The following is a 459,596-nucleotide window of genomic DNA, read 5'->3' on the forward strand; positions in this document are numbered from 1 at the left end:
CTTCACCGACTTTGTTTCCGCAGGCGTCTCGACGCTCGCCGACTTCGACCGCGACGTAGCCATGGCCGCCGGCCTGTCGTCTGGCCGGGTCCGCGATTTAGCCCGCGTCCACCACACCTACTATGGGCCGACCCAGTTCACCCGCAAACAACGCGACGCACTCGAGGCTGCTCACGGTCTGCCGGTCGACCAACTCGTGCACATCGAGAAAAAGCTCCTCGCCGTCGAAGGAGCCGCCGAACGCTGGCGCATCCGCCTCGACCTGGTGCGCCACCGCGGCTCCTATAGGGCGTTGACCAAGCGCATCAAACGGCTGATCAAACAACCCATCAAACCCGCAGCACCCTCGTGTCAGTTCTCCCGCTCGAAAGCAGGCATGCGCACCATGATCCTCACCTACAACGAGCGCGACCTCGCCGACCTAGAGCACCTGATGCGCAAACTCATCGATGCCGACGACCCAGCCGCCGCCCAAATGGCCCACACCCTCATCGGGATCCTCCGCGACGGCAAAGGCATACCGAATGCGAACTTCCGGCCGATCATCCTGGTGCCGATCGCCGACTGGGCCCGCATCCAATCCGGCCACGCAGACGAAGTCACGTTGATCTGCACCGACGGCACCACCATGACAGGGGCCGAATACATGGAGCACGAATTCGGCGACATACTCGAAGTCGCCGCGTTCCACCCACAAGAAGGACCCGTCAACCTCTACCACGCAAAGCGCTGCGCCAACCCCAAACAGAAGACCATGTCGAAACTCACCTGCCCGGCCTGCGCGTTCCCGGACTGCAAGCACTCCGCCGAAACCACGCAGACCCACCACATCAACGCCTGGCGCTACGGCGGAATGACCAACATGGACAGCCTCGCCGAACTCTGCCCCTTCCACAACGGGGTCAACGCCGACAACAAAAACGGCCCGTTCGGCTACATCGACAACCCCAACGCGCGGATCCACTGGGTCGCGCCCAACGGCACCAAATTCCCCATGACCACCCCAGGCGCGATGGAGCTGCTCTTCGACTAAACCGCACCCCAGACACCCCGCCCCACCCGCGGCGGGGCAATAGGCACGCCCAAAAACGGCTACATCGGGCGGCCCATGTCGGTGCGGGAAATCTCCACGGCCTTGCGGATCACCTCGGCCAGGGCCGCCTCGACGCGCACGCGGGATTCGTCGTTTTCCAGCAGGTCCTTGCGCACCTCGAACATCACGGCCAACACGGAGGTGTTCTTGTCGTAGTCGACCGGCACGTACGCCCCGGCGAAGGGGGTGTTGCGCTCCACGTTGAAGCCGGCGGCGGTGAAGGTGCGGTCGGCTTCGTCGGCAAGCACGGCGGGCGTGTGCACGGAGTGGGTGCCGATGCACACGTCCGGCAGGAGTTTGCCGGGGTGGATGCGGTATTCGTCGGGCTGGTTGTTGTAGGAGTGCACGTCCACGATCACAGCACAGCCGCAGTCCTGGATGCGGCCGGAGACCAGCTTGGACACTGCGTCGGCGTACGGGAAGTAGTACTCGGCTTTCAGGTCGGCGACGTCCATGTCCAGCGGCCGCAGCGGGTTGCCGTCGCCGAGCTTGAGGAAGATGGCGCCGCGCCCGGTGGAGTCCATAGATTCGCGTTCGTTGGAAAATCGCCCCGGGTCCGCGACCAGGCGGGAAAGGTTGTTCACGATCATCCACGGTGCGCACCCGGATTGCTCGGCGGCAGCCGCGGCGAGCGTGTCGGTGTGGTCGTCGGTGACGCGGTCGAGCTCGCGCGCGATTTGGTCGTCGGTAGCGATGAAATCGGCGGCAACCTCGGCCGGGATTTCGCGCGACGCGTGCGGCACGTGCACGATCACTGGGCAGTCAGTGCTTCCTTCGTGGATGGTGAAGTTCATAGTTTCGCAGGATATAGCGCTCAGGGGCTTCTTGCTTCTCGACGGCACCTTCGGCCTCGAACGCCTCCAACCAACCTTCCATGGGGAAGGTTCCCCATTTGTCGTGGAACCGGTTGGCGTTGGCGACGATGTCCTCGATGTGCTCCCACGGCGGCGAGGACACGGGGTGCCACTGGTGGTAGGCGTGGGCCCCGCCGACCCAGATCAGCGGGATGCGGTGGCGCTGGAGCTCGCGGGCGAAGTCGGTGTCTTCCCCGCCGTAGCCCTCGAAGGTGGGGTCGAAGCCGCCGAATTCGCGCTCGATGCGCGCCCACGTGTCCGCGGTTAGGGCAAACGACAGCGACCAGAACAGGTTGTAGTTGTCGGCGTCGACGAGCTCGCCGGGCGCCGGGTTGGGTCGGGCGGGGTGCGGGACGGGGTCGGTGACGCGCAGCTCGCCTGGCTTCATGTAGGTCACCGGGCCGGCAGCGACGGCGTCGGGGCGCTGCTGCAGCGCCGCAACGTAGCGCGGCACGAGCGCGTCGGAGGCGAGGCAGTCCGCGTCGAGGAACACGAGCACCTCGGCGCCGCGTTCGATGGCCACCTTCGCACCCAGGTTGCGGGCTGCGGCGAGGTTGTCAGGCCCCGCGATCACGTGGCTTTTCGGCACGGCCTTGGCCAGCACGTCGGCGTCACCCAGCGCGACGGTGACGTGGTCGACGCCCATCGGCATGAGGTTGACCTGGTGGGTCAGGTGGTCGCGCCGGTTCGCGTCGGCGAGTGTGATCACGCAGGTGGCGGGCTGGCCGGGGTCGGCGGCCACGCCGGCGATGACCTCGGCGGCCCGGCGCGCCGCGCCATCTGTCTGCCAGCGGCCCCAGTCGGTGTCGCGGCGGCGCAGCAGTTCGGGCCATTCTTCTGGGGCTGGGAAGGCGTTTCGTACCGTCGCTAGGCCTTCGAGTGCTTTTGCGCCCGCCTTTTGCTCGGTGAAGGGGCGCGGCTGCGGCAGGATCACCGCCGGGGTGTCGGTGGCGGCCAAATCCGCCACGGAATTTTGCCCGCCCGCGGTCACGGCGATGCCCGCGGACTGCAGCAGCTCGGTCGGGTCGTCGACGTGGTTGTCCCCGCCCAAGAAGGTGAACCGGTACTCGGGGCAGGCGCGCTGCACCGCCTCCCAGTCCTCGGGCGACCAGGTCGAGCCGCCCAAGCCCGCCATCACGACCACGTGGTTCGGGTCGCGCTTCACGCCCTCGCGAGGGGTGAGCCGCGAGATCCCGCCGACGGCGTGCAGCCGGTCGGCGTGCGCGCGCAGGTGGTCGGGCACCTCGACCCAGTCCGGCCACGCGGCCACGATCGCGTCGGCCTGCGCGTAGGCGAGCTGGTGCGGGGCGTCGCCGCGGTAGCCGGGCATCGCGTGCACCACCACCGGCACGCCCATGAGCCGCACGAACGCGGCGACCTCGTTGGACACGTCCACGTAGAACGCCTCGGGCTGGTTCTCGGCCACCCAGTCGGCGATCTGCGCGAACCGCGACGCAATCTGCGGCGCCCCGTACGACGCGTAGTGCAACGTGCCGCCGGCGGTCATGGCGCGGCCGCTGCGTAACTCGCGTGGGGCGTCGCTGGCGTCGTCGAGAAGCACAACGTCCCCGCCGGCGGTGGACAGGATCTGCGCTTCGTGGCCCATCGCGCGCAGTTCGCGCTGGATGGCGCGGCAGCGGTGCAGGTGCCCGGAGCCGTGGTGGTGGGCGTAGATCCCGATCATTTTCCTACCTTTCCAAACGCCGCCACCTGGCGGAAGATGTCGGTGTAGTGCTTCGCGGTTTGGGAGAGCGAATGCCTATCGACGACCCAACGGCGCACCACGTCCCTGTCAATCCCACGCGCCTGCGTAATCGCGGCGGCGAGTGCGTCGACGTCGTCGGCAGGGGCGAGCGCCGCCGGGGCGTCGCGCAGCAGCTCGCCCATACCGCCGCGCCGAAACGCCGCAACGGGGGTGCCGCACGCCATCGCCTCGAACGCTACGAGGCCGAACGGTTCCTCCCACCGCGGGCTGACCACGGCGACGCCGCACCCGGCGACCAGGCGCCGCAGTTCCGCGTGGGAGAGCTCGCCGATCCATCGGGCGTCGTCGCCGAGCCGGGGTTCGATCTCGTCGCGGAAGTAGTGGTGGTCCCCGTTGCGCCCCGCCAGCACCAGCGGCACGCCGGCTTTGCTGCAGGCGTCGATGGCCAGGTGCGCGCCCTTTTCCGGCACGAGGCGGCCGAACCACACGGCGATGTCGCCGCCGTCGCCGGGGCGCCACAGTTCCACGTCGACGCCGTTGGGGATGATCACCGGCTCGCTGGGCAGGCGCCAGTCGCGCGCGGTGGTGCGGCTCACGGCGGCGAAGCGCCCGGCGCGCAGGCCGGCTGCGGTGATGGCGGCCTGGATCTCGTCGACCATCGGGGTGTGCAGCGTGGTCAGCATCGGCAGCGGCTCCGGCGACGCGGCCGAAGGGAAGATGTACGGGTTGAGGCTGTTGTTGTGCACCACGTCGTAGCCGCGGGCGACCAGCAGTCGGCGCAGCCGCACAAACGCGGCGTTTTCGCGCTCGCGGCCGCCTTCCGGGTAGGTGGTGTCGGTGGCGTCTGCGGCGTCCGCGCCCCAGTCCACCCCGGGCAGTTCGAGTGTCTTGTCGTTGCCGTCGGAGCCTTCGGCAGCGAAGAAGTCCACGTCGTGGCCGAGGTCGCGAAGGGCTGCGACCATGGTGTGGCAAAACGCTTCCAGCCCGCCGGCGTAGGGTTCGCGCACCGGGTAGCGCGCGGGCCCAACCAGCGCGATGCGCAGCTTGCCGGTGCGCGAGGTCTGCAGAGCGGGTTTCGCGGCAACGGTCACTCGCTCACCACTTTCCTGTAAATCTCCTCGTGCGCCCGGCGCACCTCGTCCAGCTGCTGCACCCGGTCGCCCGCGTACGGCACCGGCCCGCGGGCGAGCAGCCGCGCCGCCGCCTCACCGGCCGCGCGCCCGTCGCCGACAGCGTATACCTCCACCGCCTCCGGTGTGTCGGCTTGCCCGGCGTAGCAGCCGCAGTCCGGCACCACGACGGGAACGCCCAAGTCGCGGCACATTTCCAGCCACCCCGAGTGCGTCCCGCGCGTGTACGGCAGCACGCACACCCCGGCGCGGCCTACCGCGGCGTGCAGTTCGTCGTCGGGCATCGGCTCGTGCACGATCACCCTCGCATTGCCTATCGACGACAGCTCCGCTCCCCCATGCACATACACATCCAACGGCACCTGCGCCGCGATATCGGCGTAGAACTGCGCGTCCGCGACCACGTTGGAGCGCACCGACTTCAAAAACACCGCCGCGCGCCGGCCCGGTTCCACCGCCACCGGGTCTTCTACGATCCGCGGGTGCGGCACCACGTGCACGTCCGTCGCGCCGAAGTCGCGGCGCAGCACATCGGCGGCCTGGTCGGTGAGGGTGATCAGGGCGGATGCTTCGTCGATAAGCAATTGCAACCGCTGGTGGTGCTCGGTCTGATCCGTCAGATGCGGGTTGTCCAGGTCGTGGACGGTGAGCACCAGCGGCACCGGCAGCGCGCGGCACAGCTCGGCGATCTGCGCGGGCGTGCGGTGCTCGAAGCCGAAGTGGATGTGCACGAGGTCCACGGCGGGCGGGTCGCGCCAATACTCGGCCTCGAGCGCCGGGTGCGGCCACCAGTTGCCGCCGATGTCCGGGTCCGGCAGAAACTCCACGCCGGCAGGGCGGATAGCCTGCGTGTACGGGTGGCCGGAGGGGATAGACAGAACGCGCACCCCACTAATATAAACGTTTTCGCATACTGTGTTGGCATGCTGCTTGTTGTCGTCGGTAACTGCCAAGCGGAGTCCACCCGCAAACTGCTCATGTCCACCGGACACTTCACCGGCGAGCGCATCGCCCCGGTCCACGAGCTTGAAGCGGCGGACATGGGGTGGTTTCTGGACCTCGTCGCCCGCGCCGACGTGCTGGTGACGCAGCCGATCCGCGACGACTACCGCGGCCTGCCCGTGGGCACCCGGCAGCTGCAAACGTCGGCGCGGCGCGTGGTCGTGCCGGTGCTGCGTTTCGACGGGCTCATGCCCCACCAGGCCATCATCCGCGACCCTGATGATCCGTCGTTGAACCCGCCGGTGGTGCCGTACCACGACCTGCGCACGCTGGTTGCGGCCGCGGGGCACGCCCCGGCCGCGCCGCCGTCGCCGGAAGCGTTGCGGCGCGCCGCCGCCATGTCCGTCGAGCAGATCCGGCGCCGCGAGCAGGCCCACGGCACGGTTGTGGTGTCGGACTACCTGGAGACCAACCCGGTGTGGCACACCGTCAACCACCCCGACAACGCCACCCTCGCGTTCATGGCGTCGCGGGTACTCGAGGCACTTGGGCTTTCCGACGAGCCCGTCGCCCCGGACTACGAAATGCTCGGCGGGCTGGACGCGCCCGTCGACGCCGCGGCCGCCGACGCCCTCGGCGTTTCGGTGACAGGCCGCGATGAGTGGCGCGAACGCGGCGCCGGGTCCATCGACGCCGACGAAATCCGCGCCGCGCAGCTGGAGTTCTACCGTGAGCGCCCGGCGCTTGTCGCCCACGGGTTGCAGCGCCACGCGGAGCGCCTGGCGAATCTAGGGTTGGTGCAATGAAACATCTCATCGTCGGCCCCGCGGGCCACGGGGTGACCGAGTACGCCCTCGGGCTCGCCCGCGCCACCAGGGCCGAGGTGATCCGGGAAGAGACGTTCGGCGACTCCCCGCTCACCGGCCCCGTCCACGTCACGTTCACCGACCACCTCTTCGGCGACACCGCCGAGCGCCTGCTTGCGCGCATCGACGGCCCGCTGTCCGTGAGCCTGCACGACATCCCCCAGCCCGAGGAGGGCGCCGAGCGCTACGCCCGCCGCGCACGCGTCTACCGCGAGCTCGTCGAAAAGGCGGACGCCGCGGTGGTCAACTCCAACCACGAGGCGTCCTTCTTCGACGCCAACACCACGGTGATCCGCCTGCCTATCCCGGTGATCGACTCCCCCTTCAACCCCGAGGAAGGCACCGTCGGCGTGCTGGGGTTTCTCTACCCCGGCAAGGGCCACGAGGACCTCATCGAAGCGCTGCCGGACCGCCGCCTGCGCTTCCTCGGCGCGGTCTCACACGGCCACGAAACATGGGCCGAAAACCTCGACGCCGAGATCACGGGCTGGCTTTCCGACGCCCAGCTCGCCGCCGAGATGGGCCGGATCGCCCACCCCGTGTGCCCGCACCGCCACTTCTCCGCCTCCGGCTCGCTGATGGCCTGGCTGGGCGCGGGCCGCACCGTGCTGGTGCGCGACTCCGACTACGCCCGCGAGATCGACGCGTGGCTGCCCGGGCGCGTGACGTTGGTGGCTGACGGCGGGTGGCGGGAGGCCGTCGATAGGCATGAGCCCGAACAGATGGCCCCGCCGCGCTACGGATGGGCCGAAGTCGCGCAACTGTGGGAGGAAACATGGCGTTTAGCTGGCCTGATGTGAGCGTGGTCATCCCGCACTACAACGACGCGGAAGCGCTCGAGCGGGTCGTCGCGGCGGTGCGGGCGCAGGACTACGCGGGCGAGGTGGAGATCATCGTCGCCGACGACGGCTCCACCGAAAAACCGGCGATCGAGGGCGTGCGCGTGGTGCGCCAGGAGGACAAGGGCTTCCGGGCGGCCGCAGCGCGCAACCTCGGCGCGGACGCCGCGCGCGGCGAGGTGCTCGCGTTTCTCGACGCCGACACCGTGCCCGAGCCCGGCTACCTCTCGGCGGTCGTGCCCCACATCGAGGGGGATGCGCGGGCGGTGGTCGTCGGCGCGCGCCGCACCGGCGCCGAAGACACCGAGCCGCAATGGCTTATCGACGCCTGGTCTGCCACCGCCAACCTCCGCGACGCCGACCACAGCTCCTGGCGCTACATCATCTCCGCGGTGCTGACGTGCTCGCGCGAGTTCTTCGACGAGGTCGGCGGCTTCGACGGCACGCTCGTCGGTTACGGCGGCGAGGACTGGGAGTTCGGCTTCCGCGCCTGGAACGCCGGGGCGAGCTTCGTGCACGAGCCGACGGCCGTCGCGCACCACGCGGAGGAGGACTTCGGCAAGCGTTACGACGACCCGGCGGCCGCCACCGCCGTCAAAAACGCCGAGTCGCTGGCGCTGGCCCGGCGCGTGACCCACCCACTGGCGCGCCCGGACGGGGTCATCTTCGACACCTTCGACATGCAGGTGGAGGTCCCGGAGCTGGAAGGCGAGGGGGTGCGCGAGTTCGTCATCGCGGAGTGGCTGAAGGTCGGCGCGTACGTGCGCGTGGCGGAGGTGCCGGCGCTGTTCGCGGACGACCCGCGCGTGGGCACCGACGAGGCCGACGCGCGGGTGAACATCGCCGTCGGTGCGGGCTGGGCGCCGCAGGACCTCGACGCCCTACTGGCGGTGGAGTACGTGCTCTCCCCCGACGGCACGGTGGTGCGCACAAGGCGCGCCGCTGCGCTGGAGATGGAGCCGGCCACGGCGCACCCCGAGGACATCGGGCTTACCCCGGTGTCTGGCCCGCTGCAGCTGGAGCGCTACTTCGCCGGCTGGTGACGCACTACGGCAGCTCGGGGGCAACCCCGGTTCGCTCGTACTCGGCGAGGATGTCGATGCGGCGCTGGTGGCGTTCCTCTTCGCTCCACGGCTGGGACACGAAGGCGTCGACAATCGCGAGCGCTTCTTCCTCGGTGTGCATGCGGCCGCCGATGCCGATGAGCTGCGCATTGTTGTGCTCGCGGGCGAGCTTCGCGGTCTCTTCGGACCACGCCAGGGCGCAGCGTGCACCCTTGACCTTGTTCGCGGCGATCTGCTCGCCGTTGCCGGAGCCGCCGAGCACGATGCCCAGCGAACCCGGGTCGTTGACCACGGCCTCAGCCGCGGCGATGCAAAACGCCGGGTAGTCGTCCGCGGCGTCGTACTCGTGGGCGCCGCAGTCGGTCACCTCGTGGCCCTGGGCCTCAAGGTGGGCTTTGATCTGGTTCTTGCGCTCGAATCCGGCGTGGTCTGCTCCAAGGTAAATACGCATGGCGTTTAGCGTACCTGGGGCATCTCCGTGCGGGTGCGCTTGAGTTCGAAGAAGTACGGGAACTCGGCCAGGCCGACGGCGTGGTCGAACAGCTTGCCCGCCTCTTCGCCTTCCGGCACGCGGGTGATCACGGGGCCGAAAAACGCGGTGCCGTTCAACGCGACCACCGGGGTGCCCACGTCGTCGCCGACGGCGTCCATGGCGGTGGCGTGGAAGCCGCGCAGCAGGTCGTCGCTGTCAGACGTGTTGGCCACCTCGGCGAAGTGCTCCGACACGCCGACCTCTGCCAGTGCCTTGGCGATGATCTCGTCGTAGGCGCCGGAGCCCTTCTTGCCGCCCTCGCCGCCGGCGTGGATCATCGTGCCCATTGCGGTGTACAGCTCGTCGACCTTCTCGGGCTGTTCTTCCTTGACCTTCGCGAACACGCGCGCCGGGCCCCAGTTGGCCTCCATGGCTGCGGCGTAGTCCTCGGGGATGTCGCGGCCGTCGTTAAGTACTGCGAGCGACATGGGCACCCACTCGATCTCGATGTCGCGGACCTTTTCCACTTCCTTCATCCAGCGGGAGGTCTGCCATGCGAACGGGCAGGATACGTCGAACCAAAAAGTCACTTGTTCCGTCATGGCGCCCACAATAGCGCGTGTAGGTTGGGGCAGATGAAGACAAATTTGACTCGCAAGGACGCGCAGGAGCGCGCCGAACTGATTTCCAACGTCCGCTACGACATCGCCGTGGACATCACCGGGGCAGACGCGTTCACCACGGTGAGCACCGTCCATTTCGATTCGAAGGCGGGCACGACCCACTTCGACCTGGTTGCGGCCGGGTTCGAGGCCACCCTCGACGGCGAGGAGACGGGCCAGGAGCTTTCGCTTGACGACGGCGCCCACACCCTGGTCGTCACCTCCCACGACGCCTACAACCGCACCGGCGAGGGCCTGCACAAGTTCACCGACCCGGTGGATGGCAAGGACTACCTGTACACCCAGTTCGAGCCGGCGATGGCGATGAAGGTGTTCGCCGGCTTCGACCAGCCGGATTTGAAGGCCACCTACAAGGTCAGCGTGAAGGCGCCGGAGCGCTATACGGTGATCCTCAACGAAGCCGTCGAGCGCACAGACAACGGCGACGGCACCTCCACCTGCACCACGGTGATCGACTACCCGTTGTCGACCTACCTCATCGCGATCTGCGCCGGCGAGTTCGAGCGCATCTCCGACACCTACGACGCCGGCGACGGCAGGACGATCGAGCTCGGCCTGTACGCACGCGCCAGCCTGATCCCCCACATGGATTCGGAGCGCCTGTTCCGCCAGACCAAGGACGGCTTCGACTTCTACCACGCCAACTTCGGCCGCACCTACCCGTTCGGCGACAAGTACGACCAGGTGTTCTGCCCGGAGTACAACATGGGTGCGATGGAGCACGTCGGGTGCGTGACCTACCGCGACGAGTACGTGTTCACCTCCGAGCCCACCCCGTACCGCCTGGAGCGCCGCAACGACACCATCTTGCACGAGATGGCGCACATGTGGTTCGGCGACTTGGTCACGATGCAGTGGTGGGACGATCTGTGGCTCAACGAGTCCTTCGCCACCTGGTCCGCGGCCACCGCGCAGACTGCGATCGGCGAGTACGCGGATGCGTGGACCACCTTCGCGTCCGTGGAGAAGGCGTGGGCGTACCAGCAGGACCAGCTGCCGTCGACGCACCCGATCGCGGCGGACGCGCCGGACATTGAGACCGCGGAGCAGAACTTCGACGGCATCACCTACGCGAAGGGCGCCAGCGTGCTGAAGCAGCTGCAGGCGTACGTGGGCTACGAGGAGTTTTTCGCCGGGGTGCGGCGCCACTTCGACAACCACGCCTACTCCAACGCCACCTTCGACGACCTGCTGGGCGCGCTCGAGGAGGCGTCGGGCCGCGACCTTTCCGGCTGGGCCGAGCAGTGGCTGCGCACCACGGGTCCGTCGACGCTGCGCCCGGAGATCGGCGAGAGCTTCGCGGTGCTGCAGGAGGATCCGCGCCCGCACCGTGTGCGCGTGGGGCTCTACAAGCTTGTCGACGGCTCCGTCACCCGCGTCAAGCAGATCGAAACCGACATCGACGGCGAGCGCACCGAAATCCCGGAGCTCGCCGGTATCGAACACGCCCTGGCGATTGTCAACGACGACGATCTGACCTACGCCAAGATGCGCCTGACGCCGGAACACCAAAAGTTTGCGCTGGAGCACATCGGCGAGATCGAGGATTCGCTGGCGCGCACCGTGATCTGGTCGTCGCTGTGGGAATCGGTGCGCGACGGCGAGCTGGCCGCCCGCGAGTTCGTGAAGCTGGTCGCCGCCCACGCCGCCGCAGAGACGCACCCGAGTGTGCAGGAGCGCCTGCTGGCGCAGGCCACGCAGGCGGTGCGCCAGTACGTCGACCCCGCCTGGCAGGGCGAGGGCATGGACCTGCTCAACGCCGCCTTCCGCGGCGCGCAGCCGGCCGCCATCTTCGACCGCGCCCTGGCACGCCTCACTCCCACCGAGGACACCGTCGCGTACTTCAAGGAACTGCTTGCGCGCTCGGACAACCAGGAGGTGCGCTGGCTGGCCATCACCAACCTGATCGCCGCCGGCGCCCTGCCGCTGGAGGCGGCGGAGAAGGAGCAGGACAACACGTCGGAGGGCGCGATTTCGCGTCTGCGGGCGAGAGCTGTCGTCGATAAGCGATGGGCTTGGCAGAAGCTTGTGGAAGACGACCTGACCAACCTGGAAGCCCGCTACCTCATGGACGGCCTGACGTTCACCTACGACGGGCTCGAGGGGCTGACCGACGAGTACTTCCGCGCCGCGCCCGCGCTGTGGGAGCGCCTGACCAACGAGATGGCGCAGCGCACCCTCGAGGGCATGTACCCGCGCTGGGACGTCACCGCGGGTGCCGTAGAGAAGGCGAACGCGCTGCTGAACGGCGACGCCCCCGCCGGGCTGAAGCGCGTCATCGCTGAGGGCCAGGACCGCATCGCGCGTGCGGTGCGCAACCGGGAGGTCGACGCTACAAGCGCGTAAGCGCCTGTTCGAGGTCGGCGATGAGGTCGGCCTCCTCCTCGATGCCCACCGAGATGCGCACGAGCTCGCCCGGCACCTCGAGCGCGGAACCGGCGACGGAAACGTGCGTCATGGTGGCGGGGTGCTCGAGCAGGCTCTCCACGCCGCCGAGGGACTCCGCCAGGCAGAACAGCTTGGTGGACTTGCAGAAGGTTTTGGCCTGCTCGGTGGTCTGGAACAGCACAGAGACCATGCCGCCGAAGCGGGTCATCTGCTTCTTCGCAGTTTCGTGGCCCGGGTGGGTTTCCAGGCCCGGGTAGCACACGCGCGCGACCTGGGGTTGGGCGTCGAGAAACTTCGCGACGGCCTCCGCGTTGTCGCAGTGCTTGTCCATGCGCACCGACAGCGTCTTCAGGCCGCGGCCGGTGAGGTAGGTGTCGAACGGCGACGGGTTCGCGCCGACCCAGCCGAAGAAGAAGCGCAGCTGCTCGTGGAAGCCGGGCACGCGCGAGTCGTCGCCGCAGACGATACCGCCGACAACGTCCGAGTGGCCGCCGATGTACTTCGTGGTGGAGTGCACCACCACATCCGCCCCGAGCTCGAACGGCTTTTGCAGGTACGGGGAGGCGAAGGTGTTGTCCACCACCAGCGTGGCCTGCTGCTTCACGGCCGCGATCGCCTCGATGTCCACGATGTCCAGCATCGGGTTCGTCGGCGTTTCCACCCAGATGGCCTTGGTGTTGTCCTGCACGGCGGCAGCGACTTCTTCCGGGTTGGTCATGTCCACCACGGTGTTTTCCACGCCCCACTGGGTGAACACCTGCTGGATCAGGCGGTAGGTGCCGCCGTAGGCGTCGTTTGACACGACGATGTGGTCGCCGGGTTTGAGCAGGATGCGCAGGATGACGTCGATAGCCGCCATGCCCGAGGAGTACGCGACAGCGTACTCGGCGCCCTCCAAAGCGGCGACCGCCTTTTCCAGCGCGGTGACGGTGGGGTTGCCCACGCGGGTGTACTCGTAGCCGCCGCGCAGCTCCGCCAGCCCGTCCTGGGCGAACGTGGTGGAGGCGTAGATCGGCGTGTTGATCGGCCCGTACAGGCTGTCGGGTTCGTAGCCGGCGTGAATGGCGTCGGTAGCAAATCCAGTCATGTCTGCACACAGTAGACCAAGCGGTTCATTAACGCGCCATTTTTATGCACTAGACTCGGGACCCGATGAAAGCGCAAACAGAAACTGCCGAAAAGGTCGACGAGGCCGTCACCGGCGTCACCAACTGGTGGAACGACCCAGCCACCCACGAACTCGTGGTGGAACGCCCCCTGAAAATCCTGCTGATCCTCATCGTGGCGCTGGTGCTGAACTGGCTGGCGCGCAAGGTGATCAACCGCGCCACCCGCCACGGCATCGAGCGCACCCCGTTCATCGCCCCCACCGTGGAGGACACCCCGCAGTACCGCGCTCAGGAGGCGCGGCGCGCACAGCGCATGAAGACGTTGGGCAACGTGGGCCGGTCTGTGGCCGCGATTGTGATTTGGACGTGGGCGGTACTCGCGGTGCTGGACCAGCTGGGGGTCAACGTGGCGCCGCTGATCGCTTCCGCTGGCGTGGTTGGCGTGGCTATCGGTTTTGGCGCGCAGTCGCTGGTGAAGGACTTCTTCTCCGGCATGTTCATCCTGATTGAGAACCAGTTCGGCGTGGGCGACACCATCCAGGTCGGCGACGTGGTGGGCGAGGTCGAGGAGATGTCGCTGCGCATCACGACGCTGCGCGACATCGACGGCGCGCTGTGGCACATCCCCAACGGCGATATCGACCTGGTGGGTAACCATTCCGCCCGCTTTTCCACGGCGCGCCTGCAGATCCCGGTGTCGGTCATGGCGAATCCGGACAAGGTTTCGCGCGTCATCGAGGACACTGCCGTGGCTGCGTGTCAGGACCCGGAGGTCCGCGATCTGGTCATGGGCACACCGACGATGCAGGGTCCCAGCGAGTTCAACCCCACCTACGTGTCGTTCCGCCTGAGCGTGACCACGATGCCGGGCGAGCAGTGGGCCGTGGCCCGCCACCTGAACCACCGCATCCTGGCGGCGCTGCACGAGCAGGACGTGGTGCTCACGGCGATGGATTCTGTGCTTGTAGAGATGAAGGAGAACAATGGAGATCGGTCCTAAGCAGGAGCAAACGCTTTACGACGCCGTCGGTGGCGACCCGTTCTTCCACCGCCTCGTCGAAGGCTTTTACACCCAGGTCAAGCAGGACGACCTCATCGGCCCGATGTACCCGGACCAGGATTGGGACGGCGCGCAGGACCGCCTGCGCTGGTTCTTGGTGCAGTACTGGGGCGGGCCGCGCACCTTCCAGGAAAAGCGCGGTAACCCGATGCTGCGCAAGCGCCACTTCCCGTTCGCCATCGGCGAGGCCGAGGCGGACCGTTGGCTTGAGCTCATGGGCAATTCCATGGAGCAATTTACTGACGACGAGCTGCCGCCCGCCTACCGCACCCAGATGTGGAACCACATGCAGCGCGTGGCCTACATGATGATCAACCAGGGCCCGCGCGCGTACTAAAACAACAGGTTCGGGCGGGTGCTGCGGTAGACGGAGCCGAACGGCGCGTCCAGGCGCACCCAGCTGCCGGAGGTGGAAACGCGCAGGTGGCGCGGGATCTCGGCGGGGGCCTCGAAGCCGGGGATCAGCCCGAGCGAGGTGCAGGCGAAGATCATCCGCATGGGGATCTCCACGGGGTTGTCGCTGTCGGCGTCGGCGGTGAGCACTACCCCGTCGAGAAGCGAGCGGGGCGGGCCGGCCGGGCCGGAGAATTGCCGGGCCAGGTTGCGGCCCTCGTCCGCCAGGCGGCGCGCGACGCCGATGGGCACTTCCTCGCGGGCGATGAAGCCGCTGGCCGGCGGCAGGGCCCCGGGCCAGGCGGCGTCGCGGGCGGCGCCGACCTCGGCTGCGCCGGACTTCAACGCGTCGAGCATGGCGCGGGCGCTGACGGTGGCGCCGGGGTGGGTGGTGGAGCCGGAGGTGCGTCGAGAAGCAATGGCATCAAACGGCGTGGTGACGAAGACGTCGAGCTGACCCTCGCCCACCTCCTGGATGCGCGCGCTCGCCTGGGCGTCTAGCGCGAGCGCACGCGAAAGAAGCGCGGTGAGCCCGCGCGCGCCACGCTCAATCCGAACCTCGACCACTTACGCCCCAGCAGTCTTAGACAGGATGCCGATCTCCTTCTGCGTGATCTCGCGCGGCGAGGTCGTGGTGGTGTCCACCGTGACCTGCACGCACTCGATCACGCAGCAGACCTTGCCCTGGGCATCCTTGATCTCCTGGCGGGTGGTGAACGACGTGTTGCCCACGTTGGACACCTGCGTCTCCACCGTTACGGCTGTGGTATTGGGCAGGATCGGGCGGACGTAATCCACCTCGAGGCGGCGCACGAACACCACGAACTCGTGGCCCTGGGAGAAGAAGAACTCCTGGGCGAACGCCAAGCGCGCCTCCTGGGCGAGCTCGATGTAGGCGGAGTTGGTCACGTGCCCGTAGCGGTCAAAGTCGCTCCAGCGCACTGGGATGGTGTGGACGTGGATCTTGTTCGGCTCAGCCATGGGGTACTCCTAGCGGGTGAGCTTGCGGTGGGTGACGCGGGACGGCTTCGCGGCTTCCTCGCCGAGGCGCTCGACCTTGTTGGCCTCGTAGTCGCCGAAGTTGCCCTCGAACCAGAACCACTTGCCCTCTTCCACGTTGCCCTCCCAGGCCAGGATGTGGGTGCAGGTGCGGTCCAAGAACCAGCGGTCGTGCGAGATCACCACGGCGCAGCCCGGGAAGGCCTGCAGCGCGTTTTCCAGCGAGCCGAGCGTTTCGACGTCGAGGTCGTTGGTCGGCTCGTCCAGCAGGATCAGGTTGCCGCCCTGCTTCAGCGTCAGCGCCAGGTTGAGGCGGTTGCGCTCGCCGCCGGAGAGCACCTTGGACGGCTTCTGCTGGTCCGGGCCCTTGAAGCCGAAGGCGGACAGGTAGGCGCGCGACGGCATTTCGTTCTGGCCGACGTGGATGTAGTCCAGGCCGTCGGAGACGACCTCCCAGACGGTCTCCTCCGGGTTGATGTTTTCGCGGTTCTGGTCAACGTAGGAGATCTTGACGGTGCCGCCGACCTCCACCGAGCCGGAATCGGCTTCCTCGAGGCCCACGATGGTCTTGAACAGCGTGGACTTGCCCACACCGTTGGGGCCGATCACGCCGACGATGCCGTTGCGCGGCAGGGTGAACGACAGGTCCTTGATCAGCACGCGGCCGTCGAAGCCCTTGTTCAGGTCCTCCACCTCGACGACCTTGTTGCCCAGGCGCGGCGGGGTGGGGATCTGGATTTCTTCGAAGTCGAGCTTGCGGTACTGCTCGGCCTCTGCCGCCATCTCCTCGTAGCGCTCGAGACGGGCCTTGTTCTTGGCCTGGCGGGCCTTCGGGGAGGAGCGGACCCAGTCCAGTTCCTTCTTCAGGCGCTTCTGCAGCTTCTGGTCCTTCTTGCCGGCGACCTCGAGGCGCTCGGCCTTCTTCTCCAGGTAGGTGGAGTAGTTGCCCTCGTAGGGGTAGAGCTTGCCGCGGTCGACCTCGCAGATCCACTCGGCGACGTTGTCCAGGAAGTAGCGGTCGTGGGTAATGGCCAGCACGGCGCCCGGGTAGGTCTGCAGGTGCTTCTCCAGCCACAGGACACTCTCGGCGTCGAGGTGGTTGGTGGGCTCGTCGAGAAGCAGCAGGTCCGGCTCGCTCAGCAGCAGTTTCGCAAGAGCTACTCGACGGCGCTCGCCACCGGACAGGTTGGTCACCGGTGCGTCGGAAGGCGGGCAGCGAAGTGCCTCCATGGCCTGCTCGATCTTGGAGTCGATCTCCCACGCGTCGGCCGCGTCGAGCTCTTCCTGCAGCTTGCCCATTTCTTCCATGAGCTCGTCGGAGTAGTTCGTCGCCATTTCCTCGGCGATCTGCTCGAAGCGCTGCTTCTTCTCAAACAGCTCGCCGAGGCCTTCCTCGACGTTGCCGCGCACGGTCTTTTCCTCGTTCAGCGGCGGCTCCTGCAAAAGGATGCCCACGGACGCGCCCGGCTGAAGGAACGCCTCGCCGTTGTTCGGCTGGTCGATGCCGGCCATGATCTTCAGCAGCGACGACTTACCGGCGCCGTTCGGGCCCACGACGCCGATCTTTGCGCCCGGGTAAAACGCCATGGTGACGTTGTCCAGGATGACCTTCTCGCCGATGGCTCGGCGGACGTTTTTCATCGTGTAGATGAACTCAGCCACTACGAATCCCCTTTGTTGGTGAGTGCGGAGGTAAATACCGCACTTAGGGTACATCACGCAGGCGAGTGCCCCGCCGCTTCCAAAGCGCGCTGGAAGCGGCGGGGCGAAAGCACCGAAACTAGAAGGGCGCGCCGGCGGCGGCGAGCTCCTCGCCTTCCGCGTCGGCGTCGGTGCGGCTCACCCCATCGACGTCCTCGGCGCTGACGCGGCGCTCCTCCACCTCTGGCGTGTCCGAGAAGCTGCCCCAGCCACTCTTGGGCTCAGTGTTGTCGGCGGTGTCGCCCTCGGCATCCTCGCCGTTGAGCTTCCTGTTCAGCGCCTTGGCGTCCATCGCCTTGGGCATCTCGTGGCCTTCGAGCGTGTTGCCGGAGACTGACGTGCGCACCGAGTTGACCTGGTAGCGCGCAAGATCGAACGCGACGTGGCGCGCTTTGACCATGGTCTTGGACCGCAGGACCGGCTCGCCCTTGTCGTCTTTGCCTTCCCAGTACTCGTGGACAAGCTTGCCAATGACAATCACCGGGAAGCCTTTGCGCAGCGACGCCCCGGCGTTGACCGCGAGCTGGCCCCAGCACTCGACGTCGACGTAGAACTGGTTGTAGTCCCGCCAGACCTCGTTGCCGTTGTCGTTCTTTTCTTTCTTCGCGTCCGAGGTGGCCACGCGGAAGCGCAGCACGGCGTTACCGGAGTCGAAGGTTTTGAAGTACGGCTCGGCGATCAGGTTGCCGAGCAGCGTGTAGTCAATGTTGGCCATGTGGTTGGCCCCTTTCTGCGTGTGTGCGGATGGTGTGCGGTTGCGGGGGCGGAGCTTTGCGTCGATAAGCAATTGCCCCCTGCGCGAGCAGAGTCGCACGAAACGCGAGCCGGAAAAAGGGGTCGGCCAAATTGTGGATAACTTAACCTGAGAAATTCACAATCCGCAGCTAGCGGCCATGAATTTGAGAAAGCATCTCGTTGTAGCGGCGCCATTCCTCGTCGTCGGTCTCCTCCGCGCGGCGGTCGGAGGCGGCCGTTTCCGCCTTATCCTCGCGCCACCAACGCATGAACAGCTCGCCGAAGACGATCACCAGCGGGAAGGAGCCGGACGCCCACGCGATGCCGCCGCCGTCCTTCTGCACTTTGAGCAGGTCCGGGTTCCACGGCAGCTCCAGCGAGCGGTAGAACTCCTCGCCCATCACGGAGCCGAGCTGCATGAGGTAGACACCCATGAACAGGTGGAACGGCATGGACACCCACAGCCACAACAGGCGCACCTTCGCGGTGGGGCGGCCCTCGATTTCGTCGGGGCCGATGAGCTCCCAGAAGTAGAGGTAGCCGGAGATGAGGAACGCGGCGTTCATGATCACGTGCCCGGCGTGCTCGGAGATCATGAGCTCGTAGAACGGCTGGATCACGTACATGACGTAGAAGAACACCAGGAACTGGATGGTGGACACCGGCGAGAACGTCACCGCGCGCAGGAACTTGGAGCGCTGGAAGCTTTCCGCCCACAGGCGCGGGTTGAACTCGCCGGCCGGGTACGCCTTACGCACAAGTGTCAGCGGCGCGCCGAGCACCAGGAACACCGGCACGCCCATGGACAGGATCATGTGGACGGTCATGTGCGCGGAGTAGGAGGCGGGCATGTGCATGCCCATGCCGGAGCTCAGCGTGACGACGACCATCGCGCAGCCGGCCAGCCACCACAGCGTGCGCGCGACCGGCCAACCGTCCACCCGGCGGAGAAGGTGCAGGTAGTACGCCGCAAGCAGGACCGCAATGACGCTGAACAGCAGCTCCGGGCGCCAGGTGGTCAGCCAGTTAGTCCAGGTCAGCGGCTCGGTGAGGTTGTAGCCCATCTGGATCTGCATGCGGGTCAGGTTCGGGTCCAGCGGCGGCGGGGGCGGGGTGCGGCCGAGGGTGACGGCCAGGCCGGAGATCGCCGCCATGATCAGTACCTCGCCCGCGGCGAGGCGGGTGAACGCCCTGGGCTGGGTTTCAAGCTGTGGGATGGTGCGCTCCCGGTGCAGGTAACCAATCATGCCGAGGACGACGATGCCGACGGTTTTGATGATCAGCACCCAGCCGTAGCTGTACTGCGTCAGATCCTCCAGGCGCACCCGCACCAGCGCGTTGACCACGCCGGAGACGGCCATGGCCAGGATGGAAAACAGCGCGATGCGTGAGTAGCGCTGGGTGGCGGCGGGGAGGCCGGGGCCGCGTCGTAAGGCATGTGCGACAAGCGCCATCAGCCCGCCGACCCAGAGCAGCATGGCCACGAGGTGCCAGATCAGCGAGTTGGTGCCGAAGTCGTGCGCGCCGCCGGTGGCCGAGTGGCCCGTCAGCGCGATCGGCATCACCACCACGATCGCGCCCAGAAACAGCCAGACCTGGGACCACCAGCTGGTCGCCGCGTAGCCAAACGCTGCGACGACGGCGGCGAATGCGGCGACGATGAGCCACACGCGCGCGTCCGCCACCTGGTCCAGCGCTTGAGACCACGCGGCCGCCTCGAACAGGACGGTGTTGAGGGGTTGGCCGGAGACGTCGGAAAGCACCAGCGGAATCATGACCAGCCCGATCAGCGCGATGCCCGCGCTGGCGTGGGCGCCGGTGCGCGAGGCGAGGTGGCCGTCGACCGTCAGGCGCGCGCCGTTGAGGTCCTCTCGGGTCTGCTTCGGCGGGATAAGGAAGGCCGAGAGCAGAAACGAGCCGGTGGCCAGCGCCATGAGCAGCCACGCAACGCCGCGCAGCGCCGGCAGCCCCACCGTGGTGGCCGCGCCCGGGTCCGGGATGCCCAGCTCCGCGAGCGAACCGCCCGAGAACGCCTCCCCCACCGCGCCGGCGACAACGGCCGCGATGGCGAACGCGGCCAAATACAGCGGCCAAGCGGGGGCGACGGTGCGAGTGCGTGCAGGTGCATTCATGCCGCATACCCTACTTTCGCGCCTGGCTGCGCCATAACTACAATCAGCCGGTGTTGCCCCCATAGCTCAGTGGATTAGAGCATCCGGTTTCTACCCGGCTGGTCGCGGGTTCGAATCCTGCTGGGGGCGCTTTCTTTTTCCCTGGTCAGGCGATACTTTCTGCGCGTCTTCCGCGGTTACGCATACAGTCGGTAGGAAATAGTCGCTTACCCCAAGGAGGCCAAAGCATGACGGACCCGAAAAACTCCCCGGTCAACGAAGACAGCGTAGACAACCTCTCCGACCCCGACACGGATGCTTCCGTGCAGGAAACCGGCGAGGACAACGACTTTGAAAGCGATGGTGCGAACTAATGGCCGATATCAACCGCGATGACGTTTCCGCCGGTACGACAGACGAGGTGGATAAGCTTCTCGACGCCTCCACCACCCGCATCGGCAACGCCCCCACCAACTTCAACTCCGTCGACGACTTTGAAAACGCGGAGGATGAAACCCTAAAATCCGGCTCCGGCCATAAGGACGAGCACCCGAACACGGAGGAGCGCACCGACCAGGTCGAGCGCACCGTCCGCGACGGCGAGTAGCTACCACCGGGTTCACCGGCCCCTGCGTGTTTCGCGGCGGGCCGGTTTTTGCGTGTTTGTGCACGAACCGTCCGCGCTGAGATCGGCAGAGTCGCCCAAAACTAACCCACCCGCCAGCCACGTTTGGAACAACCGTCCCACAATGTGATACATTTCCACCACTCATTGAGATAGAAGTCTCGCACAGTGGAATGAAAGGACGGGCGATGACCACCAGCGTCGAATACCACCCCGCTCCCCAACCAGCGGCACCCGCCGCGCTCCGGGAGACCACCCCGGAGGAGCGCCGCCGCGTCCGACTCGCCTCCACCATCGGCACGACCATCGAGTTTTACGACTTCTACGCGTACGCCACCGCCGCCGTGGCGGTGTTTCCGTTCCTGTTCTTCCCCAAGTCGGAATCCAGCACGGTTGCGCTGCTGTCCTCGTTTGCCACGTTCGGCCTGGCGTTTATCGCCCGCCCACTCGGCTCGGTACTGTTCGGCCACTTCGGCGACAAGGTCGGCCGCAAGGCCACCCTCGTCGGCGCGCTGCTGACCATGGGCATCGCCACCTTCGTTATCGGCCTTTTGCCCACCTACGCGCAGGCCGGCATCTGGGCCCCGGCACTGTTGGCCCTGATGCGCTTCTGCCAGGGCCTGGGCCTGGGCGGCGAGTGGTCCGGCGCGGCGCTGTTGTCCACAGAAACGGCAGCTAAGGGACGCCGCGCCTGGGCCGGCATGTGGCCGCAGCTGGGCGCGCCGTTCGGTTTCCTGCTGGCCAACGGCCTGTTCCTGATCCTGGTCACAGTACTGGGCCACACCTCCGGCGATTTCGAGGGCGCGTTCATGGCATGGGGCTGGCGTATCCCGTTCCTGCTGTCGATCGTGATGGTCATCATCGGCCTGTGGGTGCGCCTGCAGGTTGAGGAGACCCCAGTGTTCCAGCAGGTGGAACAAAACGACCAGAAGGCCGCCTCTCCACTGACCGAGGTGTTCAAGACCGCTTGGAAGCCGCTGATCCAGGGCACGTTCATCATGGTCGGCTGCTACACGCTGTTCTACATCGTGACCACCTGGTTCCTCTCCTACGGCATCGGCTCCGCGGAAGAGGGCGTGGGCCTGGGCATCGAGTACCCGACCTTCCTCAAGCTGCAGCTGGTGTGCATCTTCGGCTTCATCCTGGGCATCCCGGTCTCGGCGCACCTGGCCGATACCTACGGACGACGCCCGACGCTGGGCCTGACCTCCGTGGCGATCATCGTCTACGGCTTGAGCTTCAAGTGGCTGCTCAACCCGGAGACGTTCACGATGGTCTCCCTGGGCATCTTCCTGTTCATCGGCATGATCCTGATGGGCTTCATCTTCGGGCCGATGTCCGCGATTTTGCCGGAGCTGTTCCCCTCCAACGTGCGTTATACCGGTTCGGGCATCGCTTACAACGTCTCCTCAATTCTGGGCGCGGCGATCGCCCCGTTCATCGCGACGGCGCTCAACGCCCAGTACGGCCCGAAGGCGGTGGGCTACTACCTGGTGGTCGTCACCGCGATCTCGTTGGTGGCCATCCTCAGCGCGCACGAGACCAAGGACCAGGAGATGCACGAGATCTAGCGCATCCCAGCAAACCCAGGGCGGCTTCGGCCGCCCTTTCCTTTTGCTCGCCGTCCTAGATCCAGCTACCAGGATCCAGCTATTCGCCCCCTGGGGCCGATTAGCTGGGCCCTAGTAGCTGGATCCGCGGGATGGGCGCCGAAACCCTTGCTTTCCACCCCGGAAAATGCCACACTTGCGGACATGGAAAACAACGCACCGCAGCCCAAGCCGCCGCAAACGCAGATCTCCCAAGAAGAAGCCCGCGCCGCCCTCGAGCAGATCGACGGGATCGAGCACGAATCGCAGCGCAAACACACCCCGGCGTGGGCTTACGCCATCCTCGGCACCAGCTTCGGCATCACGATCGCCGGCACAATCATCGGCTGGAAGTACTGGTGGGTGCTGTTCCTGCTCATCGTCATCGCCTGCATCGCGCTGGCGATCTGGGACAACAACCGCAATGTGCGCCCGAGCATGAAGCAGCCGCTGCATGAGGACCCCAAAACGAACTGGGCCGCCGCTCTCGCCCCTGCGCTCATCTTCCCGCTGACCTGGTTGGTCCCCGAGGGCAGTGTGGTCGGCGGGGTCATCGCCGGCGTAATCACGGCGGTCATATTCACGGCCGTGATGATCCACGAAAGCAGGAACCGATGAACGCACCTGCTATCGACCCAGTCATTCACCCACTGGCGCGGCTGAAGATTTGTGCGGCGCTGTACAGCGCGGGAGCCGTCGAGAAGCAAACGTCCCGGCACGAGATGCGCTTCAGCTCCCTGAAAGATAAGGCGGACCTGTCTGATTCCGCCCTGTCGAAGCAGCTGGCCACGCTGGAGGAGCACGGCTACGTCACGCGTTTCCGCGAGTACGGCTCCACCCGCGCGAAGGACACGGTGTGGGTCACGCTCACTGCAACCGGTGCGGAGGCCTTTGAAAACCACACGGCCGCGTTGCGCGAGATCGCTGGCGGGTAGATTCGTCCACATGAGTTTTCCCGCACCTGCACCCGGCGCGTTCGCGCTGATCACCGGCGCGAGCCAAGGCATCGGCGAAGCCATCGCGCGCCAGCTCGCTGCCGAAGGCCACAACCTCATCCTTGTCGCGAGGCGCCAAGAGGTACTGCAAAAGCTTGGCGACGAGCTCTCGCTCGCCCACGGCGTCGATGTGGAAATCTTCGCCGGGGACCTGTCCAAGGCGCGCGACGTGGACGCGTTGATCAAGCACATTGCCAACCGCACGGTGTCGATCTGCGTGAACTCCGCAGGCATCGCCAGCTTCGGCCCGTTCATGGCCCAGGACTGGGAGTACGAGACGAACCAGTTCAACCTGAACGCCACGGCGGTGTTCCGCATCACCAAGGCGGTGCTGGACCAGATGGTGCCGCGCGGCGAGGGCGCGCTGTGCAACGTCGGCTCCGCTGCCGGCAACCTGCCCATCCCGAACAACGCCACCTACGTGTTCACCAAGGCCGGCGTGAACCAGTTCACCGAGGCGCTGCACTACGAGCTCAAGGACTCCGGCGTGCACGTGACACTGCTCGCGCCGGGCCCGGTGCGCGAGGCGTACATCCCAGAAGAAGAGCAGTCCATCGTGGACAAGGTCGTGCCGGATTTCTTGTGGACCACCTACGAGTCCTGCGCCGCCGACACGATCAACGCGATGCGCAAGAACCGCCGCCGCATCGTGCCCGGCCCGCTTTCCAAGGCCATGGACGTGGTGTCCAACTACGCCCCGCGCGGGTTGCTGCCGCCGATCATGGGCAAGTTTTACGCACAGATGGGAGAGGAATAGATGGACATCGCCGCCAAAGACAACCGCATCGTCTGGGTGGATCTGGAGATGACGGGACTGGATCCTTCCCGCCACGTCATCGTGGAGGTCGCTGCCCTGGTCACGGACGCTGAGCTGAACATTATCGACGAAGGCGTGGACCTGGTCGTGCACGCCACCGACGCCGAGCTCGCCGAAATGGACGACTTTGTCACCCAGATGCACTCCGACAACGGGCTGCTGGACGACATCAAGGCCTCCACGGTCAGCATCGAGGAGGCGGAGGATGCGGTGCTCGAGCTCGTGGAGAAGCATTGCGATCCTGCCCACCCCGCGCCGCTCGCCGGCAACTCGATCGCCACCGACCGCACGTTCATCAAGGCGCAGATGCCGCGCCTCGACGCCGCGCTGCACTACCGCATGATCGACGTGTCCACGGTCAAGGAGCTGTCGCGCCGCTGGTTCCCCAAGGCGTACTTCAACCAGCCGGCGAAAGGTATGGCGCACCGCGCGCTGGCGGACATCGTGGAGTCCATCCGCGAGCTGGATTACTACCGACGCGCGGTGTTCGTGCCCGCCCCCGGGCCGGATACGGAGGCCGCCGTTGATGCGGCCGCAGGCGCAACCGACGCCTACCAGCCGTTTTTGTGAAAACACGGTGAGGGGCTAAGGTAGTTCCCGCTGCAAAAACAGCGATGGTGGCTGTAGTTCAGCTGGTAGAGCACCAGGTTGTGATCCTGGGTGTCGCGGGTTCGAGTCCCGTCAGCCACCCCAAAAATACCCCGTAACCTGCACAAACAGGTTACGGGGTACATTGCTTTAATCGCCGGGTACGTTAAAGAGTACGTTATAGATTCTAGAAATCAGGCGCGGGTTAAGTAGCAGAAAGTGTGTCTGATTTTCGGGGTTATCACTGATCAGGCAGCATAAATCGGGCGTATATAAGGTGCGGAACCTTATATACGCCCGATTCGCGTTCAATCCAGACGATCCACTCAAAATTGCCAGGCAGTGCAATTTCGGACAAGACCAACTCGCCAAAGTCAACGATCTTGCCGAAGAAGACCACAACAAAGCCGACCAAGAAACAGGACAACCAGCCTTCTACGACAACGCTATCCCAACCGAATACAACCACTCGATAGGAATCAGGAAAGGCCGCATGAAATAGCAAGCAAAGTGTCCGCCCGGCGACACGCCGAACGGACACACATTTTGCTACTTAACCCCTCATCGCCACCCTGGCCATCGCAGGCATCGCGGGCCTCATCTCCCTGATTGCCCTGCTGGCACCGTTCGCTGTCGACCGCGCCCTCGGCCCGATCGCGAAGTTCTAGTCAGAACTACATGCCCAGCATCGGCAGTTTGATGCCGAAGTGGGGCAGCGCGAAGACGAGGCCTGCGATCACCAGCAGCGCCGCAATTACCCCACCGACAATGGCAGGCACGTTCACGTCCGCCTTGGCGGTGGGGTATTTCACGTCCGCTCGCATGCCCTTGGTGCAGGTTTCGGCGGCGGTGGCGTCGGCGTCGTCGATAAGCATGCTCTTCGCGGCGACCTTCCCGGACGGGGTTTCCATCCACGCCTTGTACACGTCGCCATCCTTCGCGGTCAGCGGCGTCTCCATGCGCTTCGTGTCCTCCGGACCAACGCGCCACGAATTCGTGTCAATCGCCTCCAGCGTGCGATTCACCGTCGGCTCCGACTCCTTCATCGTCTTCTGCGCATCCACATACTTTGCGACGAGCCCCTCCGGCAACAACTTGCCAAACTCCGCCTTCTCACCCTTGAGCGCCTTCTCGTTCTCCGCGACAACGCCCGGGTAGACCTGCTCAATCGCCGCGATGAGGTCGCGAGCCTGCTCGTAGTCACCGATCGCCTTGGACTCGTCGAACCACGACTCGATGAAACGCTTCTCGGCCGGCGCAAGCTTCACGGCGCACACGCCGTCCTTGCCCTTTGCTGCGACGGTAGCGGCGTTCGCCGGGGTCGCGGCGACAGCGCCGAGTGCGAGCGTTGCTGCGGTTGCGTACGCGGCGATACGGGTGGTGGTGCTGGTCATGATTTTCCTCCTCGGAGTGTGTGTACGGACCGTACCACCTCACTGTCCAGGAAGGCGTGTTGCGACAGCGTTAACGCGCGATGGTGGGAGGCGCTGGCCAGTAGGATCTTGGGCGAAAACACAGTGTCAGAAGCAATATGATGAACCAGGGGTGGATGGAAATTTCACAAATGCAGTTAACCGCTTTGCAAGGCAATGGAGTTTCTCCATTAGAACCATCTCCGGTCGATTACGTTTTTATGCTGCTCACGTTGGCGGCTGTGGTGCTATTAGTTGCCAGTATCATTGTATTTTTCAGGCAACCTAACAGACGATGGTCGGATGTCTGGATCGTGCTCTTTCTGGTGTTCATACCCGTGGTAGGACCGTTGGCGTATCTACTGCATGTGCGGTCCCGCGGAAAGCGCGACAAAAGGGCCACATCTAACCCTCCGACACGCCGATAGCAGACACACTTTTTGCTACTTAACCCTCAGGCGCTAGTCATCGCCACCATCTCGATCGCCTTCCCGGCAAGGCTGTTGCTGTTGCTGCTGTTGTTGTCTCCGCCGTGCCGTGGCGCGACGCAGCGCATCGAGTCGCCGCTGGTTCTCGCCGACAGTACGCAGCAGCCGATCGCGTTGACCGCCTACCGGTTTAACCAGTCGGGTGCGAGGCTTCGCGTATGCGGCGTGGTCGAGGGCGAGCGCATCATCGTCAGCGAGCAAATGCTCGAAGTACTCAGCGTCAGTACCGTCAAACTCCGAGCGCTGGAATTGCCGAAATTCATCGTCCATCACGCGCTGTTCGAGGAAATCAAAATCGACCTGCCGCATATTCTCTACCGAGCTGTCGGGCGACCACGACGCGGGCGCACCGACTTGTTGGGGCGAGGACGACCCCGCTGAGGCCGCGCTGCTTCGCGCAGTGGGTTGCTGTTGTCGGCCCCCAGCCTGCTGCGCATCTCGTTGTGCTTCGCTTCGGCTTCGGCCAACTGACGCTTCATCTTCTCGTCGTGGCCGTCCTTGTCGAAGATCTCGTTCATTCTCGCCGGGACGACCTACTCTATCTCGCTCTCCTTCATGCCCAACAGCTCGTCCTGCTCCGCTGTCGTGAACAGTGTCGGCAGTTGTTTCCGCGGCGGCGGGGGCGGTGTCGTTGTCGGTGTCGGCTTCGTCGGGGCTGTCGAGGTAGCGCCGTAGCGATTCGGCTCCGTTGGCACCTGCGATACCGACGGCTTGATCTGCTGGTGCGGGCGCACTCGTCCGCGATGGAGTCATTGCGGGCAACCCCATACGCGGGGCCAGGCTAGACATTCGAGCACAGGGGAAAGACGAAGTAGACGATCGTAGAACACTCACGAGCGAGGAATACGACACGGTTGTCAAGCACCTGCTCACGCGCGATATAAGCGGGCCGCTGGTGCAGCCGAAGAAAGGCGGGGCGCGGCAGTCAACAATCAACGCGCACGCCCGAGTTACGCGGCTGACGCTGCTACAGGCGGTAACAGGACTGCGCATCTCCGAAGCCAACCGCCTGCGCTGGGCACACGTCGAGGACAACGGCGAGAACATCATCATCAACGCGACCAAGGACATCGTCAAAGGTCGCAAGGGCAAGGAAAAGGGCCGCTACATACCAATTCTGCGTGAAGACGTAGCGGAATACCTGCGTACACACCGCGAGGACGAGGCGCACTACGTCGTAGGCTCACCGACGACGACGGCGAGGCCATGGGACGCGACCAACGCCGACGACAAAGTACCCGAGCTATACAAACAAATCGCCGACGAGACGGGTGTCGAGATTCTTCGCGACCTTCGCAGCCACTCATGGCGCGCCACACTGCACGGCGTGTACGCCGACGTGATGGACGCGAGGACACGGGCAGACATCTTCGGCCACACCGAGCAGATCGCAGACGAGTACTACAACGACCGCGCCAACGTCGAAGCACTCATTCGAGCGACCGCGCAAGCACGTACTTTCGTAGACACACCAAGGTAGACATGCGTGCGCTGCAGTAAGTTGAACTAGCGAGCTGACACCAAGCTCGCAGCACCTTCTCCAAGCATCGATAGAGCTAACACGATAGAAATCGAGCCTGTGCCCATATCGACGAAGTGGCCGTATTGACTGATGCGAGTGGTCGGGTGTGATGTAGACTTCCCGCATGGCACGGGTGTGCGGTTGTAGTGGTATGAGCTGGGGTTAATGCGCACGCGCATGGCCTTTTACTACGACTACGGCTATTTCCCGCTCGAGGAGTACGCCCGTATCGTGGCGGATTTACCCAATCATGATCTGGCTTACGCTAATGGCCTGGTGCGGGCGTTTGTTGCGTACTGCGCTCGTGAATCAGCCAAACAATGAAGCGAACCGCGCACACCATCCAGTGCAGTGCCAAAACAACAAGCAGCATCTGACTGACGCCGTTTAGCCAGACAGCACCAGTAGTTTGGGACATGAAGTGCGTTCCGAGGCTCAGCGTGCCAACGGGAAATGTTGACCCCCACCAACCTGGCGTGTAGGCCGCCCACCGGCTCACGGTGCGTGAGAAGTGCCGGGCCGCATACATCATCGGGCCGATTCCAAGAATGATCATCGTAGCCCCATATGCGGCACCGACTTGTTCGCTGAACAGCAGCTGTGCTGCTGCCGTTGATTGCCCGACAATACCCAGCGGAATCCATGCCGTTCCACCCATCGTCGGCGGGATGGAGAGATGTCTTCGCGCAGCGGCTACATAACACCGCGCAAAGATGGGCAGAGCGGTGACAAGCGCGAGAATGAACGAGGCAGTTCCAGCTGCGTGGAACAGACCCGCGGCGAACGTGCTGTGAGCCTCAACGTAGCTGGCGAGCTGAGCTGCGCTTGTGGCCGCCACCATAGGCGACACAAGGGCCAGGCCCCACTGGAAGGTGGGGGCGCCTGAAAACTTCTGTAGTTGTTTTATGCACACCACCCAGCTAAGCGGCGCCCCGATCCACCACGAAGCGAGTTGCCAATGCACTGCTCCGCTGATCCCGGTTGCGGCAGAACCCAGCGCCAGAATTCCCATGGACGTCATTCCCCACTGCGGCATCGACTGCGAGCTAAACCCAGGTTCACGATAGTGCCACCACCCCGCCACCAGAGTGCACAGTATCCCGACACCGAGTACCAAGAGCAGCGGCGAAACGATCGGCACTCCATGCATATTGCTTAACGTGGCAAGAATTGAGGTGCCCATCAGTGACCCAGCCCACGCAGGACCCGGTGAAGGCAGATTCGAACTTGGCTGTGTCTGGGGACGCGTACTTGTCATGCACCTCACGCTAACGCTGCAGGATGTGAAACCAAGATGACGAGAGTGCATGTGCGGGTTACCATGATCACATGTACCCAAAACTACCTGCGATAACAGATCTTGAGGCGCTCCTCGCTGTATCGCGCGCGGGATCCATCTCCCGCGCCGCTAGGGACATGGGAATGAACCAGCAGACACTGTCAACTAGGGTCTCTCGCGCTGAGCAGGTGCTTGGAGTCACCGTTTTCGAGCGCTCCCCATATGGGATCAAGGCCACCAAGAGTGGCGAGGTGGTACTCGAGGCGGTACCTGCACTGCTGACAGCGTGCGCTGATTTTGCTCACAATGTTGAGCAGGCACGCGCTGACAACCTCGCACGACACCTGACTGTGGCCGTGTCCAACACAGTGGCGGAGATCCACTACCCGGTATGGGCAGCCGCGTTTCGTGATGCGCATCCCAAGGTCAAACTCACTATGGTCCATGGGAATTCCCAAGACGTTCGCGAACTCGTTGCTACCGGTATCGCTGGGCTTGGGATCGTAGAGGGTGGTACGCCCCGACATGATCTCATCGAGACGGTGCTGTGCTCAGACGAGCTAGTGCTTGCGGTCCCCGCGCATCACCTGTGGGCCAACAGAGAGTCGGTGAGCAGAGAAGAATTGCGCGCAACCCCACTCATAGTTCGAGAACCGGGGTCAGGAACGCGCCGGGTGATCGAAGAGGAGTTGGGAGAACTCGCCGACCCAGCCGGCGAGTTCGGCTCTTTGTCTGCGCAACGCGCGGGGATGATCGCCCTCGGAGCACCCGCGATCATTCCCCGGAGCGCCGTGCTGGATCAGGTTGCTTTGGGGGCGGCGGCGATCGTAGCCACAGAAGTCGCGTTCGAGCGCAGCATCTCCGCAGTCGTCCGCCGCGGTGCGACGGTGCCCAAAGACGCGACAGCGTTTACCCGGCTTGCCAAATCTTTCGGAGCGCTCAGTTAAATCTTGGGGACGTCGTCGCCGTCATCGAACTCAAATCGGTTTGGCTGGAGCAGGTCCTCGCGGTTCACGACCTCCACGATCACCTCGGCAACAAGCTCGCGGGAGGTGGTGGATTCGGGGTTGCGGGGGGCGTCGAGAAGTGAAATGCCCTTGGAAGATTGGCTTGAACACCTAAATCCTTAGCCCAGCAAGGACCCCCACATCTTGTGCCACACCCAAGCACCACAAAACGACCTACGCACTCCCAAACGCGAAGAGCCCCTTTAGTGAGCAATCGTGTCTTTCCCGCAAAATCGCCCGATTCAAATAGAGGGATCGGACAGGTACGCCAAAGTACGTTAAAAAGTACGTTAAGCGATTCAGTAACAGCACGTAACCGGCAGTAGAGCACGGTAGATAAAACATCGCTGACCACTTCCTACGGCCACATACGTACAGGTACTGAAGTTGTCCGTCAAGACCCTGGGTGTCGCGGGTTCGAGTCCCGTCAGCCACCCCAAAGTTTAAGGCCTGGCCTGCGGATTCGCGGGCCAGGCCTTCGTCGTTGGCGCCTGGATGGGCCCTGGTTTGGTCGCCCGGGTTTTCGGCGGTGGGTGTCCCGTTTTAGCAATGTGGCAAATATTTGCCACATTCCCAAAACAGCACTCCCCTACTCGTACAGCGGCTCCCCAGTACCGCCGGAGCGCTGCTCCCAATCGAGGTTCCAGTAGCCCAGGCCGTCGTAAGGCGTGAGCGTGCCCCCGGCGGTGTTCTTCACCACCACCGGGTCGCCACGCTTCACAAAATTCTGGAACCACTGCGCGTTGTCGTAGGAGGCGTTGATGCAGCCGTGCGACTGGTTGTAGCTGCCCATCGCGCCGAGCGCCCACGGGGCGGAGTGCACGTAGATGCCGGAGTAGGACAGCTGCGTGGCGTAGTCCACCGACGTGACGTAGCCGCCAGCGTCCAGCGCTAGGCCGAAGGTGCGCGAGTCCATGGTCAGCTTCTCGTGCTCGTCGCCGACCACATACACACCGTTGGGGGTGTCGTACTGGCCGTCGGTGCCCAGCGAAATCGGGAACTCCTTGACCAGTTCGTCGCCCGAGTACACGCGCAGCATCTTGTCGGCGTTGTCGACCACGGCCTCCACCTTGTCGCCGATGGTGAAGTTGGTCTCGTTGTCCCCGCCGCCGTAGAGGCCCTTGCCGAGCTTCTCGCCGTAGATGTCCACCTTCACGCTGACTTCGGTGCCGGGCTCCCAGTAGTCCTTGGGGCGCCAGCGCACCTCGTAGGGGTCCAGCCAGAAGAACGCACCATCGGTGTCGTTGGAGGTCTCCACATCGATGTGCTCCTCCATCGCCTTGGTGTCTTGGATAGGGCTGTCGAAGCGGATGGTCACGGCCTGCGCCACGCCGACAGTCGCGCCGTCCAGCGGGCCGATGTAGGAATTCACCGTCGCGTCCGGGGTCAGCGTGGTAAACGAAGAGACCACCTTCTGGCCTTCCTTGTCCCGCGCTTCCACGGTGTAGGTGCGGCCGTAGCCGAGAGGCTCGGTGACGGACCACTCGGACTTGTCGTCGCCAAATTCGCCCTCGACCTCTTTGCCGTCCTCGTTGGTCATGGTCACCGAGGACAACCCGGCAGCGGCGGTCACCGTAATCGGATCCAGGGGCGCGACTCCGGTCTCCCCGTTTGCCACATTGACTTTGGGTGGCCGCGGCGAGGCCTTCTCGGTGGTCTTTTCCACCAGCGAGGCGTCAGAGGTGTGCGCGGCCGGCTCCAGCCTGCCGGTGTCCCCGATGGTGCACGACGTCAGCGTCGCCGCTGCAGCTACCAGCGCACAGGCGCGTACCACTCGACGGACCACGGCTTACCCCTCAATTCTCTGGACAACACTGAGTTTGCGAATCCCCCACACTCTATCCCCTTACCAGCCAAAATCCACTATTGTCATGCGTGTTTTTTACACACATTATCCATGGGCCATTTTTCGCCCCTGACCTGCCGATTTCACGCTGAGACGAGTGGGTGCTACAGTTTCTTTTCGTTGCCGAGAGCAACAGAGAAAAACAAAATACGCGCCATTAGCTCAATTGGCAGAGCAACTGACTCTTAATCAGTGGGTTCGGGGTTCGATTCCCTGATGGCGCACAAGATGCGGCGAGGCCAGCAGGAATATTACCTGCTGGCCTCGTTTTGTTCTGTGCGGAAAACCTGGCGGAGCATCTACGTCCATTTCCGCAGGCCACACCCCGCCAGGGAACGAAAGGTGAATCGCACCCACTGCCTGCCTCCTGAGAGTAGGCTTAAGCCCATGAAGACAGCATTAGTGATCGTGGACGTGCAGAACGACTTCTGCCCCGGCGGTGCCCTGGCCACCGCGCGCGGCGACGAGGTGGCGTCCAAAATCGCCGAACTGATCTCCACCGCGGACTGTCGCACCCACGAGTACGACTGCATCGTGGCCACCCAGGACTGGCACATCGACCCGGGCGCGCACTTCTCAGAGGAACCCGACTTCGTGGATTCGTGGCCGCCGCACTGCGTGGCCGAATCCTACGGCGCGCAGCTTCGCGGGCCAGTGAAGACCGATCTGATCGACCAGTTCTTCAAGAAGGGCCATTTCACCGCCGCCTACTCCGGCTTCGAGGGCGTCAACGGCAACGACGAGCTGCTGGCGGACTGGCTGCGCGCGCAGGGTGTCTCCCACCTGGATATCTGCGGCATCGCCACCGACCACTGCGTGCGCGCGACCGTCCTGGACGCGCTCAAGGAAGGCTTCAAGGTGAGGGTGCTGCGGGGCATGTGCTCGCCTGTCGACGATAAACGCGGCGCCGACGCCCTCCAGGAAATGATCGACGCCGGCGCGGAACTGGTTTAGCCAACCTTACGGCGTGTAGCCGAGCAGCTCTTCCATCTCGCTCATCTCGGCGGTTTGCACCTCGATCATTTCCTTTGCCATCTCCCGCAGCGGCTCGTACCCGCCGCGGTCCACCTCGTCCTGCGTCATCTTGATCACGTGGTTGTGGTGGAAGTGCATCATCTCTAGAAACGCGGTGCGCAGCTCGTCGCCACGCAGCGCCTCGAACTGCTCGAGCTGCTCCGGGGGGAACATGCCGTTGGCGATGTGGGTGGAGTGGTGCTCCATGTCCTTGTCAATGCCCCACTCGTCCGCCCAGGCGCGCATCTGCTCGTTCTCGCGCTCCTGCCCGTCCTTGATGCGCTGGGCGAGGTCGCGGACCTCGGCGTCATCCACGTCCGAGTCCAACAGCACGTCCGACATGTCGATCGCCTGCTGGTGGTGCGGCACCATCATGCCCAGGAAGTGGACGTCGGTGTCGTTGTAGCCCGCCTCCCCGTCCGCGGAGGTGGAAGTCTCGGGCGTAAACGCGGCGCGTAGCGACGGCCCCGCGAACGTGAGCGTCAACGCCAGCGCCGCAATCACTGCAACCGCGATCCACAGCGGTTTCTTACTGGGGCGCATCTCTTCGAGTTCCGGATCGTGCGCAGGCTGCGCGTATTCATTCGTCATTGGTATGCCCTTTCTGCTCTTGTTTAAGCGTAACCCAAAAACCGCGCCGACACACTGCGTTTTGTGCAGCGTATCGGCGCGGTGGGAATGAAAACTCCGCTAGACCGCCGGCGGCGCGGGCGGCGCGACCGGCTCGGCGATGGTGATGATGTTGTCGGCGTAGCCCAGCGCCCCGCCGACGAACTGGCCGCCGCAGGTGATCAGCACCAGCCGGTTCGGGCCGGTTGCGTCGTTGACCTCGGGCGGGAAGTCAGAGCCCTTCGGCAAGCGGTACGGCGCCTGAGTGACGCGGAAGGTGCGCGGCGTACCGTCGATGAGCACGTCGAACTCCTCGCCCACCGCCATGTTGGCGAAGCGGGCGGCGTAACCGGTGCCCTGGCCCTGGTAGTTGATGTGGCCGGTAATCACCGACGACCCGGCGGCGCCCTCGGCGCCCGGCACGGCGGAAGCGGAGTACCAGCCCAGGCGCGACACGTCCGACGGCGGGATCAGCGCGCCAGCTTCGGTCAACTGCACCGGGTCCACCGCGGCGATGTCGCCGCCGACGTTCAACGCCATCCCCTCGATGCCTTGGAACTGGCCCGGAGCGGCCTCGTACTGCACCTCCTGCTCGCCCTCAGGGTCGACGTAGCCGCCGTCTGTGGGCACAGGGGTCTGCTCGTCCGGCTCATCCTCCGGCGCACCCGCGGAGGCGCCGCCTTCCGACGGCACGACACTCTCCCCCACCGGCGCCTCACTGGCGGCGTCGGTGTCCGCAGGCTCGTCGGAGTCGTTGCGGAACGCGAAGATCGCGAGCTGCAGTAGCACGAGCGCGATCGCGATGATGGCCACGATCGGCCACCAGCGACGGCGCTGCGGCATCGCGTCGTCGTCGAGCCTTTCGTCGTTCCGGTCTTCGAGCCGGTGCTTTCCGCGGCCTGATTCGGGGCGGTCCGGCTCAGGGGTGCTGCTGGAGATGGAGGTGGACATGTGCGGTGATTACCTTTGGGCGTCGATTAGCGGTTGGCCAGGAGCTTCTGCAGCTCCTTGAGCTCGCTCTTGCGCTTGCGGCCGTTGTACGCCTTGATGCTGATCAGGGCTGCGATACCGGCAACAACGCCGCCGATGACCTTCTGCACAGTGGGATCCTGCAGCCAGTTGGCGGCCTCGGACTTCGCGCTGCCGGCCAGGGTCTTCGGGTTGGTACGGTCCGCGAGCTCGTCCAGGGTGCTGGCGAGCTGGTTGCGGGTGCGCTCGAGGTCGCGTTCGATGTCGTGGATGTCACGTGCCATGGGAAATTGCTCCTCAGATTGTTAAAAGTTTTATCGTTCGGCGTTTCCGCCGCCGAGGTATCAGCTTAGTGTAAAACGGGGTGGTATGACTGACTCCATCCGCCTAGACAAGGGCGATACCGCCCCCGATTTTGCACTGTCCAACGACCGTGGCGAGACCGTGTCCTTGAAGGACTTCGCGGGCTCGCGTGTGATCGTGTACTTCTACCCGCGCGCTAACACCCCGGGCTGCACCACCGAAGCATGCGATTTCACCGAGAACTTCAGCCAGTTCGATAACGCCGGCGTGAAGGTCCTCGGCATCAGCCCGGACAAGCCGGAGGCGCTGGCGAAGTTCCGCGCGGACCACGACCTCGCAGTGGAGCTGCTGTCCGACCCGTCCAAGGAGACCCTGGAGGCCTACGGCGCGTTCGGCGAGAAGAACAACTACGGCAAGGTGGTTCAGGGCGTGATCCGATCCACCTTCCTGGTGTCCGTGGACGACGCCGGCAAGGGCACCATCGAGACGGCCCAGTACAACGTGAAGGCCACCGGCCACGTGGGCCGCATCCTGCGCGACTGGAACATTTAAGCTTTACGACGACCAAAGGCCCCGCACGCCCAATCGGGAGTGCGGGGCCTTGTCGGTTATGCCCTGTGGGCTATGCCCGTCGCCGCCCTTGTGCGGGCGGCGACAGTGCCCCTAGGCGCTAGAGCGCCTAGATGTAGGTCGGCATATCCGCCTCGAGGACGGTGCCGCCGGACGGGATCTGCTTGATCTCGCCACGCGGGCTGTCAGCCGGGACCGGCTTGCCCACCGGGTTCGGCGCAGGCGCCGGCTCGTTGGACGGTGCCGGAGCAGGCTTGCTCTCCTGCGGTGCCGGGGCCGGCTTCGGTGCCGGCTTGGACGAGCCATTGCCGCCACCGAGCACTGCCGGGATCATGCCCAGGCCCGGGATGAGCAGCAGCCACCACAGCTTCTTCTTGTCGAAGTCGGACGAGCTGCCCTCCTCATCCGCCGGGACAGTGGTCGGCGCCGGGGTCGAGGTGGCCGGGGTGTTCTCCTCGGACGGTGCGACCGGGGAGGTCGTTGCCGGAGTGGTCTCCTCCGCCGGCGGGGTGTTGCCCTCGCTGGTCTCGACCGTCTGGTAGCCGTCGTTGATGTCCTTGTGCTCGGCGATCTGGTTGTCGTCGGTGACGTCATCCGGGGTGTTGCCACCCTTCGGGTTCTCGTCGCCGTTGCGGTCAACCTCGGTGGAGGTCAGGTTCTCAAACGCCACGGCCGCTGCAACAGCACCCTCCGCGTTGGTCACCGGAATCTCCACCACGATCTCGCCGTATGCAGCCTCTGGGGTGAAGGTCACGGACTGGGTACCCAGCACGCGGCCCTCGGTGTACGGAGCGGACTCGCCGAGGCGTTCCATCAGCTGCGCGGTTGCGGTGTAGGTCGCGCCCGGGACCAGGCCCCAGTACTTGACCACATCGCGCACCACCGCACCGTTGACAACTTCAGCGCCCTTGGAGAAGTCAGCGTTGGTGGACACACCCGGCTCACCCGGGATGTCACGGCCTTCGCTGGTACCCGGGGTGATCACCGTCTGCGCGGCATCGTTGATGTCGCGGTGCTCGGCGATCTGCTGCGGCACGCGGTTGCCTGCCGGCTGCTCGTTGCCCTGCGCGTCAACCTCGACGGAGGTGAGACGCTCGAAGGCGACTGCAGCGTGGACCGGGTTGGTCACCCAGGAAGCGACGGTGATGTCGACGTTGACCGCACCGTAGCCGCTCTCGGACGCGACGAACTGCTTCTCGCCCTGGCCGATGATGGCACCGCTGCCCTTGGCAACGAGGTCCGCGGTCAGGGTGTAGGTCTTGCCCGGAACCAGGCCGGTGTAGCGGACGGTGTCCACCACGGTGGCGCCAGCGACAACCTCGGCGGAGCCCTCCGCGAAGTTCGCGTTGGTGCCGATGAACGGCTCAGAGTTCTCCTGAGCGTTCGGGCTGCGAACCGTCTGGTTCTGATCGTTGATGTTCTTGTGCTCAGCGATCGGGTTGTCGTCCGAGACGTCGTTCGGCGTCTCGCCGCCCTTCGGGTTGTCCTTGCCCTCGCGGTCGACCTCGGTGGAGGTCAGCGTCTCGAAGGCGACAGCCGCACGGACCGGGGTGTCGATGCCCTCTACAACCGGGATCTCCACAACCACGGAGCCGTTGCCGGTCTCCGACGCGGTGAAGGTCTTGGTGCCGGTGCCGATGATGGCGTCGCCGTAAGCGTCGCGGTTCACCAGCTCGTTGTAGACGTCCTTGCTTACCAGCTCAGCGGTCAGCGTGTAGGTCTTGCCCGGGACCAGGCCCTGGTACTTAACCGTGTCGTTGACCACGGTGCCGGAGACAACTCCCTTCGCACCGTTGGCGAAGTCAGCGGTCGTACCGATCTGCGGGTTCGGGAACCAGACCACCGGCGGCACAACCGGGGTGGTCGTGTTCGACGGAACCACCGGAGTGGTCGGCTTCGTCGGCTGCTCGGAGGTGGTCACCTTCGTCGGCTCGGTCGTCTGCTCAGACGTGCCCGGCTGAGCCGGAACCGTCGTGGTGGACTCCTCAGAGGTCTCCGGGGCAGTCGGTTCGGTCGGCTCCGTGCTGGTCTCGCCGGAAGTCTCCGGGGTCGGCTCTTCCTCAGGCGTGGAAGCGCAGGTCTCCGGAACCGTGGTCACCTCAGTCGTGGACTCCTCGACCGTGGTACCCGGGACAGTGGTGCCCGGAACCGTCGTGCCCGGACCGGTGGTGCCCGGAACCGTAGTCCCCGGCTCGGTCGTGCCCGGCTCAGTGGTGCCCGGAACGGTGGTGGTCGACGTGACCGGCTTGCACACGTCCGTGGTCGGAGCGGTCGCCTCGGTCGACGGGATCAGCTGGATCGTCGTCGTCGGTGCCGGCTCCTCAGAGGTGGTCTCTTCCGGGGTCGCCTCGGTCGACGGGATCAGCTGAATCGTCGTCGTCGGTGCCGGCTCCTCAGAGGTGGTCTCCTCCGTCGAGGTACCCGGGGTCGGCTGCTCGGAGGTCTTCGGGGTCTCCTCGCTCACGACCGTCTGGTCCTCATCCTCGAGGTCCTTGTGTTCAGCAATTTCGTTGTCGTCAGACGTCTCCGGGGTGTCGCCACCCTTCGGGTTGTCCTTGCCAGCGCGGTCAACCTGCGTGGAGGTCAGTTCCTCGAAAGCAACAGCAGCGGTGACAGTCTCGCCCTCCGGTGCGTTGCTGACAACGATGGTCACATCCTCAGAACCGTTCGGCTCAGTCGGAATGAACGTCTTGTTGCCGGAACCGAGAACAGTCTTGCCGTCTGCCTTATTAATAAGGTCAGCGGTCAGGGTGTACACCTTGCCCGGCACGAGGCCTTCGTAGGTGACGGTGTCAACCACGGCAACGCCGTTCTTGACTTCCTTTGCACCGCCCGCGAAGTTGGCGTTCGTGGAAATCTTCGGGTTACGGACCGTCTGATCCTCGTCGTCGATCTCCTTGTGCTCGGCGATCTTGTTGCCGCCCTCGTTCGGGTTGTCGTTGCCGCCAGCGTCGACGACCTTGGAGGTCAGTTCCTCGAATGCCACAGCAGCGGTGACAACACGGCCTTCCGGAGCATTGTCGACGATGATCTCCACGTCAACGGAACCGTTCGCTTCCTTCGGGGTGAAGGTCTCGGTGCCGGTGCCCAGGACGGTCTTGCCGTCAGCCTTATCAATCAGCTGCGCGGTGAGCGTGTACTCCTTGCCCGGCACGAGACCGGCGTAGGTGACAGTGTCCACAACCACAGCACCGTTGATCACCTCAGACGAACCCTTTTCAAAGTTCGCGTTAGTGGTGATGTGCGGCGCACCAACAGTCTGGTTGGCGTCGTCGATGTCCTTGTGCTCAGCGATCTTGTTGTCGTCGGACGTCTCCGGGGTGTCGCCACCCTGCGGGTTGTCCTGACCAGCCTTGTCAACGACAGTGGAGGTCAGCTCCTCAAAGGCAACAGCAGCGCTGACCGGCTTGTTGACATCGTCGTTGACCTTGATTTCGACCTCAACGGAACCGTCAGTGGTCTCCGGGGTGAAGGTCTTGGTGCCGTTGCCCACAACGGTCTTGCCGTCTGCCTTATTGATCAGCTGCGCGGACAGGGTGTATTCCTTGCCCGGAACCAGACCCTTGTAATCAACGGTGTCGATCACGGTGTTGCCAGCAACAACCTCAGTCGAGCCGTTTGCGAACTTCGCGTTGGTCGCAATGCTCGGCTCAAACACGGTGCGCACCGTCTGGTCCTCGTCGTTGATTTCCTCATGCTGAGCGATGTCGTTGACCTTCTTACCGTCGGTCTCCTCGCCAGCAGCGTTGACTTCCTTAGAGGTCAGACGCTCGAATGCAACCGCAGCCTGAACCGGGTTCGGTGCGTTGGTCACAGCGATTTCAACGTTGACGTTGCCGCTTGCCAGCTCGCCCTCGGTGCCCGGAACCGGGAAGGTCACAGCGCCGGTACCCAGGACATTGTTCGCGTCCTGCTTATCGACGAGCTTCGCATCCAACGTGTAGCTCTTACCTGCAATCAGACCGGAGTAGTACACAGTGTCCACAACGGTGCTGCCGTTCTGAACAACGTTCACGCCGTCCTTGAACTCCGCACGAGTGCGGATGTTCGGGTTCGGGTTGAAGCCCTGCTTGACAGTGGTGGTCGTACCCGGAGCAGTCGACTCCTCAGACGGCTTGCCCGGAACCAGCGGCAAAGTCTCCGAAACAGTGGCACCCGGAACAGTCGTGGTCACGATCGGCTCAGTTGTCACAACAGTCGTGCCTGGAACAGTGGTCGTCACCGCAGGAGCAGTCACAGTGGTCACTGGCATCGTCGTCGTGACAGTCGTACCCGGCTGGGTCGTTGTCTCATCCGGCTGAGTCTCGGTGATCACGTTGCCCGGCTGCGTGGTGGTCACATCCGGCTGAGTCTCGGTGATCACGTTGCCCGGCTGCGTGGTGGTCACATCCGGCTGAGTCTCGGTGATCACGTTGCCCGGCTGCGTGGTGGTCTCATCCGGCTGAGTCTCGGTGATCACGTTGCCCGGCTGCGTGGTGGTCTCATCCGGCTGAGTCTCGGTGATCACGTTGCCCGGCTGCGTGGTGGTCACATCCGGCTGAGTCTCGGTGATCACGTTGCCCGGCTGCGTGGTGGTCACATCCGGCTGAGTCTCGGTGATCACGTTGCCCGGCTGCGTGGTGGTCTCATCCGGTGCGGTCGTCGTAACCACAGTGCCGGGCTGGGTCGTCGTCGTAGCAGGAGCAGTCACGGTAACAGTCGGCGTTACCGTCGTAGTCTCCTCGGTCACAATAGGCGCGGTAGTCGGAACAGTCGACGGCTCACTAACCGCCGGAGACGTCTCCGGGACAGCTGGCACGGTCGTGGCTGGAGTGGTTGACGCCGGAGTGGTGGAGGGTTGCTCATAGGGGTTCTCAGTGTCGACAATCACCATATCCTGGCCAGCAGAATTCTTGAACACCTTGCCCGTAAGATTGGCCGTGTTGTTCTCCGGTAACCCGGTGTTTGCTGGCCCCGTAAGATAGTCATACAATCGTTGCTCGTCGGAGCCCAGCGTCTGAGCAACCGCACCCGTGGCGAAATAGAAGATCGCAGCATTCGTAGCGACAATCTGATCTTGGACTTCCTTTGGCCTGTCCGTCAACTCAGATGGATTATCTACGTCGCGGCTGACTTTCGGGTAGGCATTCTCGATGATCCACTGAATCTTCTCGAAGTTGGGCATCGTACGACCGTGGTCCATTTTGTCCGGTCGATAATTTGCCCAGCTGGTGACAGTACCCTTCTGCCCCAAAGATGCCGGTTCCATTGGCTCAATGCAGTAAGCCCATAGTCGCTTGGTGCCCATCATCATTCCGGGATTTTTAGTGGCGGAGGGAGTACTCAACCCCACCAAAACTGCACCTGAACCTGAACCGGTTCCGTGAATTTTCCCATCGGGAAACATATACTTATCGGTTGCATTCGAACCCTGAGTTACCTGTATTTCAAGTTCATCGCCCAGAGTGACGGAATGCGCTCTCGCAAGAGGCGGTCGACCAACCGCGCCCGCGATCAAAGCAACTATTGCCAGTACGGTGATTATAAATCGCCAGCCTCGTTTTGAAGCTGCAGCATTTTTCATTGCCTCTCCTCATCATATTGAAGTACCCGCCTAACTGCCGAGGCAACCAGTCGTGCACTAGTGGTTTACGTCAAGCCCAAACAAACGATACGCATGTTTAGATGTTTCTACAAGAAAAGACTGCAAGAAAAGTCAGGAACCGATTTGGCACCTGGATACCCGGAGGGTCGGCACCTGCACAAGTCGATTTCACAATATCGACGAAAGGTCTACACCCAGATGCCAACTCCCCAGGTAACCCCGAATTGAATCTATGCGCGAACTACAAGGCACAAGCCCAAATCCCCCGCTACCCCCACAGGATCCGTGCGCCCGGAGAGACTTGAACTCTCACGCCATAAGGCACTGGAACCTAAATCCAGCGCGTCTGCCAATTCCGCCACGGGCGCGTCGTTGAGGAATACTACACAGTCGTGCACCGCAAACGTTAACCGGAGCTGACCGTCTGGAGAGACATATAAATAAGGTGCAATCAGAAATACGGCATTCAAACTTTCGTTTGGTCTTTTAAGGTTGCCGGGTAGACTGACCAGCTGTGAGCGAAGAGAACAAGGCAGTTGAGAGCACCGATGCGGTGCCCCAACGCGAGCGCGTCCGCGTGCGCTGGTGGCACATCGTGCTATTGATTGCGGCGGCGGTGACCTGCCTACTGCTCGCGCGCTGGCAGTGGCACCGCTACCAGTCCGGCTCGGGCACGTTCCAGAACCTGGGCTACGCCCTGCAGTGGCCGTGCTTCGCGGCGTTTTTCATCTACGCCTACCGCGTGGGTATGCGCATGGAAAACGACAAGATCGACGCCGAAAACGCCGGCTTGACCATGGACGACCTCTACGAGGCCGACCTTGCTAAATACGGCGAGGTAAAGGAACCCACGGAAATCGACGAGGACTTCCTCCCCTCTCGCCCCGAGCTGGACGTGGAGGAATACAACGAGCTCGTGGCACCGCGCCGAAAACCCAACACTGAAGATAAAGGTGAATCAGCATGACGCAGCCCAACACGCAGACCCAGCCGGCTCAGCCGGTGAAGATCCACCCGGAACGCCAGCGTCGCGTGAAGCAGGCGCTCACGCTTTTCACTATCACCGCGTGGATCACTGGTGTGCTGTTCCTCCTGCTTATTACCCGCATGATCATGCAGTACGGCCTTGACATGAACGTCGATTACTTGTCCTGGGTAGCCCGCGTGCACGGCTTCGCGTTCGTCGCGTTTCTGATGGCATCGCTGAACCTCGGTTCTAAAGCGCGCTGGTCCACCGGCACCTGGATCACCACCGCGATGTCCGGCGTTGTGCCATTCATGTCTTTCATTGTAGAAGCCAAGCGCCGCAAGGAAGTCACGGAGAAGTTCCAACTCCCCTAAACACAAGACAAAACCCGGCAGGGAAACCTGCCGGGTTTTGCGCTGTCGGAGCCGGTTTACTTTTCGGTGGTCTTGGTCAGCACCATCACGCCGACCTTTTCCGCCGGGTCGTTCTGCGGGCTCAGGGTGAGGGTGTCGCCGCTGCGCTCGGCGTCGTACTTCAGGTCCTGGTGGGTCAGCGGATCCTCGAGCTTGAACTCCTTGTCGTCGCGCAGGCAGTTCGCCTCGTTGGTTTCGCCGTCGGTCTCGGTCATCTGCCAGTCGCAGTCCTTGCCGTCGATAGTGATGGTGGCGTGGCCGCCGCCTTTGCCTTCCTGGGTGGCGGTGACGTCGCCGGTCCACTCGCCGTCGAAATCGCCCTTCTGGCCGCAGCCAGTGAGCAGCGCGCCGGAAGCGAGAACAGTTCCTACAAGTGCAATCGTTTTCTTCATAAGCACACTGTAACGAATTGCGTCACTTCAGCGCCGCTATGTGCGGGGCGAGCGCGCGTAGCGCCTTGCTGCGGTGGGAGCGGGCATTCTTCTCCTCAGGCGTGAGTTCCGCGGACGAGCGGCCGTCGGCGTCGGCGGGCAGGAAGAGCGGGTCGTAGCCGAAGCCGTGCTCGCCGCGCGGTTCGCGGAGCAGCTCGCCCTCCCAGCGCCCCTCGGCGGTGAACTCCTGCCCGTCGGGTGCGGCCAGGGCGCAGCAGGACACAAACGCGGCGGCTCGCTCGTTGATATCCGTCATCTGGGCGAGCAACAGTTCGTTGTTGGCCTGATCGTCGCCGTGGTTGCCGGACCAACGGGCGGACAGGATGCCCGGCATGCCGTTGAGCGCTTCCACGGTCAGGCCGGAGTCGTCGGCAACGCAGGGCAAGCCGGTGGCTTTTGCTCCGGCGCGGGCCTTCAATAGGGCGTTGTCCACGAAGGTGAGGCCGTCTTCGACGGGGTCGGGGTACGGCGGAGCGTCGTGAAGCGAAACAAGCTCCACCCCTTCAATGTTGAGCTCGCGGAGCACCTGCTCGAGCTCGCGGACCTTGCCTTGGTTCCTTGAGGCGACGAGAACTTTTACCATCCCAGCGCCGCCTTCTGCGCTGCGATGAGCTCGTCACAGCCCTTGGCCGCGACATCCAGCATCTCGCCGAGCTGCTCGCGGCCGAACAGGCCGTGCTCGCCGGTGCCCTGGATCTCCACGAAGTTGCCGCCCTCCTGCATCACCACATTCAGGTCGACCTCGGCGCGGGAGTCCTCCTCGTAGGGCAGGTCCAGGCACACGTGGCTGTCGATGATGCCGGCGGAGACGGCGGCAATCGGCTTGAGCAGCGGCTCGCCCGGGACTACGCCGCGCTCCTTGAGCACCGCGATGGCGTCCGCGAGCGCGACGTACGCGCCGGTGATGGAGGCGGTGCGGGTGCCGCCGTCCGCCTGCAGCACATCACAGTCGAGCTGAATGGTGTTCTCACCGAGCTGGCTCAGATCCACAGCTGCGCGAAGGGAGCGGCCCACCAGGCGCGAGATCTCGTGGGTGCGGCCCTTGACCTTGCCCTTCATGGACTCGCGCGGCATGCGGTCATGCGTTGCGGAAGGCAGCATGGCGTACTCGGCGGTCAGCCAGCCCTCGCCTGAATCCTTCTTAAAACGGGGCACGCCCTCCTCCACGGAGGCGGTGCACATCACACGGGTGTTGCCGAACTCCACCAGCACGCTGCCGGCGGGGTTGGAAGTGAAGCCGCGGGTGATGCGCACAGGGCGCAGTTGGTCGAAGGCGCGGCCGTCCAGGCGCGAAAAATCAGTCATGCCCCAAGCGTAACGCAGGCGCCTACAGCTCGAAGGTGGCACCGGCGGTGCCCAGGACAATCTCGCCGTCAAACTCGGTGCGGGCGGCTGCGAGGACCTCCTCCGGGTCGGTCCACGGCTGGACGTGCACCAGCACCAGAGTCTTTACCCCGGCCTCGCGGGCGATGCGGCCGGCCTCCATGCCAGACAGGTGCATGCCCTCAGCCTTGCCCTCTGAGGTCGCGCCCCAGGCGGCTTCGCACAGGAAGAGGTCGGCGGCGCGGGCGGCGTCGATAAGCGTTGGCGTGAACCCGGAGTCCCCAGAAAACGTAACGACCTTGCCGGAGGCGTCCTCGATGCGCAGCGCGTGGGACTCTTGCGCCGGGTGGACCACATCAAACGGGGTGATGGTCAGCTCGCTGAGCCGCTCCGGCTGCCCGGTGCGCCAGGTGGTGAACTCGAAGGTGTCCGAAAAGTCGTCCTTCTCCCCCGGCGCGTCCGCGCTCATGCGGCCCAGGTGTTCCGGCGCGTACGAGGGGCCGATCAGCCTGTGGCGCTGCTTCGCCGGGGCTGTGGGGTGGTAACGGCGCCACACAAGCAGCGACGGAAAGTCCGAGCAGTGATCGGCGTGAAGATGGCTGAAGATGACGTGCGCCGCAGACGGGTCGAACCGCTCCTGCATGGCGGCGAGCGCTCCCGGACCGAAATCCATCACCACATCCGTTTCACCAGGCACGGAGATGACGTAGGAGGAAGCTGGGTTACCGGGCGCGGCCAGGCTCCCAGAGCACCCGAGGATGGTCAACTGCATGGACATACTCTGCCATGAATGGCGCACATTTTCCTAGTGAATCCTTAAATCACGGCCGACAGCGTGCACCGGAGGTGCCAGGAAGCGGCGGGCGAGCGCGTCGAAGGTGTCGGGGTCGCCGGTGGATTCGAAGGTGCGGGTGGGGGCGGACGTGCCGTCGTGAAGCATGTTTTGCTCAGTGAGTACCCGGAGCACATCCTTTGAGGTCTCCTCGGCCGATGAGACGAGCGCGACCTCATCGCCGATGGCCAGCTGGATCACGCCCGACAGCAGCGGGTAGTGGGTGCAGCCGAGCACGAGCGTGTCCACGCCCGCTTCGCGCAGTGGTGCCACGTAGCCGCGGGCGACCTCGAGGACCTCCCTGCCGGAGGTTTTGCCCTGCTCCACAAACGGCACGAACTCCGGACAGGCCTGGGCGGTGACCTCCAAGCCCGGATGGATGGAAAACAGGTCCTGGTACGCGCCGGACTTCACCGTGCCCTCGGTGCCGATCACGCCGATTTTCCTGTTGCGGGTGGTGGCGATCGCTCGGCGCACGGCCGGCTGGATCACCTCGATGACCGGGATGTCGTAGCGCTCGCGGGCGTCGTGGAGGAAGGCCGCGGTGGCGGTGTTGCAGGCGATGACCAGCATCTTGCAGCCGCGCTCCACCAGCTCGTCGGCGATGCGCTGCGAATGCGCGCGCACGTCCGCGATCGACTGCGGGCCGTAGGGGCCGTGGGCGGTGTCGCCGATATAAATCAGGGATTCGCCCGGCAGCTGGTCCATCACCGCACGAGCGACGGTCAGGCCGCCGACACCGGAATCAAACAGCCCGATTGGGGCGGAGTTGGGGATGGGATTTTGGCTGCCGTCGAAAGTATCCACGCCGGAAATCCTATCGCTGCCCAGGAGGCTGCACTGAACGCGCTTTGGCCTCGCGCTTCGCCACCAGCTCCGGCGGGTCGTCGGAGGTGATCACCATGCCGGCGACAAACCCGCCGATCGCGCCGAACAGGTGCGCCTGCCAGCTCACACCCTCAGTGCCCGGCAGCAGCCCGAAGATCAGGCCGGAGTAGAAGAAGCCGAGGACAAGGCCGGTGATGATCTGGCCGATGGAGCGGTTGAAAAAGCCACGGATGATCAGATACGCCAACCAGCCGTACACCAGACCGGACGCGCCAATGTGGTTCGTGCCCACACCACCCAGCAGCCAGGTGCCAAGGCCGCCGATGATCACCACAAACGTGGTGACCTCCCAGAACACTCGCTTGCCCGAATACCCCACCAGGAACGCGAAAATTGCGCCGGGGATCGAGTTAGAGATGATGTGCTCCAGGTTCGCGTGCAACAGCGGCGAGGTGAAGATGAACGCCAGAGAGGACACGTCCAGCGGGTGGATGCCAAACGCCTGCAACCACGGGAACACCAGCTCCAGGATGAAAACAATCCAGATCGTGGCAAGGAAGCCGCCGGCGAGCTTCAGGCCCGTTTGGCGCTGCGCCTTTCGTTTCGACACCCGTTTGGTTCCGCGGGGTTGATTGTATTGGGGCTGGCCGTACTGGCCCTGCTGCTGCGGGGTCGCGTACGGGTTGTACGGCTGGGCGGGCTCGCTAAACGCCGGCTGCTGCCGCTCCGGGTGCGAGAACGGTCGCTGGAACGGCTTTCCGTAACCCGGCTGCCCGGTCTGGCCGTAGCCCCAGCCCTCGGGGGTGTGGTTGTGTTCGTTCATCGTGGTTGGAGTCTAGCGGGTTCGCCGGATCCGGGCTCGGCGGTGGTTGGGCTGCGGTGCTGCGCCTCTCTTTGCGTCAAACCCTGAGCATGGGACCCAGAGCATGCCCTGTTTTGGGCCATGCTCTGGGTCCCATGCTCAGGGTTTGTGGGAGGGGTTTGTGAAAGGAGCCTGCGGAGGGGTTTGCAGTGGCGTCCGCAGTGGAGTCCGCAGCGCGGATTCGAGGAAGGGTTTGCTGCCGTGGTCTACCGGAGGGCGTCGAAAAGCTGCGGGCGAACCAGTTAGCCCATGAGGGCTTCGAGGAGAGAGTCCTGGCAGTAGGCCAACCAGTCGATCAGGCGCTGGCGGTCCTCGCGCGCGGCCTCGCTGCCGGAGTCGTCCGCGGAGGCGTACAGGCGCATGTCGTTGAGCGCGGCGATGAACTGGTGGGCCTCGTCCTCCTCGATGGTCACCTCCACGCCGCCGGTGGGGCCGAGCGCGGCGTTGATCACCTGCAGGTTGACCAGCTTGGCCTTGATGATGTCGTTTTCATGCAGGCTGCGAAGCAGGCCGTTGTCGCCGTCGAACTCCTCGTCGCCCTCGCGCTCAAAGTCCGGCAGCAGGCGCGCCAGGCGCGGGTCCTCGGGCGCCTCGGTATGCCCGGTAGCGACGCCGAGCATCTCCGCGAACTCGTCCTTCGGCGCGGACTGGGCGCGCGCGATCAGCGCCTCGGACACGGTGGCGGTGAGGTCGCCGATGACCTCGCGCTCCATCGGGTCGAAGACGGTGGTGTACTTCGGCGTCGAGCGCATCAGGCCCTTCTTCTTACGCCACGGCTGCATGAATCTCCCCTACCCTGCCTGCTGCATCGTGGCCCATAGGCCCGCGGTGTGCAGCTTCTTCACGTCGGTTTCCACCTTGTCCTTCTCGCCCGAGGACACCACGGCTTTGCCCTCGGTGTGGACCTGCATCATCAGCTCGGTGGCGCGCTTGCGGTCATACCCCAGCACGGTCTGGAACACGTAGGTGACGTAGCTCATCAGGTTGACTGGGTCGTCCCACACGATGCACAGCCACGGCAAGTTCTCGCTCGTGGCCACGTCTACGTCAAGGGCCTCGTCCAACTCCGGGGTTGCCAGCGGCGAACCCATGCGCTGCGCACGGCTGGCCGCAGGAAAATCGGCTGAGGAAAACATGTGCACCACCTTACCTTCTCGTACCAGCAGGGTACGCTGGCTCACCATGAACGACACTCCTACGCACTCCACCGGCACGCAGGGCTCCACCGCGTTTTTCACGGACATGTACGAGCTGACCATGCTCGACGCGGCGATAAAGGACGGCACCGCCCAGCGCGACTGCATCTTCGAGGTCTTCGGCCGCCGCTTGCCCAACGAGCGCCGCTACGGCGTGGTCGCCGGCACCGAGCGGGTGCTCGACGCGATCACCAAGTTCCGCTTCACGCAGGACCAGCTGGATTCGGCCGACTTCCTCTCCCCCGAGGCGCGCGAGTACCTGGCCAACTACAAGTTCTCCGGGCAGGTCGACGGCTACCGCGAGGGCGAGCTGTACTTCCCGTACTCGCCGATTATGACGGTGCGCGGCACGTTCGCGGAGTGCGTGATCTTGGAGACGGTCCTGTTGTCCATCCTCAACGCCGATTCCGCGGTGGCCTCGGCGGCCTCGCGCATGGTTTCGGCGGCGGACGGGCGCCCGATTATTGAGATGGGCTCGCGCCGCACCAACGAGCAGGCGGCCGTCTCCGCGGCGCGCGCCACCTACATCGCCGGTTTCAACGCCACCTCCAACATGGAGGCCTCCCTGCGCTACGGCATCCCCGTCTCCGGCACCTCCGCCCACTCCTGGACGCTGTTGCACGTGGACGAGGACGGCAACCCGGACGAGAAGGCCGCGTTCAAGGGCCAGATCGACACCCTCGGCGTGGACACCACGCTGCTGGTGGACACCTACGACATCACCAAAGGCGTGGAAAACGCGCTCGAGGTCGGCGGCACCGAACTGGGTGCGGTGCGCATCGACTCCGGCGACCTGGGCATCGTCTCTAGGCGGGTGCGCAAGCAGCTGGACGAGGCCGGGGCGTTCAACACCCGCATCATCGTCTCGTCCGACCTGGACGAGTTCGCCATTGCCGGCCTGCGCGGCGACCCAGTGGACGGCTTCGGCGTGGGCACCTCCGTGGTCACCGGCTCCGGCGCGCCCACCGCAGGCCTGGTGTACAAGCTGGTGGAGGTGGACGGCCACCCCGTGGCCAAGCGCTCCTCCGGCAAAGTCACCTACGGCGGCGGCAAGACCGCCCTGCGCGCGTACCGCTCCTCCGGCGTGGCCGTCGGCGAGGTTATCCACCCGCTCGGTGTGGACGTGCCGCGCAAGCCGAACCTGGAGTACCGCGAGATGACGGTGCCGCTGATCCGCGACGGCGAAATCGTGGACGGCCAGCCCGGTATCGAGGAGATCCGCGAGCTGCACGCGGCGGCCCGCGAGACGCTGCCGTGGGAGGGCCTGGCCCTGTCGCGCGGCGAGGTGGCCATCCCGACGAAGTTCGTCGGTTTCCCGGAACCCACCGAGTAGGCCGTGGCTGCAGACGAACCACTCACCCATTCCACCACCGACCTGCTCGCCGCCGCGGTGGAGGCTCTCGGCGGCTCGCGCCGCCCCGGCCAGGTGAAGATGGCTGAGGCGGTGACCAACGCACTCGACTCCGAGCGCCACCTGGCTGTGCAGGCGGGCACGGGCACCGGCAAGTCCCTGGCCTACCTCGTCCCCGCCATCCGGCACGCCCAGGCGCACGGCACCACCGTGGTCGTCTCCACGGCGACGATCGCGCTGCAGCGGCAGCTCGTCGATAGGGATTTGCCCCGGCTCGCAGACGCGCTTGAGCCGCTGCTGCCCGAGCGCCCCACCTTCGCCATTCAGAAGGGCCGCAACAACTACCTGTGCAAGCACAAATTGATGCTGGATAGCGCGCCTTCGGATTCCCTCATCGACGAAGAGGACCTGTCCTGGCTGGGCAAGCACGTCAAGCGCGTGGCCGAATGGGCGCAGGACACCGAGACGGGCGACCGCGACGATCTGGTCCCCGGCGTGCCGGACATGGCGTGGCGGCAGGTGTCCGTGACCTCCAACGAGTGCCTGGGCGCGACCCGCTGCCCGCACGGCGAGGAGTGCTTCGCGGAGCTCGCCCGCGAGCGCACCAAGGACGTGGACATCGTGGTGACCAACCACGCGCTGTTGGCTATCGACGCGCTCGCGGACGTAGCCGTGCTGCCCGAGCACGACGCCGTGATCATCGACGAGGCCCACGAGCTCGACGGCCGCATCACCTCCGTGGCCACTAACGAGATCTCCGCGCGCGCCCTGGCGATGGCCGCCCGCCGCGCCGGCAAGCTGGGAGCGGAGCGGGACACGTTGGAGAACGTCATCGACGACTTCACCGCAGCCATCGACTTGGAAGCCCCGGGACGCTGGGAGGTCATCTCGGAGCCGGCCCGGGGCGCCTTCGCCGCGCTTCGCGACGCACTGTGGAAGACCCGCACCGCCATCTCGGATGCCCCACCCGGCGAGTACGAGAACGACCCCGAGAAGTTCGCGGAACGCGCCAACCTGCGCAACCACCTCGAGGACCTGCACGACGCGGTGGTGCGCATCCTGGAGGTCTTCGACGAGCCGGACCCCGCGAAGCACTCGGACGTGGTGTGGCTGACCCGCTCGGAGCGCTACGGCGATTCCGTCTCCGTCGCGCCCCTGTCCGTGGCAGGCCTGCTGCACGAGAGGCTCTTCGGCGAGAAGACGGTGGTGCTCACATCAGCCACCTTGACCGTGGGCGGCAACTTCAACGCCATGGCCGCTTCCTGGGGCCTGCCGCAGGGCTCCTGGGACTCGCTTGACGCCGGCACGCCGTTCGATCCGCGCAAGTCCGGCATCCTCTACACCGCGCGCCACCTGCCCACGCCGGGCCGCGACGGGCTGTCTGCCGAGACGTTGGACGAGATCGCGGAGCTGATCACCGCCGCCGGCGGGCGCACCCTCGGGCTGTTTTCTTCCCGCCGCGCGGCCGAGCAGGCCGCCGAAGCCATGCGCTCGCGCCTGCCCTTCGACATCCTGCTGCAGGGCGAGGACTCCACCGGCACGCTGGTGGACACGTTCGCCAAAAACGAGAACTCCTGCTTGTTTGGCACCCTCACCCTCTGGCAGGGCGTGGACGTGCCGGGCAGCGCGTGTTCGCTGGTGATCATCGACCGCATCCCGTTCCCCCGCCCCGACGATCCCCTGCTGCAGGCGCGCTCCAACGCGGCGGATGCCGCGGGCCGCTCCGGCTTCATGGAGGTCTCTGCCACGCACGCTTCCCTGCTCATGGCGCAGGGCGCGGGCAGGCTCTTGCGGTCTGTCGACGACCGCGGGGTCGTCGCCGTGCTAGACAACCGGTTGGTGACAAAGCGCTACGGCTCGTTCATCCGGCGCAGCCTCCCGGCGTTCTGGGACACCACGGACGCGGAAACTGTGCGCGGGGCGCTGCGCAGGCTCGTGGCTAAGCGATAGCGATCGCTGTGGTGGAGCCGGCCGCGACCTCGGTGAACCCGGCGTCGCGCACCGCCACCGCCTCGGGGCGCGCGGCGAGCTCCGCGAACTCCTCGCGGGGAAGCTCGCGCACGTTCAGCGGGAAGCCAGCCTCGGCCCACTGCTGCACCCAGGCCGTCTCACGTGCGGCCGCGAGCAGCATCGACGCGTGGCCGGCCTGCGCCGCGGCCTTGCCCGCAGACATCTGCAACGACGCGTCGAGCGCGATAAGCGGCGCCTTCGAATCGAACGGCAGCTCCTCCCCCGGCTCGATCTCCGTGCCCTTGATCTGCAGCTTCGCAATCGCGTGCGGCACCTCAGAGACCGCCGAAGGGGCAAACGCGCGCACGTTGCCGACGGTGACCCCGGGCAGCGCCTGCACATCGTCCCAGGCCTTGTTGCGGGCGCGGCGGGCCACCTTGCGGATGCGGTGGGAGTACCACGCGTCCAGGGCCTCGCGCCAAAACCCGTCCTCTCCCGCGCGCGGGTCCAGGCACACCGCCACGGCGGCGCGGGCGGCGTCTGCAAGCACCTGGTTGCGGCTCGGCGGGTCCTGCTTGGGCAGGTTGATGGCCAGCTGCATCGCTTGGACGGTTTGCGGGTCTCGCGCGTCCTCGCTGCTTGCTTTGTAGTCGCTGGAGACTCGGTCCTGCAGGAGCTGGTGGGCGGCGGCGGTCATCTGCTCAGTCATCGGGGTCAGGGTACTCCGCAATTCCGGCTGGCTGAAACGACGAAAACCCCCGCCGAAGCGGGGGTTCGTTCAGGAGGCCGAGACGAGAATACTAGCTAGTAGCGCGAGCGTTACCCTCGGCGGCGGCCAATTCGTGGTTGCCGCCCTTGCCCGAGTCGCGGTGACCGGTGTGAGCCTCGCGGCGCAGGGTCTCCACCATGTGCGGGTAGTGCAGCTCGAACGCCGGGCGCTCGGAGCGGATACGCGGCAGGGCGGTGAAGTTGTGGCGCGGCGGCGGGCAGGTGGTTGCCCACTCGAGCGAGTTGCCGTAGCCCCACGGATCGTCGACGGTGACGATCTCGCCGTAGCGCCAGGACTTGAACACGTTCCAGATGAACGGCAGCATGCCGATGCCCAGGATGAACGCGCCAACCGTGGAGACCTGGTTCAGCAGCGTGAAACCGTCGGTGTCCAGGTAGTCGGCGTAGCGGCGCGGCATACCCATGTTGCCCAGCCAGTGCTGGACCAGGAAGGTCATGTTGAAGCCGACGACGGTGAACCAGAAGTGGATCTTGCCCAGCTTCTCGTCCAGCATGCGGCCGGTCATCTTCGGGAACCAGAAGTACACGCCAGCAGTGGAAGCGAACACCACGGTGCCGAACAGGGTGTAGTGGAAGTGCGCAACCACGAAGTAGGAGTCGTGCAGGTGGAAGTCCAGCGGCGGGGAAGCCAGCATGATGCCGGTCAAACCACCGAACAGGAAGGTGAACAGGAAGCCGACGGCCCACAGCATCGGGGTCTCGAACGTGAGGTGGCCGTTCCACATCGTGCCCAACCAGTTGAAGAACTTCACGCCGGTCGGCACGGAAATGAGGAAGGTCATGAACGAGAAGAACGGCAGCAGAATCGCGCCGGTGGCGAACATGTGGTGCGCCCACACAGCCATGGACAGACCAGCAATCGCCAGCGTTGCGAAGATCAGGCCGATGTAGCCGAAGACCGGCTTGCGGGAGAACACCGGGACGATCTCGGAGATCACGCCGAAGAACGGCAGCGCCAGGACGTACACCTCGGGGTGGCCGAAGAACCAGAACAGGTGCTGCCACAGGATCGTGCCGCCGTTGGCGGTGTCGTAGATGTGGCCGCCAAGCAGACGGTCATAGAGCACGCCCATCGCCGCAGCAGTCAGCAGCGGGAAAATCATCAGGGCGATGATGGAGGTGACGAAGACGGTCCAGGTGAACGCCGGCAGACGGAACATGGTCATGCCCGGCGCACGCATCGTCAGCACGGTGGTGAGCATGTTCACCGCGGAGGCGATGGTGCCCACACCGGTGGCGCCCACGCCGACAACCCAGAGGTTGGCGGAGACGGACGGGGTGTGCACAGCGTCAGCCAGCGGCATGTACATGGTCCAACCGAAGTCGGCAGCGCCACCCGGGGTGACAAAGCCGAGAAGCATGGCGATAACGCCGACGCTGGTGACCCAGAAGCCGAACGCGTTCAGACGCGGGAAGGCCACGTCCGGCGCGCCGATCTGCAGCGGCAGCACGTAGTTAGCAAAGCCCCAGACGATCGGGGTACCGAACGCCAGCAGCATGACAGTGCCGTGCATGGTGAACAGCTGGTTGAACTGCTCGTTGGACAGGAACTGCAGGCCCGGGCTGAACAGCTCGGCGCGGATAAGCAGTGCCATCAGGCCGGCCACGAAGAACCAGACGAAGGACATGATGATGTACATGATGCCCAGTTCTTTGTGGTCAGTCGTGGTGAGTTGCTTGTAAATCTTCGAGCCCTTGCGAGCGTTGCCCGTCGGCTCGGGGCGTGTCGGCGGGACGTAATTATCCAGCCGCGGTGCCACAGCGGTCATCTGATCCTCCTGACTACGGCGCCTGCACCTACCCCGACCGACGCCGGATTAGGCCCAGATGCCACGAGTGATACCGGATCAGCATAACGTTCTGCACACTGTTTTTCCAGCCTCCGGCAATGCTGCCCCCGAGCGGGGTCAGCACCCGGCCAAGCCAGCCCAGGCTGTTACTGGTGAGGCGCATGGGAACTGCAGGGCAGGCATGAAAAGCCCCCGGCTCGCGGGCGCGAACCGGGGGCCACCGAAGGCGCGTCGTAAAGCTTGTGCCTAAAAATCCCAGTCGTCGTCCTGGGTATCCTCCGCTCGCCCAATGACGTAGGAGGAGCCGGAACCCGAGAAGAAGTCGTGGTTCTCGTCCGCGTTCGGCGACAACGACGCCAAAATTGCCGGCGACACCTTCGTCTCGTCCACCGGGAACAGGCCCTCATAGCCGAGGTTGTTCAGCGCCTTGTTGGCGTTGTACCGCAGGAAGCGCTTCACGTCCTCGGTCCAGCCGAGCGCATCGTAGATGTCCTCGGTGTACTGGTTCTCGTTCTCGTAAAGGTCGTAGAGCAGCTCGAATGCGTAGTCCTTCAGCTCCTCCTTGCGCTCCTCGGACTCGCCTCGCAGCGCCACCTGGTACTTGTAGCCGATGTAGTAGCCGTGCACCGCCTCGTCGCGGATGATCAGGCGGATGATGTCGGCGGTGTTGGTCAGCTTGGAGTGCACCGACCAGTTCAGCGGCAGGTAGAAGCCGGAGTAGAACAGGAAGGACTCCAGCATCACAGACGCAATCTTGCGCTTGAGCGGGTCGTCGCCCTCGTAGTAGCTCAGGATGATTTTCGCCTTGCGCTGGAGGTACTCGTTTTCCTCGGACCAGCGGAACGCGTCGTTAATTGCGGGAGTGTCCGCAAGGGTCATGAAGATGTTGGAGTAAGACTTCGCGTGCACCGACTCCATGAAGGCGATGTTGGTCAGCACCGCCTCCTCGTGCAGCGAATTCGCGTCCGGCAGCAGCGAGACCGCGCCGACGGTGCCCTGGATGGTGTCCAGCAGCGTCAGGCCGGTGAACACGCGCATGGTGGCTTGCTTTTCCTCTTCGTTGAGGGTGTTCCAGCTCGGGATGTCGTTGGACACCGGGATCTTTTCCGGGAGCCAGAAGTTGCCGGTCAGGCGATCCCACACTTCAAGGTCCTTGTCGTCCGGGACGCTATTCCAGTTAATAGCCTTCACGGGCTTTTCGTGGGACTCGAGGTAACGCGCGTAATCGTCAGTCATGGCGACCATCCTACTTCGGTGTCAAGCGCCCAGAGTTACGTCCCGCGCTCCGCAGGGAAATCGCCTTCACGCGATGCCGTTACAGGATGGATGCATGACATAAACTACTCGCATATTGTCGCAAACATCATCTCTTAAAGGAGGTCGCGCCGTGGCTACAAGCGGTCATCGGTCCTCTCAGCCACTGCTTTCGTCGATCCTGGACACGCTCGGCGAGGAAATCGTGTCCGGCAGCCAGCCCGAGGGGCACACGTTCACTCTCCACGACCTGTCGGAGCGCTTCGGCATCTCCCGCACCGTCGCCCGCGAGGCGATGCGCGCGCTCGAGCAGCTGGGGCTGGTGTCTTCGTCCCGGCGCGTGGGGCTGAAGGTTCTGCCGCAAAGCGAGTGGAACGTGTTCGACCACGCGATTATCTCCTGGCGCCTGCGCACTGAGGAGCAGCGCCCGGCACAGTTGGCGTCGTTGCGCGAGCTGCGCGACGCCATCGAGCCCACCGCCGCCCGCCTCGCCGCCGTCAACGCCACGAAGGAGCAGGCGCGCCGCCTGTGCGAGCTAGCAGACCAGATTGTGGAGCTGGCTGGTCAGGATGCCGGCAACTCGGACGCATTCCAGGAGGCGGACCTGGAGTTCCACGCGCTCATGCTTGAGGCGTCGGGCAACGAGATGTTTGTGGCGCTTACCCCACCGATCATGGACATCATGTCCGGCCGCTCGCTATACGGCATCATGCCGGACGACCCGCACGTGGACACCATGCAGATCCACGTGGATCTGGCACAAGCCATTGCTTCCGGCAATGCGGATGCTGCAGAGGATGCTTCTCGGCGTCTCCTCCGCGGCGTCAACGATTTCATGGAGATGTAGCTCGCCCCGGTGAGCCCCGCCATGTTGCTGATCTGCTAGTTGGCCAAAAACGGAACTAGCACATCAGCGGTTTTCTCGTCGAGAAGCACGCGCCCCTAGAGCATGCAGGAGACGCAGCCCTCGATCTCGGTGCCTTCCAGCGCCATTTGGCGCAGGCGGATGTAGTACAAGGTCTTCACACCCTTCTTCCACGCGTAGATCTGTGCGCGGTTGATGTCGCGGGTGGTCACCGTGTCCTTGAAGAACAGGGTCAGCGACAGGCCCTGGTCGACGTACTTCGTGGCCACCGCGTAGGTGTCGATGATCTTCTCGTAGCCGATCTCGTAGGCGTCCTTGAAGTACTCGATGTTCTCGTTGTCCATGTGCGGCGCCGGGTAGTAGACGCGGCCGATCTTGCCTTCCTTGCGGATCTCAATCTTGGAGGCGATCGGGTGGATCGAGGACGTGGAGTTGTTGATGTAGGAAATCGAGCCGGTCGGCGGCACAGCCTGCAGGTAGCGGTTGTAAATGCCGTCGCGGGCGATATCTTCCTTCAGCTGCGCCCACTCCTGCGCCGTCGGCACGGCGATGTTGGAGTTGGCAAACAGCTCCTTGACCTTATCGGTTGTGGGCTGGAAGTCCTCCGGGTTGTAGCGGTCGAAGAACTCGCCTGTGGCGTACTCGGACTTGGCAAAGTCCGCGAACGCGGTGCCCTTCTCCACGGCGATCTTGTGGGAGGCCCGCAGGCACTGGTACATCACGGCAGCGAAGTAGGCATTGGTGAAGTCCAGGCCTTCCTCGGAGCCGTATTCGATGTGCTCGCGGCCGAGGTAGCCGTGCAGGTTCATCTGGCCCAGGCCGATGGCGTGGGAGGCGTCGTTGCCGTCGCGCACCGGCGGCACGGAGTCGATGGAGGTCTTGTCCGCCACTGCGGTCAGCGCGCGGATGGAGGTCTCGACGGTTTTGGCGAAGTCGTCGGAGTCCATCGCCATCGCGATGTTCAGCGAGCCCAGGTTGCAGGAGATGTCGTGGCCGGTCTCGGCATAGGTCAGGTCCTCGTTCAGCAATGACGGGGAGTTGACCTGCAGGATCTCCGAGCACAGGTTGGACATGTTGATGCGGCCGGTCTTCACCGGGTTCGCGCGGTTCGCCGTGTCCTCGAACATGATGTACGGGTAGCCGGACTCGAACTGGATCTCGGCGATGGTCTGGAAGAACGCGCGCGCAGAGATCTTCGACTTGCGGATGCGCGGATCTTCCACCATCTCCTCGTATTTTTCGGTCACGGAGATGTCCGCGAACGGCACGCCGTAGACGCGCTCGACGTCGTACGGGGAGAACAAGTACATGTCGTCGTTGCGCTTGGCCAGCTCAAAAGTGATGTCCGGGATGACCACGCCGAGCGAGAGGGTCTTGATGCGGATCTTCTCGTCCGCGTTCTCGCGCTTGGTGTCCAAAAAGCGCATGATGTCGGGGTGGTGGGCGTTGAGGTACACCGCACCTGCGCCCTGGCGTGCACCGAGCTGGTTGGCGTAGGAGAACGCGTCTTCCAGAAGCTTCATCACGGGGATGACGCCGGAGGACTGGTTCTCGATGTGCTTGATCGGCGCGCCGGACTCGCGGATGTTGCTCAAAAGCAGAGCCACGCCGCCGCCGCGCTTGGACAGCTGCAGCGACGAGTTGATGGCACGGCCGATGGACTCCATGTTGTCTTCGATGCGCAGCAGGAAGCAGGACACCAACTCGCCGCGCTGCGCCTTGCCTGCGTTCAAGAACGTCGGGGTGGCGGGCTGGAAGCGGCCGGTCATGATCTCGTCCACAAGCGCGAACGCGAGATCCTCGTTGCCGTCGGCGAGGAAGAGGGAGGTCATGGCCACGCGGTCCTCGAAGCGCTCGAGGTAGCGGCGCCCGTCGAAGGTCTTCAGCGTGTAGGAGGTGTAGTACTTGTACGCGCCGAGGAAGGACTTGAAGCGGAACTTGTAGGAGTACGCGCGCTTGAACGTGTCCTTAATGAAGTTCCAGTCGTACTTCTCAATGGTGTCCGGCTCGTAGTACTTGTTGGTGACTAGGTAGTCGATCTTTTCTTCCAGGTCGTGGAAGTAGACGGTGTTCTGGTTGACGTGCTGGAGGAAGAACTGGTTCGCGGCCTCGCGGTCCTTGTCAAACTGGATCTGGCCGTTGTCGTCGTAGAGGTTCAGAAGCGCGTTCAGCGCGTGGTAATCCAGCTGGTCGCTTTCATTGACCGGCTCCGGGACATTCTTACCGACAGTCTGGGTAGTCACATCTCGTCCTTCATCGTGTTCTTGAATATTTACCGGCGTATTTTTCGCGCAGTTTTGCAAGCCGCTCGGATTCGTCCGGGGCATCTTGCCTATCGACGACCTCCGGTCCCCCACGCAGCCCCAACCTTCCAGCATTTTGGACCAGTTGGCGGCGCACGTGCGCAACGTCCTCGGCCGAGCCCATGAGCTCGAACCGGTACAAGTATGGGACCTTACACTTGTCGGCGATAACCTTCCCGGCAAGACAGTAATCTGCCCCGAAGTTGGAATTGCCGGCGGCGATGACACCCCGGATCAGGCTCCGGTTGCCTTCGTTGTTGAGGAAGCGGATCACCTGCCCCGGCACCGGCCGCGAGTTGCCGCCGGTGACGCTCACCCCGCCACCGTATGTGGGGCAGATGAGCACGTACGGCTCGTCGACGTTGAGTTCCGGGTCGTTCCTGCGCAGCGGGATGCGCTGGGACGGGAGGCCGAGCTTCTCCACAAACCGCTTCGTGTTCTCCGTCGCGGAAGAGAAGTAGACCACCAGCATGGCAGCCGCCTTTCTTCGTGTTGAGTTTTCTGTTGTGTGGCGCCCGCGCCGTTTCCCGCCCCCTCCCAGAACCAAATCCAGCTACTGGGTTCCAGCTATTCGCCTTTTTGGGACGGTTAGCTGGGTCTTACTAGCTGGATCCGCGGGGTGGACGGGCGCGGGCGGCGGGGCCGGGCAGTTACGCAGCGGCGGCGAGGCCCTTGATGCGGTCCGGGCGGAAGCCGGACCAGTGCTCGCCGTTGGCCTCAACGACCGGGGCCTGCACGTAGCCGAGGGCCATGACGTAGTCGCGGGCCTCGTCGTCCATGGAGATGTCAACCGTGGTGAACTCAAGGCCGGCCTTGGTCAGGGCCTTCTCGGTTGCCTTGCACTGCATGCAGGCCGGCTTGCTGTAAACGGTGATCGACATAGTTCTTCAGGCTCTTTCTGTGCGGGTCTTCGACCGGGATTCGACTGGATTTCGACGCTTTTTCTCAATTCCCCGGCTCCCCCGGGGCAACACCAAGAGACACTATACCTTGGGGGAAACTTCGGCAACTGCTACTACATGTAGTAGTTACACGGGTGGTATTCCCAGGATAGGGGCGGCAAATCACCTACATGTAGTTAGAACATGGACAGCTTTGGGCTCCCACGCGTGTAATTTGGCCGAAATTAGTTTCCGGCCGGAGGTTTCGTAGAAAAGCAAAAAGCCCCGCCACCAACTGGTGACGGGGCAGGATTCGCGCTTAGCCCTGGCGAGCCTTGAAGCGGGGATCCTTCTTGTTGATCACAAAAACCTTGCCGTGGCGGCGCACAACCTGAGCGCCCGGCTTGTTCTTCAGCGACCGAAGCGACTTGCGGACCTTCATCGGGCGCTCCTTTCTGCTCGGATTACCTGCAATTAGCGACCATCGGCAAGCTGCCGAGTCGCAACACGGGGGTAAATGTTACACACCGGACGCGCTGAATCAAAACCTCCTACCATGAGCGCCATGCAGTCAGAGATCATCGCCACCCTCGGCGTGGCACCGACCATCGACCCAGCAACCGAGATCACCCGGCGCGTGCAGTTCCTGGTGGACTACCTAGACACCACCGGCGCGAAGGGGTACGTACTCGGCATTTCCGGCGGGCAGGACTCCACGCTCGCCGGGCGCCTGGCGCAACTGGCGGTGGAGAAGCGCCGCGCGGACGGCCAGGAAGCGGCGTTTGTGGCGGTGCGGCTGCCCCACGGCGTGCAGGCCGACGAGGACGACGCGCAGCTGGCGCTGCAGTTCATCCAGCCCGACGAGACGGTCACGGTGGACATCGAGCCAGCCACCACCGCGATGGCGGGTGCTGTGGCGGGCGCGTTGGGAGCGGACCGCCTCGGCGACTTCAACAAGGGCAACGTCAAGGCGCGCATGCGCATGATCGCCCAGTACGCCATCGCCGGCGAGCGCGGATTGCTGGTGGTGGGCTCGGACCATGCGGCGGAGAACATCACCGGGTTTTTCACCAAACACGGCGACGGCGCCGCAGACCTTATCCCGCTGGCCGGGTTGAACAAACGCCAGGGCGCGGCGCTACTAGACCACCTCGACGCCGAGCCCCGCCTGTGGGAGAAGGTGCCCACCGCGGACCTGGAAGAAGACCGCCCCGCGCTTCCCGACGAAGAGGCGCTCGGCGTCACCTACGCCCACATCGACGACTACCTGGAGGGCAAACAGATCCCGCAAGAGGCCGCCGAGCGCCTCGAGCACCTGTGGCGCATCGGCCAGCACAAGCGCCACCTGCCGCCGGGCCCGAACGACACCTGGTGGCGCTAGGGCAGGTCCCCGAAGGGGTGCAGCACCGTCGCCCCTGCCCGCGAGGCTGCCGCTGCCTGCTTGCGATCCAAGGTGATGAACCGACAGTCCGTTCCCACAGCCTGCAGGTGCGCCCACGTCCCCACATGCAAGGCGTCGAGTGCTTTTACTTCACCACTGACCGCTGTTGCGGCTGCGATTGTCTGATCGTCCACTTTCGCGAACGAGACTGCCGACATCACCGTGCGAAGAGAGTCACCCAACTGCCCCACCCGGTGAACAAAACGTGCTAGTTCCACTTTGGCAATGGCCGAACTCACGGCCTCTTGCCCCGCTAAGACCTCTCTCGCCCACGCGCCGTACGACTCATTGCCAATCGACGCAATGAGCACGGACGAGTCGACGTATACAACGGACCTCCCCCTATTCATCTCCCCTCCCCTCGTCTATGTGAGAGCACTCCAGGGTGCGGAGGTCCGCTATCACCCGCTCCAGGCGGTCCTCACCGCGCTCCTCCCCAAGCCATTCCTCCAGAGTGAAGTCGAGCTGGATGGGCTCCCAGTCCACTTCGAACGGTTTCCCCCTCTGCTCCAGGAGCCCCAGTTCCTCAAGCCGGTCCAAGCCTGTTTTCTGGCTCACCGGATGAATTTCCGCAATCGGCCGTCCCCTATCCGTCACCGTCAATGCAATCCCCTCCTTCACCACACGGTCGATCACCGCACGCGTCTTTTGGTTCAGCTCCCGCATTGACACGGCGGTACTACCCGCCTGCTCAGCCAGCAGCTCTTGCAGCCGTTCCTCAACACCCATGCGACACCTACCTGTTGTATTACATGTATTACAACGCAGCGTAGCGGGCCTTCAAACCCCGGTCAACCCCTACCCCCACCACGCGCAGGGTCTCCTCCGCCGCGCGCACGAGCGCGGAGCCGTAGGACGGGCCGTGCGTCCACGCGTGCACCGCCAGCGGGTGCAGCTGGTGCACCGCGATGCGCCGCTGCCAGTCGCGGCCCAATTCGCCCCCGGCGTCCACATACCCATCCACGATGGCGCTGAGGTGAGGCGCGCCGAACAGCTCGAGCATCGCGACGTCGGTCAGCGGGTGCCCGCCGTGCGCCGCCGGGTCGATGAACCGCGGCCCCTCCGACCCGAACAGCAGGTTGCCCGCCCACAGGTCGCCGTGGATGCGGGCCAGCGGGGCATCCTCGTCTTCTTCGAGCAGCGCATCGCATGCTTGCTTGACGACGTCAATCCCGCCGTCCCCCACATTGCCTGCCCGAAGCGCCTTTTCCGCAAAAGGCAGCACTCGCTGCTCCACGTAGAACTCGGCCCAGCGCTCAGTTGGCTCGCACGCCTGCTGGCGGGTGCCGATGAAGTTGGGTCCGTCCCACCCGTCCGCGGGCGCCCCGAACGCGGCCGCCCCCATGGCGTGGATTGCGGCCAGCTCACGGCCGGCCTGGCGGGCGGCGTCCACGGTCGGGCGAACGGGATCCACCTTCTCGATGGTCAGCGTGTTCGCGTCCTCGTCCAGCTCCAGCACCTCCACCACCGCGGTGGAACCCTCGCGCAGCCAGCGCAGGTACGCCGCCTCCGCGGCTGCGGCCCCCGGCGCGCTGCCGTGCTTCACAAACGTGTCAGACATCGATGCCCTCCAATCGCAGTAAGAAACGTTTTGCCTCTGTCCCGCCACGGTAACCGCCAAGATGGCCGTCGCTGCGCAGCACCCGGTGGCACGGGATGAACAGCGGCAGCGGGTTGGTGGCGCACGTGCTGCCCACGGCGCGCACCGCCTTGGGGTTGCCCACCGCGCGGGCGAGCTCCGCGTAGGAGGTGGTCTCCCCGTACGGGACTTTCGCCAGCTCGCGAAGCACCGCAGCGCGGAAATCAGTCACGTTCTGTAGGTCCAGCGGCACGGTGAACTTCCGGCGTGTGCGGGCGAAGTACTCGGACAGCTGCTGGGTGGCTACGGAGTGGTCCGAAGGTTCGTCGATAGGCAGCTGCTCCCCCTCGAAGCACACGCGGGTCACGCCGCGCTCACTGGCGACGAGGCGCAACGGTCCGATCGGTGACGCAAACATGCAGTTCAGAGTAGCTCCCGGCCAATGAGATCGCGCTACACTCCTAGCCATGCACCGGAAACTCACAACCGCCCTGGCCTGCGCGGCGGTCCTTGCCTTGGCAGCCTGCGGCAGCTCATCCGACATCATCGCTGGCACCAGCCCCGCCATCGCCTCCGCAGTGTGCGACGGCGACGACGGGTGCGAATCCGACATGCGCCAGCTCAGCCACAAGCTCGATGCGTCCGACGACGCGGACGGCGACGGCATCATCGACCGCGAGGAGCTCGACGCCGCACTCAAGCGGTTGGACAAGGAAGCCGAGGAGAAGGAGGCCGCCGCCTCCTCGTCCTCCGCGGTGGCCGCGTCCTCCTCCGCCGCAGCAGCGTCGAAATCCGCGGAAGCAGAACGCAAAGCGGCCGCACGTGAAGCGGCCGAGCGCGAGGCTGCAGAACGCGAAGCCGCCGAACGCGAAGCGGCCGAGCGAAAGGCAGCAGAACACGAGGCAGCGGAGCGCGAAGCCGCCGAACGCGAGGCCGCGAACCAACAACAGCAGCAAGCACCGGAACCCGCGCCGCAGCAGCAGGCACCCCAGCAACCCACGCCGGCGCAATCTGGCCCGCCGGCCATGGAGTGGGCCACCCTCGGCCCCTACGGGAGCCTGTTCACGTGCGAGCAAGCGCGCGACGTGTGGCCCGTGGATTCACACGCCTGCTACACCGGCGCTGACGGCAACGCATACTTCGAAGGCATGCGCCAGGCCGCTCAGTAGCGCCGTCGCCCCGCAACGCAAAAACTGCCCGGCCGAACAGCCGGCATCGTCGGGATCAGCCCGTGGCCATAAGCAACGCAGGGCAGCCCAGAATCAAAAGGTCCCCTCACGACAGGAGTGCGGTGATGCCGTCGGAGAGAATCTCGCGTGGGCTTATGTGGTGCGTCGCGTGGAGCCGCGCATAGGTAGGAGCTTGGTCAGGGTCAATGGCGACGCGCTTCTCGTCAGATGCCATGGGTGCGGTCAGCGAGGCACCAATCACCAGGTTGGACAAACGGTAGGCAGTTCCCAGCGGATCCGGGGTACCCGCTTGTTCGAGCAGGACGCACATCCGCTCGGAAAGGGCCAGGTACGCCGGGCCCCTAGGAGCGCGCATACCGATGACCTGACCGGCCCACCGGTGGGTCGTGAGGTGCGTGAAGAAGGCGTGCATCAGGTCAGGCAGATCGGCGTTGCGGATCGACGCGGACATCACGGGATCGTCTGCAAGCGCTGTGTCGAGAGCGAGGTCAAACAGATCGTCGACGGATTCGACACGGGAGTACAGGCTGGCTGGAGCGACACCCACCTGTTGCGCCACAGATCGCAGGGTGAGGGCCCTCAACCCGCCTTCGTCCAGCAGCCTCACCGATGCCCTCGCAACCTCCCCGATGTCCACTGCGCGGAGGCGTCGTACAGGTTTGCGGTGTTCCCAGTAGCTCACCCCACCAACCTAACCAAACACGCCTCAGTTAGCTATCCATTCTATGTTAGGTTTAGCGCATGCTGGATGCCACTACCCTCCCGATCACCCTTGAGAACACTCGCCTACGCCCCCTCTCTGAGCTGGACGCAGACGCGTATGCAGCCGGCACCAAGGATGAAGCTGTGCGGCGCTTCGGCCACCTACCCGAGTCCGACTACACCCCAGAGTCCGTGCGACGGATGATCCGTGACGAGGTTGCTGAGGGCCTGTCGTCCGGCACGCTGGCAGTCCTCGCACTTGTCGATGCTGAGACGGACCGGTTTGTGGGCTCCTTGGTGCTCTTCGACGTCAGCTCCGAGGCTGCCGAGGTCGGGTTCTGGATTCATCCGGATGCGCGGGGAGCAGGGCACGCTCGTCGGGGCCTGGAGTTGGCATCGCGCTTCGCACGCAACAGTGGACTGCGAACCTTGACAGCACGCACGCTCCCGGAGAACAAGGCCTCCCAGCGGTGCTTGACGAACGCAGGGTTCCGTGAGGTCGAGCGAGCCGTCGGGACCACGCCCGCAGGACAGTGCGAGGAACTATTCCATTACCGGCGCGATCTCAAGCCCACCGCCCAGTGGCCGTTGGCGACGGAGCGGCTTCGACTCCGTCCACATAACGCCGACGATGCCGAATGGCTTCACGAGCTGTACTCGCAACCCGACGTTGCCCGCTACCTGCTGGACGAGCCATGGACCGCGGAAGTCACCCACGACAAGCTCACCGAACGCCTAGCGAAGACTGACATCGATGGCGAGACTGGCGCGCTTGCGCTGGTCATCGAGCATGACGGCGTCCCGATCGGAGACGTCGCGTTGTGGCTCACCGATCACGAGCACCGACAAGGTGAGATCGGGTGGGTTCTCAACCCGGCGCACGGGGGGCAAGGTTTCGCCAGCGAAGCCGTCCGAGCAGTACTCGCCCTCGGGTTTGACCACTACAAGCTCCACCGCGTCACCGCGCAGATGGATGCCCGAAACAGCGCCTCGGCAGCACTCGCCCGTCGTGTCGGGCTCCGGCTCGAAGCACATCACGTCCAGGACTGGTTCAGCAAGGGCGAATGGACCGACACCCTCATCTTCGCGCGACTTGCCTCCGAGCGCATGCGCCAATGATCGGGAGTCTGACTCTCATGCTCCCTTGTACGGCCCACGTCACCGCAGAAACAAAACTTGCCCCGCCATCGGGCGGGGCAAGTTTCGATTTTCTCATCTTACGTGGAGCTAACGGGATTCGAACCCGTGACCCCCACACTGCCAGTGTGGTGCGCTACCAACTGCGCCATAGCCCCATGAATATGTAGTTGTGGAGTGGAGCTAACGGGATTCGAACCCGTGACCCCCACACTGCCAGTGTGGTGCGCTACCAACTGCGCCATAGCCCCTTGGATAACTCACGTAAATATACAGCCGGGCGCGCGGGCCTCCAAATCCCCAGCGGGAAAGCGAAACCGCCCCACCCCGGGGCCGGAGTGAGACGGTGAAAACGCCAGCCGAAAGGCTTACATGCCAGCCAGGGTCTCCGGCCAGTTATCGCGCTTGCCCTCGATGTCCTCGATGTCCTTGCCGTCGACCAGGACGCGCGGGGTCCATGCGTCGCCGGTCTCGTCCTCCTGGTACTTCATGTTCTCGGAGCCCATGCGCTTGGCGGCCTCGATGTACTTGCCGTCGCGGATGTCCTGGATGGCAGCGTCGGATGCCTCGTAGTCCTTGGCCAGGTCGGCGAAACCGTCGTTGTCGTACTTGTTGAATGCGGACTGCTGGTTCTGGAACAGGTAGTCGCGGACGGTGAACGCCTGGGCCAGGTCACCGTTGGCGATCAGTGCCAGCTCGGCAGCGAGCGCCTTGGTGGAGTGGCCCTCCTGGCCTTGATCCAGGGCGGTCATCGGGCGCAGGTCGACGTTGATCTCGCCAGCCTTGAGCTTCTCCAGCATCGCCTCGTCGGTGGCGATGTGCAGGTCCGCACAGTGGGTGCAGGAGAAGTCTTCGAACAGCTCGGCAGTCTTCGCGTCGGCATTGTCGCCGGTGAGGTGGATGGTGTTTTCCTCCCCGTCCCAGGCAACGTTGATGCCCTCGACGTCGATCATCTCTTCCTGGATGGCGGCGCTGCGGTTTTCGCGGCCGTTGAAGACGATCAGGCCGATCACCACGAGGGCAATAGCCAGGACGGCGAGGACCGCCCAGATGAAGGCGGTGTTGCCCTTCTTATTCGGGTTTTCCACTTTACGTGTGGTCACAGTTATCTCCTGTTGTGCGTGCCGTACGGCATGACGGGTACTGTCTACCCGCACAAGTTTAGGGGTAGATAGCGAACTTCTTAAACGGGCGCCACATCATAAACCCGGTGATGGCGATGTAGCCCAGGTCGCGCGCCACGGTGACGAGCAGGTTGCTCTCGCCTTCGCCGGCCCCAGACGGGTCGAAGCAGCCGCAGTCGATGACCAGCCCGCGCTGCCAGGCGGACAGCAGGCCGATGATGAACAGCGTCAGCACGATGATGGACACCTTGCCGGACCAGCGCAGCTTGATGCCCAGCAGCAAAAGCAGGCCGCCGGCCACTTCGAGCGGGCCGATGATGTGCGCCAGCAGGTAGGACCAGTCGGGGGTGAAGATCTCGTATGCCTCGATGGTTTTGGTCACGTCGAGGGGGACGCCGAGTTTCGCGATGCCGGCGTCCAGCCACACGTACGCCATGAAGAAGCGCGCCAACGCGGAAAGTACGTCCAGCACCAGCGCTTTTGTGTTGCGCTCGGGCGCGGGGGTTGTTGTTGTGCTCACAGGTCGTACGTTACTCCATTAGCCGTCCAAAACCTCAGAAACGAGCGCCTGAGCTTCCTCCTGCACCTGCTTCAAATGCTCGTCGCCCTTGAAGGACTCGGCGTAGATCTTGTACTTGTCCTCGGTGCCGGACGGGCGCGCGGCGAACCACGCGTTTTCGGTGGTCACCTTCAACCCGCCGATGGCGGCGCCGTTGCCGGGAGCTTCAGTCAGCTTTGCGACGATAGCTTCGCCCGCCAACGCATCCGCCCCGACCTGGTCAGCCGATAGCGCCTTCAGCTTGGCCTTTTCCTCGCGGCCGGCCGGGGCGTCGATACGCGCGTAGGCCGGGGCGCCGTACTGCGCCTCCAACTCCGCGTAGCGCGCGGACGGGGTCTTGCCCGTCACGGCGGTGATTTCCGCTGCGAGCAGGTCCATGATCAACCCGTCCTTGTCGGTGGACCAGACGGTGCCGTCCTTGCGCAAGAACGACGCGCCGGCAGATTCTTCCCCGCCGAAGCCGATCGTGCCGTCGATGAGCCCCGGCACGAACCACTTGAAGCCGACAGGCACCTCCACCAGCTCGCGGCCGAGAGATGCGACCACGCGATCGATCATGGAGGACGAGACCAAGGTCTTGCCCACCGCGGTGCCGTCCGCCCAGCCGTCGCGGTGGCTAAACAGATACTCGATGGCCACGGCCAGGTAGTGGTTCGGGTTCATCAACCCGGCGTCCGGGGTGACAATGCCGTGGCGGTCCGCATCCGCGTCGTTGCCGGTGGCCAGGTCGAACTTGTCCCGGTTGTGCACCAGCGAGGCCATGGAGTTCGGGCTGGAGCAGTCCATGCGGATCTTGCCGTCGGTGTCCAGCGTCATAAACCGCCAGGTGGCGTCCACGTGCGGGTTGACCACCTCGAGGTTCAGCCCGTAGCGCTCGCCGATCGCGCCCCAGTAGTCCACGGACGCACCGCCCATCGGGTCAGCGCCGATGTGCAGGCCAGATGCCTTGATCGCGTCCATGTCCACCACGTTGCCCAGGTCGGAAACATAGTGGTCGAGGTAGTCGAACTTCCCGGCGCGCTCGTCCAGCACGCCCGTGACAGGGGTGCGCTTCACACCGTCGAGGCCTGCGGCGATGTACTCGTTGGCGCGCTTGGCAATCCAGTCCGTCGCTTCTGCCGGCGCCGGGCCGCCGGTGGGCGGGTTGTACTTGAAACCGCCGTCGCGAGGCGGGTTGTGGGACGGGGTGACCACGATGCCGTCGGCCTTGCCGCCGGTGTGGGTCAGGATGGCGTGGGAGACGGCCGGGGTGGGCGTGTAGCGACCGGAGGCGTCGACAAGCACTTGCACCCCGTTGGCGATGAGCACCTCGAGCGCGGAGACCATCGCCGGCTCGGACAGGGCGTGGGTGTCGCGGCCGATGTAGACCGGCCCGTCGATGCCCTCGCCGCGGCGGTAGTCCACGATCGCCTGCGTGGTGGCCAGGATGTGCGCCTCGTTGAACGCGTTGTCCAGGGACGAGCCGCGGTGGCCGGAGGTGCCGAAGGCGACCTGCTGGTCCGGGTTTTCCGGGTCGATATCGCGGGTGTAGTAGGCGGTGACCACCTCGGCGATGTCGATGAGGTCTTCGTCGCGGGCGGGCTGTCCGGCGCGTTGGTGTGCCATGGGAATGCTCCTTGTGTCTCAGGCAGAGTCCTTCCCACCATCATCGCCCGTGAATGTATTTCCCGCCACCTATATATTATTCACCGCACTGTATGTTTTACTACCGTTCATGGCTGACAACTTGAACGACATCCTCAGTGCTATCTCCACCTTCGTCTGGGGACCGTTCTTGCTCATCCCCCTGCTGCTGGGCACCGGCCTGTTTTTGACCATCCGCCTGCGCGGCATCCAGTTCCGCACGCTCGGCCGCGCCACCCGCCACGCGTTCGTGGACAAGGCCGAAGAAGGCGCCGGCGACATCTCCAACTACCAGGCCCTGACCACCGCCCTGGCCGCCACGGTGGGCACCGGCAACATCGTCGGCGTGGCCACCGCGATCTCCATCGGCGGGCCCGGCGCGCTGTTCTGGATCTGGCTCACCGGCATCGTGGGCATGGCCTCGAAGTACTCCGAGGCCTACCTGGGCGTGCGTTTCCGCACCACCGACAAGAAGGGCAAGCAGCAGGGCGGGCCGCACGAGTATTTAAGAACCGGTGTCGGTGGCCGCTTCGGCAAATTCCTCGCAGCGGCGTTTACTCTGTTCACCATCTTCGCCTCCTTCGGCATCGGCAACCTCGCCCAGGGCAACTCCATTGCCGCGGGCATGCACGACGCCTTCGGCATCAGCGCGAACGTCGCCGGCGTGATCATCTTCTTCGCCGTCGGCGCGGCCGTGCTCGGCGGCATCGAGGGCATCGGCAAGATCACCGCGGCGTTCGTGCCGCTGATGATCGTCATCTACGTCGGCGGCGGCATCACCGCGCTGGCGCTCATGGCGGACCGGGTGCCGGCGGCTATCACCACCATCTTCACCGACGCGTTCACCGGCACAGCAGCCACCGGCGGTTTCGTCGGCTCCGGCATCATGCTGGCCATCCAGTTCGGCGTGGCCCGCGGCATCTTCTCCAACGAGTCCGGCATGGGCTCCGCCGCAATCGCCGCCGCAGCCGCGAAGACGCAGCACCCGGCGCGCCAGGCGCTGGTGTCCATGACGCAAACGTTCATCGACACCATCCTCGTCGTCACCATCACCGGCCTGGTCATCGTCACCGCCGGCACCTGGGACATGGGCCGCGACCAGGCCGCGATCATGACCGCCACCGCGTTCGAGACCGCCCTGCCCGGCGAGTGGGGCAGCCTGATCGTCTCCGTCGCACTGATCTTCTTCGCGTTTTCCACGATCCTGGGCTGGTCCTACTACGGCGAGCGCGCCATCGTGGCGCTGTTCGGCGACTGGGCGTCTATCCCCTACCGCATGTTCTTCACTGCGCTGTCGTTTGTCGGCGCGGTGGCGTCGCTGGAGCTGGCGTGGACGTTCTCCGACCTGTCCAACGGGCTGATGGCCATCCCGAACCTGATCGGCCTGCTGCTTTTGTCCGGCATCGTGGTGCGCGAGACCCGCGAGTACCTCGCCTGGGACCCGTACCTGAAGAAGACCCCGGAGGAGGTCGCGGAGTTCGTGGAACGCCAGCAGATGGACTGGCGATAGAATCCCAGCCGTGGACACATTCCGGACAGCACTCACGGTTGGGCTCGGAGCGGGCCTTGGTGCCGTTTTAAGGCACCTTGTGCTCCTCACCGCCGCGCCCGGCACCACCGCGGCGCTCGCGCTGACCTTCGCCGTGAACATCGCCGGCTGCTTCGCCATGGGCGTATACAAGCCGGGCCCGCTCTGGGGCACCGGGTTCCTGGGCGGTTTTACCACCTACTCCGCACTCTCGGTCACCGCGATGCGCTCCAGCGCGCTTGTCGCGCTCGTCATCGTCGCACTCAGCTTTGCGACGTCTATAGTTTCCTACCTCCTCGGCCACACCCTCCGGGAGCGACGCCATGGCTAGCTGGTACGGACTAGCCCTCACCCTCGCCGTCGTCTTCACCGGCGGTGTGCTCGGCGGCATGGCGCGCTTCGCGTTGTCCCGGCTGATCGACAACGCCCGCGCCGCCACCTTCGCCGCGAACACGGTGGCCTGCGCCGTGGCCGGTTTCGCCGCCACGACCCCGGCCGCGTGGCAGCTCGCGCTCGGCGCCGGGCTTGCAGGGGCGCTTTCCACCTGGTCCACGCTGGCGCGAGAGCTCGGCGACCTGATCACCGCCGGGCGGTACCGGCCGGCCCTGCGCTACGCGCTGCGCACGGCGGTGCTGGGCATCGTCGCCGCCTGGTTCGGCATGCGCTGGGGCCTTCGCGCCTTCGCCGGGTAAGGGTCTAGACTGAAGAAATGTGCAGTTCGACGACCTAAAAACCGGCCTGACGGTAGCGTACGGTGCCGGATTGGGAGCTGTCGCACGCTATCTCGTGCTCATTTGGGTCAATCCCTCCACCCCGGAAGCACTCGCCTTGGCCGTCACCTTTGCGGTGAACCTGGTCGCCTGCTTTGTCATGGGTCTGTTCCGCCCTGGCGCGTTCTGGGGCGTAGGGTTCCTCGGCGGCTTCAGCACGCTGTCCGCCGTGGCGCTCGCCGCCACCACCACGTCGCCCCTGTGGGCGGTGTTCATCATCGTGCTCAGCCTGTCCACCGCCACCATCGCGTGGCTCGCCGGCGACGCGACCCGGGAGCATCAGCATGCCTAAACTGCTCCCTTTGCTGATCGGCGCTGTCGCCGTCTTCGCAGGCGGCCTACTCGGCGGATTCACCCGCTGGGTGCTCATGCGCGAAATCCACCACCCGCTGGCCGCCACGTTCGCTGCCAACATCGCGGCCTCCGCCATCATCGGATTCTCCGTGGCAGTGCCAGGGATCTGGCGCACCGCCGTTGGCGTCGGTTACGCCGGGGCGCTATCCACCCTGTCCATGCTGGCGCGCCAGCTGGGAGAGATGGTCAAGGCTGGCGAGTTCGCCCTCGCCACGAAATACGGGCTGGGCACAGCGCTGGTCGCCGTGGCAGCCGCGGCGATCGGCGCGCAGTGGGCCACCACCGGCTTCGGCTAGGACCCCTACTCCGCGATGGCGTCCAGCGGCGGCGTCTTCGCGGCCCTGCCGGCCGGCCACACCGCGGCAAGCAAGCCGACTACAAACGAGCCGGCAAGCACGGTGCCGATGAGCGGCCACGGGACCACAATCGTCGTCAAGCCTTTGGCCTCAAGGACGGTGAGGAACGCCCACCCCAAACCGAGCCCCAGCAGCACGCCGAGGATCGCGCCGTAGACCGTCATCTGCACCGACTCCAGCGTGATCATCGTCCGGACCTGGCGGCGCTGCGTGCCCACCGCGCGCAACATGCCGATCTCCTGGCGCCGCTCAATCACCGACAGCGTCAGCGTGTTCACGATGCCCAGCACCGCAATCACAACCGCCAGGGACAGCAGCGCGTAGAGGATGAACAGCATCTGGTCGATCATGGCGGAGACCTCGCCGGCCATATCCTGCGTGGAGCGGACCTGCACCACGATGTCGTGGCGTACCAGCTCCTCCAGGTTGGCGCGCAGCTGGTCATCGTCCACCGTGCCGTTATTGTTTACGCCGACCATGAGGATCCGGCCCGTGCCGCGCGCGCCCGTGGCGGCGGCCGCCTCGTCGGAAACCACGAACGACTGCAAGATATTCGACGTTTCAAACAGCCCGCCCAGGGTTGCCTCCACCGATTCGCCCGTCGGGCCAGCCACGGTGAGTGTGTCGCCCACGCGCCAGCCGTGCTCCTGCGCCAGCGGCTCGGGCGCGATGATGGTGTTGCCCTCCAAGCTGGAGCTTCCCTCCACCATGTCCAAGGAGATCAGGTCCGCCGGATCGCCCTGCAGCACGTCCGTGACCCCGAAGCCGCCCAACTGGTAGCCGAACTGCCCGTCCACCGAGATCGGCGCCTGGGTGTAGCTGACCGTCTCGCCGGCGCCGTCCACCGCGTCCAGCCGCTCCGGCAGGTCCTCCGGCAGCGGGAAGACCCCGTTCTGTGGGCCGGAGAGCACGAAGTCCGCGGAGACCTCGCTGGTGGCAACATCATCCACCGAGCGCTTCATCGACGCGCCCAGCATGCCGATCACCGTCACCAGCGCGATACCCAACATCAGCGCAAAAGCGGTGGTGGCGGTGCGCCGCGGGTTGCGGCGCGTGTTCGTGGACGCGAGTGCGCCCACCGCCCCGAACGGCGCGCCGATGACCCGGCCCAGCGGCGGCACCACCGGCAAGCTCAACGCCGGGCCGGCCAGGAACAGGCCGGTGATCGCGGCCAGCGCCGCCACGCCCACCAGGGCTGCGCGGCGGCCGGTGGCCCCGTCGTCCCAGCCCATCGCGTAGACCGCTGCCGCCACGCCCGCGGCTACCAGGACCAGGCCCGCGACAGTGCGCCACCGCAGCGGCTGCGGCGTGGCGGCCTCGCTGGAGCGCATCGCCTCCACCGGCTTGACCTGCCCCGCTTTGCGCGCCGGCGCGAGGGCCGACAGCACGGTCACCAGTGTGCCCACCACCAGCGGCACCACCACCGCGCGTGTGGAAAGCCCGGTGCCCGCATCCGGCAGCGGCATGCCGTAGCGCGCCATCGCCACCCGGATCAGCGCCACCAGCCCCACGCCGCCGGCGACGCCGAGCGCGGAACCGATCACACCGACCAGCGCCGACTCGAACGCCACCGAACGCGTGATCTGCCCGCGCGACGCCCCCAACGCGCGGAGCAAGGCAAACTCGCGGGTGCGCTGCGCCACGATCATGGAAAACGTGTTCGCGATGAGGAACGTCCCCACCAAAAGCCCCACCAGACCGAACGCGACTAGGAAGTAGCTGACAAAACTCAAACCCTCGCGGATCTGCTGGGACAGCTCCTCAGCCACATCCGCGCCCGCGCGCACCTCCAAGTCAGGAAAATCGCTCTTCAGCCTATCGACGACCCCCGGTCCCCCATCCACCGTCACCGCCGGCACCGACTCGCCGTCCCGGTAGAGGTCAAGGTAGGCCTGCTCCCCCACCCGCAGCACCAGTGACGTCTCCTGCGCCAGCGGGTCCTCGTACAACCCCGTGACGGTGAACTCGTTGCGCCCGTCCTTGTCCACCACGATGAGCTTCTCGCCCATCTCGATGCCGTACTTCTGCGCGCCGTTCGAGTTGACGGCGATGTCGCCGGCGGCGGTGGGAGCGGAGCCGTCGATAAGCGAAGGTGCCCGCCCCACTGCCTCGCCCTCGCCGTAGAAAGGCATGAGGCGGGAGGTGCCGAGCTGCGTCTGAATCGCAACTTCATCCTGCCTAGAGACGACCACAGGCACATCCACGAACACATTCACCCCATCGACGCCCTCGGTGTCCCTGATGACGTCGAACGTCTCCATGTCGATGCTGCCCTCGGTCGGGCGAACCACCGCATCCACGTCCTCGAGCGCCGTATCCACCGCAGAATCGAACGTGGCGGACAGCATGTTCGTGAACATCAGCGCACCAGACAGGAACGCCGTGCCCAGCACAACCGCCAGCACCGTCAGCGCGAGGCGCAGCTTGTGCGCCGCGACGTTGCGCAGCGAGACCTTCGTCAGCGTGTTCGCCATCTAGTCCTCCATGCCAGCCATGACGCGAAGGATGGAATCCATGTCCGGGTCGCGCATCTCGTCGACAATATTGCCGTCGCGCAAGAACACCACCCTGTCGGCATAGGACGCGGCGCGGGCATCATGCGTGACGATGACCACCGTCTGCCCGTCCTTATCCACCGCCGTGCGCAGGATGTCCAGCACTTCGCGGGAGGCATTGGAATCCAGGTTGCCGGTCGGCTCGTCGCCGAAAATCAGCTCAGGGCGGCTCACCAACGCGCGGGCGCAGGCGACGCGCTGCTGCTGGCCGCCCGACAGCTCCGCCGGGCGGTGGTCCAGGCGCTTGCTCAGGCCGAGGCGCTCTGTAACCTCATCGAACCACGCCGGGTCAACCTTGCCGCCCGCAATGCTCGTGGGCAGCGTGATGTTCTCAGCGGCGGTGAGAGTGGGAACCAGGTTGAAGGACTGGAAGATGAACCCGAGACGGTCGCGCCTCAGTGCCGTGAGCTCCTTGTCGTTGAGCTGGGACAAGTCCGTCTCCCCGATGTACGCCGACCCGGTGGTGGCGGAGTCAAGCCCCGCCATCACGTGCATGAGCGTCGATTTCCCCGAACCGGACGGGCCCATAATCGCAGTGAACTCGTTACGGCCGAACTCGATATCGACGCCGTCGAGCGCTTTCACCTCGGTGTCGCCCTTGCCATACGTCTTGACCAGCGACACCGCCCGAGCAGCAGCCCCGCTCGCTGCGGGTTCTGGTGTTCCTGCGCTGGGTGCTCCCGCTTTAAGGATCTCGTCCGACTCAGCCATCGAGGTTCGCCTCCCTGTCATTCCATTCCTCCGGGACTATACGCACCCGGTGAGAGAGGACAGACCGTTAGCTACTCACTTGACGAATTCGTGGGTGGGCGCCAATGATGGGTACTGCTCCGGTTGTCCGCACTGCGGAGTTTCGCGGGGGCGGCTTTCGTAAACGTTGACGATCCAGCCATTTTCGGCCGCTGTTTACCCAGGTGGGGAATCGCCGGCGTCAGCTTCTACGAAACCGCCAGACAAATGATCCGTGGGTAAGCACCCATAGTTGGTGCCGCCGTGGTTGTCCGCAATGGGGAATGTGGACCGGCCCCGGGTTTTTTCGTGGGTGCGTTGTTGGTCGAGTAGTGGAGGTCGAGTCCGTCGGTGTATGCGGGTGTACTCGACGTCCGGTACTCGAATTTCGCCCCGCAGTAGGCGTCATCGTGGCTGCGCGTGCTGGCCCCGCGACCTATGTGGCCGCTTGACAGGTCGCGCCTCGCCGGGTGGTTACGCCACGGTTGTCCGCAATGCGGGGATCCACCCAGCCGTCCCGGTCGGTCATTGGCTGCGCATATGAAAGCACCCGCTGTAAGCGTGGTGCTTACAGCGGGTGCTTGTGTGTGAAGTTGTTGGGTCGGCGGTAACCTACTCTCCCACTCCCTCCCGGGGGCAGTACCATCGGCGCGGGCGGGCTTAGCTTCCGGGTTCGGAATGGGACCGGGCGTTTCCCCGCCGCCATCAACCACCGACACACCTTTAGGGGCATGGTCGGCTGATCAACAATCAGCGATATGCAATTACATGTTGGCCAATCCGGTGCAAACCGGGGTGGTGTGTTGTGTCAGTGACTGCACAGTGGACGCAAGCAACATGCTTTTGTGTTTTTTCGCGGTGTTCACAACCTATCAGTGTGTCAATGGTGTTTATCGGTGTATTAGTACCGGTCGCCTCCACACATTACTGTGCTTCCAGGTCCGGCCTATCAACCCAGTAGTCTCCTGGGAACCTCAAATGAAACCTCATCTTAAAACAGGCTTCCCGCTTAGATGCTTTCAGCGGTTATCCCTCCCGTACGTAGCCAACCAGCCGTGCTCCTGGCGGAACAACTGGCACACTAGAGGTACGTCCGTCCCGGTCCTCTCGTACTAGGGACAGCCTTCTTCAAGTTTCAACGCGCGCGGCGGATAGAGACCGAACTGTCTCACGACGTTCTGAACCCAGCTCGCGTGCCGCTTTAATGGGCGAACAGCCCAACCCTTGGGACCTACTCCAGCCCCAGGATGCGACGAGCCGACATCGAGGTGCCAAACCATCCCGTCGATATGGACTCTTGGGGAAGATCAGCCTGTTATCCCCGGGGTACCTTTTATCCGTTGAGCGACACCACATCCACAAGTAGGTGCCGGATCACTAGTCCCGACTTTCGTCCCTGCTCGACTAGTAAGTCTCGCAGTCAAGCTCCCTTGTGCACTTACACTCTAAACACCTGATTGCCAACCAGGCTGAGGGAACCTTTGGGCGCCTCCGTTACATTTTGGGAGGCAACCGCCCCAGTTAAACTACCCACCAGGCACTGTCCCCAACCCAGATCATGGGCCAAGGTTAGATATCCACTACGGTCAGAGTGGTATTTCAACAACGACTCCACACACACTAGCGTGCATGCTTCCACATCTCCCACCTATCCTACACAAACCGCACCGAATGCCAATACCAAGCTATAGTGAAGGTCCCGGGGTCTTTTCGTCCTGCCGCGCGAAACGAGCATCTTTACTCGTACTGCAATTTCACCGGGCCTGTGGTTGAGACAGCAGGGGAGTCGTTACGCCATTCGTGCAGGTCGGAACTTACCCGACAAGGAATTTCGCTACCTTAGGATGGTTATAGTTACCACCGCCGTTTACTGGGGCTTAAATTCTCCGCTTCGACCACAACGGCCTAACGGGTCCTCTTAACCTTCCAGCACCGGGCAGGCGTCAGTCCGTATACATCAACTTCATCGTCTTCGCACGGACCTGTGTTTTTGATAAACAGTCGCTCCCCTCTCTTCTCTGCGACCCCAACCAGCTCAACACGAACATGTGTCACCGGTTGTGGTCCCCCTTCTCCCGAAGTTACGGGGGCATTTTGCCGAGTTCCTTAACCACAGTTCACCCGCTCGCCTTAGTATTTTCTACCTGACCACCTGTGTCGGTTATGGGTACGGGCCGTACATGCACATCGCTAGAGGCTTTTCTCGGCAGTACAGGATCACCAACATCACCCACACATGGGCTACGCATCACGCCTCACACTTAATGGCAACCGGATTTGACCAATGTTGCCGTGCCACACGCTTGCACCGCAATCCAATAAGCGGCTTAGCTACCTCACTGCGTCACCCCATCACTGACCTACCACGGATCAGGCCCCACGCATCACCACCAACCAACCGTCCCAAAGGACGGCAACGATCGGCGGATCAGGGTGGTTAGTCTCACCGCTTCGATACTGGGCGCGCATACACGGGTACGGGAATATCAACCCGTTAACCATCGACTACGCCTGTCGGCCTCGCCTTAGGACCCGACTCACCCTGGGAAGACGAACTTGACCCAGGAACCCTTAGTCATCCGGCGGGCAAGATTCTCACTTGCCATTCGTTACTCATGCCTGCATTCTCACTCGCATGCAGTCCACCGCTCCTTCCGATACGGCTTCACCCCACACACGACGCTCCCCTACCCAAACAACAAATGTTTGCCGCGGCTTCGGCGGTGTGCTTGAGCCCCACTGAATTGTCGGCGCGGAACCACTCGACCAGTGAGCTATTACGCACTCTTTCAAGGATGGCTGCTTCTAAGCCAACCTCCTGGCTGTCTTCGCGATCCCACATCCTTTTCCACTTAGCACACCCTTAGGGGCCTTAACCGGCGATCTGGGCTGTTTCCCTCTCGACTATGAAGCTTATCCCCCACAGTCTCACTGCAATGCACCACTTCAACCGGTATTCGGAGTTTGGCTGACGTCGCTAAGATGATAGTCCCGCTCAACCAACCAGTAGCTCTACCTCCGGCAAGCTCACATCACGCTGCACCTAAATGCATTTCGGGGAGAACCAGCTATCACGGAGTTTGATTGGCCTTTCACCCCTACCCACAGCTCATCCCCTCAGTTTTCAACCTAAGTGGGTTCGCGCCTCCACAACCTCTTACAGCTGCTTCACACTGGCCATGGGTAGATCACCCCGCTTCGGGTCCAGGACATGCCACTTGCCACCCTATTCGGATTCGCTTTCGCTACGACTACCCCACAAAAACGGGTTAACCTCGCGACATGCCGCTGACTCGCAGGCTCATTCTTCAAAAGGCACGCCATCACACACAAACAGGTGCTCTGACGGATTGTAAGCGCATGGTTTCAGGAACTCTTTCACTCCCCTCCCGGGGTACTTTTCACCATTCCCTCACGGTACTTCTCCACTATCGGTCACACTGAGTATTTAGGCTTACCGGGTGGTCCCGGCAGATTCACAGCAGATTCCACGAGCCCGCTGCTACTCGGGGAAAAACACAAACAACACAACCACACACACCTTCACGTACAGGACTCATCACCTACTCCGGTGCACCATCCCAGATGCTTCCGCTGATGCATATGCATTGCGCTTGCAGTCGGCAGCCTGCAACATTTACGCCCCACAACACCGCACACGCAACCCCTGCCAGGTATCACACGCACACGGTTTAGCCTCATCCGCTATCGCTCGCCACTACACACGGAATCACAATTGTTTTCTTCTCCTACGGGTACTGAGATGTTTCACTTCCCCGCGTCAACCCCCACACAGACTATGAATTCACCTGCGGGTAACACCACACAACCGGTGCTGGGTTTCCCCATTCGGACATCCTCGGATCAACGCTTTGTTGGCAACTCCCCGAGGCATAACGCAGCCTCACACGTCCTTCATCGGCTCAGCATGCCAAGGCATCCACCATACGCCCGTAACAAAACACACGGACACACAAACAAACAGGTACAAACACCAAAACACAAAAAAGAAAGATACTCGCGTCCACTATACAGTTCTCACACAACACAACCCCACACACAAACAACCACAACAGGCCATTCGTGTACATAGGGCCCAACAGGAACAACATTGTGCTGCCCCAGACACCCAACAGTGCACCAACGCAAAACCCTTTTGTCACGCAAAACCGGTGTATCCACCAACCCCACACACCACGCAGCACACACCCCAACATCAGCCACCAACACCACCATCGAAGCAGCATCAGCGCCTGCGGGTATGCCTCCACCCGGCAAACAAAATAGTGGCAGTCACACACTCGGCGACTCAACCACACAACACCCACAACTGTGGGCCAACAATACAAGCTCCTTAGAAAGGAGGTGATCCAGCCGCACCTTCCGGTACGGCTACCTTGTTACGACTTCGTCCCAATCGCCGATCCCACCTTCGACAGCTCCTTTTGACAGGCCACTGGCTTCGGGTGTTACCAACTTTCATGACGTGACGGGCGGTGTGTACAAGGCCCGGGAACGTATTCACCGCAGCGTTGCTGATCTGCGATTACTAGCGACTCCGACTTCATGGGGTCGAGTTGCAGACCCCAATCCGAACTACGACCGGCTTTACAGCGATTAGCTCACCCTCACAGGCTCGCAGACGCGTTGTACCGACCATTGTAGCATGTGTGAAGCCCTGGACATAAGGGGCATGATGATTTGACGTCATCCCCACCTTCCTCCGAGTTAACCCCGGCAGTCTCTCACGAGTCCCCAACCGAATTGCTGGCAACATAAGACAAGGGTTGCGCTCGTTGCGGGACTTAACCCAACATCTCACGACACGAGCTGACGACAACCATGCACCACCTGTACACCAACCACGAAGGGAAACCGTATCTCTACGGCGATCTGGTGTATGTCAAGCCCAGGTAAGGTTCTTCGCGTTGCATCGAATTAATCCACATGCTCCGCCGCTTGTGCGGGCCCCCGTCAATTCCTTTGAGTTTTAGCCTTGCGGCCGTACTCCCCAGGCGGGGCGCTTAATGCGTTAGCTACGGCACGAACCCCGTGGAAGGGACTCACACCTAGCGCCCACCGTTTACGGCATGGACTACCAGGGTATCTAATCCTGTTCGCTACCCATGCTTTCGCTCCTCAGCGTCAGTTACTGCCCAGAGACCTGCCTTCGCCATCGGTGTTCCTCCTGATATCTGCGCATTCCACCGCTACACCAGGAATTCCAGTCTCCCCTACAGCACTCAAGTTATGCCCGTATCGCCTGCAGTCCCGCAGTTAAGCTGCGGGCTTACACAAACGACGCGACAAACCACCTACGAGCTCTTTACGCCCAGTAATTCCGGACAACGCTCGCACCCTACGTATTACCGCGGCTGCTGGCACGTAGTTAGCCGGTGCTTCTTCTCCAGGTACCGTCACAAAAACGCTTCGTCCCTAGCGAAAGGAGTTTACAACCCGAAGGCCGTCATCCCCCACGCGGCGTCGCTGCATCAGGCTTGCGCCCATTGTGCAATATTCCCCACTGCTGCCTCCCGTAGGAGTCTGGGCCGTATCTCAGTCCCAATGTGGCCGTACACCCTCTCAGGCCGGCTACCCGTCGACGCCTTGGTAGGCCATTACCCCACCAACAAGCTGATAGGCCGCGAGCTCATCCCACACCGAAAAACTTTCCACCACACCATCCAAAATGTGGTCCTATCCGGTATTAGACCCAGTTTCCCAGGCTTATCCCGAAGTGCAGGGCAGATCACCCACGTGTTACTCACCCGTTCGCCACTCGAGTACCCAAGCAAGCTTGGGCCTTTCCGTTCGACTTGCATGTGTTAAGCACGCCGCCAGCGTTCATCCTGAGCCAGGATCAAACTCTCCACAAAAAACGTTTCAGCAGAAACAGGCCGTGAAAAGCCCAATACCCAACCAAAAACAAACCAACCACCAACACCCACAAACATGAGCATCAGTGACTGGCAAAAATCCAAAAATTACAAAGGTTCAACAACCAACCCCCAACCCGACGGGGTCATAAACAGGGGTCAGCCAAAAACATACGTGAAACATGTTCAACCACACCCCACGCACACCATGAACCAAAAGATGACGCGATTAGTCATTGGAATTCAACCACGCCACCACCGGCACACACCCAAAAAGAGCGTCCACCACACAGTGCACAAAACAAGGGCAGGCAAACACACCCACGCAACAAAAGTACATTGGCACACTATCGAGTTCTCAAACAACACCAGCACACCCAACACCAACCCACACACAGTGAGCCAGCATCAAAGCGACTTTGGAATCTGCCAGCGATTGTTTTCCTGCCCGCCACACAAACCAGAGAAGCTTATCTGCTCTCCAGCGGGGCGTTGTCGGTCTCGCTGACTCGATATAAGTTACACACACCCCACACACAACACAAACCCGCAGCTAAACGCTGGTTTTAAGCGCGTTCAACGTGCGCACCAAGCGCGTTTAACTGCTCAACGAATGCCGGGTAGCCGCGGTCGATGTGGTGCACCTCGTGCACGGTGGTCACGCCGTCTGCAACTAGGCCGGCAAGCACGAGGCCGGCGCCTGCACGGATATCGGAGGACCAGACATCGGTGGAAGACAGGTTGTTCACCCCACGCAACATGACGTGGTGGCCGTCCACATTCGCGTCAGCCCCCAGGCGCAGCATTTCGTCCACGAACCGGAAGCGCGCCTCAAAGACGTTCTCGGTGATCACGGATACGCCGTCGGCAATCGCGGACATCGCGATCGCCATGGGCTGCAGGTCGGTGGGAAATCCCGGGTACGGCAGGGTCTGATAGTCCACGGCGCGGGGGCGGTGGTCCATGCGCACGCGGAAACCGTTGTCGTAGGTCTCCACGTCGGCACCCGCGAGCTTCAGCTTCGAAAGGGCCAGGTGCAGGTGCCCCGGTGCCGCACCGGTGACGGTGATGTCGCCCTGCGTCATTGCCGCCGCATAGGCCCACGTGCCGGCGACGATGCGGTCGCCGACCACCGTGTGCTCCGTCGGCGAGAGCGAATCAACGCCATCGACGGTGATGGTGGACGTGCCGGCGCCGTCGATACGCGCGCCCATGGAGTTCAGCATGGCGCACAGGTCCACAATCTCCGGTTCGCGCGCCGCGTTGTCCAGCACTGTGCGGCCATCCGCGAGCACGGCCGCGGTGATGATGTTCTCCGTCGCACCCACGGACGGGAAGTCCAGCTTGATGGAGGCGCCGGTGAGTCTCTCTGCACGCGCCACCACTGCCCCGTGCTCGATGTGCGTGGTCGCACCCAGTTTCTCCAGGCCGGACTGGTGCATATCCAGCGGGCGGGACCCGATTGCGTCGCCGCCGGGAAGCGCCACGTACGCCTCGGTGCAGCGGGCCACCAGCGGCCCGAGCACCGCCACGGAGGCGCGGAACTGGCGCACTGCGTCAAAGTCGGCGTGCGGGGAAACTTCGGCCGGGGTGTGAATGCGCACCACGTCGCCTTCGATGTCCACCTCGCAGCCCAGCCCGACCAGGACGTCGCGCATCAGCGGGACGTCCAGGATCTGCGGGCAGTTGCGCAGCGTGGTGGTGCCTTCGGCTAGAAGGGCCGCGGCCATCAGCTTGAGCACGCTGTTCTTGGCGCCGTCGACGCGAACTTCGCCCGCGAGCCGGGCGCCGCCTGAAACCAAAAACCGTTCTTTCACGTCCGCCACAGTACAGAACCGAAGGGACGTCGATAGGCAAATGCTTAAGGCAGCGCACCGATACGACGGGCGGCATTGACCGCCTCATACCTGGTGTGAGCACCGAGTTTGCGCATCACACTGCGGAGGTAGGACTTCACGGTCTCAGCACCGATGCCCATCTCCGCGGCAGCCTCAACGTTGGTGTGCCCAAGGGCCACGCAGGCAAGCACGTCCAGCTCGCGCGCCGACAACTTGGTGGTCTGCTTGACGGCGACCGGAGACACCAGCTGCTCGCAGAGCTGCTCCAGCTCCTTGCGCAGCTTCTCGTCCTCCACCCGGTTAGTCAGCATGCGCAGCTTAGAGTGGGTCGCGCGCACCTGCTCCCACTCCGCGCCGTTCATCGCACGCCCGGACTTCGCGCCAGCCCGGTCCCCGCCGTCGGAGGAACGCAGCGCCGCATTGACGGCGAGTTCCTGCTCGAGGGTGCGGGCGGTCATAGCGACCTCTTCGATGACCTTGTCTCCCAGGCGCACAGGCGAATGCACGCCGACGTACAAAACGCCCCGGATTTCGCGCTGCACGATCACCGGCACGGCCACGACGGAGTGCAAGCCCTCGTCCTGAATCTGCTGGTCGTAGTCGTGGGAGATTACGGAAGCGCGCGTGTAGTCGGCGATACCCACGGCACGGCGGGTGGACACGACACGGCCGCCGACACCAGCGCCTTCGGCGATGCTGAGGTTCTGCAGTGCCGGAGTGCGCAGGCCGATCCATTGGGTGATTTGGATCCGGTTGTCCGACAAGAGAGTGCCGTACATAGCCACTGGAATGCCGGTAGCGGTCTTCAGCGCGGTCAGTGCCGCGCGAATCGCGTCATCGTCGTCCTTGATGCGCTGCGCATCCATCGTCATACGTGTCGCCTTCCACCGTTTCGGGGGCACCCGTTTGGGGCACACCCGAATCCGAACAGGACTCAAAAACCACATTGATCATATCGCGCGAACGGGGGTAGCCAAATTTAACCCCGCTCTAAAAGCGTGGGACGCGCCCTGCCGGAATCCCTTCCGTACCGGACAGTTCACTACCAACAAACCACACTGTCTACTTCGGCGTGTATGCTGTCGTTGGAAACGCAACAAACCAAGAAAACCCCAGGAGGGGATGAATTATGGCGAAGATCGCAAGCAACGTTCTCGACCTCATCGGCGGCACCCCGCTGGTGGAGCTCACTGACATCACCGAGGCCAACGGCTCCAAGGCCCGCGTACTGGCCAAGCTGGAGTTCTACAACCCGGCAAACTCCGTCAAGGACCGCATCGGCAAGGCCATCATCGAGGCTGCCGAGGCGTCCGGCGACCTGAAGCCGGGCGGCACCATCATCGAGGCGACCTCCGGCAACACCGGCATTGCGCTCGCGCTCGCGGGCGCAGCGAAGGGCTACAAGGTCATCCTGACCATGCCGGAGACCATGTCCAACGAGCGCCGCGTGCTGCTGCGCGCCTACGGTGCTGAGATCGTGCTCACCCCGGGCGCCGCCGGCATGAAGGGCGCCGTGGAAAAGGCCAACGAGCTGGTGGAGCAGAACGAGGGCGCCATCCTGGCCCGCCAGTTTGAGAACGAGGCCAACCCGAAGATTCACTACGCCACCACCGGCCCGGAGATCTGGGAAGACACCGACGGCGAGGTGGACATCCTCGTCGCAGGTGTGGGCACCGGCGGCACCATCTCGGGCGCCGGCAAGTACCTCAAGGAGCAGAAGGCGGACGTCAAGGCCGTGGCCGTCGAGCCGGCTGCGTCCCCGCTCCTGTCCAAGGGCGAGGCTGGCCCGCACAAGATTCAGGGTCTGGGCGCGAACTTCATCCCGGGCACCCTGGACCGCAATGTCGTGGACGAGATCATCGCCGTAACCAACGAGGACGCGGTGTCCGCCTCCCGCGAGCTCGCCGTGAAGGACGCCATCCTCGGCGGCATCTCCGCAGGCGCGAACGTTAAGGCGGCCCTTGAGCTGGCCCAGCGCGAGGAGAACGCGGGCAAGACCATCGTGGTGATCATCCCGGACTTCGGCGAGCGCTACGTCTCCACCGTCCTGTACGAGGACATCCGCGACTAAGCACTTTTTGCTTAGCGACGAGCTGTCGCCCCTCCCCGGCACCGACACCATTCGGCGCCGGGGAATTTTTATCCCCACAGAAAATGGACCGCTTGGTACACTGCGCCCCATGCTTTCCCTGGCCGCTAAGGTTGTTTCCACTGTCCGCGAGGACCTGGTGAACGCGCGCGAACACGACCCCGCCGCCCGCGGCGACGTCGAAAACGCCGTGGTGTACTCGGGTCTGCACGCCATCTGGGTGCACCGCATCTGCCACGCAATGTGGGAACGGGACTGGAAGGGCCCGGCGCGCATCCTGGCGCAGCTGAACCGGTTCTTCACCGGCATTGAGATCCACCCCGGCGCGACAATCGGCCGCCGGTTCTTCATCGACCACGGCATGGGCATCGTGATCGGCGAAACCGCGGAGATCGGCGACGGCGTAATGCTCTACCACGGCGTCACCCTGGGCGGGCAGGTGCTCACGCAGACGAAACGCCACCCCACCATCGGCGACAACGTCACCATCGGCGCGGGCGCGAAGGTGCTGGGCCCGGTGAACATCGGCGCCGGCTCCGCTGTCGGCGCGAACGCGGTGGTGACCAAGGACGTGCCGGAAAACTCCATCGCAGTTGGCATTCCGGCGAAGGTCCGTCCGCGTAAGACGGACGAGTGCGTGAAGCTGGTGGACCCGGACAGCTACATCGATCCGGGCAGCTACATCATCTAGTTACGCCAGCAGGTCCCGGTACTGCGGGTTCTGCTCTATGTAGCGCTCCACGGCGGGGCAGGACGGGGTGACCAGCATGTCGTCTGCGCGGGCGTCGTCGAGCGCCGCCTGGATAAGCGGCTTGGACAGGCCCTGGCCGCGGAATTTGGGGTCCACCACGGTGTGCGGCAGGTCGCGCACACCGTTCGCGTCGGCGTAGGTGGCAAAGCCCGCCACTTCCCCGCCCACGAGGATTTCGTACTGGCCTTCCGTCTCGTTTTTGTGCACGGATATTTCCGGGTTCTCAGACATGCAGCCGACTATATGCGAAACCCCTTCCGCATTGCCGCGGAAGGGGTTTCGGGAGTGTGGCCAGAGCCAGGATCGAACTGGCGACCCCACACTTTTCAGGCGTGTGCTCTACCAACTGAGCTATCTGGCCGGAACTACTCGTTTGCCAAGCAATTCAGCGACCCTGACGGGACTTGAACCCGCGACCTCCGCCGTGACAGGGCGGCGCGCTAACCAACTGCGCCACAGGGCCTTATTCTGTTGTTTCAGTGCGCCTTCCAGTGTGTTTCACACTGTCTCTTGCACGAGTTGATACCTTACACAGCACCCTCGATCGGCCACAAATCGCCAGCGTACGGGAGGTTGCGGGCCCAGATTGCTTATCGACGCCCACGTGCGAGGAAGAACACGACCGCCGCGGCTACCAGTAGCAGCACAAGCAAGCCGCCGATCAGCCCCGGCAGGAGCCCGAAGCCTCCATCCTGGTCATCCTTCGCGGCGTCGACCTCCGCATCGCTGTCCTCACTGTCCTGACTGCTCTGCGAAGCCGACGTCTCGGCTGCTCTGTCGGCCGCGTTGAATGCGATCGGCTCGTCGGACGGCTCCGGGCCGTCCTCATGCGTCGGCGTCCAATCCGGGCCGCCGTTACCAGGTTCACCATCCATGACCACCTCAAACTCGAAAGGCTGCTCCACACCAGTGATGTCGTAGCCTTCGTGCACCCACCCCATGCCGACCCAGATGTAGTACTCGCCCTGATAAGGCGTATTGGTGTCGTGCCACACGTACTGGCTCAGCGTTTCCGCGTCGGATTCGGCTGCATCCATGAAGAAGCTCAACGGGGTGCGCACGAGCTCGTTGCGCATCGGATCGTAGATGCCGAAGCCGAGGCTATCGGCGTTGCGCGCGACCGACTCCGGCGTTTTCACCTTCACCACCGGCCGCTGCCCATAGGCCACCGGGATCTTGTAGAACCTGAACTCACCAGGGATGATGTTGTCGGAGTACGTGCCCTCGGTGATGTCCACCGCATCATTGAACCCGGTGCCGCCGGAAATCGGCTCGGGGTTCTTCATCGGCATCTCACCAAGGTAGTCGCCAGCTTTGATAATTTTGCCGTCTGACCACTCAGTTTTCTCCTCATCTCCGGGAATCGGCTCATAGAACACACTGACCTCGAGCCCGATGTCCCCAGTGTCGTTGCCCTCGACATCGGAGATTTGCGTCTTGACCAGGATGTCGCTCATATCGCACTCCATGTCCGACTCTCCGTTGCGCTCTGCCGAGACAGTCGCAGATTCGATACCGTAATCCGGCCCAGCAGAGACGAATGCAGTGTGCTTACCCGGAAACCAGCCGCACTCCGCATCACCCTCGTTGGTCACCTCCACCGGTTCAATTTTCAGGTGCCCGTCTCCCCTTGTGCCTTCGGTCTGCCACACGGGAGAAAACACCACGCGCGCGTGGTGGCGCGGGGGCACGGAAATGCGGAAGTACCGGTCCTTCGCAGTACCCCGGTCCGGGGTCACCGTGGTCTGGTACTGGCCTTCGCCCAGCCACTTCGCGTCCTCTGGGGTGTCCGAGAACTCAAAAGGCGTGCCACCCGTCTGGTACTTCTCCACCCCGCGCTGAGACAAAAACTTCAGCGACTGCGCCAAGCTGCTCGCATCGGCCGCCTCCAGGAACTGCCCGCCACCAGCTTCCGCGATGCACTCCAGCTCCGCACGAGCCTCCTCGTCGGCCTTGAACCCGACAGTGTGAATCGCCAGGTCTACGCCGTCGCCCGCCAGTTCCTTGGCCACGTCGCACACCTCTGGCGGCGCGCAGGTGTCGATGCCGTCGGAGACCAGAATGATCGAGCGCTCGCCGTCACTGCCCAACTCTTCCGCAGCCTTGCGCAGCGCGTTGCCCATCGGCGTGTAGCCCTTTGGCGTGAGCCCGTCGATAGCCTCGCCGAACTTTTGCTTGTCCACCTTGCCAATAGGCACGAGGCGCTGGATGTCCTTACAGCCCTTTTCGCGGTTGTCGGGCGCATTGGATTCCTGCGCGCCGTAGGCAATGAGCCCCATCTTCGCGGTCGGCGGCAGGAAATCAACCAGCTCGTGTGTCGCCTTCTTCGCCGCGTCCATACGCGGGCCCTCGGCATCCTCCTCAACCATGGAGTAGGACGCATCCAGGATCAGGACCGCCTTCGCGTCTGCGGAGCCCCCGCTTGCCGACGCCCTCGTGGTCGAGCTCGACAACGTCTTCGTCTCAGTGCTCACTGCAATGCTCGATTCCGCGGGCCGACGCGTCGTCTCCGTCGCGAATGCAGGCGCTACCCACGCCAGCATGCAAGCGACGACAAGTACGCACGCGGCCACGGACCGACTTCCCCATTTGACATGCGACATTGCTCAGGCCCTCTTCCTTATGTGTCTATTGTCACAGACAACAATAAAAGTGAACCAACGCTTTGGCAACAGGTGTCCCGGAGATAGCAAAAAGCCAGTCCCCGGATTTCCGAGAACTGGCTTGCATTTGGCGACCCTGACGGGACTTGAACCCGCGACCTCCGCCGTGACAGGGCGGCGCGCTAACCAACTGCGCCACAGGGCCGTACCCCCAACGGGATTCGAACCCGTGTTGCCGCCGTGAAAGGGCGGAGTCCTAGGCCTCTAGACGATGGGGGCCTGCCATCAAAGACAGCCGTTGAATCATACGACAGCGCGCCCGCAGCAACCAAATGAGCAGTACAGTGGGCTTTTCCGAACACTCCCCTAGCCGGGCAGCATGAGCAGGCTGGCTGCCATGACGGCCATGCCGATGATCATGCCGTAGATGGCGGTGTGGTGCTTGCCTGTGGCAATAGCGGTGGGCAGCAGTTTATCCAGGCTGACAAAGACCATGATTCCGGCGATCGCGGCGAAGGTGTAGCCCAACGTCTGCGGGCCCAGAAACGGCCGCAACAGTAGAAAACCAATGACGGCGCCGAGCGGCTCCGCCAGCCCGGACAGGGTGGCCCAACCGGCGGCTTTCCACTTTGAGCCGGTGGCCTGTCGCAGCGGCACTGCCACGGCGATGCCCTCGGGGATGTTGTGGATCGCAATCGCGATCGCGATCGGCAACGCAAGCGCCGGGTCCGCCAACGCCACCGCGAACGTGGCAAACCCCTCCGGGAAGTTGTGCACCGCGATCGCCGTGGCGCTGAGTACGCCGACGTTGCGCAGCCGGGCGCGGCTCACCCCGGAAGCGTCCGGCTCTTCGTGCGGGTTGATCTCTTCTGGCACAAACCTGTCAATCAGCGCGATGAGCGCAATGCCGGCGAAAAACGCCACTGCGCCCCACAGCTCCGCGGATCCGTTGCCCGCTTCCGCAAGCCCGTCGATCCCCTCGGGCAGAAGCTCCACGAATGAGATGTAGACCATCACACCGGCGGAAAACCCCAACGCGGCAGCTAAAAAGCCTGGCCCCGGGGAACGCTTCAGCGCCACGATAAGGCCGCCGAAGCCGGTGGACAGGCCCGCCAACAGGGAGATCCCGAGCGCGACGGTGACTGCACCCGGGGTAGCTGTTGCAAGATCCATGGCGTAAACCTAGCAGTTCAGCCCAGTCGCCGGGGGCGCTGATACGCAAAATGCCCCGGCCGAATACGGCCGAGGCATGCGGTGGGCCCTGTGGGGATCGAACCCACGACCTGCGGATTAAAAGTCCGTAGCTCTACCAACTGAGCTAAAGGCCCGCGAGGGCTAATGGTAGCCCGTGGGCCCATTAGCCCGGAAATCGGGGCTGGCTTAGTCCTGCTTCATCATGGTGCCGGTCTCTTCCATGCGCAGGTGGAAGTCGAAGGCGTGGCGCAGGTCGTGCGGGGTTGCCTGGTACTTGCACTTGGAAGCGAGCTCGACGTACTCCTCCAGCAGCGGGCGGTACGACGGGTGGGCGATGGAGATCATCTTGGCCACGCGGTCGCGCGGGGCCAGGCCGCGCAGGTCGGCCACGCCGTACTCGGTGATGAAAACCATGGCGTCGTGCTCATTGTGGTCGATGTGGGACGCGAACGGGACGATGGCGGAGATAGCACCGCCCTTCGCCACCGACGGGGAGATGAAGGAGGAGATGTAGGCGTTTCGGGTGAAGTCGCCGGAGCCGCCCAGGGCGTTCATCAGGCGGGAGCCGTTGATGTGGGTGGAGTTGGCGTTGCCGTAAATGTCCGCCTCGATCATGCCGTTGGACGCGATCAGGCCGGTGCGGCGGATAACCTCCGGGTGGTTGGAGATGGACTGCGGGCGCAGGATGATGGACTCGCGGTAGCGCGACGCCTCGTTGTTCATCTTCTCCGCGTACTCCGGCGACAGGGAGAACGAGGTCGCGGACGCCACGGTCATCTTGCCAGCGTCGATGAGGTCGACCATGCCGTCCTGGATCACCTCGGTGTAGGCCTGGATGTTCTCAAACTTGGAGTCCATCAGGCCCGCCATCACAGCGTTGGGGACGTTGCCCACGCCGGACTGCATGACGTAGCCGTCGTAGGCCAGGCGGCCGGCTTTGACCTCGTTTTCCAAGAAGTCCAGGAAGTTGCCGGCGATCTGCTCGGAGATTTCGTCCGGCGCCTTGAACGGGGCGTTGCGGTCCGGGTCGTTGGTCTTAACGACGGCGACGACCTTCTCCGGGTCGATCTCGATGTAGGTGGTGCCGATGCGGTCGCCGCACTTGGTGATCGGGATCGGGATGCGGTTCGGCAGCGGCGGCACGGTCCAGATGTCGTGCATACCCTCGAGCTCCTCGGACTGCCACTCGTTGACCTCGATGATGATCTTCTTCGCGGCGTTGAGGAACTCCACGGAGTTGCCCACCGAGGAAGACGGGACGATGTTGCCCTCTTCGGTGATGCGCACTGCCTCGACGATGGCCAAGTCCACCTCGCCGAAGAAGCCCTGCTCAACCATCATGCCGGAATGCGACAGGTGGATGTCCTGGAACTTCATCTCGCCGGCGTTGATCTTTTTACGCATGGTCGGGTCGGACTGGTACGGCATGCGGTAGCGCAGCGCACCGGCCTCTGCCAGCACACCGTCGCACTCCGGGGCCGTGGAGGCGCCGGTGTACATGTCGATGGAGAAGTCCTGGCCCTTCTCGTGGGCAGCCTTCGCCTTCTCCGCAATCGCGGCCGGCAGGGCCTTGGGGTAGCCGGCGCCGGTGAAGCCGGAGGTGCCGACCTTGTCGCCGTGGTTGACAAACTGGACGGCCTCTTCGGCGGACATGACCTTGTCGCGCAGCTTGGCGCTTGCAATGCGGTCGCTCATGATGCTCCCTCAAATCGTTTCGTGCGGGTAGATAACATTCCCCACAATATTGTGACGTACGCCCCACTGCCAGAATTCGGGCGGAGTGCGTCGTAAAGCAACTGCTTATCGACGGGACCGTACCCCCGAACGGGCGTAAACCCGACGATTGGACGGGACACATGCTGCACAGGAAGAATGGGCCGCACTATGACTGCAGTTGCCCCCGCCCTGACAATCGGCGGCATTGATCTGAGCTCCCCCGTCATCCTCGCGCCGATGGCCGGGGTGACAAACATGCCGTTTCGCGTGCTGTGCCGCGAGATCGAGGAAGAGCTCACCGGCACCTCCTCCGGCTTGTATGTCTGCGAGATGATCACGGCGCGCGCCATGGTGGCCCGCAACAAGAAAACCCTGCACATGACCACCTTCGCCGACGTGGAGACCCCGCGGTCGATGCAGCTGTACACCGTGGACCCGAAGTTCACCTACGAGGCGGTGCGCATGATCGTGGATGAAAACATCGCCGACCACGTGGACATGAACTTCGGCTGCCCCGTGCCCAAGGTCACCCGCAAGGGCGGCGGCTGCGCTATACCGTACAAGCGCCGCCTCTACGGCAACATTGTCGACGCAGCAGTGCGCGCCGCCGAAGGCTCCGGCATCCCGATCACGGTGAAGTTCCGCGTCGGCATCGACGACGAGCACCACACGCATCTCGACGCCGGAAGGATCGCCGCCGACGCCGGCGCGGCCGCCGTGGCGCTGCACGCCCGCACCGGCGCCGAGCGCTACTCGGGCGTGGCGCACTGGGACGAGATCGGCCGCCTGGTCGAGCACATGGACGGCACCGGCGTGCCCGTTATCGGCAACGGCGACATCTTCGCCGCCGACGACGCGGCGAAGATGATGGAACAAACCGGCTGCCACGGCGTGGAAGTCGGCCGCGGGTGCCTGGGACGGCCGTGGCTGTTCGCCCAACTCGGCGCGCAGCTGCGCGGCGAGGACATCCCGCCGGAGCCCACCTTGGGGCAGGTTGCAAGCATCATCTACCGCCACGCGGAGCTGCTGGCCGCCCACGACGGCGAGGAACACGCCTGCCGCGACATCCGCAAACACACCGGCTGGTACCTGCGCGGCTTCCCCGTGGGCGGCGAATTCCGCAAGTCGCTAGCCCAGGTCAGCTCCTTAGCAGAGCTGAAAGAGCGCCTCGCCCCCATCGCAGACTCTGAAGAGAAGGCCCAGCACGCCGACGACGCCCGTGGGCGCCAAGGCTCAGCCGGCAAGATTGCCCTACCCGAGGGGTGGCTGGACGACCCGGAGGACGACACCGTGCCGGAAGGCGCCGAGATTGAAAATAACGGCGGGTAACACCCCTCGGTTCCCGTAGCATGAAGCCATGCTACGCACTGTGTACAGGGAACATCTCCAGGCCTTCAACGAAGACGTCCTCGAGATGTCCGACTCCGTGCGCGAAGTTATGGAATATGCCACAGCCGCGCTCTTGGAGCAGTCTTTAGAGGACGCCGAGGCCGCCCTCACAGCCACCGACGCGCTCAAAGAGATCAGCCAGCGCTGCGAAGAACGCAGCATGAGCCTGCTCGCGCTGCACAGCCCCGTCGCTTACGACCTGCGCCAAGTGATCTCCGCGCTCTACATCGTGGAGAGCTTCGAACGCATGGGGTCCCTTGCGAAGAACATCGCGCTGTTGGCCCGCCTGCGCCACCCCTCCCCCGTCTACCCCGAGCAGCTGAAAGGCTACATCCAAGAGCTCGCCCGCCTCGTCCACGAGATGGGTGCCGCGACGCGGAAACTGCTGGTCGAGCCTGACGCCGACGCCGCCGTGGAGCTGCACACTATCGACGAAGGCGTGGACGACATGAAGGCCTTCCTCAGCAACCTCGTGACCGACCGGGAATGGCAGTTCACCAACCGGGAAGCCGTCGACGTGTCTATGCTGGCGCGCTACTACGAACGCTACGCCGACCGCTGTGTCAGCGTGGGCCGCCGCATGGTCTTCCTCATCACCGGGCTCAAACCTGAGACGTACGTACAGCAGCGAGACGAGGTGGACTACGACCCGATGGAGAAATTCGCCACCATCGAGCGCAAGTTCCGCACCCAGAAATAGGCGCAAAAAGGGCGACGCCCCTTACGGTGCGTGGTGCACCGTAAGGGGAGTCGAAAAGCGGAGAGCTTTAGCCGAAGCGACCGGAGATGTAGTCCTCGGTCTCCTTCTGCTCCGGGTTCTCGAAGATGGTGGTCGTGTCGTTGAACTCGACCAGTTTGCCCGGCTTACCGGTGGCCTCGAGGGAGAAGAACGCGGTCTTGTCGGACACACGCGCAGCCTGCTGCATGTTGTGGGTCACGATGACGATGGTGAAGTCGTTCTTCAGCTCGTGGATGAGGTCCTCCACGGCCAGGGTGGAAATCGGGTCGAGCGCGGAGCACGGCTCGTCCATGAGCAGCACCTCCGGGCGCACCGCGATCGCACGCGCGATGCACAGACGCTGCTGCTGACCGCCGGAGAGGCCGCCGCCCGGCTTGTCCAGGCGGTCCTTGACCTCATCCCACAGGTTCGCGCCGCGCAGGGACTGCTCAGCGACCTCCCTGAGCTTCTTCTTGTCCTTCTCACCGGACAGGCGCAGGCCCGCGACGACGTTGTCCTCGATGGACATGGTCGGGAACGGGTTCGCCTTCTGGAACACCATGCCGATGGTGTTGCGCACGGCAACCGGGTCGACGTTCTTGCCGTAGATGTCGTGGCCGTCGAGGAGGATCTCGCCCTTCACGGACGCGTTGGGGATGACCTCGTGCATGCGGTTCAGGGTGCGCAGCACGGTGGACTTGCCGCAGCCGGACGGGCCGATGAAGGCGGTCACGGCCTGCGACGGGATCTGCATGTTGACGTTCTGCACGGCGTGGAAGTCGCCGTAGTAGATGTTGACGTCGTTGAGTTCGAGCTTGGTAGACATCTGGGTTTCTCCTGAGTGGGTGGGAACGCGGGTGGGGTTACTTCTTGACCGAGTAGCGCTTCGCCACGAAACGTGCGAGCAGGTTCAGGGTGACAACGAGGATCACGAGCGTCAGCGCCGCGCCCCAGAGTCGGTCGTTTGCCGGGCCGGTTGCACCGGACTTCCACATGTCCAGCATGAACAGCGGCAGCGAGGACTGCGGCTTGTCAAACATGTTGAACCAGTTGGTGGTCGGGGTGGAGCCGACGAGGATCAGCACCGGGGCGGATTCGCCCATCACGCGCGCGATGGCGAGCATGACACCGGTGACGATGCCGGACAGCGCAGTCGGCAGCACGATGCGCATGATGGTTTTCCACTTGGGCACGCCCAGTGCGTAGGAGGCCTCGCGCAGGTCCATCGGAACCACACGCAGCATCTCCTCGGTGTTGCGGACCACAACCGGGATCATGAGCAGGATCAGCGAAAGCGACACCGCGAAGCCGGAGCGCTGCTGGCCCAGGATGGTGATCCACAGGGCGTAGACGAACAGCGCCGCAACGATGGAGGGCACACCGGAGAGGATGTCCACCATGAAGGTGGTCAGTTTGCCCAGCCTGTTGCCGTTGGAGTACTCCACCAGGTAGATCGCGGTGAAGATGCCGATCGGGATGGAAAACAGCGACGCAACCAGCGTCTGCATGAGGGTACCGGCGATGGCGTGGAGTGCGCCGCCGCCTTCCTTGGAGGAACGCACGCCGACCATGTCCTGGGTCCACCAGGCCGGGTCGAGCACGGCGCCCAGGCCGCGGGAGACCACGGTGATGAGCAGCCAGAGCAGCGGGATCAGCGCGAGGATCATGCACAGCCACATCAGGCCGCCCATGATGGAGTTGGTGGTCTTGCGGCTTGAAGCGATGTCCGTGAACGGGCTCTCGCCGCTGCCGCGGGAGCTGCGTGCCGGAGCGGGGTTTTGGGTAGCTACCTGGGAGGAGCCGTTGTTCGGTACTGCAGTAGACATTTCTGCTTTCCGCTCCTTACTTGTTAACGATCGCACGCGCGATCGAGTTGACGATGAAGGTCAGTAGGAACAGCACCAAGCCGGCTGCGATGTAGGCGCCTGCGGAGACCGGGTTGTTGAACTCGGCCGCGGCGTTGGCGATCGCGGTGGCGAAGGTGGTGCCGCCGTCGAACAGGGACCCGCGGAAGTCGTTCGCCGGTGCAACGGCCATGTACAGCGCCATGGTTTCACCCAGTGCGCGGCCCAGACCCAGCATGGAGCCGGCGATGAAGCCGGACATGCCGAACGGAATCACGGTCATGCGGATAACTTCCCAGCGGGTGGCGCCGAGCGCCAGTGCAGACTCGATCTGGCCGGGAGGGGTCTGCACGAAGATCTCGCGGGCGGTTGCGGCGATGATCGGCAGAATCATGATGGCCAGGACGATGCCACCGGTCATCATGTTGCGGGCCGTGGCGAACGGCGGCGAGTTCTGGTAAGTGGCGAACAGGAAGAAGTCGCCGCCCCAGCTGTTGACCCACTTGTAAAAGTGGCCCAGCAGCGGGCCGAGCACCTGCGCGCCCCACAGGCCGTAGACGATCGACGGCACAGCGGCGAGCATGTCCACCAGGGTGCCCAGCGGGCGAACCAGCTTCTCCGGGCAGTAGTTGGACAAAAACAGCGCCACGCCGAGCGCAATCGGCATCGCGATGATCAGCGCGATCAGGGAAATGGTCACCGTGGAGAAGAACAAGTTCGGGATACCGAACTTCATCGCCTCCAGGTTCGACGTCTGCCACTGGCCGCCGTAGGTGAGGAAGCCCAGCACGCCGCGGTCGTTACGCATCAGGGGCGGGAGGGCCTGGATGAGCAGGAAGATGCCGATCGCCGCGACCAGCACAGTGATCAGGGTTGCGGAGATGGTGGAGAGGAACTCGAAGACGCGGTCGCCGGGGCGCTTCACACCGGAACCTTTGCCGGAGTCGCCCGTCAGAGGAGCCTTTTCCTCGTGTTCCTTGGTCAAAGTGGTGCCCGTGGAGTTCTGGATTACAGGATCAGTGGTGTTCGCGGGCCCTGCGCCGCGGTCGAGGTGATCGTTAGCAGCCATATGCTCGAATCCTTCGAAGATGAATCATTGTGGACGGCGGAAATTGGGGCTCGCGCTCCGCGTCTCCGCATAGAGAGACCCCCCGAGATCGCAATCTGAGGGGGTCTATCTGCCTGCCGCGGCGTTTAAGACCGCAGAGGCCGGTTTGCCAGCGTTTACTTGATGGCGTTGATAGCCTCACGCAGACGCTCAGCGTGTGCACCCTTGACCGGGATGAAGCCCTCGGAAGCGAGCTCCTCATCCTGGTTGTCCAGTGCGACGTTGAGGAAGTCCTTGACCATGTTGGAGGTGGACTCGTCGTAGCCTGCGGAGCAGACGATCTCGTAGGTGGTCAGGACCAGCGGGTATGCGCCAGCGACGTCGGTCTTGAACAGCTTGTCAGTGTCGACGACCATGTTGTGGCCCTCGGTCTTGAACTCGAGGTTGTCCAGGGTCTTCTCAACAGCCTCGTCGGTCAGCTCGACCGGGCCGCCACCGAAGTCGATGTTGGCCTTCTTGTCAGCGAAGCCAGCCTCAACGTAGGTGATTGCACCCTCGGTTGCGTTGACCTCCTGTGCCACACCGGAGGAGCCGTTGGCGCCGGTGCCCACAGAGTTCGGGAATGCCTTGCCGGTGGACTCCCACTTGCCGTCGGAAGCGGCAGCCAGGAACTTCTGGAAGTTGTCGGAGGTGCCGGACTCGTCGGAGCGGTAGAAGACGTTGATCGGAGCGTCCGGAAGCTCGACGCCCTCGTTGTTCTCGGCGATCTTCGGGTCGTTCCAGGTGGTGATGACGCCCTGGAAGATCTCGACGATGTTGTCGACGGTCAGGTTCAGCTCGTCCACGCCCTCGAGGTTGTAGGCGACGGCGACCGGGCCGATGACGAACGGCAGGTGCCAAGCCTCGTTGCCGCCGCAGCGCTCTGCAGCAGCCTCAACCTGGTCGTCCTTCAGCGGGGAGTCGGAGCCAGCGAAGACAGCCTGGTTGGCGATGAAGTTCTTCTGGCCGGAGCCGGAGCCGGACGGGGTGTAAGCCAGCTGAGCACCCGGAACCTCGGATGCGTAGACGGACGCGAAGTAGTCCATCGCGTTCTGCTGGGAGGAAGCGCCCTCAGCAACGAGGGTGCCTTCCTGGCCGGAGAGTTCGTAGTCGCCGGACTTCTCGTCGCCGTCCTTGCCGTCCTTGTCGTCGGAGGAAACAGCCTCGGTTGCGGACTCAACAGCTTCGGTAGCTGCGTTGTCCTCGGAGTCGCCGCAAGCGACGAGGGAAGCGGAAGAGAGGGCAACGACGCCAGCGATTGCGGCGGTGCGCTTGAAGTTACGGATCACGGGATACCTTTCCGGTGCTAACGGGTCAGTTTCGAGTGTCGGAGCAACTGTCCGAATACTCACAAGTGAAAACCTACGGAACCCTGGTTAATGGCCGGTAGCCAGTTAGGTGAATAACCGGTGAACTCCCGTCCATCACACTGTTTTCGCAGGTTAAGGCCAGGCTACTTGTACACAACGTGACTTTCATCAACTTCGAAGCCGAGCTGCAAATACCGCTTCACGGCGGGAACATTATCCGCCTCAACATAGAGGATGACCTGCGGTGATCCCCCTGCAACAAGGTGGTTCAACCCCATCTGCATCAGCGGTCCCCCCATCCCCTCCCCCCGATGCCGCGAGGCGAGCCCAACCACATACACCTCACCCGTCCCATCGGAGTGGCGTTTGGTCCAGTGGAACCCAGCCAACTGTTCGCCCTCATACAGCAATTGCACACCGGCGGGGTCGAACCAGTCGGCTTCCATCGCGCGGTGTAGCCGCTCCAGGTCCCAGCCACCTTGCTCGGGGTGCCAGGAAAACGCGTCGTTGTTCACTTCGACCCACTGCTTCTCGACGGCGTCCCGTCCCCAACGCTCCACCGCATCTACGTAGTCCAGAGCTTCGAACCCACCCGGCAGCTCAGGCCCGCCACTAGGGATGTCATCGGCGGAAATCCCCATCACCAGCAGTTCTCGAGACACGTTGAGTCCCAGTTTCGCCGCGAGCGCCTTAGCCCCCGCAAGGTTGCCGTGCGCCCACAGGCCAGCATCGGGGTTTTCCGCACGAACTTTGCGCGCCAACGCTTCGCCGATCCCCTTGCGGCGGAAGTCAGGGTGCACGACCAGCTCCGCAGAGCCGTCCTCCGCCAGCCCCGCGCAGGCGACAACGCCGCCGCCGTTTTCGACCAGGAAGTGGGTGTGGCGCACGCGCTCGTCGTCAAGCCCCTGCACAAAGCTTTCAGAAAAGGCGGCGATGCCATCGGTATCTTCGGCGGCCTCAAGCAAGGGTCGCACGCGGTCGCCGGGCAGGTGGACGCTTAGGATATCTGCAGTCATGGCTCCCAAGGCTACGTGCGGGAAGGAGGGCGCGGTGAAGAAAGCGGCGGTGGTTGCGGTAGCGCTCGTCGCAGCCCTCGGGCTTGCGGATACCGCGCTGGCCTCGCATGTGGAGCACTGCCTCGCGCGCGACGGCGTGGAGGCGGAGGTCAGCGCCGTGCCGTTTGTGTGGTCGGGCATCACCGGCCGCGTCCCCCGCGTCACCGTGAAACGCACCGACGCGGACATTCCCGGCCCCGGGGTGGGCACCGTGAGTGTAGAGATGTTCAACCTGAAGCTGGACAACCCTGCGGATGCACTGCGCGGCGAGGTCATCGGCGCGGATGCCCGTCTGGTGCGCCGCCGCATCCGTCTGGACGGCGTCGGCTTCGGCGAGCTGCTGGGCATCACCGATCTGGACATGGCCAACCCCTACGACATCTCCCCCACCGGCGGCGTGGCCAGCGAGGCGCGCCTGACCGGGACTGTGCCCGGCGCGCGGGAGCCCGCAACTGTGGTGGTCACGCTGCGGCTTGTCAACGGCACGTTCCACATGCGCCCCAGCCAACTCATCGACGTCGCAGCTGGCGAAGAACAAACCGTGCTGGACGGATTCACCTTCGACCTGGACACCCGCGAGCTGCCCCTGGGCGGGCCCGCGGACTTGGTGCAGCTGCGCGGCGGTTCGTTTGAACTATCCCGCGATCGCGTTAATACCGTGGTGGAACCCGCGGATCTGGAGCCGCTGGCGGGAGCGTCTACGCTGGGAAAGCATGACTGAACAGAACAACACCCCAGAAGACAACAAGCTCAACGGCAACGACGCTGTAAACCTCGCGGCGGAGCAGTCCAAAAACACCGCCCACCGCAACATCCCGGAGCTGGGTTTCGAGGACATGCCGCTTGCAGCGGACACCGCGAACCTGCGTTACGGCCCCTCGCTCCACGACGGCCTGTTGGCCCTGCTGCCGCTCGTCGGCGTGTGGTCCGGCTCCGGCCAGGCCAACGATCCGTCCGACCCGGAGGGCGAGGAGTACGCCTTTGGCCAGCAGCTCATTGTTTCCCACGACGGCGAGAATTACCTGCGTTTCGAGTCCCGCATCTGGCGCCTGGATTCCGAGGGCAACGCCACCGGCGCGGACCAGCGCGAGGTGGGTTTTTGGCGCATCTCGCTCAAGGACGAGATCGAGGTGACGCTGACGAATTCCCGCGGTTTGGTGGAGATCATGTACGGCGGGCTGGTCAACGAGCGCGCATGGCAGCTCACTAGTGCCTCCACCATCGCCACGGAGACCGGCCCGGCGGCCCACGGCCCAGGTAAGCGCCTCTACGGCCTGATGCCCAACAACAACTTGGGCTGGGTGGACGAGCGCGTCGTCGACGGCGAGTCGGTGCCCTACATGTCCGCCGAGCTGAAGCGGGTGGCGGGCTAGCCTATCGTGTCTTCGATGAGCTGCCTGATCTCCGACGCGTTGTCGGGGGCGGGCAGCTTTTCGCCGTCGAGGCGCTTCACGCGCGCGGCGATGCGGGTGGAGCTGACCAGCCAGACCGACTCCGCCTTGAACAGCTCGTTGAGGTAAATGTCTTTGGTCTTGCACTTCCAGCCCAGCTTTTCGGCGTGCTCGAAGACGGCGGCCTGAGTGGTGCCGGCCATCACGCCCGCCCCGGGGGCTGGTGTGCGCAGGCGGCCGCCCTTTTTCACCATGAGCACGCTCGATGTCGCCCCCTCAAGGACGCGCCCGGTCTCCGGGTCGACGTAGATGATGTCGTCCGCGCCCTGCTCGCCCGCCCAGCGCAGGGCGGCCATGGTCAGCGCGTAGTTGAGCGTTTTCGCGCCGTCTCGCATCCACGGCACGTCGAGGTCGATGGCGTAGCCGCGCGGGGTGGTCAGCACATTCACCCCGCGTTCGCGCTGGCGCAGCACCTTTTTCGGCAGCGGCTGCACGGTGATCCACGCGGTGGGCACCCCGGTGGTTTCGCGGCCGCGGGTCATGGTCCAGGTGCACTTGGCCTCGATGTCCGGGGCGTCCCCGCGCTCCCGGCAGTAGTCCGCCACGGCTTCCTCGGTCGCGCGAATCCAGTGTTCGCGCCCCGGCTCCGGCAGGCCCAAAAGTTCCGCGGAGCGCGCGAACCGTCGCAGGTGCTTGTCCAGGTTCTGCGGTTTGCCCCCACGTACCAGGATGGACTCGAAGATGCCGTCGCCGCGCGTGACGGCCGCGTCGTCCCAGAACACGTGCGGCATGTTCGGGTTCTGGCGCCGCACCGAGCCGCCGAACGGCTCCACCAGGTAGATTACGGGCGCTGGCGTTAGCTGGGGAAAAACCATAGTGCCCCTATGATAGGCGCCCATGGGTTACGCAACGGAGCTTTTGACACGTCCCGGCGCACAGGAGCTGCCCGGGCCTTCGCTTCTCGACGCCAAAGGTGTCCCCTGGCACTACGGCAACCCCCTCGTGGAGCAGCGCATTACCGAGCCGACGCTGGTGGACCGCTCCCACCGCGCCGTCGTCGCCGTCTCCGGGCCGGACGCGCCGGCGTTCCTGAACAACCTGCTGTCGCAGAAGTTGGACGACGTGGCCGACGGCTTCGCCGCCTCCGCCCTGGACCTGGACGCGCAGGGGCGGATCCTGCACCACGCGGACGTGGCAGTAGCAGGCGGTGTCTACTACTTCGATCTGCCCTCCTACCAGCGCGAATCCTTCGTGGACTTCCTGCGCAAGATGGTGTTCTGGTCCGAGGTGACCATTGAGGAGCCGGACCTGGGCGTGCTCTCCATTCTGGGGCCGGTGGCGGAGCCGGACCTGGGCCAAGTGTTCACCCGCCGCCTCGACGGCTGGGGCGGGATCGGCCGCACCGACATCGCGGTGCCGAAGCCGCAGATTTCCCAGGTCGCCGACCAGTTCCCGCTCGCGGGCCTGATGGCGTTTACCGCCTACCGCGTTGCCGCCGGCGAGCCGGAAACGCGCGCGGATCTGGATGAGAAGTCCATCCCGCACGAGGCGCCGAACCTGATCAACCGTGGCGAGGCCATCCGCGCCGTCCACCTGGAAAAGGGGTGCTACCGCGGGCAGGAAACCGTCGCCCGCGTGGAAAACCTGGGCCGCTCCCCGCGCCTGCTGGTCAAGCTGCAGTTGGACGGCTCCTCGCCGAACGAGCCGGAAATCGGCGCGGAGATCACCGCCGGCGGGCGCAAGGTGGGCAGGCTCGGCACCGTGGTGCACGACGCCGACGAGGGACCGGTCGCGCTCGCGCTGGTGAAGCGTTCTGCGTTGCAGGCCCCGCTGGACATCGACGGCACGGCGGCGTCGGTGGACCAATCGTCGCTGCCAAAGGATGAGGGTGAGCATGCGGGGCGTCGTGCCGTCGATAAGCTGAGGCGCGGACCTGAGAGCCAGCTATAAGTGCTGTTCAGACCCCCGAAGCGCATTTTTCCTGAGCGCAAGCTATAGTGTCCTACAGGAAAATATCGTAAATAAGTATGAGGCCGCCTCTTAAGAAGGCCGCCCAAGAACCACCTCAAGGGGGTCACGCCATGGGCCGCGGACGCGCAAAAGCCAAGCAGACCAAGGTTGCTCGCCAGCTGAAGTACAACACTCCTGAAATGGACCTGGATTCCCTGCAGCGAGAGCTTGCAGGCCAGGCCCCGCGACGCAGCTGGGACGACGACGAGGCTGAGGTGGACGACCAGTACGCGGAGTACGCGGACTGGGACGACGAGGACGACGACCGCTAACGTCCACAGCCTCAATGAAAAAGCACCCCTCGCGGGGTGCTTTTCCTTTTACCTAGTACTGCGGGTGCGAACCGGTCAGCACGGCCCGGGCGGTGTCGCCCTCGCCCGCGGCGCGGACCTCGCCGAGGTCCCACGCGTCGATGTGGCGCGCGGCCAGGATCGCCAGGGCGCGGTCCCGGTCCTCCGGGCTGACCACGGCGACCATGCCCACGCCCATGTTGAACGTCTTTTCCATCTCCTCGTCCGGCACCTGGCCGACGGACTTGATGGTGCGGAAGATCGGGCCCGGCGTCCAGGCGGTGCGGCGCATGTCCGCCACCAGGCCCTCGGGGATGATGCGCTCCATGTTGCCGGCCAGGCCGCCGCCGGTGACGTGGCAGAAGGTGCGTACATCGCACTCTGCGGCCAGCGCCAGGCAGTCCAGGGCGTAGATGCGGGTCGGCTCCAAAAGCTCCTCGCCGAGAGTGCGGTCCAGCTCCTCCATCTCGGCGTCCAACGGCAGCCCGGCGCGCTCCAGCAGCACGTGGCGGGCCAGGGAGTAGCCGTTGGAGTGCAGGCCGGAGGACGCCATCGCGATGATGGCGTCGCCCTCGCGGACCTTGTCCGGGCCGAGCAGTTCGGAAGCCTCGACGACGCCGACGGCGGTGGCGGAGACGTCGTACTCGTCCGGGTCCATCACGCCCGGGTGCTCAGCGGTCTCCCCGCCGAGCAGGGCGCAGCCGGCTTGGACGCAGCCCTCGGCGATGCCGGAGACGATCTCGGCGACCTTCTCGGGCACGACCTTGCCGATGGCGATGTAGTCTTGCAGAAACAGCGGCTCGGCGCCGCAGACGACTAGGTCGTCCACGCACATGGCCACCAGGTCGATGCCGATGGTGTCGTGCTTGTCCATTGCCTGCGCCACAGCGAGCTTCGTGCCCACACCGTCGGAGCCTGCCGCCAGCAGCGGCTCTTTGTACTTGCCCAGCGCGAACAGGCCGGCAAACCCGCCCAGGCCGCCGCGGACCTCCGGGCGGGTGGCGCGCTTGGCGTGCGGGGCGAAAAGCTCCACGGCCTTGTCGCCGGCCTCGATGGACACGCCGGCGGCTTCGTAGGACACGGGTTGCTGTTCAGTACTCATTTAGGCTTCTGCACCTTTCTGGATGCGTCGGACAAGGTCGGCGTTGGGGTTGCCCTCCGGCAGGCCCAGCGGGTAGTGGCCAGTGAAGCAGGCCGCGCAGAGGTTTTCCTTGGGCTGGTTCAAGGCGGCGATCATGTCGTCGATAGGCACGAACGCTAGTGAATCCGCCCCGACCATCGTGCGGATGGACTCGGCGATCGCCTCCTCCGAATCCGTGCGGCCGTGGTTGGCAATCAGCTCGCCGGGGCTGGCGAAGTCGATGCCGTAGAAGCACGGCCACTTCACCGGCGGCGAGGCGATGCGCACGTGCACCTCCGCCGCGCCCGCCTCCCGCAGCATGCGGATGAGTTTGCGCTGCGTGTTGCCGCGCACGATGGAATCGTCCACCACCACGAGCTTCTTGCCCTCGATGACTTCGCGCACCGGGTTGAGCTTCAAGCGCAGGCCCAGCTGGCGCAGGGTGTCGGAGGGCTGGATGAAGGTGCGGCCCACGTAGGCGTTTTTCATCATGCCCTGCTTGAACGGGATGCCGGACGCCTCCGCGTAGCCGATCGCGGCTGGCGTGCCGGATTCCGGCACGGGCATGACCAGGTCCGCCTCCACTGGGCTGACCTTGGACAGGCGGCGGCCGATCTCGATGCGGGACGCGTTGACGGTCTGGCCGTCGATGACAGAATCGGGGCGCGCCACGTAGACGTACTCGAACACGCAGTGCGCCTTCGGGGTCTCGGCGAAGCGCTCGGAGTGCACGCCGGTCTCGTCGATGGCGACCATCTCGCCCGGCTCGATGTCGCGGACGAAGGAGGCGCCCACGATGTCCAGCGCGCAGGTCTCGGAGGCAACCACCCAGCCGCCGTCGAGGCGGCCCAGCGACAGCGGTCGGACGCCGTGCGGGTCGCGCGCGGCATACAATGTGCGCCCGTCGGTGACCATGAAACAGAATGCGCCCTTGACGCGGGGCAGGAGTTCACGTGCGGCGTCGAGAAGCGTCTTGCCCTCGGTGACCAGATCGGCCAGCAACGCAGAGACCACCGCGGTGTCCGAGGACGAGCCCTGGCCATTTACCCCGGTAGGAGAAATGAGCTTCTTCTCAATCGCCTCGTTCTGCAGCTCCAGGTAGTTGACCAGGTTGCCGTTGTGCGCCAGCGCGATGTCCGTGCCGTTGGGCGAGGTGCGGAACATCGGCTGGACGTTCTCCCACGAGTTGCCCCCGGCCGTGGAGTAGCGGGTGTGGCCGATGGCCACATCGCCCTGCAGCGCTTCCAGCGCGGGTTCGTCGAAGACCTGGCTGACCAGACCGGTGTCCTTGAACACCACCAGCTTGTCCGGGTCTCCCACCGCGATACCGGCGCCTTCCTGGCCGCGGTGCTGCAACGCGAACAAGCCGAAGTAGCTCAGCTTGGCCACGTCCTCGCCCGGCGCCCAGACGCCGAACACACCGCACTCGTCGCGCGGGGTGTCGCTGTCGATGTCGAAGTCCTGACTTGGTTTAGGGCTCTCCGTAAACACGCCCCTCACTGTATCCGAGTCCGCCTAGCGCAGCGCAATCACGGGAAGGCCGGCGGCGATTTCTGCGGCGCGGGAGCCGGAGGCGTCGATAGTCCCCCGCTCGAGCTCCTCGCCGAAGGTGGTCAGCCCAGTAGCCAGCCGCAGCCACGTCTCCGGTCGCATCTCCACCACGTTCGGCGGGGTGCCGCGCGTGTGCCGCGGCCCCTCGACGCACTGCACCGCCACAAACGGCGGCACGCGCAGCTCCACCGAGTGGCCCGGGAGCTCCTCGGCGAGGGTGCGCGCGGTGCGTCGGCAAGCATTTGCAAGCTCGCTTCTCGACGGCTCCGCTTCCCCACCTTCCAACCACCCAGCCACCTGCTGGATCGCCTCACGTGTCAGCGTCGGGTCTTGTTTCTGCACCATGACACACCATATTAAGGTGGCCCCATGCCAAATACCCGCGTCGCCGCCGAGCGCTCCCCGTCCGTGACCCTGCGATTCATGGCCTCCCCCACCGACGTGCTGCACCACGGCGCCCAAGGTGTCTCCGGCGGCCGCGTGCTGGAGTGGATCGATAAAGCCGCCTACGCCTGCGCCGCACAGTGGTCCGCCACGTACTGCGTCACCGCATACGTGGGGCACATCCACTTCACCCGCCCGATCCCCTCGGGCCACATCGTGGAGGTGCGCTCCCGCATCGCCATGACCGGACGGTCATCCATGCACATTGTCAACGAGGTGCTCTCCGCCGACCCCCGCGAGGGCGTGTTCACCCGCGCCTGCGACTGCCTCGTGGTGTTCGTGGCCAAGGACCCCGACACCGGCAAGTCCATGGCAGTGCCCACCTTCGTGCCCACCGACGACGAGGAGCGCCGCGTCGCCGACGCCGCGAAGTCCCGCATCGGGCTGCGCCAGGCCATCGAGTCGGAGATGGAGGCGCAGACTTACACCGACGACTCCACCGCCCCGCGCATCGTGCACCGCTTCATGGCCAAACCCACCGACGTGAACTGGGGCGGCAACGTCCACGGCGGCACCGCAATGGAATGGATCGACGAGGCCGGCCTGGCCTGCACCATGGAATGGTCCGGCGAGCGCACCGTGGCGGTCTACGCCGGCGGCATCCGCTTCTACCACCCCGTGCACATCGGCGACCTGATCGAGGTGGATGCGCGCATCACCCGCACCGATTCGCGCTCCATCCACACCTCGGTGCACCTGCGCGCTGGCGACCCGCGCGGCGGGCGCGAGAACCTGAAGGACGCCATCCACGCCACGTTCACTTACATCGGCATCGACATCGACGGCAACCCCCTGCCGGCGCGCCGATTCACGCCGGTGACCGAGGAGGACAAGCGGCTGTGGGAGCACACGCAGACGCTCAAGGATCTGCGCGGGCAGTACGAGCCGGTGCCGCTGGTCAAGCCGCTGCCGCCGGTGCAGCGCACGTCCTAAGTTTTTCGCACCCGTATAACCGTTAGACCGCCGCGTTCGGCGCCGTTGCGGCCGCGAAGTGCGACGGCATGGTCGCCGCCCACGCACCGGCGAGCTCCAGCATCTGGACCTCCTCGCCAGCGACGCGCAGTACGCCGTCGTTGGTGGTCTCGCCCAACACAGCGACCGGTATGCCCGCGGAGTTCGCGCGCTCCACGGCGGCCTCTGCACGGTCGCTGGTCACGGCGACCAGGACGCGGGAGGCGGACTCGGAGAACAGCGCGGTGAACGCGTCCGCGTGCACGCCCTCCAGGTTCAGCTCCGCGCCCTTGTCGGAGCCGAGCAGCAGCTCGAACACCGCCTGGGACAGGCCGCCCTCGGACAGGTCGTGCGCGGCCGCGATGCCGGCGGCGTTGCCGGCGAAGAACTCCGCCAGGCGCGCCTCGTTTGCCAGGTCCACCTGCGGCGGCAGGCCGGCCAGGCCCGCGCCGGAGATGTCCTGCCACACGGAGCCGCCGAACTCGTCCTTGGTCTCGCCCAGCAGAATCAGGGTGTACTGCTCGTCCGCGGACGGCAGCGCGTGCGGGATGGCCTTCTCCACGTCCTCCATCACGCCCAGCACACCAACCACGGGGGTGGGCAGAATCGGCGTCTCGCCGGTCTGGTTGTAGAAGGACACGTTGCCGCCAGAGACTGGGATGGCCAGCTCAGCGGAGCCGTCGGCAAGCCCGTGCACCGCCTCGCGGAACTGCCACATCACATCCGGGTTCTCCGGGGAGCCGAAGTTGAGGCAGTTGGTCACCGCAACCGGGGTGGCGCCGGTGACCGCGACGTTGCGGTACGCCTCCGCCAGCGCGAGGCGCGCGCCCATGTTCGGGTCGAGGTAGGTGTAGCGGCCGGATGCATCAGCGGAGACGGCAACGCCGCGGTTGGTTTCCTCGTTGATGCGCAGCACGCCGGAGTTGGCGTACTTGGCCTGCACAGTGTTGCCGCGCACGTAGCGGTCGTACTGCTCAGTGATGAAGTCGCGCGAGCACAGCGCGGGCGATGCGACCATCTTCAGCCATGCGTCCTTGATGTCGCTTTGCTTCTCGATGCCGCTTTCGGCCTGCACACCGTCCTGCCAGTCCGGGCGCGCGTAGGGGCGCTCGTAGACCGGGCCCTCGTCGATGGTTGACGGCGGGGCGTCCACCACGAGCTCACCGTTGTGGAACACCTGGAGGCGATCCTCGTCCGAGGTGACCTCGCCGATGACGGACGCGAGCACGTCCCACTTGGCGCAGATCTCCATGAACTTATCGACGTCCTCCGGCGCCACAACCGCGCACATGCGCTCCTGCGACTCGGAGGCGAGGATCTCCGCGGCGGACATGTTCTCCGCGCGCAGCGGGACATTGTCCAGGTTGACCGTCATGCCGCCGTCGCCGGACGCCGCGAGTTCGGAGGTGGCGCAGGACAGGCCGCCGCCGCCCAGGTCCTGGATGCCCTCGACCACGCCGGCGGCGTAGAGCTCAAGGCAGCACTCGATGAGAACCTTCTCCGCGAACGGGTCGCCCACCTGCACGGCCGGCAACTTGTGCTCCTCGCCTTCCTCGAAGGTGGCGGAGCCCAGCACGGACACGCCGCCGATGCCGTCGAGGCCGGTGCGGGAGCCGAACAGGATGACCTTGTTGCCGGTGCCGGAGGCGAACGCCAGGTGGAGGTCATCCACCTTCAGCGTGCCCACGCACAGCGCGTTGACCAGCGGGTTGCCGGCGTACGCCGGGTCGAAGACGGTCTCGCCTCCGATGTTGGGCAGGCCCAGGCAGTTGCCGTAACCGCCGATGCCGTGGACCACACCCGGCAGGACGCGCTTGGTGTCGTCGGCGTCGATGGTGCCGAAGCGCAGCTGGTCCATCACGGCGATCGGGCGGGCGCCCATGGCCATGATGTCGCGGACGATGCCGCCGACGCCGGTGGCCGCACCCTGGTAGGGCTCCACGAAGGAGGGGTGGTTGTGGCTTTCCACGCGGAAGGTCACCGCGTCGCCGCCGCCGATGTCCACCACGCCGGCGTTCTCGCCGATGCCGGCGAGGATCTTCGAGGCCATCTCCTCGGTCATGGTCTGGCCGAAGTAGCGCAGGTGCGTCTTGGAGGACTTGTAGGAGCAGTGCTCGGACCACATGACGGAGTACAGCGTCAGCTCCGCGTCGGTAGGCCTGCGGCCCAGAATGGCCTTGATCTTGGCGTACTCGTCGTCCTTCAGCCCCAGCTCAGCGTACGGCTGCTCGAGCTCCGGGGAGTCGAAGGCGTTGTCGACGGTGTCGTTGTGCACAGTCATTTCGGGTCTACGCTCCGATCTTCGAAATCGCGTCGATGGCGGAAGTGAACAGGCCGAGACCGTCCGTGGACGGGCCGGTCAGCGTCTCAATGGCGTGCTCCGGGTGCGGCATGAGGCCGACCACGCGGCCGGTCTCATTGGTCACACCGGCAATGCCGTTGATGGAGCCGTTGAAGTTGTCCGAGTAGCGGAACACCACGCGGCCCTCCTTCTCCAGCGCCTCAATGGTCTCCGGAGCGGCCTGGAAACGGCCCTCGCCGTGCTTGGCGGGGACGTAGATACGCTCGCCCAGCTGGCTGGTCCAAGCGGTTTCGGTGTTTTCCACCTCGAGGTAGGTGTCCACGCAGTGGAAGTTCAGGCCCTGGTTGCGGGTCAGCGCACCCGGCAGCAGGCCAGCCTCAGTGAGGATCTGGAAGCCGTTGCAAATACCGAGCACAGGCATCCCCTTCTTCGCAGCCTCCACCACGGCGCCCATCATCGGCGCCTGCGCGGCGATCGCACCCGAACGCAAGTAATCGCCGTAGGAGAAGCCACCCGGGACGACAACCGCATCCACGCCGGTGAGGTCATTGTCCGCGTGCCACAGTTGGCGCGGTTCGGCACCGGCGAGGCGGACGGCACGCAGCGCGTCAACGTCGTCAAGCGTGCCTGGAAAAGTAATGACTCCGATAGTTGCGCTCATCGCACAACCTCGAAGTCCTCGATAACGGTGTTAGTCAGCAGCGTTTCAGCCATGCGCTGCAGCTCGGCGTCGGAGACCGAATCATCCACCTCGATTTCAAAGCGCTTGCCCTGGCGGACGTCGGTCACCCCCTCGACTCCGATCCGGCCCAGTGCGCGGAGCACCGCCTGACCCTGCGGATCAAGAATTTCGGCCTTGGGCATGACATTAACGACGACTCGTGCCATGAGAATCCTTCACGTTTCGGGAGGTTGATCGACCTTTGCGGTACGCGCGTCAGTATATCGGACACCCCGACACGGCCCGAAACCCTCGCTGACCGGCAGAAAGTGAACGAATGGTGAATTCTCAGAAAATCCTGCCATCTCGCCGAGCGCAATCTGAGAAGGGCAGTTAGTTTGATTTTGCTATTACCCATCTTCCCTTCAGTTTCTCCCGAGAGGTCCCCATGTCCACTTTCCGCAAGAGCCTCGGCGCCGCGTTCGCAATCGCGTTGGCCGCAGGCACCGTATCCGTCGTCGCCCCGACTGCATCCGCAGCCACGGACGGCTCCAATGTCGTCATCAACGAGGTCTACGGCGGTGGCGGCAATAGTGGCGCGACCTACACCCACGATTTCGTCGAACTGTACAACCCGACTGACCAAGAGATCGATCTCGAAGGCTGGACGGTTGACCAGTGCGCCAAAGGTGGCTCCTGCCACGGCAAGGCCACCCTCACAGGCAAGATTCCTGCGGGCGGCTACTTCTTGATCCAAGGTGCGCAGGGTAACGGCGGTACTAAAGCGCTTCCCTCCCCGAATCAAGCGGAGGATTCCCTGACATATAGCGGTACGGACGCCATTGCGTATCTCAAGGACGCATCTGGCGAAACGATTGATCTCGTTGGCTGGGGTAGCGCCAAAAAATTCGAGGGTACTGCTGCACCAAGAACCACCAACAAGACTTCCGTCCAGCGCAAGGAAGATGGCAAAGACACCGACAATAACGCCCAGGACTTCTTCGCTGGCGCCCCTACCCCTGGTTCTGCGAACGGAAAGCCTCCCGCTGAGACGGCGCCGGAGGATCCAGCAGATCCGGCGCCTCAGCCCGAGCAGCCGCAGCCGCAGCCGGGTGAGATTACCCCGATCGCTGAGATCCAGGGCACCGGTGCAAAGTCTCCGCTGGAAGGTAAGACGGTGACCACCGAAGGCGTCGTCACGGCGGTGTACGACGAAGGTGGCAAGAAAGGCTTCTTCCTCCAGACCGCAGGTACCGGCGGAGAGGCGAAGAACCCGGGCGACGCATCTGACGGCATCTTTATCTACATGGGTGACAACCAGAACTACCCGAAGCGCGGGGATTCTCTGCAGGTCACTGGTGCAGTAAGCGAGTACTACAAGCAGACGCAGATCACCGCGTCGACTATTGAACAGCTCGACGAAGCACTTGAAGCTCCCAAGGCCATCGAAATCGAAACCCTTCCAGCTGGCGACGACGCCCGCGAGCCCTACGAGGGCATGCTCGTGCGACCGAAGAGCTACACGGTGACCGACAACTACTCCCTGAACACTCATGGAGACCTGGGGCTCGCTCCGGGCGATAAGGCGTTCCGCAACCCGACCGATGTGATCGCACCGAACAAGGCCAAGGTTGCTGAGATGAATGCCAAGCAGGCGGCAGAGGTTGTATACCTCGACGACGGCAGAACCAGCGATTACTTCAGGACAGACACGGACACCCCTCTGCCGTACATTGTCACCTCCGACGGTGGCGTGAAGTCCATCCGCACCGGCGACCAGGTGGAGTTCCAAACCGACGTAGTGGTGGATTACTCCTTCGACCAGTGGCGATTCCAGCCACTGCAGCCGATCACCGGCAAGAATACCGCCGAAGAACTGCCGATCACATGGAATGACTCCCGCAAGTCTTCCTACGACATTCCAGACACTGTCGAAGGTGACTACTCCATCGGTTTCTTCAACGTGCTGAACTACTTCACCTCCTTGGGCAAGGACGAGCCCGGCTGCCGGGCGCACACCGACAAGGACGGCACCAAGGTCAGCACCGACTTCTGCGACGTGCGCGGCGCGTACAGCCAGGATGCGTTCCGGGATCAGCAGGCGAAGATCGTCACCGCGATTAACAAGCTCGACGCGCACGTTCTCGGCCTGTCCGAAATCGAAAACGGTGCCCGCGTCACCGGCGATGTTGCGCAGCGCGACAACGCGTTGTCCAACTTGGTCAAGGAGCTAAATGAAGCCGCCGGCGAGAACAAGTGGGACTACGTGAAATCTCCGAGCGCACTCGGCACCGCCGAAGACTTCATCCGCGTCGGCTTCATCTACCAGCCCGCACATGTCGAGCCGGTCGGCGAGTCCCGCATCTTCGACGACCCGGCCTTCACCCGCATGGCACGCCAGCCGCTGGCGCAGGAGTTCAACACCGTCAACCGTGACGACGACGAAAACTTCGTCGCCGTAGTCAACCACTTCAAGTCCAAGGGCTCCGTGGCCAATAACGACAAAGCCACCGACGACGGCCAGGGCAACAACGCCAATGTCCGCGTTGCGCAGGCGCAGGCACTGCTCGACCACATGGACAAGCAGGACGACTGGCAGGAGCTGCCGACCTTCCTCGTCGGAGACTTCAACGCCTACACCATGGAAAACGCGTTGAGCACCCTGCGCGGTAACGGCTACACGCTCGTCCACCACGAGAAGGATTTCCCCCAGGAGTCATACCAGTTCAACGGCCAGCTCGGCTCCCTGGACCACGTCTTCGCCAACGAAGCTGCGATGGCTCTCGTGCAAGATTCGGCTGTCTGGAACATCAACGGCGACGAGTCTGTCGCGTTCGAGTACTCCCGCCGCAACTACAACGTCCAGGACTTCTTCGGCGACGGCGACGACCCGCTCTACGGCTACGGTAACCCGTTCCGCTCCTCCGACCACGACCCGGTGAAGGTCGGCTTCGGTGCCAAGCTCAAGGAGGAAGAGGACGCGGACAAGTTCGATCTTCAGGCCGGCGAGGAAGTTACCGTCGAGCAGGGTGCCGAGCTTCCCGACGCCAAGTCTGTGATCACCGGTGCAGACAAGCTGCCGGAGGGCACCACGTTCGAATGGAAGTCCCCGGAGAACACCGACACGGTTGGCGATGGTCAGAAGGGTGAGATCACCGTCACCTACCCAGACAAGAGCACTGACACCGTTGAGGTCGTCGTCAATGTCACGCCGGTGGACGATGAGGAAAAGCCGCGTTACATCGTGAAGGCTGAGGTGAACGACGCCGGCGAGCTGGTTGTGACCTACGACAACGGCGATACCGAAAACCTCGGCAAGGTCACTGGCGAGGACGGCACCGATGGCGAGCAAGGCCCGAAGGGCGACAAGGGCGACACCGGCGCACCTGGCAAGGATGGCCAGGACGGCACCGACGGCGAGCAAGGCCCGAAGGGTGACAAGGGTGACACCGGCGCCGCAGGCAAGGACGGCAAGGACGGTGCCGACGGCAAGCAGGGCCCGAAGGGTGACAAGGGCGACACCGGCGCCGCAGGCAAGGACGGCAAGGACGGTGCCGACGGCAAGCAAGGCCCGAAGGGCGACAAGGGCGACACCGGCGCCGCAGGCAAGGACGGCAAGGACGGTGCCGACGGCAAGCAAGGCCCGAAGGGCGACAAGGGCGACACCGGCGCACCTGGCAAGGATGGCCAGGACGGCACCGACGGCAAGCAAGGCCCGAAGGGCGACAAGGGCGACACCGGCGCACCTGGCAAGGATGGCCAGGACGGCACCGACGGCAAGCAGGGCCCGAAGGGCGACAAGGGCGACACCGGCGCACCTGGCAAGGACGGTCGTGGTGTGAAGTCGTTCGAGGTCAACGCCGAGGGACACTTGATCGTTACCTACTCGGACGGTGCGACCGCAGATCTGGGGAAGGTCACTGGCCAGGACGGCGCCGACGGCAAGCAGGGCCCGAAGGGCGACAAGGGCGAGACCGGCAAACCTGGTAAAGACGGCCGCGACGGCATTGACGGCAAGGACGGCGTCGATGGCAAGCCGGGCAAGGACGGCGAGCAGGGCCCGAAGGGTGACAAGGGTGACACCGGCGCCGCAGGCAAGGACGGCAAGGACGGCGCCGACGGCAAGCAGGGCCCGAAGGGTGACAAGGGTGACACCGGCGCCGCAGGCAAGGACGGTGCCGACGGCAAGCAGGGCCCGAAGGGTGACAAGGGCGACACCGGCGCCGCAGGCAAGGACGGCAAGGACGGTGCCGACGGCAAGCAGGGCCCGAAGGGTGACAAGGGCGACACCGGCACCGATGGCCGCGACGGCAGGGACGGCCGCGGCATCGCGAACCTGGAGGTCAATGAGGACGGCGAGCTGATGGTCACCTACTCCGACGGCGAGACCCAGAACCTGGGTCGCGTCGTGGGCGCTGACGGCACCGACGGTACTGACGGCAAGAATGGCCAAGACGGCAAGCCGGGCCCGAAGGGCGACAAGGGCGACAAGGGCGACACCGGCGCCGCAGGCAAGGACGGCGAAAAGGGCGAGAAGGGTGCCGATGGCGCCAACGCTCCGGCTGGCGAGGGTTCCAGCGTGAGCGACCGCTGCCTGCCGACGGTGGGCATCATGGCGCTGCCGCTACTGGCGCTGATCCCGCTGGGTCTGGCCGCCACCGCGGATGTTCCGGCGCTGGCTCCGGTGAAGGAACAGCTCAACAAGATTGGCGAGCAGCTGCCGGTCCCGACGGACAAGGCTGCCCCGATCGCTGGCGCAGCGCTGGCCATCGCCGCGATTGCCACGCTGGCCACGCTGTGCTCCACCGAGGGCGGTTCCTCTAAGTAGCCCCCAGGCAAGGCCGCACAGCCTTCAGCGATAGCCCCGTCCCGGAAACTTTTCCGGGGCGGGGCTTACTGCATTGAAAACAGTTTCCAATAATGGTTGGATATCCCCTATGCGAAATCGTTTTCACCCCTCTCCCCTGGCCGCGATTGCGGCAACTGCTCTTGCTGGTTCGGTGCTGGCCGGATGCTCGTCGGAAAGCAATGATGCAAGCGGCAGCGACATGATCGCCACCACCAACGTCTGGGCGGACGTGGCCTCCGCGGTCACGGGCGAGGACGTGGACGCGATCATCACCGGTGATGCGGTGGATCCGCACCACTACGAGCCGTCCGCGAAGGACCTCTCGCGAATCAAGGAAGCGGACACCGTCGTGGCCAACGGCGGCGCGTACGACGCCGCCCTCTACACCGCCGCTGAGCAGGACCGCATCATCTACGCAATCCCGCTTCTCGACGAGCACGAGGCTCACGACCACGAGCATGCCCACGACCACGCGCACATGCCCAACTCCCTGGACGAACTCGAGCACGCCTGGTTCGCGCCGGAGAAGGTGCTGCAGGTCGCAGAGGACATTGCGGATCGCACCGGAGGGGACGCGTCAGACGTCAAGCAGCGCATCGGCGACACCCAATCCAAGCTCAACGCGGTGCCGCACGTGCACATCGGCATGACTGAGACGATCGCGGCCGGCCTGGTGTGGGGCACGGAGCTGCACGACATCACGCCCGAGGAGTACGTCAAGGCCAGCCTGAACCACCAGGAGCCGTCCGCGGCGGCGGTGGCGGCCTTCCTGGAGCAGATCGAGCGCGGCGAGCTGGACATGCTGTTTGTGAACCCGCAGAGCACCAACAGCGCCACCCAGCGGTTGGCGGATGCGGCGAAGGCGCATAATGTTCCCGTTGTTGAAATTCGGGAGACGCCCCCGGCCGGCCAGAATTTCCTGGACTACTTCGAGGAGATCGTGGGTCAGATCACCGACATCGCAGCCCACGCTGAGCCGACCGGCCACCACCACTAGGAATTGCCAATTTGATCGCTGAGCTTCGCAGCGCCGCCGTCGAACCACTCTGGCGCGACCTCACCCTCACCGTCGAGCCCGGCGAATTCATCGCGGTGCTCGGCCCAAACGGCGTGGGCAAATCCACCCTGCTGGGCACGCTGATGGGCACGCGCAAGCTCAGTTCCGGAGCTGCGAATGTCCACGGCCAGATCGGATTCATCCCGCAGCAGCACATGTTTCCGAAGGACTTGCCGGTGCGCGGGCGCGACCTTGTTGCGTTGGCGATGGGAAGGCGGGCGAGACCGGAGGACGTCGATAAGCAATTGGCTTCTGTGGGGGCGCAATCCTTTTCCGAGCGGCGCGTAGGTGTACTCTCCGGCGGCCAGCAGCAGCTCATCCGTCAGGCGCAGGCGTTCGCGCAATCGCCGGAGCTTTTGCTTTGCGACGAGCCCCTGCTCTCCCTCGACCCCGCCCGCGCACGCGACACAGTGCAACGCCTCGCCGAGCATCCGGCGGCTGTGCTGTGCGTGACACACTCGATCAATCCGGTGCTGGGCGTGGTGGATAGGGTGCTGTATCTGGGCCCGGAGGGGCACGTGGTGGGAAGCGTTTCCGAAGTGATGCGCTCCGAGGTGCTCAGCGAGCTCTACGGCACCCGCGTGGACGTTGTCGAAGTTGACGGACGGATGGTGGTCCTGTGAGTGCGTTTTTGGCGGACACGTCTTACCTGCTCGGGCAGGGGTTCGTGCAGACGACACTGGTGGCGTGCGCGCTGCTGGGCGTGCTGTCCGGCGTGATGGCGCCGCTGATCGTGCTGCGCCAGATGTCGTTTTCGGTGCACGCGACCTCCGAACTCGCGCTCATGGGCGCCTCCGCGGCGCTGCTGTTCGGGATCAACGTCGGCTTCGGCGCTGTGTTCGGCGCGGTCGTGGCCGCTCTGGTGCTGGCGGCGCTGGGGCTGAAGGGCCAGCAGGACTCCGCCGTGGGCGTGGCCATGAGCTTCGGCATGGCGCTGTCCGTGCTGTTCATCCACCTGTATCCGGGGAACTCGAACCGGGCGCTGTCGCTGCTGACCGGCCAGATTGTTGGCGTGTCGGCGCAGAACGTGATGCTGCTGGCGGGGACAACAATCCTGGTTGCAGGCGCCGTGCTGGTCCTGTGGCGGCCGCTGCTGTTCTCCTCCGCAGACCCCGTGATGGCCGCCGCGTGCGGCGTTCCCGTGCGCACGATGGCGCTGGTGTTCGCGGTTCTCGTGGGCATCGCGTCGGCCCAGTCTGTGCAGATCGTCGGCGCGTTGCTGGTGATGTCGCTGCTAATCACCCCGGGGGCGTCCGCCGCTCAGGTGACGGCGAACCCGAAGCTTGCGGTGGTGCTGTCCATCGTGTTCGCGGAAGTCGCGGCCGTAGGCGGGATGGTGCTTTCGCTCGCCCCAGGTATGCCGGTGAGCGTGTTCGTGGCCTTTATCTCGTTCGGGATCTACCTGGTGTGCCGGGTGGTCGGCAGGGTACGCGGCTAGCGGTACTCCCGGTAGTCCGCCGGTTGAGCGCCCTTTTCCACCGCGGCGGCGGCTGCGGCAAGGAAGTCGCGGCGCACCTTCTTCTGCCCCAGCTCGCGACCGGAGACGGACAAGCGGATCGTGTTGCCCTTCTCCGCGCCGCGCTCAGCGGCCTTGATCACGTTGCGGCGCCACCACTTCGCCGCGCCGTAGCCCTCACCCACCGACAGGTTGCGCGCCTGGGCGAACTCGCCGCGTTCAAGGCGGTAGATGCCCTTGGTGGAGGCAGCGACGGTAAAACCGAACTCGTCGAGCACCTTTAACGTGCCGTCCGACATGCGCCAGCGCGGCGGCGCGAACATATCCAAGTCGAAACCAAGCGCCGACATCTGACGCGTGGCGCCTTTGAGACGAAGCCTCGCCTCGTGCTCGCCCAAACTGGCAAACTCGCTGCGCCTTCCCTGCACCGGCTGGTCGAAGCCGTTGAGCATGAGCGCGCGGTTGCCGAGCTGCTCGGCGAGCCAGGCGCGGGTGCCTTCGTCCTTGGCCAGGTGCCACTTTTTGTCAATGTGGGGCGCAACCAGCAGTGAAACTGGCATCCCCTCGCGGTCCAGGTCGCGCACCATGCTGATGACGTCCTCCAACGTCGCGTCGAAGATGGAGGAAATTGAAACAAGCACGCGCCCAGGCATAGGGGAGATTATCGCACACGAAAACACTCTGCGCCGGGTGAAATTTTCTCGCATTGTTCGAACACGTGTTCTATATTGGCGGGGCCGTGTCGGGCGGGGTTCTACTATGCGTATCCAAGTGGAATGAAAGGAGGTGCTCCAGATGAGTGCAGTGCTCGACCAAGCGGTCAACCAAATCGTCGACGGGCTGCGGTCGCTTGCCGACGTAATGCGCGACCCCGACACTCTCCACCTCGTCTCCACCCACGTGGCCATGGAGCGCCTCCACGCCTGCCTGCCACTGCTGTCCAACGCGGACGTCGCGTTCGCGTTCCTCTGCGACCGGGACGGCGCAGGAGCCCTTGTCGGCGCGAACCACGCGGTGGAGTATCTGACGCGGAGCCTGGGCTTGTCCCGTCGAGAAGCATTCGCACTCTTGGAGCAGGGCAGGAAGCTCTACGGCGAACCCGAGGTGCCTGAGCCGGAGCCGAGCGAGGACGAAACGGAGCGCGAGCGCAAAGAGCAGGAGGCGGAAGCACGCCGCAAGAAGGCTCGCGAGGCGCAGGAGCGGGCGCGCCGTGCAGCCGAAAAAGCCAACGCGGAGAAGAAGCGGATTATCACTGACGCGCTCAAAGACCTCAACGAGCATGCTAACCCCGGCTACCAGGAGATCCTCGCCGAGGCGTTGGCGGCCGCCGAGTCCCTCACCGCCGAGGAGCTCCGGAAGTTCGTCCGCGACCAGGTTAAGCGCGCCAACAAGCGCGGGCGCGACTACGACGGCGAGAAAGACCCCCTCGCGGCCTGGAAAAAGCGCGGCATCTGGCTCGGGGAACCGGACGCGGACGGCGGCTCGCACTTCAGTGGCTACCTCGACGCCGCGTCACGGGCGAAGCTGGAGGCCTGCCTCGCCGCCGGCGACCACATGGGGTCCAACATGGAGGGCGAGGACGCCGCGAAGCGGGACAGCCGGCGCAAACACCAGCGCCGCCTTGACCAACTCATGAACGTGCTCGACCGCTACGGCGATGCCGCCACGAAGTCCCGCGGCGGGGTGGGCACAGTGGTGATCTCACTGACGCTCGACGACCTGCTGGAGGCGGACGCCTTCACCGAGTTCGCCACCAACACCTCGGTGTCGCTCACCCCGCTCGATATTGTCCGACTGGGCCTTGCGGGAGACAGCTTCATCCTTCAACTCGACTCGGTCACCGGTGTCCCGCTTTCCCTCGGCCGCACCCGACTGGCCTCCATGGAGCAGAAACTCGTACTGCTGGCCATGCAGGGCGTGTGCGCCTGGAACGGCTGCACCAGGCCGGGCGTCGAGCTCGAGGCCCACCACCTGGATTCCTACCTCAGCGGCGGGCTGACCAGCATCGACAACCTGGTCCTACTGTGTCGCGAGCACCACATGTGCAACAACGACAACAAGGACGGCGCCGGCAACAAGGGCCACTTCGGCCGCGACCCCGACACCGGCGACGTGCACTACCACCCCGCCAACGGAGACCCACCCAGGCACACGACCACCTACCAGTACCGAAATTCACCTGGTCAGAGGCTCGCCAAGAAGGCAAGGTCCCGGCACGGCGGCAACCCAAAACGCCCGCCGGACCCTGCCCTATTCGACCTGGACGGCTAAACCGCCCCGGCTTTCACCAGCGTCCACGCGTACTCGAATGCGGTCTGCTTCCACTTGGCGTAGCGGCCGGACACGCCGCCGTGCCCTGCGGACATCTCCGTCTTCAGCAGGATCTCGCCTGCGGTGCCCACCTCGCGCAGCTTGGCCACCCACTTCGCGGGCTCGACGTAGAGCACGCGGGTGTCGTTCAGGCTAGTCACCGCGAGAATGTCCGGGTAGTCCTGCGGAGTGACATTTTCGTACGGGGCGTACTTCGCCATGTAGTCGTACACCTCGGGATCGTGATACGGGTCGCCCCACTCCTCCCACTCGCCCACCGTCAGCGGCAGCTCCGGCTTCAGAATGGAGGTCAGCGGGTCCACGAACGGCACGATCGCGAGAACGCCGGCGAACTTCTCCGGCGCCATATTCGCCACCGCGCCCATGAGCAGGCCGCCTGCGGAGCCGCCCTCGGCCACCAGCTGCTCGTGGGTGGTCAACCCCAGCTCCACGACGCGGTCCGCGCACGCGATGAAGTCGGTGAACGTGTTGGCCTTGTGCAGCATCTTGCCGTTGTCGTACCACGCGCGACCCATCTCGCCGCCGCCGCGCACGTGGGCGCACACCCACACCATGCCGCGGTCGAGCAAACTCAACCGCGCCACGGAGAACCCGGGATCCGTGGACGCTTCGTAGGAGCCGTATCCGTACAGCAGCGCGGGCGCTGGGCCTTCGACGCCCTTGCGGCGCACCACCGAAATCGGCACCTGCTCGCCGTCCGGGGCGATTGCCCACTCGCCGTAAGCCTCGTACTCCTCCGGGTTGTAGCCGCCCTCGACCTCTTTTTCCTTCAGCAGTGTCAGCTCGCCGGTCGCGACCGTGTAGTCCAACACCTGCGAGGGCTGGGTGTACGACGAGTAGCCGACGCGCACCACCGGGGCGTCCCACTCCGGGTTTCCGCCGAGGCCCACGGTGTAGAGCTCCTCGGAGAACTCCAACTCCTTGAACTCGCCAAAGCCGCCGTCGAGCGTTGCCACGGCCAGCCGCGGAATCCCGCCGCGCCGGTACGCAATAAACAAAAAGTCGCGGTAAGTGTCGATCCCTTCGATGCGCACGGTCTCGGAGTGCTCCACCAGCACGGGCAGCTCCCGCAGGGGCGCCACGGTGCCGACCGGGGTCGTCGCAACGCAGAAGTTCGCCCCGTGCGCGTTGTGGGTGACTACCCACTGCTCTTCGCCATCGACGACGCAGAAGTCGGGGTGGTACTCGATGCCCGCTTCGCGCTCCCACAGCACCTCAAATTCGCCGGTGGGGTCAGCCAGGTCGAGCACGCGGTACTCGGAGGTCAACGACGACGACGCAATGATCATGAGGAAGCGTTCCGCGCGGTCCGCGCCCACGCCGACGCCGAACTTCTCGTCGGTCTCTTCGTACACCAGCACGTCTTCGGCAGCAGGTGTGCCCAGCTTGTGGCGCCAGATCTGGTGGGGACGCCAGGCGTCGTCGCAGCGGACGTAGAACAGGTAGTCCTCGCCCGCCCAGGTCGCGCCGTAGAAGAGGCCCTCGAGCTCGTCGTCGAGCAGCTCGCCGGTCTCGAGGTTCTTGATCCGCATGGTGAAGCGCTCGTCGCCTTCGGTGTCGAAGGAGTACGCGAGCAGGCGCCCGGAGGTGGACACGGACGATGCCCCGAGCGCGAAGAACTCGTGCCCGGCGGCGAGCTCGTTGACGTCGAGAAGCACCTGCTCCCCCGGCATGTCCTCGGTGACCTCAGGCGGGGTCCACGGGTCATCGGCGGTCGGGACGCGGCACGAGATGCCGTAGTCCTTGCCCTCGATGGTGCGGCCGTAGTACCACCAGTCGCCCTGGCGCTGCGGCACGGACATGTCGGTCTCTTTGATGCGGGATTTGATCTCGCCGTAGACGTCGTCCACCAGCCCGGACCAGGCGGACGTTTTTTCTTCCGTATAGGAGTTTTCGGCCTCGAGGTGGGCGATGACTTCTGGGTTGTCCTTGTCGCGCAGCCACTCGTAGTTGTCCACGAACTCGCGGCCGTGAAATTTGCGGACAATCGGGCGTTTCTCAGCTACGGGTGGGATCATGCGTGCTCCCCCGGCCATTCGGAGAAGCGGCGGCCAGAAAGGCGCTCGTACGCCTCGATGTAGCGGTCGCGGGTTGCCTCCACGACGGAGCCGGGTAGCTCCGGTGGCGTGGTGCCTTCCTTTTGGTCCCAGCCGGACTTCGGGCCGGTGAGCCAGTTGCGCACGTATTGCTTGTCAAAGCTGGGTTGGCTGCGTCCTTCTTCGTAGTTGTCGGCGGGCCAGTAGCGGGAGGAGTCGGGCGTGAGCACTTCGTCGGCGAGCACGAGCTCGCCGTTTTCGTCCAGGCCGAACTCGAGCTTGGTGTCGGCGAGGATGATGCCCTTGGTCTCCGCGTAGTCGGCGGCGCGGCGGTACACCTCGAGCGTGGCGTCCCGGAGGCGCTCGGCAAGGTCCGCGCCGAGTTTTCCTGCCATGTGCTCGAAGGTGACGTTGATGTCGTGGTCGCCCTGCTCAGCCTTGGTGGCGGGGGTGAAAATCGGCTCGTCCAGCTTCGACGCCTCGGTCAGCCCCTCGGGCAGCTTCACGCCGCAAACACGGCCGGTTGCGTCGTATTCCTTCTTGCCGGAGCCGGTGAGGTAGCCGCGGGCTACACACTCGAACGGCACCATGTCCAGCTTCTTCACCACCATGGCGCGGCCGAGCACGTCTTCGGGGATGCGTTCGTCGTCGATCGGGCCGGCCAGGTGGTTCGGCACGTCGGAAAGCAGGTCGAAGAAGAACATGGAGGTAGCGGTGAGGATCCGCCCCTTGTCCGGGATCGCCGGTTCGAGGGAGAAGTCGAAGGCGGAGATGCGGTCTGTCGCGACCATGAGCAGGGTCTGCTCATCCACCTCGTAGATCTCGCGAACCTTGCCGCCGGAGATGTGTGAGTAATCTGAAAGCTCTGGACGCATGCGCGCTAGTATATGCGCCGTGAAAAACCGCGCTACCGTTGTCCTCCTCCCGCTTATCCTCGCAGCGTGCACTGCGCCTTCGGAGTTCAGCGGAGAGATGCCGGAGTTCTATCCTTCGCGCGACGGCGCCACATTCCGTTTCGGCCAGACCGCAAAGGTCCTCACCGAGGACGTGCGCTACCACGTGCCCGTGCAGTGGGAGGTCACGGTGGACGAGCCGACCACCACCCGCGCGCCCCGCAGCGCCGAGCACGCCCGCAACATAGTGTGCTTCCCCGTCAGCTTCACCCCGGCTGCCATCGGTGAGTTTCCCATGGATGTCACGGTTGCGTTGCCGGAGCTTTTGCCTATCGACGGCGACCTCGCCGCCAACGTGGCCGACCCCAACTACTGCGGCGATGGGGACATCACCGGCTACACCGGCGAACTCGAAGCCAACGAAACCTACACCGGCTTCGTTGCCTCCTGGGAGGGCAGCGCCGACCCAGGAATCATCGGCCGGGGCGTCGAGCTCAAATCCCGCGACGCCACCCTGACCTGGCGGTAAGCGCTACAGAATGTCGCCCGGGGTGTAGGCGGCGGCCTGCGGATGCTCGTCGACAAGCTTTTGCACCCTCGCGAGCACCCGGTCCACCTGGGACTCGGCCGCGCCGATGAAAGCGTGGCGATCCGAAAGCGCCTCCTCCAGCTGAGCCTGGTCCAACGGCAGGCGCTCGTCGGTAGCCAAACGCTCCACCAAGTTCTGCTCCGCGCCGCGCTCGCGCATGTCCAGCGCCATGGCGACCGCGTTTTCCTTGATCACCTCGTGCGCCGTCTCGCGGCCCACGCCGGCGCGCACGGACGCCATGAGGATGCGGGTGGTGGCCAAAAATGGCAGGTAACGGTCCAGTTCGCGGTTGATCATGGCCGGGAAGGCGCCGAACTCGTCGAGCACGGTGAGCATGGTCTCCAGCTGGCCGTCGATGGCGAAGAACGCGTCCGGCAGCGCCACGCGGCGCACCACGGAGCAGAACACGTCACCCTCGTTCCACTGCTGGCCGGCGAGGTCGCCCACCATGGTGAGGTAGCCGCGCAGGATGACTTGGAAGCCGCCGACGCGCTCGCAGGAACGCGCGTTCATCTTGTGCGGCATGGCGGATGAGCCGACCTGGCCTTCCTTGAAGCCTTCGGTGACGGTTTCGTTGCCGGCCATGAGGCGGATCGTGGTGGCCAGCGAGGACGGTCCCGCGCCCAGCTGCACCAGCGAGGACACGACGTCGAAGTCGAGGGAGCGCGGGTAGACCTGCCCCACCGAATCAAACACGCGGTCAAAGCCGAGACCTTCCGCGATGCCCTGCTCAAGGCGGGAAAGCTTGTCCTCGTCACCTCCCATGAGGTCCAGCATGTCCTGCGCGGTACCCATCGGTCCCTTGATGCCGCGCAGCGGATACCGCTCTAACAGCTCCTCAATGCGCTCCACCGCGACCAGGATCTCGTCGGCGGCGGAGGCGAAACGCTTGCCCAGGGTGGTCGCCTGCGCCGCCACATTGTGGGAGCGGCCGGCCATGACCAGCGACTTGTACTCGCCGGCGCGGTTTCCCACGGCCTTGAGCAGCGCGATCGCCTTGTCTCGGGTGAGCTCGAGGGCGCGGCGCACCTGCAGCTGCTCCACGTTTTCGGTCAGGTCGCGCGAGGTCATGCCCTTGTGGATTTCTTCGTGGCCGGCCAGCGCGTTGAACTCCTCGATGCGCGCCTTCACGTCGTGGCGGGTGACCCGCTCACGCTCTGCGATCGAGTCCAGGTCCACCTGGTCGATGACTTTCTCGTAGTCTTCGATCGCGCCCGGTTCGACAGAAACACCGAGTTCTCGCTGCGCTTTTAGCACCGCGATCCAGAGCTGGCGCTCCAGGATGATCTTGTGCTCCGGGGCCCACAGGGTGGCCATCTCCGGGGAGGCGTAACGGTTACTCAGAACATTCGCATTATTCGGCTTCACGGCCTTCATCATAGGGAGATCGCCCCTTCGATCGCGGGGCGGGCGATGTCCTTGCGGTAGAACGCCCCGGGAAGTTCGATACCTTCGATGATCTGGTACGCCTGCGCAACAGCATCCTCGAGCGTCGTGCCTTGGCCCACCACGCCAAGCACGCGGCCGCCGGAGGCAACGTACTCGCCGTCCTCTAACGCAGTGCCGGCGTGCAGCACCCGCGAGGGATCGTCCAACGCTTCGCCGGTGACAACACCACCGGTCTTGGCAGCTTGCGGGTAGCCCTCGGCCGCCAGCACCACCATGGCGGCGAACCCGTCGCGCCACTGCAGTTCCCCGACCTCGCCCAGGCGCCCCTGGGCCACTGCGAGCAGCACGTCCGCCAGCGGGGTCTGCAAAAGCGACAGCACCGCCTGGGTCTCCGGGTCTCCGAAGCGGGCGTTGAACTCCACCACTGCCGGGCCCTGCGGCCCCCAAGCAGCGCCGATGTACAAAAGCCCCTGGTACGGGGTCCCGCGGCGCACCATTTCTTCCGCCACCGGGCGCGCAATCGCATCCACGATGGTCTGCACCCCATCCTCCGGCAGCCACGGCAGCGGCGCGTACGCACCCATGCCACCGGTGTTGGGGCCCTCGTCGTTGTCGTAGGCGCGCTTGTGGTCCTGCGCGGGCAGCAGAGGCACCACCGTCTCGCCGTCCACCAGGCAGAATAGCGAGACCTCGGGGCCTTCCAAGAAGGATTCGAACAGCACCGGGTTGCCGGCCGCCAGCACCGCTTCCGCGTGCGCTTTCGCCTCGGCGCGGTCCTCGGTGACCACCACGCCCTTGCCGCCCGCCAGGCCGTCGTCTTTGACCACGTAGCGCGGGCCGTACTCGTCCAGCGCGGCCTCAACTTCTTCCAGCTTCTCGACGCGCTTTGCCGACGCGGTGGGCACCCCCGCCGCGGCCATGACGTCCTTGGCAAAGGCCTTGGACCCCTCGAGCTGCGCCGCGGCCTTCGTCGGGCCGAACACCGGCACGCCGGCTTCGATCAGCGCGTCGGCCGCGCCCGCTACCAGGGGCACCTCCGGGCCGATCACCACAAGCTCCGCGTCGATGTCGCGAGCCAGCGCCACAATCTCGTCCGGGGAAGCGACGTCGACGGACCGTACCGCGGCTAAGCGGGACATGCCCGCGTTACCCGGCGCGACGGTAAGTTCGTGGCCTTGCATTGCGTTGAGTAGGGCGTGTTCGCGGCCGCCCGAACCGATGACAAGGATGCGCATGCGCCCCAATTTACCGGTAGCGTCGATAAGCATGAGCACCGTATTCAGCAAGATCATTGCCGGCGAGATCCCGGGCCGCATCGTGTACCAGGACGACACCGTCGCAGCCTTCCTCACAATCGAACCCGTCGCCTACGGCCACACGCTGGTCGTGCCGGTGGAAGAGATCGACAAGTGGACCGACATCCCGGCCGAGCTGTGGTCGCACATGAACGAGGTCGCCCAAAACATTGGCGCGGTCATCGTGGAGAAGTTCAACGCAGAGCGCGCCGGCTACCTCATTGCCGGCTTCGAGGTGCCGCACGCCCACATCCACGTCTTCCCCGCCAACGACATGTCGGGCTACACGCTGTCTACCGCGATGCGTCACGACGAGACCGACGCAGCGAAGATGGACGCCGCCGCGGAAACCATCCGCGAAGGCCTTAAAGCGCAGGAAGCGAAATAGTAAACGTCGAGCCCTCGCCCGGCGCGGTGGCCACCTTCACGGTGCCGCCGTGCGCCTCAATGAGGGACTTGGTGATGGCCAGGCCCAGCCCGGAGCCACCGGTGGCGCGGTTGCGGGATGAGTCGGCGCGGTAGAAGCGCTCGAAGATGTGCTCCGCGTCCTTGGCCTCCATGCCGCGGCCGTTGTCAGCGACGTCGATGACAACGCGGTCGAGGTTTTTGCGGATAGTCACGGTGACTTCCGCGTCCGGGCCCGCGTGCTTGTAAGCGTTGGTGATCAGGTTCACCAGTACCTGGTGCAGCCGGTCCGGATCGCCGTTGACCTGGGCGACATCCGGGGTGTCTGTGACGACTTCCACGGTGCGGTCCGGGAACGCGGCATCGACGGTGCTCTTCGCGGACAGCACCCACTCCAGCACGTCCATCGGCTTCTTTTCTAGGCGCGCACCCTCGGCGCGGGTGAGCGCCAGCAGGTCCTCCACCAGCAGCTGCATGCGGGCGGACTCTTCGTCGATTTTGCCCAGGACCATGTCCGGATCGTTCGCCATCCCCTTCCGGTACAGCTCGGTGTACCCTCGCACGCTGGTCAGAGGTGTGCGCAGCTCGTGCGAGGCGTCCCCGACAAAGCGGCGCATCTGTTCCTCTTGGGTGCGGGCGTTATCCAGGGAGTCCTGCAGCTTCGACACCATGGTGTTCATGGCGTAGGACAAACTGCCCACTTCAGTCTCGCGCGGCCAGGCGGGCACACGGCTGTCCGTCTCGCCGTTCGCAATCGCCAACGCCGTGTTCTCCACGATCTTCAGCGGCGCGAGCGCACGGGCCACCATGTAGTTCGCGGCCACGCCGATGCCGAACAGCGCCAGCACACCGACCCCGGCTTCCACCCAGGCGAGCGCGCGCAGCATCTTCGCCTCGGTTTCCAGCGACTTGGCCACGTACTGCACCGTGCCGTCGGACTGCTGGTGCGCCATCGCCCGCCACTTCACGCCTTGGCTTTTGTCGTCGACGGAGGGGATGGTCGTGGGGTGGTCGAGGCGCTTCACCTTCGAGTAGTCCGGCGGGTTCACCGATCCCCTGCGCGGCACCAGCTGGTCGTGGCCGGGGTACAGGGTGGCCTGGTTGAACTCGCTGGGCAGGCTCAGGATGTTGAACTGCCAGGCGGGTGTTTGCTGCGCCCACGTTGCCATGCCTTCGCGCAGCTGGTCGTCTGCGCGGTCGACCAAAAAGTAGCGCATGACAAAGTAGATCAGCACCGAGCTCAGCGCGATGCCGATCGTCGATGCGGCCATCACCACCGCGACAAGCTGCCGCTTGAGCGGCTTTTTCGACGGCGCCGTTAACACCGAATAGGACATTGCACTACTGCGCACTACTGACGCGGGGTGCGCAGCACATAGCCGACACCGCGGACGGTGTGGATCAGCTGCACGTCGCCGGTATCGACCTTGCGGCGCAGATACGAGATGTAGGACTCGACCACGTTGCCATCGCCGCCGAAGTCGTAGTGCCACACGTTGTCCAGGATCTTCGCCTTGGACACCACGACCTCAGCGTTGAGCATGAGGTAGCGCAGCAGGTTGAACTCGGTGGGCGACAGTTCCACGATCTCGCCGGCCTTGGTCACCTCGTGGGTGTCGTCGTTGAGCGTGAGGTCGGCGTAACGCAGGGTGGTGTCTTCGTTGGAATCTTCGCTGACGTTGCCGCGGCGCAGGATCACGCGCAGGCGGGTGATTACTTCTTCAAGGGAAAACGGCTTTGTCACGTAGTCGTCCGCGCCGATGGTGAGGCCGTGGATGCGGTCTTCCACTGCGTCCTTCGCGGTGAGGAAGAGCACCGGCGCGTCCAGGCCTTCGGCGCGCAGCTTGCTTAGCAGCTCGAAGCCGTCCATTTCCGGCATCATCACGTCGAGGATGTAGGCGTCCGGCTTCCAGGAATGGGCGAGCTCGATGGCTGCGGGACCGGAGTTTGCGGTCTCCACCTCGAACCCTTGGAACTTCAGGGAAACAGTTAACAGTTCCACGATGTTCGGCTCGTCGTCGACGACGAGCACCTTCAGGTTCTGCGAGTTCTCTGCCATGTCAATCACTTTCCGTTTCGTCGCAATGCGTCGCTAACAAGATAGAGCGATTAAACCGCACAAGTCTGCGCGTTTCCTGTACGTCCACTGAACGCCCCTAGCGGACTTCCCCCGAAATGTCTCCCCACAAAAGAATTGGAGCTGGAGACGGGACTTGAACCCGCAACCTACGGTTTACAAGACCGTTGCGCTACCAATTGCGCCACTCCAGCAGTGCAGCAAGATCTTACACACGCCCCGCACCTGCGACATAACTGGCCAACCGATAGTGTGAGCGTGTGACAGAAGGTAACTCATTGTGGGAGAGGATCTCCGGCTCGCGGCAGCGTGTGGCAACGATTGACGAGGCCCGCACGTCCCCGCCGCCGTCCGTCCTCGCGCCCATTAACCTGGCAGATCCCGCCGAGGTCGCGGCGGTGATGAACATCGCCGCGCGCATCGGGGAGATCCTCATTGCGAACGCGACGACGTCCGCGGACGCGGCGAAGCAGATCCACACGGTGTGTTCCTCCTATGGCCTGCACTACGTGCACGTGTCCATCACCGTGAACACGATCACGCTCAACACGATCATCGGCGTGGATCAGCGCACCCCGGTGAATGTGTTCCGGGTGGTCACAATGATCAGCGAGAACTACCACAAGCTGCAGGAAGTCGACCGGCTGATCCGCTCGATTCGTTCCGGCGCGACCCCGCCGGAAATGGCGGAGCGGATCCTCAACGACATCGACACCTCGCCGATCCCCCACCGCAACACCCGCAACCTCGCCGGCTGGACTGTGATGGGTTTCTTCGTGGCGATGCTCCTCGGTGGCGACCTACTGATGATGACCGTCGGCGGCCTGACCGCGTTCCTCATCATGGGCTTCAACAAGCTACTTTCGCGCGGCGGCCTGCCTGCGTTTTTCCACAACGTCATCGGCGGCTTCCTCGCCACGGTGCCCGCGGCAATCACGTACGACTTCTCCGCGTCGATCGGCCGCACAATCGTGCCCAGCCAACTCATTGCGACGGGCATCATCGTCCTTCTCGCGGGTCTGACGCTTGTGCAATCGCTTCTCGACGGCGTGACCGGCTCCCCCCTCAACGCTTCCGCCCGCTTCTTCAGCGCCATGCTGAACACCGGCGGCATCGTGGCTGGCGTGGCCAGCGGCGTGGCGGTATCGGAGATGGTGGGCATGCCCCTGCCGCCGATTGAGCTTCTCCCCGGCAGCGCCGCGTATTCGAACGCGCTGCTCACCGTGGTCGGCGGCGGCATGGCCGCAGCCGCTTTTGCCGTGTGCTGTTTCGCGGAGCGCGCCGCGATCATCCTGTCTTTTGTCACCGCCGCGCTCGGCTCCGCCTGCTACTACATCCTGCTCGCCCCACTCGGCCTGGGCAGGCTGTCCGCGACCGCAGCCTGCGCCATCGTGGTGGGACTTGTCGGCGGCCTGATTTCCCGCCGGTTTTTGATCAACCCGGTGATCACGGCCGTGGCGGGCGTGACCCCGTTTTTGCCCGGCTCGTGGATCTACCGCGGCATGTACGCGTTGATGAACGAGCAGATGCTGCTGGGCATGATGAACCTGTTCACCGCCATTGGCACCTGCATGGCATTGGCCGCCGGTGTGGTGTTCGGCGAGTGGGTTGCGCGCCGCATCCGCCGTCCGCAGCTGTATGTGCCGTACCAAGCGTTCAAGCGCGCTGGCCGCTTCACGTTCGAGCAGCTGCTCAGGGTGCGGCGACGCAGATAAGTTCATCGCGTAGGATGAAAGCCCTTGACGCCTGATGGAAGAAGGAGAACGTAGTGCCACCTAAGATCACCGATTCGCGCCCTACCGCCGAGGCGATGCACGCTGTTGAGGAGCAGACGGCTTCGGGTGCCCGTCGGATCGTGGCAACGTACGCCGAGGATTTCTTGGACGGCGTGACCCTGATGTCCATGTTGGGGGTTGCCCCGAAGGGCTTCGTGTACAAGCGCTACGTGGAGGATCTGGAGCAGGAGGCCGAGGAGGAAGCTCCGAAGAAGGCCACCAAGAAGAAGGCGACGAAGAAGAAAGCCTCGAAGAAAAAGGCTTCGAAAAAGAAGGCCACCAAGAAGAAGACCACGAAGAAGGCAAGCAAGAAGGCCACCAAAAAGTCGACGAAGAAGACTGCCAAGAAGGCCTAAATGGGGGACAACGAGTTCGTCGTTGTGGCGAACCGCCTGCCGGTGGACAAGGTGGGAGACCACTACGAGGTCTCCCCGGGCGGCCTCGTCGCCGCCCTTGCCCCGGTTTTGCGCGCCCGGGAGGGCTGCTGGGTGGGTTGGCCCGGCACCATCGGGGAAACGCTTGAGCCGTTCGAGTTCGGCGGCATTTCGCTGTTGCCGGTCGCGCTCGACCAGGATGATTTTGAAGGCTTCTACGAGGGCTTTTCTAACTCCGCGTTGTGGCCGCTCTACCACGATCTGATTGTCCAGCCGGAGTACAACCAGGCTTGGTGGGAACGCTACGTCGCAGTCAACCGCAAGTTCGCGGAGGCGACCGCGAAAGCCGCGGCGAAAGACGCCACCGTGTGGGTGCAGGACTACCAGCTGCAGCTCGTCCCGGGGATGCTCAAAGCACTCCGCCCCGACGTGACCATCGGCTTTTTCCTGCACATCCCCTTCCCTGCCCCGGCGTTGTTCCAGCAGTTGCCGTGGCGCGACGAGATTCTTGAGGGGCTGAAGGGCTGCGATCTGATCGGCTTTCAGCGCCACACGGACGAGGACAACTTCCGCCTGCTCACGGATGAGATCCGCACCGGCACTTTCCCCATTTCCATCGATTCGGGGGAGATCGCTGCCGCCACCAACGAGCAGGTCGAGGCGCTGCGAAGCGCCGTCGGCAGCCCGAAGCACCTCCTTCTCGGCGTGGACCGCCTGGATTACACGAAGGGCATCCTGCAGCGCCTGTTGGCCATCGAGTCGCTGCTGGAGGAGGGCAAGCTCTCCGACATTGCTTTTGTCCAGATCGCCACCCCGTCGCGCGAGCGCATCGAGCATTACCGCACTACCCGCAAGCAGGTCGAGGAGGCCATCGGCCGCATCAACGGCCGCTTCGGCGAGGTGGGCCGGCCTATCGTGCACTACGTTCACCGCAGTGTGCCGAAGGAGCAACTGGGCACCTTTTATGCCGCCGCAGACATCATGCTGGTCACCCCGTTCAAGGACGGCATGAACCTGGTGGCCAAGGAGTATGTGGCGGCCCACCCGGACGCGGACGGCGCGCTGGTGCTCTCCGAGTTCGCGGGTGCCGCCGTGGAGCTCAACCAGGCGTACCTGTGCAACCCGTTCGACCTGGAGTCCGTCAAGGAGGCGATCCTCGAGGCGACTCACCCGGACCCTGCGCGAATGCGCCACATGCATGATTGGGTGATGGAGCACGATGTGGCCGCGTGGGCGAAATCTTTCTTGGAGGAGCTGTGAAACGCGCCCTCGCATTCATAACACTTTTTGCCCTGGCCGCCTGCGCGCCCGCTCCCACGTGGCAGGTTGTCTCGCTGCGCACCAGCGAGGACCAGCCCGCCACTGAGGCGTCGATCGCGCGCGTGCGTATCGACGACCAAAGGTTTTCGGGCACCACCGGCTGCGCCGACGTATCCGGCTCGTTCGAGGGCGAAGACACCATCACGCTGGAAAACATCGAACTCGGTACCCCGGGCGATTGCTCCGGCTGGGCCCGCCACACCCACGATCAACTGGAACATCTCCTCGCCGAGGACAAAACCTTCCAGGTGTCCCACCCCGCCGATTTTGAGATGATTCTCGTGGCCGACAGCGGCGAAACCTTGAGACTGATGCGATGAGGCTTCTCGTTTGCCTGGATTTCGACGGCACGCTCGCGGAGCTGAACCCGGACCCGTACGCGGTCCGCATCCACCCACAATCAGAAGCCGCGATCCGCCGCCTCGCCGCCATCCCCGACACCGAGGTGGCCATCCTCACCGGCCGCCACGTCGAGGGCATTAAACAGGTCCTCCCGCAAAACCTACCCGTCACCCTGGTCGGCTCGCACGGCGCGGAGCCGGGGCCAAAACTTGCAGAGGAAGACCGCGCCTACCTCGACGACATCGAAAACCAGCTCAACGCCCTCGCCACCGACGGCGCCTACGTTGAGGTCAAGCCGTACCAGCGCGTCCTCCACGTGGCACAAGTCCACGACCGCGACATCGCGGCAACCATCCTCGCCGCCGCGAACGCCATCGACACCCACGGCCGCCCGAAGACTCAGGGCCACAACGTGGTGGAGTTTTCCGCGGTGGAGATCACCAAGGGCACCTGGCTCAACGCCTACAAGCAGGCCTTCGACCAAACTATTTTCGCCGGCGACGACGACACGGACGAGCACGCCATGGCGGTCCTCGATGACACCGACCTCGGCATCAAAGTCGGCACAAAACCGTCGCGGGCCACCCGCCGGGTGCCCAACGTCGATGCCATGGCACAATTGCTCACCCAACTCGCCGACGAAAGGGAAGCATGGAGCGCCACGCGCTAGTCCACCAGGGCCACGAGCGTCGCTGGATCGAGATCGAAGGCACGACCAACGCCCTCCTGCTGGTCCTGCACGGCTCGCTGCAGTCCGGCAACGTGCTGCGCAATTTCACCGACCGCACCTTCGAGGGCCTCGGCCCCACTGTGGTCTACCCGGACGGCATCAAGCACCATTTCAACGACCTGCGCTCGGGCTTCAACGAGGATGCGCGCCGCATGCGCATCGACGACGTCGGCTTCCTCACGAAACTCGTCGAGCGCTACAGCGCCGACACGGTGATCGGCTGCGGTTTTTCCAACGGCGGGCAAATGATCTTGCGCCTGCTTTTCGACGCCCCAGGGCTGCTCGCCGGCGCCGCCACCTTCGGCGCGTCGATGCCAACTGCCGACAACACGCTGACCACCGCCGACAACTACCAACCGACGAAGCTTCTGGCTGTCCAGGGCACAAAAGACAAGCTCGTGCCTTACGAAGGCGGCGTGGCCGGCATCGGCGGCAACAACCGGGGAGAAACCCGGTCTGCCCTCAACTCCGCCGAGTTCTTTGCGGAGTTAAACGGCTGCACCGGCCACGTAACGTCGACAAGCGAGAAGCTCCGCGTCGACGATTGGACCGGCGAGCACCCGGTCCGCCTCGTCTCCCTCGAGGGTGCCGGGCACATGGTGCCGGTGGACAAGGACCTCGACCCGCGGCTGGGCCACAACCCGAAGTCCCCTACCGGCGGGGAGCTTATCCGCGAGTTCTTCTTTGCCTAGCAAACTCGCTTAGCACCACGCCCGCCGCGACGGAGGCGTTGAGGGATTCCACCCAGTCCGCCATGGGCACGGACATGATGACGTCGCAGTTTTCGCGCACCAGGCGCGAGATGCCCTTGCCTTCGGAGCCGACGACGATGACCACGTTGTCGGTGGCCTGGTCGAAGGTGTCCAGGGTGTGCTCGCCGCCCGCATCGAGGCCGACCACGGTGTAGCCGTTGTCCTTGAACTGCTTGACGGTACGGGTCACGTTGGTCACGCGCGCCACGGGCAGCCGCGCCGCGGTGCCGGCGGATGTCCTCCAGGCCACGCCGGTGACCTGCGCCGAGCGGCGCTCCGGGATGATCACGCCGTTGCCGCCGAACGCCGCGGTCGACCGGATCACCGCGCCCAAATTGCGCGGATCCGTGATGTTGTCCAGCACCACGAACATGCCGGGCCCGTCCACGGACTCGAGCAAATCGTCAAAGTCCGCGTACTTGTACGGCTGGATCTTCAACCCGAGCCCCTGGTGCATGCCGTTGCCGGTCATCGCGTCGAGCTGCTGGCGCGGCACCTCGTGCACCGGGATGCCCTTGGAGTTGGCCATGCCGACCGCCTCGCTGAGCCGCTCGTCGTGGCCGGTACCAGCGACCACGTACAGCGCTTCGGCCGGCACCTTCGCCTTGAGACATTCCACTACCGGGTTGCGGCCGACCACCATGTCGGCGACCTCACGGTTGTGGCGCCCCTGCGCGCGGCGCTGCCGGTCCAGCTTGCGCTTGTGGGCGGCGTGGTAGACACGGTCTTCCGCCTTCGGGGTCGCGCCCTTGCCGCGCAGGCCGCGGCGGCGCTGCCCGCCGGAGCCCTTCGTGGGGCCCTTCTTGTTCTTCTTTTGCTTGTCGGGCCGCTCGTACGGTTTCGCCATGATCTACTCCTTCACCTGCCACTGTGGCCCGTCGGCCGTGTCGGTCACCTCGATGCCGGCCGCGGCCAGCCTGTCGCGCACCTCGTCGGCGGTCGCCCAGTCCTTCTCCGCGCGGGCGGTCGCCCTGCGCTCCAGCTCCGCGCGCACCAGCACATCCAGCGCGTTGCTATTGCTTGTCGACGACGGCCACGCCCCCGGGTCCACACCCAACACGGCCGCCATCGCACGAACCTGCGCAGCGATAGGAGCGGGGTCCTTCGCCTTGTTGCCCTCGCGCACCAGGTTGTGGATCTCGGCGAGCGCCTTGGGCACGGAGAAGTCGTCGTTGAGCGCTTCGGCGAATCCGTCGGTCCAGGTGGTGGGCTCGGGCATGCCGGCGCGCTTCACAAATTCTTCGATGCGCCGGTAGCCGGCCGCCGCCTCCTGCAGGGCCTCGGGCGAGTACTCCAGGACGCTGCGGTAGTGCGCGGAGCCGAGGTAGTAGCGCAGCTCCACGGGGCGAACCTGCTCGAGCATCGCGTCGATGGACAGCACGTTGCCGAGTGACTTCGACATCTTCTCGCCCGCCATGGTCACCCAGTGGTTGTGCATCCAGAAGTGGGCAAATCCATCGCCGGCGGCGTGCGACTGGGCCTGTTCGTTCTCGTGGTGCGGGAACTGCAGGTCCAGCCCGCCACCGTGGATGTCGAACTCGGAGCCGAGGTACCAGGTGGACATTGCCGAGCACTCGAGGTGCCAGCCGGGGCGGCCTGGCCCCCACGGGGTGGGCCAGCTCGGCTCTCCGGGCTTGGCGGCCTTCCACAGCGCGAAGTCCGGGTCGTCGCCTGTCATATCCTCCAGCTTGTTGCCGGAGATCGAGCCGTAGTCCCCGCCGGCCTTCACCCAGGCGTTGACGTCGAAGTAGACGGAGCCATCGCGGGTGTAGGCGAAGCCTGCGTCGATAAGCCGCTGCATGTAGTCGACCATCTGGGTCACATGCCCGGTCGCGTGCGGCTCCACGGAAGGCGGCAGCACGCCGAGGGTGTCGTACGCGCGGGTGAACTCACGCTCGTACGTGGAGACCCACTCCCACCAGGGGCGATTGTGCTCGCGCGCCTTGGTGAGGATCTTGTCGTCGATGTCGGTGACGTTGCGCGCGAACGCGACATCGTAGTCGTTGGCCAGGAACCAGCGCCGGACGATGTCGAACGCGACACCCGAGCGCAGGTGCCCGATGTGGGGTTTGGCCTGCGGGGTGGCACCGCACAGGTAAATCGAGACATGCCCGGGCCGGATCGGCTCGAAGTCGCGCAGCGTGCGGGTTTTGGTGTCGAAAATGCGTTGCTTCACAACACCGCAGTCTACAGCGACGACTCGTCCACCTTGAGCTCCGAGTAGCGAGCCTCAGGAACGCTGAACTCGTACCGCTCGCCGATCGGCTCCCAAACCTGGTCCTCGCTGCACTTCACGTCCTGTGCGTCGCCGTCGAGCATGGTGAAGCCCCACACGAGCCTGCCCTGCTTCCCCGCATCGAGGGTGTACGGGCCGACCACCTGGTTCAGCGACCAGCTGACCTGGTGCACGTAGTTCCAGCCGTACGAGCGGGACAGGTTTTTCACCAGGTCGCCCTTCGGGGTGAAGGTACCGGAAACCTCGAGGGTCTCAACCCGCTTTTCCTTCACGGTCTGCTCCACCGGAACCGGGCCTTCGGTGTCGTTGCCCACGCTCGCGGCGTCGGTCTGCTTGAACCAGCGGCGGGTCGCATCGACGTACGTATCTGTCATGCCCGGCGTGGCGCAGTGGCTGCCTGGGGCGAGATCCTCGTTCCAGCGCTGCGGGAGCTCGAAGTCGTAGGGTGCCGCATTGGCAGCAGGCGCCAGAGCGAGCGCCGCCGCCACTGCGAGGATCGCCTTTTTCATTTACGCACCCCAGTCGATGTTATCGCGGGTGCTCACGCGGACGTGGCGTTCCTTCGGCATCGTCGCGGTGAAGGTGTTGCCGGCTGCTTCCCAGGTGCCGTTTGCGCCGCAGACGGTCTCTTGGCCCTTGAAGTCGGAGACGATCCAGCCGGCCTGCAGCACGGCGGTCTTCCCCGGCGCAATGTCGTACGGGCCGACCTTCTCGCCGACCTCGTAGGACTGCTCGTCCGTGTAGCTGGTGGAGAAGGTGAACTGGATCAGCTTGGCCACGTCGAAGCTCACGCCCGCGCTGACGTTCCAAGTCTTGGTCTTGGTCTCAGTGATGGAGCGGGTCACCGGCAGCGGCTCATCGTTGTAGTTGGCCACGGTCCAGGTGCCTGCGGAGCCGTCGAAGTAGCTGCGGACGATCTCCACCGTCTGGCCGCGGTCGCCCGGGACCGCGCAGGAATCTCCGATGGTGGTCGGGTTCGTCTCGTCATAGGTGCGCTGCGGCAGGGCGTTGGCGGCCGGGGCGAGAGCGACGACGGCAGCGGTGGTGAGCATTGCGATGGTGCGTTTCATGGTTGTTCCTTAGAGGTAGGTTTGGGTGGGTACAGGGAGGTTGCGGTACTCGTCTGGGGTGACGTCGATGACCTGCTCGGTTCCGTCCTTGCTGGTCACGGTTGCCTCAGCCCAGAATCCGGACGGCGCCGCCGACTGCGGGTGGGTAACCACACGGGAGTACTTTCCGTCGCGGCCGGCAGAGATTTCGCTGTAGTTTATGCGCGTCATCGTGGTGCCGTACTCGACGCGGACGCGGTCGCCCGGCTTCAGATCGATGGGCTTGAGCGGGGTGTTCACCGGCATGTAGGCGCGCTTGACCGCACCGACGGAGGTGAGCCAGCCTTCCGGCAGCCTGCCGCCTTCGCCCATCCAGTTGACGTATTGGTCGTTCTCCGCGCCGACGACGTAATCGGTCACTGGACGGAAGGTGTAATCGCCCTTGGACCAGTTGAGGAAGTCCTGCGAGTATCCCGGCTTCCGGAAGGTCGGCGCGACCGCCTCGATGTCGTGCGGGTACCAGGATTTGTCGCCCTCTCGTGCGGGCTCATTCAGCTGCGGCCATTCTTCGTCGCGGCGGAAGCTCGCATCAGGCTTGACGACGGCGTCCCGTTCCCCCGCCACCTTTTCCAAGCTCGGCCCAGAGGTGGCGGTGTATGTGTCGCCGGCAGGCTTCGAATTCGCGCCCTCAGCACGGGCGGGGATCTCCATGGCCAGGTTGGACACGGAGCCGTCCGCCTTGATGATGTACGCGAACGCGTAGCGTTCCGCCGGGCCAGTGCCGCGGATGACGTTCGCGCCAGGAGCGTTGCGCAGCACACCGTTGTCGCAGGTGACAAACATGGAGATGAAGTCCTTCTCCAGCACGCCGTAATCCACGCGGAACGACTCGCCCGGGCCGAGCTCGATCGGACCGAACGTCTCGCCCTCGATCCAGCCGTTGGACTCTTTCAGGCCGATGTCGGCCTTCGCGGTGGTATCCCAACCGCTGGGCAGGGCCGCCTTCGAATTGGCCTCGATCTTGCGGTTCGTGCCCGTTTCCACCGTGGCCGTGTAGGGCACGGTCTGATCGGTGCGGTTGGTGAACTGGAGGGTGCCATCTCCCAGGTAGCGGCGGGCGGTCTCGCCGTAGCGCCACTCCGGCGTGACGCCGGCGCTGCACTCCGTGTCCAGGTTTTCGATGGGGTACCCCTGCGGCATCGCCGGGACCGCCGCCGCGATGGGGGCGTGGGCCACCGCGACGGCCCCAAGCACCGCAGCAAGCGCTGTACGTAATTTTCGCATACGGTCAACATAACCCAGCAGCTCCCTGGAAGAAAGCTAAAACCGCAGGTAGGGAACTTTAGTTACGGAATAGGGAACTTTCGTTCCACCAACGCCGTCGCTATAGCCGCGCGGCCCTCGCCACTTCCGGTGAATCCCATGTGGTCCGTGGTCGTCGCCGACACGGACACAGGGGCACCGAGCGCCTCCGAGAGGACCCGCTCCGCTTCCTCGCGCACCGGCGACATCTTCGGGGTTTGGCCGATCAGTTGGGCGGAGACATTGACGACGGTGTGACCGTGGGCGTCGAGAAGCTCTTTCAGCTCCTGCAATAGCTGGACGCCGCGTACCCCGTCGTATTCCGGGCGGCCGACGCCGACGAAGGAGCCGAGGTCGCCGAGGCCGGAGGCGGACAATACGGCGTCGACGATGACGTGGCTGACCACGTCGCCGTCCGAATGCCCCTCGCAGCCGTCCTGGCCTTCGTGGAGGATGCCGGCGATCCAGCATTCTTTCCCCGGTTGGATCTGGTGGGCGTCGAACGCCGTACCTACTCGAAGATTTGTCATACGTACGACGCTACTTCAGGGTCGCCGAAATCGGAGTAGTGCTCCTGGAGCTCCTCGTATTCCGTCTCCTTCCATTGCTTTTCCAGTGTGGCGAGGATATCCAGGGTGTCCTCCGGCTGTTTTATGGGCGGGTACTCGAATGTCATGCCGAACCTGTCCTCCATCGCGCGGATCGTGGCCATGCATGCGTCGTAATCGAGGTCGTTTTCGTACTTCTCCACCGCGGAGTGGCAGCGGTTGTAAAACTCGGCACGGTCTTTGCGTTTCTGCCGCCGTTTCGCCAGCGTTGTCTTCCACCTCGGGTTCGTCGGCTGCAGATAGTCGGTGATGAACCCTTCCGGAGCCGAGACTTGGAAGGTGCCGTCCGAGTGCAGCCACACTATTTCGCCGGTAACCGGATCGGGCACGTAGTAGACGCGGCGATCGGTCTTTAGGTTGTGGTGGTGCGCACAGAGGCTGAACAGGTTTGAGGCGGTGGTCTTGCCGCCTTCGCCGAAGGGAATGCGGTGGTCCAGCTGGCAGTTTTCGGCCTTCACGCTGCAGCCGGGCCAGAGGCACACCCCGTCTCGGGCCTGCACCAGCGCACGGATGGCGGCGGTGGGCACATACGCCTCAGTTTCGGCGTCTTCTGCTTCATCCAGGTCCACGACGTGGGGCGGGTTGTCCTCCAGCATCTGTTCCACTGCGGCGGTACCGTCCGCGTCGGTCCATCCGAAATTCGGGATGTAGTACGAGCTGCCCGGTGTCTTCGACGTGAACATGTAGAGCACGACCTTCGGCGTCGCACGAATCTCGCCGGTGAGGATGGCCTTGATTGCGTCATCCCTCGAGAGCTTGTGCTCGCGCGCCACCTGTTCGGTGAAACGCTCCATTAGGCCGACCGTGACGGGGTCGCCCTCCACATTCAGCCCCGCATCGCCGTCGTCTTGGCCGTAGAAGTGGCTACGGCAGGTGCCGAACGGCAGATCCTTCTCCTTCTTCCTGTCCTTGATCTTCTTCTGGTTCGGCGCCAGGTCCGAATCGATGCGCTGGATCCTCTCGCGCAGGCGGCGACGCAGCGAGCTTGGCGACGGCAACTCCGCCCCCACCCGTCGCGGCGTGAAAACCTTGACTAGGTACTCGTCCATGTCGGCGAGAATGTCTGGCGTGGCCAGGTGGTTGAGCCGGTTCAAGGTGGACTCGATGGCCGACAGGCGTCTCACGTCCAACCGGCGGGTCTCTTCCTGCAGCGCCCGTAGCTTGGGCAGATCAGCGAGCACCGAATACCCAAGAATCCCACTTTCAGCCCAACTCTGGCTCTCCCCTACGGCCATCGCAATCGAATAGGCCTCTAGTTCGAAGTCCTCCACTTCTACCAACGGCTTAGCGTAGCGGTGGAAGATCTGAAACTCCGCCTCCCGCATCGCCTGGCCTGCAGCGGCGATCGGACAGCCTTCCCGCTCCGTTGCAAATGTTCCGTTCACGTCTCACCCTCCTCTCGAAACTAATGTCGAACATAATGCCGACACATATTCCATGTCAAGGGTTTTCCAAAAGTTTTTTCGGATACGTTTTCGATCCCCCGGTTGGGCGAGAATCCCCCACGCATACCTATAGCAAACGACCCCGACCCGGGCCTTAGAGCGCGCCAACCACGCTTTCCGCCAACCGCAAATCCAGCGGGGTGGTGATTTTGAACGCCATGGGATCCCCCTCCACGGACACGACCGGAACACCGAACCACTCCATAAGGGAGGCGTCGTCGGTGGCGACGAACGTTGGCTTCTCGGCGAGGTACTTTTCGTTCGCCTCGCGCAGCATCCGCAGGTCAAACCCTTGCGGCGTCTGGGCAGCGCGAAGCGCAGAACGGTCCAGGGTCTCTTCGACAATCTCCCCCGAAACCCGCTTCACAGTGTCCGCCACCGGCACCACGGGCACCACGGCAGGGGCGCCGCGAAGCACCGCGTCAACTACGCGCGAAACCATCGCCGCGGGGGTTAACGCGCGGGCGGCGTCGTGGACGACCACGCAGGCGTCGTCAAGCGAAATTGCTTTGAGCGCCGCGAAGATGGAGTCCGCGCGCTCCGCACCCCCATGCACGAACTGGACCCCATAGCCGGCCAGAAGCTCGCGGGCGCGCGTTTCCATCGACGAGCTGACCACTACGACAACGTGGTCGACGACCTCGGACATCGCCGCCACGGAGCGCTCCAGCAGCGTCCGGCCACCAAGTTCCACATATGCCTTGGGCACTTCGGCACCCAGTCGGGTTCCCTGCCCGGCGGCGGCGACGACCGCCACGGTTTCGCGGCGCAATTTACTTGTCGTCGTCCTCGTCGTCGAAGGAGAGGTCGTCCAGATCCACCTCGTCATCGTCGTCGACCTGGCCCGGGTCCACGGAAATACCGGCCTTGACCTGCTCGTCGATGATGGCCTGGATCTGCTTGTCCATCTCCTCGACCTTCTTCTCGTCCACCGGCTCCGCCAACGCGAGCTCGCCGACGAGAATCTGGCGCGCCTTCCCCAGCATGCGCTTCTCACCTGCGGAAAGGCCCTTGCCCTGGTCGCGGCGCCAGAGGTCGCGGACAACCTCCGCAACCTTGTTGATGTCGCCGGACGCGAGACGCTCCTGGTTGGCCTTGTAGCGGCGGGACCAGTTGCCCGCCTCCTCCACGTCGGTCTCGCGCAGCACGGAGAACACCTTCTGCAGGCCTTCCTCGTTGACCACATCGCGCACACCGACGAGCTCGGAGTTCTTCACCGGAACGCGCACTTCAAGGTCCGAGTGGAGAATCTGCAGCACCAGGTAATCGAGGGTCTCTCCGCGCATCTCGCGCTGCTCGATATCGGCGATGCGGGCCGCTCCGTGGTGCGGGTACACAACCACTTCTCCGACCTTGAATTCCATTGCGGCTCCTTGCGTCGTTAGGCGAAGTTCAGACCCCAACACCCTACCACCGAGCATTTCGCTTATCGACGACCAAAGGTCGTCTCGCCCAATAGGGGGAGCAAGTGGGAAAACTTGCTGTGCAGACGCTAGAGTATTGCGGAGGAAACCCTCGAATGAGTTTGATGATGGAGGACACCCCGTGAAGTCCCTGAAGCGCGTCGCTGCCGCCGCCGTCGCTGGCTGCGCCACCCTGGCCCTCGTTGGCTGCTCCGCCGGCCAGATCACCCAGACCTCGAACCAGGTTGCGGCCGTTGACGGTGCTAGCGCCTCCACCGAGGACGGTTCCGTCGCCGTGCAGGACGTGACCGTGGTGCTCGCTGAGGACGGCCAGGCCGCCCTGAAGTTCACCGCCACCAACCAGGACACCGCGATGAAGGACCACACCCTGAAGTCCGTCGACGTGGACGGCCAGAACGTGACCATCTCCGGCAACTCCTCCATCGCCTACAACTGCGCGCTGGTTGCGGATTCCAAGGATGGCCTGGAGCGCATGCCGCAGGACAAGAACGACAACTGCATCGAGTACACCGCGACCACGCTGGCGAACGACGACTTCGCCTACGGCGGCAACGTGCCGGTGACCTTCAACTTCGACACCGGCTCCCTGGATGTCGTAGCCACTGTGTCGGCTCCGACCCTGGCTTCCGGCCAGGTCGACCGCGAGGTCTAATCTTCCTTCTTCCGAAACCGCTGGCTTGACCAGCGGTTTTTCCGTGTTCGAACACCGTGTCGGGGCCGTGTTATACGGTGTGGCGCATGGCAAAGAAACCCCGTGTGATCCACACCTGCACCGAGTGCGGCTACTCCTCCCCCAAGTGGCTCGGCCGCTGCCCCGAGTGCGGGTCTTGGGGAACGCTCCAAGAGGAGGCGCCGGCTGCTTCGGGCCCGGTGAAGACGTCCTCGCTGACACCGTCCGCTCCCGCGAGCCCGATCACGCAGGTCGAGGCTGCGGCAACGAAAACTGTAAAGTCCGGCATTCGGGAGCTGGACCGCGTGCTCGGCTCCGGTGTGGTGCCCGGCTCCGTGGTGCTGATGGCGGGCGAGCCCGGTGTGGGCAAGTCCACGCTGTTGCTGGAGGTGGCGTCGCGCTGGGCAAAGCAGGGGCGCAAGGCGCTCTACGTCACGGCGGAGGAGTCTGCGGGCCAGGTCCGCGCCCGCGCCGAGCGCACGGAGGCGCTGGTGGACACGCTGTATCTGGCCGCCGAGTCCAACCTGGACGTGGTGTTTGGGCACGTGGAGCAGCTGAAGCCTTCGTTGCTGATTGTGGATTCGGTGCAGACCATGCACGCCGCGGGCGTCGAGGGCGTCGCCGGTGGCGTGGCGCAGTCCCGCGCGGTCACTGCGGCGCTGACCACGCTGGCCAAGACCACGAACATCCCGGTGCTACTGGTGGGGCACGTGACCAAGGACGGCAACGTCGCCGGCCCGCGCGTGCTGGAACATCTGGTGGACGTCGTGTTGAACTTTGAGGGGGACAGGCAGTCGTCGCTAAGAATGCTCCGGGGTATTAAGAACCGCTTCGGCGCCACGGACGAGGTCGGCTGCTTCGAACAGACCTCCAGCGGCATCCGGGAGGTGCCGGACCCGTCGGGGCTGTTCCTGTCGCACCGCGGGAAAACGCCGGACGGCTCCGCGGTGACTGTGGCGATGGACGGCGTGCGCCCTATCCTCGCTGAGGTGCAGGCGCTGACCGTGGATCCGGTGAACAAGAGCCCGCGGCGCGTGGTCACCGGCCTGGATTTCAACCGGGTGCCCATGGTGCTGGCGGTGCTGCAGGCGCGCTGCGGGGAACGCACGAACGACAAGGACGCCTATGTGGCCACCGTCGGCGGGGTGAAGATCACGGAGACGGCCACGGACCTCGCGGTCGCGTTAGCAACGTGGTCGAGCCTGCATGAGAAGCCACTGCCTGCGAAAACGGTGGTTGTCGGCGAGGTGGGACTGGCAGGAGAGATCAGGCGGGTGCCAAACCTCGGCCGCCGCCTCCAAGAAGCGGCCCGCATGGGCTACACCAGTGCGATCGTGCCCGCCGGAGAGAAGCTGTCTATCGACGGCCTGACGGTCCGCCCCGTCTCCACCCTCGCGGAGGCGCTCGAGCGGCTTAGGTGATGTTGAAGGGGCTGGCGTCGGAGGCGTTGTCCCCGATCACGCCGTGCAGGAAGTAGGAGCCGGCCTTCACTTCCGGGCGGTTGTCGCACTGTCCCGGCTGCGATGCGGTGACGGACCAGCGGGCCTCCCAGCGTCGCTTCTCGCCCGGCGCGAACTCGACGTCGCCTGCCGCCACCGGCGGGTAGCAGTCGGTGTCGGACCAGATGCGGTCGTTGGTGGCCATGTCGTAGACCTCGAAACGCAGCAGGTTGTCATCCAGATCGATCACGCAGTCGGTGTCCGTGGGGTTTTCCACCTCCATGTAAAACACCGGCTGCACCCCAATGGCGTAAGAAGGCTGGTTGCTGGAGGCGTGGATCTCCAAGTCCGCCAGCTCGCAGGTGCCCTTCTTCACGGGAGCGGCGACGGTTTCCTCGCTCGTCTGGGTGGGGCTGGTCGGTTCGGCTGAGGAGGTCGTGCTCTCCTCGGAAAGCTGCACCGTCGGCTCGGTGGCCAGGGTGGTGGACGGTGCTTCCGACACGGTCTCGGGGGTGTTTTCTGTTTCGTCGGTCTTGCCGCTGCGGGCGAACGCGGACAGGCCCCACACCAAAAGCGCCACAACCACCAACAGGATGACGAGGGCCGCCACGCGGCGGCGCATGTAGATCTCCGGAGGCAGTGGGCGCTGGTTCGACATGCCTATAACTTAATCGCCGAAGTTTTCGTAGGTGGTCTCGACACGGCCGTCGGACAGGCGGTAGCGCGCACCCACCACGCCCACGGTCTTGTGCTTCAGCCCGGAAATGACGGACGGGATGCGGGCCACCAGGTGCTCTGCACCGTTGCGTGCGTGCGCCTGCTCCACCTGCTCGCCGCGGGTTTTCGCCTCGGCGACGGCCGGCGAGATTTTCTCCACGAACACGCGTGTCAGCCCCGGGGGGATGTCGCCGGACCCGAGTGCTTCCACGGCTGCCCCCACGGCGCCGCACTTCTCGTGGGCGAGGAAGAGCACGAGGTCGACGCCGAGGCCGTCGACGGCATACTCGACGGATGCCGACACTGCGGAGTCCACGCAGCCGCCGGCGGTGCGGATGACGAAGATGTCGCCGAAGCCGGCGTCGAAAAGCAGCTCAATTGGCACGCGGGAGTCGGAGCAGCCCACCACGCACACTGCCGGGTTCTGGCCGGAGGTGAGCTGCTGGCGGGTTGCGGGGTCGCGGCGCGGGTCCGCGGTGTTGCCGGTGGCGAAACGCTCGTTGCCGGCTTTCAACAGCTCCCACACTTCGCGGGGTGTGGAGGCGGCCTGGAGGTCGGTCACATTAGTCATAACCGCTATTGTTGCACGCATTGTGACGAATTTGCGCCCAAACAAGATCCTTTCCTGGTACCTAGCCAACGCTCGCGAACTGCCGTGGCGAAACTCGTCAACGTCTCCGTGGGGCGTGCTGCTCAGCGAGGTGATGAGCCATCAAACCCAGGTCGAGCGCGTCGCCCCGATCTGGCAGGAATGGATGCAGCGCTGGCCCACCCCGGCGGCGTTCGCGCAGGCGAGCACCGCCGAGGTTTTGCGTGCCTGGGGCAGTCTGGGCTACCCGCGCCGGGCGCTGCGTCTGAAGGAATGCGCGCAGGTCATCGTGGATGAGCATGACGGGGAGGTGCCGGAGGACGTCGATAAGCTGCTGGCGCTCCCCGGGATCGGCGACTACACCGCGCGGGCGGTGGCGTGCTTCGCGTACGGGAAAAACGTGCCGGTGGTGGACACAAACGTGCGGCGCGTGGTGGCGCGCGTGGAGCGCGGCGAGGCGCTCGGGGCGCCCGGCAAGAAGGAAATCGAGCAAGTTGCGGCGCTGTTGCCGGAGCAGAATGGCCCCGAGTTCTCTGTCGGGCTTATGGAGCTCGGCGCGCTCGTGTGTACCGCGCGAGCACCGAAATGCGGGGAATGCCCGGTGCGCTCTGACTGCGCGTGGCTCGCGGCCGGCAAACCGGAGGCGGAGGTGAAGAAGCGTGCTCAGCGCTTTGTCGGCACCGACCGCCAGGTGCGCGGCAAGATCATGCGTCTGTTGCGCGAGTCAGACAGTCCAGTCGAGCAAAAGCTTATCGACGACCTCTGGCACGACCCCGCACAGCTTTCCCGCGCACTATTTTCCCTGCTCGAAGACGGTCTGGCAGAGCAGGACGAGAAGGGTTACTTCCACCTGCCGCGGTAGTGGAGCCCGCCGGGCAGCTTCACGTACACGCCACCGCGGGAGTTGAAGGTGACGGGCCCGATCTTCTTCGACGCGGACACGCCGGACTTGGAGTAGTTGAGCCAGCTGCCGTCGCTGATCTTTTGGCGCTTGCGGTACTGAATTCCCATGGACGGGAGCTTACACTGCTTCCCATGCGTAAACGGTGGTGTCTTTTTGCTGTCCCGCTCCTGATTTGCCCCTCTGCGCACGCTGAGGATTTGAGTGCGGAGTCCCTGTCGTCGTTGTCGTCGGTTGGCTCGTCCACCTTCGAGGTGATCGGTGACGCGTCGTCGCTTTCGTCTCTCCCGGAGATGTCTTCGGAGGCGCTTGGCGGCGCGGCGGGGAACACTCCCGGAGAACTCGACGCGAAGAAGCGGGTGCTGGGGTCCAATGGCAAACGCATCCGCTACACCTCCGTCAACGAGCGCGGCGAGAAAGTGCCGGTCACCGGCGCACTGTACGACCGCCCGTTTGCGAAGGGCCTGATCGTTCTCGCCCCCGGCACGCGCGGCCTGGGCGACCAGTGCGCGCCGTCGGCGGCATCGTCGATGCTGTCCTCCCTCGGCCCGGACGGCACGGTGAACATCAACTATGAGGCGCCAATGGTGCAGATGCTTCTCGACGACGGCTACCGCGTGGTAGTCACGGACTACATGGGCCTGGGCACCGACGGCCTGCACACCTACCTCAACCGCGTCGACCAGGGCCGGGCGGTGATTGACGCCGCCCGCGCCGTAGCCAATCGCGGCGAAAAGGTGGCGTTCTGGGGCTACTCGCAGGGCGGTGGCGCAGCTGCGGCGGCCGCGGAGCTCGTCGGCGACTACGCCCCGGAGCTCAACGTGGTGGGGACGTTTGCCGGTGCTCCCCCGGCCGACCCCCTGGGCGTGCTGCAGCAGGCGTCCGCGCCGATGCTCACCGCCGTGGCCGGTTTCGCCGCCGCGAGTTTTTCGGATACCTACCCCGAATTCCACGAGGCTCTCGGCGAGTATCTCACCGACGACGGCAAGGCCCTGCTGGAGGATCTGAAAACGTCGTGCGTTGTCGATGCGTCGATGAACGCCCCGAAGATGGCCGGCGACATGTTCGTTGACGGCAAGACCTTCGCCGACATCGCGGAGGAAGACGAGCGCATCGGCAAATACCTCGAGCACAACAAGCTGGGCAAGGTGAAGCCGAACGCGCCGATCATGGTGCTGACCAACCCGGACGACGACCTCGTGCCGGAACCGCAGGCCACCCAGCTGGCCGAGGACTACTGCGCAATCGGCGCGGACGTGGAGTACCGCCGCGTGGTGGTGCCGGGGTCGCCGACGCAACCCTTGTCGTCCGGCCGCCGCGAGCTCACCCCGCGCGCGCCGGGCTCCGGCCACGCGCTGCCGCTCGTGCTGCAGACCGACAACGTCTCGGATTGGCTGTCCGACCGTTTCAAGGGCAGGCCCATGAAACAGGTGTGCCCCTCCGACCACCCCGAGTATGAGGTGGTGGAGGGGCTCAACGCCGTGGAGATCACCGCGATCGTGTTCTCCGTGCTGGGCGCGCTCGGCGCCCTGGGCTTGTGGGCTTACGCTTACACCGGCTCGGGGCCGTTGCCGTCCTTGCCCTCGTTGCCTTCGCTGCCCTTCTGATCGTCCTCGGCGGTGTCTCGCTCGTCCGGGAACTCTGAGGCCTCGGACTCCGGCTCGGTACGCTCTGGCTCGATGTCGCGGACCTCGTCCTCCGGCTCCACGTCGAAGGCCTCTGCAGGCAGCGGGCGCGGGCGCGGGGTGAAGGTGAACTTCGCGTCCGGGGCCGCCTTGCCGCGATCCTTGCGTGCAACCTCGACGTCGCCGTCCCAACCCTCGACGTCCACGGTGATGATCTCGCCGGCGCCGATTTCGCCGAACAGGATCTTCTCCGACAGGATGTCCTCGACCTCGCGCTGAATCGTGCGGCGCAGCGGGCGCGCACCCAGCACCGGGTCGAAGCCGCGGACCGCGAGCAGGTTCTTCGCGTTCTCGGTCAGCTCGATGCCCATGTCCTGCGCGGCCAGGTTCTTGTCCACGCGGCCGATGAGCAGGTCCACCATCTTGACAATCTCGTCCTGGTTGAGCTGCTTGAACACCACGATCTCGTCGATGCGGTTCAGGAACTCGGGGCGGAAGTGCTTCTTCAGCTCGTCGTGGACCTTGCCCTTCATCCGCTCGTACTGCGCCTCGGAATCCGTGGCGGTGTCCCCAGTGAAGCCCAGGCCGACCGGCTTGGAGATGTCGGAGGTGCCCAGGTTCGAGGTGAAGATCAGCACGGTGTTTTTGAAGTCCACATTGCGGCCCTGGCCGTCGGTGACGTGGCCCTCCTCGAGCACCTGGAGAAGCGTGTTGTAGATCTCCTTGTGCGCCTTCTCGATCTCGTCGAAAAGCACCACGCTAAACGGCTTGCGGCGCACCTTCTCGGTGAGCTGGCCGCCCTCCTCGTAGCCGACGTATCCCGGAGGGGCGCCGAAGAGGCGCGAGGCGGTGAAGCGGTCGTGGAACTCGCCCATGTCCACCTGGATCAGCGAGTCGTCGTCGCCGAAGAGGAACTCCGCGAGCGCCTTGGACAGCTCTGTCTTACCTACACCGGACGGGCCGGCGAAGATGAAGGAGCCGGACGGACGGTTCGGGTCCTTCAGGCCGGCACGGGTGCGGCGGATGGAGCGGGAAACCGCCTTGACTGCCTCGTCCTGGCCGATGATGCGCTTGTGCAGCTCATCTTCCATGTTGAGCAGACGGTTCGACTCGCTCTCGGTGAGCTTGAACACCGGGATGCCGGTCCAGTTGGCCAGCACGTCCGCGATCTGGTCCTCGCCGACCTCGGCGATCTCCTCCAGGTCGTCGGAGCGCCACTTCTTCTCCTTGGCGGAGCGCTCCTCTCCCAGCTTGCGCTCGGTGTCGCGCAGGCCGGCGGCTTTTTCGAAGTCCTGGGCGTCGATCGCCGCTTCCTTCTCCTTGCGAACCTCGGAGATGCGGTCGTCAACCTCGCGCAGGTCCTCCGGGGCGGTCATGCGCTTGATCCGCATGCGAGCACCGGCCTCGTCGAGAAGATCGACGGCCTTGTCCGGCAGGAAACGGTCGTTGATGTAGCGGTCCGACAGCGTCGCTGCCGCCTTGAGGGCATCGTCGGTGTAGGACACGCGGTGGTGCGCCTCGTAGCGGTCGCGCAGGCCCTTGAGGATCTGCACGGTGTCTTCCACGGACGGCTCGTCCACCTGCACAGGCTGGAAGCGACGCTCAAGAGCCGCGTCCTTCTCAATGTGCTTGCGGTACTCGTCAAGCGTGGTCGCGCCGATGGTCTGGAGCTCGCCGCGCGCCAGCTTCGGCTTCAGCAGCGAAGCCGCGTCGATGGCGCCCTCTGCGGCACCCGCGCCGACGAGGGTGTGAATCTCGTCGATGAACAGGATGATGTCGCCACGCTGGTTGATCTCCTTGAGCACCTTCTTCAGGCGCTCCTCAAAGTCGCCGCGGTAGCGGGACCCCGCCACCAGGGAGCCCAGGTCTAGGGAGTAGACCTGCTTGTCCTTCAGCGTCTCCGGGACCTTGCCGTTGGCGATGTCCAGAGCGAGGCCCTCAACCACGGCGGTCTTGCCCACACCGGGCTCGCCGATGAGCACCGGGTTGTTCTTGGTGCGGCGCGACAGCACCTGCATGACGCGCTCGATCTCCTTGTCGCGGCCGACAACCGGGTCGAGCTTGCCTTCCTTCGCGGCCGCGGTGAGGTTGCGGCCGAACTGGTCCAGCACCAGCGAGTTGGAGCGCTCGCCGCCCTGCGGGCCGCCACCAGCGCGCGGACCCGCACCGGCACCTGCGAAGCCCGGCTGCCCCTGCTGCGGGGACTCCGGGTTCTGACCCTCGCCGCCCTCGTAGCCGGACAGCAGTTGGATAACCTGCTGGCGCACGCGCGGCAGATCCGCGCCGAGCTTGATCAGCACCTGGGCCGCCACGCCGTCGCCCTCACGGATGAGGCCGAGCAGCAGGAACTCGGTGCCGATGTACTTGTGGCCCATCTGCAGGCCCTCGCGCAGGGAAAGCTCCAGCACCTTCTTCGCGCGCGGGGTGAACGGGATGTGGCCGGTCACCGGCTGGGTGCCGTGGCCGATGATGTCGATGACCTCGCGGCGCACGTCGTCGAGGTTGATGCCCATGGACTCGAGCGCCTTCGCTGCGACGCCCTCGCCCTCCTTGATCAGGCCGAGCAGGATGTGCTCGGTGCCCATGTAATTGTGGTTGAGCTCGCGCGCCTCCTCCTGTGCAAGGACGATGACGCGACGGGCCCGGTCGGTAAACCGCTCGAACATGTGGCTGACCCCTTCTTTCCTAAATCAGTTGTCCACCACCATAACGCCGGGGTCCGACATCACTTCCCTGGTTTGTTCGCGCATACCCGCCTGATCGTCGATATTCGCAGGTGAGAGGCGATGTTCACCCTTAGCGAACAGGCCGGAAATACACATCCTCGTGGGCCTGCAGCCGGGGTTGAAAGGGTGCCCGCACGAGGGGCAGGACGCGCCGTATTCGGCATGCGTCATCATGCGCCCACACGCGCCGCACATCACGGCGGGCAGTTGCCTATCGACGGGCACGAAACCGTGATCGGCCAACTCGTCGTGGCATAGCGAACAGGCCCACAATTTCTCGCAGGCCCCGCACGTGTTGGCAACGACGTCCCACTCGGAATGCCAATGTGCGCACCGGCCCTGCGGGTCGACATCCACACCGTGGATCGTCATGAGTTCGCAGGGATGACCGCGCCGGCGTACTTCCCCCGGATCCATTCGGAGGTTTCCGCGGAGGTCAGGTCCGCCGCGAGCTTGTCCATACGCGGGTCTTCGGCGGCATCGACGTTCGCGACAAGGATGTTCACGTACGGGTTGTTCTCCGGGCTTTCCGCAATGACGGAATCTTCCACCGGGTTCAGCCCCGCTTCCAGTGCGAAGTTAGAAGAGGCGACCACGCCGTCAACAGAGTCGTCGGACAGGGACTGGATCACGATGGTGTCGTCGACCGGGACAATCTGGATGTCCTTCGGATTATCCGTGATGGACTGGAGGTTGATCTTGGACACGTTGGTCGGATCGATTTCCTGGTCCAGGCTGATCACACCGTTCGTTTCCAGCAGGATCAGCGCGCGTGCAAGGTCCGACGGCGAGTTCGGGGTCACTACCTTGGCTCCCTGCGGAAGCTTGTCGATGGAATCGATGCTGGTGGAGTACATCCCCATCGGCTCGATGTGCACGCCAGCGACGTTCACCAGCGTCTCGCCAGTCTCATTCTCCCAGTCGTGCAGGTACGGCGGGTGCTGGTAGAAGTTCGCGTCCGCGGAACCATTGGACACCGACATATTCGGATCCGGTCCGCCGGGCACGACTTTGATGTCCAGCTCGTAGTCCGGGTTCGCCTCGTCCACGTACCGCAATATCTCAGCGTGCGGGGTGGCCGCGGCGAGCACGGTAATCGGCTCGTCGCTCCCAGATTCGGTTGAACACGCGGCCACACTCAGGCCCAGCGCTGTGGCTAACGCGGCTGCTGCGAAACGCCTCATGAAACTCTCCTCAGACAAATGAACTGTGCTGTCTATACAGATTAGACAGCACAGTTCATTTCCGGAAGATTTACTTACAGCAGATCTTTCAGCACCGGATCGGCGAGGTTTAGCACAGCCTCGCGGGCGCCCGCGGCAGTGCGGGCATCAACGGCGAAGTTGGCCATCTGGCGGCAGGTGTCGAAGTCGTGCAGGCGCAGCGCGGCGCGCACGGCGTTGACTTTGCCCGGGGCCATCGACAGGGACTTCACACCGAGGCCCACCAGCACGAGCGCCATCAGCGGGTCGCCGCCCGCCTCGCCGCACACGCCGACCGGCTTGCCGGTGGCTTCGCCGCCGCGGCAGGTCTCGCGGATCATAGACAGCACCGCGGGCTGCCACGGCGAGAGCAGCTCGGCCAGTTCGCCCTGCATGCGGTCCGCGGCCATCGTGTACTGGGACAGGTCGTTGGTGCCGATGGAGGCGAAGTCCACCTCCTCCAACACCTGCCCGGCGCGGATTGCGGCCGCCGGGGTTTCCACCATTACGCCGACCTTTGTCAGGCCGGCTCCGCGGGTGCGCTCGGCGAACCACTTGGCTTCCTCCACGGTGGCGACCATCGGCGCCATGACCCAGAGCTCGGAGTCGGGAACATTATGAGCTGCGTTCGCAAGCGCCTCTAGCTGGGTGTCCAGAAGGTCCTCGCGCGCCTGTGAGAGGCGCAGGCCGCGACGGCCCAACGCCGGGTTTTCTTCCTCACCAAGGTCCGCGAACGACAGCGGCTTGTCCGCGCCCGCGTCCAGGGTGCGCACCACCACGCGGCGGCTGCCGAAGGCTTCGAGCACCTTCGTGTAGGTGTCGGTCTGCTCTTCCAGGCTGGGTGCGGAGTCGCGGTCGAGGAAGAGGAATTCGGAGCGGAACAGGCCGGAGCCTTCGAGGTCGTAGTCCGCTGCCTTCGCGGCGTCTTCTGCGGTGCCGGTGTTGGCCAGCAGCTTGACCTTGTACCCGTCGCGGGTAGCGCCCTCGCCGGAGGAACCGGCCAGGGCTGCCGCGCGGCGGCGGGAGCGCTCCTCGAGTTCCTCCACGTCCGATGCGTTCGGTGCGACGATGACCTCGCCGACTCCGCCGTCGAGGGCGACCAGCGGAGCGTCCACAGTCGCGTCAGCGATGCCCTTGACCTGCACAGCGCACGGAATGCCCAGCTGCGCGGCCAGGATGGCCGTGTGCGAGGTCGCGCCGCCCGCCTCGGTGACGATGCCGAGGACGAAGTCTTTGTCCAGCGTTGCCGTCTCCGCCGGCGCGAGGTCGTGCGCGATCAGGATGGACGGCTCGGTCAGGTCCGGGATCCCCGGCTCGGGCAGTCCCCGCAGGCGAGCTGTGGCGCGGTCACGGATGTCGTAGAGGTCGGTAACACGCTCCGCCATGTAACCGCCGATCTTGCGCAGCTTGTTGGCGTAGAGCTCCACCGCGTCGTGGATCGCCTTCGTCGGGCCGGCGCCCTTCTTCAGCTCTTTGTCGATGCCGCGGATGAGGCCCTTGTCGGTTGCCAAGGCAGCCGTCGCATCCAGCACGGCCTTCGCCGAGTCCGAGTTGGCGTGCTCGGCGCGTGCGGAGAGCGAAACTGCGACGTCGTTAAGCACAGTGCGAATACGCTCGCTGTCGGCTGTCGGATCGGTGGAGGCGGGCTCGTGCTCGTCGATACCCACTGCGGGCGTGACCACGGCGATCGGACCAGACGCGGTGCCGGCCGATACGCCGATGCCGTGCAGAACGGTGCGGTTAGACATTCGTGTTCACCTCAGTTGTGACCTCGAGAATCGGATCGCCAGCGACGACGGTGCCGTCTGCAACGTCATTGACGCCGCCGAGCTTCTTCGAGTTCACCACTGTAGTGATAACCGTTGTGTCCACGCCGTGGCCAGCGATTACGGCGAAGTCAACCTCCGCCAGCGGGTCGCCCGCGTTGACCATCTGCTTCTTCTCTGCCAGCGGGGTGAAACCCTCGCCGCCGAGCTTGACGGTGTCCACGCCGATGTGGACGAGCAGCTCCACACCATCGTCGGTCTTGATGCCGTAGGCGTGGCCCGTCTTCGCCACGGAAATCACCTTGCCGGCCGCCGGAGCAACCACGGTGAGCGTGGTGTTTTCGGGGGTCACGCCGACCGCCTGGCCGAGTGCGCCGGAGGCGAATGCGGCATCGGAAAGCGCTTCCATCGCAACAACCTCGCCCGCAACGGGTGCGAGCACAGTGGCATCCGCATTGCTTTCCGACGTCAGCTTCGCCGGGTCATCCGTGGCCGTGACTTCGTCCTCGACCAGCTCGGCCTCCTCGGCCTCGTCGGCATTGCGTGCGGCAGCAGCGCGGGCGAGCGCCTCCGCCTTCTCCTCCGGGGTGCGGTAGTCCGTGACAAGGATGATGAAGAACGCGGTGAAGAAGGCCACCGCGATGGCGAGCATGTAGACCCACTTCGGGTCGAACACGAACATGGTCGGCAGCGAAGTGAACACGAACGCGTTCGTCTTCACGCCACCGAACGGGGTGCCCAGGATCGCGATGGTCAGGCCGCCGGTGAAGCAGCCCACGAGCATGCGCGGGTAGATCTTCTTGTAGCGCAGGTGGATGCCGTAGAGCGACGGCTCAGAGATTCCGCCGAGCAGGCCTGCGGCGAGCGCGGAACCGGACGTCTGGCGCATGAGCGGGTCGTGGTCGCGGATGGACAGCGCGAGCACCGCGGCGGTGGCGCCGAAGCAGGCGAAGTTCCACGCACCCATCGGGCCCTGGATGAAGTCGTACCCGAGGGTGTCAATGTTGACCAGCATCAGCGCGTTGAGTGGCCAGTGCAGTCCCAGCGGCACGAGGAACGGGTACAGCATCGGAATCAGCAGGGCGAAGATGAACGGCGCGTTGCCGTTCATCCAGGCCAGCCCGGTGCCGATCCAGGCGCCGAGCAGGTAGCCGAACGGGCCGATGAGGAACGCGGTCACCGGGATCATGATCAGCATGGTGAGAAACGGCACGAAGACCATGTGCACTGCGGAGGGGATGATTTTCTGCAGCCCCTTATAAAGCAACGCAGCGACCGCGGCCATGATCAGCGGCACGAAGACGTTGCCGTCGTAGCCGTTATGGATCATGGGCAGGCCGAAGACGTCGACAACGCCGGTCGGCTCGCCGAAGAGCTCCACCACGCGCGCTTCGGGGTGGTCGGCCAGTTCCATGAAGTTCGGGGTGAACAGCGCCAGCATGATCGCGGCCGGCACCCACGGGTCGATGTCCAACTTCTTACCCGCGTTGTAGGCCACCGCCACCGGCAGGAAGAAGAACACGGAGTTCCACATTGCATCCACGAACTGCCAACCCGGGCTCTTCACTTCCGCGTGGAAGTTCACAAGGTGGAATGCGTCGAGCACCGCGGCGAACGCGATGATCAGCGACGCGCCCAGTAGCACGCCAAGGATTGGGCGGAAGGAATCGGAGAGGTACTCGAAAAACGCGTCCAGCCACGGGACCTTGCCCTTGGCCTTGTCGCGCTGCTGGGCTTTGAGGTCCTCGTTGGACACGTCGCGGTTCGCTAGTTCCGGCAAGCGGTTCATCGCGTTGTACACGCTGGCCACGTCGCCACCGACGATGACCTGGTAATGGCTGCCGCCCTGCGGGACCGCACCCATCACCTTCGGGTTTGCCTCGAGGCGGTCCTTGTCGGCCAGGGAGACGTCGTTCAGCTCGAAGCGAAGACGCGTCGCGCAGTGCGTCATTGACGCGATGTTGTCCGCCCCGCCGATGCCGGCGAGGATATCGGCAGCCTGATCCTGCAGGCTTGCCTTGGTGGTGGCCATGCTGGTGCTCCTTCCAACCACAAAAGATTGATCGCACCAAACTTTAGTTGGTTATAACCACCACACACAACTGCCCGGTTTAGGCCTCCGGCTTCACCATCGGGAAGAGGACGGTCTCGCGAATGCCCAGGCCGGTCAGGGCCATCAGCAGGCGATCCACGCCCATGCCGCAACCGGCTGTCGGGGGCATGCCCTGCTCCATCGCTGCGAGGAAGTCCTCGTCGAGCTGCATCGCTTCGTCATCGCCGGCGCTGGCCAGGCGGGCCTGGTCCTCGAAGCGCTCGCGCTGGATCACCGGGTCAACCAACTCGGAGTAGCCGGTGGCCAGCTCGAAACCGCGGACATACAGGTCGAACTTCTCGGTCACGCCGGGTTTGTCGCGGTGGTCGCGGGTCAACGGCGAGGTCTCCACGGGGAAGTTGACCACGAAGGTCGGCTCGTAGAGCTGGTCGGAGCACAGCTCCTCCCAGATCTCCTCCACCAGCTTGCCGTGCAGCCAGCCGGCGTTTTCCGGCACCTTCAGGCCGATGGTTTCCGCGATGTCCTTGAGCGTGTCCACGTCGGTGTCGATGGTCACTTCCAGCTGTCCCGGGAACTTGCGCTGCAGCGCCTCGTTCAAGCTCGGGTACATCTCCAGGACCTTCCACTCGCCGCCGAAGTCGTACTCCGTGCCGTCCGCGAGCGTGACCTTCTGGGAGCCGAAGACTTCCTCGGCGCAGAATTGCACAAGGCCCTTCATGGTGGCCGCGCCGTCCTTGTAGGTGCCCCACGCCTGGTAGGTCTCCAGCATGGTGAACTCCGGGGAGTGGGAGGAATCCACGCCCTCGTTGCGGAAGTTCCTGTTGATCTCGAAGACGCGCTCGATGCCGCCGACCACAGCACGCTTGAGGTAGAGCTCCGGCGCGATGCGCAAGTACAGGTCGATGTCCAGCGCGTTGGAGCGGGTGACAAACGGACGTGCCGCGGCACCGCCGTGCAGCGTCTGCAGCATCGGCGTCTCAATCTCGACGAAGTCCAGACCCGTGAGGTACTTGCGCACAGCAGCGATGACCTTGATGCGGGTCATGGCGTTGGTGCGCGCGTCCTCGCGCATGATCAGGTCGGTGTAGCGGCGGCGCACCCGCTGCTCCTCGTTCATCTCCGCGAACGCCACCGGCAGCGGGTTAAGCGACTTCGAGGCCATATGCCAGGACTTCGCCATTACGGACAGCTCGCCGCGACGCGACGAGATGACCCGGCCGCGCACGGAGACGATATCGCCCAAGTCCGTGTCGGCCTTCCACTGCCCAAGCGCCTCTTCGCCGACCTCAGCCAGGGAAAGCATGACCTGCAGTTGAGTGCCGTCACCCTCTTGCAGGGTGGCGAAGCACAGCTTGCCGGTGTTGCGCTGGAACATAATGCGACCGGCAACGGCAACTTCGTCCTGCGTCTCCTCGCCCGCTTCCAGCGTGCCGTCGTACTTGGCGCGAAGGTCCTTCAGAGACGTAGTGCGGTCGACTTCGACGGGGTAGGCGTCCCGCCCTTCGTCGATAAGCCTCTGCCTCTTCTCCCGGCGGATTTGCTGCTGCTCTGAAAAGTCCTGCGTAGTCACGGCGAATAATCGTAGCTTATTCGCACACCGGGAGGTCCAGTCGCTGGTTCTCCGCGTCGAAACCGTTCACGATGAACAGGTACTCGGGCTTGTCCTGCGGCGTCATCACGTACGCCGGCGGGTTTGCCTCCGGCAGCTCGTGAGAGTAAATCGTGCACTCGCCGGAGCCCAGGACCACGGCCTCACTCGGGTCCGGCACCGCATCGTCGCGGTCGGACTCGGAGGCGTACTGCGCGACGGAAACACCCAGCTCATCGTTAGCGCAACGGATCTTACCCACCTGGTCGGTGTCCAGCGAGCCCGGCTCGCAGACAAGGTCCTTCCAGCCCTTCTGGCCCGCGCGCTCAGACACAACCTTCGGGTAATCTTCCGCGATCTGCGCCTCCGCGCCGGACCACTCGTCCCCGCGGTGGGTGCTCCAGTACCACAGCGCCGCCAGCGCAATCAGCAGCAGCGCGAGGATGGCGATGATCCACGGCCACGGCGCAGTCTTCTGCTTCTGCTCTGTCGGCACCGTGCGCACGTAGTTGCCGTCCGTGCCGTAAGCGTAGGGCTCCGGCGGCTTGCGGTAGCCGTCTTGCGGGCGCGGCGCCACGGACTGGTCGGGCGTTGCAATCTCCACGTGCTCGGCCGGGGCGGTCTCCAGCACGCCGGCGCAGGTGCGCGCCCCGGAGCGCGGTTCGTCGCCGGTCATCAACGCAACCACGTTGGCGAACTTGTCCACGTTGCCCTTCGCTGCCGCCTCGTCGCTTTGCGCCGGGTCGGTGCTCGGGCCCACAAGGGTGAGCTTGACCGGGGTGGTGGACCACTGCGGCTGCACCAGGAGACGCTCCGGGGTGATGGAGCGCGAGACGAAGCCGGACAGGCCCTTCAAGTCGTAATCGTCGATCGCCTCGGCCACCGGGGCGAGCAGGTCGCGCACCTCCTGCGGGGTGAACGTGGCGCCCTTTTTTGCAATCAGCTCCGACAGCGGGGTACCGGTGGGCGCCTCACGCAAGACGAACAGCTTGCCGTCCTCGGTAGTGCCCACGCTGCGCGGCTGGAAGGCGCCAGGGTGCGCAGCCAGGGCGAGGCGGGAGTTCAGGGTGTTGACTTCGTCGCCGATCGCGGAATCCACGGGGGCGCTGAAGACCTCCACTTCAACACCGTGACCTGTGTCGTCGGTGGCGGTGTAGAGCGTGGACGTCTCGGTGCTTCCAGTTTGCGCAACCTGCTCCGGGGTGAAGGTGAACCCGAAGCGTTCTGCGAGCATTCCGGCGATGGTGGCGTTGGACATGCGCGAGAGTCTACCGGGTGTCATGCTTCAACGTGTTTGAAGCCGACCCCCAGCGGCAGACCCACGTTGTCCATCAGGTGCACCCCGCCCAGATCCACCGCTCCGAGCAGGCGCGCGTCGCCCTCTGCGGGCGCCTCGCGCATCGCTAGATCGCGCAGCTCCAGATACGCCGGGGTGACGCCTGCGGCCTCGAGGACCCCGCGGGCGGTTTCGAGGACTCGCGCTTTTCCGTGCTCCGCGGCGTGCGCCCCGGCTGTCAGCGCGGCCGAGAGCGCGAGTGCAGCTTCCCGCTTATCGACGGCGACACGCGCGTTCCTGTTCGACAGCGCCAACCCATCGGGGGTTCGCACCGTGGGCACGCTGTGGAGCTTGCACTCCATGCGCAGCCCGGACACCGCATACTGGGTTGCCACCAGCACCTCGAAGTCCTTCTCCCCCAGCACCACGTCCGTGGCGTGGGTCGCGTTGATCGCGGCGAGGATCCGCGCGACCTCTTTCTGGGTGAGCTGCGGATCTTCCAGCGGTTCCACGCCGGAATCCACCCGCACGCTTGTGGCCAGCTCCCCGTGGAAGACCACGTCCACCTTCTCCCGGGCGAAGACCTCAGGGACCTCGGCGCCCGAGAACGTGACCACCACGTAGGAGCCGAGCAGCGACTTCGCCGCGCGGATGAGCTCCACGTGCCCGCCGTGGATGTCCGCGCCCAACGGCACCACAACCACCGATTTGCCAATCTTGCGGAACGCCCGGCCGTAGGTGGCCAAGAGCTTCTCGTCGGTGACCACCACTGCCTGGCCTGGTTCAAAAGCCATTTATCCTCCCTCGTATTTCTGAATCACCCATAGCTCGGTGTCGGTGTCCTGGTCCACCTCACCACGCCTGCGCACAAGATCAACAAACAGGCGGCGAACGCCCGGATCCGGCAACGCCTGAACGAGTTGATCCAGCTGCTGCGTGTCGTGGGCATGTCGTGGCGCCGGCGGGGCTTGGAAGAACTGCTGCGCGACCGCGTCGAACCCCGGCACTGCCTCAGCGAGGATCGCCTGCGCGTCGTCGCGGATGACGGATTCCAACGCCCGCAGCTCCTGGGCGGCGGCGATCGCGGGGCGTGCATCGTCGTTAATGCGCAAGCTCACCCCGCCAATTTCCGTGATGAGCAACCCCACCACCGTTTCGCCGAGCTCGTCGGCCGCCGAGGTCACCCACACGTTGTCGAAGATGTTGTGGGCGCACATGGTGATCGCCTGGGCGGTCTCCACGTCGTCGAGCAGCTGCTGGCCCTCGTCCAGCGCGGTGTGCAAAAACATCTGCCGCGGCCGGGCGTGGTCGGCGAGGGTTTCGCAGGCGGTACGGATGTCGGCCGAAGGTGCGTCGAGAAGCACAAGGTCCACGTGCGCGATCGCGCCGGGGTCACTGTGGATGTCCAGAGGGCGCACCGTGTGGCCGGCGCGCTCGAAGCGCTCCGCAAGCGGCGAGACGCCGAACACCGCCCCCACCAACAGGCGAGGCGGCATCTACTTCCCCTGGCGAGCGAGCAGCTCGGCGACGGAAACCGCGCCCTCTCCCCGCTCATCGGCGCGACGGCGGCCAGAACGGCGTTCGGGCTTCGGCTCGGGTACTGGTTCCGGGGTTGGTTCTGGGGTTGGTTCTGGCGCTGGTTCTGCTTTCGTCTTCTCCGCTTCCCGCTCGTTGATCAGGTCGGACAGCGGGTTGCGCGCCGGGCGCGCGGACGGCTGGGTGCCGATGCGGCCCGCGATCGCGTCCGAGCTCGGCGCGCCGGTCGGGCGGGAGGGACGCACGCGACTGATCACGACGGTGTCGTCCGTGGATGGGCTGTGCGCCGGCTGCGGTTGCGGCTCCGGGGTTGGTTCTGGTTCTGGGGTTGGCTCTGGCTTCGACTCCAGCTCGCTGATGCGGCGTGCGCGAGCCTGCACCGCGGCGGGCTCGTACTCGAAGACGCGGCCGTTGAGCTCCTCCAGCTGGGCGCGCAGCGCCTGGATCTGCTCCTGCAGCTCGCGCAGTGTCTCCACATCCACGGAAGACCCGCTCGGCCGGGCCTCGAGCTCTTCCCGGTGGCGCTGCTCCTGCTCCTGGATGCGCTGCTCAGCGGCCGCGGCCTCAGACGCAGCGGCGTCGCGGTCACGGCGCACCTTGGAGTTGATCAGGATCCCGGCGGCACCAGCCCACAGCGCGAAGATCAGCGCGACTTTCAGCGCGTTGGCGGAGTTGGTGAACAGCATGACCACGGTGCCGATGACAGCGACCACAAAAGGCACGATGACCCACAGGCTCGCGCGGTCTGGGGACGCATTCTGGGCACTCATGCCCAACACTCTAGCTAACGCCTTGGCCCTCGTTGGGCGGCGACACCTCGCAGTTTTTCTCTAACCAGATTCCGGCCGCGCACAGGGCGATTCCGCCCAGGGTGCCGGCGGTCAGCGGCGGGACGTCGCCGGGCGCCGCCTCGAGCACGCCGAGTTTCGTCACCACAAAGCTCAGCGTGCCGCCGTACAGGCCGCCGAAGACCGCGCCGGCCCAAGCGCTCGCCTTCCCGAAGACCATGAAATTCGCCGCCTGCATGGGGTTGAGCTGGCTGCGGTCCAGCCCAACCTTGCCTTCCTTGCGGCGCTTGCGCACCACCAGCGCGAGCCAGGCGGCGATGACTGCCATCACCCACAGCGACAGCGGCACCACCATGCTGAGCGATTCCAGCAGGTTATAGAACCGGCGCACCAGGATCACCGCCGCAGCCGCGCAGAACCCGGCGACGGCGATCAACCCTTCGTACGGCGTGCGCTTCATAGCTTGCGCACCCCCTGGTCCTCGAGGTTGTCGAGCAGCCCGCTTACCGACGCTCCGTTCAACCGCGCACCTGGATCCATCTCGAGCCAGGGCTCGAGCACAAACTGGCGCAGATGCGCCCGCGGGTGCGGCACGGTCAGCTCCGGGTCGTCCGAGGTGTAGCCCGCAATCCAGATGATGTCCACGTCCAACGTGCGCGGACCCCAGCGCTGATCGCGGACGCGGTTGGCGCGCTGCTCCAGCTTTTGGCAGCGGGCTAGAAGTTCGTGCGGGGTGTCGTCCACGTCCACCAGCAGGGACTGGTTGAGAAAGTCCGGCTGGTCCGTGTTTCCCCACGGCGCGGTGGCGTAGATGGAGCTCGCGGCGAGGGTTTCGCCGGCGAACTCGTCGACCACCGTCTGCAGGTGGGCGCGCGCGTCGCCCATGTTGGACCCGGAAGACAGCACGGCACGCATTGGCTACATCCGCTTCCGGGAGCGGCGGGCCACCACCGCGACGTCGTCGAACACCGCCGGGATCGGCGCGTGCGGCTTGTGCAGGGTGACCTCCACGGCGTGCAGCGCGTCGTAGCTGCGCATGGCGGTCTCTGCGATCTCCACCGCCACCGTCTCAATCAGCTGGCGCGGGGTGCCGGTGGCGATCTTTAAAGCCGTGTCTGCCAGCTCCGCGTAGTTGACGGTCTGCGTCAGGTCGTCGTCCTTAGCCGCGCCCGCGAAGTCGAGCCAGCACGTGATGTCCAGAGAAAACGCCTGCCCGAACTCGGTTTCGTGGTCGAGCACGCCGTGGTTGGCGTGGAATGCAAGGCCTTTAAGTTCGATCCGGTCAGCCATTTCTCCACCTTTCTGCCACGTCTACCGCGTCGCGCGAGACCGCCACCTCGTGCACCCGCACGCACCAGGCACCAGCCTGGGCGGCAAGGGCGGTGACTGCCGCGGTGGCCGGGTCGGCGTCGATAGGCGAATGCTCCAGGCCACGCTGCTGGCGGATTTCCATGAGGAAGCGCTTGCGCGAGGCGCCGACGAGGATGGGAAACCCGCTCGCGATGAACTCCGGCAGCGAGTTGAGCAGCGCCCAGTTGTCCGCGGCCGTCTTGGCAAAGCCCAGGCCCGGGTCCAGGGTGATCTGGCTTTCGTCCACGCCGGCAGCGGTCGCCTTATCGACGAGCTCCGCCAGCACCTCGTGCACATCCCCCACCACGTCACCGCCGTGATCCGCCGCGCCGGAGGCGTTGACGAAAGCGTCCGCGCGCCAGTGCATCAGGCACACCGGCAGCTGCATCTCAGCCATCACGCGGTACATATCAGCGTCCGCCAGGCCGCCGGAGACGTCGTTGATCAGGTCCACGCCCTCCTCGGCCGCTGCCAGGGCGGTGGCGGCGCGCATGGTGTCCACGGAGGTGCGGATCCCGTCGGCGTGCAGAGCACGGATCACGGGGCGGATACGCTTTGCCTCCACCTCCGCGGGGACACGGGTGGCACCGGGGCGGGTCGATTCCGCACCGACGTCGATGATGTCCGCTCCCAGGCGCACCAGCTCGTGGGCGTGCGCGATGGCGTCGTCCGTTGCGAGCCACTTGCCGCCGTCTGAAAACGAATCCTCCGTGACATTGACAATGCCCATCACACTCGTGCGCCCAGGCACGGTCAGATCGGCAACGGTAGTCATCTTCTATCCCCTAATCAGGCTCAGCACTTCCGCGCGCGAAGCCGCATTGTTCTGGAAGCCGCCGCGCACCGCCGAGGTGGTCGTGGTCGCGCCCGGCTTGCGGATCCCGCGCATGGCCATGCACAGGTGCTCGCACTCGATGACCACGATAACCGCAGAAGCATTGAGCTTCTCGACGATCGCGTCCGCAATCTGCGCCGTCAACCGCTCCTGCACCTGCGGACGCTTCGCGTACATGTCCGCCACCCGCGCCAGCTTGGACAGGCCGGTGACCTTGCCCTCCGGGCCCGGGATGTAGCCGATATGCGCCTCGCCGTAGAACGGCACCAGGTGGTGCTCGCAGGTGGAATAGATCGGGATGTCGCGCACCAGCACCAGCTCGCGATGGTTCTCGGAGAACGACTTCTCCAGGTGCACCTTCGGATCCTCGTGCAGGCCCGCAAAGACCTCCTCGTAGGCGCGCGCGACGCGGGCCGGGGTTTCCACCAGGCCCTCGCGGTCCGGGTCTTCGCCGACCGCGATGAGCAGCTCGCGCACAGCTGCCTCTGCGCGCTCTCGGTCGAAGTTCGCCTTAGTCATCGTCCCTCCTGTGCTTCGGCGCGCGCTCCTCGCGCGGCAACTGGGTGGTCTCCGCATCCGGGGTGGTCTCCGGTTCCGGGCTGCGGGCGGCGTGGTCCGGCCGCTCGTTTTCCGGCAGGCGGAAGCCGATCTGTTCGGTCTTTTCCGTCGGGTAGTTGCGGGTGCCCGGGTGCTGCTCCTTCGGCGCTCCCTTGTACGTCCAGCCCTCCGGCGGTTTCGGGCCGCCGTATTGCGGCGGGTTGTGCTTTGGCTGCTGCCAACGGGTGGAGCCCTTCCTCGGCGCCGGGTTTTGCTCCGCCTCGCGTTCCTTCCGGCGGCGCTCGCGGGTGGCCTTGGATGCCTCCAGGATGGAGAAGCGCTTCGGCGGCTCCTCGCCACGCTCCTTGGCAATCTCCACCGGGGTCTTCACCGGCTCGCGGTCCGACTGGCGCCCGAAGCGCGCGTCGTGCGCCGGCAGTGGCGGCCGGACCGGCTCGACGGTGTCGAAGATGGCCTCCAGATCGCCACGGCGCAGCGTTTCCTTCTCCAGGAGCTTCGAAGCCAGTGTGTCCAGCTCGTCGCGGTAGCGCTCGAGGGTGCTGTAGGCGACCTTGTGCGCTTCGTCGAGAAGCATCTGCATCTCCTCGTCGATCTTGGCCGCCACCGCCGGCGAGTACTCCAGGGAGCCGCCAGAGGCCCGGCCGGAGAAGGGATCGCCCTGCTCCTGGCCGTACTTCACCGGACCGAGCGCGGAGGTCATGCCGTATTCGGTGACCATCGCACGGGCGATTTTCGTCGCCTGCTCGATGTCGTTGGACGCGCCCGTGGTCGGCGCGCCGAAGACCAGCTCCTCGGCGGAGCGCCCGCCCATGGCAAACACCATGCGGGCGAACAGCTCGTCGCGGGTGTACATGCCCTTGTCGTCCTCGTCGGCGGTCATGGCGAAGCCGCCTGTGCGGCCACGGGCGAGGATGGTCACCTTGTACACGCGCTCAATGTCTTTCAGCGCCCACGCGGCGAGGGTGTGGCCGCCCTCGTGGTAGGCGGTGACCTTCTTCTCGTGCTCGGAGATGACCTTGCTGGAGCGGCGTGGGCCGCCGATGACGCGGTCCGTGGCCTCCTCCAGGGCATCCGCGGTGATCACGTTGCCGCCGATGCGGGCGGTCAGCAGCGCGGCCTCGTTGAGCACGTTGGCCAGATCAGCGCCGGACATGCCGGCGGTGCGCTTGGCCAGGGCGTCGAGCGAGACGTCGTCTGCAAGCGGCTTGTTCTTGGCGTGCACCTTGAGGATCTGCGCGCGGCCTGCGATGTCCGGGTTGGTCACCGGGATCTGGCGGTCGAAGCGGCCGGGACGCAGCAGCGCCGGGTCCAGAATGTCCGGGCGGTTCGTCGCCGCAATCAGGATCACGCCCTCGCGGCCGGAGAAGCCGTCCATTTCCACCAGCAACTGGTTGAGGGTCTGCTCGCGCTCGTCGTGGCCGCCGCCCATGCCGGAGCCGCGCTGGCGGCCCACCGCGTCGATCTCGTCGACGAAGATGATGCACGGGCTGTTCTCGCGGGCCTGCTTGAACAGGTCGCGCACACGGGAGGCACCCACGCCGACGAACATCTCCACGAAGTCGGAGCCGGAGATGGTGTAGAACGGCACACCCGCCTCGCCTGCCACGGCGCGTGCGAGCAGCGTCTTACCGGTGCCGGGCGGGCCGTATAGGAGCACGCCGCGCGGGATCTTCGCGCCGAGCTTTTCATACACGGTCGGGTCGGTAAGGAAGTCCACCACCTCGTGCAGCTCGTCCACCGCCTCGTCGGCGCCGGCGACATCCGCGAACGTGTTGGTCGGGTTGTCCTTGGTCAGCTGCTTCGCCTTCGAGCCGCCGATGCCGAACGGCCCGCCGCCGCCCGCCTGCATGCGGTACATGAAGTAGAAGATCAGGCCGAATACCAGGATCATCGGCAGCATGAATCCGAGCATGGACATCAGGAAGGATTCCTGCGTCACGTTCGTCTCATACTTGTCCGCGCCGGATTCGCGCACCGCGCCGAAAATCTCCGGGGTGGTGCGCGCCGGGTACTGCGCGGAGATCGCCTCAACACCCTCGCGCTCATCCACGGTGATCGGTTCGCGCAGGTCTATGCGCACGCGCTGTTCGCGGTCGTCGATCTGCACCTCTTCCGCGTTGTGGTTCTGCAGCTGCTCAATGGCAACAGAAGTGTCCACACGCTGGTAGGCGCGGGAATCGTCCCCGATCAACGTGAGCAGATAGAGGACGATCAACGCGATGGCGCCAATGACGCCCCACCGCAAAACCTTTTTATTTTTGCTCATAAACCTTTGTTCTAGTCAGCGTCCGAGTACACGCGCGGGTGCAGCGTGCCCACATACGGCAGGTCCCTGTAACGCTCGGCGTAATCCAGGCCGTAGCCGATGACAAACTCGTTGGGAATATCGAAGCCGATGTCCAGCAGATCAATCTTGGCCGTCTGCACCTCCGGCTTGCGCAGAAGAGTAACGACTTCGAGGCTCTTCGGGTTCCGGTTGCGCAGATTGCGCAGCAGCCAGGACAGGGTCAGGCCGGAGTCGATGATGTCTTCCACCACGAGCACGTCGCGGCCAGCGATCTCTTTGTCCAGGTCTTTCAAGATGCGCACCACGCCGGAGCTCGTGGTGGAGTTGCCGTAGGACGACACGGCCATAAACTCCATTTCCGCCGGGATGGTCAGTTTGCGCGCGAAATCGGTGAGGAAGAACACCGCGCCCTTAAGCACGCACACCAGGATCAGGTCTTCGTCCGAGTCGCGGTACTTCTCCGAGACCATGTCCGCCAGCTCCTGGATGCGCTCCTGGAGCACATCTTCCGGGATCAAAATCGCCTCGACGTCATCGCCGTAGCGGTTCGCTGGGACGTCGAAGTCCTTCTTGTCGTGCAACTCGGTCATGGGCTGGCCCTTCCCTCTCGCGGTTTCTGCGCGTCAGCTTCCGTTCACGTGTTCTGTTCACGTGCGCGTAACTTCCACATCTTGCCACCTGCCAGCCGGTAGGTACAACCATCTGCGGGGTTCGGGTCAGCCGCAACATTTCAATCAGTTCAGCTCGGCCTCGTCGTCGCTGAGTACCGCGTCATCGAAGAGCCCGTCGCAGTCTTCAAGGATGCCACCCTCAATGCCATGCGCAGCTTGAAACTCGCTCAGGCGGCGAATCTGCTGGCGAATCTGAAAAACCCGCGTTGTTTCCTTTTCCATCAGCACCTCCCGTTTGTATGCAGACCATATACACAGCGGGTTTAATCCACAATGGTCAATTCTCACTTTGGCTCGGGAGCCGACCAGCTATTGCAAACTTCGTGATTGCATGCGATGATCACGTGCAGGAATTCCGAGAGAGACTCCGTTGGTTCACGACCAAGATTTCCACGAAAGAGGGAGACTCGGGTTCGATTCCCGGCCCGCCTTGGTGGTGTAGCTCAGTGGCAGAGCCCCTCTTTACTTATATCCACTGTGGAATTGTCCAGAACCCACCAGTTACTGCTGCCGTTTGCAACTGGTCTGACGTGATCTGCACTGGCCCGTAATTGTGCCGGGCGAATCCCTTCAGCGAACGGGCCCAGCTGCTTGAGTTCTTCGGTGCAGTGGAATTTTTCGCAAAATGCTCCACCGCAATTTCTGCCCATTTTTGCTTGGATAATGTCGCACCCAAGATCGCGTTAACACTCAATGCCAGTGACTTGTTGACGCCGAAAGCCAAGACCAGCTCGCCCGAGTTGAGAGCAAGTTGACCGTTGTTTCCGAGTACCTGAGTCGCCGAATGCCCTGCTGCTTCTTGCCAATACTTCAATGCGTCCGCCGACAATCCGTTCAACACTCCGTGAAGCGTCTTGCTGTAAGTCCCGTTGTCATGGATGACCCCGTTTCGAATAAGACGCAGCGCGTGGAAGAGTTCCAGCATCCCTGCGGGCCCCGGGAGAGCCCCAATCCCGCACGTGGCCATGAAAATCTCATGCATGTTGACCATCCTGACCACTCGGTTCGCCGAACCGTTCGGGTGAACAATATTCTTACCGTCTTGACGAAGTAGGTCGAGGACAGATTTAAGGTATGCCTCCTGTAACGCGAGAATGTACGGGATTCCAATGTGCGCGAGATGTGCTTCCGCCTCTTGAAGGTTGCGTTGCGCTACATCGGAACGAAGGTTAAACCTCTCGATGTGATTCACGCGCGGGAAGATTTCCCTCAGCGTCCGATCCGACCCGGCAGTGAGGTTGAGCGTGTTTGCGGCTAGTTGGGACCCAGCAAGCAAAGCCATCATCGCAGTATTGATGTCTTGGCGTTGCTGCTTGAATTTCATGTAATCCGGATACCGGATCTCCCCCTGCGTCATTTCGCCCCCAAATGTTTGTGTGCTTAAGGTCCCAAAATAGCTAGCTGCTCGCCCGCACGCACCACCTCGCGCCCGCCCGCGACAGCCACGGGCCCTTGCCCATGCCAATCGACGACCAAGGCTTCCACCGCATCCAGCTGATCCCCCTGCACCGGCACACCCTCCCCCACAAGCCATGCAGCTAATCGACGCCTCCGGATCGGCCCCGCATCTTCCGCCAACTCCGCACAGGAGGTGGTCGGCGTGAGGTCCGTCAGTGACGCAATGAGGGCCTGATCCGCCGCGATCCGGTCAGCGGTGGCGGCGATCGCCGGCACGGCGTCGCCGCCGATGAGCTCGCTGAGCAGGGGCAGCACCTGTGTTCGCATGGCCACGCGGCGGAAGGCGGGGTCGGCGTTCATCGGGTCGTGCCACGGCTTTAGGCCGAGCTCCCCGCAGGCGCCGACGGTATTCGCGCGGCGGATGCCTAGAAACGGCCGGACGACGCGCCCGTTGCGCGGGGCCATGCCGGATGGGTTGCCACGCAACGCGCCGAGCAGGAGCGTTTCCGCCTGGTCGTCGGCGGTGTGGGCGACCCAGACATCGTGCCCGTACGCCAGCAGCGCCTCGTACCTGGCGCTGCGCGCGGCCGCCTCCAGGTTGCCCTCGCCCACTTCGACGCGGACAACCTCGGCTTCGAGGCCGAAACCCCGAGCAACGTCCGCTGCGCGCCTGGCCACCTCCGCCGACTCGTCCTGGAGCCCGTGGTCGACCACCACGCAGCGGACGTCTTTGTTTTCTGCCGCTGCCGCGGCGGCCAAGGCCAGCGAGTCGGGCCCACCGGACAGTCCGATGATGGCGGGGCCGTCGAAGGGGCGGAGCGCTCGTCGACAGGCGAGAAAGTGCGGCGAGCGGCGCGGCCAGAACGGCTCCATCAGAACTCGCGCAGCGCGGAGGTGAATTCGTCCATGGCGCGGCGCGCGGCGAGGACGTCGGCGTCGTTGCAGATCAGCGCGAAGGTGTAGACGTTGCCGTTTACGCTGGTCACGGTGCCGGCCAGCGACGCCGTGCCGTCGAGCGTGCCGGTCTTCGCGCGCACCCAGCCGCGGCCCGGGAGGTCGCCGTAGCGGTCCAAGAGCGTGCCCTCGCCGGCGGCCACCGGCAGCGCGGAAAGCAGGGGCCGCAGCTCGGGCATGGAGGTGGCGTCGTATAGCACCGCGTCCAAAAGCTTCGGCGCGATGAGATTGTCAGCGGAGAGCCCGGAGTTGTCGCGCAGCACGAGCCCGGCGGTGTTGAAGCCGCGCTCCTCCAGCACGCTCAGGGTCGCTCCCGGCGCGTCCGTGGTGCCGCGCGCCAGCGCCACTTCGCGCCCGATGGCCTCGGCGTAGACGTTGTCGGAGTTCTTCATCATCAGCTCAAGGCGCTCCACCAGCGTCGGCGACTCCACTGCGGCGACAACCTCGCCGTCACCTTGGCCGACAGCGACGTTTTGCGCGCCGACGCGCTCCGCCAGCGCCTGCGCCACCTCAAGCGCCGGACTGTGGGAACGGGCCACGTCGCCGGAGGTCTCGCCGTTTAAGCGACCCCCGGAAAGCATCGCCGGCTGCAGGGGTGCGACGAACCCGCCGTCGATGTCCAGCGGGTCCCAGCCCGGCATCAGCTCCGGCATGCCCTCCCAGGCGGAAGTGTCGATGAGCACCGTGTCGGCCTGCCCCACCTGCTGCGCCAGCTCGTCCATGGCGTCATCGTCCAGCCACACGTCGCCGGCGGCCTTGATCACCACCTCCCCCGGGTTCGCGCCGCGCACCACCTCAGTGGCGATGCGGTCCTGCGCGCCCAGGCTCAAAAGCGCCGCCGACGCGGTGAGCACCTTCGTCACACTCGCCGGCTTCAGTGCTTCGTCGGAGGCGCGGTCAAACACCACGTCGCCGCTGCTCGCCTGCGTCACGTGGCCGTGGAACACGCCCAGGTCAGGGTTGTCGGCAAGCGATGCCAGGGTGGTTCTCAGCGAAGCGTCGTCGATAGGCGAAGGCGTCGCGGGCTCGAGCGCCTGCGGAGCCGACTGCAGCTCATACGGCGGCGCATGTGTGATCTCGGAGAGCTGCTCGTGCGCCGCGATGCCGAACCCTGCGACACCGCCGACCGCGGCGAGCGCGACGGCGCCCGCGACCCAAGTCCATACCTTCATCGGCCAAAATGGTAGCCGAAGTATGATGGCGTGCGGACATTCACCAAATTCAGGCACCGAATAAAGGAGAAGTAATGGCTATCGAGGTCATCATCGAGATCCCCAAGGGCTCCCGCAACAAGTACGAGGTCGACCACGAGACCGGTCGCGTCTTCCTCGACCGCTACCTGTTCACCCCGATGGCGTACCCGGCGGACTACGGCTTCATCGACAACACGCTTGCCGATGACGGCGATCCGCTCGACGCCCTCGTGATCACCCCGGAGCCCGTCTTCCCGGGCGTGACCGTGATCGCGCGTCCGATCGGCGTGTTCAAGATGACCGACGAGGCCGGCGGCGACGACAAGCTGCTCTGCGTCATCGACGACGTGCGCTACGAGTCCTACCAGGACATCTCCGACGTCTCCGACTTTGTCAAGGACGAGATCGAGCACTTCTTCGTGCACTACAAGGACCTCGAGCCGAACAAGGAAGTCTCCGGTTCCGGTTGGGGCGACAAGGCTGAGGCAGAGAAGATCCTGCAGGCGGCGCTCGACGAGTTCAAGCGCGTCGGCGACAACTCCCGCGAGGGCCTCGAGGCCGACAAGGACACCAAAACCGTCAACTAATTTGCTTGTCGACGGCTAAAGCCGGGCCAGCTTACTGAGCTAGCCCGGCTTTTTGCTGTGCTTGTTACCATGCTTGGCGCTTGGCCTGGAGCGCCACCATAAACGAACCGAGAAGGCCAAGCACGAGGAACAGCGCGGAGAAACCAATAGACCAGGCGGCGGATTCCGCGAAGCCGGCGGAGAGCTGGTCTACCACGGCGCCACGGGCATCGCCGAGTGCGGTGACCATCTGGTCGTCGGGGCCGGCATCGCGCAGCTGGCCGATTACGGAGCCGGCCGATGCCTGCGTCGCCTCGGAGAGGCCGTCGAGGGCGGGTTGCGGAACGCCGTCGATAGGCGAGAGTGCGTCTGGGATCTTGCGCGCCATTGCTGCACCGAGGGCGGAACCTGCGATGGCGGCGCCGAACGCGGAGCCGAGCTGGCGCACCGTGGACTGGGTGGCGGAACCGGCGCCAGAAAGCTCCTCCGGAATGTCCCCGAGGACGGTAGACGTCAGCTGCGCGGACGCGAGACCGAGGCCAACGCCGTAGATCACCAGCGCACCGACGACGAACCACGTGGAGGCCTGCACTGCCACGATCCCCGTCAGCAGCGCCACACCGACAACCTCTAACGCGAGGCCGAGCACCACCACACCCGGCGCGCCGAGCCGCGCGGCCAGGTGGCGAGCGGAAGCACCGGAGGCGAAAGCGCCCAGCGCCATCGCGGCGAGCACGAGGCCGGTCATGACCGTGGACAGGCCGATGGAGTTAATCAAGAACAACGGCAGGACGAACATGAGCGAGAACTCGCCGATTGCCACCGTCGCCGCGGTGAGGTTACCCCAGGAAAAGGTGTCCACCTTAAACAGGCTGAGGTCTAGCAGCGCGTCGCGGCCGTTGTGCGCACGGTGCAGCTCCCAACGGACGAACAGCGCGATGAAGATCACACCGATGCCGATGGCGAACGGGACCGGCGAGATGGACCAGCTTTCCGGCCACGACCAGGAGCCGATACGCAGCGTCTCCTTCTTATCCCACCAGCCAAGGGTGGTGGCCTCGATCAGGCCAAAGACAATCAGTCCGAAGCCGATGGCAGAGGTGAGCAAGCCGTCAACGTCCACCCCGCGCATATTCTGCTTGCCGTGGGTTTGCGGAACCCAGGCGAAAATTCCGATGAGCACAAGAATGCCCAACGGCAGGTTCACCCAGAAGATCCACTGCCAGGACGCGTACTGGGTGAGCACGCCGCCGAGCAGCGGGCCGAGCGCCGCCGTGCCGCTCATCACCGCGCCCCAGATACCGAAGGCGGCCGCGCGGTCCTTGCCGTGGAACATGGAGTTCACAGACGACAGCGTGGCCGGCAACACCAGTGCGCCACCGACTCCCTGCACCGCACGCGCGGAAATCAGGCTGGTTGCGCCGGTGGCTGTGGCGGCGAGTAGCGAACCAGCCACGAAAAGGATCACGCCGGCGACGAACGTGGTTTTGCGACCGACGCGGTCGCCGAGGCGGCCGGAGCCTAGCAGCAAGGCCGCGAAGATCACGTTGTAGATGGCGTTGACCCACTGCGCGTTGGTGAGGCTGAGGTCCAGCGCCGAGATCATCGTCGGCAGCGAAACCCCGACGATGGTGCCGTCCATGACGATCAGCGCGAGGCCCGCGGCCAAAACCCCGAGCGCTTTCCAACGGCCTGGGAACTCGTCAGTGGATTCTTGGCCTGCATCCACTGGGGTATGGGGGTGCTTTGTGCTCACAATTTTCCTTTCGACCCTTCTGACCGTATTCCTCTCAGAACACCGCCGTCATCGACCGATCGGGTGATTGTGAGCGCTAAATCATCCCGTTCATGTAGGCCCAACCGCCCGCGCCAAGCGCCGCAAGAATCAGCACAATAAGCGGGATCAACACCGCAGCCGCAGAAGAGCCGGCGACGCTTTCGGCCTCATCCGCCTCAGCCTTTTCGGTTTGCGCCGGCCCCACCACACCGATGTGCACGTTGACACGGTTGTACTCGGCGTCCGTCGTGGTCACAGGGGCAGTTCCGCTTGTCGACGACTCCGTAGCCGCCCCCTCAACATCCCCCTCCGACACTGTGGTTGACGTGGTTGACGTGGTCTGGAGGGGCGGGGCGGCCGGGGTGGCCGGTTCCGTAGTCGGGGTGGTCTGGGTGGCCTTTGTCGGCCAAGCGTTGACCGTGGTGGCGTGGTTCTCTCCAGTCACGTCGATGACCTGCTTAGCGGGCGAGGTAGATGCCACACTCGTGGCGCGCGCCGTCGTGCTCGAGACCGGTGCCGTCGAGGTTTTCTCCGCAGACGTAGCAGCCGAGCTCAGCACCGATGTAGTCGAGCTAGGCGCCGGCTTCGACGTGGTCGTCTTCGCTGACACTGTGGCCGAAGTCGTCTCAGAAGACACCGTCGCCGAAGTCGTCGGCACTGCCGTGACCTGGGACGTAGACGTCAACGTAGACGGCTGAGGCCAAGCTACCGTGGTCAGCGGAGCTGACGTGGTTGCTTCCACCGACGTCGTTGCCTCCGCAGAGGTCTCAGACGAGCTCAGAACCGGTGCCGTCGAGGTCGATGTAGTCGAGATCGGCGTAGAAGTAGTTGACGACACCACTGCAGGATTGGACGTAGTCGTCTCAGAAGACACCGTCGCCGAAGTCGTCGGCACTGCCGTGACCTGGGACGTAGACGGCTGCGAGGTAGCTACCGTGGTCAACGGAGCTGACGTGGTTGCCTTCACCGACGTCGTTGCCTCCGCAGAGGTCTCAGAAGAGCTCAGAACCGGTACCGTCGAGGTCGATGTAGTCGAGATCGGCGTAGAAGTAGTCGACGTCGTCGGTGCTGTTTCACTGGTGGGAGTCGTCGAAGGCTTCGACAGCTCCTCGGGGTGCGCTGCTTGGTACTCCGCCAAGTTCTCGCGCGCCCGCACCAAGGCGGCCACCGCCGCGTTGATCTCCGCGTCATCGCCCTGCGACAGCGCCGCAATGTACCGGTGCTCGGCATCGCGGACTGCAGCTTGGGCCTCGCTTAGCGACGCCGGCTTCGCCTCCCCCACCTCCTGCGCAGTAGTGGTCACAGCACTTGCAGGTGTGGTGGGCTCGGTCGACGCCGCTGCCTCGGTGGTCGGTTCCGGAACAACCGTGACCGTGATGATGCTCGGCGGCGTTGTTTCGGTGGTTGCCTCGGTAGCAGTCGTGGAGGACACAGCCGGTGTGGTCGACGGCACCACCGTCACCGTCGGCGTAGGCTCCGGCGACGGTGGTGGGGTGGTTGTGGTGGAAGGCGAAGTAGACGTCGATAGGCTTGGGCGATTGGCGTATTCGCGCAGGTTGTTGGCCTGGATGAGCACCTGCACGTCCAGCGGCTGCGGGGTCTTGGCCACCTTGCCGCGGTTGGTGCCGTCCTTCATTAGCGCACCGTCGCAGGAGTGCGCCAGGCCCATAGCGTGGCCGAGCTCGTGCGTGATCGTCATGACAAGGCTCTCGATGTAGCCGTTGGCCAGGATGTTGGGGTTGAGCAGGAGCTGCATGTTGTCCACGTTGCCCTGCACGCGGCCGACGACGTAGGCGCCAAGATCAGCCTCGCGTACCGTGACCACCTTGTACCCCGGCTGGTCCACGTACTCGAAGCGCATCAGGCCGCCGGTGGCGTTTGCCCACTGGTCGGTCGCCTGAGTGATGTACGGCTTGTACTTCTCCGGCGCATAGATACGCAGGACGCCGTTGTCGATGGCGTTTTCGTTGCTGCTCAGCAGGTAGTTGCCAATGTTCGGGATCGGCTGGCCCATATTCGCGGCTGCGGTGGCGGCGCGGCATTCCCGGCCGAGCGGGTCGACGGCTGCCTGGGCCGGAGCGGCGAGCGTGCCCGCCGCAACTGCGGCCGCACAGCTCGCTGCAATCAGTTGTCTATAATTCACCAGACCAGAGAACACTATTCTCCCAGCTGGTGCAAATCTGCGCGTTTAAACCAGGCGGCGACGAGCGAACGCGAAGAACCCCGCACCCAGGGCGCCCGCCAGGACCAGCGCGAACAGTGCGCGGGCGACGGTGTTGGAACCGGTCTCCGCCTCCAGACCTCGGGCAGGTGCGGCGTACGGGCTCGCGATCTGGCTCTCGACGGCAGCCTCGCCCGCAGCACGCGCCGCCTCAAGGCCCTGACGCCCGATTTCGCCCGCGTTTTCGCGGATCATCGCTTCAGAGTCCGCAGCCTCCTCCGGGGTGACGTCCGCGTTGACGCGGGTGACATCGGCGACGAAGGTGTGGCCGTCCTTATTCAGGAAGAACGTCTTGCCGTCCAGGGTGAACACAGGCGGGAACTTCACCAGGCCGTGGGCGACGGGGGTGTCGCTTGCGGGGTTCACGTCCTCGGCACCAAGCGGCTCCTCCGGTGCGTTGTCCGGGGACGGGGCTTCGACGTGAGTCTCGGCGGGAGCTTCGGTCGGGGTCTCGGTGGTTTCCGGATCCGTCGGCACCGGCTCGCCCGTCGGCTGGTCGGCGGGTTGGTCCCGGATCACGCCGGAACCGATCAGCCCGGCAACAGCGGCGTCCGCCACGGCGACTGCGCGCTCCTGCTGGCCGCTGTCCAGCTGCGCGTACGGCTGCGCCGCCTCTTGGAGCGTGCGCACGTAGTGGGAGCCTTCCTCGTTGAGGAAGTACTGCTCGCCGCTCACATCAGTGGTCTCGGCCGGCAGGTCTTCAGCGGTGGCGGCAACCGGCACTGCAAGTAGTGCTGCGGCTGCTGCGGTAGCGACGGCGGCGGCGCGGGTGGTGCGGTACATGACGGACTCCTAGGAAGTTCGAGAAACTCGAGGAACCAAACCTCAAGCATTGGTTGAGAGTTTACACACTTTGCCCCCACTTTTCACTCCAGTAACACGAGTTTCTTGCCGGAAAATACAGACGAGGCCCGGTTACCGTCGCGTAACCGGGCCTTCAGGGGCGCCTGAAGTTAGACCAGGAAGCGTCGGCCAGCCACGAAGGCGGCAGCGCCCAGCACGGATGCAATCACCAGCGCGAACAGGGTGCGCGCGATGGTGTTGGAGCCGGTCTCGGCCTCGACACCACGGTTCGCAGCCGCAGCAACCTGCTGTGCGGCGATCTCGTCCGCGTGTTCAGAGCGGAGCTGATCGGACTTCTCCTTCTCCTCGGGAGTCGGCTGCTGGTTCACGCGGTCGGAAGAGCCGACCAGGGTCTCGCCGTCCTGGTTGAGGAAGTAGGTAACGCCAGCAATGACGATCGGGATGCCCACGGCGGCAACAGCAATCGCTGCGATCGCACCCGGGGAAAGCTCAGCGTCGACCTCGCCGGCAGCACCGTTGGAGCTGCCTGCGCCAGCCTGCGCGTCAGCGTCGGCGTCAGCCTGCGCGTCAGCGTCAGCCTCGACACGAACCTCGCCCTCCGGGGCCGGCGCATCCGCGGTCAGAGTGGTACCCGTGCCTTGCGGCTGCTCCGGCATAGCAACGTTCACAGTGTCACCCGTGGTGCCGTCGACGCCGCCAACGAGCGAGACAACAACGTCCTTCTTAGAACCATCCGGGTAGCTGATCTTCAGCTCCCCCTTCTCGGTGCCGCTGACCACCGGCACATTGTCCGAGCCAGCCGGCAGCTCGGTCTTCACAATTTCGCCGTTTACCAGCTGGTAGTAGTTGCCGTTGCCGTCGGTAAAGACCGTCGGCATTTCGTCCGCGAGAACCGTCGTCAGCTGCTTGTACGCGGCAGCGTTGTCGATTTCGGTCTGTGCATCGGCGGCCGGGGTTACGGAAATTGCGATCGCGCCGGCCATTGCGGCTGCGGCGAGCGTGTGGATGGTGCGCTTCATTGGGGGCTCCTATCGGAAAGTCTAAACCTCAAGTCGAAGGTTACGCCCCAACAGTAAACATGTTTCACACAAGTCTCAACTAAAACTTCAGACTTTTTTGAAAACACTCAAAACACGCAGGTCACCGTGGCTCGAAGGCCATCTCAACCTCGTCGTCTGTCGCTGTCCCGGCCAGCTGCCACCCAACCACGGCGTTGCGCACACTGTCCGCCAGCAGGTTGGCCGGTTGGATGCAGGAAATGGTCAGCAACCTGCCCGGCATCGGCCCCGTCCCCCAAATCTCAGTGTTGCTCGCCAGCGCGCCCTTGTCCGGATCGTGCAGGTCGGTCGCGGTGTACTTCAGCCAGTCGTCGCCCGAGGTTTCCGTGCGCAGGAACAGCGTGTCGCCTTTGGCTACGGTGTGGCGTTCGGCTTTGCCGTCGTAAAGCTTGTTAAACACCGCATCCACGCCCGCGCCGGTATGCCCCGCCACGACCACGATGTCGCCGGCGTCCGTGCCCGGCAGCTCGTACGGGTAGCCCTCCCCCGTCAGCGCGCACGCCTTATCCATGCTTTTCGGGTCGATCTTGCCGTCCACCACGCGGCAATCCGCCTGCTCGAACCCGGCGCGCAGCCCCAGCACCGGCACCACCATCTCCACCGGTCGCCCCTGCGCGATCGAAGCAGCAGCTTGCCGACGGGGCTCCGCCGACACCGACGTCTCCGGTGCTGCCGCTGGGGGGTCCGAAGGTTCGTCGTGAAGCAGTGCCTTGAAACCTGCGCGCACCAGAAGGAACAGAATCAGCAGTGCGACGATGCGGCGGACGTGGTACTTCACGGCAGTTATCATACGAGCCATGAAGGAAGTTTCCGTAGATAAAGTCCCCGCAGGCGCGCAGCTTATCGACGTGCGCGAGCCCGACGAGTACGCCGCCGTCCGCGCCGAGGGCGCCGTGAACATCCCACTGTCCGAGTTCGTCGCACGCACCGACGAGATCGACCCGGAGCGCGACATTTACCTGATCTGCAAGTCCGGCGGCCGCAGCGCGCAAGCCGGCGAATACCTGGAGCAGGCCCGCGGCTGGGACAACGTCATCAACGTCGCCGGCGGCACCACTGCCTGGGTGGAGCAGGGCCTGCCACACCAGAATTAGGCAGTCTTAGGCGTTCCCAATTGTTGGGCGCCTAAACATAGTTATGATGAAGGCCATGCCCACGCTCCCCGAACTGCCGTCCACACTGGCCAAGTCCCCCCACTTCCAAGTTGAACGCGTGCGCAGGCACACCAAAGACGAGGTCGAGCGCACCCTGGCCAAGCACGACTCCACCATGCGCGAGTACTGGATCCTCACGTGCGTGGACGGGGAGCCGATGAGCCAGCGCCAGCTGTCGGAGCTGCTCACCATCGACGCGTCCGACATGGTCCGCCTCATCGACAACCTGGAGAACAACAACTGGGTCACCCGCGAGCGCGACCCGAAGGACCGCCGCCGCCAGATCGTCGCCGCCACCAAGAAAGGCACCAAGGTGCTGGCGAAACTCGCCGCGGACGTGGCTGAGGCGGAGGACCGCGCGCTGGAGGCGTCTTCCAACAAGCAACTGAAGAGCCTGCGCAAGCTCTCCCAGGCGCTGGACGGCGACGACTAGAACGTGGGCGGGCGCAAATAGTTGGCGTTTCCCATAATTTGCGGTTTTTCGTTGCGCTATTAGCCTTATCCGCATGTCTCAGCCCGACAACCCCCTCCTTCGCAGCCACCTGGCCCCGCCGGCGCGGACGCTCATCGACGTCCTCACGGCCACCGCCGCCGAGCACCCCGATGCCGCCGCCATCGACGACGGCGGCGCGAACTCCGCCGACGACGGCGTGCTCACCTACGCCGAACTGGTGGAGGAAATCGAGCGCCGCGCCGCCGACATGCGCAAGATGGGCGTGCGTGATGGGGGCCGCGTGGGGATCCGGATGACGTCGGGAAGCAGGGAGCTCTACCTTGCGATCCTGTCCACCATGCGCGCGGGCTGCGCGTACGTGCCGGTGGACGCGGACGACCCGGACGAGCGCGCGGAGACCGTGTTCGGAGAGGCGGACGTGGACGCGATCTGGACCGACGACGGCCTGCGGGTGCTCAAGCCTGCGCAGCCGACCCCGCTCGGCGAGGTCACCCCGGACCACGACTGCTGGATCATCTTCACCTCCGGCTCCACAGGAAAACCGAAAGGTGTGGCGGTGACGCACCGTTCGGCGGCCGCGTTCGTGGACGCGGAGGCGCGCCTGTTCTGCCAGGACAACCCGCTCGGCCCGGACGACCGCGTGCTGGCCGGGCTGTCCGTGGCCTTCGACGCGTCCTGCGAGGAGATGTGGCTGGCCTGGGGCCACGGCGCATGTCTGGTGCCGGCCCCGCGCGCGCTGGTGCGCTCCGGCCAGGACTTGGGCCCGTGGCTGATCCGCCGCGACATCACGGTCGTGTCCACGGTGCCGACGCTGGCCGGCCTGTGGCCGAAGGAGGCGCTGGACAACATCCGCCTGCTCATCGTGGGCGGCGAGGCCTGCTCGCAGGAACTGACCGACCGCCTGGCGGACGGCCGCGAGATGTGGAACACCTACGGCCCCACCGAGGCGACCGTGGTGGCCAGCGCGAAGCAACTGTTCCCGGGCGAGGCCGTGACCATCGGCTGGCCGCTCGACGGCTGGGATTTGGCAGTAGCCGACGACGGAGAACTCATCATCGGCGGCGTGGGCCTAGCCCGCTACCTGGACCCGGAAAAGGACGCGGAGAAGTACGCGCCGATGGGCGACTGGGAGCGCGCGTACCGCACAGGCGACCACGTCAAACTCACGGACAACGGCCTTGCCTTTATCGGCCGCGCGGACGACCAGGTGAAGATCGGCGGGCGCCGCATCGAGCTGGGCGAGGTGGAGGCCAACGTCGCCGCGCTCGAGGGCGTGTACAACTCGGCCGTGGCGGTGCAGGAGTTGCCGTCGGGCGACAAGGTGCTGGTGGGCTACGTCTCCCCCAACGACGGCACCGAGCTGGACGTGCAGCAGATGCGCGAGCGCCTCGCCGACACCATGCCCGCGGCGCTGGTGCCGCGCCTGCACGTCATGGACGAGCTGCCGATCCGCACCTCCGGCAAAGTGGACAAGAAGGCCCTGCCGTGGCCGCTGCCCGCCAGCGTGGACGCGGTCGGCCTGACCGAGACTGAAACGTGGGTGGCCGAGCAGTGGGTCGAGGTCCTCGGCCTGGACGTGCCGGGACGCGACGCGGACTTCTTCGAGCTCGGCGGCTCGTCGCTCGCGGCCGCCGCGCTGATCACCCGCCTGCGCGAGCGCGTGCCCACCATCGCGGTGCGCGACCTCTACGACCACCCCAGGCTAGAAACGCTTGCCTCGCTTATCGACGAGCTCACGCTTGCCAACCGCACCGCCAAACGCGAACGCGAGGTAGCGCCCGTCGGCGCCGGCACCCGCGTGGCGCAGACAGCGTTGATGGTGCCGGTGATGACGTTGAAGGCAGCCACGGCGGTGACCTGGGTGGCCATCGCGGCGAACCTGCTGGGCCTGACGGATCTGAGCTGGTCCTGGCTGGCCGCGGCGTTTTTGGTGCTGTGCACCCCGTTCGGGCGCATCCCGATCGGCGCACTGGGTGCCCGGCTGATCCGCGGCCGCGTGAAGCCCGGCGTGTACAAGCGCGGCGGCGCGCAGCACGTGCGGCTATGGGCGGCCGAGCGCTGGCTGGTCGCCTCCGGCGCGCTGAACATCTCCAGCGCCAACGCCGCGAAAATCACCGCCCGCATGCTGGGCGCAAAAATCGGCAAGGGTGTGGACATGCACGCGTTCGCGCCGGTGACGGGCCTGCTCACGGTCGGCGAGGGCTCCGCCATCGAGCCGGAGGTGGACCTGTCGGGCGTGTGGCTCGACGGCGACGAATTCCACATCGGCGAGGTGTCCATTGGCGCGGAGGCGCGCGTCGGTGCGCGTTCCACGCTCATGCCCGGCACCGAGATCCGCAACGGCGCACACGTGGAGCCGGGCTCCACCGTCACCGGCCGCAAACCCGTGAAGAAGCGCTCGCGCTGGGCGGGCTCGCCCGCGCGCAAGGTGGGCCGCTCCAAGCACCGCTTCCCCGACGAGCGCCCGCCGCGCCGCCCACTGTGGGCGCTGGGTTACGGCCTGACGTCACTGTTCCTCGCGCTGCTGCCGGCTACTGCCGGTGTCGCCGGCGCCGCCGCGACGGTGGGGCTGGCTCGCGTGGCGCATACCTCGTCGGTGTGGGGCCTGCTCGTGTTCGCCCCGGTCGGCGGCCTGGTCTACATCGGGGCTGGTTTGCTGTTGACGTGGCTGGCCGTGAGGGTGGCGTCGATAGGCGTAAAGCCCGGCGTCTTCCCTGTGCGCAGCGTGCATGGCTGGGCGCTGTGGACTGTGACCAGGCTTATGGACGACGCCCGCACCCGCTACTTCCCCATCTACGCAGGCCTGGCCACCCCGGTGTGGCTGCGGTCGCTGGGCGCGCAGATCGGCGAGCGCGCCGAGGTGTCCACCGCCGTGATGGTGCCGAAGCTGACCGAGGTGCGCGACGGGGCATTCCTTGCCGACGACACGATGGTCGGCACCTACGAACTCGGCGACGGCTGGATCCGCACCGACCACACCGTGGTGGGCAAGCGCTCCTTCGTGGGCAACTCCGGCATGGTCGCGCCCGGCCGCAAGCTGGCGAAACAGTCGCTGGTGGCGGTGCTGTCCGCGTCGCCGAAGAAGTCGAAGGCGGGCTCGAACTGGTGGGGCTCGCCGCCGGAGCGCATGCGCCGCGTCGAGGTTGAGGCCGCCGGCGAAGCGACCTACAAGCCGTCCGCGTCCTTGATGCGCAAGCGCGGGTTTGTGGAGACGCTGCGCCTGCTCGCGCCCATGACGCAGGCCGTGCTGGCCGCGGTGTTCGCCGCATCTGTGGTGACGCTTCTGGAGCGCTTCGGCTTCTGGACGTACCTCCTCGGCGGCCTAGTGTGGATGGCCGTGGGCGCGCTGGCCGTGCTCACCGCCGTGGTGGCGAAGTGGGTGCTGGTCGGGCGGCACCGCGCGGGTGAGCACCCGCTGTACTCCTGGTTCGTGTGGCTCAACGAGCTGCAGGACCAGTTCGTCGAGGTCGTCGCCGCGCCGTGGTTCTTCAACTGGGCCTCCGGCTCCGGCGAGATGAACCTGGTGCTGCGCGCGCTGGGTGTGCGCGTGGGCCGCGGCGCGTGGATCGAGTCCTACTGGTTCCCGGAGACGGACCTGTGCGTGGTGGGCCGCGGGGCGTCGGTCGGCCCGGGCACGGTGGTGCAGACGCACCTATTCCAGGACCGCGTGATGTCGCTGGACACAGTGTCGATCCTGGACTCCGCGACGCTGGCAGCGCATTCGGTGTCTCTGCCGGGGTCCGCGATCGGCGCCGGCGCGACGGTGGGCCCGGGCTCGCTGGTCATGCGCGGCGACGAGGTGCCGGCAATGACCGTGTGGCAGGGCAACCCCGTGGAGCCGCAGTAGGGGTTTACGGCTCGGTTTCGTCCGCGCTCAGCTCCCGAAACTCATCGGTTTGCCGAACGGACTTTCTCCATCGAACAACTTCTGAAGTTTCGTCGTCGTAGCTGGCTCGTCCAGAATCTGCTGCACTTGGCGAAAGTCCTCTTCGGAGAGGAAAATCTGTTTCTCTTCCATCGTTGCCTCCTGTGTATGGCTGTTTCTTCGTCAGTTCCATGGCCGGTCATGGTCCTTGGCTGTACGGAGGTTGCCTTCCCCCAGACATACTTTCCTATCCCGGAACGGCGCAGGCGTCCTTTCAAGGTTAAAAGCAAACCTCGAACGCCTGCTTGTTGGGTAAAACCACTGCAGCGGAGGTTCCTCCTGCTCCTCAAACCATTCCAGTTTCGATCCCGCGAATCGGTCGGAGTACGTCATCTCAGCTGCAGCTCTAATTAATCGATCCCAATCGGTGTCTCCAGTCGATTGTGGAGCAGAGTGCGCGAGCAAAAACTCTTCGTCTTCAGGTATATCTCGGATGTCAGAGACCACCCGTTTGAGCACACGAACCGCGAAAGACGGGTCGTTCTCGGTCTGAATTTCGTTGCGCAACCAGTCCGCGAATTTGGGATACGAATAGTGCCGTTCCACAACCACACCTCCTTCCACCGAGGTCAATCAACCTAATGAGCAACAGATTACTTGCTTGGGCAAGCGAAGGCCCCGCTTTGCGACGAATCGCAAAGCGGGGCCGACGATCTCAGAGCGCTTCGGCGCTATAGGGCCCTAGACCGTCTCGCGGCGGCTGAAGGCGTAGCCCGCAGCGCCCACGATGGACAGGATCAGCAGCGCGACCAGGCCAGCGGGCAGCTCTGCCACACCGGTGGAGGCGTTCATGCCGCGCTCGCCGTTCGCTGTGGCGGCGTTGCCGGCACCGTTCGCTGCGGCGCCAGCGTTGCCAGTGCCTGCGTTACCTGCGGCCGGGGCGCCACCGTTGGCCTCGACCTGCTGGGCGATCTCCTCGCCGTGGTCCTTCTTCACCTGGTCGGACTCGGCCTTCTCCTCCGGGGAGGCAGGCTGGTCGACGCGGTTCGGGTCCTTGACCAGGTCGCCGTCCTTGTTCACGAAGTACTGCACACCGGCGATGATCAGGCCCAGGCCGGCGAGTGCACCCAGGGAGCCGAGCACGATCGCGGCAGTGTTGTCCTTGGTGGTCGGCGTGGCGGTGGCAGTGGCGGTACCGGTCGCGGTCTCCGTCGCAGTTGCCGTCGCGGTGCCGGTGGCAGTGCCCTCAGTGCCCGCGGCAGCGCCCGAGTCGCCCGCCGTTGCCGTTTCCGTGGCCGTCGCGGTGGCAGTGGCGGTTTCGGTCTCGGTCGCAGCCTGCTCATTCGTGCCCAGGGAGTTCGACGAGGCCGGCTCCGAGCCCTCCGGGGCGCCCGGAAGCAGCTGGTCGTTGGGGTTTTCCGGAGCGTTGCCGGTCGCCTGCGCGGCGCCGTCGCCAGTGCCGTTGCCGAAGATGCCCGTATCGGCATCGTTCGGGCTGTCGGTGGCCTGCTGCACGCCGTCGTCGAGCTTCGGCGCGTTGCTCTCCTGAGCACCCGCAGTCGGGATTACGCCAGCACCAAGTGCGGCGGCGGTCGTCAGTGCGATTGCAGTCTTGTTCAAACGCATTGTCTGCTCCTTCACTTTCGGTTGTTCATCCCACCCGCCTAGTGCATCGGCCAGGTGGCGGGGTTACGTTACAACCGGCCCCTCTACATCCCCTGTCAGAACGGTACGAAATGCCCGCAGATAAGGGGCGGAAAATTATCCCCGGGGGATGGCGGGGGCGGGCTCCGCGGAGCCGTCGATAGGCCCGGCGACTCCTGCAAACTGCCAGCCCACAACCGCATTTCGCACCGACTGCTGGTAGAACGGCGGCTGGATGCAACTGATTGTCAGCAACCTGCCAGGGGTGGGGCCTTCACCCCAGATGGAGGTGTCGCTACTGAGTGACGCTTTCACCGGGTCGTGGAAGTCCGTCGCCGTGTACTTCAGCCACGCCTCGCCGGACGCCTCGGTGCGCAGGTACAGCACGTCGCCGGCGCGGACGGTGTGGTGGTCGGCGGAGCCGTCGTAAAGCTTGTCGAAGACTGCCTCCACCCCGGAACCCGTATGCCCCGCGATGACCACAATGTCCTCGGCCTGCGAGCCCGGCAACGCATACGGGCGGTCGGGTGAGGTGTACGCGCACGCGAGGTCCAGCGTGGCCGGGTCGATGGTGCCGTCGTGCGCGCGGCAATCGTTCGGCTCGAATCCTGCGACCAGGCCAATCGCAGGGACGTACATCTCCAGCGGGCGGCTGTCCGCGATGTACGGCGCCTCCTGCTGCGGCGCCGGCGCTTCGGCGGTGGGAGGCTCGGGCGCGGGCTCGTCGCCGGGCTGGTCGTTGCCGGTCCACCACAGGTATACGAGGGCCAGCAGCGTAACGACGACCAAAGGTCCTATCACGGACCGCCCAGAATGTGATGTCACGGCGTACTCCTTCCCAGTTCAATGACGCGATAGTAGTCCTGCTGGGCACCAAGACAATTTTCGGCGTTCTAGAGCTTCGGCGGCGGGAGCATCGGCTTCAAAGGATCAGGAACTCCGATTTCGCCTTGAGGGCGTAGTCTCCGGATTTCGGTTAATACCGCTTGCCAGTGGCGGTCAGAAAGCGGTCCCCAATTCTCCATGTGACTGAGGTAGTCGCTGGAGAGCACGAAATTGATCGCCTTGCGCTCCGACTTGGTGAGATTGCGCTTCGGCTCAGTGACTGATGCGCAAGCGAGAAGCGCTAGGGAGTCTTGCACGTGCCGCTCACGGTTGACGTCCGGCTGGCGTAGTGCCCACCCTTTGATTGCTAGAGCGGACCAGACATTGGGGATACGGACGCTCCGGCCCTCGCCCACATTTACCTCAAGAATCTCTTTTTGCTTGCCGTCCGAATATCGCCCCAGAGCGGACTTTGACCCCGGGCACTTTACGACGCGAAACCCCAACCACCGATCAGGCGTGAGGTCACTGTCTTTCCCCATAACATCGATGACGAAACCGTTTTCCCGTTCGAAGCGATGGAGGGCCCCACTGCTATGCAACTGCTCGATTCTTTCGAAACCGTTCTTTTCAAGGCATGCCGCAACTCCGATGAGTGTCGATTCGTTAACCGGATCCACGACAATATCCACGTCGGATGTGGGGCGCTCGTAGGTGACCTCCCCTAAAACGCAGTGCACCTGGGTCATCGCCCCTCCGACTAACAACCAATCTTGTCCGTCGAGGATTTCAGCAGCTTCGGCCACGTGCTGGAAAATATTCGCTGCCATTGTTAAGCAGCAGTATTGGAGGCTGAAGCGAGGTGAGTCCGAATCGCGGTCTGAACGCGTGCATCTCCAAGCATGTAGGCATCCGCAAGAGCCTGGATTTCGCTGGTGTCCTCCTCCCGGATGAGAAAACCGAGAGAGCTAACTTGATCAGACAGTTCGGTAATTCCAGCGGAATAAAGCGCCCCGATATCAGACACCTGGTAAAACTGCCGTCCCCCAGGCACGATTCCGAATCTCTCGCTACCCAACAGCCCCATTCCAGCTTGCACAAATTGCGCGCAGGGCACGTGGGTCATTCCGGTGAACACGAGGTCGCGGCCGAGGAAGGTCGCCGAAGCACCGAACAAAGCCTCGAACTCGTCCGATACATAACGCGACATCGCTTGGGCTAAAAGGTGGTTGACCGTTCCGTTCGCATCTAGCGCAACCAACCCTTTATCTACGATGCCTTGCAGCAGCGACGCATCCACGCGATATCCAGATGCGGCTTGTTCGATGGTAAGTCTCACGGAACTCCTCCTCCCTATAGCCCAGTTCAACTAAGTGTGAGCATATGCCGTCGATTCGGGCATTGCTACCCCGGACAGTTCCGTCGAAACGCGCGCGTGTCTTCTAACTCAGCGCTACCGGAGCCCCGCGATCGGAGCCGGCAGCAACCCGCGCAACTGGTCACCAAACTGCGAGGCGATAAACGCGAAGGCCCCGCCGAGCGCCGCGACGATGCCGATGACCAGGGCGGCTTTCGCGCCGGCAGAGGATCCCTCCGCCGAAGCAGAATCAGCATCTGTCTCCGGGGTGGGTTCTGCCGGGGGCTGCACCGGAGGCGTCGATAGGCGGTGCTGCTTGGCAAAGTCCTGGAACTTAATCAGCTTCGCCTCGCCGTCGGGGTTGAGCAGGCTGTGGCCGTCCTTGAAGTCCCAGGCCTCGACGCGCATGCGATCGTCGTAGACCTTCACGCGCAGGCCGGTGGCGGCGTTGTCATCCACGATCTCCTCGTCGTGGTCGCCGTCCGGCAGGTACTCGTTGAGGATCGCGCCGGTGTTCACTACGGGGAAGCCGATGGCGCCTTGCGGGGTGCCGTCGTAACGCCTGGTGCCCCACCAGTTGTTTTGCTTCAGCGAGGAGTGCGAGTGGCTGGTGAACGCGACGATGTCGTTGTACTTGGACAGCACGTCGGAGATGGCCTGCTCGTCCTCGAAATCGTTCTGATACCAGGCGGAATGGCTCATGGACACCGTCCCAGGCAGCAGCGGGTGCGTGAACACCAGCGCGGTCACGCCCTGCTTATCCCAGTGCGCGAGGCGCTCATCCAGCCACTTCAGCTGCTCGGCGGAGATGCGCTGGAACGGCTCCTTGCCGCCGCGGTCGACGTCCGAGTAGTACTCCGTGTTGATGGAGATCAGCGGGGTGCCGTCCACCACCACCTCGTTCCACGGCTTGTCCTGCCCGGAGTATTTGAGGAAGCGCTGCATGTGCACCTCCGAGGTTTCCTTGCCGTACATCTCGTGGTTGCCGATGGTCCACAGCTCCACACCCGAATCATGCGGGACCTCCTTGCGCGCGGCGAGGAACTTGTCCCACTGCTCCTGGCTGCCGTTATCCACCAAGTCGCCGTTGATCACCAGCGCGCTCGCCTTCTCAGGCATGGCGTTGAGGCGCCGGACGGCCAGCTTGAAGTCCTCCGGGTCGTCTTGCGTATCGGAGATGACGTCGATGACGGTGTTCGGCGTCTCCGCGGCCTGGGTGAACGGCGCGCGTACCGCGACGTTGTCCACGGCCCACCAGTAGTCGTCGTTGCCGCCGAGGTAGCTAAACGTCACCTGCATCGTCTTCGCGCCTTCCGGCACGTCGAGCTCGAAGTACTCGTGGGAGGAGTAGCGATCGCTAGTTAGCCTATCGACGACCTCCGGTTCCCCACCATCGAACCCCACCGCAACCAGTGCGGTTTGACCCTTCTTGCCCTGCCGGTAGTGCTGATCGAACTCGAGGGCGACCTTGTCTTGGCCTGCGATGTCGATCGGCTCGGTGGTCATGCGCGCGTCCATGGAGTCGCGCTCGGCGAGGCGCTGTTGCTTCGAATCGATGATGGCGAACTGGTCGTGCCCCTGGGTGAAAAAGTGCCGCTCGTCGGTGCCGGCGGCCCAGGTCCAGTGGCGCACATCCGAGATGGTCCAGCCGTTCCAGCGCGCCTCCCCGGAGGTCACGCCCTCAACGTCTTGCGACCAGCCCTCAGGCAGGTCGTGCGTGAAGTGGGCGGGGTTGTCCACCCCGTCGAAGCTCTGGAAGTACAGGTACGGACGAGTGGATTCGGGGAACGCCTCCGGCTGGGCGGCGTTCGCGGGAACGGCGGTGGTGGCGGTGGCGAGGAGGGCAGCGGTGGTGGCGGCGAGTGCGCGGCGGGACATCATGCGTCAAAAATTAGCGCCACCTGAGAGATCCCGCAGCGCGAACTCGACCCGGGCAGTTGCCTAGCTACCGATCGGGCCGCGTCCGCGTTGATTCTTCCGCCGGTCCCGCCAGCGTTTCCACAGGATCAGCAGGAGCACCAGTAGGATGAGCACGAGCACCGCGATCATCCACCAGGACCATACGAAGGCGTCCACGGTGGGCTCCGGGGTGTCCGGGTCCAGGGGCGCGCGCTCGGCGTGCACAAGCAGACGGTCGGTGTTGAGCCCGTACGGGGTACAGGTGATCAGCGTGATCTTGTCTTTGCCGGGCTCGTAGGTCACGGCGTCGTAGTCGTCGGGTTTGACCACCTCGCGCGAGGTCATGCGGTAGCGCAGGCGCTGCCCCATTACGTCGATGAAGATGTCGTCGCCGGGCTTGAGCATGGGCAGCTGATCGAACATCGCTGCATTGACCATGCCGGTGTGCGCGGAGATCACCGCGTTGGTGCCGTCGCCACCGACGGGCAGGGTGGAGCCGTACATGTGGCCGGCGCCGTCGTAAAGCACGTCCGCCCTGGTGGTGTGGTACACGGGCAAGTCCACATTGATGCGCGGGATGCGCACGCGTGCCATCACGTGGTAGCTCTCCGGCAGGGTCAGCTGGGACATGTAGTCATCGAAGCCGGGGTCCTCGTCACGCGGGGCGCGCGCGTGGGGGCCAGCAGCCAGCAGCCGGTCGTTGTATTCGTGGGCGCGGGCGAGCTCGCGGGCCTTGGTGTCGTCGCTGAGCTCCTGCACCGCGCCCGCGTACTCTTCGTTCTGCTTGATCTGCCGGTACTGCGCGGACAGCGTGGACGCGATCGGGTACAGCAGCAGCAGCGCCCCCAGGATCAGCACGATCCAGGAGACGGCGTTGCTGCGCTTACTCTTCTTCGCCATTGCGCCTGCGCAAGATGAGTCCGAGGATGATCAGCAGCAGCGCCACGCCCGTGATGCCGATGACGCCCGCACCGGTGTACGCGAGGTTGCCAACACGCTCGCCTATCGACGGCGTCCCGTCCCCCTCACCTTCCCTCACCACGGTTTCAGTCACAGTGGACGTGGACCCGTCCGCCCGGGTGGTCTCCCGGGTGACCACCTCGGTGACTGTCGCTTCGGAGGGGGCGGCGCTGGTCTGGGTTTGGGTTTCGGTCTCGGTCTCGGTGCTTCGCTGGTCGTCGTCGGTGACGGTCGTGGTTGCGGCGGCTGCGTCGAAGCACTTGCCGCGCTGGACCACGTTGATGTGGTTGACGTGCTCGACGGTCACGGGCGCGCGGGTGGCGTCCATGCCGTCCGCCGTCAGCGTCGCGGTGGCTTCGAGGTCCCCGAGCGTGGCGTTGCGCACCGGGCCGCTGCCCCACGGCTTCTTCTCGTTCGCCTTCGCAGGCACCCAGGTTTCCACCGTGGTGGCCGGATCCAGCGATTTCGCGCGGGCAAGCTTGGCCAGGCCAGCGCTGGTCAGGGTGAAGGTCGCCTCGTCGTTGCCGTGCTGCTGCTCGTCGTAGTCCTCGCCGCGCTTCAGCTCGGTGCTCTCGCCCGCGCCGTGGATGGTCAGGCGCGGGGCCTGCAGCTTGGTCACCGGCTGGTCCTTGCGCGCCGTGCCCGGCACCTGCTTCGAGGTGGTCGCCGACGCCGCGTCGAAGCGGAGCACCTGCTCGCCTCGCGCCACCACGCTGCGGGGCCCGTCGTTGTCCCACTGCACGGTGTGACCGCGCGAGAACTCCAAGGTCAGCGCGTACTTGTTCAGCGTGCCGTCGGTGGACAGGTTGGGCACGGTGGAGACGAAGTCGTATTCCACGTACGTCCCCGGTGCGGCGGCGTCGCGCCACTCCGGAGTGTTGCACGCCGTCAGCGGGTCCACGCTGATCCCCAGCTCCTGCGCCTTCGGCGACACCACCTGCGCCGGCTTGTCCGGGGTCACCGCCACCACAAACGGGGCGTAGGACACGCGCGCGTCCTGCGTATCCGGGTTGTCCGCCACCCGCACCAGGTACACGCCGGTATCCAGACCCGTGAAGGTGGCGGTGCCGTTCGAGGTCGTTCTGGTGCCCACCTTGTACAGGCGCTCGGGTTGGTCGCGGGTGATCGCCGGGATGTCCAGGGCTTGGAGGGTATCGGGGGTGGGCCGGAGGTCGTCGATAAGCAAGAGCTCGACGTCGCGGTCCCCGATGCGCGCGAACCAGTCCGCGCCGACGCTTTCGCGGAGATCGACCCGGAGGTCGGCGGCGGATGCGGCGGGCGCGCAGGCAAGGAAGGCAGCGGCGAGCGCGACGGCAAGCCTGGGTGCCCTGCGTGAGTGCATGGTGTCCTTCCTTGTCGTGGTGGGGGCTTGCGTGGGCCACAGATGGTGAATGGCAGATGGTGAAAATGCGCCTTCGCCGGGCATATTCACCATCGGTGTTTCACCATCTGCGCGGTTTAAGCGTTGCGGCGGCTGAGCTGGTACGCAGCGCCACCACCGAACAGCACGAGGCCGAGCGCCAGGATGTAGAGCATGGTGCGCTCACCGGTCGCGGGCAGGCGGCCCCAGATGTTGTCCTTCACGTCGTTGACCGCGACGGTGTAGACGGGGCGGGTGGTGTCGGTGCCCTCCGTGGTGCGGGTAAGCAGCTGCGGGTCCGGGTTAACCAGGTAGCCCTGCGGCGCCTTGGTCTCAACTGCGCAGTACTGCACGGTCGGGTTGAGCTGCATGCCGAAGCCGGAGGCCACAGCGGCCTTCGCGGAGGCGACGTCGCCGCCCTGGGCGGTGAAGGAGGTTGCGAGCTCGGTGGAGTTGGCAGTTGCGGTGCCCTTGATCGCCTCGGCGTCCTTGGCTACTGCGTAGCCTTTGTTGCCGTCCGGTGCGCAGGGGTAGATCTCGAACTCGGCGCCGTTGCCGGTCTTTTCGTCCTCCACCGCATTGCCGTTGAGGTTCTTGGTCACCTCGACGTTGACGTACTGCGTGGTGGTGTTGTTGGTGTCCTGGTCGCCGTCCTTGGTGGTCTCCGGCTTGGTCGGAATCGGATCCTCGCGGTTGGGCACGTAGACGTTGGCGGTGTTGTTGATCTGGCCGTTTGCCGGGATCGCGTTGACCTTCGCTTTGAACACCACCTGGGCGGTCAGGCCCGGGTTCTCGCCGCGCAGCTTCTCCAAGCGCTGCAGGCCGGCCTCGGTGAACTCGACGGTGAGGTTCTGGCCGTTGTTGGTGATGGTGTAGTCGCCGGACTGCAGGGAAGCGTCCACGCCGTCCTTGGCGCCGATGAGGGTGACGGCCGCCGAGTCAGCGACGTAGGTCAGTTCCTTCTGCAGGTCGTCGGTGATACGGAACTGGCTGATGGTGCGGGTGCCGTCCTGCAGCACGTCACCCGCCGGCACCGGTGCCTTGACGGTGTAGGTGATCTCGTCGCCGATGTTGGCGTTCGCGTCGTCTGCAGCCTTGGTCGGGTCCAGCTTCTGGTTCTTCGGGGAGACGGTCGGGTTGTAGTTCAATTCGCCGTCCTGCGTCAGCGGCAGCGTGACCAGGAACGGGGCGGCGACGGTGTAGTTGCCGTTGGTCTTCTCGGTGACCTTGTAGATGCCGACCTTGAGGTTGTCGAACTTAGCGATGCCGTCGGCACCGGTCTTGACGTTTTGGGCGGTGAAGGTGGTGTCGATAGTCGCTGCATCGGCGCCAGCGTTGACGATGTCGCCGGCTTCCTTCCAGCCCGCGGCGGTGTTCAGCCCGTTTTGCATCTGCACGCGCTCGACGATGAACTCGGTGCCCTCAACGTTGCCGGTGGCATCGCCCGGGTCGCCTTCCTGCTTGTGGATGGTCAGGCTCGCCGTCTTGTTCACGTCAACGGCCTGGTTGTTCTGCGCGACGGCAACCGGCGCGAGGTCCGGGGCGACGGCGAGCGGGGTGGCGGTTGCGAACGCGGCCGCGGCGGCCAGCGCGAAGGTTTTCTTCGAAAGGTTCGACATGATTGCAAGTCCTTTTCTGGAGGGGTGGTGTGTGTGGAGTTGGTTTTCGGAATTACATGTGCCGGTTTATGAAAGCCCGTACACCGTCCGCTTGTAGCGGGCGAATTTTCTACATCTCAACGAGCTCACCGCCTTCCGCGCGCTCGTCGCGGCGGCTGACCCGCCATGCGCCCCAGCCGAACAGCGCCAGGCCGAGCAGCAGGAACAGCACGAGGGTCTGCTCACCGGTTTCGGGGAGCAGCATGCCTATCGACGCCGAAGGTTTCAACGCCCCCTGCGCATCCTTCGCCGTCACCGTCTGGGTCGCCCCGCCGGCGTTCGCGGCGGCGGTGACGGTCACGGCGGCGTCGCCCTCGGACGGGTAGCGCCAGGTTTCGTCGGCGCTTGCCGGGATGGAGACGTTGAAGGTGCAGGAAAACTCCTCGCCGGCGGCCAGCTCGGTGGTCGGGCAGATGCTGTCCGGCACGGCACCGTCGTCGCCGATGCGCGTAACCACCCCGCCGCGGGTGACGTCGAGGCCGGCGAGCGACGGGTCCGTCACCGTGAAATCCTTCAGCGGGAATTCGCCGGTGTTGGTCACGGTGTAGGTCATCCGCATGGACGTGGCGTCGTGGCGCAGCAGCGTGGTGCCGAAGGCGTCGCCGGTGAGCTGGCCCAGCGGAGTGCCGTCGATAGTCTTTTGCACCTTCAGCCCGGGGAAGGTGTTCTTCGCCGTGAGCGACCACCGGTCGCCGGAGCGCGCCACGTCCTTGGGGTCGGAGACCGGCTGCGCGGTGAACATGACCGAGTCCGCGTCGCCCTTGAGCGGGGTGACCAATTCGCCGTTGGACACCACCTGGAACACGGACGCGGCGTCGGGGTTGCCGTCGTCGACCTCGTCAACGGCGCAGTCGCTGTCCACCGGCACGTCCGCGATGGTGTGCGTCTCGCCGGCGTGCAGCTGGAACTCCTCGCTCCGCGACGAACACGACTGGTGGAACGTGAACGTGCCGGAGTTCGGGCCGGCGGCAGTCTTGGTGAACGCGACGTCGTAGTGGGCGCGCGGGTGGTAGATGTCCGCGCCGACGGTCAGCGCGGTCTCCGCCGACGGCAGGTTCGCCGCGGTGGCGAAGGTGTACGAGTACGCCTTGTCGGAGCCGTTCACCTCGTCCGGGGCGAGGTTGGACAGCGAGCCGGTGGGCAGCGCGGGCGAACCGCTCCCCCACGTGGCGTACTGCGCCAGCGGGGTGCGTGCGCCGTCGGTCACCTCGAGCTGGCCGCGAGCGGCGAGCGCCGCGCTGCCGGCGAAGTCGAGAGTGCAGTTCGCCCCCACCGGCAGGTCCACGACCTGCCCGCCCGCCGGGGCTTCGAAACTGCGGGGCATCTCCGATCCGGACAGGGCGGTCAGCGGGAACTGCCTGGTCACGGCGGTCTGCGCGGGGTCGTCGCAACGCAGCTGCGCGGTGTAGCCCGCCTCATCCGCGCCGACGAGGTAGCCGGAGTTGAACACCGCCAGACGCACCGGGGTGGTGCGCCGCTCCACCTTGTTCACGAAGTGGAGGTCCGCAGGCGCGGTTTCACCCGGGTTGGGGGCGTAGCCGCGCACGACCTTCTGCTCCGGGGCGATGGTCAGCGCCTCCGGCACGTTCGTCGCATCCTGCTCGTTGAACGTGCACAGCGACCCGGCTGGAACCTTCGCCTCGCCGGAGACGAACGCGCCGTCGGTGAAGTCGCCCTTGCGGATACTTGCAGGAATGACGTAACCGTCCGCCGGGCGCAGCTTCTCCGGGATGAAGGAGGTCTCGCCCACCGAGCTGGTCTGATAGCCGATCGCCTTGCACTGCAGCGTGAAGTTGAACGTGTAGTCGTCCGGGATCTCGCTGAGGTTGCCCGCCGCGCCGGCGAGGTCCTTGCGCAGACGCACCGCGGAGGTCTCGTACTCGTAGTGGTTGTCCAGGCGGACGTGGTTCTTCGCCGGGTCGTCCACGGTGAGGAACACCGGCGACGTGGTCGTGTCGTTGTCCAGCTTCTGGTCCGGGTAGGCGTTGCCGCCTTCGCGGTCCACAACCCAATCCACAAAGGCCGGGCGCAAGAACGCTTTCAGGTCGTCCTGCCCGTCGTTCATCGCCAGGGCGAGGGAGCCGAACTTGTCGCCGGTGAGTTGGCAGTCGGCGCCGACCGGGACGCCGTCGAAAAGCGCAGTGCCCTCACCCTTGATGGACTTCTGCTGCTCCTGCAGTACCGCGGTGTCACCCGTCTCCGGGTCGCGGCACACGAGGGTGAACGAGTGGTTGTACAGCGCGTCCTGCAGGTCCTTTCCGGCATTCGCGTACTGGGTGCGGATGCTGTCGGTGGGCAGGATCGCTTTCTTGTCCAGCTGAATCTGGGTGACTCGGCGGGAGTAGGTGTTGATGAACAGCAGCGTCGTGCCGCCGTCGCTGACGACGAAGTCGGCGGAGCCGCCGTTTACCTGCGCACCGTTGACCGCCATGGACTTGTCCAACGTGATGCCCACCGCGGTGGAGGTCTCCCCCTCGGTGGCAGTACAGCTGGAGCCGACCGCCGCTGTCGTGCCGCCGGGCGCCTGGCCCTGCTGCACCGTGGTGGACAGGCGCGGGCCTTCCGTGCCGTCTGGGTTGGTGCACGTCAAGGTCACCGGGAACACGCGGTTGGTCTTGATGTCCCGGCGCGGCTGCGAGATCAGGTTGTTCGGGTCGTTGAACCGCACTTCCTTGGTTCCCTGCACCGGCGCCTGGATCAGGTCGTACTCGTGGTGCACGTCCATGGTGGACTGCTTGCCGATGGTGAACTGCCCATTCGCCCCCACATCCTTGCTGCCACCAGCGTCAGCGGCGTAGAGATACTCGGACGTGCTGCTGATCGGGTACTGCCGCCCGTCCTTCGTTGTCCGGGTCGCGCTGTCGCCGCTTTCCGCGAGCGTGCATTGCGTGCCCTGCGGCACCTGCCCGGCAGTGAACTCGGCGCTTCCGCCGGGTGCGAGGTCAAAGCGGTCGGTGAAGCCATTGTCGCAGGTGAGCTCATAGCTTAACGACGATGGCGCCAGCGTCGTCCGACCACCAGTGCGCAAATTGACCGTCAACCCATTGCCCGCCGGAGCGAACGTGTTGGTCACCGTGGCAGTGGTGGTGTCCTGGGAGATCGTCGGGGTGATGCTCTGCACGTCCGTGCTGAACAGGATCCCGCCCGCGACCTGCGGGGTCTCCTCCGTGAAGGTGCACGTGTTGCCGTAAGGCACTCCCATACTGCCGCCGAGGTCGTTTGCCGCGGCGTCGTCCGCCTTCAGCGTGACGGTACCGTTCGCCGCGACGGTGGCGCGGCCGGTGAGCTCCACGGAACGGGACTGCCCCGCCACGCCCGTGGCAACATTGCGCGTCCCGCAGCGGAACGAGAACGCGTACGTGCTGGGGAGCTTGCCCGTGACGGTGGAGTTGACCACCTTGTTCAGCTGCACCGTGCCCAGCTTCGGGTCGAAGGTGTTGATCACAGTGACCAGGTTGCGGTCCGTGCCGGAAACCGGCCGGATGGTGTAAATGGCCCGGTTCTTCGCCTCCGCGTTGGTCAACGTGGTCACTTGGTCGCCAGCGTTGGACGCGCTGACCTGCGCACCGACGAACTTCGTGTTCGCGGTTTCGCCGGGTTCGTCCTCCCACACCTTGCACGCGGCGCTGGCCGGGACGCTGTCGATAGCCGCCTCGCCGTCGGAGCCGGTTAGTGTGACGGTCCCCTCCTTCGCGGGACGGCCGGCCACCTCGCACCGGTAGTGCACCGTGTACGTCAGCTTGGCGACATCCGGGTCGCCGGCGGCGAGGCCGTTGACCTGGTTGCGGATGTGCAGGGGGAACGTGAGGTAGGCGTAGCTCGTGGTGAAGTGGAGCTCCGGCGTCGTGCCTTCGTGGAGCGTGAAGTGGTATTCCGCGCCCGACGGGTTCAGCGGCGCGCCGGCGAGCTGGGCATCGCGGCCGGTGAACTCGATGGTCTTGCGTTGCTCCTCGGTGAGGTCCGTCAGCGGCGTGATCGAGCAGTCCCGCTCCACCGGGATGCTGTCCAGGGTGACGGCGTTGGACGGCTTCGCCTGGGTCAGATCCAGCGTGAATTCTCGGCTGATGTTGGTCCCGGCGCACGTCAGGTTGAAGCGGTAGGTCCCGCCAACCTTGCCGTCTGTGACCGGGTCGCCGACGATCGTCTTGCTGAAGACGAGCTTGCCCGGCGTGTACGTGTAGGAGTTGTTGGCGTTTGCCGAGCCGATAGCTGTGGGAGCAGCCGCCGTGGTTGGCAGCTGGACCGTCACCGGTGCCGAAGCGGACGGCGCAGCCGTGCCGTTCCACGACAGGGTGAGTTTCGTTCCGGCAGGCGGCGCCGGGACCTTCTCCGTGATGGTGCAGGTGCTGCCCTGGGGCAGGTTGTCCACGCTGGCGGAGCGCCCCTTTTCCACAACAACGTCGTCTTCGAGCTTGACGCTTGGATATGCAGTTTTGAACCCTTCGGGCACGGTGCACTTGTAGTGCAGCGTGTACTTCTGCAGGCTGTTTTCCGCGAAGTTCGCGGCGTTGCCGTCCACTGTCTTAGCCAGGTTGAGCTTGGCGGGTTTAAACTTCGATTCCCAGGTGACGGAGCAGTTTGGGACACGGGTTTCGGCCGCAGGGATCAGCAGCGTCGACGTGCCAGTCTGGGCGTTTTCCGTCAGCGTGTAGCCCGTAGGCACCGCCCCCTTGCGGATGAGGTAGGTTTCGCTGTTCGTTCCGCCCGAGGTGAGGGTGCACTTCCACACTGGGTCGTAGCGGTCGAACGCGCGGTCTGCTGGGTCGAGCGTGGAGGTGTAGCCCAGCTGGTCAAGTGGGACGCCGTCGGATCCGACGCGGCGAAGCGCCGTGGTCGAACCACCCGCCGGGGTGGATAACGTGGTGCGGTTGGAGCCGTCCTGCAAAAACGCCGAGTAGCTGGCAGTTCGCGCGGTGGGGTCCGCCACCTTTTCAAAGGCGTTCTGCACCGTGGCGGAGCCTTCTTTGTCGAAGGCGATGCGGCTCAGCGCGATGCCGATAGCCACGCCCTGCGTTCCGGTGCTGTTGGAACCCATGCTGACCTGCAGCGTCTTCGGGTTGTCAACGCCAACCACCCACGTGCCGTACGTGCCGGTTGAGCGGGAGAAGCACACGAACCCGCGGGAGCGGCCGTCGGACATGCTGCCCCAGTTCTTCGGTTCGTTCCCGGGACCGAACTGCGGGTCCCTGCCGCCGGTGCAAGCATCTTTCGCGTTCGGCGGGGTAAGGCGGACCGCCTGTCCCACCGTTCCGCCATCGACGCTGATCATCTCGCCGTTTCCGCCGGCACCGGTGGACTCGCCGTCCACCACGGCGAAGCGGTACGACGCGAGCGGATCGGCCACCCCGTTTCGCTTCACCACAATGTCCGACAGTGTGAAACGGGCGAACGGGTCACCCGCACCTTCCATCTGCAGAATGTCCTGCGACGTCGAGCTTGGGTACCGCTCGAAGAACCCGGTGTTCGTTTTAGCGAATGCCGTGCCGGACCAGCTGGGGTTGGAATTGGCGGTGAACCGGGTGCTGGTGTTTTTCGTTTCAATCCCGAGGTTGAAGGTGATGGTGTAATCGCCCACCCTCTTCGTCTTTGCGCCCGGTGTGGTCAAATCCGAAACATCCAGCCAGCACATTTGGTTGGCCCATGTCTCGGCAACTCCCGTACCTCTGCGGAACGAGCAGTCCCCAAAGTTCACGCCGTCATTTGAGGTAGTTTGGGCCTCCGCCTGCTGCACTCCCGGGGACACGACACCCGCGACAAGCGTCAGCGCGGCAAGAATCAGCGCTGCCCAAACCGCCACTGCGCCATGCTGGCGGCGGCTGGATGTGGGGTGGACAGTCTGGGACATGCATCCTCGGATCATTGTGAACCTATTTATTGCGTCATGGATGCTACGCGGTAAACGTCAGGATGAAAACACAGCGAAACCAGCGTTTAAAAGTTGGACACACTGCCTGCCCACAGCCTTTCCCCAGCCTTCGCGTTGTCCAACCCGTTTTCGCACGTTAAAAGATTATGCAACTCATGTCAGGGCCTTGGTGCGAAAGCGAAAAGCTCTCCGCACGCACCCTCGCCGCCAACGTGTTTTCCGTCACTACCCGCTGACCACACTGAAGATTTCGAGTTCCACCTTTCGAGGATCAGCCCAATTTCCATGGTTTTCGAAATCCGCTCTTCGAAACCTTTGGGTAGCCGCCCCCACGGATAGACAGCAAAACGCCCGGCTGACGGAATCAGCCGGGCGTCGAAAAGCGATAAGCCCCTAGTCGCCGATCTGGTCGCGGCCGCGCTTCACAATGAGCGGATCGGGCTGGCCGACAACCTCGTGGTCCTTGTTCGTGTACTCGAACTTGGACAAGATGTAGCGCATGGCGTTGAGGCGGGCGCGCTTCTTGTCGTTGGACTTAATGGTGATCCACGGCGACTCGTCGGTGTCCGTGTAGCGGAACTGCTCCTCCTTGGCGCGGGTGTAGTCCTCCCACTTGTCCAGGGAGGCCAGGTCCATCGGGGAAAGCTTCCACTGGCGAACCGGGTCTACCTGGCGGATGGCGAAGCGGGTGCGCTGCTCCTTCTGGGTCACGGAGAACCAGAACTTGGTCAGGGAGATGCCGGAGCCGAGGATCATATTCTCCAGCATCGGCACCTCGCGGAGGAACTCGGCGTGCTGGGACTCGGTGCAGAAGCCCATGACGCGCTCGACGCCGGAGCGGTTGTACCAGGAGCGGTCGAAGAAGACGATCTCTCCGGCGGCCGGGAAGTGCTCGATGTAGCGCTGGAAGTACCAGGAGGTGGACTCGCGCGGCGACGGCTTCTCCAGCGCCACGGTGCGTGCACCGCGTGGGTTGAGGTGCTCGTTGAAGCGCTTGATGGTGCCGCCTTTGCCGGCCGCGTCACGGCCCTCGAAGAGGATGATGTGGCGCTGGCCGGTGTCCTTGGTCCAGTTCTGCCACTTCAGCAGCTCAATCTGCAGGGCGCGCTTTTCCTTCTCGTAGTCGTCGCGAGAAAGACGCTCGTCGTAGGGGTAGTTCTCGCGCCACGTCTGAATGGCGGTGCCGTCCGGCATGAGCAGGACAGGGTCGTCCTCGTCGGTGTCGTCCACAACCCAGCCTTCGGTCTGAGCGAGGTCGATCATCGGCAGTTCGTCGTCTTTATTGTCAGCCATGTCTACCAGTCTATTCGGCGGAGGCGAGGTATGCCGGAGAAGTATGCAGGAATGCAAAAGGCCCCGCCGCTTTGCGACGAGGCCTTCGGTAAAACCGGTCTTAAGCGACCAAGCCGATCAGGTCGGCAATGTTGCCTGCCAGCTTGCCCAGCTCGCGCAGCAGGTCGAGCAGAGCGCCCGGAACCTGGGTGACGCCGTTGTCGCCGCTACCGGAGGAAAGTGCGTACCAGTTGGTGAGTGCGTTCATGATGATTCTCCTTTAAGAAAATTAAAGTCTGGTTGAGGCGAAGGCTTACTTAGCCGGAGCGACCTTGTCAGCGAAGTTCTTGATGGACTTCGGGGTGTTCTGGAAGAGATCAGCCAGGTTGGTAGCGAAGGTCTTGAAGGTCTTCAGCTGCTTCTGGATGAACTTGAGATCGAAAGGCATTATTTTCCCCTTTTCGATAGGTGCCAGTGGTTGTCTGGCAAAACTTGACAGGTACTGACACCCAATGGGCGTCACAGAAAGAATTTTGCCACATCAAACAGCCACGTCAAGCGCTTTCTAAAAATCAGACTTGCGCCACACAGGAAGCTTCAAGCTGGTATGCGTTCACCAAAACGTAACCTTTTCGCGACTGGGACGATAACCTGGCCCGACCAATTCCCGAAAGTTAACACCAATTGAATACCCGCCGGAACGTGTAACTCACGCGACTTCCCGAACGATGTGTACGCGTCCAAAAATCCAGCACGGTCGTGACCTTTTACACCAATCCGGGGGTGCGCCGAAGGGACGTCGATAGGCAAGAAAAAAGCGCGCCCCGAAGGACGCGCTCTCAAGCCTCAAGGCTGATTTACATCATGCCCATAGCTTCCGGGTCCATGCCCGGGTTGGCAGCACCAGCCGGCTCCGGCTTGTCAGCCACAACAGCCTCGGTGGTGAGGAACAGCGCGGCGATGGACGCTGCGTTCTGGAGTGCAGAACGGGTTACCTTGGCCGGGTCGGCGATGCCGCTGGACAGCATGTCCACGTACTCGCCGGTTGCGGCGTTGAGGCCCTCGCCGTCCGGGAGGTTGGCAACCTTGTCGGCCACCACGCCCGGCTCCAGGCCAGCGTTCAGCGCGATCTGCTTCAGCGGAGCGGACAGGGCCTCGCGGACGATCTTCACGCCGGTTGCCTCGTCGCCCTCCAGGCCGAGGTCGTCGGTGAGCTCGTTGGCGGCCTGCAGCAGGGCCACGCCACCGCCGGCGACGATGCCCTCCTCAACAGCAGCCTTTGCGTTGCGCACAGCATCCTCGATGCGCAGCTTCTGCTCCTTCAGCTCCACCTCGGTGGCGGCGCCGACTTTGATCACCGCAACGCCGCCAGCCAGCTTGGCCAGGCGCTCCTGCAGCTTCTCGCGGTCGTAGTCGGAGTCGGAGTTGTCGATCTCGGCGCGGATCTGCTTCACGCGGCCGTCGATCTGCGCCTGGTCGCCAGCCCCCTGGACGATGGTGGTCTCGTCCTTGGTCACCACAACCTTGCGGGCCTGGCCGAGCAGCTCGATGCCGGCGGTCTCCAGCGACAGGCCGACCTCCTCGGAGATGACCTGGCCGCCGGTGAGGATAGCCAGGTCCTGCAGCATGGCCTTGCGACGGTCGCCAAAGCCCGGAGCCTTCACAGCCACGGACTTGAAGGTGCCGCGGATCTTGTTCACCACGAGGGTGGACAGAGCCTCGCCCTCGACGTCCTCGGCGATGATCAGCAGCGGCTTGCCGGACTGCATGACCTGCTCCAGCACCGGAACGAGCTCCTTGACGTTGGAGATCTTGCCGGAAACCAGCAGGATGTACGGGTCCTCGAGCACTGCCTCGCCGCGCTCCATGTCGGTGGCGAAGTAGGCGGAGATGAAGCCCTTGTCAAAGCGCATGCCCTCGGTGACTTCGAGGTCCACGCCGAAGGTGTTGGACTCCTCAACCGTGATCACGGATTCCTTGTTCACGGCGCCGTTGCCCACGGCGTACATCGCCTCCGCGATCTTCTTGCCGATCTCCGGGTCAGACGCGGAAATACCAGCGGTGGAGGCGATCTCCTCCTGGGTCTCAACTTCCTTGGCCTGGTCCAGCAGGTACTTGGACACCTTGTCGGTGGCGGCCTGGATGCCGCGCTTGATGCCCATCGGGTTGGAGCCAGCCGCGACGTTGCGCAGGCCCTCACGCACCAGCGCCTGAGCGAGCACGGTGGCGGTGGTGGTGCCGTCGCCGGCGACGTCGTCGGTCTTCTTGGCAACTTCCTTGACCAGCTCGGCGCCGATCTTCTCGTACGGGTCCTCGAGGTCGATCTCCTTGGCGATGCTCACGCCGTCGTTGGTGATGGTCGGGGCGCCCCAGGACTTCTCCAGCACCACGTTGCGGCCCTTCGGGCCGAGCGTGACCTTCACAGCGTCAGCCAGGGTGTTCAGGCCGGTTTCGAGGCCACGACGTGCTTCTTCGTCGAATGCAATCATCTTTGCCATGTGAGTGTGTCACTCCTTGTATATAGGCGTTCATGGACGATCACTCAGGTCGTCGGTGCAAGCAGGCGCCCGCGACGGCACGGCTGACGAGTGGTCTCAGCCTCACCCGCTCTATTCGTTTTATCTGGCACTCGGTTTGCGTGAGTGCCAGCCACATTTTTAGCACTCGACGGGGTTGAGTGCAAGGAACGCAAGGGCGTGGAGGATGCCGGGGTGAGGATGCTTACTGCTAGATGCTTACCTGTCCGAGGATGCTTACTGCAGGATGCTTACTTCTCAAGTAGCACGGGCGAGAACGCCGGGGGTTACTCGAACAGTAAGCATCCTGGGGTAAGCATCTAGCCGGGTAAGCATCCTGGGGTAAGCATCTAGCCGAACAACACCGCCCAGAAACACCGCCGAACACAGCCGCAGAACCGACCCTGCCAACGCTGCTAGCGTGGTGCCATGACTACGCAGAACTACACCCCGCAACGCGACCGCATCTTCAACGACCTGTCCAAACTGGTCTCCTTCAATTCGGTGCACTCCACCCCTGAGCTGGCGGATCAGCACGAGGACGCCTGTGCCTGGACGGTGAACGCCCTGAAGGATCTTGGTCTGGATGTGACTCGCTACCCCACGGTGGATGACGCGGACACGATCGTCGCCAAGCGGGAGCCCAAAAACGGCGCGCCGACAGTCCTGCTGTACTCCCACTACGACGTCGTCCCCGCGAACAACCCGGACGCCTGGACGAACAGCCCGTTTGAGCTGACCGAGCGAAACGGCCGCTGGTACGGCCGCGGCGCCGCTGACTGCAAGGGCAACCTAGCCATGCACTTAGAGGCGCTGCGCCTGCTGGAGGAAAACGGCGGCACCGACCTGGGCCTGAAGGTAGTGGTCGAGGGCTCCGAGGAGCTCGGCGGCAAGGACGGCCTGGGCAAGCTCATCGTGGAAAAGCCCGAGGTGTTCGAGTCCGACGCGATCCTCATCGCGGACTCTGGCAACGTGGCTGCCGGTGTACCGACGTTGACCACCTCGCTGCGAGGCGGCGCGCAGGTGAAGGTGACGGTGGAGACGCTGGCTAACCAGGTCCACTCCGGCAGCTACGGCGGCGGCGCCCCGGACGCCGCGCACGCCCTGGTGGTCATCGCGAACTCGCTTTTCGACGAGCACGGCCGCACCACCATCGACGGCGTGGACACCACCGCGAAGTGGGACGGCGACTCGTACGACCGCGAGTCCTTCCGCCAGGACGCCACCGTGCTCGAGGGCGTGCAGCTGCTCGGCACCGCGGACGACGAGCCGGCAGACCTGGTGTGGGCGCGCCCGGCAGTGACCATGATCGGCTTCACCTCCACCCCGGTGGCCGAGGCCATGAACGCGGTGAACGCCCGCGCGGAGGCCCAGTTCAATCTGCGCGTGCCGGCCGACCAGAGCGCCGCCGAGATCGCGCAGAAGATGGAGCAGCACATCAAATCCCACACCCCGTGGGGCGCCAAGGTCGAGGTTGAGGTCAGCGGCGTCAACGAGCCCTTTGCGACGGATCCTTCGGCGGGCGCCGTGGCCGCGCTCGGCGAGTGCCTCAAGGAGGCCTACGGTGCCGACAAACTGTCCGTGGTCGGCTCCGGCGGCTCCATCCCGCTGACTATCACGCTGCAGAACACCTTCCCGGACGCGGAGATCGCGCTCTACGGCGTGGAGGAGCCGATGTGCGGCATCCACGGCGTGGACGAATCCGTGGATCCGACAGAGATCGAACGCATCGCGGCAGCGGAGGCCGCTTTCCTGCAGCGTTTCGGCAAGTAGCACCAAAAATCGCTACAGTTAATTCCCAACGGCCGCGCCACCGGTGTTGACGCGTAGATACCCAGTTACCGCTGGAGTCAGTATTTTCTGTGTGAACTCAATGAGCTCCCCCGCTTGAGGCGCGGTGTGCCCTGCACGCACGCAACCAGAGGAGGGCCGCGCACCTCGTGCTGATACTGCTCATCGCGCTCACCGCCGCCACGCTGGTCGCCCCTGTGCTCATCCGCACGGTGGGCCGCGCCGCGTTTGGCCTTCTCGCGCTCGTTCCGCTGAGCGGGTTCATCTGGGTGGCGCGCCTGTTCGCCACCGGAATGTTCCGCGACGGCGGCGAGGTCAAGGCGGTGTTTACGTGGATGCCGTCGACGAACCTCAACCTAGAATTCCGCCTGGACGCCCTCGCGGGCCTGTTCAGCCTGATCATCCTGGGTATCGGCGCGTTAGTGCTTCTGTACTGCTGGGGGTATTTCGACTCCAACCCGCGGCGCCTGGCCAAATTCGGCTTCGAGCTGACATTCTTCGCCACGGTCATGTACGGCCTGGTCATCGCCGACAACTTCCTGCTCATGTACGTGTTCTGGGAGTTGACGTCGGTGTTGTCGTACATGCTTGTCTCCTATTACGGCGAGCGCGCATCTTCTCGACGGGCCGCCATGCAGGCGCTGATGGTGACAACCCTCGGCGGGCTGGCCATGCTCGTGGGCATCAACCTGCTCGGCTTTAAGGCGCAGATTTGGAAGCTGTCGGACATCCCGCAGATCACCGACATTGAAAACACCCCGGCGATCTCCGCCGCCATCGTGCTGATCATGCTGGGCGCGCTGACCAAGTCTGCCCAGTCGCCCTGGCATTTCTGGCTGCCCGGCGCGATGGCCGCGCCCACCCCGGTGTCCGCCTACCTGCACTCCGCAGCGATGGTGAAGGCCGGCATTTACCTGGTGGCGCGTTTGGCGCCGGACCTGTCGGCGGTGAACACCTGGCACTTGGTGGTGCTGTCCACCGGCGGGTTCACCATGCTGCTGGGCGGCTGGATGGCGCTGAAGCAGCGGGACCTGAAGCTGATTTTGGCCTACGGCACCGTCAGCCAGCTGGGCTTTATCACCACCGTCATCGGCGTGGGTTCGCGGGAGGCCACCATGGCGGGGTTGGCCATCACGTTCGCGCACTCGCTGTTCAAGGCCACGCTGTTCATGATCGTCGGTGCAATCGACCACACCACCGGCACCCGCGACATCCACGAGCTGTCCGGACTGGGCAGAAAGCAGCCGCTTTTGGCTACGCTGGCCATCATTTCCGCCGCCTCCATGGCAGGCATCCCGCCACTGTTCGGGTTCGTGGCCAAGGAGACGGCGCTGGACGCCATCCTGCACGAGGAGCTGCTCACCGGCATGCCCGGCAAGATCACCCTCGTGGTGTTGGTGGCCGGCTCGATCCTGACCATGGCGTACTCGCTGTACTTCGTCTACGGCGCCTTTGCCACCAAGGGCCAGCCCTGGGAGGACGGGCAGTCCCCGGCGGTGCGCGACATGCACTCCCCCGGCCCGAAGCTATGGCTCTCCCCCGCGGTGCTCACCGCCTGCACGGTCGGCTTCGGCCTGGTGTCGGCTGGTCTGTCTGCGCCGATCAACGAATACCTCAACGTGCGCTTCCCGGACGTCGAAGGCTCGGATCTTGCCCTGTGGCACGGGTTCACGGTGCCGTTGGCGCTGTCCGGCGTGATCATCTTCGCCGGCGCGATCATGTTCTGGCAGCGCGACGTGGTGGCCAAGGCCCAGTTCGAGCGCCCCGCGCTCGGCGACGCCAACGCGGTGTGGGACACCATCATGAACACGCTGCGGCGCTGGTCGCTGAAGCTGACGGCGTCCACGCAGCGCGGCTCGCTGACCATCAACCTGGCCGTCATCTTCACCTTCCTGGCCGTGGTGCCGCTGGCCGCGCTGATCCTGGGCGATTCCAACAACATCCGCATGCAGGTGTGGGACAACGTCTGGCAGGGCCTGGCCGTCACCATCATGGCGGGGCTGGCGTTTTTCGCCGCGGTGCAGCGCAACCGCCTCTCCGGCGTGATCCTTGTGGGTCTGACCGGCTACTTCATGGCGCTGATCTTCGTGCTCCACGGCGCGCCGGACCTGGCGCTGACGCAGGCGCTGGTGGAAACCATCGTGATGGTGGTGTTCATGCTGGTCCTGCGCAAGATGCCCACGGAAACGGAGCAGCGCAACGAGGACAACCGCCTGCGCGCCTGGCTGTCCATCGGCACCGGCGTTTCCGTGGTCACGGTGGCGATGACGGCCATGTCGGCGCGCGTCGCCGAGCCGATTTCCAAGTACATGCCGGAGCTGGCCTACGAGATCGGCCACGGCCGCAACACCGTCAACGTGCTGCTGGTGGACCTGCGCGCGGCCGACACGTTCGGCGAGACGCTGGTGCTGGTGGTCGCCGCCACCGGCATCGCCAGCCTGATCTTCGGCACCTTCCACTTCGACCCGGAGTCGCGCCGGCCCACCCTGTCCACCACCAAGGCGCGCTGGCTCGCCTCCGGTGTGGAGACGGAGACCGCGCAGAACCGCTCCATCCTGGTGGATGTGGTCACGCACCTGCTCTTCCCTTCGATGATGCTGTTGTCGGCCTACTTCTTCTTCTCCGGCCACAACGCCCCGGGCGGCGGGTTCGCCGGCGGGCTCGTCGCCGCGCTTGCGCTGACGCTGCGGTACTTGGCGGGAGGACGTCGAGAAGCAGAAGAAACGCTCCCGGTGCACCCGGGCAAGGTGCTGGGCATCGGCATCATGTTCACCACCGCGGCCGCGGTCGCCCCGATGTTCTTCGGGATGCCGCCGCTGACCTCCTCGTACGCCGAGTTCGACGTGCCGCTGATCGGCGACGTGACGGTGCCGTCCGCGCTGATTTTCGACGCGGGTGTCTACATCATCGTCGTCGGGCTGATCATGCACGTGCTGGCCTCCATGGGCGCCTACCTGGACCGCGAGGAGGACACCCGAAAGCAGCGCGCCCGCGACCGCGCGCGCGAGCTGCAGGCCAAAAACGAGCAACGCCGCAGGCTCATGTCCAGAAACCGCAGGGCGCGTTACAACGAGCGCAGAGCGGTGGCGGCCAGTGGATCGTCCATAAGCAAACGCGAAAGGAGAGGCGAGTAAATGGAAGCGAACCTGTTCCTGCTCATCGGCTCCGGCGTGCTGATCGCGTGCGGCGTGTACCTGATGCTGGACAAGTCCATGACCCGCATGATCATGGGCGTGACGCTGATCGGCAACGGCGCCAACCTGCTGCTTTTGCAATCCGGCGGGCCCGCTGGCTCCCCGCCGATCATCGGACGCGAATCCGAAGCGGCGGCCGATAGCGCCGACCCGCTCGCGCAGGCGATGATCCTGACCGCGATCGTGATCTCCATGGCCATGGTCGGATTCATGCTCGCCCTGGCGTACCGCCAATACCGCTACCGCACGGACGACATCGTGGAGCGCGACGAGGAGGATCGCGCAATCGCCGCGCGGCCCAAGTCCGCCTCTCCGGACCGCGACAAGTCAGACGACGCGCAAACCGGCAAAGCCAGCCCCTCCGGCGACGAGTTCGGGCCGAAGCCATTCGAGGACCCGGTGAAGGAAGTCAAGGGAGGCCAAGATGCGAAGTAACTTCACGGCCTTCGCCGAATGGGTGCTGCCGGCGATGCCGTACCTGATTGTCATGCCGATCATCCTGCCCGCCTTCGCCGCCGGGCTGATCGTGCTGTTCCGCGGCGTGAACCTGCAGCGCTTCATCGCGCTTGGCACCCTGGCGGCGCTGACCGTGATCGCGGCGGTGATGATCATCGTGGCCGACACCCACGGCATCCAGACCGTGCAGATGGGCGGCTGGGACGCGCCAGTGGGCATCACGATGGTGGCGGACCGGTTGAGCTCCATCATGCTGTTCGTCTCATCCATCGTGCTGTTCGCGGTGATGTGGTACGGCATCTCGCAGGGGCTTCGCGACGGCGACGACGACGACCCAGTCGCCGTCTTCCTGCCCACCTACATGCTGCTCAGCATGGGCGTGAACCTGTCCTTCCTCGCCGGCGACCTGTTCAACCTTTACGTCGGCTTCGAAGTCTTCCTGGTGGCCTCCTACGTGCTGCTCACCCTGGGCGCATCCCCGCAGCGCGTGCGCGCCGGCATCGGTTACGTCATGGTCTCCATGGCGTCGTCCATGGTCTTCTTGTTCGCGCTCGCGCTGGTCTACGCGTCAGTGGGCACCGTGAACATGGCGCAAGCCGGCATCCGCATGGAGGAGCTGCCCACCGGCACCCGCGCCGCCATCTTCGCCACCTTCATCGTTGCCTTCGGCATCAAGGCGGCGATCTTCCCGGTGGACGCGTGGCTGCCGGACTCCTACCCCACCGCCGCCTCCATCGTCACCGCCGTGTTCGCGGGCCTTTTGACCAAGGTGGGCGTGTACGCCATCATCCGCGTGCGCTCCACCGTGTTCACCGACGGCGCCTTAGATTCCACGCTGATGGTGATCGCGCTGTTGACCATGATCGTGGGCGTGATGGGCGCGATCGCCCAAAACGACATCAAGCGCTTGATGTCGTTTACCCTGGTCAGCCACATCGGCTACATGATCTTCGGTATCGCCCTCGGCTCGGTTGCGGGCCTGTCCGGCGCCATCTTCTACGCGGTGCACCACATTCTGGTGCAGACCTCCCTGTTCTTGGTGGTGGGCCTGGTGGAGCGCCAGGCAGGCTCCGCGCAGCTGCGCCGTTTGGGCTCGCTGCTCTACACCGCGCCGGTGATTGCGCTTTTGTACCTCATCCCCGCGCTCAACCTGGGCGGCATCCCGCCGTTTTCCGGCTTTTTGGGCAAGGTCATGCTCATCCAAGCCGGTGCGGAGGACGGCTCCTGGCTGGCGTGGGTGCTCATCGGCGGCGCGGTGATCACCTCGCTTCTCACCCTGTACGCCATGATGAACGTCTGGTCCAAGGGCTTCCTTCGCGACCGCGCGGACGCCCCCGAGGGCGACGTGGTTCTGGCGCGCCCGGCGAACCTGGCCGCGCGTGAGGAAACCGTCGCCTCGGGCGACCGCGACGACGTCGGCCGCGTGCCCACCGGCATGTTCCTCTCCACCGCGTTGTTGGTGCTCGCGTCCACCGGCATCACATTTTTGGCCGGCCCGATCTCCAACATCACGGACCGCGCCGCCCAGTCCGCCCAGGACCTGTCCATCTACCGCAGCGCCGTGCTTAGCGACGACCCTTCGGCCCCCACACGCGACCTCGACGCCTTCCGCGAACAGACCGGCGCCGGCGGCGGCTGGGACTCGCTGGACCACCGGGACTCCTCCCGCCCCGCAGGGCCCACCAGCACCGGCGTGACCACGGAGATGGTGCCCGAGCCCGCGGACGCTAAGTCCAACAAACAGCCGAACGAGGTGAGCCGCTGATGTTTGCCGGAGTCGCCCACCGTCTCCGCCCGCTGACCGTGGTGTGGCTGACGTTCATGTGGATCCTGCTCATGGGGGAGCTCAGCTGGGGCAACCTCATCGCCGGGTTGGGGCTGAGTCTACTCATCGTGCTGGCGCTGCCCCTGCCGCCCGTGCCGCGCAGCGGCAACCCCGTCAACTGGGTCAAACTGGTCGCGTTTATCGCCGAGTGGTTCTACGACCTGTTGGTGGCCTCGGCGAAGGTGGCGTGGCTGTCGCTGCGCCGCGCGCCGCAGCCGCGAAACGCCGTGCTGCGAGTGCCCATGCGCCTGAGCAACGAGCTCGTGCTGTACTTGGCCACGTGCGCCTACAACCTGCAACCCGGTGGCACCGTCACCGATATCGACCTGGCCAACCGCGAATGGACCGTGCACATCCTCGACGCCGACAGCGACGCCGCCATCACCCGCGAAATCGCCAACGTGCAGAAATTGGAGCGCCAAATGATCGCCATCTTCGAAGGAGGCCGCTGACATGCACAGCACCGCCTACACCGTCTGCCTCACCGTGGCCGCCGTGTTCCTCGTCGCCGGATTTTTCATCTTCGCCTGGCGCGCCATCGTCGGCCCCGACTCCATGGACCGCATGCTGGCCAACGACGGCATCACCGCCTCCCTCCAATGCGCCCTCGCCCTGTACATCTGCTGGACGCTGGACACCACGGTGGTCAACGTCATGATCGTCATCGCCCTGCTCGGCTTCGTTGCCACCCTGTCCGTCGCCCGCTTCCGCAAGAGGGACGGTTCCCTATGATCGCCGACGTCATTTCCCTGCTGTTTATTCTCCCAGGCGCGTTCATGGTCTTTTCCGCCGCCGTGGGCACCGCCCGGTTCAACTCCACGCTGGCGCGCGTGCATGCCATCACCAAACCCCAGACCACCGGCCTGGTGCTCATGATCACCGGCACCATCATCCGCGTCGTCACCGCCGAGGGCTTCAGCGTCCACGAACGCGGCGACATCGGCATGATGGTGCTGCTTGTGATATTCGCCCTGATGACCAGCCCCGTCACCGCGCAGCGCCTCGGCCGCATCGCGCGACGCGAAGGCCTCTACGGCGACGACGAGCAGCTCACACGCAACGACCGCCCCGCCAGCTACCACCCGCGCCGCGTCAACCCTAAAGGCTAAGCTCCCACATCTCCGCGCAGGTCGCGTCCACGACGTCCTTCCAATCCCCGGTGCGCTGGTAAATCGCGCGCTGGCGCTCGTAGCCCGCGCCGCGCTCGATGATCTCGCGGACCAAGTTCAGCTCGTCGACGCAATCGAGGTCGGCGGCGACGGGCGTGAGCTCGTCGATAAGCAACTGCAACTCGTGCTTCACCCAGTCCTCGTCGGTGGCACGACTAGTGATGACCAGGGCGTCCATGCCATAGCGGGCGCCTCGCCACTTGTTCTCCGCGACATGCCACTGCTGCAGGCTCGGCAGCTTTTCGCCGCGTTCGAGCATGCGGTCGTAGTGGACGACCAGGCAGTGCGTCAGCGCCACGACGGCCGCGAGCTCGCGCAAGTTGCTCGTGGCGTCCGAAATGCGCACCTCGACGGTGCCCCACTTCGCGGCCGGACGCACGTCGAAATGCATGGACCCGGTGTGGTTGATCACGCCCGACGTCTGCTGATCGCGCATGAAATCGACCCACTCGTCCCAGCTCTGGAACTGGTACGGCATGCCCGCGGTGGGCAACTGCTGGTAGAGCATCGTGCGGTTCGACGCGTAAGAAGTGTCAATGCCGTCCCAGCCCGGGCTCGACGCGGAAATGGCGAGCAAGTGCGGGTACTTAGTCATCACCGCGTTGATGATCGGCCACACCTTGTCCTCATGGCTGATGCCCACGTGGCAGTGGATGCCCCACAACAACATGTGCTGGCCCCAATACTGCGTGCGGTTGACGATCTCCTCGTACGTGTGCTTCGGGCTCAGCGGGTTCGTGCGGAAATCCGAAAACGGGTGGCCGCCACTTGCCCAGAGCTTCAGGCCCATCTCGTCGGCGACCTCCTTGACCGCGTTGAGGTCGCGCTGGAGCGCCTGGATGGCCTCTTTGGTGTTCGCGCAGATCGGGGTGACCAACTCGATGGTGTTCTGCAGGAACTCCGGCTCGAGGTGGATGTCCGGGTGGCGGGCCTGCACCTCCTCGATCACCTCTGCGGCGCGGGGCACCAGGTCGCGCGTGACCGGGTCGACGAGGCAAATCTCCCACTCGACGCCGAGGGTGGGGCCGTCAGACCTGGCAAAATCGCGGAATGGATCCATAGACGACGAGCCTATCCTCTGCCGGGCCCTGGGCGGGTGCCAGAAGCTGTTTTATATGCGCGGGCGGCGTTGGTTGGTTTTGGGTTTGCGGCGGCTCACGCAGTCAAAATGCCGAAACCGGCTACCTGGAACCGGCTACCAGCTTCATTTTCGCTTGGTAACCGGTTCTAGGTAGCCGGTTTTGCGGGGAAGACTCCGCAGAGCTAGCCCGCCAGGACCACCGCCACGGCAGCGCTGTTGTTCGCGGCCTGCTCCGGGATGCCCGTCGCGCCTTCGGGGAGGTCACCCTTCGCGCGGGCCGCACCGCCGACTCGGCGGGCGATGTCGGCCGCAACCTGCTCGGCACCCGGCACGGCTGGGTCGAAGAAGACGTAGGTCTCCGGGAACATGCCGTAGACCTGCTCCGGCATGTTCATCACTGCGGCGTCGGTCGAGTTGTTGGCCACGTTGTACTGGCCCTTCAGCTGGTCGGCGGTGCGGCTAGCCAGGTCCGGGGTGCCGGAGTTGTTGTAGACGTACACCTGGGCCGACGCGTTGTCGAGGCCCGCGTCCGCAGGAGCGGGTGCCGGTGCCGGCTGGCCGTTTTCGCCCTGCGCCTCGGCGTCTTCCGGACGCTGCGCGTTCGGATCCTGGGCGTTCGGGTCCTGGGCGTTCGGGTCGTCGGCGCGGACGGTGTCGGTGACGGTTGCGGTGTTTTGCGCGTTCGGGTCGCCCGCCGGGGCCGGGGCGGCGGGGGAGCCTGCGCCGTCGCCGGCGGGGGCGGCCTGGGAGGTGCCCACCACGGTCGACGAGGTCGGCGCGGCCCCTTCACCTTCGCCGTCGCCGCCGTTGCCGTCCTGCGTCATCTTCCAAATGCCCCACAGCGCCAGCAGCGCCGCCACGGCGATCAGGATCATCGCCAGGCCGCGCTTTGGCAGGCCACCTTCCGCGGCACCGCCAGCAGCAGCTGCCTTACCGCGTCCCTTCGGCTCCTCGTCGTAGGGCTCCTCGTAGATGGCGTCGTCGGCGTTGCGGGAGCGGGAGCCAGCACCAGCGGCACCTGCTGCGGCACCTGCACCAGCGGCGTAATCGACGTCCTCGATGTACTCGGAGTCGTCGTCGCGGCGGTGGGCACCGCGGTACTCGGTGTCGGCGCCGGAAGCGGGGTAATCGTCGACGATTTCAGCGTCGATCGGCTCGGCGTCGTACGCGCCTTCGTAGGAGTTTCCTGTGTAGCGCGTGGAGCCGGAGTCGGGGCGGTTGTTGCCAAAGTTGTCGTTAGTCACATCGGCAACTCTAACCACACTGCTGCGGGAAGCAGGGGCAACACACCGTAAAGTTGAACTAGAGGTTGGGGGACCTTTGGCCGTCGCGAAGCCTTTGCAAACGCCTCACGAGCTGAGGCTCGGCCGCGAGCGCCTCGGGCGAGTCCAGCAACCGGTTCAAATGCTGGTAGTAGCGGATGGGCTGCATGCCCAGCTCAGAGCGCACCGCGTCCTCGCGCGCACCGATCGACCTGGGGGCGCGCGCGGCGAAGCGGAGCACGGAAAGGTCGGTGTCTGAAAGCATGCCTAATATATTGGCATGACCATCCGACCCATCGTTATCCACGGCGACCCGGTGCTGCACGAACCGACCAAGGAAGTCACGCAGCCCGTCGAGGAGCTGCAAGAGCTCATCGCTGACATGCACGAAACCATGGACGCCGCCCACGGCGTGGGCCTGGCCGCCAACCAGATCGGCGTGCCGCTGCGCATCTTCGTCTACCACTGCCCGGACGGCGACCAGATGCGCCGCGGCACCGTGATCAACCCGGTGCTCGAGACCTCCGAGATCCCGAAAACCATGCCCGCGGACACCGGCGAAGACGACGAAGGATGCCTGTCCGTGCCGGGCTACGGCTGGCCCACCGGCCGCGCGGACTGGGCGAAGGTGACCGGCCTGGACGAAAACGGCAACGAGATCGAGGTCGAGGGAACCGGCTTTTTCGCCCGCTGCCTGCAGCACGAGACCGGCCACCTGGACGGCTTCTTGTACACCGACGTGCTCACCGGCCGCTACAAGAAGGAAGCCAAACGCGTGATCCGCGATAACGGCTGGAAGGAAGCCGGCCACACCTGGCTTCCGGGCACGGACGAAGATCCGTTCGGCCACGACGATTAACGCGCTAAGATATTCGCCATGCGTATCCCCGCCGCCATCGCCGCCGCGTCGCTCACCCTCACCCCCGCGACGCCCGCGGAGCCAGTTGAGCAGTTGCTTGACGACGTCTCCGCCACCCACGAGTCCTCCATCACCGCCATCAACAGCGCGGAGACGGACGACGAGGTCCGAGACGTGCTCATCGCCTGGCGCAAGGAGCTCATCGCAGCCGCAGACGAGCTGACAGAGCTGCGCGAAGAAGCCGCGGAAGACGGCCTGACCGAGGAGGAAAAGGCCACCTTCGACGAAGCCGCGAAAACGCTCAAGCGCGAGCGCGCCGGCGTGCGCGAGTTGCGCGCGGAGCTTCTGCCTGACGACGCACCAGTGGTCGTGCCCGCACCCATCGAGGGCCTCGACGGGATCCTGGGCACCACCGCGTTTGACGCGTTCGAGCGCTCCGAGGCCGGCGACGCCCCGATCGTGTACGGCATCCCCGGCAGCGACGCGGATCGCGCTGAACCGACGGTGGTGCCGTCGGTGACCAAGCCGACGGTGGTCGAGGAGCCGACCACCACCCCGCCGACCACCACCCCGTCGAGCACCACCTCCGCCACGTTCGCCCCCGAGGTGACCCACCGCGTGGAGCGCCTCCAGGACAGCGACACCGAGTCCACCACGACCGAGACCACCACCCCGGAAACGACGTCGGAAACCACGAGTACGGCCACGGAGACTGAAACGTCCGCAACGTCGACCACCACCGACTCATCGGCGACCACCACGGCCACCTCGTCGACTTCGAGCAGCTCCGCCCGCTCGGTGCTGGAAAACCGCACCACGTCGGCAACGTCCAGCTCGACAACCTCCTCCTCGTCGACGACCTCGTCCTCCTCAAAGACGTCGTCGACCACCACGACCGAGGATGACGACGAGCGCGACGGCGACCTCGCCGACACCGGCACCCCGATGCGCGCCCTGATCGCCATCGGCATGCTGTCGCTGATGATCGGCGCGGCCCTGGTGCTCACCGGCGCGATCCGCCCGCGCGGGGCCCGCAAGTAGACGTGTCCCGGATTTTTCGCTCGGACGAGGTGGCGGTGGGCGACCGCGTCGTGGTGCGCCAGCGCCGCGGCGAGCACGCCAGCGACATCATCGGGCACGTGCTCAGCCTCGACCCGCTGGTGATCCGCCCGCAGGAGGTCGGCGGCTTTCCCTCCTCAAAGGAGGCGATTGAGGTCACGGACCTGCACATCATCAAGAAACTCTCGCCGCGCACGGTGCGTAATTCCGAAATCCGCGAGCTGGAAAAACGCATCGCAGACCGCCTCAACGTGCGCGACTGGGCGTGGGCCAGCGGCTGGCTCATGCGCACCGGCGACACCGAGGAGGCCAACTCCGCAGTCCCGCTCGGACCTTCGGCGGGCTTCGAGCCGTTGCCTATCGACGCCATCCGGTCCTTCTACGACCAGCGTGGCCTGCCGGTGCGGCTGACCATCCCCGAGCGGATCGGCAAACCGGCGTTGAAAGTGCTCGACCACGCGTGGGAGCTCCAGGACGAGCAGGTCGTGTGGGTTGCGGGGGAGGCCTTTGGTGTGACGTCGATAGGCAATGTGCCCGAAGGGGCGCTGGAGCACCACCGTAGGCGGCTGGCGCTAGGCTAGGCCGCATGCGAATCGCCACATGGAACGTCAACTCGGTGCGCACACGCGCCGAGCGGATCGCCGCCTTCCTCGAACGCGAGGACGTGGACGTGCTGGCGATGCAGGAAACCAAAACCGCAGACAGCAAATTCCCCTACGCCACCTTTGAAGCCGCAGGCTACGAGGTCGCGCACGTGGGGGTCAGCCAGTGGAACGGCGTGGCCATCGCCTCGCGCGTGGGGCTGGACAACGTCCGCAACAGCTTCGAGCGCCAACCCGCGTTTGCCAAAAAAGGCGCCCCGTCTGTGGAGGCGCGCGCCGTGGGGGCGGTGTGTGGCGGGGTGGACGTGTGGAGCCTGTACGTGCCCAACGGCCGCGAAATCGGCGACCCGCACTACGACTACAAACTGCAGTTCCTCTGGTCCCTGGCCGATCAGGTCCAGCCCGGGGAGCTGCAGGTGTACATGGGCGACTTCAACGTCGCGCCCCGCGACGAGGATGTGTGGGACGTGTCGTGGTTCGAGGGCAAAACGCACGTGACGGAGCCCGAGCGCGCCGCGTTCCAGATGCTGCTCGAGGCCGGACTGCACGAGGTCACGCACGAAGACCAGTACTCGTTCTGGGACTACAAGGCCATGCGGTTTCAGAAGAACGAGGGCATGCTCATCGACTTCCAGCTGGCCACCAAGCCCATGTTCGAGCGAGTCCAGCGCGCGTTCGTGGACGTGGAGGAGCGCAAGGGCAAGGGCGCGTCCGACCACGCGCCCGTGATCGTGGACTACGACACCCGCGGCCTGGCCTACGACGAGGTGCGATGAGCCTGGATCTTTCCTGGTGGCAGTTCGCGGCGATGGTCGTGGACTACGCCATCAAGTTCGTGATGATCGGCGTGGTGCCCGGCGGGCGCAAGCCGTCCTCGGCCAACGCGTGGCTGCTGTTGATTCTGCTCCTGCCGGTGGTGGGCCTGCCGCTGTACCTGCTGTTCGGCTCCACGTTCGTCTCCCGGCGCCGCCACCGCATCCAAGTTGAGGCGCGCCGCGTGCTGGACGGGGCGTGGGCGGGCCCCGACAGCACCATCGCGCACCTGCCGCCCGAAACCGCCTCGCTGGTCCGCCTCAACCGCGAGCTCACCGGCTACCCCGCCGTCCGCGGCGAGGTGCGCGCGCTGTGGGCGGATTACCGCAAGACCATGCTCCGCATTGCCAAGCTTATCGACGAAGCATCCGCCTCCATCTCCATCGAAATCTACGCCGTCGCCTGGGACGACACGACGGACGTGGTGTTCCGGGCGCTGCAGCGCGCCGTCGCACGCGGTGTGCACGTGCGTCTGCTTTTCGACCACATCGGCTCCGCCAAATACCCCGGGTTTAGGAAACTGAAGCGGCGTCTGACCGACATCGGCGTGGACTGGCACATGATGCTGCCACTGGCCCCACTGCGCGGGCGCTGGCGCCGCCCCGACCTGCGCAACCACCGCAAAGTCGTGGTCATCGACTCGAAGGTGGCGTTCGTCGGCTCGTTCAACCTCATCGACCGCGGCTACCTCATGCCCGGGCACGTGAGGGCGGGCCGCCAGTGGGTGGACGCGTTCGCGGAGCTGGAGGGGCCGATCGTGGAGTCCATCGAGTCCATGTTCGCCGTGGACTGGTACACCGAATCCGGCGAACGTTTGGATATGGCGAGGACGTCGGAGGAAACGTCGACAAGCAATGGCGACGTGCTCCAGCTCGTCCCCTCCGGGCCCGGCTACCTCACCGAGCCGAACCTGCGCATGTTCAACTCGATCGTCCACAACGCGAAAGAGCAGCTCACGCTGTGCTCGCCGTACTTCGTCCCCGAGGAGTCGCTGCTGGAGGCCATCACCTCCGCGTGCTACCGCGGCGTGCGCGTCGACCTGTTCGTCGGCGAAAAGGCCGACCAGTTCATGGTGCAGCACGCGCAATCCGCCTACTACGAGTCGCTGCTGAAGGCCGGGGTGCGCATCTGGGAATTCCCCGCGCCGTACGTGCTGCACAGCAAGTTCGTGCTGGCGGATCCGGGGCGCGAGGGCGCAGTCGGCGTGCTCGGATCCTCCAACATGGACATCCGCTCGTTCTCGCTGAACTACGAATCCTCCCTGCTCGTCGCCTCCGGCGAGCTGATTACGGCGCTGGAGCAGCTGGGCGCGAACTACCAGGCCGTCTCGCGCGAGCTGACGCTGGAGCGGTGGTCGCGCAGGCCCTGGTACCGGCGGTACGTGGACAACGTGCTGAAGCTGACGTCCGCGCTGCAGTAGGGGTTTCGCGCTTGGTGGTGCTCGGTGGCGCGTGGTGGTGCCCCGCCTCACCCCACCGCCCCAGCCCGCAAATGGTGAAAGGCCGATGGTGAATCCGTCGCAGATCGGCGGATTTTCACCACTTGGTTTTCACCATCTGCGGCTAGACCCCCAGCCGTGCCGCCAAAGCTGCGGGAAAGAACTCCTGCCGGCTCGGCCCCGTCGGCTGGTGAAGGCGCGGAACCTGGCGCAGGGTCTGTGACTCCACTTCGAGCATGTCCAGGACGCGGCGCACTACAAGCACCTCGTTGCGGTCAATCTCTTTAGGGGTTACTCGAATGACCTTGTACCCTTGCTCCTTCAGCCAGTTCTCGCGGTTGATCTGTTTCGCGTACGCTTCTGCTGGCTTTTTCTTCGTCTTCTCCCAACCGTCGACTTCAATGATCAGGTCACCAAAGAGGAGGTCCACCCGGTACGGGCCAATGATTACCTGGGCGTGGCACTTGATACCGCACTTCTCCAAGATGAGACGCAGCAGCGTTTCGTAGGTCGACTCTGAGCGGTTAGTCGCTTTGGCAAGCGCATGTCGCGCCTTTCCAATGCCCTTCGTCCCCCTCATACGCTGCATCATTGCGGCGCATTCCTCACGGATGAGGTCGGCCTCGGAGTCTGAGCACCGCGTCAGCAGGCTTTCAAAGGCAACGATGCCGGACCGTTCCCCGGAGCTTCGCGCGATGTCGATGGCGGTACGGATTGCGTTGGTGAACCTTACACCCGCACGATCGAACACGTCCTCATCCGGGACGGCCATGCGTTTGTAATCGATGCCCGGGCTCTGCGCCTTCGCCGACGGTGGCTTTCCGCTCGGAAGCGCGACCTGCACGCCTGGTTTGGTGTCGTAGTGCACCCACACTCCACAGACCCGCGCTGCGGAAAAGCCGACAAGGACGGCCTTGGTGCTTTGCCTGGATGCGGCGCAGCACCGGAGAAACTCCTGCTCATACGGCTCCAGCTTTTTCCACTCTGACGCTTCGACGTAGAGCGATTTGGTCAGTTGGCGCAGCTGTCCACTTCTGATGCGGGAATGCGTGGTGTGGTCGTGGGCGGTGACCCTGCGGACGTCGACAAGCATCTCCAGCAGCTCATTTTTGCGAGCGCCATCCATTTCGAACCCCCCGTTCGTTGTTCCCAGGGTGATCGTAGCTGAGGATCACGCGCCCCGCACAGATGGTGAAAGGCCGATGGTGAATCCGCGCGGATTAGCGGATTTTCACCATCGGCCTTTCACCATTTACGGGAGGAGGGGCGGCGGGAGTGCGTGGAGGGGCGGGAGCCCAAGCCCGAAGCGCAGAACCCCGCTACGCGTCGCGGGTCTCCAGCAGCACCACGCCGACGATCCAAGCCACCACAGCCCACACGGCGAAGATCAGCAGCGACACGGGCAGTGTCCAGTCCTGGGTGGGGCTGTTGGTCATGAACGCCATGAGGTTGCCAAACGGCAGGAACTTGGCCACGTCGGCGCCGTAGCGCGGGATGAAGCTGACGATAGATTCCACCAGCAGCATCATGCCCATGCCGGTGACCACGGCGCCCGAGGTGTTGCGCACGATCCAGCCGACCCCCTGCTGGAACAGGGTGATCAGGGCCATGCCGAGGGGGATGGCCCACAGGGCGCGGCGGGAAGCGGTGTTGCTCACCCAGTTCGCGGGCACGGGCGCGGTGAGATCGCCGATTGCGAAGGCGACGACAAGCCCGAAGAAGGTCAGCAAAGCGGCCAGCGCAGCACCGAGCACAAGCTTTGCGACGGCCACCTGCCACCGCTTCGGAGCAACCCTGAAGTTTGTCGACGGGATGCCGAAGCGGTACTCGGTGGTCACGGTCATGGATGCCTGCACGATCACGATGATCGCGGTGGTCAGCGCCATGGTGGCGGCGACGGTCAAGGGCGCGTACGGCATGCCGCCGAGTTTGGATGCGGTGCCGAACAGGGCTCCGTAGAAGGCGCCGAAGGCGATGATCAGCGCGGAGGTCCACCAGAAGGAGGCGGTGGAGCGCAGTTTGGTCCACTCGGCGGGAAACAGGTTAAGCATTGGTACCTCCGGAGACGTACTGGGCGTGGCCCTCGGTGGATTGCATGTAGGCCTCTTCCAGGGAGGCGCGGCGCTCGGCGAGCTCGGACAGCGGCACCCCGGCGGCGAAGGCGACGCGGCCGACGTCGTCGGAGGTGCGGTCCGGGATTTCGAACACGGCGCGGCCGTCGGCGTCCACGGCCCGTGTGAAGGGCATGGCCGTGTCGGCGTGCTGCAGCGCGGCGGCCAAGGAGGCGGCGGCGTCTTCTGTGGGTGTGCGCACGATGGTGGTCACGCCCGAGTTTGCGCGGATGAACTCGGCCATGGACGTGTTGGCAACCAGGCGGCCGCGGCCGATGATGATCAGGTCTTCGGCGGTCTGCGCCATCTCGGCGAGCAGGTGGGAGGACACGAGCACGGTGCGCCCCTCGGCCGCCAGGGACTGCAACAGCCCGCGCACCCAGCGGATGCCGGCAGGATCGAGGCCGTTGACGGGCTCGTCCAGGATCAGGTACTCCGGGTCGCCGAGCAGCGCCGCCGCGATGCCGAGGCGCTGGCCCATGCCGAGGGAGAACCCGCCGACGTGTTTGCCGGCGACGTCGCTTAAGCCCACCAGCTCGAGCACTTCGTCCACGCGGGTGCGCGGCAGCCCGGCGGCTTGCGCTTGCCAGAGCAGGCTGGCGCGGGCGGAGCGGTTGGGGTGGACGCCTTTAGCGTCGAGAAGCGCGCCCACTTTGCGCGCGGGGTTGGGAAGCTGGCGGTAGGGCACGCCGTCGATGAGCGCGGTGCCGGATGTGGGGCGGTCCAGGCCCAAGATCATGCGCATGGTGGTGGATTTACCTGCGCCGTTGGGGCCGAGGAAGCCGGTGACGACGCCGGGTTTGACGGTGAACGTGAGGTCGTCAACCGCTTGGACGGCGCCGTACCGTTTGGTCAGGCCTTGCACTTCAATCATGCGGTTCAGTATGCACCATGGCTTTGGCGAGCACACTGCTGAGCGAGGCCGCGAAGCCCGGGTGCAGCTCAAACCCCGAAACCTCATGCAGGCCAACCCAACGCAGTTCCTCCGATTCCTCGTTGGCGGTCACGGCCAGCGGCGCCTGGCACAGCGCGATGACGGTGGTGTAGCTCCACTCCGGCAGCTCCGTGGTGACTACTTCCTCGACTACGTTGATACGCTCCGGGTCGATGGCGCACTCCTCCACGGACTCGCGCACCGCCGCCTGCGCTGGGGTTTCGTGGCTGTCGCGGGCGCCGCCGGGGATGCCCCAGGTTCCGCCCTGGGCGGTCCAGGTGGCGCGATGCTGCAGCAGCACTTTCGCGTCTGCTCCCTGACCGGCGATGAGAAAAAGGCCGGCGGCGCCGAAGCGCCCCCAGAGTTTTGTGCCGTCGGGTGTGGTGACCCAGCCGTTTCCGTCGCCAAGCATGGCCCCCACTGTAGGTGGGAACAGTTATCATTGCGGAATGGTGACGCAAAGCAGGCCGAGCGACGACGCGTGGCTCGACGAGCTCGAAGCGCGCCCGGCGCACCCGCGGCTGCACGGCGTCCTCCACGGCCCGCTCGCCGGCCCCTTAAGAATGGGACGGCGCGGCCACGCGTTCGCGCAGACCACCCCGGGCAAGCTCATCGTGGTGATGGTGCTGCTGACCGCCATGCTGCTCGCGGCGGGGCTGTCCATGAGCCAGTCCATGTCCAGCCGCAACCAGTCGCTGGACACGGTGCGCGAGGCCACGGAGCCGATGAGCGCGGCCGCCCACCTGCTCTCCACCTCCCTGCTGCGCGCCGACACCATCGCGGCGGGCGGGTTTGTCCAGCCCGGGCCGCTGTCGCACGAGGACGTGCAGGCCTACTCCGCCGCGCTGGACACAGCGGTCAGCTCCGCCAGCGAGATTTACAAGGGCGCGGTAGAGGCCGACACCGCCACCAGCGAGCGTATCGAGGAGCTGGTCAGCGAAATCCAGCGGGACCTTCCCGTCTACGCGGGCTTAAACGAGCGCGCCCGGGTGAACCAGCGCATGGGCAACCCGGTGGGCGTGGCCTACATGTCCGAGGCATCCAGCATCATGCGCACCCGCATGCTGGTGGCCGCCTCCGAGATCAACGCGCTGACCCGCGAGGACGTGGCGAAGGAGATGCGGCGCTTGTCCGAGCCGCAGTGGGTGCCGTTGTCCGGCCTGGTCGCTGCACTCGGGTTCCTCGTGCTCACGCAGTGGTGGCTGTGGCGGGTGTTCCGCCGCCGCCTGAACAAGGGTTTTCTCGCCGGCACCCTCGCGGTGGTGGTGGCGCTGAGCTGGGCCTCTGTGTCGAACTACCAGTCCTGGCGCAACGGCTCGGTGGAGTATGAGCGGGCGGCGAAGCCCTGGGAGGAACTCACCGTCGCCCGCTTCGACGCGCTGCAGACGCGCACGGACGAGACGTTCGCGCTGCTGCGCCGCCAGTCGGTGGTGCACTCGTCCCGGGCGTTTGACGGGACGTATGCGTCGGTGAGCGCGGCGCTCGCAACGGCTGAGGAGTACGGCGGGGAGCAGCAGCTTATCGACGACGCACGCGACGCCCTGCGCACTTGGTCCTACGAGCACAACGAGCTGGTCGGCGCTTTGAACTCCGGTAGCTACGAACAGGCGGCGGACCTGTTGGTTTCCAGCGGCGGGGCGGGCGAGGCGCCGTTCAGGGACCTGGACGCGGCGCTGTCCAAACTCATCGCCTCCTCCCGGGAAGGCACGCAGGCCTACATCGACGCCTCGTTGGACGCGACGCGGCAGGTCTCCGCGGTGGTGGCGCTTTTGTCCATGCTGGCTGTGGTCTGCACGTGGCTGGGCATCCGCAGAAGGCTGGGTGAGTACTTATGAGAACGACGTGGGCCGCGAGCGCGGCGGCTGTAACGGCGCTGGTACTGGCGCTGGCAGGCTGCTCCGAGGAGCCGTCGCCGGTGCGCGCCACCATCGCCCCGGAGCAGGAAACCTCCACCACCCGCGAGCTGCTGCCGCTGCCGCCCGGCGCGACACTCGAAGGCGCGCAGGGGGTGCCGGCGGAACCCTACGTGTCGTCGAAATTGGAATGGGAGGGCTCGCTCAATCCGCGCGAGGCCGAGGAAGCCACCCCGAACGTAGACCGCATCAAGCGCCGCGGCCGGCTGGTGGTGGGCATCGACCAGTCCCTGTACTTGCTGGCGTTCCGCGACACCGCCAGCGGCGAGCTGCGCGGGCTGGAGGTGGACCTCGCCCGCGCGATCGCGGAGGACATTTTCGACGAGGAAAGCACCGGGATCAACCGCCTGGACCTGCGGTTTGTGGACTCGGCGGCGCGCGCCGAGGCGCTGAACAACGGCGAGGTGGACATTGTCATCCGCACCATGTCTATTACCCGGGAGCGCGCGGAGTCGATCGATTTTTCCACCCCGTACCTGACCTCTGGCGTGCGGGTTCTGGTGCCGCGGGACCGGGGAGTGGACGACATCAACCAGCTGGGCGGCAAAACGGTGTGCATCGTCGACGGCACGAACCTGACCCAGATCGCGCGCACGTTCACACCGCATTCGGAGATTTTGCGCACCCGCTCCTGGTCCGACTGCCTAATGGCTACGCAGCAGTTCCAGGCGGACGCGATTATGGCGGACGATTCCATCCTGGCGGGCTTGTCCGCGCAGGACCCGTACGCGAAGATCCTGCCGGGCACGCTGGCCTCGCAGTACTACGGCGTGGGGATCCCGAAGGGCCAGGCGGACCTGGTGAGGCAGGTCAACACGACGCTGGAGCGGATGCGTAACGACGGCACGTGGTCGCAGCTCTACTCCACCTGGCTCGGAGGCTCCATCGCGGAGTCCTCCCCGCCACCGCTGATGTACCGCAAGGAGGGGCAGTGAGCACGGAACGCAATGAACAGGACCCGCTGGAGCAGCACACCGAGGCGGTGGCCTTCGACCCCTTCGCGGATGATGAGGATGACGCCGAGCCGGGCACCGAGGCGGTAGCGTTTGACCCCTTCGCCGACGACGAGACGGACTACTCCGCCATGGGCGAAATGGCCGGCCTACTCAAAGACTTGGACGAGCTGCGCAAGGGCAGCAACCGCGAGGACACCTCCCAGCGCTCACGCAGGCTCGCCCTCGACACGTTCCGCGAGCGCCGCGGCACCCGCCGCGCCACCCGCGTCGTCGCCGACGGCATGGTTGAGCTGCCCTGGGTGGAGCCCACCGAACCGAAAGAGGCGCTGATCGACCCGGAGCCGGCCGTGGTGGAAAAGGGCATCGCCCCGCCGACACTGCACCCGGGCGACGTGGTGGCCAGCCAGTACGAAATCATGGGCGTGATCGCCCACGGCGGCATGGGCTGGATCTACCTGGCGCAAGACCACCACGTGGCCGGGCGCGTGGTGGTGCTCAAAGGGCTGCACTCCACAGACAACCCGGACGAAGCGGCGGCTGCCGCGGCCGAGCGCGAGTTCCTGGCGGAAATGGCCCACCCCGGCATCGTGCAGATCTTCAACTTCATCGACGATCCGCGCGTGCCCGGCGGGTTCACTGTCATGGAGTACGTGGGCGGGCCGAGTTTGCGGGCATGGCGGAATGCGTCGACAAGCAAGGTGCTCCAACCCGACATCGCGATCGCGTACATGCTCGAAGTGCTGCCGGCGCTGGACTACCTGCACTCGCGCGGCGTGGTGTACAACGACCTGAAGCCGGACAACATCATCGTCACCGAAGACCAGGTCAAGCTCATCGACATGGGCGCGGTCTCCGGCATCGGCGCCTACGGGTTCATCTACGGCACGAAGGGGTTCCAGGCGCCGGAGGTGGCAACCGAAGGGCCTTCCGTATCCTCCGACGTGTACACGGTGGGCCGCACGCTGGCCTCGCTGGTGGTGGACCTGCCGCAGACCGACGGGGTGTACGACCCGGGCCTGCCCTCCCCCATCGACGAGCCGCTGTTTCGCCAATACACCTCCCTGTACCGTTTGCTCGCCCGCTGCTGCAACGAGGACCCGGCGCAGCGCTTCACCAGCCTGATCGAGCTGGAGGCGCAGATGCTCGGCGTGCTGCGAGAAATCGTCGCCGTGCGCGACGGGCGCACCTACCCCGCGCAGCACTCCCTGTTCTCCCCGCAACGTACGACGTTCGGCACAAAGCACCTCGTCTTCCGCACCGACCAGCTCATCGACGGAATCGCCCGTAGCGTGGACATCACCCCGCAGGAAGTCGTTGCCGCTCTGCCGTCGCCGCTGGTCAACCGCGACGACGTCGGCGCCGCCATGCTGCAGGGCTCCTCCTACGCCGAGCCGCGCGAAACGCTGGAGACGCTGCGTCAAGCCATGACCACACCGCAGTACGAGCACTCCGTGGAAATCCCCTTCGGAGTCGTGCGCACCATGCTCGACCTCGGTCTGACCACCCAGGCGCGCACCTGGCTGCGCTCACTTTCGGAGCGCTTCGGCGACAACTGGCGCTACTTCTGGTACGCGGGCGTTGTGGAGACACTGTTGGGCGACTTCAACTCCGCTAAGACCTCTTTCTCCGAAGTGCTCAATCAGCTACCCGGCGAGGCCGCACCGAAACTCGCCCTCGCCGCAGTCAGCGAGCTCCTCCTGCAGGAGGGCGGGTATCAATCGAGCGAGCTGCTTCACGACGAGCTCGCGCCCGCCGCAGCCGGCCTTAGCCAACACCTCCGCGACGTGCCGGACGACGTGTTCGAGCACATGGCCGCCGACGGCGTCACCGACGGCACCTGGTCGCTGACCGTGACCTCCCCCGAGGGGCTGCGCTTCCACGCCACCCGCCTCTACGCGCTGGTGTGGATGACCAACCCCACCACCGTCTCCTCCGCATTCGGCCTGGCCCGGATGCTCATGTGCGAGCGCGAAGTGGGTCTGGCCATCAAGGCTCTGGACAAGGTCCCCAATGCGTCGCGCCACTACCGCATGGCGCAGCTGACCGCCATTTTGTGCCTGGTTACGGAGGGCGCCACTGAAGACCACATCCGGCTCGCCGCCCGCAGGCTGGAGCAGATCCCCTCCACCGAACCGCGGTTTTTGCAGATCAAAGTCGCCGTCATCGAGGCCGGCCTGACGTACCTGCGTTCCCACGAGGCGTCGACCAACGTGGCGCTCTTCGAGTACCCGTTCACCATCCGGGGGCTGCGCCGCGGCCTCGCCCAGACGCTGCGGGACCAAGCCCGAGTGGCGCCGTACCCGAAGCACCGGTACGCGCTGGTGGACCTCGCCAACAAGGTCCGCCCCGCCACCTGGTTCTAGGGGGTTGGGCGCCGTTCCCAAATTTGTTCACCCCGGCCGGGTGCTGTCGGTGAACAAATCCCCTTTTGGCGGTTGATTTGTTCATTTTCCGCAGGTCGCCGAAAACCTGAGGCAGATCTATTCATCGCGCGGTGAATTAATCCGCCGGGGCGGCGGGAACCGAGCGAGGCCGCTGGCCCGCCGACACTTCACGGCGGAATCTGTCAGCCGGCCCCCATCGGCCCAGGTCAGCGCAAACGGCTGCCGTAATCTGTCAGGATTACGGCAGCCGTTCCAGCGGTGGCGGGTTTAGATGAAACCGCCCATGACAGCTGCCGCGCCGCCGAGACCGACAACCGCCAGGATGGCGATGATCACGCCCACGATCGTGCCGGCGCTGCTGCCGGCCTCCTTGCCACCCTTGGTTTTCGGGGTCGGCTCCTCCTGGCTCGGGGACGCCCCCGTCTTCGGAGCGGGTGCCGAAGACGGCTTGGACTTAGTCGCACCGTTGAGCTCGGTTACGGCAGGGCCGCGGGTGCCGGGCTGCACCGGCTGGTTCGCGGTGGTAGGCACCGGTGCCGGCTTGGCCAGGGTCGGCTTCGCCGGGTCCTTCTTGCCCACGGTGTCGCGCGCGGCCTGGAGGTGCTCGGAATTGTTCTTCTCCAGCTCCTTAACCAGCTCGTCCATCTGCTCGGTGGTGTAGTTGAGCACGGAGAACTCGTTGGTTTCCTCGGCGACCAGGTGGCCGTTGGCGTTGTACACGCGGAACTTCACCGGCATGGAGGAATCCTTGTAGCCGGCGGTGTTGGCGATCGGCACCTCGACCGACAGCTTGCTCTGTTCCTTCAGCGCGCCTTCCACCGGGTACGTCTCGCGGAACTTGCCGCCCGGGTAGTCCACCTGCAGGGTGAATTCGTGCAGGTCGATGCCCAGGTTGGACAGCTCCAGGTGCACCTTGGAGTCGGAGCGGTTGGCGATGATGACGTTCTTGATGCCCTCGCGCTCGCCCAAAACGCGGATGCCGGCCTTGCCGTTGTTCTCCTCTGCCGCCATGACCACGAGCTCGTCCACACGCGGGTGGCTGTGTCCGGACTCCGACGGGTCCTCGGACACGCCGGTGGAGCCGGTGGCCTTAGCGATCTCACCGTTGACCACGTCCAGGTTGTCCCAGTCGGCGGCGATGTTGTAGTTGCCGGTGAAGCACTGCGCGGTGCCGTCGTAGCAGGACTTCGGGATGCCGATGTTGTCGTTGGCGGTGGAGTTCTTGTCCGAGTAGTCGAAGTGGCTGAACTGGTACAGGTAGTTCATCACGGACTTGTACTTGGGCACGTAGGCGCTGTCCGGCTTCTTCACCTGAGACGCGCCGGAGTGGGTCAGGCCCAGGTTGTGGCCGAACTCGTGGAGGATGGTGTTGCGCATCTGCTCCTGGGACGTCATCAGGTAGTTCTTGGCCACGTAGAACGCGCCGTCGGAGATCAGCCCGTTGCCGGAGGACAGGTTGCCCACCTCCTGCTGGTCGCCGATGATGCCCACGCGGAAGACGGACTGGCGCGCGCCCAGCAGGTTCTTGCGGTCCTTGACCAGGCGCACACCGGGCACCTCCGCGCGGCCGTTGGCGTCCTTGAAGTAGATCGGCGCGTAGTCGATGGTGTCGCCACCCTGGAGTTCGATACCCGGGATGTTGCTGTAGTAGTCGCCGGCGTCGATGTGCAGGTTGTAGCCGCGGCGGTCGAACAGGTCCACCAGGTCGTTGAGGATCTGGCGCGACGGGCGGTAGACGTTCACGTTCGCGTCGGCGCACTCCAGGAACTGACCGAAGTCGTCTTCAGTGGCAGCGTACTGGCGCTTTTCAGAGCAGCCCTTGGTCTCCCACTCGGACTTCATCCAGTTCAGCTGGAGGAAAAGGTCCGGTTTGTTCGGGTCCGCGCCCCAGCGGTGCAGCGGGAACTGGTTGCCGTCGGCGTCGGTGTAGCCGTTGATTTCCCACTCGTCGGGCAGGCCGTCGCCGTCGGAATCCTTCAGCGCCTCGTTCGCGTCGCCGGCGATGGTCATGCGCGCGCTCAGCGATTTGCCGTGGCGCTCCCACACGCCCGCGAAGTAGCTGTCTCCGTCGTTCGCGCCTGCTTCTGCGGAATGCTGGCTTTTGCCGGTGCCGGTGGAATCGGCGCCCTCGAACTTGGTGTGCAGCTGGTAGCGGCCGCCAACGTCGATGGTGTAGCCCTTCGCGCCCGCCGCATCGGAGGTGATCGGGTAGTCGTAGGCCATCAGTCCGTCCGTGAGCACCAGCTTCAGATCCTTTTTGCCGCTGGTGCTTTTCAGCTCCACCCGCACGTCCACTTCCTTCGAGGTGACGGTGAAAGTGCGCACGAGCTCCACGCCGAGCTTCGGGTCGGTGTGGGTCAGGGTGACAACGTCGCCTTCGTTGTTGGAGGCGGGCTGGACCTTGGTGTTCTCGCCTGCGAATTCGACCTTTTGGCCGTCCGCGTAGACGTCCAGGTAGAACGCCGTGGGCATCAGGCCGGAGGAGAGGCTGTTGTACATCAGCCAGGACACGCGGCCCTTGTTCACGTCGACGTTTTGGAAACCCTCGTTTGAACCTGTGGTCACACCGACCTGGTAGCTCTTCGACAGGTCCACAGCTGCGTCGGCGGTAACCGGCAGCGTGACGCCGGCGGTGAGGCCGAGTGCGACTGCAGCCGCGATTGCTTTCTTACCTGTGTGCATCATGCGCCTACATCCACCGCTCTAAAAAGTGTTGAAACTTTTCTTGGTTATCGTACAGAACCTTGCCAGCTGCGCCTAGCAACCCAAGCACCGCGAGCGCCCACACCCAGGGCGAGGGCTTCGAGGAGCCATTTTCGCTTTGCGACGACCCTCCGGCCGCCACGCCGTCCACCTCCACAGCCACCTTGAGTTGAGTCGTGGAGCCGTCGGCGAGCAACACGTTCACCGGGATCTCCTTGGCTTGGCCAGCGGCGGAAGCGGGAACGTGGATGTCCAGCACGCCGCGGGTGCGGTCCAGGGAGACCTCCCAGCCGTCGGCGTCGAACTCGCCCAGAGTAAACGGATACTCCGCGGCTGCCCGGGGCACCGGCAGGGTGACTTGCGTGGTGGTGTCGGGGCGGCCGACAGCGGAGACGTCGTTAAGCACGATGCTCTCGGCGAGCGTGCCCTTGCCGGTCTTGGTGTGGACCTCAACCCGGGCGGACGTGATGGTGTGCGAGGAATCCTCGAACGTGACCTGCACCGGGATGTCGCGCGGGCCCGGCACGGTGCCGTCGTAGCTGGCGACGGCCAGCTCGCCTGTGTCCGGGTCGACCTTCGTGCGCAGCCCCGGGATCGGCTTGATCAGGGAGAACGACGCGCCTGCGACATTCGGCCGCAAAATGGCGATCTGGCCGGCGTTGATGGTCACGCGCGGGTACTCCACCCGCGTCAGCGCCGCAGTGCCGCGCACGGTCGTTGCCGGCACCTCGACGACGCGCTGCGAACCGTCCGCGAACGTCACCACCACCGGGATCAGCGCGGCCTGCGGGGCCTCCTCGTCGCCGTTGCGGGCGGCAGTGATCGCGCCCGTCTTCGGGTCCACGGACGCCTGCCAGCCATCTGCGTCGAAGGACGCGGCCAGCGCGAACGTGGCACCAGCCGGGGCCTGGCTCGGCGGCACCGTGACTGGGGTTCCGGCTTCTGTGACCTGCACCGGACGCCAAGACACGACCTGGCTGGCAGCCTCAGACTGTGTGGCCACCGGCACCGTGATTTCCTGCACGGAACCGTCCGGAAGCGTCAGCTTCAACGGGATGTCAAAGTTCGCGCCAACCGGAGCGTCCTCCGACACCTTCACGGTGATCGCGCCCGTTGCCGGATCGATCTCCACCGGCATCGCCGTCAGCCCGGTCTGCTCGAACGTCGCGCCCGGGGGCATCGAGCCCGTGGGGAACATGCGGATGTTGCCGTCCGCGTCGAAGAACGGTTTGCCGTAGCCCGCGGGCTCGGAGGAGTCCGCCAGCGACGGCCCCGTCAGTGCCACGATGCGAGCGAAGACGGTGGGCTCGCCGTCCTTGTCCGAAACCGTGCCGTCGGAGTACAGCACCGTCACCGGGACTTCGATCGGCTCCGGGTTCTCCTCCGAAGCAGCGGCGTAGATCGCGCCGGTGTCCGGGTCGATGCTGACATCCCAGCCCTTGTAGGCTTCGGCCGCACCAAGCTCATTGCCCTTGTCGTCATACACCGGGGCCAGCGCGTACTGGCCGACGTTCTCGCCGTCCTTGTTGACGGGGAACGTGCCGTCGAGAAGCGGCACCACAACAGTCTTGCCCGGCTGCGCGCCGAGCCCCTCCTGGTAGGCGGGCTTGTACGTCTCGTTCTGCGCGCCGGCATCAACGTGGAAAACCGCCGTCGCTTCGCCGGTCGTGCCGTCCGGGTAGGTGAAGTCGACGGGGATCTCGATGGTCTCGCCCGCCGGGGTACGCAGAGGCGCCTTCACGGTGACAACGCCGGTGTCCTGGTCGACGGTTCCTTCAGCGCTCTCGGTGGAGAACTTCGTGCCAGCAGGAAGCGGCTGGCCCTTGTACTTGATGCCGTCGCGGTTGACGTTCGCGATCGGCGTGCGGCTCGAGTTGGTCTTGCCCGCCTGAACGTAGGAGTCCTTGTACTCCATGCCGCTGATGCGGTCCGCGTCGCTCACCGGCTTGGTGACCTTCACCGTAACGGTGTCGCGCTCCCCTGCCTCGGAAACCACGTCAACGGTGTACGTATCCGGCTCGACGTCGCGGCCCGGCGCCGCCACGACCTGACCGTCCGACGCCACGGACAGCCACTCCGGTGCGTCTCCCTCGACGCGTACGTTGACGGTCGTGGACGGCTTGCGGGAAGGCAGGGCGACCTTGGTGCTGCCCGCCTGCACGGTCAGCGCGTCCCAGGCGAAGTCGTCGACCGACGGGGCGGGCTTCGCGGTGGTCGGCTTGGCCGTGGTGGGCTTGGTTGTAGTGGGCTTGGTCGTGGTGGGCTGTGCGGAGGTGGCCTGACCCGAAGTCGGCTTGGTGGTCGACGTGGGTGCCGGCTGAGTCGTCAGCCGGTCCGAGGTCGGGGTCGCCGAAGTCGGCTTCGTGGTCGTCGGCTCCGGCGTGCCCTGACCGGACGTCTGTTTGCCCGTCGTTGCCGGAGTCGACGGCTCCGACGTCTTCTGTCCAGAGGTGGGCTGACCGGACGTCGGCTTCGCGGTAGTAGTCGGCTCCTCCGAAATCGGGGTCGTTGGCTCTGGCTGCGTCGTTACCCAACCAGACGTCTGCTCGGAAGAACCCGGCGTAGACGGCTTCGTCGTCGGTTCCGGGGTGTTCTGGCCTGACGTCGGCTTCGCGGTAGAAGTCGGTTCCTCCGAAGTCGGGGGCGTCGGCTCCGGCTGCGTCGTCGCCCAACCAGACGTCGGGGTTGCTGAAGTCGGCTTGCCGGAGGTTGGGGTCGTTGCACCGGTCGTCGGCTCTGCTGGGGTCGTCGGCTCGGACGTCGTCGTTTCCGGTGTCGTCGAATCACCAGACCCCTCTACTTGGATATCGATGGTGTCGGTGATGACCTTGGCGTCGTTAGTGATGATCTCGACTTTCGCCTTGCCCGAAGTCTTTGGCTTGCCGGTGATCTTGCTCTTTTCGCCGTCGTAGGTCAGACCTTCCGGCAGGCCCGTGACCTCAACGGAAGATGCGTTTTCCGTGGGGATATCGATGTCCACTGACTCGCCGGGCTTGACCGGCGCCGGATCCGCAACAAAGTCCTCTTCGACCGGAGCTGGCAGGTTTGCAGAGTCGTTCACCGTGATAGTGAAGGTCTGCTCAAGCGGGCCATTGGCGCCTTGCATAACCTTGCCGGACCTATCGACGACATTCGTCGTCACCGTGAAAGTACCAGCTTGCGTCGGCGTGCCCTTGATGTAGATGTGTTTGATCCGACCGAAGAGTCGCGGATCATACGTAAGCCCTTCCGGCAACTCGGAGCCGTCTGCAACCACCAGATCAGCGCCGAGCGGGACGTTGTTGGCTTGGATGTTTACAGCGTGGATTGCCTTGCCGGTCCAAAATATTTTGTCGCTCTGCCCTAGGTAGATCGGACCACCCGCAAGACGGACCTTCGCGTCGAACTCCGCCTTGGAGCCGTCGCCATAGGTGGCCTCAACGAAAATCGAGTCGTTTTCCTCCAGGTCAGCTTCTATTTGTGGCTCAACGGTGATTTGACCAGTCTCGGACACTGTGGCGTTCCAGCCAGGATTCGTCTCTTCCGCAATGCTGAACGCAATTGGCTCAGGCGAGCGGATCAGGTCGTTCCTCCAGTTGATTGTGGTCTTTTCTCCGTACCGCACGGTTGTCGCGATCAACGGGTATTTCACACCCGACCTTTGCGCTTCGGTACGGAGCTGCGCCACCGCCTGCGACGCGGCCTGCGGGGCTGCAACCGGCTGGACACCCGTCACCACAAGCGACAGGCCGAGCGCGCACGCGGCTACCGATGTCCCGCGCCGACGCGCAATCGCGCGGTCATGCTTTCCAGTCATGGCAAACCCCTTCTCGGAACTTTTCATCTATCGCCGACGTAATCAACAGCCAACAATACGATTTTTTGCAACTGCAAATCTATAGCGTGCGAACCCATAAAGACAACACATTTATGGTTTCTAGAGCTGCTAGTCAACTCAGTAGAGGCCAGCACAGTCCCCTACCCTGCTACGCCCGAGCCCCAGACAGTTTTTGTGCAATCCATCACAAAAACGGAATCGTCATATGTTTGAGAGGGACCTGGTCGATTCGAGCACTAGCAGATCACGCCGCTACCGAACCCGCTTTTCAATATCACCTGGGACAACACAAACTTGGACGCTTGATCTGCTAGTCGCAGCTTGCACATTGCGTATCGACGCATCCGACAACCACGCCTACAGCTCCCACCAACAACAAGATCGCTGACCGTCTAGCAGCACTGCACGACCTGCTAGACGATCCGCGAACCGGCTCCGCATTTCCCCAGGTGTTGATGGCATTGAGTTTCAGTATGGGGCTGATCGTCTAGCACCCGCCGCACGCTGCTAGACGGTCAGGCAACAGAGCAGCAGAAAGCCCCGGCACCAGGCCTCGCGAACTGGTGCCGGGGCTGAGAAGCCGCACTACCCCACGCGGGCGGCGACGGCGGCGGCCTTCTGCGCGATGGCCAGCTCCTCGTTGGTGGGCACGACAAGGACCTTCACCTTGGAGTCGTCGGTGGAGATGATGCGCGGGCCGTCGTTGGGCAGGGCGTTCTTCTCCGGGTCGATTTCGATGCCGTACATCTTCAGGTTGTCCAGGGCGTCCATGCGCACGTGCTGATCGTTCTCGCCGACGCCGGCGGTGAACGTGATGGCGTCCACGCGGCCGAGCTCGATCATGTAGGAGCCGATGAAGCGGCGCAGCTGGTTCAGGTAGACCATGTAGGCCAGCCAGGCGTTTTCGTCTTCTTCCTCGATCATGGCGCGCAGCTCGCGGAAGTCGTTGACACCGGACAGGCCCTTCACGCCGGACTGGCGGTTGAGCAGGTTGTCAATCTCGTCGATGGACATGCCGCCCTGGCGCACCAGGTGGAAGATGATGCCGGGGTCGATGTCGCCGGAGCGGGTGCCCATGGCCAGGCCGGCCAGCGGGGTCAGGCCCATCGAGGTGTCAATCGGGTGGCCGTTGGCCACTGCCGACGCGGAGGCGCCGTTTCCCAGGTGCAGCACGATCTGGCGGGTGTGGTTCGGGTCGCGGCCGATCAGCTCCGGCACCTGGGAAGAGACGAACTCGTGGGAGGTGCCGTGGAAGCCGTAGCGGCGGATCAGGTTCTGCTCCGCCACCTCGGCGTTGATCGCGTACAGGGCGGCGGCCGGCGGCAGGTCGCGGAAGAAGCCAGTGTCGAACACCGCCACGTGCGGGATGTCCGGCAGCAGGGCGCGGGCGACCTCGATGCCGTCGATGTTGGCCGGGTTGTGCAGCGGCGCCAGCGGGATCAGGTCGCGGATCATGTCAACCACCGGGTCCAGGATCAGCTCCGGCTCGGAGAAGACCATGCCGCCGTGGACGACGCGGTGGCCTGCGGCGACGATGTCGAGTTGGGTCGGGCCGATGCCTTTGGCGTCGAGAAGCTTGAATGTTTCCTGCAGGCCGTCGGCATGGGTGGGCACGGCCTTTTGCACGACGAACTTCTGGCCGTCGTACTTGATGGTGATGCGGCCCTGCGGCTCGCCGATCTGCTCGACCAGGCCGGAGACGAACGGGTCGTCGGAGGCGCCCGAGGTCGGGTCGACGATCTGGAACTTGATGGAGGAAGAGCCAGAGTTAATAACGAGTACGTAGGACATTTACTTCGCTCCCGCCTGGATCGCCGTGATAGCAACGGTGTTAACAATGTCCGGCACGGTCGCGCCGCGGGACAGGTCGTTGACCGGCTTGTTCAGGCCCTGCAGCACCGGTCCGACAGCGAGCGCGCCGCCGGTGCGCTGGGCGATCTTGTAGCCCGCGTTGCCCGCCTCCAGGTCCGGGAAGATGAACACGTTGGCCTGGCCGGCAACCGGGGAATCCGGGGCCTTCTTGGCGCCAACACCCGGGTCGCAGGCGGCGTCGAACTGCAGCGGGCCGTCGATGGCGACGTCCGGGGCGAGCTCCTTGGCCTTCGCGGTTGCCTCCACGGCGCGCTCCACGTCCGGGCCGGAGCCGGAGGTGCCGGTGGAGTAGGACAGGATGGCCACCTTCGGGTCGATGCCGAACTGCGCGGCCGTCTGCGCGGACACGGCGGCGATCTCGCCGATCTGCTCGGCGGTCGGGTTCGGGTTCACGGCGCAATCGCCGAACGCCCAGAGACGGTCCTGCATGACCATGAGGAAAATCGAGGAAACCACGGACGCGCCCGGGGCGGTCTTGATGATCTGGAAGGACGGCTTAATCGTGTGCGCGGTGGTGTGCGCGGCGCCGGAGACCATGCCGTCGGCAAGCCCCTTGTGCACCATCATGGTGCCGAAGTAAGAGACGTCCTTCATGGTCTCGCGCGCCTCTTCGATGGTCACGCCCTTCTTCTTGCGCAGCTCCGCGAACTCGGCGGCGAACTCCTCGGCCAGCTCCGATTCGAGGTGGTTCACCAAATTCGCGCCGGTGAGGTCCAGGCCCAGGTCGGACGCGCGGCGGTTCATGTCGTCCACGTCGCCGAGGATGGTCAGCTCGGCCACGCCCTGCTTGAGCAGCTGGTCCGCAGCCTGCAGGATGCGGTCGTCCTCGCCCTCCGGCAGCACCACGTGCTTGCAGTTGGCCTTGGCCTGCTCGACCAGCTGGCGCTCGAACACCACGGGGCTCATCACCTGCCGGGCGTCCGTGCCGCCAATCTCAACGTCCGAAAGATCGCCATCGCTTGTCGACGCCACGGTCGCCCCCAACTCCCCAATCCTCGCTACAGCGAGCTTGGCAGCCGCCTCGTCGCCTGCGGCGAGCAGCACCGGGGCGCCAATCGCGGCGGCGAGCTGAGCATCGAAGTTGTAGTCGCCGGTACCCGCGTACAGCGCCGGCTCTTCAGTGACCTGTTCGGAGTTGAAGATTTCCGGCACGCTGTCACCCGAAAGTCGCACCAGGGGCAGCTCCAAACGGCTGGCAAGCTGCTGCAGATCCAGTCCGTCGAAGGTGCGGTTAGCAAGGGTTACCAGCATTGATTGGCGTTGAGACATGGCTTCACCTTTCGTCGTGGGCAAACATGCAACAGTTTACCGGTGGGAGCCCCGCCAAGACGAACTGAATGGTGTGATCTAATTCTCGCTGGGTTTGCCGTCAATTTTGTAAATTTCTCTGACGGCCTCCTCCGTGCGTTGGCGGGCCTCGGCTGCGGAATCGGCCGTGGCGAGGACCAGCGTGCCGTCGCCAAGCATTCGCACCGTAACCTCCTCCACCGCCATGGCCGCAGCGAGCGCGGCCTGCGACGGGTGCCCCTCCAAAAAGCGCACCGCACCAGGGCTGATCAGCGTCGAATCAATGGGCAAGCGCTGCGTGGCGTGCGCTTGCAGGTCGAACTGGTTGATGCGCTGGGTGACAAAGGTGACCAGGCCATCGCGGCTCGGGCGCGGGGTGACCTGGGAGAAGTAGACATCGTCGCCCGATACGAACATCTCCACCGAGAAAATACCGCAGCTGGCCAGCGCGCCGACGATGCGCGCGGCGATCGAACGGGCGTTATCCATCGCCGCTTCAGGCAGCGGCGCGGGCTGCCAACTTTCGACGAGGCGGCCTTCCCTGTGGCGGGTGCCAATCGGCTCGCAGAACCACGTGGCCAGCTCGCCCGTACTCGGGTCAATCGAGCGAGCCGCGAGAATGGTGACCTCGAAGTCGAAGTCGATGAAGCGCTCCACCACTGCGCCCTGGCCCAGGCCGCGATCGGCGGCGCGCCACGCGTCGGCGAGGTCGCCGTCGCTATGCACGAAGCTAAACCCCTCGCCGTCCTTACTGGTCGGGGCCTTGACCACACACGGATAGCCAATGCGCTCCACCGCATCCTGCATCTCCTGCGGGGTTGCGGCGAACTCGTAGTCCAGGGTGGGAAGCCCCAGCTCCTCGTTAGCCTGCTTGCGTACCGCCATCCGGTCCGCGGTATGACGGCACGCGTCCACCGACGGCGCCACCACCGCACCGACACGCTCCGAGATCTCCTGAACCGTCTCGATCGTGTCCTCCGCATCGCCCGAGGTGACCATGATCCCCGGGTAGAACACCTCCGCGATGCTCGCCGCCCCGACCCGGGTGTCAAAGCCCATGCGCTTGTAGGCCTGCTCCAGGTCGAGCGCCATCGCGGACTCGCCCAGAATCAGCGCACGGCGCGGCATTTCCGGCGGCTCCTCGCTGGTAGCGGGCGCGGCGGGGACGGTAGGGATAGCGCCCGTGTCGTCGGCGGAGTGCTCGGAGGGGTGCTCTGCAGAGTGCGGAACAGTCATGGGAGCTAATTATCCCACAGTTGCCTGTGCGTGCTGGAACACGCAGCCTCTGCAGTGCGTGACGGGGTTACTTCGCAGCGTCGGCGTCGGTCTCAATCTGGGCCTCAGCCTGCGCGGAGGCAACGGGGGCAAGCGGGGCCTCGGCGGACAGCGGTGTTTTTGGACACGGAGGTTTTCGTTACACACCTCCCCGCGGAAGTTCGGCGCCATGGGCGCGAGGACGGCCGGGAACTTGTGTTACACCGCCACTACACAAACCCTGGGACCCTTAGCCTGGGATCGGCCAATTTTGGCGCATTCCCAGGCTAAGGCTCCCAGGGTTTGGCGGCGGACAGGTCCGGAACCCGTCCTGGGCAGCCAGACCACGATCAGCGTCAACGGCGGCAGACCAAAACCGAGGAACTTAGCTCAGCCCAGCCGGTTTTCGCGGCAGAAATATCGCAACATTTCCATTACGTCACGGGGCGAGGTTTCCGACTGGCCCCTTTCGCGCACCTCGCCAGGCAGATGCCCCCTTTAATCCCCGATCCCGAAGAAACCGCTACCGCTGCATCACATCGTGGCGCACGATGGTCTGGTCACGGCCCGGGCCGACACCGATGTAAGAGATCGGCGCGCCGGAAAGCTCCTCAAGGCGCAGCACGTAGTCCTGGGCCTTCTGCGGCAGGTCTTCAAACTCCCGGCACTCGGTAATGTCCTCATCCCAGGCCGGCATGGTTTCGTAGATCGGTTCGGCGTGGTGGAAGTCCGTTTGCGTCAGCGGCATCTCGTCGAAGCGCTTGCCGTCCACGTCGTACGCCACGCAGATGGGGATCTCCCCGATACCGGTGAGCACGTCCAGCTTGGTCAAGAACAAGTCGGTGAAGCCGTTGACGCGGGAGGCGTAGCGCGCGATCACACTGTCGTACCAGCCGGTGCGGCGCACGCGCCCGGTGTTCACACCCACCTCGCCGCCGGTGACCTGAAGGAACTCGCCCCACTTATCAAACAGCTCCGTCGGGAACGGGCCCGCACCCACGCGAGTGGTGTATGCCTTAATAATGCCCAGCACCCCGGTGATGCGGGTCGGTCCGATGCCGGAGCCCACGCACGCGCCACCTGCGGTGGGGTTGGAGGAGGTGACAAACGGGTAGGTGCCGTGATCCACATCCAGCATGGTGGCCTGGCCGCCCTCCATGAGCACGTGCTCGCCGCGGTCGAGTGCTTGGTTAAGCACACGCTCCGCGTCGATGACCATGGGCGCGAGACGCTCGCCGTAGCGGCCGAAGTAGTCCATCGTCTCCTCCACGGAGATCGCACGGCGGTTGTACATCTTCACCAGCATCTGGTTCTTCACGTCCAGCGCGGACTCGATCTTCTGACGCAGGATGGACTCGTCGAATACGTCCTGCACGCGCAGACCTACACGCGCAACCTTGTCCGCGTAGGTGGGGCCGATGCCGCGGCCGGTGGTGCCGATGGCGCGCTTGCCCAGGAAGCGCTCCTGCACGCGGTCCAGCTGCTGGTGGTATGGGGCCACCAGGTGCGCGTTGGCAGAGACTTTCAGGCGCGAGGCGTTGGCGCCGCGGGCTTCCAGCCCATCGATCTCTTCGAATAGGGCCTCCAGGTTCACCACCACGCCGTTACCGAGGATCGGGGTGGCGTTCTCACTAAGCACGCCGGCGGGAAGCAGCTTCAGCTCGTACTTCTCCCCGCCCACCACAACGGTGTGGCCCGCGTTGTTGCCGCCGTTGGGTTTGACTACGTAATCGACCTTGCCGCCGAGGATGTCGGTTGCCTTGCCTTTGCCCTCGTCGCCCCACTGGGCGCCCACAATGATGATGGCGGACATCGCACACTCCTTATATATGGCGCAATAACGGCCATATTGTAGCGTGAGCGCCATGCGGCTCATCCACTGCGCGTGCGGCGACGCGCCCGTCATCCCCGGCGCCCAGCGCTTCGACCTCCCCCGGCACCCCAGCCAGCAGGAACTGAAGTTTTTGACGCAAATCGCCCGCGAGGTGTTGCCGGAGGATCCCACCCCGTCTTTGGATGAAATTCAGGCCAGCCCGAACGTGTCCCACCTCGGCGAGCCGGCGTTCGCGCCCCAGCGCCCCGCAGAAGCAGTGCGCGTGATTGTTTCCGGCGACGACCGCGCGCTCGGCCTCGTGCTCACCCGACTCATGCGCGTGGACGTGATGTGGGTGGAGGTCGGGTACGTGCCCGTGGATAAGCAGTCGCCAGCAGCGCTCGTGTGGGGCGCAGGCGATGTGGCGCTCGCGGTTGAGGGCGTGGTGCAGCCGATGCCCTGCGTGCGCACGGACTTCGGTGAGGCGGTTGCGGGGTCCGCGGAGCTTTACACCGGCGACGGATCGGCGCCCTACACCGGGGAGATCGTGGTGGATTCGGAGGTGCTCGTCGGCGGCGGCGGCGAGTACGGCGCACGGCTGGTGCCCACGGTGGACGCGCCCGGGCTGGTCGCGGTCCCTTTCACCAGCCCGCTTGTGCCCACGCGCCGCTTCCTCCGGCGACTTCCCGTGCGCCGCACCGACTCCTCACGCGTGCTTGCGGGTCGCGCGCTGCAATCAGGGGGCGAGGAGATCGCGGTGCTTATCGACGGCACACCACGCCCCCGGCCCGTCTCCCGGGTCACCTTCTACCGCCATTTACGCGACATTCAGAGCGTTCGAGAGCCCTAAAATCCCAAACGTGAGTTATCTCACAGTGGGAATTTTGTGGCGTTTGGTTAGCGTTTTGTTACCTCGCCGGTATTTGAAAGTGTTGTAGGTTTTTTCGTTTTCGGCGCCGTCGGCAGGCAAACGTCCACGTCACGGACACATTCAAGGGGCTACCTGAAACCGAAAGGTTTGTCGCTCGAACGTATGTTCAGTGACCCGAATTTGGACGACCGTCCAGACGCAGGGGCGGGGCCTTCCCTACATTCGGATTTGTTCCCGCAAGGACCGCTTCAGCCGGAAACTGCGGAGCAAGACAAATTTACTAGCCGAAATCTTTAAGGAGAAATGATGGCTGACTTCAACCGCATCGAGGACCTGGCAAACGCTACCGCTTACGACGTCGACGGCGACAAGGTTGGCGGCGTCAAGGACGTTTACGTCAACGACACCACCGGCCAGCCGGACTTCGTTTCCGTCAACCACGGCCTCTTCGGCGGCGGCGACTCCATCGTCCCGCTGCGCGGCCACACCCTGCGTGACGGCGAGCTGCACCTCGCATTCCCGAAGGACCGCATCGAGGACGCACCGGATCTGGACGAGAACGGCCACCTCACCACCGAGGACCAGGACGCGTTCTACCGTCACTACGGCCTCGAGAACACCGAGGACGTGACCACCTACGAGACCGGTAACCGCTTCGCAGAGACCGGCGCCGCAGGTGCTGCTGGCGCGGGTGCTGGTTACGCAGCGGGCGAGCGCACCGACGTCGACACCGAGCGTCGCGACGTCGCTGATGCTGACCGCCGCGATGTCGCTGACAACGGCGAGATCGTCCGCTCCGAGGAGCAGCTGAACGTCTCCAAGGACCGCGTCGAGACCGGCGAGGTTCGCCTGCGCAAGTACGTTGTCAACGAGACCGAGACCGTTGAGGTTCCGGTTGAGCGCGAAGAGGTCCGCGTTGTCCGCGAGCCGATCACCGACGCTGACCGTGCCAACTACGACGGCAACATCGGCGAGCAGGAAGCATCCGTCACCCTCTCCGAGGACCGCGTGAACGTTTCCAAGGAGTCCGTCCCGGTGGAGAAGGTCTCCCTGGAGAAGGACACCGTCCGCGACACCGAGCGCGTCTCCGAGGACGTCCGCAAGGAGCGCTTCGAGACCGACGGTGTTGTCGAGGGCGACGTCGAGGGCGACATCGACACCAACAAGCGCTAAACACTCGGCGCTAGTTAGCTCAGGCCCCGGCTGGGATTTCCTCCCAGCCGGGGTTTTGCTGTGCGGGCTGGGCGCTAGTCGAAGTCGAAGGCTTCCGGCTCTACCTTCGGTGTCATCGAGGTTGGCGCAAGCGCCGCGAGCGCCGACTCGTTGGACATGCCGCACACCATCAGCAGATCCACAATCAGGGAGCGGGTCTGCGCCAAGATGGCGTACGCGGAGAGCACGCCGTCTTCCGGGATGACGTCCATGCCAGCCTCCTGGGCGGCCTGACGCAGCTCGTTGACGCACTGTGGGATCACGGTGGCCTGGGTGACGCGAGAGTTGACGTCGTAGACCTCGGAAAGTTCCAGGCACACCTGGGAAAGGGTGTCCAGGAGTTGGATTTGCGCGGGGGTGGCGGAATCGTTGTCGTTGGCAAGCACGGCCGCCCTACGCGCCAACACGCGAGTCGTGCGCACCGCATTATCAACGGGCGGGATCACGCGCGCGAGCGAATTGATGTAGCGGCGCGTGCCCCACAGAAACGGCGAGACTCGCGACGTCTCCTGGCCAGCCTTAATGGCAGCCGCGAGGTCGTCGATACCGGTCTGAGTGCCGCGGATCAAGTCGAGAGCTTCGTCGATGCTCGAGGGGTCGTTGTCGCGCAGCCCGTCCGAGACGTCGTCGAGCACCGACGACATGATGCCCAGCACCTTGGACACCTCCGCGCGGGCCGACTGCATCGGTGCCTGAGGGATCAGCGCGATAGTGGCCAACGCGACCAGGCAGCCGATGATCGCGTCCACGGTGCGGTCAATACCCGTGACTTCAGCGTCCGGCGGCATGATCGTCGCGATCAGGATCGCACCGATCGCGGCCTGGTTGTTCACCAGGATCGAACTGGACAGAAACGATGCAATAAGCAGCGACCCAGCGACGATGACCGCGATCTGCCAGCCGCCGTCGCCGAGCCGGTAAAAGATAAGGTCGCCCACGAGAACGCCGAGGATGCAACCGAGCGCCATATCCAGAGACTTAGAGACGCGATCCCCGCCCGTCATACCGATAATGATGACCACGCTGATCGGGGCGAAAAACGGGCGCGGGTGGCCGGCAACGTCGCGCGCCAAGAAATAGGCCAAGCCCGCCGCCAGACCGATCTGCATAATCGGGAGCAGACGCTTACGCACACGCTTCAGGCGCGCCTGCACCGACTTATCTACCTGTTGAAGACGCTCCCGCGTACCCATCCTCTGCTTCGCCATGGTTAGACAGTCTAGGCGGGAGGGCAACCGGATCCGGGCAAACGAAAAACCTCCGGGGAGGGCCGGAGGTTTCGTCGATAAGCAAGGAGTGCTTACTTCGACACGGACTTCCCCACGGAGTGGAGGTCCTGGCACGCCTCGATGACGCGCTCGGACATGGCCTGCTCGGCCTTCTTCAGGTAGGAGCGAGGGTCGTAGGTCTTCTTGTTGCCCACCTCACCGTCGATCTTGAGCACACCGTCGTAGTTGGAGAACATGTGCGCCGCGACCGGGCGGGTGAACGCGTACTGGGTGTCGGTGTCCACGTTCATCTTGATCACGCCGTAGCGCAGGGCCTCCTCGATCTTCTCCTTCTCGGAGCCGGAACCGCCGTGGAAGACGAAGTCGAAAGGCTGGGCGCCCTCGTCCAAGCCGAGCTTGCGGGCGGCGACCTTCTGGCCCATGTCCAGGACCTCCGGACGCAGCTTCACGTTGCCCGGCTTGTACACGCCGTGGACGTTGCCGAAGGTAGCCGCCAGCAGGTAGCGGCCGTTCTCGCCGGTGCCGAGGGCGTCAACGGTCTTCTCAAAATCAGCCTCGTTGGTGTACAGGTTCGCGCCGGCCTTCGCCTCAACGCCGTCCTCTTCGCCACCGACGACGCCGATCTCCACCTCGAGGATGATGTTCGCGGCCTTCGTCTTCGCCAGCAGCTCCTGGGCGATCTCCAGGTTCTCGTCGATCGGCACCGCGGAGCCGTCCCACATGTGGGACTGGAACAGCGGCAGCTCGCCGCGGTCCACGCGCTCCTGGGAGACGGCGATGAGCGGACGGACGTACTCGTCCAGCACTTCCTTCTGGCAGTGGTCAGTGTGCAGCGCGATGTTGACGTCGTAGTGCTGCGCCACCTCGTGCGCGAACGCCGCCAGCGCTTTTGCGCCCGCAACCTTGTTCTTCACGCCCAGGCCGGAGCCGAACTCAGCGCCGCCGAGGGAGAACTGGATGATGCCGTCAGACTCCGCCTCAGCGAAACCCTTGATTGCCGCGTTGATGGTCTCCGACGAGGTGCAGTTGATCGCCGGGAAAGCGAAGCCGCCCTTCTTGGCGGTGTCCAGCATCTGGTTGTAGACCTCGGGGGTTGCGATAGGCATGGAAATCCTCCTGCTAGGGGGTTGCAGTTACGTCCCCAGTATGCCCGTTTTACGCCTGCGCTGCAGCCACCCTCGCCGCCGCCTCCAGCAGCATCCAGCCGGAAAGTTGGACGGACAGGTCGCGCTCGTCGATACGCACAAGCCCCACCGCCTCGCTTATCGACGAAGGCCCGAGCCCGTAGTTGTGCGGCAACTTCGCATCCTGCGTCCACTCCGCGGCGAACACCGGCAAACCGTCCACCTCAAGGCGGTGCGACCACAGCGAATCCGCCGACTGCATCACCAGTCGCGCCGCGATCTTGCGGGTGGCGATGTTCTCCTTCGAATCCTCCGGCAGCCGCAGCGCCACCTCCGCCAGGTAGCGCGCGAGGATGCCCTTGAACAGGCCGCCGTCGCCCTCCCCGGACTCCTCCGGCGGGCTCAGCAACACACCCTGCGGGGTGGCCAGGTTCAGCGCCACCGACTGCACGATCGCGCGGATGTGGGTGATGTAAAACATCGACGCGTCCGCGCGCTCGGAGTAGACGAAGGAATCGATCTGCTCGTTGTACGCCAGGCCGACGTCCTCACGCAGCGCGAGCGCGATTTCGAGGCTCGCGCCAAGTGCGGTGCCCTGGTTGTAGGTGTAAATCTTATCGACGACCTCCGGTCCGCTCATGCGCATCCGGACGCCATCGTCGAGCAGGCCGTCCTCGCGCACCAGATTGTCGAAGATCCAGTCCACAATCTCGCGCGCCTTATCCAGGCGGCCCGTGCGGGCGAACAGCAACGCCGCAGTGGCATTCGACGGCACGTTGTAGAACGTCTCGCCGCCTCGCCAGGGCAACACGCCGGTGACCGGGTCGATGCCCGCGAGCAGGTCAAACTCCAGATCGTCCAAGTGGCGGTTGCGTTTGATCCCGCCAATGCTGGTCGCGCGGTTCCACGCCAGCGCCAGCCACGCCTTGTCGTCGTAGTGGACGTTAGTGAGCAGCTTGCCCCGGTTGCGGCGCTGCACCCCGCGCAGCGTATCCGCGATCCGGCGGCGGCGGGCCTTCGTCTCACGACGGGTGGCGGCGTCGACCTGGCAATCCAGGTACTGCGCCTGCCACCAGTAGTGCCAGTGCCAAAACAGGCGGTCTTTCGGGCCCGGCGGCCACGCCACCACCGCCAGATTCGTTTGGGGCAAGCCCCAGAGCTTTTGCGCGTGGCGTTCATTTACGGCAGATTCAGCCAGGTCAGCGCGGTGCGCCCACGTTTCCGGCACTAAGGACTCCTCAAATTCAAACGGTTCGTACCTATATTGCCAGAGGCGCCGGTTTTGTTTCACCGGTTCTGGCGGGTTTTAGGGCTTTCGACCGCCCGACTAACCGAAATATGCGCAAATCTGGCCGCCCAGATAGGAAGGCCCACCGCTACCACGCCTGGGAGAGATCCGCGTGCTGGCGGACCCAGGCGTGCATGGCGATGCCGGCGGCCACCCCCGCGTTGATGGACCGGGTGGAGCCGAACTGGGCGATCGAGCAGGTCATCACCGCCGCCTGCTGGGCGGCTTCGGTTACGCCTGGTCCCTCCTGACCAAACAGCAGGACGCACTCGCGGGGAAGCTCGGCGGTCTCCAGCGGCACGGAGCCTGGAGTGTTGTCGATAGCGACTACCGGGATCCCCTCCGCGGCGGCCCATTCCATGAGGTCGGCAACCGTTTCGTGGTGGCGGATGTGCTGGTAGCGGTCCGTGACCATGGCGCCGCGCCGGTTCCACCGCTTGCGCCCGACAATGTGCACCTCGCGGGCCAGAAAGGCGTTGGCGGTGCGCACGACGGTGCCGATGTTCATGTCGTTTTCGAAGTTCTCGATGGCCACGTGGAAGGGGTGGCGGCGCTGGTCAAGGTCCTCGACGACCGCATCCAGCGACCAGTAGCGGTACGCGTCAACGACGTTGCGGCGGTCGCCGTCGCGGAGAAACTCCGGGTCGTAGCGGGGGTCTTCGGGCCACTGACCTTCCCAGGGGCCAACACCGTGGCGGCCCTCGTTCCACTCGGTGGGGCCGCGGAGCTCATCGTTGGACGAGTTGGACACGTTAGGCGAGTTAGGCAAGGCCGAGGTCTTCGAGTCCGAGGAGGAAACGGTACTCCAGGCCGGCGTCGCGGAGCACCTGGTCGGCACCGGTCGCGCGGTCGACGACGGTGGCCACCGCGACCACCTCAGCGCCCTCCTCGCGGCAAGCCTCGACGGCGGTCAGCGGCGAGTTGCCGGTGGTTGTGGTGTCCTCGACCACCAGCACGCGCTTGCCCTTGATGGACGGACCCTCGATGCGGCGCTGCATGCCGTGCTTCTTCGCTTCCTTGCGCACCACGAAGGAGTCGATCGGGCGGCCGGGGGCGTGCATGACGGCGGTGGCCACCGGGTCGGCGCCCAGGGTGAGGCCGCCGACGGCGTCGAAATCCAGGTCGTCCGTGAGCTCGCGCAGCAGCTGGCCAATCAGCGGGCTGGCCTCGTGGTGCAGCGTCGCGCGGCGCAGATCCACGTAGTAGTCCGCCTCCTTGCCCGAAGACAGGGTCACCTTGCCGTGCACCACTGCCAGCTCCTTGACCAGATCAGCGAGTTTTTCTTTCATCGTTTTACTCCTTATCGTCGAAAATTGAGCTCGGGCCCTGCATGCGGCGCACCCGGGTCAGGTCCACCACGCGACGCTCGTCGCCGGCGATGGCTTCCACGTCGTCGCCGCCGATGGTGTGGTCTGCCACCTCGCCGCGCTCGCCACCGGTGGTGCGGGTGGGCAGCTCCACGGGGTCCTCCGGGCGCTGCATCACCGGCTCGTCCGCCGCCTCTGGCGCCGCCGCGGGGGCGTGTCCTGGGATTTCGCGGGTGGGGAATGGGAGGTGCAGCGGGGTGTCGTCGATAGGCGGAAGCGTCCGGGCCGCATCCGCGAGCAGCGCCAGGGGCGCGAGGGTGGCGTCCCAATCTTGCGGGGTGGCGTCGCGGCCCAGCTGGGCAATGGCCCACGCGCCCTCGAACCAGACTGCCTGCACGGCGGCGGGAAGTTGCTCGAGTGCGGTGAGCACTCGCCTATCGACGAACCTCCGGCCCGCCCCCGCCTGCGTCGCAAAACACGTGAACCCATGGTGCGTATCCAGCTCCACCAGATCGACGGAGCCTTCCGCCGCGAAATCCGTGCGGCGGAAATCCACCACGGCGCTGGTTTCGGCGCCGGTGCCCATGGCGATGACGGTGGCTTCGCCCAGGTCCGCCACGTGCGCGTCGTGCCCGTAGGCGGCGCCGGTGGCAACGTTTCGGGCGGGCGCTCCCCCGGCGGCGGCGCCGCGCGACCACTCGCTGGCCAGCATGTCGTCGCTGGACGCAAAGGCGTAGCCGTGCTCGCGGGCCCAGGCGCGGCGGGCGCGTTTGCTGGGCTTGGCGGGTTTGGCGGGTTTTTCGGGGTGTGTGCTGCGCTCACGGGAGTCCGACGCGAACAGCGCCACGGCGGCGAGCAGCGCCACGAGTGCGAGAACGAACAGCAGGATGACCATCGCGGACTATGCTACCGCGCGGCCCGACACTAAATGTCCGTCGCCACCGGGTTGTCGCGGTTCGCGCTCCACTGGGACCAGCCGCCTACGTAGTGCGTCAAAAGCGGCAGGCCGGCGTGCTCCATCGCGGCCAGCAGCAGCGCGGAGTGGTTACCGGAGCCGGAGTAGGTGATCACACCGGCCGGGTCCGTGTTCTGGGTGACGCCCAGCTGGGAGAAGCGGTCGCGGATCGTGTCGGTGTCCTTCACCTTGTGGCTCTCCGGATCGAACAGGTCGTTGACCGGCAAGTTCCGCGCACCCGGGATGTGCCCGGCGCGCAGGTCCAGGATTTCGCGGAGACCCTGGAAACGGCGGGCACCTCTGGCGTCGATAAGCAATCCCTCAAATGCTCTGACGTCTGCCATTGTGGCGGACGGCAGGTTGCCCTCGGTGAGCTCGACGCCGCGTGGGACGACGATGCCTCCCGGGCCCGCGACCGTGGGGAAGCCTTCGCCGTCCCAGGTGGCGAAGCCGCCGTCGAGAATATGCACGTCCTGCACACCCGCCCAGCGCAAAATCCACCATGCGCGGGCGGCGAACAGGCCATTGCCGCCGTCGTAGATGTACACCGGGCGGCCTTCCTCGATGCCCCAGCTCGCGGCTGCTTTCCTGACAACGTCGAGGCCAGGCATCGGGTTACGGCCCACCGCGCGGCCGGGCAAGCCGGCAAGCTGCACCGACGGGTCGCAGTAAAGCGCCGTCGGGATGTGCTCAGATTGGAATTTTGACCACGCTTTGCCGTCTTTCGGCTCCCACAGCGCGGCGATAATGGTCTGTTTTTGGCCAGTCTGGATTCGCTCGTTGAGTTCAGCGGCGGAGACAAACACGCTCATGGCCGCAAGTGTAACGGTGTTTTACGCCATGTACCCGGGAGCGAGCTGGATCGTGCCCTGCTCCTCCAGGCCACTGAGCCACTCGGTGATCCCCTCACGCGGACAGTCCGCGCCGATGCTGGCCGCGAGCATGCCGCCCGGGCCGAGCTCCACCCGGCAACCGAACGCCAGCAGGGTGCCGGCAATCTCATCCAGATCCAGTCCCTCCGGATCCTCCGGCAGCACGCGCACCGTCGACGCGCCGCCGCGCACCACCACCCGATCCACATGGAACGCCCCGCCCACCGTCACGCACTCAACGATGTCGCCCATCGCGAGCGTCGTATCCACGAACGGAACGCTCGCCACCACAAAATGATTCTGCCCAATCTGGTGCGCCTGCAGCTGCTCGCTCTCAACGCCCGGAATGGCAACGCGGGTGAGGATAGTGGTGGATGCCTGCATGCAGGGCAGTCTAGTACTTGATCGACATACGGCCAGCAATCTTGCCGTTGCGCATGTTCTCAAACACCTCGTTGACATCATCCAGCTCACAAGCGGTCACGTGCGGCTTAACCTCGCCGCGCGCGTAGAAGTCCAGCGCTTCCGCCATATCCTGGCGGGTGCCCACCAGGGAGCCGCGGATGGTGATGCCGCGCAGGACAATGTCGAAAATCGGCGCCGGGAACTCCCCCGGCGGCAGGCCGTTGAAGACGATGGCGCCGTTGGAGCGGCACATCGCAATCGCCTGCCCGAACGCGTCCGGGTGCACTGCGGTGACCAGCACGCCGTGAGCGCCACCGTCGGTGTACTCCTGGACTGCCTCGCCTGGGTCCGTGGTCTTTGCGTTCACTGTGAACTCGGCGCCCAGCTGCTTGGCCAGCTCAAGCTTGTCGTCCGCAATATCTACAGCGATGACGCGCATGCCCATGGCCACGCCGTACTGCACCGCAACGTGGCCGAGTCCGCCAACACCGGAGATCACCATGAACTGCCCAGGCTTGGTGTCCGCTTCTTTCAAGCCCTTGTACACAGTCACGCCCGCGCACAGGATCGGAGCAACCTCAACCGGGTCCGCCCCTTCAGGGATGCGCGGCGCGTAGCGGGTGTCCACCAGCATGTATTCACCAAACGAGCCGTTCTGGGTGTATCCGCCGTATTCCGCCTGCTTGCAGTACGTTTCACGCCCCGTGCGACAGAACTCGCACTCACCGCACGCGGACCACAGCCAGGCATTGCCAACCATGTCGCCCACCTTCACCGAATGCTCTCCTGGCCCGAGCTCCACAATTTCGCCCACGCCCTCGTGCCCCGGCACGAATGGCGGCTGCGGTTTGACGGGCCAATCCCCTTCAACCGCGTGGAGGTCGGTGTGGCAGATCCCGGAAGCGTGAAGCTTAGCCAGTGCCTGGAACGGGCCTGGTTTTGGCAGATCGATCTCTTTGACATTGACGCTGGGACCGAACTGTTCGGCCACTGCCGCGCGCATTGCTGTTGGGGTGGACATGGGAACTCCTTTCCGACGAAATGCAGTTACAAGTCATATGGTACACATCACATCGAACCGCGAATGGAGCCGCAGATAACATTTTGGTATTTGGCCGGGCTATAGAAGTGTCGGCCTAGACTGCATGCGTGACTGGATACTTAGCCCCCACCAAGAAAGTGCGCGTCGCGGACTTCGCGCGCAAGAAAGCCGCCGGCAAGAAGTGGGCGATGCTCACCGCCTACGACTACGCCACCGCCCGTGTCTTCGCTGAAGCCGGCATCGAGTGTCTCCTGGTCGGCGACTCCGCGGCCAACGTGGTCTACGGCTACGACACCACAAACCAGGTCTCCGTAGACGAGATGGCATTCCTCGGCGCGGCCGTCGTGCGCGGCGCGGGAAACGCACTGGTGATCATGGATCTGCCGTTCGGGAGCTACGAGGCTAGCGACGAGCAATGCGTCCGCACCGCCACCAACCTGATCAGCCGCACCGGCGCCCACATGGTGAAGCTTGAAGGTGGCGTGCGGATCGCCCCGCGCATCCGGTCGCTGAAAAACGCAGGCCTTGCGGTGTGCGCCCACGTCGGCTTCACCCCGCAGTCCGTGGACAACCTGAGCGGGTTCAAGGTCCAGGGCCGCGACGCCGGGGCCGATCAGCTGCGTGACGACGTCAACGCGGTAGTCGAGGCCGGCGCCGACATGGTGGTCTTCGAAATGGTGCCCGCGGACTTGGCGACGGAGCTCACCGCCTCGTGCCCCGTCCCGACCGTCGGCATTGGCGCAGGTGCAGGCACCGACGCCCAGGTCCTGGTCTGGCACGACATGGCGGACATCCCCACCGGCGACCACCGCGCGAAATTCGTGCGGAAGTTCGGCTCGGTGGGCGCGGATCTGGCCGCCGCGGCCGCGGACTACAAGCGCGCCGTGCACACCGGCGAGTTCCCAGCCGGCGAGCACACGTTCTAGGCGGGTGGGGGTCCCGGGCCGTGCAGCTCCTTTGCACAGACCCTGGGAGCCAAACCCTGGGTTCGTGCAAAAATCGGCCATTCCCAGGCTGAGGATCCCAGGGTTTGCGAATCGAGGCGGGCGGAGTGGCGTGGCGTGGCGCAAGCACACCGCCGCGCTAGAGCTCGATCGGGGCGTTGTCCAACAGCCGGGTCGCGCCGACCTTCGCCGCCACGAGCAGGCGCGCTGGACCCGTGTACCCCTCTGACAGATCTGACATGTCGGGGGCGGTGGCGACGAGGTAGTCGAGGTGGAGGCCTTTGGTGGCGTCGAGAAGCGAGCGCGCTTCCGAGAGGCTGCCGGTTGCCAGCGCGCGCGGGATGGCCAGGGCGGTAGCGCGCTCCTCGGCGGAGAGGTAGCGGTTGCGCGAGGAAAGCGCCAGGCCGTCGGTGTCGCGCACGATCGGGCAGCCGTGGATTCGCACGGGAAGGTGCAGGTCATCCACCATCTGACGGATCAGCGCGAGCTGCTGGTAGTCCTTCTCACCGAAGAACGCGTCCGAGGCACCGGTCAGCGCGAACAGCTTCGCCACCACCGTGAGCACGCCCGCGAAATGCGTGGGCCTAGTTGCGCCCTCCAACACCCCGCCGAGCGAACCGGGCTGGATCGTGGTGCGCGGGCCGTGCGGGTACATCGTTTCCGGCGCCGGCGCGAACACAGCGTCGACGCCGAGGGCCTCAAGCTTTTCGACGTCCTCAGCCAACGTCCGCGGATACTTCTCCAAGTCCTCGCCCGGCGCGAACTGCAGCGGGTTGACGAAGATGCTCACCACCACGGGGTTGCCCAGCGCCTTGGCGGCGCGGACGAGGGCGAGGTGGCCGATATGCAGCGCACCCATGGTGGGAACGAGTGAGATAGGGCCGGCCGGAAGCGCGTTAGCCAGCGTTTCCGGGGTATGCACGAGTTGGGTCATGCACCCATTATCTACCTCTGCATATCCACTCAAACGAATAGAGGACCCTGCAAGCATTCAATCTGCTTCAACAGAGTCCTCACCGCCGAAGACAAGGTCGTTCGACGGTCTGGCTGTTAGAGTATTAGCTCATTGGGGACATTGCAATTGGTTTGGGAGGGACTTTTGCAGCGAAAGATTGAATGGGTGTCGCATGCGCGACTCGCCCCTTACCTGGCTCAAACGTCCGGTGACGAAGACCTCGCCTGGGAACTTTATGAGTTGAACGCTGCCGTATCTGCTGCGTTGTCTGAAGTGATTCACCACGTGGAAGTGCTCTTGAGGAATTCCATGATGCGCGAGCTGGAGCGGATTCATCCGCTCGCGTTTCCTTGGACTCTTCCCAATAACGACTCAATTGGCGCAGTAGCTGAACGGATGACCAACAATAAACGCAAAATCGCTCCCACCGAAGATGACGTGACCTCCCAATTGAATCTTGGATTCTGGACAAGCCTGGTCAGCTCTAAAGACTTCCGGGTAGCGAAACTTTGGGATGAGCATCTTCACCGTGTGTTTCCTGGCCAACCGGATCGCCTTCTAGTTGCACAAGCCCTGGAGGATTTGAAGGAGCTCAGAAACCGCTGTTCGCACCAGGATTCTTTACTGCGCTTCCACCCTGAGGTTGAAATGCGAAAAATCGAGAGGCTCACTGGCTGGATAGACGAGGACGCCGTGAAATGGGTACACCGGCTCTCCAGGGTGACGGAAGTGATGCGGAATCGTCCGCACGTCGAATCGGAGTCAGACACTGCCATCCTTCCTTCGACGCGAAATAGATCGGCTTCACCTGGCAAGCGATTCAAATACCCACTGTTTGACTGCTACCACCAAAAAGCGGCAGTCATCTTGGAACAGTCGAGCCACATCGGCCAAGAAATCAGTCATCTGGGTTTTTACCTACCGCGCTACGACGCCGACCTCAACGGCAACCAATCCACCTTCTGTTCCATGCAATCTCGCCCACACATCCCCCAAATCTTTCCCCAGATCGAAGACATCATCGTCCCTGTGGAGTGGTCAAGAGAGGAAGCGAATCGGCTGACAAACGGGGACCAGCGGGACAAGAAAGTTGCGGCGGCGATGCGCTACGGCCTCGGCAACGGATACGACACGGGCGGCCGCTACGTCATCTACCTCCTCAGCCCGAAAGATGACCTCCGGACGCACAAAACCCCGACCGAGATTCTTCACCTCGGTTCGGGGCAGTGGCCGTCAGGCTGGCCTTTTATCAAATACGCCCGACTTGATCTGGTTAGCCGCGCCAGGCAGACAACCGACTTGATCTAGAACCGTAGGTCTGGACTACCTCGCGGTGACGTCCAGGCCCTCGCCACCGTCGGCGACGTCCACGTGGACGGTGTCGCCGTCGACGATCTCGCCCGCCAGCAGCTTCTTGGCCAGGCGGTCGCCGATGGCCTGCTGAATCAGGCGGCGCAGCGGGCGGGCACCGTAGGCTGGGTCGTAGCCGCGCTCGGCCAGCCAGGACTTCGCGGAATCCGACACGTCCAGCACGAGACGGCGGGCGGCGAGACGCTCGGCCAGACCCTCAAGCTGGATGTCCACGATGCCGACAAGCTGGTCCTGGCTCAGCGGGTCGAAGACCACCACGTCGTCGAGGCGGTTGATGAACTCCGGCTTGAAGTGGTGCTTCACCGCCTCCATGATCTGCTCGCGGTTGCCGCCGGCGCCCAGGTTAGAGGTGAGGATGACCACGGTGTTGCGGAAGTCCACCGTCCTGCCCTGGCCGTCGGTGAGGCGCCCTTCGTCCAGGACCTGCAGGAGCACGTCGAAAACGTCCGGGTGCGCCTTCTCGACCTCGTCGAAAAGCACGAGCGAGTACGGACGACGGCGCACGGCCTCAGTGAGCTGGCCGCCGGCATCGAAGCCGACGTATCCCGGAGGGGCGCCGACCAGGCGGGCGACGGAGTGCTTCTCGCCGTACTCGGACATGTCGATGCGGATCATGGCCGCCTCGTCGTCGAAGAGGAACTCCGAGAGCGACTTGGCCAGCTCCGTCTTACCCACGCCGGTGGGGCCGAGGAAGAGGAAGGAGCCGATCGGGCGGTTCGGGTCAGCCACACCGGCACGGGAGCGGCGCACCGCGTCGGAGACCGCGACGACGGCTTCCTTCTGCCCCACGACGCGCTCGCCGAGCACGGACTCCATATTCAGCAGCTTCTCCGTCTCGCCCTGCATCATCTTACCGGCCGGGATGCCGGTCCAGGAAGACACGACGTCCGCGATGATGTCCGGGGTGACCTCCTCTTCCAGCATGGTCTTGTTGCTGGCCTCGGATTCCGCGTGCGCAACCTCGGCTTCGAGTTCCGGGATGCGACCGTAGCGCAGCTCGGAAACCTTGGCGTAGTCGCCCTCGCGCTCCGCGATCTCGGACTCGTTGCGCAGGCGCTCGAGCTCCTCCTTCGCGGACTGGACCTTGTTCACCTCCGCCTTCTCGTTTTCCCAGCGCGCCTTCATCTCGCCGAGGCGTTCACGCTGGTCCGCGAGCTCCTCGCGCAGGTGCTCCAGGCGCTGCGCGGAGGCGGCGTCGGATTCCTTCTGCAGGGCAATCTCCTCGATCTCCAGGCGGCGCACGATGCGCTCGAGCTCGTCGATCTCCTGCGGGGAGGAATCGATCTGCATGCGCAGGCGCGAGCCGGCCTCGTCGACCAGGTCGATGGCCTTGTCCGGCAGGAAGCGGTTGGTGATGTAGCGGTTGGACAGCTCCGCCGCCGACACCAGCGCGGAGTCCTGGATGCGCACGCCGTGGTGCACCTCGTAGCGTTCCTTCAACCCGCGCAGGATGCCGATGGTGTCCTCCACCGTCGGCTCGCCCACGTACACCTGCTGGAAGCGGCGCTCTAGGGCGGCGTCCTTCTCGATGTACTGGCGGTACTCGTCCAGCGTGGTCGCGCCGACCAGGCGCAGCTCACCGCGGGCGAGCAGCGGCTTGATCATGTTGCCGGCATCCATCGCGGAATCGCCGGAGGCACCGGCGCCGACGATGGTGTGCAGCTCGTCGATGAACGTGATGATCTGCCCGTTGGACTCCTTAATCTCGTCCAGGACGGCCTTCAGGCGTTCCTCGAACTCGCCGCGGAACTTCGCGCCGGCGACCATGGAACCCAGATCCAGCGAGATCAGCGTCTTACCCTTGAGTGACTCCGGCACGTCGCCGGCCACGATGCGGCGGGCCAGGCCCTCCACGATCGCGGTCTTGCCCACGCCCGGCTCACCGATGAGTACCGGGTTGTTCTTCGTGCGGCGGGAAAGCACCTGCACCACGCGGCGGATCTCCGAATCGCGCCCGATCACCGGGTCGATCTTGCCCTCGCGCGCACGCGCGGTCAGGTCGGTGGAGTACTTCGCCAGCGCCTGGAACTGGTCCTCAGGGTTCTCGGAGGTGACGGTCTTGCCGCCGCGCACCGACGGGAAGGCTTCCTTCAGCGCCTCGTAGGTGGCGCCGCGCTTGGTCAAAAGCTCAGCGGCGTCGTCGTTGCCCTTCGCGATGCCAGCGAGCAGGACGTCGGCGGAAACGAACTCGTCACCAAGCTCGCCCGCGAGATCCTGTGCCGTGCTCAGCGCGACCTGCAGGTCCCGGTTGATGCCCGGGTTAGCCATGTTCTGGCCCTGCGCGCTGGGGTAGCCGCTAATCAGCTCGCCGGCTTCGCGGGCGACCGTCTCCGGGTCCACGCCGGTGGCCTTGAGCACCGGGGCGGCGATGCCGTCTTCCTGCTTCAAAAGCGCCTCAAGCACGTGTGCCGGGCGCATCTCCGGGTTGCCGGCGGCGGAGGCGCGCATCTGCGCCTGCTGCAGGGCCTCCTGTGTCTTCTGCGTGTACTTGTTCGCCATGATTCCATGGTCCTTTCTTGCCTAATGTTTGTTTCGCACTAGGTGTAACGCACAAGAAGTTGAGTCTGTTCCTGTCAACGGCAAAAAAGTTGCGCGGGGTTAGCTCAAATGGGGCAGGACTATAAGAGTCCAGTGCGAGTGTCTCAGCAGTCGGGGCGCAAAGACCCGCGCAAACCCCGGGTACCGGTCACCAACAAAAAGAAACCCGCTGGGCGTGATGCCCAGCGGGGATTCTTATTGATACCGGATTTTAACCCGTCTTGTACCTGAAAGTGTATACATGGCACCGTGCAGGCGCAAACTATCTCAGCAATCACCAATGCCTTGTCCGATGCACGGTTCGACACCTACCGGGCTGCTGCAGGAGGATCCGAAGCGAAGGCGCTGAAGCTGTACTTATGGAACATTACGATGGCCGGCGCCGTCACTGCCACAACCGGAATTGTTGAAGTGCAGCTGCGAAACAGCATCGACACGAGGCTCCAAAGCTGGAACGAAACTGAGCCTGTACACGAGCCAGGTAGGTCAAGCTCCTATTCACGAGATTGGTTGATAGACCCCGCACCCAAACTCAAGCAAATTATCTCGCCAACCAACAGGCAGCCTTTATGGAAGAAAGCTGCGCCTGCATTACTCGGAGAGGATGGCTCCGCCAGGAAAACGAACCCCACGCATGACGATCTTGTAGCAGCGCTTCCCTTCGGGGCATGGCTCTTCTTACTCCCTCAGCCTCAAGTGTCGTCCCCCAACAACCCAAGGATGAGGCTCTGGAATGAGGCGCTGAGCAACGCTTTTAATGCGAGGGCAGGTTCTCCATTTCGATACGCAAATCATTCAGTCATCTATCGGTGGGCAAACACAGTGCGATTCGCTCGAAACCGGGCGAGCCACTTGGAACCGCTACCCGATTCCAGGGAGCTCTTGCGGTACCACAGGGTCTGGCTCCGATTGATGAATTCGCTAAACCCTGCAGCAGCTTCCTGGCTTGCCGGGCAGCAGTATATTCCTACTGCGCTACGTAACCGCCCGTGATAAGCATCAAGCTTTACGACGATCTCTTGACCGGTATCCACTTCATCACGTAAGCCAGCACGACCACCCCGACCGCGATTGCGAACGCAATCCAGCCGAAAATGGCGGTAAAGCCGGCGATCACCGCGATCGGCGCGATGATGGTGGTGCCAATTTCGAACGGGGCGAAACCGACGTAGGCCACGCCGTACTCGTTGAGCGTGCCGGATTTGAGCTTCGGGTCCACCATTTTCAGCAGCGCGATGCCGGTGGCCACTGCGGCGGTGGCCCAGCCCCAGCCGAACAGGCCGCGCTCGAGCCATTTCTCGCCGAAGAACGTCGGGCCGGCCCAGAACATCCACACCACGCAGAACAGGGTGCCCAGCACGAAGATGAGCACGAGCGCCTGCCAGTAGCCCGCCAGCGCTGCGGGCACGATGGAGGCGATGCCGAAGGCGATCATGTAGTCCGTGGCGGCGCCGGAAACGGAGCTGATGGTGGAGCTGTCCAGGTAGTTCGGGCGGCCGACGAGCTTGAGCACCAGGCGGCCGATGAGCCCGATGACGAATGCCATGGCGAACAGCGGGATGGACACGTTCGGCCACTGGTCCTTGATCAAGCTGTTGACCATGTACGCGATGAGCACGGTGAACGCGATGAAGCCGGCGTGCAGCGCCAGTGGCTCGATGGACGAGGGGTTGGTGGTGGCCTTGCCGATCGAGGGGCGCTCGTCTTCGTTGTGGATGTAGCCGGTGCGCAGGTCGTCGGGCAGGGTGCCGGCGAGCTGGGACGACTTGCCCTTGCGGATGCCCCAGTTGGCCATGATCACGCCGCCGACGATGGCCACGAGAGTGCCCACGGTGGCGGAGGTGAAGCCGATGGAGGACGCGCCTTCCACGCCGATTTCTTCGAGTGCGGAACCCACGGCCGCCGCGGTGCCGAAGCCGCCGACGAAGCCGACCGGCAGCATCATGCCGAACCACGGTTCGGTGCCGAACACCGGCGCAAACACGTACAAGCCGAGCAGGATGAACAGGCCCCACTGGCCCATGAACATAGCGGTGGAATAGCCCCACATGTTGCGGGCGCCGGAGGCGACGGAGCCGCCGAGCTCCATCGAGTACGCCATGGAGGCGAACACCACCGCGATCAACAGCGTGGTGTACGTGCCCACCTGGTCAGACCAGTGGATCACGCCCAGCACCTCGTCGCCCAGCAGCAGGCCGAGCAGGCCTGCGGTGATCGGGGCAGGCAGCAGCAGCGCCTGCAGCACCTTCAGCCGGTTGCGCAGAATATTGCCGACGATGAGCAGGACCGATATCCAGCCGATGTCCGTGAGCAGCGTATACGGGGTGAATTCCACCACAGCACCTCTTTTCTATCCACTTATCACATTTCAACCGGGTGCAACTTTAGCCCACAGCCGCTAGGTAACCTGCTTTTATGCCTTCCGACCCCTTTGCGCAGACGTTGCGCACCCACGGCCCGCAGGTCAGCCGCGCGTGGCGCGCCCGCTTCTCCGAGGCGTATCCACAGGCAGAGATGATGCTGCCGCCTGGAGACGAGATGCCGCCTTTACTTTTGCGCGCCGCCCTCGCCGTGCTCGAACGCCCCGCCGAGGAAGTCCGCGACGAGCTGAAGGCGCTGGCACTGGATCTGCGTCGCACAGGGTTTCCGGCCGAGGAGTACCCCAACGCTGTGCAGATGCTTATCGACGAAGGCGCTGACGCCGAAGCCGACTGCACCGCGCTATCCGACGCGGCCGAGCTCATGCGCGATACCGCCTCACAGGCCGACTACGCCGGTGTGCCCGCCGCCACCGCCGCCCAGGTGACCAACGTGGCGCACCACGGCGAGGTGCAGGTGGTGCGCCTAGAGGCTGGCACGCCGGTTCCGTACTCCCCCGGCCAGGTCATCCCCGTGATGTCGCCGAAGCGTCCCGGCGAGTGGACCGGCTTGGTCCCTGCGCTGCCGTCCAACCCGCTCGGGCAGCTGGAGTTCCACGTACCCGGCGACATTCCGCTGGAGCCGGGCGACTGGTTGACGTTGGGGGCGGCGCGCGGTGGGCTGCGTGAGGCCGTCGACAAGCAATTGCTCCTGGTTGCCGCCGAGGGCGGTTTCGCTGCGGCGAAGGCGCTGGTGTTCCACTGTCTGGAGCAGCCCGATCCGCCGGAGGTGCACCTGGTAGTTGGCGCGCGCGAGCCCGGCGAGTGGTACGACACTGCTGCGCTGGAGGCGCTGGCCAAGGCCCAAAACTGGCTGGACATTACGTGGATTGCGCAGTCGCGTGTGGGCGCGTCGCTGGAGCAGGTGGCCTCTGGCGCCGGCATGTGGTGGGGCCGCGAGGTGATCGTGTGCGCGCAGCAGGAGCGGGCGGTGAGCCTGGCCGCTGCACTGAAGGTCGCCGGGGCGCAAGACGTGCAGACCGTCGCCCCCGATGCGGCGCCGGAGTGGTTCAGCGAATAACGCTGTGCTCCCGAATCTCCGCCAGCGGCAGCTCCTTGCGCGCCTCGGTGGCGTCCGCCGGGTCGATGTCCACCACTAGCGTCTCCGGCCCGTAGCCGGCCTCCGCAAGCCGCTGGCCCGTCGGCGCCACCACCACAGAGTGGCCCGCGCCGGTGGGCCCTGACGGCTCCCCGGCCTTGGTCTCGAAGTCCGGGCGGGCCTGGTCAGCGGCCGCGATAAACACCCCGGCATCCAGCGCACGCGCGACGGTGAGGATGCGCCACTGCTCCACCTTGCCCGGACCATCCGCCCAGCTCGTGGGCACCACAACCACTTTCGCGCCACGTTGAGCGAGCGCCTGGAACTGCTCCGGGAAGCGGATGTCAAAGCAGGTGGCCACCCCCACGGTCACGCCGTCGTGTTCGAACGTGACCAACGTGTCGCCGGGGCGCACCGTGTCCGATTCCCTGTAGTTGAAGGCGTCGTACGTGTGGATCTTGTCGTATCCCTTATGCACCCCGCCGCCGGTGATCAGCGCGGTGTTGTAGACGCGGTTGTACTCCTTGCCGTTCACGGTGTTCGTGTCCGCGGGGCGGAACATGCCGGCGACGATGGTGACGCGGAGCTCGTCGCTAAGCTTTTTCAGCCCTGTGGCGAACGGACCGTCCAGCTCCTCTGCCTGCGTATCCAGCCGCCCCTGCTCAAACGCCTGGCTGGTGGCCTCGGGCAAAACGATCAGCGTAGCGCCTTGAGTGGCGGCGTCGCGGACCAGCGGTTCGACGGCGGACAAATTTTTCATCTTGTCGTCGCCGGAGGCAATTTGCAATAGCGCGATCTTCATGTGGATAACTCCGATCTTCATGTGGATAACTCTAGGTGCGTCTCAAGAGAGTTATCCACAGATTTGGATTGGGATATTGCGTCGACTGTTGCGTTCGCGGATGGTTCGTTGCATGACATTTCTTCAACTGACCACAGACACCGCACCCGCCGCCCGCAGCTGCATCCGCAGCTTCACCACCCTTCCCACCGCCCATTTGAGCCCCTCGCGCTCCGCGTCCGCGCTCACATCGTTGCAGGACGTTGAGCATTTGCTTGTCGACGATGTCACGTCCCGCCTGGACACCCACCTCCACGACGTCGCCGCCTTTGCGTCCATAGTGGAGCAGACGGACGCCCGATTCGGCAAGGAGCTCACGCCGTGACGTACAAACCAGCACTGTCCACGTCCGAATTGTTCGCCGCGGCAGCCGCCACCAAATTGGCAGCTGCCGGTGCGCGGGAGCGCGCGGAACACGCGCCGCATTCAGCCGCCGTCATTGCGGATTCCGGGTTCCGCGGACCCGCGTTCGAAGCGTCTTCTGCGAGGCTGGCCAGCTACAACGCGGCGCTTGCCGCCAGTGCTGTGCGGCTGGAGCAGGCGTCGATGACCTTGCTCGCCGCCGCCGGTCTGCAGCAGCAGTTGGACGAGGCCGCCGAGTTCATCGGCATCTCCGCCCATTCACGCGTCGTGCTGTGGCTCAACGGAATGTCCATGATGCTGGATCTGAGGCTGTCACGGACCCTGTTGGACGCGGCCGGCAAGGAGCAGGACTACGACCCGCTGTTCGACCACCCGGACGAGTCCTTCGAATCGCTGCACGCCCGGCACGCGCAGACGGTGCCAGCGTCCACGATGGCAGCAGTGGAAGACGCAGGCGGCGTGATCCTCGAGGCCGGTCCGACTGCAACCACGGTTCTAGTCGGCGACGCGGTGGACCCATCAAGAGTGATCACATTGGTTGCGGGTGCGACCACCGGCAAGCCTTCGAAGCTGCCGGGCGAGCTGGAGAAAGCCCAGATGCTGTCGGAACAGACCGGGGCCGCGGTGGTGGTGTGGCAGGGCTACGCCCCTCCCCCGCTGCTCACAGACGCAGCCTCGCCCCACCGCGCCCACGCCGGCGCGGACGACCTTGCAATGTTCCAGGCCGCGTTAGAGGAGCGCTTCCCTGACGCACAGAAGACCGTGATCTCCCATAGCTACGGCACGCTTTTAGCCACGAAGGCGGCGCATCAGCACGGGTTGCTCGCGGACGACCTGTGGATCCTGGGCAGCGCAGGCGTCTCGGGCGAACACGTCTCGGAGCTGACCCTGGCTGGGCCTGAAGCGACGGTGCACGTGGTGGATTCCCCCGCCGACCCGATCCTGCTGCTGCGCTCCGGGCCGACGGCGGCGCTCGGGGCGTCGCCGTCGTACGTGGGGTGGGGCGGCGAGCGCGTGCCAGGGGTCAAAGGCGGGCACACCGACTACTTCACAGACCCCGCGTTTCTGTCTGCTTTGCAACAGCGCGCCGACCCAGCTGCGTAAATGTCGTTACCATGGCGCACGTTGAATGAAACGACTAATCAGGAGATATAGGTAGACAATGCCCAATTTCGCAGAACAAGTGGTCAAGCGCCTAGAGGACCAAGGCGTCAAACGCATTTACGGCCTGGTGGGCGATTCGCTCAACCCGCTGTCCGACGCCGTGCGCCAGAGCGACATCGAATGGGTGCACGTACGCAATGAGGAAGCGGCCGCGTTCGCCGCCGGTGCCGATTCCCTGGCCGCCGACGAGCTCGCCGTGTGCGGCGCTTCCTGCGGCCCGGGCAACACCCACTTCGTGCAGGGCCTATTCGAGTCCCACCGCAACGGCGCGAAGGTGCTGGCCATTGCGTCGCACATCCCCACCATGGAGATCGGCTCCTCCTTCTTCCAGGAGACCCACCCGGAGCTTCTGTTCCAGGAGTGCTCCTCTTACTGCGAGGTAGTCCACGAGGCGGACCAGGGCATGCGCGTGCTGCACAACGCCCTGCAGAACACCCTGGCAGGCAACGGCGTGTCCGTGATGGTCGTGCCTGGCGACGTCTTCGCCGCCGACACCGCCGAGGGCCCGCACACCGCGGACTCCGTCTACGCCACCGGCGCCAACAAGCGCGTCTACCCGGACCCGCACGAGGCCGCCCGCCTGGTGGAGGCGATTAACAAGGCCGACAAGGTCACCCTGTTTTGTGGCTACGGCGCACGCGACGCCCGCGACGAGGTCTTCGCCCTGGCGGAGAAGATCAAATCCCCGATCGGCCACTCCTTCCGCGGCAAGATGTACTACGAGTACGACAACCCGTATGACGTCGGCATGTCCGGCCTGCTCGGCTACGGCGCCTGCCTGGACGCGATGGAAGAGTCCGACCTGTTCATCATGGTGGGCACCGACTTCCCGTACACCGATTGGCTGCCGGACGAGAACGTCGCGCAGATCGACATCGACGGCACCCACATCGGCCGCCGCACCAAGGTGGACTATCCGGTTGTCGGCGACGTCAAGAGCGTCATCGAGAACATCCTCCCTCACATCGAGGAGAAGTCCGACCGCAAGTTCCTGGACAAGATGCTCAAGCGCCACTACCAGCTGCTGGACCACGTGGTGAAGAGCTACACCTCCAAGGCTGTCGAGTCCAAGAAGCCGATCCACCCGGAGCTCGCCGCATCCGTGCTGGACAAGCTCGCGGACGACGACGCGTACTTCACCGTCGACACCGGCATGTGCAACGTGTGGTCCTCGCGTTACCTCACCCCGAACGGCAAGCGCGACGAGGCAGCCTCCTTCCTCCACGGCACCATGGCGAATGCGCTGCCGATGGCGATCGGCGTGCAGGCGGCGTTCCCGGACCGCCAGGTCATCTCCTGGTCCGGCGACGGCGGGCTGGGCATGCTCATGGGCGAGCTGCTCACCATCAAGCTGCACCAGCTGCCGGTGAAGGTGATCTGCTTCAACAACTCCTCGCTGGGCATGGTGAAGCTGGAGATGATGGTGGCCGGCATGCCGTACTTCGGCACCGACCACGAGCAAGCCAACTACGCCGAGATTGCCAAGGGTGTCGGTATCAAGTCCTTCCGCATCGAGGACCCGGACGACCTCGAGCCGGTGCTCAAGGAGGCCCTGGCCTACGACGGCCCGGTGCTCGTGGACATCGTCACCGACCCGGAGGCGCTCTCCCTGCCGCCGGGAATCACCTGGGACATGATGAAGGGCTTCACCAAGTCCGGTGCCCGCACCGCCTTCCTCGAGGGTGGCGTCGGTCGCCTGTTCAACCTGGCCAAGTCCAACCTCCGCCACATTGGCGGCGCCGCAGCCATCGAGTTCGGCGGTTAAGTCCGGCTCGGTAGCCTCCCCAATGCGGAAACACATCGACATATGTAGTGTTGTGGAGGCTTCAAAAGGCCCCTAGCCCTCCATGGCTAGGAAGCGTTTCGAATTTTCAAAGCACAAACGCCCGCGCTCACGTGTTCACCGCGCGGGCGTTTTGCGTATGCGCGAGGTGTGGGCGAGGGAGAGTCGATAGGCAGAGGCTTATCGTCGCTCCCATTCCGTGAGCCAAGTGTTATCAAAACGCGACCCAAAGGTCGTACCTATCTCGTATCGTTGCGGGAGTTGTCATTGATCCCATCAAGAAAGGCTTACATCTATGACTTCCCCGCAGAACCCGCGCCGCGTTGAGCGCACCGCCCGCCGCACCGCGCCGGCCTCCGCAAGCACCGCCGTGCGCGCCGAGACCGTCGCCGACGAAGACCAGCACCTCGGCCAGGAGGCCTGGATCGGCACCGACTCCACCGAGGTGTCCAACGGCAACGTCTCCTGGGGCGCAATCTTCGCCGGCGTGGTGACCTTCCTGGCCATCATGATCCTGCTCGGCGTCGGCGCTGCTGCCATGGGCCTGCAGGGCTCCGGCGGCCTGGCCACCGGCATCTTCGCCCTGATCTCCCTGGCCGTAGCCTTCGCCGCCGCGGGTTACGTCTCCGGTACCCTCGGCGTTCGCGCTGGCCTGTTCCACGGCCTGGGCACCTGGGCGACCTCCCTGATCGCCTCCCTGATCCTGGCTGGCTGGCTCGGCTCCTCCGTGGTCGGCGGTCTGGGTGCCGTGCTCGGCGACGTCACCGGCACCGTCGCTGAAACCGCCGGTAACGCAGCCAACGTGACCCGCCAGGACGCTGAGGATGCCTCAACCTCCGTACAGGACAGCATCAGCCAGGAGGACATCAACAACGCCGAGAACCAGGCCCGGGACGCCGCCAACAACGCCGCTGACCAGGCACGCGAGACCTACAATGAGTACTCGGATGACGCCGCGGCAGGCACCTGGTGGACCTTCGCCGGCCTCCTCATCGGCGCTGTGATCTCCGGCTTCGCTGGCGCCGCCGGTGCACGCTCCGTGCTCAACCGCGACGAGAAGCAGGTTGTGACCACCCGCCGCTAATTTCGCGGCAGACCGCTTCGATGCGCCAAAGCGAGTAGTGCCCCGGACTGTTCCGTGTGAACAGCCCGGGGCACTTTTGGTTGCGCTACCGCGAAGGTCGAGTCCGGGAGGTCGAGTTCGCCCCAAAACACGGGCCTACTCGACCTCCCGGACTCGACCTTTGCGCGAGACGGCTAGACCAAGGGGGCCGGCGCTACCGTGCGCTGCGCCGGCGGCGTCGAGAAGCAGCTGGCTCCCACGTGACCACCGCCGTGGAGCGCGGCACGTGCACCAGCTCACCGCCGCGGCGAGTACCGGTCTGCAACTTCTGGCGCAGCTCTTCGTTGTGGCCGCGTTGGGTTTCCAGTTCGTCCTGGAGATCCTCGATCTGCTGGGTGAGCTCGATGATCGTCTTGATGCCGGCGAGGTTGACGCCCTCCTCCTGAGAGAGGTGCTGGATGCGGCGCAGCATGGAGATGTCGCGCCGCGAATAGCGGCGGCCGCCACCCTTGGTGCGCATCGGCGTGACCAGGCCGAGCCGGTCGTAGGTGCGCAGAGTCTGCGCGTGCATGCCGGTCAGCTCAGCGGCGACGGAGATGACAAAGTACTCCTGTTGTTCATCCATCGTCTACACCTCCTTCCTGGGCTAGAGCCCGGCCCACCCGGCGCGCGGGTCGAAGCCGGAGTCCTTCTCAGCCTGGGCGTAGGCGCGCAGCGCAGAGGTGGCGGACGGATCCAGGTCCTTGGGCACCTTCACCTCGACGGTGACCATCAGGTCGCCGGCGGCGCCGGAGCGTTTCGGGATACCGCGGCCCTTCACACGCAGGGTGCGCCCGTTCGGGGTGCCAGCCGGAACCTTCACCTTCACCGGGTTGTCCAGGGTCGGCACCGTAATGGTTGCGCCGAGGGCGACCTCGGAGAACGCAACCGGGACAGTGACCTCGAGGTCGTCGCCTGAACGGGTGAACACCTCGTCGTTGCGCACGTGCACGGTGACGAACAGGTCACCGGCGGGTGTGCCGTTCGGGCCCGCCTCACCTTGGCCTGCCAGGCGCACCTTCTGCCCGTCGATCACGCCGGCGGGGATACGCACGGTAATCGAGCGGGTGCGCCGCACAGTGCCGGTGCCGCCGCAGGTGTCGCACGGGTCCTCGATGATCTCGCCGGTGCCGCCGCAGTTCGTGCAGGGACGCGCCATGCCGAAGGCGCCGGAATTCTCGCGGATGTAGCCGGAGCCGGAGCACATCTGACAGGTGTGCGTCTTGCCGTCCTTGGAGCCGGAGCCGTGGCAGGTGGTGCACGGCGCTTCGCCAGTGAGCTCGACCGGGATGGTCGTGCCCTTGGCGGCCTCGCTGAAGTCGAGGGTTATTTCCGTTTCGACGTCGGCCCCCCGCGACGGCCGAGCGTTCCTGCCAGCACCGCCGCGGCCGCCAAAGAAGCCACCGAAGATATCACCAAGGCCGCCGTCTCCAGCTTGTCCATCAGCGGCTGATCCGAAGATGTCGGAGAGGTCGAATTCCGTTTCCGTGCCGCGAAACCCGCCCGGAAAGCCGGATCCTCCTCCCCGCCCGAACCGGCCGAAGCCGCCCGAGCTGATCATGGATTTCAGTTGGTCGTATTCCTTGCGCTTCTGTTCGTCGCCGACAACGTCGTACGCCTCGGCCACCCGCTTAAATTTCTCCTCCGCCTTTTTGTTGCCGGGGTTCGAGTCGGGGTGGTTTTCGCGTGCGAGCTTGCGGTATGCCTTCTTGATGTCTGCAGCGCTTGCCGACGAGCTCACGCCCAAGTCGCCGTAATAGTCCTTATCGGCCCATTCTTGTTGCATAGCCATCTCGCACCCTCCTTTCCTCTACAAAGAGTATTGAGTCTGTCTCGCTAAAGTTTGTTCACTAATTTATCTAAGTACAAAGGCCGGGGACGAGGCCGCGTGGGTCCGCGCTACCTCATTCCCCGGCCCTTCCATCCGAGCGATTTACCTACTCGGTTGTGTCGGTTTCTGGCTCGCCGGCCGGCTCGGCAGGCTCGGCCGGATCGGCGATGATCACCATGGCGTTGCGCACCAGGCGGTCTCCGATCATGTAGCCCTTGCGCAGCACCGTGCCCACGGCCTTGGTGTCGCCCTGGGAGAGGTCCTGCACTGCCTCATGGATTTCCGGGTTGAACGCGTCGCCCTCGGCACCGAACTCCTTGATGCCCTGGCCGGCAACGATCGAGCGGAACTTGTCGGCAAAGGCCTTCAGCGGGCCCTGCTCCAAGTCGCCGTGCTGCTCGGCCAGATCCAGGTCGTCCAAAAGCGGCAGCAGCTGCGTGGCGAACTTCGCCTTGGCAGTGTTGGCCAGCTCGCCACGCTCACGCTCGGTGCGGCGACGGTAGTTCGCGTACTCGGCACTGACCCGCTGGAGCGACTCAGTGCGCTCCGCCAGCTGCAGCTCGATGTCGCTGACTGCGCCGTCGCCGTCTGCGTCCGGGTCGATCTCGTTCTCCGCGATCTTCGCGGCGTCCTCGAGCTCCGCGTCCGCGGCTAAGAGAGGGTCTTCGTCCGTCGCAAGCGCCTCGGACTCAGCAGCCTCGTCGGCGAGGGTTTCCGCCTGGTCGGGGGACACGTACTCGGGGTCCGTGGCCTCCGGAGCGCCCGGGTTGTCGGGCATCTGCTCATCGTGCGGATTCGTCATCAGACGTCGCCTCCTTACTTGTTATCGGAATCGGTTGCGTCGTCGTCCTCGACAACCTCAGCGTCGACCACGTTGTCGTCGCCACCGGCAGCGTCGGCCTGGGTTGCACCCTCGTTCGCCTGAGCCTCGTAGAGCGCAGTGCCCATTGCCTGGGACTCGGTGTTGAGCTTCTCCACTGCGGACTTGATGGCATCCAGGTCCTCGCCCTTGAGTGCCTCGTCCACAGCATCGGCAGCCTCGGTCACGCGGCCCTTGATGTCCTCCGGCAGCTTCTCGCCGTTTTCATCCATGAACTTGCGGGTCTGGTACGCCATGGTCTCCGCGTTGTTGCGGGTCTCCTGCTCCTCGCGGCGCTTCTTGTCCTCGTCGGCGTGAGCCTCAGCGTCCTTGATCATGCGATCGATCTCTTCGTCGGACAGACCGGAGCCGTCCTGAATCTTGATCGTGTTCTCCTTGCCGGTGGCCTTGTCCTTCGCGGACACGGACACGATGCCGTTGGCGTCGATGTCGAAGGTGACCTCGATCTGCGGCACGCCACGCGGCGCCGGTGCGATGCCTGCCAGCTCGAAGGAGCCGAGCAGCTTGTTCGCGGACGCGATCTCGCGCTCGCCCTGGAAGACCTGGATCTGCACGGAGGGCTGGTTGTCCTCAGCCGTGGTGAAGGTCTCCGAACGCTTCGTCGGGATGGTGGTGTTGCGCTCGATGAGCTTGGTCATCACGCCACCCTTGGTCTCGATGCCGAGGGACAGCGGAGTGACGTCGAGAAGCAGCACGTCCTTGACGTCGCCGCGCAGCACGCCAGCCTGCAGGGCAGCACCCAGTGCCACGACCTCGTCCGGGTTGACGGACTTGTTCGGCTCCTTGCTGGTCAGTTCCTTCACCAGCTCGGACACGGCCGGCATACGGGTGGAGCCGCCGACCAGGACCACGTGGTCGATGTCGCCGACGGACATGCCGGCGTCCTTGACCACCTGGTTGAACGGGCTCTTGGTGCGGTCCAGCAGGTCGGAGGTGATCTTCTGGAACTCGGTGCGCGTCAGCGTCTCGTCCAGGAACAGCGGGTTCTTCTCGGAGTCCACCGTGATGTACGGCAGGTTGATGGAGGCCTGCTGTGCGGAGGACAGCTCAATCTTGGCCTTCTCCGCAGCCTCGCGCAGACGCTGCATCGCCATCTTGTCCTTGGACAGGTCAACGCCGTTCTGGGACTTGAACTTGTCCACGAGCCACTCAACTACGCGGTTGTCCCAGTCGTCGCCGCCGAGCTCGTTATCGCCGGCGGTAGCCAGCACCTCGACGACACCGTCGCCGATCTCCAGCAGGGACACGTCGAAGGTGCCGCCGCCAAGGTCGAAGACCAGGATGGTCTCTTCCTTCTCGTTCTTGTCCAGGCCGTAAGCCAGAGCAGCCGCGGTCGGCTCATTGACAATGCGCAGCACATCGAGGCCCGCGATCTGGCCGGCTTCCTTGGTGGCCTGACGCTGAGCGTCCTCGAAGTAGGCCGGGACGGTAATAACAGCCTCGGTGACCTCCTCACCGAGGTATGCCTCAGCGTCGCGCTTCAGCTTCTGCAGGGTACGGGCGGAGATCTCCTGCGGGGTGTACTTCTTGTCGTCGATCTCCACAGTCCAGTCCTCGCCCATGTGGCGCTTGACGGAACGGATGGTGCGGTCGACGTTGGTTACCGCCTGGTTCTTCGCGGACTGACCAACGAGAACCTCACCGTTCTTCGCGAAAGCGACGACGGACGGGGTGGTGCGGGAGCCCTCCGCGTTAGCGATCACAACCGGCTCGCCGCCCTCAAGGACAGAGACGACCGAGTTCGTGGTGCCAAGGTCAATACCAACTGCACGTGCCATAAGAGTTATTCCTCCTGTTGAGAAGTGGTTTATCAGTAAGTTGATGTGCTCAGACTCAACTTGACGGCCACCACTATAACACCGGCGGCGACGTTCTTGAGCCTGTCGCACTCATAGGTAACAACGGCACGTGCACCAAAGTTGTTCCCACCCAGCGCAACTTTCTTTGTTTCCGCAGGCAAACGCATAGAAAAACCTCCGGATACGTGGGTACCCGGAGGTTGCATCGTCGACAAGCAACTGCTTAGAACAAGCCAGTCTCCTGCTCGGAGTAGGACACCAGGAGGTTCTTGGTCTGCTGGTAGTGGTCCAGCATCATCAGGTGCGTCTCGCGGCCGATGCCGGACTGCTTGTAGCCGCCGAACGCCGCGTGCGCCGGGTAGGTGTGGTACTGGTTCACCCACACGCGACCAGCCTGAATGGCGCGGCCAGCCTTGTAGGCCGTGGTGCCGGAACGCGCCCACACACCCGCGCCCAGACCGTAGATGGTGTCGTTGGCGATGGAGATGGCCTCATCGAAATCCTTGAAGGTGGTCACGGACATCACCGGGCCGAAGATCTCCTCCTGGAAAATGCGCATGTCGTTGGTGCCCTTAAACACGGTCGGCTCGATGTAGAGGCCGTTTTCCAGGCCGTCGATCGTGTTCACGCCGCCGCCGGTGAGCACTTCCGCGCCCTCCTGCGGGCCAAGCTCCAGGTAGGACTGGATCTTGTTCATCTGCTCGGTGGAAGCTTGCGCGCCCATCATGGTGTCAGTGTCCAGCGGGTTGCCGGTCTTAATCTGCTTGACGCGCTGGACGCCGAGCTCCAAAAACTCGTCCGCGATGGACTCGTGCACCAGCGCACGCGACGGGCAGGTGCACACCTCGCCCTGGTTCAGCGCGAACATGGCGAAGCCCTCGACCGCCTTCTTCTTGAAGTCGTCGTCCTTTTCAAAGATGTCCTCGAAGAACAACGCCGGGGACTTGCCGCCAAGCTCGAGAGTGACCGGGATGATCTTGTCCGCCGCGGCCTTGTTGATGATCTTGCCCACCTCGGTGGAGCCGGTGAAGGCGATCTTGGCAATACGGTCGGAGCCGGACAGCGCGGCACCCGCTTCCTCGCCCATGCCGTTGACGATGTTCAGCACGCCCGCCGGGATGAGATCGCCGACAAGGTCCATCAGGTACAGAATCGACGCCGGAGTCTGCTCCGCCGGCTTGAGCACGATCGCGTTGCCCGCCGCCAGCGCCGGGGCGAGCTTCCACGCGGCCATGAGCAGCGGGAAGTTCCACGGGATGATCTGGCCGACCACGCCGAGCGGCTCGTTGAAGTGGTAGGCGACAGTGTCCTCGTCGATCTGGCTCAGACGGCCTTCCTGCGCGCGCAGTGCACCCGCGTAGTAGCGGAAGTGGTCGATAGCAAGCGGGATGTCGGCGGCGAGCGTCTCGCGCACGGCCTTGCCGTTTTCCCACGTCTCCGCCACCGCGAGCTCCTCAAGGTGTTCTTCCATGCGGTCCGCGATCTTCAGCAGCACCATCGCGCGCTCCGCCGGGGAGGTCTTGCCCCAGGCGGGCGCGGCCTTGTGCGCGGCGTCGAGCGCCAAGTTGATGTCGGCCTCTTTGCCGCGGGCGACCTGGCAGAACACCTCGCCAGTGACGGGGGTGATGTTGTCGAAGTACTCGCCGTCCACTGGGGCGACCCAGTCGCCGCCGATGTAGTTGTCGTAGCGCTCGCGGTACTTGACGTTTGAGCCTTCGGTTCCGGGGTTCGGGTAGACAGTCATCTCCAGGCCTTTCTTACATCAGGGTCAGGTTGTGGCCCACGCTACACTCGTATCCTCTTGTGGTCTAGTGCATTTTTCTTGACGACGCCCCTCCGGCTCCCACGACATATGCATTAACCAGCATCTCTGGCACAATGAGCGCGTGACTAAACACGAAAACAACGACTACGTCGGCGCGCTCGACACCGCAGTCGACGACGTCCGGATGCTGCCCACCCCGGCAGACGCGGCCCAGGAGCTCTCCAAAGAGCCCGTAGACCGCGGCGACATCATCGCCTCTGACGGGCGCACCGCCGCTGCCTGGGCGCTGCGCTTCATCATCATTGTCGCCGCCACCGCGATCCTGCTCTACCTGCTCAAATGGGTGTGGATGGGCCTTCTGCCCATCCTGCTTGCCCTGATCCTTGCCACGGTGCTGTGGCCGCCGGTGCGCTGGATGCGGGGCCACAAGGTCCCCGCCGCCCTCGCAGTGTTCATCACACTGATCGGCACCTTCGGCATCCTCGGCGGCATCATCGCCGCGATGGCGCCGACCGTGAAGTCGCAGGGCACCGAGCTCGGCCGCCAGGCCGAACAAGGCATCAACCAGATCATCGCCTGGCTCAAGGAGCAGAACTTCACCTTCCTCGAGCCGGAACGTATCCAGCAGGCCGTGGACCAGGCCACCGCGTTTGTGAAGGGTCAGGCGTCGAACATCGCCTCCGGGGTGTTCTCCGGCATCGGCGCGATTACGTCGGTAGGCACGACGCTCGCGTTGACACTCGTGCTGCTGTTCTTCTTCCTCAAGGACGGCGACCGCTTCCTGCCCTGGGTACGCAAGTACACGGGCGTGCGCGCCGGCTGGCACCTCACCGAGGTGTGCATGCGCTCCTGGAACACCCTGTCCGGCTTCATCCGCACCCAGGCCATCGTGTCTTTGGTGGACGCCGTCTTCATCGGTTTGGGCCTGCTCTTCCTCGGCGTGCCGCTGTGGCCGGTGCTGGCTGTGGTGACCTTCTTCGCCGGCTTCATCCCGATCGTGGGTGCCATCTCCGCCGGCGCGTTAGCCGTGATCATCGCGCTGGTGTCCAACGGGTTCATGAACGCCGTGTTTGTGCTGATCCTCATCATCGCCGTGCAGCAGCTGGAGGGCAACGTCCTCTCCCCGATCCTGCAGTCCCAGGCCATGGGCCTGCACGCTGCCGTGGTCCTGCTCGCCGTGGCCGTGGGCGGCACCCTGTTCGGCATCGTCGGCGCGTTCCTTGCCGTGCCGATCGCCGCCGTCGCCGCGGTATGGCTGCGTTACTGGGCCGAAATGGTCTCGCTGCGCTCCGGTGAAATCACCGCCGACGAGATAGCCATGGCCACCCAACAAACCCAAACCATGGATTCGAAGACGTCGTTCCTCGCCGTGCGCGACCACATGATGAGCATGGCAAAGCGTGAAAAGTCCAACACCAAGGTCCCTGTCAAGGAAGGCCTCGGCTCCACCCGCGTCCCCTTGGGAGAGGCCGAGGGCGACACTGAGGTCCCAGGACGCACCCACGCCATCAAAGACGAAGAATAGGTACGGTGGGCGCCGTACTTACTCATCGACGAAAGGACGAAACCATGGCTGACCTCAACGGCAAGAACGTCGCAATCATCGCCACTAACGGCTTCGAGGATTCGGAGCTGACCTCCCCGAAGGAGGCCGTGGAGTCGGCCGGCGCGACCACCAAGGTCATCTCCACCGAAACCGGTGAGATCGAAGGCAAGAAGGGCGCGAAGGTGACTGTCGACGCTAAGACGGCCGACGCCTCCGCCGACGAGTTCGACGCCCTTATCCTGCCCGGCGGCACGGTTAACGCCGACACCATCCGCACCGACGCCGACGCCGTAGCTCTGGTCAAGGCGTTCAAGGATGCCGGCAAGCCGATCGGCGTGATCTGCCACGGCGGCTGGATCCTCGCCGAGGCCGACCTGCTCAAGGGCGTGAAGCTCACCTCCGTGGCCAACGTCAAGACCGACCTGGCCAACGCCGGCGCCAACTGGGTCGACGAGGAGGTTGTGGTCGACTCCGGCTTCATCTCTTCCCGCACCCCGGACGACCTGCCGGCGTTCAACGCCACCCTCGTGGAGGAGTTCGCGAAGTAGGGTTCTGTTCCCTCCGTCAGACCCCCAGTACGAAACCCCTATTAAGCGCCTTTTTCGCGCTTAATAGGGGTTTCGTGCTCTGGGTTTGTGGCGCCTCCGCATCGCTGCGGGCTCATCTGCTAGTTGCCCAAAAGTGGAACTAGCAGATGAGCTCTTTACTGGCACCTGGTTCCAACATCACCTGGGACAACAGAAATTTGGACACTTGATCTGCTAGTTGGGCATGCGGGGCAACTAGCAGATTCGCAAGATGGGGCGCGGGCCCCAGGGAAAGGGCCCAGGGAGCAGTCGCCGGGAGCGCAGCGGCCCCGCGCCCCGATTACCGCAGGTGCTCGCGCAGCGCCTGCTCCAGCTCGACGCGGGCGCGCTCGAGGGCGGCCTCCCACACCTCGGAGGCGGACTCGTCGGCGGAGTCGGAGACTTGTTTGAGCAGGGTCAGCGGCACGCCGAAGGTGGAGCACACCGCGGCCAGGGCATAGCCCTCCATGTCCACGAGCTGGCACTCGCGGGCGAGCTCGTCGCGCAGATCGGAGCGGTTCACAAACGCGTCACCGGTGGCGAGCTTCGCCTTGGGCAGCTCGGTCAGCGGGTCGAACGAGAACCAGCGCGGGTAGACAAAATCGGTGATCTCAGAGGTGCCGCCGACTTTGAAGTCGTGCTTGACGGCATCGGAGACCTCGTAGACGCCGGGCTCCAAGTCCACCAACGCGCCGGCGGTGCCGACGTTGATCACGCGCGACGGCAGCGGGCCCTCCGACAAGCGGCGGGTCAGCGCGATCGCGGCGGGCAGGGTACCGATGCCGGTGATGAGCACCTCATGGTCGCCGCCGGACATGATGTCCGCGGCTTCTTCTTTCATGGCTGCGACGATAAGCAAATCAGGCTGGGTATCAGACATGGTTGCTTATCGTAGGCGCGCCGGCTCCGGGTCGACCACTGTCGCTCCCTCGCGCTCCCCAGCGGCCCGCGAGTTCTGGCGCGCCTTGAGCACGCCCCGCACGGACAGAGCTGCACCGAGAAGCAAAACCAGCACGCGCACGACCCACAGTCCGGAGTCCACGCCGAGGAACTTCAGCACCACCGGCAGGTTCAGAAACACGATCAAGGTGCCCACGACCCCGCCTAGCGCGATGGGGTTCATGCGGGTGACCACCCACGCTCCGATAGGCGCAGCGACGACCCCGCCCACCAGCAGCGCGAGCACCCCGGCGATGTTGGCCATCAAATCGTGCCACATCCCCACCGCAAACCCGAGGGTGGCGGCAGTGGTGACCAGGAACTCGGCGGTGTTTACGGTGCCGACGATGCGTCGCGGCTCGGCGCGCCCGGCGGACAGCAGCGTCGAGGTGGTCACAGGCCCCCAGCCACCGCCGCCGGTGGCGTCCACAAACCCGCCGAACAAGCCTAGGCCGGCCAAAAACCCGCGGGAGTGAGGTTTTTCCACCATCTTGCGCTGGGTCAGCCCGCGTGCGAAGCGCAGCATCAGGTTCAGCCCGATCAGGGCCAGGATCAGCGACATCACCGGCCGAGCGGCTTCGGTGGAGAGACGCACCAGCACCGTCGCGCCGAGGAAAGCGCCGATTGCGCCGGGGATCCCGATGGCGAACGCGGTGCGCCAGTCCACGTTGCCGAAGCGGGTGTGCGCCACGCCGGAGGCGAGGGTGGTGCCCAGTTCGGCGGTGTGCACGACGGCGGACGCGGCCGCGGGAGTCAGCCCGGCCAGTGCGATGAGCATGGTGGACGAGGTGGCGCCGAAGCCCATGCCGAGGCCGCCGTCGACAAGTTGGGCGGCCAGGCCGGCCACGGCGATGAGCAGCAGCGTCTCAATCTTGTACATTTCAGGCGTCCTTTTCGGCAGTGCGGTAGCGGTTGGCAACGACGTCCGCGAGGTCTGTGGTCAGCGGCCCAGAAGCTGACAGGTGCGGCGGGATCCGGTCCAGGAGTGTTCCGTGAGTGACAAACAGCGGCAGCACGTGCGTGTGCTTATCGACGAACCTCCGGTCGCCCCTCGTCGCCTGCACCACCGACACATCGACCCCCGCCAAACGCGCCAGGTCATCTGCCAGGCGTACGTAGTTCGCAGCCTGTTCGGCATCCGATGTGCCGACGGGGAATACGGTGGCGTGGGAGGCCGAAGGTGCGTCGATACGCAAACGCTTGTGCAGGGCCTCGGCGATGTCTGGGCCGGTGCCGAGCGGCTCTGCGAGGGTGAGGTCGCAGTGCTCGCGCGCCTCGGCGAGGTGGGCCGGCACGTCCACCTTCGCGTGGAACGCGCGGGTGAACAGGAGCGGCACGACGATGGCACGCGGCGATGACAGCGCCGCGGCCGCCTCGGCGAGGGTGGGGCGATCGAACTCGAGGTGCGCGTCCACCCACTCCACACCGAGTGTGTCCGCCGCCGCTTCGGTGAGCGCGCGGATACCCTCCTTGGCGCGCGGGTGGCGCGAGCCGTGGGAGAGGGTGATCAGCGCGGTCATGGTGCAGCTCCTAGCGCAGGCGCTTTCCCACGAGACCCGCGGCCAGCGTGTTGCCGGAAGACTGATCCACGAGCAGGAAATTGCCCACCGCGCCGCGGGCGGCGTAGGGCTCGACCGGCAGCTCGTCGGCGGTCTGGATGGTCACGTGCGCGATCTCGTTGAGCGCAACGGCCTCGGGCGAGGTGTTGTCGCCGGCGGCACCGTCGATGTCGAGGACGCGGTCCACGCTGGCCACGCGGGCGCGCACGAACGCGGTGCCGATGCGCAGCTTCACAGCCTGCCCGGCGCGCAGCTCCTTTTCGGTCAGCCCCACCACGGTGGCGGCGAACTCCCTTGTGTCTTCCGGCCGGGTTCCAGAGGCCAGGAGGTCGCCGCGGGTCAGGTCGATCTCGTCGGCAAGGCGCAGGGCAACCGAGTCGCCGGCGTGGGCGGTCTCCACCGGGCCGTCGGTGGAGTCGATGCCGGCGACGGTGGTCTTCCGGCCGTACGGGGCGAGGATCTCATCGCCGACGGAGATGGAACCGGCGTTGACGCGGCCGGCGTAGGCGCGGTAGTCCGAGGCGTGCTCGCGCAGCACGTACTGGATGTTGAAGCGGAAGTCCAGGTCGTCGGCGCGGCCGTGGTGGACCGGGATGGTCTCTAGCAGCTCCAGCACGGTCGGGCCGGTGTACCAGGGGGTCGCGTCGCTGCGCTCCGCGACGTTATCTCCACGAAGCGCGGAAATCGGCACCACGTGCGGGTCCTCAATGCCGAGCTCGGCGGCCTTGGCGTCGAAGGTGGTCTTGATTTCGTTGAAGGTCTCCTCCGAGTAGCCGACCAGGTCGATCTTGTTCACCGCCAGGATCACGGTGCGCACGCCCAAAAGCTTGGCCACGGTGAGGTGGCGGACGGTCTGCTCCACCACGCCGTTGCGGGCGTCCACCAGCAGCACGACCACCTGGGAGGTGGACATGCCGGTCACGGTGTTGCGCGTGTACTGCACGTGCCCCGGGGTGTCGGCGAGGATGAAGGTGCGCTTGTCGGTGGCGAAGTAGCGGTAGGCCACGTCGATGGTGATGCCCTGTTCGCGTTCGGCGCGGAGCCCGTCGACAAGCAAGGAAAGGTCGAGACCCTCGAAGCCCCTGTCGGCCGAGGTGCGCTCGACGGAAGCGAGCTGGTCCGCAAGCACGGACTTCGTGTCGTGCAAAAGGCGTCCGACGAAGGTGGACTTGCCGTCGTCGACGGAGCCGGCGGTGCACAGGCGCAGCGTTTCGCGGTCCGCCAAAGCGGCTGCGGCAGAAGCGGCTGGAGCGGTAGTCGTAGTCATCAGAAGTAGCCTTCCTTCTTGCGGTCTTCCATGGCGGATTCGCTCAGGCGGTCGTCGGCGCGCGTCGCGCCGCGCTCGGTCAGGGTGGAGTTGGCGATCTCGACGAGCACCTCGTCGATCGTGGATGCGTCGGAGTCGACCGCGCCCGTGCAGGACATGTCGCCCACGGTGCGGTAGCGCACGCGGCGGGTCTCAAGCTGCTCGCCGTCGCGCGGGCCGCCCCACTCGCCCGGGGTCAGCCACATGCCGTCGCGGCCGAACACCTCGCGGTCGTGCGCGAAGTAAATCGACGGCAGGGCAATCCCGCGCGCGCCGATGTACTCCCACACGTCCGCCTCGGTCCAGTTGGAGATGGGGAACACGCGCACGTTCTCGCCCGGCAGTGTCGCGCCGTTGTACAGGTCCCACAGCTCGGGGCGCTGGCGGCGCGGGTCCCAGCCGCCGAAGGAGTCGCGCACGGAGAACACACGCTCCTTGGCGCGGGCGCGTTCCTCGTCGCGGCGCGCGCCGCCCAAAACGGCGTTGTAGCCGACCTCCGCGATGGTCTCCACCAGCGGCACGGTCTGCAGCGGGTTGCGGGTGCCGTCGGGGCGTTCCTGCAGGTCGCCGCGGTCAATCCAGTCCTGCACCTCGGCCACGCGCAGGCGCAGCCCGTGCTTTTCCACCAGCTCGTCGCGGAACTGAATCACCTCCGGGAAGTTGTGGCCGGTGTCCACGTGCAAAAGCTCAATCGGCATCGCCGCCGGCGCGAAGGCCCGGCGCGCCAGCTCGAGGACCACGCAGGAGTCCTTGCCGCCGGAAAACAGCAGGCCGATCTTGTCGAACTGCCCGGCCACCTCGCGGATGATGTGGATGGACTCGTTTTCCAAGTCCTTCAGGTGCGGCGACAGCTCAGTTGTCGTTGCTTGCGTCATCTTGTCTAAAGCTCCTTTTATTCGTGCAGGCCGCACTCGGTCTTGGATGCGAACGCCCAGCGCCCGGCGCGCGGGTCCTCCCCCTCGGCCACCGGCAGGGTGCAGGTCGCGCAGCCGATGGAGGGGTAGCCCTGACGGGTCAGCGGGTGGATGATCAGGTCGTTGTCCTCTTCGAAGGCCTCCGTGTCCTCCAGCGACCAGGTCACCAGCGGGGAGATCTTCAGCCGCCCGGTGTTATCCAGGCTCAGTGCGGGCGCCTCGGCCCGGGTGGGGCCGTCGGCGCGGCGCAGGCCAGTGATCCAGCCGGCGTACGGGCTCATGTGCACCGCCAGCGGCTCAACCTTCCGCATGCGGCAGCACGCGCCGGGGTTGCGCAGGTACAGGTTCGGGCCGTACACCTTGTCCTGCTCCGGGCGGGTGAGCTGGGCCTTTGCGCGCACCAGCGTGTGCGAGGGGTAGCGGGCCTCAACTGCGTCGGCCACCTCGAGGGTCTCCGGGAAGTGGTACTCGGTGTCCAAAAAGAGGAAATCCGCGTCGGGCAGGTGGCGCTCAGCCAACTCCGCCAACACTGTGTTCTCCATGGAGAGGGTCACCACGAGTTTGCCGGGCGCGTGCTCGTGGGCCCAGCCGAGGATGTCGGCGGCGGATGCGTCGTAAAGCTTGGGTGCCCACTCCTGAACAAGCTGAGCGTTTTGCTTCGCGACGTCCTCCGGCAACGCCGCCGTCTCCCTCGGCCCCTCCGGGCTGATCTCGGGGTCGCGGAAGTTTCCTCCCGGCTGGTTGAGCAGGTTGGTCATCGCTTCTCTTCCTTCACTACTGCGGTATGCCCGTGCCGCGCCAGGGAGGCCTGCAGCGCCTCCTCCGTCGACGGCGCGGGCGCGTGCGGGGTGTCCGGATCGTCCTGGCCGTGGTACTTCACCTCGAAAACACGCAGGCACTCCCCGCATTTCCAGGCAAAGTCCGTCTCCTCGTTCGGCCAGAGGTCCTCCCCGCCACAATAAGGGCAAAACGAGGGGAAATTGCGGTTCGGATTCGGGGCTCGGCGAAAGCTCATCGCAGGTCGTCCTCGTCCGCGCGGGCGACCCATTGACGGAATGTTTCCCCGTCCTCGCGCTTGTCCACGTAGTGCTGCACCACGCGCGTGACGTAATCCGTCAGCTCGGTCGACAGCACCTTGTGGCCGCGCAGCTTGCGGCCGAAGTTCGCGCCCTCTCCAATCGTGCCGCCCAGGTGCACCTGGAAGCCCTCGACCTTCTCGCCGTCCTCGTTCGCCACCATCTGGCCCTTGAGCCCGATGTCGGAGACCTGGTGGCGCGCGCACGCATTCGGGCAGCCGTTGAGCGAAATGGTGATGGGCGAATCCAGGTCGCCGAAGCGCTCCTCCAGCTCATCCGCCAGCTCGATGGCGCGGGACTTCGTGGTCACGTGCGCAAGCTTGCAGTACTCCAGGCCGGTGCAGCTGAGCAGGCCACGGCGGAACTCGGAGGGCTTCGAGTACAGCCCCATTTCCTCCAAGTCGCTTTGCAGCTTCTCGACGTCCTCCGGTTTCACCCCGAGCAACAGCACCTCTTTAAACGGAGTGAAGCGCAGGTCGGTCACGCCGTATTTCTCCGCCAGGTCCGCGAGCGCAATGAGCTGCTCGCCGGACATGTGGCCCAGCGTGGGCTTCACGCCGATGTAGACGTTGCCGTCTTTTTGCTCGTGCACGCCGATGTGGTCGCGGTCGACCAGGTTGTTGGGGGCCTTTGGGCCGTCGGCAAGCGCATAGCCCAAGTAATCCTCCTCGAGGATGCGGCGGAACTTCTCCACGCCCCACTCCTTGACCAGGAACTTCAGGCGCGCGCGGTTGCGCAGGCGGCGGTAGCCGTAGTCGCGGAAGATGCGCACCACGTTCGCCCACACGTCCGGCACCTGTTCGAGGGTGACGAAGGCGCCGAGGGACTGCGCGAGCATCGGGTTGGTGGACAGGCCGCCGCCGACGTAGCACTCGAAGCCGGGGCCCAGCTCGGGGTGCTCGACGCCGATGAAGGCGAGGTCGTTGATCTCGTGAACGACGTCCTGGCGGGCGTTGCCGGAAATCGCGGTCTTGAACTTGCGCGGCAGGTTCTGGAATTCGTCGTCGGTGACGATCTGCTGGATCTTGCGGATCGCGGGCGTGGCGTCGATGATCTCGTCCTTGGCAATGCCAGCGACCGGGGAGCCTAAGATCACGCGCGGCACATCGCCGCAGGCGTCCCAGGTGTTCAGGCCGTGCTCCTCGAGTGTGTCCCAGATCGCGGGGACGTCCTCGATGCGCACCCAGTGGAACTGGATGTTCTGGCGGTCGGTGAGGTCCACGGTGGAGCGTGCGTAGTCGCGGGAAAGCTCGCCGACGGCGCGGGCCTGCTCGGTGGAGCAGATGCCGCCGTCGAAGCGGATGCGCATCATGAAGTACTTGTCTTCCAGGACGCTGTTGTCCTCACCGGTGAACTCGCCGCCCAGGTTCTGCTTGCGCTGGGTGTACAGGCCGAGCCACTTAAAGCGCGGGTAGAGGTCCTCGCGGTCGATCGAATCGAAGCCGCCCTTGGAGTAGACGTCGATCACGCGCTGCTTGACGTCCAGGACTGGAGATTCCTGTTTAATCTCCTCGTCGTGGTTCAGTGGCGTGGAGCCGTCGATAAGCCACTGCCCCTCCGGCTTCTTCGTCCTGGGCTTAGTGGGTGCGCTCATCTACTCTCCCTAACTAGACAACTCTGTACACCTCCGGGTGGCCCGGAGCCATTGCTGGCCAATAGTGCCGGACTACTCGGTCTAAAACAACCGGACTATCGAAAGTGCCGGTTAATGCCGTGAATGTAAACGTTTTACGAGGGCTGAGAATGAAATTATTTGCAGGTTTAAGACCACTCGGTCTATACGCTATAGTGTCCACCATCAACACACCCTTTTGCGAAAGGACAATGAACTTATGAGCCTGCGCGTCGCCGTAGTTGGTGCCGGCCCTGCCGGCATTTACGCCTCCGACCTGCTAATCCGCAACGAAGAACACGACATCCACGTCGACCTTTTCGAGCAGATGCCAGCCCCGTTCGGCCTGATCCGTTACGGCGTGGCCCCCGACCACCCGCGGATTAAGGGCATTGTGAAGTCCCTGCACAACGTGCTGGACAAGGACAAGCTGCGCCTCATCGCCAACGTCACCGTCGGCCGCGATGTCACCATCGACGACCTGCGGGACTACTATGACGCTGTTGTCATCTCCACCGGTGCTGTGCGCGACCGCGAGCTGCTCATCCCGGGTGGCGACAAGTCCATCGGCGCCGGCGAGTTCGTCGGCTTCTACGACGGCAACCCGCGCTTCGAGCGCAACTGGAACCTCGAGGCCAAGGAAGTCGCCGTCGTCGGCGTGGGCAACGTCGCCCTGGACATCTCCCGCGTCCTGGCCAAGACCGGCGACGAGCTCGCCGTCACCGAGATCCCGGATAACGTGTACGAGTCGCTGAAGAACAACAAGGCCGAGACCGTGCACATGTTCGGCCGCCGCGGCCCCGCCCAGGCGAAGTTCACGCCGAAGGAGCTGCGCGAGCTCGACGAGTCCGACACCATCCAGGTGCTCGTGGACCCCGAGGACATCGACTACGACGAGCTGTCCGAGCAGGTCCGCCGCTCCGACAAGTCCGTCGACCTGAACTGCCAGGTGCTGGAGCAGTACGCCATGCGCGAGCCGGACGACGCGCCACACAAGATCCACATCCACTTCTTCGAAGAGCCGGTGGAGGTGCTCACCGACGACTCCGGCGCCGTGACCGGCATCCGCACCGAGCGCCAGGAGCTCGACGGCAACGGCGGCATCCGCGGTACCGAGAAGTTCACCGACTGGCCGGTCCAGCAGGTCTACCACGCCGTGGGCTACCGCTCCGAGCCGGTCGAGGGCGTGCCCTTCGACCTGGAGCGCCACGTCATCCCAAACGACGGCGGCCACGTGCTGGTCTCCGCCGACGAGGGCGCGGGTGTCGAGGACAAGCTCTACGTCACCGGCTGGATCAAGCGTGGCCCGATCGGCCTGATCGGCAACACCAAGTCCGACGCCAAGGAAACCACCGACATGCTCGTGGCCGACGCCGCGGCAGGCCGCCTCGCCGCCCCGTCGCACACCGGCGCGGACGATATCTTCGATCTGCTCCGCGAGCGCGGTGTGGACTACGCCACCTGGGAAGGCTGGTACAAGCTGGACGAGGCCGAGCGCGCCCTCGGCGCCGCCGACCCGAACTTCCCGCGCGAGCGCAAGAAGATCGTGGAGTGGGACGAGATGCTGGGCCACTCCCGCGCGCAGTAGTAGCAAGTGCAACAACAGCATGCAGTGGCCCGCACGCATCCTCGCCGCCCCGCTCGCGATGATCGCGGCGCTGGCTGCCTGGCTGGCGCTCGCGCCGTTCACCCCGCACGTCGCGTACTGGGGCGCGGCATCGCTGGTCAGCCCGCAGTACGCGGGCCCGCTCCTGCTCATTTCGCTGGGCGTGGCGGCGGCGTCTGCCGCACTCGCCCGCGCCTCGCGGGCGAACCTTCTGCCGGCGGCCCTCGGGGTGGTGGCCACCGCGGCCGCCGCGGCGCTTTTCGGCGGCCAGCTGCACGCCGCCCGCGCGCTTGGCACCGATGCCGACGCGTGGGCCGCGCTGAGCTGGGCGGGGTTGGACAAGACCGCCCAGGGGCCCGACGCGACCGTCCCGTTCGACCTCTTCGGGGCCGACGAGCTGGACATGGACGTCTACCTCCCGCGGGAGGGCGGCCCGCGCCCCGTCCTCCTCTACACGCACGGCGGCGGCTGGGACCAGCTCAATAAGCGTTCCCAGGCCTACAACATGCGGCAGATGGCTGACCGCGGCTACGTTGTGGTGTCGATGGATTACACGTTGTCTAGCCGTGAGCAGCCCACCTGGGACGTCGCCGCCGGCGAGGTTGGCTGCGCATTTACGTGGGTGGGCGCGCACGCCGCCGACTACGGTGGGGACCCGGCGAGGTTCTTCACCTACGGCGAGTCCGCCGGAGGGCAGTTGCTTCTCGACGCCTCCTACGATGCCGCCGCCGGCACGCTTACCTCCGACTGCGGCGGCCGCGCCGCCGTCCCCCGCGCCGTCTATGCCGACTCCCCCGCTCTCGACGCCCGGGCCGTGTGGGGCGGCGACGACCCGTACGCCGGCCGCGGCGCGCGCGAGACGGTGGAAAAGTACCTGGGCGGCACCCCGGGCGAATACCCGGCGCGCGCCGACGCGGTGACCTCGGCGAACCACGTCACGGACCGCTCGCAGCCGACGATGATCGTGCGCAGCGCGGACGACCGCCTCGTCCCGCCCGGCAGCTACGAGGGTTTCCACGCCGCCGCGGCGGCGAGCGGCGTCGAGCTCACCGAGCAGGTACGCCCGCACGCCGACCACGCCTCCGCGCTGAGCGCCCACGGAGTGTGGAACCAGCACCTGCTCGACTCCATGACGACGTTCTTCGCGGAGCACGGGGCGGACGCGTGAGCGGCCAGCTGACCGGGCGCGCCCGCACCGGCGCGGCGGTGGCCTCGATCCTGCTCGGCGCGCTCTTCATCGTCGACTGGGTGACAGTGCAGTCGCCGGTCGGCGCGGCGGCAAAGCTGGCCGGGGCCGCCATCCTGGCGGGCGCGACCGCCTCCTGCGCCGCGCTGTGGGTCCCCGGCATCGCCGCGTGCGCCACCCTTGCCCTGGCGCTGCAGAGCCTCAGCGTCTTCCTCTACTGGGCCCCGCCGCTGGCGTTCGCCTCCTACCTGCTGGGCCTGTCCGCCCCGCGCAGGCAGCGGCCCTGGCTCGTGGCGTGGGTGCTGGGGGTCTCCACCGCCGGCCTCTACGCCCACCACCTGTTCTTCGACGCCGAGTGGCCCAGCGGCATGACCACCACCGAGGCGGTGGAGGCCGGGGTCGGCGCGACCGTGCTGTGCTGGCTGGCGCTGGGCTTCTTCTACCTGCTGGGCACCCAGGCGCGCCAGCGCCGCGAGCGCATCTCGGAGCTAGAGCAGCAGGTGGAGTTCGCGCACGTGCGCGAGCGCACGCAGATCGCCCGGGAGATGCACGACATCGTCGCGCACACGCTCGCGGGCATCACCGCGCTTGCCGACGGCGCCCGCTACGCCGCCAAGTCCAACCCGGAGGTAGCGGAGGAGGCGCTGGAGACCATCAGCCGGGAGTCGCGCACGGCGCTCGGCCAGATACGCGGGCTGCTCAGCGTGCTGCGCAGCGACGAGACCGAGCGCCCCGCCGGCACCGCGCCGAGCCGGCACGACTTCGAGGCGCTTTTCGACGACGCCCGCCGCCGCGGGACCGACCTGACCGTCGAGGGCCTCGACGACCTGCCCGCCGACCTGCCCGCGCTCACGCAGTTCACGCTCTATCGCGTTTGCCAGGAGGCAGTGACCAACATGCTGCGGCACGCGTCCTCCCCCGCCGGCGTGATCCGGTTTGTGGTGGGTGCCCACTCGATTGTGGTGGAGGCGGAAAACGCGGCATCAAAAAGCAAAAGCTCGACGGGGGGCTTCGGGCTGGTGGGCATCGAGGAGCGGGTGGCCGCGGTCAGCGGGCGGGTACGCTTCGAGCGCGACGGTGGCAAGTTTGTGCTGACGGCGGAGGTACCTCGATGATCACGGTTGCGCTTGTGGACGACCAACCGCTCGTGCGCGCTGGGTTTTCCATGCTGGTTGGCTCGCAGGGCGACATGGAGGTGGCGTGGCAGGCCGGCGACGGCGATGAGGTGCCGGGCCGAGAGGCCGCGGACGTGGTGCTCATGGACATCCGTATGCCCAGCGTCGGTGGCATCGAAGCCACCCGTGCGCTGCTTGCGGAGCACCCCGACACCCGGGTCATCATGCTCACCACTTTCGACGACCAGGAGCTGGTGCTCGACGCGCTCGATGCCGGCGCCTCCGGCTTCCTGCTCAAGGACGCCGACCCCGACGAGCTGCTCAGCGCGATCCGCGCCGTCGACGGCGGCGACGCGGTGCTCGCGCCGAAGGTGACCCGCCACGTCATCGGCGCGGCGCAGGCCCCGGAGCATCAGGAGGCGGCACGCAACGAGGCGATGCTCGAGCGCCTTACCCCGCGCGAGGTGGAGGTCCTTCGCTTGGTGGCGCTCGGCTACTCAAACGAGGAGATCGCCGAGGCCGAGACACTCTCCCCCGCGACGGTGAAGACGCACGTGCACCGCATTCTGTTCAAGACTGACTCCCGCGACCGCGTCCACGCCGTCCTCTTCGCGTTCCGCGCGGGCCTGGTGGGCACCGGCGAGTTGCTGGGCCACTAGCCGTGTACACCCCAGGGTGTACACGCCGATTTACACCCGCGGGCGGACGATTTCACCCGCGCCACGCGCGATTGTGGGAACCATGATCGAAGTTCACAACCTGACCAAACGATATTCAAGCTCCACCGCCGTCAACGCGCTGTCGTTCACCGCGCCGGACGGCGACGTCACAGGCTTCTTGGGCCCGAACGGCTCCGGCAAGTCCACGACCATGCGCATGATCGTCGGGCTAGAAACCCCAGACGAGGGCGAGGCGCTTATCGACGGCTCCACTTTCCGATCCCTCGACCAGCCCGCACGCGCCGTCGGGGCACTGCTCAACCCGGAATGGATCGCCCCACACATGACTGGGCGCGGCCACCTGAAGATGGTCGCCGACTACGCCGGCGTGCCGGAATCCCGCGCCGACGAAGCGCTCGAGGCGTTCGGGCTCGCGGAGGCGGCAAAACGGGAAGTGAAAAACTACTCCCTCGGCATGCGACAGCGCCTCGGCGTGGCCAGCGCGCTGATCGCGGACCCATCCAACGTCATCCTGGACGAGCCGGTCAACGGCCTCGACCCGCAGGGCGTGGCCTGGATGCGGGGGCGCATCCGCGAGATGGCCGCCGAGGGTCGTGCGGTAGTCGTCTCTTCGCACCTGATGAGCGAGATGCAGCTCACTGCGGACCGCCTTGTGGTGATCAACCGCGGCCGCCTCGCCGGTGAGGGCCCGCTCGAGGACTTCCTGGGCTCCAACCGGGTTGAGGCGACCTGCAGCGACCCGGCGCGGCTGGCTGAGGCCGTCGGCGGCCAGGTCATCGGCGACTCCGTTGTCGTCGACGACGCCACCGCCCGAGACGTCGGCGAGGCCGCCCAGCGCGCCGGGGTGACGGTGTACTCCCTCCAGGAATCCCGCCGAAGCCTCGAAGAAGTGTTCCTGGAGTCGACGAAATAGGACGTAGGAGGTTTTCCATGCACACACTGAAAGCAACGCTTCGGGAAGTCTTTTCCCGCCCCGCGACGCGCATCCTGCTCGCGTTTGTCGCGGCCGCCCTCATTCTCGGGCCCATGGCCGTCGCGATGCTCCTCGGCCCCAACGGTACAAGCACCGCAGACCCTGCAATGCTGCTCATCCCGGCCGCTTTGATGCTCCCTGTGGCGTTCGCCGCGGGCGCTTTCCCCGCCGGCAGCGCGCACTCGCGCGGCACGATCGGCTACGCCTACCTCGCGTCGAACCACCGCGGTTGGGAGCTCGCATGTCGCGTCGGAATCGCAGCTCTCGCCTGCATACTGACGGCATTTGCCGCCTCGGCGATCGGGCTCGGCGGCGCGCACGTGTTTGTCGACAGCGTCGCTCTGGAAGGCGCCGACAGCGCAGATATGGTGCGCGGCCAGGCCGAGCTGTGGATCGCGTACCCGCTCCTCGCGGCCCTGACAGCCGTACTGCTCGGTTCGGGCACCGCGTCCTTCTTCGTCTGGGTCGTAGAGTCGCTCATTGTGGAGACTGCCCTCGGCGCGATCAACCAGCCGTGGGCCGCGGCCCTGGAGAAGCTCCTGCCGGGCGGCGCGGCCGGGAACGGCACGGCCGGCGTGGTCACTCTTGCGGTCTGGGTCGCGGTCCTTGCCGCCGCCGCGTACGCTGCCGTGCAGCGGAGGGCAGTGAAGTGACCGCGACAGGGACCACAACACACACCGGTGAGCGCACTGCGGCCCGCCAGCGGTTCGTGGCCCCCGACCTCGCCCGCGGGTTCGCTCTCGTCGGCATCGCGATGGCCAACATGGTCACTGACTGGGACCCTGCCGAGGGCGCCGACCACGCGGCGGGCCTCGGCGGCTACAACGGTGACGGCACCGTGTTGGAGAAGCTGCTCGTCTTCTTCGAGACGCTCTTCGTGCACGTGCGCGGTTTGCCCATGTTTGCCACCCTGCTCGGTGTTGGCGTCGGCATGATCTTTGTCAGCCTCGAGCGGCGCGGCTACCCGCTGCGCGCCCGGCGCATGGTGCTCGCGCGCCGCTACGGGTTCCTGTTTCTGTTCGGTCTGGTGCATAAGACGCTGTTTTTCACCAACGACATCATGACGGCCTACGGCATCGCGGCACTCATCCTGTGCTTGTTCATCGGGTGGAGCGACAAGGCCCTCTACGCCCTCGCAGGTGCTGCGTTCGCCCTGAACGCGGTACTTCGGGCACCTGGCGTATTCGCCGCGTTTTCGTCGACAGCGGAACCAATAGACGGCAGCCCCGCGCGCATCGTCGACCTCAGCGACCGCATAGCCGCGGGCCTGACCAACTTCTGGGTGTACCCGGCAATGGGCGTGATCGAGATGCTCGCCTTCTTCCCGCTTGTCGTGGTCGGGTTCGTCTGGGGCCGCCGCGGTATCTTCGGCGACGTCGACGGCAACTCCCGGATGCTCCGCGGGTGGGCGATTCTTGCAGCCGTAGTTATCGCGGCCGTCGGCATCCCGTGGGGCTGCGCGGAAATCGGCGCGCTCGAACCCAGGTGGGCTACAGGGCTCAATGCCACCAACGAGCTCGTCGGCATGCTCACCGGCCCCGGCATCCTCGCTGCCATCTCCCTCGCGTGCCGGCCGTTGCAATCGCGTATCAACGCCTCCGGCTCCCTCCCGCACCTAGCCCAACCGCTCGTGGCGCTGGGGAAACGTTCCATGAGCGGCTACCTTGCGCAAACGATCCTCTTCATCCTGACAACCCAGCCCGCGTTCTGGTGGGCGACCCGCGACGCAGCAATCTCCGGAAAGCTTGGCTGGGCGGTGCTTATCTGGCTGGCCACGGTAGCTGGTGCGTGGGCACTTGAGAGGGCTGGCAGGCCGGGGCCGTTCGAATGGCTGCACCGTCGCCTGTCGTACGGCAAAAACGGCCTCCCTGAGCACTACAACGGTTAGGCGCCCGGGCAGACGCGCCCGGACGGCACCGTGCCCACGCTCGAGCCGTGTGCGATGCGACAGAAGTCTAGGATTGCCCCGGGCAACGAGAAGAAGGGGCATACGTGGATCTCATCCGTCTTACCGCGCGCTTCGGCAAACCCTACGCCGGCAAGATCGCGCTGGTCATCGCGCTGCAGCTGGTCACCACCCTGGCCACGCTGTACTTGCCGGACTTGAACGCGGACATCATCAACAACGGCGTCGCCCAGGCGGACGTGCCGTACATCTGGCGCACCGGCCGCACCATGCTGGTGGTGGCGCTGGTGCAGGTCGCGGCGGCGATCGCGGCGGTGTGGTTCGCCTCCCAAGTGGCCATGGACACCGGCCGCGACATCAGGGCCGCCGTGTACAACCGGGTGTCCGATTTCGACAGCGAGGACATGGCCCGCTTCGGCGCCGCCACGATGGTCACGCGCGGCACGAACGACGTCCAGCAGGTGCAGATGACGTTCCTGCTGTTCATGAACTTCATGGTCGCAGCACCCATCATGGCCATCGGCGGCATCATCATGGCGCTGCGCCAGGACGCGGGCATGTCGTGGCTGGTGGTCGCGGCGGTCATCGTCCTGGCCGTCGTGGTGGGCATCACCGCGGCGATCCTGATGCCGCTGTTCAAGCGCATGCAGAAGAGGCTCGACGCGATCAACGGTCTGTTGCGCGAGCAGATCGCGGGTATCCGCGTGGTGCGCGCGTTCGGCCGCGAGGACTACGAGGCCGAACGGTTCACCGAAGCGAACCACGACATCACCAGGCTGAGCCTGAACATCGGCAGGGTGTTCGTGACCATGTTCCCGGTGATCATGCTCATTCTGAACCTCGCCACGGCCGCGGTGCTCTGGTTCGGCGGTCACCGCGTGGACGAGGGCCTGGTGGAGGTCGGCTCACTCACCGCGTTCATGCAGTACCTGATGCAGATCCTCATGGCGGTGATGATGGGCGTGTTCATGCTGATGATGCTGCCGCGCGCGATTGTTTGCGCGGATCGCATCGAGGAGGTGCTCGGGCATGAGGTGAAGGCGTCGGTGGCCGAAGGGGCGTCGATAGGCAAAGGCAACGTGCGCTTCGAGGATGTCTCCTACACCTACCCGGGCGCGGAAAAGCCGGTGCTGGAGGGCATTTCGTTCGAGGCCCGCCCGGGGACCACGACCGCGATCATCGGCTCGACGGGCAGCGGCAAGACCACGCTCGCCGGTCTGCTGCCCAGGCTGTACTCCCCGACTTCAGGACAGGTGCTTATCGACGGCCATCCGGTCACCCGCATCCCGCGCCAGGAACTGGTCAAGGCCGTCGCGATGGTGCCGCAGAAGCCGTGGCTGTTCTCCGGCACGGTGGCGTCAAACCTGCGCATGGGCAACCCGGACGCCACAGATGACGAGCTGTGGGCGGCGCTGCGGACCGCGCAGGCAGAATTCGTGGACGATTTGAACATGCCGATCTCCCAGGGCGGCACCAACGTCTCCGGTGGGCAGCGCCAGCGCCTGTGCATCGCGCGGATGTTTGTGGCGGATCCGAAGGTGTACGTCTTCGACGACTCGTTTAGCGCGCTGGACGCGACCACCGAGGCGAACCTGAACGCGGCGATGCGCGAGATCGTGCAGGAGCGCACCGTGATCGTGGTGGCGCAGAAAGTGTCCTCGATCAGGCACGCAGACCAGATTCTGGTGCTGGAGGCCGGGCGCATCGTCGCGCGCGGCACCCACGACGAGCTGCTGGAGACCAGCGAAACGTACCGGGAGATCGCGGCGAGTCAGGCGGAGGTGGACGCATGAGCAACCAGCACGAATCCGGGCTGACAGACGACCAGCTCGCCGAGTACGAAGAGAAGATGGCCGGCGACGACTACTCCAACAAGGCGCCGCGCAAGGCCAAGCAGTTCTGGCCGTCCGCGAAGCGCCTGCTGGGGTTGCTCGCCCCGTACAAGCTGGCGCTGACGGCGGTGTTTGTCATGAACGCCGTGTCGGTGGTGCTGGCCGTGTACGCCCCGCGCGTGATGGGCCGGGCCATGGACGTGATCTTCTCCGGCGTGATGTCCAAGCACATGCCGCCGGGCACCACCAAGGAGCAGGCGGTGGAGGGGCTACGCGCCGCGGGCCAGGACCGCTTCGCTGACATGGCCTCGGCGATGGAGCTGACTCCCGGTAGCGGCATCGACTTCGACCGGCTTGGCAAGCTCATCGTTGCGGTCCTGGTGCTCTACTTCGCGGCGTCGCTGCTGATGTGGGCGCAGGGCGCGATTTTGAACAAGCTGACCATGCGCGCGGTGTTCAACCTGCGCGAGCGGGTGGAGGCGAAGATCAACGCCCTGCCGCTGCGCTACTTTGACACCCGCCAGCGCGGCGACGTGATGAGCCGCACCACCAACGACGTGGACAACGTGCAGCAGGCCCTGCAGCAGTCCCTGTCCTCGCTGTTCAACGCGATCCTGACGGTGGTGGGCATCCTGGTGATGATGTTCGCCATCTCCTGGCAGCTGGCCCTGGTGGCGCTGCTGGCCATCCCGCTGACCGGCCTGGTCATGGGTTTGGTGGGCACGCGCAGTCAGAAACAGTTCACCACCCAGTGGAAGGCCACGGGCGACGTCAACGGGCACGTGGAGGAATCCTTCTCCGGCCACGACGTGGCCGTCATCTTCGGCCGCACCGACGAGCTGCGCCGCACCTTCGACGAGCGCAACAACGAGCTCGCGGGCGCGGCACAGAAGGCGCAGTTTTTGGCCAACTCGATGCACCCGACCATGCAGTTCATCTCGTACCTGTCGTACGTGGCCATCGCGGTGCTCGGCGGGGTGAAGGTCGCTTCGGGCAAGCTCACGCTCGGCGACGCCACCGCGTTCATCCAGTACTCCCGCCAGTTCAACCAGCCGCTCGGCGAGATCGCCGGCATGATGCAGATGCTCCAATCCGGTGTGGCTTCCGCGGAGCGAGTCTTCGAGCTTCTCGACGCTGAAGTAGAACCCGCAGACAGCACCAAGGCCCGCATGGACGGCCGCGCCGAGGGCCTGGTGGAGTTCCGCGACGTGTCATTCTCCTACACCGATGAGCCCCTTATCCGTGATTTGCACCTGCGGGTGGAGCCGGGGCAGACCGCCGCGATCGTCGGCCCCACCGGCGCCGGCAAGACCACGCTGGTGAACCTGATCATGCGCTTCTACGACGTCGATTCCGGCGCGATCACCCTCGACGGCACGGACATCCGGGAGTACTCCCGCGAGGACCTGCGCGGCCAGATCGGCATGGTGCTGCAAGACGCGGTGCTGTTCAAGGGCACGATCATGGACAACATCCGCTACGGGCGCTTGGACGCCACCGACGAGGAGGTCATCGAGGCGGCGAAGGCCACCTACGTGGACCGCTTCGTGCGCTCGCTGCCGGACGGCTACGACACGGAAGTCGACCAGGACGGCGGATCCGTCTCCGCTGGCGAGCGCCAGCTGATCACGATTGCGCGCGCGTTCCTGTCGCAGCCGGCGCTTCTGATCCTGGACGAGGCGACCTCGTCGGTGGACACCCGCACCGAGGTCATGGTGCAGCAGGCCATGCACGCGCTGCGGTCCAACCGCACCTCGTTTGTCATCGCGCACCGCCTGTCCACCATCCGGGATGCGGACGTGATCGTGGTGATGGAAGACGGACGCATAGTGGAGCAAGGTTCGCATGCGGAGCTCGTCGCAAAGCAAGGTGCGTACTGGCGCCTGCACCAATCCCAGTTCAGCGAGTAACCCACAGCAAATTCACACGTTTCCCAAATGTTCACCTTGCGGACACCGTTCTATTAACGCGGCGGCCATACGCTGGCGGGCGAACCTATGTCAGCTGACTGATTGGGAAACCATGAAACGTGAAGAAACCGGCGGATCCTCCGTCGTCACGGCCGACAACACCGGCCGCACCGAAGAAGACGAGAACAAAAACCTCGAGGACCTCGACGTCGACGACGACAGCGAGCGCAAGGACCCGCTCGGCTTCCTCCCGCTCGACGGCAAGGCCAAGGAGATCGCCAACTGGATCGCCGTGATCATCGGCATCTGGATCCTACTCAACGGCGTGGGCATGATCGGCGACGGCTTCAAGGGCATCGCCGGCGACCGCGCCGAGGAGCTGTTCTCCTTCGCCGAGAACCCGTTTGTGGGCCTGGCCATCGGCATCGTGGCCACCGCGATCATTCAGTCCTCCTCCACCACCACCTCGATCGTGGTGGGCATGATCGCCGGCGGCCTGCCGCTGAACATCGCGATTCCGATGCTTTTCGGCGCGAACATGGGCACCTCCGTGACCTCCACCCTGGTGGCGCTTGGTCTGGCAGGTAACAAGAAGCAGTTCCAGCAGGGCTTCTCCATGGCCACCGTGCACGACTTCTTCAACCTGATCGCCATCCTGATCTTCTTCCCGCTGGAGATGATCACCGGTTTCTTGGGTAAGACCGCGACGGCGATTGCGCCGTCGCTGTCCGGCTCCGGCGAGGGCGTGGTCTCCGGCATCTTCGAGTCCATCGGCGACTTCATCGACATGATCACCGAGCCGCTGGTCGGCCTCGCCAGCAGCCTGGTCGAGCCGCTGGGCGACGTCTGGGGCGGCGTGGTCCTGGCCGTGCTGGGCATCGCGCTGATCCTGTTTTCCATCCAGTTCATCGGCAACATCCTCAACGCGCTGCTGGTGGGCAAGGCCCAGGACATCCTCTACGCGGCCCTGGGCAAGAACGCGTTCATGGGCGTGCTTTCGGGTGCCGCCATCACCACCCTGGTGCAGTCCTCCTCCACCACCACCGCTCTGACCGTGCCGCTGGCCGCGTCCGGCAAATTCAAGGTGCGCACCCTGTTCCCGTTCGTGGTCGGCGCCAACATCGGCACCACCGTCACCGGCCTGATCGCCGCGTTCTCTGCCTCCGGCACCGAAGCTGAGGCCGCGATGGCGGGTGCCCTGGTACACACCCTGTTCAACACCTTCGCCGCGATCCTGATCCTGGGCGTCCCGTTCTTGCGCAAGCTCCCGCCGAAGGGCTCCGACTGGCTCGCAGCCATGGCAACGAAGAACAAGCTCTACGTCTTCGTGTGGATCGGCGGCGTGTTCTTCATCATCCCGATTCTGGCCGTGTTCATCTCCAACGCACTCTCCTAAGGAGCCTCCAAAATGACTACTCCCGAGAACCCGACCAACACTGAAAACACCCCGGGCGAGACCCCCGACCTGACCCCGCTGGCGCAGGACCTGATTAACCGCGAAGCCCCCGATGCCGAGCTGCACGCACTACTGCGCGAGCTGGAGGAGACCGCAGACGAGCTGCGAAGCGAGCTCGAGGCCCGCCTGGGCAACCGCGACAAGCTGGAGGGCGAACAGGCCCGCGCCCACCGCAAGATCAACCCCAACGTCACCCCGGAACAGGAGGAAGAGCTGAAGCACTTCCCCGAGTACTGGGCAAACTCCAAGGGCTCCTGGAGCAACCTGTTCAAGCTGCTGCGCGAGCTGCGCAACGAGATGCGGGAAGGCAAGGGTAATGCGTAAACAACTCACCGCGGCTGCTGCTTTGGCCGCCGTCGCTGCCCTTGCCGTCGGCTGCGGCAACGACACCGCCCCGGGCGAGGACGCCATCAAGGTCACCGGCTCCTCCACCGTCGAGCCGATCACCAGCTACATGGCCAACCGCTACGACTTCGACGTGGACATCGACGCGGTCGGCTCCACCGACGGCTTCGAGGTGTTCTGCGCCGGCGACGCCGACATCAACGACGCCTCCGTGGCCATCCCCGGTGCCGGCGCGGACGTGGACTACCAGAAGCAGTGCGCCGATGCCGGCGTGAACTTCATCGAGCTGCCCATCGCTTTGGACGCCATCACGCTAGTCAAGCACCGCGACAACGACTGGGCCCAGGACCTGTCCATCCAGCAGCTGCACGACATCTGGGCGAAGGACTCTTCCGTGACCAAGTGGTCGGACATCGACCCGTCCTGGCCGGACGAGGAAATCACTCTCTACGGCCGCCCGGACGGCTCAGGCACCCTGGGCGTGTTCGAGCAGCTCGTGCTCGACGGCGACGAGATCCGCGACGACTACGAGTCCACCGACGACATCCAGGAGCTGTCCAAGTGGGTCTCCGAGGACGTCAACGGCTTGAGCTTCATGGGCATCGGCAACTACCTGGCCACCGAGGATCCGACACGCAACCGCATCGACAATGTGCTTGTCGACGGCGTGGCACCGAGCGTCGATGAAGCAAAGAGCGGCAACTACCCGCTGTCGCGCCCGCTGTTCATCTACGTCAACGAGGACTCCGCAAAGCGCGACGACGTCAACGAGTTCGTCACTACCTACCTGGACAAGGTTGAGGCCGTGCTGCCGCGCGTGTACTTCTACCAGCTGCAGGAAGACGAGTACGACAAGGCGAAGAAGCGCTACGAAGACCGCGAAACCGGCGCTGACGAGCGCTGGCAGTAGGTAGGATCAAGCGCATGACTACCGAAAACGAAGGCCTGTACACCAACATCGAGACTGAGAAGACCGCTGCCGGCCAGGACGCCGCGGACACCCCGAACCAGAACATGGACACTCTCCCGCTGGGCGAGGGTGTGCGCACCGTCGAGGAAGCCGAGAACCACGAGGACAACGCTCGCTGGAACGACGGCAACCTGCCACGCAACGAGGCCCGCGACGGCTCCCGCGAGGACAACTAACCGCACGCGCAAGCGCCGCCCCGGACGTGCACGACAGCCGTCCGGGGCGTTACTATATGCGGCGTGAGCACCCCATACGGCAACTTCAGAATCGGCGACCAGGAGCGGATGGACGCCATGGACACCCTCGGCCGCGCACTCGGCGAGGGCCGGCTCAACATGGGCGAGTTCGACGACCGCTGCCGGCAAGTTGCCGAGGCGCAGGTCCACGCCGACCTGGAACCGATTCTCGGGGATTTGCCGCCGCAGCAGCAGGCCGGGGGCGCCGTCGATAGGCAAGAAGTGCACCCGGGCGACGTGTTTTACAGCGGCCGCGAGATCATGCAGGCGCGGCGCTCCGGCAAGCGCATGCGCGCGGGCGTGTTTTGGCTGGGCACGGTGGGCGCGTTCGGGCTCACCGCGCTCCACCCGATTTTTCTCCTGCTCATCCCCACCCTGTTCATCCTGCTGTACGTGATGAAGGTGGGCCCGGACTCCTGGTACACCCCCACCCTGCGGCAGCTGGAGCAGCAGCGCCGCCAGGAAATCAAACGCCGCCAGCTGGAAATCGAATCCGCGAAGGCACACCAGCAGGCCATGATGCGGGTGCAGCGCAAAGACCAGTTCAACCAGCTGACCTCGGACGCGCTCGATGTCGCACAAAACACGATAAACCGCTTCCGCAAACAGTAAAGAGGCCTACAGTGGAGTGGCATGAGTGAGCCACTGCAAAAGCACCGTCATTTCGACCAAGCGGACAAGCTGAAGAACGTCTTTTACGACATCCGCGGGCCGGTGACCGCCACCGCGGAGAAGATGGAGCGCGACGGCCACACCATCCTGAAACTCAACACCGGCAACCCCGCGGTTTTCGGTTTCGAGGCGCCGGACGTGATCATGCGCGACATGATTGCCAACCTGCCCACCTCCCAGGGCTACACCACCTCCAAGGGCATCACCTCCGCCCGCCGCGCGGTGGTCACGCGCTACGAGATGATCGACGGCTTCCCACCCTTCGACATCGACGACGTCTACCTGGGCAACGGCGTGTCCGAGCTGATCAGCATGACCACCCAGGCGCTGCTCAACGACGGCGACGAAATCCTGATCCCCGCCCCCGACTACCCGCTGTGGACCGCCGCGTCCACGCTCGCCGGCGGCAAAGTCGTGCACTACATGTGCGACGAAGAGGACGATTGGAACCCCTCGCTCGAGGACATCCGGGAGAAAGTCACCGACCGCACCAAAGCCATCGTGGTGATCAACCCCAACAACCCAACCGGCGCCGTGTACTCGCGCGAGGTGCTCGAAGGCATCGCCGACATCGCGCGCGAACACGAGCTCATGGTGCTTTCCGACGAGATCTACGATCGCGTGCTTTACGACGGAGCTTCGCACATCTCCATGGCAGAAATCGCGCCGGATCTTGTGTGCATCACCTTCAACGGCCTGTCCAAGGCGTACCGGGTGTGCGGCTACCGCGCCGGCTGGATGGTTATCACGGGCCCGAAGCGCCGCGCCAAGGGCTTCATCGAGGGCCTGAATCTGCTGTCGGGCACGCGCCTGTGCGCAAACGTACCCGGCCAGCACGCCATCCAGGTGGCTCTGGGTGGCCGGCAGTCCATCTACGAGCTCACCGCTGAGGGCGGGCGCCTGCACAAGCAGCGCGACGTCGCAGTGCGGAAGCTCCGCGAGATCCCCGGTGTGTCCGTGGTGGAACCGAAGGGTGCGCTGTACTGCTTCCCCAAGATCGACGCGGAGATGTACAACATCCACGACGACGAAAGGTTCATGCTGGACCTGCTCAAATCCGAAAAGATCCTCATGGTCCAAGGCACCGGCTTCAACTACCCCACCCCGGACCACTTCCGCGTGGTCACGCTGCCGTGGGCGTCGCAGTTGGAAAACGCCATCGAGCGCCTGGGCAACTTCCTGGTGGACTACCACCAGCACTAGGGCGCTGCCGCCCCTCGCAGGATTTCGACCGGGATTTCGCGGGTGAGTCCCACTCGCCCGCAAAAGTTCTCGTCGTGGCTGACCAGAATGATGGCACCTTCGTAAGCCTCCAAGGTTGAAACGAGCCAATCCACTGTCGCAATGTCGATGTTGTTAGTGGGTTCGTCGAGAAGTAGCAGCCTCGGTGCAGGCTTGGAAAGCAAGATGCGGGCGAGCTCAACTCGAAATTTCTCTCCACCCGACAACTCGTTTACCCGCGCGTGCACCGTATCGTTTTGGAACAGCAGCTGTGCAAGCCGGTCACGAATGTACTGCGGACCTACCTCAGGGTTCGCCTCCGTTACCAATTCCAGAACTGTCTTCTCTGGGGGAAATGTCAGTCGTTGACGTAGGTAGCCAGCTCCTTCGATGACGTAGCCTGCCTCATGTCTGGCGATAGAATTGAGCAAGGTGGTCTTGCCACTGCCGTTCGGCCCCGTAACTCGCACCCGCTCTGGCCCGACCATTGCGAGGCCGGGAATGTCCAAGACGCGCGTGCTGTTTGCGAGCTCGGTTCCAGGTAAATCGATAAAAACGCCCCGGTCGTCCCGAACCTTTTCCTTTGCTTGGTTGTATGCGGCCCATGCGCTATCGACGGCATCTGTGTGAGCTGATCCCCTCCGTGCGGCAGTCTTTTCGGATCTGTCTTTATCCAAGCCCATCGCCATGCCGGGCTTGCGTTTTGAGGCAGCAAACTTCCTGCCACGACGCGCATCGCGGTCAATACGAGTTTGCATTGCCTCGCGTTCCCTCAATTGCTTGCGATGATTCGATTTCGTGTCCCGAACCTCACGCATCGCTGCTTCCTGTTCCCGCGCCAGCGCTTCTAGGTAAGCGGAGAAATTGCCGGGAAACACTCGCAGTTTTCCGTTGCGCAGCTCCGCGATTTCAGTCGCAGACTCCAGTAGATCTCGGTCGTGGCTGACAACGAGTGATGGAACCGGGGTCGAGGCGAGGAGCTCAATCAGCTGAGCTTTCGCATCGCCGTCGAGATTGTTAGTGGGCTCATCCAGAACAATAAAATCTGGGTTACCCTGCAGAATGGCGGCAATGGCGACTCGGACAGTTTCACCACCGGAGAGAGTTTCCATGGTTCTGCTCAAGTCCAAGTCGAGACCATGGGCGGACAATGCGGCAGTGACATCAGCGGCCGCATCCCAACGGTCGCCGATTATTTCGTACAATTTCGGATCAAAATCCCCTGCTTCTACTGCCTCAATAGCCTTCAGGATTTCAGAAGCCCCGAAAACATCGGCCACAGTTGCATCTGATTTCAATGCCAGATCTTGTGGGAGATACCCAATATTCGCAGGGGATTCAACCGAACCTCTAGTCGGTTCAAGTTCACCAAGAATGATCTTGATCAGCGATGTTTTTCCGGATCCATTATCACCGATCAGACAAGTAAGACCACTTGAAAATACGGCACTAATTCCCGTAAAACAGCTCGCACCGTTCGGCCATTCGAGAGAAACGTTGTTCAGTGAAATAGGCATGCTCATTCGACTTTCTTGTTCGTGTTACGCAGAAACACGAAACGTGAGCACGGCCTACTCCTTTCCTCGGCAACATGATTCCCTTTGAAAGTACGGTGGCCCCAGCGTAACTGTCAAGAAAATCAAATAAGCCGTTGACCGGCGCCATCGTCTAGCAACCACTCGTCCACTGCTAGACGATCACTGTTCGGCGTCAGCGTTTCCCCAGGTGATGTTGACCCTAATTGCCAATAAAAGACGGATCGTCTAGCAGATTTGCCCGCCTGCTAGACGATCCACGGTTGTCCTCGGAAAAGCGTGCGTGCCACCAGGGAAGCAGCACCGCGTAGCGTTAAGCCACCGGGCGGAAAGTGTCCGGGGAGGCGGCCTTCCAGTCGGGGGCCCAGATCGAAGGGGCGTCTTCAAGCAGTTGCCCCGGGCGCAGCCACTCGTAGATCGAGGCGTAGGAGCGCGACTCGGTCGGCGAGACGCTGCGGCGCAGCATGTGCGGGGTGAGCTCGGACGGGTCGGAGACACCCATGGACGCCATGAGGCGCACGGCGGTGTTGACGGTGGTCTTCTGGAAGTTGTAGACCGCCTTGGATTTGTCCTCCACCACAACTGCGCGGTTGCGGCGCGGGTCCTGGGTGGCCACGCCAGAGGGGCACTCGCCGGTGTGGCAGCGCTGAGCCTGGATGCAGCCGGTGGCCATCATCATGGCGCGGGCGGAGTTGGTGTAGTCCGCGCCCTGGATCATGCGCATGACGATGTCGGAGCCGCCCGCGACTTTGCCGGAGGCGCCGATCTTGATCTGGTCGCGGAGCCCGGTGCCCACGAGCGCGTTGTGCATCAGCATCAGGCCGTGGGTCAGCGGCATGCCCATGTGGTCCTCGAAGTCGATGGGCGCGGCGCCGGTGCCGCCTTCGGAGCCGTCCACCACGATGAAGTCGGGCGCGGTGCCGACAGCGCGGATAGCTTTGCAAATGGCGAGCACTTCCCGGCGGCTGCTGACACACATCTTGAACCCCGCCGGCTTGCCGCCGGACAGCTCGCGCATCTCGGCAATGAACTCGATGAGCTCGACTGGGGTGCTGAACACGCGGTGCGCGGCCGGGCTAATGCAGTCCACGCCCATGGGCACGCCACGGATCTCGGAGACTTCCTTGGTGATCTTGTCCGCCGGCAGCACGCCGCCGATGCCGGGCTTGGCACCCTGGCTGAGCTTCAGCTCCACCATCTTGACCTGGTCGTCCTGGGCCTTGTCGCGGAACTTGGCTGGGTCGAAGTCGCCGTCCTCGGTGCGGGCGCCGAAGTAGCCGGTACCCATTTGCCAGACCAGGTCGCCGCCGTTTTCCTGGTGGTACGGGGAGATGCCGCCCTCGCCGGTGTTGTGCGCGAACCCGCCCATGGCCGCACCCTTATTCAGAGAGCGCACGGCGTTCTTGGACAGCGAGCCGAAACTCATCGAGGACACGTTCAGCATGGAGATTGAGTACGGCTTGGTGCAGTCCTTGCCGCCCACGAGCGCACGGGGCGGCTCGGCAGGCTCCTCCACCGGGGCGATGGAGTGCACGAGGTGCTCGTGGTTGGAGTCGTAGACGTCCTGGACGGTGCCGAACGACGTCTCACTCTGCTTACCCTTCGCGCGCTCGTAGATGGCGTTGCGCTGGTCGCGGTTGAAGGGACGGCCGTCCCAATCGCGTTCGATGAAGTACTGGCGCAGCTCCGGACCGATGTCCGTGAGCAGGTAGCGCATGTGCCCCAGCACGGGGTAGTTTCGCAGAACCGGGTATTTGGTCTGCGTGAGGTCGTGAATGGCGACACCACCCAGCGCCGCTGCTGCTGCGCCAAGGGCGCCCTTGGCGAATGTTCCTCGCTTCTCCTTCGACATGCGCACCATCATGCCTTATGAGTGTCCACATACTAAGACGGACGCGCGCTAGCGAGCTTCGCGTCCGTCTTCGCAGTTCACGGGGCTATGGCTTTGCGACGACCTCCCCGTAACGGGTGGTGGAGCACCTAGAGGCTTCGCCCCAGTGCGCGCATTTGCCAGCCCGCCTGCTGCCACTGCTGGGCGTCGAGGACGTTTCGTCCGTCGATAAGCAATTGCTTGTCGACGAGCTCCGCCGCCCACTGCGGATCCATCTCCTTGAACTCTTGCCATTCGGTGGCGAGGATGACCAGCTCCGCGCCGCGCAGGGCGTCTTCGAGGCTGACGGCGTAGTCGAGGGTGGGGAACACCTTGCGGGCGTTGTCCATGCCCTGCGGGTCGTAGACGCGCACGCTTGCTCCGGCGAGCGAGAGCTGGCCGGCCACGGCGAGCGCGGGCGAGTCGCGCACGTCGTCCGAGTTCGGCTTGAACGCGGCACCGAGCACGGTGATGTTGCGGCCGATAACGCTGCCGAGCTCCTCGCGCGCCAGGTCGATCACGCGCTGGCGGCGACGCATGTTGATCGCGTCCACCTCGCGGAGGAAGGTCAGCGCCTGGTCGGCTCCGACCTCGCCGGCGCGCGCCATGAACGCGCGGATGTCCTTGGGCAGGCACCCGCCGCCGAAGCCCAGGCCGGCGCCGAGGAACTTGCGGCCGATGCGGTCGTCGTAGCCGATGGCGTCCGCAAGCTGGGTCACGTCCGCGCCGACGTTCTCACACACCTCACTTACGGCGTTGATAAACGAGATCTTCGTGGCCAAAAAGGCGTTGGCGGAGACTTTCACCAGCTCCGCGGTCTGCAAATCCGTCACGATGAACGGGGTGTCGTTTTCCAGCGGGGTGGCGTAGATCTCGCGGGCGATCTCCTCCGCGCGGGAGTTCTCGGCGCGGTGGCCTAGCACGATCCGGTCCGGCTCGATGGTGTCTTTGACCGCGTAGCCTTCGCGGAGGAACTCCGGGTTCCACGCGATCTCGACGCTGGCTTTGTTGCCGTGCTCGGCGGCGAGTGTGTCGGCGCGCTCCTGCAGGGCGGCGGCAGTGCCGACCGGGACGGTGGACTTACCCAGGATCAGGTGCTCGCCTTCGAGCTGGGGCACCAGATCGTCGATGACGGCTTCGACGTAGCGGGTGTCCGCCGCGTAGGAGCCGCGCTGCTGCGGGGTGCCCACACCGATGAAGTGCACGTTCGCGAACGCGGCGGCCTCGGCGTAGCTCGTCGTAAAGCCAAGTCGGCCTGCTTCGATGTTGCGCTCGAGCACCTCGGGCAAGCCCGGCTCGTAGAACGGCACCTTGGAGTTCTTCAGCGCCTCGATCTTGGTTTCGTCAACGTCTACCCCCAGCACCTCGTGGCCGAGTTCAGCCATGCACGCAGCGTGCGTCGCCCCGAGGTAACCAGTGCCAATCACAGTCATCCGCATAACAGGCCATTATGCCGTGGACCGGCGGGCTCGGCAGGGTGAGCAATGTGTGCATATTTGTAGCAGCGGAAATTCATATGCTCCTCGCGGGCTCTATTTTTCAAAATCGTATTTTTTGCAAAATAGATAGATGGAGATTTCGCTAAAATTCCAGAATTGAAGATTCTGACCCGTAAAGGACGCTCTGGAAATGGACAACTACAAAAACCTGAAGACAGTGTTTCACAAATCCCCAGACGGCCAACGGGCTGCAGAGGCGGAGTACATCTCCCGATTTTCATCCCCAGCTGCGCTTCATTGGGACTTCACAGTAGGCAAACATCAACTTTTCGCGGTACTAACTGCAGAGATTCAGTCGCTTTTGGAGCAGGTCTGGAGGACGGACCTCCGAATTTCCCACAAGTGGTCCACGCTCCCAGGCGTAGCAGGTAGCCACTACCTGACTGGCCTGCTCATTGAGGAAATCAAAGCGACCAATCAGATTGAGGGCGTGCATTCGACCCGTCAAGAAATTGCGGAAGCTCTAACCCGCCCCTCAACCGGACCGCATAAGCGTTTTCGCGAAATGGTTGCCTTCTACGAGTCGCTGCTTAACCCTAATGATCGACCAGAGTTCCCGCGGACTCCCGCATCCCTCCGCGCTGAATACGACAAGTTACTTGCGAAAGAAATCGATGAAGCGGATCGTCCCGACGGGCAATTGTTCCGAGCAGGAACAGTAGAGATTCACGATGGCATGAAGGGAGTTCACAAAGCTCCCCTCGGCGAAGACAACATTGAAGAGCGCATGCGGACGTTCCTAGACACCCAACAAGATGAAACCCATGTCCTTATCAACGCGCTCGTCGGCCACTTCATGTTTGAGTACACTCACCCGTTTTACGACGGTAACGGCCGTATGGGACGCTTTCTTCTCGCATTCAAGGCCCTCGAGGTCCTTTCTCCACCGACCTCGATGTCCCTCTCTCACCAGTTCTCGCTCCAGAGGAAGAAGTACTACGCGGCTTTCGTAGAGACGGAAAACGCGATGAACTACGGGGAGGGAACTTTCTTCCTCAAAGCCATTCTCGAGATGCTGATCGATGCTCAGAATGACTTGGAGACATCACTGGATCAAAAGCATTCCCAGTTACATAGTTTGCAGGAGGTTTTATCCTCGGTAAATCGAGACGAATACGAACGCGACTTACTTTTCTTAGCCGCGCAGGCATTTCTTTTTAGTCCGGATCTCCCCTTCCCCCTCAAAGAAGCAGTTTCAGCAATGGGGCGCTCTTGGAACACCGTCCGCCCCGCAGCAGAACGCCTGGAGGCGGAGGGCCTAATCCAATCCGCATCCAAGCGTCCGCTCACGCTCGAACTCACTTCTCAGGGCCGTGAATACTTGCGTTTGTCAGAGTACTGAGCGGGGCGGGCCTTTGGCTCGTCGATAAGCAAAAGCCCCTACCGGAAGTTCAGGTACGCCTTCGATGGGGTGGGGCCGCGCTGGCCCTGGTATTTCGAGCCGAGCTTGCCGGAGCCGTACGGGGTGTCCGCGGGCGAGGTCATGTTGAACAGCGCGAGCTGGCCGACCTTCATGCCCGGCCATAGGACGATGGGCAGGTTGGCCACGTTGGACAGTTCCAAGGTGATGTGGCCGGAAAAACCTGGGTCGATGAAGCCTGCGGTGGAGTGCGTGAGCAGACCCAGGCGCCCCAGGGAGGACTTACCCTCGAGACGGCCCGCCAGGTCCGCGGGCAGCGTGAAGCACTCGAGGGTGGAGGCGAGCACGAACTCGCCGGGGTGCAAGACAAACGCGTCGCCGTCCGGCACCTCAACGAGCGTGGTCAGATCCGGCATCTCCTGCTTCGGGTCGATGTGCGTGTACTTCGAGTTGTTGAAAACGCGGAAGAACTTGTCAATGCGCACATCGATCGAACTCGGCTGAATAAGCTCGGCGTCGAATGGGTCGATACCGAGGTGGCCGGAGTCAATGGCATCGCGGATGTCGTGATCTGAAAGCAACACGAATCAGAGTGTACTTCCCTGTTTTGGGCCACGATTCCGTGGTGCTAAAGTTGTCAGAGCTGCCGGCGTAGTTTAGTGGTAGAACATCAGCTTCCCAAGCTGAGAGTGCGAGTTCGATTCTCGTCGCCGGCTCTCTTTTCTTCTCAGGGGGCGTGCCCGCGGGCCTATAAGAAGTAGCGGATTTTCCACGGCACCTCAGGGCCGTACACCTTCAACTTCACACTCGTCCGCGTCCACGTAGCGCCGCGCCACCCACACCGGCGGGGTGGGAAGCAGGTCGCCTGAGCAGTTTCGAAACACGTTGCGCCCCGGCGAATACTCGAAGATGAAGCCCACGCGGCGGATGCACTGCAGCGCCTCCTTCGAATTCGGGAACCGAAACGCGAGCAAGAGCTGCCCCACGTTCACGGTGAAGTAGCGCCCGTTTTGGAAATTGCGGGTAGCGACGAGGAAAGCGTTGGGGTCCGGGAGGTCGTCGAAAAGCATTATGCGTGGCTGCACGGTCCGATCGGCTTCGAGGACACCACGCTCACCGGGTAGCCGTGGCCGTTAAACTCGCCGCGCAACACGGGCCACTCGCGGTTGTAGTCAACCGCGTTGGCCAAACGCTCGGGGTTGTGGTGGTAACAGGTGTACACGCCGTCTTCGACGGAAAAGATCAGCTTGTTGCCGTCGTGTTCGATGATGGTGATGGGCAGCCAATCCTCCTTGGGGCCGTTGGCGGCGCGCAACACCGGGATCCAGTGCCCTTTGTGACCGTCGGCCACCAGATCGCACTGGTCGTGTCCGCACGGGATGCGCTCAGCGGGTTCCGGCAGCGGGACTACGGTGCCGTTTTGGTCGCGGATTGCACCTTCGATGGCGGAGTACTCGAACTTTGGACCGGTGCGGCCGACAAAGTCGAACGCCTCCATGGCCGACGGGAATTCCGCGGTGACGGTCTCATCGGTGCCGTCGAGGGTGAAGGTGACGGTGGTGATGTTGACGCTGCCCAGGGTTGCGGGGACCCAGTCGTTGGCGAAGATGGACGGGGTGGACATTTCTGGCATGTCGGAAGACATGGTTGATCTCCTTTGAGAATCGCACTTCCGGCGCGGCGGTTGCGCGTGCCGGCGGATCTTCTCCCGGGGGCACCGTGCGCGATATGCGCGGTTGCCAGCCGACGAGCCGGGAGGCTTTGCCCCGTTGCGGCGGGGCCGTCGGACTTCGTGATCCGCTCAGAACAATAACAGACCGCTTGGTCTACTGCAAGTGGGGGCCGGAGGACGTCGATAAGCAATATGCTCAGAAGAATGAAACTGAGCAGCGCGATGATGACACTGGCGGCCGGGTACGGGGCGGTGCGCGGGCTGCAAAACCGGCCGGCGATGCCGTTCAACGACCGGAATTTTCAGCCCGAGCACCCCACGCCGGTGATATACATACACGGTATTAACTCCCGCACCGCGGCGTTTGAGATGAACGCACATAGGCTGCGCGAGCAGGGGTTTTGGGTGTGGGGGTACGACTACGGCGACATGATTGCGCCGGGGTTCTTCGGCACCGGCGACCTCAACTCCATCGTCGGCGACGTGGAGGAACACGTGGACCGCGTACTGCGGAAAACCGGCGCGGAGCAGGTGGATATTGTGGCGCACTCGCAAGGCGCGCTGATGACCAAGCTGTTCATCTCGCGCGGGGGCGCGGCGAAAGTGCGGCGCGTGGTGGCGATGGGCGGCAACTTCCACGGCACCGACTTCCGCGGGCTAGCCGGACGGATGGGCGAGATCGCCTCGAAGCACCCGCACCTCACCGCACTGCTCGCCCCGGGGGCGGCGCAGCAGCTCGCAGGTTCTGCCTGGTTGCGCGAGTTCGCGAGCGGCCCGGACACCGTGCCGGGAATCGTGTACACCTCCATTTACTCGCCGGCGGACACCGTGGTCACGCCGGCGTCCGCGTCGATGCTTCAGGCCGCGCCGGGGGCGGACGTGGCAAACATCGACTCCGGGCAGTGGTACGACGGCTACGCGCCCTACCACGCGCTCATGCCGCGCGATCCGCTCTACGCGGAGCTCACCGCTTGGGGGCTGCTGCGCGACGTGGGCGACCATGTGCCGCCCGCAAGTTTCGACTGAGTATGACGCTTATCGACGGGCTAAAGTTGCTGGCCATATGGGGTTATTCGAACGTGTGTTCGTGTTTTGTGTGGTCGTGTCGGAGGCGTGTCGTAGCGTGTGCATTGTCCATTCGTTGACGGTGCGACTCTGAAGGGAGGGATCCGGCCATGACCACGGTGATTGACCACCACGTGGACCAGCTCGTCGATAGCCTGAAGGCGCTCGAGGCGCTGCTGATGCAGCCCGAATCCCTCCACCTACTGTCCACACACCAGGCGATGGAGCGGCTGCACGCGGCGCTGCCGCTCCTGTCCAACGCGAACATCGCGTTTGCGCACCTCTGCGAGCGAGATGGGGCGGGCAAGCTAGTCGGCGCGAACCACCCTGTGGAGTATTTGACCAAACAGCTCGGGCTCCCCCGAGCCGACGCCTTTAGCCTGCTCAACCAGGCGAAGACGATGTTCGGCGAGGTAGAGGTGCCAACGCCGCCCTCGGATCCGCTCATGGACGAAGAAGAACGCAAGAAACAGGCCGAGGAAGAGGAGCGCCGCAAGGAAGAGGCGCGCAAGGCCAAAGAGCGCGCCCGGAAGGCGGCCGCGAAGGCCAACGCGGAGAAGAAGCGCATCATCGAACGGGCGCTGATGCAGCTCAACGAGCACTCGGACCCGGGCCGCGACGAAATCTTCGCGCAGGCGCTCGAGGCCGCGGAAACGATGTCCGCGGAGGAGCTGCGGAAGTACGTGAACAAACTGGTCAAGCGCGCCAACCGCAAGGGCCGGGACTACGAAGGCAAGAAGGACCCGCTCGCTGCGTTTAAAAAGCGCACCATGACCTTCAGCGAGGAGGACTCCGACGGCGGTTCCTGGGGGCAGATCTACTTCGACAAAGCCAGCCGCGCCGCGTTCGAGGCCGCGCTGGCCGCAGGCGAGTCACCCGGGGCGAACCTGCCTCCCGGTGCCGAGGACAAGCGCACCCGCGGGCAACGGCGGTTCGACCAACTCATGGACATCGTTGGCAACCACGCGAACTCATCGGCTGTGGCGCGCAAGGGCATCGGCACCGTGGTGATGACACTGACACTAGAGGACCTCATGGGCGCGGACGCCTACACCGAGTTCGCCACCAACACCTCCGTGTCCTTGACCGCTCTGGACATGGTCCGGCTCGGGCTGGCGGGCGACTCGTTTGCCCTCCAACTGGACTCCTGCACCGGGGTGCCACTGTCCCTCGGGCGGGCGCGGTTGGCCAGCGTGGAGCAGAAACTGGTGCTGTTGGCCATGCAGCAGGTGTGCGCCTGGACCGGATGCACCAAGCCGGGCGTGGAACTGGAAGCCCACCACATCCAGTCGTACCTGCACGGTGGGCTCACGGACCTGGAAAACCTTGTCCTCCTGTGCCGCGAGCACCACATGTGCAACAACGACAACAGGGACGGCGCCGGCGGCAAGGGATATTTCGACAAAGACCCCTCCACCTGGGACATCACCCACCACCCCGCCGACGGTGGGCCACCGACACCAACCACCACGCACCAGTACCAACAATCGCCTGGCCAGAGGACTATTCGGCGGGTGCGGAAGAAATACCCCGCGTTCGACGACCCGCCGAACCAGACCACCACCGATCCTCCGTTATTTGATCTCGGCGATGGGTCCAGGGCCGGCCCAGACCGGGGCGGAAACTCAGCCTGAAGTTAGACGCGCGGCGTGGAGTGCCGCGCGGGGTACCTCAGCGTGCTAACCGCAGCGCACGATCGGCTGCGGGTCGTACACCGTGGTCTGGGTCTCCCGGCTGAGCTCATTTCCGGCAAGATCGGAAATGATGCGGGTGTCGGACGTAGTGAACCCCGGCGCGCCCGATGACGGCACACAGCTCGAGCCGGAAACGTTCACCGGCTGCGGCTGCGTCTGCGCCCACCGGCCACCGTTGACAGACTCGACGGTCACGGTCTTGACACCCATCAGGCTCACCGTGACTTCCCCGCCACCGACATCGGTGGCGATGCGCACCGGGTACGGACTGTCGTTGCGGAACTGCAGGTCGATCGCGCCCTCGTACACGGTTGCCTCGCGGCCCGCCGGGTAACGGGAGATGTAGTAAGAGTGCGGCATGTGCGCCACATCCGTCATGCCGGCGAAGTAGGAGGCGTTATACAAGGTGGTGGCGAACTGGGAGATGCCCCCGCCGACCGCGGTATCCGCGCGCCCGTTGAGGATGATGCCGGACTCCACATACCCCTGCGCGGGACCGCGCGGGCCGGTGTAGCCGTTCAAGGAGAACGTCTCGCCCGGGTTCACAATCGCGCCGTTGACGGTCTGTGCCACCAGCGCAATGTTGGTGCCGGACGCGCCCGAGTAGCCACTGGTGGTGAACGAGCCGACCACGTCGTTGAAGGTCGCGTTTTGCGCCTGCTCGGTGGTGAACTGCGCGGGCACGTCCTTGTACACCGCGTCCCACGTGCGGGGCTCGCCGCCGGTCAGCCGCTTTTCAAATCCGGCGAGGGTGGCGTCCCAGTCCACCACGGATCCGTCCACGGACGGCTCGACGCCGCCGCCGGCCAGCACGCGGGCATTTTTGCTTTCCACCTCGGTCTCCGCGAGCTGGTCGCCCAAGATGGTGCGCGCGGCATCGAGGTTCACCTCAGGTGTGATGCGGCCTTCCACCACGGGGAACTGCACGATCTCCCCGATGCGGTCCTGCGGCACCGCGGCGGCGACGCCGTCCTTGCCGGTGACGGTGATCGGGCCGTCCAGGGCGGCGCGCACGGGGCCGCCGAGCGCAGCCTTCATGGCATCGTCGTTGACCGCGGGCTGCGTCTGCGACGGCTCCAGTTCGACACCGTCTGGGTTGAGCCAGCCGGTGGTGACCTCGTCGCGCAGCGCGGCGCGGTCCACGTCCTGGCCCAGCTTCGGGTCGGTCGTTTCGGCCTTGCCTCCCTGCACACGGATGGTGCCGTCGATGGGGTCCACGTGCAGCTCCTCGGTCATGCGGTCGAGCTGGCCGCCCAGTGCTTTGTCGTCGACGGTCGGCACGACATCCACTTCGCGGGTGGTGAACAACCCGCGGAGGCGCTCGACGGGGTTAGCGGTCTCGATGCCGGCGGCGTCCACCGTGGCGTCGAAGTCGATGCCCAGGCCCGACTTCGCAGGGATAAACTCGGTGGCCTTCTCCCCCGCCTTCACGGGCACGGCGTTGTCGGCGACACCGCCAAGTTCTGCTTGGAGCTTCTCGCGCGCCTCATCCGGCGCCATCGCACCGATGTCAACGCCGCCGACCTGGGTGCCGCGGGGGACGTTGCCCCGGTGGGTGGCCAGGTCCGCCAGATAGATCGCGAGCGCCACGGCGAGGATGCCCAAAAGCACACCTAGCGTTATTTTCGTGCCGCGTCCCATCACGCCCGGCCCACCCTTGGCGGTGCCGGCGCGGCCCTTCCTGTGCGAGGTTGCCTTCACCGTAGTCACGCGCCCCACAATAATGCAGATCTTTGATCCCTCATAGCCGCGGGAGCGCGAGAAACGCTTAGAAACCCACGTCGATGAGCTGCTGCTGCACCCTGGTCGCGGCCTCGTCCACGCGGGCCTCAGGGATGTAGCCCTCGTGGACGCACCACACGATGTGGTCGATAATGCCCGGCAGGTCCGCGCCCGAGGACCACAGCGCCTGGTCCGCCCCGGAACCGATCGCCCTGGCCACAGCGTCGCGGGTGGGGGCATAGTCCAGGATGCCGCGCATGCCTGATAAGTCGTCGGTGACTACAACTCCCTCGAAGGGCACGCCGCCGGGATAGTCGCCGGTGCGCAGCAGCCGGTAGGTGTCCGGGTTCATGGAGCTGGGCACGCCGTCCGGGCCAAGTGCGGGGACGATCATGTGCCCCATCATCACGCTGGCGCGCGGGAACTGTTTCAGCAGCGGGCCGTAGGGGCGCAGGTCCAGCTCGCGCATCTGGTCCAGCGGCGGGGTGACAGCCAGGTGGTGGTGCGTGTCCCCGGAGGCGCGCCCGTGGCCGGGGAAGTGTTTGAACGTCGGGGTGACCCCGGCGTCGATAAGCCCCTGCGAGAATAGCCCTGCCACGCGCACGACTTCGTCGGGGTTGCCGTGGAAAGAGCGGTCGCCCACGATGTCCAGGCCGTTAAGGTCCAAGTCCAGCAGCGGCGCGTAGTCCACGTTGATGCCGTGGGCCCGCAAGGAGCGGCCGATGTCGTAGCCGGTGCCGCGAATCACCTCGGGTGGCTGCCCGGCGAGCGCGCGCGGCGGCATGAACTCGCCGAGTACGTGGGTGTGGCGCTGCACGCGGCCGCCTTCGAAGTCGATGGCCACGCTAAACGGCCGGTGGTACTGAGCGCGCAGCGCGTTGATGTCGCGGCCCACCTCGGTCAGCAGTGCCGGGTCCGCCCAGCTGGGGATAATCAGACCGCCGACGCCCTGGTCCAGCGCGAACCGAGCCTGGTCGTAGTTGGCCACGCCGACCACCATGAGCGAGGCGACCTTTTGCCGCAGGTCGTCCGGCACGCGCTGCTGCGCCGGCGACAAGGGAGCGGGCGCGGCCGGGGGCGCGGAAGGCGGCGCCACCTCGGGGGCTTCTTGCTTCTCGACGTCCTCACGGTCCGCCCCCGCAGTCTCCAGGGCAACCTCAGCAGCGTTTTCCTCTGGTTGGTCGGCGCATCCGGCGAACGCGAACGTCGACAGGAGCGCAAGTGCGAGCATCGCCGCACCTGTCCGAGCCCGCATGCGCCTGTCCCCTTGTCAGCTGTTTCAACCCTGTTTCAAACCACAGCCACTGTACCCGCTGCTGGTAGGCTTCTCCGACATGTCCCATCGAGTATTTGCCCTGCCGGCGTCGCTTGCCCGGCGCGCCACCGCGCCCGTGTTGGCCAGCACGGTCGTCGGCGTCGTACTCGGTGTTGTGGGGGTGCTCGGCATCGCGTCCGTATCCGGCCAGTCCACGGTGCCGCAGGGCACGGCGGTGCCGGCGGATGAGGCGGTGCTGGGCGGGCCGGAGTACGGCTCGAGGAAGTAGGCGCTCGTGCGGGGGATGCGCGCGCACCTCGCGGGCTGGCTGGTCCTGCTCGTTGTTGTGCTTGCACAGCCGCCGGGGCAGGTCGCGGCGGACACCAAGTTCGACCTGGTTGCCGCCCCCGGGCGGTTTCTGCGTCGTGCGACCCATGCGTACACGGACGAGTTTCCGCTCGGCCAGGTGCAAAACCAGGCATACGGGTATTTGTTCCCGCAAGGGCCGTTCTACCTGGCGGGGGACCTGCTGCAGGTGCCGGATTGGCTGATCCAGCGCGCGTGGTGGTGGCTGTTGCTGTGCCTGGCGTACTCGGGCGCGCTGACGCTGGCGCGGCGCGTAGGCATCCATGGAACGTTCCCGCAGGTCCTCGCGGCGGGGCTCTATGTGCTAAGCCCGCGCATCCTGACCACGCTCACCGCGATCTCCTCGGAGGCGTGGCCGGTGGCGCTGGTGCCGTGGACGCTGATCCCGCTGACGCGGCGTACCCCGCGGGTGGCGCCGGCGGTGGTGGCGGTGGCGTGCATGGGCGCGGTCAACGCTACCGCCACTATCGCCGCGTGCGTGCCGGCGTTCGTGCTGCTCATAGCCCGGCGCTCCTATGCGGCGGCGGGCAAGTTCGCGCTCGGCGCAGCGGCGGTGTCGGCGTGGTGGATTGGGCCACTGCTGGTGCTGGGGCGATACTCCCCGCCGTTTACGGACTTCATCGAATCCGCCCGCGTGACTACCGCGTGGCTCAACCCAGTGGAGATTCTGCGTGGCACCACCAGCTGGACCCCGTTCGTAGACACGGAACGCGCCGCCGGCCACCTGCTGGTGGCGGAGCCGACATTTGTCATCGCCACCTGTCTCGTCGCCGCCGCCGGGCTGGCGGGCCTGGCGCGCCGGGACATGCCGTGGCGCGGGCCGTTGCTCGCGGTGTTCGCGGTGGGCTTCTGGGTGCTCGGTTCCGCGCACATGAGCACTTCGCTTTACGACGGTGCTCTCGCTCCGTTCCGCAACCTGCATAAATTCGACCCTCTGGTTCACCTGCCGCTCGCGCTCGGTGCCGGGCATGCGGCCGCGAAGGTGAACCGCCCCAAGGCCGTCGGCATCACACTGGCCGCCGTCGTGGCGGTGGCGCCGGCGTGGTCGCTGCGCCTGCTTCCGGAGGGCACCTGGACCGAGGTCTCCCAGGACTGGGTTGCCGCGGGCCAGTGGCTGGACGAGCACGCCGCCGGCACCCGCACGCTTGTGGTCCCTCCGGCGTCGTTCGCGCGGCAGAGCTGGGGGTGGACGCGCGACGAGCCGATCCAGGCACTGACCCAGGCGAAGTTCGCATTCCGGGACGCGGTGCCGCTGGTGGACCCGGAGGCGATTCGGGGGTTGGAGGGGCAGGCGGAGCTCGTCGATAAGCAAGCGTTGCGGTCCATCGGCGTGGGTGCGGTGGTAGTGCGCCGGGACCTTGAGCGCCAACCGCCGACGCCGAGCCTGGGCGAGCCGGACGCGAGCTTCGGCGAGGTGGACATTTTCCTGTTGGATCCGCACGCGGACGTGATGGAGACGACCCGCGAGCCGGTCGCGGTGGACGGCGGCGGCGAGGTGCTGCCGCTTCTGTGGCGCGAGCTCGGCTACTTCCCGGCACGCCTGAACAGCGGAGATGCCGATGTGGTCACCGACACCCCAGCGGTTGCGGTGCGCAACTACGGCACCATCGACGGCCAGTCCGGCCACCTCACCGCCGAGTGGGAGGACGCCACGGTGCGCAACCGAGTGAAGGACTACCCGTCTGCGGGCACGCGCACCGCGGTGACAATGGACGGCTACGCCCGCGCATCTTCGTCGGCCGCCGACGCCGGCGCGTTCGGCGGCCCTGACGCGTCGAAGTCGTTGACCTCCGCCTTCGATGGTTTGAGTGAAACAGCCTGGTGGCCTGCGCCCGGCGACCGCGATGCCTGGATCGAATTCCAATCGCAGCAGGACCACGTCACCATCACTTCCACCGCAGACACGACGGTGCAGCTGTGCGACGGGAACAGTCATTGCCGCAGCGTCACCTTGGTCAAGGACCAGCCGCGCAGACTCACCCGCGGCGACGCCACAATCCTGCAGCTGACGGAGCCGGTGGGCATCCGCGAGCTCGACGTGGGAGTCACGCGCATCGTCGAGGTGGAGGGCACCGCGGACCGCTACTTCTTCCAGCGCCACTTCCCCGCGCACACCGTGATCCAGCGTCGCTTCACCACCGCCGAAGACGCCACGTGGCAGCTCAGCACCCCCGCCACCATCGACGGCGAGCGCCGCGTGGGCAGCGTGTTCTTAAAGGCCGGAACCCACGATCTGTTCACGCGCGCGGACACGGTCATGCTCTCCCGCGCGCCCCTGCCGGACCGCGCCGGCGACAGGTTGATCCTGACCACCCGCGCGTTCAACGACGGGCTTCGCGCCACCCTCGGCGGCACCGAGTTAGAGCCGGTGCGTATCGACGCCGGCGCCCAAGCCTTCCGCGTCCCCCCGGAGGCCAACGGCGAGTTTCGGATGCGCTTCGCCGGGGACAACGCCTACCGCTACTCGCTGATCTTCGGCGGAGCGTTCAGCCTGCTCGTGCTGGCGCTGTGTTTGTGGGTGCCGTGGCGGCGCGAAGACGACGCCCCGTACATGCCGAAGCCCAACGGGAACTGGGCGCCAACCGTCGCTGTGATCGCCTCGTTCCCGTTCCAGGGCCTGGCGGCGGTGGTGCTCGCGTGGGTGGTGCGCCGCTTCACCGTGTTACCGATGCACCGCGTCGCGGCCGCCGCCATGGCCCTCTGCGGGCTCGTGCTGGCGCGCGCGGCGTGGCCGGCGGCGAACTACGCCGGCTCCTCGGCCTTCTTGGTCGTGGCAGGCCTGTTCGCCGTGGCCTGCCTGACCAGCCGCGCGCCCGGCACCTCCACCAGCTCGTAGGAGATGTACGCCACCGCAGTACTCGCCAGCACGGTGGCCACGTAGACAAGCACAAAGTGCCCCGAGAACATCGGCACCCCCAGCACGGGGAAGACGAAGTACAGCACTGCCATGTGCCACAGGAACACCGAGTAGGACCAGTGGCCCAGGGTGCGCATCACCTCCGACGACAGCACTGTGCCGCGCTCACGTTGCCCCAGCGCGAACGGCGCAACGACCAGCACCGCGAACAACGCGCCGAGCAGCACGCGCACGTTGAACTCGGCCGGCGAAGGGTGTTCCAGCCCCCGCGGGCCCACCACCCCGCCGACCCACGCCACCGGCAGCGCCAGCGCCGCAACCGGCCAGCGCGGGCCGCCGTATCGGACGCGAGCGCGCTCCAACTCCGCCAGCACGAGTCCCACCGCGAACCAGGGGGCGTACGACGGCGGCCAGATCTGCATGTTCACCACCGCCGGGTCCGCGATACCCGCCACCGCCCACGGCCACGCCAGCCCCAGCACCACCGACCCCGCCAGCGCCACGCGGCGGCCTCGCGGCCCGAGGCGTAGGTACAACGGCAGCACCAGGTAGAAGGCGGCTTCGACGCAGAGCGACCACATCTGCGTGAGCCCGTCGATAAGCGAATGCGGCACGTAAATCTGCGCAAGCAGCACATTCGCTGCGACCTGGCCCCACGTCACCCCCGCGAGCGGCGGCAGCACGAGCAGCACCACAACCACGCAAACGAGGTACGCGGGCACGAGGCGTGCGATGCGGCGCGAATAGTACCCCTCCCGCCGTCCGCCGCGCGCCAGCAAAAACGCCGAGAGCGCGAAGAAGACAGCCACGAAGTAGTCGAAGCGCTCCAGCACCGCGGAGCCGGTGGCGGTCTGGAACGCGACGTGCGTGGCCACGATGCCGTAGGCGGCCACGGCGCGCAGCCCGTCGAGCTCGGGCAAAATGGCGGGTCTGTTCACGATGGCGCAAGTCTAGCCACCCGGTAGGGTGACACGGGTGAACCTGCGACGCCGACTTGCCGCCTGCCTAGGCATCATTGTCGTGTGCGCCGCGTTAAACCTCGTCTCCCCCATCGTGATTGCGCAGCAGCGCACACTTGATCCGGGCGAGTACACCATGCTTTTCGACGGCACTTCGCCCCGCACCCGCACCGTAGCCCTGTCTAAAGCCCCGAAGAAGCTGAACGCGGTGGTGACCGTGGACGGTGAAGAGGTGGACGCGTTTCCCATCGACCCGTCCACCGCCTTCCCCGCGAAGGGGCGCGCCGGGCTGGGGCCGCTGCTGCCCTACCGCCCGGAGCGGCGCACGTACCCGCTGTTCGATTCCACGTCCGGGGAGGATGTCGGGATGGACTACTTGGGCCCCGGGTCGGTGCAGGGGTTGGACACGTACAAGTACTCGGCCACGCTTTCGGACGGGTGCGTGCGCACCGTTGATGCGGAGCGGCGCACCGGCCGCATCCTCGAGGAGGTGTGGGACTGCGGGGAAGACCAGTGGACGCTTGCCGATGAGACCAAAGCTGCGCAGGTTTCGGCGGCGGGGCGCGACGTGGCGTGGCTGCGCGGGCTGCAGGTGATGTCGGTGCTCACACGGGTCATCGCCGCCGCGGCGTTTGTGGTGGGCCTGGTGCTGTATGCGCGCCGCCGTTAACCACTTCTGGGCGCCGGTGTACGGTGCTCTGCTGGTGGTGGCGCTGACCTGGCCGTTTTTGGTGCCCGGCGGGGCGTTCGCGCTGCGCGACATGATGGTGTTCGACTCCATGGCGCTCACCCGGGCATCGCTGGGCTGGGGAGATTTGGCCGCGCGCAATGTGCCCCAGGACGCGCTTTTGGGGATCCTGCCGTGGCCGGTGGTGTTTCTGCGGGTGTTCATGGTGGCGGCCGCGGGGTGCGCCGCGTGGGCCGGGTACCGGTTCGGCCGCACCCCGCTCGGGCGGGCGGCGGCGATGACGGTGGCGGTGTGGAACCCGTTCGTGGTGGAGCGGCTGCTGCAGGGGCAGTGGTCGCTGGCCGCGGCGGCATGGCTGTTGCCGCTGGTGGCGTTGGGCCTGGTGCCGGCGTCCGGCCTGGCGCACTGGTTGGCGTCGCTGACCCCCACGGGCGCCCTGGCCGCGGCGTGTTTTGCCCGCGGGTGGCGCGGGGTGGCGGTCAGCGTGTGCACCTGCCTGCCGTGGGTGGTGGCTGGCGTGTTCGGCTCCGCGGACGGCACGTCCTCGGCTACGTCCGCCGGGGCGTTCACGCCTCGCGCCGAGGCCTATGCGGGCACTCTCGGCTCCCTGCTGGGCCTCGGCGGGATCTGGAACGGCCAGGCGGTGCCGGCTTCGCGCGAAGCGGGCTTCGCGCTGTTCGGCGTGGCGCTGTTTGCCCTACTTGCGTTGTCGTGGCGGGCGGTGCCCCGCCGCTTCGTGCTGCTGGCGGCGCTGGGGTTCGCGGTGGCGCTTGCGTCCTGGGCGGGGCTGACCACGCCGCTTGTCCAGCATTTCCCGGGTGGCGGGTTGCTCCGCGACGGCCAGAAGTGGCTCATCCTCGCCATCCCCGCCTTCGTCGCTGCCGCTGGTGCGCTCGAGCCTCGGCGCGCACTCGCTGCCGCCGCGTTCGCCCTGCTGCAGGTCCCGGACGCGCCTCTTGCTCTCGCCGCGCTCACCCCCACCACCGTCGAGGTCCCCGCCGTCGACCACCACGGCCGCGACGTCTTCTTCGAATCGCGCCCAGCGCTTTTGCTTCTCGACGGCCACCCAGTCGTCGACCCCGCCCCCAAGGCGATGAACGTTGTCGAATCCGGGGCGCTGACAGTCGACGGGGTGGCGGTGGACCCGCCGTCACTGCGCTGGTCGGCGGCGCAGGCGGCCCTCGACGACCACGACCGCCTGCGCGAGCTGGGCATCGGCGTGGTGGTGCGCGCCGACGGTTCCGTAACCGAGACGGGCGCACCTGCGCGCCCGCTGCCGCCTGCGGGTGTGGCGTTGTTTGCCCTGTGGTGCATGGTGCCCTTGCTGCAGTGTGTCAAGGATCACACGTACAACGACCGGCGCCCCTACCTGCGCGTTTCAGGAATTTAGTTGGCTTTTATCAATTAATGCGTACTTCCAATCATTGACGCCCTTGCACTGTTCGCCTCGCATCTCCTAAAGTGAACGCAAAGTTAACAACAGGTTACGTACAGTCGTAACCCTGAGCCTAGAGAAGGAGCAGATACCGCTTCTGCAAGGAGGAACACACCATGGCTAACAAAATTGACTTCAGCATCATCCGCGAGCGTGCTCTGCGCAACATCCGCGAAGACCTGCTCGTAGAGTTCGCCGGCCAGTTCGACGCGCTCGAGATCAACGACGCATTCGATGCTGTCCTGCGCACCCACCGCAACTCCGCTGTGATCGAGGACTTCATCCCCGTCCTCGTCGAGGCCGAGATGCGCGACCGTCTCCGCGACGGCGAGCTGTTCCCCTCCGCGGCATAACACCGCATAACGCTCCACACGCCCAGCCCCTTCCCAGCGGCTGGGCGTTTTGCTATCTTCAAACGACACTGTCGGTAGCGGCATGCTCGCCGGCATCCAGCGAACGTCAACCCCACGTGCCCGGGGCAAAGGGCACATCATGGCGCCTTGTGGCCGTATCAGGGCTGAAGCGGTTCGATTCCGCTCACACGCACAACGCATGCGGCCTGCACGACGCACACGGGCACGACCCCCACCACAGGGTTGCACCGAGCACCATTTACTACCGCGACGTTGGGGGTGCCGCGGGCGCAGCCGTGAGGGTTGGGAACGGGGACAGCAACGTACAAGGAGGCACACGCATGCTGCTCGCAGAGGCATTGGCGCGCCGCGCCGAGGCGCAGGACCGCCTGAACAAGCTGCAGGACCGCCTGGTCAGGGGCGCGATGATTCAGGAGGGCGACACGCCCATCGAGGATCCGGCTGCCATGCTCGAAGAGGCCGCCGGCCTACTCCAGGAGATTGAGACGCTGGTGCGCCGCATCAACCACACCAACGCCCAGACCGCCTTCGAGGGCGCCACGCTCACCGACGCCATCGCGCGACGCGACGCGCTGCTGCGCTCCCGCCGCCTCTACGCCGCCATCGCCGACGCAGGCACCATGACAGGCTCGCGCTATTCCCGCTCAGAGGTACGCTTTGTCCCCGCAGTGGACGTGAAAGCCCTGCGCGAGATGGCCGACAGTGCCGCGAAGGCGTACCGCGAGCTGGACACGAAGATCCAGCAGCTCAACTGGACAACACAGCTGCAATAATCCGCTCGAACTTCCGCCCGGTCTCCGCCCAGGAGAACCGCGCCGCCCACGCCCGCGCCGCAGGAGCCATTGCTTCTCGACGCCCCAAGGTCTCCCCCACAACCTCCCCAAACTCCTCACCAGGCTGCACCAGCCTGCCGGTCTCTCGGTCGCGGATAGAGTCCGCCACCCCGCCCGCGGACGCGTAGGCCACGGTGGGCACCCCGTGCTGCGCAGCCTCGATCACCGCAATCCCCCAGCCTTCTTTGCGCGAGGGCAAAAGGTGCAGCTCAGCCCGCTCCAGCAGGGCATGCTTGTACGGCTCGGAGACGTGCCCGTGGAAGACCACCTTCTCGCCGTACGGGGCGGCGTACTCGCGCAACTGGTCCTCCCACCAGCCGGAACCGACCACGTCCAGCACAGCGCCTTCCATCCCCGCCACCGCGTCGATCGCCTCCTCGATGCGCTTGTGCGGCACCAGGCGGGAGAGGGTGACCAGGTGCAACCTTTGGTCGTCGTAAAGCACAGGCGTGTGCGCCGGAACCGGGTCGACACCGTTTTCCACGATCTCAATGTCGCTCTCGTGCACCCCGAGCGCCACCAGGTCACGCTTCGAGGCTTGCGACACCGTCACGTACTGCGCGCCCCGGTACACCCTCGGCGCCACCCGCGACTCCAAAAACCACCCCAGGCGGCGGATCAGCGGGCCCGCCACCGGCCACTGCTCCTTGTGGCAGTGGTGCGTCAGCAGCACCACGGGTTTGCGCGTGAACAGCCGCGCGAAAAACGGGATACCGTTTTGTGTGTCCACCACCACGTCCGGACGGTTGCGCCAAATGGATAGCGGCGCCGCAAGGTACACGCCGAACTTTCCCCCGGCGCGCTCGTAGCGCACCCCGTTCCTGCGAGAGCGTCTCGGCGCGTCCGTATGCTTCGCCGTCCGGTAGACCACCTCGTGGCCCTGCGCCGCCAAGTACTCCCCGACGCGTTCAAGGTAGCGCTCGGAACCTCCCCCTTGTGGGTGGGTGGAGTCGCGCCAACACAGCAGCAAAACCTTCACACGAGCACCTGGCACCGGTTTTTCATGCGCTGCACTCTAGCACGCCCGATGCCGAGTACCACCGCGTTCAACGACTACTGTCACCCATTTCCCCAGGTAGACAACGATTTCAGAAGGTGTATTCTGCGCTCATGCCTACAATTGAGATTCCCGGCGTCGGCCGCTTCGGCCTCGACCAAGTCGCCGGCGCCATCGCAAGCCTGCTCGCAATCATCGGCCTCGTAGCTGGTATCGCTGTCTCGTCGAAGGGCGACGGCGGTTCGTCGCAAGGCGCAAAGCCTGCCCCCACCGTCACCGTCACCGCAACCGCCACCCCGACTGCAACACCTACGCCGTCCATCCCGCTCGGCCGCCCCGCCGCCACCGAACCGGCAACCGCGAAGGAACCTTCCCTCGCGCGCGACGAGGCACGCTTCCGCGCCGACGCCCTGGCCTACCTCTACCCCCTCGAGTCCGTGCCCGGCGCCCAGCCGCTTTCCCGCGCCAACGGCGAAAATAAACGCGCCCCCGGCTACGACTGGGCAACCGCCAAGGACGTGACCAACTCCGGTGGCAAGGCGAAAATGTTCACCTACACCAACGACGGCACCACCCGCTTCGACGTGTACCGGCTGGACAAGGAGTTCTATGCCAACTTCAACGGCAACTTCTTCAACCTCGTGCGCGACCAGCGCTTCGCCAACCAGTCCTACGGCATCGCCTTCGACGAAAGCGGCGACTACTACTACGCCACGCTTGCCACCGAGCCGCGCCAGCGCGTGCTCACACCAGAGCAGGAGCAAACACTGCGCAAGCTCGCCCTGCAGTTGATCAAGTCCTAACCCACGGGGTTGCTAGCATCGTCCGAATGCACCACACCCGCCGGATGGCAACGCTGCGCCGCTCGCTGCGGCTGTTGCGCTCGTTTTCCTACGAGCAATTCCGTCCGCGGGTGTTTTATTCTTCCCTGGCCCGGGACACGCGCGTACTCATCGACGCCCTCTCCCACGACATCTGCCTTCCCGCCGGCACCCCGGGCCTGCGCGGCGCATCCGTGCTGGACGTCGGCGGCGGGCCAGGCTACTTCGCGGAAGCATTCGCCGACTGTTTCTACGTCGGCCTAGAGCCCAGCGTGTCCGAACTGTCCGCTGCGGGGATCACCAGCTTCGGTTCCGTGCGCGGCGACGGTGCGGCCCTGCCCTTCGCCGACGATTCCTTCGACGTGGTGTACTCCTCCAACGTCGCCGAGCACATCCCGAACTGGCAAGCCATGGGCGACGAGATGCTGCGTGTGGCCAAACCCGGCGGGCTGGTGGTGCTCAGTTACACGGTGTGGCTCGGGCCGTTCGGCGGGCACGAGACAGGCCTGTGGCAGCACTACGTGGGCGGGGACTACGCGCGCCGTCGATACGCGAAAGTGCACGGCCGCGACCCGAAGAACATCTTCGGCGAGAGCTTGTTCGCCGTCTCCGCCCGCGAGGGCATCGCCTGGGCGGAGGCCACCGGCCAGCTCGCCGCGGCATTCCCTCGCTACCACCCGTGGTGGGCGTGGTGGCTCACCCGCGTGCCGGTCGTGCGCGAGTTCGCCGTGTCCAACCTCGTCCTCGTCCTGCGGAAAGACGGGTAGCAAAAGGGCCCGCCACCGGCGGGCCCTTTCGTTGCAGCGGGCTACTTCGTCGCAGCCTGGACGCGCTCGTCCAGCTTCTTCAGCTGGTCGAAGATCTCCTGCGGCACGCGGGAGCCGAGGCTCTCGAGGTAGCGGCGGGAGTCGGCGACGTCTTCCTTCCACAGCTCCGGGTCTGCGGTGAGCGCCTCGTGCACGTCCTCGAGCGGGGTGTCCAGGCCGGTCAGGTCCAGGTCCTCGGCGCGGGCGGTGTAGCCGACCACGGTCTCTTCGGCGTCGACGTTGCCCTCAATGCGGTCGATAACCCACTTGAGCACGCGGGAGTTGTCGCCGAAGCCCGGCCACAGGAAGCGGTCATCGTCGCCGCGGCGGAACCAGTTGACCAGGAAGATCTCCGGCATCCGGTCACCGCCCTTTTCGCCCATGTCCAGCCAGTGCTGGAAGTAGTCGCCCACGTTGTATCCCATGAACGGCAGCATGGCCATCGGGTCGTGGCGCAGGGAGCCAACCTTGGCTTCCGCGGAGGCGGCGGTCTGGCCGGAGGAGAGCATCGCGCCGATCATGGTGCCGTGCTCCCAGTTGTACGCCTGGGTGACCAGCGGCACGGTGTCCGGGCGGCGGCCGCCGAAGAGGATGGCGTCGATCTTCACACCCTGCCAGTCGTTGAACTCCGGTGCGGCGGCCGGGCACTGCTCGATGGCCACGCAGTAGCGGGAGTTCGGGTGGGCGGCCTTGGAGGAGGACTCAGGCGTCCAGTCTTCGCCGCGCCAGTCGATGAGGTGAGCGGGCGCCTCGCCGTCCATGCCTTCCCACCAGACGTCGCCGTCGTCGGTGAGTGCGACGTTGGTGAACAGGATGTTGCCCGGCTCCATGCTCTTCATGGCGATCGGGTTGGAGGCGTAATTGGTTCCCGGCGCGACGCCGAAGAAGCCGTTTTCCGGGTTGACGGCGTACAGCCCGTCCTCGCGCAGTTTCATCCAGGCGATGTCGTCGCCGACAACCTCGGCCGTCCAGCCGTCCAGTGTCGGGGTGATCATGGCCAGGTTGGTCTTGCCGCAGGCGGACGGGAAGGCGGCGGCGATGTGGTACGCCTTGCCCTCCGGGGAGGTGAGCTTGAGGATGAGCATGTGCTCGGCCATCCAGCCCTCTTCTTTCGCCATCACGGTGGCGATGCGCAGGGCGTAGCACTTCTTGGCAAGGATGGCGTTGCCGCCGTAGCCGGAGCCGTAGGACCAGATCTCCTTGGTCTCCGGGAACTGGGAGATGTACTTGGTGTCGTTGCACGGCCACGCCACATCTTCCTGGCCCGGCTCGAGCGGGGCGCCGACGGAGTGGAGGCAGTGCACGAAATTCTCGCCCTCGATCTTTTCCAGGGCCTGGGTGCCCATGCGGGTCATGATGCGCATGGAGAGCACGACGTAGGCGGAGTCCGTCAGCTGGACGCCGAGCTTCGGGTCTGGGTCGGAGATAGGGCCCATGCAGAACGGCACGACGTACATGGTGCGGCCGCGCATGGAGCCTTCGAAGTGCTCGAGCATCTCCTCTTTGAGGGCTGCCGGCTTCATCCAGTTGTTGGTCGGGCCCGCGTCTTCTTCGTTCTCGGTGGAGATGAAGGTGCGGGACTCCACACGTGCCACGTCGGACGGGTTGGAGCGGGCGAGGAAGGAGTTGGGGCGCTTTTCCTCGTTGAGCTTGATCAGGGTGCCTGAGTCGACGAGTTCGGCGGTGAGGCGGTCCCACTCTTCCTGGGAGCCGTCTGCGAAGACGACCTTGTCAGGTTGGAAAAGTTCGACCGCCTCGTTGATCCAAGCGATAAGCTTGTCGTTGTCGGTGGGGTTGGTCCCCTCCAGGCGCTTGATTTCGGCGGTCATTTACGTACTCCTTGTGTAACTGGTTATGGCCAGTGCGCGTGCGAAATTCATCGTTGTTGCGCCCCAAGAGTATCGAAACGGGCGTTCATCTGGCCAAAAGTTCCGATCAATTCACTCGTACTGGATATAACCAGCTGGCACGAGCACGACCTTTACCGGAAACGGGGGTGACGCTCTACCCCCGCCGCCCGTTCTCGGGCATTTGCTTCACGACGCCTCCGGGGGTGGACCGTGGAGCTTGCGTTTGCCCTGTTCATGTGGACAATAAACGTGATGAATAATACTGAAAATCTGCGCCCGGGAACGGGCGAATTGCCGGCGGGCCGCCCGCTGCAAACCGAGTTCGACACCGGCCTGGACTACCCGCGCCTGGGGTCTGTGACCTTCCGGCGCGGCACCCTCACCGATAACCAGGAAGCCCTGTTCGACGAGCACTGGCCGCGGCTCGGACGCGTGTTGGCGGAAGGCTCGGACGAGCGCATCGACGTCGACGAGTGGTTCGGTCGCACCGGCCACCCCACGATTGTGGAAATCGGCTCGGGCACCGGCACCTCCACCGCCGCGATGGCTCCGCTGGAGGCGGACACGAACATCATTGCTGTTGAGCTGTACAAACCGGGCCTGGCCAAACTGCTCGGATCGGTGGTGCGCGGCGGCATCGACAACATCCGCATGGTGCGCGGCGACGGCGTGGAGGTCCTGGCCCGGATGTTCGGCGAGGAGTCCCTCGACGGCGTGCGCATTTTCTTCCCGGACCCGTGGCCGAAGGCGCGCCACCACAAGCGCCGCATCATCCAGTCCGGCACCTTGAACCTGATCGCCACCCGCTTGAAGCCGGGCGGTGTGCTGCACGTGGCCACGGACCACGCGGATTACGCGGAGTGGATCGACGAGCTGGTGAACGTGGAACCGATGCTGGAGTACAAGGGGTGGCCGTGGGAGGATGCGCCGCTGCTCACGGACCGGCAGGTGATTACTAAGTTCGAAGGCAAAGGTCTGGACAAGGATCACGTGATCCGCGAGTACCTGTGGGAGAAGAAGTAGCCATGGATCTGCAAGCGCTGTCGCACCCGTACACCCCAGGCGCACCCGCTGGCCCGGAGAGTCTGCTGCTCGTGTGGGACGCGCCGAACCTGGACATGGGCCTTGGCGCAATCCTGGGCGGGCGCCCGACTGCGGCGCACCGCCCCCGCTTCGACGCGATCGGGCGCTGGCTTATAAGCGAAGCCGAGGCCCGCGCCGACGACCTCGGCCGCGACATTGAGCCGGAGGCGACGGTGTTCACCAACGTCTCGGCGGGCGGCGCTGACTCCATCCGTCCATGGGTGGAGGCGCTGCGCAACGTCGGCTTCGCCGTGTTTGCCAAGCCGAAAAGCGACGAGGATTCGGACGTGGACCAGGACATGCTGGCCCACATCGAGCGCCGCCGCGAGGAGGGCGTGCTCCAGGGTGTCGTAGTCGCCTCGGCGGACGGGCAGAACTTCCAGGAGCCGCTGCTCGAACTCATCGACGCCGGCATCCCCGTCACCGTCCTCGGCTTCCACGAGCACGCTTCCTGGGCGGTGAACTCCCCGGACGTGGAATTCGTGGACTTGGAGGACATCCCGGGCGTGTTCCAGAACCCGCTGCCACGCGTGAACCTGGACCGGCTGCCGGACGGCGGCGCGTGGCTGCAGCCGTTCCGCCCGCTGCGCTCCTTGCTGCACAACACCCGCGACTAGGAGGCCGGAGATGTTTTACAAGTGGGGCCGTTTCGCGTTCCGCCACCGCCGGATCATCCCGCTGGTGGTCATCGTGCTCATCCTGGCCATGCAGGTGCTGTTCGGCTCGAAGCTGGGCGAGCGTCTCTCCCAGGAAGGTTGGGAGGATCCGGGAGCGGATTCGACCACGGCCGCCGCGATCGAGCAGGAGACGTTCGGCCGCGACAACTCGGGCGATGTGATTGTTTTGGTCAGCGCCGACAACGTCGACGACCCGCAGCTGACGGAGGCGGCCAACGCCCAGCTGACCTCCGTGCGCGACCAGTTCCCCAACGAGATCGCGCACGTCACTAGCTACTTTGAGCGCCCCAACCCGCAGCTGGTCAACGCCGAGCACTCCAAGGCGTTCGCGGCGATCGGGCTGAAGGGCGACGGCGAGCAGACGCTAAAGGATTTCCGCACCATCAAGCCCGCGCTCGAGGCGATGGAGCTGCCGCGCGCGACCGTGCAGGTCGCCGGCGCCACCGCGGTGGCCGACGCGCTGGACGAGGGCATGGCCGCCGACATCGCCCGCGCCGAGAAGGTCGGCCTGGTGTTCGTGGCCGTCATCCTGCTGTTCGTCTTCGGCGGCGTGGTCGCGGCCGCGATGCCTCTGATCGTGGGAATTTTGTCCATCATCGGCTCGCTGTCGCTGCTCGCGGTGCTGGCGCAGTACCAGCAGGTCAACATCTTCTCCCAGTCCATCATCACGCTGCTGGGACTGGGCTTGGCCATCGACTATGGCCTGTTCATGGTCTCGCGTTTCCGCGAGGAGCTGGACCGTGGCGCCGAGGTCGAAGAGGCGGTGGCGGTGACCACCAACACCGCCGGCAAGACCGTGTTCTTCTCCGCGCTCATGGTGGGAGTGGCCTTGTCCGGCCTGCTGATGTTCCCGCAGGCGTTTTTGAAGTCCGTGGCCTACGGCGCGATGAGCGCGGTGCTGCTCGCCGCGGTGATCTCCGTGGCGGTGCTGCCGGCGCTGTTCGGCATGCTGGGCCCCAGGATCGACATGTGGTCGGTGCGCAAAGCTTCTCGACGCTCACGCCGCCTCGAAGACACCATCTGGTACAAGATCCCGGCATGGGCGATGCGTCACGCCAAGACAGTCGTGGTCGGTTGCGCGGCGCTGTTGCTCCTGCTCACCGTGCCGATCGTGGGCATCACCTTCGGCGGCATCAACGAGTCCTACCTGCCGCCGAGCCAAGCCACCCGCCAGGCCCAGGACGAGTTCAACGAGGAGTTCCCCGCCTTCCGCACCGACCCGGTCAAGCTCGTGGTCACCGGCGCGGACAACCAGCAGCTGGTGGACATCGTGCTGCAGGCCCGCCAGGTCGAGGGCCTGGCCGCGCCGCTGAAGCCCGCGCACGCCACGCAGGACGGCACCACGGTGCTCTCGGCGCCGCTTGCGGATAGGGCCGGGGGCGCGGACGTCGTGAAGCAATTGCGAAACATCGACGCGCCCGAAGGCGTTCAGACCTACGTCGCCGGCACCCCGGCGATGGAAACCGAGTCCATCGAGGCGCTGCTGAAGCGCCTGCCGTGGATGGCGCTGTACATGGTCATCGCCACCTTCCTGCTGATGGCGCTGGTGTTCGGCTCCGTGATCCTGCCGGCGAAGGCCGTGATCATGAACGTGCTTGGCATCGGCGCCACGCTCGGCTTCCTCACCGCCGTGTTCGTCGACGGCCTCGGCGCCGGCGCGCTGAACTTCACCCCGGGCCCGCTGATGAGCCCGATTCTGGTGCTGATCATCTCCATCCTCTACGGCCTGTCCACGGACTACGAGGTCTTCCTGGTCTCCCGCATGGTGGAGGCGCGCCAGAACGGTCTGGGCACCGACGAAGCGATCAAGCGCGGCACCGCGCACACCGGCGGCATCATCACCGCCGCGGCGCTCATCATGATCGTGGTCGCCGCCGCTTTCGCGCTCAGCGAGATCGTGATGATGAAGTACATCGCTTACGGCATGATCTTCTCGCTCGCCCTCGACGCCACCCTGATCCGCCTGCTGTTCGTGCCCGCGGTGATGCACATGCTGCGCGAAGACAGCTGGTGGGCGCCGCGCTGGGTGAAGCGTTTGGCCGGTGCGTTCGGGGAGGGCTCAAGCCTATCGACGCCACCGCGCACCGAAACCCCCATCGCCGAAATGGTGCCCGACACCCAACCCGGCCGCGCGGGAGTGTCAGTGTCCGAGGACGCCTCTCTGGTGCCGTTCACCCAACTCATGCGCGACCTGGAGGAACGCCGCGCACGCCAGGCGCTGGAGCAGCTGAAGAAGAAGGAACTTGAGCGCTAACTCGTGGCGGCAGTGGCTGCGCTGGCTCGCGCCCGTGGCCATTCTGGTGGTCGTGCTGGTGGTGCTGCGCGACCAGATGCCGTTTTTCGGGGAGGCGTGGCGGGCCGTAGGCGCGGCGTCGACAGGCCCGCTGCTGGCTGCCGTGGCCACGGCGGTACTGTCGCTGGCAGCAATGTCCGGGGTGATGCAGATCCTGCTCAACGTAGAAGGCCGCATCACGGGGGTGGCGCGCACGAACGCGATCGTGTTCGCCTCCAACGCCTGGTCCACCACGGTGCCGGGCGGGCCGGCGCTGTCGGCGTGGCTGACGTTCCGGGTGCACCGGTCCTGGGGCGCGTCGGTGGGGCTGTGCGGCTGGTTTTTCGTGGTCTCCGGCGCGCTGTCCACGGTTTGGATGGTGCTCATCGGCGTCGTCGCCGTGGCGCTGCTGGGCGCGGAGCTGTCCGTGTGGTCGCTGGTGGGCACGCTGGCGGCTGCGGTGGCGACGATCGGTGCCGTGTTCTGGGCGACGCTCAACCCGGCGGTGCTGAAGCGCTGGGTGCGGTTCTTGCCCGAGAAGGTGCGTAGGCGGGTCTTGGACGTGATCGACCAGGTCTCCGCGATCCGCATCTCCGCGCCTTCGTTCTTCGCCGCGGCGGGCCTGTCGCTTGCGAACCGGCTGTTAGATCTAGCCACGATGGTGTTTTGCGTGTGGGCGGTTGCTGGCGCGGGTGTGTCGGCTGCGGGCGTGTGCCTGGCGTTCATCATGACCAAACTCGCCGGCTCCGCCCAGGTCACCCCCGGCGGGCTCGGCACGGTAGAGCCCGTGGCGGTGGGCATGCTCGTCGCCAGCGGGCTTCCGCTCGCGACCGCCACCGCGGCGACAGTGGCGTACCGCGCGGTGTCGTTTGCGCTCATCACCGCAATCGGGTGGGTCATCTACGCCGCGGTGTACGCCGGGCGCGGGTTCATGGCCGGGCGCCCGGCCGCTGGCGAAGCCCTCTGAGCTTGCGTGACGTTTTATCTTACGCACGGCGCGCAACTTGGGTCTATGGTGGCAATACATGAGCGTTTCCAGGATATTTTACGGACGCAGCGTGGATTTTGAACGTGTCATGCCCATCGGCTGGCACGCGCACGAGGAGGGGGTTGCCGCGCTCCTGGATAGCTTCCGGCGGGTGCCAGACGGCCAGCGGGTGCGCCTGGCCAAGAAAACGTCGAACCTTTTCCGCTCCCGCGACGCGGGGAGCGCCGGGCTCAACGTGGAGGGCCTGCGCGGCGTCATCGCCGTCGACCCAGTGACGAAAACCGCCGACGTGCAGGGCATGTGCACCTACGAAGACCTAGTCGACGCGACCTTGCCGTACGGCCTCGCGCCACTCGTGGTGCCGCAGCTGAAAACCATCACGCTCGGCGGCGCCGTCTCCGGCATGGGCGTGGAGTCCACCTCCTTCCGCAACGGCCTGCCGCACGAATCCGTGCTCGAGATGGACGTGCTGGTGGGCACCGGCGAAATCGTCACCTGCTCGCGCGAGGACAACGTTGCACTCTTCCGCGCGTTCCCGAACTCGTACGGCTCACTCGGCTACGCGGTGCGCCTCACCATCGAGCTCGAGGAGGTCTCGCCGTTCATCGAGCTCCAGCACGTACGTTACGACGACCTCACGGCCTTCCAGGACGCTCTGGCCGAAGCCGCCGCCGCAGGTGAGTGGGGCGGGCGCGCCCTGCACGGCCTCGACGCCGTCGCGTTCTCTCCCACCGAGCAGTACCTCGTCTGCGCCTTCCAGGCGGGCGAGGCGCCGGAGACCTCCGACTACACGCGCGACGCCGTGTACTACCGCTCGCTGCAGCACCCGTCGGGCGTGCACCACGACTTCCTCACTATCCGCGATTACATCTGGCGCTGGGACACCGATTGGTTCTGGTGCTCCCGCGCCTTCGGCACCCAGAACCCCAAGGTGCGCAAGCTCTGGCCGCGCGAGCTGCGTCGCAGCGCGTTCTATTGGAAGCTCGTGGGCCTGGACAAGAAGTACGACCTGGAGTACCGGTTCCTGAAGAAGCCGAAGGGCCTGCCACGCACCGAGCGCGTCGTGCAAGACATCGAGGTGCGGGACAAGCAGGTCGCCGAATTCCTCGACTGGTTCTTCAAGGCCAGCGATATCCAGCCGGTTTGGCTGTGTCCGATCCGGCTGCGGGACGGCGTCGATACGCTCGCTGGCGTCGGCCTTGACGATGAGGCGCCGTGGCCGCTCTACCCCCTCGAGCCCGCGACGACGTGGGTGAACGTCGGCTTCTGGTCCGGCGTCCCGGAGGTGGAGCCGGGGGCCTTTAACAAGGTCATCGAGCGGAAGGTCTCCGACCTCGGCGGGCATAAGTCGCTGTACTCCGAAGCGTTCTACGACCGCGCCGAGTTCGAGCACCTCTACGGCGGGGACCTGCCGGAGCGGATGAAAGCCCAGTACGACCCGGACCGGCGCTTCCCGGGTCTCTACGAAAAGACAGTGGAAAACGCGTAGGAGAATGACAATGCAGATGACCGTGGCGGATATCGTCGACACCCTCTTCCCCTCTGGCACCCCGTTCAAGTGGGAAGCTTTCGACGGCTCATCAACGGGACCGGCGGACGCCAAGCACACCGTGAAGGTGAACAGCCCCGGGGGCCTGTCATACATAGTCACCCACCCCGGCGACGTCGGCCTCGCCCGCGCCTGGGTCACCGATGGCCTGGCGGTGGAAGGCGCGCACCTCGCGCACCCCTACGACGTCTTTGATGACATGCGCACCCTCTACAACAACTACAAGCGCCCGAACCCGCGCGAGCTCGTCCGCATCGCACGCTCCCTGCGCTCCATGGGCGCACTGCAGATCCAGCCAATCCCGGAGGCGGAGCAAGCGTCCTGGCTCGAGCGCACCATCCGCCAGGGCCTCGCCCCGCACTCGAAGGAACGCGATGCCCAGGTTATTTCGTCCCACTACGACGTGGGCAACGACTTCTACGAGCTGTTCCTCGGCGACTCCATGGCCTACACCTGCGCCTACTACCCCACCCCGGACGCCACGCTCGACGAGGCGCAGGAAAACAAGTTCCGCCTCGTCTTTGAGAAGATGAACCTTAAGCCCGGTGACAAGCACCTCGACGTCGGCTGCGGCTGGGGCTCCATGGTGCGTTACGCAGCCCGCCAGGGCGTGAAGTCCCTCGGCGTCACCCTCTCGAAAGAGCAGGCCGAGTGGGCGCAGGCGAAGATCATAGAGGAGGGCCTCGAGGACCTCGCGGAGGTGCGCTTCCTGGACTACCGCGACGTCACCGAGACCGGCTTCGACGCCATCTCCTCGATCGGTCTGCTGGAACACATCGGGGTGAAGAATTTCGCCTCGTACTTTGAATTTCTCGCCGACAAGCTGCGCCCGGGTGGCGTGATGGTCAACCACTGCATCACCTACCCGGACAACCACAAGACGCCGCAGGGCGACTTCATCAACCGCTACATCTTCCCGGACGGCGAGCTCACCGGCTCCGGCACGATCATCCACGAGATGCAGGACCACGGCTTCGAAGTCTTCCACGAGGAGAACATCCGCTTCGACTACATGCGCACGTTGCACGACTGGTGTGAGAACCTCAAGGCCAATTGGGACGAGGCAGTCGCGCTCGTCGGCGAGAACACCGCCAAGCTGTGGGGCATGTACATGGCGGGCTCCGAATGGGGTTTCGAGCACGACGTCGTGGAGCTGCACCAGGTCGTGGGCATCAAGCTTGCTAGCGACGGCTCCCGCGCCGGCGCACCTGAGCGCCGGTGGTGGAACGACTCGGTGTTCTAGAGTGGCTGGCATGAGCAACACCATCTCCAAGCCCTACGCCATCGCCGCCGACTATGTCGCCATCGCTGCCTTCGCCCTCTTGGCGCGCGCGGCGCACCAGTCCGACGACATGCCCTTCAACTTCTCCGGCTGGCTGTCCACCCTGTGGCCGTTCGCCCTCGGCGTGACGCTCGGCTGGCTGATCACCCGTGAGAACAAGGGCGGGCTCATCTGGATCATCACCGTGGTTACGGGGCTCGTGATCTGGGGCATCCGCAACGGCGACGTCCCTCACTGGTCTTTCATCATCGTCGCCACCACCATGTCCGCGCTGCTGATGCTGGGCTGGCGCGGCGTAGCCAAACTCGTGCGCAAAAACTAAAACGCACCCGCCGGAAAGGCGGGTGCGCGGGGCTTCGGCGCGGATTAGAAGCCGATGCCGAAGTTCCAGGCCGGGTTTCCGGTCTGAATACCATTGATGAACCAGACCAGCATGCTGATCAGGTCGCCGACGATGTCAAGAGTGGAAGAAAGCATGGTTTGAAACCTTACTAGAGGGGACTAATGGTGTGCTTCTTAGGCAGGTCGAATTCCTGCTTGGAGGCTAGCTGTCGCAGGGCTCGCCGTAAAGCGATGCGCGTTTGGTTCGGCTCAATCATCTGGTCGATGTAGCCGCGCTCCGCCGCGACGTACGGCGAGGTCATCTCAGCGTCGTAGAAGTCCATGAACATCTTCTTCATGGCCTCGCGCTGCGCCGGGTCCTCGATGGCGGCGAGCTGTTTGCCCTGCAGCATCACCACTGCCGCCGCCGAACCCATCACCGCGATCTGGGCGGTGGGCCACGCCAGGTTGATGTCGCCGTTGAGGTTCTTCGACCCCATCACCGCGTACGCGCCGCCGTAGGCCTTGCGCACCACCAGCGTGACCTTCGGCACGGTAGCCTCCACGCCCGCGAACGCGAACTTCGCACCACGGTGGATCAAGCCTTCGCGCTCCTGCTCCACGCCAGGCAGGTAGCCGGGGGTGTCCACGACGTAGACGATGGGGATGTTGTAGGCGTCGCAGGTGCGGATGAAGCGTGCGCCCTTGTCGGCGGCGTCCGCGTCAATGCAGCCCGCGGCGTACATGGGGTTGTTGGCGACGAAGCCGACGGCGCGGCCGTCGATACGCCCGAATGCGCAGATGAGGTTCTCCGCGTACCCGGACTGGACCTCGACGAGGTCCTCATCGTCGCCGAGCTGGACCAGCAGGTCCATCATGTCGTAGCCGGCGTTGGTGTCGTCGGGCATGAAGGTGTCCAGCGCTGAGTCGTCGAGCTCCTCGTCCGGCTGCGTGGCGACGACGGGCGCGGCGTCGAACGTGGACGTCGGCAGGTGCGCCAGCAGGTCCTTGACGTAGTCGAAGGCGTCCTCCTCCGTCGCCACAACCGCCTGGATGTTGCCGGCGGCCTCCTGCACGCGAGCACCACCCAGCTCGGCGGAGGTGATGTCCTCGCCGGTGACCTCGCGGATCACGTTCGGGCCGGTGACGTACATCTCGGACTCGCCGTCCACCGCCACCACGAAGTCGGTGGTCACGGGCGCGTAGACGGCGCCGCCGGCGGACTTGCCCAGCATGATGGAGATCTGCGGCACGCGCCCGCTCAGGGGCAGCTGGCGCTTCGCGATCTCGGAGTACATGGCCAGGGATGTCACCGCGTCCTGGATGCGGGCGCCGCCGGAGTCCTGGATACCGATCACCGGGCAGGAGATTTTGATGGCGAACTCCATGACCTCGGTGACCTTGCGTCCGAACGTCACGCCGACGGACCCGCCGTAGACGGTCTTGTCGTGGGCGTACACGGCAACGGGGCGGCCGTCGATGCGCCCGTAGCCGGTGACCACGCCGTCGGAATAGACTGCGTCCGGGTCGCCGGGGGTGCGGGCGAGTGCGCCGATTTCGACGAAGGAGCCTTCGTCGAGAAGCGCGTCGATGCGCTGGCGCGGGGTGGTGCGCCCGGCGTCGTCGCGGCGCTTCCGGGAGCGCTCGGAGCCCGGGTCCTGCGCCTTGTCCAGGCGTTCGCGCAGGTCGGCGAGTTTGTCTGCGGTACTCATCGCTTCCCCTCAATCCATGCGTTCATATGCTTTCCGACGATCCCCACCGCCGGCTCGTCCACCACCGCGAGGTGGTCGCCGGGCAAGTGGACGATAGTCAGGTCGTCCACGATAGCGCCCCAGCCGCCGTCCTCGTCGATGTGCGCGTAGTTCGGCTCGAGCTGGATCGCACCGTCGTGCATGCGCTCGGAGCGGAACAGCAGCACCGGCACGTTCACATCCGCCCAGCGGGTGAAGTCGAGGTGGTTGAGGATTTGGTTGTCCACGAAGGACGCCCGCTGGTGCTCAAGCACACCGGCCGCTAATCCGTGCTCGGAGGCGTCGGTGGTGGCCAAAAACTCGGTGAGCATCGTCAGCAGCGCGTCTTCGCCGGCGGTCTCCAGCAGCTCGTACGGCACGTCGAACTCGAGACCGTAGGTCTCCTTGGCAAACGCGGCGTAGCGGCCCCAGCGCGCCTTCGTCTCCTCGAGCGTGTCCGGGATCGGCTCGGACGGCTGAGTAGTGTCTAGAAGCGCGATGTAGTCGATCTTGTCGTTGCCCAGCTGGTGCGCGACCTCGTAGGCCAGCGCACCGCCAAACGACCAGCCGGCGAGGACAACCTTGCTTCCGTCGGCGATACGCTCAATGTCCTTGACGTACTCGGCGGCGCGCTCCTCCAGGGAGCCCTCGAGGCGCTCGACGCCGTAGACCGGCACGTCGTCGCTGAGCCTGCGCGCGAGCGGCGCGTACACCGACGAGGACCCGCCGGCCGGGTGGAAGACGAACACCGGGTTGGCGGTGCCGTCGCGGAAGACGCGGATGTTGCCGTCCACCGGCGTCTCCAGTCCTTCGCGCACGAGGTTCGCCAGCGGCTCGAGCGTCTCAGCACCCAGGACGTCGTCCGCGGTGACCTCGATGCCGGAGCGCTCAGTGAGGTGGGCGGCGATCTCGCCTGCCTGCTCCTTGCTAATCGACGGCAACGCCGACGTCACACCAGCCGCCGCGGCACCAGCGTGCTTCGCCCACGCACCGAAGACCATGCGCTCGGAAGCGTCGCGCGGGGCAACGCCCACGCCCTGGGTCTTCTCGGCGGCGGCCGCCGGGTCGCGCGCCTCATCGTTGTACGCCAGCGGTTGCGGCTCGTCGGTGCGGCCGGCGACGGCGTCTTCGACGATGCGGATCACGTCGGCGACGGAGGCGTCGCGAAGCGTTTGCACCTGCAGCGGCGGGATCTGGAAGTCGTTCTCCACGCGGTTTTTGATGCGCATGCCCATCAGGGAGTCCAGGCCGAGGTCGATCAGCGGCAGCTCGTCGGGCAGGTCTGCGGCGTCGTAGCCCATGGATTCGGAGACGATGTCGCGCAGACGGTCCTCCACCGATTCGCCGGAGTTCGGGTCCCAGCGCACAGCGTCATCGGTGTCATCGGTGTCATCGGCGTCGGCGGTGTCGTTGGTGCCGGCATCGTCCGAAGGTTCGTCGTCACGCGGTTGCTCCATGACACCCTGCACCGGAGCGCGGTCGATGGTGGAAGCGAAACCCTCTGCCACCAGCGTGGAACCGTCGTACACCTTGACGGACACCCCGCCGAGCGAGGAGGCGACGATGGTGGTCACCTCGCCGTCCGCGGGCAGGTAGCCGTGCTCCTCGGTAGCCACCACGCGCGCGTTCGGCGAGACCTCGGCGGCGGCGGACTCGATGAGTTGGTGCGGGCTGAAGATCTGGTCGGCGGCGGTGGAAAACGCCACCTCGCCGCCCGGCAGGCGCACGCGCGAGCCCAAAAGCGACGCGCGCGAGGACGACGGGCGCGCCGGCGTCCAGTGGTCCACCTGCCTGAACACGGTCTTCGGCGCCTGCACCACTTCACCCGCGCCGTAGAACGCGCCGAAGTCCACGCCCATGCCGTTGACGTACAGTTTCGCGGCGAGGTCTAAAAGCGATTCCAGCTCGTCCACCTTGCGCTTGGTGGTGTACAGCAGCTGCGCGTCCGGCTTGCCGGCGGCGAACGCGGTGTTCATCATGCCCATTAGCGCAACCGGGTTCGGGGTGATTTCCACGAGCGTGGTGTGGCCGGCGTTGAACGCGGCTTCGGTGGCGTCCTGGAAATACACCGGCTGGCGGGTCATGCGCAGGAAGTACTTGTCGTCGTGGACGGTCTGGCCGGGCTGGTACACCTCACCGCGGTCCACGGAGGAAAACAGCGGCACGCGCAACGGCCGCGCGTTAAGGCCTGCGATTTCGCCGGCGAGGTCGCCCATGATCGGGTCGAGGGCGCTGGTGTGGCCGGCGCCGCGCACGTTGAGCTTGCGCGCGAACTTCTCCTCGGCCTCGAGCGCAGCCACCACGTAATCGACGGCCTTGCCCGGCCCGCCGACGGTGGTCATGCCGGGCCCTGCGTACACGGCGGGTTCCACTCCACGAGCCTGCTCATGCTTCTCGACGAACTCCGCCAACTCCTCGCGGGAGAGCTCCACCACCGCCATGGCGCCTTCCTGCTCGGTGCCGGCGATCATGGCCTCACCCTCGCCCATCAGGCGGGCACGCGCGGTGGCGACGAGGATGCACTCCTCGGCGCTCAGGCCGCCGGCACCGTAGGCCGCGGCGATCTCGCCCATGGACATGCCCATCGTGGCGGCTGGGGTGATGCCGGCGGCGGCGAGCAGGTCGGTTTGGGCGATCTGGATGGCGGTGATGGTGACCTGGCCGTTTTCGGTGTCGTAGGTCAGCTCGTCGTTTTCGATGATCTCGAGCATGGACCAGCCAGCCTGGAACTTGACCATCTCGTCCAGTTCGCGCATGCGGCGCGCGAACAGCGGGGAGCACCTGAGGAGCTCCTTGGCCATCTTGCGGTGCTGGGAGCCGAAGCCGGAGTAGACGAAGACCGGGCCCATCGGGGTGGGCGCGTCGGCGGCGGCGATGCCGGGGCCGATCTTGCCGTCGGCGACCTGGCGCAGGCGGCGCACGGCCTCCTCGACGCCGGTCGCCTGCACGACAGCGGCGGAACGGCCGTGGTTGCGCTTGGCTAGCGAGCGCGCGACGGGGATCAGGTCGGCGTCCGTGCGGCCCTCGAGGAAGTCCGCGAGCACGCCGGCGGCCTCCTTGCGTCGCGACGGCAAAAGGCCCGACACCGGCAGCGCGGCCGTCGATACGCCCTCGAATGCGGCCTCGGCCTCCGCGGCTTCAAGGTCGTAGTCTGCCGGGTCGAAATCGGCCAGCACCACGTGCGCGTTGGTGCCGCCGAAGCCGAAACCGGAAACACCGGCGACGCGGCGGCCGGAGTAGCGCGGCCACTCGCGCGGGTCCTGGACAACCTCGATGCGCTCGGCGTCGAAGTCCACGTAATGGTTCGGGCCGGCGAAGTTGATGGACTCCGGGATCGTGTCGTGCTTGAGCGCCTCGAGCACTTTGATCAGCGCCACCACGCCGGCGGCGGATTCGGAGTGGCCGATGTTGGACTTTGCCGAGCCCAGCAGCAGCGGCGCGGCCGTCTCGCGTCCGCGGCCGAGCACCTCGCCCAGCGCGGTGGCCTCGATCGGGTCGCCGAGGATGGTGCCGGTGCCGTGCGCCTCCACCAGGTCCACCTCGTGCGGGTCCACGCCGGCGTCGGCGTAGGCGCGGCGCAGCACGTCCACCTGCGCCTCCGGGTTCGGGGCGGTGAGCCCGTTGGAGTGGCCGTCGGAGTTCGTCGCCGAGCCCTTGATCACGGCGAGGATGGTATCGCCGTCGCGCATGGCGTCCTCGACGCGCTTGAGCACCACAAAGCCCGCGGCGTCGGCGCGGACGATGCCGTCGGCGTCGTCGGAGAACGCGTGGATGCGCCCGGTCGGCGAGATCACGCCGAGCTCGGAAAACGCCAGCGACGCGAACGGGTTGGCCAGGATGTTCACGCCGCCGGCCAGGGCGACGTCGGCCTCGCCGTCGCGAAGCGCACGCACCGCGTGGTGCACCGACACCAGCGACGAGGAGCACGCGGTGTCGACGTTCATCGACGGCCCGCGGAAGTCGAACGCGTAGGAGATGCGGTTCGGGATCACGGCCGAGGACGCGCCCGTCAGCGCGTACGGGTGCGCCTCGTTCGGGTCGGCGGCGATGAGCATGCCGTAGTCGTTGTTCGACGAGCCCACGAACACGCCGACGGGTTCGCCGCGCAGCTCGCTGGGCGCCAGGCCGGCGTCCTCGAGCGCTTCCCACGCCACCTCGAGCATGATGCGCTGCTGCGGGTCCATGTTCTGCGCCTCGAGCGGGGAGATACCGAAGAACTCGTGGTCGAAAGACGCGATGCCGTCCATGTACCCGCCGTCGATGTTCTCCTCGGCCATCTTGGTGCGCACTACCGGGTCGCCCAGGTATTCGTCCCAGCGGAGCGGGGGAAGGGGGCCGGTGGCGGAGCGGCCGTCGATAAGCAGTTGCCAGAACTCGTCGTTGTTTTTCGCGCCCGGGAAGCGGCCTGCGGAACCCACGATCGCGATGTCGTGGGAGCTCGTTGCTTCTCGACGTTCAACCTTCGGCGCCTCCTGCCTCTGCGCAAGGAGCGCCTTGGCCAGCGCCGCGATGGTCGGGTACTGGTAGGCGACGGTGGGATCGACCCGGCGGCCGAGCTTCTTTTCCAGCTCGCCGGAGAGGATCACCGCATCGCGGGATGCGAGACCGTAGGTTTCGAGCGGCGTGGTCGGGTCCACCGAGTCGACGCCGGTGGCGCCCTCGACCCAACTGGTGAGCCACTGGATCAGTTGATGCTCGTTCATAACAGTTCAGAGTATCGCCCATTTTGGGCTTTTCGTTACTCCGTTGCAGCGTGTTCGCGTTCGGTGAACTGCTTCGCGTTGACGCGGCGGGCGATCTTGCCTGCGGTGGAGCGGGCCACCCCGCCCGGCGCGCGGAACTCCACAACCTCAGGCGAGATGCCGTGGTTGGTGGTGATGGCGGAGCGGATGGCGTCCTCGGCGGCGGCGTCGCCGTCCTCGGTGGCGCCGTCTGCACGCTCAGCGAGGATGATCAGGCGCTCCACGTCGTCGCCCGGCACGGCGAATGCGGCGACGGAGTCCTTGCGCACATGGTCGGAGGCCTCCATCGCGGTGGCCTCGATGTCCTGCGGGTAGTGGTTGCGACCCGCCACGACGACGAGGTCTTTCACACGGCCGGTGATGTAGAGGTGGTCATCCAGCACGGTGCCGAGGTCGCCGGTGGCGCACCAATTGTCCTTGGGCAGGCCGTCCTGGAGGGTGGTGCCGATGGTGTTGCGGAAGGTCACCTCCGTTTCTTCCGGGCGGTCGAGGTAGCCGGCGGCGACGTTGTTGCCGTTGACCCAGATCTCGCCGATTTCGCCCTCGGGCAGCTCGTTTTTGGTTTCGGTGTCCACGATGGCGAAGTGCATCCACTTCACCGGCTGGCCGTTGGACGCCATGGGCACGCCACCCTCGGCGGGCACCGCCTTGCCCTGCGCCAGCGCTTCGCGGTCGAACTCGACGAACTTCGGGCGGTCCTCGGTGCGGTCGGTGGACACGAGCAGCGTGGTCTCCGCCAGGCCGTAGGAGGGGCGCAGCACGGTACGGTCCAGCCCGGAGTCGCCGAACGCGCCGACAAACGCTTCCACGCCCGGCTTTGTCACGGACTCGGAGCCGATGATGATGCAGTCCACGGCGGAGAAGTCGTACTGGTCGGGCGACTCCGGCGCCGCGTAGCGCGCTGCGAGGTCGAGCGCGAAGTTGGGGATGCAGGTGTAGATGTGGAGGTCGGCCGGGTCGTCGTCACGCCTGGAAAGCTTGTCCACCCAGCGCTTCGGGTTCTGCAGGAAGTCGCGCGGGCTCATGATCTCCAGCACTTGGCCGAGCACAACGCCGAGGATGGCGACGATGACGCCCATGTCGTGGTGCTGCGGCAGCCACGTGGGGATGCGCATCGGGGCTTCGAACCGCAGCGCCTCGTTGATCTGGAGCACGTCGGTGACCAGCGCTTCGTTGGTGATCATCACGCCGGCAGGGTTGCGGGTGGAGCCGGAGGTGTACTGCAAAAAGCAGATGGCGCCGGCGGTGTCCTCGCCCTCGACCGGGGCGATGGGCTGCCACGACTCCGCGAGCGTGTCCGGCAGGGAGTCCGCGGCGAGGATGCGGGGGCGCTCCGCACCTGGCCGGTCGGCGAAGTAGGCGCGCACGGCCGGGGCGCCGGCGGAGTTGGTCACCACGAGCCGCACGTTGGCGTCGTTTAGCACGGCGCGCAGGTGGGCTTCATGGCCGGGCTCGTTCGGGTCGTACAGCGGCACCGGCACCAGGCCGGCGTATAGCGCGCCCATGAACGCGAAGAGGTATTCGGCGGAGTTCGGAGCCATGATCGCCACGCGCTCCCCCGGCTCACCTACTTGCGCGAGACGCGCAGCGACGGCTTTGATGCGGGTGTTGACCTGGGTGCGGGTGAACTCGCGGACCTCGCCCTCCGGGTTGGAGGTGTAGTCCCAGTCGCGGATGTTCAACGCGTCGCCGCCGCCGGCGGCGAGGTGGGCTTGGTAGATTGTCTCGCTCAGGCGTGGGAGGGTGAAGTTCTCTGGGAGCGCGATTTTGCCTTCGTCGTCGAAAAATTGCGCGATGAGTTGCTGAAGATCCATACCCGTAACTCCTTTGCGGGGCAAAATTATTTTGGACTACAAACTTTCTACCACGTTCTGGACCCAACCTACAGTCCATTCCGGCGTGGTGGTCCCGGGAATGACGGCCGGATTGGTCGCGTACATGGCGTGATTGCCGTTCGCCGCGATGAGCGCGTGGGCCCGGTCGATGGCGTTGCCCACTCCCTTCGGCGCGTCGCAGACCGTGTCGTCCGGCGCGCAAATCTCAAACGCGCGGTCCTCCACCAGGCCGAAGCCGCCGGGTCGCGGGCCGGTCATGGTCGCGCCCGGGGTAACCCGGTCCACCAGCGCCTGCAGCGGCTGCATGACAATCTCCGCGCCCACGCCTGCGACCTCGGCACCGGGGTTGACGCCCACGCCGTTTTCGCGCCGGCCGTCCGCAATCATCACCGCGCCCAGCAGCCGCTCCGGGTCGATCGGCCCTTCACTGTTGCCGATCTTCGACGCCACGTCGCCCACGATCACCGCGCCCTGGGAGAACCCGGCGACGATGAACTTCGTCGACGGACATGTTTCCGCCACAAACCGCAGCTCGCCGGAAAGCTTCGCGGTCCCTTCGGCGCGCGAGTCGTCGTACGTCATCTCGGCGCGGCCGTGCGCGGTCTGGATGTTCCTGAACTGCGCGGTGTACGGCACCGTGAACACACGCACGTGGTTGATGTCGTACATCTGCTGCAGCGGCTGAGTAATGGAGAGCATGAAGCTCGCCGGGTTGGCTGCCGGGGCAAACGGGTCATCGTCCGCCGCGGACTCCCAGGTGCCGGGCACGGAGACGAACTCGACCGCGGGGCACCAGTCCGGCTCCGAGGCTTGGGTCTCCGACGGGGAGGTAGGAGCCTCCGAGGTGGCCACCGGCCCGTCCGCCGACGGCAGCCCGGTCTCGCCGGAGCGCCACTGGTAGATCCCGAGTCCGATTAAAGACAGCACCACAATCACTGCGGCGACGACAAATACGTTGCGCGATCTGCGCATGAGCCCAGGCTCCCTTCTGTGCTGCTAGGAGCAGAGGTTGGCGCGGGCGGAGTCGCTGATCAGCGCCGCCACGCCTGCCGCGTCCATGTCGGTGCGGCGTTGCTCCACAAGCTGGCCTGCCACCGCGTCGCGGGTGATCAGGTTGTCCGCGCACACCGTAGCGCCGGTAGCTGTGAGCTGGTCTTCAATCCCGTCGACGTTGACTCCGCTTTCCCTTAGGGTGGCCAGGTAGGCCTCTTCCTGCGGGGAGAAGGCGCTGGCCTGCTGCGGCACGTCGGTCACCTCGCGGGCCGGCTGGTCGTCGACGCGTTTGCTTTGCGACGACACCACAGCCGACGACGACGGAGCCTCCGACGTTTCTGTCGTTTCCGTAGTTTCCGTCTCGGATTCGGTTTCAGCCTCAGAGGCCACCGTCGGAGTGTCGGTCACGTCGTCCGAGTCCACGGTGGCGCCTCCGCAGGCCGCCACGGCGACGGCGGTAGCGGCCGTCGCAAAGCAGAATGCAACCTTGCGCACTAGTTCTTCCTCACATCAACACGGCCGTTGACCTGCTGAATCGTGCCGTTCTGGAAGTCGATTGTCAGGCCGCCCGCCGGAATCTTCTCCATGTCCTTGACCGGCCAGCCCAGCTCACCCTGCTCGTAGCCGCGCTTGCCCCACTCGTCGAAGATGTCGCCGGTGAGGATGGTGTGCGCGCCCGTAGCCGCGGACCAGTAGATATTGCCGTGCTCGAATGGCTGGAAGAAGCCGCCCTTGACCGCGATCTCGTTGCCGGTCGGGTACCCCAGCTCAGAGGTGGCGGTGCCGATCTCGCCGTACTTCTCCGCGATCGCGCCGTGAACGATGAAGTGCTTGCCGTCAGGGTTGCGGGTGAGGAAGCCGCCCTGGAACTTCTGCACGTAGCCCTCGCCCACCTGGTTTGCCTCGGCCACCGGGTACTTCAGGTCGCCGCCCTCGTAGCCGTTTTCACCCCATGCGGCGAACATGTCGCCCGGGATTGCGTAGGCGCCGGTCTCCGGGGTCCAGTACACCGAACCGTGCTGGAAGTGCACGAAGCGGCCCACACCGTCCGGAGCCGGGGTCTCGCCCGTGACCGGGAAGCCCAGCCAACCCGCCGGGCCGCCGAGCGCGTTGTACTTGGCCAGGATCGCGCCGAACAGCGCGTGCGCGCCGGTGTCCGGGGACCAGTAGGCGGTGCCGCCGCGGAAGTCCTGGGCCTTGCCCTTGGTGTCCTTGCCCGCGTCATACTCGTCGTTGACGCAGGAACCGATCGTGCCGGACTTGGTGGCCTCCGCAATCGCCCCGACCGGGGTGCACTTGGAGCCGCGGTCCGCCTCCGGCACCTCCAGCGCGTTGGCCATGTACGGCCAGGCCTGCGCCATCTCGAACTGCCAGTACTCCCAGGAGTGCACGCCCGACGGGCGGAAGCGCACGATCGGCTTGACCTGGGTGCGCGAGGCGTAGTCCACGAACGTCTGGGTGGACAGGCGGGACAGCACCTCCAGTCCGATCCCGGCCGGGTTGGCCTGGCCCTTCGCTACGGACTCCGGGTTGCCGAAGTCGTCGCGGCCCGAGCCAGCGGAGACGTAGACCGCCATGTCCTTTAGGTTCTCGATGCCCAGCTTCGGGTCGTGGTCGATCCAGTCCTGCGAGCCCAGCGGACCCCACATGGCTTCCGCGTTGTAGCCGCCGGCGTCCATCTGCGCCGCCTTGATCGCCGTGGGCATGCCAGTGGTGGTGGTGTCCAGGTAGCCGGAGAAGGAACCGACGAACTTGAACAGGTGCGGGTTGCGCTCAGCCAGGTTGACCGCGGCGGTGCCACCCATGGACAAGCCCACCACGGCACGGGAGCCGTTGGAACGGAACTCGTTGTCCAGCACCGGGATGAGTTCCTTGGTCAGGAATGTCTCCCACTTGTAGTGCTTGCCGTTGTTCTCGCGCTGCCAGTCGGAGTAGAAGGAGGACTCGCCGCCCACCGGCAGGATCACGTTGACGTTCTTGTCGGCGTAGAACTGCTCGATGTTCGTCTCGATGGTCCAGCCGTTTTCGTCGTCACGCGCGCGCAGGCCGTCGAGTGCCCACACCTCGGGGAACTTCGCGGTCGGGTTGGAGTGCCAGTCGCGCGCCAGCAGGATCTGCACCTGGATCGGGTGGTCCGGCATGGACGGGGAGTTGATGAACACGGCGACGCGGCGGTTGGTGATCCACTCGATGCGGTCCACCTTCACGCCCTCGGGCAGGCCCGGGATCTGCGGGCTGGTCTCCACCTCGATCGGGGTGCGCTTCGGCGGGTCGTGCGGGCGCAGGCCGTCGGAGATGCCGCGGTTCGAGGACATCTGGGAGGACAAGTCACCCGGCAGGCTCGACTGCGCGTTGGCGGGGCTGACAGCGGCGGGTGCCAGCGTGAGGGCAAGGGCGGCGGGCAGCACCGCGGCGGCGAGCCGCGTGGGGGTGGTTCGGTTGTCTCGCATGAGTCTCCTACCTCGTCTGGCTACTGGTGTCACAAGAGTATCGACCAAAAGCTTAAGTTTCACTTGAAAGTTTAGTCGTGTGCGACACGCGAAGCGTTACGACGAGCCCCTCCCCCGCCCCGGGCCCAATCCGGCCCCAATCCACGCAAATGGTGAATCTTCGATGGTGAATCCGCGCCTCGACAGCGGATTTTCACCATCCACGGTTCACCATTTGCCCCGAAAAACGAAAACCGGCTACCTACATCCGGTTACGCGCTGGAAAATCAGCTGGTAACCGGTTGTAGGTGGCCGGTTTGTGATTGGTAGGCGCCCTACCAGGCGTTCATCACGTTCAGGATGCGCGGCTTGGTGGCCTCGAGCTGGCTACCAAACTGGTCCCAGTTGTGCAGGCCGGTCGGGGTGAACACGGCGGTGTGCTTCACGCCGGTCGCAGTGGCCTTCGCGGACCATGCGCGGGTGGTGACGTTCGCGATGTTTTCCAGCGCGATACCGGCAGCGCGGTGCTGCGGCAGGTACTTCTCGTCGGCCGGGCCCGGCACGCCGGAGCCTGCAGAGACGTACACGTCGCGGCCGCGGAGGTTGCCCATGTTCAAGAACGGGTCGTTTTCAAAGCGGCGGGGGTTCAGCGAGGAGCCCCACATGGCGTTGACGTTGTACAGGCCGCCGTCGAGAAGCGCGGCTCGCAGTGCGGTCTGGCCGCCCGGCACCGTGGTGGTCAGGTATCCGGAGTAGGACAGCACCTGGCGGAACTGGTTGGGGTGCAGCGCGGCGAGGTTGATCGCGGCGGTGCCGCCCATGGATAGGCCGAGGATGGAGTTGTTCGTCGGCGAAACACCGAAGTGCTGCTGCAGGTAGGGCGGCAGCTCCTTGGTCAGGAAGGTGTCCCACTTGTAGGTCACCGGGTGGTTGAAGTCGTAGGTCGCCGGCGCGTTCCAGTCGGTGTAGAACGAGGACTCGCCGCCTACCGGCATCACCAGTGTGATGTTGTTGTCCTTGAACGTCTGAGCCGCGTTGACGTCGTTAACCCAAGCGTTGGTGATCTCGGTGGCGCGCAGGCCGTCGAGCATGTACAGGCCAGCGTTGCCGGCGCGCTGCGCAGGCTGGATCTGGACTTGGATGTGCCGGTTCATCGCGGGGGACCACACCGTGCAGCGCTGCACCCAGAACCCGACGCGGTCCCACTCGCAGTGGCCGGTGGAGTCGGGTCGCAGCCAGTCACGGTGCGCCGCCGACGCCTGCGGGGCGCCGATGACCGCTGCCAGGCCGGTGACCAGGGCCATCAGCAGCGCGGTGAGCTTGCGGCGCACAGAATTTTTGGAGTTCATAGATCCCCTCAAAACATGTTTTCAGGCAAAAGACACGTTTACGTTACCAATTCGAAACGTGCCCCGCTATTCCCCGGTGTGCGCCTCCACCGGCCAGGCGATCTGGGCGCCGTCCATCCCGGGGTTGGCCCCGTGGCGGATTGCCCGCCGGGTATCGGCGTCGATATAGAGGCCGGGGTCGCTGGAAAGTTCCAGCGTGCGGCCGTTGCCAAGCGAATACCGCACGTTTTTCCAGAACCGCTCCCAGCTCATGGGTTCGCGCGACGTGGCCAGAAGTTCGGAGATCTCGGGGCTGCGCAGCGCGGCGCGCGCCTGCTTCGCGCGCGTGGAGCTGATAAACGGCGGCAGCCCGTCCAGGTAGGTGTCGGTGTCGGCGGCCTGCCAGGCGGGGTCGAGGAATTTGTCGTGGCCGACCCGGCCCTTCGGGTCGCGCGGCATGCGCGCGGCGATGGGGGTTGCCAGACCCACGGTGTCGAGGATGCGCACGTCGAGAGGCGCGTTCATGCTGGTCATGCCCAGGTTGATCAGATACGCCGTCAGCGGCAGGTTGCTCAGATCCGACTCCCCGTCCTCGCGGTCGCGGTAGTACCAGCTGTACAGCTCCGGCTCCGCCGAAACGTAGGCGAGGTTGAGCTGCGCGGCGTCGGTGTCGATGGCCGTGTCCAGCGCGTCGTCCCAGTTCTGCATGAGCTTGGAGCCGAGGAAGTCTTCGGCGTAGCGCGGCGGGTCAGTCAGCTCGCGGCCGACGGCGAGCGTCCAGAACTCCCGCTCGTCCACAATGCCGAGTTCCTTTTCACCGGTCTGGTACGCCTCCCAGTCGATAGGGTGAGCGCGCACGATGGTCACGCCGGCCCACACGGCCACGGCGGTCGCCAGGGCAATACTGACGCGCGTAATGGGCACGGCCATCGCGGGCAGCAGCAGCGCGAACAGGGGCAAAAGCCACATGCGCCCGTGCATGAAGTCGCCGCCGACGCGCAGGACGTAGAGGATGTGGGCGAGCGCGCAGCCGGTGACAAGCAAAACAATTGCTAATCGACGTCCTCCGGTCCCCCGCATCATCCACCCCACCAACGCGGCGGTTGCCAGCACCGGCAGCCAGAGCCAGTAGTAGCCCACGAAGTCTGCGAAGTACTCGAACCCGCGCGCCCACTCGGCGCCGGACGCCGATTTGGCCACCGCGGTGTGCGGGGTGATCAGGCCGTAGTACCCCATGCGGAAAAGTTGGTAGGCGGCTGGCACAGGCAGCGCCGCGGCAAGGATGCCGGGGGTTTTGCGCGGGGAAAACCAGATGAGCAGGATGCCGGTCACACCGCCGTAGAGCGCCAGCTCTGGGCGCACGAGCCAGGACATTCCGCACCAGAAGGCGAGGAAATAGCCGGCTCCCGGCGCGCGGCGTCGCACCGGCTCCGCCCACGCCACCAGGGCAGCCCACCACCCGGCGATCCACAGCAGCGACAGGCCCCATTCCAGCCCTGAAGTGGCGAAGTCGCGCGCCGGCGGCAGCGCCAGGTAGATGATGATGCCGAGCGGGAGCACCGGCCCGACCTTGCCCCAGTAGCGGCCCGCGGCGTAGGTGGCCAGCGCGGCAGCGGCGATGGTGAACAGAAGCGCGAGCCACATGGCCACGTCTTCGAGCCGGGCGTCGGTGACCCAGCCGACGGCTGTGATCAGGTACTGCCACAGGGTGGAGGTGTTGGCCTCCACTCGCTCGCCGGCATTGAACACGGGCCCGTTGCCCGCCAGCAGGTTGCGCACAGTGCGTAGGACGATCAGGCCGTCGTCGGACATCCAGCGGCGGGTCCACCCGCCCCAGAACGCGAAGATGCCCGCGACTACGGCTGCGGCGAGCGCGGAGAGGCGGGCGTTCTTTGTCATTGCGACGATGTTACTGGGTCAAGGCCTACCAGCCTAAGTTCGGCACAATGTAGACGGCCATGGCGATGCAGAACAGCCACGCTACGGCGAGCAGCTGCAGAACGCGGTCTTCCAGGGCGATCTCGTCGGGCGCGCCGCCCTGCCCGCCGTCGACTACGGAGGCGTAGCGCAGGATCGCGATGACAAACGGCACCATGGACACCTGGTACCAAATGGCGGCGGTGCCCCCGACGGCGTTGGACAGTTCGAAACCCCACAGGGCGTACGACATGACCACGGCGGTGGCGGAAAGCGTCCACACGAACCGCAGGTAGGTCTCGGTGTAGCCCTGCAGCGAGCGGCGGATCTCCGCACCGGTTTCCTTCACCAGCAGCAGCTCGGCGTAGCGCTTGCCGGATGCCATGAATAGGGAGCCGAACGCCGCCACCAGCAGGAACCACTGGGACAGGGTGATGTCTGCGGCCACGCCGCCGGCCATGGTGCGAAGCATGAAACCGGAGGACACCAGCGCGATGTCGATCACCGGGATGTGCTTCCAGCCGAAGCAGTAGCCCAGCTGCAGCGCGATGTAGATGCCGATGACCCAGGCCAGCGACGTGCCGTCGGTAGCCAGAAGCGACAGGCCGAGCGAGAGCGCGATGAGCACCGCCGCCATGACGTACGCCAGGTTGATCGGCAGCATGCCGGAGGCGATCGGGCGGAACCGCTTGGTGGGGTGGCGGCGGTCGGATTCGACGTCGCGCGCGTCGTTGATCAGGTAGATCGAGGACGCACCGAAGCAGAACACCACGAACGCCAGGAAGATGTCCACAGCGGTGCGGGAGTTGAAGGCATCCGCGCCGGCGGCCAGGGGCGCGGCCAGCACGAGAACGTTTTTCACCCACTGCTTGGGCCTCAAGCCCTTGATCATCGCGTCCGGGAGGTTCTTCGGCGGCGTCTTCTTCATTACCTGGTCAACGCCGGAGGTGTGCGGCTCCGACTTGATCAGGGGCTCGTCCACGGGTTCACGGGTGTTTGCCACTAGATCCTCTTCTCAGCCTCGATTGCCACCTTCGCCGTCGCCGCGCCCAGGGCAGCACCGGCGAGAGTGTCGGTTGGGTAATGCACGCCGAGCACGTTACGCGACAGCATCATCACCGGCACGAGCAGCCACGGCCACTTGCGTCCGGTGATGTCCGCCAGGTGCGCGGCTGCGGCACCGGTGTTGGCGGCGTGCGAGGAGGGAAACGACAGCTGCGAGGGCGTTTTCACGCCGATCTTCACGCGCGGGTCGTTCGGACGCGGGCGGCGCACGATCCGCTTGAGCACCACGGTCGCGGCGTGCGCGGCGAAGGTGCCCACACCGAGCGCGAGCCATTTGGAGCGCTTTCGCTTATCGACGTCCCCGATGCTCGTTGCGATGGCACCAGCCGTCGCAACCCCGAGCCAGCCCAAATCGTGCTCGCCGAAGTAGCTCAAGCACCGGGCGGCCTTCGCGGTTTCCGGGGTGTACAACTTGTCCTGGATGGCGACAAGCAGGTCGGTTTCTTTACTGGGCATCGAAGACCTTCCCCCAGTTCTCGTGGCTGGCCAGCTCTTCGCGAGCGTCGCGGTAGGTGCGCTTGAGTTCCGGCCAGCGCTCCTTGATCTGGGCGCGGAGTTCCTTCTGTTCGCGCATCAGCTCGTCGGCAAGCTGCTTGTCGCGCTTGCGGAAGGCCACGCCGGTCCCGCCTGCGGTGGACACGGTCGCCGAGTCCACGCGGGCAAGCGTGTACCAGCGCGCCTCGTCGGCGGTGAGGTTGAGCTGCGGCGCGTCCCAGTGCGCGCGGTCCTCGTCCTTGCGCAGGTGCAGCAGCGCCTTGACCGCCCACGGGATCTTCTTGATCTTGGCCAGGCGCCCGCCGATCTTGTTGGTGGGCACGCCCGGCGCGCCGGTCGGCGCGGGCAGCTCGGTCGCGGACGGCAGCACCTGCGCGTCCGAGTACTCCTTACGGATCCCCTGAATCCGCGGCAACGAGGATTCGAGGATGTCGAAGAGCTGGTCCGGGCCAGCGAGGAAGTCGCGCATCGCCTCGTTTTGGATGGCGATTGTGGAGTACTCCATGCAGAAGTAGTGCTTCCCGGTGGATTTCTGCATGTTCTTCAGCATCGCCTCCGGGTTGTCCGGCCCGTAGATGCTGGCCACGATGAGGCGGTTGCGCATGTGGAAGTACGCCTGCCAGTCGATCGCGTCGTCCTTGTCAGCCCACGCCATGTGCCAGATGGCCACGCCGGGCCAGGTGACCGTGGGAAAGCCCGCTTCCTTGGCGCGCAGCGCGTACTCGTTGTCGTCCCACTTGATAAACAGCGGCAGTGGCAGGCCCATCTTCTCCGCCACCACGCGCGGGAAGAGGTTCATCCACCAGCCGTTGTAGTCCACGTCGATGCGGCGGTGCAGCGGGCGCGAGGTGGTCTTCTTCGGATCCAGGTCCTCTTCGTCCGTGCCCACGTACCCCAGCGGGTACTTGGCAAAGTCGTGGTCGTAGACGGCGTGCTTGGCGGCGGAGAACATGAAGATCTCCGGGTCCACGGTCTCTCCGGTGGTGCGCAGCTGCGAGCGGTCCTGCAGGTTGAGCATCTGCCCGCCCACCAGGATCGGCTCTGCTGCGTAGCGGGCGGCCTGCACGGCGCGGACGATGGAATCCGGTTCGATGGCAATGTCGTCGTCCATGTACAGGATGAACGGCGCGTCGGTGCGGTTCAGCGCCTCGTACATGATGCGGGAGTAGCCGCCGGAGCCGCCCAGGTTGCCCTGCTGGAAAATCTCCAGCTTGCCGTTCAGATTCTTCTCGGCTTCGGCGAAGTCCGGCTCGTCCGCCGGGTGTTGGTTGCCCTGATCTGGCATGAGGACGTTGCTGATGCACGCCTCGACGTACGGGTCCTCCGCCAGCGCGTGCAGCGCGTTGACGGCGTCGCGGGGGCGGTTGAAGGTGGGGATGCCCACGGCCACTTGTTTGGGCTGGGGCGGGACCACGGTGCCGTCGTCAAGCACCTGCTCTTTGGGCTCCTGCGGGGAGCACCACGCGGCGTCCGCGATGCGCGTGTCGTCTTCGGCGGTGACGTCGAACCACAGCCAGCCGCCGTCCTCGAAGTTGCTCAGCTTCAGCGGGATTTCGACTGCGCCGGCGGCCTCGACGTTGGTGACGCTGACGCGCGTGCCGTCGTGCTTCGACCGGTAGACCGAGATGGTCGCGCGGCCCTCGACCTCCATGGCCAGGACCACCGTGTCCAGCTGCGACCAACGGCGCCAATAGCTTGCCGGGAACGCGTTGAAGTACGTCTCGAAGCTGACCTCGTTGCCCGCGGGGACCTCGAAGCTCGTGCGGTCGGACCAGCGCAGACGCTGCTTGTTGTGCTCCTGCTCGATCAGGTACAGCATGCGCACGTCGTGCGGCTCGCCCTTTTTGGGCATGAGGACGCGTTGCAGCGTGTCCACGGCGAGGGTCTTGCTCGTCTCCACAGCTCTCACTTTCTGTTGTGGGCAGTCGGAAACCAAGCGTAATCGCTTCAATGGTGATTCCTTGGTGTGGCTCGCGGGGTTTCGCCGGTTGGCGGTTGTAGCCGCATTGGCGCTTGATGCGCATGACCGATACGGTAGCTACGTTTTCACGCCCTCACCTGACCGAGGGGGCACTTTCCCGCGCATTCAGAACGGTAAATTCTATGGCTTTCGCTCACACCGAGATATCTCACGAACCGCCCGCTCCGACGGGGGTTGTGGAGTCCTTCCGCTACGCGTTTTCGTCGCCTACTCGCCTGCGCAAGGAGGTCCTGGCGGGCCTCACCGTCGGGCTGGCGCTCATCCCCGAGGCCATCGCGTTTTCCATCCTTGCCGGCGTTGATCCGGCGCTCGGGCTGTTCGCCTCGGTGATCATGGCCATCACCATCGCGTTCACCGGCGGGCGCCCCGCGATGATCTCGGCCGCCACGGGTGCGGTCGCCCTGGTCATCGCCCCGGTGGCCCGCGAGCACGGGGTGGACTACTTCATCGCGACCGTCTTGCTGGCGGGCGTGCTGCAGATCGTGCTTGCGGCGCTCGGGGTGGCCAAGCTGCAGCGCTTCATCCCGCGGTCGGTTATGACCGGGTTCGTCAACGCGCTGGGTATTTTGATCTTCACCGCGCAGCTGGAGCATCTTATCGACGTCCCAAAGGTCGTCTACGTCCTCGTCGCAGCTGGCATCGCGATCATGATCGGGTGGCCGAAGCTTACGGGCGCCATCCCCGCCCCGTTGATCACCATCGTCGTTATCAGCGCTGTCGTGGGGTTTGCCGGGTTCCGCGTCCCCACTGTGTCGGATATGGGTGAGCTGCCGGAGTCCCTGCCGAGCCTTATCCTGCCGGACGTGCCGCTGACACTGGAGACGCTGCAGATTATCGCGCCGTATTCCCTGGCTATGGCAATCGTGGGCCTGTTGGAGTCGTTGATGACGGCCAAGCTTGTCGACGACATCACCGACACCCACTCCGACAAAACCCACGAATCCTGGGGACAAGGCGTGGCGAATATCGCCTCCGGCCTCTTCGGCGGCATGGGCGGCTGCGCCATGATCGGGCAGACCATGATCAACGTCAAAGAATCCGGGGCGCGCACCCGCCTATCGACGCTGCTGGCCGGCGTGTTCCTGCTCATCCTCATCCTGCTGCTCGGCGACGTGGTGGGCCAGATCCCGATGGCGGCACTCGTGGCGATCATGATCATGGTGTCTGTGGGCACCATCGACTGGCACTCGGTGCACCCGCGCACCCTGAAATTCATGCCGCTGTCGGAGACCGTGGTGATGCTGGTGACCGTCGTAGCTACGCTTGCCACCAGCAACCTCGCCATCGGCGTGGTGCTCGGCGTGATCACCGCGATGATCACCTTCGCCCGCCGCGTCGCACACCTCGCCTCCGTTGAGCAGGTGTCCGCCGAGGACACCACCGACGACGGGCAGGTGGACACCCGCACCTACCGCATCCACGGCCAGCTGTTCTGGGCCTCCAGCAACGACCTGGTCTACGCGTTCGATTACACCGACGCTGCAGAAAACATCGTTTTGGACCTGAGCGCGGCCGAGGTGTGGGACGCCTCCACCGTGGCCACGCTGGACTCCGTTACCCGCAAGTTCGAGGAACGAGGCAAGACCGTCACCATCGTCGGCCTCGACGGGCCGAGCAAGGACCGCCTGGACCGCCTGTCCGGAAAGCTCAACAGCCAATAACGGCGCTTCTCCCGTAGGCTGCGAATCATGCAGTTCAAGGGATACAACGACGACGGGCTCCCCCACGACCCCGCAGGTGGACAACGCAACGGCTCCGGTTCGCCGGCGCGCAACTACGCCATCGGAGCGGCCTGCATCGTGGTGGCCGTGCTCTCGTTTGCGTTCCTCTCCGGCTCCACCGCCGTGTTCATCGGCATCGCAGGTGCGGTGATCGGCGCGGTGTTTCTGGTGATGGGGATCCAGGGCAGCGGCGACCAGCAGCCGGACGCCCTCGAGCAGGGAAACTTCGGCACCCAGGACCCGGGCGCAGACTACGACTGGGACGGCAACTTCCGCCGCGAGTTCGGCGACGGTCAGCACCGCTAAAGCCCGGGCCGGCTAGGTGTTGCCCGGTGGCGTCGGCGTGCCCTAAGCTAATCGCGTTAGCTTAGGCACACCTAACTTTGGGTGCTTTTTGTTTCCGACCGAAAGGGCGAACCTTGAAACGTACTTCCCCATTGTCGCTTCAGCGGCTGACCGCTACCTTCACCACGGCTGCGCTGCTGCTCACCGGCTGCTCCAGCGAGTCCGCAGACTCCGGCCAGCACACCGACGCGGCTGGGTCGAACGACCGCATTGTCACGCTGGGGCTTGGCGACGTGGACACCGTCCTCGCATTGGGGGAACAACCGGTCGGCTACGCCACCTGGGAGGCAGAGGGCTCGGGCGATCCGTCCGGCCTCGGACCGTGGGCGAAAGACAAGCTCACCGGCGAGCCGAACCCGATCCGCAACACCACCACCGAGTTCAGCACCGACACCGCTGAGCAGGTCGCAGCGCTCGATCCGACCAAGATCATCGCAGTCAACAGCGGTTTCGACAGCGACAAGCAGGCCCTGTTGCAGCAGATTGCGCCAGCGACCTTCCATTCCAGCCAACACGAAGACTGGCAGGTGCCGTGGGACGAGCAGATTAAGGAGATCGCGGCGGCGTTGGGTCAGGAAGCTGAGGGCGACAAGCTCATTGCAGAATCCGAGCAGGCTTTCGCCGACTTCCGGCAGGCGCATCCGGAGCTGCAGGGCAAGACAGCGGTCATCGGGATGCCTTACGACGGCAAGCTCGGCGTGTACACGGCAGGCGACGGCCGCGGCTCCTTCATTGAAAAGCTCGGGTTTACCATTCCGGATAAGTTCAACGGTGACGGATCCAGCTTCTTCATCGATTGGTCCCCCGAGAACTACTCCGACCTCAATGACGTGGACTACGTGTTCATCCTGGACTACTACGACGCAATCGACGCGCTGAAAAACAATGCCGCGTTTGCGAACCTCGACGTCAACACACGCGGCGGCGTGCACTGGCTCGACACCGACACCGCCAACGCGATGAGCATGCCCAACCCGCTGACCATCCCGTACGCGATCACACAGATTGACCAGGAGCTCTAGAACGCGCTAGCAGGGCACGATCAGCGGCCCTCCTGCCACCGGGTCCTCGGCGACCACGGCGGGCAGCGAGAATACGTCGGCAAGCAACTGCTCCGACACAACCTCGGCGGGCGTGCCCGCCGCTTGCACCTCGCCGCCTTTCATCACGACCAACTGGTCGGAAAAACGCGCCGCGAGGTTCAAATCGTGCAGCACCATGACCACGGTGCGCCCCATGTCATCGGCGAGACGGCGAATAAGTGCAAGTAGCTCGACGGAGTGGGAAAGGTCCAGATACGTGGTCGGCTCGTCCAAAAGCACGAGCGGGGTGTCTTGGGCGAGCACCATCGCGATCCACGCACGCTGCCGCTGCCCGCCGGAGAGCCGCTCGAGCGGGCGCTCCGCAAACTCGGACACCTGAGTCAGCTCCATCACCTTGTCCACCATCGCGCTGTCTTTCTCCGAGGTCTGGCGCAGCCACGTCTGGTGCGGGTGGCGCCCGCGCCCGACCAGGTCACGCACCGTCAGCCCGTCCGGCGCTACGGGGGTTTGCGGCAGCACCGCGAGCGTGCGGGCGATCTCGCGACGTTTCATCTCCGCGGTGTTTCGGCCGTTCAGGACCACCTCGCCGCGCTCACGCGGGATCAGGCCAGCAACCGCGCGCAACAACGTTGATTTGCCGCAGCCGTTCGGCCCGACGATGGTGGTGACGCCGCCGCGCGGGACGTCGAGGCCGAGCCCGTCGATAATCGTTGCCGCACCATAGCTGACGGTGAGATCACGCACGTGAAGCATTACAAGGTCACCTTTCTGGTCGCGCGCATCAGCGCGTAGAGCAAAGCCGCCCCGCCGAACGCCGACGTGGCCACGCCTACCGGCAGGTCCCCCGGCACAACGGTGCGCACCGCGAGGTCCGCACCGGCGACGATCAGCGCGCCGGCAATCATGGCGGTGCCGAGTGGGGGCGTGGGGGCATTTGCTAATCGACGACCCACGTGCGGCGCCACAAACGCCACAAAAGCAATCGGACCTGAAGCCGCCACCGCCGTCGATGTCAACGCCACGGCAAGCACCATGAGCACAAGCTGGGTGCGCCGCGGATCGACGCCCAGCCCCGCAGCCGTGTCGTCCCCGAGAGAGAGGGCTTCGAGCTGGAATGCCGCCCAGCGCAGCAGCGGCACAACCAGCGCAAGCGCCACCAACACAGCGGCGGCGTCACCCCAACCCGATGATCCGACCGAGCCTGTCACCCACGCCTGGGCTTTGCCCACATCGCGGTAGTCGGCGCGGACGAGGAGGAACGAGTTGTACGCCACCGCCAGGGCGTTGAGGATGATGCCGGCGAAGATGAGCTGAAACGATCCCAGGCCGCCGGCGCGGCTGAGCCACCACATCGCCCCGGAGACCGCAATCCCGCCGACAAACGCGCTCAGCGGCACTCCGAGCGCGCTGAGCAGCACCCCGGTACCACCACCCGCGAGCAGCGCTGTAAGTGCGAACGCTGACGCACCTGAAACAACGCCCAGGATGTCTGGGCTGGCCAGCGGGTTACGAGTGATCGTCTGAAAGATCGCGCCCGCGAATCCGAGCGCGGCCCCCACCGCCAGCGCCGTGGCTACACGCGGCAGGCGCCACTCGACGACCACGGTGCGGGCCATGCCGGTGGACTGCCCGGTCAGGGCGGCGAGGACGTCATGAAGCCCAAGCCCGAATTCACCCACCATGATGCCTCCGAGCGCGACGGCGAGCCCACACGCCGCGAGCACGACATTGACTGCGAACGTGCGGGTCACAGCTTCGCCCCCTTCCGCAGCAAGTACAGGGCGAACGGGGCGCCGACGAAAGCAAGGGTGATGCCAACTTGCAGCTCACCGGGGCGGGCGATGACTCGGCCGGCGACATCCGCGAGGAGTAGCAGCGTCGCTCCGGCAAGCGCGGAGCACGGCAGCACCAGCCGGTAATCCGGACCGGTCAGGGAGCGGACGATATGCGGCACGACCAAGCCGACAAACCCGATCGGGCCCGCCCCCGCCACAGCTGCACCGGCAAGCAGGGCGACCAGCAGGATCCCCACCGCGCGTGCAGCTGCAACGTTGACGCCGAGGGAGTGCGCGACGTCATCGCCCAGGTTCAGCATGTTCACCCGGTTCGCCGTGGCGAACGCGGCGACTAGGCCGACCAGTACGACCGGGGCGACGGCGGCGACGATGTGCATGTCCCGGCCCGCGACGGAGCCCGCCGTCCAAAACCGCATGTCATTGAGACTTTGCGTGCTGGTGAGCACGATGCCGCTGGTCAGCGCGGAACACACCGCCCCGAGCGCGGACCCGCCGAGTACCACCGTGATCGGGGTGGAACCGCGGCTTCGCGCGCTCAGTGCGAAGACGAGCGCTACCGCCATGGTCGCGCCGAGGAAACCGACCCCTACCGCGACCAGCACCGGTAGCGAGCCGAACACGGCGGTTGCCGCAGCCACCGCAAGCGCCGCCCCCGGGGCGATGCCCAGCAGGTTTGTGTCGGCCAGCGGGTTGCGTGTGTGCCCCTGGAGCAGAGCTCCCGCTGTGCCAAGCGCCGAGCCAGCGAGCAGGCCGAGCAGCGTGCGTGGAACCCGCAGTTGGGCAACCACTTGCGCCTCCTCGCTGCCCTGCCCAGATTCGGTGTGGAACGCGAGGGCAAGCCCGTCACGCACAGCACTGACGCTTTCTGCCACGCTCATCTGCCGCGCGCCGACGGCGAGCGAGAGTAACACCGCCACGACAGCCGAAATCCCGAGCGCAATGGCGAATCCCGCGTGTCTAGTCGCACTCATAGCCTGTCACCGCCAATACCCCATGAACGAGACATGCTGGCGCGGCAACCCCGTCTCCTTAACCAACAGGCGGCGCATCGCTTTCACCGAAGTGTTCTTGCCGGCGATCCAGTAGTAGGTGTGTCCGGACGCGCCCGCCCCACCGTTGATGGGCTCCCCGCTTCCCGAATACGTCGGGGTTTCCCAGACATTGTCTCGCTGTACCTCACCGTCGTTATCGGGCTCATCGGCGGTGGGAGCTACTGGGACCCGCAGCGACTCAATGTCCTGCTTAAGCTGCGTGTAGAGCTTGTCCCCATGCCCGGCTTCGGGCTCGGTGCGGAAGTGCCAGCGGACATCAACGTGGGCAGGCGCATCGATTTGAAGGCTGTTGCCCGCCGGCACCTCAATGTCGGCGGAACCGGCGAGTTCTTCGGGCCAGTCCTCCAGTACTCGGGAGATCGCGGGAAGAGCAGTTTCATCGCCGTACAGTCGAGCGGACGCGGCAGCGCCGGGAGCGAATTCGATGCCGACACCGGACGCGTCATCGCGGGTCGGCCCGATGATCCACAGCGCCTGCCCGGGCAGTGCGCTTTCCGCCCACGCGGAGGCCGGCCCAGCGTTGTGTCCGTGCAGCACGAAATCCACATCGAGCTCGTCCGGGTCACCGTCGTTGCGCCGGAGGTTGCGAATGGAGTAGGTGCGGAGATGCCCGCGCGTGTGTTCCGGCATGGCGCGCCAGAGGTCCCACCACCCCTCGGCCGGCAAATCGACGAGCCCTGCCGCCGACGGGATGATGAGCTTGATCCGCAGATCCATGATGGGCACAGCGGGGCCCATTGCGTCGACACCAGTGAACGTCACACGTTGAAAATTCGGTGCGATGCGCTCGCTGCGAACGACTGTTGCAAGGAAGGGCCGGAAACTCACCGCAGAGACTATATAGGATTGCCTAACTTAACAAAAGTGGGGGGCTCGTCGATCAGCAAAGGCGCTAATTCCTGGCCAAGGTAAACGCCGGTAGGCGAAAACAGCTCCCCTGTACTTCATCATGACATCAAACTGAGTGTCCGGGCGACACCATTAGGGAACAAAATTTGGCGGATCCCTTCGCTATAAACCACCGCCCCTGACCTGCCCATTTTGCATTTCGAAACGGTTTCGCTTGGCGTTTTGAAAGCGATCTGCTCGGCATTTTAAAAACGGGGCGGGCCGGGGGCTCGTCGATAGGCAAAAGCCCCTTACTTCGGCTCCCACAAGCTGCTCGGGCCGGTGAGAGCCTTGCGGTCGCGCGCGAGAATGAGGCGGTCCAAGTCAGCGAGCACCGCGTCGACATCGGACGGGTTGTACCTACGCTCGCGCCGCGCCCGCTGCAGCTCGCGGCTGGCGGCGCGCAATGCCACATCCTGCATCTGCACCGCCCCAGCGCGGGCGCGCTTGAAGGCTTCCTTGCGCTCCTCGGAGCCCTCCGGATCCTGCAAGCGCTTCTCCGCAATCGAGTCCAGCCACTGCTGCACCATCTTGTACGCCTCAGGCTGGTACTCCTCACCGTGCTCTCGCACCGCCTTACGCGCAGCCGCGTACGCCCGCTGGTTCAGCTCCTCGAGCGCCTTGTCGGCGCCAGGCCCGTTTTGCAGGTCAAGCTTGTCGACGAGCCAAGGGAGCAACAACCCCGGCACCACCATCGTGCAAGTGAGCACGGTCAGCGCGATGACTGAGAGTTCGTGGTGGTAGCTCGTCGCCGACGCCGGGATGGCCAGCACGAGCGCCAGCGTGACCAGCCCGCGCATGCCCGCCCACGCCATGAGCAGAACCTCCTGCAGCCGCAGCGGAGAGACGTTCGTTCGGTGCTTTTTCTCGTTGAGCTTGTACAGCACCCACATCCACACGAAACGCACCGCGAACGCGACGACGGACAGGACAACGCCCACCTGCACCGCCTGCCAGATGTGCGTGTCGGCGGTGTCCAGCGCGTCGCGCACGCTCATGCCGATCAGGCCGAACGCCACGCCGGTAAACAGCAGCTCCACCGTCTCCCAGAAGGAGTGGCCGGTCAGGCGGTCCTCGGCGGTCATGGTGGAGCGCGAGGACATCTCCACCGCGGCGATGACAATCGCGATGACGCCGGAGGCTTCGATGGCCTCGCAGCCTGCGTAGATGGCGAACGGGAGCACCCAGGTAAACGCCGTGCGGATCACGGAATCAGGCACGGAGTTGGCAAAGATAGCCGCCAGCCTGCCCACGACCAGGCCGATCAGCACCGCGGCGATGGCGGCGTAGAGGAACTGCAACACGCCCTTGCCAAAGTCGACCTCGCCGTGCGCGACCGCGGCCGCCATCGCGACGTTGAAGGTCACGATGGAGGCGGCGTCATTGAACAGCCCCTCCGTCTGCAGCGTGCCGGTGATGCGTTTCGGGATACCGGCCGGGCCAGCCACAGCGTCCACCGCCACCGGGTCCGGCGGAGCAATCGCGGCGGCGAGCACCATCGCGGTGGCCAGGCTAAGCCCGGGCAGCATCCACATCGCCGTGGCGGTCAGCGCGGCGATGGTGAGAAACACCAGGATGATCGACATGGTCAGCACCACGTTGAGCTGGGAGCCGATCTGCCCCCAGCTCGTGCGCCGGGCCAGCGACCACAGCAGCGGCGGCAGGAAGATCGGCAGGATCAGGTGCGGATCGATGGAGACGGTGTCGATGCCGGGGATGAAGATCACCGGCGCGACCACCACGGTCAGAAGCGCCGGCCACGGCAGGCCGGTGCGCTCACCTACCGCGGCGACGAAGATGGTGGCGAGCAGTAGTCCGATAATTGCGATAAAAGTTCCCACGCTGGGCTAGTCTACGGCGCGCCTACGCCGCGTCGAAGAACTCCACCGCGGTGCCGGCGTCCCGAGCGCCGGCACCGCCGGGCAGCTCCCGCCCGCCGTTGCAGATCCAGCTACCACGATCCAGCTATTCGCTTCCAGGATCCGATTAGCTGGGTCTTAGTAGCTGGATCCGCGAAAAATGGAGCAGACTCTAGCCCACCCTAGTGCCCGCGCGGCTGGCTCAGCGGCTCGCCGGACTCGAAGAACGGGCGCAGCTGGTTGTCAAACAGGGTCAGCGCCGCGGCGATGGCCATGTGCATGTCCAGGTACTGGTAGGTGCCCAACCGGCCGCCGAACAGGACGTTGTTCTGCTCGGATTCTTCTGCCGCGAGGCGTCGATAGGCTTCGAGCTTCTCGCGGTCCTCCGGGGTGTTGATCGGGTAGTAGACCTCGTCGTCGTCCTCCGCGAAGCGGGAGTACTCCTTCACAATCACGGTCTTGTCGTCGGGGTAGCCGGAGCGCTCCGGGTGGAAGTGGCGGAACTCATGGATGCGGGTGTACGGCACGTCCTCGTCGTTGTAGTTCATCACCGGGGTGCCCTGGAAGTCGCCGACCTCGAGCACTTCCTGCTCGAAGTCGAGGGTGCGCCAGCCCAGGCGGCCCTCGGCGTAGTCGAAGTACTGGTCCAGTGGGCCGGTGTAGACCACGGGCGCGTCCGGGTTCTCGGCGCGGATCTCGGAAGCGACGGCGAACCAGTCGGTGTCGGTCCGCACGTCGATAAGCTCATGCTCCGCCATCTTCTCCAACCACGCGGCGTAGCCGTCGACGGGCAGGCCCTCGTAGGTGTCGTTGAAGTAGCGGTTGTTGAAGGTGTAGCGCACCGGCAGGCGCGAGATGATCTCCGGCGGCAGGTCCGTGGGGTCGGTCTGCCACTGCTTGGCGGTGTAGTGCTTCACAAACGCGTCGTAGAGCGGCTTGCCAATGAGCGCGATGCCGCGCTCCTCCAGGTTCGTCGCGGCCGCGGGGTCGAGGCCTTCGCGCTGCTCCTCGATGAGCTTTTTCGCCTCTTCCGGCGAGTAGTACCGGCCGAAGAACTGGTTAATCAGGCCGAGCCCCATGGGGAACTGGTAGGCGGTGCCGTCGTGCATCGCGAAGACGCGATGCTGGTAATCGGTGAAGTCGGTAAACCGGTTGACGTATTCCCACACCCGCTCGTTGGAGGTGTGGAACAGGTGCGCACCGTATTTGTGCACCTCAATGCCGGTTTCCGGCTCGTTTTCGCTGTACGCGTTGCCGCCGATGTGGCTGCGTTTTTCCACCACCAGCACGCGTTTGCCCAGCTCACTCGCCGCTTGCTCGGCCACGGTGAGGCCGAAGAAACCCGATCCAACAACAATGAGGTCGTATGCCATGCGGCCTATTTTCGCACAGTTGCCTATCGACGGAGCTCCGCCACGACACGCCCCAGAAGTCTCAAGTCTTTCTTGAGACTTGAACTTGCACTACACTTCGTTTCTGTCACATTTGCCACTGCTTTTGCAGCGAACCTCAAAAACCCCAGGAGTATTACTGTGCAGCAACGTCGCAGCATTCAGGGCGGCGCGGCCCGACCCGCCCGGGCCGCGATCATGCCCGTGATCGTGTCCGTCCTCCTCGTCACAGCACTTGTTGCCGCCAACGCATTCAGCGGCAACCGCATCCTGCAGGTGCAGTCCCTCGGCGCCGGCGCCCCGGAGGTCTACACCACCTCGTCGTCGTTCGCGGCCGGCGACAACATCACCGTCGACGACGCCGCCATCCGCACCCAAGGCGGCGAAGAAGATCACGTGCGCCGCGTGGTCAAGGAGTTCACCAACGACCGCGAGTTCTCCATCGTGGGCCTGACCTGGACCGGCGATCGCGACATCGTCGCGTACGTGCGCTCCCAGACGGCCGACGGCACCTGGTCCGAGTGGTTCGAGATGGACCCGGCAGACCCGCAGGCGGGTTCCGACAAGTTCGGCACCGAGCCGATCTACGTCGGCCGCACCACACGTATCCAGGTCTCCACCGGCAACGTGGACCTGCTTGAAGGCGGCCGCGCTGTCTCCGACGCCCCCACCACCGCCAACGACATCGAAGCCGTGTTCTTGGACGGCGGCACCGGCACGGCGCAGGGCGGCATCCAGCCGGTTGCCGACTCCTACACTCGCGGCATGCCCGAGGTGGTCACCCGCGCGCAGTGGGGCGCCGGCCGCAGCAGCGCCCCGTACTACTCCGAGCCCACCACCGCCGCCACCGTGCACCACACGGCCGGTTCCAACAACTACTCCGAGGCCGAGGCACCGGGCATCGTGCGCGGCATCTGGAACTACCACGCCAACAACCTTGGCTGGGGCGACATCGGCTACCACGCGCTCGTCGACAAGTACGGCAACATCTACGAAGGCCGCGCCGGCGGCATGGACCGCGGCCCGCAGGGCGCCCACGTCGGCTCCTTCAACCAGAACACCTGGGGCGTGTCCATGCTGGGCGACTACCAGCAGGCCGAACCCACCCCGGCCGCGCTGCGCGCCATGGGCGAGATCATCGGCTGGAAGGCCGCCGTCGCGGGCTTCGACCCCACCGGCTCCAGCTACCACTACGCCGAGGGCAACTTCCGCGGCTCGAAGTACGCAGCCGGCCAAGGTGCAATGTTCAGCAACATCAACGCCCACCGCGACTTCCACTACAACACCTGCCCGGGCGACAACCTGTACTCCAAGCTGCCTGTGATCCGCGCAACCGCGGCCACGAAGTACCGCTCCTTGGGCGGCAGCCGCTCCGGCATCGGCTCCGTCTTGGACCGCTTGAACGGCGACGACAGCACCACCACGGCGACCGCGCCGGATGCTGCCCCGGCAGACCCGAACTCCCGCGCCACCGAAACAGTTCCAACGCCGACGCCGAAGCACCAGGGCAGCCCGAGCAACGGCACCCCCGACGGCACCCTGGCCGCGCTGTCCTCCGGCGACCCGAACACCATCGCCACCGTGGCCGGCACCGCCATCGGCCTGGTGCTGCTGTTCCTGGCGGCCCAGGACCAGCTGCCCACCGTCTCCAACGCCGGCGACACCCAGGTTTTCGAGGTCCTGACGCTGGCGCAGGCAGCTGACCTAGCCAAGCAGATCAGCCCGGCCGTGGCACCTACCCTCAACGCGTTCGGCTCCAGCGAGGCCGCCCAGGTGTGGACCGCGCTCGAACCCACGCTGGGCAAGCTCGTCGCCGGCGTCGGTGGCCCGACCGGCCCGGCCGTGGCGCTGTACTCCAACGGCATCGGCGCCCGCAACAACGAAGGCGAAATCATCGCCCTGGTAGGCAAGATCGCCGAGGCCTGGCTGCAGCAGGGCCTCGACGCCGGCCCGCTGGGCATGCCGGTGACGCAGCAGTTCAACCCCACCGCCGACACAGTCCGCGTGGACTTCGAAGGCGGCTTCATCACCTACAACCCGTCCGCTAACACGGTGGACATCAATACGAACTAGGCCAAATTGAGGCAGCGCGACACCGCATCCTCCCATGCGGCGACAAGCCGGTCCCTTTCGGGGCCGGCCATTTCGTTTTCCCAGGTGGTTGTGGGGCCGAGCGTCAGCGGTTCGTCGATAAGCGAAATGCCCATGCCCGCCGCCGACGCCGCACCCATCACCGTGGTCTCGGTGTTCGCGGGACGCTCCACGGTCAGGCCCAGGATGTCGGCCTGCATCTGCATGAGCAGGTCGTTCGTAGTCATCCCGCCGTCGACCTTGAGCGCCTTCGGCTCCCCGCCCATCGCGCACACCACCTCGCGCGCCTGCAAACAGGTCGCCTCGAGCGCCGCCCGGGCGATATGCCGCCTATCGACGAACCGGGTCAACCCCACGATCACCCCTCGCGCATCGGGGCGCCACCGCGGCGTGAACAGCCCCGAAAACGCTGGCACGATCACCACTCCCCCACTGTCTTCGACCTGGCTGGCCAACGTCTCGGACTCCGCAGCGGTGGTGAGGATGCCCAGCTGGTCGCGCAACCACTGAATCAGCGAACCGCCCACCGCCACCGAGCCCTCCTGCGCATACACCGGCGGCTGGCCCTGGATCTGGTACGCCACGGTGGTGAGCAGCCCGCGGTCGCTGAACCTCGGCGTACTCCCCGTGTTGAGCAGCATGAACAGGCCCGTGCCGTAGGTCATCTTCGCGTCGTTTTCGCGAATCCCGCCCTGCCCGAACAGTGCGGCCTGCTGGTCGCCCAACACGCCGGTGATGGGCACCCCCGCCAGCGGGCCGCGGGGGCGGATCTTGCCGAAGTTGCCCACCGACGGGCGGATCTCGGGGAGGATTTGCGGCGGGATGCGGAGCTCGTCGCAAAGCTGCATGTCCCACTCAAGCGTCTCCAAATCCATGAGCAGGGTGCGCGACGCGTTGGTCACGTCCGTTAGGTGCAGCGCGCGATCCAGGTCCTTCGCGCCGCCGGTGAGGTTCCAGATCAGCCAGGTGTCGATCGTCCCCGCGAGCAGCTCGCCCTTTTCCGCGCGCTCGCGGGCACCGGGGACGTTATCCAGGATCCACGCCCACTTCGGCGCCGCCGGGTAAGAATTGTGTAAAAGCCCCGTCTTACGCAGGAACTTCCCGGCATCGCCGTCGTGGTTCGTGCGGGTGTCCTGCCACACGATGGCGTTATAGATCGGCTTGCCGGTCTCCTTTTCCCAGATCACGGCCGTTTCGCGTTGGTTGGTCAGGCCGAGCGCGTCGATGTCCTGTTCGCTGATGTCCTCGTCCGCGAGCGCTTCGCTCAACGCCCGGCGCGTGTTGCGCCAGATCTCCATCGGGTCGTGCTCCACCCAGCCCTTTTGCGGCATGTGCTGGGCATGCTCGAACTGCGACTGGGCGACGACCTTGCCGTCGGTGCCTGTGATGCACACGCGTGTCGACGTTGTGCCCTGGTCAATCGCCGCAATCAAAGCCATGCGCGTGATTCTACGGGCGGGGGCGGGGGTGTCTGTCGCCGCCCGCGCGATGGCAGGCTCGCACCCGGAAGCCTGCTCGAATCGTCTAGCAGCGGTCGCGGGTTGCTAGACGGTCAGCCCGCTATCCGCACTGACTTTCAATACGACCTGGGGAAACGCGAATGGCAAACGCGGATCGTCTAGCAACTGCTTCCGTCCTGCTAGACGATCCGCGCATCACCACCCCAGGCACCCCGCTCGACCCACGACATCCGCGTGGACGAGCAGCACAGCCCGTGCGATACTTCCCGCCATGGGGGGAATTCAAAAGAAACGTCAGGCTGAGCTGGATCTGATCAAAAAGGTCGCAGCACAGTGCAAAACTGCTGTCATCACGGGCCCGGCCGCTGCCCGGTTGCTTGAACTTTCCACGCACCGATGGGTGACCACGGTGGATCTTGCGATGCCCGGATCGTCTCGGGCCTGGGGCAAGACGTACCCAGACAGGGTCTACCGCAGCGGCCTCCTCCGGGAGACCGAGTTCGTCAACCACAACGGCGTCCGCACCGCGACGGCGATCCGCGCGATGTTCGATTCGTTTCGCTACCACGGTCGGATGGAGGCGCTGGTGCAGATCGAGTCCGCGCGCTTCAAGCACGAGCACCTCACCACGGACTACCTGCTGGAAAAGACCGAAACCCTCACCCGCGCCCGCGGCATCAAGGCGTTCCGTGAACTGATCTGCTACTCCGCCGACACGTCCGCGAGCGCATTGGAATCCATCGTGCGCGATGCGATTTTGCGCGCGATCGCGCAGGGCCGCCTCACGGGGGTGGAGACCATCGAATTCCAGGTGGGGTTCCGCATCACCGAGGCAGATGGGTGGCCCACCGTCGCCTGGGCGGACGTGCTCATCAACGGGTTTATCGTGCTCGAGGCGGACGGGCTGGAGAAGAACAGCGGGGTGTTCGGGGATGCAGCAGAAGCTTTACGACGGGAACGCCACCGCGAAACCCAACTCCAGAATCAAGGCGCCGTGGTGCGCAGGGTCGGGTGGGACAGGGCGGGCACCGGGGAGTTCATCGCGCAGATCCAGAACGCCATTGACCAGCGCCCGGGGGTGCACCAACTGCCCAACCGGATTGACACGCCGTACCGGGTCTGGCTGGCCGAGCTAGCAAAGAAAGCGAGCTAGAACCAGCGCTCGAGCACTTGCGCGACGCCGTATTCGTCGTTGGTGGCGGTGACGTGGTCCGCGGCGTCGTGAAGCATGGGCGCGGCGTTGGCCATGGCCACCCCGCGGCCGGCCCAGCGCAGCAGCTCGAGGTCGTTGGGCATGTCGCCGAATGCGATGGCGTCGGCGGCGGTGACGCCGTAGCGCTCGGCCAGGTAACGCGCGCCGGCGGCCTTGTCCACGCCGGGGCAGGACACTTCGATCAGGCCCTCGTCCATGGAGTAGGTCACGTGAGCGAGCTCCGGGTCCACCTCGGGGGCGATGAGCTCGAACATCTGCGCCGAGGTCATGGATGAGCAGCGCACCAGCAGTTTCGCTGCGGGTTGGCTGATCAACGTTTGGGTGTCAGAGACGCCGAATTGGCTGTCCCAGGCGTCCCGGTTGTACTCGGGGGTGATGATGAAGCACTCTTCTTCCGGGTCGAGCGCGGACGAGCCGACGCGTTCTACGCCGTAACCGTGCGGCACACCGGCGAGGACGCGCTCCGCCACCTCGACGACCTCGGCCATCGCGGCCGGTGCGAGTTCGTAGGCGTGCAGCACCCGGTCCGAAGCGGGGTCGTAGACCACGGCGCCGTTGGCGCACACGCACACCGGCGCGATCGGCAGCTGCTCCAGCACGGGAATGAGCCAGCGGTGCGGCCGGCCCGTGGCCAGGCCGAAGTGCGCGCCGGATTCAACGGCGCGCACGATCACTGTGCGCAACCGGTCGGTGACTCGTCCGGCGGAGGTGATGAAGGTGCCGTCGATGTCGGAGATGATCAGGCGCGGGGCATCACCAGTGGCGTTCATGTTGTCACTTCCTGCGCTGCTTCTTTGCCGCGCGCTCAGCGCGTTCCTTCGCGTAGAGCTCCTCGGCCTCTTCCGGCGTGGGCGCGGTGCCGCCGAGCGCCACCGGCATCCATGCCTCGCCTGCGCCGTCGGTGTAGAGGGAGGCGTATTCGGACCGTGAGGCGTCAAGAAGCGACTGCATCTGGCGCTTCAGCTCGGCGGTGTCCGCCTCGGCGTCGCCGGTGAGGTGGACGGGCTCGCCGTAGCGCACTATGACTGGCACGTCGCGGAAGTGTTTCGGCAGGTCCTTGGTCCAGATGCGCTGCGAGCCCCACATCACACAGGGCACGAGCGGCACCCCGGCCTGGTGGGCGATGCGCGCGGCGCCGGTTTTGAAGTCAGCCAGCTCAAACGACCGCGAGATGGTGGCCTCGGGGAAGATGCCAACGAGGTTGCCCTCGCGCAGCATCTGCACCGCCGGCGCGATGGAGGCGCCGCCGTGGGCGCGGTCCACCGGAACGTGCTTCATCAGCTTGAGCAGCCAGCCCAACACGGGCACGTCGAAGACCGACTTTTTGGCCATGAACCGCACGAGCCGCTCGCCGTGCAGGTAGGGCCCGGTGCCCATGAGGATGAAGTCGGCGTAGCCGGTGTGGTTGCCAGCGAGCAACGCGCCGCTTTCCGCCGGGAGGTTTTCGGCGCCGATGACCGTGACCTCGATGTTCGCCGCGCGCATAAGGCGGCGGGCGAAACCGACGAGGCCCTGGTAAAACTTCTCCACTGCTTCGTCGCGGTTGGCGGCGATGCCTTCGTAGAGCCGCGGGACCGTGAAACCGCGGTATCGGCGCGTATCCATTACGGCGTGAGCACTTCCTTGCCTACCCACGGTCGCAGCGCCTCAGGAACGCGCACGGAACCGTCCGCCTGCTGGTTGTTCTCCAGGATGGCTACCAGCCAGCGGGTGGTGGCCAGGGTGCCGTTGAGGGTGGCGGCGGTCTGGGTCTTGCCGTCAGCGTCGCGGTAGCGGGTGTGCAGGCGGCGGGCCTGGAAGGTGGTGCAGTTGGAGGTAGAGGTCAGCTCGCGGTACGTGCCTTGCGACGGCACCCACGCCTCCGTGTCGAACTTGCGGGCGGCGGAGGAGCCGAGGTCGCCGGCCGCGACGTCGATGATGCGGTAGGGCACCTCCACGGCGGCGAGCATGTCGCGTTCCAGGCCGAGCAGCTTCTGGTGCATCTCCTCGGCATCCTCAGGCTTGCAGTAGGCGAACATTTCCAATTTGTCGAACTGGTGGACGCGCAGGATGCCCTTGGTGTCCTTGCCGTAGGAGCCGGCCTCGCGGCGGAAGCAGGAGGACCAACCGGCGTAGAGCAGCGGGCCGTCCGACAGGTCGATGATCTCGTCCTGGTGCAGGCCGGCCAGGGCCACCTCGGAGGTGCCCACCAGGTACATGTCGTCGCGCTCGAGGTAGTAGATCTCCTCGTCGTGCGCGTCCAAAAACCCGGTGCCCTGCATGACGTCCGGGCGCACCAGCACCGGCGGAACCATGAGCTTGAATCCGGCCTCGCGCGCCTTCTGCGCGGCGAGCATGAGCATGCCCAGCTGCAGCCAGGCGCCGTCGCCGGCCAGGTAGTAGAAGCGCGCGCCGCCGACCTTGGTGCCGCGTTTCATGTCGATGATGCCCAGCGGTTCCGCCAGGTCCAGGTGGTCTTTGACCTCAAAGTCGAATTCGGGCACCTCGCCGACGTGCTCGAGGACGACGAAGTCCTCCTCGCCGCCGGCCGGGGCGCCTTCGATGATGTTGGCGATGGAGTACTGCAGCTTCTCCAGCTTCTCCTGCGCCGCCGCCTCCCCTGCTTCGGCCTCCTTGACGCGGGCCTTGAGCTCGTTGGAGCCCTCCAGCAGCGCCGGGCGGTCCTCGGGGGCGGCCTGGCCGATCTTCTTGCCAAACGCCTTCTGCTCGGAGCGCAGCTCGTCCGCCTTCTGGATGGCGGAGCGGCGGGCTCCGTCGGCGGCCAGCAGCTCGTCCACAAGCGCAGGGTCTTCGCCGCGGGCTCGCTGGGACTCGCGGACGGCCTCGGGGTTTTCGCGCACACGCTTCAGATCAATCACGCTTGTTCACCTTACATTGTCTGCCGACGCGGCAACGGCACAACAGCATCCGGTCATAACCAGTGGGCTATGGTGGGCGTATGACCCTCCCGATCACAGACGGCCCTGTGCCCAAGCACGAGCAGCTCCGCTCGCTTTTGGAGTCCCGCATTGCCGAGGAGTTCTCCCCCGGCGACCCGCTCCCGGGCGAGCGCGCGCTGGAGGAGGAGTACGGCGTTTCCCGCATCACGGTGCGCCGCGCGATCGGGGATCTGGTGGCGGCAGGCCGGCTGCGCCGCGTGCGCGGCAAGGGCACGTTCGTTGCCCCGGCGCCGTTGGTGTCGCGTCTGCACCTGGCGAGTTTCTCGGATGAGATGCGGGCGCAGCGCGTGGAGGCGTCGTCACGCATCCTGCTGAGCGAGCGCACCGCCCCGCCGGAGGAGGTGGCGCAGTTTTTCGGCACCGCCGCCACCGACACGCACATCCGTTTGCGCAGGCTGAGGCTTGGCGACGGCGAACCGTACGCCGTCGACGACGCCTGGTACAACGCCACGCTCGTGCCGGACCTTTTGGAAAACGACGTCTACCACTCCGTGTACACGCTGCTGGACAAGCACTACGGCCTCGGGGTCACCGAGGCGGAGCAGACCGTCACCGCGGTCACGGCCGGGCCGGACAACGCCCCGCTGCTGGACGTTGAACCGGACGCAGCCCTGCTGCACATCGTGCGTTTCGCCCGGTCAGGAGGGCACAACGTGGAGTTTTGTTCCTCGGTGTACCGCACGGACCGCTACCGGCTGACTACTCGAGTAGCGCGAGAAGTGGAATAATGGGCCGCCATGGCTTCGAAACAGAGCGCGCTGCGTTCCTTCATCATCGCCGCACTGGCGGGCGCCGTCGGCGCGGGCACGTACACACTCGCCGCCGGCACTTCGGAGACTGAGCCCGGCACGCAGGCCTCCTCCACCACCGCCAGTTCCACCGTCTCGCCCGATCAGGCCACGACGTTCACAACCGCCGACGCGGGGGCCTGCCTGACCTGGCAGGTGGCCGAAGACGGCACGATCACCGGCTTCGAGCAGGCGGACTGCGAGGGCGAGCACCGCTTCGAGGTGTCCCTGCGCCAGAATCTGGCCACCTACCCCACCTCCGAGTTCGGTCCGGAGGCGCCGATGCCGAACCCGACGCGCCAGGCCCAGCTGCGCGAGGAGCTGTGCGGCGCTGGCACGTTCCGGTACTTGGGCGGCAAGTACGACCCGAACGGCCGCTACTCCATCGCCCCGATCCTGCCGCCGGCGGACGCGTGGGCCCGCGGGGACCGCACGATGCTGTGCGGGCTGCAGGAGACCAACCGCGCCGGCGAGCCAATCTTGACCTCGGGGCGCGTGGAGGACCAGGACCAGGCCCGCGTGTTCGAGGCGGGCCAGTGCGTGGCTATCGACGCATCCAACACGCTCACCGCGGTGAAGTGCGCGGACCCGCATCAGCTGGAGATCACCAGCCAGGTCTCGCTGGAGCAGGTTTTCCCGGATCACACCCCGGCCGTTAAGGAGCAGGACAAGCACCTCCAGGACGTGTGCACCGAAGCCGCGCAGGACTACATGGGCAGCGAGGAGAACCTCTACCAGATCGCGCTTCGCCCGTTCTGGACCACGCAGACCCCCGCCGCCTGGGAGGGCGGCTCCCGCAGCGTGAATTGCGCGTTGATGTTCTCGCGCCCGGAGGGCGGTTTTGCCAACCTCACCGGCTCCGCAACGCAGGGCCGTGAGCAGTTGCTTATCGACGACGCTCCGCCCCCCAAGCGCCCCCAGCGCCGTCCCTTGCGGGAAGAGCAGGCCCCGCCTGCGCCCGCGCCCGACGCAGGCGCGCAGGACCCCGCAGTCGCGCAAGACCCCGCAGCTGGCGCAGCCCAGGCTCCGGCGCAGGCACCGGTGCAGTAGCCATGCTCCCGGTCAGCGACGAGGCGTTCGAGGAGATGATCAACGACGCGTTGGACACCATCCCCGACGATTTCGCCCAGCACATGACAAACATGGTGATCCTGGCGCGGGATTACAACCCGGACAATCCGACCCTGCTGGGCCTGTTCGAGGGCGTGCCGCTGACGGAGCAGCACTCGAACCACTCCGGGTTCTTGCCGGACGCGGTGTTCGTGTACAAAAACGCCCTCGAGGCGATCTGCGTGGATGAGGAGCAGCTGCGCCACGAGGTGAAAGTGACCGTGCTGCACGAGGTGGGCCACTACTTCGGGCTGGAAGAGCACGAGCTCCACGCCCTCGGCTGGGGCTAATTTTCGGGTGAGAGCCCGCCCATTTCCTTGGCCACCTGCTGCACTTCTAGCGCGCGCTCTTCATCCCCCATGGCACCCAGGCCATCAAGGCCCCGGTATTGGATCTCGTCGGCGAATGGGTCGTAGCGCACCGCAAGCCCCCAGCACGGGTCCTCGGCCGGGCGGCGCTGCAGTAGCACCTCGTACATGAGGCGGTACAGCTGCTCCTCGAACTTCAGCTCCACCAGCCCCACGCGCCCCTCGCTTTCCCCGAGCACGAAGAAGAACGCCTGCCGCCGCTGGGTGTGCCCTATAAATAAGCTCAGCGGGAACTTCTCCTGCACGTAGTGCATCTGGCTTCGCACTTCGTACTCGAAGCGCTCAACCGCGTCGCCCGCCCATGGGTACCTGTCCGTTGGCATGGTGAAAACCATATGCACTGTTGTACACGAACTTTGCGGCTAGCGCGCCGCGCGCGGCCATGTGCCCAGCTGCCGCATCGCGGTGGTGTGTACGGCGCAGGCTTCCAACGCTGCCGCCACCGCCGCGTCGCTGGCGTGGCCTGCCAGGTCCACGAAGAAGTCGTAGGTGTTCGGCTCCTCGCGCGTGGGCCGCGACTCGATGCGCGTCATGTCCACCCCGCGCGCGGCGAATTCCTGCAGCACGCGCACCAGGGCGCCAGGTTCGTTCTTCGTGCGGAAGACAATCGCGGTGCGGTCGTTGCCGGTGGGCTCCGGCAGGGCGGGTTGCTTTGCGACGAGCACGAACCTGGTCCGCGCCGTCTCCGCGTCAGCGACGCCGCGGGCGTGCACTTCCAGCCCGTGCAGCGCCGCCGCACGCTCCGGGGCGACGGCCACGTCGGCGTCGCCGTCGGCCACCATCTTCGCTGCCGCGGCGTTAGAGGGGGCGGGGATGAACTGCGCTTTCGGTGCGTGTTTTGCCACCCAGCGCTTGACTTGTTGGTGGGCGACGGGGTGGGTGGCGAGCCGGAGGGCGTCGCTAAGCGTGTGCCCCTGCCTGGTCATCACTGCGAACGCGATGGCAAGCTCGGTCTCCCCCACGATGCGCGCGTTTTCAGCGGCGGCGAGCGCGTCCATGGTGGTGGTCACCGCGCCGTCGATGGAGTTCTCGATGGCGCACACCGCGTACTCCGCCTCGCCCGCGTCTAAGGCGGCGAGCGCCGCGGCGGGCGACTCCACGGGCACGTACTGCGCGCCCTCAATGCCGAAGCGCAGCGCAGCTTCCTCCGTGAACGTGCCGGCAGGGCCCAAGTAGGCAACTCGGGTCATGGCTGCCTTTGCAGCAGCGGGTGGGTGTCGTTGGCCACGTCTCTCCAGTTCTCCGCGGTGGTGCGGATGCGCTCGGCCCAATCGTCCCACGACGCGCCGCTGGTGAATTCACCGGTGAGCTTGTTAATGGTGATCTGCACCTGCGCGTGGTGGAACGGCTTTCCGTCCGCTAGCGCGTCGACGTAGGCGGTGGCGAAGGGGTCGAGCGCGGTGCGGGAGAACACGCCGTAGATGTAGGAGAGGTTCTCCATGTAGAAAATCGCGTCCACCTGCTCGAGCTGCGTGCCTTCCGGGCCGGAAGTCATCGCGAAGAAAACGTTCAGCGCTGCCCAATCCGCGCCGAAGTACTGCGCCTGCTGGTGGACCTCCTGGCCGAGTCTGGTAAACAGCTCCTCGGTTAGGTGGGCGCCAGAGGGACGAAACGCAGGCTTCATTGCCGAGCGGTGGTAGAGGTGCGCGTCCACCATCGCGGCCGCACGCGCCCCTTGAAGTCGCTGCGCGAAGCGCTGCAGCGCCGCCACATCTGGCATGCCCTCGGCTGGGTCGTACGGGTGGCTGCCGTGGTAGACAAACGAGTTGGACTTGGGCGCGAAGCTAGCCGCGTACAGCTGGGTGGGTCCGCCCTGGCCGGTCTGGGCAACCTCGTGCCAGAACACCTCGTAGAAAAGCGTGCGGTGCTCGTCCTCTAAGTCGATCTTCGCGGACTGCGGCGGCTCGCCTTCCAGCTGCACCATCGCGGTGACGAAGGTTTTGCCCTCGTGCGCGATCACCACGGAGTAGAACGCCTCCACCGGGAGGTGGTTGGAAATCTGCGCGACGATGGTGCGCACTAACTGTTGATACGGCTCTCTCGGGCTGCCCGCCCCGGGGTTCTCACCAGCTGCCATAGGCACGTTTGTACACGAATGTCAGCTTGCTGGCTCGTCCTCCGCCGCGTCCTCGGCGAGCAGCGCGTAGGTGATGAGCCAGTGCGTAGCCATGAAGTTGTCGCCGGTCAGGTGGGGCGCGGCTGCGTCGATAAGCATCTGTGTTCCTTCCGGCCTACCAATTTCGCGCAGCAACCAGGCGCGGGTGAGCATGAGCCCGATGAGGTGGGCCTGCTGGCCGTCCTCCGGGTCCGCGACCTGGATCGGCGCGGTGTAGAACTCGAACGCCGCGGGTGCGAGGAAGCCGCCCAGCCAGGCGGCGTACTCCTCGGCTGGCAGCACGCGGCGCATCAGCGCGGCCTCGGCCAGGCCGTTGGAAACGAAATCGTGGCCCGAAACCTCCCACGCGTGCGGGTAGGCGCGGTCGTCGCCGAACCAGGCTTCGGCGGTGCGTTCCACCTGCTCGCGCAGCGCAGGCGCGGCATCGTGGATGAGCAGCAGCGCCAGCGCCGAGTTCGAGTGCACCCCGTGGCGTACCGGCCACTGCTGCGTGCGCAGCCACGCGGCGATGTTGCGCTCTAGCTGGGCCTCAAGCGGCGCGAGCGCGCCCTCCCACCGGGTGCCGCGGCACACCTTGACCAGCTGCATCGCCCACGCCCAGCCGTACGGGCGCTCGTAGAGCGGGTGGGTGCGCAGGTACTCGGCCTCGGCGGCGACGTTGTCTTCGGTCAGGCGCTCATCGAGGAGGTCGGCGAGCCTGTGGTCGTCGATACGCAAATGCACCTTCACCGCGGTGCAGAGCATGTGCACGCACGAGTGCCAGTCGTACGTGCCCCAAAACGCCGGGTGCAGCGTCCGCGGGTCGGGATGGCCGGGGCCTGCCTGTTCATGGTGCATGGCGGCGGGGTACTCCTGGCCGACAACCTGCTCGATAGTGCGCGCCCACGAATCCTGCATGGCGTTAAAGTTAGCGCATGACTCGGCGCCTGAAGCTCGAAATCGTGCTCGTCCTCGCGGTCACCTTCGGCACCGCGGGGCTGCGTGCGGCGCTTCGGCTTGTGGACTCGCTGCTGAAAGCCCCGCTGAACCAGCAGAGCACCACCATCCACGACGCAGCCTCGTCGATTCCCTGGCTGGACCTGGCGCTGCAGGCGACCTCCGCGCTGACGCTTCTCGCGTGGGGCGGGCTGGCGTGGTTCCTGCTTGACGAGCAATGGCGCTGGCCCCGTTGGTCCGACGCCGCGCGCGGGGCGGGGTTTGCGGCGCTGATCGGGCTGCCCGGGTTGGCGTTCTACGTCGCCGCGGTGCACCTGGGCCTGTCCAAGGTGGTGGTGCCGACCACCGCCGCGGTGCAGATTCCCACCTCACTGTTGTGGTCGTTCGCCAATGGCTTCGGCGAGGAGATCGTGGTGGTGATGTACCTGGTCACCCGTCTGAAACAGCTGGGGTGGAAACCCTGGCAGTTCATCGCGGCCTCGGCGGTGCTGCGCGGTTCCTACCACCTGTACCAGGGGGTCTCCGCGGGTGTCGGCAACATTGTCATGGGCGTAATCTTTGCCTGGTACTTCCACAAAACTTCCCGGGTGTGGCCGCTGATCCTGGCGCACTTTTTCATCGATGCCGTGGCGTTTATCGCCTACCCGCTGTTGGATCTGTCGTGGCTCGGAATCTAAGCACTTCCGTCACACTGGTTACACTAAGCGCATGTCTACTACGCCCCATTCCAACGACCCCCGCGATAACGCGGGCGAGTTCGTGCTGGGCAAAGACGGCAAGCCACTCGTGGACCGCTACGGCCGCCCCATTCGCCGTCGCACTACTGCTTCTCGACGCGATCCCGCCGCCCGCCACCCCGACGAATTCACGCGCGTAGAACCCCGCGCGCGCAGGGTTCCGCCGCCGGTTTCTCCGCGGGTTGAGCCGGGCCACACCGTCTACGAACCCCCCGCCGCCTACGAGCCGCGCCGCGCACCGCAGCACCCGCGCCGCCGGCCCGCGCAACAGCGGCCGGCTCCGCGTCAGGCGCAGCAGCGCCCCGCCCCAGAGGAAGTCCCGCTGCAGGTGTCGAAGCGGAGGCGGAAAGGGCCGAAGGAACGTCGCAAAGTAAAGCTCCCCGGCTGCGGAGCAATACTTGCCCTGGTCATCGCCTTGCTCATCGGCTCGGTGCTGATCGCGGACGCGCGCCTCAACCGCACCGCCGCCATGCCCGACCAGCAAATCTCGAACACCTCGGGGACCAACTGGCTGCTCGTCGGCTCCGACTCGCGCACGGGCTTAAGCGAAAAGGACGTCGAGCGCCTCGGCACCGGCGGCGACCTGGGCACCGTGCGCACCGACACAATCATGCTCATGCACCTGCCGCTGCGCGGAAAACCGACGCTGATGTCCATCCCGCGCGACTCGTACGTGCCCGTGCCCGGGTACGGCTACGACAAGATCAACGCCGCATTCTCCATCGGCGGTCCGCAGCTGCTGGTGGAAACCGTGGAGCAAAACACCGGGCTGCACGTGGACCGCTACGCGGAGATCGGCATGGGCGGCCTCGCCGGCGTGGTCGACGCGGCGGGCGGCGTGGAGATTTGCGTCGCCGAGCCAATCGACGACCCGTTGGCCAACATCAACCTCCAACCCGGCTGCCAGGAGATGGACGGCCCCACCGCGCTGGGATACGTGCGCACCCGCGCCACCGCCCAGGGCGACCTGGACCGCGTGGCACGCCAGCGCGAGTTCATGACCACGCTGGTCACGCGCGTGCTGTCCCCGTCCGTGTACCTCAACCCGTTCCGCATGGCGCGGCTGCTGTGGGTCACCCCGACCCTGCTGACGGTCAACTCCGACGACCACGCGTGGAACCTCGCCCGCATCGTCATCGCCCTGCGCGGCGGCCTGGAAACCGACACCGTGCCCATCGGTGGCTTCGCCGACACCGAGGTGGGCAACGTGGTGCTCTGGGACGACGCAGAGGCCGAAGCGCTGTTCGAGTCGCTGCGTTAGGGCGCCGGGCGGGGCGGTTGGCGCAACAAGCGGCCACAGGCGGAAAACCGGCTACCTAGATCCGGCTACCAACCGATTTTGGGCGCGCGGACAAAAAGTTGGAGTGTTGGGGGCTGGAAGGTGTTCCGATGCCCGCAGGTTTTCCATCTGATATCCGCGTTGGTGCGGTTGAGAGGTTTTTGGCCGGTTTGTCTGCCCGTGAGGTCTGCGACTGGGCTGAAGACACGTGTGGTTGCCGACCGTCGGTGGACACGGTCGGCAACTGGGTTGCAGCTAAGCGCCGCGGCCAGAGCTTTGACGGTACGCGACGCGCCTACGACGCTGAGACCACCGCGAAGGTTGTCGCATGCAGGTTGACCTCGCAGGCGACGGTGCACACCACTGGCCCCAAGCGTTGAGGACGATGACCTCGCCTTCAAAATCAGACAGGCTGATCTCCTCACCCTCCTCCATCAGCGACGAGCCGGAGAAGTCCGGCAGCGGGGCACGTTCCTTCTCTGCGTAGATAATCTCGGTTTTCCGGGGCGGTGGGGAAGAAGACGGTGTTCTGGTTGTCTCGGAAGACCACAACACCGAGGAAGGTCATCGTGCTGCCCGGTGGGGGTCTGCAGCGACCCAGCTCACCCCAGCGACCGACCATGCTGTGGGGTTAGGCGTACCGCAGGGAACTCATCATCCCGGTTTCCATGTGATAGGCGTTATGGCAGTGAAATGCCCACTCACCGGGGTTGTCAGCGATCAGGTCGGCGATCATGGTTTCACCGTGGCGGAGAAGGACAGTGTCCTTGCGTAGCCCGTCGCTGCCGGGCAGCGCCCACGTGTGGCCGTGGATGTGCATGGGATGGGGCATCATGGTCCTGTTGCGCATGACCATCCGCAGGCGCTGACCCTCCTGCACGGTCGCGGAAGAGGATTGGCCGTCGGTGAGAATGCTCCATTCATACGGCATCATCTGCCCGCCCAGGTCGATGCTGACTTCTCGGTCTGGTGTGCCCTCGGGCAGGAGTGCACGGTCTGCTGGCTTCAGGGAGGACAGAAGCAGTCCGGTGGACGACAACTCGGGGAAGTCGACATCGGGGCGGGGGGCCTGGCCGCCGGCGGTGCGGATGACGGCGAAGGCGCGGTCGTCCTTACCCACCGCCAAAGCCGTGAGCGGGAAGATGCCGTCGCCGAGGATGACCTCGACGTCGACACGCTCGCCCATCGACAGGTAGATCGATTCGGTCTCCCAGGGCTGGACAGGGAAGCCGTCGGTGTGGGTGACGGTCATGCGGTGACCACCGAGAGCCACCTTGAAGATGGTGTCACCGCCGGAGTTGATAAACCGCAGGCGGGCCTTGTCGCCCGGGCGAGCCTCGAAGGTCCGGTGAGCACGGGGGATACGCCCGTTGATGAGGTAGTGCGGATACATCACATCGCCGGCATCCCCGCCCAGTACCCGGTCCGGGGTGCCGTGCATCATCTGGCCGTGACCTCCCATCCTCTCGTTATGGTCGCCCGAACCCATTCCGGTGAGCTTGTCGAGCTCATCGTCGGGAGTGCCCTGAATGCCATCGACCCAGTCGTCGAGCACGATGGTCCACTCGACGTCCTGGTCCTCTGCGTCGTCCGGATCGCGGACGATCAGAGGGGCGTGCAGACCCCGGTCGAGTTGCAGGCCGGTGTGGGAATGGTAGAAGTAGGTTCCTCCATGGGGGGTTTCGAACACATAGGAAAACGACTGACCAGATTCAATGGGGTCCTGGGTCATGCCGGGCACACCGTCGGCGGCGTTGTGGAGTGCGATGCCATGCCAGTGGATGGAGGTGCTCTCAGGCAGTTCATTGGTGATATCGACCTGGAGGACGTCGCCGGCGGTGGCCTCAATGGCCGCATCCCCGGTGTCAGAGACGTATCCCCACGTCTTGGCTTCGATGCCGCCGATATCCAGGGAGAGGGGCCGCGCGGTCAGCGTCCGGCGCACCGTCGGCTCACCGAGCGCAGTGGGGGTGGGAGTGGGGCTAAGAGAGGGACCTGGTGCCGAGGCAGCGGGTCCAGGGTCGCTGGTGCAGGCGGCCAAGGCCCCGGTGCCGGCGAGGACGAGCCCGCCGAGCAGAAACTGTCGTCGGGAAAACGCATTCGTCATGATTTAACCTTCCTTGGTGCAAGATTTCAGAGACACGGGAGACAGTCGCAGGTGAGGACCCTGCTGAGCCATCACGTCAGGCGCAGGTCTGTGACACAGGTGGCACCGTCGTCGGTGGTGGAAAACTCCGTGGTGCCGGTACGCCCCTGGTAGCTGACCTCAATCAGGCCGGTGACATCATTGGGCAGCCAGAAGCCAATAAACCCGTTGTCGAAGGTGGTTGTCGCCTCGTCCACCAGCACCTCACCGGTCGCCTCATCGGTGATCGTGACCTGGATATCCTCATTGTCGAGTTCCCCCAGGCAGGTCGTGAGGCTGTGGTAGAAGCAGTCGTGGGTGGAGGTGAGATAGGGTGCGATCGAGACATACGTCTGATTGTCGGGAAGATCGACCACGACTTCCTGGTCATCGCTCGAGAGCAGCAGTTCATCGTTACGCACTGAGGCGATCAGATCCGTGGGACGCTCAGTGACCTTCTGCCGGTCGAGGTGATCAATGATCTCCACCCCGTCCATGGCGGCCAGGCCATGGGTAGTCAGGAATGTGTCCTGGGACACCGTCCCATCTGCGGTGGGTTCCGGGTCGGCGGCCGAACACCCCGTGAGGGCGAGGACAAGGGCGGCGGCTGCGATCGCTGCTCGTTTCACGTCAATCTCCTTGGATCGTGGTAGGGCCATGAGAAGACACCGCCTCAAGGTCGATGCCATACCTTTATCTAGCACGGGTGCCTGACGGACTAGAATTCAAAAACCCTGCTCACAGTCTTATAACAGGGAGAAAAAGGGGGTGAATTCGGTGGGCTGGGTCACCACCGGAACACCACCCCACAGCCGTGGGCGATGTCCTTCCACCCGCCCCGGGTATGCGGTACAGGCAGTGAAATCCCTGGTGGCGCCTGCCGAACCGACCAGGGAAGGCGATGCCGCCGGCCCGGGGTGGGGCACAGGGGTGACGGCGGCCGAAGGGTGATGTTTGAAGATTTGATGAAGATTTCCCGCTGGGCACTGAGCGAAGGTGGTGTTCCCCCTGCCCGGAGCGATACTGGGGTCTATGGCTGACCACACACCGACCACCGCCACGCCCCCGGAGCGGGTGCTGGTCGTCGATGATGAACAACCCCTGGCTCAGATGGTGGCCTCCTACCTCATCCGGGCCGGCTTCGATACCCGCCAGGCGCACACCGGCACCCAGGCCGTGGACGAGGCCCGTCACTTTTCCCCCGATGTTGTGGTACTGGATCTGGGGCTGCCCGAACTCGACGGCCTGGAGGTATGCCGACGGATCCGCACCTTCTCGGACTGCTACATCCTCATGCTCACCGCGCGTGGCAGCGAGGACGACAAGATCAGCGGTTTGACCCTGGGGGCGGATGACTACATCACCAAACCCTTTAGCATCCGGGAACTGGTGACCCGGGTGCATGCGGTGCTGCGCCGCCCGCGCACCAGCACCACCCCACCGCAGGTGACCACCCCCTTGATCGTTGGTGACCTCATCATTGACCCCGTCGCCCATCAGGTGCGGGTGGGGGAGACGGCCGTGGAGCTCACCCGCACGGAGTTCGAGCTGCTGGTTGCCCTGGCCCTGCGCCCCGGCCAGGTGCTGACCCGCCACGACCTGGTCGCCGAGGTCTGGGACACCACCTGGGTCGGTGATGAACGCATCGTCGATGTCCACATCGGCAACTTGCGTCGCAAGCTCGGCACCGACACCCGGGGCCGGGGGTTTATCGACACCGTGCGTGGCGTGGGCTACCGGGTGGGGCAGCCATGAATCACGGACCCGGCCTGACCTTCCGCTTCCTGGCCGCCCAGGTGTTGGTCGTGGTGATTAGCCTGCTGGTGGCCGCGGCCGCGGCCACGATGGTGGGCCCGATCCTGTTCCATGACCATATGTTGATGACCGGCCGGGAGGACTCCTCGCTGGAGCTGTTCCATGCCGAGCAGGCCTACCGGGACGCCAACCTGATCACCCTGGCCGTCGCCCTGCCCACCGCCTTGATCAGCGCCCTACTGGCCAGCCTGTGGTTATCGCATCGTCTGCGCACCCCCCTGCAGGATCTCACCCGCGCCGCTACCAGCCTGACGGCCGGCAACTCCCATATCCGCGTGCCCGCCGGAGAAGCAGGCCCCGAGGTCACCACCTTGGCGCATGCCTTCAACACCATGGCCGACCGGCTGGAACACACCGAACAGGTCCGCCGCCAGATGCTCTCTGATCTGGCCCACGAAATGGGCACCCCCTTATCGGTGCTCACGGTCTACCTCGATGGTCTCCAGGACGGGGTCGTGGACTGGAATAATGCCACCCACACGATCATGGCTGACCAACTCACCCGCCTGACCCGGTTGATGGAAGACATCGACGATGTCTCCCGGGCCCAGGAACACCGGATCGATTTGGACCTGGCGGAGGAAGGGCTCGGGGATCTGCTCCATACCGCCGCTGCTGCCGCGGGGGAAGCTTATGCTGACAAAGGCGTCGATTTACAGGTCGAGACCATTACAGACGCCGCCCGGGTGCTCGTGGACCGGCAACGCTTCGGCCAGGTGATGAGCAATCTCCTGTCGAACGCGCTACGGCACACCCCGGCCGGCGGGCAGGTCCGGATCAGCGTCCACCGACAGGGGGCGTCCACCGCGCTCATCCACGTCGCCGATGACGGCGAGGGCATCCCACCTAGCCAGCTCGGACACATCTTCGAACGCTTCTACCGGGGGGATGCCGCCCGCAGCCGGGATAACGGCGGGGCCGGTATCGGTCTGACCATCTCCAAGGCATTGATCGAGGCCCACGGCGGCACTCTCACCGCCACCTCCCCCGGACCCGGTCGCGGAGCAGTGTTTGCCCTCCGCCTCCCGCTGTCCCCTCCCGACAGTGAGGAGGCTGCTCGATGACCACACCCTGCCCCGCGTGAGGGCCGTGCCCTCCACCCCTTGAAAATGTACCCCGGGGGGGTATATGCTAGTGAGCGTTACCGTATCCCACCGACCCGTAGGAGCTTTCCCATGACCACCTCCTCGCCCCGCCTCTTGCCGATGGCCTCCCACGGCTGCAGCTGTTGCGGACCTGCCTCACATGCCGACACCGCCCCCATCACTGCCGCCAGCGACTCGTCAGCAGGAGGGGCCTCCCCTAGCTACCAGGTCACCGGCCTGACCTGCGGGCACTGCGCGAAAAGCGTGACCCAGGCCCTTCAGACCCTCCCCCAGGTCGACGACGTCCAGATTGATCTCGTTGCTGGTGGTGTTTCCACCGTCACGGTGACCGGTGTCGTATCTCCGGAGATGGTTCGCCGGGCCATCGAGGAGGCCGGCTACACCGTCTTATCCTGATCAGTTTTACCCATCATCCCGACCCCGGCCGGGTTGAGCGGAAGGAACGTCATGAGCACTCCCCACCATTCCGGTGATCACCATGGCGATCACCCCGCTCCGGAAACAGACCACACCCACCACCCGGATCATGCCAGCCACGACAGCCGGTTTGATTACGGCTAGTTGTTGCGGGTCGTGGTGACAACCTTGCCCTCAACGCCCGGCCAGGTGCCCACCTCGATCATGCGGTTCTTACGCTCGACCCAGAAGTCGGCATTCTTAATGCCCAGCGCCTCGGGGTCGAAGTGCGGGTCGATGCCGGCCTTCTTCTGGCGGCGGTAGTCCCACAGGCACTTCAGCGCCGGGACCTGCAGGAAGATAATGGCCACGATGTTGAGCCACGCGGTCGCGCCGACGCCGATGTCGCCGAGCGCCCAAGCGGTGCCCGGGGTGGTGGTTGCGCCGATGAAGACGGCCACGAGGATTAGGGCGCGCAGCACCCAGATGATGGCCTTACGTGCACTTTCGCTCTTCACCCAGCGGTTCAGGTAGGTGAAGTTGGTCTCTGCCATGTAGTAGTACGCCAGCACGGTGGTGAAGGCGAAGAACATGATCGCCAGTGCGATGAACGACGGGCCCAGACCGGCGGAGAAGGAGTTCAGGCCTTCCTGCACGTAGCCGGGACCGACAGGGATGCCGTCGGGCAGGGAGCCGTCGTAGACCACCGCGCCGTCTTCGGACTGGCTCTCGAATACCTTGTACATGTCGGTGGAGATGATGATGAAGGCGGTGGCGGAGCAGACGAACAGGGTGTCAATGTAGACGGCGAACGCCTGGACGAAGCCCTGCTTCGCCGGGTGGGAAACCTCGGCGGCTGCTGCAGACTGCGGGCCGGTGCCCTGGCCGGCCTCGTTGGAGTAGATGCCGCGCTTGACGCCCCACATGATGGCGGCGCCGAGCATGCCGGAGAACGCGGCCTCCTTGTCAAAGGCGGCGCGGACAATGGTGCCGAAGACCTCGGGAATCTGGGAAGCGTTCGCGAACAGCACCACGATGGCAATGATGATGTAGAGGCCGGCCATGAACGGCACCACCATGGAGGCGAAGTTCGCGATGCGCTTGATGCCGCCGATGATGATGAACGCGAGCAGCACGGTCATGATCGTGGCGGAGACCCAGATGTTGATGCCCCATGCATTATCGACGGCCGCAGCCACGCCGTTGGCCTGGATCCCCGGCAGGAAGTAGGACGTTGCCAGCAGCATGCACACCGCGAAGATGATGGCGTAAACCAGCATGAACGGGGCCGCGGAGGTGTGCTTGTACGCCTTCTCGATGTAGTAGGCGGGGCCGCCGCGGTACTCGCCGGTGTCACGGTCCGTCTCTTTGTAAATCTGGGCGAGGCAGCACTCGATGAAGGAAGTGGCGGAGCCGAGCAGGGCCACCAGCCACATCCAGAACACCGCGCCCGGGCCGCCGAATGCGATGGCGGTGGCCACGCCGGCGATGTTGCCTACGCCGACACGGCCGGCGAGCGAGATCATCAGGGATTGGAACGAGGAAATACCCTGCTCGGAGCTTTCTCCGGACTTGAGTTGGCGGATCATGTCCGGCAGGCAGCGGATCTGCAGGAACAGGGTGGCAAGCGTGAAGTACGCGCCTGCGCCGAGGCACAGATAGACGAGAGCGTTGGACCAAATCACACCGTTGAGGGTGTCGATAAAACCTTCCACGGGACCCTCCTAAAGGGGTATGTGCTGGGAGTTTTTCGGGAAACCTTGCAGGTATCTAGCAAACATAGGCCATCCGGTTGTGCTTTGGGTCACTTTCTGTGTAAAAATTATGCGCCGACACCGAAAACATTCCGTTCTGCGTGATATCCGCAGGGTTTTGCGGTGCTGAACGCAACAGATGGAAGGACACAATGAACGAGACTGCGAAGCCGGTGCACTCCCGGCGCAGGTTTTCCCCCGCATGGCCGGTGAAGAACTTGCCTGCGGGTGCGGAGGCGCTCATCTCGGAGCTGGACAACCCTCGCTTCGAAGGCATCGAGGATCCCACCGACAACACCGAAAGCATCACCGGCACGGAGCAGCCCGGTCAGCGAAGCACCGCACCGGAGACTGACCCAAAGCCGAAGGCGGTGTGGCGCTTCTTCGTCTACAGCGCCATCGGCATCTTCGCGTTCTTCGTGCCGTTTACCATCGGCGATTCCAAGTCCACGATTCTGTTGGACCACATCGTCAGCTGGATCACCACCACGCTCGGGGAAGGCACCCGCTACCTGGCGTTGTTCGCCATCATCGCGGGCACGGTCTACCAGTTCGTCTCCGGGCGCTGGAAAGAGGATTACCCGCGCATGGCGTTCGCGGCGCTGTCGGTGCTGGCGATCGTTTTGTGCGCGATGCTCACGTTCGGCTTCGGCCCGGCGTGGCTGTTCAACCCGGACATCGGCCCGTTCATCCTGGACAAGCTGGTCATCTCGGTGGGCCTGCTCATCCCGGTCGGCGCGATCTTCCTCGGCCTGTTGGTCGGCTTCGGCCTGATGGAGTTCATCGGCGTGATGGTGCAGCCGATCATGCGCCCGGTGTTCCGTACCCCGGGTAAATCCGCGGTGGACGCGGTGGCGTCGTTTTTGGGCTCGTACTCGCTGGGCCTGCTGATCACGGACCGCATGTACAAAAACGGCAGCTACAACGGCCGCGAGGCGTCGATTGTCGCGTCGGGATTTTCCACCGTCTCCGCCACGTTCATGGTCATCGTGGCCAAGACGCTGGACATGATGGAGCACTGGACCGCGTACTTCTTCATCACCTTCATCATCACCTTCATCGTCACCGCGATCGTGGTGCGCATCCCGCCCATCACCCGCATTCCCGAGGACTACTACCCGGGCGCCACCCCGCACCCGGAGAAAGACGTCGAGGGCAACCGTTTCAAGGCGGCGTGGCGCGAGGCGAAGATTGAGCTCAACCGCGCCGAGTCTTTGGGCAAGGTGCTGTGGGCGAACTTCCGCGACGGGTTGATCATGGCCGTGCAGGTCACCCCGGGCATCATGGCAGTGGGCACGATCGGCCTGGTGCTGGCCACCTACACGCCAGTGTTCAAGATTCTTGGCGTGGCGTTCTTCCCGGTGGTGTGGTTGCTGCGCTTGCCGGACCCGTTAGCGACCTCGGGCGCGCTGGCGTCGGGCCTGGCGGAGATGTTCCTGCCGGCCACGCTGTCCGCCGGTTCGGACGACATGGTGCTGAAGTTCACCATGGCTGTGGTGTGCGTGAGCCAGATCTTCTTCTTCTCGGCGATGGTGCCGGCGGTGCTGGCCACCGACATCCCGCTGAGCATCTGGAAGATGGTGCAGATCTGGTTCATCCGCGTGGTGCTCACCGTGCTGATCACGGTGCCGGTGGCGCACCTGATTTTCTAAAGAGCAGCTGCTTATCGACGCAGCTTCGCCCCCACAACCGCATCGTCAATCAGCCGCGCGGCGGCCTTGGCGGTGCGGTTGTCCACGTCGAAGTCAGGGTTGAGCTCGACGACGTCGAGAAGCGCAACGCGCCCGGTGGACGCCACGGCCGCGACCATCGCGCGCAGCGTCGCGTACTCCACGCCGAAGCCGGCCGGGGCGGAAACACCCGGCGCGACTGCCGCCGGCAGCACGTCCAGGTCGATGGACAGGTGGATGGGCAGGTCGCCTTCCACGGCCGCGAGGGCGCGCTCGGCGGCCTCGCGCACGGTCATTGCCGCCAGCTCGGTGTCCAGCACGGTGGTCCCGCCGAGTTCGTCGGCGGTGTCGAAGAGCACCTTGGTGTTGTTGGGCTTGGAGATGCCGAAGACGCTGTAGTCGAAGTCCTCGCCCACCAGGCCGGCGATCTGCTTGAACGGGGTGCCGGAGGTGGGGCGGGTTTCGGTGCGCAGGTCGAAGTGGGCGTCGAAGTTGATCACCTGCATCGGCCCGATCGCTTCGTAGGCGCCGCGGTGGGTGGCAAAGGAGGTTTCGTGGCCGCCGCCGAGCACCACAGTCATCCCGTCCGCGCCTTGCGCCGCCACGAGGTCGCGCACCCGGTCGGACAGCTCGCGTTGGGAGCCTTCGAGGTCGGTGCCTTGGGTGGTCACGGTGCCGGCGTCGAGAAGCGATGTGCTCTCGTGCACCGCGAGCGAGCCGAGGGCCGCGCGCAACGCCTCCGGGCCTTTCGCCGCGCCCTGGCGGCCGCCGTTGCGTTCGACGCCTTCGTCGGACGCGTAGCCGATCAGGTGCACGGCACCCTCGGTGGGCTGGGCGGTTGTGTCGATGACGCTGTGCCAACGGGCGTGCTCGGGGCCGGGGCCGTCGTTGCGGCCGGTCCAGTTGGAAGCGGGGGTGAAAAGCGGTGCAGTTACAGTGTTCATGCCCTCCGAGGGTAGCGCCGTGGGCATACTATGTGCGATGACTAAGCCGCAGGTTCCCGCCGCGCACAATGTGTTGCGCATCCTGGCGTTGTTGTCCACCACGGACGCGCCGATTTCCGCCACCCGCATCCAGCGCGAGCTGGACCTGCCGCGTTCCACCACCTACCACCTGCTGCGGGAGCTGGAGGATTCCGGGTTTGTGGTGCACCTGCGCAAGCCCGGCACGTACGGGCTGGGGCTGGCGTCGTACCGCATGGCGCAGGCTTACACCACGCAGCAGCCGCTGGTGCGGCTGGCCACGAAGCCGCTGGCGCGGATCGCGCAGCTCGCGGGCGGTTCGGCGCACTTGACGCGTCTCGCCGGCCCGGAGATTGTGTACTTGCACGAGGTGCGCGCCCCCGGTGCGGTGTCGCTGGTCACGGAGGTGGGCGTGCGTTTGCCGTCGCTGAAGACCGCCTCGGGGCGCATCATGCTTGCGCAGCTGCCGGAGGCGGAGCTGCGCGCCGCGTACAACTTTTCGGGCGAGCGCCGCCGCTACAGCGATGTCAAAGAGGAGCTTTCTACTTATCGACGCCAAGGGTTCGCCACCGAACACGAAGCCATCTCGCGCGGCCAAGAGTCCGTGGCGGTGGTGGTGCTGGACCACCTTTCGCGCCCAGCGGCGGCGCTTGCGGTGACCTTCGCCGTGGGCAGCGCGGACACGCAACAGCTGGTCAGCGCGCTGCACACCGCCGCGGAGGGGCTGCGGGCCCAGTTCTTTGGAAACGTGTGATTAGACGCACTTTTTTGGTCTACTATCACGTCCATGACGCACACAGTTTCAGTTGGAATTGGGGCCCTGTCCATCGAGGATGTTGTGGCCGTCGCCCGTCACGGAGCCGAGGTAGCCATCGACCCGGCGGCCCTGGATGAGATCGCCGCGACCCGCAAGCGCATCGAAGAGCTCGCCGCGGATCCCACCCCGGTCTACGGTGTCTCCACCGGTTTCGGCGCGTTGGCCACCAAGCACATCCCGGAGGACATGCGCGCCCAGCTGCAGGTCTCGTTGGTCCGTTCCCACGCCGCAGGTACTGGCCCTGAGGTGGAAGAAGAGGTCATCCGCGCGCTGATGCTACTGCGTCTGTCCACGCTGTGCACCGGCCGCACCGGCGTGCGCCCCGTGGTCGCCGAAGCCTACGCCGCCGCGCTCAACGCCGGCATCACCCCGGTGGTGCGCGAGTACGGCTCGCTCGGCTGCTCCGGCGACCTGGCGCCGCTGGCGCACTGCGCGCTGGCGTTGCTCGGCGAAGGCGAAGTTCGCGTGCGCGGCGGCGAGATCGTCCCGGCGGCTGAGGCGCTTTCGGCTGCCGGCATCGAGCCGCTGGTGCTGCGCGAAAAGGAGGGCCTGGCGCTGATCAACGGCACCGACGGCATGCTCGGCATGCTGTGCCTGGCCATCGCTGATCTGCGCGAGGCCGCCAAGGTCTCCGACATCGCCACCGCCATGAGCGTCGAGGGCCTGACAGGCACCCTGTCCGTCTTCGACGAGGACTTGCAGGAGCTGCGCCCCCACCCTGGCCAGGCGGATTCCGCCTACAACATCCGCACCGTCGCCGCCGGCTCGCCGATCCTCGACGCAGCCCTGGACGGCTTCAAGGCCAACGAGGTCCAGGACGCCTACTCCATCCGCTGCACCCCGCAGGTCGCCGGCGGCTTCCGCGACACGCTGGCCCACGTCACCACCGTGGCTACCCGCGAGCTCGCCGCCGCCAACGACAACCCTGTGGTGGCCAAGGACGGCCGCGTGGCCTCCAACGGCAACTTCCACGGCGCGCCCGTGGCTTACGTGCTGGACTTTTTGGCGATTGTGGTGGCGGACTTGGCGTCGATTAGCGAACGGCGCACCGACCGCTTCCTCGACCCCGCCCGCAACCGCGGCCTCAACGCCTTCCTCGCCGGCGACCCCGGTGTGGACTCCGGCCACATGATCGCGCAGTACGCGCAGGCCGGCATCGTCGGCGAGCTCAAGCGCAACGCTGTGCCGGCCTCCGCCGACTCGATCCCGTCCTCGGCGATGCAAGAAGACCACGTCTCTTTGGGCTGGTCCGCCGGCCGCAAGCTGCGCCGCAGCGTCGACGGCCTGCAGCGCGTGCTCGCCGTGGAGATCCTCACCGCCGCCCGCGCTCTGGACATGCGCGACGGCGAGCCCTCCGCAGGCACCGGTGCGGCCGTGTCTGCGCTGCGCAAGCTTGTCGACGGCCCCGGCACCGACCGCTACCTCTCCCCCGAAATCGAGCACTCCGTGCAGCTGGTCAAGGGCGGCGACTACGTTGAGGCCGTCGAAGCCGCGGTGGGCCAGCTGCGGTAGGGCCCAGGCTCGGGAGCCCCTTTCCCGACTCTTCGCGGCGGAATCTGTCAGACGGCCCGGAAACCCCAGGTCGCCACAAACGGCTGCCATGATTTGTCAGGAACCCCGCCCCATCCCCATGCACACCCTGGGAACTAAAGCCTGGGATCGCGCCGATTTTGGCCATTCCCAGGCTTAAGATCCCAGGGTTTGTTTCTTCCGCTACTCTTCACACCCCCCATGTGTGAGTCTCGTATCCAAGACAACTCGCGCGGGAAGCCAGATGTGACCTCCCAAAACCTCCATACACTGTCGCGCACACCATAGTTTCGCGTCGATTGTGATTGGAGTCTCATCATGGCTGGACGGTACCCGAACGGCGATTTCTACGATTTTGAGTCCGAGCTGCCCGCGGAGGAAAAGGACATCCTCTACAACGTCCGCGATTGGGCGAACGAGAAGGTGTTGCCCATCGCCGTGGACTATTGGAACCGCTCGGAGTTCCCGCACGAGCTGCTGCCGTCGATAGGCGAGCTGAACATCATCAGCCTCGTGCGCGGCCAGGGTCGCTCCCGTCTGCTGGCCGGCCTGGTCGCGGCAGAGATCCACCGCGCGGACGGCTCCGTGGGCACGTTCTTCTCCGGCCAGGACGGCCTGTTCACCGGCAGCATCGAGCTGCTTGGCTCCGAGGAGCAGAAGGAGCGCTGGCTGCCGGATTTGTACGCGGTGCGCAAGACTGGCGTGCTGGCAATCACCGAGCCGGAGGCCGGTTCCGACGTCGCGCAGGGCATGCGAACCACCGCTACCAAGGTCGACGGCGGCTGGATCCTCAACGGCGCAAAGCGCTGGATCGGCAACGCCACCTTCTCCGACTACGTTGCCGTCTACGCCCGCGACCCGGAGGACGATCAGGTCAAGGGCTTCATCGTGGACACCACGGCGGAGGGCTACACCGCCACGCTGATGGAAAACCGCATCGCCATCCGCGCGGTGCAAAACGCCGACATCACCCTGGACAACGTTTTCGTCCCAGACAGCGACAAGCTCGAGGGCGCGAACTCGTTCAAGGACATCAACAAGGTGTTCAAGAGCGCCCGATCCACGGTGGGCTGGCAGGCCGTCGGCACGCAGATGGGTGCCCTCGACGTCGCGCTCGGCTACGCGGACGAGCGCATCCAGTTTGGCAAGAAGATCTCCTCGTTCCAGCTCAACCAGAACAAGCTGGCCACGATGCAGGGCAACCTGGTCGCCTCCGAGTCCATGATGGCGCAGCTCGCCCGCATGGAAGACCGCGGCTCCGCCCGCAACGAGCAGTCCGCGTTGGCCAAGGCGTTCACCTCGAAGCTCATGCGTGAGACGGTCGCGCTCGGCCGCGAGATCCTAGGCGGCAACGGCCTGATCTCGGACTACCGCATGGCCAAAATCTTCAACGACGCGGAGGCGATCTACTCCTACGAGGGCACCTACGACATCAACCAGCTCATCGTCGGCCGCTCCATCACGGGCGAGTCGGCGTTCGTGTAGTTCGGGCAGGAGGAAACACCATGCATGCACCACTTTCCGGTATCCGCGTCCTCGATCTATCCCGGGTGCTCGCGGGCCCGTTCTGCTCCATGATCCTGGCGGATCTCGGCGCCGAGGTGATCAAGGTGGAATCGCCCTGGGGTGATGATTCGCGCCAGTTCGGCCCGTTCGTGGACGGCACGTCCGCCTACTACCGCCTGTTCAACCGCTCAAAGATGGGCATCACGCTGGACTTCAAAAACGACGACGACAAAGAGGTGCTGCGCGACTTGGTCCGCCGCGCCGACGTGGTCGTGGAGAATTTCCGCCCGGGCGTGTTGGAGAAGCTCGGTTTGGGCCCCGAGGAGCTGTTGGAGGTCAACCCTCGGCTCGTCGTCACGAGCATCTCCGGCTTCGGCCAGACCGGGTCTTTGGCCAAGGAACCCGCGTACGACCTGGTCGCCCAGGCGATGAGCGGCCTCATGTCCATTACTGGCTGGCAGAACGGCAAGCCGACGCGCGTCGGCATCTCCCTGGGCGATCTCATCCCGGGCCTCTACGCCGCCATCGGCACCGTCTCCGCGCTCTACCAACGCGAATCCACCGGCCGCGGCCAGCATCTGGATCTTGCTATGTACGACTCACTCATCTCCGTCATGGAGTCCGTGGGCATGCGCGCGCTTTACGACGACGTCCCGCCCACCCGCATCGGCAACGACCACGGCCTGTCCGCGCCGTTTTCCACGTATGCGACCAAGGACGGCGACGTGGTCATCGCTATCACCACGAACCGGCTGTTCGAGCGCCTGGCAAACGCGCTGGACATCCCGGAGATGGCCACTGACCACCGCTTTGCCGAACCAGTGGCCCGCTCCGAGAACCGCGTCGCGCTGCGCGAGCTGATCGAGGAGGCGCTGAGCACCAAAACCCGCGCCGAGACAATCGCACTGTTTGAAGAGCACGGCGTGCCCACCGCCCGCGTCTACGACCTGGACGAGGCGCTGCGCAGCCCGTTCGCGGAGGAACGCGGCGTGATTGCTGAAGAAACGGATGGGTTCCGCACCCTCGCTTCCCCGCTCAAGCTGGCCGGCATGGAAGGGCCAACGCCGGCGCCGGAGCTGGGGCAACACAACGACCGCATCGAGTCTTGGCTGAGCGAAGACCCGCGCTAAGACCCGCGCAAAGTTCCGCGAAGGAGCAGCACCATGGAGGACCCCCTCAACACCCGCCGCCGCGGCGGGAGCACCCGTTGGATCAAGGGCGAAGGCATTGCCCCTGTGCCCTCAATGCCCGAGCCGCATGAGGTAGACAGCACCGACCCGAAGCAGAAGTGGCGCTTCTTCCTCTACAGCGTCATCGGCTCGTTCGCGTTCTTCGTCCCCTTCACTGTGGGCGAGAAGAACACGATTTTGCTGGACCACATCGTGGGCTGGCTGCAAGAAGGGCTCAGCGCCGCGCTGCCGTACATCACGCTGGTGATGATCACCGCCGGCGCCGTCTACCAGTTCGCCACCGGCAAGTGGCGCGAAGACCGGGCACGCGCGGTGTTCGCGTTCCTCTCCGCGCTGGCCGTGCTGCTGTGCGCGATGCTGGTCTTCGGCTTCGGCCCGGCCTTTCTTTTCGACGAACGCCTCGGCCCCTTCATCCTGAACAAGCTGGTCATCCCCGTCGGCCTGCTCATCCCGGTGGGCGCAATCTTCCTCGGCCTACTGGTCGGCTTCGGCCTGATGGAGTTCATCGGCGTGCTGGTGCAGCGCTTTATGCGACCCGTCTACCACACGCCGGGCAAATCCGCGGTGGACGCAGTGGCGTCGTTTCTGGGCTCGTACTCGCTGGGCCTTTTGATCACCAACCGCGTGTACCGCACCGGCGGCTACACCGCGCGCGAAGCGTCCATCATCGCGGCCGGGTTCTCCACAGCATCCGCGACGTTCATGGTTGTGGTGGCCCGCACCCTGGACCTGATGCACATCTGGGGCGTGTACTTCGCAGTGACCTTGATCGTCTGCTTCCTGGTCACCATCGTCGTGGTGCGTATCCCACCGCTTTCCACCATCCCGGACGAGTACTACCCGGGCGCCACCCCGCAACCGGAGGAGCGCGTGGAAGGCAACGTGTTCGCCGCCGCGTGGAAGGAAGCGATGGCGTTTCTCGCGCAGGCTGACTCACTGTCGAAGACGCTGTGGCGCAACTTCAAAGACGGCGTGATCATGACCATCCAGGTCATCCCCGGCATCATGGCTGTGGGCATCATCGGCCTGGCGCTGGCCTTTTACACCCCAGCGTTCAAAATCCTCGGCGCGGTGTTCTACCCGCTCGCGCTGCTGTTCCAGCTTCCCGACCCGTGGCTGGCCTCAGAAGCCTTCGCCATCGGCCTGTCCGAACTGTTCCTGCCAGCAACACTGGTTTCCGGCCACGAGTCGGAGGTGCTGCGCTTCACCGTCGGAGTGGTCTCCATCAGCCAGGTGTTCTTCTTCTCCTCGATGATCCCGGCAGTGCTCGCCACGGACATCCCGCTCAAGATCAGCCACATGGTGATCATCTGGTTCCAGCGCGTGGTGCTGTCCATCATCCTGACGGTGCCGATCGCGTACCTGATTTTCTAGCGCACCCCGCCCCGCCGCATACCCCGAGTAAGGGACCCAGAGTTTGCCCCAAAACAGGGCATCCTCTGGACCGCTTGCTCGGGGTTTGTGCGCGAAGAAGACCCACGCCACACAAAAGTCTCATATCCGAGACAAATCGCCCCAAACCGCCAGGCCCAACCCGTGTGACGGGCGTTACTGTCTATCCGATACCTCGATTGGACAACAACAGAAAGGAATTCCCATGGCGAAGAACTGGTCCGAAGGTGCACGCGAGGTCCGCTCCCCGCGCGGCACTGAGATCTCGGCGAAGTCGTGGCAGACCGAGGCGCCGCTGCGCATGCTGCAGAACAACCTCGACCCGGAGGTTGCGGAGCGCCCAGACGACCTGGTCGTCTACGGTGGCACCGGTCGCGCTGCTCGCAGCTGGGAAGCCTTCGACGCGATCGTCGATACGCTGAAGGACCTCGAGTCCGACGAGACCCTGCTGGTGCAGTCCGGTAAGCCGGTCGGTGTGTGGAAGACCAACGAGTGGGCGCCGCGCGTGCTCATCGCCAACTCCAACCTGGTGGGCGACTGGGCTGACTGGGAGCATTTCCGCGAGCTCGAGGACGAGGGCCTGATGATGTACGGCCAGATGACGGCCGGTTCCTGGATCTACATCGCCACCCAGGGCATCCTGCAGGGCACCTACGAGACCTTCGCGGCTGTGGCGAAGAAGCGTTTCGACGGCACCCTGGCCGGCACCCTCACCCTGACCGGCGGCTGCGGCGGCATGGGCGGCGCACAGCCGCTGTCCGTCACCCTCAACGGCGGCGCCTGCCTGATCGTGGACGTTGACGAGGGCCGCCTGAAGCGTCGCCAGGGCAAGCGCTACCTCGACGAGGTCACCACCGACCTTGAGGAAGCAATCAAGCTGGTCACCGAGGCCAAGGACGAGAAGCGCGCGCTGTCCGTGGGCCTGGTGGGCAACGCTGCGGAGATCTTCCCGGAGATGCTGCGCCGCCACCGCGAAGGCGAGTTCACCGTGGACATCGTCACCGACCAGACCTCCGCGCACGACCCGCTGTCCTACCTGCCCACCGAGATCCCGTTCGAGAGCTGGGACGCGGAGGCGGACGCCGACCCGACCACCTTCACCAAGAAGGCCCGCGAGGCCATGGCCGCCCAGGTGCAGGCGATGGTGGAGTTCCAGGACGAGGGTGCAGAGGTGTTCGACTACGGCAACTCCATCCGCGACGAGGCCCGCAAGGCCGGCTACACCCGCGCCTTCGAGTTCCCGGGCTTCGTCCCGGCCTACATCCGCCCGCTGTTCTGCGAGGGTCTCGGCCCGTTCCGCTGGGTTGCGCTGTCCGGCGACCCGGAAGACATCAAGGTCACCGACCAGGCCATCAAGGAGGCCTTCCCGGACAACGAGCACCTGCACCGCTGGCTGGACGCCGCTGAGGAGTACGTCGAGTTCGAGGGCCTGCCGGCGCGCATCTGCTGGCTGGGCTACGGCGAGCGCGCCAAGGCCGGCGTGATCTTCAACAACCTGGTCAAGGAGGGCAAGGTCAAGGCTCCGATCGTCATCGGCCGCGACCACCTGGACTCTGGTTCCGTGGCGTCGCCGTACCGCGAGACCGAGTCCATGCTCGACGGCACCGACGCTGTCGCGGACTGGCCGCTGCTCAACGCCATGACCGCCGTTTCCGGCGGCGCGACCTGGGTGTCCATCCACCACGGCGGCGGCGTGGGCATGGGCCGCTCCATCCACACCGGCCAGGTCACGGTGGCTGACGGCACCGAGCTTGCGGAGGCGAAGCTCAAGGCCGTGCTCACCAACGACCCGGGCATGGGTGTTATCCGCCACGTCGACGCCGGCTACACCCGCGCCGACGAGGTGGCCAAGGAGCGCGGCGTGCGCATCCCGATGGAGTTCAAGGCACGCGACTAACCCCTCTCTTATGCGCTGACGTTTGCCCTCGTGGGCGCGTCAGCGCTTTTCATTACCCTGGGCCCTGCAAAACCCCCGAAGAAAGGCACTCATGAGCACCTTCATCACCGGTATTTCCGAGCTGCGCACCGTCTCAGAGCTCGGCACCATCAAAGACGCCGCAATGCTTATCGACGACGGCGTGGTCACCTGGGTCGGCCCCGCCAGCGAGGCGCCAGCGGAGACGGCGAAGGCGGCGGAAACTGTAGACGTCGAGAAGCGAGCTGTGCTCCCCGGCTGGGTGGATTCCCACTCGCACATGGTCTTCGACGGCAACCGCGCCGAGGAGTTCGAGGCGCGCATGGCCGGCGAAGGCTACGCTGCCGGCGGCATCGCCGTGACCATGGAAGCCACCCGCTCCGCGGGCGAGGAGCGCCTGGACAAATTGGTGGCGGAGCGCATCGCCGCGGCGCAGGCGCTGGGCACCACCACCTTTGAAACCAAGACCGGCTACGGCCTCAACGTCGAATCCGAGGCCGAGGCCGCGCGCGTGGCCGCCCGCCACGTCGACGAAGTCACCTTCCTCGGCGCCCACCTCGTGCCGCCGGGGGCGGACGCCGAGGAGTACCTCGACGAGGTCGTCGGCCCGATGCTCGACGCGGTGAAGGACCACGTGCAGTGGATCGACGTGTTCTGCGAGCGCGGCGCGTTCAACGAGGAGCAGTCCCGCCGCGTCCTCGAGGCTGGCAAGGCCGCTGGCCTGGGCGTTCGCGTGCACGGCAACCAGCTCGGCGAAGGCCCCGGCGTGAAGCTCGCCGTGGAAATGGGCGCCGCCAGCGTCGACCACGTGAACTACCTGTCCGACGAGGACATCAAGCTGCTCGCGGAATCGGACACCGTGGCCACGCTGCTGCCCGCCTGCGACCTGTCCACCCGCGAGGAGCTCGCACCCGGCCGCAAGCTCATCGACGCCGGCGCCACCGTCGCCATCGCCTCCAACCTCAACCCGGGCACGTCGTTTACGTCCTCGATGAACTTCTGCGTCACCACCGCGGTGCTGCAGCAGCACCTCACCCTCGACGAGGCGATCGAGGCTGCCACCACTGGCGGCGCGAAGGCCTTGCGACGCCACAACGTCGGCGACGGCAAGGACCCCCAGGGCCGCCCGGCGAAGGGCACCCTCGTGCCCGGCGCGGCCGCCGACCTGCACATCCTCGACGCCGAGAACGCCATCAACCTGGCGTACCGCCCGGGCATGCCGATCACCTGGCAGACCTGGGTCGCCGGCGAAAAGGTCTACGGGTAGCGCGCGGCGCTGAGATCCAAATAGACCCAGCTATTTGCCGAAAGGTCGGCGAATAGCTGGGTCTATTCGACTTGCCCCGGTGCGCTAGAGGTAGTCGTAGTTGATCTCGGTATCCGGGTCGAAGAAGACTACGCCGCCCTCCATCGGCCGCAGGTAGATGGTGTCTCCGTGGTCAACCTCGATGCCACGCGGCACCTTGACCGTAATGCGGTCGCCGCGTACCGCGATCACGCTGTCTGCGGTTTCCTGGCGGTGCCCGTAGACGTACAGGTCGGAACCCAGGTGCTCCACAATGTCCACCTCGACCGGCAAGCCGTAGTGCTGCCCCGGCTGGTTCACACCAACGATTTCCCAGTTCTCCGGGCGCACCCCGACGATGACGCGCTCGGACTCCACCTTGGCCGCGAGTACGCGGGGGATGAAGTAGTCCAGGGCATGGCCCTTACCGCCGACAACGTGGCCGTCGATAAACGGAACATTGTCGATCAACGTCATCGCCGGCGAGCCGATAAACGACGCGACGAACGTATTGCCCGGGTTGCTGTACAGATTTGCCGGAGTATCCACCTGCTGGAGGATCCCCTTCTTCAGCACACAAACCCGGTCGCCCATGGTCATCGCCTCAGTCTGGTCATGGGTGACGTAAACCGTGGTCGTGTTCAGCTTGCGCTGCAGCTGCAGGATCTGCGCACGCGTAGACACACGCAGCTTGGCGTCCAGGTTGGAAAGCGGCTCGTCCATGAGGAACACCTTGGGCTCGCGCACGATGGCACGCCCCATCGCGACGCGCTGCCGCTGGCCACCGGACATGGCAGCCGGCTTTTTGTCGATGAGGTCTTCCAACTCGAGCATCTTCGCGGCGAAATCCACGCGCTCTGCGATGGTCGCCTTGTCTACCTTCGCGTTTTCCAGCGCAAACGCCATGTTCTGGCGGGCTGTCATGTTCGGGTAGAGCGCATACGACTGGAACACCATGGCTACGTCCCGGTCGCGCGGCCGCGTCTCAGTCACGTCCTTGCCGTCGATGAAGATCTGGCCTTCATCCACCGGCTCCAATCCTGCGAGCATGCGCAGGGTTGTGGACTTGCCGCAGCCGGATGGGCCGACAAGGACCAGGAACTCGCCATCGGCGATGTCCAGGCTGATACGGCTGACTGCCGGTGGGCGTGACGGGTCGTAGATGCGGGACGCCTGTCGGAATTCGACGGTTGCCATGTGCCAGTCCTTTTCGTGCTCGAGCCAGGTCGGCTACTTGTCCAACTTCGGGGCGATATCGCGGTCGATGACCTGCTGGGTTTCCTTGTCAAGATCAGCGAAGACCTGCTCCACGTCCTGGCCGCCAACAGTGATCTTGTCCAAAGCGCCACCGATGCGTTTGCCACCGCCCGGCACGAACACACGCGCGTAGTCCTGTGGCTTCGTGTTTTCGTTCAGCTGCTTGATCGCGGTCTCTGCGTTCGGGTTCTCATCCAGGAACTTGCGCTCCTCCGCGTTCTCCAGCGCGTCCTTACGCACCGGCATGTAACCGGTCTTCTGCGAGAACTTAATGGTGTTCTCGGTGTTGGTGATGAAGTCGATGAACTTCACCGCATTCTTCTTGCGGGCATCAGAAATGTCGTTCGGCACTGCCAAGCCAGCGCCACCGGTGGCTGCGGACGGGCCAGGGCCCGGCAGGTAGGTAGTGATGAACGGGATCGTTGCGGAGTCCTTCAGTCCGCCCAGGGAACCCGTCGATTCCAGCAGTGCCGACGCATTGCCGTTGCCGAAGGCGACAGTCGGGTCGGTGCTGATCTCGATGTGTCCCTTCTGCACCTGGTCCTGCAGGAACTTACCTGCCTCGACGGTCTTCGGGTCGGAGAAGGTCGGCTCCCACTCGTCGGAGTAGCCGCCACCGAACGCCCACACCATGCCCTGGAAGTACCAGTCGAGGTAGGTCGAGCCATCCGGAATGGTCAGCGCAGGGTTGCCCGTTTGCTCCTTGAGCTTGCCCGCCCACTCATCGAACTCCTGCCAGGTCTCTGGGCCGCGATCCGTCGGCAAGCCTGCGGCAGCCAGATCGTCAGTGTTCCAGTACATGAGGTTGGTGGAACGGGAGTACGGCACGCCGTAGTGCTTGCCGTCGTACAGGTAGTCGTCGCGCAGGGTGTCCACGTACGAATCGGAGTCGATGTTTTCAGACTCCCAGAGCTCGTCCAGCGGAGTGGTGGCGTCGTTCAGCGCGAAGTTGAACCAGGTCACGTCAGAAGCGACGATGACGTCCGGCAGGTCAGAGCCCGCGAGTGCGGCGTTGAACTTCTGCGCCAGCTCTTCGTAGTTGGCGCCGCCGTCGACCAGTTCCACAGTCAGATCCGGGTTTTCTTCCTCAAACGCATCGATGAGCTCCTGCTCTAGGTCTCGGGACTTACCCGGGTGGTTGGACCAGAAGACGATCGTGTTCTCATCGCCGGAGGCGTTCCCGCCGGTGTCGCCGCCGTCGCTGGTAGAGCCACCTGCGCATGCGGTCAGGGAGACAGCGGTGAGAGCAGCCAGTGCGGCGGCCCCAAAACGCTTGGTCAAAGAATTGGTGGACATGGGTTTCTCCATTCTTGAATTGATACGGGGAGTGTGTGGCGGGTTAGCCCTTGACGGCGCCCGCGGTCAGACCCTTGATCATCTGCTTCTGCAGCAAGATGAACACGACGATCATGGGAAGCGTGGTCAGCACCGTGCCGGCCATCACGGGTGCCCAGTTGGTCAGGCCCTCCGCATCCTGCAGTCGGGTCAGACCGACGGGGAGCGTGGCTGCGGCCGGGGTATCCGTAATCAGGAACGGCCAGAGGTACTCGTTCCACTCATTGACCACAGTGATGAGCAGGAACGCGGACAGGGTCGGCCAAGACATCGGCAGAACCACCTTGAACAGCCGAGTGAAAAAGCCGGCACCGTCCATCTCGGCTGCCTCGATGATCTCCACGGGCAGGGACTGGAAGTGGTTGCGCATGAGGAAGCACCCGAACGCCACTCCAGCCAGCGGAACGATCACACCAGTCCAGGTGTCGCGCCAGCCTAACGACGCAGCGAGCGCGTAGTTGGAAATGATCGTGATCTGGTTCGGCACCATTAGCGCCGCAATCACCAGCAGGAACAGCAAGTTCCGTCCCGGGAAGCGGAGGAAGGCGAAAGCGTACGCGGACAACACGCCAAGCACGACCTTGATCACAGTGAGGATGAGTGTGATGCCGATGGAGTTGCGCAAGTACTGCGGGAAACCGGATGTCTCCCACACACGCGCGTAGTTCTCCGGCACCAACGGGTCCGGCCAGAACGTGATCGGGTCCGAATACACGTCCTGGTAGGTCTTGAACGACGTGATCACGATGAAATACAGCGGCACCAAGATCATCAGCACTGTCAGCACCAAGGCGATGTACCCCAGCACCTTCATGCCCTTGGAGCTCGCTTCGGCCGGTGCACCTTTGCGCTTGCGCTGCGCGTCGGTGATCACTGGCTCGCCGGACCCCTGGCTGCCGGGCACCGGCGGCAGAGAATCTTCGTCTCGAACGATCGCCGCCGGGCGCTGGCGCGCTGGTTTCGCGGTGTTGCCGGACTCAGCCGAGAATTTCGTCGACATTTACTTGTCCAACCTTTCCTGCAGCTTGATCTGGAGCACAGTGATGATCAGGACCACCAAGAACATGACCGTCGCCACCGCGGCGCCATAACCGGCACGGCCGTTGACGAAGGTCTCGGTGTAGACTTGGAACACCATCGTTGTGGTGCCGTAGGTGAACGGGCCTCCCCTGGTCATCGCGTTGATGATGTCGAAGACCTGGAAGGAGCTGAGCAGGACCGTGATCAGCAGGAAGAAAGTGGTTCCACGCAGCTGAGGCAGGACCACCCGGAAAAAGTGGCGCGAGGCAGACGTTCCGTCAATTTCGGCTGCCTCGTCCAGATCGTGCCGCCGCCCCTGCAGCGCCGCCAAGTAGATGACAAAGACGTAGCCCACATTTTTCCAGATATACGTCACCGTGATCATGAACAGCGCCCAGCCGGAGTTCTGATAGAAATTCGGCACCGGAATGTTCATCAGGTTGAGGAAGTACTGGATCAACCCGTAGCGCGGGTCGAACACAAACTGGAAGGCCACGCCAATGGCAGCACCGGCGATGACGTACGGGGCAAACACCATGGAACGCACCGCGGCGCGCCCGAACAGTTTCTGGTCGAGCAGCACGGCGAGCGCAAGCCCAATCACCATCGATCCCGCTACTGCAAAGAAGGTGAAGATCAGGGTGTTCCAGACGATCGTCTTCGTCTCGGGAGCCTGGAACCAGTCGATATAGTTCTGCAGCCCGACCCACGTCATCGACGGCGATGAGATGTTCCAGTTGTAGAAGGAAATGCGAATGTTGTCTACCAGCGGACGGTAGGTAAACAGAATCAGCAACAGCAGGTTAGGGCCGATTAACAGGGCAGCTAAGCCAACTTGGCGCCAGTCAACTTTCCGGCGTCCCTTGCCACGGGATGCCGCATACTCCTTGGAGACCTCGGGCTCCACGGAGACAGCCGGAATCATCGAACTCATGCGGAGCACCGTAAGCTCCGTCCATGAACACGCAGTGAACTTAAAGTTGTATTAAAGAAAACGTTCAGCCAACTGATCGCACCTGTCTCGAAACCGCAATGTAGTGCGAAGATACAAAGGCTGTCGCCCCCTCGACAGTCGCGGAAATCTCAGGATCCACAAAGAAACCGGCTACCTAGAACCGGCTCCCTCGCGATTTTTCAGAGGGTAGCCGGTTTACGGTTTGGGGTCGCGCAGCGGGGCGTGGGGTGTGGGGCGCTGCACGTGTATTGGTGCGCTAGTTTGGCGCGAACGTCCCGCGCAGCGCGAACGTCCCACGCAGCGCGAGCCAGCAACGAGCGCTAGATGGTCACCTGGCGGGACTTGATGTTGTCCAGCTGCTTGCGCTCGTCGGCAGTCAGCGCAGCGTCGTTGGCGTACTCCGCCTCGATCTGCTTGTTCAGCGCGGTCAGCGCTTCATCGTAGGAGCCTGCGTCCACGGACGGGTCGAGGTCGAACACCGGCACGACCAGGCCGTGGGTGCGGAAGGCGCCGGCGAACTTGGTGCCTTCGCCCAGGTTGAGCTCGCCGCGTGCGGCGATGCGGGCCAGCGCGGAGAGCATCTGCGCCTCGTTGTCCTCGGTGCGCACCCAGCGGATGTGGGCCTTGCCACCGCCGGGGTTGACCCACCAGATCGCGCCCGGCAGGTCCGCGCCGACCTTCTCGGACGGCAGGACGGCGTCGTTGGCCTGCTGCAGCGCCTGCTGGATCTGCGGCGGTACTGCGGCACCCTCGGGGAACCACCAGGAGAAGTCCTGGTAGGTGGTGATGTCGGGGGTGGCGGAGGCGTCGATAAGCGAAGTGAGTTCCGGCTGCGAACCGTCGGCGACGGTGGACTGCAGCGTCTCGCCCGGGGCCGCATCGACGACCCAGTTCAGGGCGTACGCGAGGTCGCGGCCCGGGTTCTGGGAGTGAGAGGTGACCTGCAGGGCCACGAAACGCTCGCCGCCCTGGGACTCCTCGCGCACCAACGCGGCGCCGGCGCCCGGCAGCACGGTGGCGATGTTCACCGGGGTGCCCTTGATGTCAAAGGTGGTCACAGCGGACGGCACGAACTCCTGCAGGGCGACCAGGTCCGCCTCTGCGGCTAGGCCGCCGAACGGGCGGGGGTCCTTCTGCAGCTTCTCGCGCTCGGCTGCGCGGGCGGCCAGCTTGGCCTCGCGGCGGGTCATGCCCTCGGGCAGGTCCTCGCGGTTCTTCTTCTTTTTCGGCTTGCGTTGCACCATGGGCGCAAATCTACAGCACACCCACACCCGTCAAGGTTTAAGACAGTGTCTCCAGCGCGATGTGCGGCAAGTCCGTGCCGATTAATGTCGCGCCGTGTTTGTTCAACCACATCATGTCCCTGGGCAGGTTCACGGTCCACACGTAGGTACGGAACCGTCCGTCGAGAAGCTCAGGCTGCGCTTTGGCTTGCCGCACACTCGGGCCGGCGCCGCATTCTCCCACGGGTGAAAACGCATCATTCACCAGCAGGAACGTCTCGATATCAGGGAGCAATCGCTGGAACCGCTCAATCGCGCCAGGATCAAAAGAAATAAGGTGCACCCGCTCGTCCGTCTCCATTCCGCGTGAGCGCAGCACCTCGGCGACTGCCTCCTCGAGCGCCGCGCCGAACGGCGATGGGTGCTTCGTCTCAATCAGAATGTGTTTGCCGGGATATCGGTCGAGCAGGTCCAGCAGCTCGTCCAGCAGCATGATCTGCTGCGGATCATCGTCGGTGCCGACGTTGAGTTTGCGGAGCTCGTCGATAGTCATCTGCGCAACTTCGCCAGTGCCATCCCCAGTGCGGTCCACACTCAGGTCGTGAATAACCACCACCTGGCCGTCTTTGGAAAGGTTTACGTCGCACTCGATACCTACGATGTCCAGCTTGAGCGCTTCTTCGAACGCACGGCGCGTGTTTTCTGGGTACAGGCCGTTGAAGCCGCGGTGGGCGATGATGCCGGTCATCGAAGTACCTACCCCGCCACCGCCGCGGCCGGCACCTGCTCAAACGCGGCGAGCGCGATGTCGGGGAGGTCGGTGGCGATCACGTCGACGCCGTTGTCGGCGCACCAGCGCATCTGGCGCGGGGTGTTCACGGTCCAGGTGTAGGTGCGCAGGCCCCGGTAGCCCAGTAGCTCTTGGCGCAGCTGCAGGTGCTGCAGCGCAGGCCCGACGCCGTAGGGGCGGGAGAACATGTGGCTCTTTCTGTTCCACCGCATTTCCTTCAGGCGGAACAGGTAGAAGGTCTCCAACTCGGGCGCCATGTGGGTGAAGTAGCGCACGGCGCGGTGGGAAAACGAGATCACGTGCACGTTTTCGGATTCGTGCAGCCCGGCGTAGCGCAGGGTGCGGAGTGTCTGCTCGTCCACTTCGGGCCCGTAGATGGTGGGGTGCTTGGTTTCGATGTAGATGTGCTTGTCGGGGTAGTCCTGCATGAGTTCAAGCAGTTCTTCCAGGCACATGATTTGCTGCGGCTCGTCGGCGGTGCCGCAGTTGAGCCGGCGCAAATCGGCGAAGTCCATGCAGTCCACGCGCCCGCGGCCGTCGGTGGTGCGGTTGACCGAAGAGTCGTGGAAGACCACCACGCGCCCGTCGCGGCTTAGGCGCACGTCGCATTCGATGCCGTGGATGGGCAGTTTCAACGCTTCTTCGAACGCCTGGCGCGTCAGCTCCGGGTGGTGGCCGGAGAATCCGCGGTGCGCAACAATCTTGGGAACCTTCAGTTCGCTCACGGCCCCCGAGGCTACCCGCGCGCAGCGGGCCCCGCGACCGGAAGATTTTTGGAACAATCGCTTCCGTGCCTTCCAACTTCCTCGACCACGCCCGTAAGGCTTTCGATCAGCTGCCGGATGCGCTGCAACGCGCGCGTTCGCGCTATTCCGTCAGGCGCGACGGTGTGCTGGCGTTGCCGATGGGCGTGTTGGAGGTGTTGGCTGATATTTCCCCGGGCGTGCGCATGAGTGGTCAGCGCCGTTTGCCGCCGAGTTTCCGGGCGGGGCTTGCGGGGGCTGAGGTGGCTACTTGGGGTGCGGTTTCGCCGTCGCTTCTGCCGCACAGTTGGTGGGCGACGGCAGCGAACGTCGGTGTGTTGCAGGGCATTGGCCATGGCTTTGCGACGGTAGCTTCGCAAGCCCTCCGCCCAGCAGTGCCGGATTCCACAAAGAGCCCGTTGCCGGCCCCGGTGCGCCTGGCCATGACGGGCGTGACCGCGGGCGTGTTTGTCACGTCGTTGCGCAGGCGCGCGCACCAGGAACAGCTGGTGGAAAGCGACGAGAAGTTCAAGGTCAGCCCGCAGATCCTCGGCATCACGCTGGGCACGCTGGGCTACGGCGTGGTGCTGCTGATCGGTGACGCGATCCAGGCGTTCATCGACGCGATCAACGAACTACTAGGCAAGAAGCTGCCGCCGGTGGCGTCCTGGCCGCTGGCGATCGCGGGCGGCGGCGCCCTGCTGATTTTGGTGGGCGACCAGATGGTGGTGCGCCGCTTCGCGGTGCGTGTGAGCCGCCAGGCCCAGGAGCTGGATCGCGAGTTCATGCGTGGCGCGGACCAGCCGCAGCGCGTCGAGCGTTCCGGTTCGCCTGACTCGCTGGTGGATTGGAACACGATGGGCCGCCAGGGCCGCGCGGTGGTGGCCGGAGGGCCTCGCAAGGCCGACATTGAGCGCCTGCTCGAGGGCGAAGCGAAGGAGCCGATCCGCATCTTCGTGGGCCTAGACTTGGGCGAGGAGGACACCCCGGATTTCGAGGCTATGGCCGCCGTCGCAATCAAGGAGATGCACCGCACCGGTGCCTTCGAACGCAGCCACATCGCGGTGATGTCGGCAGCGGGCACGGGGTGGATCAACGACTTCCACACCTCGGGCTTCGAGTTTGTCACCCGCGGCGACTCGGCCGTGGTGGCCATGCAGTACTCCTACCTGCCCTCGGCGTATTCGTACTTGGCGGACCGCAAAAATCCGGTGAACTCCTCGCGTGTGCTCATTGAGGCGATCCGCCGCGAGCTGGAGAGCATCGACCCCAACGATCGCCCGAAGCTGTACGTCGGTGGCGAGTCGCTGGGCGCGTACGGGGTCTCGGACGCGTTCGAAACCGTCGAGGAATTTCTCGAGCACACCTCAGGCGGGGTGTTCACTGGCACGCCCGGGTTCGCCCGCAACCACAGCTACCTGACCAGGCACCGCGAGAAGGGCTCCCCGCAGCGCCTCCCGCTTGTCGACGGCGGCCGCCACGTCCGCTTCACCGCCCACCCCGCACACCTGCGCCACGACTTCCGCGGCAACGCCTACACCAGCACCTGGGAAGAACCCCGGTTCGTCTTCGCCCAGCACGCTTCCGACCCGGTGGTGTGGTGGGAGCCGTCCCTGGCGTGGAAGGCCCCGGATTGGCTGAAAGAACCGGGGTCGCGCGGCGAGCCCGCCCCGGCTGCCCAGCACTTGGACGCGCTGGACACGATGCGGTGGATGCCGCTGGTGACGTACTGGCAGGTGGGCATTGACCAGCTGCCGTCGAAGGACTACCCCTCGCCGCACGGGCACAACTACCACGATGAGACGGTCGCCTATTGGAACGCGGTCATCCACGGCGCGGGCGATGACGCGCGCCCCGAAGCGCTTTCCCGCCCCGAGCTGGTGCGTGTGTCGCGCTGGATCCACAGCGACGCCACGAAGACCCGCATGCCTAAGGGCGGTTTCCCTTCAAAGCACGGCTACTAACTAAATCCCGCAGGCCACGCCGGTGGAGTGGTGCGGGCAGTATCCGTTTGGCACCTTGTGCAGGTACTGCTGGTGCTCTTCCTCGGCCAGGTAGTAGCGCACGCCGTCGGCCTCCACCGATTTCACCTCGGTGGTGATGTCGCCGTAACCGGCACTTTGCAGGTCCTGCTCATACTGGCGGATCCACCCGCGGATCTGCTCCGCCTCTTCTTCAGTGTCGGTGTAGAAGGCGGAGCGGTACTGCGTGCCCACGTCGTTGCCCTGGCGGTAGCCCTGCGTCGGATCGTGCGCCTCCAGCGCGGCCTTCACAATTTCTTTCAGCGTGATCACCTTCGGGTCGTAGACCACCTCCACCGCTTCGACGTGGTTGGTCTGCCCGGAGCACACCTCGCGGTAGGTCGGGTTCGGAGTGATCCCGCCGGCGTAGCCCACCGACGTGGAGTTCACGCCGTCCATCTGCCAGTACATCTTCTCCACGCCCCAGAAACAACCGATGCCCACCAGCACGCGTTTTTGCCCCTCGCGCCACGGCCCTGTGGTGGGAGTGCCCAGCACCGCGTGCTCGCGCGGGTTGGCAAGGATGGGCTCGGGGCGGCCGGGGAGGGCGGAGTTGGCGTCGACAAGCTTTGGCGATGGTGCGAAAAGAAATCCCATGCCCCCTACAACGGATTACCTCACAACACTGTTCCCAAATTTTCTCTACCATGGGGCCCGCAACTGATTCGCAGACGAAAGGAATCAATCATGGCTGTTTACGAGCTTCCCGATCTCCCCTACGCATACGACGCGCTGGAGCCGCACATCTCCGAAGAGATTATGACGCTGCACCACGACAAGCACCACGCGACCTACGTCGCTGGCGCGAACGCTGCGCTCGAGGCCCTCGAGGCCGAGCGCAACGGTGAGGCGAACCCGGACCGCCTGCGCGCCCTGTCCAAGAACCTGGCGTTCAACCTGGGTGGCCACACCAACCACTCCATCTTCTGGAAGAACATGGCACCGAATGCTGGCGGCAACCCGACCGGCGAGATCGCTGAGGCGATCGACCGCGACTTCGGCTCCTTCGATGCCTTCAAGAAGCAGTTCGCTGGCGTGGCCACCGGCCTGCAGGGCTCCGGCTGGGCAGTGCTCGGCTACGACCACATCGCTGGCCGCCTGATCATCCAGCAGCTGACCGACCAGCAGGGCAACATCTCCGTGGACTTCACGCCGGTGCTCATGCTGGATATGTGGGAGCACGCGTTCTACCTGCAGTACAAGAACGTCAAGGCTGATTACGTCGAGGCGTGGTGGAACGTTGTCAACTGGGACGACGTCAACGAGCGCTACGCAAAGGCATCCGCTTAACGACGGCTCCGCCCTCCCCTAACCACCAGCGCCCGCCACTTCCGGAAACGGAAGGGCGGGCGCTGGTTTTCTTGTGCAACTGTTTCTCGAATTTCTTGTGACAGATTTCCTAGCATGGTGAGCATGCAGAAAGGCAGCCTGGAATACCGTCGCGCAACGTGGGCCATGCTCGCATTCGGGCTGGCGATCTTCAACGCCTTATACGCCACACAAGCGCTGCTGCCCACGCTCACCACCGAGCTGGCGGTGAGCCCGTCCACCGCCGCGCTGACCGTCTCCGCCGCCACCGGCGCGCTGGCGCTGTGCGTGGTGCCCGCCTCGATCCTGTCGGAGAAGTACGGCCGCGGGCGCGTGCTGGTGGTCTCGGCGCTGGGCGCCACCGCGCTCGGCCTTGCGCTCCCGCTCGCGCAGACGGCGGGCCAGCTCATCGCCCTGCGCGCGGTGCAAGGCGCACTCATCGCCGGCACCCCTGCGGTGGCCATGACCTGGCTGTCAGAAGAACTTGACCCCGGCGACCTGCCCGGCGCGATGGGCCTGTACATCGCCGGCAACTCCATCGGGGGCTTAAGCGGGCGTCTCATCCCCGCCGGGCTGTTGGAGGTCACCACCTGGCGCTGGGCCATGTTCGGCAGTGCACTTGTGGCGTTCACCTTGGCGGCGCTGGCGGCGTGGGCGTTGCCGCAGCAGCGCAATTTCGTGCCGAAGGCGTCGATACGTCCCAGCGTGGAGCTGCGCGCGATGCTGGGCCACCTGAAAAACCCGCGGCTGGTGGGGCTGTATGCCACCGCGTTTATCGCCATGGGCGTGTTCGTGTCCATGTACAACTTCTTCGGCTTCCGCGCGGTGCTGGACTATGGGCTGCCCGCGGCGCTGTCTGGCCTGGTGTACGTGGTGTACCTGTCCGGCACCTGGTCGAGTGCGCGCGCCGGAGCCCTCTCCAAGCGCTACGGCCGCGGGGTGGTAGTACTCGCCGCCGCGCTGCTCATGCTCGCCGGCGCGATCGCCGTGGCAGCGCCGAGCCTCTGGATCGCCTTGGCGGGCCTGCTGGTGTTTACCGCCAGCTTCTTCGCGCTGCACTCCACGGCCTCCGGCTGGGTCGGCCTCATCGCCGAGCGCGACCGCGCCGAAGCGTCCAGCATGTACGTGTTCTGCTACTACATGGGCTCTTCCATCCTGGGCGCGGCGACCGGCTGGGCGTACGAGGGTTTGGCGTGGGCCGGCTTCGTCTCGGTGCTCGCCGTGATGCTCAGCGTGCTCGCTGCGGTGTCCGCGGCGCTGTGGCGGGGCGCGCGGTAGGTCCGCTACACCGACCCGAACTCGGGTATGCCCGGCGCGCCCGCGTCCAGGAAGTCGCGCACGGCGCGGGTGGCGCGGCAGTCGTCCTCGTTGTAGCGCAGCAGCATGTCGCGGGCGGCCTGGTCGCCGAACCGGGCGGCGCGGCGCAGGGCGAGGGAGCGCTCGCCGTCGACGTCGTCGTCCTCCCACTCGAAGCCCACGACCGGACCAAGCACCTTCAGGCCCAGCCCGTCGGTACCCACGAGCGAGCGGCGCACATGGGCGAACACGTCCACCCACTCGTCGGAGGCGATGAACGCGGCGACGTCCCCGGCGTCTACGGAGGCGAAGCGCTTGGCCGACGAGCGCAGCCAGTGGTTCTCCCCGCCCGCGGCGTAGCAGTAGGCGCGGAACGTCTTTCCCTCCGCATGCGCTTCGGCCCGGCGCGCCATCAGCCAGGACCAGAACGCCGTGAAGTTTTCCTCCTCGGCGTCGCCGCCGACCTCGTCCCAGGTGGCAAAGGCGCGGTAGTCGGTGCCGTCGAAGGTGCCCCACAGGTAGGCCCCTTGGTCCAGGTAGGCCTCCATGTCCACGTCCACCTCCACGTCGGCGCGGGGTGCGGGGGCGAATCCTGTGCGCCGCAGCACGGGGATGCCTGCGCGCCAGGCACTGGCGAGGGCGGCGGGTTCGGGCGGAGCTTCGTCGATAAGCTGCTGCACCGTATGGATGCCGCGCTCGCGCCAGTAGTCGCCGCGGCCGCCCGGAAGCAGCAGCGAGATGTCGTCGAGCTCAACCAGGCGCGGCTCGCACAGCGGCCAGAACCTGCAGGTGGCGCACTGTTTCAACCGCTTAGGCTCGTCTGGCAGCGGCGCCAGCAGCGCGCCCACAAGCGACTCGATGTAGCGCTCCGGCTCGCACAGGTATGCGCGCGTGCGGTCTTGGCCGATCACAGCCCCGCGGCCGTCCGCGCGCTCGCCGAGCAGCAGGTGCGCAAGCGTGACGCGGTAGCCGTCCACGGTGTGGTGGCGCGCCTTCGCGTGCACCGTCAACGGCTGGCCCAGACCCAGGCGCCCGGTGGGGATCATCTCCAGCTCCGCACTCGGATGAGCCCGCGCCACTCGGTGGTTGGAACTCACCACGGGCAGGTACCCGGCATCGGTGCGCACGAGGATGTCCACGTCGGCCTCCGCGTCTATGCCCTCCACCGCGCCAACCAGGGTGGCGTTGGTGATCAGGTGCGCGCGGCGTCGAAAAGCATCCTGTGTTGCTGCGACACGATCCGAACCGGGGTCGATGTCCACGCGCACAAACGTCTTGCCGGCGCCGTCGCCCACGGCGCGTTTGACGGGCAGCAGGTCGAACACCGCGGCGCGGGCGGCGTCGATCTGCGGCTGGCGCAACAGCGCCTCCGGCAATTCGGGTACGTCCGGGTGCGCGCGGCGCTGCCGCTGGCGGAAGCGGCAGCCCACGAGGTCTGAGGCGCGCACAGGTTCGTTACTCACAATGCCTCAAACGATACCTGGGCAGGGGTAGTGCCCCGGAAGGTACAGTGTATGGGCGTTAGAGCGAACGATTAGAGGAGAGCAAACCATGGGTGTTTTCGAGGCCATCCGCAAGTCCCGCGCGAAGACGAAGGCCGAGGTCAAGGCCGCGCAGTCGCACGCGCGCCAGCTGGCGAAGCAGGAGGCGAAGGCCGACGAGCGCGTGGCCAAGCTCCTGGACAAGGCGGAAAAGCGCCTGCTCAAGGAAGAGAAGAAGGGCCTGAAGCGCAAGCAGAAGCACGAGAAGGAACTGGCCAAAGCGCACCTGAAGCGCATCCAGGAGTCCGGCATCACCCAGAAGAAGGCGAAGCAGTGGGTCTCCGCCGCGCGCATCCTGGTGCCGGTGCTGCTGCCGCTGGCGTACAAGGCGCTGACCTCCATCCAGCAGGGCCAGGTGAACAACCGCGCCGCCGGTCTGGGGCTGACGTCGCAGGATCTCGCGCGCCACTCCGGCCGCGGCGCCGAGCTCAAGGCGCGTATCGACGCCGTCCGGCAGAACGTCGAGCACACCGACAACCTCGGCGAGGGCTTCAAGGGCGACGCGCGCGTGCGCCTGGACGAGCTGGAGCAGGCCGTGCGCAACGCCGAGCACGCGAACCCGGAGCAGCGCCGCCTGGCGCACAACTCCATCGACGAGGACCTGAACAAGCTGGCGGCAGAGGTGCACGCCAAGCTGTCCAAATAAGCCTCTGCCTAGCGGCCGAGGAACGAGGCCGCTACAGCACGCCCTGCTCGCGCGCTGACGCCACGGCGGAGGTGCGCGAGCGTACGCCCAGCTTGTCGTAAATGTGGACAAGGTGGGATTTCACGGTCGCCTCGGAGAGCATGAGCTGGCGGCCGATTTCGCGGTTGGAGGAGCCGGCAGCAACCAGCTGCAGCACCTCCAGCTCGCGCGGGGTGAGCGAGGAGCGCGGGGTGCGCTCCCTGGATTCGAGCCGGTCGCGCACCACGGGGGACATGGTGGCGTCGCCGCGTGCGGTGGAGCGCACCGCGGCGACGAGTTCTTCCGGCGGGGCGTCTTTGAGCAGGTACCCCACGGCGCCGGCTTCGATGGCGCCGAGGATGTCGGCGTCGGTGTCGTAGTTGGTCACCACCAGCACCTTCGGTGGGTGGGGCATGTTGGCCCGAATCGCGGCGGTGGCTTGGGCGCCGGTGGTCACGCGCTGGCCTTCCGCGCCGGCGCCGAAGCGCAGGTCCATGAGGATGACGTCGATGCCGCCGGCCTGCGCGGTGGCGATGGCGCCATCGGCGGTGGCTACCTCGGCCACCACTTTGATGTCCTCGGCGGCCTCCAGTACGGAGCGCAGGCCCAGGCGGACAATCTCGTGGTCGTCAGCCAGCAGTACCCGGATCAACGTCGGTCTCCTCGCAAGAGTCAAGGTCAGTCTTTTGGTTGATCCTAACCGGCACGGCCACGGTCAGCGCCGTCGGCCCGCCGGGAGCGGACTCGATCTCCAGCTTTCCGCCCAGCTCCGCGGCGCGTGAGCGCATCGCGTCCAGCCCCAGGTGGCCCAGCCCGCTGGGTTTGAGCCCCTGCGCGTTAACGTCGAAACCGCGGCCGTTGTCCACCACGTCCAGGCGCACCTCGTCCGGCGCGTAGGTCAGGGTGATGCGGGCAATACTCGCCTCAGCGTGGTTGACCACATTCGACACCGCCCCTTGGGCGATGCGCAGCAGCCCGGCCTCCACCCGCATCGGCAGTGGCACGGCCTCGCCGTCAACTTCTACCTCGATGTCCAGCCCGCCTGCCTCGCCGAAGTCGCCGGCCACCCGCGCCAGCGCGTCGCGCAACGAGGACTCGGTCAGCGGCGCCGGCGCAAGCGCGGCGATCATCGCGCGGGTCTCCGCCAGGTTATTCGACGCCGCCCGGCGCGCCGTCTCCATCTTCCGCAGCGGCGCCTGCGCCTTATCCTCCGGCAGCCCGCTTGCCCGCACGTCCTGCTCCGCCGAGTGCAGCAGCATCTGGATCGACGACAGGTTCTGCGCCACCGTGTCGTGCAGCTCGTGCGCGAGGCGTTCACGCTCCTGGGCCACGCCGGCGGCGCGTTCCGTGTCGGCGAGGCGGTCGCGTGTGGCCAGCAGTTCGTCGATAAGCTGCTGCCTCTCGCGGCTGACGCGGGTGATGGTGTCGAAGGCGTACGCGATCGCCACCACAACCACCGCGGACAGCGCCGGGCCCATGATCCCGCCGAGGGTGAGACCGGTCGGGATCTGCATGCCAATCGAGATGCCCAGGCACGCCACCACCCACGCGTAGCCGATCCAGTTGTCAAAGGCGCGCAGCGCCACGAAAAACAGCACGAACACCCAGTACACGGCCACCGGTGAGACAGTCATGTCCGCCACCCACACCGCCGTCGCCCCCAGCATCCACGCCACACGCCCCCACATGCCCCAGCGGTACATCTCCACCATGCCGTAGAACAGCAAAAACGCGAACGCCGCGGTCATCACAATGTGCAGCAGCGCGCTATTGAGCGGCATGCGCGCGAGCGCACCGAAGGAGACGAGCATGAGGCACACCGCCAGCACCGTGATGCCCGAGTCGAGCGCCCGGTAGTCCGCGGTCTTTCCGGGATGCTGCTCCAACAGCACTAATCTGGAGCTCATGCGTCTGAGAGTACCCACCGCCCTGTTCGTGCTCGCCCTCGCCGGGTGTTCGCAGGAGCCTTCGCCTATCGACGACCCTTCGGCCGCCCCCGCACCCGAACCCACCCTGCCAATAGAAGCCCTGCCCGACACCCCGCGCGACTCCTGGACCGAATGCCCCTACCTGGACACTGAGTGGGTCGCGCAGACCAACGGCCAGCGCGTCACCGGCGTGGGCACAGACACCCGCTTCGACCCGCCGGCCTGCCAGTTCTGGTCCTACCCCGAGGAGCCGCAGCTGACCGTGATGGTGCGCCACATGGACTCCGTGGAAGACGCCCGCGCCGTGGTGGACTTCGTCGCCCCGGTAGACCTGACCCAGCCGGCGACGCTGCCCGGCGGGTGGGACGGCGGCCGCCACGGCGGCGGGGACGTGCCCGGCCGCATCGGCGCAGCGTACGCCGTGGCCAAAGGGCTCACAGCGGTGGCGGTGTTCACCAACCAGCACGAGTCCGTCAAGGCCGAAACGGTGGCGAAAGAAGTTATCGCTAACCTGGCCCTGTGAATAGTCCCGTGATGATCTCCGTAGCCGCCATCGTGTTCACCGACGAGCAGGGCCGCGTGCTGTGCGTGCGCAAACACACCAGCCCGCGCTTCCAGCTGCCGGGCGGGAAGCCGGAGCCCGGCGAGACGCTGGTGGACACTGCGCTGCGCGAGACCCGGGAGGAGGTCGGCCTGGACGTCGATCCGGAAGATCTGAGCTACCTGGGCCAGTTCAGCGCACCCGCCTCCAACGAGCCCGGCTGCACCGTCACCTCCACGGTGTTTTTGCACCCCGGCGCCGGCCTGTCCCCCGCGCCCGCCGCGGAAATCGCCGAGGCACGCTGGATCGACCCCACGGCCCCAGACGCCGAGCTCGCACCGTTGCTGCGCGGCGAAGTCTTCCCGGCGCTGAAGTCCCGCGAGATCGAAGCCATCGCCGTCTACGCCGGGGCGCGCGAGGGCACTAACCCCAACAACGCCGCGTTGGCCAGGGCGTTCGGCAAGGCGCTAGCGGACGCCGACATCACTTTGGTCTACGGCGGGTCCAGGCTGGGGCTGATGGGCGAGGTGGCCGAGGGGGCGTCGACAAGCATTGGCATCCTCACCGAACACCTAGTCAACTTCGAGCTGCAGTACGAAGGCCTCGAACGCCTCGAGGTGGTGACCACGATGTCCGAGCGCAAGGCCCGCATGAGCGAGCTTGCCGACGCCATCGTGGCCCTGCCCGGCGGCGCCGGCACACTGGACGAACTATTCGAGGAATGGACCAGCCAACAGCTCGGCCTGCATCAAAAGCCCATCGGGCTGCTGGGCAGCGAGTTCTGGGCGCCGCTGGTTGCGATGATCGACCACATGGTGGACCAGGGCTTCGTGCGCCCGACGGACCGCGCGCACATGGTCGTCGCCGACGACCCGCAGGAACTCCTGGCCAAACTGCGCGCATGGGCGCCGCCGGTGCCACGCTGGCTCTAGTCGGTTACACCGCGACGTCGTTGTACGGCATCAGCGACGACACCCACGGGTAGACAACCTCCATGAGCAGGAAAAACACGCCCACCAAAATGATCAGGGTGAGCAGCCACTTCACCGGAGCGGGGCCGGGAAGCTTGCGCCACAGGGCCGCATACATCGCTATCGCACCTCTTTCTGTGCCGGTTTTTGGGCCGGTTTCATTGCGTCCGGGACGGCGCCCGACGGGTCCTTCGGCCGCACCTCCGTGCGCACCGCGTGGATAATCATGCGCTCCGCGTTAGAGAACTGCGGGTGGCACGTGGTCAGCGTGATCAGGCCCTCCGTGCCCGGCTCCACCTTCGTCGATCGGTTGCCCGGGATGGGGTTGACCACCTCGATGTCGCCCGGCAGCGTAATCTCGCGGCCTTTGACCTGTGCGTAGTCGCCAGCTGCGATGCGCTCGTTCAGCTCGCCGGGCAGGCAATCGATGCCCTCTCTGCGGCGCTCCCCCGGGTCCTGGGACATCGGCAACACGCGGTAGGTCACCCACTCGGTCTGCGTCTCCACCACGATGGCGTCGCAAGCCTTCAGCGCACCCAAGTCGTTAAACGGCGCGCCCTTGCCCACGCGGTGCCCGGCGACGGCGAAGTTGCCGTCCTCGCCCGGCTGCTGCGTGCCCGGGTAGTGGCCCGGGCCGGTGAGCAGCTGGTGCTCCTGCACGCCTTCCACGATGGCGAACTGGTAGTCCTGGCCAAACGCCGGAATGTACATGCGCGCGAACGCGTCGCCCAGCTCAGTAGCCTTGGCCTGGCGGGGGTTGACCCACTGCTCTTCCAGGCGAGTCTGCACCTCGTCCTGCATCCGGCCGGAGGCGATGTTCGTCCAATAAGACTCGTAGAACGCGAACAACAGCAGTAACACGCCGAACGTGAGCAGCAACTCGCCAATCACCTGCGAGGTGGTAACGCGGCGCGGCTGCGTGTGCATGTGGGCCGTGGTCATGCGGCTCAGCGTAGCGCCGGCGCGCTAGATGGAGTAATCCGGCGGCGGCGCGCCCAAGGTGTTCTCCGCCAGCGCGCGTGCGGTGCGCAGCGGCTCGACGCTGTGCAGGATCCTCGCGCCGGACAGCCCGCCATCGAGGAAGATCAGCAGCTCATCCGCCAGCGCGGAGGACTCGTAGCCGTTCTTCTCCGTCAGCAGCGCGGTGATCGTTTCGTGCATCCAGGAGCGGTGCGCCATGCACGCCGCGATGATGCGCTCTTCCGACTCCACCTCGGGGCGCGGATATTCGCCCGCGGCGTTGAGGAAAGGAGAGCCGCGGAAGTCCTTGTCCGGCTCTTCGTCGATAGCCATGTCGAAGAATGCGAGGATCTTCGCGTCCGCGTCCGGCGCCTTCGCGGCGCGCTCACCCCAGCGGGCGCGGAACTGCTCGTCCAGCTGCTCCAGGTAGGCGATGACGAGGTTGTCCTTCGAGCCCAGCAGCGAGTACAGCGAGGCCTTGGCCACGTCCGCTTCGCGCAGGATCCGGTCGATGCCGATGACGCGGATGCCCTCTTCGGTGAACAGTTTTGTTGCAGCGTCCAGCAGCCGCTGGCGCGGGCTCGGCCGGTCCCGGCGTCGCTGCGCTGGCTTCTTCTTGCTGGTGGTGGCCAAGGAAAACTCCTTCGTGCGTCGGTCGCATATCAATATAGACAAACCGGTACGTATAGTCCACCGGGCGCGAAAAAATCCCTCGGGTTCCACCCGAGGGATTTCGCACTTTCGCCTATCGACGCTTGCTGGTCACCAGATTGATGATCCACAGCAAAATCACCGCGCCGAGCAGGCAGGTGAGGAAGCTGAAGAACAGCCCACCGCCGGCAACGTCGACGCCGAACACGGAGAGCAGCCAGCCACCAAGCAGACCGCCGATAATGCCGACCACGATGTTCAGGCCGATGCCCATCTGTGCGTCACGGTTCTGGATCTTCGAACCGATCCAGCCGGCAAGACCGCCAATAACAATCCAACCGATAAGACCCATTGCAGGTGCCATAGTGTTTCAAACCCTTCTAATTGTTAATCAGTACGGGAGCCATTATGCGCCCCTTATAGATTGGGCGAGCAACGCATCGCATGCAGTTGCGTAACAATTCGCTTACAAATCTTGTGTACGCACGACCATCATGGGGCACGGTGCCTCCTGCAGCAGCGCGCGCGAAGTCGAGCCCAGCAGCATGCCCTTGAATCCGCCGCGGCCGTGCGAGCCGGTGACCAGCAGCTGCGCACCCTGCGCAGCCTCTGCAAGGGCACGCACCGGGCGGTCGCGGGTGATGATCTTCTTTACCACCACGTCCGGGTACTGCTCCGAAAGCTCATTCAGGTACGAGCTCAACAGCTCGTCCTTTTCTGCCTGCACAGCCTGCCAATGGTCCTCAGACACCGCGTAGCCTGCGCCCGGCCCTTGGATCTGGGTGTCCACCCAGGTGTGCACCGCGTGCAGCTCCGCACCGCGAGCGGCTGCCTCCTCGAAGGCCACCTCGGTCGCACGACGCGACACATCAGAGCCGTCCACGCCGACGACGACAGGGCCGTACTTGTTCGTCTCTGTCACTGCGTTGTCTTCACGCACGACCACCACCGGGCAGGATGCGTGGGAGACCACAGCGCCGGAGACGGAGCCGAGCACCATGCCGGAGATCCCGCTCAGGCCGCGGGATCCCATCACCACCATGGTGGATTCCTTGGACATCTCCAGCAGCATGTCAATCGGCGAGCCTTCCGCCACCGCGTGGCCGATGTGCAGATCCGGCGCCACCTCGAGGGCGATGTCGCGCGCACGGTCCACGGTCTGCAGCGTTTCACGCTGCAGCTCGTCGAAGATCTCCTGCGGCGGCACCATGCCTTCCGCGTACAGGAACTGCGGCATCGAGTATGCCGCCGCGAGGCGCAGCGGAATGTTGCGCTTCATCGCCGTATTTGCAGCCCAACGGACTGCATTGTCGGAGGCGGGGCTGCCATCTACGGCAACGACAACAATATCTTCCTGGGTCATATGCAAACCTTCCTTCAGATCGGCTGGTTATACCCCCAGTCTACTGCTGCCCGGAGTGTCAGCGCGGCAGTTCCTGCGGCGTCGCCGCCGGGGCGTTCGCGGGGAATAGCACCTGGTAAATCACGCTCAGAACATCCATGATGGCCTTACCGATACCCTCGGAGAAAAATGCCGTCAGCGGTTCAACCAATGACCCTAAATCCATGGCGGCTAATCTACTACACAGCATGGCACGGAAAAAGACGAAGAATACGGGGCCGTTGCCGCCCCGCGACGGCCTCGGCGCCACCCGCGTCCGCGTGCCAGAGGGGCAGGGAATCTCCGCCGCCGAATTCATCTGGCACGTCGTGTCCACCCAGCGCCACCGCCATCCCGAGGACAACGTGGATGCGGTCTTGGCGAGGTTTGCCGAAGGTGCCGTCGTAAAGCGGGACGGCTCGCCGCTCACCGCAGACACCTGGCTGGAGCCCGGCACCGACGTCTTCTTCTACCGCCGACCCGCCCCCGAGAAGCCGGTGCCTTTCGATATCACCACGGTATTCGAGGACGACGACCTCCTTGTCGTGAACAAACCACCATTTTTGGCGACCATGCCACGCGCGTCCCACATCACAGAAACCGCCACCGTGCGGCTGCGACGCGCCACCGGCAACGAAGAGCTCACGCCCGCTCACCGCCTTGATCGGGCAACATCCGGGCTGCTCTTGCTCACGAAACGCCGCGAGATCCGTGGCGCTTACCAGGAGCTCTTCGCGCGCCGCGAGGTACGCAAGGAATACGAAGCAATCGCATCGCTTCACGACGTCCCTCCGGCCACCCCCTGGCACCATCACCTCACCAAACAGCCCGGTGAACCCGCCGCCCGGTTGGTGCCAGACGCCGAGCCGAACGCCTCGACCGTGGTGTCCAACGTTTCGCGGTTAGAACCTGCCGTGGAGGTGGGGTTGCAGAGCCGCTATGGCGTTTCAGGCGCGTTGGGGCGGTATGTGCTGCAGCCCGAAACCGGCCGTACCCACCAACTCCGCGTCCAAATGATGGCGGAAGCGGCACCAATCCTCGGCGACAGGATCTACCCCGATTTGCTGCCGGCTGACACTGAGGACTTTTCCGTGCCGATGCTGCTGCGGTGCACCGCTCTAGAATTCACCGATCCACTGCGCGGCCACAAACGGGAGTTCCGTCTGCGCGAGACCTGGCCCACCCTGTAGCCGCCGTGTCTCTAGGCCACTGTCTGGATAACGATTGGTGGGTGTGCACCCATCGTTGGTGTAGGCACAGCTGTCCGCAATGCGAAGTCGGGCCAGCGGCCCCTGGCTTTCGTGGGGGACACCCATAGTTGGTGCAGGCGCAGTTGTCCGCAATGCGGAGTTTCGCGAGGGCAGCTTTCGTAAACGTTGACGATCCAGCCATTTTCGGCCGCTGTTTACCCAGGTGGGAAATAGCCGGTGCCAACTTCTACGAAACCGCCATGTCAGCGCTCTTTGAAAAGTAGCCCAAAACGCTCCCCGAAAAGTAGCCCATCCGAAAAAGATTGGACGGGTGATTTCTTTGGAACAATGGGCACAGATCCGGTACCTGCGTGGGCAGGGTTTATCGATACGCAAGATCGCCAACGAGGTTGGCTGCGCGAAGAAGACTGTCGAGCGAGCACTCGCTTCGGATTCACCTCCGAAATACCCGCCGCGTCGGGCTAAAACCACAAGTTTCGATGCCTTTGAACCACAAGTACGAGCGCTGCTGGCTGAAACTCCACGTCTTAACGCAAAAGTCATCGGACAACGCGTTGGGTGGACTGGGTCAGAATCGTGGCTGCGCAAAAACGTTGCCCGGATCCGACCCGAGTATCTTCCCGCAGACCCCGTGGACACGCTCACCCATCTTCCCGGACGTGAAATCCAGTGCGACCTGACGTTTGCCGCCGGCGGGTTGCCCGATGCAAATGGTGTGCACCGGCCATTGCCGGTGCTGGTGATGGCGGCATCGCATTCCCGATTCGCCGCCGCCTGTCTGCTTCCGACTCGTAGAACGGATGACCTGATCGCTGGGATGTGGCAGCTCATCGAGCGTGACTTCAAAGCCGTGCCCGACCGGCTGGTATGGGACCGCGAAGCGGGCATCGGTAAGGCCCGTCTGTGTGAGCCAGTCGCTGCGTTCGCCGGTGCAATTGGCACCAAGATCGTCCAAGCCCCGCCGCGAGATCCGGAATCGAAAGGCATCGTTGAACGCACCAACGGCTATATGAAGCGCTCCTTTTTCCCAGGCCGGCACTTCAGCAACCCGCAGGACGTGCAAGACCAGCTCGATGAATGGTTTAGCACCGTGGCCAATACCCGCACCCACGCCACGTTGAAAACCCGCCCGATCGATCTGTTTCACACCGACCAACAGTCCATGCGTCCACTTCCGCCGTATACCCCAACGATCGGGATCCGTCCTGCGGTACGTCTGCCACGCAACTACTACATCACCGTCGATACCAACCAATACAGCGTCGACCCCACCTTCATCGACAGGCTCGTAACCGTGCGCACCTGCCTAGAAGAAATCACTGTCACAGGACCATCCGGCGAAATCGCCGCCTGCCACCGGCGCTACTGGGGCAAACACCACGTCATCACCGACCCCGCCCACCAACACGCCGCACGACGCATGCGACAGCTCATCACCGGAGCCCAACAACACACCCACACACCAGACAACGACGTAGAGGTAGCCGACTTGGCCATCTACGACTCAATCGCCTAGCCCCAAAGAAGATTGGATTCGACTATGCCCCACACACACGCCCACGACACCCAAGCAACGATTGCGCACCTGTCACAGACGCTGAAAGCCCCACGTATCAACACCGTCTACGCCACCATTGCCGAACAAGCGCGCGCAGAATCGTTTACCTACGAGGAATACCTCGCCGCGGTACTTTCAGTAGAAGCCACCGCACGCGCTGAATCCGGAGCACGCCAACGCGTTAAACGAGCCGGCTTTCCAGCAGTCAAAACCATCGCCGATTTCGACTTCTCCGCCCAACCCGGCATCGACCGCGCTGACATCGCCCGACTAGAAACCGGAGCCTGGGTCGCAACCGCTGAAAACGTCGTCCTTCTAGGCCCACCAGGCACCGGAAAAACACACCTCGCCACAGCCCTAGGCATAACCGCTGCTCAGCAAGGCTACCGAGTACTGTTCGACACCGCCGCAGGATGGATCAACACACTCACCGAGGCACACAACACCGGACGACTCGAATCCGTACTCAAACGCCTAAACAGATACCACCTGCTGATCATCGACGAACTCGGATACATCCCCGTTGAAGCAGACGCAGCAAACCTCTTCTTCCAACTCGTCTCACGCCGATACGAACACGGATCCATCATCGTCACATCCAACCTGGCCTTTTCCCAATGGGCCCAATGCTTCGGAGACATAACCGTCGCAACTGCCATGGTCGACCGCATCGTCCACCACGCAAAAATCTTCCAACACCGAGGAGTAAGCCACCGCATCAAAGGACGCGAACTCACTACACCACAAGCAAATCAGGCACAATAACTACGACCACACTGGGCTACTTTTCAAAGAGCGCCAGTGGGCTACATTTCGAAGATCACTCACACGCCAGACAAATGATCCGTGGGTGCGCCCATAGTTGGTGCCGCTGTGGTTGTCCGCAATGCGGAGTTTGGACCGGCCCCGGGTTTTTTCGTGGGCGCGTTGTTGGTCGAGTAGTGGAGGTCGAGTTCATCGGTGTATGCGGGCGTACTCGACGTCCGGTACTCGACTTTCGCCCACAGTATGCGTCATCGTGGCTGCGTGTGCTGGCCCCGCGACCATGTGGCCCCCAGTTGACAGGTCACGCCCCGCCCGGTGGTTTCGCCCCGGTTGTTCGCAATGCGGAGTCGGATCAGGACAAGGCATTCGTGGGTGCGCCCCCATAGTTGGGGTTCCTGGTGTTGTCAGCAAAGCGGGGACCCCGCCCCATACGCCCTCGGTCGGTCATTGGCTGCGCATATGAAAGCACCCGCTGTAAGTATGTGCTTACAGCGGGTGCTTGTGTGTGAAGTTGTTGGGTCGGCGGTAACCTACTCTCCCACTCCCTCCCGGGGGCAGTACCATCGGCGCGGGCGGGCTTAGCTTCCGGGTTCGGAATGGGACCGGGCGTTTCCCCGCCGCCATCAACCACCGACACACCTTTAGGGGCATGGTCGGCTGATCAACAATCAGCGATATGCAATTTACGTGTCGGCCAACCGGTGGATGCCGGGTGGTGTGTTGTGTCAGTGACTGCACAGTGGACGCAAGCAACATGCTTTTGTGTTTCTTCGCGGTGTTCACAACCTATCGGTGTGTCAATGGTGTTTATTGGTGTATTAGTACCGGTCGCCTCCACACATTACTGTGCTTCCAGGTCCGGCCTATCAACCCAGTAGTCTCCTGGGAACCTCAAATGAAACCTCATCTTAAAACAGGCTTCCCGCTTAGATGCTTTCAGCGGTTATCCCTCCCGTACGTAGCCAACCAGCCGTGCTCCTGGCGGAACAACTGGCACACTAGAGGTACGTCCGTCCCGGTCCTCTCGTACTAGGGACAGCCTTCTTCAAGTTTCAACGCGCGCGGCGGATAGAGACCGAACTGTCTCACGACGTTCTGAACCCAGCTCGCGTGCCGCTTTAATGGGCGAACAGCCCAACCCTTGGGACCTACTCCAGCCCCAGGATGCGACGAGCCGACATCGAGGTGCCAAACCATCCCGTCGATATGGACTCTTGGGGAAGATCAGCCTGTTATCCCCGGGGTACCTTTTATCCGTTGAGCGACACCACATCCACAAGTAGGTGCCGGATCACTAGTCCCGACTTTCGTCCCTGCTCGACTAGTAAGTCTCGCAGTCAAGCTCCCTTGTGCACTTACACTCTAAACACCTGATTGCCAACCAGGCTGAGGGAACCTTTGGGCGCCTCCGTTACATTTTGGGAGGCAACCGCCCCAGTTAAACTACCCACCAGGCACTGTCCCCAACCCAGATCATGGGCCAAGGTTAGATATCCACTACGGTCAGAGTGGTATTTCAACAACGACTCCACACACACTAGCGTGCATGCTTCCACATCTCCCACCTATCCTACACAAACCGCACCGAATGCCAATACCAAGCTATAGTGAAGGTCCCGGGGTCTTTTCGTCCTGCCGCGCGAAACGAGCATCTTTACTCGTACTGCAATTTCACCGGGCCTGTGGTTGAGACAGCAGGGGAGTCGTTACGCCATTCGTGCAGGTCGGAACTTACCCGACAAGGAATTTCGCTACCTTAGGATGGTTATAGTTACCACCGCCGTTTACTGGGGCTTAAATTCTCCGCTTCGACCACAACGGCCTAACGGGTCCTCTTAACCTTCCAGCACCGGGCAGGCGTCAGTCCGTATACATCAACTTAACCGTCTTCGCACGGACCTGTGTTTTTGATAAACAGTCGCTCCCCTCTCTTCTCTGCGACCCCAACCAGCTCAACACGAACATGTGTCACCAGTTGTGGTCCCCCTTCTCCCGAAGTTACGGGGGCATTTTGCCGAGTTCCTTAACCACAGTTCACCCGCTCGCCTTAGTATTTTCTACCTGACCACCTGTGTCGGTTATGGGTACGGGCCGTACATGCACATCGCTAGAGGCTTTTCTCGGCAGTACAGGATCACCAACATCACCCACACATGGGCTACGCATCACGCCTCACACTCATGGCAACCGGATTTGACCAATGTTGCCGTGCCACACGCTTGCACCGCAATCCAATAAGCGGCTTAGCTACCTCACTGCGTCACCCCATCACTGACCTACCACGGATCAGGCCCCACGCATCACCACCAACCAACCGTCCCAAAGGACGGCAACGATCGGCGGATCAGGGTGGTTAGTCTCACCGCTTCGATACTGGGCGCGCATACACGGGTACGGGAATATCAACCCGTTAACCATCGACTACGCCTGTCGGCCTCGCCTTAGGACCCGACTCACCCTGGGAAGACGAACTTGACCCAGGAACCCTTAGTCATCCGGCGGGCAAGATTCTCACTTGCCATTCGTTACTCATGCCTGCATTCTCACTCGCATGCAGTCCACCGCTCCTTCCGATACGGCTTCACCCCACACACGACGCTCCCCTACCCAAACAAAAAATGTTTGCCGCGGCTTCGGCGGTGTGCTTGAGCCCCACTGAATTGTCGGCGCGGAACCACTCGACCAGTGAGCTATTACGCACTCTTTCAAGGATGGCTGCTTCTAAGCCAACCTCCTGGCTGTCTTCGCGATCCCACATCCTTTTCCACTTAGCACACCCTTAGGGGCCTTAACCGGCGATCTGGGCTGTTTCCCTCTCGACTATGAAGCTTATCCCCCACAGTCTCACTGCAATGCACCACTTCAACCGGTATTCGGAGTTTGGCTGACGTCGCTAAGATGATAGTCCCGCTCAACCAACCAGTAGCTCTACCTCCGGCAAGCTCACATCACGCTGCACCTAAATGCATTTCGGGGAGAACCAGCTATCACGGAGTTTGATTGGCCTTTCACCCCTACCCACAGCTCATCCCCTCAGTTTTCAACCTAAGTGGGTTCGCGCCTCCACAACCTCTTACAGCTGCTTCACACTGGCCATGGGTAGATCACCCCGCTTCGGGTCCAGGACATGCCACTTGCCACCCTATTCGGATTCGCTTTCGCTACGACTACCCCACAAAAACGGGTTAACCTCGCGACATGCCGCTGACTCGCAGGCTCATTCTTCAAAAGGCACGCCATCACACGCAAACGGTGCTCTGACGGATTGTAAGCGCATGGTTTCAGGAACTCTTTCACTCCCCTCCCGGGGTACTTTTCACCATTCCCTCACGGTACTTATCCACTATCGGTCACACTGAGTATTTAGGCTTACCGGGTGGTCCCGGCAGATTCACAGCAGATTCCACGAGCCCGCTGCTACTCGGGGAAAAACACAAACAACACAACCACACACACCTTCACGTACAGGACTCATCACCTACTCCGGTGCACCATCCCAGATGCTTCCGCTGATGTATGCGCATTGCGCTTGCAGTCGGCAGCCTGCAACATTTACGCCCCACAACACCGCACACGCAACCCCTGCCAGGTATCACACGCACACGGTTTAGCCTCATCCGCTATCGCTCGCCACTACACACGGAATCACAATTGTTTTCTTCTCCTACGGGTACTGAGATGTTTCACTTCCCCGCGTCAACCCCCACACAGACTATGAATTCACCTGCGGGTAACACCACACAACCGGTGCTGGGTTTCCCCATTCGGACATCCTCGGATCAACGCTTTGTTGGCAACTCCCCGAGGCATAACGCAGCCTCACACGTCCTTCATCGGCTCAGCATGCCAAGGCATCCACCATACGCCCGTAACAAAACACACGGACACACAAACAAACAGGTACAAACACCAAAACACAAAAAAGAAAGATACTCGCGTCCACTATACAGTTCTCACACAACACAACCCCCACACACAACCAACCACAACCAAGTGACTGATTCACGCAAGGGCCCAACAGGAACAACATTGTGCTGCCCCAGACACCCAACAGTGCACCAATACAAAAACCCTTTTGTCACGCAAAATCGGTGTATCCACCAACCCCACACACCACGCAGCACACACCCCAACATCAGCCACCAACACCACCATCGAAGCAGCATCAGCGCCTGCGGGTATGCCTCCACCCGGCAAACAAAATAGTGGCAGTCACACACTCGGCGACTCAACCACACAACACCCACAACTGTGGGCCAACAATACAAGCTCCTTAGAAAGGAGGTGATCCAGCCGCACCTTCCGGTACGGCTACCTTGTTACGACTTCGTCCCAATCGCCGATCCCACCTTCGACAGCTCCTTTTGACAGGCCACTGGCTTCGGGTGTTACCAACTTTCATGACGTGACGGGCGGTGTGTACAAGGCCCGGGAACGTATTCACCGCAGCGTTGCTGATCTGCGATTACTAGCGACTCCGACTTCATGGGGTCGAGTTGCAGACCCCAATCCGAACTACGACCGGCTTTACAGCGATTAGCTCACCCTCACAGGCTCGCAGACGCGTTGTACCGACCATTGTAGCATGTGTGAAGCCCTGGACATAAGGGGCATGATGATTTGACGTCATCCCCACCTTCCTCCGAGTTAACCCCGGCAGTCTCTCACGAGTCCCCAACCGAATTGCTGGCAACATAAGACAAGGGTTGCGCTCGTTGCGGGACTTAACCCAACATCTCACGACACGAGCTGACGACAACCATGCACCACCTGTACACCAACCACAAAGGGAAACCGTATCTCTACGGCGATCTGGTGTATGTCAAGCCCAGGTAAGGTTCTTCGCGTTGCATCGAATTAATCCACATGCTCCGCCGCTTGTGCGGGCCCCCGTCAATTCCTTTGAGTTTTAGCCTTGCGGCCGTACTCCCCAGGCGGGGCGCTTAATGCGTTAGCTACGGCACGAACCCCGTGGAAGGGACTCACACCTAGCGCCCACCGTTTACGGCATGGACTACCAGGGTATCTAATCCTGTTCGCTACCCATGCTTTCGCTCCTCAGCGTCAGTTACTGCCCAGAGACCTGCCTTCGCCATCGGTGTTCCTCCTGATATCTGCGCATTCCACCGCTACACCAGGAATTCCAGTCTCCCCTACAGCACTCAAGTTATGCCCGTATCGCCTGCAGTCCCGCAGTTAAGCTGCGGGCTTACACAAACGACGCGACAAACCACCTACGAGCTCTTTACGCCCAGTAATTCCGGACAACGCTCGCACCCTACGTATTACCGCGGCTGCTGGCACGTAGTTAGCCGGTGCTTCTTCTCCAGGTACCGTCACAAAAACGCTTCGTCCCTAGCGAAAGGAGTTTACAACCCGAAGGCCGTCATCCCCCACGCGGCGTCGCTGCATCAGGCTTGCGCCCATTGTGCAATATTCCCCACTGCTGCCTCCCGTAGGAGTCTGGGCCGTATCTCAGTCCCAATGTGGCCGTACACCCTCTCAGGCCGGCTACCCGTCGACGCCTTGGTAGGCCATTACCCCACCAACAAGCTGATAGGCCGCGAGCTCATCCCACACCGAAAAACTTTCCACCACACCATCCAAAATGTGGTCCTATCCGGTATTAGACCCAGTTTCCCAGGCTTATCCCGAAGTGCAGGGCAGATCACCCACGTGTTACTCACCCGTTCGCCACTCGAGTACCCAAGCAAGCTTGGGCCTTTCCGTTCGACTTGCATGTGTTAAGCACGCCGCCAGCGTTCATCCTGAGCCAGGATCAAACTCTCCACAAAAAACGTTTCAGCAGAAACAGGCCGTGAAAAGCCCAATACCCAACCAAAAACAAACCAACCACCAACACCCACAAACATGAGCATCAGTGACTGGCAAAAATCCAAAAATTACAAAGGTTCAACAACCAACCCCCAACCCGACGGGGTCATAAACAGGGGTCAGCCAAAAACATACGTGAAACATGTTCAACCACACCCCACGCACACCATGAACCAAACGATGACGCAATCCATCATTGGAATTCAACCACGCCACCACCGGCACACACCCAAAAAGAGCGTCCACCACACAGTGCACAAAACAAGGGCAGGCAAACACACCCACGCAACAAAAGTACATTGGCACACTATCGAGTTCTCAAACAACACCAGCACACCCAACACCAACCCACACACAGTGAGCCAGCATCAAAGCGACTTTGGAATCCGCCAACGATTGTTTTCCTGCCCGCCACACAAACCAGAGAACCTCAATCCGCTCTCCAGCGGGGCGTTGTCGGTCTCGCTGACTCGATATAAGTTACACACACCCCACACACAACACAAACCCGCAGCGCACAGGCGGTTTCTTACGTCTTCTTAAGAGCCTGTTTGGGGTTCATATAGCCACCCAAATACGCCGCCTGCATCACTACGCCGACCAGCAACAGCACTCCCGCGACGACAAGGGGGTAAACGGTTTCACCATCCGTGAAACTTTCCACTTCGATCGCTCGCGAGATAGGGATGGCCAAGAACATCGCCGGAAACAGCCCCATTTCGCTGCGCCGGGTTTTTATGGCCGATCCCAGCACGGCGCAGGCAAAGGCACCCGCCGAGCCGACCACCACCGCGGCCCAGCTCAAACTCGAGACAACACCAACAACGACCGTATAGAGCAGCACCGAAACAACTGATGCCGCGAGCGTTACTCCAAGCCAGCGCCGACGCGGCACCCCGTAGCTCGCGCCCACGTCCGGGCCGGCGATTCCCGAGCCATACATGCAATACATGCCGTACCAAACCAGCAGCGGCAAAGCCCCAATCCACACTCTGAGCGGCTCGGAACCGATGAAGCTCGCCAGGTACAGCGTCACGCAATGCGCCGCTGCGATACCTAAAGCCCAGAGCAGCTGCGGTTTCCACACCAGCTCCACAAGGAAGCCGCGCGACCCTAAGCGCGACCGAACACGCTCACTCGCCTCGGGCACCTCGCCGGTGACGTAGCGCTGCCCCATGAGCAGGCCCATCGCGAGCGCCCCCAAGGCGCCCACAACTCCAAGCCAGTCGGGCCGCTGCAGCAACGCGACGGCCGCGCCGATCACCACCGCGGGCACCACCGCCATCGCAGCCAGTCGTAGCCGCCGATCTCGCGGCATGCCGTAGGCCGCGTAGGCCGTCTCTTCCATCGAGAGCGCGCCGATCACGAAGAGGGTCACAAATGCAGGCGTCATCACCGCAGTAAGCGGGTGGTCCGTGATCGTTGCACCGAGGCCGAACATCACGGCCAGCGGCACCATCCACAGCAGCCTGTACAGCGAGGACGCGACGAACTGGTGGCGAAAGAATCCGGGCAAAGTCGTGTTCATCAGTACACCTCCAGGTAGTGCTCGATGAGGTCGTCGAAGCGGGCGGGGCGGGCGTGACGCGGAGCGTCGTCGATAGGCAAAAGCTCCCCTCCCACAACCGCGAAGTCGTCGGCGACTTCGGGAGCACATTGCTTGACGACGGCCCCCTCACGCCCCAGAATCACCGCCGTATCCAGCACCTTCGCCGCGTCTTCGATGTGGTGGGTGGCCATGATGATTGTGCGGCCGGTGTCCGCCTGGTCCAGCAGGTGACGGTAGAACACCTCGGTGTTGTGGGTGTCCAGGCCGACGTAGGGCTCGTCCAGGAGCAGAAGATCGGTGCCGGAAGCGAGCCCGATAACGATGGCGATCATCGCGCGCTGGCCACGGGAAAGCTTCCCGTAGCGGGTTTCCAATGCCTGATCCATGGCGAAGTCGGCGGTCAGCGCGTCGGCAAGCTGCTGGTTCCAGGTGCGGTAGCGCAACCGCGCACCCTTGATCACGTCCGCGCCGGACCACGTGCCCGGGTAGGCGGTATCAACGCCGGTCAGGCAGGTGTTGTCCATGACAAAGGCGTTGTCGAAGGGGCGCACGCCGAACACCTCGACGGTGCCGGAGGTGGATTTGAGCTGTCCGGACAGGATGCGCAGCAGCGTGGATTTCCCCACGCCGTTGCGGCCGAGCAGGCCGTGGATGCCGGGGCCGAGATCCAAGTCGACGCCGGTGAGCACGTCCTTGGAGCCGAAGCTGCGGGTGAGGTCGCGGGTGTGGATTGTCATTGGTACATGCCTCTGCTTTCTGCGACGCGGTCGATTAGGTCGTGGAGGTCGGAGCGGGTGTAGCCCAGGTGCAGGGCTTCGTCGATGAGCGGGGCGATGTAGTCGCCGGCGAAATCCTCGCGACGCTTCGCCAGGATTCGGTCGCGGGCCCCGTCGGTGACGAACATGCCGAGGCCGCGGTGCTTCTCCAGCACGTGATCGTCGACAAGCAATGCGAGCCCCTTGCGCGCCGTCGCGGGATTGATTTCGTGGAATTGGGCGAGCTGATTCGTCGACGGTGCCTGGTCGCCGGGTTTCAGGGTGCCGTCGACGATGAGGTCGGCGACGAAACTGGCGATCTGCACGAAGAGCGGCTCTGCATCAGTGGCCATGCCCTACCCCTCCAGTTGATTGGTTAGTTACTCGAGTAACTAACTAACTATCACCGCGATACGTCGAGCGCAACAGCTTCGCAGGAAACCGTGACATGTACGACGTGGAATGACTGAGGCTTTTCAGGCAAGATGGTGCGTGTAACTCAACTTAGTAACGAAAAAGAATCGGAATTTAGGAGCCATGCTTGAACGCACACTTGTGTTCGTCGACACGTCATACCTGCTCGCGAGCTTTTACAACTCGTGGGAAATCGGCGCCCGCGCACAGTTAGAAATTGACCTGCCGGAGGTTGTGGCAACCCTCGGCAAAATGATCACTAATCAACTCAACCAACCTATCCACCGCCAGTTCTGGTACGACGGCATCCCCGACTCCGGCCCGCACCGCTACCAGCGGGCGCTTCGCACCTGCGACGGCGTGCAACTGCGCACCGGTCAGCTGATCGAGTGGGGCGAACGCCGCACCCAAAAAGGCGTGGACACCCGCCTTGTCGCGGACCTTGTTGTCAACGGCATGAGCGAGAACTTCACCGACTTCGTGCTGGTCTCCGGCGACGCGGACATGATCCCCGGCGTCGAGGAAGTGACCAGCCGCGGCGCGCGCATGCACCTCTACGGCTTCGGCTGGGATTCCATGTCTTCCGCCCTGCGCCACGCCTGCGACAGCACCACCATCCTGGACCCGCGCGAAGACTTCGCCGAGGCCATGCGCCTCCAGGTGCTCGAAGGCCCGCTTCCGCCGAGCATCAGGGAGCGCCCGCTTAACGACGCTGCTCCGCTTGAAGAAGCGGTCGGCCCCACCGCGGTTCCCGGGCTGGGCCCAGATCCGCTCGGTCCGGACGCTGCGGCAGCAGAAACCGGCGCCGAGCCGGCCGACGGCGACAACCAAGGCAAGCAGGCCGAGCAGGCGGAGCAGACCAAGCCTGCTGCGCCGGCCGCGCCGAAGCCGTCCGACATCGTGGGCACCCCAACCTCGCAGCAACGCACCCACCGCCCGGACGAGCCCGAAATGGATGAGCCGTCCGAGGCGCAGGTGGAGGCCAACAACGAGTCGAACAAACCCGGCAACCACAATGTCTCCAGCGAGTCGGCCCCATCGGCGCCGTCGGCTCCGTCGGCCCCGTCGCCCTCGGACGGCGCCAGCGGCGCGAAGCCGTCGCCTGCGTCGCTCGCCGGCACCAACTCGGACAAGCCAGGGAGCGCGCCGAAGCCGGGCCCCAAGCCCGCGCCGAAGCCGTCGATGATGGCTCCGCGACGCAAGCTGCGCTCCCGCTACGTGCCGCTGCCCGAGGAAGTGTGGACCTCCGCCGGCTTCCAGACCCCTTACGACGTCGGCCAGCAGTACGCTAACTGGTGGTTTGAAAACGCCGCTTCCAGCGAACAGCGGGACAACGCCCACCTCCTCTCCGGCGGCGGGCTTCCCCCGGAGATCGACAGGCCGCTGCTGCAGTTCGCCTGCGAGACCCTGCACGAGTACACGCTGTCCGAGACCCAGCGCGTCAACCTTCGCGACGGGTTCCACTCCGGCATCCGCGGTGTGCTCATCAACATCCGCCGGGAGAGCTAACGCGTCTCTGCGCGGCTCGGCGCCCCGGGGGTTGAGGCCTCCGGGGCGCCTTTCCGCTCCGGTTGGGAGATAGTTCACTCGCTTGTGAACTATCCCGCCGTGAGTTTTTGGCGACCTGGGGATAGTGAATTATTCAACCGTCCAAGTGGGAACTAATTCACTGATCAGGTCTCGGCGAGTGAACTATTCTGCCCCGGCCAACGCGGCCCGACACTTCGCGGCGGAATCTGTCAGGTGGCACCTAAACCCCCAGGTCAGCACAAACGGCCGCCGTAATCTGTCAGGCGGCCGTTTGTGATCTGCTAGTTGGAGGCGGTTAGTCCGCGTCGCGCATGTACTTCTCGGCATCGGCGAGGATGTCGTCGGTGTTGGCGGCATCCTCAGCCTTCGGGGCGTCGGCGGCCTTCGGGGCGTCGGCGGCGACGCGGCGGGAGCTGCCGGACGGCTTCTGCTCGGCGGCCGAGTCGGCGGCCTCCGCCTGCGCCGCTTCGCCCTGCGAGCCCTCGCCCTCACCCGAGCCCGCCTCGAGCTGGCGGTCGGCGTCACCAGCACCGGCATCGGCGCCGGAGCCGGCCTCAAGCTCGCCGGACATGGACGCGCGGATCTGGTCCAGGCGGCTGGTGGCCGCGGCGTCGGTGGAGCCGGACTCGATCTCGGCCATGCGGTCGGTCATGGAGTCCTTCATCAGCTCCTGCTGGCCCAGCGCGTTGGCGTAGCGGCGCTCGATCTTGTCGCGCACGCCGTCGAGGGTGGGCACGTTATCGTCGTTGAACTGGTTCATCGAGTCCATGGTCTTGGCCGTCTGCTCCTGCATGCGGGCCTGGTTGAGCTGAGACTCGAGCTGGGAGACCTGGGAGAGCTGCTCCTTCAGGTTCGCCTCGGACTGCTGCTGTTTCTGCTGAGCTTCCTTTGCGGCGTGGTCGGCAGAAGCGTAGGCCTGCTTGGTCTGCTCGAGCTCCTGCTCCACGGACACCAGCTGGGTGGCGATAACCTCGGCGGCGTTGTTGAACTGCTGGGACTTCTCAGCGTCGCCGGCTGCCTCCGCTTTCTGGGCGGCCTGCAGAGCGGTTCGCGCCTTATTCTGCAGGTCCTCCTGGGACTTAATCAGGCGCTCCATCTTCATCTGCAGCTGGTTGCGGTTGCCGATGATGTTGGCTGCGTGCTCGGAGATTGCCTTGTGCTGCTCTTTTGCGGCTGCGACGGCCTGCTGGATCTGCACCTTCGGGTCTGCGTTCTGGTCGATCTTGGTGTCGAACGACTGCATGAGGTACTTCCAGCCCTTGCTAAACGGGTTCGCCATTGGAATGTCCTTCCGGTGGTGGGATTCGTCGTTAAGCAAGTGTACGCATGAAAAAAGCGCCCGTCTTGCGGGCGCTGAATAAAAAAGCTTACTGCTCGCTGGCGTTCTGCTCGGCGATCTGTCGGCGGACATCGTCCATGTCGAGGTCCTTGACCTGCTGGACAAGGTCGTCGAACGCGGCCGGCGGCAAGGCCCCTGCGTTCTGGAAGATCAGGATGCCGTCGCGGAACGCCATCAACGTCGGGATCGCCTGGATTTCCAGGGCGGAGGCGAGCTGCTGGTTGGCCTCAGTGTCGAGCTTGGCGAAAGTGACGTCGGTGTGCTTCTCAGAGGCCTTCTCATACGTCGGCGCGAATTGCTTGCACGGGCCGCACCAGTCCGCCCATGCGTCGACAAACACGATTCCGTCCTGGGTAACGGTTTCCTGGAAAGTGTCCTCGGTTACATCGATCGTGCTCAAAGTACACTCCTTAAAGCTTTTGGTTATTGTTGTAGAGACTGCAACGGGTACAACCCTAACAATGTCCGAGCTATTCCAAGCCGGGCTGGAACGAGTGGAAACCAGGAGGCGAGCAGCAGCCATGACGAAGACGTACCGGATCTCGGGTCCGAAGGACGACGTCGCGGTCGATTCGCTCAAAGATGAACTGTCGCTGGTGGACGGCACCCATGAGGTGGATGTGGACCTCGAGGCCGGGCACCTGACCGTTGTCGGCTTTACCTTCGCCGACGAAGATATTGTTCAGGCGGCGAAAAACGCCGGCTACGTAATCGAGATATAAGGAGGACATACCATGGCCGGACGCGAGTTCAACGTTGAAGGCATGACCTGCGGGCACTGCGAAATGAGCGTGCAGGAGGAGATCTCCGAGGTCGCAGGTGTCACCGCAGTGAAGGCGGACCACACCACCGGAAAGGTCACGGTCGAGGGCGACGGCTACTCCACCGATGACATCGCGGCCGCGGTGAAAGAGGCCGGTTACACACTGGCCTAACTCGGGCCTAGGGTGGGGGTTATGACTGAAACCCCCACAGCATTGCAGCACGTCGAGCTGGGCGTTACGGGGATGACCTGCTCGTCGTGCTCTTCGCGCGTGCAGCGCAAACTGAACAAGCTCGATGGTGTGGACGCCTTGGTGAACTACTCCACCGAGACCGCCACGGTCGATTTCGATCCGGCGAAGGCGTCGTCGCAGTTGCTTATCGACGAGGTGCGCTCCGCCGGGTACGACGCGTTTGAAATGACTGATAGCGCGGTGGGGGGTGAGGCGGCGGGGGCCGAAGGGGCGTCGGCAAGCGAGAAGCTCGAAGACGCGCGCCTGGCCGAAGCCGAGAACCTGAAGCGCACCACCATTTGGTCGGCGCTGGTGTCGCTGCCGGTGATGTTGGTGAGCATGGTGCCGTCGCTGCAGTTCACCAACTGGCAGTGGGCGGCGTTCGCGGCGGCGACGCTGGTGTTTTTCGCCGCGGGCAGCGTATTTCACCGCGCGACCTGGGTGAACCTGAAGCACGGCGCGGCGACGATGGACACGCTGATCACGCTGGGCACCTCCGCAGCGTACCTGTGGTCCGTGTGGGCCCTGTTTTTCGGCGACGCCGGCGAGCCGGGGATGGTCATGGAGATGTCCATCTTCCCCTCGCACGCGGGTATGGACGAGATTTACCTCGAGTCCGTGTGTGTGGTGATCACGTTCCTGCTGCTGGGCAGGTGGTTTGAAACGCGGGCGAAGGGGCAGTCCTCCGAGGCACTGCGCGAGCTGTTGGACATGGGTGCCAAAGACGCCGCAGTGATCCGGGACGGCAAGGAAGTTCGCGTGCCGATTGCCCAGGTGGCGGTGGGCGACAGGTTCATCGTGCGACCGGGCGAGAAGGTCGCCACGGACGGGCGCGTGGTGTCCGGGCACTCGGCGGTGGACGAGTCCATGCTCACCGGCGAATCCGTGCCAGTGGAGGTCTCCGAGGGCTCCCCGGTCACCGGCGCGACGCTGAACACCTCAGGCCGGCTGGTGGTTGAGGCCACCCGCGTCGGCGCCGAGACCACGCTCGCGCAGATGGGCAAACTCGTGCGCGACGCGCAGGCCGGCAAGGCGCCGGTGGAACGGCTAGTGGACAAGATCTCGCAGGTCTTCGTCCCGGCGGTGGTGTTGGTTGCGGTGGTGACGCTGGCCGGGCACCTGCTGGTGGGCCACAGTGTTGCCCACGCGTTCACGGCTGCGGTGGCGGTGTTGATCATCGCCTGCCCGTGCGCGCTCGGCCTTGCCACCCCGACCGCGATTCTGGTGGGCACCGGCCGCGGCGCCCAGCTGGGGCTGCTGATCAAGGGCCCTGAGGTACTCGAATCCACCCGCCAGGTGGACACGGTGGTCATGGATAAGACCGGCACGATCACCTCGGGCGAAATGGGAGTTGCAGACGTCGTCGCAGCTGATGGCTTTGAGGAGGGCGAGGTCTTGCGCCTTGCCGCCGGCGTGGAGGCTGGCTCCGAGCACCCGATCGCCCGCGCGATCGTGGAGGCTGCCAGCGACGTGCCGGCGTCGGAGAACTTCCAGAATGAGGTGGGCAAGGGAGCGTCCGCGCGTATCGACGGTCGCCCGGTCCGCGTCGGCCGCCCCTCCGTTCCGCTCGGCGGGCTGGCCAGCGCCTTCGAGGAAGCCGAGCGTGCCGGAGCGACCCCGGTGGCCGTTGAGGTGGACGGGGCCCTGGCAGGACTTGTTGCGGTGCGCGACACCGTGAAGGAGGATTCCGCGGACGCTGTGGCGCAGCTGCGCGACCTGGGGCTGACGCCTCACTTGCTCACCGGCGACAACGCCGGCGCGGCCCAGGCGGTCGCGGCGGAGGTTGGCATCGACCGGGCGAACGTCACCGCCGGTGTCCTGCCGGAGGACAAGGTGGAGGTAGTCAAGCGCCTGCAGGCCGAAGGCAAGCACGTGGCCATGGTCGGCGACGGCGTCAACGATGCCGCCGCGCTGGCTCAGGCGGACCTGGGCTTGGCTATGGGCGCGGGCACGGACGTGGCCATCGAGGCCGCGGACATCGCACTGATGCGCAACTCGCTGACCTCCGCGGCGGACGCGATCAGGTTGTCGCGAAAGACCCTGAAGACGATCAAGGGCAACCTGTTTTGGGCGTTCGCCTACAACGTCATCCTCATCCCGGTGGCGGCGCTGGGTTATCTCAACCCGATGCTCGCCGGCATCGCGATGGCGTTCAGCTCCGTGTTCGTGGTGTCGAACTCGCTGCGGCTGCGGGCGTTTAACTCGGTAGCGGGATAGGCACGGAGCCCGTCGCTAAGCAAAAAAGCGCGTGATACGCGACATCAGCGACGTATCCGCGGTCGCCTTGTCGATGTCCTCGATGTTGCGCGGCAGGTTGAGCAGGAGGGTGTTCTCCCCCGTCCTGGCAACGGTAATGCTGGGGTCGAGCTTGGCCACCGTGCTCGCGCAGGCGGCGGGGCCGTTGATGGAACGCACGGTCATGGCTTTCTCCTTTACTGCTTCTGCGTTGTGCTGTTGAATCATAAACGCGTTTTCGCAGCGTGTCACCGTTGGAAAGCCATGCCTAACTGTTCATAGGGCAGGTTTACTCGCGATAGGATCACTATGTCAGATCCCCGACGAAGGACGTTCCCATGCGCCGTGCCGCCGCCGTTGTTGCTCTCATTTCCCCGCTCGTTCTTGCAGGTTGTTCGGCTTCCGAGGGGGAGGTGGTGTACGTGACCGAGACGTCGTGGGTGGAGGCTTCGGAGCAGCCGCGTGACGACGTGCCTTCGGCCGCCCCCGCACCCGCCGAGGACACAGCGGAGGCTCCAGCCGAAGACGCTGCCGAAGAGGCCGCCGAAGCACCGGCAGCCGAGCCAGCTGCCGGCGCGCTCCCGCTCGACCCCGCGCACCAGGGCCAAGTCGGCGGAAAGTGCGGCACCACGCCCGAGGGCGCGAAGATCACGGTCAGCGACACCACCTCGTGCGACTTCGCCGCAGCCGTGTACCCGCATGCCGTCAGCGCGGAGTACGCCTGGAGCAACAAGCCGGGCTTTACGTCGGTGCCGTACACGAATCTTTCCGGCGTGGTGAGCCCCATGACCGGCGAGGCCTACGACCTGCGGTGCAACATCGGCTCTTCCGGCGATACCCTGAGCTGCTCCGGGCCGAACAACGACCCGCGTATGAGCTACGGCTTCGATCCCGGCCGCACGTGGCACCCGCTGGTCAACATCGTCGGGGACTATCCGAGCTAGCCGTGGGCCATGTTGACGAAGCGCGAGTAGTGCAGCTGGTGCGCCACCGGAATGGTGTCGATCGGGCCGCCGCGGTGCTTCGCCACGATGATGTCCGCCTCGCCCGCGCGCTCGTCGTCGCGGTCCTGTGAGTCCGGGCGGTAGAGGAGGAACACCATGTCGGCGTCCTGCTCCAGCGAGCCGGACTCACGCAGGTCAGCCAGCTGCGGGCGCTTGTCGGTGCGCGCCTCCGGGCCACGGTTGAGCTGGGAGATGGCGATCACGGGCACCTCGAGCTCCTTGGCCAGGAGCTTGAGGTGGCGGGAGAACTCCGAGACCTCCTGCTGGCGTGACTCGACCTTCTTGCCGGAGCTCATCAGCTGCAGGTAGTCCACCACCACCAGATCCAAGCCGTGCTGCTGCTTCAGGCGGCGCGCCTTGGAGCGGATCTCCATCATGGTGAGGTTCGGCGAGTCGTCGATGAACAGCGGCGCGTCCTGGATCTCGGTGAGGCGGTGGGTGAGCTTCTCCCAGTCGCGCTCCTCCATCTGGCCCGAGCGCATCGCGGAGAGCTTGATCTCCGTCTCCGCGGACAGCATGCGCATGATGATCTCGGAGGCACTCATCTCCAGCGAGAAGATCACGGACGTCTTGTTCTGGTGGATCGAGCAGGAGCGCATGAAGTCAAGCGCGAGCGTGGACTTACCCACACCCGGTCGCGCCGCGATGATGATCATCTGGCCGGCGTGCAGGCCGTTGGTGAGCTTGTCCAGGTCGATGAACCCGGTGGGCACACCCGCTTCGAGCGCGCCGCCCGAGGCGATCATGGTCAGCTCGTCAATTGTCGGCTTGAGCAGGTCCGACAGCGGGCGGTAATCCTCGCCCGACTGGTTGCGAGTGATGTTGAAGACCTTCTGCTGGGCGTGGTCGACGATGGCGTCGACCTCCATGCCCTCTTCGCCCTCGTAGCCGAGCTGCACCACCTGGGTGCCGGCGTTGACCAGCTGCCGCAGGATCGACTTCTCCTCCACGATCTCCGCGTAGTAGCGCGCGTTCGCCGCCGTGGGCACCTCAGAGATGAGCGTGTGCAGGTACGGCGCGCCGCCGACGCGCTCGAGCTCGTTGATGCGGTCCAGCCGGCCGGCAACGATGAGCACGTCGATATTGCTGCCCTGCGCGAACAGGTCCAGGATGGCCTGGTAGGTCAGCTGGTGCGCCGGGAAATAGAAGTCGTCCGGGCGCAGGCTCTCCGCCACATCCAAGATGACGTCCGGGTTGAGCAGCATCGCACCGATGACGGAACGCTCCGCCAGCTCGTCGTGCGGCGGGGTGCGGTACTCCTGCAGCTCGTTGTTGCCACGGTTGAAGTTGGAGTAGCGGTTGCTTCTCGACGAGCTGCCGCCCCGCCCGCCACGCCCCCTCGAGCTGCCATTGTTGCCTTGGAACGCCTCAAAGTCGGAGTCGCTGAAGTCCCCGAAATCCGTGGCTGGCTCTGGCGGCGGCACGTAGTCGTCGAAGCTGTCGTCTGCACCCATGGTCTCCCCTTTCGCTGTGTGTATGAGATTACCCCGTAACGCAAACCACGAACCGAGTTATCCACAGGGGCTGTGAACAATTAGGAAATGTGCGGGTGAGTTTTCCACAGGGATGAGGTTTGCGGTGTGGAATTTGTGTGGATTCACGTTCTTGAACCCCTGGTAAAGAGCACATTTGACCAGGTAGACATGTATATTTTCACACCATTAGATAGTGACGATATAGGTGGATAACTCCATTGACCACGGCGTTTGACAACCACGAAATGTCCACTCGAGTGGACAATTTCCGGCATAAGCAGGGTGTATACCGCGACACTTATCCACATTGCTTTACGCCTTCCGTCAGCACGCCTCCAGAGCACTTCGCTACGCTCTTCACCATGTCTCCTCGAAGCATGCTCTGGGCGTATCTCGCTTCCGTGGTAGCCGTGCCGGGCGCGTTTGTCGCGGGGATCGGACTCGCCGGTGACAGGCTCACCCACGCCACAACATGTCTCATCGGGATCGGCGTTGTCGTTCTGACAAGCGTGGGCTCTGTCGGCTGGGCGGCCGCATACACCCGCGCAACCCGCGCGCAGCGCGGTACCACCGTGGCCGTCTGGATCGCCACTGCCTGCCTACTTGTGGGCCTGGGCTCCACCGGCCTCGTCTATTGGGAGGAGTACCAGGCGGGAATGTCGCTGCCGATCATCAACCTGTTTCTGTACCTCATCCCCCTCGGCCTACTCATCCTGCTCGGCTCGGCCGTTGCGCAGACAGCTGCAGCGCGGACGTCACGCGCGCGAAGCGAACGCCAACGGTAGCACCTCCACACCGAATCGCTCGGCGATATCGGCTGCGGCAACGGTGACCGACCAGGCGGAATCCACCTCGCCGACAAGCAGCAGCACCGGGCCCTCGCCCACGTCGAGCCCCGAGTAGTCGAAGTACCGGTCCAGCGCATTGACGCGGAAGGCAGAGTTGCGCGCCTGAACCTCGGTCTCCCCGGCGCGCACTGCTCCGCCGTAGGACATCTGTCCGACGCGGGCGAGCGCCTCCGCGGTGGAGGCGACCATCTCCGCCCGCGCCGGATCCGCCGACCCGAGCGCGACCACCGTCGCAGGGCGTATGTCCCAGTCCCAGTCCGCCAGCACCGCCACGAAGCGGGTGAGCCACTGGTCGTCGCGCCAGTTCGTGGCGGGACGGTAGGTGTTGTCCCGCAGAAGCTGGGCCAGGGCGGGGCCGCGGGCGACGTCGTTGAGCCGGCCGAGCGCCTTGCCCGCCTGAACGCCCTTGATTTTGCCGCGTCGAGCGGATCCCGTCGGCCACATCTTGCGCTGGCTGAGCGGCACACCGGGGGCTTTCAGGCGGGCGTCTATCCGCTCGGCGAGCGCCGGGTCCACATCCGTGGGCAGGTAGTTGCCGGTGCAGTTGTCGCAGCGCCCGCAGCGCTCCCCCTGCCCGATCGTCGGATCGTCCAGCTCGCTGCGCAAAAACACCATGCGGCAGGCGTCCGTGGTCTCGTAGGCCAGCATGAGGTCCTGTTCACGCCCACGGGCGTCCGCCAGGCCGTCGTAACGCTCGTGGTCGTAAGCCCAGGGCGCGCCAGTAGCGACCCAACCGCCCTTGACGCGCTGCACCGCACCGTCGACGTCGAGCACCTTCAGCGCCTGATCGATGCGCGAGCGCGACAAATCCACGGCGTTTTCCAGCTTCGGGGTGGACACCGGCTCGTCACCGAGTGCCCCCAGCAGCTGTTTAACCACCGGCTCCTCCGGCATGGACACGGACACGAAGTACTCCCACACGCGCTGGTCTTCCGGGCCGGGCAACAGCACCACCTCGGCGTGGTCGGTGGCGCGCCCCGCGCGGCCGATCTGCTGGTAATAGCTCACCGGCGAGCTCGGCGCGCCCAGGTGCACCACGAAACCGAGGTCCGGCTTATCAAAGCCCATGCCGAGCGCCGAGGTGGCCACCAGGGCTTTCAGCTCGTTGTTAATCAGCGCCTGTTCGAGGCGCTCGCGTTCCTCCGCCTCGGTGCGGCCGGTGTAGGCGGCCACGTTCCAACCAGCGGTCGCCAACGCCTCCGCCAGGTCGTGCGCGGCAGCCACGGTGAGGCAGTAGATAATGCCGGAGCCTTCCACCTGCGCCAGGTACTGCGCGATCCAGGCGGCGCGCTGGGTGGGGTCTCCCAAACGCACCACGTTCAGTGACAGGGATTCGCGGTCCAGCCCGCCGCGGAGCACGCCGGTGCCTTCGCCCAGCTGGGCGACAACGTCGGCCACCACGCGGTCGTTCGCCGTTGCGGTGGTGGCCAGGACGGGGGTGTTGGCCGGGAGGTCGCTGATAAGCAAAGAAATGCGCCGGTAATCCGGCCTAAAATCGTGCCCCCAGTCGGAGATGCAGTGGGCCTCGTCCACGACCAGCATGCCGACGGACTGCGCGAGGTGCGGCAGCACCTCCTCGCGGAAACCCGGCGCGTTGAGGCGCTCCGGGCTGATCAGGAGCAGGTCCAGGTCGTCGACGCCCGCCTGGATCTCCTCCCACTGCGTCATGTTTGCGGAGTTGATCGTGGCCGCCCGGATGCCGGCGCGTGCGGCCGCTTCGACCTGGTTGCGCATCAGCGCGAGCAGGGGCGAGACGATGATGGACGGGCCCTCTCCCGCCTCACGCAGAAGCTTCGCGGCGATGAAGTACACCGCCGATTTACCCCAGCCCGTGCGTTGCACCACCAGCATGCGTTTGCGCTGGTTGACGAGGGAATCGATGGCCGTCCACTGGTCGTCGCGCAGGGCGGCCTGGGGCCCCGCGATGCCCTTGAGAAGTTCGTCCGCTTGTTCGCGTGTCGCAGTCATGGCGCACACCATATACCACGACCCCGACACGGGTGTTCGAACAATGGTACCGTCCGCAACATGCCCGACAAAGAACCCGAAGAACCACTGCAGGAGACCGAGGACTTCGAGCACACGCGCCACAACGCAGAAGAGGAACTTAACCGGATTTATGCGCAACGGAAAGAACTCATGCGACGACTCGCAGAGTCCTAGCTAACCCAGCTCGTCTTCCGCCCAGTCCGCCATATATTCAGCGATGCCCTCCGGATCTGCCAGGAAGTCACGCATCGCCCGAAACGCGAGGGTGTCTTCCACCGCGAGGCCACGATCCATGCCATGCTCACCGACTTCCACGATCTCCGCGCCCGGTACACCCAGCACGATCGGCGAGTGCGTCACCACAATCACCTGCGCGCCCGCCTCCCCTAGCGCGTGCAACTGCGCCACCAGTGCCATCTGCGCCACTGGGGACAGCCCCGATTCGGGCTCGTCCAGCAGATACAGCGCATCCGGGATAAGCCGCGACGTCAGCTCCATCACGGACTCCCCGTGCGACCGGCCGCCGAACTCCGTCACGCGCGTGTGCGTCTCGCCGCGCAAGAAGTACCCGGCCTTCGCGCGCGGCCCGGTCCGCAGCTTAAGCGCGCCAAACATCGGGTCGCGGGGGCCAGACTTACCGACGCCCCACGTTCCGCCTTCCACCGCAAACCCCCACGCCCGCGCAATCCCCTCGAGCAGGGTGGACTTTCCCACCCCATTTCCGCCGGTGAGCAGCGTGATCCGGCGGGTAAACGGGAGGCCGAACTCCGCGACGTAACCTACTGCCGGCGCGTCGAGCGCCCATGCCGGGGCCGCCGCCGGGTCGACCGAGACGTGTTCGATGAACATCATGGCTCCACCAAAAACCGTGCTGTGCCGGCTGGGTCGCGGACGAACTCCTGGGTGGCGGTGACGGGCTCGCAGTCGCGGAAAAGCACAGGCTCCAGTGCGGGCACGGCAAGGATGCGGGCGCCGGGGACGGCAAGCAGCACCGGCGAATGTGTGGCCATGAGCACCTGCGCGCCCCGGCGGGTCAGCGCCGCGAGCAGGCCGAGCAACTCGAGCTGGGAGAAGACCGAGAGGCCGTCTTCGGGCTCGTCCAGGATGACCAGCGAGCCCGGGCTGAAGCGTTCGCGGGCCATGCGCATGATGCCCTGTCCGTGACTGCGTCGGGTGAGGTCGTTCAAACGGTCCTTTGGGCCGAGGGACTCGTGGTATTCGGCGAGGTCGAGGTAGGTTTCGCCGCGCAGGAAGTACACGTCGCTCGGGTTCTGGCGGCGCGTCAGCGTAAGCGAAGCGTGGAGCCGGGAGTGGTCCGCGGCCTCGAAGCGGGCGTGGCGCGATCCGCCCGCGGCGTTGGCACCGGCGGCCACCGCAATGGCCTCTACAAGCGTGGATTTGCCCGAACCGTTGTCTCCGGTGAAGATCGTGGTCTGCGCGAGTTCGAGCGGCCTATCGGCCAACCGACGCACCACCGGCAGGTCGCGGGCATAACCGCCCACCGGCGCGTCGATTCGAGCCTTGGTCACAAACAAAACTACCGCCAGTTCTCCAGCTTCAAGTTGGGCACCCGCGCAAATTCATGATGGTTCGCAGTCACGAGCACCAGATCATTCCGGATAGCCTGCGAGGCTATCCAGAGGTCATTTGAGCCGATGACCTGTCCCCGATTCATTAGGGCAGCGCGGAGCCTGCCGTAAATCACCGCAGTCTCTCGATCAACCTCAACCAAGGGGCAGCCGTGCAATAGGAGGTCGTACACCCGCCGCATGGCCTCCGGCCTGCGCGACCTCTCAATGCCGACCTCAATTTCTCCCAAGACGACAGTCGATAGGCAAAGATCTGAACCCGATAGTGCGCAACTGCGGCGAACAACCGTTGGCTGGTCGCCGCGTTCAATATCGATCCACACATTTGTGTCGAGGAGGTACCGCACCGATTCTCCTAACGCTGCGCGCCGCCATCGAGATCCGGAGGAAAATCCTCTGGCAGATCCTCAACCTCTTCGACCAACCCAGGTTCAATCCCGTTGGCTCGTTGGAACTCGCGCAACCTTGCGACGACATGCCCGAAGGATTCCCCCTCCGGCCGCAGAAGCAAACCTTCCGGCAGCCGCTCGATCATGACACTGTCCGTGTCGAAGCGCAGTGCCGCCGGAATCCTGACGGCCTGGCTGTTGCCCGACATGAACACCGTCGTGCGAACCGGCCTTTCGCGGATAGGTTCGGCCATCGCAATCACCCCTAGGTCACGTGTATATCAGAGGATATACACGCTCCGGCGCTACGACAACTATCTCAAGCCGGCGGGCAGCGGCAGAAGGCCGTCCACCGCGAGCAGCACGCCGAACGCCGTGCCGGAGACCACGCCGATGATGTTCGCGCTGCCATCCGGGTTCACGGTATAGACCGGCGCGCCGGAATCGCCGTGCAACGCCAAGATCAGCACCGCAAGCTCACCCGTGTCCGGGTTCACCTTCAGTACCGGACCGCAGGTGCGCGAGGTGCGCGCGCCGTCCTTGCACACAATCTGGCCCGGCTTCACCGCAGTCACAGGGTGGTAGCCCGCCACGCGGCGGGTGGGGTTGATCCGCTGGACTGCGTCCGACAGCGGGTTTACCGCGCCGATGACTGGGATGTCCACCGCCCCGCCACGGACAGCCGCAGCGTTGGTGACGCCGCCGTCCAGCGGGAACCAGGCGACGTCGCGAAGCGGGCTTCCCAGCGTGTTGTCGCCGCGCATCTCATAACCCGAATCGCGCAGGTCGCCCGAGATCTTCGTGCGGTTATCCGCCGCGTACACCGCCACCGGCACCGCACCACCGATCGGCGCTAAACAGTGGCCCGCCGTCACGCCATACGCCCGCCCGTCGCGGTGCGCCACCGTGTTGAGGGAACAGCCGTAGCGGGAACCGTCGCTATAGGCGACGCGGATGCTGTCACCGGCAAACACAGCCACCGCCTGCGCCGGGGCGGCGAGCCCAACCGCGGTAGCCGTCGCGAGCAGGAGGGACACAGCCAAAGTGCGCGCACGGCGCGCCACGGAAAACGTCATGGGCGGTATTGTATCGGCACACAAAAAGGCGCGGGCCCCACTCCTCACAAGTGGGACCCGCGCCTCAAATGCTGTTGTCGTTGGACTGCGTTATCCGTTCTCAGGCGGAGCAGTCGTCGATAAGCGAATGCTTTATGCGCTTACGACCTCGAAGTTCACCTTGCCCTCCACGGAATCGTGGAGATTGACCTTGACCTGGTAACCACCGGTCTTAGTAACAAGGCCCTTCGGCACGTTGATGCGGCGCTTATCCAAGTTCGGGCCGCCAGCAGCCTTCACGGCCTCAGCAATGTCAGCCGGCTTCACAGAGCCGAACAGCTTGCCGTTGTTAGCGGTGCGCACAGCAACCTTGACGCCCTTGAGCTGGTCGAGCTGGTCACGCAGCTCCTTCGCGTGGTCCAGGTCGCGGACCTCGCGCTCAGCCTGGGCACGCTTAATGTCTTCAATCTGCTTCTCTGCGCCGCGGGTAGCCGGGATAGCCAGGCCGCGCGGGAGCAGGAAGTTGCGTCCGTAACCGTCCTTGACCTCGACGACCTCTCCAGGCTCGCCAAGCTTCTCGACGGCAGCGGTGAGGATCAGCTTCATAATCCTAACCTTCCTTATGGTGAAAAATGCTTGATGTGTGGTTGTCGTTTAGAACGGTGGCTCATCGCCCGCGCCGCCGGAAAAACCGCCGGCCTCAGGGGCGGAACCCCACGGATCATGCTGAGGCTGGGACTGGTTCGGGTTGCCCTGGCCCTGGCTCTGGCCGCCCTGGTTCTGGCCGCCGAAGCCGCCGTTTGCCGGGTTGTAGCCACCCTGGCCCTGGTTCTGGCCCTGGCCGCCCTGGTTGAAACCGCCCTGGTTTCCACCGAAACCGCCGCGCTGGCCTCCCTGGTTGCCGCCGCCGTAACCGCCCGCACCGCCCTCACGCGGATTGCGGGTGACAGACGCGCTGGCGTACTTCAGGGACGGGCCGACCTCGTCGACCTCGATCTCGAACACGGTGCGGTTTTCGCCCTCTTTGGTCTGGTAGGAGCGCTGACGCAGCTTGCCGGTGACAACAACGCGCATGCCCTTGGTCAGGGACTCCGCAACGTTTTCCGCCATCTGGCGCCAGCAGTTGCAGGTCAGGAACAGGGCTTCGCCGTCTTCCCACTGGTTCGTCTCCCGGTTGAAAGTGCGGGGCGTTGACGCAATGCGGAAATTCGCAACTGCGGCGCCGCTCGGGATGAAGCGCAGCTCCGGGTCCGCAACCAAGTTGCCGACAACGGTAATGGGGGTATCGCCTTGAGCCATGTCCTAAACCTTCCTACCTGCTGATCGTGTGGTTTCTGAGCCTACCGGTTCTTACTTATCGGTACGCAGAACCTTGGTACGAACAACGTTGTCGTTCAGGTTCAGCACGCGGTCGAGCTCCTTGACCGTGTCAGCCTCGCACTCGAGGGTGACAACGGCGTAGATGCCCTCTTCCTTCTTGTTGATCGGGTAAGCAAGACGCTTCTTGCCCCACACATCAACGTTCTCCACCTTGCCGTTGTCCTTGCGGACGGTCTCCAGGAACTTATCCAGGGACGGGGCAATGGTGCGCTCATCCTGCTGCGGATCGAGGATGATCATTACTTCGTAGTGACGCACGGACCTCATCACCTCCTATGGTCTTGGTTGTTTCGGCCATCACCCTTGTGGTCATGGCAGGAGGGTCGTTGCGTCAAGCAACCCGAACAGACTACCCCACGGTTTGACCAGCTCAAAAACCCTAGGGTTTCTGGTGGGTGCTGCTCGGGCGCCGCTGACTCCACATTGCGGACAATTCCGCCGCCACCAACTATTGGTGCGCACCCAGCAATCCGCGGCGCGTCGGGGCGGCTGCTCGCAAAAGTTGACGACTCGATTTCGCGACCTGGGGAAACGCGCCGCCTAAACTGGCCGATTGTCAGCTTTTACGAATCCGCGCCGCCGGGACTCCGCATTGCGGACAATCCCGCCACCACCAACTATTGGTGCGCACCCACGTTGTGCACGAATCAACGGGGCGTTTACAACGTCGGAAACGGCGGAAATGCCGATCCCTACAAAATCCGCCTAGTGCGGGTTGGGCACCGCCGAGAAGAGCGCGAGGGAGACCGGGATGACGGTCATGAAGAGGAACGCCACTAAGCCGAAGCTAATCGACGTTCGCTTCCGCCCCATCACCGCAAAGTAGAACGAGGCACTGAACAGGAAAAACGCCACCACGATGGAGGCGATGCCCAGGATTGTGGTGGCGTTCATCGGCTATGCCCTAGCCACCGTGGAGCCGGTGGGCTCGGGCTGCTCGGCGTTGGCCGGGTTGGCTTCGGGGCGGGCCGGAGGGGCGTCGATAGGCAAAGGCTCCTTCCACTGGTACGGCAGCGACATCAGCGGATCGTGGCCGTTGTGGGCGTCGCGGACCTTGTCGCGCCGGCGGCCCAGGATCTGCTGCACCACCAGCACCATAATGGCGATGATGAAGGCGTCGCGGGAGATGATCACCACGTTGAGGAACCACCCCGGCACGCCCAGGTTGTCCGCGCCCATCATGTGCCACATCAGCACCGGCCACACGGCCATGTCCACGACCATCCAGCTCAGAAGGAGGCGCCAGTACGGCAGCGCGAGCACGGCCGGGATGACAAACCACAGGGAGTACTGCGGGCTCCACACCTTGTTGAAGATGAGGAACAGGCCGACGATCAGGCACACCAGCTCCGCGATGCGCGGGGTCTGCGGCGCTTTCAGGCCCAGGATGAGCACGCCCAAGCAGCCCAGCAGGAACAGGATCAGCGTTACGGCGTTGAGGATCACCGGGGCGCCCTCGCCGGAGTCGAAGCCGGTCCAGCCGGTCATGCGGGAGATCACCGCATAGATGGTGGTCCACTCCCAGCCGCGGTCCGTGTTGAGGCGGTTGAACTCGCCCCAGGCGTCCGGGTTGCGCAGGTAGACCGGCACGTTCACCACGAGCCAGGACACCACCATCGCGGCGAGCATCTTGCCAAACGGGGCGAGGTCACGCTTGCGCAGCGCCACCGTCAGGTACGCACCGAGCAGGAAGATCGGCCACAACTTGAACGCGGTGCCCAGGCCGATGAGTACGCCGGCGAGCCAGAACTTCCGGTTGCGCGCTGCCAGCATCGCGGCCACTGCGAAGAAGATCGACGGGATGTCCCAGTTGGTGAACGCATGGACGATCAGCAGCGGCGAACCTGCGACAAGCAGGGTGTCCCAGATGCGGTTGCCCGCGAGCTCGGCGACCATGCGGATCGTGATCACCCAGATGATGGACATCAACAGTGCGGTGACATAGAAGTACCAGCCGGAGTCCGGCAGGAAGTTGTCCACCAGGAAGTAGGTGCTGCGCGACAGCCAGGCCGACAGCTGCTGGAACAGGCCGGCGAGTACCGGGTACTCCATGTAGCGGGTCAGGCCGTCTTCCACCCACGAGTAGTCGTAGACGAAGCCGCCGTTGTCCAGTCCGCGGGCACCGTAGAGCGGAATGATGTCGTTGTAGCAGGCCGCGGTGTACTGGCGGTTGCCGTCCCAGTTGAGCTGGATGATGCCGTTGTCGTCGGCTTTGCCGCCGGCGCAGTGCGCCTTCTGCAGCAGGCCGAAAGACAGGAACACGTAGGCGACGGCGAGGATGGAGCGCAACGGCGTCCAGAAGCGGGCGCGGCCGATCTGGGCGAAGCGCCCCATCGGACCGCCGAGGAATTCCACCCAGCCGCGCGCGAGCGGCTCAGTACGTCCCGGCTGGACGCGGTCCGCCGGATCCGGCCAAGTGATCTGCTGGGTCTGAGTCGACTCGGACATTTACTGCAGTGCTCCCTGGAATTGGTCGAGGACGTCGTTGATTGCGTCGCTGATATTCGGCGCCGGGGCCGGATCCGGCGCAGGCGCGGGCGCGGGGGCCGGAGCAGGCGCGGGCGCGGGGGCCGGTGCAGGCTGCTCGCCAGGTGCTTCCGGCGCAGCCGGGTCTGCCGGAGCCGCCGGGGCATCAGAGCTCGCCGCGGGCGGAGCCTGAGAGGTGTTTCCGGTGTAGCTCGGCGTCGGGTTGGAGTAGTAGCCGCCCAGGCCGGTACCGCCGGAGTAGGGGTTCACGCCCCAGTAGACGGGGTTGGCGTTGGGGAAGCTTTGGAACTCCTGTCCTTCGAGCTCCGTGTCCAGGAACTCCTTCCAGATCTTGGACGGGGTGTTGGAACCGAACATGTTGCCGCCCCACTCGTTGAAAATCGGGGAGGTGTTATCGGCGGTGCCCACCCAGACAGCGACAGCGAGCTGCGGGGTGGAGCCGACCATCCAGGCGTCCTTGTTGTTGCCGGTGTCGCCCATCTGGGCGGTGCCGGTCTTGGACGCGGACTGGCGGCCGCCGGCGAGCACGGCGTTGGAGTAGCCGGCCACGCCCTGCATGGCCTGCAGGGTGTTGTCGGCGACCTGCTCGGCTACACGACGCTCGGTGTAGTCCTTGTCCACCTGGTAGAGGACCTCGCCGTTGGCGTCGACGATCTTCTCCACGAAGTGGGTCGGGTGCATCAATCCGCGGTTGGTCAGGGTGGACATGGCAGTGGCCATGTCCAGCACACGGGACTGGTACTGGCCCAGCACGATGCCTTCGTAGGGCTGGCCGCCGTTCTCGCGCAGGGTCTCGGGGATGCCCGGGATGGACTTGGCCACGCCCAGGGCGTGCGCCATGTCGGCGGTGTCCTGCGTGGTGTTGTCCAGCTCGTCTTGGATGCGCATGTAGGCGGTGTTGGAGGACACGGTGGTCGCCTGGGTCATGGACAGCATGCCGCCGCCACCACCGTCCCAGTTGGTGACGGTGATGTTGCCGGGCAGGTGCACTGGCGACGAGTCGAACATGGACGTCAGCGGGATCCCCTGTTGCAGGGCCGCCGCGAGCGCGAAGATCTTGAACGTCGAGCCCGTTTGGAGGCCGGCGTTGGCGTAGTCCCAGCCGGACGGGTCGTCGCCGCCGTAGTATGCGCGCACTGCGCCTGTCGACGGATCCACGGCCACCGCACCAGTGCGCGCATCCTCCTGCAGGTTGGCCAGGCGCTCGCGAGCGATTCGCTCCATGTTGGCCTGGGACGCGGCGTCGATAGTTGTGGTGATCTGCAAACCGCGGTTGGTCAGGTCGCTTTCGGTGATGCCGAGGGCCTCGAGCTCCTTGATTACCTGGTTCTTGATCAGGCCGTTCGGGCCGGTGGCTTCAGTGTAGGCGGAGTAGGAAGCCGGGTCGCGCGTCTCCGGGTACACCATCCCGGCGCGCTGCTCCGGGGTGACCTTGCCCATCTCCACAAGGCCGTCCATGACGTAGTTCCAGCGCTGCTCCGCAGCTTGGCGGTTCGTCCACGGGTCCAGCTCGCTAGGAAGCTGGATAGAGGCGGCCAGCACGCCGCCCTCCTCGACGGTGAGCTGGGACGCCGGTTTGTCGAAGAATGCGTGCGCGGCGGCCTCGACACCGTAGGCGTTGCGGCCGAAGTACACGGTGTTCAGGTAGGCGCGGAGGATGTCCTCCTTGGACCACTGGTTGGTCATCTTCACGGAGTAGACCAGCTCGTTGGCTTTGCGCTCGTATGAGTGCTCGTTGCCCACCAGCGCGTTTTTCACGTACTGCTGGGTGATGGTGGAGCCGCCGCCTGCCGAGGTGTCGCCGGTGATCTGGCCCAGCGCCGCGCGGGCGAAACCTGTGGGCGAGAATCCGGAGTTGGTCCAGAAGTCGCGGTCCTCCGCTGCCAAGACGGCATCCTGGACCTCCACCGGCACGGACTCCAAGGGGATCTGCTCGCGGTTGCCTTCCGGCGGCACGAGGCGGGCGAGCTCGTTTTCGCCGTCGTTGAAGTAGATCGAGGAGATCTGCGCCGTCTCAATCTCGCCGGGGCCCGGGATCTCAGCCTTGGAGTACTTCCACATGAACCAGCCGACCGGGATCAACGCGAGGAGGAGAAGGAACAGCAAGATAGCCAGTACCCACTGCCACGCGCGGGACTTCTTCTTTTTCTTCACTGCCGTAGTGCCGCCGGACGCCTTCTCTTTGTCAGCGCTCTTGTCGGCGCTTTTGCCAACGCTCTTTTCAGTCACACGTTTTTCCTGCACATTTGCACCCGCCGCGCCCGCGGGGAGGGCAAACGGGCGAGCTACCTACCAAATTCCTACCGGACACCCTACCTGCCCAGTTCGGATTCACACTACTGGTACTGCTGTGACTTCTTGCAACAGATGGTTCCATTTGCACGACGGGCAGACCTCCACCACATGGACGGTCAGCGGCCCCACCTCCGCCACAAGCCGGTCAATCTCTTCTTCGTTCCGCGCGGTGCCTGTGCGCCTGCCCAGCTTTTCGGAGTACACCCAGCGCACGTTGCGCATCGCTTCCCCGCACACGGGGCAGGGCCTGGCGGAATCCTCGCCGTGGTGCTGCGCCGCGGCGCGGAGCAAGAAATCGGCGTCGCATACGTCGTCGATAGGCAAATGCCCCCGTTTGAACTCGCGCAGCCTCTGGCGGCGCTGCCACTCGTGGGACACCTCGTGCTCGTACGTGAACATCCTGGCAATCATAACCCCTGTCCTAGCTGCTAGATTTTGAAAAGGACTTGGAAGAAAGAGGTGTACAGAGGTGGCGCACGACGAACCCTCCGCGGAAGCCATGCGGATCGCGGCGGGCATCCGCCCCGCACTGACCAGCCTGTACGTGGCGTATTTCCGTAACGCGGAAAACTCCGACCTCACCGGCCCGCAGCTGTCCGTGCTGCACCGGCTTGGTTTTCGCGGCCCCACCCGCATTAGCAAGCTGGCCGCGGAAGAGGGCGTGCGCCTGCCCACCGCCTCCAACACCGTCAACCAGCTGGAAAAGCGCGACCTGGTGCGCCGCGTGCGCTCGGTGGACGACCGCCGCGGGGTGTCTGTTGAGCTCACCGATTTCGGCCGCGAGGAACTGGAGCGTGTCGGCGCCGAGCGCACCCGTTCGCTCGCGCAGATGCTCAACGCGCTCGATGCGGAGGCGCTGGAGAAACTGGACGCACTGCCTGGGGTCCTCAACGACCTCGCCCGCGCCTACGCTACGGCGTCTGCGGACTAGCCGCTTTTTTCGTGGCAGGAACACATGTTTATGATGTGTTCATTACCCGAAAACTCGCATACGCGGACCCGTGCCAAGGAGGCAGGCCCTGAGCAGCTCCCCCGGCGCTGACAGCGCCAACTTCCCCAACGTCGCGTTGCCCGTGCGCGTCCTCGTGGGCTGGGACGTGGCAAACACTGAGGCGGTTGAGTTCGCCGCCTGGCTGGGCCGCTCGCTGCCCGTGACTGTGCAGGTCATGTCCAGCGCCCAGTCCAAGTGGTCGAAGTCCCTGCCCAAGGCCTCCAAAGGTCGCAAGAAGCGCATGAAGGAAGCGCAGGCTACCTTCGACACCCGCGTGGAAAAGGCGCTGAAGGAGCACATTCCGCGCTCGCAGTGGTCTGAGGACGTGTCCCGCCTGGTGGACAGCAAGGACATCGTGCGCTCCCTGCACGGGGCCGCAGAGGACTTCGGAGCGGACTTGATTTTGATGGGCTCGCGCGCGAAAACGCCGAAGGGCCGGTTCCGCCCCTCCAGCGTGGCGGACGAGATGATGCGCTCCTGCCCCGTCCCGCTGGGCTTGGCCCCGCGCGGGGTGAAGCTGTCCAAGAAGGGGCTCACCCGCGTCACCTACGCAATTGTGCTTGGCGACGATCCGGTGGCCCCGGACTTCTCCGGCCTGGACTACGCCACCGCGACAGCCTGCAAACTGGGGTTGCCGCTGCGCATCATCGCGTTTTCCCCCACTGCGTACGAGAAGCACACCTCCACCTGGAACGAGCAGACGCTGGGCATGCTGGACCACGCCCGCGACCATGCGTGGGAGCTGGCGGCGACGTTCGCGCCGGAAGTGTGCGACACCTTCGACGTGACCAGTTCCATCTCCGCGGCGAAGAGCTGGAAACGTTCGATCGACTCGGTGAAGTGGAAAAAGGGCGACATCATGTTCCTGGGCACTCAGCCGTCGCCGCAGTTCACCAGCGTGTTTGTGGGCACGCTTGAGGGCGAGTTCATCCGTTACGCCACGGTGCCGGTGGTGGTGTGCCCGCACTCCGGGACGGCGCAGTAAGTTGGGCTCCATGGAGCACCCGGAGAACGACCTTCACTCCCCCGCCGACCGTTTCTCGCGCGTGCGGTCGGAGCCGCGCTCCTTCGACGAGCTCGCGGACCAGCCGGATCCGCTGGAGGTGGACCGCAAAAACCGCCGCTCCACCCGCCAGGCAATCGCGTTTGCGCTGGGCACGGTGGCCACTACCCTACTGTTGGCGCTCATCCTTGCGGTGATCTCGAGGATTCAGGGCGGCCCGCTTTGCGACGATGGCTCCGCCTGGCTCTGCACCGAAACTTGGCGCACGTGGTGGGCTGTCGCCACCTCGATCCCGCCCGTGGTGGGCTTGCTCGGCTGCGCGGTGATCACGGTGCGCAAGCTGAACCGCTACGAGCGGTGGGTGCCCTGGATCGGCGTGTTCTGGATCCCGCTGGTGCCGTTCACCATGGCGTGGCTGATTGTCACGCTGGGGATTTTGGCGACGCAGTAGCGCGCTGGGCACACTCCGCGCAGTAGGGGTTTTTCTCCCGGCAGTCCTCGCAGCTCAGGTACTGGCGGCGGCACTCCGGCTCGTTGGCGCAGTTGTAGAACTGGTTCGTGGCTTCCCCGCAGTGCACGCAATGGCCGAGCTGCACGTAGTCCGGGTCGCCCGGCGCGCCGAACTCGGTGTGCATGCGGTCGTCGAAGACGTAGAGCGAGCCTTCCCACAGCCCGGAGTTGCCGAACTTTTCGCCGTAGCGGACGATGCCGCCGTCGATCTGGTAGACCTCTTTGAACCCCCGGTTGATCATGAGGCTGGAGAGCACCTCGCAGCGGATACCACCGGTGCAGTAGGAGATGACGGGCTTGTCCTTCATCCAGTCGTATTTGCCGGAGTCCAGCTCTTTGATGAAGTCGTGGGTGGTTTCCACATCCGGCACCACCGCGTCTTTGAACCGGCCGATTTCGGCTTCGCGGGCGTTGCGGCCGTCGAAGAACACCGCGTCGGGGTTGTCGGCCACCAGCTGGTTAACCTGCTCCGGGCTGAGGTGCACTCCCCCGCCGACCACGCCGTTTTCGTCCACCTTGAGCTCTCCCGGCGCGCCGAAGGAAACGATTTCCTCGCGGGCCTTGACGCTGAGCTTGGGAAAGTCTTCCGCCCCGCCCTCGGACCACTTGAACTCGATGCCCTTGAAGTACTCGCGGGTTTTCTTGGCGTAGGTCTTGCAGGCGCGGATGTCGCCGCCGACGGTGCCGTTGATGCCGTCTTTGGACACGATGATGCGGCCGGTCAGCCCCAGGCCTTCGCACAGGTCCCGCTGCCACAGGCGCACCGCGTCCGGGTCAGCGATGGGCTGGAACTTGTAGTAGAGCAGGATCTTGCTGGTCATGCCTGGCAGTCTATGTCCACCCAGGCCAGCGGGAAAAGTGGGAGGTAGCCTAGCCCCGCTTCTCCTTGAACGCGAGGGCGTCGCGCGTGTACACGCGGCGGTGGGTACCCACCTTGTGGCCGGGCAGCTTGCCGTCGTCGATGAGCTTGACCACGAACGGGCGCGAGACACCCAGCAGGTTGGCCACCTGCTGGGTGGTCATCTCCTCGTCCGGTTCCGGCGGGCGCACCAGGCGGCCCTCTGCGAGGTCCTCGAGCAGGTCGCGGACCCATACCGCGGTCTGCTTCGGCAGCGTGACGTGGTCTTCCGCTCGCGTGCGTGCGACAGCCAGGTTGTTGTTGAGCTCGGCTAGCGCGTCTTCCACCGGAGAGTGCTGTTCCCGCATGGCCCCGACAATAAACCACAGTCGAAACCAGCGCAATGGTGAGTGTGGAAAACCTTAGCGCTTGTGGTACAGCGCCTTCTTCCAGTACTTCGGCTCCGAGGTCGCCAACACGCCCAGGTTGCGGAAAATGCCCTCGTCCACGGACCCCAGGATGGTGGTGATGTGCGCGTCGCATCCGCGCAAACTGCGCAAATGCTCCAGCGCCAACGCCGCGTCCGGGTTGCTGGATGCGGACACGGACAGGGCGATGAGCACCTCGTCCGTGTGCAGACGCGGGTTCACCGAGCCCAGGTGGCGGGTCTTCAGCGTCTGGATCGGCTCGATGGAATCGGGGGAGAGCAGGTGCACATCGTCGTCGATGCCGGCCAGCAGCTTAAGCGCGTTGAGCAGCACCGCAGCTGACGGGCCGAGCAGGTCGGAGGTCTTGCCGGTGACGATGCGCCCGTCCGGCAGCTCCAGCGCGGCGCCAGGCTTGCCGGTGCGCTCCGCCACCTCCAACGCAGGCGAGACCACCACGCGGTCTTCCACGGAAAGGTCCGCCTTGCGCATGACGTTGAAGTTGCGGTCGGAGACGGTGGAGTCGGCGTCGGCGCGGCGCTCGTCCACAAGCGCGGCGTAGTAGCGGCGGATGATCTCCTGCTCGGCGGCGTGGCGGCACGCAGAGTCGTCGGAGATGCAGTAGCCCGCCATGTTCACGCCCATGTCCGTCGGCGACTGGTAGGGATCCGAGCCGGTGACCTCCCGCAGCAGCGTCTTCAGCAGCGGGAAGACGTCGATGTCACGGTTGTAGGAGGACACCTTTTCGCCGTAGGCCTCGAGGTGGTACTGGTCGATGACGTTGATGTCGTCCAGGTCCGCCGTCGCCGCCTCGTACGCCAGGTTCACCGGGTGCGACAGCGGCAGGTTCCAGATCGGGAACGTCTCAAACTTGGCGTAACCTGCGTCGATGCCGCGCTTGTGCTCGTGGTACACCTGCGACAGGCAGGTGGCCAGCTTGCCGGAGCCCGGCCCCGGCGCCGTCATCACCACCAGGTCGCGGGAGGTCTCCACGTAGTCGTTTCGACCAAAGCCTTCCTCGCTGACCACCTTCTCGGTGTCGTTGGGGTAGCCCGCAATCATGTAGTGGCGCGAGACCTTCAGGCCCAGCCGCGCCAGGCGCTCCACAAACGCCTCGACGTTCTGGTTGTGGCCCTCCAGCTGCGTGACCACCACGTTTTCCACCAAAAAGCCGCGGTCGCGGAACACGTCCACAAGCCTCAGCACGTCGTCTTCGTAGGTGATGCCCAGATCAGCGCGCATTTTCTGGCGCACAACGTCGCCAGCATTGAAGCAGATGACAATCTCCACTTCGTCTTTGATCCGGTCCAGCATCGCGATCTTGTTGTCCGGGGTGAACCCGGGCAGGACGCGGGAGGCGTGGTTGTCGTCGAAAAGCTTGCCGCCCATTTCCAGGTAAAGCTTGCCGCCCACCTCGGCGCGCCGTTTCTGAATGTGCTCGGATTGCATCTGGATGTATTTTTCGCGGTCGAACCCGATCTCATACGGCATGGGAGCAATAGTACAGTCAGCCCCCGTGCCTGAGGGTCATGTGATTCACCGGCTTGCGCGCCGGTTCAACGCGGACTTCCGCCCCGCGCCTATTGCCGCGAGCTCGCCGCAGGGGCGCTTCGAGCCTTCGCTTATCGACGGCACTGCGCTCACCCACGCTTCAGCCCACGGCAAGCACCTGTTTCTGCATTTCACGGACGCGACAGTGCACGTGCATCTGGGCCTGATTGGGAAGTTTTCCTTCGAGCCGGCGGACACGCTGCGCGGCCAGATCCGGCTGCGGCTGGTGCCGGACGGGGGAGCAGGCGATACCGCTGCGCACCTGCGCGGCCCGCAGAAATGCGCCTACATCACCCCGGCGGAGCAGCAAGCGATCCTCAACGCCGCGGGCGAGGACCCGCTTTCTCATACGGCGGACCCGGACTCGCTGTTCGAGCGGGTGCGGCGCTCCCGACGCACCATCGGCTCGCTCATGATGGACCAGGCTTACTTCGCCGGCGTGGGCAACATTTACCGCGCTGAACCGCTGTTTCGCCAGGGTATTTCCCCGTTTACTCCGGGCCGTGAGCTGGGGCGCGAGCGTTTCGACGCCATCTGGTCCGACCTGGTATCGCTGATGGCCGACGGCGTGGCCACCGGGCGCATAGACACAGTGCGGCCCGAGCACGCGCCGGAGGCGATGGAGCGCGCCCCGCGCGAGGACGACCACGGGGGAGAGGTCTACGTGTACCGCCGCGCCGGCGAGCCCTGCTACGTGTGCGGGCACCCGGTGGAAAAGCAGCAGTTCGAGGGCCGCAACTTGTTCTTTTGCCCGTCCTGCCAGGCACTGTGAACCGCGCGTACCCTGGTGCGCATGTACGCCACCACTTACACCGCAGACCAGATCCGGGCCGCGGAAGCACCGTTGCTGGAATCCCAGTCCCGCCCCGATGAACTCATGCAGTCGGCAGCGCACGCGGTGTTCGAGGCGGCGGAGGCGATGCTGGCTGGCGGCGCGGTCGGCCGCACGGGTACCCGCACACTCGTGCTCGCCGGACCGGGCGGCAACGGCGGCGACGCGCTCTACGCTGGTGCCGAGTTGCAGCTCGCCGGCCACCGTGTGGACGCACTGCTCACTGCCGGCCGCGCCCAAGATCGGGCCCTTTCGGCGTTTACCAACGCGGGCGGCACCGTGTTGGAGCAGCTGCCGGACTCTTCTGCGGAGTACTGCCTGGCTATCGACGGCATTACGGGCATCGGAGGGTCCGGCGGCCTGCGTGAAGAGCTCGCCGACGCAGTCGCGTGGCTGCGCGGCGTACAGGTGTTAGCCGTGGACGTGCCCTCCGGCGTGGATGCGGACACCGGCGTGGCGGGCCAGCTGCATGTCACTGCCGACGCCACCGTCACGTTCGGCGGGTGGCGCCGCGCACACGCGCTTGCCCCGGAGTGCGGTGTGCAACTGTTCGCGGACATCGGCCTGCCGGGGCGTCCGCTACACGGTGCTCTGTTGGACACCCTGCCGGAATGGGCGCACGAGGGGCCCGCGCTCGTGCTTGCCAACAGGGCCGTGCCAGGGCCCGGCCAGTGGCCCAGCGGCCTCACTCCTCTTCGTGCCGCGTCGGTCCGCTCCGTCGAGCCGGCCCCCGGAGACGACAAGTACAGCGGGGGAGTAGTGGGCGTCCGCGCTGGCAGTGAGCAGTATCCGGGAGCGGCGCTGCTGGCGGTCGCCGGGGCGCTGTACGCCACGCCGTCCATGGTGCGCTACGTAGGGCCGCAGGCCGCTGAGGTGGTGCGGGCACATCCGGAGGTCGTCGTCACGCAAAAGCTCGAAGATGCGGGACGGGTGCAGGCGTGGGTGTTCGGCCCCGGCGCCGGCACCGACAAGGCGGCCGCGCGCGAGCTGGCATGGATGCTGCGCCAGGAGGTGCCCGTGCTTATCGACGCCGACGGTCTCACGCTCCTCGCTGGACACCCTGAACTGCGCCAACAGGTGGCACAGCGGCAGCAATCGACAGTGCTCACGCCCCACGACGGCGAGTTTGCGCGCCTGCGCAAAGCGGCCGGCGTCGCCGAGAGCACCCGCTTCGAAGAGACTCTCACCCTCGCCGCGGCACTGCGTGCGACCATCGTGCGCAAGGGCCGGATCACGCTGGTCGCGCCGGAGGATGAGCCGCACCTGATCCACGCCGTCGATGCCGGCCACTCCTGGGCTGCAACCCCTGGCTCCGGCGACGTGCTCGCTGGCATCATGGGTGCGCACCTGGCGCTGGCGACAGCACGCACCCCATACGCCGACGCCGCCATAGCGGCCACAACCACCGGGGCGGTGACCGTCCACGCCCTGGCAGCCGCAATCGCGGCCGACACCCCGTTCGGCGAGGCCACCGCCCCCGCCAGCCATATCGCCGAACATATCCGCAACGCGACGGCGGTGATGACCAATGCTTGACGCTGTCGTCGTCGGGGCCGGCCAATCCGGGCTGGCCGTGTCGTACTACCTGCGCAAATACGGCGCGGATTTTGTGGTGCTGGACGCCTCCGAAACCCCCGGCGGGGCGTGGCCGCACTACTGGGACGCGCTCACACTGTTCTCCCGCGCGGAGTTTTCCAACCTGCCCGGCTGGCCCATGCCCCACTACGACGGGTACCCGCCGCGCGACCACGTCGTTAAGTATTTGTCCGACTACGAGAAGCGCTACGACCTGCCCATCCGCCGAGGTGAGCGCGTCAAGCAAGTGCTTCACGACGGCTCCGCCTTCCACCTCAACGGCCACTCCGCCCGCAACGTGGTGATGGCCACCGGCATCTGGTCCGCACCGTTTGTGCCCTTCATCCCCGGGTCGTTCGCGGGGGAGCAGGTGCACTCGGCTCAGTACCGGCGGCCGGAGGATTTCGCCGGGCAGCGCGTCGCTGTCGTCGGGGGCGGAAATTCCGGTGCGCAGATCGTCGCGGACCTCGCACTCGGCGAGGTGGACGTGCAATGGTTCACCCGCCGGCCGCCCGCGTTCATGCCCGAGGATGTCGACGGCGAGCAGCTTTTCCGCCGCAACCGCGAGCGCTTCGTCGCCATCTCACGCGGCGAGGACGACCCCGGAGGCGCCGACTTCGGCGGCGACATCGTCCTCGTCCCCGAAGTCCGCCGCGCCCGGTCACTCGACCTGCTGGACGCCGAACCCATGGTCGAGTCGTTGGACGAGCTGTCGGATTTCGACGCGCTGATCTGGGCCACCGGCTTCCGCCCCGCGCTGTCGCCCGTCCGCGGTCTGGAGCGCAGCCTGGACACGCCGGGCCTGTTCGTACTGGGGTTCGACTCGTTGAACGGCCCGGGTGCAGGCACCATCGGCGGTGTGAGCCCCTTCGCCCGCGACATCGCCTCGCGCATCGCGGGGAGAGCCTAGCGCTGTCCGCCACGGGCGCCGGCCGCGCCCCGATCAACACCCCGATCGCATAAAAAACGTCGATACCTTTGAATTACAAGTGTGCAAGTTACCCCTTGACAAGCGAAAACGCCCCCCAAAGGGCGTATCAAAACCCAAAATCTACCTTTTATTTTGCTTAGAAGGTTGAGTTAACGTTCCGGCAACCTGCACTTTCCCCGAATTTAAACGGCCCGGGCCGTATAAGAGAGCCATGTCACCTACCTTTCGAATGCTGAATAGCGCCCCTCCTGCGCTACGCTAACGGTATGTTAAAAAATCGGAGGATAACAGCGCTCACATGCGCAGTCGCAACTGCAGCGGCGGCGCTTGTCGTGCCTTCCGCCGGTGCCGCTACCGTGGGCGAGCCCAGCGAAGGCGTGTGCTCGCTGAAGGTAAATGACCGTGAACGTAAGTTCATTGACTTGCTCGACCGCAGTGTCGGCATCGGCGCAGTAGATGAGCGGACCCGCTGGGCTTCCGCGTTCGAACAGTTGTACCCGACCGCTTCGGATACCGTCGCGCCGTTTTTGGAGCTGTACACCGGCTCCTACGTGACCTACTTCAACAGCAATCTCGAAGCCAACATCGAGATGTGGGCGCAGCGTGTCGCTGAGGACACTGGCGCAGACATCGATTCTTCCCGCGCGTACTTCACGCAGGTGTGGAATTCGGCTGCGGTCAGTGACCACCAGGCGTTCGACATGACCAAGTACTGGGACATCGTCGATAACGCTGTGCAAAACGGCGAGATCACGGTGCCAGCCCGGGACGGCTTCTCGGAGTTCGCGCTCATTCCAGATCGCGATGGGCTGATTAAGCAGCAGTCTCGTGATTACCCGGCGATGCCCAAGGACCAGGTTGAGGCGTGGGTTGATGCCTACGAGCAACTGCCGGATGTGAAACAGGCGCGTCGTGTGGCTCGGTTGATGGTGGCGTTCGAGGAGGCTCGTAAGACCTGCGCCGAAGGTGGCGGCAACGCACTGCTGCCTACCGACGGCCCGAACCCGGACGCCACGACCACCACGCCGACGACGAGCACCTTTGAGGTGCCGAGTGGAGAGGCCGGCAGGACCAGGGACACTGTGACCCACACGCTTGTCAACGGCAACGTCACCGCGACGGTGACCACCGACTCCGACAGGATGACCAGCCTGACGGTGTCCCAGACCACCCACAGGACGGAGCAGACCGCGGGCACCACGTCCGGCGGCTCCTCCGTGAGCACGGGTGCGGTCATCGGTGTGATCGTGGCGATCCTGGTGGCCCTTGGCGCCGCAGGCGCAGCGTTTGCGCTGTCTGACCAGCAGCCGTAACTTAACCGGGTGCCCAACACCGACCAGACAGCCAAGCTCCCTGTCGTCCCGCTGGCGGCGATGAGTTTCGCCGCGTTCGTGTACGTCACATTCGAGATGTTCGCCATCGGCCTGATTTCGCCGATGGCGCGCGATTTACACGTTTCCGAAGGCCAGATTGGCCTGCTTATGAGCGTGTACGCCGGGCTGGTTGCGGTGGTGACCATTCCGCTGATGCACGTCACGCGGAAGGTGGACAGGCGCTACCTGCTCATTGCGACACTGGTCTTTCTCCTCGGCGGCATTGTCCTGCAGGCAACGGCAACAAGCTACGCCACACTGGTGGCGGGCCGTGTGACCGCGGCGTTGACCCACGGTCTGTTCTGGTCGCTGGTCAACCCGGTCGCCGCCCGCATTGCGCCGCCGGGGCAGATGGGTAAGGCGGTCGCCGCAGTGTCGTTCGGTTCGACGCTGTCGATGGTGGTCGGCTCGCCGCTGACCACGGCAATGGGTTCCGCGATTGGCTGGCGCGCCTCCACCTGGGTGCTCGGCGCCGCGGTAGTCGGCGCATTGGTCATGCTGGTGATCTCCCTGCCCAGCCTGCCCGCTAGGCCACCGGCGCAGCAGACCGGCGCGCAGGCGACGAAATCGGCCATCCCGTCCCTGGTCATCTACCTGGTGCTGGCGGTGATGGCCATCTTTGTCACCTTCACCTACCTGGCCCTGCTCATCGAGGCCACCGCCGGCCACCGGTTCGTGCCCTACGGTGTGGCTGTCTACGGCATCGCGGGGCTGGTCGGTGTGACCTTGTCGGGCCGGCTGGTGGATGCGCGCATGATCCGCCTCAACGGCATTGCCACGGCCACGCTGGTGGCCTCCGGCATCGCGGGGCTGCTCGCGCTGCACTACAGCACGGGGATCGGCATGTTCGCGGTGATCGTCGTCTTCGGCATCGCCGCGGGCGCGCTGCCCACGGTGGCCACCACGATCTTCCTGTTTGCGAGCCAGCGCAACCAGGATTTGGTCAGTTCGGTGTACGTGGTGACCTTCCAGGTGGGCATCGCGTCCGGCTCGGCGCTGGGTGCTGCCACGGTGGACCTGGGCTACTTGGGCGGCACGTTGCTGTCCACGGCCGTGCTCGGCGCGTTGGCGTTTACCGTCATGGCCACGCGCTCCCGGTCCCTTCTGCGGTAGCGCGCGGGTTCTATGAACCGCCCTGCGGTTTCCAATTCGACGTAACGGCGTAGGAACTCCGCGGTCTCGCCGGCGACATAGGTGCGCTGTCTCCACTCTGGCACGCGGAAGATGCCGTGCGGCACGCGCACCAGGTCGCGCCCACGCAGCATCGTCGAGCCCATCTCCTGCAACGAGGTCACAATGAACGCATCGCCGATGGCGTACGCCACGACGTTGCTGTCCAAAGCGCGCAGCTTTTCGACGGCACCCCGGCCTGCCAGCCAGTATCCGTCGCCGGCCGTCAGGGCGTCGTCAGGCAGTTGCGGAAGGGTGCGCACCTGGGGCCCGCACGACGAAAGCCCCGCCCTCCGCTCGATCTCCCTGGCAAGCAGGGCGGGGTCCAGCGGGGCGGGGCCGGGGGCGCAGTAGAACACTTACGCCAGTTTAGGCGTAGGCGGGGGCGTTGACGCCGAGTTCGAAGACTTCGTCGGTGCTCTCGATCAGGGAGCGGTCGTGGGTGACAAAGCCGCAGGCGATGCCACGCTCCGTGGTGAGCTGGCGCAGCAGGTGCACGATCTCCTGGGAACGGTCGGCGTCGAGGGCGGCGGTGGGTTCGTCGGCAAGCAAAAGCGCCGGCTCGCCCATGAGCGCACGCGCAATGCCGACGCGCTGGCGCTGGCCGCCGGACATCTCGCCGATGCGGCGGTCGCCCAGGCCCTCCAGGCCGACGGTGGCCAGCAGTTCCTCGGCCCTGTCCCTTCGAGGACGCAGTCCTCGAATGTGGTCGGTGACCAGCAGCTGGTCGCGCACGTTCAGCGCGGCGATGAGGTTGGCCTGCTGGAAAATCATGCCGATCTTGTCGCGGCGCACGTCGTTGTCCACCACCTCGCCGTTGAGCTTCGCGGTGCCGGAGTCCGGTGTGATCAGGCCGGCTGCCACGGACAGCAGGGTGGACTTGCCGGAGCCGGACTCGCCGACGATGAAGGTCATCTCGCCGGGCTTGGCGGTGAACTCCAGGTGGTCCAGCACGGTGCGCATTTCCCGGCCGTCCTTGAATGCGACGGTGACATCGTTGAGTTCGAGCATTACGCGACACCTCCAAGAGCCGCTTGAGGGTTAACTTTCGAGATGGAACGGGTGGCGATCAGGGCGCCGACCATACCCAGCGCCCAGATGGCCACCGGGGGAGCGATCGCGGTGAGCGCGGTGAGGGAGAACGGTGCGCCGCCCTGCATGAGCAGGCCGAGGCCGAAGGCCGCGACGCCGCCGATGAGCGCGCCGATGCCCAGGATCACCGCGGCCTGGCCGAGGGCGTCCTTGAGCAGGTAGGAGTTGGATGCGCCGATGGCCTTCAGGATGGCCAGGTCGCGGGTGCGCTGCATCGTCCACACGGTGAGGAAGGCGATGATCACCAGCGCGGCGATGGCGTAGAGGAAGCCCTGGATGAGCTTCAACGAGCCCTGCTCCGAGGAGTACGCCGGCAGGCCGTCGAAAGCCTCCTTCAGGCCCACTCCTTCGTCGACCTCGTGGTCCGCCAACAGCACCGAACCGTCGGCGTCGGTGTGCATTGCGGCCTGCCAGAAACCGGTGGGCACCCACAGGACGGGGGAGTGGGAGAACGCGAGGTCCTCGCCGATGGCGCCGACGGTGATGTCGTTGCCCGCGACGGTCACGGTCTCGCCCTCGCCGACTTCGAGGGAGGGCGCGGCCACGGCTTCGTCGGAAAGCTTTTGCCCTCCGGGAAGCTCGGTGCCCTTCGGCAGTGACAGGATGGCCACGGCCGCGTCCTCGCCGTTGCCCTTGGTCATAAGCATCTGGCTGGCGCCGAGCGGGGTGAGCCCGTCGCGCGCCTCGACGCGGGAGGTGGTGAACGAGATGTCTTCCGGGTCCTGGAAGACCACGGACTGCGGGTCCAGCGCCTCAAGCGCGGACGTGTTTTGCTTACCCAGGCCGGCGGTCAGGCCCGTGAGCACGACCACCAGCAGCGTAATCAGCGCCACGGTGCCTGCGATCAGCCCGAAGCGCCCCTTGGCTGACGTGATTTCTCTGATTCCTACGAACATGGCCTCAATCCTGCCGTTGACCTGCACTGCTCCACATCGCGCTGGCGGTTGAAATCCCGGTCAACCGATCGGTTGATCTACGCTCAGACGCATGTTGTCCACCACCCGTCTGCTCGATTTTCTGCGCGTGAGCCTGCACGTGCTCGTCGCCGTGCTGCTTGCGGTGGGGTTTATGGGGCAGTTGCGTAGCGACGCACCCCTGGCAGCTCTGGCCCTGCCCCTGGTGTTCGCCTGCGTGTACATGGCCGGCACCGTCTGGCACTTCCACGGCAAGGGCTACCCGAGGTGGGCGCCCTACGCCTGGCTCGCGGTGGTCTCGGCGCTGTGGGTGGGGCTGGTGCAGATGTCCGAGGAGTTCGTGTGGCTGGAGTTTCCGCTGGTCATGCTGGCCTGCGTGCTGTTGACCACGTGGTGGGAGCTCGCGGCCGCCGCGGCGTTTTTGGCCGTTGCGCTGTCCGCCACCGCGCCGGGCGGCGGGGCCGGCGCGGTCATCGGCCCCACCATCGGCACCGTGCTGGCGGTGATCATCGTGCACGCCTACCAGGCGCTGCGTGCGGAGGCGGACCACTACCGGCAGATGGCCGAAGACCTCAAGGCCGCCCAGCGCGAAGCGGCAAAGGCCGAGCACGCCGCGGGCGTGGCGGAGGAGCGGGCCCGCCTGGCACGCGAGGTGCACGACACCATGGCGCAGGGTTTGAGCTCCATCGTGTTGCTGGGACGCACGATGGACAAGCAGCTCACTCAGGGCGACCCGGCGCGGGAGACGCTGGACGTGATCCGCTCCACCGCCTCCGACAACCTGGCGGAGGCGCGCCGCTTCGTCGCCGAGAACTCCGCCAACGCGAAAGCGAACACCCCTGCGCGCGAGACGCTGCCGGTGCGCCTGGAGCGCCTGGCCCGCCACGCGCAGGACCGCCAGCGCGCGCTCGACGAGCAGCTGGAGGTTCGCGTCCACGCCGTTGACCTGCCGGAACCCTGTGCGTCGGTGGCGGAGCGCGTCGTGCGCGAAGGTTTGAGCAACATCGTGCGCCACGCCGGCGCCTCGTCGGCGGTGGTGACCGTCGATAGGCTTGGTGCGACCGCAACCATCGACGTATTCGACAACGGCCGGGGCATCACCGGGCCCGAGGGCTACGGCCTGAAGGGCCTGCGCGCCCGCGTGGAGGAGGTCGGCGGCGAGCTCACGGTGGAGGGCAACGTCCTCGCCGCAAGACTGCCTGTGGAGGAGAACGGATGACACTGAACGTCATGCTTATCGACGACCATCCGGTCGTCCGCGCCGGCCTGCGCGCCGTGCTGAATTCCTTCGACGGCGTGGAAGTCGTCGCCGAAGCCTCCGACGGCGACGCCGAGGTGCCCGAGGGGGTGGACGTGGTGGTCTCCGACATCCAGATGCCCGGCGCGGACGGCATCGCGCTGACGCGCCGCCTGGTCGCCGCCGGCGGGCCGCCGGTGTTGATCCTGACCACCTACGACACCCAGGCCGACGTGGTCGCCGCAGTGGAGGCTGGGGCAATGGGCTACCTGCTCAAGGACGCGCCGGAAGAAGAGCTGTATGAGGCGGTGCGGAGCGCGTCGCAAGGCAAAAGAGTGCTCTCGCCGCAGGTGGCCAACGTGCTGGCGGACCGGCTGGTCAACCCGGCCGAGACGCTTTCCGCGCGCGAGATTGAGCTGCTGCGCGCGCTGCAGACCGGCGCCTCCAACAAGGAAATCGCCCAGCAGCTGTTCATCTCGCAGGCGACAGTGAAGACGCACCTGATCCACATCTACTCCAAACTCGGGGTGGACAACCGCACCGCGGCCGTGGAGGAAGCCCGGCAACGCCGGATCATATAAGCTGGCCGCCATGTCATTCATCGAGCTGAACGCTGGCCCCTGGCGCGGGGTCGCTTTCCTCATGGGCCTCGGCGGGCCCGACGACACTCCCGCGGGCTGCAAATCCTTCGCCTGGCGGCACGACGGCTCCGCACGCCTCGGCGGTGTGCTCGAGCGCGCGCAGGTGCAGGTGCTGATCAGCGATGAAGCGGTCCCCGACAAGGTCCAGCGCGCCCAACCGGACGCGTTTGGCCTGCGCAGCGTGACCACCGAATCCGCGGGCGAGGCCTTCGTCTTCGCCGGACGCATGTTCGGCCGCACCGGCACCGTGGAAACCGACGAGCCCTGCGTGGCAGCACAGCTGACCATCGCGCCGGAAACCGAACTGGCGGTCACCGTGTACGAGGAGTTCGAGTACGCCGTGGTTGCCCCCGACGGCGACATCACCGTCAACAACACCCCGGTGCCGCCGAACTCCGCAGGCATGCTGGACGCCGGCCACCGCACCCTGGGGCTGAAGAACCGCTCCGAGAACATCGCCCACGTGCTCATCCTGGGCGGCCAGCCGGCGTAATTACCCCGGCTTTGCAGAGACATATGCCACACCCTGCGCATTCACCCTGCGGGGTGCGGCTTCACGCTGCATAATCGCAGCGTGCTTTATATTTTCTTTGCCATTCTCGCCGTCATCGCCGTCGGCTATTTCATTGC

414 protein-coding genes, 13 tRNA genes, 6 rRNA genes, 3 pseudogenes and 1 riboswitch (2 of these 437 cut by a window edge) are annotated in these 459,596 nt (G+C 65.0%); of the genes and pseudogenes, 174 read left to right on the top strand and 262 right to left on the bottom strand.

Annotated features, from left to right (window positions below; all coding sequences use genetic code 11):
- Positions 1-1,033 carry the 3' portion of an HNH endonuclease signature motif containing protein gene (locus tag CAFEL_RS08615; RefSeq protein WP_194559744.1) on the top strand. Its footprint begins 5 nt before the window's first position, so the window shows 1,033 of its 1,038 coding nt (coding positions 6-1,038); the start codon falls outside the window, past its left edge; its stop codon occupies positions 1,031-1,033.
- A 59-nt stretch (positions 1,034-1,092) separates the two neighbouring features.
- On the opposite strand, the gene CAFEL_RS08620 is transcribed toward CAFEL_RS08615, so the two are convergent.
- The 4 genes from CAFEL_RS08620 to CAFEL_RS08635 are packed head-to-tail and all read right to left on the bottom strand — an operon-like array spanning position 1,093 to position 5,669.
- A complete protein-coding gene (locus CAFEL_RS08620) occupies positions 1,093-1,887 on the bottom strand; it encodes an N-formylglutamate amidohydrolase (protein WP_194559745.1) in 795 nt (264 codons plus the stop codon).
- Entirely contained in the window at positions 1,856-3,631 is a 1,776-nt protein-coding gene (locus CAFEL_RS08625; RefSeq protein ID WP_194559746.1) for a glycosyltransferase, read from the bottom strand. Before CAFEL_RS08625 ends, CAFEL_RS08620 begins: the two co-directional genes overlap by 32 nt.
- The gene (locus CAFEL_RS08630; protein WP_290171991.1) at positions 3,628-4,743 is read right to left on the bottom strand and encodes a glycosyltransferase; all 1,116 of its coding nucleotides are present in this window, start codon (positions 4,741-4,743) and stop codon (positions 3,628-3,630) included. Before CAFEL_RS08630 ends, CAFEL_RS08625 begins: the two co-directional genes overlap by 4 nt.
- Positions 4,740-5,669: a glycosyltransferase gene (locus CAFEL_RS08635; protein ID WP_290171992.1), complete on the bottom strand. Its 930-nt coding sequence runs from the start codon at positions 5,667-5,669 to the stop codon at positions 4,740-4,742. The genes CAFEL_RS08630 and CAFEL_RS08635 overlap by 4 nt, the downstream gene beginning before the upstream one ends.
- A 36-nt stretch (positions 5,670-5,705) precedes the next feature.
- Here CAFEL_RS08635 and CAFEL_RS08640 point away from each other — a divergent pair, with 36 nt between their 5' ends.
- The 3 genes from CAFEL_RS08640 to CAFEL_RS08650 are packed head-to-tail and all read left to right on the top strand — an operon-like array spanning position 5,706 to position 8,472.
- Entirely contained in the window at positions 5,706-6,530 is an 825-nt protein-coding gene (locus CAFEL_RS08640) for a WcbI family polysaccharide biosynthesis putative acetyltransferase (RefSeq protein ID WP_194559747.1), read from the top strand.
- Entirely contained in the window at positions 6,527-7,390 is an 864-nt protein-coding gene (locus CAFEL_RS08645; RefSeq protein WP_194559748.1) for a glycosyltransferase family protein, read from the top strand. The genes CAFEL_RS08640 and CAFEL_RS08645 overlap by 4 nt, the downstream gene beginning before the upstream one ends.
- Positions 7,366-8,472 (top strand): glycosyltransferase family 2 protein, encoded by a 1,107-nt coding sequence (locus tag CAFEL_RS08650; protein WP_194559749.1) that lies wholly within the window; start codon positions 7,366-7,368, stop codon positions 8,470-8,472. Before CAFEL_RS08645 ends, CAFEL_RS08650 begins: the two co-directional genes overlap by 25 nt.
- A gap of 4 nt (positions 8,473-8,476) precedes the next feature.
- On the opposite strand, the gene CAFEL_RS08655 is transcribed toward CAFEL_RS08650, so the two are convergent.
- On the bottom strand, positions 8,477-8,944 hold the full coding sequence (locus CAFEL_RS08655; RefSeq protein WP_194559750.1) for a ribose-5-phosphate isomerase: 468 nt from the start codon (positions 8,942-8,944) through the stop codon (positions 8,477-8,479).
- A gap of 5 nt (positions 8,945-8,949) precedes the next feature.
- Entirely contained in the window at positions 8,950-9,567 is a 618-nt protein-coding gene (locus tag CAFEL_RS08660; protein ID WP_194559751.1) for a mycothiol-dependent nitroreductase Rv2466c family protein, read from the bottom strand.
- A gap of 33 nt (positions 9,568-9,600) precedes the next feature.
- Between CAFEL_RS08660 and pepN the strand changes: the two genes are divergently transcribed.
- Positions 9,601-11,994, top strand: a complete 2,394-nt coding sequence (gene pepN / locus CAFEL_RS08665; RefSeq protein ID WP_194559752.1) for an aminopeptidase N — start codon at positions 9,601-9,603, stop codon at positions 11,992-11,994.
- On the opposite strand, the gene CAFEL_RS08670 is transcribed toward pepN, so the two are convergent.
- Positions 11,981-13,123: a cystathionine gamma-synthase gene (locus CAFEL_RS08670; RefSeq protein WP_194559753.1), complete on the bottom strand. Its 1,143-nt coding sequence runs from the start codon at positions 13,121-13,123 to the stop codon at positions 11,981-11,983. The genes pepN and CAFEL_RS08670 overlap by 14 nt on opposite strands.
- Before the next feature lie 65 nt (positions 13,124-13,188).
- On the opposite strand from CAFEL_RS08670, the gene CAFEL_RS08675 reads away from it, so the two are divergent.
- Together CAFEL_RS08675 and CAFEL_RS08680 are read left to right on the top strand one after the other, a co-directional pair.
- On the top strand, positions 13,189-14,145 hold the full coding sequence (locus CAFEL_RS08675; RefSeq protein ID WP_194559754.1) for a mechanosensitive ion channel family protein: 957 nt from the start codon (positions 13,189-13,191) through the stop codon (positions 14,143-14,145).
- Positions 14,129-14,542, top strand: coding sequence for a globin (locus CAFEL_RS08680; protein ID WP_194559755.1), 414 nt, complete (start codon positions 14,129-14,131; stop codon positions 14,540-14,542). The genes CAFEL_RS08675 and CAFEL_RS08680 overlap by 17 nt, the downstream gene beginning before the upstream one ends.
- Here CAFEL_RS08680 and CAFEL_RS08685 read toward each other — a convergent pair.
- The 5 genes from CAFEL_RS08685 to CAFEL_RS08705 all read right to left on the bottom strand — a co-directional run bounded on the left by CAFEL_RS08685 (position 14,539) and on the right by CAFEL_RS08705 (position 20,165).
- Positions 14,539-15,165: a DUF8185 domain-containing protein gene (locus tag CAFEL_RS08685; RefSeq protein ID WP_194559756.1), complete on the bottom strand. Its 627-nt coding sequence runs from the start codon at positions 15,163-15,165 to the stop codon at positions 14,539-14,541. The genes CAFEL_RS08680 and CAFEL_RS08685 overlap by 4 nt on opposite strands.
- Positions 15,166-15,579 carry an acyl-CoA thioesterase gene (locus CAFEL_RS08690; protein WP_194559757.1) on the bottom strand — a complete coding sequence of 138 codons (414 nt, stop codon included), beginning with the start codon at positions 15,577-15,579 and terminating at the stop codon, positions 15,166-15,168.
- A gap of 9 nt (positions 15,580-15,588) precedes the next feature.
- The gene (ettA, locus tag CAFEL_RS08695; RefSeq protein ID WP_194559758.1) at positions 15,589-17,259 is read right to left on the bottom strand and encodes an energy-dependent translational throttle protein EttA; all 1,671 of its coding nucleotides are present in this window, start codon (positions 17,257-17,259) and stop codon (positions 15,589-15,591) included.
- Between the two features lie 118 nt (positions 17,260-17,377).
- A complete protein-coding gene (locus CAFEL_RS08700) occupies positions 17,378-18,013 on the bottom strand; it encodes a single-stranded DNA-binding protein (RefSeq protein ID WP_194559759.1) in 636 nt (211 codons plus the stop codon).
- A 169-nt stretch (positions 18,014-18,182) separates the two neighbouring features.
- Complete coding sequence (locus CAFEL_RS08705; protein ID WP_194559760.1) at positions 18,183-20,165, bottom strand: bifunctional copper resistance protein CopD/cytochrome c oxidase assembly protein; 1,983 nt, start codon at positions 20,163-20,165, stop codon at positions 18,183-18,185.
- A gap of 55 nt (positions 20,166-20,220) precedes the next feature.
- Between CAFEL_RS08705 and CAFEL_RS08710 the strand changes: the two genes are divergently transcribed.
- From CAFEL_RS08710 to CAFEL_RS08755, 10 genes and pseudogenes are all read left to right on the top strand, one after another.
- Positions 20,221-20,294: transfer RNA gene (locus tag CAFEL_RS08710), tRNA-Arg, on the top strand.
- A gap of 98 nt (positions 20,295-20,392) precedes the next feature.
- A complete protein-coding gene (locus CAFEL_RS08715; protein WP_267238659.1) occupies positions 20,393-20,518 on the top strand; it encodes a hypothetical protein in 126 nt (41 codons plus the stop codon).
- Positions 20,518-20,751 (top strand): hypothetical protein, encoded by a 234-nt coding sequence (locus tag CAFEL_RS08720; protein ID WP_194559761.1) that lies wholly within the window; start codon positions 20,518-20,520, stop codon positions 20,749-20,751. Before CAFEL_RS08715 ends, CAFEL_RS08720 begins: the two co-directional genes overlap by 1 nt.
- A 206-nt stretch (positions 20,752-20,957) precedes the next feature.
- Complete coding sequence (locus CAFEL_RS08725) at positions 20,958-22,340, top strand: MFS transporter (RefSeq protein ID WP_194559762.1); 1,383 nt, start codon at positions 20,958-20,960, stop codon at positions 22,338-22,340.
- A 183-nt stretch (positions 22,341-22,523) separates the two neighbouring features.
- A complete protein-coding gene (locus CAFEL_RS08730) occupies positions 22,524-22,976 on the top strand; it encodes a hypothetical protein (protein ID WP_194559763.1) in 453 nt (150 codons plus the stop codon).
- Complete coding sequence (locus CAFEL_RS08735; protein ID WP_194559764.1) at positions 22,973-23,293, top strand: transcriptional regulator; 321 nt, start codon at positions 22,973-22,975, stop codon at positions 23,291-23,293. The genes CAFEL_RS08730 and CAFEL_RS08735 overlap by 4 nt, the downstream gene beginning before the upstream one ends.
- A 10-nt stretch (positions 23,294-23,303) precedes the next feature.
- Positions 23,304-24,110, top strand: a complete 807-nt coding sequence (gene cmrA / locus CAFEL_RS08740) for a mycolate reductase (protein ID WP_194559765.1) — start codon at positions 23,304-23,306, stop codon at positions 24,108-24,110.
- Positions 24,111-24,740, top strand: coding sequence for an oligoribonuclease (gene orn / locus CAFEL_RS08745; protein ID WP_194559766.1), 630 nt, complete (start codon positions 24,111-24,113; stop codon positions 24,738-24,740).
- Between the two features lie 47 nt (positions 24,741-24,787).
- Positions 24,788-24,863, top strand: a tRNA-His gene (locus CAFEL_RS08750).
- 208 nt (positions 24,864-25,071) lie between these two features.
- A pseudogene (locus CAFEL_RS08755) lies at positions 25,072-25,260 on the top strand (IS1249 family transposase); the annotation flags it as partial.
- A gap of 172 nt (positions 25,261-25,432) precedes the next feature.
- Here CAFEL_RS08755 and CAFEL_RS08760 read toward each other — a convergent pair.
- From CAFEL_RS08760 to CAFEL_RS08770, 3 genes are all read right to left on the bottom strand, one after another.
- Positions 25,433-26,152 carry a hypothetical protein gene (locus CAFEL_RS08760; RefSeq protein WP_194559767.1) on the bottom strand — a complete coding sequence of 240 codons (720 nt, stop codon included), beginning with the start codon at positions 26,150-26,152 and terminating at the stop codon, positions 25,433-25,435.
- A gap of 479 nt (positions 26,153-26,631) precedes the next feature.
- Positions 26,632-26,967, bottom strand: coding sequence for a hypothetical protein (locus CAFEL_RS08765; protein ID WP_194559768.1), 336 nt, complete (start codon positions 26,965-26,967; stop codon positions 26,632-26,634).
- Between the two features lie 5 nt (positions 26,968-26,972).
- Positions 26,973-27,176: a hypothetical protein gene (locus tag CAFEL_RS08770; RefSeq protein WP_194559769.1), complete on the bottom strand. Its 204-nt coding sequence runs from the start codon at positions 27,174-27,176 to the stop codon at positions 26,973-26,975.
- Positions 27,177-27,553: 377 nt separating this feature from the next.
- On the opposite strand from CAFEL_RS08770, the gene CAFEL_RS08775 reads away from it, so the two are divergent.
- Positions 27,554-28,138: a tyrosine-type recombinase/integrase gene (locus tag CAFEL_RS08775; protein ID WP_290171993.1), complete on the top strand. Its 585-nt coding sequence runs from the start codon at positions 27,554-27,556 to the stop codon at positions 28,136-28,138.
- A gap of 307 nt (positions 28,139-28,445) precedes the next feature.
- On the opposite strand, the gene CAFEL_RS08780 is transcribed toward CAFEL_RS08775, so the two are convergent.
- Entirely contained in the window at positions 28,446-29,438 is a 993-nt protein-coding gene (locus CAFEL_RS08780) for an SLAC1 family transporter (RefSeq protein ID WP_181888975.1), read from the bottom strand.
- Positions 29,439-29,509: 71 nt separating this feature from the next.
- Between CAFEL_RS08780 and CAFEL_RS08785 the strand changes: the two genes are divergently transcribed.
- Positions 29,510-30,406, top strand: a complete 897-nt coding sequence (locus tag CAFEL_RS08785; protein ID WP_194559770.1) for a LysR family transcriptional regulator — start codon at positions 29,510-29,512, stop codon at positions 30,404-30,406.
- A gap of 649 nt (positions 30,407-31,055) precedes the next feature.
- Here CAFEL_RS08785 and CAFEL_RS08790 read toward each other — a convergent pair.
- Positions 31,056-32,252: a L,D-transpeptidase gene (locus CAFEL_RS08790; RefSeq protein ID WP_194559771.1), complete on the bottom strand. Its 1,197-nt coding sequence runs from the start codon at positions 32,250-32,252 to the stop codon at positions 31,056-31,058.
- A gap of 211 nt (positions 32,253-32,463) precedes the next feature.
- Here CAFEL_RS08790 and CAFEL_RS08795 point away from each other — a divergent pair.
- Positions 32,464-32,536 (top strand) — tRNA-Lys (locus CAFEL_RS08795).
- 163 nt (positions 32,537-32,699) lie between these two features.
- A complete protein-coding gene (locus CAFEL_RS08800; RefSeq protein WP_194559772.1) occupies positions 32,700-33,266 on the top strand; it encodes an isochorismatase family protein in 567 nt (188 codons plus the stop codon).
- Positions 33,267-33,272: 6 nt separating this feature from the next.
- On the opposite strand, the gene CAFEL_RS08805 is transcribed toward CAFEL_RS08800, so the two are convergent.
- The 3 genes from CAFEL_RS08805 to CAFEL_RS08815 form a co-directional block, all read right to left on the bottom strand.
- Entirely contained in the window at positions 33,273-33,917 is a 645-nt protein-coding gene (locus CAFEL_RS08805) for a DUF305 domain-containing protein (protein ID WP_228496194.1), read from the bottom strand.
- A gap of 99 nt (positions 33,918-34,016) precedes the next feature.
- Entirely contained in the window at positions 34,017-34,886 is an 870-nt protein-coding gene (locus CAFEL_RS08810) for a class F sortase (protein ID WP_228496195.1), read from the bottom strand.
- A 26-nt stretch (positions 34,887-34,912) separates the two neighbouring features.
- Positions 34,913-35,188, bottom strand: coding sequence for a DUF3618 domain-containing protein (locus tag CAFEL_RS08815; protein WP_034998105.1), 276 nt, complete (start codon positions 35,186-35,188; stop codon positions 34,913-34,915).
- Between the two features lie 85 nt (positions 35,189-35,273).
- On the opposite strand from CAFEL_RS08815, the gene bcp reads away from it, so the two are divergent.
- A complete protein-coding gene (gene bcp, locus CAFEL_RS08820; protein ID WP_194559773.1) occupies positions 35,274-35,759 on the top strand; it encodes a thioredoxin-dependent thiol peroxidase in 486 nt (161 codons plus the stop codon).
- Between the two features lie 127 nt (positions 35,760-35,886).
- Here the strand turns inward: bcp and CAFEL_RS08825 are convergent, their stop codons facing one another.
- The 3 genes and pseudogenes from CAFEL_RS08825 to CAFEL_RS08830 form a co-directional block, all read right to left on the bottom strand.
- Positions 35,887-40,506 carry a VaFE repeat-containing surface-anchored protein gene (locus CAFEL_RS08825; RefSeq protein ID WP_290171994.1) on the bottom strand — a complete coding sequence of 1,540 codons (4,620 nt, stop codon included), beginning with the start codon at positions 40,504-40,506 and terminating at the stop codon, positions 35,887-35,889.
- Positions 40,507-40,728: 222 nt separating this feature from the next.
- Positions 40,729-41,340, bottom strand: a pseudogene (locus CAFEL_RS11260) (thioester domain-containing protein); the annotation flags it as partial.
- Between the two features lie 307 nt (positions 41,341-41,647).
- A tRNA-Leu gene (locus tag CAFEL_RS08830) sits at positions 41,648-41,729 on the bottom strand.
- A 146-nt stretch (positions 41,730-41,875) separates the two neighbouring features.
- Here CAFEL_RS08830 and CAFEL_RS08835 point away from each other — a divergent pair.
- Positions 41,876-42,328: a hypothetical protein gene (locus tag CAFEL_RS08835; protein ID WP_194559775.1), complete on the top strand. Its 453-nt coding sequence runs from the start codon at positions 41,876-41,878 to the stop codon at positions 42,326-42,328.
- Positions 42,325-42,702, top strand: a complete 378-nt coding sequence (locus CAFEL_RS08840; RefSeq protein ID WP_194559776.1) for a DUF3817 domain-containing protein — start codon at positions 42,325-42,327, stop codon at positions 42,700-42,702. The genes CAFEL_RS08835 and CAFEL_RS08840 overlap by 4 nt, the downstream gene beginning before the upstream one ends.
- 56 nt (positions 42,703-42,758) lie before the next feature.
- Here CAFEL_RS08840 and lptM read toward each other — a convergent pair whose 3' ends face one another.
- The 8 genes from lptM to clpS form a co-directional block, all read right to left on the bottom strand.
- Complete coding sequence (gene lptM, locus CAFEL_RS08845; protein WP_194559777.1) at positions 42,759-43,133, bottom strand: LPS translocon maturation chaperone LptM; 375 nt, start codon at positions 43,131-43,133, stop codon at positions 42,759-42,761.
- 22 nt (positions 43,134-43,155) lie between these two features.
- Positions 43,156-43,755 carry an RdgB/HAM1 family non-canonical purine NTP pyrophosphatase gene (rdgB, locus tag CAFEL_RS08850; protein WP_194559778.1) on the bottom strand — a complete coding sequence of 200 codons (600 nt, stop codon included), beginning with the start codon at positions 43,753-43,755 and terminating at the stop codon, positions 43,156-43,158.
- A complete protein-coding gene (rph, locus tag CAFEL_RS08855) occupies positions 43,749-44,477 on the bottom strand; it encodes a ribonuclease PH (protein WP_194559779.1) in 729 nt (242 codons plus the stop codon). The genes rdgB and rph overlap by 7 nt, the downstream gene beginning before the upstream one ends.
- A gap of 22 nt (positions 44,478-44,499) precedes the next feature.
- On the bottom strand, positions 44,500-45,267 hold the full coding sequence (locus tag CAFEL_RS08860; RefSeq protein ID WP_194559780.1) for an MBL fold metallo-hydrolase: 768 nt from the start codon (positions 45,265-45,267) through the stop codon (positions 44,500-44,502).
- A 33-nt stretch (positions 45,268-45,300) separates the two neighbouring features.
- Entirely contained in the window at positions 45,301-46,134 is an 834-nt protein-coding gene (murI, locus tag CAFEL_RS08865) for a glutamate racemase (protein ID WP_394354788.1), read from the bottom strand.
- Positions 46,135-46,144: 10 nt separating this feature from the next.
- Positions 46,145-46,978, bottom strand: coding sequence for a rhomboid family intramembrane serine protease (locus CAFEL_RS08870; RefSeq protein WP_194559781.1), 834 nt, complete (start codon positions 46,976-46,978; stop codon positions 46,145-46,147).
- A gap of 281 nt (positions 46,979-47,259) precedes the next feature.
- The gene (locus CAFEL_RS08875) at positions 47,260-47,799 is read right to left on the bottom strand and encodes a DUF2017 domain-containing protein (RefSeq protein ID WP_194559782.1); all 540 of its coding nucleotides are present in this window, start codon (positions 47,797-47,799) and stop codon (positions 47,260-47,262) included.
- Positions 47,800-47,808: 9 nt separating this feature from the next.
- Positions 47,809-48,108, bottom strand: coding sequence for an ATP-dependent Clp protease adapter ClpS (gene clpS, locus CAFEL_RS08880; protein WP_034999101.1), 300 nt, complete (start codon positions 48,106-48,108; stop codon positions 47,809-47,811).
- Between the two features lie 91 nt (positions 48,109-48,199).
- Between clpS and CAFEL_RS08885 the strand changes: the two genes are divergently transcribed.
- Positions 48,200-49,546, top strand: coding sequence for a nicotinate phosphoribosyltransferase (locus CAFEL_RS08885; RefSeq protein ID WP_194559783.1), 1,347 nt, complete (start codon positions 48,200-48,202; stop codon positions 49,544-49,546).
- A 3-nt stretch (positions 49,547-49,549) separates the two neighbouring features.
- Complete coding sequence (locus CAFEL_RS08890; RefSeq protein WP_194559784.1) at positions 49,550-51,514, top strand: ATP-dependent DNA helicase; 1,965 nt, start codon at positions 49,550-49,552, stop codon at positions 51,512-51,514.
- Here the strand turns inward: CAFEL_RS08890 and CAFEL_RS08895 are convergent.
- The 3 genes from CAFEL_RS08895 to nrdF all read right to left on the bottom strand — a co-directional run bounded on the left by CAFEL_RS08895 (position 51,504) and on the right by nrdF (position 55,329).
- Entirely contained in the window at positions 51,504-52,223 is a 720-nt protein-coding gene (locus CAFEL_RS08895; RefSeq protein ID WP_228496196.1) for a peptidyl-tRNA hydrolase, read from the bottom strand. The two genes, CAFEL_RS08890 and CAFEL_RS08895, sit on opposite strands and share 11 nt — an antisense overlap.
- Positions 52,224-52,314: 91 nt before the next feature.
- Positions 52,315-54,072, bottom strand: coding sequence for an aa3-type cytochrome oxidase subunit I (gene ctaD, locus CAFEL_RS08900; RefSeq protein ID WP_194559785.1), 1,758 nt, complete (start codon positions 54,070-54,072; stop codon positions 52,315-52,317).
- A gap of 267 nt (positions 54,073-54,339) precedes the next feature.
- Positions 54,340-55,329 (bottom strand): class 1b ribonucleoside-diphosphate reductase subunit beta, encoded by a 990-nt coding sequence (gene nrdF, locus CAFEL_RS08905; protein WP_194559786.1) that lies wholly within the window; start codon positions 55,327-55,329, stop codon positions 54,340-54,342.
- A gap of 151 nt (positions 55,330-55,480) precedes the next feature.
- On the opposite strand from nrdF, the gene CAFEL_RS08910 reads away from it, so the two are divergent.
- On the top strand, positions 55,481-56,194 hold the full coding sequence (locus tag CAFEL_RS08910; RefSeq protein WP_194559787.1) for a FadR/GntR family transcriptional regulator: 714 nt from the start codon (positions 55,481-55,483) through the stop codon (positions 56,192-56,194).
- Positions 56,195-56,289: 95 nt separating this feature from the next.
- Here CAFEL_RS08910 and nrdE read toward each other — a convergent pair whose 3' ends face one another.
- From nrdE to ykgO, 4 genes are all read right to left on the bottom strand, one after another.
- A complete protein-coding gene (gene nrdE / locus CAFEL_RS08915) occupies positions 56,290-58,455 on the bottom strand; it encodes a class 1b ribonucleoside-diphosphate reductase subunit alpha (RefSeq protein ID WP_194559788.1) in 2,166 nt (721 codons plus the stop codon).
- A gap of 10 nt (positions 58,456-58,465) precedes the next feature.
- A complete protein-coding gene (gene nrdI, locus CAFEL_RS08920) occupies positions 58,466-58,987 on the bottom strand; it encodes a class Ib ribonucleoside-diphosphate reductase assembly flavoprotein NrdI (protein ID WP_194559789.1) in 522 nt (173 codons plus the stop codon).
- 178 nt (positions 58,988-59,165) lie between these two features.
- Positions 59,166-59,396, bottom strand: a complete 231-nt coding sequence (nrdH, locus tag CAFEL_RS08925; RefSeq protein ID WP_034998070.1) for a glutaredoxin-like protein NrdH — start codon at positions 59,394-59,396, stop codon at positions 59,166-59,168.
- A gap of 319 nt (positions 59,397-59,715) precedes the next feature.
- Positions 59,716-59,838: a type B 50S ribosomal protein L36 gene (gene ykgO / locus CAFEL_RS08930; protein ID WP_012732041.1), complete on the bottom strand. Its 123-nt coding sequence runs from the start codon at positions 59,836-59,838 to the stop codon at positions 59,716-59,718.
- A 114-nt stretch (positions 59,839-59,952) separates the two neighbouring features.
- Here ykgO and nadE point away from each other — a divergent pair, with 114 nt between their 5' ends.
- Positions 59,953-60,777: an NAD(+) synthase gene (nadE, locus tag CAFEL_RS08935; RefSeq protein WP_194559790.1), complete on the top strand. Its 825-nt coding sequence runs from the start codon at positions 59,953-59,955 to the stop codon at positions 60,775-60,777.
- Here nadE and CAFEL_RS08940 read toward each other — a convergent pair.
- From CAFEL_RS08940 to CAFEL_RS08955, 4 genes are read right to left on the bottom strand one after another with little or no spacing between them, the layout of a single operon-like run.
- A complete protein-coding gene (locus tag CAFEL_RS08940) occupies positions 60,774-61,187 on the bottom strand; it encodes a type II toxin-antitoxin system VapC family toxin (RefSeq protein WP_228496197.1) in 414 nt (137 codons plus the stop codon). The two genes, nadE and CAFEL_RS08940, sit on opposite strands and share 4 nt — an antisense overlap.
- The gene (locus CAFEL_RS08945; RefSeq protein ID WP_194559792.1) at positions 61,180-61,566 is read right to left on the bottom strand and encodes a type II toxin-antitoxin system Phd/YefM family antitoxin; all 387 of its coding nucleotides are present in this window, start codon (positions 61,564-61,566) and stop codon (positions 61,180-61,182) included. The genes CAFEL_RS08940 and CAFEL_RS08945 overlap by 8 nt, the downstream gene beginning before the upstream one ends.
- Positions 61,567-61,594: 28 nt before the next feature.
- Positions 61,595-62,398, bottom strand: a complete 804-nt coding sequence (locus tag CAFEL_RS08950) for a fructosamine kinase family protein (protein ID WP_194559793.1) — start codon at positions 62,396-62,398, stop codon at positions 61,595-61,597.
- On the bottom strand, positions 62,391-62,834 hold the full coding sequence (locus CAFEL_RS08955; RefSeq protein ID WP_194559794.1) for a methylated-DNA--[protein]-cysteine S-methyltransferase: 444 nt from the start codon (positions 62,832-62,834) through the stop codon (positions 62,391-62,393). The genes CAFEL_RS08950 and CAFEL_RS08955 overlap by 8 nt, the downstream gene beginning before the upstream one ends.
- A gap of 49 nt (positions 62,835-62,883) precedes the next feature.
- Here CAFEL_RS08955 and CAFEL_RS08960 point away from each other — a divergent pair, with 49 nt between their 5' ends.
- Positions 62,884-63,585, top strand: a complete 702-nt coding sequence (locus CAFEL_RS08960; RefSeq protein WP_194559795.1) for a hypothetical protein — start codon at positions 62,884-62,886, stop codon at positions 63,583-63,585.
- A 106-nt stretch (positions 63,586-63,691) separates the two neighbouring features.
- Here CAFEL_RS08960 and CAFEL_RS08965 read toward each other — a convergent pair whose 3' ends face one another.
- Complete coding sequence (locus tag CAFEL_RS08965) at positions 63,692-64,288, bottom strand: TetR/AcrR family transcriptional regulator (RefSeq protein WP_353959467.1); 597 nt, start codon at positions 64,286-64,288, stop codon at positions 63,692-63,694.
- A 59-nt stretch (positions 64,289-64,347) separates the two neighbouring features.
- Here CAFEL_RS08965 and CAFEL_RS08970 point away from each other — a divergent pair, with 59 nt between their 5' ends.
- A complete protein-coding gene (locus tag CAFEL_RS08970) occupies positions 64,348-65,427 on the top strand; it encodes a GNAT family N-acetyltransferase (protein ID WP_194559797.1) in 1,080 nt (359 codons plus the stop codon).
- Between the two features lie 103 nt (positions 65,428-65,530).
- Here the strand turns inward: CAFEL_RS08970 and CAFEL_RS08975 are convergent.
- From CAFEL_RS08975 to pgm, 5 genes are all read right to left on the bottom strand, one after another.
- A tRNA-Ala gene (locus tag CAFEL_RS08975) sits at positions 65,531-65,603 on the bottom strand.
- 20 nt (positions 65,604-65,623) lie between these two features.
- Positions 65,624-65,696 (bottom strand) — tRNA-Ala (locus CAFEL_RS08980).
- Positions 65,697-65,813: 117 nt separating this feature from the next.
- The gene (locus CAFEL_RS08985; RefSeq protein WP_194559798.1) at positions 65,814-66,548 is read right to left on the bottom strand and encodes a thioredoxin domain-containing protein; all 735 of its coding nucleotides are present in this window, start codon (positions 66,546-66,548) and stop codon (positions 65,814-65,816) included.
- A 58-nt stretch (positions 66,549-66,606) separates the two neighbouring features.
- The gene (locus tag CAFEL_RS08990; RefSeq protein ID WP_290171999.1) at positions 66,607-67,089 is read right to left on the bottom strand and encodes a MauE/DoxX family redox-associated membrane protein; all 483 of its coding nucleotides are present in this window, start codon (positions 67,087-67,089) and stop codon (positions 66,607-66,609) included.
- Positions 67,090-67,107: 18 nt separating this feature from the next.
- Positions 67,108-68,733: a phosphoglucomutase (alpha-D-glucose-1,6-bisphosphate-dependent) gene (gene pgm / locus CAFEL_RS08995; RefSeq protein WP_194559799.1), complete on the bottom strand. Its 1,626-nt coding sequence runs from the start codon at positions 68,731-68,733 to the stop codon at positions 67,108-67,110.
- A gap of 109 nt (positions 68,734-68,842) precedes the next feature.
- Here pgm and CAFEL_RS09000 point away from each other — a divergent pair, with 109 nt between their 5' ends.
- From CAFEL_RS09000 to CAFEL_RS09020, 5 genes are read left to right on the top strand one after another with little or no spacing between them, the layout of a single operon-like run.
- Complete coding sequence (locus tag CAFEL_RS09000; RefSeq protein WP_194559800.1) at positions 68,843-70,261, top strand: alanine/glycine:cation symporter family protein; 1,419 nt, start codon at positions 68,843-68,845, stop codon at positions 70,259-70,261.
- Between the two features lie 10 nt (positions 70,262-70,271).
- On the top strand, positions 70,272-70,610 hold the full coding sequence (locus CAFEL_RS09005) for a CrcB family protein (RefSeq protein ID WP_194559801.1): 339 nt from the start codon (positions 70,272-70,274) through the stop codon (positions 70,608-70,610).
- Positions 70,603-70,971 (top strand): fluoride efflux transporter FluC, encoded by a 369-nt coding sequence (locus tag CAFEL_RS09010; protein WP_194559802.1) that lies wholly within the window; start codon positions 70,603-70,605, stop codon positions 70,969-70,971. Before CAFEL_RS09005 ends, CAFEL_RS09010 begins: the two co-directional genes overlap by 8 nt.
- A gap of 19 nt (positions 70,972-70,990) precedes the next feature.
- Positions 70,991-71,341: a CrcB family protein gene (locus CAFEL_RS09015; protein WP_290172001.1), complete on the top strand. Its 351-nt coding sequence runs from the start codon at positions 70,991-70,993 to the stop codon at positions 71,339-71,341.
- The gene (locus CAFEL_RS09020; RefSeq protein WP_194559803.1) at positions 71,334-71,699 is read left to right on the top strand and encodes a CrcB family protein; all 366 of its coding nucleotides are present in this window, start codon (positions 71,334-71,336) and stop codon (positions 71,697-71,699) included. The genes CAFEL_RS09015 and CAFEL_RS09020 overlap by 8 nt, the downstream gene beginning before the upstream one ends.
- A 5-nt stretch (positions 71,700-71,704) precedes the next feature.
- Here the strand turns inward: CAFEL_RS09020 and CAFEL_RS09025 are convergent, their stop codons facing one another.
- The 7 genes from CAFEL_RS09025 to ramA all read right to left on the bottom strand — a co-directional run bounded on the left by CAFEL_RS09025 (position 71,705) and on the right by ramA (position 83,623).
- Positions 71,705-74,233 (bottom strand): ABC transporter permease, encoded by a 2,529-nt coding sequence (locus CAFEL_RS09025; RefSeq protein WP_194559804.1) that lies wholly within the window; start codon positions 74,231-74,233, stop codon positions 71,705-71,707.
- Positions 74,234-75,025, bottom strand: a complete 792-nt coding sequence (locus CAFEL_RS09030; RefSeq protein WP_228496198.1) for an ABC transporter ATP-binding protein — start codon at positions 75,023-75,025, stop codon at positions 74,234-74,236.
- Positions 75,026-75,642: 617 nt separating this feature from the next.
- A 5S ribosomal RNA gene (rrf, locus tag CAFEL_RS09035) occupies positions 75,643-75,760 on the bottom strand.
- A 165-nt stretch (positions 75,761-75,925) separates the two neighbouring features.
- Positions 75,926-79,010: ribosomal RNA gene (locus CAFEL_RS09040) — 23S ribosomal RNA — on the bottom strand.
- Positions 79,011-79,401: 391 nt separating this feature from the next.
- Positions 79,402-80,919, bottom strand: a 16S ribosomal RNA gene (locus tag CAFEL_RS09045).
- The 16S, 23S and 5S rRNA genes sit together here, the layout of an rRNA operon.
- Positions 80,920-81,485: 566 nt before the next feature.
- Positions 81,486-82,736 (bottom strand): UDP-N-acetylglucosamine 1-carboxyvinyltransferase, encoded by a 1,251-nt coding sequence (gene murA / locus CAFEL_RS09050; protein ID WP_194560750.1) that lies wholly within the window; start codon positions 82,734-82,736, stop codon positions 81,486-81,488.
- A gap of 44 nt (positions 82,737-82,780) precedes the next feature.
- Positions 82,781-83,623 (bottom strand): acetate metabolism transcriptional regulator RamA, encoded by an 843-nt coding sequence (gene ramA, locus CAFEL_RS09055; RefSeq protein WP_194560783.1) that lies wholly within the window; start codon positions 83,621-83,623, stop codon positions 82,781-82,783.
- Positions 83,624-83,886: 263 nt separating this feature from the next.
- Between ramA and cysK the strand changes: the two genes are divergently transcribed.
- Positions 83,887-84,828 (top strand): cysteine synthase A, encoded by a 942-nt coding sequence (cysK, locus tag CAFEL_RS09060; protein WP_194560749.1) that lies wholly within the window; start codon positions 83,887-83,889, stop codon positions 84,826-84,828.
- A 109-nt stretch (positions 84,829-84,937) separates the two neighbouring features.
- A complete protein-coding gene (gene epsC, locus CAFEL_RS09065) occupies positions 84,938-85,537 on the top strand; it encodes a serine O-acetyltransferase EpsC (RefSeq protein WP_194560748.1) in 600 nt (199 codons plus the stop codon).
- On the opposite strand, the gene CAFEL_RS09070 is transcribed toward epsC, so the two are convergent.
- From CAFEL_RS09070 to scpC, 9 genes are all read right to left on the bottom strand, one after another.
- Positions 85,538-85,828 (bottom strand): GNAT family N-acetyltransferase, encoded by a 291-nt coding sequence (locus CAFEL_RS09070; protein WP_194560747.1) that lies wholly within the window; start codon positions 85,826-85,828, stop codon positions 85,538-85,540. It abuts the gene before it with no gap.
- A 57-nt stretch (positions 85,829-85,885) separates the two neighbouring features.
- A tRNA-Phe gene (locus CAFEL_RS09075) sits at positions 85,886-85,958 on the bottom strand.
- Between the two features lie 28 nt (positions 85,959-85,986).
- A tRNA-Asp gene (locus tag CAFEL_RS09080) sits at positions 85,987-86,060 on the bottom strand.
- 127 nt (positions 86,061-86,187) lie between these two features.
- A complete protein-coding gene (locus CAFEL_RS09085) occupies positions 86,188-88,071 on the bottom strand; it encodes a vWA domain-containing protein (RefSeq protein WP_194560746.1) in 1,884 nt (627 codons plus the stop codon).
- A gap of 257 nt (positions 88,072-88,328) precedes the next feature.
- Positions 88,329-88,405, bottom strand: a tRNA-Asp gene (locus tag CAFEL_RS09090).
- A 1-nt stretch (position 88,406) separates the two neighbouring features.
- Positions 88,407-88,479, bottom strand: a tRNA-Glu gene (locus CAFEL_RS09095).
- An 87-nt stretch (positions 88,480-88,566) separates the two neighbouring features.
- Positions 88,567-89,373 carry a zinc transporter ZupT gene (gene zupT / locus CAFEL_RS09100; RefSeq protein ID WP_194560745.1) on the bottom strand — a complete coding sequence of 269 codons (807 nt, stop codon included), beginning with the start codon at positions 89,371-89,373 and terminating at the stop codon, positions 88,567-88,569.
- 82 nt (positions 89,374-89,455) lie between these two features.
- Positions 89,456-89,528, bottom strand: a tRNA-Lys gene (locus CAFEL_RS09105).
- A 52-nt stretch (positions 89,529-89,580) separates the two neighbouring features.
- Positions 89,581-91,089 (bottom strand): succinyl-CoA:acetate CoA-transferase ScpC, encoded by a 1,509-nt coding sequence (gene scpC, locus CAFEL_RS09110; protein ID WP_194560744.1) that lies wholly within the window; start codon positions 91,087-91,089, stop codon positions 89,581-89,583.
- 189 nt (positions 91,090-91,278) lie between these two features.
- Here scpC and dusB point away from each other — a divergent pair, with 189 nt between their 5' ends.
- Together dusB and CAFEL_RS09120 are read left to right on the top strand one after the other, a co-directional pair.
- A complete protein-coding gene (dusB, locus tag CAFEL_RS09115; protein ID WP_194560743.1) occupies positions 91,279-92,439 on the top strand; it encodes a tRNA dihydrouridine synthase DusB in 1,161 nt (386 codons plus the stop codon).
- Between the two features lie 28 nt (positions 92,440-92,467).
- Positions 92,468-93,199 (top strand): phosphate signaling complex PhoU family protein, encoded by a 732-nt coding sequence (locus CAFEL_RS09120; RefSeq protein WP_194560742.1) that lies wholly within the window; start codon positions 92,468-92,470, stop codon positions 93,197-93,199.
- A 67-nt stretch (positions 93,200-93,266) separates the two neighbouring features.
- On the opposite strand, the gene pstB is transcribed toward CAFEL_RS09120, so the two are convergent.
- The 5 genes from pstB to mshD all read right to left on the bottom strand — a co-directional run bounded on the left by pstB (position 93,267) and on the right by mshD (position 98,474).
- Positions 93,267-94,043: a phosphate ABC transporter ATP-binding protein PstB gene (gene pstB, locus CAFEL_RS09125; RefSeq protein ID WP_194560741.1), complete on the bottom strand. Its 777-nt coding sequence runs from the start codon at positions 94,041-94,043 to the stop codon at positions 93,267-93,269.
- Positions 94,044-94,080: 37 nt separating this feature from the next.
- Complete coding sequence (pstA, locus tag CAFEL_RS09130) at positions 94,081-95,043, bottom strand: phosphate ABC transporter permease PstA (protein WP_194560740.1); 963 nt, start codon at positions 95,041-95,043, stop codon at positions 94,081-94,083.
- Positions 95,044-95,059: 16 nt separating this feature from the next.
- A complete protein-coding gene (gene pstC, locus CAFEL_RS09135) occupies positions 95,060-96,130 on the bottom strand; it encodes a phosphate ABC transporter permease subunit PstC (RefSeq protein WP_194560739.1) in 1,071 nt (356 codons plus the stop codon).
- Between the two features lie 155 nt (positions 96,131-96,285).
- Positions 96,286-97,437, bottom strand: coding sequence for a phosphate ABC transporter substrate-binding protein PstS (pstS, locus tag CAFEL_RS09140; protein ID WP_194560738.1), 1,152 nt, complete (start codon positions 97,435-97,437; stop codon positions 96,286-96,288).
- A gap of 164 nt (positions 97,438-97,601) precedes the next feature.
- Positions 97,602-98,474, bottom strand: a complete 873-nt coding sequence (gene mshD, locus CAFEL_RS09145; protein WP_194560737.1) for a mycothiol synthase — start codon at positions 98,472-98,474, stop codon at positions 97,602-97,604.
- On the opposite strand from mshD, the gene CAFEL_RS09150 reads away from it, so the two are divergent.
- Together CAFEL_RS09150 and CAFEL_RS09155 are read left to right on the top strand one after the other, a co-directional pair.
- Positions 98,473-99,234, top strand: coding sequence for an LmeA family phospholipid-binding protein (locus CAFEL_RS09150; RefSeq protein ID WP_194560736.1), 762 nt, complete (start codon positions 98,473-98,475; stop codon positions 99,232-99,234). The genes mshD and CAFEL_RS09150 overlap by 2 nt on opposite strands.
- Entirely contained in the window at positions 99,227-99,886 is a 660-nt protein-coding gene (locus CAFEL_RS09155; protein WP_194560735.1) for a heme-binding beta-barrel domain-containing protein, read from the top strand. The genes CAFEL_RS09150 and CAFEL_RS09155 overlap by 8 nt, the downstream gene beginning before the upstream one ends.
- On the opposite strand, the gene CAFEL_RS09160 is transcribed toward CAFEL_RS09155, so the two are convergent.
- Positions 99,883-100,779, bottom strand: a complete 897-nt coding sequence (locus CAFEL_RS09160) for an aminodeoxychorismate lyase (protein WP_194560734.1) — start codon at positions 100,777-100,779, stop codon at positions 99,883-99,885. The genes CAFEL_RS09155 and CAFEL_RS09160 overlap by 4 nt on opposite strands.
- Positions 100,780-100,801: 22 nt before the next feature.
- Here CAFEL_RS09160 and ygfZ point away from each other — a divergent pair, with 22 nt between their 5' ends.
- Both ygfZ and CAFEL_RS09170 read left to right on the top strand, forming a co-directional pair.
- Entirely contained in the window at positions 100,802-101,854 is a 1,053-nt protein-coding gene (gene ygfZ, locus CAFEL_RS09165; RefSeq protein ID WP_194560733.1) for a CAF17-like 4Fe-4S cluster assembly/insertion protein YgfZ, read from the top strand.
- Between the two features lie 131 nt (positions 101,855-101,985).
- Positions 101,986-102,186: a DUF3073 domain-containing protein gene (locus CAFEL_RS09170; protein ID WP_181889030.1), complete on the top strand. Its 201-nt coding sequence runs from the start codon at positions 101,986-101,988 to the stop codon at positions 102,184-102,186.
- Positions 102,187-102,238: 52 nt separating this feature from the next.
- Here the strand turns inward: CAFEL_RS09170 and purM are convergent, their stop codons facing one another.
- Genes purM through CAFEL_RS09185 form a run of 3 tightly spaced genes read right to left on the bottom strand, consistent with a single transcriptional unit; the run spans position 102,239 to position 105,220 of the window.
- Positions 102,239-103,306 carry a phosphoribosylformylglycinamidine cyclo-ligase gene (gene purM / locus CAFEL_RS09175; protein WP_194560732.1) on the bottom strand — a complete coding sequence of 356 codons (1,068 nt, stop codon included), beginning with the start codon at positions 103,304-103,306 and terminating at the stop codon, positions 102,239-102,241.
- Positions 103,307-104,815, bottom strand: a complete 1,509-nt coding sequence (gene purF / locus CAFEL_RS09180) for an amidophosphoribosyltransferase (RefSeq protein ID WP_194560731.1) — start codon at positions 104,813-104,815, stop codon at positions 103,307-103,309. It abuts the gene before it with no gap.
- A 24-nt stretch (positions 104,816-104,839) separates the two neighbouring features.
- Positions 104,840-105,220 (bottom strand): sterol carrier family protein, encoded by a 381-nt coding sequence (locus tag CAFEL_RS09185; protein WP_194560730.1) that lies wholly within the window; start codon positions 105,218-105,220, stop codon positions 104,840-104,842.
- A 24-nt stretch (positions 105,221-105,244) separates the two neighbouring features.
- On the opposite strand from CAFEL_RS09185, the gene CAFEL_RS09190 reads away from it, so the two are divergent.
- Entirely contained in the window at positions 105,245-106,252 is a 1,008-nt protein-coding gene (locus tag CAFEL_RS09190) for an acyl-CoA thioesterase (RefSeq protein WP_194560729.1), read from the top strand.
- 22 nt (positions 106,253-106,274) lie between these two features.
- Here the strand turns inward: CAFEL_RS09190 and purL are convergent, their stop codons facing one another.
- From purL to purS, 3 genes are read right to left on the bottom strand one after another with little or no spacing between them, the layout of a single operon-like run.
- Entirely contained in the window at positions 106,275-108,551 is a 2,277-nt protein-coding gene (purL, locus tag CAFEL_RS09195) for a phosphoribosylformylglycinamidine synthase subunit PurL (RefSeq protein WP_194560728.1), read from the bottom strand.
- 7 nt (positions 108,552-108,558) lie between these two features.
- Entirely contained in the window at positions 108,559-109,233 is a 675-nt protein-coding gene (gene purQ / locus CAFEL_RS09200; RefSeq protein ID WP_194560727.1) for a phosphoribosylformylglycinamidine synthase subunit PurQ, read from the bottom strand.
- The gene (gene purS / locus CAFEL_RS09205) at positions 109,230-109,460 is read right to left on the bottom strand and encodes a phosphoribosylformylglycinamidine synthase subunit PurS (RefSeq protein ID WP_074432067.1); all 231 of its coding nucleotides are present in this window, start codon (positions 109,458-109,460) and stop codon (positions 109,230-109,232) included. Before purS ends, purQ begins: the two co-directional genes overlap by 4 nt.
- 221 nt (positions 109,461-109,681) lie before the next feature.
- Between purS and CAFEL_RS09210 the strand changes: the two genes are divergently transcribed.
- The 4 genes from CAFEL_RS09210 (at position 109,682) to CAFEL_RS09225 (ending at position 116,577) form a co-directional block, all read left to right on the top strand.
- On the top strand, positions 109,682-114,061 hold the full coding sequence (locus tag CAFEL_RS09210; protein WP_228496450.1) for an ExeM/NucH family extracellular endonuclease: 4,380 nt from the start codon (positions 109,682-109,684) through the stop codon (positions 114,059-114,061).
- 109 nt (positions 114,062-114,170) lie between these two features.
- The gene (locus CAFEL_RS09215) at positions 114,171-115,079 is read left to right on the top strand and encodes a metal ABC transporter solute-binding protein, Zn/Mn family (protein ID WP_194560726.1); all 909 of its coding nucleotides are present in this window, start codon (positions 114,171-114,173) and stop codon (positions 115,077-115,079) included.
- Between the two features lie 11 nt (positions 115,080-115,090).
- The gene (locus CAFEL_RS09220; RefSeq protein WP_194560725.1) at positions 115,091-115,762 is read left to right on the top strand and encodes a metal ABC transporter ATP-binding protein; all 672 of its coding nucleotides are present in this window, start codon (positions 115,091-115,093) and stop codon (positions 115,760-115,762) included.
- A complete protein-coding gene (locus tag CAFEL_RS09225; RefSeq protein ID WP_194560724.1) occupies positions 115,759-116,577 on the top strand; it encodes a metal ABC transporter permease in 819 nt (272 codons plus the stop codon). The genes CAFEL_RS09220 and CAFEL_RS09225 overlap by 4 nt, the downstream gene beginning before the upstream one ends.
- Here CAFEL_RS09225 and CAFEL_RS09230 read toward each other — a convergent pair.
- Positions 116,574-117,248 carry a DUF2334 domain-containing protein gene (locus CAFEL_RS09230; RefSeq protein ID WP_194560723.1) on the bottom strand — a complete coding sequence of 225 codons (675 nt, stop codon included), beginning with the start codon at positions 117,246-117,248 and terminating at the stop codon, positions 116,574-116,576. The genes CAFEL_RS09225 and CAFEL_RS09230 overlap by 4 nt on opposite strands.
- A 142-nt stretch (positions 117,249-117,390) precedes the next feature.
- On the opposite strand from CAFEL_RS09230, the gene CAFEL_RS09235 reads away from it, so the two are divergent.
- Positions 117,391-118,866 carry a DUF222 domain-containing protein gene (locus tag CAFEL_RS09235; protein ID WP_194560722.1) on the top strand — a complete coding sequence of 492 codons (1,476 nt, stop codon included), beginning with the start codon at positions 117,391-117,393 and terminating at the stop codon, positions 118,864-118,866.
- On the opposite strand, the gene CAFEL_RS09240 is transcribed toward CAFEL_RS09235, so the two are convergent.
- Together CAFEL_RS09240 and CAFEL_RS09245 are read right to left on the bottom strand one after the other, a co-directional pair.
- Positions 118,863-120,944 (bottom strand): S9 family peptidase, encoded by a 2,082-nt coding sequence (locus CAFEL_RS09240; protein ID WP_194560721.1) that lies wholly within the window; start codon positions 120,942-120,944, stop codon positions 118,863-118,865. The genes CAFEL_RS09235 and CAFEL_RS09240 overlap by 4 nt on opposite strands.
- Entirely contained in the window at positions 120,941-121,837 is an 897-nt protein-coding gene (locus CAFEL_RS09245; RefSeq protein ID WP_194560720.1) for a phosphoribosylaminoimidazolesuccinocarboxamide synthase, read from the bottom strand. Before CAFEL_RS09245 ends, CAFEL_RS09240 begins: the two co-directional genes overlap by 4 nt.
- 19 nt (positions 121,838-121,856) lie before the next feature.
- Between CAFEL_RS09245 and CAFEL_RS09250 the strand changes: the two genes are divergently transcribed.
- Positions 121,857-122,384 (top strand): hypothetical protein, encoded by a 528-nt coding sequence (locus tag CAFEL_RS09250; RefSeq protein ID WP_194560719.1) that lies wholly within the window; start codon positions 121,857-121,859, stop codon positions 122,382-122,384.
- A gap of 3 nt (positions 122,385-122,387) precedes the next feature.
- On the opposite strand, the gene purB is transcribed toward CAFEL_RS09250, so the two are convergent.
- On the bottom strand, positions 122,388-123,821 hold the full coding sequence (purB, locus tag CAFEL_RS09255) for an adenylosuccinate lyase (RefSeq protein ID WP_194560781.1): 1,434 nt from the start codon (positions 123,819-123,821) through the stop codon (positions 122,388-122,390).
- Positions 123,821-125,068 carry a phosphoribosylamine--glycine ligase gene (gene purD / locus CAFEL_RS09260; RefSeq protein ID WP_194560780.1) on the bottom strand — a complete coding sequence of 416 codons (1,248 nt, stop codon included), beginning with the start codon at positions 125,066-125,068 and terminating at the stop codon, positions 123,821-123,823. The genes purB and purD overlap by 1 nt, the downstream gene beginning before the upstream one ends.
- 31 nt (positions 125,069-125,099) lie before the next feature.
- On the opposite strand from purD, the gene CAFEL_RS09265 reads away from it, so the two are divergent.
- Complete coding sequence (locus CAFEL_RS09265) at positions 125,100-125,516, top strand: HIT family protein (RefSeq protein WP_194560718.1); 417 nt, start codon at positions 125,100-125,102, stop codon at positions 125,514-125,516.
- Here the strand turns inward: CAFEL_RS09265 and CAFEL_RS09270 are convergent.
- The 3 genes from CAFEL_RS09270 to CAFEL_RS09280 all read right to left on the bottom strand — a co-directional run bounded on the left by CAFEL_RS09270 (position 125,494) and on the right by CAFEL_RS09280 (position 127,804).
- Entirely contained in the window at positions 125,494-126,870 is a 1,377-nt protein-coding gene (locus tag CAFEL_RS09270; RefSeq protein ID WP_194560717.1) for a sensor histidine kinase, read from the bottom strand. The genes CAFEL_RS09265 and CAFEL_RS09270 overlap by 23 nt on opposite strands.
- Positions 126,871-126,884: 14 nt before the next feature.
- Positions 126,885-127,592 carry a response regulator transcription factor gene (locus tag CAFEL_RS09275; RefSeq protein WP_194560716.1) on the bottom strand — a complete coding sequence of 236 codons (708 nt, stop codon included), beginning with the start codon at positions 127,590-127,592 and terminating at the stop codon, positions 126,885-126,887.
- Positions 127,593-127,728: 136 nt separating this feature from the next.
- Positions 127,729-127,804: transfer RNA gene (locus CAFEL_RS09280), tRNA-Thr, on the bottom strand.
- Between the two features lie 66 nt (positions 127,805-127,870).
- Here CAFEL_RS09280 and thrE point away from each other — a divergent pair.
- The 6 genes from thrE to CAFEL_RS09310 are packed head-to-tail and all read left to right on the top strand — an operon-like array spanning position 127,871 to position 132,843.
- The gene (gene thrE, locus CAFEL_RS09285) at positions 127,871-129,325 is read left to right on the top strand and encodes a threonine/serine exporter ThrE (RefSeq protein ID WP_290172004.1); all 1,455 of its coding nucleotides are present in this window, start codon (positions 127,871-127,873) and stop codon (positions 129,323-129,325) included.
- Between the two features lie 53 nt (positions 129,326-129,378).
- A complete protein-coding gene (locus CAFEL_RS09290; RefSeq protein WP_194560715.1) occupies positions 129,379-129,741 on the top strand; it encodes a hypothetical protein in 363 nt (120 codons plus the stop codon).
- Entirely contained in the window at positions 129,742-131,019 is a 1,278-nt protein-coding gene (locus CAFEL_RS09295) for an alpha,alpha-trehalose-phosphate synthase (UDP-forming) (RefSeq protein WP_194560714.1), read from the top strand. It begins immediately after the preceding gene.
- The gene (locus tag CAFEL_RS09300) at positions 131,016-131,399 is read left to right on the top strand and encodes an META domain-containing protein (RefSeq protein WP_194560713.1); all 384 of its coding nucleotides are present in this window, start codon (positions 131,016-131,018) and stop codon (positions 131,397-131,399) included. Before CAFEL_RS09295 ends, CAFEL_RS09300 begins: the two co-directional genes overlap by 4 nt.
- Complete coding sequence (locus tag CAFEL_RS09305) at positions 131,396-132,091, top strand: trehalose-phosphatase (protein ID WP_194560712.1); 696 nt, start codon at positions 131,396-131,398, stop codon at positions 132,089-132,091. Before CAFEL_RS09300 ends, CAFEL_RS09305 begins: the two co-directional genes overlap by 4 nt.
- Positions 132,073-132,843 (top strand): CE1 family esterase, encoded by a 771-nt coding sequence (locus CAFEL_RS09310; RefSeq protein WP_194560711.1) that lies wholly within the window; start codon positions 132,073-132,075, stop codon positions 132,841-132,843. Before CAFEL_RS09305 ends, CAFEL_RS09310 begins: the two co-directional genes overlap by 19 nt.
- Here the strand turns inward: CAFEL_RS09310 and rlmB are convergent.
- From rlmB to CAFEL_RS09355, 9 genes are all read right to left on the bottom strand, one after another.
- Entirely contained in the window at positions 132,818-133,750 is a 933-nt protein-coding gene (gene rlmB / locus CAFEL_RS09315; protein WP_194560710.1) for a 23S rRNA (guanosine(2251)-2'-O)-methyltransferase RlmB, read from the bottom strand. The two genes, CAFEL_RS09310 and rlmB, sit on opposite strands and share 26 nt — an antisense overlap.
- 3 nt (positions 133,751-133,753) lie before the next feature.
- Positions 133,754-135,079 (bottom strand): cysteine--tRNA ligase, encoded by a 1,326-nt coding sequence (gene cysS / locus CAFEL_RS09320; protein WP_194560709.1) that lies wholly within the window; start codon positions 135,077-135,079, stop codon positions 133,754-133,756.
- A gap of 11 nt (positions 135,080-135,090) precedes the next feature.
- Entirely contained in the window at positions 135,091-135,648 is a 558-nt protein-coding gene (locus tag CAFEL_RS09325) for a hypothetical protein (protein WP_194560708.1), read from the bottom strand.
- A complete protein-coding gene (locus CAFEL_RS09330; RefSeq protein ID WP_194560707.1) occupies positions 135,649-136,209 on the bottom strand; it encodes a hypothetical protein in 561 nt (186 codons plus the stop codon).
- 9 nt (positions 136,210-136,218) lie between these two features.
- Positions 136,219-137,472, bottom strand: a complete 1,254-nt coding sequence (locus CAFEL_RS09335; RefSeq protein ID WP_194560706.1) for a hypothetical protein — start codon at positions 137,470-137,472, stop codon at positions 136,219-136,221.
- Between the two features lie 62 nt (positions 137,473-137,534).
- Positions 137,535-138,020 (bottom strand): 2-C-methyl-D-erythritol 2,4-cyclodiphosphate synthase, encoded by a 486-nt coding sequence (gene ispF / locus CAFEL_RS09340; protein WP_194560705.1) that lies wholly within the window; start codon positions 138,018-138,020, stop codon positions 137,535-137,537.
- A complete protein-coding gene (locus CAFEL_RS09345; protein WP_194560704.1) occupies positions 138,017-139,483 on the bottom strand; it encodes an HNH endonuclease signature motif containing protein in 1,467 nt (488 codons plus the stop codon). The genes ispF and CAFEL_RS09345 overlap by 4 nt, the downstream gene beginning before the upstream one ends.
- Positions 139,484-139,637: 154 nt before the next feature.
- On the bottom strand, positions 139,638-140,315 hold the full coding sequence (gene ispD, locus CAFEL_RS09350; protein WP_228496448.1) for a 2-C-methyl-D-erythritol 4-phosphate cytidylyltransferase: 678 nt from the start codon (positions 140,313-140,315) through the stop codon (positions 139,638-139,640).
- A 1-nt stretch (position 140,316) separates the two neighbouring features.
- Complete coding sequence (locus CAFEL_RS09355; RefSeq protein WP_194560702.1) at positions 140,317-140,907, bottom strand: CarD family transcriptional regulator; 591 nt, start codon at positions 140,905-140,907, stop codon at positions 140,317-140,319.
- 181 nt (positions 140,908-141,088) lie between these two features.
- On the opposite strand from CAFEL_RS09355, the gene CAFEL_RS09360 reads away from it, so the two are divergent.
- Both CAFEL_RS09360 and radA read left to right on the top strand, forming a co-directional pair.
- Complete coding sequence (locus CAFEL_RS09360; RefSeq protein ID WP_035000073.1) at positions 141,089-141,619, top strand: hypothetical protein; 531 nt, start codon at positions 141,089-141,091, stop codon at positions 141,617-141,619.
- Between the two features lie 86 nt (positions 141,620-141,705).
- Positions 141,706-143,058, top strand: coding sequence for a DNA repair protein RadA (gene radA / locus CAFEL_RS09365; protein WP_194560701.1), 1,353 nt, complete (start codon positions 141,706-141,708; stop codon positions 143,056-143,058).
- Here radA and CAFEL_RS09370 read toward each other — a convergent pair.
- Both CAFEL_RS09370 and CAFEL_RS09375 read right to left on the bottom strand, forming a co-directional pair.
- Positions 143,051-143,734, bottom strand: coding sequence for a hypothetical protein (locus tag CAFEL_RS09370; RefSeq protein ID WP_194560700.1), 684 nt, complete (start codon positions 143,732-143,734; stop codon positions 143,051-143,053). The genes radA and CAFEL_RS09370 overlap by 8 nt on opposite strands.
- A 9-nt stretch (positions 143,735-143,743) precedes the next feature.
- A complete protein-coding gene (locus CAFEL_RS09375) occupies positions 143,744-144,364 on the bottom strand; it encodes a carbonic anhydrase (RefSeq protein ID WP_228496447.1) in 621 nt (206 codons plus the stop codon).
- Positions 144,365-144,386: 22 nt separating this feature from the next.
- Between CAFEL_RS09375 and CAFEL_RS09380 the strand changes: the two genes are divergently transcribed.
- The gene (locus CAFEL_RS09380; RefSeq protein ID WP_394354801.1) at positions 144,387-145,244 is read left to right on the top strand and encodes an HhH-GPD family protein; all 858 of its coding nucleotides are present in this window, start codon (positions 144,387-144,389) and stop codon (positions 145,242-145,244) included.
- Here the strand turns inward: CAFEL_RS09380 and CAFEL_RS09385 are convergent.
- Positions 145,223-145,393: a DUF4236 domain-containing protein gene (locus tag CAFEL_RS09385; protein WP_074432070.1), complete on the bottom strand. Its 171-nt coding sequence runs from the start codon at positions 145,391-145,393 to the stop codon at positions 145,223-145,225. The genes CAFEL_RS09380 and CAFEL_RS09385 overlap by 22 nt on opposite strands.
- 24 nt (positions 145,394-145,417) lie before the next feature.
- On the opposite strand from CAFEL_RS09385, the gene CAFEL_RS09390 reads away from it, so the two are divergent.
- The gene (locus CAFEL_RS09390; RefSeq protein ID WP_194560697.1) at positions 145,418-146,890 is read left to right on the top strand and encodes an alpha/beta fold hydrolase; all 1,473 of its coding nucleotides are present in this window, start codon (positions 145,418-145,420) and stop codon (positions 146,888-146,890) included.
- Here CAFEL_RS09390 and CAFEL_RS09395 read toward each other — a convergent pair.
- The 21 genes from CAFEL_RS09395 to dacB form a co-directional block, all read right to left on the bottom strand.
- The gene (locus CAFEL_RS09395) at positions 146,833-149,574 is read right to left on the bottom strand and encodes an ATP-dependent Clp protease ATP-binding subunit (protein ID WP_194560696.1); all 2,742 of its coding nucleotides are present in this window, start codon (positions 149,572-149,574) and stop codon (positions 146,833-146,835) included. The genes CAFEL_RS09390 and CAFEL_RS09395 overlap by 58 nt on opposite strands.
- A gap of 24 nt (positions 149,575-149,598) precedes the next feature.
- Positions 149,599-150,051 carry a CHY zinc finger protein gene (locus CAFEL_RS09400; protein ID WP_353959468.1) on the bottom strand — a complete coding sequence of 151 codons (453 nt, stop codon included), beginning with the start codon at positions 150,049-150,051 and terminating at the stop codon, positions 149,599-149,601.
- Positions 150,003-150,818 (bottom strand): MetQ/NlpA family ABC transporter substrate-binding protein, encoded by an 816-nt coding sequence (locus tag CAFEL_RS09405; protein ID WP_194560694.1) that lies wholly within the window; start codon positions 150,816-150,818, stop codon positions 150,003-150,005. Before CAFEL_RS09405 ends, CAFEL_RS09400 begins: the two co-directional genes overlap by 49 nt.
- 74 nt (positions 150,819-150,892) lie before the next feature.
- A complete protein-coding gene (gene ptsP, locus CAFEL_RS09410; RefSeq protein WP_194560693.1) occupies positions 150,893-152,584 on the bottom strand; it encodes a phosphoenolpyruvate--protein phosphotransferase in 1,692 nt (563 codons plus the stop codon).
- Positions 152,577-154,634, bottom strand: coding sequence for a glucose PTS transporter subunit IIA (locus CAFEL_RS09415; protein WP_194560692.1), 2,058 nt, complete (start codon positions 154,632-154,634; stop codon positions 152,577-152,579). The genes ptsP and CAFEL_RS09415 overlap by 8 nt, the downstream gene beginning before the upstream one ends.
- Before the next feature lie 79 nt (positions 154,635-154,713).
- Positions 154,714-156,225, bottom strand: coding sequence for a lysine--tRNA ligase (gene lysS / locus CAFEL_RS09420; RefSeq protein WP_194560691.1), 1,512 nt, complete (start codon positions 156,223-156,225; stop codon positions 154,714-154,716).
- A 16-nt stretch (positions 156,226-156,241) separates the two neighbouring features.
- Positions 156,242-157,501 carry a protein kinase family protein gene (locus tag CAFEL_RS09425; RefSeq protein ID WP_194560690.1) on the bottom strand — a complete coding sequence of 420 codons (1,260 nt, stop codon included), beginning with the start codon at positions 157,499-157,501 and terminating at the stop codon, positions 156,242-156,244.
- Positions 157,502-157,521: 20 nt separating this feature from the next.
- The gene (locus tag CAFEL_RS09430; RefSeq protein WP_194560689.1) at positions 157,522-158,313 is read right to left on the bottom strand and encodes a pantoate--beta-alanine ligase; all 792 of its coding nucleotides are present in this window, start codon (positions 158,311-158,313) and stop codon (positions 157,522-157,524) included.
- Positions 158,314-159,015 carry a 6PGD fold domain-containing protein gene (locus CAFEL_RS09435; protein ID WP_194560688.1) on the bottom strand — a complete coding sequence of 234 codons (702 nt, stop codon included), beginning with the start codon at positions 159,013-159,015 and terminating at the stop codon, positions 158,314-158,316.
- A complete protein-coding gene (locus CAFEL_RS09440) occupies positions 159,016-159,825 on the bottom strand; it encodes a DUF6779 domain-containing protein (RefSeq protein ID WP_194560687.1) in 810 nt (269 codons plus the stop codon).
- Between the two features lie 10 nt (positions 159,826-159,835).
- Positions 159,836-160,303, bottom strand: coding sequence for a DUF3180 domain-containing protein (locus CAFEL_RS09445; RefSeq protein ID WP_194560686.1), 468 nt, complete (start codon positions 160,301-160,303; stop codon positions 159,836-159,838).
- Positions 160,300-160,758: a 2-amino-4-hydroxy-6-hydroxymethyldihydropteridine diphosphokinase gene (gene folK / locus CAFEL_RS09450; protein ID WP_194560685.1), complete on the bottom strand. Its 459-nt coding sequence runs from the start codon at positions 160,756-160,758 to the stop codon at positions 160,300-160,302. The genes CAFEL_RS09445 and folK overlap by 4 nt, the downstream gene beginning before the upstream one ends.
- A gap of 3 nt (positions 160,759-160,761) precedes the next feature.
- Positions 160,762-161,133, bottom strand: a complete 372-nt coding sequence (folB, locus tag CAFEL_RS09455) for a dihydroneopterin aldolase (protein WP_194560684.1) — start codon at positions 161,131-161,133, stop codon at positions 160,762-160,764.
- Positions 161,126-161,968 carry a dihydropteroate synthase gene (gene folP, locus CAFEL_RS09460; RefSeq protein WP_194560683.1) on the bottom strand — a complete coding sequence of 281 codons (843 nt, stop codon included), beginning with the start codon at positions 161,966-161,968 and terminating at the stop codon, positions 161,126-161,128. Before folP ends, folB begins: the two co-directional genes overlap by 8 nt.
- Positions 161,969-161,971: 3 nt before the next feature.
- The gene (gene folE / locus CAFEL_RS09465; protein WP_194560682.1) at positions 161,972-162,547 is read right to left on the bottom strand and encodes a GTP cyclohydrolase I FolE; all 576 of its coding nucleotides are present in this window, start codon (positions 162,545-162,547) and stop codon (positions 161,972-161,974) included.
- Complete coding sequence (ftsH, locus tag CAFEL_RS09470; RefSeq protein WP_194560681.1) at positions 162,540-164,852, bottom strand: ATP-dependent zinc metalloprotease FtsH; 2,313 nt, start codon at positions 164,850-164,852, stop codon at positions 162,540-162,542. Before ftsH ends, folE begins: the two co-directional genes overlap by 8 nt.
- Positions 164,853-164,863: 11 nt before the next feature.
- On the bottom strand, positions 164,864-165,463 hold the full coding sequence (hpt, locus tag CAFEL_RS09475) for a hypoxanthine phosphoribosyltransferase (RefSeq protein WP_194560680.1): 600 nt from the start codon (positions 165,461-165,463) through the stop codon (positions 164,864-164,866).
- Positions 165,464-165,607: 144 nt separating this feature from the next.
- Complete coding sequence (locus CAFEL_RS09480; protein ID WP_290172019.1) at positions 165,608-165,772, bottom strand: hypothetical protein; 165 nt, start codon at positions 165,770-165,772, stop codon at positions 165,608-165,610.
- Positions 165,773-166,010: 238 nt separating this feature from the next.
- The gene (locus tag CAFEL_RS09485) at positions 166,011-166,868 is read right to left on the bottom strand and encodes a hypothetical protein (protein WP_194560678.1); all 858 of its coding nucleotides are present in this window, start codon (positions 166,866-166,868) and stop codon (positions 166,011-166,013) included.
- Positions 166,869-166,924: 56 nt separating this feature from the next.
- Positions 166,925-167,815 (bottom strand): tRNA lysidine(34) synthetase TilS, encoded by an 891-nt coding sequence (gene tilS, locus CAFEL_RS09490; RefSeq protein WP_194560677.1) that lies wholly within the window; start codon positions 167,813-167,815, stop codon positions 166,925-166,927.
- Positions 167,815-169,068 carry a D-alanyl-D-alanine carboxypeptidase/D-alanyl-D-alanine endopeptidase gene (dacB, locus tag CAFEL_RS09495; RefSeq protein ID WP_194560676.1) on the bottom strand — a complete coding sequence of 418 codons (1,254 nt, stop codon included), beginning with the start codon at positions 169,066-169,068 and terminating at the stop codon, positions 167,815-167,817. Before dacB ends, tilS begins: the two co-directional genes overlap by 1 nt.
- A 74-nt stretch (positions 169,069-169,142) precedes the next feature.
- Here dacB and CAFEL_RS09500 point away from each other — a divergent pair, with 74 nt between their 5' ends.
- A complete protein-coding gene (locus CAFEL_RS09500) occupies positions 169,143-169,676 on the top strand; it encodes an inorganic diphosphatase (protein ID WP_194560675.1) in 534 nt (177 codons plus the stop codon).
- Between the two features lie 64 nt (positions 169,677-169,740).
- Here the strand turns inward: CAFEL_RS09500 and CAFEL_RS09505 are convergent, their stop codons facing one another.
- From CAFEL_RS09505 to CAFEL_RS09525, 5 genes are all read right to left on the bottom strand, one after another.
- Complete coding sequence (locus tag CAFEL_RS09505) at positions 169,741-171,411, bottom strand: MFS transporter (RefSeq protein ID WP_290172021.1); 1,671 nt, start codon at positions 171,409-171,411, stop codon at positions 169,741-169,743.
- Positions 171,412-171,487: 76 nt separating this feature from the next.
- Positions 171,488-173,575, bottom strand: coding sequence for a hypothetical protein (locus CAFEL_RS09510; protein WP_194560674.1), 2,088 nt, complete (start codon positions 173,573-173,575; stop codon positions 171,488-171,490).
- 45 nt (positions 173,576-173,620) lie between these two features.
- Complete coding sequence (locus CAFEL_RS09515; RefSeq protein ID WP_194560673.1) at positions 173,621-174,436, bottom strand: hypothetical protein; 816 nt, start codon at positions 174,434-174,436, stop codon at positions 173,621-173,623.
- Positions 174,437-174,606: 170 nt separating this feature from the next.
- On the bottom strand, positions 174,607-175,476 hold the full coding sequence (locus CAFEL_RS09520) for a hypothetical protein (protein ID WP_194560672.1): 870 nt from the start codon (positions 175,474-175,476) through the stop codon (positions 174,607-174,609).
- 121 nt (positions 175,477-175,597) lie between these two features.
- Positions 175,598-176,293, bottom strand: a complete 696-nt coding sequence (locus CAFEL_RS09525; protein WP_290172022.1) for a sortase family protein — start codon at positions 176,291-176,293, stop codon at positions 175,598-175,600.
- Between the two features lie 19 nt (positions 176,294-176,312).
- Between CAFEL_RS09525 and CAFEL_RS09530 the strand changes: the two genes are divergently transcribed.
- The 3 genes from CAFEL_RS09530 to CAFEL_RS09540 all read left to right on the top strand — a co-directional run bounded on the left by CAFEL_RS09530 (position 176,313) and on the right by CAFEL_RS09540 (position 180,970).
- On the top strand, positions 176,313-176,609 hold the full coding sequence (locus CAFEL_RS09530; protein WP_181889094.1) for a rhodanese-like domain-containing protein: 297 nt from the start codon (positions 176,313-176,315) through the stop codon (positions 176,607-176,609).
- A gap of 55 nt (positions 176,610-176,664) precedes the next feature.
- Positions 176,665-177,102 carry a MarR family winged helix-turn-helix transcriptional regulator gene (locus CAFEL_RS09535; RefSeq protein WP_181889095.1) on the top strand — a complete coding sequence of 146 codons (438 nt, stop codon included), beginning with the start codon at positions 176,665-176,667 and terminating at the stop codon, positions 177,100-177,102.
- Between the two features lie 73 nt (positions 177,103-177,175).
- On the top strand, positions 177,176-180,970 hold the full coding sequence (locus CAFEL_RS09540; protein ID WP_194560671.1) for a Pls/PosA family non-ribosomal peptide synthetase: 3,795 nt from the start codon (positions 177,176-177,178) through the stop codon (positions 180,968-180,970).
- 27 nt (positions 180,971-180,997) lie between these two features.
- Here the strand turns inward: CAFEL_RS09540 and CAFEL_RS09545 are convergent, their stop codons facing one another.
- From CAFEL_RS09545 to groL, 14 genes are all read right to left on the bottom strand, one after another.
- On the bottom strand, positions 180,998-181,141 hold the full coding sequence (locus CAFEL_RS09545; protein ID WP_194560670.1) for a type II toxin-antitoxin system TacA family antitoxin: 144 nt from the start codon (positions 181,139-181,141) through the stop codon (positions 180,998-181,000).
- A gap of 588 nt (positions 181,142-181,729) precedes the next feature.
- Complete coding sequence (locus CAFEL_RS09550) at positions 181,730-182,614, bottom strand: hypothetical protein (RefSeq protein WP_194560669.1); 885 nt, start codon at positions 182,612-182,614, stop codon at positions 181,730-181,732.
- Positions 182,615-182,749: 135 nt separating this feature from the next.
- Positions 182,750-183,457: a sortase family protein gene (locus CAFEL_RS09555; RefSeq protein WP_290172023.1), complete on the bottom strand. Its 708-nt coding sequence runs from the start codon at positions 183,455-183,457 to the stop codon at positions 182,750-182,752.
- 68 nt (positions 183,458-183,525) lie between these two features.
- Positions 183,526-184,263, bottom strand: coding sequence for a hypothetical protein (locus CAFEL_RS09560; protein ID WP_194560668.1), 738 nt, complete (start codon positions 184,261-184,263; stop codon positions 183,526-183,528).
- A gap of 26 nt (positions 184,264-184,289) precedes the next feature.
- Positions 184,290-184,796, bottom strand: a complete 507-nt coding sequence (locus CAFEL_RS09565) for a hypothetical protein (protein WP_194560667.1) — start codon at positions 184,794-184,796, stop codon at positions 184,290-184,292.
- Positions 184,797-184,910: 114 nt separating this feature from the next.
- Positions 184,911-186,695 (bottom strand): metallophosphoesterase family protein, encoded by a 1,785-nt coding sequence (locus CAFEL_RS09570; RefSeq protein ID WP_228496446.1) that lies wholly within the window; start codon positions 186,693-186,695, stop codon positions 184,911-184,913.
- A gap of 60 nt (positions 186,696-186,755) precedes the next feature.
- Positions 186,756-187,613, bottom strand: a complete 858-nt coding sequence (locus CAFEL_RS09575) for a class C sortase (protein WP_194560666.1) — start codon at positions 187,611-187,613, stop codon at positions 186,756-186,758.
- Positions 187,597-189,015: an isopeptide-forming domain-containing protein gene (locus CAFEL_RS09580; RefSeq protein ID WP_194560665.1), complete on the bottom strand. Its 1,419-nt coding sequence runs from the start codon at positions 189,013-189,015 to the stop codon at positions 187,597-187,599. The genes CAFEL_RS09575 and CAFEL_RS09580 overlap by 17 nt, the downstream gene beginning before the upstream one ends.
- A gap of 116 nt (positions 189,016-189,131) precedes the next feature.
- On the bottom strand, positions 189,132-190,652 hold the full coding sequence (locus CAFEL_RS09585) for a SpaH/EbpB family LPXTG-anchored major pilin (RefSeq protein ID WP_194560664.1): 1,521 nt from the start codon (positions 190,650-190,652) through the stop codon (positions 189,132-189,134).
- Positions 190,653-190,761: 109 nt separating this feature from the next.
- Positions 190,762-196,536, bottom strand: a complete 5,775-nt coding sequence (locus CAFEL_RS09590) for a DUF5979 domain-containing protein (protein ID WP_194560663.1) — start codon at positions 196,534-196,536, stop codon at positions 190,762-190,764.
- Between the two features lie 414 nt (positions 196,537-196,950).
- Positions 196,951-197,850 (bottom strand): polyphosphate kinase 2, encoded by a 900-nt coding sequence (ppk2, locus tag CAFEL_RS09595; protein ID WP_194560662.1) that lies wholly within the window; start codon positions 197,848-197,850, stop codon positions 196,951-196,953.
- Positions 197,851-197,950: 100 nt separating this feature from the next.
- The gene (locus CAFEL_RS09600; protein WP_194560661.1) at positions 197,951-198,097 is read right to left on the bottom strand and encodes a hypothetical protein; all 147 of its coding nucleotides are present in this window, start codon (positions 198,095-198,097) and stop codon (positions 197,951-197,953) included.
- Between the two features lie 45 nt (positions 198,098-198,142).
- Entirely contained in the window at positions 198,143-198,277 is a 135-nt protein-coding gene (locus CAFEL_RS09605; protein WP_267238684.1) for a hypothetical protein, read from the bottom strand.
- A 409-nt stretch (positions 198,278-198,686) separates the two neighbouring features.
- Entirely contained in the window at positions 198,687-200,327 is a 1,641-nt protein-coding gene (gene groL / locus CAFEL_RS09610; protein WP_194560660.1) for a chaperonin GroEL, read from the bottom strand.
- Between the two features lie 447 nt (positions 200,328-200,774).
- Here groL and CAFEL_RS09615 point away from each other — a divergent pair, with 447 nt between their 5' ends.
- The 7 genes from CAFEL_RS09615 to CAFEL_RS09645 all read left to right on the top strand — a co-directional run bounded on the left by CAFEL_RS09615 (position 200,775) and on the right by CAFEL_RS09645 (position 208,720).
- A complete protein-coding gene (locus tag CAFEL_RS09615) occupies positions 200,775-202,118 on the top strand; it encodes a M20/M25/M40 family metallo-hydrolase (protein WP_194560659.1) in 1,344 nt (447 codons plus the stop codon).
- A gap of 167 nt (positions 202,119-202,285) precedes the next feature.
- Positions 202,286-205,270, top strand: coding sequence for a Na+/H+ antiporter subunit A (locus CAFEL_RS09620; RefSeq protein WP_194560658.1), 2,985 nt, complete (start codon positions 202,286-202,288; stop codon positions 205,268-205,270).
- On the top strand, positions 205,271-205,765 hold the full coding sequence (locus CAFEL_RS09625) for a Na(+)/H(+) antiporter subunit C (protein ID WP_194560657.1): 495 nt from the start codon (positions 205,271-205,273) through the stop codon (positions 205,763-205,765).
- Complete coding sequence (locus CAFEL_RS09630; RefSeq protein WP_194560656.1) at positions 205,755-207,551, top strand: Na+/H+ antiporter subunit D; 1,797 nt, start codon at positions 205,755-205,757, stop codon at positions 207,549-207,551. The genes CAFEL_RS09625 and CAFEL_RS09630 overlap by 11 nt, the downstream gene beginning before the upstream one ends.
- On the top strand, positions 207,551-208,063 hold the full coding sequence (locus CAFEL_RS09635) for a Na+/H+ antiporter subunit E (protein ID WP_194560655.1): 513 nt from the start codon (positions 207,551-207,553) through the stop codon (positions 208,061-208,063). The genes CAFEL_RS09630 and CAFEL_RS09635 overlap by 1 nt, the downstream gene beginning before the upstream one ends.
- Before the next feature lies 1 nt (position 208,064).
- The gene (locus CAFEL_RS09640; RefSeq protein WP_035000119.1) at positions 208,065-208,343 is read left to right on the top strand and encodes a monovalent cation/H+ antiporter complex subunit F; all 279 of its coding nucleotides are present in this window, start codon (positions 208,065-208,067) and stop codon (positions 208,341-208,343) included.
- Complete coding sequence (locus tag CAFEL_RS09645) at positions 208,340-208,720, top strand: monovalent cation/H(+) antiporter subunit G (RefSeq protein ID WP_194560654.1); 381 nt, start codon at positions 208,340-208,342, stop codon at positions 208,718-208,720. Before CAFEL_RS09640 ends, CAFEL_RS09645 begins: the two co-directional genes overlap by 4 nt.
- Here the strand turns inward: CAFEL_RS09645 and CAFEL_RS09650 are convergent.
- The 3 genes from CAFEL_RS09650 to CAFEL_RS09660 form a co-directional block, all read right to left on the bottom strand.
- Positions 208,710-209,840, bottom strand: coding sequence for a glutamate--cysteine ligase (locus tag CAFEL_RS09650; protein ID WP_194560653.1), 1,131 nt, complete (start codon positions 209,838-209,840; stop codon positions 208,710-208,712). The two genes, CAFEL_RS09645 and CAFEL_RS09650, sit on opposite strands and share 11 nt — an antisense overlap.
- Before the next feature lie 203 nt (positions 209,841-210,043).
- Positions 210,044-211,105, bottom strand: coding sequence for a LytR C-terminal domain-containing protein (locus CAFEL_RS09655; RefSeq protein WP_194560652.1), 1,062 nt, complete (start codon positions 211,103-211,105; stop codon positions 210,044-210,046).
- 58 nt (positions 211,106-211,163) lie between these two features.
- Complete coding sequence (locus CAFEL_RS09660; RefSeq protein WP_194560651.1) at positions 211,164-211,388, bottom strand: DUF3263 domain-containing protein; 225 nt, start codon at positions 211,386-211,388, stop codon at positions 211,164-211,166.
- A 15-nt stretch (positions 211,389-211,403) separates the two neighbouring features.
- Here CAFEL_RS09660 and CAFEL_RS09665 point away from each other — a divergent pair, with 15 nt between their 5' ends.
- The 5 genes from CAFEL_RS09665 to CAFEL_RS09685 are packed head-to-tail and all read left to right on the top strand — an operon-like array spanning position 211,404 to position 215,876.
- Complete coding sequence (locus CAFEL_RS09665; protein WP_035000125.1) at positions 211,404-211,982, top strand: peptide deformylase; 579 nt, start codon at positions 211,404-211,406, stop codon at positions 211,980-211,982.
- An 18-nt stretch (positions 211,983-212,000) separates the two neighbouring features.
- Entirely contained in the window at positions 212,001-213,023 is a 1,023-nt protein-coding gene (locus CAFEL_RS09670; RefSeq protein ID WP_194560650.1) for a hypothetical protein, read from the top strand.
- A 2-nt stretch (positions 213,024-213,025) separates the two neighbouring features.
- Complete coding sequence (locus CAFEL_RS09675; RefSeq protein WP_194560649.1) at positions 213,026-213,622, top strand: GNAT family N-acetyltransferase, cg3035/Rv0428c family; 597 nt, start codon at positions 213,026-213,028, stop codon at positions 213,620-213,622.
- Between the two features lie 5 nt (positions 213,623-213,627).
- On the top strand, positions 213,628-214,419 hold the full coding sequence (locus tag CAFEL_RS09680; protein WP_194560648.1) for an exodeoxyribonuclease III: 792 nt from the start codon (positions 213,628-213,630) through the stop codon (positions 214,417-214,419).
- The gene (locus CAFEL_RS09685) at positions 214,416-215,876 is read left to right on the top strand and encodes a phospholipase D-like domain-containing protein (RefSeq protein ID WP_194560647.1); all 1,461 of its coding nucleotides are present in this window, start codon (positions 214,416-214,418) and stop codon (positions 215,874-215,876) included. Before CAFEL_RS09680 ends, CAFEL_RS09685 begins: the two co-directional genes overlap by 4 nt.
- 142 nt (positions 215,877-216,018) lie before the next feature.
- On the opposite strand, the gene CAFEL_RS09690 is transcribed toward CAFEL_RS09685, so the two are convergent.
- The 4 genes from CAFEL_RS09690 to CAFEL_RS09705 all read right to left on the bottom strand — a co-directional run bounded on the left by CAFEL_RS09690 (position 216,019) and on the right by CAFEL_RS09705 (position 219,351).
- Positions 216,019-217,020 (bottom strand): endonuclease domain-containing protein, encoded by a 1,002-nt coding sequence (locus CAFEL_RS09690; RefSeq protein ID WP_194560646.1) that lies wholly within the window; start codon positions 217,018-217,020, stop codon positions 216,019-216,021.
- 193 nt (positions 217,021-217,213) lie between these two features.
- Positions 217,214-217,945, bottom strand: coding sequence for an ABC transporter permease (locus tag CAFEL_RS09695; RefSeq protein WP_194560645.1), 732 nt, complete (start codon positions 217,943-217,945; stop codon positions 217,214-217,216).
- The gene (locus CAFEL_RS09700; RefSeq protein ID WP_194560644.1) at positions 217,938-218,879 is read right to left on the bottom strand and encodes an ABC transporter ATP-binding protein; all 942 of its coding nucleotides are present in this window, start codon (positions 218,877-218,879) and stop codon (positions 217,938-217,940) included. The genes CAFEL_RS09695 and CAFEL_RS09700 overlap by 8 nt, the downstream gene beginning before the upstream one ends.
- Positions 218,872-219,351 carry an NUDIX domain-containing protein gene (locus tag CAFEL_RS09705; protein WP_194560643.1) on the bottom strand — a complete coding sequence of 160 codons (480 nt, stop codon included), beginning with the start codon at positions 219,349-219,351 and terminating at the stop codon, positions 218,872-218,874. The genes CAFEL_RS09700 and CAFEL_RS09705 overlap by 8 nt, the downstream gene beginning before the upstream one ends.
- Before the next feature lie 37 nt (positions 219,352-219,388).
- On the opposite strand from CAFEL_RS09705, the gene CAFEL_RS09710 reads away from it, so the two are divergent.
- Genes CAFEL_RS09710 through CAFEL_RS09720 form a run of 3 tightly spaced genes read left to right on the top strand, consistent with a single transcriptional unit; the run spans position 219,389 to position 224,171 of the window.
- The gene (locus tag CAFEL_RS09710; protein ID WP_194560642.1) at positions 219,389-220,774 is read left to right on the top strand and encodes a GlnX family signal transduction membrane protein; all 1,386 of its coding nucleotides are present in this window, start codon (positions 219,389-219,391) and stop codon (positions 220,772-220,774) included.
- Complete coding sequence (locus CAFEL_RS09715; protein ID WP_194560641.1) at positions 220,771-221,787, top strand: glutamate ABC transporter substrate-binding protein; 1,017 nt, start codon at positions 220,771-220,773, stop codon at positions 221,785-221,787. Before CAFEL_RS09710 ends, CAFEL_RS09715 begins: the two co-directional genes overlap by 4 nt.
- Positions 221,784-224,171: a serine/threonine protein kinase gene (locus CAFEL_RS09720; RefSeq protein ID WP_290172028.1), complete on the top strand. Its 2,388-nt coding sequence runs from the start codon at positions 221,784-221,786 to the stop codon at positions 224,169-224,171. The genes CAFEL_RS09715 and CAFEL_RS09720 overlap by 4 nt, the downstream gene beginning before the upstream one ends.
- A 288-nt stretch (positions 224,172-224,459) precedes the next feature.
- On the opposite strand, the gene CAFEL_RS09725 is transcribed toward CAFEL_RS09720, so the two are convergent.
- The 6 genes from CAFEL_RS09725 to CAFEL_RS09750 form a co-directional block, all read right to left on the bottom strand.
- The gene (locus tag CAFEL_RS09725) at positions 224,460-226,877 is read right to left on the bottom strand and encodes a hypothetical protein (protein WP_194560639.1); all 2,418 of its coding nucleotides are present in this window, start codon (positions 226,875-226,877) and stop codon (positions 224,460-224,462) included.
- 4 nt (positions 226,878-226,881) lie between these two features.
- Complete coding sequence (locus CAFEL_RS09730; RefSeq protein ID WP_194560638.1) at positions 226,882-230,691, bottom strand: Rib/alpha-like domain-containing protein; 3,810 nt, start codon at positions 230,689-230,691, stop codon at positions 226,882-226,884.
- 606 nt (positions 230,692-231,297) lie between these two features.
- Entirely contained in the window at positions 231,298-232,503 is a 1,206-nt protein-coding gene (locus CAFEL_RS09735) for an acetate kinase (RefSeq protein ID WP_194560637.1), read from the bottom strand.
- Positions 232,504-233,853 carry a phosphate acetyltransferase gene (pta, locus tag CAFEL_RS09740; protein WP_194560636.1) on the bottom strand — a complete coding sequence of 450 codons (1,350 nt, stop codon included), beginning with the start codon at positions 233,851-233,853 and terminating at the stop codon, positions 232,504-232,506. It abuts the gene before it with no gap.
- Between the two features lie 78 nt (positions 233,854-233,931).
- Entirely contained in the window at positions 233,932-235,107 is a 1,176-nt protein-coding gene (locus tag CAFEL_RS09745) for an ATP-grasp domain-containing protein (protein WP_228496445.1), read from the bottom strand.
- 541 nt (positions 235,108-235,648) lie between these two features.
- Complete coding sequence (locus tag CAFEL_RS09750) at positions 235,649-236,938, bottom strand: adenylosuccinate synthase (RefSeq protein ID WP_194560635.1); 1,290 nt, start codon at positions 236,936-236,938, stop codon at positions 235,649-235,651.
- 52 nt (positions 236,939-236,990) lie between these two features.
- Here CAFEL_RS09750 and CAFEL_RS09755 point away from each other — a divergent pair, with 52 nt between their 5' ends.
- Positions 236,991-237,788: a hypothetical protein gene (locus CAFEL_RS09755; protein ID WP_194560634.1), complete on the top strand. Its 798-nt coding sequence runs from the start codon at positions 236,991-236,993 to the stop codon at positions 237,786-237,788.
- A 327-nt stretch (positions 237,789-238,115) separates the two neighbouring features.
- Positions 238,116-238,982 (top strand): PRC and DUF2382 domain-containing protein, encoded by an 867-nt coding sequence (locus CAFEL_RS09760; protein ID WP_194560633.1) that lies wholly within the window; start codon positions 238,116-238,118, stop codon positions 238,980-238,982.
- 74 nt (positions 238,983-239,056) lie between these two features.
- Here CAFEL_RS09760 and CAFEL_RS09765 read toward each other — a convergent pair whose 3' ends face one another.
- The 9 genes from CAFEL_RS09765 to adhP all read right to left on the bottom strand — a co-directional run bounded on the left by CAFEL_RS09765 (position 239,057) and on the right by adhP (position 247,222).
- A complete protein-coding gene (locus CAFEL_RS09765; protein WP_194560632.1) occupies positions 239,057-240,229 on the bottom strand; it encodes an FUSC family protein in 1,173 nt (390 codons plus the stop codon).
- Positions 240,230-240,321: 92 nt separating this feature from the next.
- A complete protein-coding gene (gene fbaA / locus CAFEL_RS09770; protein ID WP_194560631.1) occupies positions 240,322-241,356 on the bottom strand; it encodes a class II fructose-bisphosphate aldolase in 1,035 nt (344 codons plus the stop codon).
- A 49-nt stretch (positions 241,357-241,405) separates the two neighbouring features.
- A complete protein-coding gene (locus tag CAFEL_RS09775; RefSeq protein WP_194560630.1) occupies positions 241,406-242,602 on the bottom strand; it encodes a glycoside hydrolase family 76 protein in 1,197 nt (398 codons plus the stop codon).
- A 148-nt stretch (positions 242,603-242,750) separates the two neighbouring features.
- Positions 242,751-243,431: a TrmH family RNA methyltransferase gene (locus tag CAFEL_RS09780; protein ID WP_228496444.1), complete on the bottom strand. Its 681-nt coding sequence runs from the start codon at positions 243,429-243,431 to the stop codon at positions 242,751-242,753.
- Positions 243,424-243,951: an orotate phosphoribosyltransferase gene (gene pyrE, locus CAFEL_RS09785; protein ID WP_063938960.1), complete on the bottom strand. Its 528-nt coding sequence runs from the start codon at positions 243,949-243,951 to the stop codon at positions 243,424-243,426. Before pyrE ends, CAFEL_RS09780 begins: the two co-directional genes overlap by 8 nt.
- A gap of 4 nt (positions 243,952-243,955) precedes the next feature.
- Positions 243,956-244,864 carry a TtfA family protein gene (locus CAFEL_RS09790; RefSeq protein ID WP_194560629.1) on the bottom strand — a complete coding sequence of 303 codons (909 nt, stop codon included), beginning with the start codon at positions 244,862-244,864 and terminating at the stop codon, positions 243,956-243,958.
- 29 nt (positions 244,865-244,893) lie between these two features.
- Positions 244,894-245,736 carry a sulfurtransferase gene (locus tag CAFEL_RS09795; protein WP_070844436.1) on the bottom strand — a complete coding sequence of 281 codons (843 nt, stop codon included), beginning with the start codon at positions 245,734-245,736 and terminating at the stop codon, positions 244,894-244,896.
- 21 nt (positions 245,737-245,757) lie between these two features.
- Positions 245,758-246,180 (bottom strand): DUF4265 domain-containing protein, encoded by a 423-nt coding sequence (locus CAFEL_RS09800; RefSeq protein ID WP_194560628.1) that lies wholly within the window; start codon positions 246,178-246,180, stop codon positions 245,758-245,760.
- Between the two features lie 10 nt (positions 246,181-246,190).
- Positions 246,191-247,222 (bottom strand): alcohol dehydrogenase AdhP, encoded by a 1,032-nt coding sequence (adhP, locus tag CAFEL_RS09805; protein WP_194560627.1) that lies wholly within the window; start codon positions 247,220-247,222, stop codon positions 246,191-246,193.
- A gap of 128 nt (positions 247,223-247,350) precedes the next feature.
- Between adhP and panB the strand changes: the two genes are divergently transcribed.
- Positions 247,351-248,169: a 3-methyl-2-oxobutanoate hydroxymethyltransferase gene (gene panB, locus CAFEL_RS09810; RefSeq protein ID WP_194560626.1), complete on the top strand. Its 819-nt coding sequence runs from the start codon at positions 247,351-247,353 to the stop codon at positions 248,167-248,169.
- Between the two features lie 157 nt (positions 248,170-248,326).
- On the opposite strand, the gene panC is transcribed toward panB, so the two are convergent.
- On the bottom strand, positions 248,327-249,121 hold the full coding sequence (panC, locus tag CAFEL_RS09815; protein ID WP_194560625.1) for a pantoate--beta-alanine ligase: 795 nt from the start codon (positions 249,119-249,121) through the stop codon (positions 248,327-248,329).
- Between the two features lie 165 nt (positions 249,122-249,286).
- Between panC and CAFEL_RS09820 the strand changes: the two genes are divergently transcribed.
- Positions 249,287-250,450: a hypothetical protein gene (locus CAFEL_RS09820; protein WP_194560624.1), complete on the top strand. Its 1,164-nt coding sequence runs from the start codon at positions 249,287-249,289 to the stop codon at positions 250,448-250,450.
- Between the two features lie 15 nt (positions 250,451-250,465).
- Here CAFEL_RS09820 and clpB read toward each other — a convergent pair whose 3' ends face one another.
- Together clpB and CAFEL_RS09830 are read right to left on the bottom strand one after the other, a co-directional pair.
- A complete protein-coding gene (clpB, locus tag CAFEL_RS09825; RefSeq protein WP_194560623.1) occupies positions 250,466-253,012 on the bottom strand; it encodes an ATP-dependent chaperone ClpB in 2,547 nt (848 codons plus the stop codon).
- 1,045 nt (positions 253,013-254,057) lie between these two features.
- Entirely contained in the window at positions 254,058-255,386 is a 1,329-nt protein-coding gene (locus tag CAFEL_RS09830) for a sodium/glutamate symporter (RefSeq protein ID WP_194560772.1), read from the bottom strand.
- 80 nt (positions 255,387-255,466) lie between these two features.
- Here CAFEL_RS09830 and CAFEL_RS09835 point away from each other — a divergent pair, with 80 nt between their 5' ends.
- Positions 255,467-256,489 (top strand): ferredoxin reductase domain-containing protein, encoded by a 1,023-nt coding sequence (locus tag CAFEL_RS09835; protein WP_194560622.1) that lies wholly within the window; start codon positions 255,467-255,469, stop codon positions 256,487-256,489.
- On the opposite strand, the gene CAFEL_RS09840 is transcribed toward CAFEL_RS09835, so the two are convergent.
- Positions 256,479-257,309 carry a carbon-nitrogen hydrolase family protein gene (locus CAFEL_RS09840; RefSeq protein WP_194560771.1) on the bottom strand — a complete coding sequence of 277 codons (831 nt, stop codon included), beginning with the start codon at positions 257,307-257,309 and terminating at the stop codon, positions 256,479-256,481. The two genes, CAFEL_RS09835 and CAFEL_RS09840, sit on opposite strands and share 11 nt — an antisense overlap.
- A gap of 112 nt (positions 257,310-257,421) precedes the next feature.
- On the opposite strand from CAFEL_RS09840, the gene CAFEL_RS09845 reads away from it, so the two are divergent.
- The 4 genes from CAFEL_RS09845 (at position 257,422) to CAFEL_RS09860 (ending at position 261,742) form a co-directional block, all read left to right on the top strand.
- Positions 257,422-257,673, top strand: a complete 252-nt coding sequence (locus CAFEL_RS09845) for a hypothetical protein (protein ID WP_194560621.1) — start codon at positions 257,422-257,424, stop codon at positions 257,671-257,673.
- Positions 257,670-258,815 carry an alpha/beta hydrolase gene (locus CAFEL_RS09850; RefSeq protein ID WP_194560620.1) on the top strand — a complete coding sequence of 382 codons (1,146 nt, stop codon included), beginning with the start codon at positions 257,670-257,672 and terminating at the stop codon, positions 258,813-258,815. Before CAFEL_RS09845 ends, CAFEL_RS09850 begins: the two co-directional genes overlap by 4 nt.
- A gap of 58 nt (positions 258,816-258,873) precedes the next feature.
- Positions 258,874-260,640: a pyruvate dehydrogenase gene (locus tag CAFEL_RS09855; RefSeq protein WP_194560619.1), complete on the top strand. Its 1,767-nt coding sequence runs from the start codon at positions 258,874-258,876 to the stop codon at positions 260,638-260,640.
- Positions 260,641-260,953: 313 nt separating this feature from the next.
- Positions 260,954-261,742: a hypothetical protein gene (locus CAFEL_RS09860; RefSeq protein ID WP_194560618.1), complete on the top strand. Its 789-nt coding sequence runs from the start codon at positions 260,954-260,956 to the stop codon at positions 261,740-261,742.
- Positions 261,743-261,935: 193 nt separating this feature from the next.
- On the opposite strand, the gene CAFEL_RS09865 is transcribed toward CAFEL_RS09860, so the two are convergent.
- The 5 genes from CAFEL_RS09865 to exaC form a co-directional block, all read right to left on the bottom strand.
- On the bottom strand, positions 261,936-262,346 hold the full coding sequence (locus tag CAFEL_RS09865; protein WP_194560617.1) for a heat shock protein transcriptional repressor HspR: 411 nt from the start codon (positions 262,344-262,346) through the stop codon (positions 261,936-261,938).
- A 21-nt stretch (positions 262,347-262,367) separates the two neighbouring features.
- Positions 262,368-263,552 (bottom strand): molecular chaperone DnaJ, encoded by a 1,185-nt coding sequence (dnaJ, locus tag CAFEL_RS09870; RefSeq protein ID WP_194560616.1) that lies wholly within the window; start codon positions 263,550-263,552, stop codon positions 262,368-262,370.
- 145 nt (positions 263,553-263,697) lie between these two features.
- Positions 263,698-264,393 (bottom strand): nucleotide exchange factor GrpE, encoded by a 696-nt coding sequence (gene grpE / locus CAFEL_RS09875; RefSeq protein WP_194560615.1) that lies wholly within the window; start codon positions 264,391-264,393, stop codon positions 263,698-263,700.
- A 14-nt stretch (positions 264,394-264,407) separates the two neighbouring features.
- Entirely contained in the window at positions 264,408-266,249 is a 1,842-nt protein-coding gene (dnaK, locus tag CAFEL_RS09880) for a molecular chaperone DnaK (protein ID WP_194560614.1), read from the bottom strand.
- A 244-nt stretch (positions 266,250-266,493) separates the two neighbouring features.
- Positions 266,494-268,014, bottom strand: a complete 1,521-nt coding sequence (exaC, locus tag CAFEL_RS09885) for an acetaldehyde dehydrogenase ExaC (protein WP_194560613.1) — start codon at positions 268,012-268,014, stop codon at positions 266,494-266,496.
- 142 nt (positions 268,015-268,156) lie between these two features.
- Here exaC and CAFEL_RS09890 point away from each other — a divergent pair, with 142 nt between their 5' ends.
- Positions 268,157-269,560, top strand: a complete 1,404-nt coding sequence (locus tag CAFEL_RS09890; protein WP_353959469.1) for an AI-2E family transporter — start codon at positions 268,157-268,159, stop codon at positions 269,558-269,560.
- Positions 269,561-269,604: 44 nt separating this feature from the next.
- Positions 269,605-270,129 (top strand): type 1 glutamine amidotransferase domain-containing protein, encoded by a 525-nt coding sequence (locus tag CAFEL_RS09895; RefSeq protein ID WP_194560612.1) that lies wholly within the window; start codon positions 269,605-269,607, stop codon positions 270,127-270,129.
- Between the two features lie 319 nt (positions 270,130-270,448).
- On the opposite strand, the gene CAFEL_RS09900 is transcribed toward CAFEL_RS09895, so the two are convergent.
- The 8 genes from CAFEL_RS09900 to CAFEL_RS09935 are packed head-to-tail and all read right to left on the bottom strand — an operon-like array spanning position 270,449 to position 277,535.
- Complete coding sequence (locus CAFEL_RS09900) at positions 270,449-271,027, bottom strand: nucleosidase (RefSeq protein WP_194560611.1); 579 nt, start codon at positions 271,025-271,027, stop codon at positions 270,449-270,451.
- A gap of 6 nt (positions 271,028-271,033) precedes the next feature.
- Positions 271,034-271,957, bottom strand: coding sequence for a sulfite exporter TauE/SafE family protein (locus tag CAFEL_RS09905; RefSeq protein WP_194560769.1), 924 nt, complete (start codon positions 271,955-271,957; stop codon positions 271,034-271,036).
- 10 nt (positions 271,958-271,967) lie between these two features.
- Entirely contained in the window at positions 271,968-272,606 is a 639-nt protein-coding gene (locus CAFEL_RS09910; RefSeq protein WP_194560610.1) for a sirohydrochlorin chelatase, read from the bottom strand.
- 10 nt (positions 272,607-272,616) lie between these two features.
- A complete protein-coding gene (locus CAFEL_RS09915) occupies positions 272,617-273,912 on the bottom strand; it encodes a sulfate adenylyltransferase subunit 1 (protein ID WP_194560609.1) in 1,296 nt (431 codons plus the stop codon).
- A complete protein-coding gene (cysD, locus tag CAFEL_RS09920) occupies positions 273,912-274,826 on the bottom strand; it encodes a sulfate adenylyltransferase subunit CysD (protein WP_194560608.1) in 915 nt (304 codons plus the stop codon). Before cysD ends, CAFEL_RS09915 begins: the two co-directional genes overlap by 1 nt.
- Positions 274,827-274,843: 17 nt before the next feature.
- Positions 274,844-275,623, bottom strand: coding sequence for a phosphoadenylyl-sulfate reductase (locus CAFEL_RS09925; RefSeq protein ID WP_194560607.1), 780 nt, complete (start codon positions 275,621-275,623; stop codon positions 274,844-274,846).
- Positions 275,620-275,880 carry a hypothetical protein gene (locus CAFEL_RS09930; protein WP_035000191.1) on the bottom strand — a complete coding sequence of 87 codons (261 nt, stop codon included), beginning with the start codon at positions 275,878-275,880 and terminating at the stop codon, positions 275,620-275,622. Before CAFEL_RS09930 ends, CAFEL_RS09925 begins: the two co-directional genes overlap by 4 nt.
- Positions 275,877-277,535 (bottom strand): nitrite/sulfite reductase, encoded by a 1,659-nt coding sequence (locus tag CAFEL_RS09935; protein ID WP_194560606.1) that lies wholly within the window; start codon positions 277,533-277,535, stop codon positions 275,877-275,879. Before CAFEL_RS09935 ends, CAFEL_RS09930 begins: the two co-directional genes overlap by 4 nt.
- 238 nt (positions 277,536-277,773) lie before the next feature.
- Between CAFEL_RS09935 and CAFEL_RS09940 the strand changes: the two genes are divergently transcribed.
- The 15 genes from CAFEL_RS09940 (at position 277,774) to CAFEL_RS10010 (ending at position 293,643) form a co-directional block, all read left to right on the top strand.
- Positions 277,774-279,141 (top strand): FAD-dependent oxidoreductase, encoded by a 1,368-nt coding sequence (locus CAFEL_RS09940; RefSeq protein ID WP_194560605.1) that lies wholly within the window; start codon positions 277,774-277,776, stop codon positions 279,139-279,141.
- Between the two features lie 19 nt (positions 279,142-279,160).
- Complete coding sequence (locus tag CAFEL_RS09945) at positions 279,161-280,327, top strand: alpha/beta hydrolase (protein WP_194560604.1); 1,167 nt, start codon at positions 279,161-279,163, stop codon at positions 280,325-280,327.
- Positions 280,324-281,460: a histidine kinase gene (locus tag CAFEL_RS09950; RefSeq protein WP_051952337.1), complete on the top strand. Its 1,137-nt coding sequence runs from the start codon at positions 280,324-280,326 to the stop codon at positions 281,458-281,460. Before CAFEL_RS09945 ends, CAFEL_RS09950 begins: the two co-directional genes overlap by 4 nt.
- The gene (locus CAFEL_RS09955) at positions 281,457-282,119 is read left to right on the top strand and encodes a response regulator (RefSeq protein WP_038613169.1); all 663 of its coding nucleotides are present in this window, start codon (positions 281,457-281,459) and stop codon (positions 282,117-282,119) included. The genes CAFEL_RS09950 and CAFEL_RS09955 overlap by 4 nt, the downstream gene beginning before the upstream one ends.
- Positions 282,120-282,201: 82 nt before the next feature.
- The gene (locus CAFEL_RS09960; protein ID WP_194560603.1) at positions 282,202-283,053 is read left to right on the top strand and encodes an ATP-binding cassette domain-containing protein; all 852 of its coding nucleotides are present in this window, start codon (positions 282,202-282,204) and stop codon (positions 283,051-283,053) included.
- 17 nt (positions 283,054-283,070) lie between these two features.
- Positions 283,071-283,766: a hypothetical protein gene (locus tag CAFEL_RS09965; protein WP_194560602.1), complete on the top strand. Its 696-nt coding sequence runs from the start codon at positions 283,071-283,073 to the stop codon at positions 283,764-283,766.
- Positions 283,763-285,001, top strand: a complete 1,239-nt coding sequence (locus CAFEL_RS09970) for a DUF418 domain-containing protein (RefSeq protein ID WP_194560601.1) — start codon at positions 283,763-283,765, stop codon at positions 284,999-285,001. Before CAFEL_RS09965 ends, CAFEL_RS09970 begins: the two co-directional genes overlap by 4 nt.
- Positions 285,002-285,105: 104 nt before the next feature.
- Positions 285,106-286,812 carry an ABC transporter ATP-binding protein gene (locus CAFEL_RS09975; protein WP_194560600.1) on the top strand — a complete coding sequence of 569 codons (1,707 nt, stop codon included), beginning with the start codon at positions 285,106-285,108 and terminating at the stop codon, positions 286,810-286,812.
- Positions 286,809-288,761 (top strand): ABC transporter ATP-binding protein, encoded by a 1,953-nt coding sequence (locus tag CAFEL_RS09980; RefSeq protein WP_194560599.1) that lies wholly within the window; start codon positions 286,809-286,811, stop codon positions 288,759-288,761. The genes CAFEL_RS09975 and CAFEL_RS09980 overlap by 4 nt, the downstream gene beginning before the upstream one ends.
- A 112-nt stretch (positions 288,762-288,873) precedes the next feature.
- Positions 288,874-290,157 carry a Na/Pi symporter gene (locus CAFEL_RS09985; protein ID WP_194560598.1) on the top strand — a complete coding sequence of 428 codons (1,284 nt, stop codon included), beginning with the start codon at positions 288,874-288,876 and terminating at the stop codon, positions 290,155-290,157.
- A 12-nt stretch (positions 290,158-290,169) separates the two neighbouring features.
- Positions 290,170-290,541 carry a hypothetical protein gene (locus tag CAFEL_RS09990; protein WP_194560597.1) on the top strand — a complete coding sequence of 124 codons (372 nt, stop codon included), beginning with the start codon at positions 290,170-290,172 and terminating at the stop codon, positions 290,539-290,541.
- A complete protein-coding gene (locus tag CAFEL_RS09995; RefSeq protein ID WP_194560596.1) occupies positions 290,534-291,472 on the top strand; it encodes a substrate-binding domain-containing protein in 939 nt (312 codons plus the stop codon). The genes CAFEL_RS09990 and CAFEL_RS09995 overlap by 8 nt, the downstream gene beginning before the upstream one ends.
- A gap of 14 nt (positions 291,473-291,486) precedes the next feature.
- Positions 291,487-291,708 (top strand): hypothetical protein, encoded by a 222-nt coding sequence (locus CAFEL_RS10000; protein ID WP_194560595.1) that lies wholly within the window; start codon positions 291,487-291,489, stop codon positions 291,706-291,708.
- 63 nt (positions 291,709-291,771) lie between these two features.
- Positions 291,772-292,380 carry a DUF1707 SHOCT-like domain-containing protein gene (locus CAFEL_RS10005; protein WP_194560594.1) on the top strand — a complete coding sequence of 203 codons (609 nt, stop codon included), beginning with the start codon at positions 291,772-291,774 and terminating at the stop codon, positions 292,378-292,380.
- A gap of 21 nt (positions 292,381-292,401) precedes the next feature.
- Entirely contained in the window at positions 292,402-293,643 is a 1,242-nt protein-coding gene (locus CAFEL_RS10010) for a pyridoxal phosphate-dependent aminotransferase (RefSeq protein WP_194560593.1), read from the top strand.
- Here CAFEL_RS10010 and CAFEL_RS10015 read toward each other — a convergent pair.
- The 3 genes from CAFEL_RS10015 to CAFEL_RS10025 form a co-directional block, all read right to left on the bottom strand.
- Complete coding sequence (locus CAFEL_RS10015; protein WP_194560592.1) at positions 293,640-295,178, bottom strand: ABC-F family ATP-binding cassette domain-containing protein; 1,539 nt, start codon at positions 295,176-295,178, stop codon at positions 293,640-293,642. The genes CAFEL_RS10010 and CAFEL_RS10015 overlap by 4 nt on opposite strands.
- A 331-nt stretch (positions 295,179-295,509) precedes the next feature.
- Entirely contained in the window at positions 295,510-297,060 is a 1,551-nt protein-coding gene (locus CAFEL_RS10020) for an FMN-binding glutamate synthase family protein (RefSeq protein ID WP_194560591.1), read from the bottom strand.
- A 116-nt stretch (positions 297,061-297,176) separates the two neighbouring features.
- Complete coding sequence (locus CAFEL_RS10025; protein WP_228496442.1) at positions 297,177-298,505, bottom strand: UDP-glucose dehydrogenase family protein; 1,329 nt, start codon at positions 298,503-298,505, stop codon at positions 297,177-297,179.
- 190 nt (positions 298,506-298,695) lie between these two features.
- Here CAFEL_RS10025 and CAFEL_RS10030 point away from each other — a divergent pair, with 190 nt between their 5' ends.
- Positions 298,696-299,907 (top strand): Fic family protein, encoded by a 1,212-nt coding sequence (locus tag CAFEL_RS10030; protein ID WP_194560590.1) that lies wholly within the window; start codon positions 298,696-298,698, stop codon positions 299,905-299,907.
- Between the two features lie 38 nt (positions 299,908-299,945).
- On the opposite strand, the gene dcd is transcribed toward CAFEL_RS10030, so the two are convergent.
- Complete coding sequence (gene dcd / locus CAFEL_RS10035; RefSeq protein WP_194560589.1) at positions 299,946-300,509, bottom strand: dCTP deaminase; 564 nt, start codon at positions 300,507-300,509, stop codon at positions 299,946-299,948.
- 61 nt (positions 300,510-300,570) lie between these two features.
- Here dcd and CAFEL_RS10040 point away from each other — a divergent pair.
- Positions 300,571-300,641, top strand: a tRNA-Gly gene (locus CAFEL_RS10040).
- Between the two features lie 63 nt (positions 300,642-300,704).
- Here the strand turns inward: CAFEL_RS10040 and CAFEL_RS10045 are convergent.
- Together CAFEL_RS10045 and CAFEL_RS10050 are read right to left on the bottom strand one after the other, a co-directional pair.
- Entirely contained in the window at positions 300,705-301,010 is a 306-nt protein-coding gene (locus tag CAFEL_RS10045; protein WP_194560588.1) for a hypothetical protein, read from the bottom strand.
- Positions 300,995-301,570 carry a hypothetical protein gene (locus CAFEL_RS10050; protein ID WP_194560587.1) on the bottom strand — a complete coding sequence of 192 codons (576 nt, stop codon included), beginning with the start codon at positions 301,568-301,570 and terminating at the stop codon, positions 300,995-300,997. Before CAFEL_RS10050 ends, CAFEL_RS10045 begins: the two co-directional genes overlap by 16 nt.
- Positions 301,571-301,586: 16 nt before the next feature.
- A riboswitch (SAM riboswitch) is annotated at positions 301,587-301,723 on the bottom strand.
- 78 nt (positions 301,724-301,801) lie between these two features.
- Here CAFEL_RS10050 and CAFEL_RS10055 point away from each other — a divergent pair.
- A complete protein-coding gene (locus CAFEL_RS10055; protein ID WP_228496441.1) occupies positions 301,802-302,623 on the top strand; it encodes a serine aminopeptidase domain-containing protein in 822 nt (273 codons plus the stop codon).
- Between the two features lie 149 nt (positions 302,624-302,772).
- The gene (locus tag CAFEL_RS10060; protein WP_228496440.1) at positions 302,773-304,296 is read left to right on the top strand and encodes an HNH endonuclease signature motif containing protein; all 1,524 of its coding nucleotides are present in this window, start codon (positions 302,773-302,775) and stop codon (positions 304,294-304,296) included.
- 45 nt (positions 304,297-304,341) lie between these two features.
- Here the strand turns inward: CAFEL_RS10060 and CAFEL_RS10065 are convergent, their stop codons facing one another.
- Complete coding sequence (locus CAFEL_RS10065) at positions 304,342-305,997, bottom strand: VanW family protein (protein WP_228496463.1); 1,656 nt, start codon at positions 305,995-305,997, stop codon at positions 304,342-304,344.
- 127 nt (positions 305,998-306,124) lie between these two features.
- Complete coding sequence (locus CAFEL_RS10070) at positions 306,125-307,333, bottom strand: glycoside hydrolase family 3 N-terminal domain-containing protein (RefSeq protein WP_228496439.1); 1,209 nt, start codon at positions 307,331-307,333, stop codon at positions 306,125-306,127.
- A gap of 79 nt (positions 307,334-307,412) precedes the next feature.
- Between CAFEL_RS10070 and CAFEL_RS10075 the strand changes: the two genes are divergently transcribed.
- Together CAFEL_RS10075 and CAFEL_RS10080 are read left to right on the top strand one after the other, a co-directional pair.
- A complete protein-coding gene (locus tag CAFEL_RS10075; RefSeq protein ID WP_035000326.1) occupies positions 307,413-307,622 on the top strand; it encodes a DUF2613 domain-containing protein in 210 nt (69 codons plus the stop codon).
- A gap of 15 nt (positions 307,623-307,637) precedes the next feature.
- Positions 307,638-310,535, top strand: coding sequence for an alpha-(1->3)-arabinofuranosyltransferase domain-containing protein (locus CAFEL_RS10080; RefSeq protein ID WP_194560763.1), 2,898 nt, complete (start codon positions 307,638-307,640; stop codon positions 310,533-310,535).
- Here the strand turns inward: CAFEL_RS10080 and CAFEL_RS10085 are convergent.
- Positions 310,442-311,494, bottom strand: a complete 1,053-nt coding sequence (locus CAFEL_RS10085; RefSeq protein ID WP_290172038.1) for an acyltransferase family protein — start codon at positions 311,492-311,494, stop codon at positions 310,442-310,444. The two genes, CAFEL_RS10080 and CAFEL_RS10085, sit on opposite strands and share 94 nt — an antisense overlap.
- 37 nt (positions 311,495-311,531) lie before the next feature.
- Here CAFEL_RS10085 and CAFEL_RS10090 point away from each other — a divergent pair, with 37 nt between their 5' ends.
- From CAFEL_RS10090 to CAFEL_RS10105, 4 genes are all read left to right on the top strand, one after another.
- Complete coding sequence (locus CAFEL_RS10090) at positions 311,532-312,185, top strand: porin PorA family protein (protein ID WP_194560586.1); 654 nt, start codon at positions 311,532-311,534, stop codon at positions 312,183-312,185.
- Positions 312,169-313,593 (top strand): MmpA family trehalose lipid delivery protein, encoded by a 1,425-nt coding sequence (locus CAFEL_RS10095; protein ID WP_194560585.1) that lies wholly within the window; start codon positions 312,169-312,171, stop codon positions 313,591-313,593. Before CAFEL_RS10090 ends, CAFEL_RS10095 begins: the two co-directional genes overlap by 17 nt.
- Positions 313,594-313,754: 161 nt before the next feature.
- Entirely contained in the window at positions 313,755-313,991 is a 237-nt protein-coding gene (locus CAFEL_RS10100) for a three-helix bundle dimerization domain-containing protein (protein ID WP_194560584.1), read from the top strand.
- A 341-nt stretch (positions 313,992-314,332) separates the two neighbouring features.
- Positions 314,333-314,785 (top strand): DIP1984 family protein, encoded by a 453-nt coding sequence (locus CAFEL_RS10105; RefSeq protein WP_194560583.1) that lies wholly within the window; start codon positions 314,333-314,335, stop codon positions 314,783-314,785.
- Here the strand turns inward: CAFEL_RS10105 and CAFEL_RS10110 are convergent.
- Positions 314,760-315,824, bottom strand: coding sequence for a glycosyltransferase family 4 protein (locus CAFEL_RS10110; protein ID WP_194560582.1), 1,065 nt, complete (start codon positions 315,822-315,824; stop codon positions 314,760-314,762). The two genes, CAFEL_RS10105 and CAFEL_RS10110, sit on opposite strands and share 26 nt — an antisense overlap.
- A 131-nt stretch (positions 315,825-315,955) precedes the next feature.
- Between CAFEL_RS10110 and CAFEL_RS10115 the strand changes: the two genes are divergently transcribed.
- Positions 315,956-316,645: a hypothetical protein gene (locus CAFEL_RS10115; RefSeq protein ID WP_194560581.1), complete on the top strand. Its 690-nt coding sequence runs from the start codon at positions 315,956-315,958 to the stop codon at positions 316,643-316,645.
- A gap of 26 nt (positions 316,646-316,671) precedes the next feature.
- A complete protein-coding gene (locus tag CAFEL_RS10120) occupies positions 316,672-317,430 on the top strand; it encodes a class I SAM-dependent methyltransferase (protein ID WP_194560580.1) in 759 nt (252 codons plus the stop codon).
- A gap of 41 nt (positions 317,431-317,471) precedes the next feature.
- Here CAFEL_RS10120 and CAFEL_RS10125 read toward each other — a convergent pair whose 3' ends face one another.
- Positions 317,472-319,298: a phosphoenolpyruvate carboxykinase (GTP) gene (locus CAFEL_RS10125; protein ID WP_194560579.1), complete on the bottom strand. Its 1,827-nt coding sequence runs from the start codon at positions 319,296-319,298 to the stop codon at positions 317,472-317,474.
- A 273-nt stretch (positions 319,299-319,571) separates the two neighbouring features.
- Between CAFEL_RS10125 and trmB the strand changes: the two genes are divergently transcribed.
- From trmB to CAFEL_RS10160, 7 genes are read left to right on the top strand one after another with little or no spacing between them, the layout of a single operon-like run.
- The gene (gene trmB / locus CAFEL_RS10130) at positions 319,572-320,342 is read left to right on the top strand and encodes a tRNA (guanosine(46)-N7)-methyltransferase TrmB (protein ID WP_194560578.1); all 771 of its coding nucleotides are present in this window, start codon (positions 319,572-319,574) and stop codon (positions 320,340-320,342) included.
- A 2-nt stretch (positions 320,343-320,344) separates the two neighbouring features.
- Complete coding sequence (locus tag CAFEL_RS10135; protein ID WP_194560577.1) at positions 320,345-321,019, top strand: NYN domain-containing protein; 675 nt, start codon at positions 320,345-320,347, stop codon at positions 321,017-321,019.
- Between the two features lie 10 nt (positions 321,020-321,029).
- Positions 321,030-323,333, top strand: a complete 2,304-nt coding sequence (locus CAFEL_RS10140; RefSeq protein ID WP_194560576.1) for an MMPL family transporter — start codon at positions 321,030-321,032, stop codon at positions 323,331-323,333.
- Positions 323,323-324,318 carry a lysylphosphatidylglycerol synthase transmembrane domain-containing protein gene (locus CAFEL_RS10145; RefSeq protein WP_194560575.1) on the top strand — a complete coding sequence of 332 codons (996 nt, stop codon included), beginning with the start codon at positions 323,323-323,325 and terminating at the stop codon, positions 324,316-324,318. The genes CAFEL_RS10140 and CAFEL_RS10145 overlap by 11 nt, the downstream gene beginning before the upstream one ends.
- Before the next feature lie 58 nt (positions 324,319-324,376).
- Positions 324,377-325,828: an FAD-binding oxidoreductase gene (locus CAFEL_RS10150; protein WP_194560574.1), complete on the top strand. Its 1,452-nt coding sequence runs from the start codon at positions 324,377-324,379 to the stop codon at positions 325,826-325,828.
- A 16-nt stretch (positions 325,829-325,844) separates the two neighbouring features.
- Complete coding sequence (locus CAFEL_RS10155; RefSeq protein WP_194560761.1) at positions 325,845-327,131, top strand: SAM-dependent methyltransferase; 1,287 nt, start codon at positions 325,845-325,847, stop codon at positions 327,129-327,131.
- Positions 327,132-327,141: 10 nt separating this feature from the next.
- On the top strand, positions 327,142-327,492 hold the full coding sequence (locus CAFEL_RS10160; RefSeq protein ID WP_228496438.1) for a DUF3054 domain-containing protein: 351 nt from the start codon (positions 327,142-327,144) through the stop codon (positions 327,490-327,492).
- A gap of 169 nt (positions 327,493-327,661) precedes the next feature.
- Here the strand turns inward: CAFEL_RS10160 and CAFEL_RS10165 are convergent, their stop codons facing one another.
- From CAFEL_RS10165 to CAFEL_RS10215, 11 genes are all read right to left on the bottom strand, one after another.
- Positions 327,662-329,203, bottom strand: coding sequence for an acyl-CoA carboxylase subunit beta (locus CAFEL_RS10165; protein ID WP_194560573.1), 1,542 nt, complete (start codon positions 329,201-329,203; stop codon positions 327,662-327,664).
- Entirely contained in the window at positions 329,200-333,924 is a 4,725-nt protein-coding gene (gene pks13 / locus CAFEL_RS10170; RefSeq protein WP_194560572.1) for a polyketide synthase Pks13, read from the bottom strand. Before pks13 ends, CAFEL_RS10165 begins: the two co-directional genes overlap by 4 nt.
- 35 nt (positions 333,925-333,959) lie before the next feature.
- Positions 333,960-335,777 (bottom strand): FadD32-like long-chain-fatty-acid--AMP ligase, encoded by a 1,818-nt coding sequence (locus CAFEL_RS10175; RefSeq protein WP_194560571.1) that lies wholly within the window; start codon positions 335,775-335,777, stop codon positions 333,960-333,962.
- A gap of 36 nt (positions 335,778-335,813) precedes the next feature.
- Positions 335,814-336,770: a cutinase family protein gene (locus CAFEL_RS10180; protein ID WP_194560570.1), complete on the bottom strand. Its 957-nt coding sequence runs from the start codon at positions 336,768-336,770 to the stop codon at positions 335,814-335,816.
- Between the two features lie 24 nt (positions 336,771-336,794).
- Entirely contained in the window at positions 336,795-337,286 is a 492-nt protein-coding gene (locus tag CAFEL_RS10185) for a DUF732 domain-containing protein (RefSeq protein ID WP_194560569.1), read from the bottom strand.
- Positions 337,286-339,241, bottom strand: a complete 1,956-nt coding sequence (locus CAFEL_RS10190; RefSeq protein ID WP_194560568.1) for an alpha/beta hydrolase-fold protein — start codon at positions 339,239-339,241, stop codon at positions 337,286-337,288. Before CAFEL_RS10190 ends, CAFEL_RS10185 begins: the two co-directional genes overlap by 1 nt.
- A 314-nt stretch (positions 339,242-339,555) precedes the next feature.
- Positions 339,556-340,569: an alpha/beta hydrolase gene (locus CAFEL_RS10195; protein ID WP_194560567.1), complete on the bottom strand. Its 1,014-nt coding sequence runs from the start codon at positions 340,567-340,569 to the stop codon at positions 339,556-339,558.
- 66 nt (positions 340,570-340,635) lie between these two features.
- On the bottom strand, positions 340,636-342,447 hold the full coding sequence (locus tag CAFEL_RS10200) for an arabinofuranosyltransferase AftB family protein (RefSeq protein ID WP_194560566.1): 1,812 nt from the start codon (positions 342,445-342,447) through the stop codon (positions 340,636-340,638).
- A gap of 25 nt (positions 342,448-342,472) precedes the next feature.
- Positions 342,473-343,468: a decaprenyl-phosphate phosphoribosyltransferase gene (locus tag CAFEL_RS10205; protein WP_194560565.1), complete on the bottom strand. Its 996-nt coding sequence runs from the start codon at positions 343,466-343,468 to the stop codon at positions 342,473-342,475.
- On the bottom strand, positions 343,468-343,986 hold the full coding sequence (locus CAFEL_RS10210; protein WP_194560564.1) for a phosphatase PAP2 family protein: 519 nt from the start codon (positions 343,984-343,986) through the stop codon (positions 343,468-343,470). The genes CAFEL_RS10205 and CAFEL_RS10210 overlap by 1 nt, the downstream gene beginning before the upstream one ends.
- Positions 343,976-345,925, bottom strand: a complete 1,950-nt coding sequence (locus CAFEL_RS10215) for a glycosyltransferase (protein ID WP_290172040.1) — start codon at positions 345,923-345,925, stop codon at positions 343,976-343,978. The genes CAFEL_RS10210 and CAFEL_RS10215 overlap by 11 nt, the downstream gene beginning before the upstream one ends.
- A gap of 203 nt (positions 345,926-346,128) precedes the next feature.
- On the opposite strand from CAFEL_RS10215, the gene CAFEL_RS10220 reads away from it, so the two are divergent.
- The 3 genes from CAFEL_RS10220 to CAFEL_RS10230 all read left to right on the top strand — a co-directional run bounded on the left by CAFEL_RS10220 (position 346,129) and on the right by CAFEL_RS10230 (position 349,094).
- The gene (locus CAFEL_RS10220) at positions 346,129-347,667 is read left to right on the top strand and encodes a SulP family inorganic anion transporter (protein WP_194560563.1); all 1,539 of its coding nucleotides are present in this window, start codon (positions 346,129-346,131) and stop codon (positions 347,665-347,667) included.
- 27 nt (positions 347,668-347,694) lie between these two features.
- Positions 347,695-348,033, top strand: coding sequence for a hypothetical protein (locus CAFEL_RS10225; protein WP_194560562.1), 339 nt, complete (start codon positions 347,695-347,697; stop codon positions 348,031-348,033).
- A 113-nt stretch (positions 348,034-348,146) separates the two neighbouring features.
- A complete protein-coding gene (locus CAFEL_RS10230) occupies positions 348,147-349,094 on the top strand; it encodes an ABC transporter substrate-binding protein (RefSeq protein ID WP_228496437.1) in 948 nt (315 codons plus the stop codon).
- A gap of 6 nt (positions 349,095-349,100) precedes the next feature.
- Here CAFEL_RS10230 and CAFEL_RS10235 read toward each other — a convergent pair whose 3' ends face one another.
- From CAFEL_RS10235 to glf, 6 genes are all read right to left on the bottom strand, one after another.
- Positions 349,101-349,868 carry an ABC transporter ATP-binding protein gene (locus CAFEL_RS10235; protein ID WP_194560561.1) on the bottom strand — a complete coding sequence of 256 codons (768 nt, stop codon included), beginning with the start codon at positions 349,866-349,868 and terminating at the stop codon, positions 349,101-349,103.
- Positions 349,868-350,866 carry a FecCD family ABC transporter permease gene (locus tag CAFEL_RS10240; RefSeq protein ID WP_194560560.1) on the bottom strand — a complete coding sequence of 333 codons (999 nt, stop codon included), beginning with the start codon at positions 350,864-350,866 and terminating at the stop codon, positions 349,868-349,870. Before CAFEL_RS10240 ends, CAFEL_RS10235 begins: the two co-directional genes overlap by 1 nt.
- The gene (locus tag CAFEL_RS10245; RefSeq protein WP_194560559.1) at positions 350,863-351,882 is read right to left on the bottom strand and encodes a FecCD family ABC transporter permease; all 1,020 of its coding nucleotides are present in this window, start codon (positions 351,880-351,882) and stop codon (positions 350,863-350,865) included. Before CAFEL_RS10245 ends, CAFEL_RS10240 begins: the two co-directional genes overlap by 4 nt.
- A gap of 6 nt (positions 351,883-351,888) precedes the next feature.
- A complete protein-coding gene (locus tag CAFEL_RS10250) occupies positions 351,889-352,791 on the bottom strand; it encodes a siderophore-interacting protein (protein ID WP_194560558.1) in 903 nt (300 codons plus the stop codon).
- 311 nt (positions 352,792-353,102) lie between these two features.
- Positions 353,103-354,692, bottom strand: coding sequence for a cation:proton antiporter (locus CAFEL_RS10255; RefSeq protein WP_194560557.1), 1,590 nt, complete (start codon positions 354,690-354,692; stop codon positions 353,103-353,105).
- 200 nt (positions 354,693-354,892) lie between these two features.
- Complete coding sequence (glf, locus tag CAFEL_RS10260; RefSeq protein ID WP_194560556.1) at positions 354,893-356,083, bottom strand: UDP-galactopyranose mutase; 1,191 nt, start codon at positions 356,081-356,083, stop codon at positions 354,893-354,895.
- A gap of 159 nt (positions 356,084-356,242) precedes the next feature.
- On the opposite strand from glf, the gene CAFEL_RS10265 reads away from it, so the two are divergent.
- On the top strand, positions 356,243-358,174 hold the full coding sequence (locus tag CAFEL_RS10265) for an N-acetylmuramoyl-L-alanine amidase (RefSeq protein WP_290172041.1): 1,932 nt from the start codon (positions 356,243-356,245) through the stop codon (positions 358,172-358,174).
- On the opposite strand, the gene glpK is transcribed toward CAFEL_RS10265, so the two are convergent.
- Entirely contained in the window at positions 358,171-359,631 is a 1,461-nt protein-coding gene (gene glpK, locus CAFEL_RS10270) for a glycerol kinase GlpK (RefSeq protein WP_194560555.1), read from the bottom strand. The genes CAFEL_RS10265 and glpK overlap by 4 nt on opposite strands.
- A 292-nt stretch (positions 359,632-359,923) precedes the next feature.
- Here glpK and CAFEL_RS10275 point away from each other — a divergent pair, with 292 nt between their 5' ends.
- Positions 359,924-360,805, top strand: coding sequence for a hypothetical protein (locus CAFEL_RS10275; RefSeq protein WP_194560554.1), 882 nt, complete (start codon positions 359,924-359,926; stop codon positions 360,803-360,805).
- Here CAFEL_RS10275 and CAFEL_RS10280 read toward each other — a convergent pair.
- From CAFEL_RS10280 to serS, 3 genes are read right to left on the bottom strand one after another with little or no spacing between them, the layout of a single operon-like run.
- Positions 360,802-361,635: an HAD family hydrolase gene (locus CAFEL_RS10280; RefSeq protein WP_194560553.1), complete on the bottom strand. Its 834-nt coding sequence runs from the start codon at positions 361,633-361,635 to the stop codon at positions 360,802-360,804. The two genes, CAFEL_RS10275 and CAFEL_RS10280, sit on opposite strands and share 4 nt — an antisense overlap.
- A gap of 4 nt (positions 361,636-361,639) precedes the next feature.
- Complete coding sequence (locus CAFEL_RS10285; protein ID WP_194560552.1) at positions 361,640-362,470, bottom strand: lysophospholipid acyltransferase family protein; 831 nt, start codon at positions 362,468-362,470, stop codon at positions 361,640-361,642.
- Positions 362,470-363,723: a serine--tRNA ligase gene (serS, locus tag CAFEL_RS10290; protein ID WP_194560551.1), complete on the bottom strand. Its 1,254-nt coding sequence runs from the start codon at positions 363,721-363,723 to the stop codon at positions 362,470-362,472. The genes CAFEL_RS10285 and serS overlap by 1 nt, the downstream gene beginning before the upstream one ends.
- A gap of 80 nt (positions 363,724-363,803) precedes the next feature.
- On the opposite strand from serS, the gene CAFEL_RS10295 reads away from it, so the two are divergent.
- From CAFEL_RS10295 to CAFEL_RS10305, 3 genes are read left to right on the top strand one after another with little or no spacing between them, the layout of a single operon-like run.
- Complete coding sequence (locus CAFEL_RS10295; RefSeq protein ID WP_194560550.1) at positions 363,804-364,532, top strand: GntR family transcriptional regulator; 729 nt, start codon at positions 363,804-363,806, stop codon at positions 364,530-364,532.
- A gap of 9 nt (positions 364,533-364,541) precedes the next feature.
- Positions 364,542-365,642 carry a septum formation family protein gene (locus CAFEL_RS10300; protein WP_194560549.1) on the top strand — a complete coding sequence of 367 codons (1,101 nt, stop codon included), beginning with the start codon at positions 364,542-364,544 and terminating at the stop codon, positions 365,640-365,642.
- Positions 365,643-365,644: 2 nt separating this feature from the next.
- Positions 365,645-365,992 (top strand): metallopeptidase family protein, encoded by a 348-nt coding sequence (locus CAFEL_RS10305; protein ID WP_194560548.1) that lies wholly within the window; start codon positions 365,645-365,647, stop codon positions 365,990-365,992.
- On the opposite strand, the gene CAFEL_RS10310 is transcribed toward CAFEL_RS10305, so the two are convergent.
- The 4 genes from CAFEL_RS10310 to CAFEL_RS10325 all read right to left on the bottom strand — a co-directional run bounded on the left by CAFEL_RS10310 (position 365,989) and on the right by CAFEL_RS10325 (position 369,083).
- Entirely contained in the window at positions 365,989-366,393 is a 405-nt protein-coding gene (locus CAFEL_RS10310; RefSeq protein ID WP_194560547.1) for a hypothetical protein, read from the bottom strand. The genes CAFEL_RS10305 and CAFEL_RS10310 overlap by 4 nt on opposite strands.
- A 39-nt stretch (positions 366,394-366,432) precedes the next feature.
- Entirely contained in the window at positions 366,433-367,260 is an 828-nt protein-coding gene (gene pheA / locus CAFEL_RS10315; RefSeq protein WP_194560546.1) for a prephenate dehydratase, read from the bottom strand.
- A complete protein-coding gene (locus CAFEL_RS10320) occupies positions 367,257-368,090 on the bottom strand; it encodes a hypothetical protein (protein ID WP_194560545.1) in 834 nt (277 codons plus the stop codon). Before CAFEL_RS10320 ends, pheA begins: the two co-directional genes overlap by 4 nt.
- Before the next feature lie 78 nt (positions 368,091-368,168).
- On the bottom strand, positions 368,169-369,083 hold the full coding sequence (locus tag CAFEL_RS10325) for a DUF2891 family protein (RefSeq protein ID WP_194560544.1): 915 nt from the start codon (positions 369,081-369,083) through the stop codon (positions 368,169-368,171).
- A 17-nt stretch (positions 369,084-369,100) separates the two neighbouring features.
- Between CAFEL_RS10325 and CAFEL_RS10330 the strand changes: the two genes are divergently transcribed.
- Positions 369,101-369,799, top strand: a complete 699-nt coding sequence (locus CAFEL_RS10330; RefSeq protein ID WP_194560543.1) for a CPBP family intramembrane glutamic endopeptidase — start codon at positions 369,101-369,103, stop codon at positions 369,797-369,799.
- 31 nt (positions 369,800-369,830) lie between these two features.
- A complete protein-coding gene (locus tag CAFEL_RS10335) occupies positions 369,831-371,120 on the top strand; it encodes an LCP family protein (protein ID WP_194560542.1) in 1,290 nt (429 codons plus the stop codon).
- Between the two features lie 360 nt (positions 371,121-371,480).
- Here the strand turns inward: CAFEL_RS10335 and CAFEL_RS10340 are convergent.
- The 3 genes and pseudogenes from CAFEL_RS10340 to CAFEL_RS10350 form a co-directional block, all read right to left on the bottom strand.
- A pseudogene (locus CAFEL_RS10340) lies at positions 371,481-371,648 on the bottom strand (TlpA family protein disulfide reductase); the annotation flags it as partial.
- A 121-nt stretch (positions 371,649-371,769) separates the two neighbouring features.
- The gene (locus CAFEL_RS10345; protein ID WP_194560541.1) at positions 371,770-373,245 is read right to left on the bottom strand and encodes a multicopper oxidase family protein; all 1,476 of its coding nucleotides are present in this window, start codon (positions 373,243-373,245) and stop codon (positions 371,770-371,772) included.
- A gap of 71 nt (positions 373,246-373,316) precedes the next feature.
- Positions 373,317-373,892 (bottom strand): CueP family metal-binding protein, encoded by a 576-nt coding sequence (locus CAFEL_RS10350; RefSeq protein WP_194560540.1) that lies wholly within the window; start codon positions 373,890-373,892, stop codon positions 373,317-373,319.
- A 403-nt stretch (positions 373,893-374,295) separates the two neighbouring features.
- On the opposite strand from CAFEL_RS10350, the gene CAFEL_RS10355 reads away from it, so the two are divergent.
- The 3 genes from CAFEL_RS10355 to CAFEL_RS10365 all read left to right on the top strand — a co-directional run bounded on the left by CAFEL_RS10355 (position 374,296) and on the right by CAFEL_RS10365 (position 376,580).
- The gene (locus CAFEL_RS10355; RefSeq protein WP_194560539.1) at positions 374,296-375,018 is read left to right on the top strand and encodes a response regulator transcription factor; all 723 of its coding nucleotides are present in this window, start codon (positions 374,296-374,298) and stop codon (positions 375,016-375,018) included.
- Positions 375,015-376,142: a sensor histidine kinase gene (locus CAFEL_RS10360; RefSeq protein WP_194560538.1), complete on the top strand. Its 1,128-nt coding sequence runs from the start codon at positions 375,015-375,017 to the stop codon at positions 376,140-376,142. Before CAFEL_RS10355 ends, CAFEL_RS10360 begins: the two co-directional genes overlap by 4 nt.
- 111 nt (positions 376,143-376,253) lie before the next feature.
- A complete protein-coding gene (locus CAFEL_RS10365; RefSeq protein ID WP_194560537.1) occupies positions 376,254-376,580 on the top strand; it encodes a heavy-metal-associated domain-containing protein in 327 nt (108 codons plus the stop codon).
- A 161-nt stretch (positions 376,581-376,741) separates the two neighbouring features.
- Here the strand turns inward: CAFEL_RS10365 and CAFEL_RS10370 are convergent, their stop codons facing one another.
- On the bottom strand, positions 376,742-378,295 hold the full coding sequence (locus CAFEL_RS10370; RefSeq protein WP_290172043.1) for an alanine/glycine:cation symporter family protein: 1,554 nt from the start codon (positions 378,293-378,295) through the stop codon (positions 376,742-376,744).
- A gap of 191 nt (positions 378,296-378,486) precedes the next feature.
- Between CAFEL_RS10370 and CAFEL_RS10375 the strand changes: the two genes are divergently transcribed.
- The gene (locus CAFEL_RS10375) at positions 378,487-379,986 is read left to right on the top strand and encodes a YjiH family protein (RefSeq protein ID WP_194560536.1); all 1,500 of its coding nucleotides are present in this window, start codon (positions 378,487-378,489) and stop codon (positions 379,984-379,986) included.
- A gap of 11 nt (positions 379,987-379,997) precedes the next feature.
- Here the strand turns inward: CAFEL_RS10375 and hutG are convergent, their stop codons facing one another.
- Positions 379,998-380,948 (bottom strand): formimidoylglutamase, encoded by a 951-nt coding sequence (gene hutG, locus CAFEL_RS10380; RefSeq protein ID WP_194560535.1) that lies wholly within the window; start codon positions 380,946-380,948, stop codon positions 379,998-380,000.
- A 37-nt stretch (positions 380,949-380,985) separates the two neighbouring features.
- On the opposite strand from hutG, the gene CAFEL_RS10385 reads away from it, so the two are divergent.
- From CAFEL_RS10385 to hutI, 7 genes are all read left to right on the top strand, one after another.
- Positions 380,986-381,720, top strand: a complete 735-nt coding sequence (locus tag CAFEL_RS10385) for an IclR family transcriptional regulator (protein ID WP_194560534.1) — start codon at positions 380,986-380,988, stop codon at positions 381,718-381,720.
- A gap of 33 nt (positions 381,721-381,753) precedes the next feature.
- A complete protein-coding gene (hutH, locus tag CAFEL_RS10390; RefSeq protein ID WP_194560533.1) occupies positions 381,754-383,295 on the top strand; it encodes a histidine ammonia-lyase in 1,542 nt (513 codons plus the stop codon).
- A 336-nt stretch (positions 383,296-383,631) separates the two neighbouring features.
- On the top strand, positions 383,632-384,798 hold the full coding sequence (locus CAFEL_RS10395) for an acyl-CoA dehydrogenase family protein (protein ID WP_181889265.1): 1,167 nt from the start codon (positions 383,632-383,634) through the stop codon (positions 384,796-384,798).
- A 20-nt stretch (positions 384,799-384,818) separates the two neighbouring features.
- Positions 384,819-385,949: a CaiB/BaiF CoA transferase family protein gene (locus tag CAFEL_RS10400; protein ID WP_181889266.1), complete on the top strand. Its 1,131-nt coding sequence runs from the start codon at positions 384,819-384,821 to the stop codon at positions 385,947-385,949.
- Positions 385,950-385,982: 33 nt separating this feature from the next.
- On the top strand, positions 385,983-387,383 hold the full coding sequence (locus tag CAFEL_RS10405) for a YjiH family protein (RefSeq protein ID WP_228496435.1): 1,401 nt from the start codon (positions 385,983-385,985) through the stop codon (positions 387,381-387,383).
- 223 nt (positions 387,384-387,606) lie between these two features.
- Positions 387,607-389,298 (top strand): urocanate hydratase, encoded by a 1,692-nt coding sequence (gene hutU, locus CAFEL_RS10410; protein WP_194560532.1) that lies wholly within the window; start codon positions 387,607-387,609, stop codon positions 389,296-389,298.
- A 91-nt stretch (positions 389,299-389,389) separates the two neighbouring features.
- On the top strand, positions 389,390-390,583 hold the full coding sequence (gene hutI, locus CAFEL_RS10415; RefSeq protein WP_194560531.1) for an imidazolonepropionase: 1,194 nt from the start codon (positions 389,390-389,392) through the stop codon (positions 390,581-390,583).
- Between the two features lie 84 nt (positions 390,584-390,667).
- Here the strand turns inward: hutI and CAFEL_RS10420 are convergent, their stop codons facing one another.
- From CAFEL_RS10420 to CAFEL_RS10450, 7 genes are all read right to left on the bottom strand, one after another.
- Positions 390,668-391,798, bottom strand: coding sequence for an ABC transporter ATP-binding protein (locus CAFEL_RS10420; protein WP_194560530.1), 1,131 nt, complete (start codon positions 391,796-391,798; stop codon positions 390,668-390,670).
- A gap of 33 nt (positions 391,799-391,831) precedes the next feature.
- Complete coding sequence (locus tag CAFEL_RS10425) at positions 391,832-393,154, bottom strand: ABC transporter substrate-binding protein (RefSeq protein WP_228496434.1); 1,323 nt, start codon at positions 393,152-393,154, stop codon at positions 391,832-391,834.
- Between the two features lie 43 nt (positions 393,155-393,197).
- Positions 393,198-394,007 (bottom strand): carbohydrate ABC transporter permease, encoded by an 810-nt coding sequence (locus tag CAFEL_RS10430; protein WP_394354803.1) that lies wholly within the window; start codon positions 394,005-394,007, stop codon positions 393,198-393,200.
- A 186-nt stretch (positions 394,008-394,193) separates the two neighbouring features.
- Positions 394,194-395,147 (bottom strand): carbohydrate ABC transporter permease, encoded by a 954-nt coding sequence (locus CAFEL_RS10435; RefSeq protein ID WP_194560527.1) that lies wholly within the window; start codon positions 395,145-395,147, stop codon positions 394,194-394,196.
- Positions 395,148-395,488: 341 nt separating this feature from the next.
- Positions 395,489-396,412: a DUF5926 family protein gene (locus CAFEL_RS10440; protein WP_194560526.1), complete on the bottom strand. Its 924-nt coding sequence runs from the start codon at positions 396,410-396,412 to the stop codon at positions 395,489-395,491.
- 37 nt (positions 396,413-396,449) lie between these two features.
- On the bottom strand, positions 396,450-397,139 hold the full coding sequence (locus tag CAFEL_RS10445) for a glycerophosphodiester phosphodiesterase (RefSeq protein ID WP_194560525.1): 690 nt from the start codon (positions 397,137-397,139) through the stop codon (positions 396,450-396,452).
- Positions 397,140-397,147: 8 nt separating this feature from the next.
- On the bottom strand, positions 397,148-397,906 hold the full coding sequence (locus tag CAFEL_RS10450) for a glycerophosphodiester phosphodiesterase (RefSeq protein ID WP_194560524.1): 759 nt from the start codon (positions 397,904-397,906) through the stop codon (positions 397,148-397,150).
- 65 nt (positions 397,907-397,971) lie between these two features.
- On the opposite strand from CAFEL_RS10450, the gene CAFEL_RS10455 reads away from it, so the two are divergent.
- Positions 397,972-399,888, top strand: coding sequence for an alpha/beta-hydrolase family protein (locus tag CAFEL_RS10455; protein ID WP_290172048.1), 1,917 nt, complete (start codon positions 397,972-397,974; stop codon positions 399,886-399,888).
- On the opposite strand, the gene msrA is transcribed toward CAFEL_RS10455, so the two are convergent.
- Positions 399,889-400,542: a peptide-methionine (S)-S-oxide reductase MsrA gene (gene msrA, locus CAFEL_RS10460; RefSeq protein ID WP_194560523.1), complete on the bottom strand. Its 654-nt coding sequence runs from the start codon at positions 400,540-400,542 to the stop codon at positions 399,889-399,891.
- A gap of 90 nt (positions 400,543-400,632) precedes the next feature.
- Here msrA and CAFEL_RS10465 point away from each other — a divergent pair, with 90 nt between their 5' ends.
- Together CAFEL_RS10465 and CAFEL_RS10470 are read left to right on the top strand one after the other, a co-directional pair.
- The gene (locus tag CAFEL_RS10465) at positions 400,633-401,235 is read left to right on the top strand and encodes a superoxide dismutase (protein WP_181889279.1); all 603 of its coding nucleotides are present in this window, start codon (positions 400,633-400,635) and stop codon (positions 401,233-401,235) included.
- Positions 401,236-401,358: 123 nt separating this feature from the next.
- Positions 401,359-402,531 (top strand): MFS transporter, encoded by a 1,173-nt coding sequence (locus CAFEL_RS10470; RefSeq protein WP_228496433.1) that lies wholly within the window; start codon positions 401,359-401,361, stop codon positions 402,529-402,531.
- Positions 402,532-402,536: 5 nt separating this feature from the next.
- On the opposite strand, the gene CAFEL_RS10475 is transcribed toward CAFEL_RS10470, so the two are convergent.
- The gene (locus tag CAFEL_RS10475; RefSeq protein WP_290172049.1) at positions 402,537-404,012 is read right to left on the bottom strand and encodes a TM0106 family RecB-like putative nuclease; all 1,476 of its coding nucleotides are present in this window, start codon (positions 404,010-404,012) and stop codon (positions 402,537-402,539) included.
- A gap of 88 nt (positions 404,013-404,100) precedes the next feature.
- Between CAFEL_RS10475 and CAFEL_RS10480 the strand changes: the two genes are divergently transcribed.
- Positions 404,101-404,736, top strand: coding sequence for a DUF6474 family protein (locus CAFEL_RS10480; RefSeq protein ID WP_194560522.1), 636 nt, complete (start codon positions 404,101-404,103; stop codon positions 404,734-404,736).
- Positions 404,737-404,767: 31 nt separating this feature from the next.
- Here the strand turns inward: CAFEL_RS10480 and CAFEL_RS10485 are convergent, their stop codons facing one another.
- Complete coding sequence (locus CAFEL_RS10485) at positions 404,768-405,406, bottom strand: LuxR C-terminal-related transcriptional regulator (RefSeq protein ID WP_194560521.1); 639 nt, start codon at positions 405,404-405,406, stop codon at positions 404,768-404,770.
- Positions 405,384-406,661, bottom strand: a complete 1,278-nt coding sequence (locus CAFEL_RS10490) for a sensor histidine kinase (protein WP_194560520.1) — start codon at positions 406,659-406,661, stop codon at positions 405,384-405,386. Before CAFEL_RS10490 ends, CAFEL_RS10485 begins: the two co-directional genes overlap by 23 nt.
- Here CAFEL_RS10490 and CAFEL_RS10495 point away from each other — a divergent pair.
- Both CAFEL_RS10495 and CAFEL_RS10500 read left to right on the top strand, forming a co-directional pair.
- Complete coding sequence (locus CAFEL_RS10495; RefSeq protein ID WP_194560519.1) at positions 406,660-407,205, top strand: DUF2020 domain-containing protein; 546 nt, start codon at positions 406,660-406,662, stop codon at positions 407,203-407,205. The two genes, CAFEL_RS10490 and CAFEL_RS10495, sit on opposite strands and share 2 nt — an antisense overlap.
- Positions 407,202-408,155, top strand: a complete 954-nt coding sequence (locus CAFEL_RS10500) for a TIGR00730 family Rossman fold protein (RefSeq protein WP_290172050.1) — start codon at positions 407,202-407,204, stop codon at positions 408,153-408,155. The genes CAFEL_RS10495 and CAFEL_RS10500 overlap by 4 nt, the downstream gene beginning before the upstream one ends.
- 4 nt (positions 408,156-408,159) lie before the next feature.
- On the opposite strand, the gene CAFEL_RS10505 is transcribed toward CAFEL_RS10500, so the two are convergent.
- The 6 genes from CAFEL_RS10505 to CAFEL_RS10530 form a co-directional block, all read right to left on the bottom strand.
- Positions 408,160-408,312, bottom strand: a complete 153-nt coding sequence (locus tag CAFEL_RS10505) for a hypothetical protein (RefSeq protein ID WP_168160630.1) — start codon at positions 408,310-408,312, stop codon at positions 408,160-408,162.
- A gap of 2 nt (positions 408,313-408,314) precedes the next feature.
- A complete protein-coding gene (locus tag CAFEL_RS10510; RefSeq protein ID WP_194560518.1) occupies positions 408,315-409,136 on the bottom strand; it encodes a class E sortase in 822 nt (273 codons plus the stop codon).
- 24 nt (positions 409,137-409,160) lie between these two features.
- Entirely contained in the window at positions 409,161-409,787 is a 627-nt protein-coding gene (locus tag CAFEL_RS10515; protein WP_070475886.1) for a TetR/AcrR family transcriptional regulator, read from the bottom strand.
- Positions 409,788-409,899: 112 nt separating this feature from the next.
- The gene (locus CAFEL_RS10520; RefSeq protein ID WP_035000283.1) at positions 409,900-410,169 is read right to left on the bottom strand and encodes a GlsB/YeaQ/YmgE family stress response membrane protein; all 270 of its coding nucleotides are present in this window, start codon (positions 410,167-410,169) and stop codon (positions 409,900-409,902) included.
- Between the two features lie 102 nt (positions 410,170-410,271).
- Positions 410,272-411,168, bottom strand: coding sequence for a universal stress protein (locus CAFEL_RS10525; protein ID WP_194560517.1), 897 nt, complete (start codon positions 411,166-411,168; stop codon positions 410,272-410,274).
- 58 nt (positions 411,169-411,226) lie between these two features.
- Positions 411,227-411,373 (bottom strand): hypothetical protein, encoded by a 147-nt coding sequence (locus CAFEL_RS10530; protein WP_172796707.1) that lies wholly within the window; start codon positions 411,371-411,373, stop codon positions 411,227-411,229.
- Between the two features lie 22 nt (positions 411,374-411,395).
- On the opposite strand from CAFEL_RS10530, the gene CAFEL_RS10535 reads away from it, so the two are divergent.
- The 3 genes from CAFEL_RS10535 (at position 411,396) to istB (ending at position 414,720) form a co-directional block, all read left to right on the top strand.
- Positions 411,396-412,376, top strand: coding sequence for a pseudouridine synthase (locus CAFEL_RS10535; RefSeq protein ID WP_228496432.1), 981 nt, complete (start codon positions 411,396-411,398; stop codon positions 412,374-412,376).
- A 331-nt stretch (positions 412,377-412,707) separates the two neighbouring features.
- Positions 412,708-413,913 (top strand): IS21 family transposase, encoded by a 1,206-nt coding sequence (istA, locus tag CAFEL_RS10540; RefSeq protein ID WP_194561164.1) that lies wholly within the window; start codon positions 412,708-412,710, stop codon positions 413,911-413,913.
- A gap of 24 nt (positions 413,914-413,937) precedes the next feature.
- The gene (gene istB / locus CAFEL_RS10545; protein ID WP_194561163.1) at positions 413,938-414,720 is read left to right on the top strand and encodes an IS21-like element helper ATPase IstB; all 783 of its coding nucleotides are present in this window, start codon (positions 413,938-413,940) and stop codon (positions 414,718-414,720) included.
- A gap of 517 nt (positions 414,721-415,237) precedes the next feature.
- Here the strand turns inward: istB and rrf (CAFEL_RS10550) are convergent.
- The 6 genes from rrf (CAFEL_RS10550) to CAFEL_RS10575 all read right to left on the bottom strand — a co-directional run bounded on the left by rrf (CAFEL_RS10550) (position 415,238) and on the right by CAFEL_RS10575 (position 423,212).
- Positions 415,238-415,355: ribosomal RNA gene (rrf, locus tag CAFEL_RS10550) — 5S ribosomal RNA — on the bottom strand.
- Positions 415,356-415,519: 164 nt separating this feature from the next.
- Positions 415,520-418,602: ribosomal RNA gene (locus CAFEL_RS10555) — 23S ribosomal RNA — on the bottom strand.
- A 395-nt stretch (positions 418,603-418,997) separates the two neighbouring features.
- Positions 418,998-420,515: ribosomal RNA gene (locus tag CAFEL_RS10560) — 16S ribosomal RNA — on the bottom strand.
- A gap of 569 nt (positions 420,516-421,084) precedes the next feature.
- Positions 421,085-422,083 (bottom strand): hypothetical protein, encoded by a 999-nt coding sequence (locus CAFEL_RS10565; protein WP_194561133.1) that lies wholly within the window; start codon positions 422,081-422,083, stop codon positions 421,085-421,087.
- Complete coding sequence (locus CAFEL_RS10570) at positions 422,083-422,841, bottom strand: ATP-binding cassette domain-containing protein (protein ID WP_194561132.1); 759 nt, start codon at positions 422,839-422,841, stop codon at positions 422,083-422,085. The genes CAFEL_RS10565 and CAFEL_RS10570 overlap by 1 nt, the downstream gene beginning before the upstream one ends.
- On the bottom strand, positions 422,838-423,212 hold the full coding sequence (locus CAFEL_RS10575; RefSeq protein WP_194561131.1) for a GntR family transcriptional regulator: 375 nt from the start codon (positions 423,210-423,212) through the stop codon (positions 422,838-422,840). The genes CAFEL_RS10570 and CAFEL_RS10575 overlap by 4 nt, the downstream gene beginning before the upstream one ends.
- 184 nt (positions 423,213-423,396) lie before the next feature.
- On the opposite strand from CAFEL_RS10575, the gene CAFEL_RS10580 reads away from it, so the two are divergent.
- Positions 423,397-424,782 (top strand): NYN domain-containing protein, encoded by a 1,386-nt coding sequence (locus CAFEL_RS10580; RefSeq protein ID WP_194561130.1) that lies wholly within the window; start codon positions 423,397-423,399, stop codon positions 424,780-424,782.
- A gap of 316 nt (positions 424,783-425,098) precedes the next feature.
- Here the strand turns inward: CAFEL_RS10580 and CAFEL_RS10585 are convergent, their stop codons facing one another.
- Positions 425,099-426,082: a PspA/IM30 family protein gene (locus CAFEL_RS10585; RefSeq protein ID WP_194561129.1), complete on the bottom strand. Its 984-nt coding sequence runs from the start codon at positions 426,080-426,082 to the stop codon at positions 425,099-425,101.
- Positions 426,083-426,170: 88 nt separating this feature from the next.
- Positions 426,171-426,542 carry a thioredoxin gene (gene trxA, locus CAFEL_RS10590; protein WP_194561128.1) on the bottom strand — a complete coding sequence of 124 codons (372 nt, stop codon included), beginning with the start codon at positions 426,540-426,542 and terminating at the stop codon, positions 426,171-426,173.
- A gap of 121 nt (positions 426,543-426,663) precedes the next feature.
- Here trxA and CAFEL_RS10595 point away from each other — a divergent pair, with 121 nt between their 5' ends.
- The 3 genes from CAFEL_RS10595 to CAFEL_RS10605 are packed head-to-tail and all read left to right on the top strand — an operon-like array spanning position 426,664 to position 429,354.
- Positions 426,664-426,864, top strand: a complete 201-nt coding sequence (locus CAFEL_RS10595) for a heavy-metal-associated domain-containing protein (protein ID WP_034996509.1) — start codon at positions 426,664-426,666, stop codon at positions 426,862-426,864.
- Positions 426,865-426,876: 12 nt separating this feature from the next.
- A complete protein-coding gene (locus CAFEL_RS10600; protein WP_194561127.1) occupies positions 426,877-427,077 on the top strand; it encodes a heavy-metal-associated domain-containing protein in 201 nt (66 codons plus the stop codon).
- Between the two features lie 21 nt (positions 427,078-427,098).
- On the top strand, positions 427,099-429,354 hold the full coding sequence (locus CAFEL_RS10605) for a heavy metal translocating P-type ATPase (RefSeq protein ID WP_194561126.1): 2,256 nt from the start codon (positions 427,099-427,101) through the stop codon (positions 429,352-429,354).
- 15 nt (positions 429,355-429,369) lie between these two features.
- Here the strand turns inward: CAFEL_RS10605 and CAFEL_RS10610 are convergent, their stop codons facing one another.
- Complete coding sequence (locus CAFEL_RS10610) at positions 429,370-429,558, bottom strand: hypothetical protein (protein ID WP_194561125.1); 189 nt, start codon at positions 429,556-429,558, stop codon at positions 429,370-429,372.
- A gap of 152 nt (positions 429,559-429,710) precedes the next feature.
- On the opposite strand from CAFEL_RS10610, the gene CAFEL_RS10615 reads away from it, so the two are divergent.
- Positions 429,711-430,316 (top strand): hypothetical protein, encoded by a 606-nt coding sequence (locus CAFEL_RS10615; protein WP_194561124.1) that lies wholly within the window; start codon positions 429,711-429,713, stop codon positions 430,314-430,316.
- On the opposite strand, the gene dnaB is transcribed toward CAFEL_RS10615, so the two are convergent.
- Complete coding sequence (gene dnaB / locus CAFEL_RS10620; RefSeq protein ID WP_194561123.1) at positions 430,313-431,830, bottom strand: replicative DNA helicase; 1,518 nt, start codon at positions 431,828-431,830, stop codon at positions 430,313-430,315. The genes CAFEL_RS10615 and dnaB overlap by 4 nt on opposite strands.
- A gap of 383 nt (positions 431,831-432,213) precedes the next feature.
- Here dnaB and CAFEL_RS10625 point away from each other — a divergent pair, with 383 nt between their 5' ends.
- Complete coding sequence (locus CAFEL_RS10625) at positions 432,214-432,636, top strand: hypothetical protein (protein ID WP_194561122.1); 423 nt, start codon at positions 432,214-432,216, stop codon at positions 432,634-432,636.
- Here the strand turns inward: CAFEL_RS10625 and CAFEL_RS10630 are convergent.
- The gene (locus CAFEL_RS10630; RefSeq protein ID WP_194561121.1) at positions 432,607-434,667 is read right to left on the bottom strand and encodes a RecQ family ATP-dependent DNA helicase; all 2,061 of its coding nucleotides are present in this window, start codon (positions 434,665-434,667) and stop codon (positions 432,607-432,609) included. The two genes, CAFEL_RS10625 and CAFEL_RS10630, sit on opposite strands and share 30 nt — an antisense overlap.
- Positions 434,668-434,727: 60 nt before the next feature.
- Between CAFEL_RS10630 and CAFEL_RS10635 the strand changes: the two genes are divergently transcribed.
- A complete protein-coding gene (locus CAFEL_RS10635; protein WP_267238693.1) occupies positions 434,728-434,862 on the top strand; it encodes a hypothetical protein in 135 nt (44 codons plus the stop codon).
- Here CAFEL_RS10635 and CAFEL_RS10640 read toward each other — a convergent pair whose 3' ends face one another.
- The 12 genes from CAFEL_RS10640 to CAFEL_RS10695 all read right to left on the bottom strand — a co-directional run bounded on the left by CAFEL_RS10640 (position 434,863) and on the right by CAFEL_RS10695 (position 444,282).
- Positions 434,863-435,540 (bottom strand): AAA family ATPase, encoded by a 678-nt coding sequence (locus CAFEL_RS10640; protein ID WP_194561120.1) that lies wholly within the window; start codon positions 435,538-435,540, stop codon positions 434,863-434,865.
- Positions 435,537-436,217 carry an AAA family ATPase gene (locus CAFEL_RS10645; protein ID WP_353959470.1) on the bottom strand — a complete coding sequence of 227 codons (681 nt, stop codon included), beginning with the start codon at positions 436,215-436,217 and terminating at the stop codon, positions 435,537-435,539. Before CAFEL_RS10645 ends, CAFEL_RS10640 begins: the two co-directional genes overlap by 4 nt.
- A gap of 8 nt (positions 436,218-436,225) precedes the next feature.
- Positions 436,226-436,624, bottom strand: a complete 399-nt coding sequence (locus CAFEL_RS10650) for a type II toxin-antitoxin system VapC family toxin (protein ID WP_194561118.1) — start codon at positions 436,622-436,624, stop codon at positions 436,226-436,228.
- Positions 436,625-436,632: 8 nt separating this feature from the next.
- Positions 436,633-436,920: an antitoxin gene (locus CAFEL_RS10655; protein WP_194561117.1), complete on the bottom strand. Its 288-nt coding sequence runs from the start codon at positions 436,918-436,920 to the stop codon at positions 436,633-436,635.
- A gap of 60 nt (positions 436,921-436,980) precedes the next feature.
- Complete coding sequence (locus CAFEL_RS10660; RefSeq protein ID WP_194561116.1) at positions 436,981-437,742, bottom strand: chymotrypsin family serine protease; 762 nt, start codon at positions 437,740-437,742, stop codon at positions 436,981-436,983.
- A 132-nt stretch (positions 437,743-437,874) separates the two neighbouring features.
- Positions 437,875-438,327, bottom strand: coding sequence for a 50S ribosomal protein L9 (rplI, locus tag CAFEL_RS10665; protein WP_034996538.1), 453 nt, complete (start codon positions 438,325-438,327; stop codon positions 437,875-437,877).
- 48 nt (positions 438,328-438,375) lie between these two features.
- Entirely contained in the window at positions 438,376-439,020 is a 645-nt protein-coding gene (locus tag CAFEL_RS10670; RefSeq protein WP_194561115.1) for a single-stranded DNA-binding protein, read from the bottom strand.
- Positions 439,021-439,071: 51 nt separating this feature from the next.
- Complete coding sequence (gene rpsF / locus CAFEL_RS10675) at positions 439,072-439,368, bottom strand: 30S ribosomal protein S6 (protein ID WP_194561114.1); 297 nt, start codon at positions 439,366-439,368, stop codon at positions 439,072-439,074.
- Between the two features lie 438 nt (positions 439,369-439,806).
- Entirely contained in the window at positions 439,807-439,995 is a 189-nt protein-coding gene (locus tag CAFEL_RS10680; RefSeq protein WP_194561113.1) for a hypothetical protein, read from the bottom strand.
- Between the two features lie 3 nt (positions 439,996-439,998).
- A complete protein-coding gene (locus CAFEL_RS10685) occupies positions 439,999-441,549 on the bottom strand; it encodes a glycosyltransferase family 87 protein (protein ID WP_194561112.1) in 1,551 nt (516 codons plus the stop codon).
- Positions 441,550-443,817, bottom strand: coding sequence for a transglycosylase domain-containing protein (locus tag CAFEL_RS10690; protein WP_394354809.1), 2,268 nt, complete (start codon positions 443,815-443,817; stop codon positions 441,550-441,552). It lies immediately after the preceding gene.
- A 102-nt stretch (positions 443,818-443,919) separates the two neighbouring features.
- Positions 443,920-444,282, bottom strand: coding sequence for a DUF5318 family protein (locus CAFEL_RS10695; RefSeq protein ID WP_194561111.1), 363 nt, complete (start codon positions 444,280-444,282; stop codon positions 443,920-443,922).
- Between the two features lie 70 nt (positions 444,283-444,352).
- On the opposite strand from CAFEL_RS10695, the gene CAFEL_RS10700 reads away from it, so the two are divergent.
- The 3 genes from CAFEL_RS10700 (at position 444,353) to CAFEL_RS10710 (ending at position 446,328) form a co-directional block, all read left to right on the top strand.
- On the top strand, positions 444,353-444,814 hold the full coding sequence (locus tag CAFEL_RS10700; RefSeq protein WP_394354808.1) for a MarR family winged helix-turn-helix transcriptional regulator: 462 nt from the start codon (positions 444,353-444,355) through the stop codon (positions 444,812-444,814).
- Positions 444,815-444,884: 70 nt separating this feature from the next.
- Positions 444,885-445,859, top strand: a complete 975-nt coding sequence (locus CAFEL_RS10705; RefSeq protein WP_194561110.1) for a universal stress protein — start codon at positions 444,885-444,887, stop codon at positions 445,857-445,859.
- Positions 445,860-445,869: 10 nt separating this feature from the next.
- A complete protein-coding gene (locus CAFEL_RS10710; protein WP_194561109.1) occupies positions 445,870-446,328 on the top strand; it encodes a hypothetical protein in 459 nt (152 codons plus the stop codon).
- Here CAFEL_RS10710 and trhO read toward each other — a convergent pair.
- The 3 genes from trhO to CAFEL_RS10725 are packed head-to-tail and all read right to left on the bottom strand — an operon-like array spanning position 446,300 to position 449,141.
- Positions 446,300-447,208 (bottom strand): oxygen-dependent tRNA uridine(34) hydroxylase TrhO, encoded by a 909-nt coding sequence (gene trhO / locus CAFEL_RS10715; RefSeq protein WP_194561108.1) that lies wholly within the window; start codon positions 447,206-447,208, stop codon positions 446,300-446,302. The two genes, CAFEL_RS10710 and trhO, sit on opposite strands and share 29 nt — an antisense overlap.
- 49 nt (positions 447,209-447,257) lie before the next feature.
- Positions 447,258-447,593: a helix-turn-helix domain-containing protein gene (locus tag CAFEL_RS10720; protein ID WP_194561107.1), complete on the bottom strand. Its 336-nt coding sequence runs from the start codon at positions 447,591-447,593 to the stop codon at positions 447,258-447,260.
- 54 nt (positions 447,594-447,647) lie between these two features.
- Complete coding sequence (locus CAFEL_RS10725; protein WP_194561106.1) at positions 447,648-449,141, bottom strand: DUF1846 domain-containing protein; 1,494 nt, start codon at positions 449,139-449,141, stop codon at positions 447,648-447,650.
- 25 nt (positions 449,142-449,166) lie between these two features.
- Between CAFEL_RS10725 and CAFEL_RS10730 the strand changes: the two genes are divergently transcribed.
- From CAFEL_RS10730 to CAFEL_RS10750, 5 genes are all read left to right on the top strand, one after another.
- Complete coding sequence (locus CAFEL_RS10730; RefSeq protein WP_194561105.1) at positions 449,167-449,973, top strand: Fpg/Nei family DNA glycosylase; 807 nt, start codon at positions 449,167-449,169, stop codon at positions 449,971-449,973.
- 21 nt (positions 449,974-449,994) lie between these two features.
- Complete coding sequence (locus CAFEL_RS10735) at positions 449,995-451,569, top strand: bifunctional ADP-dependent NAD(P)H-hydrate dehydratase/NAD(P)H-hydrate epimerase (RefSeq protein ID WP_194561104.1); 1,575 nt, start codon at positions 449,995-449,997, stop codon at positions 451,567-451,569.
- Positions 451,562-452,518 (top strand): NAD(P)-binding domain-containing protein, encoded by a 957-nt coding sequence (locus CAFEL_RS10740; protein ID WP_194561103.1) that lies wholly within the window; start codon positions 451,562-451,564, stop codon positions 452,516-452,518. The genes CAFEL_RS10735 and CAFEL_RS10740 overlap by 8 nt, the downstream gene beginning before the upstream one ends.
- A gap of 443 nt (positions 452,519-452,961) precedes the next feature.
- On the top strand, positions 452,962-453,852 hold the full coding sequence (locus CAFEL_RS10745) for a hypothetical protein (RefSeq protein ID WP_194561102.1): 891 nt from the start codon (positions 452,962-452,964) through the stop codon (positions 453,850-453,852).
- Positions 453,853-453,912: 60 nt separating this feature from the next.
- A complete protein-coding gene (locus tag CAFEL_RS10750) occupies positions 453,913-455,025 on the top strand; it encodes an MFS transporter (protein ID WP_194561134.1) in 1,113 nt (370 codons plus the stop codon).
- Here the strand turns inward: CAFEL_RS10750 and CAFEL_RS10755 are convergent.
- Genes CAFEL_RS10755 through CAFEL_RS10765 form a run of 3 tightly spaced genes read right to left on the bottom strand, consistent with a single transcriptional unit; the run spans position 454,935 to position 457,070 of the window.
- Positions 454,935-455,441 (bottom strand): hypothetical protein, encoded by a 507-nt coding sequence (locus CAFEL_RS10755; protein ID WP_194561101.1) that lies wholly within the window; start codon positions 455,439-455,441, stop codon positions 454,935-454,937. The two genes, CAFEL_RS10750 and CAFEL_RS10755, sit on opposite strands and share 91 nt — an antisense overlap.
- A 10-nt stretch (positions 455,442-455,451) precedes the next feature.
- Complete coding sequence (locus CAFEL_RS10760; RefSeq protein ID WP_194561100.1) at positions 455,452-456,093, bottom strand: ABC transporter ATP-binding protein; 642 nt, start codon at positions 456,091-456,093, stop codon at positions 455,452-455,454.
- Positions 456,093-457,070, bottom strand: coding sequence for an ABC transporter permease (locus CAFEL_RS10765; RefSeq protein ID WP_194561099.1), 978 nt, complete (start codon positions 457,068-457,070; stop codon positions 456,093-456,095). Before CAFEL_RS10765 ends, CAFEL_RS10760 begins: the two co-directional genes overlap by 1 nt.
- A 91-nt stretch (positions 457,071-457,161) precedes the next feature.
- Between CAFEL_RS10765 and CAFEL_RS10770 the strand changes: the two genes are divergently transcribed.
- From CAFEL_RS10770 to dcuC, 4 genes are all read left to right on the top strand, one after another.
- Positions 457,162-458,307, top strand: coding sequence for a sensor histidine kinase (locus CAFEL_RS10770; RefSeq protein WP_194561098.1), 1,146 nt, complete (start codon positions 457,162-457,164; stop codon positions 458,305-458,307).
- The gene (locus tag CAFEL_RS10775; protein ID WP_194561097.1) at positions 458,304-458,906 is read left to right on the top strand and encodes a response regulator; all 603 of its coding nucleotides are present in this window, start codon (positions 458,304-458,306) and stop codon (positions 458,904-458,906) included. The genes CAFEL_RS10770 and CAFEL_RS10775 overlap by 4 nt, the downstream gene beginning before the upstream one ends.
- Positions 458,907-458,916: 10 nt before the next feature.
- Positions 458,917-459,459 (top strand): pirin-like C-terminal cupin domain-containing protein, encoded by a 543-nt coding sequence (locus CAFEL_RS10780; RefSeq protein ID WP_194561096.1) that lies wholly within the window; start codon positions 458,917-458,919, stop codon positions 459,457-459,459.
- Between the two features lie 81 nt (positions 459,460-459,540).
- Positions 459,541-459,596, top strand: the 5' portion of a protein-coding gene (dcuC, locus tag CAFEL_RS10785; protein WP_194561095.1) for a C4-dicarboxylate transporter DcuC. It continues 1,369 nt past the right edge of the window; only the first 56 of its 1,425 coding nucleotides appear in the window; its start codon is at positions 459,541-459,543; its stop codon lies beyond the right edge, outside the window.

This window comes from Corynebacterium afermentans subsp. lipophilum (assembly GCF_030408375.1).
In the GTDB taxonomy this organism is placed as follows: domain Bacteria; phylum Actinomycetota; class Actinomycetes; order Mycobacteriales; family Mycobacteriaceae; genus Corynebacterium; species Corynebacterium lipophilum.

Coding starts and splice junctions, on each gene's coding strand:
- CAFEL_RS08940 (WP_228496197.1), bottom strand. CDS start 61,187: ATGAATAGGGGGAGGTCCGTTGTATACGTCGACTCGTCCGTGCTCATT.
- CAFEL_RS09390 (WP_194560697.1), top strand. CDS start 145,418: ATGCGTAAACGGTGGTGTCTTTTTGCTGTCCCGCTCCTGATTTGCCCC.
- rplI (WP_034996538.1), bottom strand. CDS start 438,327: ATGAAGCTGATCCTCACCGCTGCCGTCGAGAAGCTTGGCGAGCCTGGA.
- CAFEL_RS10055 (WP_228496441.1), top strand. CDS start 301,802: ATGAAACTGAGCAGCGCGATGATGACACTGGCGGCCGGGTACGGGGCG.
- CAFEL_RS09240 (WP_194560721.1), bottom strand. CDS start 120,944: ATGATCCCACCCGTAGCTGAGAAACGCCCGATTGTCCGCAAATTTCAC.
- dnaK (WP_194560614.1), bottom strand. CDS start 266,249: ATGGCACGTGCAGTTGGTATTGACCTTGGCACCACGAACTCGGTCGTC.
- CAFEL_RS09715 (WP_194560641.1), top strand. CDS start 220,771: ATGAGAACGACGTGGGCCGCGAGCGCGGCGGCTGTAACGGCGCTGGTA.
- CAFEL_RS08950 (WP_194559793.1), bottom strand. CDS start 62,398: ATGTCTGACACGTTTGTGAAGCACGGCAGCGCGCCGGGGGCCGCAGCC.
- adhP (WP_194560627.1), bottom strand. CDS start 247,222: ATGTCCACCCCAACAGCAATGCGCGCGGCAGTGGCCGAACAGTTCGGT.
- CAFEL_RS08810 (WP_228496195.1), bottom strand. CDS start 34,886: ATGTCCACCTCCATCTCCAGCAGCACCCCTGAGCCGGACCGCCCCGAA.
- CAFEL_RS10565 (WP_194561133.1), bottom strand. CDS start 422,083: ATGAACACGACTTTGCCCGGATTCTTTCGCCACCAGTTCGTCGCGTCC.
- CAFEL_RS09945 (WP_194560604.1), top strand. CDS start 279,161: ATGCAGTGGCCCGCACGCATCCTCGCCGCCCCGCTCGCGATGATCGCG.
- ispF (WP_194560705.1), bottom strand. CDS start 138,020: ATGACAAATCTTCGAGTAGGTACGGCGTTCGACGCCCACCAGATCCAA.
- pepN (WP_194559752.1), top strand. CDS start 9,601: ATGAAGACAAATTTGACTCGCAAGGACGCGCAGGAGCGCGCCGAACTG.
- CAFEL_RS09215 (WP_194560726.1), top strand. CDS start 114,171: ATGCGAAATCGTTTTCACCCCTCTCCCCTGGCCGCGATTGCGGCAACT.
- CAFEL_RS10195 (WP_194560567.1), bottom strand. CDS start 340,569: ATGAACTCCAAAAATTCTGTGCGCCGCAAGCTCACCGCGCTGCTGATG.
- dnaJ (WP_194560616.1), bottom strand. CDS start 263,552: ATGGCTATGCAACAAGAATGGGCCGATAAGGACTATTACGGCGACTTG.
- CAFEL_RS09265 (WP_194560718.1), top strand. CDS start 125,100: ATGAGCACCGTATTCAGCAAGATCATTGCCGGCGAGATCCCGGGCCGC.
- CAFEL_RS10200 (WP_194560566.1), bottom strand. CDS start 342,447: ATGACAAAGAACGCCCGCCTCTCCGCGCTCGCCGCAGCCGTAGTCGCG.
- CAFEL_RS10070 (WP_228496439.1), bottom strand. CDS start 307,333: ATGCGGGCTCGGACAGGTGCGGCGATGCTCGCACTTGCGCTCCTGTCG.
- CAFEL_RS09545 (WP_194560670.1), bottom strand. CDS start 181,141: ATGGAAGAGAAACAGATTTTCCTCTCCGAAGAGGACTTTCGCCAAGTG.
- CAFEL_RS09585 (WP_194560664.1), bottom strand. CDS start 190,652: ATGTCGAACCTTTCGAAGAAAACCTTCGCGCTGGCCGCCGCGGCCGCG.
- CAFEL_RS09735 (WP_194560637.1), bottom strand. CDS start 232,503: ATGTCCTACGTACTCGTTATTAACTCTGGCTCTTCCTCCATCAAGTTC.
- rdgB (WP_194559778.1), bottom strand. CDS start 43,755: ATGGTAAAAGTTCTCGTCGCCTCAAGGAACCAAGGCAAGGTCCGCGAG.
- radA (WP_194560701.1), top strand. CDS start 141,706: ATGGCAAAGAAACCCCGTGTGATCCACACCTGCACCGAGTGCGGCTAC.
- CAFEL_RS10155 (WP_194560761.1), top strand. CDS start 325,845: ATGACCGTGGCGGATATCGTCGACACCCTCTTCCCCTCTGGCACCCCG.
- CAFEL_RS08785 (WP_194559770.1), top strand. CDS start 29,510: ATGTACCCAAAACTACCTGCGATAACAGATCTTGAGGCGCTCCTCGCT.
- CAFEL_RS10150 (WP_194560574.1), top strand. CDS start 324,377: ATGAGCGTTTCCAGGATATTTTACGGACGCAGCGTGGATTTTGAACGT.
- CAFEL_RS09910 (WP_194560610.1), bottom strand. CDS start 272,606: ATGACCGCGCTGATCACCCTCTCCCACGGCTCGCGCCACCCGCGCGCC.
- CAFEL_RS08670 (WP_194559753.1), bottom strand. CDS start 13,123: ATGACTGGATTTGCTACCGACGCCATTCACGCCGGCTACGAACCCGAC.
- CAFEL_RS08765 (WP_194559768.1), bottom strand. CDS start 26,967: ATGCGGCAGGTCGATTTTGATTTCCTCGAACAGCGCGTGATGGACGAT.
- CAFEL_RS10570 (WP_194561132.1), bottom strand. CDS start 422,841: ATGACAATCCACACCCGCGACCTCACCCGCAGCTTCGGCTCCAAGGAC.
- CAFEL_RS08780 (WP_181888975.1), bottom strand. CDS start 29,438: ATGACAAGTACGCGTCCCCAGACACAGCCAAGTTCGAATCTGCCTTCA.
- CAFEL_RS10580 (WP_194561130.1), top strand. CDS start 423,397: ATGCTTGAACGCACACTTGTGTTCGTCGACACGTCATACCTGCTCGCG.
- CAFEL_RS10345 (WP_194560541.1), bottom strand. CDS start 373,245: ATGACGAATGCGTTTTCCCGACGACAGTTTCTGCTCGGCGGGCTCGTC.
- CAFEL_RS09600 (WP_194560661.1), bottom strand. CDS start 198,097: ATGAACGCACTCACCAACTGGTACGCACTTTCCTCCGGTAGCGGCGAC.
- CAFEL_RS10385 (WP_194560534.1), top strand. CDS start 380,986: ATGACTAAGCCGCAGGTTCCCGCCGCGCACAATGTGTTGCGCATCCTG.
- clpB (WP_194560623.1), bottom strand. CDS start 253,012: ATGGCGAACAAGTACACGCAGAAGACACAGGAGGCCCTGCAGCAGGCG.
- CAFEL_RS10375 (WP_194560536.1), top strand. CDS start 378,487: ATGAACGAGACTGCGAAGCCGGTGCACTCCCGGCGCAGGTTTTCCCCC.
- mshD (WP_194560737.1), bottom strand. CDS start 98,474: ATGACTGCAGATATCCTAAGCGTCCACCTGCCCGGCGACCGCGTGCGA.
- hpt (WP_194560680.1), bottom strand. CDS start 165,463: ATGACCGAGTTGCACGACAAGAAGGACTTCGACGTCCCAGCGAACCGC.
- istB (WP_194561163.1), top strand. CDS start 413,938: ATGCCCCACACACACGCCCACGACACCCAAGCAACGATTGCGCACCTG.
- CAFEL_RS10775 (WP_194561097.1), top strand. CDS start 458,304: ATGACACTGAACGTCATGCTTATCGACGACCATCCGGTCGTCCGCGCC.
- dacB (WP_194560676.1), bottom strand. CDS start 169,068: ATGAAGGTATGGACTTGGGTCGCGGGCGCCGTCGCGCTCGCCGCGGTC.
- CAFEL_RS09415 (WP_194560692.1), bottom strand. CDS start 154,634: ATGGCCACCACCAAGGCAAGCCTGCAGGATCAGGCTGCCGATATCCTC.
- CAFEL_RS08720 (WP_194559761.1), top strand. CDS start 20,518: ATGGCCGATATCAACCGCGATGACGTTTCCGCCGGTACGACAGACGAG.
- CAFEL_RS08725 (WP_194559762.1), top strand. CDS start 20,958: ATGACCACCAGCGTCGAATACCACCCCGCTCCCCAACCAGCGGCACCC.
- zupT (WP_194560745.1), bottom strand. CDS start 89,373: ATGGATCTTGCAACAGCTACCCCGGGTGCAGTCACCGTCGCGCTCGGG.
- CAFEL_RS09895 (WP_194560612.1), top strand. CDS start 269,605: ATGGCTGACCTCAACGGCAAGAACGTCGCAATCATCGCCACTAACGGC.
- CAFEL_RS09900 (WP_194560611.1), bottom strand. CDS start 271,027: ATGTCTGATACCCAGCCTGATTTGCTTATCGTCGCAGCCATGAAAGAA.
- CAFEL_RS08960 (WP_194559795.1), top strand. CDS start 62,884: ATGCACCGGAAACTCACAACCGCCCTGGCCTGCGCGGCGGTCCTTGCC.
- CAFEL_RS09070 (WP_194560747.1), bottom strand. CDS start 85,828: ATGTCTGAGAACCCGGAAATATCCGTGCACAAAAACGAGACGGAAGGC.
- CAFEL_RS10165 (WP_194560573.1), bottom strand. CDS start 329,203: ATGAGTACCGCAGACAAACTCGCCGACCTGCGCGAACGCCTGGACAAG.
- CAFEL_RS10115 (WP_194560581.1), top strand. CDS start 315,956: ATGCCTACAATTGAGATTCCCGGCGTCGGCCGCTTCGGCCTCGACCAA.
- CAFEL_RS08660 (WP_194559751.1), bottom strand. CDS start 9,567: ATGACGGAACAAGTGACTTTTTGGTTCGACGTATCCTGCCCGTTCGCA.
- CAFEL_RS10495 (WP_194560519.1), top strand. CDS start 406,660: ATGCGTCTGAGAGTACCCACCGCCCTGTTCGTGCTCGCCCTCGCCGGG.
- CAFEL_RS09640 (WP_035000119.1), top strand. CDS start 208,065: ATGCACAGCACCGCCTACACCGTCTGCCTCACCGTGGCCGCCGTGTTC.
- CAFEL_RS08945 (WP_194559792.1), bottom strand. CDS start 61,566: ATGGGTGTTGAGGAACGGCTGCAAGAGCTGCTGGCTGAGCAGGCGGGT.
- CAFEL_RS09915 (WP_194560609.1), bottom strand. CDS start 273,912: ATGACTACGACTACCGCTCCAGCCGCTTCTGCCGCAGCCGCTTTGGCG.
- CAFEL_RS10335 (WP_194560542.1), top strand. CDS start 369,831: ATGTCTACTACGCCCCATTCCAACGACCCCCGCGATAACGCGGGCGAG.
- CAFEL_RS09590 (WP_194560663.1), bottom strand. CDS start 196,536: ATGTCCCAGACTGTCCACCCCACATCCAGCCGCCGCCAGCATGGCGCA.
- groL (WP_194560660.1), bottom strand. CDS start 200,327: ATGGCAAAGATGATTGCATTCGACGAAGAAGCACGTCGTGGCCTCGAA.
- CAFEL_RS10405 (WP_228496435.1), top strand. CDS start 385,983: ATGGAGGACCCCCTCAACACCCGCCGCCGCGGCGGGAGCACCCGTTGG.
- CAFEL_RS09725 (WP_194560639.1), bottom strand. CDS start 226,877: ATGATGCACACAGGTAAGAAAGCAATCGCGGCTGCAGTCGCACTCGGC.
- CAFEL_RS09160 (WP_194560734.1), bottom strand. CDS start 100,779: ATGGTTTTTCCCCAGCTAACGCCAGCGCCCGTAATCTACCTGGTGGAG.
- CAFEL_RS10710 (WP_194561109.1), top strand. CDS start 445,870: ATGGAGCACCCGGAGAACGACCTTCACTCCCCCGCCGACCGTTTCTCG.
- CAFEL_RS09120 (WP_194560742.1), top strand. CDS start 92,468: ATGCTACGCACTGTGTACAGGGAACATCTCCAGGCCTTCAACGAAGAC.
- trhO (WP_194561108.1), bottom strand. CDS start 447,208: ATGACCAGCAAGATCCTGCTCTACTACAAGTTCCAGCCCATCGCTGAC.
- CAFEL_RS09020 (WP_194559803.1), top strand. CDS start 71,334: ATGCCTAAACTGCTCCCTTTGCTGATCGGCGCTGTCGCCGTCTTCGCA.
- CAFEL_RS10395 (WP_181889265.1), top strand. CDS start 383,632: ATGGCTGGACGGTACCCGAACGGCGATTTCTACGATTTTGAGTCCGAG.
- CAFEL_RS09710 (WP_194560642.1), top strand. CDS start 219,389: ATGGTGACGCAAAGCAGGCCGAGCGACGACGCGTGGCTCGACGAGCTC.
- CAFEL_RS10280 (WP_194560553.1), bottom strand. CDS start 361,635: ATGAACGCCACTGGTGATGCCCCGCGCCTGATCATCTCCGACATCGAC.
- CAFEL_RS09500 (WP_194560675.1), top strand. CDS start 169,143: ATGGCTATCGAGGTCATCATCGAGATCCCCAAGGGCTCCCGCAACAAG.
- rph (WP_194559779.1), bottom strand. CDS start 44,477: ATGACTGATTTTTCGCGCCTGGACGGCCGCGCCTTCGACCAACTGCGC.
- CAFEL_RS10180 (WP_194560570.1), bottom strand. CDS start 336,770: ATGCGCAGATCGCGCAACGTATTTGTCGTCGCCGCAGTGATTGTGGTG.
- CAFEL_RS10635 (WP_267238693.1), top strand. CDS start 434,728: ATGCCCGACAAAGAACCCGAAGAACCACTGCAGGAGACCGAGGACTTC.
- CAFEL_RS09855 (WP_194560619.1), top strand. CDS start 258,874: ATGCCCAATTTCGCAGAACAAGTGGTCAAGCGCCTAGAGGACCAAGGC.
- CAFEL_RS08715 (WP_267238659.1), top strand. CDS start 20,393: ATGACGGACCCGAAAAACTCCCCGGTCAACGAAGACAGCGTAGACAAC.
- CAFEL_RS09670 (WP_194560650.1), top strand. CDS start 212,001: ATGCGTATCCCCGCCGCCATCGCCGCCGCGTCGCTCACCCTCACCCCC.
- CAFEL_RS10520 (WP_035000283.1), bottom strand. CDS start 410,169: ATGGCACCTGCAATGGGTCTTATCGGTTGGATTGTTATTGGCGGTCTT.
- CAFEL_RS10585 (WP_194561129.1), bottom strand. CDS start 426,082: ATGGCGAACCCGTTTAGCAAGGGCTGGAAGTACCTCATGCAGTCGTTC.
- purD (WP_194560780.1), bottom strand. CDS start 125,068: ATGCGCATCCTTGTCATCGGTTCGGGCGGCCGCGAACACGCCCTACTC.
- CAFEL_RS10435 (WP_194560527.1), bottom strand. CDS start 395,147: ATGAGTTCGATGATTCCGGCTGTCTCCGTGGAGCCCGAGGTCTCCAAG.
- CAFEL_RS10760 (WP_194561100.1), bottom strand. CDS start 456,093: ATGCTCGAACTCAACGATGTCACCGTCGCATTCAAGGACGGCCGGGAA.
- dusB (WP_194560743.1), top strand. CDS start 91,279: ATGACTGCAGTTGCCCCCGCCCTGACAATCGGCGGCATTGATCTGAGC.
- CAFEL_RS10210 (WP_194560564.1), bottom strand. CDS start 343,986: ATGCCCAGTAAAGAAACCGACCTGCTTGTCGCCATCCAGGACAAGTTG.
- folE (WP_194560682.1), bottom strand. CDS start 162,547: ATGACTAAGGCGAACTTCGACCGAGAGCGCGCAGAGGCAGCTGTGCGC.
- CAFEL_RS08895 (WP_228496196.1), bottom strand. CDS start 52,223: ATGACTGAGCAGATGACCGCCGCCGCCCACCAGCTCCTGCAGGACCGA.
- CAFEL_RS09730 (WP_194560638.1), bottom strand. CDS start 230,691: ATGACTGGAAAGCATGACCGCGCGATTGCGCGTCGGCGCGGGACATCG.
- CAFEL_RS10430 (WP_394354803.1), bottom strand. CDS start 394,007: ATGAAGGTGCTGGGGTACATCGCCTTGGTGCTGACAGTGCTGATGATC.
- CAFEL_RS09845 (WP_194560621.1), top strand. CDS start 257,422: ATGACATTTCTTCAACTGACCACAGACACCGCACCCGCCGCCCGCAGC.
- epsC (WP_194560748.1), top strand. CDS start 84,938: ATGCTTTCCCTGGCCGCTAAGGTTGTTTCCACTGTCCGCGAGGACCTG.
- CAFEL_RS10300 (WP_194560549.1), top strand. CDS start 364,542: ATGGCTTCGAAACAGAGCGCGCTGCGTTCCTTCATCATCGCCGCACTG.
- pheA (WP_194560546.1), bottom strand. CDS start 367,260: ATGACCCGAGTTGCCTACTTGGGCCCTGCCGGCACGTTCACGGAGGAA.
- CAFEL_RS10000 (WP_194560595.1), top strand. CDS start 291,487: ATGACTACCGAAAACGAAGGCCTGTACACCAACATCGAGACTGAGAAG.
- CAFEL_RS10140 (WP_194560576.1), top strand. CDS start 321,030: ATGTTTTACAAGTGGGGCCGTTTCGCGTTCCGCCACCGCCGGATCATC.
- cysK (WP_194560749.1), top strand. CDS start 83,887: ATGGCGAAGATCGCAAGCAACGTTCTCGACCTCATCGGCGGCACCCCG.
- nrdI (WP_194559789.1), bottom strand. CDS start 58,987: ATGCTGGTGGTCTACTTCTCTTCCGCGACGGAGAACACGAAGCGGTTT.
- CAFEL_RS09935 (WP_194560606.1), bottom strand. CDS start 277,535: ATGAGCGCACCCACTAAGCCCAGGACGAAGAAGCCGGAGGGGCAGTGG.
- CAFEL_RS10095 (WP_194560585.1), top strand. CDS start 312,169: ATGCGCGCCGCCGTTAACCACTTCTGGGCGCCGGTGTACGGTGCTCTG.
- CAFEL_RS10025 (WP_228496442.1), bottom strand. CDS start 298,505: ATGCGGATGACTGTGATTGGCACTGGTTACCTCGGGGCGACGCACGCT.
- ygfZ (WP_194560733.1), top strand. CDS start 100,802: ATGGGTTACGCAACGGAGCTTTTGACACGTCCCGGCGCACAGGAGCTG.
- CAFEL_RS10725 (WP_194561106.1), bottom strand. CDS start 449,141: ATGCCGTATGAGATCGGGTTCGACCGCGAAAAATACATCCAGATGCAA.
- CAFEL_RS10525 (WP_194560517.1), bottom strand. CDS start 411,168: ATGACCCAGGAAGATATTGTTGTCGTTGCCGTAGATGGCAGCCCCGCC.
- CAFEL_RS08705 (WP_194559760.1), bottom strand. CDS start 20,165: ATGAATGCACCTGCACGCACTCGCACCGTCGCCCCCGCTTGGCCGCTG.
- CAFEL_RS10120 (WP_194560580.1), top strand. CDS start 316,672: ATGCACCACACCCGCCGGATGGCAACGCTGCGCCGCTCGCTGCGGCTG.
- CAFEL_RS09765 (WP_194560632.1), bottom strand. CDS start 240,229: ATGGCGAAGCAGAGGATGGGTACGCGGGAGCGTCTTCAACAGGTAGAT.
- pta (WP_194560636.1), bottom strand. CDS start 233,853: ATGTCTCAACGCCAATCAATGCTGGTAACCCTTGCTAACCGCACCTTC.
- CAFEL_RS09635 (WP_194560655.1), top strand. CDS start 207,551: ATGTTTGCCGGAGTCGCCCACCGTCTCCGCCCGCTGACCGTGGTGTGG.
- CAFEL_RS09835 (WP_194560622.1), top strand. CDS start 255,467: ATGCCTTCCGACCCCTTTGCGCAGACGTTGCGCACCCACGGCCCGCAG.
- CAFEL_RS09375 (WP_228496447.1), bottom strand. CDS start 144,364: ATGACTAATGTGACCGACCTCCAGGCCGCCTCCACACCCCGCGAAGTG.
- CAFEL_RS09170 (WP_181889030.1), top strand. CDS start 101,986: ATGGGCCGCGGACGCGCAAAAGCCAAGCAGACCAAGGTTGCTCGCCAG.
- CAFEL_RS10425 (WP_228496434.1), bottom strand. CDS start 393,154: ATGTCCACCAATTCTTTGACCAAGCGTTTTGGGGCCGCCGCACTGGCT.
- CAFEL_RS09955 (WP_038613169.1), top strand. CDS start 281,457: ATGATCACGGTTGCGCTTGTGGACGACCAACCGCTCGTGCGCGCTGGG.
- CAFEL_RS10330 (WP_194560543.1), top strand. CDS start 369,101: ATGACTCGGCGCCTGAAGCTCGAAATCGTGCTCGTCCTCGCGGTCACC.
- CAFEL_RS09570 (WP_228496446.1), bottom strand. CDS start 186,695: ATGATGTCCCGCCGCGCACTCGCCGCCACCACCGCTGCCCTCCTCGCC.
- CAFEL_RS09155 (WP_194560735.1), top strand. CDS start 99,227: ATGACTGAACAGAACAACACCCCAGAAGACAACAAGCTCAACGGCAAC.
- CAFEL_RS09800 (WP_194560628.1), bottom strand. CDS start 246,180: ATGCAGGCATCCACCACTATCCTCACCCGCGTTGCCATTCCGGGCGTT.
- cmrA (WP_194559765.1), top strand. CDS start 23,304: ATGAGTTTTCCCGCACCTGCACCCGGCGCGTTCGCGCTGATCACCGGC.
- purS (WP_074432067.1), bottom strand. CDS start 109,460: ATGGCACGAGTCGTCGTTAATGTCATGCCCAAGGCCGAAATTCTTGAT.
- CAFEL_RS09530 (WP_181889094.1), top strand. CDS start 176,313: ATGAAGGAAGTTTCCGTAGATAAAGTCCCCGCAGGCGCGCAGCTTATC.
- CAFEL_RS10535 (WP_228496432.1), top strand. CDS start 411,396: ATGGCACGGAAAAAGACGAAGAATACGGGGCCGTTGCCGCCCCGCGAC.
- cysD (WP_194560608.1), bottom strand. CDS start 274,826: ATGACGCAAGCAACGACAACTGAGCTGTCGCCGCACCTGAAGGACTTG.
- CAFEL_RS10310 (WP_194560547.1), bottom strand. CDS start 366,393: ATGCCAACGGACAGGTACCCATGGGCGGGCGACGCGGTTGAGCGCTTC.
- CAFEL_RS10175 (WP_194560571.1), bottom strand. CDS start 335,777: ATGGATCTTCAGCAACTCATCGCGCAATTTTTCGACGACGAAGGCAAA.
- nrdH (WP_034998070.1), bottom strand. CDS start 59,396: ATGTCGATCACCGTTTACAGCAAGCCGGCCTGCATGCAGTGCAAGGCA.
- CAFEL_RS10285 (WP_194560552.1), bottom strand. CDS start 362,470: ATGGATACGCGCCGATACCGCGGTTTCACGGTCCCGCGGCTCTACGAA.
- trmB (WP_194560578.1), top strand. CDS start 319,572: ATGAATAATACTGAAAATCTGCGCCCGGGAACGGGCGAATTGCCGGCG.
- CAFEL_RS10015 (WP_194560592.1), bottom strand. CDS start 295,178: ATGCCTATTTCACTGAACAACGTTTCTCTCGAATGGCCGAACGGTGCG.
- CAFEL_RS09840 (WP_194560771.1), bottom strand. CDS start 257,309: ATGAAGATCGCGCTATTGCAAATTGCCTCCGGCGACGACAAGATGAAA.
- dnaB (WP_194561123.1), bottom strand. CDS start 431,830: ATGGGTGCAGACGACAGCTTCGACGACTACGTGCCGCCGCCAGAGCCA.
- CAFEL_RS10440 (WP_194560526.1), bottom strand. CDS start 396,412: ATGGTGCAACGCAAGCCGAAAAAGAAGAAGAACCGCGAGGACCTGCCC.
- CAFEL_RS10770 (WP_194561098.1), top strand. CDS start 457,162: ATGTTGTCCACCACCCGTCTGCTCGATTTTCTGCGCGTGAGCCTGCAC.
- purQ (WP_194560727.1), bottom strand. CDS start 109,233: ATGAGCGCAACTATCGGAGTCATTACTTTTCCAGGCACGCTTGACGAC.
- CAFEL_RS10225 (WP_194560562.1), top strand. CDS start 347,695: ATGCAGTTCAAGGGATACAACGACGACGGGCTCCCCCACGACCCCGCA.
- orn (WP_194559766.1), top strand. CDS start 24,111: ATGGACATCGCCGCCAAAGACAACCGCATCGTCTGGGTGGATCTGGAG.
- CAFEL_RS10220 (WP_194560563.1), top strand. CDS start 346,129: ATGGCTTTCGCTCACACCGAGATATCTCACGAACCGCCCGCTCCGACG.
- CAFEL_RS09680 (WP_194560648.1), top strand. CDS start 213,628: ATGCGAATCGCCACATGGAACGTCAACTCGGTGCGCACACGCGCCGAG.
- CAFEL_RS10625 (WP_194561122.1), top strand. CDS start 432,214: ATGTCTCCTCGAAGCATGCTCTGGGCGTATCTCGCTTCCGTGGTAGCC.
- CAFEL_RS08970 (WP_194559797.1), top strand. CDS start 64,348: ATGCTGGATGCCACTACCCTCCCGATCACCCTTGAGAACACTCGCCTA.
- CAFEL_RS09425 (WP_194560690.1), bottom strand. CDS start 157,501: ATGTCCAACGCCACCATCGCCGGAATGCTCGCAGAACGCTTCGGGTTC.
- CAFEL_RS10605 (WP_194561126.1), top strand. CDS start 427,099: ATGACTGAAACCCCCACAGCATTGCAGCACGTCGAGCTGGGCGTTACG.
- CAFEL_RS10740 (WP_194561103.1), top strand. CDS start 451,562: ATGCTTGACGCTGTCGTCGTCGGGGCCGGCCAATCCGGGCTGGCCGTG.
- CAFEL_RS09940 (WP_194560605.1), top strand. CDS start 277,774: ATGAGCCTGCGCGTCGCCGTAGTTGGTGCCGGCCCTGCCGGCATTTAC.
- CAFEL_RS09295 (WP_194560714.1), top strand. CDS start 129,742: ATGGGGGACAACGAGTTCGTCGTTGTGGCGAACCGCCTGCCGGTGGAC.
- CAFEL_RS10615 (WP_194561124.1), top strand. CDS start 429,711: ATGCGCCGTGCCGCCGCCGTTGTTGCTCTCATTTCCCCGCTCGTTCTT.
- CAFEL_RS09485 (WP_194560678.1), bottom strand. CDS start 166,868: ATGAAATTCAAGCAGCAACGCCAAGACATCAATACTGCGATGATGGCT.
- CAFEL_RS10510 (WP_194560518.1), bottom strand. CDS start 409,136: ATGACCACGGCCCACATGCACACGCAGCCGCGCCGCGTTACCACCTCG.
- CAFEL_RS08690 (WP_194559757.1), bottom strand. CDS start 15,579: ATGGCTGAGCCGAACAAGATCCACGTCCACACCATCCCAGTGCGCTGG.
- rlmB (WP_194560710.1), bottom strand. CDS start 133,750: ATGGCGAAACCGTACGAGCGGCCCGACAAGCAAAAGAAGAACAAGAAG.
- CAFEL_RS10465 (WP_181889279.1), top strand. CDS start 400,633: ATGGCTGTTTACGAGCTTCCCGATCTCCCCTACGCATACGACGCGCTG.
- pstA (WP_194560740.1), bottom strand. CDS start 95,043: ATGTCTACTGCAGTACCGAACAACGGCTCCTCCCAGGTAGCTACCCAA.
- CAFEL_RS09235 (WP_194560722.1), top strand. CDS start 117,391: ATGAGTGCAGTGCTCGACCAAGCGGTCAACCAAATCGTCGACGGGCTG.
- CAFEL_RS09335 (WP_194560706.1), bottom strand. CDS start 137,472: ATGCGAAAATTACGTACAGCGCTTGCTGCGGTGCTTGGGGCCGTCGCG.
- CAFEL_RS10445 (WP_194560525.1), bottom strand. CDS start 397,139: ATGACCGGCATCATCGCCCACCGCGGCTTCAACGGCCTGTACCCAGAA.
- ctaD (WP_194559785.1), bottom strand. CDS start 54,072: ATGACCGCTGTGGCACCGCGGCTGGATAATTACGTCCCGCCGACACGC.
- hutH (WP_194560533.1), top strand. CDS start 381,754: ATGACGCACACAGTTTCAGTTGGAATTGGGGCCCTGTCCATCGAGGAT.
- CAFEL_RS08800 (WP_194559772.1), top strand. CDS start 32,700: ATGAAGACAGCATTAGTGATCGTGGACGTGCAGAACGACTTCTGCCCC.
- CAFEL_RS09865 (WP_194560617.1), bottom strand. CDS start 262,346: ATGGATGAACAACAGGAGTACTTTGTCATCTCCGTCGCCGCTGAGCTG.
- ykgO (WP_012732041.1), bottom strand. CDS start 59,838: ATGAAGGTCCGCAAGTCGCTTCGGTCGCTGAAGAACAAGCCGGGCGCT.
- CAFEL_RS09760 (WP_194560633.1), top strand. CDS start 238,116: ATGGCTGACTTCAACCGCATCGAGGACCTGGCAAACGCTACCGCTTAC.
- CAFEL_RS08620 (WP_194559745.1), bottom strand. CDS start 1,887: ATGAACTTCACCATCCACGAAGGAAGCACTGACTGCCCAGTGATCGTG.
- CAFEL_RS10640 (WP_194561120.1), bottom strand. CDS start 435,540: ATGATGTTCATCGAACACGTCTCGGTCGACCCGGCGGCGGCCCCGGCA.
- glpK (WP_194560555.1), bottom strand. CDS start 359,631: ATGGCTTTGATTGCGGCGATTGACCAGGGCACAACGTCGACACGCGTG.
- CAFEL_RS09440 (WP_194560687.1), bottom strand. CDS start 159,825: ATGAGTGCCCAGAATGCGTCCCCAGACCGCGCGAGCCTGTGGGTCATC.
- CAFEL_RS10135 (WP_194560577.1), top strand. CDS start 320,345: ATGGATCTGCAAGCGCTGTCGCACCCGTACACCCCAGGCGCACCCGCT.
- lptM (WP_194559777.1), bottom strand. CDS start 43,133: ATGAAGAAAACGATTGCACTTGTAGGAACTGTTCTCGCTTCCGGCGCG.
- CAFEL_RS10470 (WP_228496433.1), top strand. CDS start 401,359: ATGCAGAAAGGCAGCCTGGAATACCGTCGCGCAACGTGGGCCATGCTC.
- CAFEL_RS10060 (WP_228496440.1), top strand. CDS start 302,773: ATGACCACGGTGATTGACCACCACGTGGACCAGCTCGTCGATAGCCTG.
- folK (WP_194560685.1), bottom strand. CDS start 160,758: ATGCGTGCCGTGCTGTCTTCCGGGTCCAACATGGGCGACGCGCGCGCC.
- CAFEL_RS09010 (WP_194559802.1), top strand. CDS start 70,603: ATGGCTAGCTGGTACGGACTAGCCCTCACCCTCGCCGTCGTCTTCACC.
- CAFEL_RS10680 (WP_194561113.1), bottom strand. CDS start 439,995: ATGAACGCCACCACAATCCTGGGCATCGCCTCCATCGTGGTGGCGTTT.
- CAFEL_RS10190 (WP_194560568.1), bottom strand. CDS start 339,241: ATGCGAGACAACCGAACCACCCCCACGCGGCTCGCCGCCGCGGTGCTG.
- CAFEL_RS08770 (WP_194559769.1), bottom strand. CDS start 27,176: ATGAACGAGATCTTCGACAAGGACGGCCACGACGAGAAGATGAAGCGT.
- CAFEL_RS10075 (WP_035000326.1), top strand. CDS start 307,413: ATGTCCCATCGAGTATTTGCCCTGCCGGCGTCGCTTGCCCGGCGCGCC.
- CAFEL_RS09405 (WP_194560694.1), bottom strand. CDS start 150,818: ATGAGGCGTTTCGCAGCAGCCGCGTTAGCCACAGCGCTGGGCCTGAGT.
- CAFEL_RS08640 (WP_194559747.1), top strand. CDS start 5,706: ATGCTGCTTGTTGTCGTCGGTAACTGCCAAGCGGAGTCCACCCGCAAA.
- CAFEL_RS10030 (WP_194560590.1), top strand. CDS start 298,696: ATGGACAACTACAAAAACCTGAAGACAGTGTTTCACAAATCCCCAGAC.
- CAFEL_RS09520 (WP_194560672.1), bottom strand. CDS start 175,476: ATGAAGCGCACCATCCACACGCTCGCCGCAGCCGCAATGGCCGGCGCG.
- CAFEL_RS08645 (WP_194559748.1), top strand. CDS start 6,527: ATGAAACATCTCATCGTCGGCCCCGCGGGCCACGGGGTGACCGAGTAC.
- CAFEL_RS09750 (WP_194560635.1), bottom strand. CDS start 236,938: ATGTCCGCCATCATCATTGTGGGCGCCCAGTGGGGCGACGAGGGCAAA.
- nrdF (WP_194559786.1), bottom strand. CDS start 55,329: ATGACTGACGATTACGCGCGTTACCTCGAGTCCCACGAAAAGCCCGTG.
- pstB (WP_194560741.1), bottom strand. CDS start 94,043: ATGTCTACCAAGCTCGAACTCAACGACGTCAACATCTACTACGGCGAC.
- ftsH (WP_194560681.1), bottom strand. CDS start 164,852: ATGAGCAAAAATAAAAAGGTTTTGCGGTGGGGCGTCATTGGCGCCATC.
- CAFEL_RS10295 (WP_194560550.1), top strand. CDS start 363,804: ATGACCCTCCCGATCACAGACGGCCCTGTGCCCAAGCACGAGCAGCTC.
- CAFEL_RS09615 (WP_194560659.1), top strand. CDS start 200,775: ATGACTACGCAGAACTACACCCCGCAACGCGACCGCATCTTCAACGAC.
- purM (WP_194560732.1), bottom strand. CDS start 103,306: ATGAGTACTGAACAGCAACCCGTGTCCTACGAAGCCGCCGGCGTGTCC.
- CAFEL_RS08860 (WP_194559780.1), bottom strand. CDS start 45,267: ATGCAGTTGACCATCCTCGGGTGCTCTGGGAGCCTGGCCGCGCCCGGT.
- CAFEL_RS10050 (WP_194560587.1), bottom strand. CDS start 301,570: ATGTCTTCCGACATGCCAGAAATGTCCACCCCGTCCATCTTCGCCAAC.
- CAFEL_RS09275 (WP_194560716.1), bottom strand. CDS start 127,592: ATGGCAGAGAACTCGCAGAACCTGAAGGTGCTCGTCGTCGACGACGAG.
- CAFEL_RS08735 (WP_194559764.1), top strand. CDS start 22,973: ATGAACGCACCTGCTATCGACCCAGTCATTCACCCACTGGCGCGGCTG.
- CAFEL_RS10305 (WP_194560548.1), top strand. CDS start 365,645: ATGCTCCCGGTCAGCGACGAGGCGTTCGAGGAGATGATCAACGACGCG.
- CAFEL_RS08885 (WP_194559783.1), top strand. CDS start 48,200: ATGAACGACACTCCTACGCACTCCACCGGCACGCAGGGCTCCACCGCG.
- CAFEL_RS09660 (WP_194560651.1), bottom strand. CDS start 211,388: ATGCTTTCAGACACCGACCTTTCCGTGCTCCGCTTCGCCGCGCGCGCC.
- CAFEL_RS09690 (WP_194560646.1), bottom strand. CDS start 217,020: ATGGATGGCGCTCGCAAAAATGAGCTGCTGGAGATGCTTGTCGACGTC.
- pgm (WP_194559799.1), bottom strand. CDS start 68,733: ATGGCACACCAACGCGCCGGACAGCCCGCCCGCGACGAAGACCTCATC.
- CAFEL_RS10505 (WP_168160630.1), bottom strand. CDS start 408,312: ATGTATGCGGCCCTGTGGCGCAAGCTTCCCGGCCCCGCTCCGGTGAAG.
- CAFEL_RS09025 (WP_194559804.1), bottom strand. CDS start 74,233: ATGGCGAACACGCTGACGAAGGTCTCGCTGCGCAACGTCGCGGCGCAC.
- CAFEL_RS09310 (WP_194560711.1), top strand. CDS start 132,073: ATGGAGCGCCACGCGCTAGTCCACCAGGGCCACGAGCGTCGCTGGATC.
- exaC (WP_194560613.1), bottom strand. CDS start 268,014: ATGACTGTCTACCCGAACCCCGGAACCGAAGGCTCAAACGTCAAGTAC.
- purB (WP_194560781.1), bottom strand. CDS start 123,821: ATGAAGGCCGTGAAGCCGAATAATGCGAATGTTCTGAGTAACCGTTAC.
- CAFEL_RS10720 (WP_194561107.1), bottom strand. CDS start 447,593: ATGCGGGAACAGCACTCTCCGGTGGAAGACGCGCTAGCCGAGCTCAAC.
- pks13 (WP_194560572.1), bottom strand. CDS start 333,924: ATGAACGAGCATCAACTGATCCAGTGGCTCACCAGTTGGGTCGAGGGC.
- CAFEL_RS09245 (WP_194560720.1), bottom strand. CDS start 121,837: ATGCGTCCAGAGCTTTCAGATTACTCACACATCTCCGGCGGCAAGGTT.
- CAFEL_RS09860 (WP_194560618.1), top strand. CDS start 260,954: ATGACTTCCCCGCAGAACCCGCGCCGCGTTGAGCGCACCGCCCGCCGC.
- CAFEL_RS09190 (WP_194560729.1), top strand. CDS start 105,245: ATGCCAAATACCCGCGTCGCCGCCGAGCGCTCCCCGTCCGTGACCCTG.
- CAFEL_RS10080 (WP_194560763.1), top strand. CDS start 307,638: ATGCGCGCGCACCTCGCGGGCTGGCTGGTCCTGCTCGTTGTTGTGCTT.
- CAFEL_RS09745 (WP_228496445.1), bottom strand. CDS start 235,107: ATGACTGTTCCGCACTCTGCAGAGCACCCCTCCGAGCACTCCGCCGAC.
- CAFEL_RS10020 (WP_194560591.1), bottom strand. CDS start 297,060: ATGATGGTGCGCATGTCGAAGGAGAAGCGAGGAACATTCGCCAAGGGC.
- CAFEL_RS09325 (WP_194560708.1), bottom strand. CDS start 135,648: ATGAAAAAGGCGATCCTCGCAGTGGCGGCGGCGCTCGCTCTGGCGCCT.
- glf (WP_194560556.1), bottom strand. CDS start 356,083: ATGGCATACGACCTCATTGTTGTTGGATCGGGTTTCTTCGGCCTCACC.
- CAFEL_RS09980 (WP_194560599.1), top strand. CDS start 286,809: ATGAGCAACCAGCACGAATCCGGGCTGACAGACGACCAGCTCGCCGAG.
- purL (WP_194560728.1), bottom strand. CDS start 108,551: ATGACTGTGCACAACGACACCGTCGACAACGCCTTCGACTCCCCGGAG.
- CAFEL_RS10685 (WP_194561112.1), bottom strand. CDS start 441,549: ATGTCCGAGTCGACTCAGACCCAGCAGATCACTTGGCCGGATCCGGCG.
- CAFEL_RS09645 (WP_194560654.1), top strand. CDS start 208,340: ATGATCGCCGACGTCATTTCCCTGCTGTTTATTCTCCCAGGCGCGTTC.
- CAFEL_RS09030 (WP_228496198.1), bottom strand. CDS start 75,025: ATGGCTGAGTCGGACGAGATCCTTAAAGCGGGAGCACCCAGCGCAGGA.
- CAFEL_RS09650 (WP_194560653.1), bottom strand. CDS start 209,840: ATGGATCCATTCCGCGATTTTGCCAGGTCTGACGGCCCCACCCTCGGC.
- CAFEL_RS10490 (WP_194560520.1), bottom strand. CDS start 406,661: ATGAGCTCCAGATTAGTGCTGTTGGAGCAGCATCCCGGAAAGACCGCG.
- ramA (WP_194560783.1), bottom strand. CDS start 83,623: ATGGATGCGCAGCGCATCAAGGACGACGATGACGCGATTCGCGCGGCA.
- CAFEL_RS09685 (WP_194560647.1), top strand. CDS start 214,416: ATGAGCCTGGATCTTTCCTGGTGGCAGTTCGCGGCGATGGTCGTGGAC.
- hutU (WP_194560532.1), top strand. CDS start 387,607: ATGGCGAAGAACTGGTCCGAAGGTGCACGCGAGGTCCGCTCCCCGCGC.
- CAFEL_RS09515 (WP_194560673.1), bottom strand. CDS start 174,436: ATGTACCGCACCACCCGCGCCGCCGCCGTCGCTACCGCAGCAGCCGCA.
- bcp (WP_194559773.1), top strand. CDS start 35,274: ATGACTGACTCCATCCGCCTAGACAAGGGCGATACCGCCCCCGATTTT.
- CAFEL_RS09665 (WP_035000125.1), top strand. CDS start 211,404: ATGACCATCCGACCCATCGTTATCCACGGCGACCCGGTGCTGCACGAA.
- CAFEL_RS08625 (WP_194559746.1), bottom strand. CDS start 3,631: ATGATCGGGATCTACGCCCACCACCACGGCTCCGGGCACCTGCACCGC.
- CAFEL_RS10010 (WP_194560593.1), top strand. CDS start 292,402: ATGAGTGAGCCACTGCAAAAGCACCGTCATTTCGACCAAGCGGACAAG.
- CAFEL_RS09990 (WP_194560597.1), top strand. CDS start 290,170: ATGACTACTCCCGAGAACCCGACCAACACTGAAAACACCCCGGGCGAG.
- CAFEL_RS08730 (WP_194559763.1), top strand. CDS start 22,524: ATGGAAAACAACGCACCGCAGCCCAAGCCGCCGCAAACGCAGATCTCC.
- ppk2 (WP_194560662.1), bottom strand. CDS start 197,850: ATGGCTGACAATAAAGACGACGAACTGCCGATGATCGACCTCGCTCAG.
- CAFEL_RS08650 (WP_194559749.1), top strand. CDS start 7,366: ATGGCGTTTAGCTGGCCTGATGTGAGCGTGGTCATCCCGCACTACAAC.
- ptsP (WP_194560693.1), bottom strand. CDS start 152,584: ATGTCTAACCGCACCGTTCTGCACGGCATCGGCGTATCGGCCGGCACC.
- CAFEL_RS08680 (WP_194559755.1), top strand. CDS start 14,129: ATGGAGATCGGTCCTAAGCAGGAGCAAACGCTTTACGACGCCGTCGGT.
- CAFEL_RS09960 (WP_194560603.1), top strand. CDS start 282,202: ATGATCGAAGTTCACAACCTGACCAAACGATATTCAAGCTCCACCGCC.
- CAFEL_RS10765 (WP_194561099.1), bottom strand. CDS start 457,070: ATGTTCGTAGGAATCAGAGAAATCACGTCAGCCAAGGGGCGCTTCGGG.
- CAFEL_RS10670 (WP_194561115.1), bottom strand. CDS start 439,020: ATGGCTCAAGGCGATACCCCCATTACCGTTGTCGGCAACTTGGTTGCG.
- CAFEL_RS08955 (WP_194559794.1), bottom strand. CDS start 62,834: ATGTTTGCGTCACCGATCGGACCGTTGCGCCTCGTCGCCAGTGAGCGC.
- CAFEL_RS09695 (WP_194560645.1), bottom strand. CDS start 217,945: ATGCTTAACCTGTTTCCCGCCGAGTGGACCAAACTGCGCTCCACCGCC.
- rpsF (WP_194561114.1), bottom strand. CDS start 439,368: ATGAGGTCCGTGCGTCACTACGAAGTAATGATCATCCTCGATCCGCAG.
- CAFEL_RS09270 (WP_194560717.1), bottom strand. CDS start 126,870: ATGTCCTATTCGGTGTTAACGGCGCCGTCGAAAAAGCCGCTCAAGCGG.
- CAFEL_RS10630 (WP_194561121.1), bottom strand. CDS start 434,667: ATGACTGCGACACGCGAACAAGCGGACGAACTTCTCAAGGGCATCGCG.
- CAFEL_RS10105 (WP_194560583.1), top strand. CDS start 314,333: ATGCTGCTCGCAGAGGCATTGGCGCGCCGCGCCGAGGCGCAGGACCGC.
- tilS (WP_194560677.1), bottom strand. CDS start 167,815: ATGGAGCCGTTCTGGCCGCGCCGCTCGCCGCACTTTCTCGCCTGTCGA.
- CAFEL_RS10275 (WP_194560554.1), top strand. CDS start 359,924: ATGGGGGGAATTCAAAAGAAACGTCAGGCTGAGCTGGATCTGATCAAA.
- CAFEL_RS09795 (WP_070844436.1), bottom strand. CDS start 245,736: ATGAGCGTGTTTGTCTCCGCCGCTGAACTCAACGAGCGAATCCAGACT.
- CAFEL_RS10420 (WP_194560530.1), bottom strand. CDS start 391,798: ATGGCAACCGTCGAATTCCGACAGGCGTCCCGCATCTACGACCCGTCA.
- folP (WP_194560683.1), bottom strand. CDS start 161,968: ATGACTACCGTTGCCGATCTGACCGTGCCTGGGCGCACGAGTGTGATG.
- CAFEL_RS09995 (WP_194560596.1), top strand. CDS start 290,534: ATGCGTAAACAACTCACCGCGGCTGCTGCTTTGGCCGCCGTCGCTGCC.
- hutI (WP_194560531.1), top strand. CDS start 389,390: ATGAGCACCTTCATCACCGGTATTTCCGAGCTGCGCACCGTCTCAGAG.
- CAFEL_RS09630 (WP_194560656.1), top strand. CDS start 205,755: ATGCGAAGTAACTTCACGGCCTTCGCCGAATGGGTGCTGCCGGCGATG.
- CAFEL_RS08805 (WP_228496194.1), bottom strand. CDS start 33,917: ATGACGAATGAATACGCGCAGCCTGCGCACGATCCGGAACTCGAAGAG.
- msrA (WP_194560523.1), bottom strand. CDS start 400,542: ATGGGATTTCTTTTCGCACCATCGCCAAAGCTTGTCGACGCCAACTCC.
- CAFEL_RS09445 (WP_194560686.1), bottom strand. CDS start 160,303: ATGAAGCGCACGCCGTACGAAGGGTTGATCGCCGTCGCCGGGTTCTGC.
- pstC (WP_194560739.1), bottom strand. CDS start 96,130: ATGGCTGCTAACGATCACCTCGACCGCGGCGCAGGGCCCGCGAACACC.
- CAFEL_RS10600 (WP_194561127.1), top strand. CDS start 426,877: ATGGCCGGACGCGAGTTCAACGTTGAAGGCATGACCTGCGGGCACTGC.
- CAFEL_RS09985 (WP_194560598.1), top strand. CDS start 288,874: ATGAAACGTGAAGAAACCGGCGGATCCTCCGTCGTCACGGCCGACAAC.
- CAFEL_RS09925 (WP_194560607.1), bottom strand. CDS start 275,623: ATGACCAACCTGCTCAACCAGCCGGGAGGAAACTTCCGCGACCCCGAG.
- CAFEL_RS10595 (WP_034996509.1), top strand. CDS start 426,664: ATGACGAAGACGTACCGGATCTCGGGTCCGAAGGACGACGTCGCGGTC.
- CAFEL_RS09700 (WP_194560644.1), bottom strand. CDS start 218,879: ATGATTGAAGTGCAAGGCCTGACCAAACGGTACGGCGCCGTCCAAGCG.
- CAFEL_RS10660 (WP_194561116.1), bottom strand. CDS start 437,742: ATGACGTTTTCCGTGGCGCGCCGTGCGCGCACTTTGGCTGTGTCCCTC.
- CAFEL_RS10325 (WP_194560544.1), bottom strand. CDS start 369,083: ATGCAGGATTCGTGGGCGCGCACTATCGAGCAGGTTGTCGGCCAGGAG.
- CAFEL_RS10365 (WP_194560537.1), top strand. CDS start 376,254: ATGACCACCTCCTCGCCCCGCCTCTTGCCGATGGCCTCCCACGGCTGC.
- CAFEL_RS09605 (WP_267238684.1), bottom strand. CDS start 198,277: ATGCCTTTCGATCTCAAGTTCATCCAGAAGCAGCTGAAGACCTTCAAG.
- CAFEL_RS09625 (WP_194560657.1), top strand. CDS start 205,271: ATGGAAGCGAACCTGTTCCTGCTCATCGGCTCCGGCGTGCTGATCGCG.
- CAFEL_RS09150 (WP_194560736.1), top strand. CDS start 98,473: ATGGCTCCCAAGGCTACGTGCGGGAAGGAGGGCGCGGTGAAGAAAGCG.
- CAFEL_RS09305 (WP_194560712.1), top strand. CDS start 131,396: ATGAGGCTTCTCGTTTGCCTGGATTTCGACGGCACGCTCGCGGAGCTG.
- hutG (WP_194560535.1), bottom strand. CDS start 380,948: ATGAACACTGTAACTGCACCGCTTTTCACCCCCGCTTCCAACTGGACC.
- CAFEL_RS10235 (WP_194560561.1), bottom strand. CDS start 349,868: ATGCTTCACGTGCGTGATCTCACCGTCAGCTATGGTGCGGCAACGATT.
- CAFEL_RS08875 (WP_194559782.1), bottom strand. CDS start 47,799: ATGCAGCCGTGGCGTAAGAAGAAGGGCCTGATGCGCTCGACGCCGAAG.
- CAFEL_RS10695 (WP_194561111.1), bottom strand. CDS start 444,282: ATGTTCACGTACGAGCACGAGGTGTCCCACGAGTGGCAGCGCCGCCAG.
- grpE (WP_194560615.1), bottom strand. CDS start 264,393: ATGACGAATCCGCACGATGAGCAGATGCCCGACAACCCGGGCGCTCCG.
- CAFEL_RS10245 (WP_194560559.1), bottom strand. CDS start 351,882: ATGAGTGCGACTAGACACGCGGGATTCGCCATTGCGCTCGGGATTTCG.
- CAFEL_RS09330 (WP_194560707.1), bottom strand. CDS start 136,209: ATGAAACGCACCATCGCAATGCTCACCACCGCTGCCGTCGTCGCTCTC.
- clpS (WP_034999101.1), bottom strand. CDS start 48,108: ATGGGTTCGCCGCTGGCAACCCCGGAGTTGGACGAGGCCCTTGACGTA.
- CAFEL_RS10100 (WP_194560584.1), top strand. CDS start 313,755: ATGGCTAACAAAATTGACTTCAGCATCATCCGCGAGCGTGCTCTGCGC.
- CAFEL_RS09575 (WP_194560666.1), bottom strand. CDS start 187,613: ATGGCGAAGAAGAGTAAGCGCAGCAACGCCGTCTCCTGGATCGTGCTG.
- CAFEL_RS09580 (WP_194560665.1), bottom strand. CDS start 189,015: ATGCACTCACGCAGGGCACCCAGGCTTGCCGTCGCGCTCGCCGCTGCC.
- CAFEL_RS09535 (WP_181889095.1), top strand. CDS start 176,665: ATGCCCACGCTCCCCGAACTGCCGTCCACACTGGCCAAGTCCCCCCAC.
- CAFEL_RS09385 (WP_074432070.1), bottom strand. CDS start 145,393: ATGGGAATTCAGTACCGCAAGCGCCAAAAGATCAGCGACGGCAGCTGG.
- CAFEL_RS08675 (WP_194559754.1), top strand. CDS start 13,189: ATGAAAGCGCAAACAGAAACTGCCGAAAAGGTCGACGAGGCCGTCACC.
- CAFEL_RS08655 (WP_194559750.1), bottom strand. CDS start 8,944: ATGCGTATTTACCTTGGAGCAGACCACGCCGGATTCGAGCGCAAGAAC.
- CAFEL_RS10065 (WP_228496463.1), bottom strand. CDS start 305,997: ATGGGACGCGGCACGAAAATAACGCTAGGTGTGCTTTTGGGCATCCTC.
- CAFEL_RS10735 (WP_194561104.1), top strand. CDS start 449,995: ATGTACGCCACCACTTACACCGCAGACCAGATCCGGGCCGCGGAAGCA.
- CAFEL_RS10360 (WP_194560538.1), top strand. CDS start 375,015: ATGAATCACGGACCCGGCCTGACCTTCCGCTTCCTGGCCGCCCAGGTG.
- CAFEL_RS09370 (WP_194560700.1), bottom strand. CDS start 143,734: ATGTCGAACCAGCGCCCACTGCCTCCGGAGATCTACATGCGCCGCCGC.
- CAFEL_RS08815 (WP_034998105.1), bottom strand. CDS start 35,188: ATGGCACGTGACATCCACGACATCGAACGCGACCTCGAGCGCACCCGC.
- CAFEL_RS10750 (WP_194561134.1), top strand. CDS start 453,913: ATGAGTTTCGCCGCGTTCGTGTACGTCACATTCGAGATGTTCGCCATC.
- panC (WP_194560625.1), bottom strand. CDS start 249,121: ATGACCCAACTCGTGCATACCCCGGAAACGCTGGCTAACGCGCTTCCG.
- pyrE (WP_063938960.1), bottom strand. CDS start 243,951: ATGAAAGAAAAACTCGCTGATCTGGTCAAGGAGCTGGCAGTGGTGCAC.
- CAFEL_RS09230 (WP_194560723.1), bottom strand. CDS start 117,248: ATGCCTGGGCGCGTGCTTGTTTCAATTTCCTCCATCTTCGACGCGACG.
- CAFEL_RS08870 (WP_194559781.1), bottom strand. CDS start 46,978: ATGAACGAACACAACCACACCCCCGAGGGCTGGGGCTACGGCCAGACC.
- CAFEL_RS09550 (WP_194560669.1), bottom strand. CDS start 182,614: ATGCGTTTGAACAAGACTGCAATCGCACTGACGACCGCCGCCGCACTT.
- CAFEL_RS09965 (WP_194560602.1), top strand. CDS start 283,071: ATGCACACACTGAAAGCAACGCTTCGGGAAGTCTTTTCCCGCCCCGCG.
- folB (WP_194560684.1), bottom strand. CDS start 161,133: ATGGCTGACCGGATCGAACTTAAAGGCCTTGCATTCCACGCCAACCAC.
- CAFEL_RS10400 (WP_181889266.1), top strand. CDS start 384,819: ATGCATGCACCACTTTCCGGTATCCGCGTCCTCGATCTATCCCGGGTG.
- CAFEL_RS09185 (WP_194560730.1), bottom strand. CDS start 105,220: ATGGTGCAGAAACAAGACCCGACGCTGACACGTGAGGCGATCCAGCAG.
- CAFEL_RS09705 (WP_194560643.1), bottom strand. CDS start 219,351: ATGCTTGGCGACGGAAACGGCTGGGTCACCACACCCGACGGCACAAAA.
- nadE (WP_194559790.1), top strand. CDS start 59,953: ATGAGCGCCATGCAGTCAGAGATCATCGCCACCCTCGGCGTGGCACCG.
- CAFEL_RS10355 (WP_194560539.1), top strand. CDS start 374,296: ATGGCTGACCACACACCGACCACCGCCACGCCCCCGGAGCGGGTGCTG.
- CAFEL_RS09430 (WP_194560689.1), bottom strand. CDS start 158,313: ATGGCTTTTGAACCAGGCCAGGCAGTGGTGGTCACCGACGAGAAGCTC.
- scpC (WP_194560744.1), bottom strand. CDS start 91,089: ATGAGCGACCGCATTGCAAGCGCCAAGCTGCGCGACAAGGTCATGTCC.
- CAFEL_RS09930 (WP_035000191.1), bottom strand. CDS start 275,880: ATGAGCTTTCGCCGAGCCCCGAATCCGAACCGCAATTTCCCCTCGTTT.
- CAFEL_RS10480 (WP_194560522.1), top strand. CDS start 404,101: ATGGGTGTTTTCGAGGCCATCCGCAAGTCCCGCGCGAAGACGAAGGCC.
- CAFEL_RS09210 (WP_228496450.1), top strand. CDS start 109,682: ATGTCCACTTTCCGCAAGAGCCTCGGCGCCGCGTTCGCAATCGCGTTG.
- CAFEL_RS08840 (WP_194559776.1), top strand. CDS start 42,325: ATGACGCAGCCCAACACGCAGACCCAGCCGGCTCAGCCGGTGAAGATC.
- CAFEL_RS09540 (WP_194560671.1), top strand. CDS start 177,176: ATGTCTCAGCCCGACAACCCCCTCCTTCGCAGCCACCTGGCCCCGCCG.
- CAFEL_RS09755 (WP_194560634.1), top strand. CDS start 236,991: ATGCGGCTCATCCACTGCGCGTGCGGCGACGCGCCCGTCATCCCCGGC.
- CAFEL_RS10655 (WP_194561117.1), bottom strand. CDS start 436,920: ATGGCCGAACCTATCCGCGAAAGGCCGGTTCGCACGACGGTGTTCATG.
- CAFEL_RS10125 (WP_194560579.1), bottom strand. CDS start 319,298: ATGACCGCCGAAATCAAGCGCCTGGAGGGGACCAACCCCACCGACAAC.
- CAFEL_RS10575 (WP_194561131.1), bottom strand. CDS start 423,212: ATGGCCACTGATGCAGAGCCGCTCTTCGTGCAGATCGCCAGTTTCGTC.
- CAFEL_RS08760 (WP_194559767.1), bottom strand. CDS start 26,152: ATGACCAGCACCACCACCCGTATCGCCGCGTACGCAACCGCAGCAACG.
- CAFEL_RS10160 (WP_228496438.1), top strand. CDS start 327,142: ATGAGCAACACCATCTCCAAGCCCTACGCCATCGCCGCCGACTATGTC.
- CAFEL_RS09000 (WP_194559800.1), top strand. CDS start 68,843: ATGGCTGACAACTTGAACGACATCCTCAGTGCTATCTCCACCTTCGTC.
- CAFEL_RS08700 (WP_194559759.1), bottom strand. CDS start 18,013: ATGGCCAACATTGACTACACGCTGCTCGGCAACCTGATCGCCGAGCCG.
- fbaA (WP_194560631.1), bottom strand. CDS start 241,356: ATGCCTATCGCAACCCCCGAGGTCTACAACCAGATGCTGGACACCGCC.
- CAFEL_RS09435 (WP_194560688.1), bottom strand. CDS start 159,015: ATGCCGCCTCGCCTGTTGGTGGGGGCGGTGTTCGGCGTCTCGCCGCTT.
- CAFEL_RS10780 (WP_194561096.1), top strand. CDS start 458,917: ATGTCATTCATCGAGCTGAACGCTGGCCCCTGGCGCGGGGTCGCTTTC.
- CAFEL_RS10610 (WP_194561125.1), bottom strand. CDS start 429,558: ATGACCGTGCGTTCCATCAACGGCCCCGCCGCCTGCGCGAGCACGGTG.
- CAFEL_RS09355 (WP_194560702.1), bottom strand. CDS start 140,907: ATGGAATTCAAGGTCGGAGAAGTGGTTGTGTACCCGCACCACGGAGCG.
- CAFEL_RS09395 (WP_194560696.1), bottom strand. CDS start 149,574: ATGTTCGAGCGGTTTACCGACCGGGCCCGTCGCGTCATCGTCCTTGCA.
- CAFEL_RS09790 (WP_194560629.1), bottom strand. CDS start 244,864: ATGGTCATCCTGCTGTTCGTTCTCGCACTCGTGGCGCTGCTCGCCGCC.
- CAFEL_RS09400 (WP_353959468.1), bottom strand. CDS start 150,051: ATGGATCCGGGGGAAGTACGCCGGCGCGGTCATCCCTGCGAACTCATG.
- CAFEL_RS10530 (WP_172796707.1), bottom strand. CDS start 411,373: ATGGATTTAGGGTCATTGGTTGAACCGCTGACGGCATTTTTCTCCGAG.